418 protein-coding genes, 5 tRNA genes, 1 other RNA gene, 4 pseudogenes and 4 riboswitches (1 of these 432 cut by a window edge) are annotated in these 459135 nt (G+C 63.0%); of the genes and pseudogenes, 276 read left to right on the top strand and 152 right to left on the bottom strand.

Translation table 11 applies throughout. The features are described 5' to 3' along the window. A protein-coding gene (locus HNQ60_RS13840; protein ID WP_184332729.1) for an HlyD family secretion protein crosses the window boundary here: on the top strand, window positions 1-323 show its final stretch. It extends 802 nt beyond the left edge of the window; 323 of the gene's 1125 nt are visible here — the last part of the coding sequence; its start codon lies beyond the left edge, outside the window; the stop codon is at window positions 321-323. A 125-nt stretch (window positions 324-448) separates the two neighbouring features. Here the strand turns inward: HNQ60_RS13840 and HNQ60_RS13845 are convergent, their stop codons facing one another. After that, entirely contained in the window at window positions 449-1381 is a 933-nt protein-coding gene (locus HNQ60_RS13845) for a response regulator (protein ID WP_184332731.1), read from the bottom strand. 99 nt (window positions 1382-1480) lie between these two features. Here HNQ60_RS13845 and HNQ60_RS13850 point away from each other — a divergent pair, with 99 nt between their 5' ends. Then, a complete protein-coding gene (locus HNQ60_RS13850) occupies window positions 1481-2242 on the top strand; it encodes a DUF4124 domain-containing protein (protein WP_184332733.1) in 762 nt (253 codons plus the stop codon). A 119-nt stretch (window positions 2243-2361) separates the two neighbouring features. Here HNQ60_RS13850 and HNQ60_RS13855 read toward each other — a convergent pair whose 3' ends face one another. From HNQ60_RS13855 to HNQ60_RS13865, 3 genes are all read right to left on the bottom strand, one after another. Further along, complete coding sequence (locus tag HNQ60_RS13855) at window positions 2362-2925, bottom strand: NADPH-dependent FMN reductase (RefSeq protein ID WP_184333763.1); 564 nt, start codon at window positions 2923-2925, stop codon at window positions 2362-2364. Between the two features lie 167 nt (window positions 2926-3092). After that, complete coding sequence (locus HNQ60_RS13860) at window positions 3093-3248, bottom strand: hypothetical protein (RefSeq protein WP_184332735.1); 156 nt, start codon at window positions 3246-3248, stop codon at window positions 3093-3095. A 329-nt stretch (window positions 3249-3577) separates the two neighbouring features. Then, on the bottom strand, window positions 3578-4144 hold the full coding sequence (locus HNQ60_RS13865; protein WP_184332737.1) for a DUF4287 domain-containing protein: 567 nt from the start codon (window positions 4142-4144) through the stop codon (window positions 3578-3580). Between the two features lie 124 nt (window positions 4145-4268). Here HNQ60_RS13865 and HNQ60_RS13870 point away from each other — a divergent pair, with 124 nt between their 5' ends. Further along, window positions 4269-5549, top strand: coding sequence for an Hsp70 family protein (locus HNQ60_RS13870; RefSeq protein WP_184332739.1), 1281 nt, complete (start codon window positions 4269-4271; stop codon window positions 5547-5549). An 18-nt stretch (window positions 5550-5567) separates the two neighbouring features. On the opposite strand, the gene HNQ60_RS13875 is transcribed toward HNQ60_RS13870, so the two are convergent. The 3 genes from HNQ60_RS13875 to HNQ60_RS13885 all read right to left on the bottom strand — a co-directional run bounded on the left by HNQ60_RS13875 (window position 5568) and on the right by HNQ60_RS13885 (window position 7348). Then, a complete protein-coding gene (locus HNQ60_RS13875) occupies window positions 5568-6422 on the bottom strand; it encodes a DUF2306 domain-containing protein (protein ID WP_184332741.1) in 855 nt (284 codons plus the stop codon). 66 nt (window positions 6423-6488) lie between these two features. Next, entirely contained in the window at window positions 6489-7085 is a 597-nt protein-coding gene (locus tag HNQ60_RS13880; protein WP_221304199.1) for an NADPH-dependent F420 reductase, read from the bottom strand. Then, the gene (locus HNQ60_RS13885; protein WP_184332743.1) at window positions 7082-7348 is read right to left on the bottom strand and encodes a GIY-YIG nuclease family protein; all 267 of its coding nucleotides are present in this window, start codon (window positions 7346-7348) and stop codon (window positions 7082-7084) included. Before HNQ60_RS13885 ends, HNQ60_RS13880 begins: the two co-directional genes overlap by 4 nt. A 216-nt stretch (window positions 7349-7564) precedes the next feature. Between HNQ60_RS13885 and HNQ60_RS13890 the strand changes: the two genes are divergently transcribed. Further along, window positions 7565-9316 (top strand): ATP-binding response regulator, encoded by a 1752-nt coding sequence (locus HNQ60_RS13890; RefSeq protein ID WP_184332745.1) that lies wholly within the window; start codon window positions 7565-7567, stop codon window positions 9314-9316. 22 nt (window positions 9317-9338) lie between these two features. Here the strand turns inward: HNQ60_RS13890 and HNQ60_RS13895 are convergent, their stop codons facing one another. Further along, on the bottom strand, window positions 9339-9977 hold the full coding sequence (locus tag HNQ60_RS13895) for a response regulator (RefSeq protein WP_184332747.1): 639 nt from the start codon (window positions 9975-9977) through the stop codon (window positions 9339-9341). A 143-nt stretch (window positions 9978-10120) separates the two neighbouring features. Between HNQ60_RS13895 and HNQ60_RS13900 the strand changes: the two genes are divergently transcribed. Further along, entirely contained in the window at window positions 10121-10639 is a 519-nt protein-coding gene (locus tag HNQ60_RS13900; RefSeq protein WP_184332750.1) for a hypothetical protein, read from the top strand. A gap of 16 nt (window positions 10640-10655) precedes the next feature. Here the strand turns inward: HNQ60_RS13900 and HNQ60_RS13905 are convergent, their stop codons facing one another. Next, window positions 10656-11360 (bottom strand): glutathione S-transferase N-terminal domain-containing protein, encoded by a 705-nt coding sequence (locus tag HNQ60_RS13905; RefSeq protein ID WP_184332752.1) that lies wholly within the window; start codon window positions 11358-11360, stop codon window positions 10656-10658. 35 nt (window positions 11361-11395) lie between these two features. Continuing rightward, a complete protein-coding gene (locus HNQ60_RS13910; protein WP_184332754.1) occupies window positions 11396-11593 on the bottom strand; it encodes a hypothetical protein in 198 nt (65 codons plus the stop codon). Between the two features lie 189 nt (window positions 11594-11782). On the opposite strand from HNQ60_RS13910, the gene HNQ60_RS13915 reads away from it, so the two are divergent. Beyond that, window positions 11783-12898: an NADH:flavin oxidoreductase/NADH oxidase gene (locus HNQ60_RS13915; protein WP_184332756.1), complete on the top strand. Its 1116-nt coding sequence runs from the start codon at window positions 11783-11785 to the stop codon at window positions 12896-12898. A gap of 79 nt (window positions 12899-12977) precedes the next feature. Here HNQ60_RS13915 and HNQ60_RS13920 read toward each other — a convergent pair whose 3' ends face one another. Together HNQ60_RS13920 and HNQ60_RS13925 are read right to left on the bottom strand one after the other, a co-directional pair. Next, window positions 12978-14195, bottom strand: a complete 1218-nt coding sequence (locus HNQ60_RS13920) for an RNA polymerase sigma factor (RefSeq protein WP_184332758.1) — start codon at window positions 14193-14195, stop codon at window positions 12978-12980. Beyond that, window positions 14195-14551: a YciI family protein gene (locus HNQ60_RS13925; protein ID WP_184332760.1), complete on the bottom strand. Its 357-nt coding sequence runs from the start codon at window positions 14549-14551 to the stop codon at window positions 14195-14197. Before HNQ60_RS13925 ends, HNQ60_RS13920 begins: the two co-directional genes overlap by 1 nt. A 263-nt stretch (window positions 14552-14814) precedes the next feature. Here HNQ60_RS13925 and HNQ60_RS13930 point away from each other — a divergent pair, with 263 nt between their 5' ends. Then, window positions 14815-18261 (top strand): S41 family peptidase, encoded by a 3447-nt coding sequence (locus HNQ60_RS13930; protein ID WP_184332762.1) that lies wholly within the window; start codon window positions 14815-14817, stop codon window positions 18259-18261. 133 nt (window positions 18262-18394) lie between these two features. On the opposite strand, the gene HNQ60_RS13935 is transcribed toward HNQ60_RS13930, so the two are convergent. Further along, on the bottom strand, window positions 18395-18958 hold the full coding sequence (locus tag HNQ60_RS13935) for a hypothetical protein (RefSeq protein WP_184332764.1): 564 nt from the start codon (window positions 18956-18958) through the stop codon (window positions 18395-18397). 260 nt (window positions 18959-19218) lie between these two features. Here HNQ60_RS13935 and HNQ60_RS13940 point away from each other — a divergent pair, with 260 nt between their 5' ends. From HNQ60_RS13940 to HNQ60_RS13950, 3 genes are read left to right on the top strand one after another with little or no spacing between them, the layout of a single operon-like run. After that, complete coding sequence (locus HNQ60_RS13940) at window positions 19219-20739, top strand: lipopolysaccharide biosynthesis protein (protein WP_221304200.1); 1521 nt, start codon at window positions 19219-19221, stop codon at window positions 20737-20739. A gap of 56 nt (window positions 20740-20795) precedes the next feature. Beyond that, the gene (locus tag HNQ60_RS13945; RefSeq protein ID WP_184332766.1) at window positions 20796-21932 is read left to right on the top strand and encodes a metallophosphoesterase; all 1137 of its coding nucleotides are present in this window, start codon (window positions 20796-20798) and stop codon (window positions 21930-21932) included. Window positions 21933-21986: 54 nt separating this feature from the next. Next, entirely contained in the window at window positions 21987-22919 is a 933-nt protein-coding gene (locus tag HNQ60_RS13950) for an SDR family NAD(P)-dependent oxidoreductase (protein WP_184332768.1), read from the top strand. On the opposite strand, the gene HNQ60_RS13955 is transcribed toward HNQ60_RS13950, so the two are convergent. Beyond that, a complete protein-coding gene (locus HNQ60_RS13955; protein ID WP_184332770.1) occupies window positions 22916-23530 on the bottom strand; it encodes a LysE/ArgO family amino acid transporter in 615 nt (204 codons plus the stop codon). The two genes, HNQ60_RS13950 and HNQ60_RS13955, sit on opposite strands and share 4 nt — an antisense overlap. Window positions 23531-23604: 74 nt before the next feature. Between HNQ60_RS13955 and HNQ60_RS13960 the strand changes: the two genes are divergently transcribed. Further along, window positions 23605-24498 (top strand): LysR family transcriptional regulator ArgP, encoded by an 894-nt coding sequence (locus HNQ60_RS13960; RefSeq protein WP_184332772.1) that lies wholly within the window; start codon window positions 23605-23607, stop codon window positions 24496-24498. Between the two features lie 6 nt (window positions 24499-24504). Here HNQ60_RS13960 and HNQ60_RS13965 read toward each other — a convergent pair whose 3' ends face one another. The 4 genes from HNQ60_RS13965 to HNQ60_RS13980 all read right to left on the bottom strand — a co-directional run bounded on the left by HNQ60_RS13965 (window position 24505) and on the right by HNQ60_RS13980 (window position 28474). Continuing rightward, window positions 24505-25767, bottom strand: a complete 1263-nt coding sequence (locus tag HNQ60_RS13965; RefSeq protein WP_184332774.1) for a cytochrome b — start codon at window positions 25765-25767, stop codon at window positions 24505-24507. A gap of 10 nt (window positions 25768-25777) precedes the next feature. Continuing rightward, window positions 25778-26416: a glutathione S-transferase family protein gene (locus HNQ60_RS13970; protein ID WP_184332776.1), complete on the bottom strand. Its 639-nt coding sequence runs from the start codon at window positions 26414-26416 to the stop codon at window positions 25778-25780. A gap of 85 nt (window positions 26417-26501) precedes the next feature. Then, window positions 26502-27296 (bottom strand): SDR family oxidoreductase, encoded by a 795-nt coding sequence (locus tag HNQ60_RS13975; protein ID WP_184332778.1) that lies wholly within the window; start codon window positions 27294-27296, stop codon window positions 26502-26504. 359 nt (window positions 27297-27655) lie between these two features. Beyond that, complete coding sequence (locus tag HNQ60_RS13980) at window positions 27656-28474, bottom strand: SDR family oxidoreductase (RefSeq protein ID WP_184332781.1); 819 nt, start codon at window positions 28472-28474, stop codon at window positions 27656-27658. Between the two features lie 545 nt (window positions 28475-29019). Here HNQ60_RS13980 and HNQ60_RS13985 point away from each other — a divergent pair. From HNQ60_RS13985 to HNQ60_RS13995, 3 genes are read left to right on the top strand one after another with little or no spacing between them, the layout of a single operon-like run. Continuing rightward, on the top strand, window positions 29020-29682 hold the full coding sequence (locus HNQ60_RS13985) for a hypothetical protein (protein ID WP_246433585.1): 663 nt from the start codon (window positions 29020-29022) through the stop codon (window positions 29680-29682). Between the two features lie 8 nt (window positions 29683-29690). Next, a complete protein-coding gene (locus HNQ60_RS13990; protein WP_184332783.1) occupies window positions 29691-30014 on the top strand; it encodes a heavy-metal-associated domain-containing protein in 324 nt (107 codons plus the stop codon). Then, window positions 30011-30394 (top strand): hypothetical protein, encoded by a 384-nt coding sequence (locus HNQ60_RS13995; RefSeq protein WP_184332785.1) that lies wholly within the window; start codon window positions 30011-30013, stop codon window positions 30392-30394. Before HNQ60_RS13990 ends, HNQ60_RS13995 begins: the two co-directional genes overlap by 4 nt. A gap of 128 nt (window positions 30395-30522) precedes the next feature. Here HNQ60_RS13995 and bchE read toward each other — a convergent pair whose 3' ends face one another. Next, entirely contained in the window at window positions 30523-32058 is a 1536-nt protein-coding gene (gene bchE, locus HNQ60_RS14000; protein WP_184332787.1) for a magnesium-protoporphyrin IX monomethyl ester anaerobic oxidative cyclase, read from the bottom strand. 312 nt (window positions 32059-32370) lie between these two features. On the opposite strand from bchE, the gene HNQ60_RS14005 reads away from it, so the two are divergent. Then, on the top strand, window positions 32371-33183 hold the full coding sequence (locus HNQ60_RS14005) for a hypothetical protein (protein WP_184332789.1): 813 nt from the start codon (window positions 32371-32373) through the stop codon (window positions 33181-33183). Between the two features lie 80 nt (window positions 33184-33263). Here HNQ60_RS14005 and HNQ60_RS14010 read toward each other — a convergent pair whose 3' ends face one another. From HNQ60_RS14010 to HNQ60_RS14020, 3 genes are all read right to left on the bottom strand, one after another. Beyond that, complete coding sequence (locus HNQ60_RS14010; protein WP_184332791.1) at window positions 33264-33812, bottom strand: ester cyclase; 549 nt, start codon at window positions 33810-33812, stop codon at window positions 33264-33266. A 125-nt stretch (window positions 33813-33937) separates the two neighbouring features. Next, the gene (locus tag HNQ60_RS14015; RefSeq protein WP_184332793.1) at window positions 33938-34699 is read right to left on the bottom strand and encodes a LytR/AlgR family response regulator transcription factor; all 762 of its coding nucleotides are present in this window, start codon (window positions 34697-34699) and stop codon (window positions 33938-33940) included. Continuing rightward, on the bottom strand, window positions 34696-35835 hold the full coding sequence (locus HNQ60_RS14020) for a sensor histidine kinase (RefSeq protein ID WP_184332795.1): 1140 nt from the start codon (window positions 35833-35835) through the stop codon (window positions 34696-34698). The genes HNQ60_RS14015 and HNQ60_RS14020 overlap by 4 nt, the downstream gene beginning before the upstream one ends. Before the next feature lie 338 nt (window positions 35836-36173). On the opposite strand from HNQ60_RS14020, the gene HNQ60_RS14025 reads away from it, so the two are divergent. The 3 genes from HNQ60_RS14025 to HNQ60_RS14035 all read left to right on the top strand — a co-directional run bounded on the left by HNQ60_RS14025 (window position 36174) and on the right by HNQ60_RS14035 (window position 39727). Beyond that, window positions 36174-38045, top strand: a complete 1872-nt coding sequence (locus tag HNQ60_RS14025) for a gamma-glutamyltransferase family protein (RefSeq protein ID WP_184332798.1) — start codon at window positions 36174-36176, stop codon at window positions 38043-38045. Between the two features lie 119 nt (window positions 38046-38164). Then, window positions 38165-38701 (top strand): methyltransferase family protein, encoded by a 537-nt coding sequence (locus HNQ60_RS14030; RefSeq protein WP_184332800.1) that lies wholly within the window; start codon window positions 38165-38167, stop codon window positions 38699-38701. A 210-nt stretch (window positions 38702-38911) separates the two neighbouring features. Continuing rightward, window positions 38912-39727: a crotonase/enoyl-CoA hydratase family protein gene (locus HNQ60_RS14035; protein ID WP_184332802.1), complete on the top strand. Its 816-nt coding sequence runs from the start codon at window positions 38912-38914 to the stop codon at window positions 39725-39727. Between the two features lie 16 nt (window positions 39728-39743). On the opposite strand, the gene HNQ60_RS28300 is transcribed toward HNQ60_RS14035, so the two are convergent. Continuing rightward, window positions 39744-40139 (bottom strand): DOPA 4,5-dioxygenase family protein, encoded by a 396-nt coding sequence (locus HNQ60_RS28300; protein ID WP_184332804.1) that lies wholly within the window; start codon window positions 40137-40139, stop codon window positions 39744-39746. Window positions 40140-40362: 223 nt separating this feature from the next. After that, on the bottom strand, window positions 40363-40806 hold the full coding sequence (locus HNQ60_RS14045) for a VOC family protein (protein ID WP_184332806.1): 444 nt from the start codon (window positions 40804-40806) through the stop codon (window positions 40363-40365). A gap of 194 nt (window positions 40807-41000) precedes the next feature. On the opposite strand from HNQ60_RS14045, the gene HNQ60_RS14050 reads away from it, so the two are divergent. Continuing rightward, complete coding sequence (locus tag HNQ60_RS14050) at window positions 41001-41705, top strand: Rossmann-fold NAD(P)-binding domain-containing protein (RefSeq protein WP_184332808.1); 705 nt, start codon at window positions 41001-41003, stop codon at window positions 41703-41705. Window positions 41706-42156: 451 nt separating this feature from the next. Here HNQ60_RS14050 and HNQ60_RS14055 read toward each other — a convergent pair whose 3' ends face one another. Beyond that, entirely contained in the window at window positions 42157-44745 is a 2589-nt protein-coding gene (locus HNQ60_RS14055; RefSeq protein WP_184332810.1) for an SUMF1/EgtB/PvdO family nonheme iron enzyme, read from the bottom strand. A gap of 216 nt (window positions 44746-44961) precedes the next feature. On the opposite strand from HNQ60_RS14055, the gene HNQ60_RS14060 reads away from it, so the two are divergent. Both HNQ60_RS14060 and HNQ60_RS14065 read left to right on the top strand, forming a co-directional pair. After that, window positions 44962-46020, top strand: a complete 1059-nt coding sequence (locus HNQ60_RS14060) for a hypothetical protein (protein ID WP_184332812.1) — start codon at window positions 44962-44964, stop codon at window positions 46018-46020. Then, a complete protein-coding gene (locus HNQ60_RS14065) occupies window positions 46017-46589 on the top strand; it encodes a c-type cytochrome (protein ID WP_184332814.1) in 573 nt (190 codons plus the stop codon). Before HNQ60_RS14060 ends, HNQ60_RS14065 begins: the two co-directional genes overlap by 4 nt. Before the next feature lie 80 nt (window positions 46590-46669). Here HNQ60_RS14065 and HNQ60_RS14070 read toward each other — a convergent pair whose 3' ends face one another. Continuing rightward, the gene (locus tag HNQ60_RS14070) at window positions 46670-48031 is read right to left on the bottom strand and encodes an NAD(P)/FAD-dependent oxidoreductase (protein ID WP_184332815.1); all 1362 of its coding nucleotides are present in this window, start codon (window positions 48029-48031) and stop codon (window positions 46670-46672) included. 290 nt (window positions 48032-48321) lie between these two features. Further along, window positions 48322-48861 (bottom strand): regulator of G-protein signaling domain-containing protein, encoded by a 540-nt coding sequence (locus tag HNQ60_RS14075; RefSeq protein WP_184332817.1) that lies wholly within the window; start codon window positions 48859-48861, stop codon window positions 48322-48324. 259 nt (window positions 48862-49120) lie between these two features. Here HNQ60_RS14075 and HNQ60_RS14080 point away from each other — a divergent pair, with 259 nt between their 5' ends. Further along, window positions 49121-50074: a DUF4261 domain-containing protein gene (locus HNQ60_RS14080; RefSeq protein ID WP_184332819.1), complete on the top strand. Its 954-nt coding sequence runs from the start codon at window positions 49121-49123 to the stop codon at window positions 50072-50074. Window positions 50075-50076: 2 nt separating this feature from the next. Next, a complete protein-coding gene (locus HNQ60_RS14085) occupies window positions 50077-50544 on the top strand; it encodes a cupin domain-containing protein (protein WP_184332821.1) in 468 nt (155 codons plus the stop codon). Window positions 50545-50548: 4 nt separating this feature from the next. Here the strand turns inward: HNQ60_RS14085 and HNQ60_RS14090 are convergent, their stop codons facing one another. Genes HNQ60_RS14090 through HNQ60_RS14100 form a run of 3 tightly spaced genes read right to left on the bottom strand, consistent with a single transcriptional unit; the run spans window position 50549 to window position 52069 of the window. After that, on the bottom strand, window positions 50549-51136 hold the full coding sequence (locus HNQ60_RS14090) for a hypothetical protein (protein WP_184332823.1): 588 nt from the start codon (window positions 51134-51136) through the stop codon (window positions 50549-50551). A gap of 1 nt (window position 51137) precedes the next feature. Next, window positions 51138-51494: a hypothetical protein gene (locus HNQ60_RS14095; protein WP_184332825.1), complete on the bottom strand. Its 357-nt coding sequence runs from the start codon at window positions 51492-51494 to the stop codon at window positions 51138-51140. Further along, the gene (locus HNQ60_RS14100; protein ID WP_221304202.1) at window positions 51491-52069 is read right to left on the bottom strand and encodes a sigma-70 family RNA polymerase sigma factor; all 579 of its coding nucleotides are present in this window, start codon (window positions 52067-52069) and stop codon (window positions 51491-51493) included. Before HNQ60_RS14100 ends, HNQ60_RS14095 begins: the two co-directional genes overlap by 4 nt. 184 nt (window positions 52070-52253) lie before the next feature. Between HNQ60_RS14100 and HNQ60_RS14105 the strand changes: the two genes are divergently transcribed. Then, window positions 52254-53963: a serine hydrolase domain-containing protein gene (locus HNQ60_RS14105; RefSeq protein ID WP_184332827.1), complete on the top strand. Its 1710-nt coding sequence runs from the start codon at window positions 52254-52256 to the stop codon at window positions 53961-53963. Here HNQ60_RS14105 and HNQ60_RS14110 read toward each other — a convergent pair. Next, the gene (locus tag HNQ60_RS14110; protein WP_184332829.1) at window positions 53884-54378 is read right to left on the bottom strand and encodes a putative toxin-antitoxin system toxin component, PIN family; all 495 of its coding nucleotides are present in this window, start codon (window positions 54376-54378) and stop codon (window positions 53884-53886) included. The genes HNQ60_RS14105 and HNQ60_RS14110 overlap by 80 nt on opposite strands. An 82-nt stretch (window positions 54379-54460) precedes the next feature. Between HNQ60_RS14110 and HNQ60_RS14115 the strand changes: the two genes are divergently transcribed. From HNQ60_RS14115 to HNQ60_RS14125, 3 genes are all read left to right on the top strand, one after another. After that, window positions 54461-55024 carry an ECF-type sigma factor gene (locus tag HNQ60_RS14115; RefSeq protein ID WP_184332831.1) on the top strand — a complete coding sequence of 188 codons (564 nt, stop codon included), beginning with the start codon at window positions 54461-54463 and terminating at the stop codon, window positions 55022-55024. 72 nt (window positions 55025-55096) lie between these two features. Beyond that, the gene (locus HNQ60_RS14120; RefSeq protein WP_184332833.1) at window positions 55097-58012 is read left to right on the top strand and encodes a serine/threonine-protein kinase; all 2916 of its coding nucleotides are present in this window, start codon (window positions 55097-55099) and stop codon (window positions 58010-58012) included. Window positions 58013-58104: 92 nt separating this feature from the next. Beyond that, a complete protein-coding gene (locus HNQ60_RS14125; RefSeq protein WP_184332835.1) occupies window positions 58105-61437 on the top strand; it encodes a Calx-beta domain-containing protein in 3333 nt (1110 codons plus the stop codon). Between the two features lie 6 nt (window positions 61438-61443). On the opposite strand, the gene HNQ60_RS14130 is transcribed toward HNQ60_RS14125, so the two are convergent. Both HNQ60_RS14130 and HNQ60_RS14135 read right to left on the bottom strand, forming a co-directional pair. Beyond that, a complete protein-coding gene (locus HNQ60_RS14130; protein WP_184332837.1) occupies window positions 61444-62082 on the bottom strand; it encodes a response regulator in 639 nt (212 codons plus the stop codon). After that, window positions 62079-65153: a sensor histidine kinase gene (locus HNQ60_RS14135; protein ID WP_184332839.1), complete on the bottom strand. Its 3075-nt coding sequence runs from the start codon at window positions 65151-65153 to the stop codon at window positions 62079-62081. The genes HNQ60_RS14130 and HNQ60_RS14135 overlap by 4 nt, the downstream gene beginning before the upstream one ends. Before the next feature lie 168 nt (window positions 65154-65321). On the opposite strand from HNQ60_RS14135, the gene HNQ60_RS14140 reads away from it, so the two are divergent. The 4 genes from HNQ60_RS14140 (at window position 65322) to HNQ60_RS14155 (ending at window position 68329) form a co-directional block, all read left to right on the top strand. Then, window positions 65322-65669 carry a hypothetical protein gene (locus tag HNQ60_RS14140; protein ID WP_221304203.1) on the top strand — a complete coding sequence of 116 codons (348 nt, stop codon included), beginning with the start codon at window positions 65322-65324 and terminating at the stop codon, window positions 65667-65669. A gap of 305 nt (window positions 65670-65974) precedes the next feature. Then, on the top strand, window positions 65975-66862 hold the full coding sequence (locus tag HNQ60_RS14145; protein ID WP_184332843.1) for an alpha/beta fold hydrolase: 888 nt from the start codon (window positions 65975-65977) through the stop codon (window positions 66860-66862). A 392-nt stretch (window positions 66863-67254) separates the two neighbouring features. Then, a complete protein-coding gene (locus tag HNQ60_RS28305) occupies window positions 67255-67566 on the top strand; it encodes a helix-turn-helix domain-containing protein (protein WP_407676446.1) in 312 nt (103 codons plus the stop codon). A 13-nt stretch (window positions 67567-67579) separates the two neighbouring features. Then, the gene (locus HNQ60_RS14155; RefSeq protein ID WP_184332847.1) at window positions 67580-68329 is read left to right on the top strand and encodes an SDR family NAD(P)-dependent oxidoreductase; all 750 of its coding nucleotides are present in this window, start codon (window positions 67580-67582) and stop codon (window positions 68327-68329) included. A gap of 50 nt (window positions 68330-68379) precedes the next feature. Here the strand turns inward: HNQ60_RS14155 and HNQ60_RS14160 are convergent, their stop codons facing one another. Together HNQ60_RS14160 and HNQ60_RS14165 are read right to left on the bottom strand one after the other, a co-directional pair. After that, the gene (locus HNQ60_RS14160) at window positions 68380-68781 is read right to left on the bottom strand and encodes a cupin domain-containing protein (protein WP_184332849.1); all 402 of its coding nucleotides are present in this window, start codon (window positions 68779-68781) and stop codon (window positions 68380-68382) included. A 25-nt stretch (window positions 68782-68806) separates the two neighbouring features. Then, window positions 68807-69148, bottom strand: coding sequence for a hypothetical protein (locus HNQ60_RS14165; RefSeq protein WP_184332851.1), 342 nt, complete (start codon window positions 69146-69148; stop codon window positions 68807-68809). A 214-nt stretch (window positions 69149-69362) separates the two neighbouring features. Between HNQ60_RS14165 and HNQ60_RS14170 the strand changes: the two genes are divergently transcribed. Beyond that, window positions 69363-70025 (top strand): HD domain-containing protein, encoded by a 663-nt coding sequence (locus HNQ60_RS14170; RefSeq protein ID WP_184332853.1) that lies wholly within the window; start codon window positions 69363-69365, stop codon window positions 70023-70025. A 7-nt stretch (window positions 70026-70032) separates the two neighbouring features. On the opposite strand, the gene HNQ60_RS14175 is transcribed toward HNQ60_RS14170, so the two are convergent. The 5 genes from HNQ60_RS14175 to HNQ60_RS14195 all read right to left on the bottom strand — a co-directional run bounded on the left by HNQ60_RS14175 (window position 70033) and on the right by HNQ60_RS14195 (window position 75310). Then, entirely contained in the window at window positions 70033-70908 is an 876-nt protein-coding gene (locus HNQ60_RS14175) for a hypothetical protein (protein WP_221304204.1), read from the bottom strand. Window positions 70909-70928: 20 nt separating this feature from the next. Then, window positions 70929-71114 carry a hypothetical protein gene (locus HNQ60_RS14180; RefSeq protein ID WP_184332857.1) on the bottom strand — a complete coding sequence of 62 codons (186 nt, stop codon included), beginning with the start codon at window positions 71112-71114 and terminating at the stop codon, window positions 70929-70931. 19 nt (window positions 71115-71133) lie between these two features. Beyond that, window positions 71134-72156: an alpha/beta fold hydrolase gene (locus tag HNQ60_RS14185; RefSeq protein WP_184332859.1), complete on the bottom strand. Its 1023-nt coding sequence runs from the start codon at window positions 72154-72156 to the stop codon at window positions 71134-71136. Between the two features lie 7 nt (window positions 72157-72163). Continuing rightward, window positions 72164-72949: an alpha/beta fold hydrolase gene (locus tag HNQ60_RS14190; protein WP_184332861.1), complete on the bottom strand. Its 786-nt coding sequence runs from the start codon at window positions 72947-72949 to the stop codon at window positions 72164-72166. Between the two features lie 96 nt (window positions 72950-73045). Continuing rightward, window positions 73046-75310, bottom strand: coding sequence for a DUF5916 domain-containing protein (locus HNQ60_RS14195; RefSeq protein ID WP_221304205.1), 2265 nt, complete (start codon window positions 75308-75310; stop codon window positions 73046-73048). Between the two features lie 183 nt (window positions 75311-75493). Here HNQ60_RS14195 and HNQ60_RS14200 point away from each other — a divergent pair, with 183 nt between their 5' ends. Next, window positions 75494-76129 (top strand): GIY-YIG nuclease family protein, encoded by a 636-nt coding sequence (locus HNQ60_RS14200; RefSeq protein ID WP_184332863.1) that lies wholly within the window; start codon window positions 75494-75496, stop codon window positions 76127-76129. 93 nt (window positions 76130-76222) lie between these two features. Continuing rightward, window positions 76223-78253 carry a M13 family metallopeptidase gene (locus HNQ60_RS14205; RefSeq protein WP_184332865.1) on the top strand — a complete coding sequence of 677 codons (2031 nt, stop codon included), beginning with the start codon at window positions 76223-76225 and terminating at the stop codon, window positions 78251-78253. 2 nt (window positions 78254-78255) lie between these two features. Here HNQ60_RS14205 and HNQ60_RS14210 read toward each other — a convergent pair whose 3' ends face one another. The 3 genes from HNQ60_RS14210 to HNQ60_RS14220 form a co-directional block, all read right to left on the bottom strand. Continuing rightward, complete coding sequence (locus HNQ60_RS14210; protein ID WP_184332867.1) at window positions 78256-78411, bottom strand: hypothetical protein; 156 nt, start codon at window positions 78409-78411, stop codon at window positions 78256-78258. A gap of 343 nt (window positions 78412-78754) precedes the next feature. Then, the gene (locus HNQ60_RS14215; protein ID WP_184332869.1) at window positions 78755-78910 is read right to left on the bottom strand and encodes a hypothetical protein; all 156 of its coding nucleotides are present in this window, start codon (window positions 78908-78910) and stop codon (window positions 78755-78757) included. A gap of 448 nt (window positions 78911-79358) precedes the next feature. After that, on the bottom strand, window positions 79359-79514 hold the full coding sequence (locus tag HNQ60_RS14220) for a hypothetical protein (RefSeq protein ID WP_184332871.1): 156 nt from the start codon (window positions 79512-79514) through the stop codon (window positions 79359-79361). A gap of 317 nt (window positions 79515-79831) precedes the next feature. Between HNQ60_RS14220 and napE the strand changes: the two genes are divergently transcribed. Genes napE through HNQ60_RS14245 form a run of 5 tightly spaced genes read left to right on the top strand, consistent with a single transcriptional unit; the run spans window position 79832 to window position 83974 of the window. Beyond that, on the top strand, window positions 79832-79978 hold the full coding sequence (gene napE, locus HNQ60_RS14225) for a periplasmic nitrate reductase, NapE protein (protein ID WP_184332873.1): 147 nt from the start codon (window positions 79832-79834) through the stop codon (window positions 79976-79978). A gap of 19 nt (window positions 79979-79997) precedes the next feature. Further along, window positions 79998-80336, top strand: a complete 339-nt coding sequence (locus tag HNQ60_RS14230) for a chaperone NapD (protein WP_184332875.1) — start codon at window positions 79998-80000, stop codon at window positions 80334-80336. Beyond that, the gene (napA, locus tag HNQ60_RS14235; RefSeq protein ID WP_184332877.1) at window positions 80333-82828 is read left to right on the top strand and encodes a periplasmic nitrate reductase subunit alpha; all 2496 of its coding nucleotides are present in this window, start codon (window positions 80333-80335) and stop codon (window positions 82826-82828) included. Before HNQ60_RS14230 ends, napA begins: the two co-directional genes overlap by 4 nt. 19 nt (window positions 82829-82847) lie before the next feature. Beyond that, window positions 82848-83330, top strand: a complete 483-nt coding sequence (locus tag HNQ60_RS14240) for a nitrate reductase cytochrome c-type subunit (RefSeq protein ID WP_184332879.1) — start codon at window positions 82848-82850, stop codon at window positions 83328-83330. After that, a complete protein-coding gene (locus HNQ60_RS14245) occupies window positions 83327-83974 on the top strand; it encodes a NapC/NirT family cytochrome c (RefSeq protein ID WP_184332881.1) in 648 nt (215 codons plus the stop codon). Before HNQ60_RS14240 ends, HNQ60_RS14245 begins: the two co-directional genes overlap by 4 nt. Here HNQ60_RS14245 and HNQ60_RS14250 read toward each other — a convergent pair. Beyond that, window positions 83971-86631, bottom strand: coding sequence for a serine/threonine-protein kinase (locus HNQ60_RS14250; RefSeq protein ID WP_184332884.1), 2661 nt, complete (start codon window positions 86629-86631; stop codon window positions 83971-83973). The two genes, HNQ60_RS14245 and HNQ60_RS14250, sit on opposite strands and share 4 nt — an antisense overlap. Next, window positions 86595-87233, bottom strand: a complete 639-nt coding sequence (locus HNQ60_RS14255; protein WP_184332886.1) for a sigma-70 family RNA polymerase sigma factor — start codon at window positions 87231-87233, stop codon at window positions 86595-86597. Before HNQ60_RS14255 ends, HNQ60_RS14250 begins: the two co-directional genes overlap by 37 nt. A gap of 332 nt (window positions 87234-87565) precedes the next feature. On the opposite strand from HNQ60_RS14255, the gene HNQ60_RS14260 reads away from it, so the two are divergent. From HNQ60_RS14260 to HNQ60_RS14275, 4 genes are all read left to right on the top strand, one after another. After that, the gene (locus tag HNQ60_RS14260; protein ID WP_184332888.1) at window positions 87566-90334 is read left to right on the top strand and encodes a TonB-dependent receptor; all 2769 of its coding nucleotides are present in this window, start codon (window positions 87566-87568) and stop codon (window positions 90332-90334) included. 260 nt (window positions 90335-90594) lie between these two features. Further along, the gene (locus tag HNQ60_RS14265; RefSeq protein WP_184332890.1) at window positions 90595-92106 is read left to right on the top strand and encodes a M48 family metallopeptidase; all 1512 of its coding nucleotides are present in this window, start codon (window positions 90595-90597) and stop codon (window positions 92104-92106) included. A 358-nt stretch (window positions 92107-92464) separates the two neighbouring features. Continuing rightward, window positions 92465-95422: a TonB-dependent receptor domain-containing protein gene (locus HNQ60_RS14270; RefSeq protein ID WP_184332892.1), complete on the top strand. Its 2958-nt coding sequence runs from the start codon at window positions 92465-92467 to the stop codon at window positions 95420-95422. A gap of 216 nt (window positions 95423-95638) precedes the next feature. Next, a complete protein-coding gene (locus HNQ60_RS14275) occupies window positions 95639-96496 on the top strand; it encodes a TetR/AcrR family transcriptional regulator (RefSeq protein ID WP_184332894.1) in 858 nt (285 codons plus the stop codon). Here HNQ60_RS14275 and HNQ60_RS14280 read toward each other — a convergent pair. Then, the gene (locus HNQ60_RS14280) at window positions 96480-97124 is read right to left on the bottom strand and encodes a TetR/AcrR family transcriptional regulator (RefSeq protein ID WP_184332896.1); all 645 of its coding nucleotides are present in this window, start codon (window positions 97122-97124) and stop codon (window positions 96480-96482) included. The genes HNQ60_RS14275 and HNQ60_RS14280 overlap by 17 nt on opposite strands. A 162-nt stretch (window positions 97125-97286) precedes the next feature. Between HNQ60_RS14280 and HNQ60_RS14285 the strand changes: the two genes are divergently transcribed. The 8 genes from HNQ60_RS14285 (at window position 97287) to HNQ60_RS14320 (ending at window position 105232) form a co-directional block, all read left to right on the top strand. Continuing rightward, on the top strand, window positions 97287-97583 hold the full coding sequence (locus HNQ60_RS14285) for a high-potential iron-sulfur protein (protein ID WP_184332898.1): 297 nt from the start codon (window positions 97287-97289) through the stop codon (window positions 97581-97583). A 42-nt stretch (window positions 97584-97625) separates the two neighbouring features. After that, window positions 97626-98099 (top strand): c-type cytochrome, encoded by a 474-nt coding sequence (locus HNQ60_RS14290; protein ID WP_184332900.1) that lies wholly within the window; start codon window positions 97626-97628, stop codon window positions 98097-98099. A gap of 118 nt (window positions 98100-98217) precedes the next feature. After that, entirely contained in the window at window positions 98218-99951 is a 1734-nt protein-coding gene (locus HNQ60_RS14295; protein ID WP_184332902.1) for a DUF1592 domain-containing protein, read from the top strand. Window positions 99952-99954: 3 nt separating this feature from the next. Further along, window positions 99955-101319, top strand: a complete 1365-nt coding sequence (locus tag HNQ60_RS14300; protein ID WP_184332905.1) for a DUF1552 domain-containing protein — start codon at window positions 99955-99957, stop codon at window positions 101317-101319. Further along, a complete protein-coding gene (locus tag HNQ60_RS14305) occupies window positions 101316-102584 on the top strand; it encodes a hypothetical protein (RefSeq protein WP_184332907.1) in 1269 nt (422 codons plus the stop codon). Before HNQ60_RS14300 ends, HNQ60_RS14305 begins: the two co-directional genes overlap by 4 nt. A 2-nt stretch (window positions 102585-102586) precedes the next feature. After that, a complete protein-coding gene (locus HNQ60_RS14310) occupies window positions 102587-103048 on the top strand; it encodes a VOC family protein (protein ID WP_184332909.1) in 462 nt (153 codons plus the stop codon). 51 nt (window positions 103049-103099) lie between these two features. Next, a complete protein-coding gene (locus tag HNQ60_RS14315) occupies window positions 103100-104527 on the top strand; it encodes a carboxylesterase/lipase family protein (protein ID WP_184332911.1) in 1428 nt (475 codons plus the stop codon). Between the two features lie 255 nt (window positions 104528-104782). Beyond that, window positions 104783-105232, top strand: coding sequence for an EF-hand domain-containing protein (locus HNQ60_RS14320; RefSeq protein WP_184332913.1), 450 nt, complete (start codon window positions 104783-104785; stop codon window positions 105230-105232). A gap of 100 nt (window positions 105233-105332) precedes the next feature. Here HNQ60_RS14320 and HNQ60_RS14325 read toward each other — a convergent pair whose 3' ends face one another. Beyond that, window positions 105333-106826: an MmgE/PrpD family protein gene (locus HNQ60_RS14325; protein ID WP_184332914.1), complete on the bottom strand. Its 1494-nt coding sequence runs from the start codon at window positions 106824-106826 to the stop codon at window positions 105333-105335. A gap of 123 nt (window positions 106827-106949) precedes the next feature. Between HNQ60_RS14325 and HNQ60_RS14330 the strand changes: the two genes are divergently transcribed. Both HNQ60_RS14330 and HNQ60_RS14335 read left to right on the top strand, forming a co-directional pair. Continuing rightward, window positions 106950-108569, top strand: a complete 1620-nt coding sequence (locus tag HNQ60_RS14330) for a carboxylesterase/lipase family protein (protein ID WP_184332916.1) — start codon at window positions 106950-106952, stop codon at window positions 108567-108569. A gap of 112 nt (window positions 108570-108681) precedes the next feature. Then, window positions 108682-109662 carry an alpha/beta fold hydrolase gene (locus tag HNQ60_RS14335; protein WP_184332918.1) on the top strand — a complete coding sequence of 327 codons (981 nt, stop codon included), beginning with the start codon at window positions 108682-108684 and terminating at the stop codon, window positions 109660-109662. A gap of 25 nt (window positions 109663-109687) precedes the next feature. Here HNQ60_RS14335 and HNQ60_RS14340 read toward each other — a convergent pair whose 3' ends face one another. Then, window positions 109688-110563 (bottom strand): crotonase/enoyl-CoA hydratase family protein, encoded by an 876-nt coding sequence (locus tag HNQ60_RS14340; RefSeq protein ID WP_184332920.1) that lies wholly within the window; start codon window positions 110561-110563, stop codon window positions 109688-109690. A gap of 143 nt (window positions 110564-110706) precedes the next feature. Here HNQ60_RS14340 and bla point away from each other — a divergent pair, with 143 nt between their 5' ends. Then, window positions 110707-111591: a class A beta-lactamase gene (gene bla, locus HNQ60_RS14345; RefSeq protein ID WP_184332922.1), complete on the top strand. Its 885-nt coding sequence runs from the start codon at window positions 110707-110709 to the stop codon at window positions 111589-111591. Between the two features lie 5 nt (window positions 111592-111596). On the opposite strand, the gene HNQ60_RS14350 is transcribed toward bla, so the two are convergent. After that, entirely contained in the window at window positions 111597-111893 is a 297-nt protein-coding gene (locus HNQ60_RS14350; protein ID WP_184332924.1) for a hypothetical protein, read from the bottom strand. Window positions 111894-112085: 192 nt separating this feature from the next. Between HNQ60_RS14350 and HNQ60_RS14355 the strand changes: the two genes are divergently transcribed. Together HNQ60_RS14355 and HNQ60_RS14360 are read left to right on the top strand one after the other, a co-directional pair. Further along, a complete protein-coding gene (locus tag HNQ60_RS14355; RefSeq protein WP_184332926.1) occupies window positions 112086-112394 on the top strand; it encodes a DUF2934 domain-containing protein in 309 nt (102 codons plus the stop codon). A 384-nt stretch (window positions 112395-112778) separates the two neighbouring features. Next, window positions 112779-113810: a sugar phosphate nucleotidyltransferase gene (locus tag HNQ60_RS14360; RefSeq protein WP_184332928.1), complete on the top strand. Its 1032-nt coding sequence runs from the start codon at window positions 112779-112781 to the stop codon at window positions 113808-113810. Window positions 113811-113822: 12 nt separating this feature from the next. On the opposite strand, the gene HNQ60_RS14365 is transcribed toward HNQ60_RS14360, so the two are convergent. Further along, window positions 113823-114791, bottom strand: coding sequence for a phosphatase domain-containing protein (locus HNQ60_RS14365; protein WP_184332930.1), 969 nt, complete (start codon window positions 114789-114791; stop codon window positions 113823-113825). Between the two features lie 97 nt (window positions 114792-114888). On the opposite strand from HNQ60_RS14365, the gene HNQ60_RS14370 reads away from it, so the two are divergent. Continuing rightward, on the top strand, window positions 114889-115665 hold the full coding sequence (locus HNQ60_RS14370) for a lipase family protein (RefSeq protein ID WP_322096876.1): 777 nt from the start codon (window positions 114889-114891) through the stop codon (window positions 115663-115665). On the opposite strand, the gene HNQ60_RS14375 is transcribed toward HNQ60_RS14370, so the two are convergent. After that, window positions 115647-116984 carry a DUF418 domain-containing protein gene (locus HNQ60_RS14375; protein ID WP_184332934.1) on the bottom strand — a complete coding sequence of 446 codons (1338 nt, stop codon included), beginning with the start codon at window positions 116982-116984 and terminating at the stop codon, window positions 115647-115649. The two genes, HNQ60_RS14370 and HNQ60_RS14375, sit on opposite strands and share 19 nt — an antisense overlap. Window positions 116985-117198: 214 nt before the next feature. Between HNQ60_RS14375 and HNQ60_RS14380 the strand changes: the two genes are divergently transcribed. Both HNQ60_RS14380 and HNQ60_RS14385 read left to right on the top strand, forming a co-directional pair. Continuing rightward, window positions 117199-122757, top strand: a complete 5559-nt coding sequence (locus tag HNQ60_RS14380; protein WP_184332936.1) for a phospholipase effector Tle1 domain-containing protein — start codon at window positions 117199-117201, stop codon at window positions 122755-122757. Beyond that, window positions 122754-123413: a hypothetical protein gene (locus HNQ60_RS14385; RefSeq protein ID WP_184332938.1), complete on the top strand. Its 660-nt coding sequence runs from the start codon at window positions 122754-122756 to the stop codon at window positions 123411-123413. Before HNQ60_RS14380 ends, HNQ60_RS14385 begins: the two co-directional genes overlap by 4 nt. A 12-nt stretch (window positions 123414-123425) precedes the next feature. Here the strand turns inward: HNQ60_RS14385 and HNQ60_RS27910 are convergent, their stop codons facing one another. Both HNQ60_RS27910 and recQ read right to left on the bottom strand, forming a co-directional pair. Further along, window positions 123426-125045 (bottom strand): methyl-accepting chemotaxis protein, encoded by a 1620-nt coding sequence (locus HNQ60_RS27910; protein WP_281382743.1) that lies wholly within the window; start codon window positions 125043-125045, stop codon window positions 123426-123428. Between the two features lie 189 nt (window positions 125046-125234). After that, entirely contained in the window at window positions 125235-127145 is a 1911-nt protein-coding gene (gene recQ, locus HNQ60_RS14395) for a DNA helicase RecQ (RefSeq protein WP_246433587.1), read from the bottom strand. A 124-nt stretch (window positions 127146-127269) separates the two neighbouring features. Between recQ and HNQ60_RS14400 the strand changes: the two genes are divergently transcribed. Next, complete coding sequence (locus HNQ60_RS14400) at window positions 127270-128610, top strand: spinster family MFS transporter (protein ID WP_184332940.1); 1341 nt, start codon at window positions 127270-127272, stop codon at window positions 128608-128610. 56 nt (window positions 128611-128666) lie between these two features. Here HNQ60_RS14400 and HNQ60_RS14405 read toward each other — a convergent pair whose 3' ends face one another. Next, window positions 128667-128945, bottom strand: coding sequence for a PilZ domain-containing protein (locus HNQ60_RS14405; protein WP_184332942.1), 279 nt, complete (start codon window positions 128943-128945; stop codon window positions 128667-128669). A gap of 346 nt (window positions 128946-129291) precedes the next feature. Here HNQ60_RS14405 and murI point away from each other — a divergent pair, with 346 nt between their 5' ends. Further along, window positions 129292-130191 (top strand): glutamate racemase, encoded by a 900-nt coding sequence (gene murI, locus HNQ60_RS14410; protein WP_184332945.1) that lies wholly within the window; start codon window positions 129292-129294, stop codon window positions 130189-130191. 8 nt (window positions 130192-130199) lie between these two features. Here murI and HNQ60_RS14415 read toward each other — a convergent pair whose 3' ends face one another. Further along, window positions 130200-131726, bottom strand: coding sequence for a sensor domain-containing diguanylate cyclase (locus HNQ60_RS14415; protein WP_184332947.1), 1527 nt, complete (start codon window positions 131724-131726; stop codon window positions 130200-130202). 214 nt (window positions 131727-131940) lie between these two features. Between HNQ60_RS14415 and HNQ60_RS14420 the strand changes: the two genes are divergently transcribed. The 45 genes and pseudogenes from HNQ60_RS14420 to rplQ form a co-directional block, all read left to right on the top strand. Further along, window positions 131941-132026, top strand: a tRNA-Tyr gene (locus HNQ60_RS14420). Between the two features lie 4 nt (window positions 132027-132030). Beyond that, a tRNA-Gly gene (locus HNQ60_RS14425) sits at window positions 132031-132104 on the top strand. A gap of 113 nt (window positions 132105-132217) precedes the next feature. Then, window positions 132218-132293, top strand: a tRNA-Thr gene (locus HNQ60_RS14430). Between the two features lie 130 nt (window positions 132294-132423). Beyond that, window positions 132424-133614: an elongation factor Tu gene (gene tuf, locus HNQ60_RS14435; protein ID WP_184332949.1), complete on the top strand. Its 1191-nt coding sequence runs from the start codon at window positions 132424-132426 to the stop codon at window positions 133612-133614. Window positions 133615-133716: 102 nt separating this feature from the next. Then, a tRNA-Trp gene (locus tag HNQ60_RS14440) sits at window positions 133717-133792 on the top strand. Between the two features lie 101 nt (window positions 133793-133893). After that, the gene (gene secE, locus HNQ60_RS14445) at window positions 133894-134271 is read left to right on the top strand and encodes a preprotein translocase subunit SecE (protein ID WP_184332951.1); all 378 of its coding nucleotides are present in this window, start codon (window positions 133894-133896) and stop codon (window positions 134269-134271) included. A 1-nt stretch (window position 134272) separates the two neighbouring features. Continuing rightward, window positions 134273-134806, top strand: coding sequence for a transcription termination/antitermination protein NusG (gene nusG, locus HNQ60_RS14450; protein WP_184332953.1), 534 nt, complete (start codon window positions 134273-134275; stop codon window positions 134804-134806). 152 nt (window positions 134807-134958) lie between these two features. Continuing rightward, complete coding sequence (rplK, locus tag HNQ60_RS14455) at window positions 134959-135390, top strand: 50S ribosomal protein L11 (protein ID WP_184332955.1); 432 nt, start codon at window positions 134959-134961, stop codon at window positions 135388-135390. A 1-nt stretch (window position 135391) separates the two neighbouring features. Next, window positions 135392-136087, top strand: a complete 696-nt coding sequence (gene rplA, locus HNQ60_RS14460; protein WP_184332957.1) for a 50S ribosomal protein L1 — start codon at window positions 135392-135394, stop codon at window positions 136085-136087. Window positions 136088-136499: 412 nt separating this feature from the next. Beyond that, on the top strand, window positions 136500-137030 hold the full coding sequence (rplJ, locus tag HNQ60_RS14465; protein ID WP_184332959.1) for a 50S ribosomal protein L10: 531 nt from the start codon (window positions 136500-136502) through the stop codon (window positions 137028-137030). Window positions 137031-137078: 48 nt separating this feature from the next. Continuing rightward, the gene (rplL, locus tag HNQ60_RS14470; RefSeq protein ID WP_184332961.1) at window positions 137079-137465 is read left to right on the top strand and encodes a 50S ribosomal protein L7/L12; all 387 of its coding nucleotides are present in this window, start codon (window positions 137079-137081) and stop codon (window positions 137463-137465) included. A 176-nt stretch (window positions 137466-137641) separates the two neighbouring features. Then, window positions 137642-141799 (top strand): DNA-directed RNA polymerase subunit beta, encoded by a 4158-nt coding sequence (rpoB, locus tag HNQ60_RS14475; RefSeq protein ID WP_184332963.1) that lies wholly within the window; start codon window positions 137642-137644, stop codon window positions 141797-141799. Window positions 141800-141915: 116 nt separating this feature from the next. After that, complete coding sequence (gene rpoC / locus HNQ60_RS14480; RefSeq protein WP_184332965.1) at window positions 141916-146130, top strand: DNA-directed RNA polymerase subunit beta'; 4215 nt, start codon at window positions 141916-141918, stop codon at window positions 146128-146130. 246 nt (window positions 146131-146376) lie between these two features. Continuing rightward, complete coding sequence (gene rpsL, locus HNQ60_RS14485; RefSeq protein WP_184332968.1) at window positions 146377-146751, top strand: 30S ribosomal protein S12; 375 nt, start codon at window positions 146377-146379, stop codon at window positions 146749-146751. A 44-nt stretch (window positions 146752-146795) separates the two neighbouring features. Beyond that, window positions 146796-147275, top strand: a complete 480-nt coding sequence (rpsG, locus tag HNQ60_RS14490) for a 30S ribosomal protein S7 (RefSeq protein ID WP_184332970.1) — start codon at window positions 146796-146798, stop codon at window positions 147273-147275. Between the two features lie 53 nt (window positions 147276-147328). After that, on the top strand, window positions 147329-149419 hold the full coding sequence (gene fusA, locus HNQ60_RS14495; RefSeq protein WP_184332972.1) for an elongation factor G: 2091 nt from the start codon (window positions 147329-147331) through the stop codon (window positions 149417-149419). A 50-nt stretch (window positions 149420-149469) separates the two neighbouring features. After that, on the top strand, window positions 149470-150660 hold the full coding sequence (gene tuf / locus HNQ60_RS14500) for an elongation factor Tu (RefSeq protein ID WP_184332949.1): 1191 nt from the start codon (window positions 149470-149472) through the stop codon (window positions 150658-150660). 109 nt (window positions 150661-150769) lie between these two features. Further along, window positions 150770-151081: a 30S ribosomal protein S10 gene (rpsJ, locus tag HNQ60_RS14505; protein WP_184332974.1), complete on the top strand. Its 312-nt coding sequence runs from the start codon at window positions 150770-150772 to the stop codon at window positions 151079-151081. Between the two features lie 386 nt (window positions 151082-151467). Then, window positions 151468-152178, top strand: coding sequence for a 50S ribosomal protein L3 (rplC, locus tag HNQ60_RS14510; protein ID WP_184332976.1), 711 nt, complete (start codon window positions 151468-151470; stop codon window positions 152176-152178). Window positions 152179-152192: 14 nt separating this feature from the next. Next, window positions 152193-152810, top strand: a complete 618-nt coding sequence (gene rplD / locus HNQ60_RS14515; RefSeq protein WP_184332978.1) for a 50S ribosomal protein L4 — start codon at window positions 152193-152195, stop codon at window positions 152808-152810. Beyond that, entirely contained in the window at window positions 152807-153103 is a 297-nt protein-coding gene (rplW, locus tag HNQ60_RS14520) for a 50S ribosomal protein L23 (RefSeq protein WP_184332980.1), read from the top strand. The genes rplD and rplW overlap by 4 nt, the downstream gene beginning before the upstream one ends. Window positions 153104-153121: 18 nt before the next feature. After that, entirely contained in the window at window positions 153122-153946 is an 825-nt protein-coding gene (gene rplB / locus HNQ60_RS14525; RefSeq protein WP_184332982.1) for a 50S ribosomal protein L2, read from the top strand. Window positions 153947-153960: 14 nt separating this feature from the next. Beyond that, window positions 153961-154236 carry a 30S ribosomal protein S19 gene (gene rpsS / locus HNQ60_RS14530; protein WP_184332984.1) on the top strand — a complete coding sequence of 92 codons (276 nt, stop codon included), beginning with the start codon at window positions 153961-153963 and terminating at the stop codon, window positions 154234-154236. 2 nt (window positions 154237-154238) lie between these two features. Beyond that, complete coding sequence (gene rplV / locus HNQ60_RS14535) at window positions 154239-154580, top strand: 50S ribosomal protein L22 (protein ID WP_184332986.1); 342 nt, start codon at window positions 154239-154241, stop codon at window positions 154578-154580. Between the two features lie 12 nt (window positions 154581-154592). After that, entirely contained in the window at window positions 154593-155297 is a 705-nt protein-coding gene (gene rpsC / locus HNQ60_RS14540) for a 30S ribosomal protein S3 (protein WP_184332988.1), read from the top strand. A gap of 78 nt (window positions 155298-155375) precedes the next feature. Further along, on the top strand, window positions 155376-155789 hold the full coding sequence (gene rplP, locus HNQ60_RS14545; protein WP_184332990.1) for a 50S ribosomal protein L16: 414 nt from the start codon (window positions 155376-155378) through the stop codon (window positions 155787-155789). A gap of 19 nt (window positions 155790-155808) precedes the next feature. After that, window positions 155809-156012, top strand: coding sequence for a 50S ribosomal protein L29 (gene rpmC, locus HNQ60_RS14550; protein WP_184332992.1), 204 nt, complete (start codon window positions 155809-155811; stop codon window positions 156010-156012). 2 nt (window positions 156013-156014) lie between these two features. Beyond that, a complete protein-coding gene (rpsQ, locus tag HNQ60_RS14555; protein ID WP_184332994.1) occupies window positions 156015-156326 on the top strand; it encodes a 30S ribosomal protein S17 in 312 nt (103 codons plus the stop codon). Continuing rightward, the gene (rplN, locus tag HNQ60_RS14560; RefSeq protein ID WP_184332996.1) at window positions 156323-156691 is read left to right on the top strand and encodes a 50S ribosomal protein L14; all 369 of its coding nucleotides are present in this window, start codon (window positions 156323-156325) and stop codon (window positions 156689-156691) included. Before rpsQ ends, rplN begins: the two co-directional genes overlap by 4 nt. Window positions 156692-156715: 24 nt before the next feature. Then, window positions 156716-157030, top strand: a complete 315-nt coding sequence (rplX, locus tag HNQ60_RS14565) for a 50S ribosomal protein L24 (RefSeq protein WP_184332998.1) — start codon at window positions 156716-156718, stop codon at window positions 157028-157030. Between the two features lie 12 nt (window positions 157031-157042). Continuing rightward, window positions 157043-157588, top strand: coding sequence for a 50S ribosomal protein L5 (gene rplE / locus HNQ60_RS14570; RefSeq protein WP_184333000.1), 546 nt, complete (start codon window positions 157043-157045; stop codon window positions 157586-157588). Window positions 157589-157605: 17 nt separating this feature from the next. Continuing rightward, complete coding sequence (gene rpsN, locus HNQ60_RS14575) at window positions 157606-157911, top strand: 30S ribosomal protein S14 (protein ID WP_184333002.1); 306 nt, start codon at window positions 157606-157608, stop codon at window positions 157909-157911. A 24-nt stretch (window positions 157912-157935) separates the two neighbouring features. Beyond that, on the top strand, window positions 157936-158331 hold the full coding sequence (gene rpsH / locus HNQ60_RS14580) for a 30S ribosomal protein S8 (RefSeq protein ID WP_184333004.1): 396 nt from the start codon (window positions 157936-157938) through the stop codon (window positions 158329-158331). Window positions 158332-158340: 9 nt separating this feature from the next. Beyond that, window positions 158341-158877 (top strand): 50S ribosomal protein L6, encoded by a 537-nt coding sequence (rplF, locus tag HNQ60_RS14585; protein WP_184333007.1) that lies wholly within the window; start codon window positions 158341-158343, stop codon window positions 158875-158877. Between the two features lie 107 nt (window positions 158878-158984). Then, complete coding sequence (gene rplR / locus HNQ60_RS14590) at window positions 158985-159338, top strand: 50S ribosomal protein L18 (RefSeq protein WP_184333009.1); 354 nt, start codon at window positions 158985-158987, stop codon at window positions 159336-159338. A 66-nt stretch (window positions 159339-159404) separates the two neighbouring features. Continuing rightward, window positions 159405-159911, top strand: a complete 507-nt coding sequence (gene rpsE / locus HNQ60_RS14595) for a 30S ribosomal protein S5 (protein WP_184333011.1) — start codon at window positions 159405-159407, stop codon at window positions 159909-159911. A gap of 29 nt (window positions 159912-159940) precedes the next feature. Further along, entirely contained in the window at window positions 159941-160138 is a 198-nt protein-coding gene (rpmD, locus tag HNQ60_RS14600) for a 50S ribosomal protein L30 (RefSeq protein WP_184333013.1), read from the top strand. Between the two features lie 32 nt (window positions 160139-160170). Next, window positions 160171-160608 carry a 50S ribosomal protein L15 gene (gene rplO, locus HNQ60_RS14605; RefSeq protein WP_184333015.1) on the top strand — a complete coding sequence of 146 codons (438 nt, stop codon included), beginning with the start codon at window positions 160171-160173 and terminating at the stop codon, window positions 160606-160608. Window positions 160609-160697: 89 nt separating this feature from the next. Continuing rightward, a complete protein-coding gene (secY, locus tag HNQ60_RS14610) occupies window positions 160698-161993 on the top strand; it encodes a preprotein translocase subunit SecY (protein WP_184333777.1) in 1296 nt (431 codons plus the stop codon). Between the two features lie 35 nt (window positions 161994-162028). Continuing rightward, window positions 162029-162142 carry a 50S ribosomal protein L36 gene (gene rpmJ / locus HNQ60_RS14615; RefSeq protein WP_083536477.1) on the top strand — a complete coding sequence of 38 codons (114 nt, stop codon included), beginning with the start codon at window positions 162029-162031 and terminating at the stop codon, window positions 162140-162142. Between the two features lie 93 nt (window positions 162143-162235). Continuing rightward, window positions 162236-162616 (top strand): 30S ribosomal protein S13, encoded by a 381-nt coding sequence (gene rpsM / locus HNQ60_RS14620; RefSeq protein ID WP_184333017.1) that lies wholly within the window; start codon window positions 162236-162238, stop codon window positions 162614-162616. 102 nt (window positions 162617-162718) lie between these two features. Continuing rightward, on the top strand, window positions 162719-163135 hold the full coding sequence (rpsK, locus tag HNQ60_RS14625) for a 30S ribosomal protein S11 (RefSeq protein ID WP_184333019.1): 417 nt from the start codon (window positions 162719-162721) through the stop codon (window positions 163133-163135). A 32-nt stretch (window positions 163136-163167) separates the two neighbouring features. Then, entirely contained in the window at window positions 163168-163791 is a 624-nt protein-coding gene (rpsD, locus tag HNQ60_RS14630; RefSeq protein WP_184333021.1) for a 30S ribosomal protein S4, read from the top strand. Window positions 163792-163893: 102 nt separating this feature from the next. Next, window positions 163894-164898 (top strand): DNA-directed RNA polymerase subunit alpha, encoded by a 1005-nt coding sequence (locus HNQ60_RS14635; RefSeq protein ID WP_184333023.1) that lies wholly within the window; start codon window positions 163894-163896, stop codon window positions 164896-164898. 85 nt (window positions 164899-164983) lie between these two features. Further along, a pseudogene (rplQ, locus tag HNQ60_RS27530) lies at window positions 164984-165364 on the top strand (50S ribosomal protein L17); the annotation flags it as partial. Window positions 165365-165704: 340 nt separating this feature from the next. Here rplQ and HNQ60_RS14645 read toward each other — a convergent pair. Continuing rightward, window positions 165705-166682 carry an FAD:protein FMN transferase gene (locus HNQ60_RS14645; protein ID WP_184333027.1) on the bottom strand — a complete coding sequence of 326 codons (978 nt, stop codon included), beginning with the start codon at window positions 166680-166682 and terminating at the stop codon, window positions 165705-165707. 88 nt (window positions 166683-166770) lie between these two features. Then, window positions 166771-169257: a TonB-dependent receptor gene (locus HNQ60_RS14650; RefSeq protein WP_184333030.1), complete on the bottom strand. Its 2487-nt coding sequence runs from the start codon at window positions 169255-169257 to the stop codon at window positions 166771-166773. A 324-nt stretch (window positions 169258-169581) separates the two neighbouring features. Here HNQ60_RS14650 and sthA point away from each other — a divergent pair, with 324 nt between their 5' ends. Further along, a complete protein-coding gene (gene sthA / locus HNQ60_RS14655; protein ID WP_184333032.1) occupies window positions 169582-170970 on the top strand; it encodes a Si-specific NAD(P)(+) transhydrogenase in 1389 nt (462 codons plus the stop codon). 199 nt (window positions 170971-171169) lie between these two features. Beyond that, entirely contained in the window at window positions 171170-171574 is a 405-nt protein-coding gene (gene mscL, locus HNQ60_RS14660) for a large-conductance mechanosensitive channel protein MscL (protein ID WP_221304206.1), read from the top strand. A gap of 58 nt (window positions 171575-171632) precedes the next feature. Here the strand turns inward: mscL and pepQ are convergent, their stop codons facing one another. Further along, a complete protein-coding gene (pepQ, locus tag HNQ60_RS14665) occupies window positions 171633-172955 on the bottom strand; it encodes a Xaa-Pro dipeptidase (protein ID WP_184333034.1) in 1323 nt (440 codons plus the stop codon). Window positions 172956-172991: 36 nt separating this feature from the next. Continuing rightward, window positions 172992-173846, bottom strand: a complete 855-nt coding sequence (locus HNQ60_RS14670; RefSeq protein ID WP_184333036.1) for a 2-keto-4-pentenoate hydratase — start codon at window positions 173844-173846, stop codon at window positions 172992-172994. 204 nt (window positions 173847-174050) lie between these two features. Here HNQ60_RS14670 and HNQ60_RS14675 point away from each other — a divergent pair, with 204 nt between their 5' ends. Together HNQ60_RS14675 and HNQ60_RS14680 are read left to right on the top strand one after the other, a co-directional pair. Next, complete coding sequence (locus HNQ60_RS14675; RefSeq protein ID WP_184333038.1) at window positions 174051-174356, top strand: hypothetical protein; 306 nt, start codon at window positions 174051-174053, stop codon at window positions 174354-174356. Window positions 174357-174536: 180 nt separating this feature from the next. Beyond that, a complete protein-coding gene (locus HNQ60_RS14680) occupies window positions 174537-175058 on the top strand; it encodes a GNAT family N-acetyltransferase (protein ID WP_184333040.1) in 522 nt (173 codons plus the stop codon). A gap of 1 nt (window position 175059) precedes the next feature. Here HNQ60_RS14680 and HNQ60_RS14685 read toward each other — a convergent pair whose 3' ends face one another. Beyond that, window positions 175060-175752 carry a Dph6-related ATP pyrophosphatase gene (locus HNQ60_RS14685; protein WP_184333042.1) on the bottom strand — a complete coding sequence of 231 codons (693 nt, stop codon included), beginning with the start codon at window positions 175750-175752 and terminating at the stop codon, window positions 175060-175062. On the opposite strand from HNQ60_RS14685, the gene HNQ60_RS14690 reads away from it, so the two are divergent. Beyond that, window positions 175744-176247: a hypothetical protein gene (locus HNQ60_RS14690; RefSeq protein WP_184333044.1), complete on the top strand. Its 504-nt coding sequence runs from the start codon at window positions 175744-175746 to the stop codon at window positions 176245-176247. The genes HNQ60_RS14685 and HNQ60_RS14690 overlap by 9 nt on opposite strands. A 30-nt stretch (window positions 176248-176277) precedes the next feature. On the opposite strand, the gene uvrA is transcribed toward HNQ60_RS14690, so the two are convergent. Beyond that, the gene (gene uvrA, locus HNQ60_RS14695; RefSeq protein WP_184333046.1) at window positions 176278-179136 is read right to left on the bottom strand and encodes an excinuclease ABC subunit UvrA; all 2859 of its coding nucleotides are present in this window, start codon (window positions 179134-179136) and stop codon (window positions 176278-176280) included. Window positions 179137-179397: 261 nt separating this feature from the next. On the opposite strand from uvrA, the gene ssb reads away from it, so the two are divergent. The 6 genes from ssb (at window position 179398) to lnt (ending at window position 185589) form a co-directional block, all read left to right on the top strand. Continuing rightward, window positions 179398-179862: a single-stranded DNA-binding protein gene (gene ssb, locus HNQ60_RS14700; RefSeq protein ID WP_184333048.1), complete on the top strand. Its 465-nt coding sequence runs from the start codon at window positions 179398-179400 to the stop codon at window positions 179860-179862. Window positions 179863-180015: 153 nt separating this feature from the next. Then, window positions 180016-181401, top strand: a complete 1386-nt coding sequence (gene miaB / locus HNQ60_RS14705) for a tRNA (N6-isopentenyl adenosine(37)-C2)-methylthiotransferase MiaB (protein WP_184333050.1) — start codon at window positions 180016-180018, stop codon at window positions 181399-181401. A gap of 79 nt (window positions 181402-181480) precedes the next feature. After that, window positions 181481-182470, top strand: coding sequence for a PhoH family protein (locus HNQ60_RS14710; protein WP_221304207.1), 990 nt, complete (start codon window positions 181481-181483; stop codon window positions 182468-182470). 36 nt (window positions 182471-182506) lie between these two features. Then, window positions 182507-183055 carry an rRNA maturation RNase YbeY gene (gene ybeY, locus HNQ60_RS14715; protein WP_184333052.1) on the top strand — a complete coding sequence of 183 codons (549 nt, stop codon included), beginning with the start codon at window positions 182507-182509 and terminating at the stop codon, window positions 183053-183055. Next, window positions 183048-183899 (top strand): HlyC/CorC family transporter, encoded by an 852-nt coding sequence (locus HNQ60_RS14720; protein ID WP_184333054.1) that lies wholly within the window; start codon window positions 183048-183050, stop codon window positions 183897-183899. The genes ybeY and HNQ60_RS14720 overlap by 8 nt, the downstream gene beginning before the upstream one ends. 142 nt (window positions 183900-184041) lie before the next feature. Continuing rightward, on the top strand, window positions 184042-185589 hold the full coding sequence (lnt, locus tag HNQ60_RS14725; protein WP_184333057.1) for an apolipoprotein N-acyltransferase: 1548 nt from the start codon (window positions 184042-184044) through the stop codon (window positions 185587-185589). On the opposite strand, the gene manD is transcribed toward lnt, so the two are convergent. Further along, window positions 185590-186834, bottom strand: coding sequence for a D-mannonate dehydratase ManD (gene manD / locus HNQ60_RS14730; protein ID WP_184333059.1), 1245 nt, complete (start codon window positions 186832-186834; stop codon window positions 185590-185592). Between the two features lie 61 nt (window positions 186835-186895). Further along, on the bottom strand, window positions 186896-187642 hold the full coding sequence (locus HNQ60_RS14735) for a FadR/GntR family transcriptional regulator (RefSeq protein WP_184333783.1): 747 nt from the start codon (window positions 187640-187642) through the stop codon (window positions 186896-186898). 167 nt (window positions 187643-187809) lie between these two features. Here HNQ60_RS14735 and HNQ60_RS14740 point away from each other — a divergent pair, with 167 nt between their 5' ends. Together HNQ60_RS14740 and uidA are read left to right on the top strand one after the other, a co-directional pair. After that, a complete protein-coding gene (locus HNQ60_RS14740) occupies window positions 187810-190038 on the top strand; it encodes a TonB-dependent receptor (protein ID WP_184333061.1) in 2229 nt (742 codons plus the stop codon). Window positions 190039-190127: 89 nt separating this feature from the next. After that, on the top strand, window positions 190128-192071 hold the full coding sequence (gene uidA, locus HNQ60_RS14745; RefSeq protein WP_184333063.1) for a beta-glucuronidase: 1944 nt from the start codon (window positions 190128-190130) through the stop codon (window positions 192069-192071). A gap of 125 nt (window positions 192072-192196) precedes the next feature. Here uidA and HNQ60_RS14750 read toward each other — a convergent pair whose 3' ends face one another. Then, window positions 192197-194140, bottom strand: coding sequence for a C13 family peptidase (locus HNQ60_RS14750; RefSeq protein WP_184333065.1), 1944 nt, complete (start codon window positions 194138-194140; stop codon window positions 192197-192199). Between the two features lie 189 nt (window positions 194141-194329). On the opposite strand from HNQ60_RS14750, the gene HNQ60_RS14755 reads away from it, so the two are divergent. Together HNQ60_RS14755 and HNQ60_RS14760 are read left to right on the top strand one after the other, a co-directional pair. Then, complete coding sequence (locus HNQ60_RS14755) at window positions 194330-195112, top strand: undecaprenyl-diphosphate phosphatase (RefSeq protein WP_322096870.1); 783 nt, start codon at window positions 194330-194332, stop codon at window positions 195110-195112. A 31-nt stretch (window positions 195113-195143) separates the two neighbouring features. Further along, on the top strand, window positions 195144-196415 hold the full coding sequence (locus HNQ60_RS14760; RefSeq protein ID WP_184333069.1) for a dicarboxylate/amino acid:cation symporter: 1272 nt from the start codon (window positions 195144-195146) through the stop codon (window positions 196413-196415). 45 nt (window positions 196416-196460) lie between these two features. On the opposite strand, the gene corA is transcribed toward HNQ60_RS14760, so the two are convergent. Then, window positions 196461-197426 (bottom strand): magnesium/cobalt transporter CorA, encoded by a 966-nt coding sequence (corA, locus tag HNQ60_RS14765; RefSeq protein WP_184333071.1) that lies wholly within the window; start codon window positions 197424-197426, stop codon window positions 196461-196463. A 267-nt stretch (window positions 197427-197693) separates the two neighbouring features. Between corA and kdpF the strand changes: the two genes are divergently transcribed. From kdpF to HNQ60_RS14820, 11 genes are all read left to right on the top strand, one after another. After that, complete coding sequence (gene kdpF, locus HNQ60_RS28310; protein WP_407676447.1) at window positions 197694-197759, top strand: K(+)-transporting ATPase subunit F; 66 nt, start codon at window positions 197694-197696, stop codon at window positions 197757-197759. A gap of 19 nt (window positions 197760-197778) precedes the next feature. Then, window positions 197779-199497 carry a potassium-transporting ATPase subunit KdpA gene (gene kdpA, locus HNQ60_RS14775; protein ID WP_184333785.1) on the top strand — a complete coding sequence of 573 codons (1719 nt, stop codon included), beginning with the start codon at window positions 197779-197781 and terminating at the stop codon, window positions 199495-199497. A gap of 95 nt (window positions 199498-199592) precedes the next feature. Further along, entirely contained in the window at window positions 199593-201647 is a 2055-nt protein-coding gene (gene kdpB, locus HNQ60_RS14780) for a potassium-transporting ATPase subunit KdpB (protein WP_184333075.1), read from the top strand. A 5-nt stretch (window positions 201648-201652) separates the two neighbouring features. Further along, a complete protein-coding gene (gene kdpC, locus HNQ60_RS14785; RefSeq protein ID WP_184333077.1) occupies window positions 201653-202240 on the top strand; it encodes a potassium-transporting ATPase subunit KdpC in 588 nt (195 codons plus the stop codon). A gap of 37 nt (window positions 202241-202277) precedes the next feature. After that, on the top strand, window positions 202278-204950 hold the full coding sequence (locus tag HNQ60_RS14790; RefSeq protein WP_184333079.1) for a sensor histidine kinase: 2673 nt from the start codon (window positions 202278-202280) through the stop codon (window positions 204948-204950). A gap of 93 nt (window positions 204951-205043) precedes the next feature. Then, window positions 205044-205727, top strand: a complete 684-nt coding sequence (locus HNQ60_RS14795) for a response regulator (protein ID WP_184333080.1) — start codon at window positions 205044-205046, stop codon at window positions 205725-205727. A gap of 51 nt (window positions 205728-205778) precedes the next feature. Next, window positions 205779-206354, top strand: coding sequence for an RNA polymerase sigma factor (locus tag HNQ60_RS14800; RefSeq protein ID WP_221304210.1), 576 nt, complete (start codon window positions 205779-205781; stop codon window positions 206352-206354). After that, complete coding sequence (locus HNQ60_RS14805) at window positions 206351-206965, top strand: hypothetical protein (RefSeq protein WP_184333082.1); 615 nt, start codon at window positions 206351-206353, stop codon at window positions 206963-206965. Before HNQ60_RS14800 ends, HNQ60_RS14805 begins: the two co-directional genes overlap by 4 nt. Window positions 206966-207062: 97 nt before the next feature. Further along, window positions 207063-207491, top strand: a complete 429-nt coding sequence (locus HNQ60_RS14810; RefSeq protein ID WP_184333084.1) for a hypothetical protein — start codon at window positions 207063-207065, stop codon at window positions 207489-207491. 93 nt (window positions 207492-207584) lie between these two features. Beyond that, window positions 207585-209867: a TonB-dependent receptor gene (locus tag HNQ60_RS14815; RefSeq protein ID WP_184333086.1), complete on the top strand. Its 2283-nt coding sequence runs from the start codon at window positions 207585-207587 to the stop codon at window positions 209865-209867. Window positions 209868-209981: 114 nt separating this feature from the next. After that, window positions 209982-212144 (top strand): hypothetical protein, encoded by a 2163-nt coding sequence (locus HNQ60_RS14820; RefSeq protein ID WP_184333088.1) that lies wholly within the window; start codon window positions 209982-209984, stop codon window positions 212142-212144. 12 nt (window positions 212145-212156) lie between these two features. Here the strand turns inward: HNQ60_RS14820 and HNQ60_RS14825 are convergent, their stop codons facing one another. Continuing rightward, window positions 212157-213461, bottom strand: a complete 1305-nt coding sequence (locus HNQ60_RS14825) for a serine/threonine-protein kinase (RefSeq protein ID WP_184333090.1) — start codon at window positions 213459-213461, stop codon at window positions 212157-212159. Between the two features lie 306 nt (window positions 213462-213767). Next, window positions 213768-214139 carry a hypothetical protein gene (locus HNQ60_RS14830; RefSeq protein WP_184333092.1) on the bottom strand — a complete coding sequence of 124 codons (372 nt, stop codon included), beginning with the start codon at window positions 214137-214139 and terminating at the stop codon, window positions 213768-213770. A 222-nt stretch (window positions 214140-214361) separates the two neighbouring features. Between HNQ60_RS14830 and HNQ60_RS14835 the strand changes: the two genes are divergently transcribed. Further along, on the top strand, window positions 214362-216014 hold the full coding sequence (locus HNQ60_RS14835; protein ID WP_184333094.1) for a M28 family metallopeptidase: 1653 nt from the start codon (window positions 214362-214364) through the stop codon (window positions 216012-216014). 6 nt (window positions 216015-216020) lie between these two features. Here HNQ60_RS14835 and HNQ60_RS14840 read toward each other — a convergent pair whose 3' ends face one another. After that, the gene (locus tag HNQ60_RS14840) at window positions 216021-217892 is read right to left on the bottom strand and encodes a M48 family metallopeptidase (protein WP_184333096.1); all 1872 of its coding nucleotides are present in this window, start codon (window positions 217890-217892) and stop codon (window positions 216021-216023) included. A 184-nt stretch (window positions 217893-218076) separates the two neighbouring features. Here HNQ60_RS14840 and HNQ60_RS14845 point away from each other — a divergent pair, with 184 nt between their 5' ends. From HNQ60_RS14845 to HNQ60_RS14855, 3 genes are all read left to right on the top strand, one after another. After that, window positions 218077-218484 (top strand): YciI family protein, encoded by a 408-nt coding sequence (locus tag HNQ60_RS14845; RefSeq protein WP_184333098.1) that lies wholly within the window; start codon window positions 218077-218079, stop codon window positions 218482-218484. A gap of 41 nt (window positions 218485-218525) precedes the next feature. Next, the gene (locus HNQ60_RS14850) at window positions 218526-218957 is read left to right on the top strand and encodes a YciI family protein (RefSeq protein WP_184333100.1); all 432 of its coding nucleotides are present in this window, start codon (window positions 218526-218528) and stop codon (window positions 218955-218957) included. Between the two features lie 196 nt (window positions 218958-219153). Next, window positions 219154-220422 (top strand): RNA polymerase sigma factor, encoded by a 1269-nt coding sequence (locus HNQ60_RS14855; RefSeq protein ID WP_322096871.1) that lies wholly within the window; start codon window positions 219154-219156, stop codon window positions 220420-220422. Here HNQ60_RS14855 and HNQ60_RS14860 read toward each other — a convergent pair whose 3' ends face one another. After that, on the bottom strand, window positions 220423-221262 hold the full coding sequence (locus HNQ60_RS14860) for a VOC family protein (protein ID WP_184333102.1): 840 nt from the start codon (window positions 221260-221262) through the stop codon (window positions 220423-220425). A 230-nt stretch (window positions 221263-221492) separates the two neighbouring features. Between HNQ60_RS14860 and HNQ60_RS14865 the strand changes: the two genes are divergently transcribed. From HNQ60_RS14865 to HNQ60_RS14875, 3 genes are all read left to right on the top strand, one after another. Continuing rightward, entirely contained in the window at window positions 221493-221693 is a 201-nt protein-coding gene (locus tag HNQ60_RS14865; RefSeq protein ID WP_184333104.1) for a hypothetical protein, read from the top strand. A gap of 286 nt (window positions 221694-221979) precedes the next feature. Next, window positions 221980-223089: an efflux RND transporter periplasmic adaptor subunit gene (locus HNQ60_RS14870; protein WP_184333106.1), complete on the top strand. Its 1110-nt coding sequence runs from the start codon at window positions 221980-221982 to the stop codon at window positions 223087-223089. A gap of 28 nt (window positions 223090-223117) precedes the next feature. After that, entirely contained in the window at window positions 223118-226195 is a 3078-nt protein-coding gene (locus HNQ60_RS14875) for an efflux RND transporter permease subunit (protein ID WP_184333108.1), read from the top strand. 3 nt (window positions 226196-226198) lie between these two features. On the opposite strand, the gene HNQ60_RS14880 is transcribed toward HNQ60_RS14875, so the two are convergent. Then, entirely contained in the window at window positions 226199-226876 is a 678-nt protein-coding gene (locus HNQ60_RS14880; RefSeq protein ID WP_184333110.1) for an ArsR/SmtB family transcription factor, read from the bottom strand. 70 nt (window positions 226877-226946) lie between these two features. Here HNQ60_RS14880 and HNQ60_RS14885 point away from each other — a divergent pair, with 70 nt between their 5' ends. The 4 genes from HNQ60_RS14885 (at window position 226947) to HNQ60_RS14900 (ending at window position 228560) form a co-directional block, all read left to right on the top strand. Beyond that, window positions 226947-227264: an NIPSNAP family protein gene (locus tag HNQ60_RS14885; protein WP_184333112.1), complete on the top strand. Its 318-nt coding sequence runs from the start codon at window positions 226947-226949 to the stop codon at window positions 227262-227264. Next, window positions 227261-227605 carry an antibiotic biosynthesis monooxygenase family protein gene (locus HNQ60_RS14890; protein WP_184333114.1) on the top strand — a complete coding sequence of 115 codons (345 nt, stop codon included), beginning with the start codon at window positions 227261-227263 and terminating at the stop codon, window positions 227603-227605. Before HNQ60_RS14885 ends, HNQ60_RS14890 begins: the two co-directional genes overlap by 4 nt. Window positions 227606-227707: 102 nt before the next feature. Beyond that, window positions 227708-228112, top strand: coding sequence for a GFA family protein (locus HNQ60_RS14895; RefSeq protein ID WP_184333116.1), 405 nt, complete (start codon window positions 227708-227710; stop codon window positions 228110-228112). Between the two features lie 13 nt (window positions 228113-228125). Then, window positions 228126-228560, top strand: a complete 435-nt coding sequence (locus HNQ60_RS14900; RefSeq protein ID WP_184333118.1) for a GFA family protein — start codon at window positions 228126-228128, stop codon at window positions 228558-228560. Between the two features lie 90 nt (window positions 228561-228650). Here HNQ60_RS14900 and HNQ60_RS14905 read toward each other — a convergent pair whose 3' ends face one another. The 3 genes from HNQ60_RS14905 to HNQ60_RS14915 form a co-directional block, all read right to left on the bottom strand. Beyond that, the gene (locus tag HNQ60_RS14905; RefSeq protein WP_184333120.1) at window positions 228651-229769 is read right to left on the bottom strand and encodes a serine hydrolase domain-containing protein; all 1119 of its coding nucleotides are present in this window, start codon (window positions 229767-229769) and stop codon (window positions 228651-228653) included. A 109-nt stretch (window positions 229770-229878) separates the two neighbouring features. Continuing rightward, window positions 229879-230109 (bottom strand): PspC domain-containing protein, encoded by a 231-nt coding sequence (locus HNQ60_RS14910; protein ID WP_184333121.1) that lies wholly within the window; start codon window positions 230107-230109, stop codon window positions 229879-229881. A gap of 130 nt (window positions 230110-230239) precedes the next feature. Continuing rightward, entirely contained in the window at window positions 230240-231286 is a 1047-nt protein-coding gene (locus HNQ60_RS14915; RefSeq protein ID WP_184333123.1) for a LacI family DNA-binding transcriptional regulator, read from the bottom strand. Window positions 231287-231516: 230 nt separating this feature from the next. On the opposite strand from HNQ60_RS14915, the gene HNQ60_RS14920 reads away from it, so the two are divergent. Continuing rightward, complete coding sequence (locus HNQ60_RS14920) at window positions 231517-232818, top strand: MFS transporter (RefSeq protein WP_184333125.1); 1302 nt, start codon at window positions 231517-231519, stop codon at window positions 232816-232818. A 143-nt stretch (window positions 232819-232961) separates the two neighbouring features. Here the strand turns inward: HNQ60_RS14920 and HNQ60_RS14925 are convergent, their stop codons facing one another. Next, the gene (locus tag HNQ60_RS14925) at window positions 232962-234377 is read right to left on the bottom strand and encodes an amino acid permease (protein WP_184333127.1); all 1416 of its coding nucleotides are present in this window, start codon (window positions 234375-234377) and stop codon (window positions 232962-232964) included. 106 nt (window positions 234378-234483) lie between these two features. Here HNQ60_RS14925 and HNQ60_RS14930 point away from each other — a divergent pair, with 106 nt between their 5' ends. Next, complete coding sequence (locus tag HNQ60_RS14930; protein WP_184333129.1) at window positions 234484-234834, top strand: lipid-A-disaccharide synthase N-terminal domain-containing protein; 351 nt, start codon at window positions 234484-234486, stop codon at window positions 234832-234834. A gap of 137 nt (window positions 234835-234971) precedes the next feature. Then, window positions 234972-236579, top strand: a complete 1608-nt coding sequence (locus tag HNQ60_RS14935) for a DUF2235 domain-containing protein (protein ID WP_184333131.1) — start codon at window positions 234972-234974, stop codon at window positions 236577-236579. A 13-nt stretch (window positions 236580-236592) separates the two neighbouring features. On the opposite strand, the gene HNQ60_RS14940 is transcribed toward HNQ60_RS14935, so the two are convergent. Further along, a complete protein-coding gene (locus HNQ60_RS14940; RefSeq protein WP_184333133.1) occupies window positions 236593-237153 on the bottom strand; it encodes a TMEM165/GDT1 family protein in 561 nt (186 codons plus the stop codon). 95 nt (window positions 237154-237248) lie between these two features. Next, window positions 237249-237392: riboswitch (yybP-ykoY riboswitch) on the bottom strand. Between the two features lie 412 nt (window positions 237393-237804). Here HNQ60_RS14940 and HNQ60_RS14945 point away from each other — a divergent pair. Both HNQ60_RS14945 and HNQ60_RS14950 read left to right on the top strand, forming a co-directional pair. Then, window positions 237805-239136, top strand: a complete 1332-nt coding sequence (locus tag HNQ60_RS14945; RefSeq protein WP_184333135.1) for an efflux RND transporter periplasmic adaptor subunit — start codon at window positions 237805-237807, stop codon at window positions 239134-239136. A gap of 47 nt (window positions 239137-239183) precedes the next feature. Further along, the gene (locus HNQ60_RS14950) at window positions 239184-242426 is read left to right on the top strand and encodes an efflux RND transporter permease subunit (RefSeq protein ID WP_184333137.1); all 3243 of its coding nucleotides are present in this window, start codon (window positions 239184-239186) and stop codon (window positions 242424-242426) included. Between the two features lie 91 nt (window positions 242427-242517). Here HNQ60_RS14950 and HNQ60_RS14955 read toward each other — a convergent pair whose 3' ends face one another. The 4 genes from HNQ60_RS14955 to HNQ60_RS14970 all read right to left on the bottom strand — a co-directional run bounded on the left by HNQ60_RS14955 (window position 242518) and on the right by HNQ60_RS14970 (window position 246648). Beyond that, the gene (locus tag HNQ60_RS14955; RefSeq protein ID WP_184333139.1) at window positions 242518-243939 is read right to left on the bottom strand and encodes an FAD-dependent oxidoreductase; all 1422 of its coding nucleotides are present in this window, start codon (window positions 243937-243939) and stop codon (window positions 242518-242520) included. Window positions 243940-244037: 98 nt separating this feature from the next. Continuing rightward, on the bottom strand, window positions 244038-244742 hold the full coding sequence (locus HNQ60_RS14960; RefSeq protein ID WP_184333140.1) for a pseudouridine synthase: 705 nt from the start codon (window positions 244740-244742) through the stop codon (window positions 244038-244040). Window positions 244743-244750: 8 nt separating this feature from the next. Then, window positions 244751-245776: a class I SAM-dependent methyltransferase gene (locus tag HNQ60_RS28105; RefSeq protein WP_221304211.1), complete on the bottom strand. Its 1026-nt coding sequence runs from the start codon at window positions 245774-245776 to the stop codon at window positions 244751-244753. Further along, window positions 245773-246648 carry a GNAT family N-acetyltransferase gene (locus HNQ60_RS14970; RefSeq protein WP_184333144.1) on the bottom strand — a complete coding sequence of 292 codons (876 nt, stop codon included), beginning with the start codon at window positions 246646-246648 and terminating at the stop codon, window positions 245773-245775. The genes HNQ60_RS28105 and HNQ60_RS14970 overlap by 4 nt, the downstream gene beginning before the upstream one ends. Window positions 246649-246697: 49 nt before the next feature. Here HNQ60_RS14970 and HNQ60_RS14975 point away from each other — a divergent pair, with 49 nt between their 5' ends. Further along, window positions 246698-247804 carry an alpha/beta hydrolase gene (locus tag HNQ60_RS14975; RefSeq protein WP_221304212.1) on the top strand — a complete coding sequence of 369 codons (1107 nt, stop codon included), beginning with the start codon at window positions 246698-246700 and terminating at the stop codon, window positions 247802-247804. 72 nt (window positions 247805-247876) lie between these two features. On the opposite strand, the gene HNQ60_RS14980 is transcribed toward HNQ60_RS14975, so the two are convergent. The 5 genes from HNQ60_RS14980 to HNQ60_RS15000 form a co-directional block, all read right to left on the bottom strand. Continuing rightward, window positions 247877-248983, bottom strand: coding sequence for a ketoacyl-ACP synthase III (locus HNQ60_RS14980; RefSeq protein WP_184333145.1), 1107 nt, complete (start codon window positions 248981-248983; stop codon window positions 247877-247879). 153 nt (window positions 248984-249136) lie between these two features. After that, complete coding sequence (locus HNQ60_RS14985; protein WP_184333147.1) at window positions 249137-249682, bottom strand: cysteine hydrolase family protein; 546 nt, start codon at window positions 249680-249682, stop codon at window positions 249137-249139. A gap of 8 nt (window positions 249683-249690) precedes the next feature. Beyond that, window positions 249691-250365 carry a response regulator gene (locus HNQ60_RS14990; protein ID WP_184333149.1) on the bottom strand — a complete coding sequence of 225 codons (675 nt, stop codon included), beginning with the start codon at window positions 250363-250365 and terminating at the stop codon, window positions 249691-249693. Then, window positions 250362-252116: a GAF domain-containing sensor histidine kinase gene (locus HNQ60_RS14995; protein WP_221304213.1), complete on the bottom strand. Its 1755-nt coding sequence runs from the start codon at window positions 252114-252116 to the stop codon at window positions 250362-250364. The genes HNQ60_RS14990 and HNQ60_RS14995 overlap by 4 nt, the downstream gene beginning before the upstream one ends. Before the next feature lie 62 nt (window positions 252117-252178). Continuing rightward, window positions 252179-253396: a DUF1624 domain-containing protein gene (locus HNQ60_RS15000; RefSeq protein WP_221304214.1), complete on the bottom strand. Its 1218-nt coding sequence runs from the start codon at window positions 253394-253396 to the stop codon at window positions 252179-252181. A gap of 155 nt (window positions 253397-253551) precedes the next feature. On the opposite strand from HNQ60_RS15000, the gene HNQ60_RS15005 reads away from it, so the two are divergent. Further along, the gene (locus HNQ60_RS15005) at window positions 253552-254691 is read left to right on the top strand and encodes an acyl-CoA desaturase (RefSeq protein WP_184333152.1); all 1140 of its coding nucleotides are present in this window, start codon (window positions 253552-253554) and stop codon (window positions 254689-254691) included. Window positions 254692-254953: 262 nt separating this feature from the next. Here HNQ60_RS15005 and HNQ60_RS15010 read toward each other — a convergent pair whose 3' ends face one another. Both HNQ60_RS15010 and HNQ60_RS15015 read right to left on the bottom strand, forming a co-directional pair. Beyond that, entirely contained in the window at window positions 254954-256222 is a 1269-nt protein-coding gene (locus HNQ60_RS15010; protein ID WP_184333154.1) for a hypothetical protein, read from the bottom strand. Window positions 256223-256303: 81 nt separating this feature from the next. Then, a complete protein-coding gene (locus HNQ60_RS15015) occupies window positions 256304-256960 on the bottom strand; it encodes a DUF4412 domain-containing protein (RefSeq protein ID WP_184333156.1) in 657 nt (218 codons plus the stop codon). Between the two features lie 364 nt (window positions 256961-257324). Between HNQ60_RS15015 and HNQ60_RS15020 the strand changes: the two genes are divergently transcribed. The 5 genes from HNQ60_RS15020 (at window position 257325) to HNQ60_RS15040 (ending at window position 264266) form a co-directional block, all read left to right on the top strand. Beyond that, window positions 257325-257669 (top strand): thioredoxin family protein, encoded by a 345-nt coding sequence (locus tag HNQ60_RS15020; protein WP_184333159.1) that lies wholly within the window; start codon window positions 257325-257327, stop codon window positions 257667-257669. A gap of 184 nt (window positions 257670-257853) precedes the next feature. Beyond that, window positions 257854-260538: a hybrid sensor histidine kinase/response regulator gene (locus HNQ60_RS15025; RefSeq protein WP_184333161.1), complete on the top strand. Its 2685-nt coding sequence runs from the start codon at window positions 257854-257856 to the stop codon at window positions 260536-260538. A gap of 145 nt (window positions 260539-260683) precedes the next feature. Next, window positions 260684-262408, top strand: coding sequence for an N-acyl-D-amino-acid deacylase family protein (locus tag HNQ60_RS15030; RefSeq protein ID WP_184333163.1), 1725 nt, complete (start codon window positions 260684-260686; stop codon window positions 262406-262408). A gap of 134 nt (window positions 262409-262542) precedes the next feature. After that, complete coding sequence (locus HNQ60_RS15035; RefSeq protein ID WP_184333165.1) at window positions 262543-263706, top strand: DUF711 family protein; 1164 nt, start codon at window positions 262543-262545, stop codon at window positions 263704-263706. Window positions 263707-263774: 68 nt separating this feature from the next. After that, window positions 263775-264266: an asparaginase domain-containing protein gene (locus HNQ60_RS15040; RefSeq protein ID WP_184333167.1), complete on the top strand. Its 492-nt coding sequence runs from the start codon at window positions 263775-263777 to the stop codon at window positions 264264-264266. 39 nt (window positions 264267-264305) lie between these two features. Here the strand turns inward: HNQ60_RS15040 and HNQ60_RS15045 are convergent, their stop codons facing one another. Together HNQ60_RS15045 and HNQ60_RS15050 are read right to left on the bottom strand one after the other, a co-directional pair. Further along, a complete protein-coding gene (locus HNQ60_RS15045) occupies window positions 264306-264968 on the bottom strand; it encodes a tetratricopeptide repeat protein (protein ID WP_184333169.1) in 663 nt (220 codons plus the stop codon). Beyond that, window positions 264968-266671: a tetratricopeptide repeat protein gene (locus tag HNQ60_RS15050; protein ID WP_184333171.1), complete on the bottom strand. Its 1704-nt coding sequence runs from the start codon at window positions 266669-266671 to the stop codon at window positions 264968-264970. The genes HNQ60_RS15045 and HNQ60_RS15050 overlap by 1 nt, the downstream gene beginning before the upstream one ends. 258 nt (window positions 266672-266929) lie before the next feature. On the opposite strand from HNQ60_RS15050, the gene HNQ60_RS15055 reads away from it, so the two are divergent. Further along, entirely contained in the window at window positions 266930-268615 is a 1686-nt protein-coding gene (locus HNQ60_RS15055) for an AMP-binding protein (protein WP_184333173.1), read from the top strand. A 197-nt stretch (window positions 268616-268812) separates the two neighbouring features. Then, window positions 268813-269145, top strand: a complete 333-nt coding sequence (locus tag HNQ60_RS15060) for a hypothetical protein (protein ID WP_184333175.1) — start codon at window positions 268813-268815, stop codon at window positions 269143-269145. A 42-nt stretch (window positions 269146-269187) separates the two neighbouring features. Here HNQ60_RS15060 and HNQ60_RS15065 read toward each other — a convergent pair whose 3' ends face one another. Then, window positions 269188-270042, bottom strand: coding sequence for a helix-turn-helix domain-containing protein (locus tag HNQ60_RS15065; protein ID WP_184333177.1), 855 nt, complete (start codon window positions 270040-270042; stop codon window positions 269188-269190). Between the two features lie 463 nt (window positions 270043-270505). Between HNQ60_RS15065 and HNQ60_RS15070 the strand changes: the two genes are divergently transcribed. Together HNQ60_RS15070 and HNQ60_RS15075 are read left to right on the top strand one after the other, a co-directional pair. After that, complete coding sequence (locus HNQ60_RS15070; protein WP_184333179.1) at window positions 270506-271036, top strand: hypothetical protein; 531 nt, start codon at window positions 270506-270508, stop codon at window positions 271034-271036. 48 nt (window positions 271037-271084) lie between these two features. Next, a complete protein-coding gene (locus HNQ60_RS15075) occupies window positions 271085-274069 on the top strand; it encodes a TonB-dependent receptor domain-containing protein (protein ID WP_184333181.1) in 2985 nt (994 codons plus the stop codon). Window positions 274070-274337: 268 nt separating this feature from the next. On the opposite strand, the gene HNQ60_RS15080 is transcribed toward HNQ60_RS15075, so the two are convergent. From HNQ60_RS15080 to HNQ60_RS15130, 11 genes are all read right to left on the bottom strand, one after another. Continuing rightward, window positions 274338-275396 carry an alpha/beta fold hydrolase gene (locus HNQ60_RS15080; RefSeq protein ID WP_184333183.1) on the bottom strand — a complete coding sequence of 353 codons (1059 nt, stop codon included), beginning with the start codon at window positions 275394-275396 and terminating at the stop codon, window positions 274338-274340. 143 nt (window positions 275397-275539) lie between these two features. Continuing rightward, on the bottom strand, window positions 275540-277408 hold the full coding sequence (locus HNQ60_RS28110; RefSeq protein ID WP_184333185.1) for a sensor domain-containing diguanylate cyclase: 1869 nt from the start codon (window positions 277406-277408) through the stop codon (window positions 275540-275542). A gap of 24 nt (window positions 277409-277432) precedes the next feature. After that, window positions 277433-277864, bottom strand: a complete 432-nt coding sequence (locus HNQ60_RS15090) for a hypothetical protein (protein ID WP_184333187.1) — start codon at window positions 277862-277864, stop codon at window positions 277433-277435. A 110-nt stretch (window positions 277865-277974) separates the two neighbouring features. Then, window positions 277975-279333 (bottom strand): GNAT family N-acetyltransferase, encoded by a 1359-nt coding sequence (locus HNQ60_RS28425; RefSeq protein WP_184333189.1) that lies wholly within the window; start codon window positions 279331-279333, stop codon window positions 277975-277977. An 86-nt stretch (window positions 279334-279419) separates the two neighbouring features. Then, a complete protein-coding gene (locus HNQ60_RS15100) occupies window positions 279420-279659 on the bottom strand; it encodes a DUF1653 domain-containing protein (RefSeq protein WP_184333191.1) in 240 nt (79 codons plus the stop codon). Between the two features lie 3 nt (window positions 279660-279662). Then, a complete protein-coding gene (locus HNQ60_RS15105) occupies window positions 279663-281624 on the bottom strand; it encodes a S9 family peptidase (protein ID WP_184333193.1) in 1962 nt (653 codons plus the stop codon). A gap of 155 nt (window positions 281625-281779) precedes the next feature. Then, entirely contained in the window at window positions 281780-281971 is a 192-nt protein-coding gene (locus HNQ60_RS15110; protein WP_184333195.1) for a hypothetical protein, read from the bottom strand. Between the two features lie 417 nt (window positions 281972-282388). Further along, a complete protein-coding gene (locus HNQ60_RS15115; RefSeq protein ID WP_221304215.1) occupies window positions 282389-283768 on the bottom strand; it encodes a sulfite reductase subunit alpha in 1380 nt (459 codons plus the stop codon). A gap of 65 nt (window positions 283769-283833) precedes the next feature. After that, window positions 283834-284640, bottom strand: a complete 807-nt coding sequence (locus HNQ60_RS15120) for a DUF4198 domain-containing protein (protein WP_184333197.1) — start codon at window positions 284638-284640, stop codon at window positions 283834-283836. Between the two features lie 97 nt (window positions 284641-284737). Then, a complete protein-coding gene (locus HNQ60_RS15125) occupies window positions 284738-285244 on the bottom strand; it encodes a DUF2271 domain-containing protein (protein WP_184333199.1) in 507 nt (168 codons plus the stop codon). An 8-nt stretch (window positions 285245-285252) separates the two neighbouring features. Next, window positions 285253-285906: a PepSY-associated TM helix domain-containing protein gene (locus HNQ60_RS15130; RefSeq protein ID WP_184333200.1), complete on the bottom strand. Its 654-nt coding sequence runs from the start codon at window positions 285904-285906 to the stop codon at window positions 285253-285255. A 216-nt stretch (window positions 285907-286122) separates the two neighbouring features. Here HNQ60_RS15130 and HNQ60_RS15135 point away from each other — a divergent pair, with 216 nt between their 5' ends. Beyond that, the gene (locus HNQ60_RS15135; RefSeq protein WP_184333202.1) at window positions 286123-287679 is read left to right on the top strand and encodes a POT-type proton-dependent oligopeptide transporter; all 1557 of its coding nucleotides are present in this window, start codon (window positions 286123-286125) and stop codon (window positions 287677-287679) included. Here the strand turns inward: HNQ60_RS15135 and HNQ60_RS15140 are convergent, their stop codons facing one another. Together HNQ60_RS15140 and HNQ60_RS15145 are read right to left on the bottom strand one after the other, a co-directional pair. Next, window positions 287680-289158 (bottom strand): PepSY-associated TM helix domain-containing protein, encoded by a 1479-nt coding sequence (locus tag HNQ60_RS15140; RefSeq protein WP_184333204.1) that lies wholly within the window; start codon window positions 289156-289158, stop codon window positions 287680-287682. 108 nt (window positions 289159-289266) lie between these two features. Continuing rightward, on the bottom strand, window positions 289267-291258 hold the full coding sequence (locus HNQ60_RS15145; protein WP_184333206.1) for a TonB-dependent receptor plug domain-containing protein: 1992 nt from the start codon (window positions 291256-291258) through the stop codon (window positions 289267-289269). Between the two features lie 206 nt (window positions 291259-291464). Here HNQ60_RS15145 and HNQ60_RS15150 point away from each other — a divergent pair, with 206 nt between their 5' ends. Next, the gene (locus tag HNQ60_RS15150) at window positions 291465-292706 is read left to right on the top strand and encodes a hypothetical protein (protein WP_184333207.1); all 1242 of its coding nucleotides are present in this window, start codon (window positions 291465-291467) and stop codon (window positions 292704-292706) included. An 88-nt stretch (window positions 292707-292794) separates the two neighbouring features. On the opposite strand, the gene HNQ60_RS15155 is transcribed toward HNQ60_RS15150, so the two are convergent. Further along, window positions 292795-293808: a ribonucleotide-diphosphate reductase subunit beta gene (locus HNQ60_RS15155; RefSeq protein ID WP_184333208.1), complete on the bottom strand. Its 1014-nt coding sequence runs from the start codon at window positions 293806-293808 to the stop codon at window positions 292795-292797. A 74-nt stretch (window positions 293809-293882) separates the two neighbouring features. Continuing rightward, a complete protein-coding gene (locus tag HNQ60_RS15160; protein WP_221304216.1) occupies window positions 293883-296291 on the bottom strand; it encodes a ribonucleoside-diphosphate reductase subunit alpha in 2409 nt (802 codons plus the stop codon). Window positions 296292-296521: 230 nt separating this feature from the next. Further along, window positions 296522-296759: riboswitch (cobalamin riboswitch) on the bottom strand. A 133-nt stretch (window positions 296760-296892) separates the two neighbouring features. Here HNQ60_RS15160 and HNQ60_RS15165 point away from each other — a divergent pair. Both HNQ60_RS15165 and HNQ60_RS15170 read left to right on the top strand, forming a co-directional pair. Beyond that, window positions 296893-297492 (top strand): HupE/UreJ family protein, encoded by a 600-nt coding sequence (locus tag HNQ60_RS15165; RefSeq protein WP_184333210.1) that lies wholly within the window; start codon window positions 296893-296895, stop codon window positions 297490-297492. Window positions 297493-297652: 160 nt separating this feature from the next. Beyond that, window positions 297653-298135, top strand: coding sequence for a hypothetical protein (locus HNQ60_RS15170; protein ID WP_184333212.1), 483 nt, complete (start codon window positions 297653-297655; stop codon window positions 298133-298135). A 3-nt stretch (window positions 298136-298138) separates the two neighbouring features. On the opposite strand, the gene HNQ60_RS15175 is transcribed toward HNQ60_RS15170, so the two are convergent. Then, window positions 298139-299137: a threonine ammonia-lyase gene (locus HNQ60_RS15175; protein WP_184333214.1), complete on the bottom strand. Its 999-nt coding sequence runs from the start codon at window positions 299135-299137 to the stop codon at window positions 298139-298141. 186 nt (window positions 299138-299323) lie between these two features. Here HNQ60_RS15175 and HNQ60_RS15180 point away from each other — a divergent pair, with 186 nt between their 5' ends. The 5 genes and pseudogenes from HNQ60_RS15180 to HNQ60_RS15205 all read left to right on the top strand — a co-directional run bounded on the left by HNQ60_RS15180 (window position 299324) and on the right by HNQ60_RS15205 (window position 303800). Next, window positions 299324-301573, top strand: a complete 2250-nt coding sequence (locus HNQ60_RS15180) for a TonB-dependent hemoglobin/transferrin/lactoferrin family receptor (RefSeq protein WP_221304217.1) — start codon at window positions 299324-299326, stop codon at window positions 301571-301573. A gap of 285 nt (window positions 301574-301858) precedes the next feature. Beyond that, window positions 301859-302641: pseudogene (locus HNQ60_RS28115) on the top strand (DUF6607 family protein). Window positions 302642-302892: 251 nt separating this feature from the next. After that, window positions 302893-303093: a hemin uptake protein HemP gene (gene hemP, locus HNQ60_RS15195; protein WP_184333221.1), complete on the top strand. Its 201-nt coding sequence runs from the start codon at window positions 302893-302895 to the stop codon at window positions 303091-303093. Window positions 303094-303203: 110 nt separating this feature from the next. Beyond that, on the top strand, window positions 303204-303485 hold the full coding sequence (locus tag HNQ60_RS15200) for a hypothetical protein (RefSeq protein ID WP_184333223.1): 282 nt from the start codon (window positions 303204-303206) through the stop codon (window positions 303483-303485). Between the two features lie 12 nt (window positions 303486-303497). Further along, on the top strand, window positions 303498-303800 hold the full coding sequence (locus HNQ60_RS15205) for a hypothetical protein (RefSeq protein ID WP_184333225.1): 303 nt from the start codon (window positions 303498-303500) through the stop codon (window positions 303798-303800). On the opposite strand, the gene HNQ60_RS15210 is transcribed toward HNQ60_RS15205, so the two are convergent. From HNQ60_RS15210 to flgA, 3 genes are all read right to left on the bottom strand, one after another. Then, window positions 303801-304286: a flagella synthesis protein FlgN gene (locus HNQ60_RS15210; RefSeq protein ID WP_184333227.1), complete on the bottom strand. Its 486-nt coding sequence runs from the start codon at window positions 304284-304286 to the stop codon at window positions 303801-303803. It abuts the gene before it with no gap. A 94-nt stretch (window positions 304287-304380) separates the two neighbouring features. After that, window positions 304381-304692: a flagellar biosynthesis anti-sigma factor FlgM gene (flgM, locus tag HNQ60_RS15215; RefSeq protein ID WP_184333229.1), complete on the bottom strand. Its 312-nt coding sequence runs from the start codon at window positions 304690-304692 to the stop codon at window positions 304381-304383. Between the two features lie 293 nt (window positions 304693-304985). Further along, on the bottom strand, window positions 304986-305699 hold the full coding sequence (gene flgA, locus HNQ60_RS15220) for a flagellar basal body P-ring formation chaperone FlgA (protein WP_184333231.1): 714 nt from the start codon (window positions 305697-305699) through the stop codon (window positions 304986-304988). A 383-nt stretch (window positions 305700-306082) separates the two neighbouring features. Between flgA and flgB the strand changes: the two genes are divergently transcribed. The 44 genes and pseudogenes from flgB to HNQ60_RS15440 all read left to right on the top strand — a co-directional run bounded on the left by flgB (window position 306083) and on the right by HNQ60_RS15440 (window position 348010). Then, window positions 306083-306490 (top strand): flagellar basal body rod protein FlgB, encoded by a 408-nt coding sequence (flgB, locus tag HNQ60_RS15225; protein ID WP_184333233.1) that lies wholly within the window; start codon window positions 306083-306085, stop codon window positions 306488-306490. 13 nt (window positions 306491-306503) lie between these two features. Beyond that, a complete protein-coding gene (gene flgC / locus HNQ60_RS15230) occupies window positions 306504-306917 on the top strand; it encodes a flagellar basal body rod protein FlgC (RefSeq protein ID WP_184333235.1) in 414 nt (137 codons plus the stop codon). A 29-nt stretch (window positions 306918-306946) separates the two neighbouring features. After that, complete coding sequence (locus HNQ60_RS15235; protein WP_184333237.1) at window positions 306947-307624, top strand: flagellar hook assembly protein FlgD; 678 nt, start codon at window positions 306947-306949, stop codon at window positions 307622-307624. Window positions 307625-307662: 38 nt separating this feature from the next. Then, window positions 307663-308892 (top strand): flagellar hook protein FlgE, encoded by a 1230-nt coding sequence (gene flgE / locus HNQ60_RS15240; protein WP_184333239.1) that lies wholly within the window; start codon window positions 307663-307665, stop codon window positions 308890-308892. A gap of 141 nt (window positions 308893-309033) precedes the next feature. Further along, window positions 309034-309771 (top strand): flagellar basal-body rod protein FlgF, encoded by a 738-nt coding sequence (gene flgF, locus HNQ60_RS15245; RefSeq protein ID WP_184333242.1) that lies wholly within the window; start codon window positions 309034-309036, stop codon window positions 309769-309771. Between the two features lie 76 nt (window positions 309772-309847). After that, window positions 309848-310633: a flagellar basal-body rod protein FlgG gene (gene flgG / locus HNQ60_RS15250; RefSeq protein ID WP_184333244.1), complete on the top strand. Its 786-nt coding sequence runs from the start codon at window positions 309848-309850 to the stop codon at window positions 310631-310633. Between the two features lie 53 nt (window positions 310634-310686). Continuing rightward, window positions 310687-311409 (top strand): flagellar basal body L-ring protein FlgH, encoded by a 723-nt coding sequence (gene flgH / locus HNQ60_RS15255; protein WP_184333246.1) that lies wholly within the window; start codon window positions 310687-310689, stop codon window positions 311407-311409. A 53-nt stretch (window positions 311410-311462) separates the two neighbouring features. Further along, window positions 311463-312557 (top strand): flagellar basal body P-ring protein FlgI, encoded by a 1095-nt coding sequence (locus HNQ60_RS15260; protein ID WP_184333248.1) that lies wholly within the window; start codon window positions 311463-311465, stop codon window positions 312555-312557. A 5-nt stretch (window positions 312558-312562) separates the two neighbouring features. Further along, entirely contained in the window at window positions 312563-313477 is a 915-nt protein-coding gene (gene flgJ, locus HNQ60_RS15265; RefSeq protein ID WP_184333250.1) for a flagellar assembly peptidoglycan hydrolase FlgJ, read from the top strand. Between the two features lie 150 nt (window positions 313478-313627). Continuing rightward, complete coding sequence (gene flgK / locus HNQ60_RS15270) at window positions 313628-315526, top strand: flagellar hook-associated protein FlgK (RefSeq protein ID WP_184333252.1); 1899 nt, start codon at window positions 313628-313630, stop codon at window positions 315524-315526. Window positions 315527-315540: 14 nt separating this feature from the next. Next, a complete protein-coding gene (flgL, locus tag HNQ60_RS15275; protein ID WP_184333254.1) occupies window positions 315541-316752 on the top strand; it encodes a flagellar hook-associated protein FlgL in 1212 nt (403 codons plus the stop codon). Window positions 316753-317049: 297 nt separating this feature from the next. Next, a complete protein-coding gene (locus HNQ60_RS27915; RefSeq protein ID WP_184333256.1) occupies window positions 317050-318489 on the top strand; it encodes a flagellin in 1440 nt (479 codons plus the stop codon). Window positions 318490-318621: 132 nt separating this feature from the next. Further along, a complete protein-coding gene (locus HNQ60_RS15285) occupies window positions 318622-318993 on the top strand; it encodes a flagellar protein FlaG (protein WP_184333258.1) in 372 nt (123 codons plus the stop codon). Window positions 318994-319006: 13 nt separating this feature from the next. Next, window positions 319007-320401, top strand: coding sequence for a flagellar filament capping protein FliD (gene fliD, locus HNQ60_RS15290; protein ID WP_184333260.1), 1395 nt, complete (start codon window positions 319007-319009; stop codon window positions 320399-320401). A gap of 189 nt (window positions 320402-320590) precedes the next feature. Further along, entirely contained in the window at window positions 320591-321007 is a 417-nt protein-coding gene (gene fliS, locus HNQ60_RS15295; protein WP_184333262.1) for a flagellar export chaperone FliS, read from the top strand. Beyond that, window positions 321004-321357, top strand: coding sequence for a hypothetical protein (locus HNQ60_RS15300; RefSeq protein ID WP_184333264.1), 354 nt, complete (start codon window positions 321004-321006; stop codon window positions 321355-321357). The genes fliS and HNQ60_RS15300 overlap by 4 nt, the downstream gene beginning before the upstream one ends. Before the next feature lie 16 nt (window positions 321358-321373). Continuing rightward, window positions 321374-321940, top strand: coding sequence for a PilZ domain-containing protein (locus HNQ60_RS15305; protein WP_184333266.1), 567 nt, complete (start codon window positions 321374-321376; stop codon window positions 321938-321940). 454 nt (window positions 321941-322394) lie between these two features. Beyond that, window positions 322395-323930: a sigma-54 interaction domain-containing protein gene (locus HNQ60_RS15310; protein WP_246433589.1), complete on the top strand. Its 1536-nt coding sequence runs from the start codon at window positions 322395-322397 to the stop codon at window positions 323928-323930. Between the two features lie 262 nt (window positions 323931-324192). Continuing rightward, window positions 324193-325191: pseudogene (locus HNQ60_RS15315) on the top strand (sigma-54 interaction domain-containing protein); the annotation flags it as partial. Between the two features lie 62 nt (window positions 325192-325253). Continuing rightward, window positions 325254-325604: a flagellar hook-basal body complex protein FliE gene (gene fliE / locus HNQ60_RS15320; RefSeq protein ID WP_184333271.1), complete on the top strand. Its 351-nt coding sequence runs from the start codon at window positions 325254-325256 to the stop codon at window positions 325602-325604. Between the two features lie 170 nt (window positions 325605-325774). Then, entirely contained in the window at window positions 325775-327427 is a 1653-nt protein-coding gene (gene fliF, locus HNQ60_RS15325) for a flagellar basal-body MS-ring/collar protein FliF (RefSeq protein ID WP_184333272.1), read from the top strand. Between the two features lie 44 nt (window positions 327428-327471). Continuing rightward, the gene (gene fliG, locus HNQ60_RS15330) at window positions 327472-328488 is read left to right on the top strand and encodes a flagellar motor switch protein FliG (RefSeq protein WP_184333274.1); all 1017 of its coding nucleotides are present in this window, start codon (window positions 327472-327474) and stop codon (window positions 328486-328488) included. Between the two features lie 21 nt (window positions 328489-328509). After that, on the top strand, window positions 328510-329157 hold the full coding sequence (locus HNQ60_RS15335; RefSeq protein WP_184333276.1) for a flagellar assembly protein FliH: 648 nt from the start codon (window positions 328510-328512) through the stop codon (window positions 329155-329157). Continuing rightward, the gene (gene fliI, locus HNQ60_RS15340) at window positions 329154-330506 is read left to right on the top strand and encodes a flagellar protein export ATPase FliI (protein WP_184333278.1); all 1353 of its coding nucleotides are present in this window, start codon (window positions 329154-329156) and stop codon (window positions 330504-330506) included. Before HNQ60_RS15335 ends, fliI begins: the two co-directional genes overlap by 4 nt. A 5-nt stretch (window positions 330507-330511) precedes the next feature. After that, window positions 330512-330949 (top strand): flagellar export protein FliJ, encoded by a 438-nt coding sequence (gene fliJ / locus HNQ60_RS15345; RefSeq protein WP_184333280.1) that lies wholly within the window; start codon window positions 330512-330514, stop codon window positions 330947-330949. Window positions 330950-330954: 5 nt separating this feature from the next. Next, on the top strand, window positions 330955-331863 hold the full coding sequence (locus HNQ60_RS15350; RefSeq protein ID WP_184333296.1) for a flagellar hook-length control protein FliK: 909 nt from the start codon (window positions 330955-330957) through the stop codon (window positions 331861-331863). Window positions 331864-332232: 369 nt separating this feature from the next. Next, entirely contained in the window at window positions 332233-332730 is a 498-nt protein-coding gene (locus HNQ60_RS15355; RefSeq protein ID WP_184333298.1) for a flagellar basal body-associated FliL family protein, read from the top strand. A gap of 61 nt (window positions 332731-332791) precedes the next feature. Then, complete coding sequence (gene fliM, locus HNQ60_RS15360) at window positions 332792-333799, top strand: flagellar motor switch protein FliM (RefSeq protein ID WP_184333300.1); 1008 nt, start codon at window positions 332792-332794, stop codon at window positions 333797-333799. A 30-nt stretch (window positions 333800-333829) separates the two neighbouring features. Next, entirely contained in the window at window positions 333830-334168 is a 339-nt protein-coding gene (fliN, locus tag HNQ60_RS15365; RefSeq protein ID WP_184333302.1) for a flagellar motor switch protein FliN, read from the top strand. A 26-nt stretch (window positions 334169-334194) separates the two neighbouring features. Continuing rightward, window positions 334195-334689: a flagellar biosynthetic protein FliO gene (gene fliO / locus HNQ60_RS15370; protein WP_184333304.1), complete on the top strand. Its 495-nt coding sequence runs from the start codon at window positions 334195-334197 to the stop codon at window positions 334687-334689. After that, window positions 334686-335447 (top strand): flagellar type III secretion system pore protein FliP, encoded by a 762-nt coding sequence (gene fliP / locus HNQ60_RS15375; RefSeq protein ID WP_184333306.1) that lies wholly within the window; start codon window positions 334686-334688, stop codon window positions 335445-335447. Before fliO ends, fliP begins: the two co-directional genes overlap by 4 nt. 132 nt (window positions 335448-335579) lie before the next feature. Then, window positions 335580-335849 carry a flagellar biosynthesis protein FliQ gene (gene fliQ / locus HNQ60_RS15380; RefSeq protein WP_184333309.1) on the top strand — a complete coding sequence of 90 codons (270 nt, stop codon included), beginning with the start codon at window positions 335580-335582 and terminating at the stop codon, window positions 335847-335849. A 140-nt stretch (window positions 335850-335989) separates the two neighbouring features. Further along, window positions 335990-336760, top strand: coding sequence for a flagellar biosynthetic protein FliR (gene fliR / locus HNQ60_RS15385; RefSeq protein WP_184333311.1), 771 nt, complete (start codon window positions 335990-335992; stop codon window positions 336758-336760). A 158-nt stretch (window positions 336761-336918) separates the two neighbouring features. Continuing rightward, on the top strand, window positions 336919-338037 hold the full coding sequence (gene flhB / locus HNQ60_RS15390) for a flagellar biosynthesis protein FlhB (protein WP_184333313.1): 1119 nt from the start codon (window positions 336919-336921) through the stop codon (window positions 338035-338037). Window positions 338038-338534: 497 nt separating this feature from the next. Continuing rightward, complete coding sequence (flhA, locus tag HNQ60_RS15395; protein ID WP_184333315.1) at window positions 338535-340619, top strand: flagellar biosynthesis protein FlhA; 2085 nt, start codon at window positions 338535-338537, stop codon at window positions 340617-340619. A gap of 159 nt (window positions 340620-340778) precedes the next feature. Further along, entirely contained in the window at window positions 340779-342095 is a 1317-nt protein-coding gene (gene flhF / locus HNQ60_RS15400; protein WP_184333317.1) for a flagellar biosynthesis protein FlhF, read from the top strand. A gap of 38 nt (window positions 342096-342133) precedes the next feature. Continuing rightward, window positions 342134-342997, top strand: a complete 864-nt coding sequence (locus HNQ60_RS15405) for a MinD/ParA family protein (RefSeq protein ID WP_184333319.1) — start codon at window positions 342134-342136, stop codon at window positions 342995-342997. After that, a complete protein-coding gene (locus HNQ60_RS15410; protein WP_184333321.1) occupies window positions 342994-343731 on the top strand; it encodes an RNA polymerase sigma factor FliA in 738 nt (245 codons plus the stop codon). Before HNQ60_RS15405 ends, HNQ60_RS15410 begins: the two co-directional genes overlap by 4 nt. Window positions 343732-343804: 73 nt before the next feature. Further along, on the top strand, window positions 343805-344191 hold the full coding sequence (cheY, locus tag HNQ60_RS15415) for a chemotaxis response regulator CheY (protein WP_184333323.1): 387 nt from the start codon (window positions 343805-343807) through the stop codon (window positions 344189-344191). Window positions 344192-344286: 95 nt separating this feature from the next. Beyond that, complete coding sequence (locus HNQ60_RS15420; protein WP_184333325.1) at window positions 344287-345033, top strand: protein phosphatase CheZ; 747 nt, start codon at window positions 344287-344289, stop codon at window positions 345031-345033. 150 nt (window positions 345034-345183) lie between these two features. Next, window positions 345184-345924: a flagellar motor protein gene (locus tag HNQ60_RS15425; RefSeq protein ID WP_184333326.1), complete on the top strand. Its 741-nt coding sequence runs from the start codon at window positions 345184-345186 to the stop codon at window positions 345922-345924. A gap of 95 nt (window positions 345925-346019) precedes the next feature. Further along, window positions 346020-346985, top strand: coding sequence for a flagellar motor protein MotD (motD, locus tag HNQ60_RS15430; RefSeq protein ID WP_184333328.1), 966 nt, complete (start codon window positions 346020-346022; stop codon window positions 346983-346985). 201 nt (window positions 346986-347186) lie between these two features. Next, entirely contained in the window at window positions 347187-347393 is a 207-nt protein-coding gene (locus tag HNQ60_RS15435) for a LysM peptidoglycan-binding domain-containing protein (RefSeq protein ID WP_407676443.1), read from the top strand. A gap of 11 nt (window positions 347394-347404) precedes the next feature. Continuing rightward, window positions 347405-348010, top strand: a complete 606-nt coding sequence (locus tag HNQ60_RS15440; protein ID WP_184333333.1) for a hypothetical protein — start codon at window positions 347405-347407, stop codon at window positions 348008-348010. A 138-nt stretch (window positions 348011-348148) separates the two neighbouring features. Here HNQ60_RS15440 and HNQ60_RS27555 read toward each other — a convergent pair whose 3' ends face one another. From HNQ60_RS27555 to HNQ60_RS15480, 8 genes are all read right to left on the bottom strand, one after another. Beyond that, window positions 348149-348439, bottom strand: a complete 291-nt coding sequence (locus tag HNQ60_RS27555) for a 4Fe-4S dicluster domain-containing protein (protein ID WP_184333335.1) — start codon at window positions 348437-348439, stop codon at window positions 348149-348151. A 3-nt stretch (window positions 348440-348442) separates the two neighbouring features. Then, window positions 348443-348919, bottom strand: a complete 477-nt coding sequence (locus tag HNQ60_RS15450) for a GNAT family N-acetyltransferase (protein WP_184333337.1) — start codon at window positions 348917-348919, stop codon at window positions 348443-348445. Between the two features lie 12 nt (window positions 348920-348931). Further along, window positions 348932-349315, bottom strand: coding sequence for a VOC family protein (locus tag HNQ60_RS15455; protein WP_184333339.1), 384 nt, complete (start codon window positions 349313-349315; stop codon window positions 348932-348934). Next, window positions 349312-349731, bottom strand: coding sequence for a hypothetical protein (locus tag HNQ60_RS15460; RefSeq protein WP_184333341.1), 420 nt, complete (start codon window positions 349729-349731; stop codon window positions 349312-349314). The genes HNQ60_RS15455 and HNQ60_RS15460 overlap by 4 nt, the downstream gene beginning before the upstream one ends. 43 nt (window positions 349732-349774) lie before the next feature. Continuing rightward, the gene (locus HNQ60_RS15465; protein ID WP_184333343.1) at window positions 349775-350203 is read right to left on the bottom strand and encodes a VOC family protein; all 429 of its coding nucleotides are present in this window, start codon (window positions 350201-350203) and stop codon (window positions 349775-349777) included. A 111-nt stretch (window positions 350204-350314) separates the two neighbouring features. Then, entirely contained in the window at window positions 350315-350665 is a 351-nt protein-coding gene (locus tag HNQ60_RS15470; protein WP_184333345.1) for a hypothetical protein, read from the bottom strand. Between the two features lie 349 nt (window positions 350666-351014). Further along, a complete protein-coding gene (locus HNQ60_RS15475) occupies window positions 351015-351299 on the bottom strand; it encodes a TfoX/Sxy family DNA transformation protein (protein ID WP_184333347.1) in 285 nt (94 codons plus the stop codon). 25 nt (window positions 351300-351324) lie between these two features. Further along, window positions 351325-351807, bottom strand: coding sequence for a hypothetical protein (locus tag HNQ60_RS15480; protein WP_184333349.1), 483 nt, complete (start codon window positions 351805-351807; stop codon window positions 351325-351327). Window positions 351808-352268: 461 nt separating this feature from the next. On the opposite strand from HNQ60_RS15480, the gene HNQ60_RS15485 reads away from it, so the two are divergent. Further along, window positions 352269-352814, top strand: coding sequence for a DUF2802 domain-containing protein (locus HNQ60_RS15485; RefSeq protein WP_184333351.1), 546 nt, complete (start codon window positions 352269-352271; stop codon window positions 352812-352814). Between the two features lie 11 nt (window positions 352815-352825). Here HNQ60_RS15485 and HNQ60_RS15490 read toward each other — a convergent pair whose 3' ends face one another. Next, window positions 352826-353107, bottom strand: a complete 282-nt coding sequence (locus HNQ60_RS15490) for an EscU/YscU/HrcU family type III secretion system export apparatus switch protein (RefSeq protein ID WP_184333353.1) — start codon at window positions 353105-353107, stop codon at window positions 352826-352828. Further along, a complete protein-coding gene (gene fliK / locus HNQ60_RS15495; RefSeq protein ID WP_184333355.1) occupies window positions 353104-354300 on the bottom strand; it encodes a flagellar hook-length control protein FliK in 1197 nt (398 codons plus the stop codon). Before fliK ends, HNQ60_RS15490 begins: the two co-directional genes overlap by 4 nt. A gap of 371 nt (window positions 354301-354671) precedes the next feature. Between fliK and HNQ60_RS15500 the strand changes: the two genes are divergently transcribed. The 18 genes from HNQ60_RS15500 to HNQ60_RS15585 all read left to right on the top strand — a co-directional run bounded on the left by HNQ60_RS15500 (window position 354672) and on the right by HNQ60_RS15585 (window position 376206). Then, a complete protein-coding gene (locus HNQ60_RS15500; RefSeq protein WP_184333357.1) occupies window positions 354672-355118 on the top strand; it encodes an STAS domain-containing protein in 447 nt (148 codons plus the stop codon). Window positions 355119-355137: 19 nt separating this feature from the next. Then, window positions 355138-357207, top strand: coding sequence for a chemotaxis protein CheA (locus HNQ60_RS15505; protein ID WP_184333359.1), 2070 nt, complete (start codon window positions 355138-355140; stop codon window positions 357205-357207). 56 nt (window positions 357208-357263) lie between these two features. Continuing rightward, window positions 357264-358973: a methyl-accepting chemotaxis protein gene (locus tag HNQ60_RS27920; RefSeq protein WP_184333360.1), complete on the top strand. Its 1710-nt coding sequence runs from the start codon at window positions 357264-357266 to the stop codon at window positions 358971-358973. A 159-nt stretch (window positions 358974-359132) separates the two neighbouring features. Next, window positions 359133-359645, top strand: a complete 513-nt coding sequence (locus HNQ60_RS15515) for a chemotaxis protein CheW (protein WP_184333361.1) — start codon at window positions 359133-359135, stop codon at window positions 359643-359645. A 75-nt stretch (window positions 359646-359720) separates the two neighbouring features. Then, the gene (locus HNQ60_RS15520; RefSeq protein WP_184333363.1) at window positions 359721-360617 is read left to right on the top strand and encodes a CheR family methyltransferase; all 897 of its coding nucleotides are present in this window, start codon (window positions 359721-359723) and stop codon (window positions 360615-360617) included. After that, window positions 360607-361254: a chemoreceptor glutamine deamidase CheD gene (cheD, locus tag HNQ60_RS15525; RefSeq protein ID WP_184333365.1), complete on the top strand. Its 648-nt coding sequence runs from the start codon at window positions 360607-360609 to the stop codon at window positions 361252-361254. Before HNQ60_RS15520 ends, cheD begins: the two co-directional genes overlap by 11 nt. Before the next feature lie 19 nt (window positions 361255-361273). Next, a complete protein-coding gene (locus HNQ60_RS15530) occupies window positions 361274-362374 on the top strand; it encodes a protein-glutamate methylesterase/protein-glutamine glutaminase (protein ID WP_184333367.1) in 1101 nt (366 codons plus the stop codon). 211 nt (window positions 362375-362585) lie between these two features. Then, window positions 362586-363485, top strand: a complete 900-nt coding sequence (locus HNQ60_RS15535; RefSeq protein WP_184333369.1) for an HDOD domain-containing protein — start codon at window positions 362586-362588, stop codon at window positions 363483-363485. Window positions 363486-363721: 236 nt separating this feature from the next. After that, on the top strand, window positions 363722-365440 hold the full coding sequence (locus tag HNQ60_RS15540; RefSeq protein WP_184333371.1) for a methyl-accepting chemotaxis protein: 1719 nt from the start codon (window positions 363722-363724) through the stop codon (window positions 365438-365440). Between the two features lie 235 nt (window positions 365441-365675). Then, entirely contained in the window at window positions 365676-368282 is a 2607-nt protein-coding gene (gene leuS, locus HNQ60_RS15545) for a leucine--tRNA ligase (RefSeq protein ID WP_184333373.1), read from the top strand. A gap of 59 nt (window positions 368283-368341) precedes the next feature. Next, entirely contained in the window at window positions 368342-368959 is a 618-nt protein-coding gene (locus HNQ60_RS15550; protein WP_184333375.1) for an HAD family hydrolase, read from the top strand. Between the two features lie 278 nt (window positions 368960-369237). Next, window positions 369238-370014: a class II aldolase/adducin family protein gene (locus HNQ60_RS15555; protein WP_184333377.1), complete on the top strand. Its 777-nt coding sequence runs from the start codon at window positions 369238-369240 to the stop codon at window positions 370012-370014. 104 nt (window positions 370015-370118) lie between these two features. Then, window positions 370119-370610 (top strand): LPS-assembly lipoprotein LptE, encoded by a 492-nt coding sequence (locus HNQ60_RS15560; protein ID WP_184333379.1) that lies wholly within the window; start codon window positions 370119-370121, stop codon window positions 370608-370610. Then, complete coding sequence (locus HNQ60_RS15565; protein ID WP_322096873.1) at window positions 370607-371089, top strand: hypothetical protein; 483 nt, start codon at window positions 370607-370609, stop codon at window positions 371087-371089. Before HNQ60_RS15560 ends, HNQ60_RS15565 begins: the two co-directional genes overlap by 4 nt. Before the next feature lie 130 nt (window positions 371090-371219). After that, window positions 371220-373475, top strand: a complete 2256-nt coding sequence (locus tag HNQ60_RS15570) for a PAS domain-containing sensor histidine kinase (protein ID WP_184333381.1) — start codon at window positions 371220-371222, stop codon at window positions 373473-373475. Continuing rightward, on the top strand, window positions 373472-374152 hold the full coding sequence (locus HNQ60_RS15575) for a response regulator (protein ID WP_184333383.1): 681 nt from the start codon (window positions 373472-373474) through the stop codon (window positions 374150-374152). The genes HNQ60_RS15570 and HNQ60_RS15575 overlap by 4 nt, the downstream gene beginning before the upstream one ends. Before the next feature lie 205 nt (window positions 374153-374357). Beyond that, window positions 374358-374729 (top strand): response regulator transcription factor, encoded by a 372-nt coding sequence (locus HNQ60_RS15580; protein ID WP_184333385.1) that lies wholly within the window; start codon window positions 374358-374360, stop codon window positions 374727-374729. Continuing rightward, window positions 374722-376206, top strand: coding sequence for a sensor histidine kinase (locus HNQ60_RS15585; RefSeq protein WP_184333387.1), 1485 nt, complete (start codon window positions 374722-374724; stop codon window positions 376204-376206). Before HNQ60_RS15580 ends, HNQ60_RS15585 begins: the two co-directional genes overlap by 8 nt. Here HNQ60_RS15585 and pip read toward each other — a convergent pair. The 3 genes from pip to pth2 all read right to left on the bottom strand — a co-directional run bounded on the left by pip (window position 376193) and on the right by pth2 (window position 378111). Then, entirely contained in the window at window positions 376193-377263 is a 1071-nt protein-coding gene (gene pip / locus HNQ60_RS15590) for a prolyl aminopeptidase (RefSeq protein ID WP_184333389.1), read from the bottom strand. The genes HNQ60_RS15585 and pip overlap by 14 nt on opposite strands. A 77-nt stretch (window positions 377264-377340) precedes the next feature. Next, window positions 377341-377736, bottom strand: coding sequence for a DUF1761 domain-containing protein (locus HNQ60_RS15595; RefSeq protein ID WP_184333391.1), 396 nt, complete (start codon window positions 377734-377736; stop codon window positions 377341-377343). Between the two features lie 33 nt (window positions 377737-377769). Next, window positions 377770-378111 carry a peptidyl-tRNA hydrolase Pth2 gene (gene pth2, locus HNQ60_RS15600; RefSeq protein ID WP_221304218.1) on the bottom strand — a complete coding sequence of 114 codons (342 nt, stop codon included), beginning with the start codon at window positions 378109-378111 and terminating at the stop codon, window positions 377770-377772. Window positions 378112-378187: 76 nt separating this feature from the next. Between pth2 and HNQ60_RS15605 the strand changes: the two genes are divergently transcribed. Next, entirely contained in the window at window positions 378188-378406 is a 219-nt protein-coding gene (locus HNQ60_RS15605; protein ID WP_184333395.1) for an amphi-Trp domain-containing protein, read from the top strand. A gap of 90 nt (window positions 378407-378496) precedes the next feature. Here HNQ60_RS15605 and HNQ60_RS15610 read toward each other — a convergent pair whose 3' ends face one another. The 4 genes from HNQ60_RS15610 to HNQ60_RS15625 all read right to left on the bottom strand — a co-directional run bounded on the left by HNQ60_RS15610 (window position 378497) and on the right by HNQ60_RS15625 (window position 383351). After that, the gene (locus HNQ60_RS15610; protein WP_184333397.1) at window positions 378497-379327 is read right to left on the bottom strand and encodes a copper resistance protein B; all 831 of its coding nucleotides are present in this window, start codon (window positions 379325-379327) and stop codon (window positions 378497-378499) included. Continuing rightward, window positions 379324-381015: a copper resistance system multicopper oxidase gene (locus HNQ60_RS15615; RefSeq protein WP_184333399.1), complete on the bottom strand. Its 1692-nt coding sequence runs from the start codon at window positions 381013-381015 to the stop codon at window positions 379324-379326. The genes HNQ60_RS15610 and HNQ60_RS15615 overlap by 4 nt, the downstream gene beginning before the upstream one ends. A gap of 112 nt (window positions 381016-381127) precedes the next feature. Next, on the bottom strand, window positions 381128-381475 hold the full coding sequence (locus tag HNQ60_RS15620) for a hypothetical protein (protein ID WP_184333401.1): 348 nt from the start codon (window positions 381473-381475) through the stop codon (window positions 381128-381130). Window positions 381476-381695: 220 nt separating this feature from the next. Continuing rightward, a complete protein-coding gene (locus HNQ60_RS15625; protein WP_184333403.1) occupies window positions 381696-383351 on the bottom strand; it encodes an amidohydrolase in 1656 nt (551 codons plus the stop codon). A gap of 130 nt (window positions 383352-383481) precedes the next feature. On the opposite strand from HNQ60_RS15625, the gene HNQ60_RS15630 reads away from it, so the two are divergent. Continuing rightward, window positions 383482-384396 (top strand): DMT family transporter, encoded by a 915-nt coding sequence (locus HNQ60_RS15630; protein WP_184333405.1) that lies wholly within the window; start codon window positions 383482-383484, stop codon window positions 384394-384396. 32 nt (window positions 384397-384428) lie between these two features. On the opposite strand, the gene HNQ60_RS15635 is transcribed toward HNQ60_RS15630, so the two are convergent. Beyond that, complete coding sequence (locus HNQ60_RS15635) at window positions 384429-385325, bottom strand: LysR family transcriptional regulator (RefSeq protein ID WP_184333407.1); 897 nt, start codon at window positions 385323-385325, stop codon at window positions 384429-384431. A gap of 208 nt (window positions 385326-385533) precedes the next feature. Here HNQ60_RS15635 and HNQ60_RS15640 point away from each other — a divergent pair, with 208 nt between their 5' ends. Continuing rightward, complete coding sequence (locus tag HNQ60_RS15640; protein WP_221304219.1) at window positions 385534-387249, top strand: methyl-accepting chemotaxis protein; 1716 nt, start codon at window positions 385534-385536, stop codon at window positions 387247-387249. 44 nt (window positions 387250-387293) lie between these two features. Here HNQ60_RS15640 and HNQ60_RS15645 read toward each other — a convergent pair whose 3' ends face one another. From HNQ60_RS15645 to ada, 4 genes are read right to left on the bottom strand one after another with little or no spacing between them, the layout of a single operon-like run. Then, complete coding sequence (locus HNQ60_RS15645) at window positions 387294-388655, bottom strand: glutamine synthetase family protein (protein ID WP_184333409.1); 1362 nt, start codon at window positions 388653-388655, stop codon at window positions 387294-387296. Further along, window positions 388652-390019, bottom strand: a complete 1368-nt coding sequence (locus tag HNQ60_RS15650; protein ID WP_184333807.1) for an aspartate aminotransferase family protein — start codon at window positions 390017-390019, stop codon at window positions 388652-388654. The genes HNQ60_RS15645 and HNQ60_RS15650 overlap by 4 nt, the downstream gene beginning before the upstream one ends. A 45-nt stretch (window positions 390020-390064) precedes the next feature. Further along, window positions 390065-390775, bottom strand: coding sequence for a 2OG-Fe(II) oxygenase (locus HNQ60_RS15655; protein ID WP_246433591.1), 711 nt, complete (start codon window positions 390773-390775; stop codon window positions 390065-390067). A gap of 26 nt (window positions 390776-390801) precedes the next feature. Continuing rightward, entirely contained in the window at window positions 390802-391875 is a 1074-nt protein-coding gene (ada, locus tag HNQ60_RS15660; RefSeq protein ID WP_184333809.1) for a bifunctional DNA-binding transcriptional regulator/O6-methylguanine-DNA methyltransferase Ada, read from the bottom strand. A 199-nt stretch (window positions 391876-392074) separates the two neighbouring features. Here ada and trhO point away from each other — a divergent pair, with 199 nt between their 5' ends. From trhO to HNQ60_RS15675, 3 genes are read left to right on the top strand one after another with little or no spacing between them, the layout of a single operon-like run. Then, entirely contained in the window at window positions 392075-393007 is a 933-nt protein-coding gene (gene trhO / locus HNQ60_RS15665; protein ID WP_184333413.1) for an oxygen-dependent tRNA uridine(34) hydroxylase TrhO, read from the top strand. Between the two features lie 20 nt (window positions 393008-393027). Beyond that, window positions 393028-393642, top strand: a complete 615-nt coding sequence (locus tag HNQ60_RS15670) for a LysE family translocator (protein ID WP_184333415.1) — start codon at window positions 393028-393030, stop codon at window positions 393640-393642. After that, window positions 393639-395285 (top strand): thiamine pyrophosphate-dependent enzyme, encoded by a 1647-nt coding sequence (locus HNQ60_RS15675; RefSeq protein ID WP_184333417.1) that lies wholly within the window; start codon window positions 393639-393641, stop codon window positions 395283-395285. The genes HNQ60_RS15670 and HNQ60_RS15675 overlap by 4 nt, the downstream gene beginning before the upstream one ends. A gap of 1 nt (window position 395286) precedes the next feature. Here the strand turns inward: HNQ60_RS15675 and HNQ60_RS15680 are convergent, their stop codons facing one another. Then, window positions 395287-395709 carry a hypothetical protein gene (locus tag HNQ60_RS15680; RefSeq protein WP_184333419.1) on the bottom strand — a complete coding sequence of 141 codons (423 nt, stop codon included), beginning with the start codon at window positions 395707-395709 and terminating at the stop codon, window positions 395287-395289. A 109-nt stretch (window positions 395710-395818) separates the two neighbouring features. Next, the gene (locus tag HNQ60_RS27925) at window positions 395819-399100 is read right to left on the bottom strand and encodes a S8 family serine peptidase (RefSeq protein WP_281382747.1); all 3282 of its coding nucleotides are present in this window, start codon (window positions 399098-399100) and stop codon (window positions 395819-395821) included. 658 nt (window positions 399101-399758) lie between these two features. On the opposite strand from HNQ60_RS27925, the gene HNQ60_RS15690 reads away from it, so the two are divergent. The 8 genes from HNQ60_RS15690 to HNQ60_RS15725 all read left to right on the top strand — a co-directional run bounded on the left by HNQ60_RS15690 (window position 399759) and on the right by HNQ60_RS15725 (window position 408174). Further along, complete coding sequence (locus tag HNQ60_RS15690) at window positions 399759-402698, top strand: monovalent cation/H+ antiporter subunit A (protein ID WP_184333421.1); 2940 nt, start codon at window positions 399759-399761, stop codon at window positions 402696-402698. Further along, window positions 402698-403042: a Na+/H+ antiporter subunit C gene (locus HNQ60_RS15695; protein ID WP_184333423.1), complete on the top strand. Its 345-nt coding sequence runs from the start codon at window positions 402698-402700 to the stop codon at window positions 403040-403042. The genes HNQ60_RS15690 and HNQ60_RS15695 overlap by 1 nt, the downstream gene beginning before the upstream one ends. After that, entirely contained in the window at window positions 403039-404688 is a 1650-nt protein-coding gene (locus HNQ60_RS15700) for a monovalent cation/H+ antiporter subunit D (RefSeq protein WP_184333425.1), read from the top strand. The genes HNQ60_RS15695 and HNQ60_RS15700 overlap by 4 nt, the downstream gene beginning before the upstream one ends. Further along, on the top strand, window positions 404685-405170 hold the full coding sequence (locus tag HNQ60_RS15705) for a Na+/H+ antiporter subunit E (protein ID WP_184333428.1): 486 nt from the start codon (window positions 404685-404687) through the stop codon (window positions 405168-405170). The genes HNQ60_RS15700 and HNQ60_RS15705 overlap by 4 nt, the downstream gene beginning before the upstream one ends. After that, on the top strand, window positions 405167-405454 hold the full coding sequence (locus HNQ60_RS15710; RefSeq protein ID WP_184333430.1) for a K+/H+ antiporter subunit F: 288 nt from the start codon (window positions 405167-405169) through the stop codon (window positions 405452-405454). The genes HNQ60_RS15705 and HNQ60_RS15710 overlap by 4 nt, the downstream gene beginning before the upstream one ends. Beyond that, window positions 405451-405801, top strand: a complete 351-nt coding sequence (mnhG, locus tag HNQ60_RS15715; RefSeq protein ID WP_184333432.1) for a monovalent cation/H(+) antiporter subunit G — start codon at window positions 405451-405453, stop codon at window positions 405799-405801. The genes HNQ60_RS15710 and mnhG overlap by 4 nt, the downstream gene beginning before the upstream one ends. Beyond that, a complete protein-coding gene (locus HNQ60_RS15720) occupies window positions 405798-406184 on the top strand; it encodes a polysaccharide biosynthesis C-terminal domain-containing protein (protein ID WP_184333434.1) in 387 nt (128 codons plus the stop codon). Before mnhG ends, HNQ60_RS15720 begins: the two co-directional genes overlap by 4 nt. Window positions 406185-406290: 106 nt before the next feature. Next, the gene (locus tag HNQ60_RS15725) at window positions 406291-408174 is read left to right on the top strand and encodes a M1 family metallopeptidase (RefSeq protein ID WP_184333436.1); all 1884 of its coding nucleotides are present in this window, start codon (window positions 406291-406293) and stop codon (window positions 408172-408174) included. 81 nt (window positions 408175-408255) lie between these two features. Here HNQ60_RS15725 and HNQ60_RS15730 read toward each other — a convergent pair whose 3' ends face one another. Together HNQ60_RS15730 and HNQ60_RS15735 are read right to left on the bottom strand one after the other, a co-directional pair. After that, window positions 408256-410265: a TonB-dependent receptor gene (locus HNQ60_RS15730; protein WP_184333438.1), complete on the bottom strand. Its 2010-nt coding sequence runs from the start codon at window positions 410263-410265 to the stop codon at window positions 408256-408258. A 78-nt stretch (window positions 410266-410343) separates the two neighbouring features. Beyond that, window positions 410344-410670, bottom strand: a complete 327-nt coding sequence (locus tag HNQ60_RS15735) for a hypothetical protein (protein WP_184333439.1) — start codon at window positions 410668-410670, stop codon at window positions 410344-410346. Between the two features lie 308 nt (window positions 410671-410978). On the opposite strand from HNQ60_RS15735, the gene holA reads away from it, so the two are divergent. From holA to rlmH, 4 genes are all read left to right on the top strand, one after another. Further along, window positions 410979-412007: a DNA polymerase III subunit delta gene (gene holA, locus HNQ60_RS15740; RefSeq protein WP_184333441.1), complete on the top strand. Its 1029-nt coding sequence runs from the start codon at window positions 410979-410981 to the stop codon at window positions 412005-412007. 116 nt (window positions 412008-412123) lie between these two features. Then, the gene (gene nadD, locus HNQ60_RS15745; RefSeq protein ID WP_184333443.1) at window positions 412124-412765 is read left to right on the top strand and encodes a nicotinate-nucleotide adenylyltransferase; all 642 of its coding nucleotides are present in this window, start codon (window positions 412124-412126) and stop codon (window positions 412763-412765) included. Window positions 412766-412767: 2 nt separating this feature from the next. Then, window positions 412768-413349: a ribosome silencing factor gene (gene rsfS, locus HNQ60_RS15750; protein ID WP_184333445.1), complete on the top strand. Its 582-nt coding sequence runs from the start codon at window positions 412768-412770 to the stop codon at window positions 413347-413349. Window positions 413350-413436: 87 nt separating this feature from the next. After that, complete coding sequence (gene rlmH / locus HNQ60_RS15755; protein WP_184333447.1) at window positions 413437-413904, top strand: 23S rRNA (pseudouridine(1915)-N(3))-methyltransferase RlmH; 468 nt, start codon at window positions 413437-413439, stop codon at window positions 413902-413904. A gap of 13 nt (window positions 413905-413917) precedes the next feature. On the opposite strand, the gene HNQ60_RS15760 is transcribed toward rlmH, so the two are convergent. After that, window positions 413918-414769 (bottom strand): serine/threonine-protein kinase, encoded by an 852-nt coding sequence (locus tag HNQ60_RS15760; RefSeq protein ID WP_184333449.1) that lies wholly within the window; start codon window positions 414767-414769, stop codon window positions 413918-413920. 226 nt (window positions 414770-414995) lie between these two features. On the opposite strand from HNQ60_RS15760, the gene HNQ60_RS15765 reads away from it, so the two are divergent. From HNQ60_RS15765 to HNQ60_RS15800, 8 genes are all read left to right on the top strand, one after another. Further along, complete coding sequence (locus tag HNQ60_RS15765) at window positions 414996-415379, top strand: hypothetical protein (protein WP_184333451.1); 384 nt, start codon at window positions 414996-414998, stop codon at window positions 415377-415379. A 12-nt stretch (window positions 415380-415391) separates the two neighbouring features. Then, window positions 415392-415931 carry an O-acetyl-ADP-ribose deacetylase gene (locus HNQ60_RS15770; protein ID WP_246433592.1) on the top strand — a complete coding sequence of 180 codons (540 nt, stop codon included), beginning with the start codon at window positions 415392-415394 and terminating at the stop codon, window positions 415929-415931. Between the two features lie 119 nt (window positions 415932-416050). Continuing rightward, window positions 416051-416671 (top strand): Maf family protein, encoded by a 621-nt coding sequence (locus HNQ60_RS15775; protein WP_184333454.1) that lies wholly within the window; start codon window positions 416051-416053, stop codon window positions 416669-416671. After that, window positions 416668-418152, top strand: coding sequence for a ribonuclease G (gene rng / locus HNQ60_RS15780; protein ID WP_184333456.1), 1485 nt, complete (start codon window positions 416668-416670; stop codon window positions 418150-418152). The genes HNQ60_RS15775 and rng overlap by 4 nt, the downstream gene beginning before the upstream one ends. Window positions 418153-418266: 114 nt before the next feature. Beyond that, window positions 418267-422262: a YhdP family protein gene (locus HNQ60_RS15785; protein ID WP_184333458.1), complete on the top strand. Its 3996-nt coding sequence runs from the start codon at window positions 418267-418269 to the stop codon at window positions 422260-422262. A 21-nt stretch (window positions 422263-422283) separates the two neighbouring features. Next, the gene (locus HNQ60_RS15790) at window positions 422284-423114 is read left to right on the top strand and encodes a carbon-nitrogen hydrolase family protein (protein WP_184333460.1); all 831 of its coding nucleotides are present in this window, start codon (window positions 422284-422286) and stop codon (window positions 423112-423114) included. 81 nt (window positions 423115-423195) lie between these two features. Continuing rightward, a complete protein-coding gene (gene tldD, locus HNQ60_RS15795) occupies window positions 423196-424641 on the top strand; it encodes a metalloprotease TldD (RefSeq protein ID WP_407676449.1) in 1446 nt (481 codons plus the stop codon). Between the two features lie 77 nt (window positions 424642-424718). Continuing rightward, the gene (locus HNQ60_RS15800) at window positions 424719-424940 is read left to right on the top strand and encodes a hypothetical protein (protein WP_184333464.1); all 222 of its coding nucleotides are present in this window, start codon (window positions 424719-424721) and stop codon (window positions 424938-424940) included. Between the two features lie 133 nt (window positions 424941-425073). On the opposite strand, the gene HNQ60_RS15805 is transcribed toward HNQ60_RS15800, so the two are convergent. The 4 genes from HNQ60_RS15805 to yjgA all read right to left on the bottom strand — a co-directional run bounded on the left by HNQ60_RS15805 (window position 425074) and on the right by yjgA (window position 428902). Then, window positions 425074-426369, bottom strand: a complete 1296-nt coding sequence (locus HNQ60_RS15805) for an AAA family ATPase (protein ID WP_184333466.1) — start codon at window positions 426367-426369, stop codon at window positions 425074-425076. Window positions 426370-426589: 220 nt separating this feature from the next. Then, a complete protein-coding gene (locus tag HNQ60_RS15810) occupies window positions 426590-427675 on the bottom strand; it encodes a 5-(carboxyamino)imidazole ribonucleotide synthase (RefSeq protein ID WP_184333468.1) in 1086 nt (361 codons plus the stop codon). Next, entirely contained in the window at window positions 427672-428175 is a 504-nt protein-coding gene (gene purE / locus HNQ60_RS15815; protein WP_184333469.1) for a 5-(carboxyamino)imidazole ribonucleotide mutase, read from the bottom strand. Before purE ends, HNQ60_RS15810 begins: the two co-directional genes overlap by 4 nt. Window positions 428176-428389: 214 nt before the next feature. Beyond that, complete coding sequence (gene yjgA / locus HNQ60_RS15820; RefSeq protein WP_184333471.1) at window positions 428390-428902, bottom strand: ribosome biogenesis factor YjgA; 513 nt, start codon at window positions 428900-428902, stop codon at window positions 428390-428392. 78 nt (window positions 428903-428980) lie between these two features. On the opposite strand from yjgA, the gene pmbA reads away from it, so the two are divergent. After that, the gene (gene pmbA, locus HNQ60_RS15825; RefSeq protein WP_184333473.1) at window positions 428981-430351 is read left to right on the top strand and encodes a metalloprotease PmbA; all 1371 of its coding nucleotides are present in this window, start codon (window positions 428981-428983) and stop codon (window positions 430349-430351) included. Window positions 430352-430381: 30 nt separating this feature from the next. Here the strand turns inward: pmbA and HNQ60_RS15830 are convergent, their stop codons facing one another. The 3 genes from HNQ60_RS15830 to HNQ60_RS15840 all read right to left on the bottom strand — a co-directional run bounded on the left by HNQ60_RS15830 (window position 430382) and on the right by HNQ60_RS15840 (window position 433812). After that, a complete protein-coding gene (locus HNQ60_RS15830) occupies window positions 430382-431719 on the bottom strand; it encodes a YihY/virulence factor BrkB family protein (RefSeq protein WP_184333475.1) in 1338 nt (445 codons plus the stop codon). Window positions 431720-431785: 66 nt separating this feature from the next. After that, a complete protein-coding gene (locus HNQ60_RS27570) occupies window positions 431786-432835 on the bottom strand; it encodes a sensor histidine kinase (protein ID WP_184333477.1) in 1050 nt (349 codons plus the stop codon). Window positions 432836-432912: 77 nt separating this feature from the next. Then, window positions 432913-433812, bottom strand: coding sequence for a phosphoribosylaminoimidazolesuccinocarboxamide synthase (locus tag HNQ60_RS15840; protein ID WP_184333480.1), 900 nt, complete (start codon window positions 433810-433812; stop codon window positions 432913-432915). 111 nt (window positions 433813-433923) lie between these two features. Between HNQ60_RS15840 and djlA the strand changes: the two genes are divergently transcribed. Continuing rightward, complete coding sequence (djlA, locus tag HNQ60_RS15845; protein WP_184333482.1) at window positions 433924-434763, top strand: co-chaperone DjlA; 840 nt, start codon at window positions 433924-433926, stop codon at window positions 434761-434763. A 16-nt stretch (window positions 434764-434779) separates the two neighbouring features. Continuing rightward, entirely contained in the window at window positions 434780-435457 is a 678-nt protein-coding gene (gene rpe, locus HNQ60_RS15850; protein WP_184333484.1) for a ribulose-phosphate 3-epimerase, read from the top strand. Window positions 435458-435644: 187 nt separating this feature from the next. Here rpe and crp read toward each other — a convergent pair. Beyond that, a pseudogene (gene crp, locus HNQ60_RS15855) lies at window positions 435645-436280 on the bottom strand (cAMP-activated global transcriptional regulator CRP); the annotation flags it as partial. Between the two features lie 109 nt (window positions 436281-436389). Continuing rightward, window positions 436390-437010 carry a 2-polyprenyl-3-methyl-6-methoxy-1,4-benzoquinone monooxygenase gene (gene coq7, locus HNQ60_RS15860; RefSeq protein WP_184333816.1) on the bottom strand — a complete coding sequence of 207 codons (621 nt, stop codon included), beginning with the start codon at window positions 437008-437010 and terminating at the stop codon, window positions 436390-436392. Window positions 437011-437211: 201 nt separating this feature from the next. Between coq7 and rplM the strand changes: the two genes are divergently transcribed. The 4 genes from rplM to HNQ60_RS15880 all read left to right on the top strand — a co-directional run bounded on the left by rplM (window position 437212) and on the right by HNQ60_RS15880 (window position 439262). After that, window positions 437212-437640: a 50S ribosomal protein L13 gene (gene rplM, locus HNQ60_RS15865; RefSeq protein ID WP_184333488.1), complete on the top strand. Its 429-nt coding sequence runs from the start codon at window positions 437212-437214 to the stop codon at window positions 437638-437640. Between the two features lie 14 nt (window positions 437641-437654). Then, window positions 437655-438047 carry a 30S ribosomal protein S9 gene (gene rpsI, locus HNQ60_RS15870; protein WP_184333490.1) on the top strand — a complete coding sequence of 131 codons (393 nt, stop codon included), beginning with the start codon at window positions 437655-437657 and terminating at the stop codon, window positions 438045-438047. Between the two features lie 24 nt (window positions 438048-438071). Beyond that, window positions 438072-438145, top strand: a tRNA-Gln gene (locus HNQ60_RS15875). Between the two features lie 109 nt (window positions 438146-438254). After that, the gene (locus tag HNQ60_RS15880) at window positions 438255-439262 is read left to right on the top strand and encodes a quinone-dependent dihydroorotate dehydrogenase (RefSeq protein WP_184333492.1); all 1008 of its coding nucleotides are present in this window, start codon (window positions 438255-438257) and stop codon (window positions 439260-439262) included. 16 nt (window positions 439263-439278) lie between these two features. Here the strand turns inward: HNQ60_RS15880 and rpiA are convergent, their stop codons facing one another. From rpiA to HNQ60_RS15910, 6 genes are all read right to left on the bottom strand, one after another. After that, a complete protein-coding gene (gene rpiA / locus HNQ60_RS15885) occupies window positions 439279-439935 on the bottom strand; it encodes a ribose-5-phosphate isomerase RpiA (protein ID WP_184333494.1) in 657 nt (218 codons plus the stop codon). Window positions 439936-440237: 302 nt separating this feature from the next. Further along, on the bottom strand, window positions 440238-440708 hold the full coding sequence (locus HNQ60_RS15890) for an EVE domain-containing protein (RefSeq protein ID WP_184333496.1): 471 nt from the start codon (window positions 440706-440708) through the stop codon (window positions 440238-440240). 43 nt (window positions 440709-440751) lie between these two features. Then, window positions 440752-441363, bottom strand: a complete 612-nt coding sequence (locus HNQ60_RS15895) for a 5-formyltetrahydrofolate cyclo-ligase (RefSeq protein WP_221304223.1) — start codon at window positions 441361-441363, stop codon at window positions 440752-440754. 72 nt (window positions 441364-441435) lie between these two features. Continuing rightward, a non-coding RNA gene (gene ssrS, locus HNQ60_RS15900) (6S RNA) lies at window positions 441436-441621 on the bottom strand. 112 nt (window positions 441622-441733) lie between these two features. Then, window positions 441734-442042, bottom strand: coding sequence for a cell division protein ZapA (locus HNQ60_RS15905; RefSeq protein ID WP_184333500.1), 309 nt, complete (start codon window positions 442040-442042; stop codon window positions 441734-441736). Beyond that, window positions 442039-442269, bottom strand: a complete 231-nt coding sequence (locus HNQ60_RS15910; RefSeq protein ID WP_221304224.1) for a TIGR02449 family protein — start codon at window positions 442267-442269, stop codon at window positions 442039-442041. Before HNQ60_RS15910 ends, HNQ60_RS15905 begins: the two co-directional genes overlap by 4 nt. Before the next feature lie 103 nt (window positions 442270-442372). On the opposite strand from HNQ60_RS15910, the gene HNQ60_RS15915 reads away from it, so the two are divergent. The 8 genes from HNQ60_RS15915 to HNQ60_RS15950 all read left to right on the top strand — a co-directional run bounded on the left by HNQ60_RS15915 (window position 442373) and on the right by HNQ60_RS15950 (window position 452327). After that, window positions 442373-442975, top strand: coding sequence for a UPF0149 family protein (locus tag HNQ60_RS15915; RefSeq protein ID WP_184333502.1), 603 nt, complete (start codon window positions 442373-442375; stop codon window positions 442973-442975). Between the two features lie 20 nt (window positions 442976-442995). Then, window positions 442996-444303 carry an aminopeptidase P N-terminal domain-containing protein gene (locus HNQ60_RS15920; RefSeq protein WP_184333504.1) on the top strand — a complete coding sequence of 436 codons (1308 nt, stop codon included), beginning with the start codon at window positions 442996-442998 and terminating at the stop codon, window positions 444301-444303. Further along, a complete protein-coding gene (gene ubiH, locus HNQ60_RS15925) occupies window positions 444300-445529 on the top strand; it encodes a 2-octaprenyl-6-methoxyphenyl hydroxylase (RefSeq protein WP_184333506.1) in 1230 nt (409 codons plus the stop codon). The genes HNQ60_RS15920 and ubiH overlap by 4 nt, the downstream gene beginning before the upstream one ends. 2 nt (window positions 445530-445531) lie before the next feature. Next, entirely contained in the window at window positions 445532-446773 is a 1242-nt protein-coding gene (locus tag HNQ60_RS15930) for a UbiH/UbiF/VisC/COQ6 family ubiquinone biosynthesis hydroxylase (RefSeq protein WP_184333508.1), read from the top strand. Window positions 446774-446901: 128 nt separating this feature from the next. Continuing rightward, complete coding sequence (gene cfa, locus HNQ60_RS15935) at window positions 446902-448014, top strand: cyclopropane fatty acyl phospholipid synthase (RefSeq protein ID WP_184333510.1); 1113 nt, start codon at window positions 446902-446904, stop codon at window positions 448012-448014. Between the two features lie 39 nt (window positions 448015-448053). After that, the gene (locus HNQ60_RS15940; protein ID WP_184333512.1) at window positions 448054-449724 is read left to right on the top strand and encodes an acyl-CoA dehydrogenase family protein; all 1671 of its coding nucleotides are present in this window, start codon (window positions 448054-448056) and stop codon (window positions 449722-449724) included. A 69-nt stretch (window positions 449725-449793) separates the two neighbouring features. Continuing rightward, a complete protein-coding gene (locus tag HNQ60_RS15945) occupies window positions 449794-451332 on the top strand; it encodes an inactive transglutaminase family protein (RefSeq protein WP_221304225.1) in 1539 nt (512 codons plus the stop codon). Between the two features lie 38 nt (window positions 451333-451370). Further along, window positions 451371-452327 (top strand): alpha-L-glutamate ligase-like protein, encoded by a 957-nt coding sequence (locus tag HNQ60_RS15950; protein WP_184333514.1) that lies wholly within the window; start codon window positions 451371-451373, stop codon window positions 452325-452327. A 91-nt stretch (window positions 452328-452418) separates the two neighbouring features. Here the strand turns inward: HNQ60_RS15950 and HNQ60_RS15955 are convergent, their stop codons facing one another. Then, a complete protein-coding gene (locus HNQ60_RS15955; RefSeq protein WP_184333516.1) occupies window positions 452419-452757 on the bottom strand; it encodes a 4a-hydroxytetrahydrobiopterin dehydratase in 339 nt (112 codons plus the stop codon). 128 nt (window positions 452758-452885) lie between these two features. Next, on the bottom strand, window positions 452886-454103 hold the full coding sequence (gene ispG, locus HNQ60_RS15960; protein ID WP_221304226.1) for a flavodoxin-dependent (E)-4-hydroxy-3-methylbut-2-enyl-diphosphate synthase: 1218 nt from the start codon (window positions 454101-454103) through the stop codon (window positions 452886-452888). Window positions 454104-454336: 233 nt separating this feature from the next. Continuing rightward, window positions 454337-454425, top strand: a riboswitch (glycine riboswitch). A 21-nt stretch (window positions 454426-454446) separates the two neighbouring features. Continuing rightward, a riboswitch (glycine riboswitch) is annotated at window positions 454447-454568 on the top strand. Window positions 454569-454629: 61 nt separating this feature from the next. Between ispG and gcvT the strand changes: the two genes are divergently transcribed. The 4 genes from gcvT to gcvPB all read left to right on the top strand — a co-directional run bounded on the left by gcvT (window position 454630) and on the right by gcvPB (window position 459119). Next, complete coding sequence (gene gcvT, locus HNQ60_RS15965) at window positions 454630-455712, top strand: glycine cleavage system aminomethyltransferase GcvT (RefSeq protein WP_184333518.1); 1083 nt, start codon at window positions 454630-454632, stop codon at window positions 455710-455712. Window positions 455713-455835: 123 nt separating this feature from the next. After that, window positions 455836-456231: a glycine cleavage system protein GcvH gene (gene gcvH / locus HNQ60_RS15970; protein WP_184333520.1), complete on the top strand. Its 396-nt coding sequence runs from the start codon at window positions 455836-455838 to the stop codon at window positions 456229-456231. Window positions 456232-456240: 9 nt separating this feature from the next. After that, on the top strand, window positions 456241-457599 hold the full coding sequence (gene gcvPA / locus HNQ60_RS15975) for an aminomethyl-transferring glycine dehydrogenase subunit GcvPA (protein ID WP_184333522.1): 1359 nt from the start codon (window positions 456241-456243) through the stop codon (window positions 457597-457599). A gap of 62 nt (window positions 457600-457661) precedes the next feature. Further along, entirely contained in the window at window positions 457662-459119 is a 1458-nt protein-coding gene (gene gcvPB / locus HNQ60_RS15980; RefSeq protein WP_184333524.1) for an aminomethyl-transferring glycine dehydrogenase subunit GcvPB, read from the top strand. The last annotated feature ends 16 nt before the right edge of the window (window positions 459120-459135 follow it).

Genomic DNA, 459135 nt, shown 5'->3' on the forward strand with positions numbered 1-459135 from the left:
ACGTCGTCGCGAACTTCAAGGAGACGCAGACGACGCGCATGCTCGTCGGGCAGCGCGCTGAGATCGAGATCGATGCGTTGCCGGGACAGGTTCTGCACGGTCGCGTGGAAAGCCTCGCGCCGGGATCGGGCTCCGAGTTCGCACTACTGCCGTTCGAGCCGGCGAACGGCAACTTCACGAAGATCGTACAGCGCATACCCGTGCGGATTCGGTTGGAGGACGCTCAGGCGCTCGCGCGTCTGCGTCCGGGCCTGTCGGCGGAAGTTTCCGTTGACCTGGAGGCTGAATCGCCTCGAGTCGCGTCGGTCGCTCGGGCGAAATAGAGGTATCCCAGAGAGAAGAATTTCACACGGAGTTCACGGAGATCACGGAGGCCAAGAAAAGTATCTCTTCTTTCTCCGTGATCTCCGTGCCCTCCGTGTGAAACTCTTTTCTCTTCCTCTGAAGACTAAGCCGCTTCGCTTTCGCGCTGCACGGTGCTGAGAGAAGTGCGCGGTGGGCTGTCCTTGCCTCGGCGCTGGCGTTCTGCCTGGCCAAGAAATTCGAGAGCAGTCGGATTCTCGCCATCGCGCGGCAGTGTTGCGACGCCGGCGGTCAATCGAACATCGCTCGCGGCCGAGCCGTTGTTCCAGTGAACGAATGCATTGCGGATGTCCTGCTCGAGGCGCGCCACTTCGGCGGGGCCGCATTCCGGCATGACGATCGCGAATCGGCAGGTGTTCGGTGCGGCAGGCAGTCGCGCAACCCAGTCGAGTTTCGGTCGCAGCGCGGCATGAACGACCGTCAGGAGTGCCGCCGAAGCGCTCGCTCCCAGGCCTTGCCGGGCAAAAACCTTCTCATCGGCGGTATCGATGCCGACGCTCAGGATGTGAAGCAGGCCCTTCGCGCGTGAAGCGTGAACCATCTCCGCCCGCAGCCGACCGACGAGATGCCGTGCGGTGTGCGCGCCATTCTCGAGATCGACTGTCGCAGGTTCGTTGGCGCGGCCAATGCGAGACGACTGGCGACGACGCAGAGCGTGCATGCCGCCTTGCGCCTTCGTGATGACTTCATTCTGGGAGTTCTGACGGACGACGTACTGATCGACGCCCGCGCAGAAGCCGCGCTCGTGTTCACGAACGTCGCTGCTGTCGGTCAGCATGATCACGTAGATCGGCGCGAGCGAGATCACGCGCAGGCGCGACACGAACTCGATGCCGTCGATGGCTGCTATGTTGCGGTCCGTGATGACGAGCGGATACCAGTCCCTGGCAAACAGGGTCAGTGCTTCGGCCCCATCGGCCGCATCCTGCACCTCGAAGCCCTGGAGTTTGAGCAGGGCAGTCGTCGACTCGCGGACGGATGGGTCGCCGTCGACCACCAGGGCCCTGCGGGGCAGCATGTTTTCTGCGGAGACACTCATTCAGGTTTTGTCGGCCGACCCTGCGGATTCTTTACAGCCGGGGGACCCGAAGCCCGGAATGCGGCCCGCCAATGAGGAGTGCTTCACAGACTGGAGGGCTTCCAGGTGGCGGCGGCGCAGGGGTGGGGCTACCATCGCAACGCATTGAATCTGCGCGAAGTGAGGCGTTGGATGAGGCTCGGGATCGGTTGCCTGCTGCTGGTCGGACTGGGATTGCTGTGCGTTCAGGCACAGGCCCAGATCTATACCTGCACGGCGCCCGACGGTTCCCGCGTGTTCTCGGACGAGAAGTGCGGTCCGGACGCCAAGGTCGTCAGGGGCATCGAAACCCGCAAGCCGGCTGCCACGCGGGCCAAGTCCGCACCCGTCCCCCGCAAATCGCCGGCTGAACTGGAGCAGTTGCTCGCCGATTGCAACAGCGGCAACGAGTCGGCCTGCATGACCTGGACGAAGGGCGGCGGACCGAATCAGTTGCGGGCAAAGGAAAAGGAGCTCGAAGCGAGCTGCGAGGGCGGTTCGCTTCCTGCGTGCGAAGAGCGTTATTGCCGCGACGGCGCGACGGAGCAGTGCCGTACGCGTGTCATGTCGCTGGCGAGTGTTGCAGGCGAATCGTGGTATCTGCGCTTTCAGCGCAAGCCGGATGCGGCAAGCCCGACGACTTACGCCGTGCGCTGCATTCGAGAAGGCGAACGCCTGCTGCGCGACGTGACGATTGCATGCGCCGCCGCTGCTGGTCCAGAACGATGCCGCTCGTCGGTGGGGAATGAAGCTTTCCCGCGACTGGACGCCGCAGCGTCCAGCGCGTGTTCGGTGAAGGGAGTGGAAGTCGCTTCGCGCTAGCGACTTCCGTCACTCCCGCGAAAGCGGGAGTCCATGCCTCACTCAGATGGATTCCCGCGTTCGCGGGAATGACTTCGTGCGCAACTTGTCGTCACTCCCGCGAAAGCGGGAGTCCATGCTTATCCGCGGATCTTCCCGATCCACTTATCGAACGCCTCCGCGAAGCCCCGGAGGAATTTCTCCGTCGCGTCGTTCTGTACCTTGCCCGTGCTCTCGTTGATGAGGCTTCCCGCATTCGCGATGTAGGCCTCCGGCTGCTGCAGCACCGGCATGTTGAGGAACACCAGAGACTGGCGCAGATGATGGTTCGCGCCGAATCCTGCGATGTTCCCCATCGACACCGAGACGACCGCGGCGGGCTTGCCATCGAATACGCTCTTGCCGTACGGGCGTGAGCCGACGTCGATCGCATTCTTCAGGACCGCGGGAACGGACCGGTTGTATTCGGGAGTGACGAAGAGGACTGCATCGGCAGCCTTGATGCGCTGCCGGAACTCGGTCCACTGCTTCGGCGGCGAATCGGTTTCCAGATCCTGGTTGTAGAACGGCAGATCGCCGATCGGGATCTGCTCGAAGGCGAGTCCGGCAGGAGCAACCGCAGCGATCGCATCGGCGATCTTCCGGTTGAAGGAATCCTTGCGCAGACTGCCGACAAGGACGGCGACTTTGTGGGACATCGAGATCTCCTGCTGTCGGATGGGACGTCCGTACAGTAGCGACTCGATCCCGGCGGATCATGCCCCTTTCGGCAATAAGATTGATTCACCTATCGAATCAATCGGCCGGCCAAAAAAGATGGCCGGCGCGGCTTCCACAGTAGAGGAGGTGGTCGCGACGCCGGCCAAGGGGGTCACTGGATCTGAGTCACCGTCACGGAGTAGCCGGGGTTCGACGCCATGTGCGCGGGGTACACGGCCGCGGCGAGCTGGAAGGCGACGATGACGGCCGACATCAGCAGGCACAACGTTTGCTGGGTGCGGCGGCTGAACTCGGTGAGGGCAAACATGGCTCGATCTCCCTTTCGCTTCATCCCGCGGTATTGCGGGGGTTCGTTATCTGGGGAGAGACAGTACCGACAGTGATTTCGCGAATCTCTAGCTGGCCGGCCAGTTGCGGGAGCGTGCCGGCGAAGCGACGTGGGCTTCGGCGCCGGAGCTTTCACCGGTGCGATTTACCGGTGAAACGCGCAAAGAGGGCGGTGAGCGGGGGCGGTTCGTCACCTGTGGGTCCTCCCGCGAAAGCGGGAGTCCAAGTCCGTCACTCCCGCGAAAGCGGGAGTCCATCGGAGCCAAGGCATGGATTCCCGCTTTCGCGGGAATGACGGCGTAGCGTGCGCTACGCCTCGAGCTGCTCCTGCAACCGTTCAACCGCCGCCTTCCATGCCTTCCTTTCGCGCTCGACGTCGGCTTCCGCCTTGAGCTTGCCGACCTGGATCGCGATCTGGGCTTTGCCGTCCCCACTACCTTTCTTTGCGTAGAAGCCGACATTCAGGCGGGCTGATCCTTTCCACGACCCATTCAGATACTTGTTCTTCGTCTGCGAGGACGCAGCGAAGGCACCTGCTGGAAACCACTTCGCCCGACGCGCTTCGGTCGCGGTGGCGGCGTAGAGAGCGCTCAATGTCGTTGCGATCGTCTTGTTGACGCCGACGGAGAATCCGCTCGTCGTCTGATGGCGCACTCGCAGTCCGCGAGAGCGCTCATATTCGACAGTGATGTTCTGCGCCCACCAGCCCGGCACTCCATGTTCCTTGGACAGCAGGTGAGCGATCGCTTTGTGATCGAGCTTCTTCGCGCCCGCCTTGTCGAGGGCAGCGAACCACGCCTTCCACGTCTTGCCGGTCTTTGCCTCGACAGCGTCATCGCTCATGGAAGGCGTATAGGTCGATTTCTTCGTGGCCATGAGTGCGCCCCTGTGGTTTTGCTTTTCTTCATCGAATATCCGCCTCCGGGACTATCCGCCATCCGCTATCCGCCATCTACTTCTTTCTGCTACTTTGCGCGCCCCCTTCGTTCCCGGTGCGCTCATGCAGCCCCTTTCCGTGGGTGTCGACTTCGGCACCAGCAATACAGTCATCGCTGTTGCCGGCCAGGGGCAGGCTGCTGTGTTGTCGGTTGCGGGACGTACTGGCATCGCCACGGCGCTGCCGTCCATTCTGTGCTTCCGCCCAGACGAACGAAACGCACGCGATCGGCCTGTCAGCAGCGCGGGCGCCGATGCCATCGCCGACTACATCGGCAGGACGGGTCCGGCGCGTCTCGTTCAATCGATGAAGTCATTCCTGGGAAGCCGCAGCTTCGTGGAGACGCGCATCTTCTCGCACATGTACACGCTGGACGCGCTGATCGGCACGCTGCTGAATCATCTCTACGACTCGACATCCGCGCGCGATTCGCTTGCGCAGGCACCGCTCGTCGCGGGTCGTCCGATTCGGTTCGCCGGAAACTCACCGGACGACGCACTCGCGCAATCACGACTCATCGCAGCGTTCACGAGCGCAGGCAAAGCGCCGAGCCGGATGGGGCTCGAGCCCGAAGCAGCCGCTTACGCATTCGCTCGCAGAGTCACCGGCCGCCACCTGGTGCTGGTCGCTGATCTCGGCGGCGGTACGAGCGACTTCTCCATCGTCGAAGTCGACTCGAATGAACACGGATCGAAGATCACACCGCTCGCGCAGACGGGTATCGGCATCGCCGGCGATCGCTTCGACTACGGCATCGTCTACAACGCCGTGTGTCCCGCGCTCGGCATGGGTTCCGAGTTCCAGCCGGAAGCAAAGCGCCTGCCGATTCCGTTGTGGATCTATTCGAACTTCTCGAGCTGGCACCAGCTTTCGATGATGAACAACCGCGAAACGCTTCGTCGCATCATCGACGTGCTGCGCACTGCCGTCGACCGCGAAGCATTCGAAGGCCTGGTGCATGTCATCCGCAACGAAGAAGGTTTTTCGTTGTTCCAGGCCGTGTCACGCGTGAAGCAGACGTTGACGTCGGAGACGTCGGCGCGATTGCGCTTCAAGGCGGGCCCTGTCGAGGTCGATCGAACCGTGACGCGCGCCGAGTTCGAGCACTGGATCGCGGAGGATCTGTCGAGCGTCGGTGCGACGATGGATCAAGCACTGTCGATCGCAGGCGTCAGCCGGTCGCAGATTACGCGTGTGTTCATGACAGGCGGGAGTGCGCTGGTGCCGGCAGTGCGCGAGTTGTTTGCGCGCAAGTTCGGCTCGGAAAAGCTCGTCGGCGGCGATGAGTTTTCTTCCGTCGCTCAGGGGCTGGCGTTGATGGGGGTGGGGGGAGGAAACGCTTGAGTCCGAATCTCTAGAGCCTCATAACCCGATACGAGCCAGAATCGCCGGCCCCCAGTACTGCTTCGTGAATTGATAGGTCGCGACGACGACAAAGGCCGTCGCGAGAACGAACGTCGTCGAGGCCGCGAATCGGCCTGCGACCGACGTCGTCGAGCGCGGCGCGCGAATCAGCGCTTCGACGATCAGCAGGTTGGGGACGTAGAAGAAGAAATCCATGAACACATCGAACGGGCCCTGGAAGTTGTCGAGATGGCCCGCGCCGTCGGCGACGAGAAACCAGAATCCGTACTCCATCCGGTAGAGCCACGATCCGATCGCGAGTGCGAACAGGCGCATTGCCCATTCACGATGAGCGTCGAACCGGCGAGCATGTGCGTGGCGATAGGCCTGGACCGCGGCGACGATCGTCAATGTGCCGTAGATCGCGAAGCCGATGTCCATCATCGTGCCGCCGATCGTACCTTTGACGGCGATGAATGTGATTCCACCGACGCCGGTGAGGAAAGCTGCGGTGACATAGATGCGTCCGATCCAGCGATGCACGGCGGGGTAGAAGACGCGGATGCGCTGGACGAACTGGATGCAGCCGAGTGCGAGGATCACGCCGCCCGCCGCGAAGTGCAGGCCGATACCGGCGGTTGCTACGGGCGTGTGCGTTTCGTACAGGCGCGGCAGGCCTTCGTTCCATTTCTCGATGTTGCCGTCGAACAGCGCGGCGGCGTAGAACGCGAGGATGTAGATCCCGAAGAGGGCGGCGCTGGCCCAGACGGTGACCGTCAGTGCCTGGCTGGTCCAGCGGAGCGTTGCTGCACCCGCACCCGTCTGTGTCAGTGTCGAATGCCGCGAGGATTCGAACGCATCGGTGGTTGCCATGGTGGACCGTGGTCTTGCTGGTGTGCCGGAAGACTAGCACTCCCGCTGGCCGGCGGACTCGTCCGTTCAGCCGAGTTTGAACAGGTTCAATCCTGGCAGTGGCCCGCCGGGGAACTGATGCAACCGGCCGTTGGCCAGACCGCCCAGGTCGATGGTCGCGAAGCCGGCGGCTTCGAGAATGCCGCTGACGGTAGTCTTCGCGGCGGCATCGTCTCCGGAAACGAACAGAACTCGTCGGGTATCTGCGCGGACCGGATCGCTGCCCAGCAATTCCGGGGTCAGGGTATTCGCCGTCTTCACGACGCGAGCGCCGGGCAGCAGGGACGCAACGATTTCACTCGATGTCCGTCCACCCAGTTCGGCGAACTCGAACGCCGGCATGATGATCGGGTTCATGGTGTCCACGACGATCTTGCCGTTCCATGCCGGGAGATCCGCGAGCGCCGAGGAAAGTTGTTGCCATTGCACGGCGAGGACGACGATGTCGGCCTGGGCCGCTTCCTGTCGTGTGCCTGCGCGAGCACGGTTTCCGAGTTTGAGCACCGCTTCGGCCAGCGACTGCGGTCCGCGGCTGTTGCTGACGATGACGTCGTGTCCGGCGTTGATCGCCTGCTTTGCAAAGGCGAGCCCGATCCCGCCCGCACCGATGATTCCGATTTTCATGATGGCAATGGCTCGCACGCGCTGGCCCAGGCCAGCCTTTCTTTTCGATCCAGCTTCTTCAGAGCGGCTTCGGCCCTGAGCGCTTCGGATTTCGTCGCGAAGGCCCGGGCGCCGAGGACGCGAACCGGCGGATTGGCGCGAGTGAACTTCGCGCCTTTACCGCTGGTGTGCGCGGCGAATCGGCTTGCGACGTCGATCGCAATGCCTGCGTACGTGCGGCCGTCGCGACAAGCGAGCAGGTACAACCACCAAGTCTGATCCATGCCGCGAGGTTAGCAGTCGCGGGCTCGTTCGGCATCTGTCGCGCTCTTGCTGTGGGTCCGACTTTAGTCGGACGTAAGCGAAGCATCGCCTGCGGCGATAACGTCCGGCTGAAGCCGGACCCACAGGCAGTGTGCAACCGCTGGCTAGCCAGCTAGCCGGCTAGCTGGCTAATCTCCCTGCCTCCGGATCATTCCGGCGCTATAACGAGAACAGCCATGCAGCTCAGCGACCGCATTCGCGCCGAACAGATTCGGTCGATCTATCGGAACACGCCGCCGGGGTTGTTCGGGACGCTGCTCGCGATCACCTTTCTCACGCTCGTTCTTGTCCATATCGATGCCGTCGCCGTGGATCGGGCCATGGTACTGATCGGCGTGATGGCGGCGCAGACTGGCGCCCGGGGATTTCTGTATCGCGCTTACCTGCGCGCCGTGCCCGACAGCAGCGAATGGCGATTCTGGGCGCGGTGGTTCACTGTCGGAGCGACCGTCGGCGGGCTGACGATCGGCGCCGGGTCCATCTGGATCATGTCGCACGGCCGGGTCGATCTGCAGCTCGTTTCGCTCCTGTTGATTTTTGCGATCACGAGCGGCGCGGTCAGTGCCTTCGCCGCCTACCTGCCCGCGTTCATTTCATTCTTCGTGTCGATCTCCGTGCCGCCGCTGCTCTGGTTGCTCTCGCAGGGAGAGGTCATTCACACTGCATTGGCCGTGCTGTATCTCGTCTGGTTCATCTCGATCGCCGAACAGGCGCGGCGGTCGAGTGCGGCATTCATCGATGCGGTCAGGCTGCGTCTCGAGAATATCGACCTCGTCGAAGGGCTGCGTCGCGAGAAGGCGGCAGCAGAGCAGGCGAACGCTGCGAAGTCGCGCTTCCTGGCAGCTGCGAGCCATGACCTCCGCCAGCCGGTTCACGCGTTGAGTCTCTTCGTTGCGGCGTTGAGGCCGCGGTCAATGGATGATGAAGCTCGCAACCTGCTCGATCACATCGACGGGTCGGTGCGTGCGATGAGCGGATTGTTCGGCGGCTTGCTGGACATCTCGCGCCTCGACGCAGGCGTCGTCGAGGTGAACAAGGAAGCCGTAGCCGTCGAACCGCTTCTGGACCGCGTGTGCCGCGACTACGAAGTGCAGGCGCGGGCGAAGGGATTGCAGCTGCGGGTCCGAAAATGCTCGGCGTTCGTCGAAAGCGATGCACTGCTGCTCGAGCGCATTCTCCGCAACATCATCGCCAATGCAGTCGCATACACAGATCGAGGGCGCGTGCTCGTGGGATGTCGTCGCGGCCGCACGCTGCGCATCCAGGTGTGGGATACCGGCCGCGGAATTCCGCAGGCCGAGCAGGAGCACATCTTTCAGGAGTTCTATCAGCTCGGTAACCCGGAGCGCGACCGCACGAAGGGCGTGGGACTCGGGCTCGCGATCGTCCGCCGCCTGACGACGCTGCTGGATCATCCGCTCACGGTCCGTTCGATCGCGGGCCGCGGCAGCCTCTTCGAGATCAAAGTGCCGCTCGGGGAGGCACGCGCCGAAACCACTGCATCGACAGGTCGATTCCTGAACCCGTTCCAGGGGCAGGGCAGTGGCCTCGTGCTGGTGATCGACGATGAGCTGGCGATCCAGCTCGCGATGAAGAGCCTGCTCGAGAGCTGGGGCTACGAAGTGCTGGCCGCGGGCTCGTGCGACGAAATGCTCGAGCGCATCGCGACACACCGGACCGTGCCGCGCCTCATCATCTGCGACTACCGATTGCGCGACAACGAAAGTGGCCCCGCCGTCATCGAGCGTTTGCGCTCGGAGTACAACGATGAAATTCCCGGCATGCTCATCACCGGCGACACGGCACCCGACAGGATTCGCGAAGCGCAGGAGAGCGGCTTTCTATTGCTGCACAAGCCCGTGCCGAACAGCAGGCTGCGCGCGTCGATCGCTCATCTGATCGATTCGCGGGAGACGGCTGCGGTGTAAGAGCGGAGTGAAACTCCGACCCTCAGAGCAGCTTCGCTTCACGTACGGCATTCGCCGCTTGCGTGCGATTCACGACATTGAGCGTCTTGAAGATTGCGGCGACGTGAACCTTCACGGTTTTCTCGGCGATGCCGAGCCGGCTGCTGATTTCCTTGTTCGACAGGCCCGTGCAGAGATGGCGCAGCACGTCCATCTGCCGCTCTGTCAGTTGTTCGATCGGTGGCGGCGTGCCGGGCCCGTCGCCTTGCTGTTTCTGAGCTGCGCTCGCGGTCGCGAGCAAGGGCGGTACATAGATGTTGCCGGTGAGCACGAGCTGCAACGCGGACAGCAATGTCTGCGGGCTTGCGGACTTCGGAATGTAGCCCAGTGCGCCGGCGTTCAACGCGCGCCGTACATCGCTGGGATTTTCAGACCCTGACAGCACGATGACCGGCAGTTCCGGCCGGCGGCGGCCGAATTCGCGGACGGCGAGATCGCCGGACATGCCCGGCATCAACAGATCGACGAAGACCGCGTCGAGATCCGGATGCTGATCCGCGATGTCGAAGGCAGCAGCGCATTCCGCCGCCTGCAGGACGATCGTGTGCTCGCCAGCCTGCCGCAACAGGGCGGCAAGCCCGTCACGGAACACCGGATGATCGTCGATGACCAGCAACTTCATGCGCGCAACTATCAGTCATCGCCTGTCGTGCGGGCAAGCCGATAGGTCCAAAGACCTAGGTCCCGGATGTAGGGACGCCGGTCGATTTACAGAGGAACCCTCCGGCGGCTGCAATGGCGCCGACAGCTAAGGAGGTTCACGCGATGTCCAGACTGAGGCAGCTCAACGACCTGATCACGGGGATCGACAGCGAACCCAAGGCGAATGCCCTGGTGAAGAGCGTCCTGCCGAACCAGGCCGCGGGCATCGATTCACCGATGCTGGGCACCGAAGCCGGGGTGAGGAACTGTTCGCTGATCGCCGAGTTCGTCGTCACCTACTTCACCTACGGCAAGGTGCGGTACAGCGACCGGATCATCGGTAACTCGACCAGCGTCAAGAAGAACGGGCCGTTCGATGTGAAGAAGGCGTTGAGCGGCGACTCGCAGGCGGCGGTCGGCGAGTTCGGTGGTCACAACATTGCGCTCGTCAGGGATGGCAACCTGTTCGCGCTCTACCAGGCTTGGGAAGGCAAGTATCACGTATTCCCGCGCCTGAACGACGACGGCGAGTCGCACAATATTTTCGGGACAGGCGATGAGACGGCGTCGCTCATCAACAAGGAAGTCGCCGCGCTCGAGGCCGAGACCGGCACACAGATCGTGTTCAAGAACATGTCGTGAGCACGGGCGGCCCGCGCTACGCAGGCCGTTTCGGAATCGTCAGTCCCTTCGCCACTGCAGGACGGGCCAGGAAGGCATCGAGTGCACGCTTGACGTGCTTGAACTGCTCGAAGCCGACGAGCTCGCCCGCGTTGTAGTAGCCGATCAGGTTGCGCACCCAGGGGAAGGTGGCGATGTCGGCGATCGAGTAGTCACCGGCGATCCATTCGCGATCGGCCAGTCGTTCATTGAGCACATCCAGCAGCCGCTTCGATTCCTCGACGTAGCGGTCGCGCGGGCGTTTGTCTTCGAACTCCTTGCCGGCGAATTTATGAAAGAAGCCGACCTGGCCGAACATCGGGCCGATGCCGGCGGCCTGGAACATCAGCCACTGGAGCGCTTCATATCGCGCGGCGCCGTTCTTCGGCAGCAGCTTGCCGCTCTTGTCCGCGAGATAGATGAGGATCGCTGCCGATTCGAACAGCGGTAGCGGCTTTCCGTCGGGGCCCTGCGGATCGATGATCGCGGGAATCTTGCCGTTGGGATTCAGCGAGCGAAATTCCTGCGACTTCTGGTCCACCGTATCGAAGTTCACATAGTGCGGCTCGTAGGGCAGCCCGGTCTCTTCCAGCATGATCGATGCCTTCACGCCGTTCGGCGTGGTCAGCGAATAGAGCTGGATGCGATCAGGATACTGAGACGGCCATTTGCGCGTGATCGGGAAGTCGGAGAGCTTCGACATGGTCAGGTTTTCCGCGGGTCAGTTTTTTCAACGCATCATTCAATTTCGCTGACCGATGCGTTCAGTGCGGTCGCGAGGGCGGCATCGCCGCTCAACAGATCCTTCCACGCGAGGACGATTCCTTTGCGATGTCCTTTGCGTGTGAGTTTGATGTCTGTCGGGCTGAGCGTCACCACATACTGCTCATTGCCGACTTCGATCTCGCGTTTCAAGGGACGGTCGAGCTTTGTCATGAGGACATACCTGCAGGTTCTGGACGCGCGTTTCATGCGGGGATTTCCCCTGCAAGACTCGCAGCGGCATGCAGGGGTTCCCATACATTCATGACGCGGCTGTCACGGGAGTCGTTCCTGCGCGGGCAGCACTGAACGGTCAGCGGATCTCTACAATGCCGCCATCGTTTCTTACCCCGCGGAGTGTTCATGACCAGTCGTCTGTTCGATCCCATCCGGATCGGTGAAGTGGAATTGCCGAATCGTCTCGCTGTCGCGCCGATGTGTCAGTACAGCGCGAGCGATGGATCGGCGAACGACTGGCATCTGCAGCATCTTTCGCAGCTCGCGTACTCCGGTGCCGGACTCGTGATGGTCGAAGCAACCGCGGTCGAGCGGCGCGGTCGCATCACGCACGGCTGCGTCGGCCTTTACACGGATGAGAATGAAGCCGCGCTCAGGCGCGTGCTCGATGCGGCTCGTCGGCTCGGTGGCGCAACTCGCTTCGGAGTGCAGCTTGCTCACGCCGGGCGCAAAGCCTCGAGCCGGAAGCCCTGGGATGGAGGTGCCGCGCTGACGGAAGGGGAAGACCCGTGGCAGACAGTGTCGTCGAGTGCAGTGGCGTTCGGCGAGGACTGGCATGTGCCGCATGCGTTGACGAAGGAGGAGATCGCGCAGACTGTCGCAGCATTCGTACAGGCGGCGCATCGCGCGGTGCGAGCTGGATTCGAAGTCATCGAGATCCACAGCGCGCACGGCTATCTGATGCATGAATTCCTGTCGCCGCTCGTCAATGCACGCAAGGATGAATACGGTGGTTCATTCGAGAACCGGATTCGCTTCCCGCTCGAAGTCATTCGGGCTGTTCGTGCAGCGGTTCCTTCGCACGTTGCTGTTGGCCTGCGCGTATCCGCGACGGATTGGGTGGAGGGCGGCTGGGATCTCACGCAGACCATCGCCTATGTTCGCGAAGCGAAGAAGCTGGGTATTGCATATGTGTGCGCATCGAGCGGTGGTATTCGTGCGCATGTGATGCCGCCCGTCGCGCCGGGGTTCCAGGTCGACTTTGCAGCAGAGATCAAAGCCTCGACGGGCGTCGTAACGCGCGCCGTTGGTCTCATCACTGATCCGAAGCAGGCCGAGCAGATTCTCGAGGAAGGCCGCGCCGACATGATCGCCCTCGGACGTGCGTTCCTCGACGATCCGCGCTGGGGCTGGCACGCGGCCGATGTGCTCGGTGCGAAGACGCATTTCCCGCCGCAATACCACATGGCGCGTGGCTCGAACTGGCGGAAGTTTCGGGATCAAAGCGCGGCGAGAGTCTGAATTGCCACCATGCCGTTCCCGCGAAAGCGGGAATCCATTCCGTGGTAGCCAGGATGGACTCCCGCCTGCGCGGGAGTGGCTACTTGACCTCCGCCGCTCTGCGTTGCAGGAACGCACGCTCCGCATCGGTCTTCGTCAGGGCAATCGCTGCTTCATACGCGGCCACTGCCTCGCTGCGCCGATCGAGCCGGCGAAGCAGGTCCGCCCGTATCGCATGGAACATGCGGTACTCGCCGAGCTGTAACTCATCCACCAGTATCAGCGCGGCACCTGGCCCTTCGACTTCCGCGACCGCCACTGCGCGATTGAGCGCAACGACGGGCGTCGGCTCGAACGTGATGAGCTGGTTGTAGAGCACGAGAATCTGCGGCCAGTCGATGGCGCCCGTGAACAGGGCATCGCTGTGAACGGCATTGATCGCAGCCTGGATCTGATAGGGCCCCGGCTGATTCGCCTCGAGGCATTCGCGAACGATCGTCTGTCCCTCCGCGATCTTCACGCGATCCCACAACGAACGATCCTGCTCGCTCAGAATCACGAGGCAGCCATCGGCGCCAACACGAGAGGCGCGGCGTGCATCAATCAGCAGCAGCAACGCAAGCAGTCCCCAGGACTCAGCGTCGTCCGGCATCAATAATGCGAGCAAACGCGCCAGCCGGATCGCTTCGTCGCACAACTCCGTGCGGATCAGCTGTGATGTTTCGCTGGCGGAATGGCCTTCGTTGAAGATCAGATAGAGCGTCGCGCGCACTGCGCGAAGACGCAGCGGGAGCTGATCTTCAGGCGGGATGCGATAGGGGATGCCGGCGTCGCGGATCTTGCCCTTAGCCCGAACGATCCGTTGCGCCATCGTGGCTTCAGGTACAAGGAAGGCGCGCGCGATCTCGGCAGTCGTCAGTCCTCCCAGCAGACGCAGAGTCAGCGCGATCTGCGCACTCGTCGCCAGGGCCGGATGACAGCACGTGAAGATCAATCGCAAGTGATCGTCGCGCACGGCGTGCTCCTGCGACTCGACATCGGGAGTGTCCAGAAGCGTCGCTGCAAGATGGCGATCGGCACGCGATGCTTCACGACGTGCGCGATCGATGGCCCGATTGCGCGCCGTCGTGATGATCCAGCCAGCGGGGCTGGGCGGCAGTCCTGTAGCGGGCCAGCGCTCCAGTGCAGTGGAAAACGCATCCTGCACCGCTTCCTCAGCGGCATCGATCGAGCCGAATGACCTCGTGAGTACGGCAACGGCGCGGCCGTAATGTTCGCGAAAGATCTGCTCGATCTGTGCGTTGGTGGCCGTGGGCATCAGCTCGGCCCTTCCTCCCGGAACGGGCGGACTTCAACCGGAAGTGTCGTCGCCGCGGCATAGCGCCGGCCCCATTCGAGTGCGGCGTCGAGATCGGGTGCCCGCAGGATGGTGAAGCCGCCGATGTGCTCCTTGCCTTCGGCGAACGGACCGTCGGTGATCAGCGTTTCGCCGTTGCGCACGCGAACGACCGTCGCTGTGCTGGCGTCATGCAATCCGCCCGCGAACACCCATGCGCCCTGCGCCTTGAGCTCGTCCCGAATCGCGTATACGTCCCGCATGATCCTGCCCAGTGCTTCTGGGTCGGGGCGGCCGGGGCCGTCGGGCTGGTAGAGGCTGATCAGGTACTGTTTCATGGTCCGCTCCTGAAATGCGTTGACGGGATGACCGGCAACAGCCGGTTCCGACCCTATACGAACGGCGAACCGGCGAATCGACATGTAGCACGCGGCAGCGGACAAAGAAATTGCGGGCCGCGATCTCGTCCCATCGTGCCGGAGCGGCCTTCCGTCGAATCGACACTGACCAAAGAGGGGACGACGTCCCGGACCACGTTCCGCGCCGGCGGTGTCTGTGTGACACTCGGCCTCTCGGCTTCCATAACAAGGCAAACCTGCGCATGAGAGTCACGCTTGCTCTGTTCGCTCTCCTGATCGGCTGTCCGGTTCTCTCTCATTCGGCCAGCCCGAGCGGCGGTATCGAGGGTTACTACCGTGATCCGGTTCTTCACGGCGACACGCTGGTGTTCGCCGCGGAGGGCGACCTGTGGACTGTGCCAGTCACTGGCGGTGTCGCACGACGACTGACGACGCATCTCGCGGAGGAGACGCATCCGGTCATATCACCGGACGGACGCACGCTCGCATTCACAGCTCGCTACGAAGGGCCGGCTGAGGTCTACACGATGCCGCTCGCAGGCGGGTTGCCAGTACGCCGGACTTTCGAGGGCGAGTCCGCCATTGCAACGACGTTTACTCCGACGGGCGAGCTCGTCTATGCGACGCAGCACTACGCGACGCTGCCTGATCCGCAGCTCGTGGCAATCGACCTGTCCACGGCGGAGAAGCGCCGCATTCCGTTGAGCCAGGCAAGCGAGGGGTCGTTCGACGCGAACGGCAAGACGCTGTACTTCGTGCGGCCGGCGTTCCACAACAACGTCACCCGCTGGTACACCGGCGGCACGGCCCGGCAGATCTGGAAATTCCGCGATGGCGCGGCCGAAGCCGAGAAACTGACGCGCGACTACGCGGGCGAGAGCCATACTCCGATGTGGTGGAACGGTCGTGTCTATTTCGTGACCGATCGCAATCGCACGATGAATCTCTGGTCGATGGATGAGAGCGGCAGCGACCTGCAGCGCCATACGGACCACAACGGCTGGGATGTGCGCTATGCCTCGTTGAACGCAGGCCGGGTTGCCTATGTCGTCGGTGCCGACATCTGGATCCACGACATCGCCGCGAACGCGAAGCGCAAGGTCCCCATCACGCTTGCGTCCGATCTCGATCAGCTGCGCGAGAAGTGGGTGACCAAGCCGATCGAGAACCTGACTGCGATGCATCTGCGGCCCGACGGCGAAGCGGTCGTGCTGACTGCTCGCGGCCGCGTATTCGTCGCCCCGGTCCGTGACGGCCGATTCGTGCAGGTTTCCCGCAAGCCGGGCGTGCGCTATCGCGATGCCGTGTTCATGCCGGACGGCAAGTCACTCGTCGGATTGTCCGACGCCAGCGGCGAGATGGAGTTCGTCCAGATGCCGGCGAATGGGGTCGGCGCGGACCGCCCCTTGAGTCGCGATGGCAAGGTGCTGCGATTCGAAGGGGTGCCATCACCCGATGGCAAGTGGATCGCGTTCGCCGACAACAACAATGAAGCGTGGCTGCTCAGTATCGCGTCGCGCTCGACGACACGCATTTCCACCAATCAGGAAGGCATCTTCGGATTCGCGTGGTCGCCGGACAGCCGGCACGTCGCGATCAATCAGGCCGCGGCCAACTCGTTCCTGCAGATCCTTCTCTACGACGTCGCCAGGCGTACGCACACGGCGCTCACGAGCGATCGCGCGAACAGTCACGATGCGGCGTTCAGCCCCGATGGCAAGTGGGTCTACTTCCTGTCCGATCGCAGCCTGAACTCGGTCGTGCAGAGCCCGTGGGGCCCGCGTGCGCCGGAGCCGTTCTTCGATCGACCCGACAAGCTCTATCAGGTCGCGCTTCGCAAGGGACTGCGCTCGCCCTTCAAGCCGGCGGATGAGCTGCATCCGGCAGTGCAGGAAAAGACCGAAGAGGATGACGACAAGGAGCGCGAAGAGGTCGAGGAAGAGCCTGCCGATGAACCTCAGCCTCCTGAACCGGCGGAACCGGTCGAGCTCCCGCCACAGCTCCCACCAGAGCAGCTGGATCCGCCCGCGCCTGTGACGGCCCAGGCGGCGCAGAGCGAGAAGCCGCGCACCGGCAAGAAGAGCTCGAAGGACGACAAGGAAGAAAAGTCGAAGTCGTCAGCGCCGGCGATCGTGCGCATCGACTACGAGGGTCTCGCGCAACGTATCTACGAAGTACCGGCACCCGCCGGCGACTATTTCCGGCTGTCCGTCAGCGACAAAGCGATCTACTGGATGTCGCGCGATGTCGGTGCCGAGGCCAAGGCAAAGCTCATGGTGCTCGAGATCACGAACGATGATCCCGAGGCCGAGAAGTTCGTCGAGGATGTCTTGTCGTACGAGCTCTCGCGCGACGGGAAGAAGATCCTGCTGCGCAAGAACGACGATCTCTACGTCGTCGAAGCGGGCACCAAGGCGCCGTCGGAGCTGGACAAGTCGAAGCTGCGTCTGACGTCGTGGAACTATGCGATCGACGTGCGTGAGGACTGGCGCCAGATGTTCATCGATGCATGGCGGATGGAGCGCGACTACTTCTACGACCCGGGCATGCATGGCGTCGACTGGAATGCGGTGCGCGACAAATATCTTCCGCTCGTCGATCGCGTCACCACGCGCGACGAATTGTCGGATGTGATCGGCCTTGCAGTCGGCGAGTTGTCCGCGCTGCATACGTCGGTTCGTGGCGGTGACATGCGCCGCGGCAACGACGACATCAAGGTGCCGACGCTCGGTGCCCGGCTCCTGCTGGATCGCCGCGCCGGCGGTTATCGCATCGATCACATTTACCAGGCCGATCCGGACTATCCGGATGAGCGTTCACCGCTTGCCGATCCCGAGCTGGGCGTGTCGGTCGGCGATGTCATCACGATGATCAACGGCGTGAACGTGCTTGCGGTCAGCCATCCGAACGCGTTGATGCGCAACCAGGTCGAGCAGCAAGTGCTGCTGCGCCTGAAGTCGAAGGCGACAGGGAAGGCACGGGACATCGTCGTATATCCGGCCACGGACGAAGCGTCCCTGCGCTACAGCGATTGGGAGCTGACCCGGCGCCAGCGTACCGATTCGTTGTCGGAGAACCGGATCGGCTACGTGCATCTGCGTGCGATGACGGCTTCGGACATCACGTCGTGGTTCCGCAACTTCTATCCTGTGTTCAACCGGCCCGGCCTCATCGTCGACGCGCGACACAATCGCGGCGGCAACATCGACAGCTTCATCCTCGCGCGATTACTGCGAAAGCCCTGGATGTACTGGCAGACGAGAGCAGGGCAGCCCTACTCGAACATGCAATACGCGTTCGGCGGCCACGCCGTCGTGCTCGTCGATGAGCAGACCGGTTCGGATGGCGAAGCCTTCGCGGAAGGCTTCCGCCGCCTCGGCATCGGCAAGGTGATCGGTACCCGCACCTGGGGCGGCGAGATCTGGCTGGGGTCGGACAATCGTCTTACGGACAACGGTTTCGCCCGTGCGCCCGGCGCGGGTGTCTACGGACCGGAACGCAAATGGCTCATCGAGCAGCACGGCGTCGACCCTGACATCGTCGTCGACAATCTGCCGCACGCGACGTTCAACGGTGGCGATGCGCAGCTGGAGGAGGCGGTGAAGTATCTGCTCGGAGAAATTCAGCGCGATCCGAGGACGGTGCCCGCGGCGCCGGAGTATCCGAAGCTGAAGCCAGCTAGCCGTTAGCCAGCTAGCCAGATTCGGAGGATGTGAACGGATGGATCCCCGCGTTCGCGGGATGACGGACTGCAGGCGCCGCATGCGGCCTTCCTGTTCTGGCTAGCTGGCTAGCCGGCTAACAGCTAGCCGGCTTCTTGCCTCACACCACCTTCAGCACCTTATATATGTGCGCCTGATCTCGGAACACCGCCACCCGCGTGATGCTGTAGTACTTCGTCGGCGAGGCGATGCAGAGGATCGAGATGCCGGCGCCTTGCTTGAGCAGCTTCTTGTCGGTCATGCCCGAGATGAGTTTCGGAATGAGGCCCGCGGTTGAGGACTCGTTGAAGAGCTCGATGTCGCCGCGCCTTTTCAGGGCTTCCCAAGCTTGCTTCTGCGGCATCTGGCCGAAGCCGTCCTTCTCCGTGTCGACGTGATTGACCATGGCGATGCCCTGGTCCTTGTAGATGCCCATGATGCAGCCGCTGAATTCGCCGCTGATGACTTCGTCGCCGGCCATTGGCGTGTTCGCGTTCTGGCCGCGCTTGTACGGGAGGATCCGGACGGGATTGGCGCCGCTCGTGTCGCCGAAGAACTTGATGAGGTTCGGTGAAGTCAGGTGATGCTCGAACGTCCAGCTGCCGTCGAAGGCATCCTGCCCCCTGCTGATGAGGTCGAAGAGTCCCTCGATCCGCACCCCTTGTTTCAGGAAGTCCTTCAGCATCGTGCCCGCTCACATCGCTGTTGTCGTTTCGACGAAGAATGCCTCAAGCGACGCGGAAGGAAAACAGTCCGTGGGGCGCGTTTTGCTTGCTATCTTCGTGCCGCATGGAACGAAAGACTTAGGTCCGTCGTTATCCGGGGTCGTGCCCGGACAAGGCAGCCAATGAACTCGAGCCGGGATTTCGAGCTGGCACGAGATGTGATTCCCTTGCAATGGGATGGGATCGAAGAGCGTAACGCAACAATCATGACGCAGACGGCATGATGCAGACGGACGGGCCGCCCGAGGCCGCCAAGCCGGAACCCGCGAAGGGTCTGAGTTCCATTGCGCGTCGCGGCGCGGTGCTGACCATGGGCGGTCAGTTCCTCACTATCGCGATCCAGGTCGGCGGGCTCATCGTCCTTGCGCGCCTGCTGTCGCCCAAAGACTACGGCATGCTCGCGATGGTGCTGGCCGTCATCGGCGTTGGAGAAGTACTGCGCGAGTTCGGCTTGTCGTCAGCAACAGTGCAGGCGGCGAGCGTGACGCACCAGCAGCGAACGAATCTGTTCTGGATCAATACCGGGATCGGCCTGGGACTGAGTCTGGCGACGGTTCTTTGCGCGCCGCTGATCGCAGCCTTCTATCACACACCGGCGCTGTCGCCGATGACGCAGGCGCTGGCGATCACGTTCGTCCTGAACGGCATCGCGACCCAGTATCGTGCGCAGTTGAATCGGGACATGCGCTTTGGGCGGCTCGCGATCTGTACCGTTTCCGGCCAGGCGACCGGGCTTGCGATCGGAGTGGTCATGGCGCTCAAGGGCTTCGGCTACTGGGCGCTCGTGGGGCAGCAAATCGGGTTCGCGCTGTCGATGCTGATCTTCTTCCTGCTCGCGGGCCGATGGATGCCGGGACTGCCGCGGCGCTGCGCCGGAATGGGCGAGTTCCTGCGCTATGGCTGGAACCTGATGCTGTCGCAAGTCATCGTCTACTTCAGCCGCAACGTGGACAGCATGGTGATCGGCGAGCGGTTCGGTGCGAATGCGCTGGGGTTCTACAACCGCGCCTATCAGCTGGTGATGCTGCCGCTCTATCAGATCACTTCGCCGGCCGGGACGGTGGCGCTGCCGATCCTGTCGCGGCTGCGAGACGATCCGAAGCGTTACGATGATTTTCTGCTGGCGGGGCAGGCGGCATTGCTGCACGCGATCTTCGCGATCCTGGCATTCGCGTGCGCCCAGGCGCATGCGCTCGTCGATGTCATCCTCGGCGAACGATGGATGCCGATGGCGGCGCTGTTCCAGTTGCTCTGCATCGGGGGCATGTTTCAGGCAGCCACCAATGCGACGTACTGGGTGTTTCTCTCGAAAGGGCTGACCGGCACGCATTTCCGCTTCACCGCAATCAGCAAGCCGCTGCTGATCGCCGGCATCATCGTCGGTGCCAATTGGGGCGTGATGGGTGTGGCAATCGCGCAGGTCATCGGATTGGGATTGACCTGGCTGGCCGCGCTCGCATGGCTGCGCGGTACCGGTTCGCCGGTGAGGAGGCTGTTCACCGATACGTTGCTGCTGCTGGTCGGCTATGGCTTTTGCGGTCTCGCGGCGGGTGTCGTGCCCTGGTTGCTGCACCTCTCGGGGATTGCTGCCATTGCCGCCGGAGCTGGCGTGATGATTGTGGCATTCGGCCTGCTGTATCTCGTGAGCCCTCATTTCCGCGGGTCCGTGAAGGCCGTGTTCCGGACGATGGCGATCGCCCGATCGTCCAAGGCAGCGAAGGGTTCGGTGGCCCCCAATTGAAAGGGGGCGATGCGCCCCGATAATCCCACGATCTCCCTCGCAACCTGCGAACCCCTGTGCGCGTAAGCCGTTCCTTCCTGATCGCATCAGCGCTGCTCGTGCTGCTGCACTTCTACATTGGTGCCCGATTGCTCCCAGACCTGGGGCTCAATGGGTTCGGATGGACGATCGGAGTAGTCGTCCTGATCGCGTCCTGCCTGCTGATGCCCGCGTCGATGATGACGCGGCCGCTCGAGTCACGCTCGCTCGCGGATCGAATCGCATGGGCGGGCCTCCTGATGATGGGCTTCTTCTCTTCGCTGTTCGTGCTCACGTTGCTGCGCGACATCGCGCTGCTGGTGGCCGCGCTCGTGTCGACCGCGCAGGCAGCAGCGATGGTCCGGCCCTCAGCCGCAGGCGTCGTCGTACTGGCCATTCTCGTAACGCTGATCGGCTTCTTCAATGCGAGACGGCGCGCCCGCGTCGTCGAGATCGACGTCCCGATCGCGAAGCTTCCGGCACAGTTGCATGGGTTCTCGATTGTGCAGATCAGCGACGTTCACGTCGGCCCAACCATCAAGCGCGGCTACGTGAACGCGATCGTCGAAGCGGCGAATGGACTCAACGCCGACGTCATTGCCATCACGGGCGATCTCGTTGATGGCAGCGTGCAGCAACTCGCTGCCGATGTTCAGCCGCTGTCACAACTCACGGCGAAGCACGGCGTGTACTTCGTTACGGGCAATCATGAGTACTACTCGGGTGCGCGCGCCTGGACACAGGAGCTGCGCAAGCTCGGGCTCACAGTCCTCATAAATGAGCATGTCGTGCTCGCTCGGGACGAAGCATCGCTGGTACTGGCGGGAGTGACTGACTACACCGCGCATCATTTCGAACCGCAGAGTCGCAGCGATCCGTCAGCGGCGTTGCACGGCGCGCCGCTCGATGCAGTCAAGATCTTGCTGGCGCATCAACCGCGTTCCGCGCCGGCTGCGGCATCCGCCGGTTTCGATTTGCAGCTCTCAGGTCACACGCACGGCGGTCAGTTCTGGCCATGGAATCTTTTCGTGCCGCTGCAGCAACCGTTCACCGCAGGACTGCATCGGCTCGGACAGCTATGGGTCTACGTAAGCCGCGGCACAGGCTACTGGGGCCCGCCGAAACGATTCGGTGCGCCGTCGGAGATCACGCGGATCAGGCTCGTGGCGGCGTGACGCGCTGGAGCGCATAGCTGTCAATCGCAGATCTTCGTCGGCTACCATGCGTGCATGATTACGCGCCGACAGTTCTCCAAAGCCGCTCTTGCATCTCTCGCACTGCCATCCGCTGCGGCGGCTTCCGCATTTGGTCCCGACTCGACGGCCGATGAGGTCACAGCAGGCTTGAATCTGAAGGGCAGGACCGCGCTCGTCACCGGCTGCAACACAGGGATCGGTTACGAAACCCTGCGTGTTCTCGCGCTGCGCGGCGCTACAGTGATTGGCACAGCGCGTACGAAGGACAAGGCGGCCGAGGCCTGTCGCAGCGTCAGCGGGAAAGCGATTCCCGTAGTGCTCGAGCTCACTGATTTCGGCTCCGTCGTTGCGTGCGCCGGACAGGTGCGTCGCATGGACGTGCCGATCGACATCCTGATCTGCAACGCAGGCATAGTGCTCGACAGCCACGAACAGGTCAGAGGGCTCGAGAAACAGTTCGTCGTGAACCACCTCGGCCATTTCATTCTGGTGAACCAGCTGCAGGATCGCGTGGTGGACTCGCCCGAAGGCCGCGTCGTTGTCGTGGGCAGCGGCAACCATCGCGATGCGCCGCCCGGCGGCATTCAGTTCGATGCGCTTTCGGGTGACGGCTGGTTCAAGCGTGGCTATGCGCATTCAAAGCTTGCGAACGGCCTGTTCTCGCTGGAGCTGTCCCGTCGATTGAAGTCGACGCGTGCGACATCCAATTGCGTGACACCTGGACCGACCCGCACGGACATTCTCCGATACACGGATTCCAGCACCGCGAACTATCGCAAGTCGCCAGCGCAAGGTGCGGCGACGCAATGCTACGTCGCTGCACATCCGGCAGTGAAGGGAATCACGGGCGAGTATTTCAAGGATTGCGCGCCAGCACCGCAGGGCGAGTATCAGACGGATGCCGCGATGGCATCGCGTCTGTGGACCGTTTCGGAGCAACTGGCGCGCGGATATCTGCGCAGCTAGGCGAGAACCTGGCGCACCAGAAGTGCGGCCAGCGTCAACATCGTCAATCCCACCAAGGCATCCAGAATGCGCCACGCCATCGGCCGGGCGAACAGCGGCACGAGCAGTCGCGCACCGAATCCCAGCGCGGAGAACCAGCCGGCACTGGCAACAGCAGCGCCGCCGATGAACCAGCCGCGCAACTCCGCCGGCTGTCGTGCGCCGATCGATCCGACGAGCAGGATCGTGTCCAGATAGACGTGGGGATTCAGGAACGTAAAGCCTGCTGCCTGGGCGAGCGCGGAGCGCAGCGAGATCTGGCTGCCTGATCCGTTAGCGGCCATTGATCGGGGCTGCAGCGCATTCCTCAGCGCACGGATACCGTAGGCAGCCAGAAACACCACGCCCCCGAATGTGAGTATCGTTGTGAGCATCGGTGCGTCGCCGAGTATCGTCGACAGGCCCGCGACGCCGGCCGCGATCAACATGAAATCGGCGACGATACAGAATGCAACGATGGGGACGACGTGCTCCCGCCGCAGCCCCTGTCGCAGGACGAAAGCGTTCTGGGCGCCTATGGCAATGATGAGTGTGGTGCTGAGCACCAGGCCGGTCATGAATGCGGTGTTCATGGCGCGCAGTCTCGTGGCCGCGTTCGCTTCGGTCCAGTTAGACTCTCTGTTCCTGCTGAAGCGGAACTAATCCCATGCTGGACTATGCGTCGCTCGCCGCGGTGGCGGCCGTTGTACAGGAAGGCAGCTTCGAACGGGCTGCGCGGCTGCTCAACGTCACATCGTCCGCGATCTCACAACGAATCAAGCTGCTCGAGGAGCGCGTCGGCAGCGTGCTCATCGTTCGCGGCCAGCCCTGCACGGCGACCGCGGCCGGCAATCTCATTTGCCGCCACGTAGAGCGTGTCGGCATGCTGGAAAGCGAGCTGCGCGATTCGCTGCCACAACTCGTTCCAGCTTCGGCGGGCGATCGAATCACATTGCGGATCGGGGTGAACGCCGACTCGCTCGGGAGCTGGTTCCTGGCGGCGATGGCGACGTTCACCCGGGAAGAGGCGGCGCTGCTCGACGTCGTCGTCGACGACGAAGAGCACACGATCGATGGATTGAAGAACGGCCAGGTGCTCGCAGCCATTACGTCGCACGCGCAATCCGTGCAAGGCTGCAAGAGTGTGGAGCTCGGGAAGTTGCGCTATCGGGCTGTCGCGAGCCCCGACTTCGTCCAGCGCTACTTCCCCGATGGTGTGACAGCCGAGAGCCTCGGTGTGACGCCCTCGCTGCGCTTCAATCACAAGGACCAGATGCAGGCGACATGGATTCGCACCCGGCTCGGCAATGACGTCGCGACGCCGGCGCACTGGCTGCCGTCGACGCAGGCCTTCCTCGATGCCAGTCTCGCCGGGATCGGCTGGAGCATGAACCCGGAACCGCTGATTCAGCCGCATCTGAGAGCGGGCACGTTGATCGAGTTGATCGCTGACAGTCCGCTCGATGTGCCGCTGTACTGGCAGCACACGCGCCTGCAGGTACCGACGCTGGAGCGACTCACTCGCGCGGTCAGTACAGCGGCGCGGGCCGTACTCCTGTAGCCGCGCTCACAATGCGGATGTGGTGCGAGTCGGTATTGCACTGGTCCGATCGACTCGCGAGTACCACGGCATCAGGACGAAGAAAGAGAAGTAAACCACGGCGAACACGCGCGCCGCGTTGGTGGCGGCAGGGGTCGCTGGTTGCAATCCGAGATAGCCCAGTGCGAGGAAGCTGGTTGCGAATGCGATCAGGAATCCCCGATATAGCCAGCCGCGGTAACGGATCGACTTCACCTTCGAGCGGTCGAGCCAGGGCAGGAATAGAAATGCGACCACCGCGGCGCCCATCAGCAACACGCCCAGGAGCTTGTCCGGCACGGCGCGCAGGATGGCGTAGAAAGGAGTGAAGTACCACACGGGCGCGATGTGCTCGGGTGTTCGCAATGGATCGGCCGGTTCGAAGTTCGCGGACTCGAGGAAGTAGCCGCCCATCCCCGGCGCGAAGAACACGACGGCCGCCAGGACTGCGATGAAGGCGATCACGCTGACCAGGTCCTTCACGGTGTAGTAGGGATGGAACGGAATGCCGTCCGCGGGATGGCCGGCCGTATCTTTGACGTCGTCGATCTCGATGCCATCCGGATTGTTCGAACCCACCTCGTGCAGGGCGAGGATGTGCACGATCACCAGGAAGACGAGTGCCAGAGGCAGCGCCACGACGTGCAGCGCGAAGAACCGGTTCAGCGTGCTGTCGGAAATGTAGTAGTCGCCGCGGATCCATTCGACGAGTGATTCGCCGATGCCCGGAATCGCGCCGAAGAGTGACACGATGACCTGCGCACCCCAGTAAGACATGTTTCCCCACGGCAGCAGGTAACCGAAGAACGCTTCGGCCATCAGGCACAGGCAGATCAGCATGCCGAGAATCCACACGAGCTCTCGAGGGTTCCTGTACGAGCCGTACAGAAGGCTCCGGAACATGTGCAGGTACACGACGACGAAGAATGCGGACGCACCCGTCGAATGCAGGTAGCGGATCAGCCAGCCCCATTCCACGTCACGCATGATGTACTCGACCGATGCGAAAGCCTCCGCAGCGGACGGCTTGTAGTGCATCGCGAGGAAGAGGCCGGTGACCAGCTGCAGGATGAGCGCGACGAGTGCCATCGCGCCGAAGTAGTACCACACGTTGAAGTTCTTCGGCGCGTAGTACTCGCTCGCGTGCTTCTTGAACGTGCTCGTCAGCGGGAATCGGGCATCGATCCACGCGAGGAGCGACGCACCGAACGAGCGTCGCGATACCGGTGCGTCTTGTGGCGCGGCGCTCATGATGATGACTTCAGGCGGTCGCTCGCGCGGATTCGAGAACGCGACCTTCCTCGTCGAGAATCGCCCGCCTGACGCTCACGTCGAGCAGTTGGGTCTCCATGAAGCGGCTCAGATTGCCGAATCCGTCGAGATCGATGTGCAGCCGCGTTGCCCAGCGGAGCATGACCAGCAAGTACGGGTCAGCGACCGAGCGTTCGCCGGTGATCCATTCGCGCTTCTCGAGCTGTGTGTCGAGGATGCCGAGATACTTGCGCACGTTCTGGCGCGCTGTGTCCGCGATCTCGGTAGCCCGTGCGGGATCGGCCAGGAACCGGTGCGGGACGAAGATGGGCTTGAACGCGGGGTGAAGATCGGAGTTGAGCAACCCGAGCCACCGCATGACTTCCGCGCGGCCCCGCGGCGAGCCGTCGCCGAACAGTCGAGCGGCGGGATAGCGCTCGGCGAGATAGCAGAGAATCGCGACGTTCTGCGTAAGCATGAAGTCGCCATCGACGAGCAGCGGCACGGTGCCGGCCGGATTGAGTGCGAGATAGCGGGGCGATCTGATGCTGTCGTGATCGATCTTGACGGCCTCGTAAGGCACACCGATCCACTCGAGCACGATGTGATCGGCCAGCGAACAGGAACCAGGGAAGTAGTAGAGCCTCATGTCGATCTCCCAATCGAAACGGCTGGCTCCGGGGCGGCGCTTGCCGATATCCGGAGCCGGCCTCCTGCGGAAGTTGTTGCTGCGATCAGTGGCGTGCGGAAGGCTGTGTCGGTGCCTTGGCCGCCGGCCGCTGCGATCCTGCCTCCTGCAGCCAGTCTTCGAAGCGCTTCGCGCCAATGCGTGCACCGGGGCCGGTAACGAGGCTCTCGTCGTTGAGCTCGGCACCGAAGTAGGGTGCATGAGCATCCGTGATCACTTCGCGCTCATCGCCGTTCGCCTTCAGAACGCGTCGCACGAGCTCGTCGATTCGATAGCGTTCCGGTCCGCCGACTTCGACAGTGCCCATGATCGGCTTGCCGACCGTGATGTCGGCGAGCGCCGAGACGACATCCGCAGAGAGGATCGGCTGGAACAGTGCGCCTGAAACGCGAACGCTCTTGCCGTCGGTAGCGGCCTGGGCGATGCGGCCGATGAACTCGAAGAACTGCGTCGAACGCAGGATCGAGTAGGGGACACCCGAGCTCTTGATCAGATTCTCCTGGACCAGCTTCGCGCGCAGATAGCCGCTGTCGCTGACCCGATCGGTGCCGACGATCGACAGCGCAACGTGATGGCCGACGCCGGCGCGTGCTTCGGCGGCGAGAAGATTCGTTCCCGACGTCTCGAAGAACTTTCTCACGGCTTCGTCTTCGAACGAGGGTGAGTTGGCGACGTCGACGACCACCTGCGCACCGGCGAGCGCCGCGTCCAGTCCTTCGCCGGTGATCGTGTTGACGCCGGAATCAGGAGACGCGGCGAGCACCTCATGACCTTTGCTGCGAAGAATGCTCACGAGCCTGGAACCGATGAGGCCGCTGCCACCAATGACGACGATTTTCATGTCCTACTCCTGCGTTGCTGTCGACGGATCCGGAGTCACGCATGTGCTCCTGTGACGCTATGTTGCGGAGGCAGGCGGCGGATCTCTTGATGAAGGCGGCGGCAACTTGGATGAAACGTGTTTTCGCTCGCGGCGCCGTCATTCCCGCGAAAGCGGGAGTGCATCTGCATCAAAGGCATGGACTCCCGCTTTCGCGGGAGTGACAGATGGCTTGCCCCTCCATCGCGTCATCGTGTAGCTGTCCGGCACCTTGCGGTGGAATTGCGCATGAACGGGTGGAAAATGCGCCTTCCGGAACAGCCCCTCGACGAACTGACGCCCCGTCTTCTTCGTTGCGACGGCGGGCAATGAACGAATGCTCAGTACAACGGTCCGGTGCGGTTCCCTTGCTCCTGCACTGAACGACGCGGGAGCGCACGATGAAGTTTCGGATCGAGCGCGGACTCCAGCCACTCATCGAAGCCGCCCACACCGATGATCGCGCCCTCATCCGGAATCAGTGTGTCTTCACCCAGCGGCGCACCGAAGTAGCGAGCGCTCCGATCCGCGATGACTTCGCGCGGGTCCTGCTGGGCCTGCATGACGCGCCGTACGACTTCGTCAAGCCGCAGCAGTTGCGGGCCGGCAAACTCGATCATGCCGTTGCGCGGCGCCGCGGTTGCGATGTCGGCGAGGGCCGCGGCTGTTTCACCTGAAGCCAGTGGCTGGACGAGAGCGGGCGATACCCGAACCGCGCTTGCGCTCTCGTCAGGCTCGGCGATCCGGGGCAGGAACTCGAAGAACTGCGTCGAGCGCAGGATCGTGTGCGGAATCGGCGAGGCCGAGACGAGATCCTCCTGCGCCATCTTCGCGCGGAAGTAACCGCTTTCGAGCAATCGATCGGTCCCGACGATCGAAAGCGCAATGCAGTGCTTTACATGAGCGGCTTCGGCTGCCGCGAGCAGGTTGCGAGTCGAGGTGCCGAAGAACTCCAGGGCTTTCGCATCCTCGAAGGAGGGCGAGTTGGTCACGTCGACCAGAACTTTCGCGCCCGCAAGTGTTTCGACGAGACCGTCACCCGTGAGAGTGTTCACGCCGGTGCGCCGTGAAGCCGCGACAACGTCGTGGCCACGACGGCGCAGATTGTCGACGAGCTGCGTTCCTACGACGCCGCTGCCGCCAATGACTACGATTCGCATGAGAGGCTCCGCTATGGAGCTGTCGGTGAGCTCCCGTGGGGAACAGCTTCGGCCATGCCGTGCCGCGGCTCTTGTTCGCGTCTGCGGTCATTTGGACGAGGGCTGCAGCAACGGTTGGGTTGTTCCCGCAGCGCGTCCCGATCTACACTCGGTCAAGTCATGCGTCGCCACCTTCTAAATCTGCTGGTTTTCGTCGCTCTGGTCTTCCAGGGCGTCGTGGCCGTTGGCGGCGATGTGATCATTGATGGCGGTCAGGAGCAGCATTGTGCGGGGCATGATGCGCCGCAGAAGGATTGCCCCTGTTGCCCCGAAGGCTCAGCGGCGGGGATGAGTTGCACAGTCCAGTGCTCGGTGTCTCAGGCGCCCATGATCGTGCCGATGCCTGTTCGCGTCGCCAGCTACAGCACGGACACCGCTTTCAGTCAGCGGGTATCGGCTGGCCCCAGCTACGTCCCACTGGTCCCTCCACCTATCGCGTGATTCCGAGCTCGTAACCCTCGCGGCACTCGCGTTGCCGTGCGTTTCGTTACCTCTTGGAGTTACCCATGAAGAATCTTCCTGGGCGCATCGCCGTGCCGATGACGCTCATGATCGGCGCCGCCTGCGCAAGCGCGGTTGCCAAGCCCATTGCCTTCGCTGATGGCACGACCGTCATGGCGGAATACGGTGCGGGCACGATGACGGAGGTCCAGGCGTTCTACGCGCCGACTTTCCGTTACTCGCTCGGTGGCGGCCATCTTTCGCTGAACAGCGCGGAGAATGACGACGCGCGTGACATCACTTACCTGCGGCTCAACTACCTGCCCAAGCGCTGGAACTTCGAAGCGGCGCAGGCCAACGTGTTTGTCTGGGGCGGCGCCGGGCGGGCGCACATCGGCGAGACCGGCGACGACGAGTTCACGTGGAATGCGGGCGGGCAGATCGACTACGAAACACGTCGCGTCTACGCATCGCTGCGCACGGACTACTACGACGCGAGTGCATTCAGTCATCGCATCGACACGCTGCAACTCGGTATCGCCCCCTACGAGCACGACTACGAGACGCTCGCCGTGTGGTTCGTGATTCAGGGCCGGGAGTACACCGGCGATCTGTTCGAAGGCACCGAATGGGCGGCCCTGCTGCGACTGTTCAAACACAGCGCATGGCTGGAGGCCGGCGCAACGCGCGAAGGCAAGCTCCAGGCCATGCTCATGTTCAATTTCTAGGGACCGATATGAAGTCATCCAAACTGCTGATCGTGTTCGCGCTGATCGCCACCAGCGCCTACTCCGACACTATCGAAATGACGGTGAACGGGCTGGTCTGCGGCTTCTGCGCGCAGGGAATCGAGAAGACACTGCGCAAGAATCCGGCAACCGCCGATGTGCTGGTCAGTCTCGAGAACCGGCTCGTTGCCGTTGTCACTCGCGAGGGTACGGACATCCCGGACACAGACCTGCGCAAGGCGCTCACCAATGCCGGCTATGACGTCAAGGCGATCGAGCGGACGCACCGCTCCGTGAACGAGCTTCGCACCGTCCTCAAGGAAGGGAAATGAGCGTCACGTTGAAAGGCGCTGTCGGCGCATCGGCCGCTGCGCTGCTGGCCAGTTCAGCGACGCTTGTTTGCTGCGTTCTGCCGGCGGTGATGGTGTCGCTGGGCGCCGGAGCAGTGCTGGTCGGGCTGGTTTCGGCGGTGCCACAGCTCATCTGGCTCAGCGAGCACAAGATCATGGTCTTTGCGATCGCCGGTGGAATGCTGTTGGCCAGCGGACTGATGCTGCGACGTGCGGCGTATCTCCCGTGCCCCACTGATCCTGTGGCCGCGAAGGCGTGTATCAGGCTTCGGCGTATCAGCTCCGCGTTGTTCTGGTCCGCGGTCGTGGCTTACTCCATCGGTGCGGGTTTTTTGTGGATCGTTCCGCTGGTTTCCGGCTGATGAGTGTCCTGCGGATTCTCTGATGCCAGGGGACTGTGCCGGTTTCGAGTGTGCCGAGAGACAGGAAAGGACGCTCAGCGCCACGAACGTCAATGCGGCCATCGTCATCCCCTGACCGTCCTCGAGTGCTACGGAACTGGAGTGAGGGTCGAACGGCTCCGCTCGCTGGCGCGCCGTTTCGCCAGTGCGTATTCCCGCTCGACGAGCGTCTCGCCCATGAACTGACGCAGCGTCGGCCCGATGCGCAGCGGTCTCACGCTGAACAGGAACTCGAGCACCTCGTGGAACCACACGCGCCTGCCGATACGCGTGTACCAGCGCATCGCATGGCGGTAGTCGGCATCGTGATGGAACAGCATGCGGGCCAGGACTTTCGGACGTGCCTGCATCAGGACCTCGATGGTCTTGAACCATAAGAACACCCGCCATGAGGGTACGCCTCGCGCACTGAGGACCTGATGTTTGTAGTCCCAGCGCCGCAGATCGTATTGCAGTACTTCGCGGTCCAGGACGGTCGCATAGAACGGCGTCCAGCGATGCGGTGTCGCATAGAGCAACTGCACCTGGTCGGGATCGTAGTGGAGCAGGTGGCGATACGACTTCCAATAGTCGCGATCCGATTCCTCGTTGAAGCCGACCACGTACGTCGCCATCGAGATGATGCCGTGCGCTCGCAGCAGGCGGATCGCGCGCTGGTCCTCGGAGGTTGACGCTCCTTTGCGGATCCTTCGAATCGTTTCGTCGTCGTAGCTCTCGATACCCAGCAGGAAGCGGATGACACCGGCGCGCTTGTAGAGGTGCAGGATGTCACGGTCCCGGACGATGTCGCTTGCGCGAGTCGAGCCTACGAGCAGCAGCGGCACGCGTTCGGCGATCAGCGCCTCGAGAAATTCCTTCCACGCCTTGCGGGATCCGGTCGGCAGCTCATCGGCGAAGTTGATCAACTCGACGCCATGTTTGCGGTGGAGCCACGCCAGCTCGCGGGCGAGCTTCACCGGATCGCGATGTCGCCACTGAGTCCAGAAGCCACGCTGTCCGCAGTAGCTGCACAGATACGGGCAGCCTCGTGAGAACTGCACGACGACAGCGCGCTTGCCGCCCCAGTAGGAGTAGCGCGTGAGCTCGACGAGCTCCCAGCCGATACGATAAGCGTCGAGGTCGCGAATCATTGCGGCCGGCGGTGTTGCGACCGCGTCACCATCCTTCCGGAACGCAATGCCGTTCGTAAGCGAAAGATCAGCGCCACTCGCGAGCGAGTGCATCAGGCGCAACGCCGTCTCTTCACCTTCACCGCGCACCACAATGTCGACATGCGCGCATTCGCGCAGGATTTCGTCCCAGTGATACGTCGGGTGAACGCCGCCGTAGACGATCGTGAGATGCGGCATGGCGAGTTTGAGCAGCCGGCACAGTTCGACGACTGTCGGATGAGCCGTGCTCGAACCCGAGTGACCGATCATGACGACTTTCGTCTCGAGCAGTTGCACCTGGCGCGCGATCTCGGTCAGCGGCAGCGGACCAAACTCCGCATCGATCAGCCGTACCGTGAATCCCGCATCGATGAGCGGCCCCCCGACGCTCAGGAGTCCGAGCGGCGGCAGATGCTCCTTAGGAATGCGACTGCCGATGGCTGTGTGCGGCGGATTGATGAGCGTGATGTTCATGTCTGCATGCGCGGTAGGGCGGTGCGGACATGGTCATCAAGCCACGAGCTGCGGGCAATGAACTACGGGTGATGGATTGTGATGAATCGTGCACGAACAACAGTGTCGGTGCGAGCGCTAACGCCATTCAGGTCGAGGATGCGCAGGCGCCGATCACACCGCTGCCTTGCCCGAAGTACGTAGTGTCCTTGCACACCCTGCAGTGCATCTTGAAATCCATCGAACCGCGGTGGCGTTGCGACTCTACGGCACCGGCGTCGAGTTTTTCGATCAGACCTGGAAGCCGGATGATGTAGTGAAGGTGAGATAGGAATGGCCATGACATACTGCAACCGTTTCGCGAGCCTTGCTGCGGCCTTGTGGCTTGTCTTTCTGTCTCACTGCGCACTTGCCCAGGATCACGACGCAGATGTGCTCGCGAAGCAGTTGTCCAACCCTGTTGCAGCACTCATCAGCGTTCCGCTGCAATTGAACTACGACACCGGCTACGCGAATGACGGTGAGAAATGGCTGCTCAATGTGCAGCCGGTGGTTCCGATCAGCCTCAACGAAAAATGGAATATGATCTCGCGGACCATCCTGCCGCTCGCCGATCAACACGATGTGGTGAACAGCGGCAGCCAATCCGGCATCGGCGACATCACGCAGAGCCTGTTTTTCTCGCCCAAGCAGCCCACTGCAAGCGGATGGATCATCGGTGTCGGGCCGGCGTTCCTGTTGCCGACTGCGACTGACGATCTGCTCGGGACGGAGAAGTGGGGCCTCGGACCGACGGCCGTCGTACTCAAGCAGACTGCGGCCGGTTGGACTTACGGCGCGCTGGTCAATCACATCTGGTCGGTGGCAGGTGACGACGATCGCTCTGATATCAGCTCGACGTTCCTGCAGCCATTCCTGAGCAAAGGATTGGGGCAGGGCAGGACCGCAACGATCAATCTCGAGTCCACCTACGACTGGGAACATGAGCAGTGGACGGTGCCGGTGAACTTCATGTACTCGAAGGTCCTGAAGGTCGGCAATCAGCTCGTCAGCGTCGCTGGAGGCGCGCGTTACTACGTTGAGTCACCCGACGGCGGACCCGACTGGGGCGTGCGGGTTGTGTTCACACTCCTTTACCCGCGGTGATCTGGCCCGCACAGGGTTCCACAACCGCGCATCCGACGCAGATCAATTCGTCGGATGCGCAGGCGCTGCTTCGGCCTGGGTTAGTGAGTAGCGGCGGGAGAGCTTTTGTTGATCGCCGGCGCCGGTGCAGATGTCGCCAGCAGGCCCAGTTGTCTCATCATTCCCAGCGAATTGGCGCATGTCCATTCTTCAGCGATTCGCCCATCATCCATTCGGAACAGTGTCGTGCCGGTGATTTCCACTGCGCGACCGGTGGCCGGAATGCCGTTGCCGGTGCCGGTGTTGGTCCCGCGCGCCGTCCAATGCACTGCCACCATGTCCCGCTCAGCAACCTGCTTTTCGACCGTGATGTTCAGATCCGGAAACGCCTCGCGCCAACCTCTGGCTTCCGCCATGCCATCGGCATGGGTGAAGGTTGTCTTGCCGCCGTGGCCAACGAAGTCCGCGCTGTACGGTACTTCGAATCGACCCTGATTGAGACCTTCCTCGTACACCCTCCGGGTGATCGACTTGTTGGTCTCCAGAGATTCGGCGCGAACGCGGTCGGACGCATCGGCGCCCAACGAAATTACGCCGGCGAGAATGGCGATTGATGCCGCTGCGGACAGCAGGATATTGAAAGTTTTCATGACCAGCTCCTAAACGCAGAAGTGCGTGCTGCGGATGATGAGCGGTCGTGCGCTCGCTCGCGCCAACTTGGTGTCGAGCGGACGCGGCGGTGGGAGGAGTGGGGGCTGCGCAGTGACGAGGTCGCTCAGCGCAGCAACACGTCGAGCGCCTCCCGATAGCGGCGGCTGCCGTTCACCTGCGCGCCATTCTTGAGGAGAACGACGAAGTCTCCATTGAACAGTGGCTGCACTTCGCGAATCTGGGCAATGCTGACGATTGCCGCCCGCGATACCCGGATGAAGCGTTGTGGGTCCAGGCGGGATTCGAGACTGGCCATCGTCTCGCGCAGCAGGTGCTGTTTCGCGCCTGTGTGGATCTCGACGTAGTTTCCCGCGGCGACGATGCGATCGACCTCGCCGATGTCGAGCAATCGAACGCGACCCTCGGAACGGATTGCGAGTCGCAAGGGGTAGCGCAGCAGCTCTCCTCGATCGATCGACTTCAATGCCTCGGAAACGCGGCGGACGAAGCCGTCATCCGGATGGGCCAGGTGGGAACGGGCGCGTTGCAGTGCACGGCGAAAGCGTTCCGGATCGATCGGCTTCAGCACGTAGTCGAGCGCTTGCGCATCGAACGCGCGCACGGCGTGTTGATCGAATGCAGTCACGAATATGACCGCCGGCATGCGGTTGCCCCCAATGGCTTCGATGACGGCGAACCCATCGAGCTCGGGCATCTGCACATCGAGAAACACGAGGTCGGGCGAAAGCGCGCTGATCGCCGAGATCGCGGCCTCACCGTCGCCGCACTCTTCGACGACTTCGATGTCCGGTTCCTGCCCCAGCAGCCGCAATATCCCGCGGCGGGCGACCGGTTCATCGTCAACGATCAGTACGCGGATGGTCATGGGCCAGTGATTGTCATGGGTCCAGTGCGCCAAGGTAACTCGATCTCGGCGATGACGCCGCCGTCCGCGGAATTTCGTACGTCGAAGCGTTGCCTGTCCGCGTATAGCAAGCGCAGTCGCGCCCTCGTGTTCGCCAGGCCGACGCGTTCGGTCGTCGCCGGCGGCAGACCCCGTCCGTCATCGACAACACACAGCAGGAGAGAGTCGCCTTGCCGGTCCGCTTTGATTTCCACGTGCCCCGGTCCGGCGCGCGTGGCTAGCCCATGTCGCAGCGCGTTCTCGACCAGTGGTTGGAGGATCAGGTTCGGAACCCGCGCTTCGAGAACGTGATCGGGAATGAGGACCCGGTAGCTCAGGCGCCCGCCGAAGCGGGCCTGCTCGATCTCGAGATAGTTCTCGAGAAAGCCGATCTCTTCGCCGAGCGTCACTTCGTGTGCGTCGGTGCTGTCAAGGGAGCGGCGCAGCAACGCGCTGAGCTGCAGGAGGATCCGATCTGCCGAGTCGACGTTCTCGTGCATCAGCACCGAGATCGTATTGAGGGCGTTGAAAAGGAAATGGGGTTGCAGCTGAGTGCGCAATGTCTGCAGGCGGGCATCGGCGAGCTGCGCTTCGAGGCGGAGTTGCCGACGATCCTTTTCCCGGGCGTTCCGCACGAGTCGCTCCACATGTGCCGCTGCGACGATCAGCCAATAGACCGGGAGGTTCAGCAGAAGCGTCGTGCCAAGCAGCCTGCTGAAAGTGCCGAGCCAGGTGGGCTCCGCGTGGGTCGCACCGATGACTGGCGCCGCCAGCGCGAAGAGAGCCAGGTTGACCAGGGCGCAGGCCGCCGAAGCGACGCCGTGCACCGCAAGCGCGCCAAGGAAGCGCGGTCGCTGGAGCGGAAACCGCGCCTCGAGTCTCAGCGCGATCGGTGTGAGCGCAGCCCAAACCGCGGCCCAGACGAGCCAGATGACACTGGCACGTGCCCACGCCAACGGTTCGCCGCGTACCTGTGCGGCAAACCAGGCCTGCCCCGCGAAGAGCATCGCGACCAGCGTCCACGCCGCCAGAATGGCTACGCCCCTGCGGCCGATTCCGGACCCGTTCTCCACCACCGGTCGCGCTCCTTCGTGCTCTTCTCTAGCGAGCTGTGCCATCAGCCGGACTACCTCCAGTCGCCGACCCCGTCGCCGGCGTTGGCAGCATACCCAATTGCTTCATCAGCCCGTGCGAGTGGCGGAGTACTCCGTGACGAGCTCCCGCCGACGCCATCATCCTCTGGTCGCGGGTTCCCGAGGCCCAGGGAGTGACGACTGGAGGCTGCAGCGGGGTGAGTGGAGGCTGCGGCCGGAGAGGACTCGTCACCGGCGCGCGCGCCAGTGCCGGCCTGCGCGTTCGTCTACCGCCGTGGGTCGAAAAGCCTTGTGCAACGGCGACCCGCCAGCCGACCATTGAGCGGCTCGCCCCCACACAGCACGAAGACACGGGCCCATAAATGCCTTACTCATGCCAGCTTTCCCTTCGTCCCTTGTTGATGCTGCTCGGCGCTCTGTGCGGCTTTCCCGCCTACGCGCAGTCCCCGATCCAGTCCTGCAACGACACACCGAAACCGGCCTGGTGCAGCGCCGTCATCGGCGACCGTTCTCAAGGATGGCTCGCACAGTCACGGTCCGAAGTCATGGCGCGCAACGGCATCGTTGCAACGAGTCATCCGCTTGCCGCACAGGCGGGACTCGAGATGCTTCGCAAGGGTGGGAATGCAATCGATGCCGCAGTCGCCACGGCGGCGGTACTCAGTGTCGTCGAGCCGATGAACGTGGGGCCGGCGGGCGACCTGTTCGCCATCATCTACATCGCAAAGGAAAACAAGCTCTATGCGTTGAACGCGAGCGGCATGGCACCGAGCGGCTCGACGGTCGCGCGCATGAATGAGTTGGGCTATCAGTGGAATCCAAAGAACTGGGGACCGGGGTCAGGCATGCCGACCGGCGGCATTCTGACCGTGACCGTACCGGGTGCCGTCTGGGGATGGGACGAAGTGCAGCGACGCTTTGGCTCGCTCGCTTTCAAACAGACATTGCAACCAGCGATCGACTACGCAGAACAGGGCTTCCCGATTTCTGAGCGCATCGCGTTCGACTGGACGCTGCCGAATGCGCTCGCCCCGACACCGTCCGATCCACGAGCATGCTGCACGCAGCTCGACCCCGACGCCGTGGCCACCTGGTACATCAATGGCAAACATCCGACTGCCGGACAGATTCATCGCAATCCGGGTCTGGCGAAAACATTTCGTGTTCTCCAGCAGCAGGGACGCGATGGGTTCTACAAGGGCGAGATCGCCAGGGCGATCGTCGACAAGTCGACGCGACTCGGCGGTTCCATGACGCCCAGCGATCTGGCGTCCTATCGCGGTGAATGGGTGACGCCTGCGACGGTGAACTATCACGGGTTCGATGTCTTCACGTTGCCGCCACCCGCGCAGACGTGGGTGACGGCGGAGATGCTCAACATCCTCGAGGCCTGTGTCCCCAAATGGGCACCCGGCCAGACACTCGCGACGCTCGGCCCCGCCAATGCGAAATACTGGCACCTGCTGGTCGAGGCAAAAAAGCTCGCGTTCAACGATCTGTATGCGTTCAACGGCGATCCGGCCTTCACGAAGGTGCCGCTCGACAGGCTCCTGTCGAAACCATACGCCGCGTCGCTGTGCGAACGCGTCGATCCGGATCGTGCGTCGGGCACGGCGCCTTCGTCGGACGCGTACAGCGGGGGAGATACGATCGTGCTCTCGACCGCCGACCGGCACGGCAATATGGTCGCGTGGGTCAACAGCCTCTACGATTCCTTCGGCTCCGGCATCGTGGTGCCTGGCTACGGGCTCTCACTGCACAATCGCGGCAATCTGTTTACGCTCGATCCGAAGAGCCCGAACCGGATCGAGCCCCACAAGCGTCCGTACAACACGCTCTCCGCGGCCTTCGTCATGCGCGCCAACAAACCGTTACTGTCGGTGACGCTGATGGGCGGCGACGTTCAGGCACAAGGCATCGCCCAGGTGCTCGTCGACATGCTCGACCTTGGCGCCAACGTACAGTCCGCTTCCGACATTGCACGCTTCAGACATACGCAGGTTCCGAATGTGCTCGCGCTCGAATCGCAGCTGTTCGATCTGGTCGGTACGCAGTTGAAGGCGATGGGCCACGAGGTGCGTTCAAGCAGCGGTGCACCGATGGGCGGTTATCAATCGATCATGTTCACGCCCAGCGATGTCGGCGCATCGATCAGTGATGAACCGCGCCCGGTTGCGGGTTTCTACCGGGCGGGTTCGGATCATCGGAAGGACGGGCAGGCGGTGGGGTATTGAGTTTCTGGAGGGACCCGCGAGATGGAAAACCTCCCACATTCACCCCGAAGACCTTGCCGAGCGCGCTTTCAGCAAGGTGATGTACTACTGGGAATTTGGCTGACGCAGGGAGAGGTCGAATGAACTCGCAGCGACGAGCGTCGGGAACCGCCGTGCAACGGACCATTGCCGTCCTTGGCTCGTCGGTTTTCTTCGTGGTCGCCCCATGTACGCTGGCGGGGCTCGTCCCATGGTGGATCACGGGTTGGCAACTCCAGCCGCCGTTCCTTGGTCTGGAGCTGACGCGCGGTATCGGCGCGATAACGATTCTCGCAGGCGTGCCTGGGCTCGTTGACGCATTTGCGCGTTTCGCGCTCCAGGGTCTCGGCACCCCCGCGCCTATTGCGCCGACCCGGAATCTCGTGGTGACCGGTCTCTACCGTTATGTGCGCAATCCGATATACATCGCGGTCGTTGCCATCATCCTGGGTCAAGCGGTGCTGATGGCCGATTGGCGCCTCATCGTTTACGGCGCGCTGCTCTGGCTCTTCTTCCACGTCTTCGTCGTGGCGTACGAAGAACCCACGCTCGAGCAGACGTTCGGGAGAGAGTACGAGGCGTTCCGCGCCGCCGTACCGCGCTGGATTCCGCGAATGACCCCATGGCGCTCGGAATGATTTAGCGGAGCGTCTGCTCCGGGCGTGTCCGGAGTCAGAGTGTGCGGCGCCTACTCGCGCCTCTGCTTGAGCAGCCACTCGATGACGTCTATCCGAGCGTAAGCCGGGTCCCAGGCGTTGTGGGCCACGCCAGGCAGTTCGGTGCGTTAGTGTTCACGATGCACCCGCGGACCGCTGAATCGCGGCTCTGCCGGCATAAGGAGTGAAGCGATGAGCGATCGTGTCGCAATCCAGCTCGACAGCGAGGGCGTCGCCGACGTCCGGCTGAATCGAGCCGAAAAGATGAACGCAATCGATAGTGCAATGATCGAGGGCATCCTCGCTGCCCAGGATCGGCTGCGAGCCGAGCCGCGCCTGCGCGCCGTCGTCTTGCACGGTGACGGCCGTGCATTCTGCGCTGGCCTGGACATCAGTCGATTCAGCAGCGTGGGGGCTGAGCGAAGCGGTCGCAGCTACACGCTGGCCGGGCGCACTCACGGCATCGCTAACGCGCCCCAGCAAACCGCCTGGGGTTGGCGCGATCTCGCAGTGCCCGTGATTGCGGCCGTTCACGGCGTGGCATTTGGCGGTGGACTGCAGATCGCCCTTGGCGCCGACATCCGCTGCGTGACCTCGGACGTGAAGCTCTCGGTGATGGAGATCAAATGGGGACTCGTGCCGGATATGGCTGGCATTGCGTTACTGCGCGAACTGGTGCGCGGTGACGTTGCACGCGAGCTGACCTATTCCGGGCGGATCATCGATGGCAATGAGGCAGTGCGGCTGGGACTCGCAACCTGGGTCGGCGCCGATCCTTTGGCACATGCGCGCAATATGGCTCGCAATATTGCGCGCCGTAACCCCGACGCCATCAGGGCGGCGAAGCGCCTCCTGAATCGAAGCAGTGACGCTGATGCCGCGACGCTGCTCGCGAGCGAGTCACATGAGCAGGATCGCTTGATGTCCAGTCCGAACCAGGTCGAAGCGGTTCGGGCAGAGACGGAGCAGCGCCTGCCTGCGTTTGGCGATCTCCTGCCCGATCCCTGAGAAGTCTCAGCTGCATTCAAAAGTCGGACTTGCCGAATCTGGCAACGCCTTGATTCATGCCGGGTGGATCCAGTACCGAAAGGTCCAGAGGCAAGGGCTCTCCTATCCAAAGGGCCTGCGACGTATGGTCTGCAAGATCATCGTCGGTCAACTGATGGACCAGCGCTCTCAGGCGACTCGCCTTGATTCGTTCGAGGACTGTCGCCAGGGCCTTCCGGTGGAAGTGAACTTCGTATTGAGGTATCGGATGCGGTCCAACCGGCCGGTCCGTCATCTCCCCTACAAAGAGGATGTCCACGAGGTCGCCTGTGCCCTGCCTCGTTCGCAGATCGGAGTGAAGCTGCGCTGCGGCGGAACGATCGGAGGCGTCGTAGTAGATATGAGCGTGAAAGGGATCACATGCGTCAGCCATATGGATGCTCCCGCAAAGATCAATGCGCCTGGCTCACCACCGTGACACGCGTCTGAACGCTACAGGTGCGGCGCCCATCCGCTTGATCTACTCGTATCCGTCGATTGTGGCGCATACGGATCGAGATGTCCTCTCCTGGACGAAAGCAGACGCCCACGAGCCCAAGCCAGACCTTGCGACGAGGGGCAGCCGCTCATCGCAAGCTCTGACGTCACGTGCAGGACTAGCCCTTCGGTTTCCAACCCTCTTGCGGAATGGTGTTGACCATCCAGGGCACGCCGAACTTGTCGACCAGGCCACCGAAGCCCGGGGACCAGAATGTCTCTCCGAAAGGCATGTTGGCCGTACCGCCCGCGGACAGCTGATCGAACCAGCGGCGTGCCTCCTCGATCGATGTGCTGTGAAGCGTGACATCGAAGCCGTTCTTCGGCTTGTCGATGTTCGGGGCCCAGCCGACATCCATGTCCGCGCCCATGATTGCCTGGTCACCGACATCGAGCCAGCAATGCATCAGCCACGTCTTGTACTTCGGATCGCTGATCGGCATGCCGGGAGGTGCGTCGCCATAGGGAATGGCGGCGGTGATTTTTCCCCCGAGCACTTTCGCATAGAACGCGAAAGCCTCGGCGCATTGGCCCCGAAAGCTCAAGCTGGTGACGATTTTCATGGTTGAAGTTCCTGTGGCGCTTGTAGGATCGTGACTGCAAACCCGTTCGCGTCAAATGCAGTCTGGGTACTGCAAGGACGAACCAGTGGCTTGGGAACCGACATCGGGTGCCGGGAATGAGCAATCTCGCGATCGATCGTACCCGCAATCTCATAGAATCATCCCACCCGTAATCTGAACCGCCTAAGGCAGTCATGACCAACGCCGCGATCGTCCTGGGAGCATCGGGTTCAGTCGGCCAGGCGCTCCTCGCGGAGATCATCAGCAGCGGCCGCTTCAGCCGTGTCCTGGTCATGACGCGACGGCCGCTCAATCCGGGAGCGGGTGCGCAGGCAGAGGAGCGGTTGGTGCCGCAAATGGAGCCGGCCAGACTTTCTCAGGCTGTAGTCGACGCATTGCACGATTGCGCCACGGAAGCTGTGGGCTTCAGCGTGTTGGGTGTAGGTGCCGGTACGGCGAAACTTTCCCTGGAAGAGCATCGCGCGGTCGATGTCGATCTCAACGTTGCGTTCGCTCGAGGCCTGAAGCTATCCGGCAAGGTACAACATCTCTGCTTCATGTCGGCGCTCGGGGCTGACATCAATGCGAAAACGACCGGCTCAGGTGCGGCGGGAATGCCGCGCTACGCTCGCGTGAAAGGCGAGTCGGAGGCGGGTGTCGTGAGCGAAGGGCCGCCCATCGTGAGCATCTTCCGCCCGGGCGTGATCATCGGATCCCAACATACTCCGCGGTCACTCGCATTTCTTCTGCCGTTGCTCGCGCCGCTGACTCCGGTGAAGTTTCGCCCAATCAGAACAACCGAGATCGCCCAGGCGATGGTTGCTGCCGCTCTGCGGCCCGCGGCAGGGAACGGGATCTATCACTATCCAGAGATGATGGCGTTGATTGCCGGCAGATGAGGAGCTCATGAGCATGGCCTTACGCGGCAGGTTCAGCGTAGACCTGAACGCAGCGCTCACGCCTTGAAATCTTCACTGACGGCGCCACTTGGTCCCCCATAGAATCTAAGATATCGGCGCGTGGCTTCGGTGGGCGGTCCGCGTCGGCAATCAGCCCACGGCAACTGAAGGAGGTGATCCAATGGTTCATTCAAACGTTGGTTCGGTCGCAACTCTGGGTGTCCTGGTGAGCGGGGCTCGTCGATAAACGACGACCTGCACTGACAGGACGACCTCAGACGATGCGCGCAGGCTTTTCGCCACGCGCGCGACCGAGGTCCCCAACGCCTTCCTTGAGTGGAAGGGCGGCTCCGATGCAGTTGCCGTGCGGTAGCCTTGTGCCGCATGGGATTCATGCTCGAGCAGGAATGGCGGAGTCCGCAAGGGCTCCGCCATTTTCTTACTCTATCCGCTACTCGATTCGCCCCAGGTGCCGATCGAACCAATCGGTCACATCCGCGGCAACCCTGTTCGGCGGCATGGTGAAATGGCCCGTATCGTAAGTGATCTGCGTTTTCCGGTCGGCCGGCGTTCCCAGCAGTTCGAAGGTTCGCTTCTGTGATTGCTCGTAGGGATAGATGTGATCGTAGCGGCCGCTCAGCATCAGCACTGGGATGGTGATGCGGGGAGCGTAGTTGACGAGATCGATCATCGGGTGCACCGGATCGTTGAGCCAGATGCCGCCCGAAGCGAGCACAGCCGCGGCAATGCGCTTCTCGATGGCGAGATTGATTGCTCCCGCGAACGCCGCGCCCCGACTGATTCCCAGGTAACCGATGCGATCCGCCCGCATGTCCGGTCGCGTTTCCAGATAGTCGATCGTGGCGCTCAGGTCGTGTTGCCACAGCAGCGGCCGGCTACGCTCGACGTCAAAGGACGTGGCCATATCGGTCGGCGCGGGCGAATAGCGTTCGTAGCCGCCGGCCCAGATCGGCATGATCAGCGCCCGGCCGCTGTTCACGACGAACCCTGCGATCTGCAGTTGTTCGAGCACCGCTCGGTTCGGGCGTCGCATATAGCAGCAATCGCCGACTCCTGAATACACGATGGGCTGCAACGGTTTGTCGTGAGCCTTTGGTCGCACGACATAGATCGTCGTCCGATCCTGTTCGGTGAACGTGAGAACGACTTCTTCGGCGACCCACAGCGCCGACTCTTCCACCGGGCTCACGGTGACCTGGCTCGGCGCAGTGTGCGGAGTCGTGAACTGAAAGCGCATCGCTGCAAATGCGTCGTCGGAAACGGGAGCGCGATTCGCGAATGGGGTATCGCGGACGAGCCGGATCGGTTCGAGCAGCGTGGTTTCGACCTGCGATTCGCCGAGCGGAAGCATGAGGCGCATGCCGTGATCCGGGAGTCGACTCATTGGATCGGCGGTGTAAGCGAGCGCCGAGTTCGATGCGTACTCCGGCCAGCCGCTGCCCAGCGCAACCGCTTCGTCACCCGCTGAATTCCAGACCCACTCGCGCACGTTGCCGGCCATGTGATACGTACCCCACGGTCCCGCTCCTTGTTCCGTGAGCGCCGACACCGGGCCATAGGTGAGGAACCTGCTGTGCGAAGCGATCACAGCCGAGGTCGGGAACATCGCGTCGTAGGGCGTGAATGCGGCTCGCAGCCAATGATGAATCGTTGGCAACATCTGTTTTCGATAACGCGCGTACGCAACCGCTTCGTACCAGCTGATTCCGCCGACCGGCATGTCCTCCTCGCCACGCGGATATGTGCTGAGCTGCCAGCCGGCGGGACCCGCGCGTCCAGTGGCGTCGATGAAGTATCGGCGCGCGTCAGGCCACGACAGCGTGCGGCCTTCTCGAGTGAACTTCAGGTCCTGCCAGTACTCGGCTTGTTCGTAGCCGCCCGCGTCCACGAATTCCTTGAACTGCCGGTTGGTGACTTCGCTGCGTCCGATCGCAAAGGCCGGAATGTCGTGCTGCTCGCCACCGAGTATTCCCCTGGACCAGCCGGCGAGATATACCGGCACATTGGTGTGCGGGACGAACACCATGTCCCGCGGCAGCGCATCCTCATCGATGAGCGAGAGCGGAATGCTCGGCTGATTGAAGGGGAATCGCTTCGGCGTATCCGACTCGCCAACCTCCACCGAGGGTCCCGGTATCGCGACGACGAAATAGCCCGTGCGAAATCCGTCCTTCGTGACCTTGAGGCGGACGGCTCCGCGCGGCGCCTCGATCCATGTCTCGATGGGTGTCGTGCCCGCCAGAATCCACTCGCCGTTCTCGTCGTCGTAAGACTTGAAGTAAACAGTGGCGCCCGGCTGCGAGACCAACGGTCGCATCGGAACGATGATCTTTCGCCACAGTGCCTCGAAGGCCGGGTCCTCGCGGACGCGATCCATTCTGCTTGCTCGCGAAAGCACGAACGCCGCGCTGTACTGATCCTTGGCTACTAGCGCGGCGATCTCTGACATCGCCTTTACATCCTTTGCGCGCTGTTGGGAGCTCAGATGCGTAAAGACGAAATAACTCGCACCCACCGCCAACACTGCGGCTGCGGCAAGCCCGATGGTCCACTTCGACCGCCGACGCTGGGGCTCCCCGGCGGTGTCCGTTGAAGTGGGCGAGGGCGGTTCCGGACTTTCCTGGATCTCCGGCGCCGTTTGTCCCGGTTCTGCGACCCCGACCTGTGCCTTGGGAGTGCCTGCCAGTTCCGTTAGCCGATAGCCGACCCGCGCGATCGTTTCGATCGAGAAGCCGCCGTGCGCTTCCGCCAGGCGCCGGATTCTGGCGATGCAACGGTTGATTGCATCCTCACCGACGACGCGACCGGCCCAGCACTCATCGATGAGTTGATCGCGTGAGACGACCTGGCCCCGGCGGCGCGCCAGGACGACGAGCACCTGCATCACCCTCGGTTCGAGGACTTCCCGGCTGTCGCCGGCTACGACCTCCCGGGACGAAGGCCGGATCAGCAAGTCGCCGAGCGTGAAGTCGGGTTCACCTGCCAGATCCACCGAAAACGGCCCCTGATCGGCGCTCATCGGCATTCCATCGGCGATTCATCAGGCACTGATCCTGTCCGGCGCGGCGCTGAAGCGGTGTCATGGCCCCGCGATCGCACCCCGGTGTCGGTCGCACAGATCCGCCTCGGGCAGGGTGGCAGTGGCATCGCTGAAGGCTCCGGCCATGTTTTTCGGAGCATAACGCGAACCCTGCTGCACCTGCGATTGGCGCCACGTTGGTCCGGTGAGTACGTCATGTTGCGAGCCTTTCCATCCCTGATCATCGCGGCGATCGCGCTGCCCGGCATCTTGTTGCATTCGGCACTCGCGGAGGCCGCGGACCCGCTGCCGAGGCATCTTCACGAGACGGGGCTGTTTGCGGATGCGGGGACGACGATCGACGCGAGGAACCTCCCATTCGCACCGCAGTATCCGCTCTGGTCGGACGGCGCACGCAAGCGTCGATGGATCCATCTGCCGCCGGGCAGTGCGATCGACGCATCGCGGCCCGATGCATGGGAGTTCCCGGTCGGGACCCGGCTGTGGAAAGAGTTCTCGCTCGGGCGCCCCATCGAAACCCGCTTCATCGAGCGGCTGGCCGACGGCACCTGGCGATTCGCCGCGTATGTTTGGAACGAAGCGGGCACGGAAGCAACGCTCGCTCCGCGCGAAGGCATGTCGCTCAGCGTGCCGATGGCGCCGCAGGGTCGCTACTCGATACCCGCAAGCGACGATTGTCGCGCGTGTCACGAAGGCGCGGCTGTTCCCGTGCTGGGCTTCAGTGCGTTGCAGTTGTCGTCAGACCGTGACCCGCTCGCACCGCACACCGAAGCACACACGGGGATCAGTGTCGCCGATTTCGTCAGGCGCGGTCTGATTCGGAATGCGCCCGCTGCACTGATCGACGATCCACCCCGCATCGCAGCCACTTCTCCAGTGGAGCGCGCTGCGCTCGGCTACCTGCATGGCAACTGCGCGCACTGTCACAACGACAGCGGCGCACCCGCACCGGTCGATCTGGTGCTAGCGCAGAGCGCAGGCGATCCGGCGAGCACGCAGCGCGTACTGCACTCGATGATCGGCGGGGCTGTGCGCTTTCGTGGTCACGGGCTGGGAAACGATGCCACGTTGATCGCTGTGGGCAACCCACAGTCGAGCGTGCTCATCGCGCGCATGCGTTCGCGCAATCCGAACACACAGATGCCGCCGATAGGAACGCAGGCGGCGGATATCGAAGCGCTCGCCCTGATCGAGCGCTGGATCGCCGAGAAATCTCTTTCAACACCATCCCCATCACAGGAGACGAAGCCATGAATCGATCACGCTCTATAACATTGATTGTTCTTGCCATCGCCGCATCCGCCAGCGACACGGCGTCCGCGGAAGAGAAAGCCGCCGACACACTCGCGCGTGGCAAATATCTCGTGACCGTTGCCGGCTGCAACGACTGCCACACGCCGTGGAAGGTCGGGCCGGCCGGCCCTGAGCCGGACATGAGTCGCATGCTGTCCGGTCACCCCGAGAGCATCGCCATAAGCGCGCCGGCGACGGCTGTCGGTCAGTGGATTGCCGCGGCGAACACGACGAACACTGCTCACTCGGGTCCGTGGGGAGTCAGCTTCACCGCGAACCTCACGCCGGATGCTGAAACCGGTCTCGGCAAGTGGACGCAGAGCACATTCACGCAGACGATCCGCACGGGGCGTCACATGGGGCGCGGGCGAAAAATCCTGCCGCCGATGCCGATCCCGATGTACAGGAACTTCACGGACGAAGATCTCGCGGCGATGTTCACCTACCTGCAGAGTATTCCGGCGATCAAGAATCGCGTGCCGGAGCCGTTGTCGCCGGCGGTTGCGAGCGCGGCAGCGACGTCAGAGTAATTGGCGGGCGAGGCAATGAAATCTGCAGCGCGCGGCAAGCAGGAGGTTTGCCGCGCGCTCGAGTGTGGGTGACTGTAGGTTCAGAATTCCTTCTCAGCTTCGGAGTGCGCACGCAGCGTGTCTTTCTGAAAGAACTTCGCCCACGTATTGGCCAGTGAGAACAGCATCGGTTTGCCGATGATCTTCCCCAGGCTGCTGGGCAGCGCGAAAGCGCGGTGATTGGAGAAGTAGTTGAAGTACTTCTTGTAGTCCTCCGTCGCATCGCCCAGGACATTTCTCGCTGCGAAGCTGCCGCAGAACGTCGCCCAGGGAATTCCGACGCAGCCCAGGATGAAACGCACGTGTTCCTGGCCGGGTGGTCGTGCAATCACCGGCAGCAGATCTCTCGTCATGTCGATCTGGCCGGGCCAGAACTGCATGAAGGAGAGCGTCTTCAGTTCGGGGAAGTGACTCTGAAAATCCTTGATGACCCGCCTGATGATGCCGGGATTGTTATAGGCGTCCGTCAGAAACGTGGTGACCGGCGTTCCGCCGCCCAGCAACAGGCGGTTGTCGGCCGTCAGCCGAAAATACGAATATACGAGTTTCGAATCCCAGCACTGCATCTGCTCGCCTGACGGAAAGAGAATGCGCAGTTCCTTGTCGGTGAGCGGTTCAGTGACGCTCAGGAACGTCTGCGCATGGAACGCTTCGTCCGCGAACGGGCTGATGGAGCTGGTCAGTTTGTCCACGGCGATGATGATGCTGTCCGCGGTGACACTGCCCCCGTGCGTATACGCTGTGTGGCCTTCCAGCCGTTCCATGGCAGTGCTCTCGAAGATCTGCATGCCGTTGTCGACGAGCAGGTCCTTGATGCCCTGCAGACAAGCCAGCGGGTTGACGCCGTATGTGCCGCCGTACCGCACACCCGCCGCATACCCCTGCGCGCCCAGTATCCCTTTGAGTTGCGTTTCGTCGTACGCGCGCTGATCGGAGAAGCCGACGCTTTCACGACATTCGATTTCCGAGGCCACGGCGTCTTTGCCGCCAGAGCCGAGGCCGAGGAACAGAGAGTCCTGCTTGAGCAATCCGCACTGGATATCGTGCTTCTTGATGGTGTCGACAAGTCGTTCGATGCCCCGCAAGGGCGCATCCCAGATCTCGCCCGCTGCCTTAGTGCCGTAGCGGCGAACCAATTGATGAAGTTCGAGCTCACTGTCCGGAGTGAGAAAGCCCGCGCTTCGCCCCGAAGAGCTGCCGCCGACGATGTTCTTCTCGATCAGGACGACCTTCAGCCCCTGGGCCAGGAACTCCGCGGCGGCGCTGATGCCGCTGAATCCTCCGCCGACGATCAGGACGTCGCATTTGATGTCTTTCGTCAGGGGCGGACAGTACTTGTGCCCCTTGATCATGAGGGTGGTGATCCACCAGTTCTGGTTGATGATTCGGGGTTTCGCGGGCACGTCGCACCTTGTTGTCGTTTTCCGCCGGACGCACTGACTATTAAGCGTTCTGCTTCTCCGTGTGAGTACGTAGTAAGGGAAGGTGCGGGGCAGGGGGCGCGTGGGCAACGTCAGACCCGCTAGCGGAGGCCCTTCGATAGATCGCGTCGGACGAGGTTCGCGCCGATGCGATGATCCTTGATGCCGAAGCCAGCACGACCCGCATGACGGGTAACAGGTACGGCAGGATCAGCCACGTACCTGGGCGAAGTATTGAGCTGTCGTGCTGTGCCGTCCGGCGGAGCCCGCGGCTACGGTCCCCAGGTGCCCTGCATGGATGAGAAGCCGGCATCGAGCAATTGCCTGCGGGCCTGGAGCCAGGAATTGACGAAGCTCTTCTGCGCACCGCTCGTCGGACGCTTGACGCCCTTGCTGGCCTCGTCGACCGCAATGCGCATGGCGTTGTTGTCTTCCTGTCGAAAGACAGCCGGCAACAGGAAGTCGAACTGTTCCCGTACGGGAGTGCGATTGCTGGACGTAGCAATCCGCTTGAGGAAGTTCATCTGCTGCGCTGCCTGGCGCTGCTCGCGGTACCAGTCGATCATGCCGCTCAGTTGCGGATTCTTCGGCGGCAGCAGCTCGTCGCAGTTGATGCGGTAGGGCGCGTTCGGCGAGCAGAACAGGTCGTAGATGGCGATGGCCTTCTTCTTGCTCGGTGTCGTTCGATATTCCGATACGAGGAATTCGAAGACGTAATCCGTCATGCCTTCCATGATGCACTTGTTCAGGAAGTTGATGCGCTCCGCGCCCCCTGCCAGTGCGTGCTTCGCGTACTTGCTTTGATGTGCCATAGGTAGGGGATTTCCTCATGGCGACGTTGCGCCGTCAACGAGCGGCAGTTGAAGTGCGTCACGCTTGATGGATTTTTTCTGGCGCTGGCCCGGGCACGGGATTGATCGCGATCAGCCCTTACATAATGAACGCCGGCTCCTTCGGCAGATCAAAGTAGTCGCGTACATCTCGCGCGCGACCTTCATTCGTATCAGTCTGTGCTTGACCGGCTTCCCGATATCCGCTGCTATCCGGGAGGTCAAAGCTATCGGTCCCCTCATGCCTAAAGGTTTCTACAGCCAGGGAGTCACTCTCCTCACCGATGGCAGCACCACCGTGCGTGACGTGAGGGCTGCGTTGCAGAAGCGCGGCTTCAACATCGCCAGGGAAACGGAAGGCTCGGAACACTGGCAGCTTGGCGGCGCGACGCTCGTGGTGCCGTATCGACCTGAGATCAATGGCTACGTCGCGGTCGATCTCGTGAATGAGAAGTGGCCGGATACGATGGGCGATCCTAAAGCGGACACGATGACGTTCGGCGCGTGGTCGATGGGACACTTCGGGCCTTGGGCGTATCCGCACGGCTTGCGACGCGCGGGGCAGCACGCATGGGCGTGGGAGCCGGCGAGCAGCATTGCCGACGGACACGCTGGCTTCATTCGTATCCGGCTCAGCTATGCCTTCGGCGCAAATCAGGATGCGCCAGTGCTACCGGAGAACTACGACGCGCTCGATGAGCTCGACTTTGTCGGACGTATCGTGGTGGCTGCGCTGGAGGCGCCCGGTGTGCTCTGTTACTTCAATCCCAACGGCGAAGTGCTGAGGGACCGCGAGAGCTTCTCTGAAATGTGGAACGCCTGCGTTGCGGACAAAGTCATCGCGCTGCCGCTCTGGTCGAACATCCGCTTCTTCAACCTGGGGGAGCTGATGCTCATGGACACGGTGGGCAACGCTCAGTTCGATGCGATGGATATCGAAGCCATCTTTCCCGAGAGCTACTCGCCGCAGGAGGTGGATGGGTATCTGCGCAACGTGACGCTCTACCTGATCGATTCCCGCCCGCGGTTCGAATCCGGCGAATCGATCGATGGCCCGGGCGAGCAGAACACATCGTGGACGCTCGAAGTGCTGGAAAGCGGTTTGACCAGTCCGCCAAGGCAGATCCTGCGCTTGTATCCGAAGCGGGATGCGGATGTAGTAAGACGGGCGGTCGCGGAAGTGGACCGGGAGTGACCATGAAGCACAAGATCGACATGAATCAGGTTTCGCGCGCGCAAGGTTCGGGCTATCCGGCGCCCTTCGATGAGCCCTGTCGCGAACGACTTCGACGTCGACTCGGCGATGCGGCCGGTCTCACGCAATTCGGAGTGAATCTGCTGACGCTGCCGCCAGGTGCATGGTCGAGTCAGAGACACTGGCACACGATCGAGGACGAATTTGTCTTTGTGCTGGACGGAGAGGTCGTGCTCGTAACCGATGCGGGCGAGGATCTTCTGAGCGCGGGCGATTGCGCTGGCTTCCCGGCGGGTGCACCCGACGGCCACCATTTGCAGAATCGATCAGCGCGTTCGGCAACCGTTCTCGAGGTCGGCACGCGTCGACCCGCGGATGACGAAGTTTTCTACTCAGATATCGATATGCATGCGCCCAAGGGTGATGTGGGTTATGCGCATCGGGACGGGCGGCCGTACCCGCGCAAATAGCTCGTCAATCCTCGAAGCTCGAATTCACCGGTGACTTGGGCAGTGCCACCTCCGGAGGCCCGGAGGTGGTCAAGGGGACGGTCCGATCGACGACTTCCAGGGCGAAGTCGTCTGCCCACACGGTTCCCGTGCCGAACAGGAAGAATCCGAATGCGATGTTCTTCGCGGCAGCCGGAACGTCCACAACGATCTCATACCGTCGCCATTGCGTCGTCCCGGTGACTGGGCGTGAATCCATGTTGTCGAACCCCATGACTTTTCGATCGGCGCCGTCGACTCGCAGCCACATCTGGGCACGATTCGCGTCCTTCGTCCGCATCACTGCCGAAAGACGAACCCGCGATCCCGCATAGCTTTCGGGGGAGACGTTCTGCATCAACGTCCCGAATCCCGATGAGTCCCCCACGACCGATTTGATGTACGCCGCCTTGCCCCCGTCCGGGCGGGCAGAGGGATCCGTTCCGAACTCATAGTCCTTCGGCGCGTTTCCTGCGACGAACCAGCCGGCGGGAGTAGCCGCAACGGCTGAGCCCAATGCGGCTCCAAGAGAGCAGAGAACAGCCACTGCCGTGATTCGTTTCCAGAGCTTCATTTCAATCTTCCTCCGAGTTGTCTTCCATCCGAACAAAAAGTGAATCGCCTGGGCCCACACCCTCGGCCCCTGTTTGCCCCAGCAGGAAAGCGCGCGAGTTTCCTTCGATGAGGCCGAACGTATCCGTTGCACCGGTGACGATGACGTCGCGCTGCGTCCCTGCCTGATGCAGGCCGATCGCAATGACCGCCGCCACGACGGAGGCCGCAAGTGCGTACCAGGTTCGCGCCGCCGCCTTCGGCCGGGTGCGGGCAACTGAGATACCGAGGATTCGCTCATCCACGGTCTCGTCGGGTACTTCCCGCGCAACGGTGCGGTATCGCGAGATGACGTCGTGTCCGTCTTCGGTTTCCTTCATCTCCAGGTCCTCAGTTCGTGGCGAAGCCGGTTGAACGCGTATCGCAGCCGGCTCTTTGCCGTCTCGCTGCCAACGCCCGTCACCTCGGCGATCTCTGTCACGGTCAGGTCACCTTCCGCCTTCAGGAGAAAGGCTTCTCGCTGCTCGATTGGAAGCTGTTCCACTGCGTGCAACAGGGCCCGTCCCAACGACTCGTTCTCTGCGCTGCGATCCGGCTCATCACTCGATTGAGCCAGTGCGGTTGACTCTCCCAGGTCGGCCGATGCCTCGGTGTTCGATCCTTGCGTGCGCCCCTGCCGGCGGTGGTGCGCCAGCCGCTTCTGCGCGATGCTGAACAGGAAGGTCACGAACCGCGCCGTGGCGACATACCGGGACCTGCCATCGATGATCGCGATCCAGGTCTCCTGGAAAACCTCGTCGGCGACCGACTTGTCTCGCGCGATGCGCCGGATGAATCGGTGCAGGCGGCCGCGATGTCGCAGATACAGCGTACGAAAGGCTTCCTGATCGCCTTGTGCGTAGAGCTGCATCAACGCCTCGTCCGATGGCCCCGTATCGGCTTGACGTTCTTTCAACAGGCCTTCTTCGACCGGCGCACTGGCCACTGGATGTCCCTTCGTATTCGATCAATGCTTGTTTATAGCGGCAGCGATCGGAACGGGGTTAAAAAGACTGTGAACAAATATTTCCCGCGCGAGTGTCGGCGGGCGGATCCCAGGCGTGTCCTTGGAGCGCAAGCCGGCGCACAGGAGATCAGGTATGAAGGTCGGGGCTGAACGCATGCAAACCTGGAATCGGCGCTCTTTCATGCTGGGAACGGGGCTTGCAGCGGCGGCAGCGTCCGTGCCTGCTCGGGCGGAGCGCGAGCGCAGTCATGACGACGACGTGAAGGCCCTCATCGACGCCGAACGCAAGCGCATTGTCGACTCGATGGCTGGTGCAGATATTCCCGGTGTCGCCGTCTGCCTGATCCACGACGGCATGCCGATCTGGACCGAGGGCTTCGGTGTCACTGATCGCAACGCGGGGCGCAGCGTCGGGTCCGACACGATCTTCAGCATCCAGTCCACGTCGAAGAATTTCACCGCGACGGCGGTCATGATGGCTGTTCAGCGAGGGCTTCTCGATCTCGACAAGCCGGTCACCGCGTACCTGCCGGACTTCAAGGTCAACAGCCGATTCGAGGCGCGACCGCAGGAGAAGATGACCCTGCGCCTGTTGCTGTCCAATCGCGCTGGATTCACCCACGAGGCGCCCGTCGGCAACAACTACGATCCGGCGTTCGAGAGCTTCGAGGCGCACGTCCGCAGCATTTCACAGACGTGGTTGCGTTTTCCGGTCGGCGAGCGCTACCGCTATTCCAATCTCGGGTTCGACCTGGCCGGCTACATCCTGCAGTTGCGCATGGGCATGCCGTTCGCGGAGTGTGTGCGCAGGCTGATCTTCGAGCCGCTCGGGATGAAGGGCAGCACGGTCGCGACCGATGAGTACGCCAGCCGCTCGAATCGCGCGGTGGGTCATCAGAAAGATCATGCGACGGTGCCCTTGAAGACGCCGTTGATTCCATCTGGCGGCGTCTACACCAGTGCGCGGGACATCGCTGCGTATTCGATGCTCCATTTGAATCGAGGTCGTTTGAACGGTGCGCCGCTGCTTCAGGAGGCACTCTGGGACGAGATGCACGGGTTCCCTTTCGGCGGCGACTACAGTCTGGGCGTCATTCGCAAGGAATCACGCTATGGCAGCACCGACGTTCGCATGTTGAGTCACGCCGGCGGCGGCTTTGGCTTCGGTTGCGTGTTTCAGTACTGCCCGATTGCAGGTCTCGCTTGGGTCGCGATGTTCAATCGGCCGGTCTCGGCCGCGTATGGCTTCGGCTCAAAGCTCATCGACGAGCTGCTCACCCGTCGCTTCGGTGCAGCCACACCGCGACTCGCGGCTGACGATCTCCCGGTGGCCGTGCTGCCGGATGCGTGGCTGCAGAAGTTCGCAGGCCGCTATGTGGGTCGTGGCGGGCCTGCCGAGATCGAAGTCAAAGACGGATCGCTCGTTCTGCGCAACGGCAACTCGGCGTTGCCCATGCGCTTCATGTCGCCTGATGAAATGTTCGTCGCCGCTCCACAAGGTGATGCGGCAATGTATCGCTACATGCCGGCAACCGGCTTCGCGCCGGCTCATCTCGAATGCTGGTTCAGCGAGGCGAGCCTGGACTACAACGACAGCGAACGCGACCCGCCAGGGCCGGACAAGCCCGAGTGGCAACCGTATCTCGGCAATTATCGGCTCGAGCGATGGGGGCAACCCGCCGACGAGATCTTGATCCGCCGCAGGAACGGATACCTGTACCTCAACGATACTCGTCTGACGGAGCACGAGCCCGGCCTGTTCTTCACCGCCGAAGGTGAGGCGGTCGATTTCCGGGCGGCGGTGCCGGTGTATCGAAGTGTTCGTATGACGCCAGGATCCTGACCCCGAACTTCATCGCCTTTCTCCGCAGCTTCAGCACCGCTTTGTCCTTTGTCACCAGGCCGTCCGCTCGCGCGTGGTAGGCGAGGGCGAGAAACGGTTCGTCGTCGGTGTCGCGACATGGTGGGAAGCCCGGTGGCAGCAAGAGTGCTTCGCGACTGAAGCCTGTCGGCATCTCCATCTGTGTTGCTGCCGCGAGATAGCGATCGAGCACCAGTCGCTGTGCGTCCGCTGCCAGCCGGAACTGCGAATAAGTCAGCACGCGTTCGAGCTCGTCGATCGCGAGTTGGTGAACGATCACCTGCACTTGCCGGGCTTCGATCGCGGTCATCAGGTCGCGCGTCGCCGGGTCGCGGAAGACCAGGCAATCGAGAACGACGTTGGTGTCGAGGACCAGGCGGGGCAGGATGGCGTTCACAGCGCCGCATCATAGTCGGATGGGGGCGCAAGTGCCCTTCGGGGGAATTTCCTGATCGCGATCCAGGGCGCACAATGCCGCCATGGACACTCCGGAATCGCTGACGGACCTGATTCGACTCGCGAGGGAAGGCGATTCCAATGCGCTCAGCCGCGTCTTCGATGCCACCTATCCGGAGTTGCGACGCCTCGCCCGCACGCGGCTCACACCGCATGCGCGAGGTTTGCTGCTCGATACGACATCGCTGGTCCACGAGTCCTATCTGCGGTTCATTCACACCGGTGCGCTCAAGTTGAACGACCGGCAGCATTTCATGCGCTATGCAGCGAACGTCATGCGCTCCGTCGTCGTCGATTTCGTCCGCGAACGCCAGGCGGAGCGCCGTGGCGGCGATGCTCAGCAGGTGACGCTCGATACGCATGTCGCAGACACGGCGGCAGCTGGTGAGGAGGAGATCCTCAAGGTTCACGAAGCCCTGGAAGAACTGGCGACCTACGACGAACGCATGGCGCGGATCGTCGAGATGCGCTACTTCGCCGGGATGACGGAGAACGAGATCGCGGAAGCGTTCGGCGTGACGGATCGAACGGTGCGCCGCGACTGGGAAAAAGCACGCCTGCTTCTCGCCAAGGCGCTGTCACGTTGAGTTGCGTGTCCGGTTCCGCCGGCGAAAAGCGTTGATAAGGAATCTGTCGTTCGCGTTCCGTTGGGAGCGTTCATGATTCGCATGTCGATCGATCGGGGGCAGTGGCCGCAGCTCAGTCGGTTGCTCGACGCAGCGCTCGACCTCCCGCCTGCCGAGCGCGATCGCTGGATCGAGGCGCTCGATTCGTCGTTCGATGCGCTGAAGCCGGACCTGCGTGACCTGCTGTCGCGGGCGAGCAGCGTCGAGACCCGTGACTTCCTGAACAGCCTGCCTGCCGTCAGCTCAGGCTCGAGCGATTCCGTTACCGATGCCGCGGACCACGCGGGTCGCTGCATCGGTCCGTACAGGCTGACGCGCGAACTCGGCGCCGGTGGAATGGGTTCCGTCTGGCTCGCCGAAAGAACCGACGACTCGGTCCGTCGGCCCGTCGCACTCAAGCTGCCGCATGTCATGTCGGCCCGCATCGGACTCGCGGAGCGGATGGTTCGCGAGCGCGACATCCTGGCGACGCTCGTGCATCCGAACATCGCGCGGCTGTATGACGCCGGGATTTCGCCGGAGGGTCGGCCCTACCTTGCGCTCGAGTACGTCGAGGGCGTGCGGATCGATCGTTATTGTCGCGAGCAGGCCCTGGATGTTCAGGGGCGGTTGCGCCTGTTTCTGCAAGTCGCGGCGGCCGTCGCCTACGCGCACGCGAAGCTCGTCATTCATCGTGATCTCAAGCCGGCCAATATCCTCGTCACGCGCGACGGTGAAGTGCGGCTGCTCGACTTCGGTGTCGCCAAGTTGCTCGACGACGGTCGCGCGGAAATGACTCGCCTCACGGAATTGTCGGGTCGCGCGCTTACGCCCGACTACGCATCGCCGGAGCAGATCCTGGGTCAGTCGCTGACCATCGCCTCTGACATCTATTCTCTCGGCGTCGTGCTCTACGAACTGCTGGCCCAGACGCGGCCATATCGGCTGTCCCGCGAGTCGCGCGGTGCTCTCGAGGAGGCGATTCTCGAGGTGGAGCCAGTGCGAATGAGCGGTGTCGCCCCTCCTGGAATGCAGAAAGCCCTGCGTGGCGATCTCGACACGATCGTGCTCAAGGCGCTGAGGAAGCAACCCGAAGATCGTTATGCGACCGTGAATGCTTTCTCGGATGACGTCATTCGTCATCTGCGACGATTGCCTGTTCTCGCACGGCCTCAGAGCACGTGGTACCGCGTGAGTCGCCTGATCGCCCGCAATCGCGTCACAGCGATGGTTGTCACGGTTGCGAGCATCGCGGTACTGGTCGGTGCGATCGTTGCACTCTGGCAGGCGCGGGCGGCGGTTGCGGAAGGTCGCAGAGCCGAGGAAGTGCGTGAGTTCATCGCGACCATCTTTCAGGAAGCGAATCTCGACAGCGACCAGAGCCGGCCCGCCTCCGTGCTCGAACTGCTGAAGCAGGCCAGCAATCGGGTGGACGCGCTCGAAGCAGAGCCGGCGGTGCGGGTCGAACTGCTGACCCTGATCGGTTCGGGCCTTCTCAGCCTGGATGACACTGATGCGCTCGAGAACGTTGCACGACGTGCAGTGGACGAGGGGACGCAGTCGCTCGGCTCAGATCATCCGCTGACTGTCCGTGCCCGCATCCTGATGGTCTGGGCTCACATGTATCGAGGACGAACGCAGGAGGCGGGTGGCGAGATCGATGCATTGATGCAGGTGATGACGCGAGACGAGTCGGCATTCGGTGAGGAACTGATCGAGCTCTGGCGGATTCGCGCGGACCAGGCCATCGATGCGCACCGCTACGAGGATGCGGAAGCCGCAGCGATGCAAGCGCTGACGAGGGCGGAAGCTTCGTTCGGAGCGCAGCATCCGGAATCATTGCGTGCGCTTGGCGTACTGTCGACAGCCTATCGCCGCCAGGACAAGCATGCGGAAGCGCTGCGAACGGCTGAGCGAGGCAGAGACCTCGCGTTGAAGCTGTTCCCCGATGGGCAGCACGCAATGGCGATTTTCGCGCGGGCAGAGTACGGACGCGCGCTGGCCGAAGCGGGTGATGTAGCGGGCGGAGTCGAACAGCTCTCGCTGGCGACCCGCGATGCGGAGAAGTTGTACGGGCCCACCGCGCGTACAGTCGGATTTCATTTGCAGAACATCACGCAGTATCACCTGCAGCTAGGATCGATCCAGGCCGCGGTAGTCAGCAGCACGCGTGCCTTCGACATCATGAAGGAACATGCGGAGCCGGATACTTTCAACTATGCGGCGGCGTTGAACGCAAAGACACAGGCGTTGCTGGCGGCGAGGCGCGGCGAAGAAGCATTGCCAGCGACTGCGCAGATTCAGGAAGCGGCGAAGCGGTTGTTCGGTGACACCCATCCCAACGCCGTCGGCGCGCGGGCGAGTCATGCACTCGCATTGGGACTGAGCGGGCGAGTCGACGAAGGACGCGCGCTCATTGATGCAGTCCTTGCCGACGCTCGAAGAACTCAGAAGCCGTCCGCTCGTCCTTTCTATATCGCAGGCGACCTCGAGCGCCTGGCAGGTCGCCATGCGCGCGCGTTGGCCCGGGCAGAAGAGGCATTGGCGCTGCTGAACGGCGGCGATGGAACCGCTGCGGAACTGGCACGAGTACAGATGCAGGTAGGGCTCGCACGCGTGGAGACCGGTGCAGCGGAAGCGGCCTCGATGCTCGATCAGGCGCTATCCGGCTTTCGTGAAAGCCAGTCGGAAATGACGCCTGCGCAAGCTGATGCCCTCGTCGGTCGGGCGCGATTGCATCTCGATGCTGGTCGTGCGGATGAGGCGCTGCCGTTGCTGATCGAAGCGGATCAGTTCTGGCGTGACTTTGACGATCAGAGTCGCTGGGCGGGCGAGGCCGCTCTGTGGCTGGGTCGCTGTCTTCGTACTCTTGGTCGCGGCCCCGAGGCGGCGGACGTACTCGATCGTGCCCGACGCACACTGTCGCATTCGCCGATACTGAATGACCGCGAACTCGTAACGCGGATCTGACGTAAACGCCGCAAGATTGTTTTCGCCCATGTCCGGATTCGCGGCCGCAATCCGTTGCCCTGACAAGAACAACACTCGTTCGGGGCAGGCACATGAAAATCCGTCGATGGCTTTGGGTGGGAGTCGCAGCGGCAATGCTCTCGTTGTCGGCGTGCGGTGGGGGCGACGACGACAACAGCAACGGAGGTGGCGGCGGTAGCCCAGGCGGTGGCACTACCCCTGGCGGCGTCGGGGCTGCAGGCGGAACGGTTACCGGCCCTGGTGGCGCGCAGATCGTGGTGCCTGCGGGCGCGCTGACTCAGAACGTATCGATAGCCATCTCTGCGTCGAGCAACGGCGCGCCAACTCTGGGCGATGGCATGAGTGCTGTCGGGCAGGTCTACGAATTCACACCGCACGGCACGGCGTTCGCGTCCCCGGTGTCGGTTACGGTGCCATTCGACGCGAGCCGGGTGCCGGCCGGCGAAACCGCAGCGCTGTTCAAGACCAACGCTGCGACCACCGAATGGGAAATCGTGCCGAACGCCACGGTCAGCGGCAACACGATGGTCGGGCAGGTGAGCGGCTTCTCCTGGTTCGTAGTGGCGCTTCAGCGTCCGTCGCCGTCGTGGCAATTCATCGCGCACACGGCAGACGACCAGAGCGCGCCGATCAAGACGGTCGGTGAGCACATCGGCGCCGTCGATGACGACATCGACTTCGGCCCGCTGTCCATCGCGCCGCTGGGACACGACCTCACTGCCTCGGGCGAAGTGTTCGCGACCGCCAGCGGCAAGACCTACTGGGTCGAAGCGGAAGCGCCGCGAGGCGAGGTATCTCGCCCGGCTGATCGTGTCGGCGGCGAGACCCGTTTCAATCTGTTCCAGGCATTCCGCAAGAACGAAGCGGGCGCGACGCTGCGTTTCCAGATCACACAGGCGCTGATCGAGGCCATCGACAACAACGGTTCGATGCCGGTTTTTTCCGAGTGCCCCTGGGCGCCGGGCACCGGGCCGGCGGACGTCTGCAAAGACGAAGTCTTCGGCGAAGTGGAAATCACCATCGCGGCCGTGGTGATCAACGCAGGGCCCGGTCTCAATCCCGATCCCGGCATCGAAGTGCCCGACGACTTCGAGGTGCTCGAAGCTCACCAGGGCGCGCTGCGTCTCTGGGGCTGGCAGGAAAACTGGCGCGCCGAAGTCCAGACGGACGTCGTCTATCGCCACGAATACATGGATGGCTCGTTGCCCGGCCCCGCGCAGGAGGTCCTCGAGCTTTACGACATCATTCCGGTATTCAAGGCGGATCATTTCGAGTTCACGGTTGCCTCCGGCGCGGCCGCCAGCACGGATGCGAAGGTGACGCTCAAGGAGCCCGTGAATGTCGAGATCGACCTGTCGCGGCTGCCGATCGGAACGTCGTTCTACATCGAAGCGAACGCGATCGCGTTCGCCCACAATCGTCGCGGCCGGGAATCGTTCGTTTCCGCTCGCTTGCGCGATCCCGCCGACTCGACAGGGCTCGAATGGGAAGCAGAGGGTCTGCAGGCGCTGCCCAAACCGAAGGTGCTCGCCGGCGCACTCTTCCAGGACGAGCCGGACTGCGGCGCCGATGCCGATGAAGAATCCGGAACGCTGCAGTTCAATGCCGCGGCTTATGGGTTGCCTGAGTTCCGCAACAACAGCAACGACATCCTTGTGACGCGCACGGGCGGAAGCAAGGGCAAGGTTGTAGCGAGAGTGGCGACGACAACAGGGGGCACCGCGGTTCCCGGTGGTCACTACACACCTGTTTCCCACTTCGTCGTCTTCGGGGACGGCGACACGACGCCACGCGCGGTCACGATTCCGATCGTCAACGACGACACTTTCTCGGGCGCGAACACGATCGAGATCGAACTTGAAGCAGTAAACAACTGCGCGAACGTTGGCACACCGGACACGGCGATCATCACGATACTCGACGATGAAACACCTCCGCCCGAGACGTACAGTGTGGGCGGTGTGATCTCGGGTCTCAGCGGCAGCGGGCTCGTGCTCGAAGATGTGCGCACCGGCATCGATGTCGAAGCATCCGGCAACACATTCATCTTCGATTACAACTATGCGACCGGTATGGACTACGAGGTTCGCGTGAAGACGCAGCCGACGAATCCGATCCAGGTCTGCAGCGTGACGAACGCGTCGGGCACCTTGCAGGGAGCGAATATCAAGGACGTCGCGGTTTCCTGCACGACGCCACAGGCCACCGGATCGCTCGATCTCACCTTCGGTTCGAATGGCAAGGTCGTGACGGGTCTGAGCGGTGGCGCGGTGGCGATGGTCCTGCAGCCCGACGGACGGATTCTCGCCCTGAGCAACCGTGCGCTCGCGCGCTACAACACGGACGGTAGTCGCGACAGTGCCTTCGGTTCGGGCGGTGAAGTGCCCGTCGACTTCAGCAGCGGCGGCGGGGACGAATTGAACTCCCTCGTCGTGCAGCCGGATGGCCGCATCGTCGTGGCCGGCTTCGCGCAGAACGGCAGGACCAGCGCCGGTCTCTTCAACTATGACTTCGGTGTCGTGCGTTTCAACGCCGACGGAACGCGCGATACGACGTTTGGCACCAGCGCGGAGACGTACATCGATTTCGCGGGCAGCACCGATCGTGCATACAAGGTACTGCTGCAGCCGGATGGACAGCTTGTGGTCGCAGGGCACGCAAACATCGGAGCGCGGCATGAGTTCGCCGTCGTGCGGTTGACGAGCACCGGTGCGATCGACATGACGTTTGGCACGAACGGCCGGAGCACGGTGAGCCTCGCGGGGACCGATTTCGGCTACGGAGCGGCGCTGCAAGCGGATGGTGCGATCGTTGTAGCGGGACGTTCCGCGCCCGACGGTACGACATCGCCCGATGTGGGTGTCGCGCGATTCCTTGCGACTGGCGCAATCGACACGAGCTTCGGTACCGGGGGAACGACACGCATCGATTTCACGGGGACAGGGGGCTGGGATGAGGCAACCAGCGTCACATTGCAGCCGGATGGAAGGTTGCTGATCACAGGACATCTCTCGCCCGCAGCCGCGGATTTCCTCCTGGCGCGACTGAATACGAACGGCAGCCGCGACGTGAGCTTCGATGCGGATGGCCTCGTGACGGCGGACTTCATCGGTCAGAGTGATGTTGCGCAAGCGGTGGCGGTTCAGTCCGACGGACGAATTGTCGTGACAGGGTCCGCGTACACGTCCGGGCAGACAGTGCTCGATTTCGCCATCTTGCGTTACGAGGTCGACGGATCGCCGGACACGGACTTCGGCACCGACGGTCGACTCATCATCGATTTCTTCGCCGCGAACGATGCCGCCGAAGCGATCGCGATCCGGCCCGATGGCCTCATCGTCGTTGGGGGCTCGGCACGTAACGGCACGAGCAGCGCGGTCGGGATCGTGCGGGTGGTGCCGTAGGGGCACTCAGATATCGAGGATGCCGCGCCTCAAAGCGATCATCACGGCGTGAGTACGGTCGGACGCATCGAGCTTGGGCAGGATGCTCTTCATATGCGTCTTGACCGTGCCTTCGGAGATGTCGAGCTCCGCCGCGATCAGCTTGTTCGATTTGCCGGCGGCGACCCGCTGCAGCACCTCGATCTCCCGGCGGGTCAGCGCGTCATCGGCGACGTGTTCGGCGATCCCCGTCGCGATCTCCGGCAGCACGCGGCGTTTTCCTGCGTGCACGGCGCGGATCGTCTCGAGCAGTTCCTTGCGGACGAGATTCTTGAGCAAGTAGCCCGACGCGCCTGCTTTCAGAGCCGCCGCCGCCTGCACGTCGCCGGCGTAAGTCGTCAGCACTATGATCCGCGCATCCGGGAATTCACCGCGAATCGCGGTGATCGCCTCGATGCCGCTCATGTCTGGCATGCGCAGATCCATCAGAGTTACGTCGGGCCGCAATCGCCGGAAGCTGTCGACGGCCTCGTGCCCGTTGCTCGCCTGCGCCACGAGCGTCATGTCCTCCTGGCTTTCGAGCACGGCAGCGATTCCCTCGCGCAGCAGTTGATGATCGTCGACGGTGAGGATGCGGATCGATTCAGATCGCCGCGGAACGTTCATGTTGTTGCTCCAAGCCAGGATCGCAGGCTGCGCCTCGCCGGCTGCGATTTTCGGTAGGCCACGTTGGCGGGTACGCGCAAGTCGATCTCTGTTCCCGCGCCCGGCTTGCTCCAGACTTCGAGATGCGCACCCAGTTTCTTCGCTCGCTCGCGCATGCCCAGCAGGCCGAAATGACCGGGCCTCCCGCCCGCGGCGAGGATCGCTTCGCCGATGCCTCGTCCGTCATCGCGGATGCGGATATGCAGCGCGCCATTGCCGTACGTTACTTCAGCTTCGATATCCGTCGCACTCGCGTGCCGGAAGGCATTTGCCAGCGCTTCGCGCGCAATCATGAGACCTTCTTCGCGCACGATAGGATGCAGATCCCGCTGCGTGCCTTCCACGCCGACGCGGAACTTTGCGGAGTGCAGTTGCGCGAACTGTTCGCCTTCGGCCGCCAGCGCCTGCGCGAAATCCGCAACGCTGCTGGCGGCGGGCCGCAGGTCTTTCACTTTGTCCCGACTCTCTCCGAGCAGCTTGTCCGCGCGCTCGAGCGACTGCTCCATCAGCTGTCGTGCCGGCTCATTTGCCGGAATGCGATCGGTGGCTGCCTGGAAGCGCCAGATCAATCCCTGTACACCCTGCAACAGGGTGTCGTGCAGATCGCGGGCAATGCGCTCGCGTTCGGCGAGCCGTGCTTCCAGTCGGCCGCGAACCTGCGCGGCGAGCTGACGCACTCTTACTCGGTAGAAGACGGTGAGAAGCGCCGCTGCCGCCAGCGCGCACAGCGCGTAGAACCAGGTTGTCTGGCGGAAGGCGGGTGGAATAGTGAACGCGACCGAAGCGCCTGCTTCGTTCCAGATCCCGTCGTTGTTGGAGGCTATCACCCGAAACTCGTAGTCGCCCGGAGCGAGATCAGTGAAGAACGCGGTGCGTCGCGAACCCGCGTCCTGCCAGGATTTGTCGGCGCCGAGTCGGTAGCGAAACCGGACGCGTTCCGGAATCGACAGGCTCAGCGCGGTGTAGCTGATCTGCACATCGCGCGGATTGATCGGCAATCGCAGGCTCGCGCCCGGTTCGTAACGATTGCCGTCGACGACGATGGATTGCACTTCGACGTTCGGCGCGAGCGAGTTGGTGGCGACGTGGCGGGGATCGATCCATGCGATGCCACTCGTCGTCGCGAACCACAACCGTCCGTCGGTGCCGGCCGCAATGGAGGGCAGGGGACGGATTGCGTTCGGCGTTCCCGGCAGTCCGTCGAGGTGGTCGAACAGCTCGGCTCGGACAGCGTGTTTCGAATCAGCTGACACGCGCTGCACGTCGTCGGCGGGAATTCGGATTGCACCGGCGCTCGTGCTCAACCACAGATCGCCTTCCGTAGTCGTGACGATGCCTGACACGCTGGGCAACTGCGTGCCATCGCGCTGAGAGACTGTATGGAAGTGCTGGCCATCGAAGCGAGCGAGGCCGAGCTCACCGCCGACCCACACGTCCTTCTCATGCGGCAGGATCGACATGACGTTACCGATATCGAGTCCATCGGCAATGGAGAGATCTCGCGTCGAGTTCGATGCCGGGTCGATTACCTGGATGCGGCTTCCGGGGAACCCGAGCCAGACGCGTCCATCAGGTGCCGCAGCCAGTGAAAGCGCGGTCTCACTCTCGCGTGTCCAGTTTCCGTCGGCCAGGCGCAGCACGCCTCCGCGCACCACGGATACCCACATCGCTCCGGATCGGTCCCTGGTGATCGCCTGCACGGGATAGTAGTTGGCGTTGTCGCGATCGACGGGCATCGTGACAGGCGTCCATTGCGATCCGTTCGAATGCCACAGCATCGCGCGACCTCCGAACCACACGACGCCGTCGTCCGTGCGATAGGCGGAGGTGATGAATTGCGGGCCCGGCACGGTGTCGACCGTCGACGACCCGCTGACCTTGAATGCGCCTTCATCGAAATCGATGCCGACCAGCATCGTGCCCGCATCGCCCGGCGCGATGGCGAAGCCGTTCGCGCCGTGCGGAAGCGGCACGCGGGTCAGGCGTGATTCGCGAAAGCGGTCGATGCCGCTGGCGGTGCCGATCCAGATGTTGCCCTCGCGATCCTCCAGGAATGCATTCGCGTAAGGGCCGGTCAGACCGTCGTCGCTGGAGAAGTCATCGGATCGGGCGCTCGCCATCGGTGTACGACCGAGCAGTTGGCCGACATCCCTGATGCGATGGATGCCTGCCGCTGACGCCGTCCAGAGCGTGCCATCGCGATCGATCAGCTTGCCCCACAGCGACACTTGCTGTGGATTGCGCAGCGCGATCCACCCATGTTGCAAGGGGGAGGTCACCGCGACGCCGTCTCCGGGGATGTAGACCGGACGCATGCCGAGACTGGCATCGGTCAGCCAGAGTGTTCCGTCGGGCGCCTCGACGAAGTCGACCATCTCTTCGCTGGTGCGAATGGTCGTCGGCGCGAACGCGGACTCTCCGGATCGCAGGAACAGGACTGTCCGGCCCACGACGATCCACAATGTTCCATCGCGCGCCACCTTTGTGGCTTTCACATACTCGGAGGGAAGATCGAATCTCTCGCGTATGTCCTCCCAGAGCGAGCCGTCGAAGCGGCGCAGTCCGAAGCTGGTATCGGCCCACACGAGACCCGAGCTGTCTTGTGCGAATCGCGTCAGACTGCCCGCGGGCAAGCCCTCACGTTCGCCGTAGTTCGTCACCTTCCCGTCACGAATGAAGCTGGCGCCGCCGAATCGATAGCCAACCCAGAGACCGCCATCGCGGGGTGCGAAGAGCGACAGGACATTCGTTGAAGGCAGACGCTGGCCCCGAATGCTGTCGATGCGCTCGAAGCGAACCCCGTCGAACCGGAAGAGCCCGGCCGCGCCGGCGATCCACAGATAGCCGTCGGCAGTTTGCGCCAGCGATTCGATGCCGCCGGGCGCGCCGTCCTTCGCGGTCCACGCGGTGTGATGGAGTTGAGCGATGTGCAGGTCCGGCGGCAACGCGGATGCGTGCGATGTCGCCAGCAACGCGGCTGCAATCGCGATCGCCGATTGCAGTAGTCGGAATGCTGTTGACCGCGTTGCCATGATTCTCCGCTGAGCTCCTTCGTAGGATACGCCGCAAGTGTGACTCTCAGTACTGTGATCAGGGTCTGACGGACATCTCCCGAAAGGGGCAGGTCGCGGTGCCCTGCTATCGGCTACGTGACACTCCGGGCGTGTAGCACCCTGCTCGCCGTGCAACGACTATTCTCCATGTTCCCTCCCGGTCTGCCGGGGCTCGCATTGCTGCTTCTGCGCGCTTCGGTTGCCGCCGCGCTGCTGCTCGAAAGCCATGGGCATCGACAGGCACTGCCTGGCTGGATTCATGCTGCTGCGGTACTGATTTCTCTCGCGGTATTCGCGGGATATCTCACGCCCATCGTCGCGGCCGCGGCGCTCGCATACCACGCCGCGATCTGGTTCGCGTTCGACATCGACAGTGTCGCTGTAGCCATCACGTTCTCTCTCGATGCATTGGCTCTGGCGCTGCTCGGTCCCGGCGCGTACTCCGTCGACGCCCGGCGCTTCGGTCGCCGACTCGTCGTCCTTCCGCCGCAATAGGCGCGATTCCCACTTCAACCTCCTGCCCCATCGTGTCGGGCTCCTGCCTCCCATAAGAGGCGTGCCGTCCGATCGCTGACCGCAGACGATGCTGACACGCAGATGTTTTCTGCGGGGACGCAACCATCGTCTCTCCGCCTCGGCTCAACGGCACGGCGCAGCAGCGAGTTACGCATGACCGCCGGTCACGAAGCTACGTTGCTTAGCGCGCTTTAACACCGCTGAACTTGGGGCAGGGACGATCAGATGGGAGAGTCGTCCCGTGGATCGAGAAGAACCGGTGACTCACTCCATGGAGAAATTTGATGAACGCGAATCCTTCCTCGGTCACTGCCAATCGTCGCGAAGTGCTCGCAAGAGGAACCCGAACAGTGAACACGATTACCAGCAAAGACGGTACGCAGATCTACTACAAGGACTGGGGTCGAGGCCCCGTCGTTACTTTCTCCCATGGCTGGCCGCTCAACGCCGATGCCTGGGACGGTCAGATGCAGTTTCTGGTGCAGCACGGCTTCCGTGTGATCGCACACGATCGACGCGGTCACGGCCGTTCCGAGCAGGCGTCCTCGAACAACGACATGAACGGTTATGCCGATGACCTGGCGGCGGTGATCGAGACGCTCGACCTCAAGAACGTCACGCTGGTCGGTCATTCGACCGGCGGCGGCGAAGTGGTGCGCTACCTCGCTCGTCATGGGTCGAAGCGTGCCGCGAAGGCCGTGCTGATCGGCGCCGTGCCGCCGCTGATGGCCAGGACGCCTGCCAATCCGGAAGGCATTCCGATCGAAGTGTTCGATGGATTGCGCGCGTCGGTCGCCAGGGATCGGTCGCAGTTCTACAAGGAATTCGCGATTCCTTTCTATGGGGTGAACCGCGACGGCGCGAAAGTCTCGCAGGGTACGCTCGACCAGTTCTGGCTGTGGAGCATGCAGGTCGGTCTGAAGAATGCCTACGAATGCATCAAGGCGTTCTCGGAAACCGACTTCACGGAGGATCTGAAGAAGATCGACGTGCCGACGCTGCTGCTGCACGGCGAAGACGATCAGATCGTGCCGGTGAACAACTCCGCCAGGAAGGCTGAGCGCCTCATCAAGGGCGCAAAGGCCATCTACTACCCGGCGGCACCCCACGGCCTTACGACGACTCATCAGGATCAGGTGAACGCCGATCTGCTGGCGTTCCTGCGTGGCTGAGCGGCGATCATCCCCAAGCTGGAGCTAAGTTCATGGACACTTCGACCTCCTCGTTCGTGCGGATCCCCGCTATTCCACCGGTTCTCGACGCGGAAGCAGACCAGATCACCTCGGCAGAGGATTCGACGGTCGACGCGTCTTCGATTCGGGCCGTGTTCGACGCACTGTCCGTCGATGGATTGAAGGGGGATTCCGCGTTCCCGGTGCGCAAGCTCCAGTCGGTCGTGACGGAGTTGTGCGCAGCCGTCCGCAGTGCGCTCGATGATGAACGTGATACCGCCGAGGACAGCCTTCGGCGGGCTACGGAAATCCTGCGGGGCATTCGCGAAGCCGAAGCGCCGAAAAAGGAGTCGGTGCAGAGCGGCGGCCTGGCTCCGTGGCAGATTCGGAAGGTGACCAGCCACGTCGAAGCCAACCTGGACGCGACGATCCGCAACGAAGATCTCGCGGCCATTGCACGGTTGAACCCGTCGCACTTCGGCCGCGTGTTTCGCAACAGCTTCGGCGTGCCGCCGCACGAGTACGTCATCCGGCGGCGAGTCGAGCGCGCGCAGGGGCTCATGCTCACGACGGCTGCCTCTCTCAGCGAAATTGCGCTGGACTGCGGACTCGCCGATCAGTCGCACCTGACGCGCCTGTTCCGCAGGCTCGTGGGCGAAAGCCCGCGCGCGTGGCGTCGTGCAAGATTGACCGCTCCGGCCTGATCGGGAGAACGTGATGAACGAGTCCAATCAGGTCGTGATCATTACCGGCGGTGGTGCCGGCATCGGGCTGGCCGCCGCCAGGGCGTTCGCGCACGAGGGCGCGAACGTGCTGATCACAGGACGCAGGGTAGCGAAGCTCGACGAAATCACTCGCTCAGAGCCCCGCATCCGATCGGTGACGGCGGACGTAGCGACTCCGCTCGACGCCCGACGCACAATCGACAAGGCGATCGATATGTGGGGGCGCATCGATGTCCTGGTAAACAATGCTGGTGCCGGAGCGCCGCTTTCGCTGGCGGATGCGACGGCTGATCGCGTCAATGCGGTCTACGCGGTGAATGTGGTCGGCCCTACGTTGCTTTCAGCGGCTGCGGTGCCTCATCTCGTGAAGTCGCGCGGGTCGATCATCAACCTGTCGAGCAGTCTTGCAACCAAGGCAGTCGCGGGGTTCGCGGACTACTGCGCCAGCAAGGCGGCGCTCGAGCAACTGACTCGTTGCTGGGCATTGGAGCTGGCAGCGCAGGGCGTGCGTGTGAACGCTGTCGCTGCCGGGCCGGTCGAGACGGAGTTCCTGCAGGAGCGCATGGGTTTGACGGAGCCGGAGGCGGAAGCTGTCAGAGCGCAGGAGCGCAGCGTGATTCCACTCGGCCGCAGAGGCGTGCCGGAAGATGTGGCGCGCTGGATCGTCGCACTCGCGAGTCGTGAGGCGCAGTGGGTGACGGGTCAGGTGTTCGGCATCGATGGCGGATTCACGCTCGTCTGAGCGCGATGTGATCCGGTGAAAGAATCACCGGATCACTCGATCTCGTTCTCTCACTCCAGCATCAATACCGGCTTGCCGCTGTCCTTCACCAGGAACACCAGGAACTTCGCCGGCTCGGTGTTGCTCGCGTTCTTGCCGACGGTGTGGATGTCGTTCGGTCCCTCGTAGAACGTCTCTCCGGGCTTCAGTGTTACGGCGGGGCCGCCTTTCACCTGCATCACGATCGAGCCTTCCAGTACGTAGATGAAGCCGTGCGCATCGTGTCGATGAACAGGATCGGCGCCGCCGGGAGGGAACTCGACCGTGATGACCAGGACTTCCTTGCCGGGAAATTCCGGCAGCGGCTTCGTCATCACCGGCGTTACGACAGGATCAGCGGCATTCACGACTGTGGCGGCAAGTGCGCCGAAGGTGATTGCGGCAGCGGGGACAAGGCTTCTCAGGAACGACATGGCGAACTCCTCCTACGGAACGACATCAGGTAAAGGCCCACGGCTCGCGCCAGCTCAGCTCGGCGATCACATCGCCGCTGGAATCGGCATCGAGCTCATCGAACGGATCGGCGACGACCAGCTTCAGCTGCACATTGCGGCGCGTGAGCGCGGTGAGATCGCTTGCCCACCGGCCGTTGTTCGCGAACCAGACCGGAAGCGCGTCATCGCCATCGGATGTGGGCTCGAGCGAGATGTGCACGACGATCGACGAGGACTCTTCGGTTGCGCGCAGGCGGCGAACAGACGACTGCTCGGCGTACCAGCTTGCAAGCACCGACGGCAGGTCGGCGGCGTCAGTGGTCGAGAGGCGAGTGGCGAGGTTCATACGCAGCCAGTGATTGAGAATGTGTGCTGCGATTATTCGAACCGCGAACGTCCAATGCTTGGCGGATCCGGCCGACAATTGGACGCGACTGCGAGACCAGCACCGTTCTCGAAGAATCCAAGCAACGCCGCGGTTCATCAAGAAGACCGCCCCGCACTCCGAGAACATGCAATCACGGCGACATCGATCGCTTCATCTGCGTGAGGGCACTGGGATGGCTACCAAAGTGAACGGCTTGATCGAGACGCGCGTGCTGGCAGGAATCGTCGTTCCAGATACTGCGTTGGTCGCCGGGGCGATCGAGTACGCGCGCAAGAACTCCGAGCCGTACTTGTTCAATCACGCCATGCGCTCGTGGCTGTTCGCGGTGGCGATCGCTGAGTTGAAGGGCACCGCGCACGATCCGGAGGTGCTCGCCGTTGCGACTCTTCTGCACGATCTCGGGCTGGAGAAAGCATTCGACGGCCCGTTGCGATTCGAAGTGGAAGGCGCGAACGCGGCGCGGGCGTTTGCGCTCGGGCAGGGGATGGGGGAGCGCCAGGCGCAACTGGTCTGGGACGGCGTTGCGCTCAACTCGACGCCGTCCATCGGCTTATATAAGGAGACAGAAGTTGCGCTCTGCACGACCGGGATCGGCGTCGATTGGGGCGGCTGGGGTTATGAGCTGCTGACTCGCGAGCAATCCGGCTCGATCCTCGAGGCCTTCCCACGGCTCGACATGAAGCAGCGATTCACCCGCGCGGTGTGCCGCATCGTCGAGTCACGACCGGCGACGACATACGACAACTTCGCCCGGGACTTCGGTGACCGATTCGTTGCGGGCTATCAGCGGCCGTCGACGGTGGATCTGTTGCTGAAGGCGCCGTTCGAGGAGTAGTCGACCGCTACGTGTCGCGTCCGGCGAGCCAAAGCGCGGCGTTTCGCACGTAGCGATGCACCGACGCCATGGCCTTCGAGTCGCCCGGAAGTGCGTAAACCGGCGCTTCGCTGACAAAGTCCGGGCTTCCCCGGTGCGGGTCCCAGTTGTAGTCGGCGAAGTGATGGAACGTGGACTGCGCGATTGCTGGACCATCGCTGTCGGAGCGTTCGAAAGCGACGGCGATATTGAACCGTTGCCCGCTCGCGAGACTCGTGCCAGTTGCAATGACCCGAGCCGCGGAGCCTGACGTTGGAGCGAGCACGGCACCTTCGTGAGGATGCGAGGGGAGGTACATCACTGTGCCGTTCTCGGAATCCGCGTCGAGCATGACGGGATGCGCCGGCAACTGCGCATCCACGCGCTGCACTCCGCCATTCGCACCCGAGTGAAAGTTCGGCCACAGGATCTGCGGAGTTCCGAGATCATCCGGGGGAGGCGGGTCCGCATCGATGTTGTGAGTGTGGAATACATGCGCCGCGCCCAAGGGGCCGAGCGTGCAGACAGAGCAACCGAGATCCATGTGATCCCGGGTCAGCAGGATGCCGCCGCCGCGTGCCCGGAACCTCAGGATGCCGGCTCGATCTTCGTCGCTGAGGCCGTTGCCAACGTCGACCGCGAACAGCCACAGTTCGTCGTAGATGGATTGGTCGAGTGTCGAAAGAACCGGATCGGGCGCATCGACCGAGTCTCGATCACGCGCGGTGACGCGGAACAGGGGATGGCCATCGACGTCCCGCAACGAAGCCAGGTACTCCTGCAGCATCGAGAAGCGACCGATATGCCAGTCGTTGTCGGTGCGTTCGATGGTCGTCTGCAGGAGGATGTTGATCGGCTGGTTCACTGTTGGATCTCGTGTCGGGACTATTGCTGCCGCGGCTCCTTCCATGCCGCGCAGTAGTCATAGCACACCCGGAGCTCGTTGATGACCGTGAGGATCTGGTCCGCGGAAAGCACGATCGCAGCGCTGCTCGACTGCTCGATGATCGTGCGTCCGTCCTCGGTGGTGTAAACCTTGAGTTGCGTGCTGGCATCGGTGTCCGGGCTCATGGGACCTCCTGCAGTGGATTCATGAGTAGCGATCGACGGCGACGATCGCATCGACGAAGGCCTGCGGCGATTCCTGCGGCAGGTTGTGACCGACACCGTTTTCGATCAGACGGTGCCCATAAGGGCCGGTGAACTTCCGTGCGTATGCGGCACTGTCGGGATGAGGCGCTCCGTTGGCGTCGCCTTCCATCGTGATGGTCGGGACCGAAATCAGCGGGCCGGCGGCAAGCTGTTTCTCGAGCGCATCCAGCTTCGGGTCGCCGGCTGCCAGACTGATCCGCCAGCGATAGTTGTGAATCACGATGTCGACGTGATCCGGGTTGTCGAATGCCGCGGCGGAGCGATCGAAAGTGCCGTCGTCGAAATTCCATCGCGGCGATGCGGTCTGCCAGATGAGCTTCGCGAAGTCGCGTCGATAGGCTGCATAGCCCGCGCGGCCTCGTTCCGTTGCAAAGTAGAACTGGTACCACCAGGCCAGCTCGGCCTTCGGCGGCAGCGGTCGTTCATTGGCTTCGCGGCTGCCGATCAGGTAGCCGCTGACCGATACCATTGCCTTGCATCGCTCGGGCCACAGGGCTGCGACGATGTTCGCCGTTCGTGCGCCCCAGTCGAAGCCCGCAACGATCGCCTTCCTGATGCGCAGCGCATCCATCAAAGCGATGACGTCGAGGGCAAGCGCGGACTGCTGTGCATTGCGTGGAGTGTCGGGCGAGAGAAAGCGCGTCGGGCCATAGCCGCGCAGGTACGGGACGACGACTCGATATCCCTTCGCGGCCAGGGCAGGGGCGACGTCGGCGAAGCTGTGAATGTCGTAAGGCCAGCCATGCAGCAAGACAACTGCCGGCGCGTTACTCGCTCCGAGGTCGACGTAGCCGATGCTCAGGTCGCCGGCGTCGATCTGCCTGAGCGGGCCGAACGTGGTCGTGCTCGGGCTTGCGGATGCCGGGGGGATCAAAGGAACCTCGTCGAGCGCGAGCGCACCGAGTGCGCCCGTCGCTATCGTCAGGAAATGGCGGCGAAGACTGTCGACCGTTTCTGTCATGGCAGCCTCACTCCCGCTGCTTTGCTTTTGGCGCCGTCGCGGCACGCTCGATCATCTTCGCGACCGCGTCGGGATGGGAAGTCATCACCACATGCGATGCACCACGGACAGCTTCGGTCTGCTTCGACTTTGCCCGCTCGGCCATGAACTGCAGCGCCTGCGGCGGGATGTTCCTGTCCTGGTCGCCGTAGATGAACCAGGAGGGAATCGATTTCCAGATTGCCTCGCGGGCGGCTTCGTTCAGTGCGGCTTCGGTGATCGGTCGCTGTCCGGCACCCATCACGGCGGCATCCGCCGCAGGGACATCGGCTGCGAACTGGTCGTGGAATTTCTCGCGCTGGATGTAGAGATCGTTGCCGCCGCCCGAAAGCGCCACCGGTTTGGCGAGCGCCGGGCCGAGCGTGCTGCCCGGAAACTTCTGTGAGAGTGCGCTCGCCGTTTCGCCGACGTCCGGAGCAAACGCGGCGACGTAGACGAGGGCCGCGACATTCGGCGCCTTCACTTCGGAGATCACCGCTCCGCCGTACGAGTGGCCCACGAGAACGACTGGCGATCCGATCGACTTCGCGATGTCGGCCACGTATTGCGCATCGTTCTTCACGCTGCGCAATGGATTCGCGACAGCCACGACGCGATACCCGTCCTTCTCGAGGATGGGGATCACACCGTTCCAGCTGGACGCATCGGCAAACGCACCATGCACGAGGAGGATCGTGGGTTTCTCGGGCTGCGCTGACGCAGTGGCGGCTGTCAGCACGGCGGCTGCAGCGGTGACGGACAACAGGATTCCCATGGGAGCGCTCCTCGCGGTTTGAAACACGAGGTGCAGGCTCTCTCAAGTCGGGTCTTCAGCGCTTGAACAATTGCTGCGGATGTTGGACGCGCAGGCTTACCACTCGAAGCGGTAGTTCAGCTTGACCAGCAGTTGCTCGTCGTCGCGCAGGCTGAAGCTGTCGCGCAACGGTCGCCCCGAGTCGTCGGCAACGGACTCCTGCGCGTAGCCGCCGCGACCGTACACGATGTACAGGTACGACAGCGGAGCAAGTTCGTAGCGATAGCGGATCTGGAATCCCAGGTTGCTCACGGTGAAGTCGTCGACGGGTTCGTCGGTTTCGATGGCATCGCCCGAGGAGTCGACGCGGTAGGCCCGGTTCAGCGGCGCATTGATGCCGATGGCTTGCAGCTTGAGCCGCAGTTCCTGGCGAGGGCTGATGATCCAGTTGAAGCCTGCGTTGAAGTCGACCTCGCGACCGTCGAAGCTGCCGATCAGGTTGTCCTCCTGCCAGACCAGCCAGTCGGGCGTGCGGCTGCCGAACACACCGACATAGACGTTGAACGCGTCGCTGATGAAGTAGGTGGGTTCGAGCATCAGGCTGTAGCCGATCTCGTCGTTGCCCTCGAGCCCGCCGCTGTACACCTCGGCTTCGACGGCAAATCCCCAGCTGCCTTTGCGCGGCCTTTCGTACTCGAAGAACGAGTTGAAGTTGGGCGGCAGGTTGATATTGCCGTTGCCGCGAGTGAGCAGATCATCCGCGCCCGCACTGTTGATGTTGATCTGAGCGTACTCGTAGCTGCCGTCGCGCAGCCGACTCTCGCGACTCATGCGGAACTGGTCTCGAAGCAGGTCCCCATGGTTGTTGCGGCTGGTGCTGACGCGCCAGCGCCAATCCTTGGAAGCGTACCGTGATTCCTCGGGCAGATCGGCGAACCGTCGCTGCACCTGCCAGTGCACATAGTTCGTGCTGTTGCGCTGGAGATAGCCGGCATCGTTGATCTGCAATTCGTCGCCGAAGTGCATGCCGATCCATTGCTGGCGCCAGCCGTGGTCCATCTCGTAGTCGGCCCAGATCGTTGCGCCTCCGTCGCGAACGCTCTGGCCGTCGTCATCGATGTCGCTGCCGATCAGGCGCGTGCGCACATTCCAGCGTGAGGTCGGTCGCCAGTTGTGATCGATACCCGCCACGGTGGCGATGCGATCGTAGTAGGGGCGTTCGACGCGCGTGAGCATCATCCCCAGGTTCTGCGTCGAGAAGTCACGAACCAGGCGCACGGCGCTGAACGTCCGGCCCACGGAGTCTGCTTCGTCAGCTCCGAAGATGCCGTACTTGGTCGCGCCGATGCTGCCGTTCAACTTGAGAGCGGCAATGATGTCGCCGGAGCCGACGCCGTCGTCGGCCGGGCCACCGACGCGGCGCGTGTAGAGCAGCTGGCTGAAGTCGGAAGGCGTCGTGAATTCGAAGATGCCCTGATTCTCGGTGAAGAAGGGCCGCTTGTCGCTGATGAAGGTTTCAGTCGCGTCGAAGTTCACGACGAGGTCGTCGCTTTCCACCTGGCCGAAATCGGGATTGAGGGTGCCGGTCAGCTGCATCTGGCCGTTCGGCTTCCAGAACACATCGATGCCGGCGTCGCCCTCGGTGTGGTATTCGACGTTGTCGTACAGCCCGGAAACGTAGGGCGTGAGAGCAAGCAGCGACTGGCTGTAGCTGGTTACTTCGATCGGGGCGAAGTCGGAAAGGAAGCGCGGCCGTTCGAAACTCGCCGACGGCCAGGCGGCGCGCTCGCCGGTGACGCCGACGACGCGATCGAGATAAATCCTGAGCGTGCGCGTTTCACTCGTGGTCTCGCGCATCGGCGCGATGTGCCAGGGAATGAGCACTTCGACCGTCCAGCCAGCCTCGTCCTCGCCGACTTCGTGACGCCAGTTGCCGTCCCAGTCCTCGTTGAATTCGGTTTCGTTCGTGATGATCGCGTCGTAGATGCCGCCCGTCGAACTGACCGTGAAGGCGTAGCCGGTGCGATGGTCGCCGTCGAAATCGACCATGACATTGACGCGGTCCACCTGCTCATCGAAGTCGCGTTGCACGCGTTGCTGAGTGCGGGGTACCGAGGGGGGCTGCACGTTCCGGAAAGCAACTGCCAGGCCATCCGCGGTGGCGAGGACCCAGACCTGAGTGGGCACGGAAGCCGGCTCGCCGTTGAGCGGCTGCACTTTGCGGAAGTCGGTGAATTGCTGTGCGCCCTGCCATTCCTGTGGATCGATCTGGCCGTCGATTTCGACGGCGGTGGCGGGGAAGGCAGCAGCGATCGTGATCGCTGCGATCCATTTTCTGAAGTCGCCGGGTCGTTCCGCGTACGTCTCGGTCTGCTGTTCCATCGAATCTGCTTCTTGAATCCAATGACGGTTCCTGACGTTCTTTGGACGCCGGAACGGGACGACAGGTTGAAATCGAGGATCGCGAAATTTGTGAGGCCGCGGATCTTCTCACGATTGACCGCGTCGCAGGGCGCCGGGGAATCGCCGATTCACCATAGCCGCGCGATACTGTATATAACATCAGTGCCGCGACATTCCGCCCAACTCACGACGCCCTTCACTGCCGCCTCGGCGGAAGGTGGCTGGTTCGTCTATCTGCTCGCGCTCGCAGACGGTTCAGCGTTCAAAGTCGGCTTTTCCTGCCATCCCTTGCATCGCGCCTTCACGTTCAGTCGCCGCTACTTCGAACAATTCGATCTCGGCCGGTCGCTGCTCGTGAGGCTCGATACGTGTCCGGAGGCGAGAGTGCTGGAAGCGGCAATCAAGAACGAACTGGCGGGGCATCGGTACGACTGTCCATCCTGGGTGCCGGCCGAGGCGGGCGGCCACACGGAATGGTTCGACGCGTTCCAGTGGCAGCCGGCGGAAGACCGGGTTCGCGCGGCATCGGATGGGGACGAGTCCCGTCTCATATATATGAGCGATTTCGTCCGCACGATGCTCATGCGACAGGCGCGGTCATTCGAGTTCTGGGCGCTGCACCAAGCGCAGTTTGTCGCACAGGCGCTGTCATCCTCGGTGGACGCTCATCTTGCGTTCGGGAGCGCGCGAGCGCTCCGCGATTGGGTCGATGCCTACCGATGCTGCGGGATCCCGTTGTTCCCCGACGATCCGGCGGTCCGTGCGTTCGTAACGGATGCAGCGAGACAGAGCGGCTGAGCGCGACGAGCGGTTGCCCGCCTGCGCCGGCAGGATCGCCGTTCGGTGGCGGGCGGACTATAGTCCGGGCTTCGATTTTCCTGGGGGACCGTCATGGTGCGATCGGCTCGAATCGTGGTGATCTGCGCGTTGTCAGTCTTTGGCGTTCCTGCCTTCGCGCAGGACTCAGGCCGGCAGGGTGTACAACTCGGGGACATCGATCGCACGGCCGATCCCTGCAACGATTTCTTCCAGTACGCGAACGGCAAGTGGCGCGAAGAAAATCCGATTCCCGCTTCGATGTCGCGCTGGAGCCGTCGCTGGCAGGCCGGTGAGTCATCGAAGGATCGGCTGCGAACCATCCTCGAAGCAACGGCGTTGACCAAAGCGCCGCGCGGCAGCATCGAACAGCTCACCGGCGATTTCTATGCGGGTTGCATGAACGAGACGCAGATCGATCGGTTGGGCGTCGAACCGCTGCGGCCGCTGCTGACTGACATCCGGCAGATGAAGTCGCCGCAGGACGTGCAGAAGATGATCGTGCGGCTCAACGGCATGGCGATCTCCGCGCCCTTCGCGTTCTACTCGAGTCCGGACAACCACGATCCGTCGTTCGTCATTGCACAGGTCATCGCATCCGGACTCGGCATGCCCGATCGCGATTACTACGTGAAGCCGGACGAACGTTTCATCCAGGCACGGGAGAAGTACCAGGCCTACGTCGCCAGGCTCTTCGAGCTCGCGGGTTCAACGAAGGCAGAAGCACAGGCGGCCACGAAAGCTGTCGTCAGGATGGAGACGGAGCTGGCACGGCAGTCGCTGGACAACGTGGCGCTGCGTGACCCGCAGGCGACCGACCACAAAATGTCGATCGCGCAGTTGCAGAGGCTCACACCCCGTTTCGATTGGAATGCGTACTACACGGCGTCCGGACTCACCACCGGTGACGTGAACGTTGCCGAGCCGAAGTTCATGGAGGAGGTCGATCGCCAGCTGGGCGCGGCTTCTCCCGATGACTGGAAGGCGTACCTGACGTTCCACGTCCTCGACTCCGCGGCACCTTCGTTGTCGAAGCCGTTCGTCGAAGAGCACTTCGGATTCCACAGTGCCTATCTGCGCGGCGCCAAGGAAATGAAGCCGCGCTGGAAGCGCTGCGTCGAATCGACGGACGAGCAGCTCGGCGAGGCGCTCGGCAAGATCTACGTCGAGAAATATTTCCCACCCGAGGCGAAGGCGCGCATGCAGGAGCTCGTGAAGAACCTGCGGCTCGCGATGAAGGAAACGATCGAGGAGCTCGACTGGATGAGCGCGCCGACGAAACAGAAGGCGCTCGAGAAGCTGTCCACCTTCAATCCGAAGCTCGGCTATCCGGACAAGTGGAAGGACTACAGCACCGTGCCCGTCAAACGCGATGCGTTCTGGGGTTCGACCGTCGCGGCGCGTGCCTTCAACGTCAAGGACGATCTGACCCAGATCAACAAGCCTGTCGACCGGGGTCGCTGGTACATGTCGCCGCCGACATCGGATGCGTATTACAACCCGCCGCTGAACGAGATCGTCTTCCCGGCCGGCATCCTTCAGCCGCCAGCGTTCAGCGTCGATGCGATCGATGCGGTCAACTACGGCGCGATCGGTGTCGTGATCGGCCACGAGATCAGCCACGGCTTCGACGATCAGGGCTCGCAGTACGACGCGCAGGGCCGCCTCAGGAACTGGTGGACGGCCGAGGATCTAAAGAAGTTCGAAGCCCGCGGGGCCTGCGTCGTGAAGCAGTTCGACAACTATTTCGTCGAGCCTGGCCTTCATCACAACGGCCAGCTCGTGCTGGGCGAGAGCATCGGCGACCTGGCCGGCGCGAAGATCGCTTACAGGGCCTTCAAGATTTCACAGCGCGGCAAGCCCGCACCGGCAAGCGTCGATGGCTTCACGCAGGATCAGCAGTTCTTCATCGCGTGGGGACAGTTTCGCGGCGATGCGGTTCGTCCGGAATTCGCGCGAACGATGGTGCAGGGCGATCCTCACCCGATCGGCAAGTACCGCGTGATCGGGCCGCTGTCGAATCTGCCGGAATTCCAGCGGGCGTTCTCGTGCAAGGCCAGCTCGCCGATGGTCCGCCCGCCGCAGGAGCGCTGCGAAGTCTGGTGACGCTATTGCAGCTGCGTGATCGTTATGGAATAGCCGGGGTGACTGTCGCGCTCGGCGCCGTATGCCCAGGCACTGAAGCTCCCAGCGACGATTACGACCGACAGCAGCAGACAGACTGCGCGCTGTACAGTCCGGCTGGAACCCTTCGAAACGAACATTGCCTTCTCCTCATCGAGCGATTGATTGATGACGAGAAATCTATAGGCAGGCCGGGTGCGCAACCACTAACCATCGTCGGTGTCGTGCGCCCGCGGAAGACAGAGTGCAAGGCGGCTGAGCGGCGGAACTTGCTTCTTGTTGTGGGTCCGGCTTCAGCCGGACGTCATGCCGAAGGCATCTTTCGGAAGTGGATGGCGCACGCGTGCGCCGGATCGCTTCGCGATAACGTCCGGCTAAAGCCGGACCCACAACAGGAACAGTGCGATCAAGCAGGGGCTTGGCCTCGTGGGCCAAAGCCTGCCGGCGCGCCTCTCATGGGCCACGCCGGCAGGGGGCGGGGAATTACTGAATCTGAGTCACCGTCACCGAGTAACCGTCGTGAGCGGCATGCTCGGCGGCAAAGGCACCGAGCGACAAGCTCACGCTGACGATGACAGCGGCCAGGACCATGCAGACAGCGTTCTGGACTTTGTTGTTGACGACGGTGAGGGCAAACATGGCGATTCTCCTTTGGGTCTCTTCAGTTCGATCCGCATTGTTGCGGTGTTGGTGTTAGGACACGGGAGGAGGAGCCAGGGTTACAGCGATTCCGCGAATACCGGCGAGTGACGGCAGAGTGCCGGTGAGCGTAAGAACGAATCCGTCACTCCCACGAAAGCGGGAGTCCATGCATCAGATTCGGATGGATTCCCGCGTGCGCGGGAATGACGAGGGAGTTCCGTCACCCGCGAAAGCGGGAATGACGAGGCAGTTGCGTCACTCCCGCGAAAGCGGGAACGACGAGGCAGTTGCGTCACTCCCGCGAAAGCGGGAGTCCACGCATCAGTTCGGATGGATTCCCGCGTGCGCGGGAATGACGGAGGAGGGGGTGGGGGAAGGATTGCGGCTTCCCGCCAATGCCTGCCGGCGCGCCGTTCATTGGCTACGCCGGCAGGGGGCGAGCGGGTTACTGGATCTGAGTCACCGTCACCGAGTAACCGTCCCGAGCCGCGTGCTCGGCGGCAAAGGCACCGAGGGACAGGCTGGCGCTGACGATGACAGCCGACAGGAACATGCAGATGGCGCTCTGGGCTTTGCGGCTGATTTCGGTGAAGGCAAACATGACGGTCTCCTTGGGTATCTTCTCTGCGACGTCCGCGTTATTGCGGGGTTAGCGTTAAGACACGGCAGACCCGCGCAGGGTTACACCGATCTGCGCGATGCCGGTGAGCCGCGGCGATGTGCCGGCGAGCCCATCCCTGGCGCGGGAGGAGGACCCGCAGGCCGGGGACTGAATCCCCGCCGTATCAGTGAGATACGGACGGGCGTCGAGCACATCCGCGCCCGGGAAGCCACCCTGACGGGCTGTGGAAACCCGTGATTCACACGCCCCGCGTGAGCGAATAGAAATCAGGTTGTCCGCGGTCCACGGGAGGCGCGATGCAAACAGAAAAAAAGCGCGAACTGATCGTCTTCACCTTTCTCGCGCTCGTGCTCGCACCCATCCTGGCCGTGATCATCGTTGCCGGCTTCGGCTTCAGTGTCTGGATGTATCAGCTCATCGCCGGTCCGCCCGGCCCTCCTTGACGCACGCGAGGTCGATTCCATGCATTCCCCGTTGTCACGTCGTGATCTCTTTCGCCTGGGCGATGAGCCCGGGCAGGCAGCGCGCGCGCAGGAGATCGTCCACATCGCCAGCCTGTTGCTGCAGGTGTTGCCCGACCGGATCGATGCAGTCCGCGAGACAGTTGAGCAGCTTCCGGGCGCGGAACTGCACAGCACAGCGCATCCGGGCAAGTTCGCGGTCGTGCTCGAAGCAGGCAATGAGCGAGCGCTGGCTGATGCAACAGAGACACTCTCCCGGCTGCCAGGTGTGCTGACCGTTTCCATCGTTGCGCATCTGACCGAACAGGCGTCGGCACTCGACGAGGAGTGGCAGCCATGAATCGTCGCCAGTTCCTTCGCCGCAGTGCTGCCGCGTCGGCGATTGCCGCGGCTTCCGCGAATCCCGCGCAGGCATCGAACATCATCACCGAGTCGCAGTTCACGCGAATGAAGTGGTCGAAGGCGCCGTGCCGGTTCTGCGGAACCGGCTGCGGCGTGCGCGTGGCCGTCAAGGACAACCGGGTCGTCGCCACGCACGCCGATGCGAACGCCGAGGTCAATCGCGGCCTGAACTGCATCAAGGGCTATTTCCTGTCGAAGATCATGTACGGCACGGACCGTCTGACGCAGCCGCTGCTGCGCATGACGGACGGGAAGTTCGACAAGAACGGCGAGTTCGTGCCTGTGACGTGGGACCAGGCGTTCGACATCATGGCCGAGAAGTTCAAAGCGGCGCTGCAAGCGCGAGGACCGGAAGGCGTCGGCATGTTCGGTTCCGGTCAGTGGACGATCTGGGAAGGCTACGCGGCGAACAAGCTGTTCAAAGGCGGATTCCGCAGCAACAACGTCGATCCCAATGCGCGTCACTGCATGGCATCGGCCGCTTACGCATTCATGCGCACGTTCGGCATGGATGAGCCGATGGGCTGCTACGACGATTTCGAAGCCGCCGATGCCTTCGTGCTCTGGGGCTCGAACATGGCGGAGATGCATCCGATCCTGTGGTCGCGCGTTGCCGATCGCCGCCTGTCAGCGCCGCACGTGAAGGTGGCGGTGCTCTCGACGTTCGAGCATCGCTCGTTCGATCTCGCCGACATTCCGCTCGTGATGAAGCCGCAGTCGGACCTCGCGATCATGAATTACATCGCGAACCACATCATCCAGACGGGCAAGGTGAACAAGGACTTCGTCAGCAAGCACGTGAACTTCAAGCGCGGTGCGACCGACATCGGCTACGGGCTGCGTCCGGATCATGAGCTCGAGAAGAAGGCGAAAAACGCGACCAAGCCGGGCGATTCCGAGCCGATGACGTACGAGGAATTTGCCGCGTTCGTGAAGCCCTACACGCTGGAGCATGCGGCGAAGCTGTCCGGATGTCCTGAAAGCTGGCTCAAGCAACTGGCCGATCTCTACGCCGATCCGAAAGTCCGAGTGACTTCGTTCTGGACGATGGGATTCAACCAGCACACGCGCGGCGTGTGGGCCAATCACATGGTCTACAACCTGCACCTGCTCACCGGGAAGATCGCGACGCCGGGCAACAGTCCATTCTCGCTGACGGGTCAGCCTTCGGCCTGCGGCACGGCGCGCGAGGTCGGCACCTTCGCGCATCGATTGCCAGCCGACATGGCGGTCACGAACCCCGATCACCGCAAGCATGCAGAGGAAATATGGAAGCTGCCCGCGGGTACGATCAATCCGAAGCCGGGCTACCACGCGGTCGAACAGAACCGCATGTTGAAGGACGGGAAACTCAACGCGTACTGGGTCCAGGTCAACAACAACATGCAGGCCGCGGCCAACATGAATGAGGAAGGACTGCCGGGTTATCGCGACCCGCGCAACTTCATCGTGGTGTCGGAGGTGTATCCGACCGTGACCGCGCAGGCGGCGGACCTGGTTCTTCCGGCAGCGATGTGGGTCGAGAAAGAAGGGGCGTACGGCAATGCCGAACGTCGCACGCAGTTCTGGCATCAGCTCGTCGATGCACCGGGCCAGTCCCGTTCGGATCTGTGGCAGCTGATGGAGTTCTCGAAGCGGTTCAAGACCGACGAGGTGTGGACTGCTGAAACGCTCGCGGCGAATCCATCGTATCGCGGCAAGACGCTGTTCGAGGTCCTGTTCGCGAATGGCCACGCAAATCGCTATCCCCTGAGCGAGACCCATCGTGAATACAACAACCAGGAATCGAAGCACTTCGGCTTCTATGTGCAGAAGGGTCTCTTCGAGGAATACGCCGAGTTCGGCCGGGGACACGGCCACGATCTCGCGCCCTTCGATACGTATCACCAGGTGACCGGGTTGCGCTGGCCCGTGGTTGACGGCAAGGAAACGCTGTGGCGCTACAAGGAGGGCACGGATCCCTACGTGAAGAAGGGCGCTGATTTCGAGTTCTACGGCAACAAGGACGGACGCGCGAATATCTTCGCGCTGCCCTATGAGCCACCCCCCGAGTCGCCGGACGGCGAGTACAACTACTGGCTCGTCACCGGACGTGTCCTGGAGCACTGGCATTCAGGCTCGATGACGGGTCGTGTGCCGGAGTTGTACCGCGCGTTCCCGAATGCACTCGTTTTCATGCACCCGGACGACGCGGAGGCGATGAAGATTCGCCGCGGCGTCGAAGTCCGGGTCGTCTCGCGACGCGGCGAGATCCGTTCGAGGGTCGAAACGCGTGGTCGCAACAAGCCACCGCGAGGCGTCGTGTTCGTGCCGTGGTTCGATGCGTCGCAGCTCATCAACAAGGTGACGCTGGATGCGACCGATCCGATCTCGAAGCAGACCGATTTCAAGAAATGCGCGGTGAAGATCGTGCCCCTCGGAGCGGTCTGATGACCACTGGAGCGCAGTGATGAGAGCCACTCACCTGTTCGGCATTGTCTTCACCGGCGTGCTGGCAACTGCAGCGCTGTTCGCGGATGAGCTCGGAACCGGATTGCGCGGCCCCGCGCCGCTCAACGAAGAGGCCAAGGCACCGAAGATCGCTGATGTCGAGAACTTCGACATCAAGCGTGGACGCGCTTACACGAGCCAGCCGCCCACGATCCCGCACGCGATCGACAAGTACGAGATCACCCGCAACGTGAACATGTGCATGTACTGCCATGGTCGCGTCCGCAACGCGGAGTTCGGCGCACCGATGGTCAGCGCGACCCACTTCATGGACCGCGAGTACGATTTCCTCGCCGAGATTTCGCCCCGGCGCTACTTCTGCACCCAGTGCCATGTGCCGCAGACGGATGCCATTCCGCCGGTCGGCAACAGCTTCCTCGATGTCGATCAGATCCTCGACCGGGAGCGCAAGGTGACGGCCGGGGAAAAGAAAGAGCAATGAAGCGCCTGAAGGAATTCGCGGTCCGCTGGTGGCAAGTAGTTCGCTCGCCGAGCCGCTACTTCAGCCTCGGTTTCCTCACGATCGGCGGCTTCATCGGCGGCATCATCTTCTGGGGTGGATTCAACACCGCACTCGAGGCAACGAACACCGAGGAGTTCTGCACGAGCTGCCACGAGATGCGGGAGAACGTGTTCGCCGACCTCAAGCACACGATCCACTACAGCAACCGCTCCGGTGTTCGCGCGACGTGCCCGGATTGTCACGTGCCGCACGACTGGTCCGATAAGATTGCGCGCAAGATGCAAGCCTCGAAGGAAGTCTGGGGCAAGATTTTCGGCACGATCAACACGCGGGAAAAGTTCCTCGACAACCGGCGGGAGCTCGCCGAGCACGAATGGGCACGGCTCAAGGCGAACGATTCGCTCGAATGCCGCAACTGTCACAACTACCAGTTCATGGATTGGACGCGTCAGAGCGATCGCGCGGTCTATGTCCATTCGACCGCGCTGGCCGGCAAGGACTACACCTGCATCGATTGCCACAAAGGCATCGCGCACAGCCTGCCCGACATGGAAGGCGTCGAAATGCTCTACGGTGCGCCTGTCGAGGAGATCACACCCAACGCCGAGGGCGGCAAGCGCTAGAGCGAACTGATCGTGTAGCGGCGATCTTTACCGCCCGAGGCGGGCGCTGGAACTTCGGCCGCCTGCCGTCTCTCGTGATCCAGATCGCGCAACGCGTCGTCGCACGAGCGAAGCGCCAGCTGCGCCGAGTGCAGGTGATCGCTCGCTTCGGCCGACAGCACCGCATCGCTTTGCGCTGCTGTGAAGACCTGCTCTGAACGACGAAGCAGGGTACGGGCTTCCCGCCACAGCGACTCGCGCCGCTCTGACGTAGTCGCGGCGGAAGCGGCGGCCATGCGGGTCCGCCCGAGCCTCATGTCGTTCGTGGCCAGGATGAAGTGCGTGCTGTTAAGGCGCGGCGATTCGGCTCCTGAGACTCCACGGAGCAGTTTCTGCGCCTCTTCAAGATGACGCGCTGCATCCTCGTGACGGCCGTATGCTTCGAGCGATGACGCCAGCTCACCCTTCGCCCAGCCCAGCGTGAAGCGAAGTTCTTCGCGCTGGGGATCGGTGTTCGCCAGCGCCTGGAGGCGGTCCACCGCAGCGTTCCGTTTGTCGAGTCCCTCGCGCGATCTTCCGATCCATGTTGCAGCCTCGCCAGCATCCATGAGGATGAACGCAGCTTCCTTTCGCAGCTCGCTGTCCTGAGGATTTTCAGTCAGCAGCGACTCGTAGATCTCGAGCGACCGGATCTGGGATGCATACGCGAGCTCGTGGCGGTTGCCGAGCTTCGCAGCCAGGCTGCCGCGGCGGCTGTAGGCTGTCGCAAGGCCGCGGCGCACCTTGATGCGTGTGTCGCCTTTGAGGATCTGCTGCTCATACAGCTCGATCCCCAGGCCGAGTTCGGCGAGGCCTTCATCGAGCGCGCCTCTCATCGCTTCGATCGTGCCCCGCACGACGTGAGTCGTCGCCATGAGTCGCGCGTCTTCCTCGTTGGCCTCGGGTCTTTGCACGAGTGTGCGAGCGATCTGGATCGCTTCGCGCGAGTAGCGGTCCGCGTCATCGAGGGCGCGATTGGACTGGCTGATCTGCGCGATTCGCAGGAAGAGCTGAAGTCGCTCGCGCACCAATCCGTTGTCCCATGGCTCGTGCTTCCGGAGCGACTCCCGAAGCTCAAGCGCCTTGCGGAAGCTGCCGATGGCGGTTTCGTTGTTCTGGAGATTCGACGCGAGGAAGTCGCTCTGCATGTCGCCGACGCGCTCATAGGCACGGGCGAGATCGCGGCGAACCCGTGGATCGTCCGCATTCTCCCGCGCCAGCGCGTCGAGATACTGCAGGGAGTGGCCGATGATCTTCCCGCGCACCGGCAGCGTGCCGGGTAACGGCGTGATCGAGTCATGGACGTCCAGCATGAATGTCTGCGCGAGGCTGCGGACATCATCGAAATGCCGCTGCGCCCGCTGGCGCTCGAGATCCGCGCGATGCGCCTGCCAGCTGGTGGCGACGATGCCGACGATCAGCGATACGGCGAAGAGCAAGCCGACAGCCACAAGGGCAAGATTGCGTCCGACGAACTTCCGCAGCCGGTAGCGTTTGCTCTCGGGAGCCGCAGTGACCGGGAAGCCGCCGAGATACCACGCAGCATCCTGAGAGAGCTGCTGCACGGATTCATAGCGGCGCTGCGGATCTTTGTGCAGTGCCTTGAGAACGATGTTGTCGAGATCGCCACGCAGTTGCGAAGGAGAGCAGGGTGCCTCGACACCTTGCACCGCCAGGCTCGGGCGACGCGGTGCCTGCTCGCAGATCTGTCGTGCAACGTCGTAGTAGGCGGTGCCTTCCATCTGATAGACGGGCTGCGCTGTCAGCAGGCGGTACAGCAGCACACCGAGCGAATAGATGTCGCTGGCGGTAGTCAGCGGTTCACCGCGAATCTGCTCCGGGCTTGCGTACTCGGGTGTCAACGCGACGGTGCATGTATGGGGTTGATGCGCGTGCCCGTGCTCCGGATCGAGCAGTCGCGCGATGCCGAAGTCGAGGAGCTTGACGATGCCGTCCTCGTTGACGAGCACGTTGCTGCACTTGATGTCGCCGTGAACCATGAGATGGCGATGCACGTGATGAACGGCGTCGCAAAGCGTCCGGAAGAGCCGAAGTCGCGCGACGATGCTCAGCTTGCGACGTTCACAGTACACATCGATGGGTTCGCCACGGACGTACTCCATCACGAGGTAGGGAACGCCATCCTGCGTGCTGCCGCCGTCGAGCAGGTGCGCGATGTTCGGATGACTGAGGCGGGCCAGCATCTGGCGCTCGGCACGGAAGCGGCGCATCAGCGCTTCGGGCTCGTGCGTGCGGTACAGAAGCTTGATCGCGACTTCGTGCTCGAACTGTTCCTCGATCCGCGTCGCACGGAAAACCGCGCTCATGCCGCCGCGGCCGATCTCTTCGAGAATGCGATAGCGACCGACCGTCTGTCCGGGCCAGTGAGTCGGTGTCGTGGAGGTCAGGGGCCGGCCGTGCTCGACGGCCGGAACATCGATGAAGTTCGGCGCGCCTTCATGTGCTTCGATCAGAGAGTGAACTTCGCTGCGCAGGCCGTCGTCGCCTGCGCAGGCGCTTTCGAGCCATCGATCGCGGGTTTGCGGGTCCTGTTCGAGAGCGGCGCAGAGGACGTCCTTGACCTGCTGCCAGCGGTCCGGCGTCATCGAGCCGGCTGCGCGAGTTCGCGGCGCAGCCATGCCCTGGCTGCTACCCATTCGCGCTTGACGGTGGCCTCGGAGATGTTCAATGCCTGCGCCGTCTGCTCGACAGTGAGGCCGCCGAAGTAGCGCATCTCCACGACTTGCGACTGTCTCACGTCGAGTGCTTCCAGCTGCGAGAGCAGATCGTCGAGTGCGGTGATGTCCTCGCTGCTGGCGGCTTCCGTGAGGAAGAACTCGCCGGCGGCAATGCACGGCAGCCAGTCATCATTCATGCCCCCCGTGGATTGGGCGTCTTCGAGCAGATCGCTCGAAATCCGCACGGCGTCGCCACCGCGCTTGCTGCTCAGTCGTGCCCGTGCGTGATCCACCAGGATGCGCCGCATGACGGTGGATGCGACGGCGAAGAAGTGTGCGCGATCCCGGATGTCGACCGACTGCAGCTTCACCAGTCGCATGAAAGCTTCGTTGACGAGCGCCGTTCCCTGCAGCGTGTGATCCCGGCGTTCGCGTCGCACGTGTTCGCGGGCCATCGCCCGCAGCTCACGATAGAGAAGCGACATGAGGTCGGCTATGGCGTCGGAGTCGCCTGCACGCCACTGCCGCAGCAGGTGCGTAACGCTAAGTGCAGATGTGTCCATCGGGAGGTTTGAGCAATTTCGTCAGACAGGATCATGCCACGGGCGGCCCGGGGCCCATGCCAGGGGATCACCGGCCCGTCGCACATCCTGTTCGTTCTGTCTCAAGGCGCGGCATTCATAGTGTTAGCGGAAAAAACCCGAAAAACAGCTCACGACAGCAGTGTCCCGCCTGAAGTGAGCTGATTCCCGTGCTGGTACCGCTGACCTGATTGTCGGCGACGCAAAAGACCTCGAGTGCCTGTTGATGCGTGCCGACCACAGGTCCGGACCTGGCCGCCGGCGCATGCGCGTCGCGATGGCAGCCGGCGAATACACACAGGAGAGTTGCGGGTATGAGCACGAATATTCTTTCGCTGCGACGGGCGATTCATTGCACGCTGCTGGCGTGCGTCGGCGTGACCAGTGCGCCGGTCGCATTCGCGCAGGATCCATCGATCCAGGAGATCATCGTTACGGGCTCGCGCATCCGGCGCGTGGACGACGAAACCGCTTCGCCGGTTCAGGTCGTCGATCGCAAGGACATCGAACGCACCGGCGCGACGAACATTGCGGACGTGATCCGCAACGTCGTTCAGTCGGACAACCAGGGCTCGATCCCCACCGCGGCGACGGGTGGTTTTGCTGCAGGCTCGGCGGGTATTTCCCTGCGCGGACTCGGTGTGAACTCGACCCTGGTGCTGGTCAACGGCCGGCGCATGGCGAGCTACGGTCTCGCGGATGACGGCGTCCGCACGTTCGTCGATCTGAACTCCATTCCGTTCGAAGCCGTCGAGCGCATCGAAGTGCTGAAGGACGGCGGTTCCGCGATCTACGGATCGGATGCGGTGGCCGGCGTCGTCAACATCATCCTGCGCGAGAAGTTCGACGGCGTTTCCATCTCGGGTGAAAGCGGCGTGACTCAGCGCGGTGACGGCGACACCTACCGTCTCTCGGTGATGGCGGGTACGACCACTGATCGCTTCAGCGGCTACGTCGCGGTCGAAGGCCTGGAGGAAAAGGCTATCGCACAAGGTGATCGCGGCGGCTATCTCGGCACGCACGATCTGCGTCCCTACGGCTTCTTCGATAGCCGCCAGGGCGCACCCTACGCGGGCGCCGGCAACTACTCTCCCGGCGTACCGGCATTCAGCGGCAGCACGCCCTATGGCTCGGTGCGCGTTCCGGGCGGGCAGGTGCAGCAGCGCATCAACCTGCTGCCGTGCCCGGAAGTATCGAGCGTCACGGGGGTCTGCGTTTTCGACACCATCGACTACATCCAGATTGCGCCGGAAGTCGAACGTCTCAATGTCATGGCTCGCGGCAGCTTCAAGTTCAGCGACACACTCGAGGCCTACGCGGAGCTCGGCTACTTCAGTTCGCATGTCACCGCGCTCGGCTCGCCAGGCGGCGTGAATGACAACGGCGTCTACGATCCCGCCAATCCGGCCAGCCCGATCGTTCACACGACGGTGCTGCCGGCGAATCACCCCGATAACCCGACCGGTGTCGCCCGCACCCTGAGCCTGCTCACGACGATGGTCGGCGGGCGAAACGGCGAACAGGAAACGGAAGTCTTCCGCGGCATCGCCGGACTGACAGGTGAAATCGGCGCGGACTGGGAATGGGATGTGGGCGTCGGCTATATCGACAACCGTCTCACGGATACGAACACAGGCTACATCCGTCATCCGGTGCTGCAGGCCGCGCTGAACTCCGGCCAGTTCCGTGTCGATGGTGCGCTGAACTCGCAGGAGCTGCTGAACGCGATTTCGCCGACGCTCGTGCGCGAACCGACCAGCACGGTTGCGATGATGGATGCACGCATCTCAGGCTCGCTCATCGATCTGCCGGGCGGACGGCTCGGGCTCGCGGTCGGCACTGAATGGCGCAATGAAGAAGTCGACACGCCGCCCGTTCCCTTCACCAACACCGGCGAGATCGTCGGCCTCGGCTACTCCGCGTACTCGAAAGACCGCGAAGTCTACGCAGGCTATGTGGAAGTCGATGCGCCTGTCACCTCGATGCTCGGGTTGAATGCAGCGCTGCGCTACGACCACTACGACGACTACGGCTCCTCGATGACACCCAAGGTCGGTGTGACCTTCAAGCCGTTCTCGCAACTGCTGTTGCGCGGCACGTACCAGGAAGCATTCCGCGCTCCTGGTCCGGCCGAGAGCGGCAACAGCGCATCGTTCGGCTTCACCAACATCGGCATCCTCACGACCGGCAACCCCGATCTGAAGCCCGAGGAAGCGCAGGCGTACACGTTCGGCGTGGTCTATGAACCGATCCAGGGCACCAGCGTGTCGGTCGACTACTATCGCATCGATCGCGACAACGAAATCGTCGCTGCCGACCAGGCGGTGGTGGTGGGCGATCTGCCCGTCAACGGCGTGCCGGACTCGCGGATTCCCGGCCTGATTCCGAACTCTTACCTGTTCTACGATGAGTTCGGCGATCTCGCCACGATCTCCGCTCCGTTCGTCAATGCGAACAAGACCAACACCGATGGTTTTGACCTCGACGTGCGTCAGCGCTTCGAGCTCGGCGGTGCAGGCACTTTGACCGCGGCATTGGTGTGGACGCACGTGCTGAGCTTCGAGCGGCAGGTGCCGGGAGGGCAGGCGTTCGAGTACGCCGGCACGCACGGGCCGTACGTGCTCAGCGCCGCAGGTGGCACACCTGCCGATCGCGGACGGCTGCAGCTCACGTGGGACTACGGAAATCTGTCCGTCACGGGAGCCGTCGGCTACGTGAGCAGCATGGACATGATCGACCACGAAGGCGAAGAGCTGGTCGACGTGGGCGATGGCACGTACACCACGACGACGGGCGAGGGCTACTACGTCGTCGCGGATCCGGCGGGCAAAGTCTGCGGCGTCTACAACCCGGACGGCTCAGTGCCGAACGGCTGCAAAGTCGACTCGTTCACGACGGTCGATCTGCGCGGCTCGTATGTCTACGGTGAAGCATGGGAGTTCAGCGCGAGCATCAAGAACCTGCTTGACGAGAAGCCTCCGTTCGATCCGTATACCTACGGCGGCCTCAACTACAACCCGGTGTTCCACCAGCAGGGTGCGATCGGCCGCGCGTTCAGCGTGGGGCTGAAGTACTCGTTCTAAGAAGCGGATGGCGGATAGCGGATGGTGAATAGTCAGAATCGATGTGGGCAATGCGCAGGGATCTGATGGCTCACACCGCTGCTCCGTGAAAAGCAGATGCGCCGTCGCGGTATCGCCGCGGCGGCGCATCTCTTTCTTGTCTTGCGGCATTGCGATCGTAACGGCAGGTAATCCGCTCACCGACAGGAAAGTGAGAACTGGTTCAAATTTGCGGTCGTCGGTGCGACGTAATCTGCGCCCCTGCCGAGCGGGAAGGGCGCATGGACATTTCGGACTATTCCACTCTGATTGGCCGGTTGGAGCATGAGGCGGATCGCCGGCCTCCGTTGTATAGGCTCAAAGCCCGCTTCGTGGCGGCACTCGGCTATGCACCTGTCGCCGTGGCTGGTCTCGGCGTGCTCGCCGCGCTCGGTCTGCTGATCGTTCCTCTTGCTTCGGGCGGTCATCCTGCGATCACCAGCGGCGTGGTTTTCCTGGTCTCGGTGCTCGTGCTCCTGGCTTTCGTTCGTGCATTGTGGGTATCGATCGAATTGCCCTCCGGACGCTACCTGGACCGCGAAGAAGTCCCCGCGCTGTTCGCGGCCATCGATGAGATCACTCAGAAGTCGGCGGGCCGGAATTCGTTGCCGGCGGTCATCGACTCGGTAACGCTGAATCGCGAATTCACCGTCGCTCTCTGGCAGGTGCCGACTCGCGGCGTGTTCGGCGCTTGTCGAAATCATCTCGAAATAGGCGTGCCGATGCTGGCGGCGCTCAGCACGGCAGAGCTCAAGACCGTTCTCGCGCACGAAATCGGTCATCTCGGCGGCGCGCACGATACGTTCAGCGCATGGATCTACCGACAGCGCTCGGTGTGGATGGAAGTGGAGCGGAAGTTCTCCGCTGCCGAGGGTGTCGTGGAACGCGTCCTCGCGAAGTTCTACAGCTGGTACGTCCCTTACTTCGCTGCCTATACCTTTGTGCTCGCTCGTGAGCACGAGTATGCGGCCGACCGTGCTGCTGCCCGTGCGACGAATTCCCGCGTGCTGGGTCGAGCCCTGATCAAGGCCGATCTCATGGGGCGATTCCTCGCGGAGGTTTTCTGGAAGCGGCTGTTCGAACAGGTCGAGCGGTTGCCTGAACCGCCGTATTTGCCGTACTCGGTTCTGCCGCGCGTTTTCTCGATGGCGCAGAAGGAATGGTCGCGGCGCGATTGGCTCGATCAGAGCCTGCGCACTTATCCGACCCACGAGGAGACGCATCCCGGGCTCGGCGAACGTCTCACCGCGCTCGAGGTGACGCCGGAATTGCCGACGCAGGTTCCCGACAAGTCCGCGCTCGCACTGCTGGGCGACAACGCGACCATGCTGCTCAAATGGTGCGACGACGAATGGGGCAACGAATACCTGTCCGCCTGGCGCAAGCGCCACGACGCACTCCGTGAAGTGCGATGGAAGATCGCTCAGTACGCCGGCACGCCCGAAGAGCAGCTCAAAGCGGAAGATCTCTGGGAGAAGTCGGCGCTGCTGCTCGACGTCGGGCAGGAACTGGATGCCATCCAGACGCTGCACCTGCTCGTCGGTCGCAATGACGAGAAGTTCGCCAAGGCGCACCTGCTGCTCGGGCGCCTGCTGCTCGAAGGCGGCAACGAGCACGGGCTCGAGAATCTCGCTGAAGCAGCTCATCAGGATCCGGAGCTCGTCGCCGAGGCGGGCGAGCTGGGTTACGGTTACCTGATCCAGCGCGGTCGCAAGGGAGAAGCGCAACGCTTCTGGGATCGCATCCGCGCCTGATTTCCTCTGCCGGCGGATCCTCGCCGGCTCACTCCCCAGCTTCGTTGGGCTCAATCCCGCAGCGCGGTACGGTTCCGTGCGCTGGTTCACTAATGGTGCTGGCGTCAGTAAGACGCTGCGTCAAGCACGCCGCAGCTCTCGACCGTTTCAGCGGCGAGTTGGCTGGCTGCATTTTAATCTTTAAGTATCAAATAAATAGCTTGTGAGCACTCCCGGAGATGGATTGCGATCTTCGGCATCGAGATTCTCTTACTGGTTGCAACGTCAGAAAGCTGGTTGCATGATCAACCGGTGCGCTGCTTTCAGGTGAAGCATCGCCAGAGACTCGAAGAACTATCCAAATGGGGGGCAATCGACCATGTTGAAGTGCAGAAACGGTCGCGGTCAGATCGCGGCGGCTGTGGCCTTGGCGTTGTGCGGAGAGATCGCAACCGCGCAGGACGCGACGCCCGAGACGAGCGAGATCGAGATGATCATCGTTACGGGCTCGTTCATCCGTGGCGCGGCGGAGGATGCGGCTCTGCCGATCGACGTGCTCACGGCGGAAGATCTGGCGAAGCAGGGCTCGCCGAGCATGGTCGAGATCGCGAAAGCATTGCCGGCGTCCCAGGGCGTGTTCGGCGATTCGAACCAGTTCGGCGCCGGCCAGTCGACCGGGTCAGCCAACGTGAACCTGCGCGGTCTCGGAACGCTGCGCACGCTGGTCATGCTCAACGGCAGGCGCCTGGCGCCCAACCCCGCGATCGGTGCCGGCGTCGACATCAACCTGTTGCCGACCGCGGCGATCGGTCGCATTGAAGTTCTGAAAGACGGTGCCGCGGCCACTTACGGTTCGGATGCAATCGCAGGCGTCGTGAACTTCATCACGCGCGACAACTTCGAAGGCCTGCAGGTCGACGGCAGCTACAGCCACATCGACGGATCCGATGGCGACTACGGCGCCAACATCGCTTACGGCTGGAAGGGCGAGACCAACTCGTTGCTCCTCACTGCCGGCTATCGCGCACGTTCGGAGTTGCCGGCTCGCGAACGGGATTGGGCGCTGCGAACGCTCGCCGAAAATCCCCAGGGCGGATGGAGCGGCTCCGGCAGCCCCGGTGTCTATCTCGCCGGCGCTGGATTCGCCACGCGCATCGTCGACCCGCAGTGCGAGAACCTCGGCGGAACGTTCACGGGAACGGGCTCCGATGGCCGCACGGGATCTCCGGTCGGCGCCGCGCAGGCGACGGGTTGTTCGTTCCAGTACCTGGCATTCGACAACCTCGTCGAAGACGAAGAGCACTACCAGGTCTATGGCCAGTTCGATCAGGATATCGGCGAGAGCACGTCGCTGCATTTCGAAGCTCTGTACGGAGCCCACAACGTCGAGCGCGAGAATTCATCGCCGTCGTATGCGCCGAATCAGGGTGCCTCGGGTGGTGCGCCGAATTACTTCATCCCGATCGCGAACCCAGGCTTGGCAGCCCTCTTGCCGCAGCTGACACCGACGCAGCAGGCGATCGTCACGGGAACCGGAGGCATGCTCGCGAATGCACTGCTGTGGCGCCCGCTGGGCGTCGGCGGCAATCCACTGACCGGCGAAGGCAAGGAAGACCAGCGCAATTTCGATGGCTATCGGTTCTCGCTCGGCTTGAACGGAACCATCGGTGAGACGCTGACGTGGGATACGGCGGCGACATACAGCGTTACTCGCGCTGACGTGGCGACGCCGGACATGCTCGTGGCCCGCCTCGGTCGCGCGCTTTCAGGACTCGGCGGACCGAATTGCACCGGAACCACCGCGGGACAGAACGGCTGTCTCTGGTTCAATCCGTTCTCCACCGGCGTTGCCGAGAACATCGTCACCGGCCAGCAGAATCCCGCGGGCGCTTCGGTCCCCAACAATCTGGAAGTGATCGACTGGCTGTTCGAGGACTACGCATACGAACTCGAACAGAGTGTGCTGGCTGTCGATGCCGTACTCGCGGGCGAGATGGGCATCGCGCTTCCGGGCGGCAACATCGGTTGGGCATTCGGTGCGCAGTATCGCGAAAACGGCTATGTGCGCGACGCGAACGATCTTTCGGATCCTGCAACCACGCCATGCCCGCAAACTGTCGTGAATCCGGCCGCGACGTGCACCGTGCAGTCGGGCGCATTCTCGTTCTTCGGTCCGCTGGCGGCGTACGACCTGACTCAGGAAGTGAAGGCGGCATATGCCGAGTTCAACCTTCCGCTGTTCGATTCGCTCAATGCACAACTCGCCGTGCGCTACGAGGACTACGGCGACGGTATCGGTGACACGACGAATCCGAAGCTGGCTCTGCGCTGGCAGCCGTTCGACGCACTCGTGATGCGCGGCTCGGTCAGTACGACGTTCCGCGCTCCTTCTGCGACTGCGACGGTGCCGGGCTTCCTGCAGACCACATCGGGCTTCACCGCACAGGCGGTCACGTACAAGCCATACGACAACTTCGGTAATCCGGATCTCGAAGCCGAGACCGCGCTTGCGTTCAATGTGGGCATGATCGTGAAAGCCGCGGGCTTCACCGGATCGGTGGACTACTGGAGCTTCGACATCGAAGACGAGATCGTCGCGGAGCCAGGTACGGCGATGGTGCGTGCGTTCTACGATCCGAACTTCGATCCTTCGACGTATGCGACGCGCTGTATCGATCCGAACTACGCCGCGCTGCGTTCCCGATTCACCTTCCAGGGCACGGGATGCGGCAGCGCCGCGACGCCGAATCAGCCCGCGATCGCCAACCTGGTGAGAACGGCCATCCAGACCAACAACAGCGAGACGAACACGAAGGTCTCCGGTCTCGACGTTGCGCTGTCGTACCTGTTCAACGGCGTCGGACCTGGTGACCTGCTGATTGGTGTGGATGGCACATACAACCTGGAGTACGACCAGGGAGCGACAGTGGTCGAAGGCATCGAAGTGCTCGCTGCGGGTGACTATGTCGGCACGCGCGGCGCCGCGGGTTCATTGCCGACGTGGAAGGCATCGGGCTACATCGACTACGGCTTCGGCGCACACAACCTGCGATGGACTGCCCGGTATCTGAGCGAGATGGATGACACCCGCACGGGTGAGTCGCTCACCACGTTCGCCGGCATCCGTGAGGGCGATCCGGGAAGCGTCGTGGAATCGACCCTGATTCACGACTTCACCTACCGGGCCGAACTGCCGTGGCAGAGCACGCTCAATTTCTCGGTGCTCAACGTGTTCGACGAAGACCCGTCGTTCGCGCGACTCGATCTGAGCTACGACCCGTTCACGGGCAGCCCCGTCGGTCGTGTCTTCAAGGTCGGCGTGAGCAAGGTGTTCTGAGGATCGTGCGAGGAGTCGTCCCATGGCGCTCATGCCAGGGCGGCTCCTCGCCCCGAATGCGGGCGCCGGGCGAGAGGCTGACGACCCCCAAGACTCGACTCAGTCGCACTTGCCCGGCGCTTCGCACTGCGCTGAACCAGGCCGCGTCAGGTTGACAACCTGTCGCCGGCCCCGTTAGCGTCCGGCGCAGTTTCGCTGGTCAGATCTTCGCCCCACATGACTCTAAGAACGTCGACAGCCCTGAGCCGCAAGGAGCTCTATCGACGCGTCTGGAGCGAGCCGCTCGGGGTCGTCGCGAAAGATGTCGGATTGAGCGGCAGCGCGCTCGCGAAGATCTGCAATCGCTTGCTGGTGCCGTATCCGACTCGCGGTTACTGGGTGAAAGTCGCCGCGGGACAAAAGCCCCCGCGCGAGCCGCTGCCGGCGGCTCCCGAAAAAGCATCCAACGACGTCGTATTTTCCGCGAAGCGAGTGTCCTCGCGGCGTTCACGAACGCGTCTGGATCCTTCGGCGCGCCGCGAGCAGTTGCTGAAGGTCGCTGAAGAACTCATTACGCAGCAGGGCCTGCATGCTGCGACGATGAAGCGCATCGCCGCGATCGCCGGGATCAGCGAGACGCAGTCGTACAACTACTTCCGCAGTCGGGAAGAACTTTTCGGTGAGCTCGCCCGACGCGAGTTCGCACGCATCCGCGACGCGCGGCAGGCGGAAGTCGTCCGGTCGGACGACCACTACGAATTGATCACACGAACTACGCGAGCGTATCTGAGGCACATCGGACAGCGCGGTCGTCTGCTGCAGATATTGCTGAGCAGCCCAGGTGTGCGTGCATTGTTGCGAGCGGAGAACCGGCAGAAGCAGCACACCGAAGTGCGTTCGCACGCGCAGAACCTGGTGGGCTTGTATGGGATTTCGAAGTCGCTGGCGCTCGGCACGACTGTGGTGCTGACGACCCTGTGCCTGCGGGCCGGTAAAGTGATCGCGGACGGGAAGATTTCGGAGGAGGCGGCCGAGCGGCTTTGTCTAACGCTCGTTCTGCAAGGTTCTCGCGATCTCGTCAGTCGGGGATCCTGACCCCGTCGGGCGCGCGCAGCGCCTTCAGACTGCTGGTGATCAATCCGTGACAGATCTGGCGCGCTGTCGTCGGGTCCAGTTCGCCGTGGAAAACCAGGCGACCTGATTCCTCGGGGATGGCCGACATCATTTCCACGGCCGCATAAATTTCGGCTTCGTTCAGTGGCAATGATTCGCTGGCCAGTTTGAGCAGCCGCCGCATCACCTCGTCGCGCATCTCGAGCAGACGCGGCTCGATGCGTTCCTTCATGTAGAGATCGGTCATGAGGATGTGCAGCAGCGGTCCGCTGCGCGCCACATGCTCGTGGTACATCATCGCGCACAGCACTGCCGCCTGGTCGAGTTCATTCACCCTCGAAGCGGTGTCGAAGCCGGCGAGTGCGAGACTCTGGATTTCACGATCGAGCAGTGCATTGAACAGCGCGTATTGCGTTGGGAAGTACGCGTAGATGAGCGCCTTGCTTGCACCCGCCGCGCGAGCCAGTTGTTCGATGGGCAAGGGCAGATAGCCCTGCTCCACCACCATCCGCGCAGCCGCTTCCAGCATCTGAGCCCGGCGCAATTCGGGCGCGAGGCGCTTTCCCTTCTGCGTTTTCGGTTCCTGCTTGAGGGTCTGGGTGCGGGGCATAGGCGTCGCTTATAGCCTGTCGCCGACAGGGCTTCAATACTGCAGCGTGAGCGGAAATTCGTGGGATCGCAAGCGCGTGTCAATGTTATTGACTGTCGCACCATTACTAAGTATCTATGACCGCACTCGCGCATCACCGCTTTTCAGGCAAGAGGCCAGCGAATGCAGTCACTCGATCGTCGCAGGTTCCTTCGCTGGGGCGTGCAGTTGCCGGTCGCCACGCTCGTTGCGGGCAAGGCATTCGGCGCGTGCGTGGACCCCGATGAGTTGAGCGACAGCCTTCGCGACATGCGCGAGTCTCTCGACTACGCGGACACAGCGAGCAACGCGAATCAGGCTTGCAACGGCTGCTCGTTCTTCAAACCCACGAAGGCGGGCGACAGTTGTGGTTACTGCGAAGTCCTGCAGGGGCCCGTCAGCTCGGCCGGACATTGCGTGTCCTGGACGAAGCGATCCTGACCCGCGGCATCGCAACGAATTCATCCGGAGACACAGTCGATCATGAGGTCATTGCGAATTGCGGGCGCGCTCCTGGCGCTCGGTACCTGTGCAGGCATCGGCGTTTCGATTGCGGAGGAAGAGTTCGATCCGCAGCCCATCATCGAAGGAAGGCAAGCAGCCCTGCGGGATATCGGCGGGGCGTTCAAGGGAATCAGCGATGAACTGAAAGTGTCCTCGCCCTCGATTCCGACGATCAGCCACTACGCGCGGCAGATCGACGATCTGTCGCGACAGCAGAAGTTCTGGTTTCCCGCCGGCACTGGCCCCGAGGCGGAGATCGAGACCCGAGCGAAGCCCGAGATCTGGCAGTCCCCCGAAGAGTTCAGGAAAGCGCAGTCCGCGTTCAGCGAGCACGTGCAGAAGCTCGTGAAGGCGGCAGAGTCGGGCAACGTGGCAACCATCCAGGCGCAATGGCGTGAATTGGGCAAGTCGTGCAAAGGATGTCACGACAGGTTCCGCGAGGAAGAAGACTGACGTCAGTCGCGCCGGCAGAGCGCGCTGCAGTGCGAGCGGGCGGCAAGATTCGTCAAGAACGCTCCGCGGCGGCGTTCGCTAAATTGACGGTCACTCCAGTAATGTACTACGGTTGATCATGCGAACTGGCCGTCGAGCCATCGCGGTGACAGGGGGACGAGCTTTGCTGACGAAGATCGCGGCACGGGGCAGGATGATCGCGGTGGTCTGTGCGGGCCTCGTGGGTGCCGCCGGCTTGAATGCGGCTCCGGCCGCTGAGAAGAACTCTGCGGGCGCCGCCACGAAAGTCGCCCTTCGCCGCATCACGGAGTCGCAGTACCGGCACACCATCGCCGATGTTTTCGGTCCCGGCATCAAGGTCGAAGCCCGCTTCGAGCCGGAGCGTCGCGAAGACGGTCTGCTTGCGCTCGGCAGCGCGGTCCTGTCGCTGACCTCTTCGGGATTCGAGCAGTACTTTGCACTGGCCGGTTCCATTGCGGATCAGGCGTTGAGCCGCAAGGATCGGGAATCGTTCGTCGGCTGCGCGCCGCATGATCCATCGAAAGCGGATGATGCCTGTGCCCGCGGTTTCATTGCGAAGTACGGTGAGTCGCTCTTCCGCCGGCCGTTGACTGAGAGTGAGCTGCAGTCGCGACTCAAGGCGGCGGCGCTCGGGGCGAACCAGTCAGGCGATTTCTACGGCGGCCTCGAACTCGCGCTGGCGAGCCTGCTGGTCGCACCAGACTTCCTTTTCCGAGTAGAGATGGCGGAGCCGGATCCGGCGAACGCCGGCCAGTACCGCCTCGACGCTTACACCAAGGCTTCGCGGCTGTCGTTCCTCATCTGGGACTCGACGCCCGACGCTGAGCTGCTCGCAGCGGCGCGCAGCGGCGCGCTGCATTCGCAGGAAGAATTGGACAGTCAGATCAGGCGACTGATCGCGTCACCGAAGTTCGAGGCCGGTGCCCGCGCTTTCTTTGCCGACATGCTGCAGCTCGATGGCTTCGGCAACCTCGTCAAGGATCCGACCATCTATCCCAAGTTCAACCAGTCCATCGCGGAAGAGTCCCGTGAGCAGATGCTGCTGCGCGCCGTGAATCTGCTGGTGCACAGAAAGGGCGACTACCGCGATCTGTTCACGTCGAAGGACACGTTCATCAGCCGGCCGCTGGCGTCTGTCTACAACGTGCCCTTCGCGTCGAAGCAGTCGTGGGCAACGTACACGTTCCCGGAAGACTCCGAACGCTCGGGCATCCTCACCGATATCGGCTTTCTCGCGCTCAACGCGCATCCCGGTTCCTCGTCGCCGACGCGTCGCGGCATCAAGGTGCTCGAAGTCTTCATGTGCCAGGCGACGCCGCAGCCGCCGGCGAATGTCGATTTCTCCAAGGTTCAGGACAGCAAGCAAGGCACAGTGCGCGGCCGGCTGCTCGATCACATGGAGAACGAAGGCTGTTCCGGTTGCCATCGCCGAACGGATCCGCTTGGCCTCGCCCTCGAGCACTTCGACGGACTCGGGCAGTTGCGCACGATCGAGAACGGTATGCCGATCGATGTCACCGCCGATCTCAAGGAAGTGAAGCTCGAAGGCGCACAGGGCGTCGGTGAGTACCTGCGCAACGAACCGCGTGTGCCCGCATGCCTGGTTCGTAATGTGTATCAGTACGGCGTGGGGCAGAAGACCGTCGGTCGCGACCGGCCCTACCTTGCCGCGCAGACGGAAGCATTCGCTGCCAGCGGATACCGTTTCCCAGATCTCGTCGCGAGCGTCGCCTCCAGTGCCGAGTTCTTCAAAGTCGTGACGCCGAAGAAGGCGTCGCCCGCCCCGATTGTCGCCAGTACGGCGTCACCGTCGCCACCCATCGCGGAGTAACGAATGAAATCGCGTCTCACCCGTCGTTCGGTTCTTCGCGGCCTCATGGGCGGCGCCGCTGTTTCCGTCGGGCTGCCCGTTCTCGACATGTTCCTCAACGGCAACGGCACGGCGTACGCGAGCGGCGCGCCGCTGCCGACACGGTTCGGTACTTACTTCTGGGGTCTCGGGCTCACCGACACTCCGGCCGGTGGCACACGCTGGGTGCCCGGCAAAGTCGGCGCGGGCTACGAAATCATGCCGGAGCTCGAGCCGCTGGCTGCGGTCAAGGACAAGGTGTCTGTGTTCTCCGGTTTCCGGGTGATCGGAGATGGCCGCGCGAATCTCGTGCACTGGAGCGGTCACGCATCGATCCTCTCCGGCATCGCCCCCGCGTCGGCAAGCCGCTTCGACGGTCCGTCGTTCGACACGAAGGTAGCCGACGCCATCGGCACGGGCACTCGCTTCAAGTCTCTCGACGTCGATGCATCCATTTCACGCCAGCCCGTGAGCTATTCCACTCGCACGGGGTCGACGTTCGCATCGCCAGACGTCACGCCGCTCGCGCTGTACACGCGACTGTTCGGGCCGGACTTTCAGGATCCGAACAGCGACAACTGGAAGCCCGATCCTTCGATCATGCTGCGCCAGAGCGTGCTGTCCGCGGTCACCGAGGAACGCAAAGCATTGATGAAGGGGCTGGCGAAGGACGATCAGATCAAGCTCGACCAGTACTTCAGTTCGGTGCGGGACATGGAGAATCAGCTGGCCGTCCAGTTGCAGAAGCCCGAGAAGTGCGAGGCGTGTGTCGTTCCGTCCGCCCCGAGGGAAATGCAGCGCGGCGCATCCGTCGAGCTCGTGAATGAGAACACCCGCACGATGGCCAAACTGCTCGCCATGGGGCTCGCGTGCAACCAGTCGCGTGTCTTTACGTTCGTGCATACCTCGGGCGCGTCGGAAACGTACATGGCGGGTCAGAGCAAGATCTATCACCAGATCACGCACGATGAGCCCACCGATGCGAAGCTCGGCTATCAGCCGGAAACGAGTCGCCTCGCCGGGCTCGTCATGCAAGGCCTCGGCACATTCCTGACCGAGCTCGATGCGATCAAGGAAGGCGACGGCACGCTGCTCGACAATTCGCTCGTGATGGCGTTCAGCGACACGGGCTACGCCAAGATCCATGCGATCGAGAACATTCCGATTTTCTTTGCCGGCCGCGCGGGCGGCAGACACAAGGCGGGGCAGCACATCGCCGGCCATGGTGACTCGGTAACGCGTGTATCGCTCACCGCAATGCAGCTCGCGGGCGCGTCGGTCGGCGAGTTCGGTTCCGGTTCGATGAAGACCTCCAACCCGATCAACGAAGTCCTGGGAGCGCGGACGTGAAGCATCACATCGCAGCCGGGCTGGCGATCGCGGCGGCAGCACTTCCCGGCGTCGCCTCCGCGGACTGGACTCGCGGCTACGTTGTGGAGTGGAACGAACCCGCGATGTACTACGGCGCAAAGGATGGCGTGATCGATCCGGGGACCGATTGTCCCGGCGGAACGAACCCCGAGGTCGACTGGATCAAAGTCATGACGACGGCGGGCTACACCGAAGAAGAGGCGAAGTGGCTGCGCAATCCGGCGAATCCCACGCGCAGTCCTGTGCACGGGCAAAACCAGATGGCGTTCCGCGGCAAGGATCGCGCGAATGTCTACGTGAATCCGACATCAACGCCCGATCCCGGCCTGACCGCTGTGACGGGCACGATCGGCGAAGGTATCGATCTCGACGGCAGCAAGAAGACAGGCTTTACGAGTCCCGCGGGGGAGAAGGGCATCGACAACAACTTCTACAAGACGGTCGGTTGCTGGAAGACGTATCGCGGACCGCGCCGGCTGTCGAGCGGAGCGCTGCAGTTCAACGACTCGATGCGCAACGGCGGATGGACGACGGTGATCGTCGTCGCCGGCAAGGGCAATGACCCGATGAACGACAAAGAGGTCACGGTCGGATTCTTCGTCAGCGACGACAAGATGGTGAAGGACGGCAACGGCAGCATTGCGCGCGACTACACGTTCAACGTCAAGCCGCATGCGCGATACGAAGCCGTCTTTCCCGCGAAGGTCGAGAACGGAGTGATCACGTCTACGAAGGCAGTGGATGGTGTGCTGCGCGAACCAGCTTACTGGCGTGATCTCGAGCTGCTGCGCGCGCAGATCAAGCTCGAAATGAAGCAGGACGGTTCGTTGATCGGCTACGTCGGCGGCTATCGTCCCTGGGAGGATGTCTACAGAGGATGGGTCGGCGCACGCGGGCCGGTGATCGAATCGCTGACGTGGGTGCAGCTCCCTGGCGTCTATTACGCGTTGCGTCGCAATGCCGATTTCAGTCCGACGGGTCCGAAGGGCGAGAAGACTCACATCTCGTACGCATTGCGCGTCGATGCGATTCCGGCCTTTGTCATGACGCCCGATGCGACGGCGCAGGTTGCGTCCGTGCAGTCTTATAAGTCCCTTGCGGCTGCCGAGCCCGGGCGATCGATGGCAGCCATACCGTCGATTCGCGTGGTCGACGGTATCGTGATCGATCCCAAGTCGAAGTATCAGGCGGGGCCGACCGCCGATGTCTTCGCTTCAAGAGTGGCGGCGGCAGCGAGCAACTGATCATGAAAAGAGCATGGGTGCTGATGGGATTGGTTGCGTTCTGCGCGTTCGCCGACGCACCTGAGCTCGCGGCGGATGCGAAACCGATTCGCGTCGCCGGACTCGGCCTGCGCGTAAGCGACCTCGAACGGTCCAAGCAGTTCTACACCGAAGTTCTCGGACTGAAGGTGGCGGCAAAGGTGCCGGCGCAAGGCGAACCCATCGAATACCTGCTCGGGCTCACGGGCAACATCCGCGAAGACACGCTGATCGTCATCCGCAAGGGCGAGGTGAAGCCCGGAGCATCCGAATTCGGGTCGGTCACATTGGTCGTTCCGAATGGCCGCAAGATGGCGGAACGCGTCGTGGCCGCTGGCTACTCCAACGCGCGTCCCATCGTCGATGGCACGAACTTCGTCCGCGATCCCGACGGCTACATGATCGAGTTGTACCAGCGTCCGGCGCCGAAGCCGGCTGCGAATTAAAGGCATGGATTCCCGCTTTCGCGGGAATGACGCAGACCTGTAGGGGGAATCATGATTCGACATCTGACGGCCGGCTTGCTGGCCACAGCGATTGCTGTTGCTGCGCACGCGCAAACTAGCGCAACGCAAGCGAAGCGCGAAACAGTGAAGGTGACCGTCGACAGCGGCGTTCTCGTCGGCGAGACGAACGACGGTGTGAATGTGTTCCGCGGCGTCCCGTTCGCAAAACCACCGATCGGCGATCTGCGATGGAAGGCACCGGCGAAACTCGACAAGTGGGTGGGTGAGCGCGCGGCGTTCGCGGATGAACCTCCGTGCCCGCAGCCCGTCAACCGCGACGGCTCGCCGAACGGCGGCGGCGTCTCAGGTGTGCAATCGGAAGACTGTCTTTATCTCAGCGTCTATGCGCCAGCTAATGCGAACAAGGCACCCGTCGTGCTGTGGCTCTACGGCGGCGGTGCATTTCTCGGGGCCGGTCATCTCGGTTCCTACAACGGCACGTCGAATGCGAAGAACGGCGTGATCACGATTCCGATCAACTATCGCCTCGGAACACTCGCCAACTTTTCGCATCCAGCCCTGACGAAGGCGGCGGGTCCGAAGGATCCGCTCGGTAATTTCGCGCTCACGGATGCAGTCGCAGCGCTCGAATGGGTCAAGCGCAACGTCGCCGCATTCGGCGGCGATCCCGGCAACGTGACGGTCGCCGGGCAGTCCGCCGGCGCAGCGATGGTGGTGAACCTGCTTTCGATTCCGTCGGCGAAGGGGCTGTACCACAAGGCGATCATTCAGTCGGGTGCCTTGCTACGCCCCGGACAGACGATGGCGGAAGCGGAGAGCAAGGGTGTCGACGCGGCGAAGGCGCTCGGCCTGCCCGAGAATGTGACGGCAGCCCAGTTGCGGGAAGTTTCCGCGCAGACACTTGCCGCCACCGAAGCGACGCGTCGCGGCGTGACCACGCCGATCGACGGGCGCTTCCGCACGATCTCGACAGCCGACGCTCTCAAGGCGGGCACTGAGATCGACGTTCCCGTCCTCGTCGGCTCGAATGACGGCGAACCGGGATTCGATGCGGCGCGCACGGTCGCAACTTCCGCAGGGGACGCCGGCGCAGGAGCGTGGCTCTACAACTTCGCCTACGTGCCCGGCTTCCGTCGCAACGAATGGAAAGCCGGTGCGATTCATTCGGCGGAGCTCATGTTCACCTTCGACTCGATGGACACTTCCGGCTGGGCGAGGAGTGCGGCGGGCACCGTCGATCAAGCGGACCGGGCCGTTGGCAAGCTGGTGAATTCCTGCTGGATCGCGTTCTACAAGATGGACGCGAAGGCAAAATCCTTCACGTGCGCCGATGGCGTGACGTGGCCGGCGTACACAGCGGCAGGTGACGACGCCATGAAGTTCACCGACAAGGCGCACATCGTGAAGTCACAGAGCATCCCGAGCGGCCCACCCCGACCGGCGACTGCCGGAAGCTGACGGCCTGGACTGTGGGTCCGGCTTCAGCCGGACGTCATCGCGTTAGCGATCCGGCCTTCGGCCTGACGTCCGACTAAAGCAGGACCCACAGCCGGACTACCCTTGTTTTCCGGTTGTTAGTACGCCGCGGCGCGCGCATCATCAAAGCACGAGTTGCTTTTTCAACGGCGTCAGCCCGATCCTCCCCCGCCTGCGCGGAACCGCATGCTGTGATTGCCGTCGAACCGGGGTCGGACATCGTAAGGAGGGATTCAGATGCGCGCTTCTTCCGGACGAACTCTCAGTTGCGTCGTTCTCACGGTGGCCGCAGCGTGCGGCTTTTCGCTTCCTGCAGCGGCGGGCGACGGTCCAGGCTGCCAGAAGCAGCAAATGGTCCAGGATGTCGAGGGCAACGGCCAGCTCACTTCCGCCTCGCATGTCGCCAGTGCTGCAAAGCGATTCGAAATGATGGACGCGGACAAGGACGGCAAGGTGACGGCGGCGGAGATCGGTGCCAGCCGCGGAGCCGAAGCGATCGCCTGGGCGACGGAAGATATTTCAGCGTCCGACAAGATCAAGAAGCTGGACGCGAACCGGGACGGTGCGTTGTCGGCCAAAGAGTACGCGGACGGTTCCCAGGCGATGTTCAAGTCGCTCGACGCCGATGGCGACGGCGTGCTGACACCGGATGAGATGTATATACCGTCGAAGGTGGGGGCGCGGTAAGACTGCCTCTGCTTGTGGGTCCGCCTTTAGGCGGACGTTGTCGCGATAGCGATGCTTCGCATGCCGTCCGACTGAAGTCGGACCCACAAAGAGATCCGACTCACGCCGCAATCATCGCCACCAGTTCGCTTCCGTTCTTGAGCTGCTCCAGCGACCGGACGCGCTCGATGACCTGTTTCGCCCGCGCACCACCCAATCGCGGCGACATCAGCTCCATGGCTTTCTCTTCGACTTCCTGACGACTCATCGGGTGCGAAGGGAAGCCGACCACGTAAGGCACGTAGGCCTCGTGTTTCCTGCCGCCGTTCTCGATCACGATGACTCGCGCCGATTCCGTGCGCGGTGAACCCGCCGGTGCTTCCTGCGCCGGATCGTGCACGATCGAGATACGCTCCATGAGCGCTTTCACCTTCGCATCGTTCGCCATCCGCTCCAGCGACTGGGCCGAAACGAAGTCCAGCCTGCCGTCGAGAAGAATGATCGACGTCGTGTAGCGCAGGTTCAGTGCAGGCATGGCAGCGTCGCGAAAGGCCTGCCAGCGGCCGGGCATTTCGATGCGGACCGACTGCACGTTGCCGCGATCGATCTTCGGCAGCAGGTCCAGCAGGCCCTTGATCGCAGGTTGCGTCGGGCCCCCCACGGGATAGCGCTTGAACGCCGTCAGCGGCAGCTCCGATCGCTCGCCCAGCCTGTCGATCAGGTACGCGGGATTCGAATCGCCCTTCGCGAAGAGGCCGCCGCGCAGCCAGCCTTCCGGATTGTCGAAACTGTCCCTTACGCCGCGGAAACCGGCTTCCACGAAAAGAGCGGCCTGCAATCCATTGCGTGCCCCCATGCCCGCGAACACGAACGCCTTCTCGATGTGCTCGACATCCAGAAGCCACTGCCATGATCCGGACGCCTGTTGGGCGCTGAAGGTGAGCAGGTCGCTGATGCGGTTCTCCGGAATCCCCATCATTACGGCCGCCGCCGCCGCAGTGCCGAACACTGGGCCGATGCCGTGATTCGCGAGGCCGGAGTCATAGAGATTGCGCACGCCGACGGCCTTGGGCACGCGTGATGCCATTTCATAACCAGTCACGATGGCGCGCACGAGTGCGTCGCCGCTGCCGCCACGAACTTCCGCAAGCGCAATCGCCGCGCTCACGATGGACGGGCCCGGTTGCACGAAGGCTGAAGGGATGAAGTCGTTGATCTCGGCAGCGTGCCCGCACATCGCACTCGCGAAAACAGCATCGCTCAATGCGGCTTTCTCCTTCGTGCCGAGAATCGTTGCGCCGTTGCTCACTGATCCGGTTTGCGCAACTGCGTAGCGGCGGGCGAGCACGGATGGCTCGAGATCGCGACACGCCACGATCGACGCGAGCGTATCGAGGATGTGCTGGCGCGCGAGCTCGCGATGCTCTTCGGGAATCGACGTCGTGCGATTGCCTGCTATGTAGCGCGACACGACTGGAGTGACGACGACGCTGGAAGTGTCTTTGGTCGTGGCTGCTGCGGACTGACTGGCCTGCGTCGACGCGGCAGTCAGTGCCGCGGGTGTGGCGGCGAGTAATGCCATCGCCTGCCGGCGATCGACCGTGGGTGTGCTCATCAGGCTCCGTCGTCAGGTGTGTAGTTAGGTGAAGGCGCGTCGGCGCGAAATTGTGCGTGGCTATACTGCCCGGCGATTGCTGGGTCGATCGTCAGTAATTGTGAGCGTTGGCGGGGAAAGAGAATGAAACTGAGTCGCCGGGAGCTGATTGCGAAGAGTCTCGTGCTTGCGGCGGGAACGCTGCCCGGAGGCTCGCTGCTGGCGCAGCCTGCATCGCAGTCCGTCGTGGAGACCGCGCAAGGAAGGGTCCGCGGATCGATTGCTCCAAACGGTGTGCATGTCTTCAAAGGGATGCGCTATGCGGGTTCGTCCGCGGGTGTGCTCCGATTCATGCCGCCGACGGCGCCGCCGCGCTGGGCCGGCATCCAGGATGCGCTCGAGTATGGCGATCAGTCGCCGCAGGCACGCAGCTCGCTCGCTGCCGCGCAGGCAATGTCGGACGACTGTCTGCGAATCAACGTGTGGACGCCGGGTGCCGATGGGGCGAAGCGCCCCGTAATGCTGTGGTTTCACGGCGGCGGCTTCGAGGCGGGCGCGGGTTCGATTCCTCTGTATGACGGCACGCGCATGGCGCGCCGCGGCGATGTCGTGGTTGCGACCATCAATCATCGGCTGAATGTATTCGGGAATTGTTATCTGGGCGGCGTACTTGGCGACGACTTTGCGCAGTCAGGCAACGTCGGCTATCTCGACCTCATCGCGTCGATGCGATGGGTGAAGGAAAACATCGCGCGGTTCGGCGGTGATCCGGACAACGTGATGATCTACGGCCAATCGGGCGGCGGACGGAAGGTGAGTCTCTGCTACGCAGGCCGGGATGCGCAGGGGCTGTTCCACAAAGGCGTCGTACAGAGCGGATCGCATCTGAAGGTACAAACCACCGAGCGCGCCAACGAGTTGACGGAGCAGTTGCTCAAGGAACTCGGGATTGCGGCCAACGATGCACGCAAGCTGCAAACCATCGACGTCGAAACCTTGTCCGCCGCGCAGCGCAAGGTGATTGCCGCCGCAGGCGCTAGATTCTCGCCAGTTCTCGACGGCAGAACATTCACCGCGCATCCCTTCCTGCCGGACGCGCCGGCCATCTCCAATCACTTGCCGATGATGCTCGGGACGACACGAACGGAGTTGACGAACCAGATGGGCCGCGTGCCAGGCATCTTCGAGATGAACGAGGCGCAGGCGAAAGAGCGTCTCAAGGGTTTTCTGGGGGAAGCCGACATCGACGAGGCGTATCGCATCTTCCAGGCATCGCGGCCGCAGGCGAATCCGTCGGAAGTCTTCTTCACGATTGCGTCGGCGCGAGGCTACGTGCGTGACCAGACGATCATGGCGGAACAGCGCGTAAAGGCCGGCGGAGCAGGGAAGACTTACGTGTATCGCCTGATGTGGCGTCAGCCGGTCGAGGGCGGCCGTCGTGTAAGCCAGCATTCGCTCGACCTGCCGTTCATGTTCGATAACGTCGCCGCTGTGCCGCACATGACCGGGCCGGAAACAGAAGCAACGCGGGCGATGGTGGACACCATGGCGAACAGCTGGATTGCTTTCGCCCGCACCGGAAATCCGAACAACCCGAGCGTGCCGGCGTGGGCGCCGTACGACCTCGAACGTCGCAACACGATGCTTTTCGATGTGCCGAGCACCGCTGTCGACGATCCGCACCAGTCCGAACGACTGTTCATGGCCCGCTATCCGAGTCAGCAGGATGGCGGCAACGCATTGCACCGGCAGTCGATGGACTGACGCCAGCCCAGGAGGCTCAATGAATCATCGATACGTTCTGAGGACGTTGGCTGCGCTCGTGTCATTTGTCATGCTTGCGTCATCGCCAGTGTTCGCATCGGATGCACCTGCCATGCCTGCTTCTTCCAATCAGCCCACGCTGCGATTCATCGAATCCAACGGGATCCGCATGCGGATCGCCGAGATGGGGCAGGGACCGCTGGTCATTTTCGTGCACGGCTGGCCCGAGTCCTGGTATTCGTGGCGTCATCAATTGCCCGCCATCGCGGCGGCTGGCTATCGCGTCGTGGCGCCTGACATGCGCGGTTACGGCAAGACCGACAAGCCTGCTGCTGTCGAGGACTACAGCATTCAGCAAGTGACCGCCGATCTGGTCGGCATCATTGATGCGCTGGGTGAGAAGGACGCGATCCTGGTCGGCCATGACTGGGGTGCAATCGTCACGTGGCACGCGATGCTGCTGCATCCTGATCGCTTCAGTGCGTTGGTCTCGATGAGTGTTCCGTACAACGGGCGAGGCCCGGTGTCGATCGTCGAAGGATTGCGCCGCACTCTCGGGGACAATTTCTTCTACATCCTGTACTTCCAGGAGCCCGGTGCAGCGGAGAAGGAGTTCGACGCGGACCCGCGCGGAATTCTCAGCCGTCTCTATCTCTCACCCGATTCGCCGCGCGATCCGCCCCAGATCACCGATCCGAAACGTGCAGCCGGTGGCTGGATTCCGCGCCTTGGTGCTCCGAAAGGATTGCCGTCGTGGCTCACCCAGGCCGAGCTCGATTACTACGTGAGCGAGTTCAAGGAAGCGGGTTTCCGTGGCGGCATCAACTACTACCGCAATTTCCATCGCAACTGGGAAACGACGCCGCAGCTCGCTGGGGCAAAGATCGAGAAGCCAGTGTTGTTCATCGCGGGAGACAAGGACTCGGTCATTCGCGGCGCGAACGCCGAAGCGCTGACGAACGGCATGAAGAACGCAGTGCCGGGTCTCGTCGGCGTGAAGCTCATCCCCAATACCGGTCATTGGGTTCAGCAGGAGCGGCCGGCGGAAACGAACGCGGCGATTCTCGAATTCCTGCGCGGCTTGCCCAGGTAGCCGCGCGGGGCTGCGGATTCCGGCGTCAGAGCTTCCGGAACTGCCGGTCCGTCCACCACGGAAAGAATGTCGGCATGTTGCTGCTCACGCGATCCGTGAACTGAGCCGGCCGTTTCTGCAGGAAGGCCGTGATGCCTTCTCTCGCATCCGCTGACTTGCCGAGCTCGCTCAATGCCGCAGTGTCGATTTCATGAGCATCGATCGGGTGAGGCGCGTTCAGCATGCGCCACATCATCTGCCGGATCAGTGCGATGGAAACCGCCGAGGAGTTGTCGATGAACTCCTTCGCCAGGCCGCGCGCGGTCGGCAGCAATTCGTCGGGTCCGTGGAGGCTGCGCACCAGCCCGGCGTCCAGCGCTTCTTCGGATCTGAAGACACGCGCTGAGTAACACCACTCGAGTGCCTTGCTGATACCCACGATGCGAGGCAGGAACCACGCGGAACAGGCTTCCGGGACGATGCCGCGGCCGGCGAATACAAAGCCCAGCTTCGTCTGTGCCGCGGCCAGCCGAATGTCCATCGCAAGCGTCATCGTGAGTCCGATACCGACCGCCGGCCCGTTGATCGCTGCAATCACAGGCTTGTTGAAATCGTAGATGCGCCGTGTCACGCGCCCGCCGCCGTCGCCGACGTAACGCAGGTCGGCCGACTGCGCTGCGAGCGCGTCCGAATGCTTTCCCCAGGTGTCGCCGCCGCTTTCCAGGTCGGCGCCGGCGCAGAATGCGCGTCCCGCGCCTGTGACGATCACGACTTTGATCGCGTCATCCGCATCGGCACGGTCGAATGCGTCGATCAGTTCGTCCGCCATGCGGCCCGTGAACGCATTCAGGCGATCGGGGCGATTGAGCGTGATCGTGAGAATGCGATCGTCGACCGTATAGAGCAGTGTTTCGTAGGTCATGGGCGCGTCCGGTTGCTCATGGATCGCGCCACTATACGTGAAGCCGCGGATGTCGCGGCTGGTTACCGCCACCGGACGGCCACAATTCATCTCTGAATTGCCAGTCTCTTGTGGCAGGCTGACGCTTCTTCAGGAGGTCGGTCATGTCCAGCACAGAATTCAAGTTGTCCCGCCGCGCGCTGGTCGCGGCAATCACGGCTGCGCTCGCAAGCCGAACTGCATTCGCAGCGAGCGAGAGCATCGCGGAGCAACTGACATCGATACAGGGCGCTTCCGGAGGGCGCATCGGCGTGCATGCGTTCGACATGACGTCAGGACGATCGATCGGGCTCAACGATCACGACCGCTTTGCCATGTGCTCGACGTTCAAGCTCCTGCTCGCGGCGGCGATCCTCGATCGCGTCGACGCAGGGAAGATCGATCCGCGGCAGCGAGTGAAGTTCAGCTCGGCCGACATGCTTTCGCACGCGCCGCGAACTTCGGCGAAACTGGATCAGGGATTCATGACCGTCGTGGAGCTTTGCGCGGCGGCCGTCGAGATGAGCGACAACCCTGCCGCAAATCTGCTGCTGTCGCTGATCGATGGGCCAGCGGGACTCAGTCGCTACCTGCGTCGCATCGGGGACGAAGTGACAAGACTCGATCGCTTCGAGCTCGAGCTGAATTCCAATCTGCCGGGCGATCCGCGTGACACTACGACCCCGCACGCCATGAGCCACACCGCGGCGAAGATCGTGCTGGGAGATGTCCTCAGCCCTCCGTCCAGGCGGCTGTTGCGCGATTGGATGATCGCATCGCCCACGGGCGAGCGACGAATTCGCGCGGGACTGCCAAAGGGATGGAAGGCCGGTGACAAGACCGGCACCGGGACGAACGGTGCGGTCAACGACGTTGCCATTCTTTGGCCTCCGGACGGATCGCCCGTGGCCGTGGCCATATATATGAGTGACTCGAAGCGACCGGCGCGCGACCTGGAGCCGTTCCACGCTCAGGTTGCTGCCCGGATTGCAGAGTCGATGACTGGCTGAGGAAGCTATTGCAGGGATGGTGCGGGAGGCAGCTCTTCCAGCAACGCCCGCGAGTCGCAGGCCAGACAATCGTCCGCGTGCGTGCCGTCGGCAGCGAAATCGCACGGCGCACTCGAGGCGCGCTCGATCAGTGCGAGCATGATCGGTGATTTGCTCAGCATCTCGGCGAATCGCTCTTCGAACACCAATGCTACGACTTCCTCGCCCTGCATCAGTGCGTGCGACCGCGCTGGAACCGTGTACTCGCCGAATGCCGGTTCGTTGGCAAAACGTGCTGAAGCGGTGTTGGTTCTGTCTGACACGATGTGATGAGTGGCAGCCTATGTATCTCCGGAATGCGGGCAGCCATGAATAGTTCCGGACGGGTCACGCGCTGCAATGCGACCGCTCGTTCACGAGTGCGGACGAATGTCGCAAGGGCGATGCGGTCAGGAACTTTGTCGCTCGTCGAGGACTTGCTCGGTGTCGTGCTCGGCAGATCCGGAGAATTCGTCATGGCTACCCGTCCCCGTCGTCCCGCAGGTTCTTCATCCACGAAATCAGCGTCGTCAGGATTGCAGGAACGCTCGACAGAAGCGGACCGCAGCGAAGTGCATCGTGAGGGCCTCGTATCGGAGAAGCACAGTGAGCCGGTACCAGAAGTTCGCCTACTCGGGTCGTTGCATCCGTTGCCCAGTCGCGAAGAACGGATCGCAATCAGTGCTTACTGGCGGGCGGCGAAGCGACAGTTTGAACCGGGTCACGAGCTCGATGACTGGCTCGAGGCAGAACGTGAAGTCGACAGCAACCATCACGCGAAGTAACAAGAGCGGAGCGCCAACAGCGGTTCGCCCTTTGATTGCGGTAACACCGCACCTTCATCGCGCGTGCGCAGCAGCACGCGCACACTTTCGAGTCGGCACTTCGCGATGGCGCAGTGCGCAAGAGGAGGTTTTTCCGGCACCTCATTTCCGCACGGGAATTGCAAGTCGCGCTACTACGATCCTATTTTCTTCCCCTTCGCGGCGTACTATTTAACGGCAATTGCCGTAGTCATCTGCTGACACCCACGTCCGAAGATTTTCGTGTCGCAAATCGGGAACCGCATTGTCATGGTGCGGGTTGTACGCTCGCTTCATCGAGCACAGATCACGGCGGCGGGCGAGGGCGTCATGAATCGGAATGCGAAGCACACCCGGAGCACTCGTATGCGAATCAAGCAGGGATCGCCGATCGCACATCCTCTTCGCGACTCTTTCGGCCAGATATGGGCACTCGTTCTCGCAGGCGGTGAAGGCAGTCGCCTGAGGCAGCTCACGACGATTGCAGGCGGCGCGTCAGTCCCAAAACAGTTCTGTTCGCTTACGGGTGGACGGACGCTTCTCGAAGACGCGATCGAGCGCGCGCACGGGGTTGCATCACCCGAACGGACCTGCACCATCGTTTCGCATCATCATCGTCAATGGTGGTCCGCGCTGCTCGCGAACGAGTTGCCTGAGAACGTCATCGTGCAGCCACGCGGTCGCGGCACCGGGATCGGCATCCTGTTCTCCGCGCTGCATATCGCTGCGCGAGACCCAGAGGCGCGGATTGTGATCCTGCCGGCGGATCATCATGTATGTGCGGAAAGCATCCTGCGAGCACGTTTGCAGGACGCGCTTGAGCGTCTCGACAGCGACGATGCACCGCCGACGCTTCTCGGCCTGTCACCGGACCGGATCGATACTGAGCTGGGTTACATCGTGCCGGCGGGCGAGAGCAGGAACTCATTGCAGAGCGTCGCACGGTTCATCGAGAAGCCGGATCGCGACAAGGCTCGCGACAGCATCGCCGACGGCGCGCTGTGGAACACGTTCATCATGGCGACCCCGGTGCGTTCGCTCGTTCGCCTCTTCATGAAGTGCTATTCGGTGCTGATGCTGGAGATGCAGGCGATCGTGACCACGGCGCTGCAGGCAACGCCTGCGGGCACGGGCTGGCAGCTGCTGGTCGACATGTACGATCGATTGCCGAACATCGACTTCTCCAAGGACCTGCTGCAGAAGCATCCCGATGCGCTGCGTGTCCTCTCGGTTCCCGAATGCGGCTGGAGTGATCTCGGGACGCCGAATCGTCTCGGTGAGACGCTTCGCAGGTTGCCGCCGCGGATGGAGGTTTCACCCGCGGCGCCGTTCATCAACCTGGCTGCGCAGCACGCGCTCTACGAACATCATATGGCGTCGGCCATCCGGCCGAGCTGAGCACCGGGACTCTCAGGGGCTGCTCACGATGGGTACCAACAGTTCCGCGAGGTCGCCCTGACCTTCGATGCGCACACGCGCTGGATCCGGATGAACCCGCCGGATCCAGATCGCGGTCACGCGTGTGGGATACCGCCTCTGCATCGCGGCATAGATTTCCGGGTCCTGCTCGCCATCGTCGCCTGCGAGGACGAATGAGACGTGCGGCAACCGTTCGAATACTTCCACCAGCCGCCCCAGTTTGTAAGCGAACTGATTCGTCAGCGGCTCGCTGGACGCATCGTTGGTGACCCTCTTCGTTATCAGCACACCGCGCGGGAAGTTGTTGTGGTCGAGGAACGCCTGGATCGACGACTGAAGCTGGCGTGGAGACGCGGAAAGATAGAACAGCGGCGCCGACGTTGTGTCCGGATTCGTTGCGGCGAGTTTCCCGTACGCAGCCGCGACATCGGGGACAGGTTTGCGCTGCCTGTAGTTGAGCAGCAGCGAGTTGGCGAGAAGCTGCGACTTGTCGTTCACCTCCGAGATCACGACCGTGTCGTCGAAGTCGGAGATGAGCCCGTGAACGTTATGTGCGGGCACGAGCAGCAACGATCCCTTGCCGCTGCCGTCGGTCGTCGCTGCGCTCATTTCATGCCAGCCTGGCATCGGCAGCGTCAGGTCCTCGATGAGGATGCGGAAATATCCTTCCTGATTGGTGGTCGTCCGCCACGCCTTCTCGCCGATCGTGACGGTGACAGGGACATCTTCCTGTTCATCATTCATGAGCGAACGCAGGTTTCGCGAGAGATTTCGGGCGCGACCGTCCTCGGCTGTGATTTCGCCCTGTTTCTCGCGATCGATGACGCGGCCCTCCACGACCGCGGCCGTGCCAGTACCGTAGGCGGGATAGAGAATGACGTCGAGCTCGGCGCGACAAGGTACGCCGATCGCCAGCAGGACAGGCGCGCAGACGAGGGCCATCGAGACAGTGGTTCGCATGGTTCCGCCGTTTTTATCGTGTGCGAAGGCGATGCGCTATCATCCCCGCGCGGGCGGGGATCTAACGATGGCATAACAGGGCCGCACTTTGCCAACTGTGACGTGGGACGATCTTCTGCGGCCGGGCAATGCCACGCGTTACTTTGCGCGCGACCCGCTGCCACAGTTCGATGTGAACAGCGCCGGTTACGCCTCGGCCAATGCCTGGTGGCTCGCAGAATTCAGCCGCATCGCATACCGCCATGATCGGCGAGAGTCTCTCGCCGCAAGCGGGTTCGAGGAGCTCGCGACGTTCGCATCGGACCTGACCGGCACGGGAGCGATGCTCGTGCAGTCCCGTTCAGTGTCACCCTTTGCGGTGCTGGCATTTCGCGGGACCGAGCAGAAGATCCAGGATTTCCTGCATGACGCGGATACGTGGCCGGTGCCGGCATTCGGCGGGTCCGTACTCGTGCATCGCGGATTCAAGCGCGCGTTGAACAGTGTCTGGACTGCAATCGATGCAGAATTGAATCGCCTCTCGTGCCCTGTGTTCTACACGGGACACAGTCTCGGCGCGGCGCTCGCCACGCTGGCCGCCGCACGTCGGGCTCCGCGTGCCGTTTACGCGTTCGGCTCACCGCGGGTGGGTGACGTTCGCTTCGTCGATCGGCTCCGCAATGTCCCGGTGTACCGCATCGTCCATGGTGCGGACATCGTCACCGCTGTCCCGCCCGAGGTCCTCGGCTTTCGTCATGCGGGAGAAGAGAAGCGGATCGGGAACGCGTCATCGCGCCCTGGTGTCTTCGACATGGCTGCTGTCTGGAATCAGCTTTCGGCACCGCCGCCGCCGCTGGCGGATCATGCGCCGATCAACTATGTCGATGGAGTGTGAGCCTGCGTCGGGACGCTATGCGTTGCGATGCGCATCGGCTGGCGCTTCCCGTACGTCAGCGTGCGCCATAGCCATTCAGCGGGTCCGAACTGGAAGCGCTGCAGCCACCAGGGGCTCCATGCGAGCTGCATGATCCAGATGGCTGCGACGATGTAGTAGAGCTCGTGGCGTTCGAACCGCCCGAAGAGTCCCAGACCGGCGCCCGTGAACAGGAAGGAACAGATGATGCTCTGGCTGAGATAGTTCGTCAGGGCCATCTGTCCTACGTGGCCGAGCGTTCGCTTCGCCTTCATCGCGACCGGCGAAAGCCACAGCAATCCGATCAGGCCGACATGACCGAACGTCATCGGCACGCGTCCGAGATCGTACGTCACGTACGTGTCCATGATTGCTTCGACGGAGAAATCCGTCCCGAGCAGGCGGTTCATCTCCCACAGATTCACAGACAGCCCGATCGCATAGCCGGCCAGCATCAGCGACAGATAGGTCCGCGAGGACGCCGCACCGGTGAGAATGCCGGTTCGCAGCAAGGCCATGCCGAGCAGCATCATTCCAAGGCATTCCGCGAAGCCGTATTGGATGAAGAACGTCGTTTCCCAGTAGAACGTGCGCTGCTTCAGGTAGCGAAACGCGCTGTGATAACTGCGGGCGATCTGCTCGACTGCGTATTCGAGCTTTTCCACCGCCGGCTTGTGGTCTTCGCGAACCTCGCGCAGCTCTGACAGCGCGCTTTCCTGCTGGCCCGTTAGAGGTTCGCCGGCCCTTTGCGCCATCTCCGCGGACTCCGCCCTCGTGACCACGCGCGTGTAGTCGGCGTGATCGAGCAGGTTCATGCCCGTCGGCACCATCAGCACGAGGAAGCCGAGGATCAGTAGTCGCGGCGTGGCGAGCTTGCGGAAGAGGTACAGAAAGAGTCCGACGACGCCGTAATAGAAGAGAATGTCGCCTTCCCAGAGCAGCAGGTAGGCGTTGAACAAGCCGAAGCCGATGAGGAGGATGGTGCGGCGGTAGTACAGTTTCGTGCGGCTCGGCGCGCCTTCGTCTGAAGGCGTCGTCTGCTGCAGGAACAACAGCGCGCCCGCGCCGAAGAGCAGCGTGAAGAGTCCACGCATCGTGCCTTCGAAGAACAGCGAGTTGATCTGCCACGTCAGGAGATTGACTCCGTGGTGGCCTCCCCAGTTGGTCGGATCCTCGTAGGCCTCCGGCAGGCCGAAGCCGACGATGTTCATCAGAAGGATGCCGAGCACGGCAATGCCACGGGTCGTATCCAGCATCCCGATGCGGTCGGCGCGGCGGACAGGCGTCGGATCGTCGCTCAAGTGAACCACCCGGTGGCCAGGTCAACTGCAGTGTGCATCGGTGCGGCGGGGCTGTCACTGGCCACATCGCCATTTCTGTATGGACACACAGAAATTGGCGGCCCGGGGCTGCCGCGCGATCCGCACACTCAGCCGCATCCGGTAGAGGTGGGGCCGCATGGAACGCGCGACCTGTTCATCACGATGTGTGTCGAAACTCGAGGCGGTGACGTCAGTGCGTCAGCGAGGTGCGGCGATCGTTGAGGCGGTCATCGCCCTGCCGATCCTGCTCGCGATCATTCTCGGCGCCATCCAGTTCGGACTGATCTACCAGGCAAAGGCGACGCTGAACTTCGCAGGGCTTCAGGCAGCCCGGGCCGGGGCGGTCAACAACGCCCGGCCAGAGGCGATTCGTGGAGGTCTCGCGCGGGGTCTTGCGCCATTGTATTCGCCGGACTCCTCGGTCGAGGGCGTCGCGCGAACGATCGCTCGAATCAACGCCGCGCTCGTCACCGATGCCCGTATCAGGATTCTCAATCCGACACGCGAAGCATTCGCCGACTTCGGTGAGGACGTCGAAGGCGTTCGCGAAATCCCGAACGACCGACTGCATTCACGAAGTACCACCCTCGGTGCGCTGAGCGGCGTGAACATCCAGGACGCAAACCTGCTGCGTGTCGAAGTCATGTACGGCTATGAACTGCAGGTGCCGCTGGTGAATGCGTTCATTGCCAGGTTCCTGCTGTCGACTGGTGAGCGCAGGGCGGCCTTCGATGCGTTCCAGCAGCAGTTGCTTCGTCGCGGGCGGCTTCCGATTGTGACTACGGCCACAGTGCGTATGCAGAGTCCGGCAAGGATGAGCGACGCGGTCGTATCGCGGGGCGAGCTTCCCGATCCACCACGCATTCGCGCGGACGCCCGGCCTCCGGATGATGGAGGAGGCGAGCGTAACGCTGGTGAACAGCAACAAGGCGAAGAGAGCGCGCGTGAAGACGGCAGCAGTCTGTCCGACGGCTTCCTTGGCTTTGGCATCGGATCCGGCGACGGCAGCGGTGGTGGTGCATCACCAGGAGGTGGTGGCGATGGAAGTGGCGGTGGAGGAGGCGGCTCCAGCGGCGGAGGAGGTAACAGCGGAAATCCCGCGCAGTGTCCGGCCGATGGCGGGTCGCCTTCTCCACCTGGGCCAACGTCGTCGGGCGCCAGCCTGCCGGGCGTCGGGCTGCCATCGCTCAGCGTTGGCGACTCGATCCACGTGGTGACAGGCAACAAGTATCACGAGGAGACCGATCTGCCGGCGGCGGACGGAGCCCTCGGGCTGATGTTCGCCCGGCACTACAACAGCGATGCCAGCAGACGAGTTGGGGTCATGGGTGCAGGTTGGCGCCACACATACGAGGCTTCAATCGTGCCGGGCGCGGACGGGAGCTCGCTGGATCTCTGGCAGGCGGATGGGCGGCGACTCCGCTTCGTGCGCGCGACCGATTCAAGCCAATATCTGCCTCAGCGCGGCGGCGAAGGTGAGGTGCATATCGATGCGAGCGGCTACCGCTGGCTGTGGCCCAGCGGACGCCAGGTCGTGTTCGACACGCGCGGCAGGTTGACGGCGCTGCGGCAGGGGGCCGACCACGTCGTGATGAAGTACGACGACGCAGGGCAGTTGGACCGAATGCGGGATTCGACGGGCCGTGACCTTCGTATCGACTATTACCCGAACGGACGCGTCGCGCGAGTCGTGCTCGGTGGCGAGATCGCGTGGCACTACGCATATGACCGCGTTGGCAATCTCGCGCAGGTCGTTTCTCCCGACGGACGTAGCAGGCGCTACGAATACACGGACGTGCGCCATCCAAATCACCTGACGGCGATCACTGCAGGTGCGTCGAGACCCGCGGAGTACGGCGGGCGAGGCCGATTCCTCGAGATTGCCCGCTGGGAGTACGACGAGCGCGGTCGGGCCATCATGTCGACACACCCCGGCGGCGCGGAGGAGGTGACGCTTGTCTACGATAAAAGCTTCACCGATGTGGCGGACGCCTTCGGGAAAGTGACGCGCCACAGCGTGACGAGTCGTGACGGCATAGCCTGGGTAACGGAGGTGCGTGGGCCGAGTTGCACGCCCTGCGACACGAGCGATGTGCGCTACGAGTTCAATCGCCGATACCAGGTCACGTCGATGCTGCCGAAGGCGGGGCCGTCGTTTCGGCTTCACTACGATGATCGGCATCGCCTCGTCGGCGTCGAGCAGAACCCTGGCGATGCGGATCAGAAGCAGACGAGGTACGAGTACGAGGGAGACGCGCTGACGCCATCGAGGATCCGATTCCCAAGTGTGAACGCGGAAGGGTCGCATGAGATCACCTATGCATACCGGAGCGATGGGCAGATCGATTCCATTCGCGAGACCGGGTACTCACCGACGTCGGCATCCGCGTTCAGCTCTATCGAACGCACAGTTCGATTCGCATACGACGCCGCTGGACGGTTGGTGGCGATCGACGGCCCACGGACGGATGTGGCGGACGTCATCCGCATCGGTTACGACGGACTCGGTCGCAGGACGCTGATCCGAACCCCCGAGGGAAATGAGCAGCGCATCGACGGGTTCTCTGCGATGGGACAGGCCCGGAGCATCCACAACACCGGGCTGCCGACCGTCAGTATCGAGCACGACTCCGGCGGCCGAGCGATTGCAGTGACCGAACTGCGTGCGTCAGGGAAGCGGACGATTCGATATGCGTACGACGTGCTCGGACGACTGACGGGCGTCACCGATGAGCACGGACGAACGCGAACCTTTGGCTATGACGCGGCCGGTCGGCCCGATCGCATCGGCGCCGATGACATGGATGCATCGATCAGGTTGCGATACGCGGCGGATGGAAAGGTCGCTGGCGCTGCGCTTCTGTCGAGAGGGGCGCCGATCCGCAACCATCGCTATGTCTACGATGACCGTCGGCGCCTCACGGAGATTCGCGATGGCCAGGGACCGCCGCTGCGGCAGCTGGAGTACGACGGCGAGGATACGTCTCCGGCACGGTTGATTGATCCGCTCGGGGAGGTCACCGAGCTCACCTACGATGCTTCGCATAGTCCTGATTCACTGACTGCTCCGGACGGGGGTGTAACGCGCTTCCAGCGCGACACACAGAGACGGCTCGTCGGCGTCACTGACCCGAACGACGCGAGAAGCCGCTATCGCTATGACGACTTCGGCAGGCGTGTGCTGGAAGAGACAGCGGATGGAGGTGCAGTGTGGAGTGCCTACGACGAAGCGCACAACATCGTGGAGCGCCGTCGAGCGAATGGTGAACGAACGCGATACGAGTACGACGCGGACAATCGACTGATCGCAGTCAAGAGCAGGGAAGGTGTCACACGCCTGACGTATCGAGGGCCACATCTCATCGCGATCGATGGGTATCGCGGCTCCGAGCGATTCAAGCGCGATCGCGATGGCCAGTTGACCGGGCACGCGCGAATCATCGGAGGCCGGGTGTTCCATGATGGCCGGCGCTTTGACGGGTCCGGGCGTCTGATCGAAAGAGCGATGCCGTCTGGCCTGCGCTTGAAGTACTCCTACAACGAGAAGGGAGGGCTGAGTGCAATCACGCTCGATCGATTGCTCGGCGACACACCGATAGTTTCGCAGTCGGGCCAGGGTGCCGGTGCGCAGAGCCGTGCCGTCGCCGCCATGCATCCCATGGGCCGGTTCGTGTATGGCAATGGCATCGAGCTGCACAATCTGCATGACCTGCGCACAGGAAAGCTGGCGAGCCGGGAGACTCGCGGCGTATCAAGCGCACAATATCGATACGACCAGGCAGGTCAGACCGTAGCGATCGCAACGAATGATGGTGAACGACGGTATGAGTACGACACAGTCGGTCGCCTCAAGTCGGCGAAGCTGCCCGCGGGTGATTTCAGCTATCGCTACGACGCCAACGGGAATCGTCTGTCCACCGCCGCTCTGCTTCGCGTGGATCGAACAGAGTCGAATGCATGGAAGCTGCGGTCTCAACCGGCGGATGGACGCGCGCCGACTGCAGGCAAACCGCTGGAGCGCGAGCTGCGCTACTCCGCCGGGTCCAATCGACTCAGGGAAGTAAAGCAAGAGCACACCAGCTCCGCGTACAGCTATGACGCGATGGGCAATCCCATCCGGGCGGGAAGCCGGAACTACGAGTACAACAGCGAAGGGCGACCCTACCAATTGTTCGTCGGCAATCGCCTCGTCGCGACCTACGCGTACAACCTTGCCGGCGAGCGGATCAGCAAGACCTTGCATGGAGGGTCAGGGCCGGGGACCACCTTCTATATATATGAGAGGCACCAGCTCATTGCCGAGGCGGATTCACAGGGGAGAATCGCCCGCGAGTACGTCTATCTCGGGCGCCACCCTGTCGCGCTGATCGAGCGCGGCCGGATTTTCTGGATTCACACAGATCACCTCGGCACTCCGATTGCCATGACCGACGCCGATCGCCGTGTGGTATGGAAAGCCGACTACGAGCCGTTCGGAAAAGCGCACGTACTCGAAGATCCTGACGGCGACGGCGCCCTCGTGTCTCTCAATCTGCGATTCCCGGGCCAATACGCCGACGCGGAATCCGGCACGCACTACAACCTCACGCGTGACTACGATCCTTCAACCGGCCGCTATCTCACAGTGGACCCGCTGGGGCTGTACGACGGGACCAATCCCTATGCGTACGTGCACGGCAGTCCCATCAGCAACACGGATCCCCTGGGGCTCTATCTCTTCGCATTCGACGGAACGTGGGTGAATCGCACGAACGGGACGCTGACGAACGTGGAGTTGTTCAGGAGGTACTACGACCCGACGATGGATGAGAGGAATTCGTTCTATAGGCGAGGGATTGGCACGCCGGCAGAGGGCGACACCGACTGGCGAGACTCAGTCGACAGGATACTGGGAGGGGCTACGGGACTAGGCGGACGGGAGATCATCGACGATGCACTGAACCTCCTCGATCGCCTGATTCGGGGTGGAGTACAGAACGTTCAGTTCGACGGTGTCATAGACATAGTGGGTTTCAGTCGCGGAGCAGCCATTGGTCGTGCGTTCGCCAACGAAATCTATTCCCGGATGGACGGCGGCCACTACCGCCACGCCTTGTCTCGCGACGGGTCCTGCAGATCACTACGGATTCGATTCATGGGGCTGTTCGACACAGTGGCAGCCTTTGGCATCCCCACGAACGACACGAACATCGGCTACGACCTGACGATAGATGATCGAGTGGGCACGGTGGCTCATGCAATCGCCCTGAACGAGCATCGAGCGGCGTTCGATCTGATCTCGATTCAATACTCCGAGCACGCGGCGAACACGAGTCAGTATCGTCAGGAGCGAGCGTTCATCGGTGCTCACTCAGACATAGGTGGAGGCTACGCAAACGGAGATCTCTCTGACCTTGCATTGCGTTGGATGCACACGCAAGCAATTGTTGCTGGTGTACGCATGACGCCGCTTCTCGATGAACACCTGGCAGTCAGTGCGCCACTGCTGCACGACGAAAGGAGATACCCGGCCCAGGATCGGGAGATTTTCTATCCCAACGATCCGCTATGGGAGCGTGAAACCTGCCCACTCCCGGTGATCGCGTGTGCAGTCTGGGAGCCATCACCGACACAGCGCCAGGCAACCGCACCTCAGTTTCAGTTCCCTGAGCTCCGGGACATGATCAGAGAGAGTCGGCAGAGCGATGCCGTGCGCGGGGTCGTGGACATGGAGCGCTACCGTGCTTGGTTGCGAAGTCGAGGTCAGCTGTGAAGGGCGTTGTTCGTCTTCTACCGCTGGCACTCTGTTCGTGCCTTCAAGCAGCGCCGAACCCAGGGGAGATACGAATAGTCAATCTGGGTTCCCGCTCTGTTTCGGCTTTCACGCTGGTCGGCTATCCGTTTCGGGACGTCGGCCTCGATCGACGCCCCGGCGAGGTACTGACTCCCGCCTTCGGTACCGATTCCACGACCCTGGAGCTGTATTGGAAACTTGATGACGGTACGGTCCACGGCCAGGAGCTGGAACTCTCAGACCACATTCCTCCGGATTCCGACAATGACCCGATTGTCGTCGGCATTCATGACGACGGCCTGTCTGTCACATGGGCGAAGGTCGATCCGTTGTGGATCAAATACAGCCGAACCGGTAACCCAGGAATCTACCCACCTCCAACGGTGCCTTACTACCTGGGCTGCCATGGGCGATTGCTCGAACATCCTCTTGCCAAGGAAGCGTGGAGCGGCAATGCGCAGGAGTTGCTTGATCGCGATTCGTCCGCGTTGGTGGATGAACATCGCTGCTCGCTGGGCTGGTACATTCCGCGCTCCAACCGTACTCGGTCGGAGCCCGACGAACAAACAGCCCGCCGTCTGCGCGCCGAATGGCAGGCACAGATCGAGGCGTACAAGAAGCAGCAGCGGGAGTAGGCCGCGCGAGTCTTACGCAGCCTGCCAATACTCCTCAGGCTGATGAGCCGGCTGTTCGCTGGCGTCGTGGTGGTGATCGGTCGCTCCGTGGCGCATCGTCTCGCCGCGCGTGCGGAGCCTGAAGAAGCTCACCTCTGATACCAGCGACTGAGTCTGTTGCTCCATCGTCTTGCTGGCGGCGGCGCTTTCTTCCACCAGTGCGGCGTTCTCCTGCGTGGCGACGTCCATTTGCGAGACGGCGCGATTGACCTGCTCGATGCCGGTCGCCTGTTCTTCGCTGGCAGCGGAGATCTCGGCGACGATGTCGGTGACCTTGCGGACGCTCTCCATGATCTCGGCGATCGTCTTGCCGGAGAGATCGACGAGGTCGCTGCCGGCTTTCACCTTGTCGACGGATTCGCCAATCAGGGTCTTGATCTCGCGGGCAGCGGTTGCGCTGCGCTGTGCAAGGTTGCGGACTTCGGATGCGACGACGGCGAAGCCGCGGCCCTGTTCGCCCGCGCGAGCTGCTTCGACGGCTGCGTTGAGCGCGAGAAGGTTGGTCTGGAACGCGATCGAATCGATCACGCCGATGATCTCGCCGATCTTGCGGCTCGAGTTGCTGATCTCCGCCATCGCGGCGACCGCTTGCTGAACCACCGTGCCGCCCCTGTCCGCCTGGTTGCGTGCGCTTGCAGCGAGTTGATTCGCTGCGCGTGCATTGTCGGCATTCTGTTTCACAGTGGCCGACATCTCTTCCATGCTCGCTGCCGTCTGCTGGAGGGCAGCAGCTTGTTCCTGGGTGCGCTGACTGAGGTCGTCGTTGCCGCCGGAGAGCTGACGTGCCGCGGCGCCGACGGTGTCCGCGTTGTAGCGGACCGTGCCCACGACCTGGACGAACTTCTGGTCGACCTTGTGCAGCGTGGTCAGGAGCTGGCCCAGCTCATCGCCGTTGTGGCGGGGCATGTCGAATCCGAGTTCGCCGTCGGCCATGCGATCGAGTGACTTCATGACAGTGTCGATGCCGGTCGTGACCCGGCGCATCACGAGCAGCGATGTGATGAGAGCCACCACTGCGGCAACCGCGAGCAGAATGCCGCCTGCGACATGGGCGCTGGAAATCGTCGCGTTCGCATCCTGTTCCGCGTCCGCCGCGTTCTTCTCGATGCCATCGCTCACCGTGGAGAGCTGGTCTTCGAGCTCGGAGAAGGTCGAGAGGAACGAGGGCAGCATGGCGCTGGCGGCCTGTTTGTCCGTGGCCGCAGTCTCGACGATCTTTTCGGCACTCGAAATATATGTGTTCAGCGCGGGGCCGACAGCGCTGAGCGCATCGTGCGCCTCGCCCGTTGCCAGCTCGTTGTTCGCCGCGATCATTTCGCGGAAGTGCTGGCTGTGCTCCTGAAGCTGTGTCTTCGCTTCGCGCTTTTCGTCATCGGATTGAGCCAGCAGGGACGCGAGCACGTCCGCGCGAAGCGCATCGTGCATCATGTCGCCTTCCATGTGATTACGCAGAACGGTGCCCGTGACGACGACGTTCTGAAGGCCGCTGCCGGCCGCGGACATGCCGCGCCATCCGGTGCCGCCCAGCACCAGCATCAACGCGAGCATGATGGCGACCAGCGCCACGAGCCGGGTTCGAATGGTCAAACGCATGAAGCGAAACTCCGAGAAACCCCCTGTATGAATGCTCCTATCGGCCACGCTGGGCCAAAGTGGCGGCAGGAGCCTCGAAATCAGGGAAAGGATTAGCCTGGGAGATGGGCTGACCGTTGATCAAGCAATCGTCGGCACGGTTCATCGCATCGCACCAGCGCCGAACTTTGAACTGGTTCCGGGCCGGCCTCAGCCGGATATGGCGTCGCCCCGGACCGCGGCGATGAAAAGCTCGCCGTACTTCTCGAGTTTCCGCTGGCCAACCCCGGCGATCGTCGCGAATTCGTCGAGTGTCGTCGGCTTGCGCGCCGCAATCTCCCGCAGCGTGGCGTCGTGAAAGATGACGTACGGCGGCAAGCCGTTCTCGTCGGCGAGCCGCTTGCGCAGCGAACGCAGCGTCTCGAACAGCGCGACGTCCGCAGTCAGCTCCTCGCCCGGAGAGGGTTCGCGCTTTCCTTTCTTCTTTCTGGGTCTCTGGAGGGCCTCCGCGATCATGATTTTGCGCTCGCCCCGAAGCACCTGCCAGCTCTGTGCGTTGAGGATCGCGACGGGATAGCCGTCCTGCGTTTCATCGACGAGTCCTTGCTGCACGAGGGCCCGCGCGAGGTGCCGCCATTCGTCGACGCTGTGTTCCTTGCCGATGCCGAAGACGCTCAGCGATTCGTGGCCGCGGTCGATCAGCTTCTGCGACTGCCCGCCGCGAAGGATCTCGATGAGGTAGGCCGCGCCGAATCGTTCGCGACGCTGGGCGAGCCGCGCGACGCACGACAGGTATTGCTGGGCCGGCACCGTCCAGTCCTTCAGTTCGCGTGGCTGCAGACAGTTGTCGCAAGCGTTGCACGGCGGATCGAAACTCTCGCCGAAGTAACGCAACTGGATCGCCCGGCGACATTCCGTCGACTCGGCGTAGTTGAGCACCTGGCGCAATTGATGGCGCGCGATGCGCTGTTCGGCCTCCAGCGGTTCGCCGCTGACAGGATCGATCTTCTGCTCGATCAGGAACTCCGCCGTGCGAATGTCGCCGGCTCCAAAGAACAGAATGCACTGCGCTGGATCGCCGTCGCGGCCGGCGCGACCGGATTCCTGGTAGTAGCTCTCGAGTGTGCGCGGCAGGTCGTAATGCACGACCCAGCGGACGTCGGGCTTGTTGATGCCCATGCCGAACGCGATCGTCGCGACCACGACCTGCGCATCGTCGCGAATGAAGGCCTCCTGGTTGCGGCGACGCTCATCCGCTTCGAGCCCGGCGTGATAGGGCAGCGCCCGAACGCCATCCTCCTGCAACTTGGCGGAGAGCTCGTCCACTCGCTTGCGCGAGAGGCAATAGACGATGCCGGCCGCGTCCGACGTCCTCGAGAGCGCCAGCAACTCATCGTACGTGTGGCGTTGCTTCTCGCGTACGGCGTACTGCAGATTGGGTCGATTGAAACTTGCCAGGTGAGTCGCGGGTTTCCGCAGCGCCAATTGCACGAGGATGTCTTCCCGCACACGGGGCGTCGCCGTCGCGGTGAAGGCATGCCACGGGGTATCGGGGCAGCGCGAGCGTACTTGTGCCAGCTGTCGGTATTCGGGACGGAAGTCGTGACCCCATTCCGACACGCAGTGTGCCTCGTCGATGACGATTGCGGATATGCCTGGCGACGCCGCGATCCTCGGCAGCGTCACGTTGAGGAACTCGGATTGCAGCAGACGTTCGGGCGCCAGATAGAGCAACTTGAAGTCACCGCGCAGGAGTCCGGCGAATCGTGCGGCGGCTTCACCCGAAGCCAGGCTCGAATTGATGAAAGTCGCGGCGATGCCATTGTCGATGAGCTGGCGTACCTGGTCCTGCATCAACGCGATCAGCGGCGAGACGACCAGCGTCACTCCCGGCTTGAGAATCGCGGGCAGCTGGAAGCACAGCGACTTGCCGCCGCCGGTTGGCATGATGGCGAGAAGATCGCGTCCCGCGAGCGCGTCGCGAACGATCGCTTCCTGGCCTGGGCGGAACGACTCGAACCCGAAAGCGCGCTTCAGGCTCTCGGCGAGCGTGTCCGCCGGCTGGGGCGAGAAAAGGGAGGGCGTCATCGTGGAGGGCATGTCGAGCGCGCATGATCGCATTTCAGATCCGCGAATCGGCAATTCTTTTCCGATTGATTCGTCCGGAAATGCCGCTCACGTGTCCATCGTGCTAGGTTCGCGGGCGCTCGAACCGGCGCAGCTGAATCGCAGCGGGTGACCAGGAATGACTGATTCGCAAAAGAACGCGCGCTTCGCGCTCGCCGTGCTCTTCGGCGTGAACATGATGAATTTCTTCGATCGGCAGGTCGCGGGCGCGCTGGCCGAGCCGATCCGGCTGGAGTTCGGTCTCAGCGATACGCAACTCGGTGTGGTGAACACGGTCTTCGTGCTCGTCTATGCGTTCGCCGGCGTGCCGCTCGGACGGCTCACCGACAGCTGGCTGCGCACGCGGCTGATCGCCATCGGCGTGACGGTATGGAGCGTTTTCACGGCTGCATCCGGTTTGGCGAAGACCTACACAGCGTTCCTCATCACCCGTATTGGTGTCGGCGTCGGCGAAGCGAGTTGCGCGCCGGCGAGCCAATCGCTCATCGGCGATCTTTATCCACCGCATCGTCGCGCCCGGGCGATGGGGTTGTTCATGCTTGGATTGCCGCTCGGGCTGTTCGGCGCGTACATGCTCAGCGGAATCATCGGTGAGCGTTGGGGCTGGCGTGCGGCCTTTCTGGTTGCTTGCGTGCCCGGACTGATCCTGGCTGGACTCGTATTGCTGATTCGCGAGCCGGCGCGTGGCGCATCGGAGTCGCGTACGGCGGTTCAGCCGCAATCGGGCCAGTCGCAATCGGACCAGTCGCCGTATCTTTCGCTGATGAAGATCCCGACCCTCTGGTGGATCGTGTTGTCGGGGATGCTGTTCAACTTCAACTCGTATGCGGTGAACATTTTCCAGTCACCGTTCCTGCAGCGCTTTCACGAAGTCGGCCTGCGCGAGGCGAGCAACATTTCCGCGGTCTCCCTGGGACTCGCCGGTGTGTTTGGTCTGATGTTCGGCGGCTGGATGGGCGATCGCATGCACGCGAAGCGCGAGAATGGCCGGCTGACGCTGGCTGCAATCTGCCTGCTGCTCGCGGCACCGTGCGTGTTCATGGCCCTGCAGCAGCCGAAGGGCAGCGTCGGTGCCTTTGCGTTGCTGATGGGCATGTCGACCGCACTGACGTTCGCTTACTACTCGACTGTCTACAGCGCCATTCAGGATGTCGTCGGACCGCACCTGAGAGGTACCGCGGTGTCGCTGTACTTCTTCGCGATGTACGTGCTGGGCGGAGCGTTCGGCTCGATGGCGATGGGCGCATTGAGTGACTTCTTCGCGCACGAGCAGATGATTGCGGCGGGCGCGACGGAGATGGCGCCGGCGTTCAAGGCAGCCGGCCTTCACTCCGCGATGCACGTGATGCCTGTGCTCATGCTGCTGTGTTCGGGGTCGCTGTTCGGAGCAGCCCGCACGGTCGAAAGCGATATTCGCAAGCAGAGAGAGCAGGGCGCGGTAGCGACAGCGTCAGTCTGAATTTCGCTCGCGTGAGTCTGGGGCGCGACGCTGATCGTCGCGCTGATCGCGTCGGGTCAGCGAGTCCCGGTGAGGCTTTCCATCATGAGCCCGGTACCGCCCTTGGAGACGTGCGCCACGATGGCGGTCCGGCGATGGATCTTGGTCACGACGCCGAGGTTGATGGCGAAGGCGAGGTGCACGGTCGCGCCTTTCTTCAGACCGAGATTCTCGGTCTCGATGAAGACGCCGTTGGCGCTGAGGTTGCGTGCGCGGCAGAGTTTGCCGGGACGGCCGGGAATCGAAACATAGACCGCGGTGCGGGCCCGGTGACGAGTGTGGAGGCGTCGCTCCATGGTCAGTTCCCCGTCTCGATCTTGTTGTTGTCCACGCGGAAATTGGCGCTGCGCATAGTCGACGTATTTCTGGAGAACACCAGCCTCACGTCCTCATTATGCCGTGACGTATTGCACATGCGAAGCAGGATGTGAGGGTGTTATGTCTTGACCATCCACGCTGAGCATCATAGCCGCGGGGAAAGTGTCGGAATACCGAACAAGGGTACTAGTCTTCGGTCGCGAACTGTCCCGCAGATTCACGCTGCAGTGCACGCAGCAACAGCAGAATTCATTCACACTGCGGTTCGTTCCGGATACCGGGCAGTTTTTCGAAGCACTGCGAATCGAGCGAGAGCGAGGGGCGATGAGTGAACGGCCGGATGGCTTCAGGGATTCCCCGGGTTCGTCGAGTTTGGGCGCGTCGAGTTTCTCCTCGCCGATCACGCGTCAGGACCTTCCCATCGGCGTCTTCGATTCCGGCGTGGGTGGGCTGACTGTTCTGCGGGCGCTTCGCGGCCACTTGCCCGATGAACGCTTCATCTATCTGGGCGATACCGCGCGGTTGCCGTACGGGACGAAGAGCCGCGATTCGGTTCTGCGCTATTCGACGCAAGCGGCCGAGTTCCTCATTCGACGTGGGATCAAGTACCTGGTGATTGCCTGCAATACCGCTTCGTCGGTTTCGGTGGAAGCACTTCGCGAGCGATTCGCACCGGTACCAGTCATCGGCGTCATCGAGCCCGGCGCCACCGCGGGGTGTGCTGCGTCGAAGTCCGGGGAGATCGGCGTGATCGCCACGGAAGGCACGGTGCTGGGGGGTGCCTATCAACGTGCGATAGCGGCGATCCGCCCCGATGCAGTGGTCGTCGCGCAACCGTGCTCGCTATTCGTTTCGCTCGCCGAGGAAGGGTGGACCGAAGGGCCGATCGCGGAAGCCATTGCGCATCGATACCTCGATGAGGTCTTTGCGTCGCATCCCGCGATCGACACGCTGTTGCTGGGGTGTACGCACTTTCCGTTGCTGATCGACGCGCTGAAGGCTGTCGTTCGGCCTTCGGTGGCCATCGTGGATTCCGCCGAGACCACCGCCGTTGCCCTGGCGAAGGATCTGGTTGCGAGAGATCTCGCGGCACAACGACGCCGTGCACCAGCAATCTCGTTGATGGCGACGGATGGCCCGCAGCGATTCGCGCGGGTAGGCAGTCGATTCCTGGGGGAGGAGTTCGAATCGCAACAGGTCGAGCTCGTCGACCTGATGGGTTAGCGAAGGAATCAGCGGACGGCGGACCGGCCGCTCGCCGACAAGTCCTCGAATGCCTCGAAGCGATTACGGCCGCAAAGCTTCGCGGCGTAGAGCGCGTGGTCGGCGGCTTCGAGCAATGCCAGCGTGCTCGGGAATCGCTGGCGGGTCGAGTAAGTCGCCAGTCCGATGGAGATCGTGAACTTCACGGGCCCCGAGGCCTCGACGTGCTGGATCTCCGCGATCGCGTTCAGCATTCGCTGCGCGACCTGCCGGACGATGTCGCGATCCGCACCGGGTAACACCACCATGAATTCTTCGCCGCTGTAGCGGGCGATCAGGTCACTGCCGCGGACGCAGGACTGCAGCTTGAGGACGCAGTTCTTGAGTGCGGTATCGCCGACCGGGGTTCCGAACTTGTCGTTCAGCGCCTTGAAGCGGTCGATATCGACATGCGCGATGCTCAGATCGCGGCCGAACACGACTGCCTGGGTGAACTCGCGATCGAGGAGGCGATCCAGCCACGCCCGGTTCAGCGCGCCCGTCAGGGGGTCGCGGCGGCTCGAGTCTTCGGCTTCCTCGGTTCGCGTCAGCAAGACGCTGGTGGTTGCCTGGAGATTGCTGACTTCCTGGAGCGCGTGAAGATTGCGCACCGCCAGGAGCTCGCGTGCTTCGGCAAGAAGGTTCTCCGTGTCCTCCGCATCCATGATGCTGGTTTCGTAGAGGGCTTCGGTCTCCGGGATCAGGCTGGTGATCCGGCTGACGACCTCTGTGAATTCCTCGTTGCCCAGGCCGACCAGGCTCGTAACCCGTTGCGCGAGTGCATGGAGCGGGGCAGATCGTTCCTTGATCAGGATGGCTTCGGCCAGGTCGCTGCCCAGCGCCAGGCACCGCGCGATTCGTCCGTCGTCGGTATTGGCGGGGATAGTCTGCGGGGTGTGGCTGGCCCCGGCTGCCTGCCAGATCCGGTCCGGCAGGTTCCAGGATTTGAGCAACATCGATGTGTATGCGGCGTGATCCTTGCCGAGTTTGGCGACTTCGTACGTGATCCAGTCGGCGTGGTGCCCCGGCGCCGGGAGCTGGGCGTAGAAGTCCCGCGAGGCCCGGTCGATCGCCAGGACGCCGATGTCCTGCAGCAATGCTGCAAGGAAAATGTCTTCCGGATGCGGGGTCTTCGTTGCCTCGGCAAACGCCCGGGCACCGGTTGCGGCCAGCAGGGCGCGGCGCCAGAAGCGGGGGTAGTCGATTCCCGAGGGGCGAAGTGCCCGGACCGACGACACCAGCGAGAAGCTGAGCGCCAGCGTCAGGGCCGCATTCAGGCCAATGATCACGAGGGCTTGCCGAAGGTTCTGGCTCGGTCGGCGCTGTGAGTAGAAGGCCGAGTTGGCGATGCGCAGGATTTTTGCTGTCATCGCGGGATCGCGGCCGATCGCCTGCGCGACTTTCGCCATCTCGATGTCTGGATCGCGCGCAAGGGCGATGATTTCCGTTGCCACCCGCGAAGGGCTTGGGAAATCCACCTGGGCCTTGAGCCGATTCTCGAAATCCTGAGGCGTCATGTCTGCGGGGGATTGAGTGGCGTGAATAATTGCGCGGCTTTGCCGCTGTATCGGCGCGAAGCCGGGTCTCTTGAGCGGAAAGAGGAAGGCCCCAACCGGGAAGGGATGCGGGAAAGCCGTAGGAGGGCGCTGCAATCCCGTGAGTGCGGTGCAACTTGGAGTTGACACTCCTGACCCCGCCAAAGAGAATACCGGGCTCTTTATGTCCGTCTGCGGAGGGGTACCCAAGCGGCCAACGGGGGCAGACTGTAAATCTGCTGGCTTATGCCTTCGTAGGTTCGAATCCTACCCCCTCCACCAATGTGCGGGTGTAGTTCAATGGTAGAACCTCAGCCTTCCAAGCTGATGGTGTGGGTTCGATTCCCATCACCCGCTCCATTGAACTTACTGCCCGCGGGACTGCGCCGACTGTGATCGGCGCCCCCTTTCCGAAGAGTCGGCAAGGGGTGGACATCTGAGAGTTTGAGACAGGTATCGGTTTTGAAGGGTGTGCCCACGTAGCTCAGTCGGTAGAGCACGTCCTTGGTAAGGACGAGGTCACCGGTTCAATCCCGGTCGTGGGCTCCAGTACTGGAGCGGTGGTCAGATGATCGAGTGATGAAGTGATCGAGCAAGCGGCTGCTTGCTTCATCACCTGATCACTTGATCATCGGATCACAGTAAGTAGTGAACTAACGTTTTTTAGAGGATTGCCGCTGTGGCCAAAGAGAAGTTTGAACGCACGAAGCCGCATGTGAACGTAGGCACGATTGGTCACGTGGACCATGGCAAGACGACGTTGACGGCCGCGCTGACGAAGGTGATGGCGGAGAAGCACGGCGGTGAGTTCAAGGCGTACGACCAGATTGACAAGGCGCCTGAAGAGCGCGCTCGCGGTATCACGATCGCGACGGCGCACGTGGAGTACACCTCGGATGCGCGTCACTACGCGCACGTGGACTGCCCGGGGCACGCTGACTACGTGAAGAACATGATCACGGGCGCAGCGCAGATGGACGGTGCGATTCTGGTGGTTTCCGCGGCTGACGGCCCGATGCCGCAGACGCGTGAGCACATTCTGCTGGCTCGCCAGGTGGGCGTTCCGTACATCGTGGTGTTCCTGAACAAGGCGGACATGGTGGACGATGCGGAGCTTTTGGAGCTGGTGGAGATGGAAGTTCGCGAACTTCTGTCGAAGTACGAGTTCCCTGGCGACGACACGCCGATCGTGAAGGGTTCGGCGCTGAAGGCGCTGGAAGGCGATCAGAGCGAGATCGGGGTGCCTGCGGTGGTGAAGCTGGTGGCGGAGATGGACCGCTACATTCCGGTGCCGGAGCGTGCGATTGACGGTGCGTTCCTGATGCCTGTGGAAGACGTGTTCTCGATCTCTGGCCGCGGCACGGTGGTGACGGGTCGAATCGAGCGCGGGATCATCAAGGTGAACGACGAAATTGAGATCGTGGGCATCCGCGCGACGACGAAGACGACGTGCACGGGCGTTGAGATGTTCCGCAAGCTTTTGGACCAGGGTCAGGCGGGCGACAACGTGGGCGTGCTGTTGCGCGGCACGAAGCGCGAAGACGTGGAGCGCGGTCAGGTTCTGGCGAAGCCGGGCTCGATCACCCCGCACACGAAGTTCGAAGCTGAGATTTACGTTCTGACGAAGGAAGAGGGCGGCCGTCATACGCCGTTCTTCAAGGGCTACCGTCCGCAGTTTTACTTCCGCACGACGGACGTGACGGGTGCGGTGGAGCTGCCTGCGGGCGTCGAGATGGTGATGCCTGGCGACAACATCAAGATGACGGTTGAGCTGATCAGCCCGATCGCGATGGAAGACGGTCTGCGCTTCGCGATCCGCGAAGGCGGCAAGACGGTCGGTGCCGGCGTGGTGGCGAAGATCCTGAAGTGACATCGCGTTAGCGATGTCATCCCCGTGAAAACGGGGGATTCATCGGGACTTTGGAACCGGATGGATTCCCGCCTGCGCGGGAATGACGAGACAGACAGATTTAGGCCAGTAGCTCAATTGGCAGAGCGGCGGTCTCCAAAACCGCAGGTTGGGGGTTCGATTCCCTCCTGGCCTGCCACTGATGCAGGAGAAAAGTGGTTGGCGGTTGGCGGTTGGCGGTTGGTTCGGATTCATTTCTGAACCAACCGCCAACCGCCAACCGCCAACCGCTGCAATTCAATGACCGAACAGGTTCAGGAAAGCGCAACCGCGCTCGATGCGGCAAAGCTAGCCGCTGGCGTCGCCATCGTGGCGGCCGGTCTGGCGGGCTTTTACCTGCTGTCCTCGCAGCCGATCTGGCTGCGCTGGATCATGGTGCTCGCGGGTATCGCACTGGGTGGGCTCGTCAGCCTGCAGTCGTATCAGGGCAAGACTTTCTGGGCGTTCGTCCAGGGTTCCCGGATCGAGTTGCGCAAGGTGGTATGGCCGACTGGCAAGGAGACACGACAGGTCACTCTCGTCGTCTTCATCATGGTCATCGTGATGTCGCTGTTCTTCTGGGGCCTGGACACGTTGCTGGCCTTGTTGACGCGGTATCTGACCGGACGCGGGGGTTGAGATGGCTTTGCGTTGGTACGTCGTGCATGCCTATTCGAATTTCGAGCACCGCGTTGCGGAGGCTCTGAAGGACCGCATCAAGCGCGAAGGATTGCAGGACAAATTCGGCGAGATCCTGGTGCCGACGGAAGAAGTGGTCGAGATGCGCGAGGGTCAGAAGCGCAAGAGCGATCGCAAGTTCTTCCCGGGCTATGTGCTGGTGCAGATGGAAATGGACGAGAGCACCTGGCACCTCGTGAAGGAAGTGCCGAAGGTTCTCGGCTTCATCGGCGGCACGCCGGAAAAGCCGGCGCCGATCACCGAAAAGGAAGCGATGAGCATCCTGCGTCGCGTCGAGGAAGGCGTCGACAAGCCGAAGCCCAAGGTTCTGTTCGAGCCGGGCGAGGTGGTTCGCGTTACGGATGGTCCGTTCAACGACTTCAACGGTGTCGTCGAGTCGGTGAACTACGAGAAGAATCGCCTGCAGGTGGCAGTGCAGATTCTGGGTCGCTCCACCCCGGTGGAGCTCGATTTCAGTCAGGTCGACAAGGCCTGAGTCGGAAGCGGTTAGCGGTTGGCGGTTAGCGGTTGGTTTCGGAAAAGAGGGCGAGCCCGTTCTGAACTAACCGCTAACCGCTAACCGCCAACCGCTGGTTTCAACCAATGGGGAGCCACTTGATTTAGTGGCGTTTGCACCCGGAGAGCATCATGGCCAAGAAAGTTACTGGCTATATCAAGCTGCAGATTCCTGCAGGCCAGGCGAATCCGAGCCCGCCCGTGGGTCCGGCGCTCGGTCAGCAGGGCGTCAACATCATGGAGTTCTGCAAAGCGTTCAATGCGCAGACGCAGAGCTTGGAAAAGGGTCTTCCGACCCCAGTTGTGATCACTGTCTACAGCGATCGCAGCTTCACCTTCATTCTCAAGACGCCGCCGGCGTCCGTGCTGATCCGCAAGGCCATCGGCATTGAAAAAGGCAGCGGCACGCCCAACACCAACAAGGTTGGCCGTATCTCCCGCAAGCAGCTCGAAGACGTCGCCAAGATCAAGCAGCCCGACCTGACGGCCGCGGATCTGGAAGCAGCAGTGCGCACCATCGCTGGTAGCGCGCGCAGCATGGGCGTTGACGTGGAGGGCGTGTGACATGCCATTCGTAGCTAAGCGTGTGAAAGCCTGGACCGCCAAGATCAAGCCGGGCAAGCAGTATCCGATCGACGAAGCACTCGGCCTGATCCAGGAATTCGCCAAGGCGAAGTTCCGCGAATCGGTCGACGTGGCCGTCAATCTCGGTATCGATGCGTCGAAGTCCGACCAGCAGGTTCGTGGCTCGACCGTCATGCCGCACGGTATCGGCAAGACGGTCCGTGTCGCCGTGTTCACGTCGGGCAAGAACCAGGACGCCGCGCGCGCCGCTGGTGCCGACATCGTCGGTATGGAAGACCTCGCCGAGAAGGTGAAGGCCGGCCAGATGGATTTCGATGTGGTCGTGGCGAGCCCGGACGCGATGCGCGTCGTCGGTCAGCTCGGCCAGATCCTCGGTCCCCGCGGTTTGATGCCGAACCCGAAGGTCGGCACCGTGACGCCGAACGTTGCGGATGCAGTGAAGAACGCCAAGGCCGGTCAGGTGCGTTACCGCTCCGACAAGGCGGGTGTCGTTCACTGCACGATCGGCAAGGCGGATTTCGAACTGCCCAAGCTGAAGGAAAACCTGCATGCATTGCTGCAGGACCTGCAGAAGGCCAAGCCGGCGGCTTCGAAGGGCATCTATCTGAAGAAGATCTCCGTGTCTTCGACGATGGGGCCGGGAGTGCCGGTGGAACAGTCGAGTCTCTCGCTGTAAACGAGAGGCAGCCAGGAAGCGACGAGCGACGAGCCAGAACGGAGTAGTCCGGTTTTTCTGGCTCACAGTTCGAAGCTCATCGCTCGTGGCTTTCGTTGATTGATGCAGGGCCGGCCCAGGCAAGTCGATTCCGATCGACGAGTCGAAGCCGACCATCATCGAAGACCGCAGGCGAGCGTAACGACGCTCTTAATGATCGCCCGCGCAGATGGTGTTACCTGATTCGGAACTGAGAGCGATTCATCGTCGCGCGCGGATCCGGCTGAAGGGCGCCGTCGGAAAGAAGGCTGGTAGCGGCGAGCGATGAGCGCGGGATCTTCGGGTCTGGCTCACGGCTCACAGCTGGCAGCTCAGGGTGGACGCACAGGATGAGCGTCCGACGTTATTAATGCTCTTCACGCCAGGAGGAAACATGGCGCTCAGACTCGATGACAAGAAGGCGTTGGTCGCCGAAGTGGCCGAGGTTGCTGCGAAAGCGCAATCCGTGGTCGCTGCGGAGTATCGCGGCCTGACCGTGACGCAGATGACAAAGCTGCGTTCCACGGCACGCAGCTCCGGTGTCTATCTGCGAGTCGTGAAGAACACGCTGGCCCGCAAGGCAATCGCCGGCACTCAGTTCGAGTGCGTCGGCAAGAGCCTCAAGGGTCCGCTGATTCTCGCGTTCTCGAAGGATGATCCCGGTGCAGCGGCGCGCCTGGTCAAGACCTTTGCCAAGGACAACGACAAGCTCGTCCCGACCGTAGTGTCGCTGGGCGGGGTGGCGCTGTCAGGTAAAGATCTCGACAAGGTGGCCAGCCTGCCGACTCTGGAAATTGCCCGCGCAACGCTCCTCGGAGCTTTGCAGGCACCGGTCGGAAAGCTGGTCCGCACGCTGGCAGAACCGCCCGCCAAGTTGGCGCGCGTTCTGGCTGCTCAGAAAGACAAGCTCGGCGCGTCGGCTTGAAGCCGCAGCGTTCGAATCAGTTAGCACATACTGTTTGGAGTTATGACAATGGCTGTTACTAAGGAAGAACTGGTCGAAGCCCTCTCGAATCTGAAGGTTCTCGACGTCGTTGAACTGATCAAGTCGCTCGAAGAGAAGTGGGGCGTGAGCGCCGCTGCTCCGGTTGCTGTTGCTGCTGCTGGTGGCGGTGCCGCCGCTGCCGCCGCTCCGGCCGCTGAAGAGAAGACCGAGTTCAACGTGACCATGACCAGCTTCGGCGCCAACAAGGTCGGCGTCATCAAGGTCATCCGCGAAATCACCGGCCTGGGCCTCAAGGAAGCCAAGGACCTGGTCGAAGGCGTTCCGTCTTCCGTCAAGGAAGGCGTGTCGAAGGCCGACGCGGACTCGATCAAGAAGAAGCTGGAAGAAGCAGGCGCCGCTGCGGAGATCAAGTGAGGAGAGGGGGTGTACCCCATTCTCGCTCGCTTGCGGAGCTTGTTCGATAAGCGGAAGGCGGCAGCGGGAGCAATCCCGCCTGCCGCGTTCCCTATTTGTATTTCCGGTCGGCGCTCAGTGCAGAGCGATGACCGCAGTTTGAAGTTTCTGCCCCCGTATTTCTGAGGGTGATCCAGATGGCCTATTCCTTCACCGAGAAGAAGCGTATCCGCAAGGATTTCGGCAAGCGTGAAAGCATCCTTGAGGTGCCGTACCTGCTTGCCATTCAGCTCGACTCCTACCGCAAGTTCCTGCAGGAAGAAGCTGCCGAGGACAACCGGAAGGAAGCGGGTCTGCACGCCGCTTTCAAGAGCGTGTTCCCGATCACGAGCTATTCCGGCAACGCCATTCTCGAGTACGTGAGCTACCGTCTCGGTACGCCCGTGTTCGACGTGAAGGAGTGCCAGCTGCGTGGCCTGACCTACGCGGCGCCGCTGCGCGTGAAAGTGCGTCTCATCGTGTATGACAAAGAGACGTCGACCCCGACCAAGAAGACGGTCAAGGACATTCGCGAGCAGGAAGTCTATCTGGGTGAAATGCCCCTGATGACCGACAACGGTACGTTCGTCGTGAACGGCACCGAGCGCGTCATCGTTTCCCAGCTGCATCGCTCGCCTGGCGTGTTCTTCGATCACGACCGCGGCAAGACGCACAGCTCGGGCAAGCTGCTGTTCTCGGCACGCATCATTCCTTACCGCGGTTCGTGGCTCGATTTCGAGTTCGACCCGAAGGACTGCGTGTTCGCGCGTATCGACCGTCGCCGCAAGCTGCCGGTGACGATCATCCTGCGTGCGCTCGGTTACACCGAAGAGCAGATGCTCGACATGTTCTTCGAGAAGATCACGTATCACATCTCGAAGTCGAAGATCGAATTCGAACTGGTGCCGTCGCGTCTGCGCGGCGAGACCGCCACGTTCACCATCAAGGTCGGCGATGAAGTCATCGTCGAGGAAGGCCGTCGCGTCACGGCACGTCACGTCCGTCAGCTCGAACAGAAGGGCGTGTCGCGCCTGGAAGTGCCGAAGGAATACCTGACGGGCAAGGTACTGGCGCACGATGTGTTCAACACCGAGACCGGCGAGATCCTGGCGAAGGCCAACGAGATCCTGACGGTTGCCGTCGTCGACAAACTGGTCGAAGCCGGTATCAATTCGGTGCGCGTTCTGTACGTCAACGATCTCGATCGCGGCCCGTACATCTCCGACACGCTGCGCATCGATCCGACGCGCACGCGCCTCGAAGCGCTGGTCGAAATCTATCGCATGATGCGTCCGGGCGAGCCGCCCACGAAGGACGCCGCGGAGAACCTGTTCCAGAACCTGTTCTTCAACCCCGAGCGCTACGACCTGTCGGCGGTCGGCCGGATGAAGTTCAACCGTCGCGTGCATCGCGATGAGATCCTGGGCCCGGGCATCCTGTATGACTTCGCCCACTTCGCGAAGCGCACCGATGAGTTCTCGAAGAAGCTGGTGGAAGAGCTGAAGGAAAGCTCGGACATCATTTCCGTCATCAAGGAGCTCTGCGACATCCGCAACGGCAACGGCCAGGTCGACGACATCGACCACCTGGGCAACCGTCGCGTGCGTTCGGTCGGCGAAATGGCGGAGAACGCCTTCCGCATCGGCCTTGTGCGCGTCGAGCGTGCGGTGAAGGAGCGCCTGACGCTCGCCGAGTCCGAAGGCCTCATGCCGCAGGAAATGATCAACGCGAAGCCGGTTGCGGCAGCGGTGAAGGAATTCTTCGGTTCGTCGCAGCTCTCGCAGTTCATGGATCAGAACAACCCGCTGTCGGAAGTGACGCACAAGCGCCGCGTTTCCGCGCTCGGACCCGGTGGTCTGACCCGCGAACGCGCCGGATTCGAAGTGCGTGACGTTCATCCGACGCACTACGGCCGCGTGTGCCCGATCGAGACGCCTGAAGGTCCGAACATCGGCCTGATCAACTCGCTGTCCGTCTATGCGCGCACCAACGACTACGGCTTCCTCGAGACGCCGTACCGCAAGGTGTCGAACGGCAAGGTGGAAGAGCAGATCGACTATCTGTCGGCCATCGAAGAGAGTCAGTACGTCATCGCGCAGGCGAACGCGGCGCTCGGTTCGAAGGGCGAGTTCACCGATGATCTCGTGTCCTGCCGTCATCTGAACGAGTTCATGCTGTCGACGCCGGACAAGATTCAGTACATGGACGTGTCGCCGAAGCAGATCGTGTCGGTGGCCGCATCGCTGATCCCGTTCCTCGAGCACGACGACGCGAACCGCGCACTGATGGGCTCGAACATGCAGCGTCAGGCTGTGCCGACGCTCCGCGCCGAAACGCCGCTGGTCGGTACCGGCATGGAACGCGCTGTGGCGATCGACTCCGGTGTGACCGTGATCGCGCGCCGCGGCGGCGTCGTCGACTCCGTCGACGCATCGCGTATCGTCGTTCGCGTGCATGACGAGGAAACCTCGGCTGCGGAAGCGGGTGTCGATATCTACTCGCTGACGAAGTACACGCGCTCGAACCAGAACACCTGCATCAACCAGCGTCCGCTGGTCAAGGCAGGCGATGTTATCGCGCGCGGCGACGTGCTGGCTGACGGCCCGTCGACGCACCTGGGTGAGCTGGCGCTGGGCCAGAACCTGCTGGTCGCGTTCATGCCCTGGAACGGCTACAACTTCGAAGACTCGATCCTGATCTCCGAGCGCGTCGTCCACGACGACCGCTTCACGACGATCCACATCGAAGAGCTCGCCTGCGTTGCTCGCGACACGAAGCTGGGACCGGAAGAAATCACGGCCGACATCCCGAACGTCGGCGACATCGCGCTGGCGAAGCTGGACGAAGCCGGCATTGCGTTCATCGGCGCCGAAGTGAAGGCGGGCGACATTCTGGTGGGCAAGGTCACGCCGAAGGGCGAGACGCAGCTGACGCCGGAAGAGAAGCTGCTGCGCGCCATCTTCGGTGAGAAGGCCTCCGACGTGAAGGACACGTCGCTGCGCGTTCCGCCGGGCATGGACGGTACGGTCATCGACGTTCGCGTGTTCACGCGCGACGGCGTCGAGAAGGACTCGCGCGCACTGTCGATCGAGAAGTCGGAACTGGAGAAGGTTCGCAAGGACCTGGAAGACCAGCGCCGCATTCTCGAAGACGACTTGTTCCAGCGCGTTCAGTCCGCTCTCCTCGGCAAGCCCGCGGAAGCCGGCCCGAAGAAGCTGAAGCCTGGCTCGCCGATCGACGAGGCGTATCTGTCGGATCTGCCGCGCGAGCAGTGGCTCGAAATTCGTCTGCAGGACGAAGAAGCGAACGCCGCCATCGAGCGTGCTGCCGAGCGCCTGAAGGCTCAGCGCAAGGAGTTCGAGAAGCGCTTCGACGAGAAGCGGGCCAAGATCACCGCGGGTGACGATCTGGCGCCGGGCGTGCTGAAGATGGTCAAGGTCTACCTGGCCGTGAAGCGCCGCATTCAGCCGGGCGACAAGATGGCCGGCCGCCACGGCAACAAGGGTGTCGTGTCGACGATCATTCCGGTGGAAGACATGCCGTTCGACGAGAACGGAACGCCGGTCGACATCGTGCTGAACCCGCTGGGCGTGCCTTCGCGTATGAACATCGGCCAGATCCTGGAGACGCATCTGGGCTGGGCGGCGAAGGGCATCGGCCACAAGATCGGCCGCATGCTGGACGACGCTCGTCAGGCTTCCGAGATCCGCAGCTTCCTGGACGAGGTCTACAACAAGACCGGCGGCCAGGGTGCGGCGGTCGACACGCTGACCGACGACGAGATCAAGACGCTCGCCGGCAACCTGCGTCATGGCGTTCCGATGGCGACCCCGGTCTTCGACGGTGCGACCGAAGAAGAGATCAAGCACATGCTGAAGCTGGCGGATCTGCCGCTCAGCGGTCAGACGGTGCTCTACGACGGTCGCACGGGCGAGCGCTTCGAGCGCGAAGTCACGGTCGGCTACATGTACATGCTGAAGCTGAATCATCTCGTCGACGACAAGATGCATGCGCGTTCGACGGGGCCGTACTCGCTCGTCACCCAGCAGCCGCTGGGCGGCAAGGCGCAGTTCGGCGGCCAGCGCTTCGGCGAAATGGAAGTGTGGGCGCTCGAGGCTTACGGCGCTTCGTACACGCTGCAGGAAATGCTCACCGTCAAGTCCGACGACGTGAACGGCCGCACGCAGATGTACAAGGCGATCGTGGACGGCAATCACGAGATGAAGGCGGGCATGCCCGAATCCTTCAACGTGCTCGTGAAGGAAATCCGTTCGCTCGGTATCAACATCGAGCTGGAACAGGAATCTGACAAGTGACGACGTGATCGAGTGTCCGGGTGATCAGGCCGCTGGCCTGGTCACCTGAGCACGATCACCGGATCGCTGGCCTCTACGAATTGAATTTGTCGGTTTCACCCAATAGGTGACCTGAGATGAAAGATCTACTGAAGTTGTTCAAGCAGCAGGCTCCGGTCGAGAACTTCGACTCGATCCGCATCGGCCTCGCCTCGCCGGAAATGATCCGTTCGTGGTCGTACGGCGAAGTGAAGAAGCCGGAGACGATCAACTACCGTACGTTCAAGCCGGAACGCGACGGTCTTTTCTGCGCCAAGATCTTCGGACCGGTGAAGGACTACGAATGCTTGTGCGGCAAGTACAAGCGTCTGAAGCATCGTGGCGTGGTCTGCGAAAAGTGCGGCGTCGAAGTGACGCAGTCCAAGGTGCGCCGCGAGCGCATGGGCCACATCGAGCTCGCGAGCCCGACTGCCCACATCTGGTTCCTGAAGTCCCTGCCGTCGCGTATCGGCCTCATGCTCGACATGACGCTGCGCGAGATCGAGCGCGTGCTGTATTTCGAAGCATTCGTCGTCATCGAGCCGGGCATGACCGAGCTGCAGCGCGGCCAGCTGCTGACGGACGAGATGTACCTCGAAGCCATCGAAAAGCATGGCGACGAATTCGACGCCCGCATGGGTGCCGAGGCCGTGTTCGAGCTGCTCAAGTCCCTCGACCTCCAGGCTGAAGTGCTGAAGGTGCGCGAGGAGATCACGGGCACCAACTCCGAGACCAAGATCAAGCGCCTCACGAAGCGCCTGAAGCTCCTCGAGTCGTTCATCGAATCGGGCAACAAGCCGGAATGGATGGTGCTCACCGTTCTGCCGGTGCTGCCGCCGGATCTGCGTCCGCTGGTGCCGCTCGATGGCGGCCGCTTCGCGACGTCGGATCTCAACGACCTGTATCGCCGCGTCATCAACCGCAACAACCGCCTGCGCCGGCTCCTCGAGCTGAACGCGCCGGACATCATCGTGCGCAATGAAAAGCGCATGCTGCAGGAAGCGGTCGATGCGCTGCTCGACAACGGTCGCCGCGGCCGTGCGATCACCGGCACGAACAAGCGCCCGCTCAAGTCGCTCGCCGACATGATCAAGGGCAAGCAGGGTCGTTTCCGCCAGAACCTGCTGGGCAAGCGCGTCGACTACTCGGGCCGTTCGGTCATCGTGGTCGGTCCGACGCTGCGCCTGCACCAGTGCGGCCTGCCGAAGAAGATGGCGCTCGAGCTGTTCAAGCCGTTCATCTTCTCGAAGCTGCAGCTGCGTGGCGAAGCATCGACCATCAAGGCTGCGAAGCGCATGGTCGAGCGTGAAGGTCCGGAAGTCTGGGACATCCTCGAAGAGGTGATCCGCGAACATCCCGTGATGCTGAACCGCGCTCCGACGCTGCACCGTCTCGGCATCCAGGCGTTCGAGCCGGTGCTGATCGAAGGCAAGGCCATCCAGCTGCACCCGCTGGTCTGCACCGCGTTCAACGCCGACTTCGACGGTGACCAGATGGCCGTGCACGTTCCGCTGTCGCTGGAAGCACAGCTCGAAGCCCGTGCGCTGATGATGTCGTCGAACAACATCCTCTCGCCGGCGAACGGCGATCCGATCATCGTGCCGTCGCAGGACGTGGTTCTGGGTCTGTACTACATGACCCGCGAACGCGTGAATGCGAAGGGCGAGGGCATGGTCTTCGCGGACGTGCAGGAAGTGCACCGTGCGTACGAGAACCGTGTGGCCGAGCTCCAGGCGAAGGTCAAAGTGCGTGTGCTCGAGTACGTCCGCAACGAAGAAGGCGGATTCAATCCTCGTCACCGTGTCGTCGCCACGACCGTCGGTCGCTCGCTGCTGTCCGAGATCCTGCCGAAGGGCATGTCGTTCGATCTCGTGAACCGCGACATGACCAAGAAGGCGATCTCGGGCGTCATCAACGTCTGCTATCGCACGGTCGGTCTCAAGGAGACCGTCGTGTTCGCCGACCAGCTGATGTACACGGGCTTTGCCTATGCAACGCGCGCCGGCGTGTCGATCGGTGTCGACGACATGGTCGTGCCGCAGCAGAAGAGCAAGATCCTTGCGTCGGCCGAGCGGGAAGTGAAGGAGATCCAGGAGCAATACGCTTCGGGTCTGGTCACCAACGGCGAGCGCTACAACAAGGTCGTCGACATCTGGTCGCGTACCAACGATCAGGTCGCGAAGGCCATGATGGACAAGCTCGGCGTGGAAGACGCGACGAGCTCCTCCGGCCAGACGGTGCAGCAGAAGTCGTTCAACTCGATCTACATGATGGCCGACTCGGGCGCCCGCGGTAGCGCGGCCCAGATTCGTCAGCTCGCCGGTATGCGCGGCCTGATGGCCAAGCCGGACGGCTCCATCATCGAAACGCCCATCACGGCGAACTTCCGTGAAGGGTTGAACGCCATGCAGTACTTCATCTCGACGCACGGCGCTCGTAAGGGTCTGGCCGATACCGCGTTGAAGACCGCGAACTCCGGTTACCTGACGCGTCGTCTCGTCGACGTGGCGCAGGACCTGGTGGTCACCGAAGTCGATTGCGGCACCGAGAACGGTCTGGCGATGAGCCCGATCGTCGAAGGCGGCGACGTGGTCGAAGGTCTCGGCGAGCGCGTCCTCGGTCGCGTCGTCGCGGAAGCCGTGGTCAAGCCGGCCGACAATTCGGTCGTGATCCTCGAAGCGGGCACGCTGATCGACGAAAAGCTGGTCAAGCTGCTCGAGTCGGAAGGCGTCGATCAGGTGAAGGTCCGTTCGCCGATTACCTGCCGGACGCGCTACGGCGTGTGCGCGCAGTGCTACGGCCGCGACCTCGCGCGTGGTCACCGCATCAACATGGGTGAAGCTGTCGGCGTCATTGCCGCGCAGTCGATCGGCGAACCCGGCACGCAGCTCACGATGCGTACGTTCCACATCGGTGGTGCGGCGTCCCGAGCAGCAGCCGCGAACTCCGTCGAAGTGAAGGGCAAGGGCAGCGCCCGCCTGCACAACCTGAAGACCGTGCACCATGAGCGCGGCCACTGGGTTGCGGTTTCGCGTTCGGGCGAACTGGGTGTGATCGACGAGTTCGGCCGTGAGCGCGAGCGTTACAAGATCCCGTACGGCGCGTTCATCACCGTGAACGACGGCGATGCAGTCGCCGCTGGTCAGATCGTCGCGACCTGGGATCCGCACACTCACCCGGTCGTCACGGAAGTGGCCGGCTTGATGAAGTTCCAGGACTTCATCGACGGCATCACCGTGCAGAGCCAGGTCGACGAAGTGACCGGCCTGTCCAGCACCGTCGTGATGGATCCGAAGCAACGCAGCTCGAGCGGCAAGGACCTGCGTCCGGTCGTGCGCCTGGTGAACGCGAAGGGCAAGGAAGTGACCTTCGCCAACACGGACATCCCGGCTGTCTACGCGCTGCCCCCGGGCGCAATCGTCAGCCTGGAAGACGGCGCGAAGGTGTCGGTGGGTGACGTCATCGCACGTATTCCGCAGGAATCGTCGAAGACCCGCGACATCACCGGCGGTCTGCCGCGCGTCGCCGACCTGTTCGAGGCTCGCAAGCCGAAGGATTCAGCGATCCTGGCCGAGTACTCGGGCACGGTCAGCTACGGCAAGGAAACCAAGGGCAAGCGTCGTCTGATCATTACGGACGAGCAGAGCGAAAAGCACGAAGAGCTGATCCCGAAATGGCGTCATCTCAACGTGTTCGAAGGCGAGCAGGTCGAGCGTGGCGAAGTCATCGCCGACGGCGAGCCGAACCCGCACGACATCCTGCGCCTGCAGGGCGTCGAATCGCTGGCCAACTACCTGGTCCGTGAAATTCAGGACGTGTACCGCCTGCAGGGCGTGAAGATCAACGACAAGCACATCGAGGTGATCATTCGCCAGATGCTGCGCAAGGTCGAAGTCGCTCATACGGGCGATACGGCGCTCCTGCGCGGCGAGCAGCTGGATCGGTCCCGTGTGTCCGACGTCAACGAGCGGATCGCGGAGCAGGGCAAGATCGAGGCCCGGATCGAGCCGGTGCTGCTGGGTATCACCAAGGCGTCGCTGGCCACCGAGTCGTTCATCTCGGCGGCGTCGTTCCAGGAAACGACCCGCGTGCTGACCGAAGCGGCGGTTCGCGGCCTGAAGGACGACCTGCGCGGCCTGAAGGAGAACGTCATCGTCGGCCGGCTCATCCCGGCGGGTACGGGGTCGTTCTACCACCAGCGTCGTCGGCGCCGGAGCGATACGGGTACGGGCCGGGGCTTCATGGATATGGGCGGCGGCGGCGGCGATGCCGACGAGTCTGTGTCCGATGAGGCGGATGCCGCGGCGCAATAAGGCCGAAGATGCCGTCAGGGGGCTGGGTCAGGTCCGGGATGCCGGACCTTTAGGTAACCGCCTGACCCCTGACGGTTAATTTGGAGTCTGGTCGGGCTGTGATGCGGTTGACACTCCGGGGGCGCGTTCCTACAATCCCGCGCCCTTGATCAGCCGGCGTCCAGCGTAACCTCGCCGCTTATCGTGCAAATTTCACCCAGGCCGCCGAATGGCGGCCTCGTGTTTCTCTAAGGATCATCAAGTTATATGGCCACTGTCAGTCAGCTCGTTCGCAAGCCGCGGACCTCGGCAACGTATAAGACCAAGGTTCCCGCGCTGGCGGCCTGCCCGCAGAAGCGGGGTGTCTGCACTCGCGTGTACACCACTACGCCGAAGAAGCCGAACTCGGCGCTGCGTAAGGTCGCGAAGGTGCGTCTGACCAATGGCTTCGAAGTCATCAGCTACATCGGTGGCGAAGGTCACAACCTGCAGGAGCACTCGGTCGTGCTGATCCGCGGCGGCCGTGTCAAAGACCTGCCGGGTGTGCGCTACCACACCGTGCGCGGCACCCTGGACTGCGCCGGCGTGAACGAGCGTCGCCAGGGACGTTCGAAGTACGGCGCGAAGCGCCCCAAGAAGTGATCCTGCCGATCACTCTCATCCGTCACTAATTATTCGGTACCGTCATGTCCCGTAGAGCATCGGCCCCCACTCGCACCATCCTTCCGGATCCGCGCTTCAACAGCCTCCTGTTGGCGAAGTTCGTCAACATGGTGATGGATTCGGGCAAGAAGTCCGTCGCTGAGAGCATCGTTTACAGCGCGGTCGATCGCATCGCCGAGAAGACCGGTCGCGGCTCGGAGCAGTCGATCGAACTGCTGGCGCAGGCGCTCGACAACGTCAAGCCGACGGTCGAAGTGAAGAGCCGTCGCGTCGGCGGCGCGACCTATCAGGTTCCCGTGGAAGTGCGCGCGGCTCGTCGTCAGACGCTCGCAATGCGCTGGGTGATCGAAGCTGCGCTTGCTCGCAGCGAGAAATCGATGGCGCAGCGTCTCGCTGCCGAGCTGCTGGATGCCGCCGAGAATCGCGGCTCCGCCGTGCGCAAGCGCGAAGACGTGCACCGCATGGCTGACGCCAACAAGGCGTTCGCGCACTACCGCTGGTAAGCGCGCGCGGCCCGGCTTGAAAACAGGCGGGCTCGCCTTGAGGAACTGTCATCGTGGCACGTACAACTCCCATCGAGCGGTATCGAAATATCGGTATTTCCGCGCACATTGATGCGGGGAAGACGACCACGACTGAGCGCATCCTTTTCTACACGGGCGTTTCGCACAAGATCGGCGAAGTGCATGACGGTGCGGCCGTCATGGACTACATGGAACAGGAACAGGAGCGCGGCATCACCATCACTGCCGCTGCGACGACCTGCTTCTGGAAGGGGATGAACAACAACTTCCCCGAACACCGCATCAACATCATCGATACACCGGGCCACGTCGATTTCACGATCGAAGTGGAACGCAGCCTGCGCGTGCTGGACAGCGCGGTCGCTGTCTTCTGCGCGGTTGCCGGCGTGCAGCCGCAGTCGGAGACGGTGTGGCGGCAGATGAACAAGTACAAGGTGCCGCGCATCGCGTTCGTCAACAAGATGGACCGCGCTGGCGCCAACTTCCTGCGCTGTGTCGAGCAGATCAAGTCGCGCCTGCGTGGCGAGGCCGTTCCGATCCAGCTACCGATCGGAGCGGAAGACAAGTTCGTCGGCGTCGTCGATCTCATCCTCATGAAGGAGATCTGGTGGGACGACTCGACCCAGGGAATGAAGTTCGAGTACCGCGATATCCCGGCGGAAATGATGGACGAGTGCAAGGAATGGCGCGCCAAGATGATCGAGGCTGCTGCCGAAGCCAATGAAACGCTGCTGAACAAGTATCTCGAGTCGGGCGATCTGTCCCAGGCCGAGATCAAGCAGGGCCTGCGCGAGCGTTCGATCCGCAACGAGATCGTCGTGTGCATGTGCGGCTCCGCCTTCAAGAACAAAGGCGTGCAGGCGATGCTCGACGCGGTCGTGGAATTCATGCCGTCGCCGGTCGAGATGCCCCCCGTCAGAGGCACGTTGGCCGACGGTACCGAGGGCACGCGCAAAGCCGCTGACGAAGAGAAGTTCTCGGCGCTCGCATTCAAGATCCTGAACGACCCGTTCGTCGGTAACCTGACGTTCTTCCGCGTGTACTCCGGTGTGCTCAACTCGGGCGACACTGTGAGCAATCCCGGCAAGGGCAAGAAGGAGCGCATCGGTCGTTTGCTGCAGATGCATGCGAATGAGCGGAGCGAGATCAAGGAAGTTCGCGCGGGAGATATCGCCGCCGCGGTCGGTCTGAAAGACGTCATCACCGGCGATACGCTGTGTGACCCTGAAAGTGTCATTCAGCTCGAGAAGATGGACTTCCCGGAGCCGGTCATTTCCGTGGCCGTCGAGCCGAAGACCACTGTCGACCAGGAAAAGATGGGCATGGCGTTGCAGCGGCTGGCGAAGGAAGACCCTTCGTTCCGTCTGTCCACCGATGCCGAGTCCGGGCAGACGATCATTGCCGGCATGGGCGAGCTGCACCTGGAAATCATCGTCGATCGCATGAAGCGTGAGTTCAAGGTCGAAGCCAACGTCGGCAAGCCGATGGTGGCGTACCGCGAAACGATCCGCGCGAAGGTCGAGCAGGAAGGCAAGTTCGTGCGCCAGTCGGGCGGCCGCGGTCAGTACGGCCACGTATGGATCACGCTCGAACCCAGCGAGCCCGGTAAGGGCTACGAGTTCGTCAACGCGATCGTCGGCGGCACGGTGCCGAGGGAGTACATCCCGGCCGTCGACAAGGGCATCAAGGAAGCCACCGAGAACGGCGTTCTCGCGGGCTATCCGGTCGTGGACGTGAAGGCGACGTTGTTCGACGGCTCGTACCACGACGTCGACTCCAACGAAATGGCGTTCAAGATCGCGGGCAGCATGGCGTTCAAGGAAGCCATGTCGAAGGCCAAGCCGGTCATCCTCGAACCGATCATGCGGGTCGAGGTGGTGACGCCTGATGATTACTACGGGGACATCGTGGGCGACCTGAATCGTCGCCGCGGTCAGATCGTAGGCATGGAAGATTCGATTTCCGGCAAGGTGGTAACTGCTGAAGTGCCGCTTGCCGAGATGTTCCAGTATTCGACGTCCATGCGCTCCATGAGCCAGGGGCGTGCGACGTACACGATGGAATTCGCGAAGTACCAGGAAGTGCCGTCGAACGTGATGGCCGGCCTGACGCAGAAGTTTTGATTGAACCCCACCCTTGTTGCTGAGCTTTGATTTACTAGAGGATTGCCGCTGTGGCCAAAGAGAAGTTTGAACGCACGAAGCCGCATGTGAACGTAGGCACGATTGGTCACGTGGACCATGGCAAGACGACGTTGACGGCCGCGCTGACGAAGGTGATGGCGGAGAAGCACGGCGGTGAGTTCAAGGCGTACGACCAGATTGACAAGGCGCCTGAAGAGCGCGCTCGCGGTATCACGATCGCGACGGCGCACGTGGAGTACACCTCGGATGCGCGTCACTACGCGCACGTGGACTGCCCGGGGCACGCTGACTACGTGAAGAACATGATCACGGGCGCAGCGCAGATGGACGGTGCGATTCTGGTGGTTTCCGCGGCTGACGGCCCGATGCCGCAGACGCGTGAGCACATTCTGCTGGCTCGCCAGGTGGGCGTTCCGTACATCGTGGTGTTCCTGAACAAGGCGGACATGGTGGACGATGCGGAGCTTTTGGAGCTGGTGGAGATGGAAGTTCGCGAACTTCTGTCGAAGTACGAGTTCCCTGGCGACGACACGCCGATCGTGAAGGGTTCGGCGCTGAAGGCGCTGGAAGGCGATCAGAGCGAGATCGGGGTGCCTGCGGTGGTGAAGCTGGTGGCGGAGATGGACCGCTACATTCCGGTGCCGGAGCGTGCGATTGACGGTGCGTTCCTGATGCCTGTGGAAGACGTGTTCTCGATCTCTGGCCGCGGCACGGTGGTGACGGGTCGAATCGAGCGCGGGATCATCAAGGTGAACGACGAAATTGAGATCGTGGGCATCCGCGCGACGACGAAGACGACGTGCACGGGCGTTGAGATGTTCCGCAAGCTTTTGGACCAGGGTCAGGCGGGCGACAACGTGGGCGTGCTGTTGCGCGGCACGAAGCGCGAAGACGTGGAGCGCGGTCAGGTTCTGGCGAAGCCGGGCTCGATCACCCCGCACACGAAGTTCGAAGCTGAGATTTACGTTCTGACGAAGGAAGAGGGCGGCCGTCATACGCCGTTCTTCAAGGGCTACCGTCCGCAGTTTTACTTCCGCACGACGGACGTGACGGGTGCGGTGGAGCTGCCTGCGGGCGTCGAGATGGTGATGCCTGGCGACAACATCAAGATGACGGTTGAGCTGATCAGCCCGATCGCGATGGAAGACGGTCTGCGCTTCGCGATCCGCGAAGGCGGCAAGACGGTCGGTGCCGGCGTGGTGGCGAAGATCCTGAAGTAATGCATTAGCGGCTAGCCACTAGTCGGCAGCAGCTAGCCAGAAGGAGCGTTCCTCTGGCTAGCGGCTAGAAGCTAGGGGCTGGCGGCTCACTGAGTATCAAGAGACACATATGGCGAACCAGAACATCCGCATCAACCTGAAGGCTTTCGACCACAGGCTGATCGACAACTCCGCACGCGAAATCGTGGAGACGGCCAAGCGCACGGGTGCCACGGTTCGTGGTCCGGTGCCGCTGCCGACCAAGATGGAGCGTTTCACCGTCCTGGCCGCCCCCCATGGCGACAAGGACGCGCGGGACCAGTTCGAACTGCGCACCCATAAGCGCCTGATGGACATCTTGAACCCCACGGACAAGACCGTGGACGCGCTCATGAAGCTCGAACTGCCGGCCGGCGTGGACGTGCAGATCAAGCTGAACTGACGGCAGGGGAGGGCCGAATTTCGGCCCGATTGCCGTCATCCCCGCGAACGCGGGGATCCATCCGGCAATCCTTCTGGGTCCCCGCCTTCGCGGGGACACGTCGAGCTTGCAAAGCCGCTCGACGTGACTATAATTCGCGCCTCTTTTGCGCCGAGGCCTGGCCCTGACGGGGTACCGCTCGAGCGGCATGACCGGGAAAACCTTACCGGTCGGCCTCTCCGTGGAATCCCTCCTTCGCCAGTCCCCACTGCCCTGAGCCGTTTGTTCAGGGGCGCAGACCGGGTTTTGAGCAGCGTCGGCAACGTTCGGCGCTAACGGTCGGCAGATAGTTTTTGAATTGCAGCCTCTGGCCAATCGCAGCCGGGGCGAACAACGAGGACATTACGATGAGCGCTACCAGGACCGTGGGTCTGGTCGGTCGTAAAGCCGGTATGACTCGCGTTTTCAACGACGCGGGTGAAGCAGTACCGGTGACCGTGATCGAGGCTCTGCCGAACCGCGTTACGCAGGTTCGCACGCCCGAAGCTGACGGCTATCGCGCCGTTCAGGTTGCTTTCGGCAACCGCAAGGCTTCCCATGTGAGCAAGCCGCAGGCCGGGCACTATGCCAAGGTCAAGGTCGCTCCTGGCACTTCGCTGGTCGAGTTCCGCCTCACCGGCGATCAGGGCAAGGACCTGGTTGCGGGCAGCGAGCTCAAGGTCGACCTCTTCCAGGTCGGTCAGATCGTCGACGTCACCGGTACGACGATCGGTAAAGGCTTCGCGGGCACCATGAAGCGCCACAACTTCGGCGGTCTGCCTGCGACCCACGGCGTGTCCGTGTCGCACCGTTCGCCGGGCTCCATCGGTCAGCGCCAGACTCCGGGTCGCGTCTTCCGCGGCAAGCGCATGTCCGGTCACATGGGTGTGCAGCGCCGGACGATCGAAAACCTCCAGGTTGTTCGCGTCGACGCAGAACGCAATCTCCTCCTGATCCGCGGTGCCATTCCGGGTGCTCCGGGCGGTGAAGTCATCGTCCGTCCGTCCGTGAAGGCAGCTCGTCAGGCCGCCAGAAAGCGCAAGGCTCCTGTGGCGAAGGCCGCACCGGCCAAGAAGTAAGGCAGTAGACCGCCATGAAGCTCAAGCTTGTAGCGAAGGGTGCGCAGTCGCAGGAAGTCCAGGTATCGGACGCGACGTTCGCGCGTGAATACAACGAGTCGCTGGTGCACCAGGTCGTCGTGGCCTACCGGAATGCCGGTCGTGCGGGCACCAAGGCTCAGAAGTCGCGCGCTGAAGTCAGCGGCGGCGGCAAGAAGCCGTGGGGCCAGAAGGGTACCGGCCAGGCGCGTGCCGGCTCGATCCGCAGCCCGATCTGGGTAGGTGGCGGCAAGGCGTTCGCAGCGAAGCCGCGCGACTACGACCAGAAGGTCAACCGCAAGATGTATCGCGCGGCGCTGCAGGTCGTGCTGTCCGAGCTGGCTCGGCAGAACCGCCTGTCCGTCGTCAACGGCATCGAGCTCGAAGCGCCGAAGACCAAGCTGCTCGTGTCGCAACTCAAGGATCTCGGCGTCGGCGACGACGTGCTGGTCCTGGTCGAAGCGCATGACGAGAAGCTCGATCTCGCGTCGCGCAATCTCCCGTACGTCAACGTGCTGCCGGTGAGCGCTGTCGATCCGGTCAGCCTGGTGCGTCACAAGAACGTGCTCGCCACCGTCGGTGCGGTACGTCTGCTCGAAGAGAGGCTCGCATGAGTCAGGAAAGATTGATGTCCGTGCTGCTCGGGCCGCACGTGTCTGAAAAGAGCGCCCGCGTCGCCGAGGCGAATCAGTTCGTGTTTCGCGTGCGTCGCGATGCGAGCCGGCCTGAAGTGAAGGCGGCTGTCGAGCTGATGTTCGAAGTGAAGGTTGCCAACGTCAACATCGTGAATGTCGGCGGCAAGCAGAAGCGCTTCGGCCAGCGGCTGGGTCAGCGTCAGGACTTCAAGAAGGCCTATGTGCGTCTTGCCCCTGGCCAGAGCATCGATTTCTCCGGCGCTGACGCCTGAGTTTAAGGATCAGTCATCATGGCGTTGATCAAAGCAAAACCGACGTCGCCCGGCCGGCGTTTCCAGGTCTCGATCTCCCGCTCGCACCTGCACAAGGGCGCGCCGGAAGCATCGCTGGTCGTTCACAAGAACCGCACGGGCGCGCGTAACAACTACGGCCGCCAGACCGTCCGTCATCAGGGCGGCGGCCACAAGCAAAAGTACCGTCTGGTCGACTTCCTTCGCAACAAGGATGGCGTGCCGGGCAAGGTCGAGCGGATCGAATACGATCCCAATCGCACCGCGCACCTCGCTCTCGTGCTCTATGCCGACGGCGAGCGTCGCTACATCATCGCGCCGAAGGGCGTGGTGGCGGGCGACACCGTTCTGTCGGGTGCTGAAGCCCCGATCAAGGCGGGCAACACGCTGCAGCTGCGCAACATTCCAATCGGCACGACGATTCACTGCGTCGAGTTGAAGCCTGGCCGTGGCGCGCAGATCGCTCGCAGCGCCGGCGGCTCCGCTCAGCTCGCGGCGCGCGAAGGTTCGTACGCGACGATCCGTCTGCGTTCGACCGAAATGCGCAAGGTCCACATCGATTGCCGCGCCACCATCGGTGAAGTGGCGAACGACGAACACAACCTGCGCAGCTACGGCAAAGCAGGTGCCATCCGCTGGCGTGGTATCCGCCCGACGGTCCGCGGTGTCGTCATGAACCCGGTCGATCACCCGCACGGTGGTGGTGAAGGTAAGTCCGGCCAGGGTAATCCGCATCCGGTGAGCCCGTGGGGTTGGAACACCAAGGGCAAGAAGACGCGTCGCAACAAGCGCACGGCAGGCATGATCCTGCGTCGACGTAACTAATTGAGGAGCTGACAGTGCCTCGTTCGATCAAGAAGGGTCCGTTCGTCGACCTGCACCTCGCCAAGAAGGTGCGCGTTGCCGCCGAGAAGAACGATCGTCGTCCGATCAAGACCTGGTCGCGCCGCTCGATGATTCTGCCGGACATGGTTGGCCTGACGATTGCCGTTCACAACGGCCGTCAGCACATCCCCGTGCTCGTCTCGGAAAACATGGTCGGCCACAAGCTGGGTGAATTCGCGCCGACGCGGACGTTCAAGTCCCACTCGGGCGACAAGAAGGCGGGAGCCTGATCATGCAAGTCGCTGCCAAACTGAAGTACGCGCGGATTTCCCCGCAGAAGGTCCGCCTCATCGCCGACATGGTCCGCGGTGCGCCGGTCGGAAAGGCGTTGAATACGCTGCGCTTCACTCCCAAGAAGGGTGCGGAGCTGGTGCTCAAGGTTCTCGAGTCCGCGATCGCGAACGCCGAGAACAACCTGAGCGCCGATGTGGACGAGTTGAAAGTGCAGACGATTACGGTCGATGCCGCACCGGTGCTGAAGCGCTTTGCCGCTCGCGCCAAGGGCCGCGGCACGCGGATCTGGAAGCGCAACAGTCACATCATCGTGACGGTCGGCGACGGCAAGACGGAATAAGGCGAGCTCACTATGGGTCAGAAAGTCAATCCGATCGGTTTTCGCCTCGGCATCACGCGCGACTGGACTTCGAAGTGGTACGCATCCACCAAGAATTTCCCGGCGCACGTCTATACCGACCACCTCGTTCGTGAGTTTCTGAAGAAGAAGCTCGTCGAAGCGTCCGTGAGCCGCGTTCAGATCGAACGCGCCGCTCGCAAGGTCAACATCACGATCCACACGGCACGTCCGGGCATCGTGATCGGCAAGAAGGGCGAGGACATCGAGAAGCTGCGCGGACAGGTCGCGAAGATCATGAAGATGCCGGCCGGTGACGTCCGCATCAATATCTCCGAGATCCGCAAGCCGGAGCTCGATGCGCAGCTCGTTGCCGACGGTATCGCTCAGCAGCTCGAGCGCCGCGTGATGTTCCGTCGTGCCATGAAGCGCGCTGTGACGAACACGATGCGTATCGGTGCCCTGGGCATCAAGGTGCGCGCTTCGGGTCGTCTGAACGGATCGGAAATCGCACGTACCGAGGTGTACCGCGAAGGTCGCGTTCCGCTTCACACACTGCGCGCTGAGATCGATTACGGCCTCGCGGAAGCGAAGACCACGTACGGCATCATCGGCGTGAAGGTCTGGATCTTCAAGGGCGAAGTCTTCAACCAGCCGGATGTGGCTGTGAGCGAGACGACTGACGCCCAGGCCGCGGCACCGACGGAGGCGACGGCCTAAGACCGGCGACTGGCGATCGGCGACTGGCATCTGGCCAGAAGCCAACAGCCAGCAGCCAGTAGCCCGAGTGAAACGACAATGATGCAACCAAAACGAACCAAGTACCGCAAGGCGTTCAAGGGCCGCAATGCCGGCCTCGCGCAGGGCGGCAACTACGTGGCGTTCGGCGACTTCGGTCTGAAGGCGACCAGCCGTGCGCGCATGACTTCGCGCGAGCTCGAAGCAGCTCGTCGGGCGATGACGCGCTACGTGAAGCGCGGCGGCCAGATCTGGGTGCGCGTGTTCCCGGACCTGCCGATTTCGAAGAAGCCTCTCGAAGTCCGAATGGGCAGCGGCAAGGGCAACGTCGAGTACTACGTGGCCAAAGTGAAGCCCGGCAAGGTGCTGTTCGAGATGGAAGGTGTGACCGAAGCGATCGCGCGCGAAGCGTTCCGTCTCGCGGCGTCGAAGCTCTCCGTCGACACGCAGTTCGTCACGCGCCAGGTGCGCTGATTTTTGCAGGTTACGAACAATGAGCGCCAAAGATCTCCGTACGAAGTCCGCCGCAGAGCTGCAGAAAGAGCTGCTCGATCTGCGCCGCGAACAATTCAATCTGCGCATGGCACGGGCGACCGGCCAGGCGGCCAAGCCGGATCAGTTCAGCAAGGTCCGCCGCAACATCGCGCGCCTGAAGACAGTGCAGGGCGAGCAGCGTCGCGCTGCCAAGGGTAAGTGAGCATGAGCAAGCAAGCGAAGCCGGCGGCTCCGGCGCCCGAAGAGAAGGTCGCCAAGACCATCACGGGCAAGGTCGTCAGCAACAAGATGGAAAAGACCATCACCGTCGTCGTCGAGCGTTACGAGCCGCATCCCCGATACGGCAAGTACATGCGCCGCACGACGCGCCTGCTGGCTCACGATGAGAACAACGAGAGCCGCGAAGGCGATGTCGTTGCGATCCAGGAGTGCCGGCCGCTGTCGCGCCGCAAGAACTTCCGCCTGGTGCGCGTCATCAGCCGTGCAGACCAGACCGCAGGAGAAGCAACGCCATGATCCAGATGCAAACGTTGCTGAATGCCGCTGACAACAGCGGCGCCCGCAGCCTGATGTGCATCAAGGTGCTGGGCGGCTCGAAGCGTCGCTACGCCACCGTCGGCGACGTGATCAAAGTCAGCGTCCGCGATGCGATTCCGCGCGGCAAGGTGAAGAAGGGCGAGGTGTATGACGCCGTCGTCGTTCGCACCAAGTTCGGCGTGCGTCGTCCGGACGGTTCGATGATCCGTTTCGACGGCAACGCCGCCGTGCTGCTGAACCCGAAGCTCGAGCCGATCGGCACTCGTATCTTCGGACCGGTGACGCGCGAACTGCGTACGTCGCAGTTCATGAAGATCATCTCGCTGGCACCTGAAGTGCTGTAAGCCGGCCAGGTAAAGGGTTTACGTATGAACAAGATTCGCAAGGGCGACGAAGTCGTGATCACGACCGGCCGTGACAAGGGCCGGCGCGGCACCGTCATCAAGACTCTCGAAGGCAAGGTTGTCGTCGAGAACGTCAACATGGTGAAGCGGCACACGAAGCCGAACCCGCAGCGCAACGTGCAGGGCGGCATCGTCGAGAAGGAAGCCGCGATCGACCTGTCGAACGTGGCGCTGTGGAATCCCGCAACGAAGAAGGGCGACCGCGTCGGCATCCGTACGCTCGCCGACGGCCGCAAGGTGCGCTTCTTCAAGTCCAACAACGAAGTTGTGGACGCCTGAAGGTAAACGAACATGGCAAGTGCAAGACTGCAAGAGCATTACCGCGACAAGATCGTCCCCGAGCTCCAGAAGAGCCTCGGCGTGGCGAACATCATGCAGGTACCGAAGATCACCAAGATCACGGTCAACATGGGCGTGGGCGAAGCCGTTGCCGACAAGAAGATCATGGATAACGCCGTGGCGGATCTGACCAAGATCACCGGGCAGAAGCCGCTGGTCACTCGGTCGCGCAAGTCGGTTGCGACGTTCAAGCTGCGTGACGGCCTCGCGATCGGTTGCAAGGTGACTCTGCGCGGCGCGCGCATGTATGAGTTCCTCGACCGGCTGGTCAACATCGCGATGCCGCGTATCCGCGACTTCCGCGGCGTGAGCGCGCGTTCCTTCGACGGCCAGGGCAACTACAACTTCGGCGTGAAGGAACAGATCATTTTCCCGGAGATCGCGTACGACCAGATCGATGCGATCCGGGGCATGGACATCACCATCACGACGACGGCACCGGACGACAAGAGTGGTCGTGCGTTGCTCGAAGCGTTCAATTTTCCGTTCCGCAAGTAAGGCGACAGGGCGAATTTATGGCCAAGACATCGATGGTCAATCGCGAAGAAAAGCGTGCGAAGCTCGTGAAGCGCTACGCCGCCAAGCGGGCGCGACTGAAAGAAATCATCCGCAAGCCGACCTCGTCGGCTGCCGAGCGGGAAGCTGCGGTTGTGCAGCTTGCGGCGCTGCCGCGCGACTCCAGCAAGTCGCGCCTGCGTAACCGCTGTCAGATCACCGGCCGTCCGCGCGGTTTCTACCGCAAGTTCGGTCTCGGTCGTACCAAGCTGCGCGAAGCAACCATGCGCGGCGAAATTCCGGGCCTCGGGCTGGCCAGCTGGTAACAGCTGGTACCACTGGAGCACCACATGAGCATGACGGATCCTATTGCCGATTTCCTGACGCGCATTCGCAACGGCCAGTCCTCGGGTAAGTCCGAGATCGCCGCACCGACCTCGAAGATCAAGGTCGCGATTGCGAAGGTTCTGAAGGACGAAGGCTACATCGAAGACTTCTCTGCCGACGTGCAGGACGGCAAGCCGACGCTGGCCGTACAGCTGAAGTATTACCAGGGCCGACCGGTCATCGACCGCCTCGAGCGTGTCAGCCGTCCTGGCCTGCGTGTCTACAAGGGCAAGGACGAACTGCCGACGATTCTCGGCGGCCTCGGTATTGCCATCGTTTCCACGTCGCAGGGCGTGATGACCGATCGTCAGGCACGCGCAGCCGGTCACGGCGGCGAAGTGCTTTGCATCGTTTCCTAAGGTGCACACATGTCTCGAGTAGCAAAACAGCCGGTTGCTCTGCCGAAGGGCGTGACTGCAACCATCAGTGCGGACTCCGTCGCCGTTAAGGGCGCGAAGGGCACCCTGTCGCTCGCCCTCGCCAGCAAGCTGGTGAAGGTCGTGCAGGACGCGGAAGCGTTGAAGGTCGAGAAGGCGAACGACAGCCGCGAAGCGGACATGGTCGCCGGTTCGACGCGCGCGCATCTCGCCAACATCGTGCTCGGCGTCAGCAAGGGTTACGAGCGCAAGCTGGAACTCGTCGGCGTCGGTTACCGCGCACAGGCACAGGGCAAGGCCCTGAACCTGACGCTCGGCTTCTCGCACCCGGTGGTCTACGACGCGCCGGAAGGCATCACGATCGAAACCCCGAGCCAGACCGAAATCCTGGTGAAGGGCATGGACGTGCAGAAGGTCGGTCAGGTTGCCGCCGACATCCGCAGCTTCCGTCCGCCAGAGCCGTACAAGGGCAAGGGCGTTCGCTACAGCGGCGAGAAGATCGAGCTGAAGGAAGCGAAGAAGAAGTGATGACTGAGCTGCCAGCCACCAGTTTGCTGGCAGCTGGCCAGAGCCGGAACAGAGTTTTCTTGCTGGATGTCGCGAACCGGTAACCAGCAGCCAAGAGTGAAACGACCATGCAAGGTAAGAACGTTCAACGTCTGCGTCGCGCCGCACGGGCCCGCGCCAAGATTCGCGAGCTGAAGGCGCTGCGCCTCTCGGTGCATCGCACGTCGCAGCACATCTACGCGCAGATCCTCGACACCGAGTCGAAGGTTCTGGCCGTGGCGTCGACGGTGCAGAAGGATGTGCGCGGCAGCCTGAAGGGCACCGGCAACATCACCGCTGCTGCCGCGGTCGGCAAGGCGATCGCCGAGAAGGCGAAGGCTGCCGGCATCAAGCAGGTCGCGTTCGACCGTTCGGGGTTCAAGTATCACGGTCGCATCAAGGCGTTGGCCGATGCGGCGCGCGAAAACGGGCTCGAGTTCTAAACAGAGAAGCGAACAGCGGCGAGGCGATGAGATCGCCACCGCGCTTGTCTAACAGGAAACATGTCAATGGCCAGAGTTGAAAAAGCAGCTGCAACCGACGAGTACATCGAGAAGCTCGTGGCGGTGAATCGCGTTGCCAAGGTCGTGAAGGGTGGCCGTCAGTTCGGCTTCACCGCGCTGACCGTCGTCGGCGACGGACGCGGCAAGGTCGGCTTCGGATACGGCAAGGCGCGCGAAGTGCCGGTCGCGATCCAGAAGGCGATGCAGGCGGCCCGCAAGAATCTTGCGAACGTTGCACTCAAGAACGCGACGCTGCACTACGCGCTGAAGGGCGCGCACGGCACGACCCGTGTCTACATGCAGCCCGCTGCAGACGGTACGGGCCTCATCGCCGGTGGCGGCATGCGCGCGGTGTTCGAGTGCGCCGGTGTGCGCAACGTGCTCGCGAAGAGCTACGGCTCGCGCAACCCGATCAACGTCGTGCGCGCGACGTTCAAGGCACTGACGAGCATTCAGTCGCCTGAAGACATCGCAGCCAAGCGCGGCAAGCGCGTCGAAGAAATTCTGGGCTGATCGCCTGGTTACTGGACTGGATTGAAGTCATGGCCAACGCCAAACCGAAGTCGCTCAAGGTCACGCTCGTCAAGAGCGTGTTCGGTCAGCTCAAGTCTCATCGCGCCACGGTGCGCGGCCTGGGACTGCGCAAGATCCGGGATTCCGCCGTCGTCGCGGACACGCCTGAGATTCGCGGAATGCTCCGCGCATCGGGCCACATGCTGAAGGTAGAGGAAGCGGGCTGAAGCCCGTCGCCGCTCAACCAGGAATTGAAGTTATGAAGTTGAACACCATTTCCCCGGCTCCAGGCAGCAAGAAGACACGCCTTCGCGTGGGCCGTGGCGCGTCCGCCGGCCAGGGCAAGACCTGCGGCCGTGGCGTCAAGGGTCAGCGCGCTCGCAAGGGCGGCTACCACAAGGTGGGTTTCGAAGGCGGCCAGATGCCGTTGCAGCGCCGTCTGCCGAAGACGGGCTTCCGTTCGAAGGTGAAGCCGACGGTCGCCGAAGTGCGCCTGTCCGAGCTCGCGAAGCTCGAAGGGAACGTGGTGGATCTGGAAGCGCTCAAGGCTGCGAACGTTGTGCCGGCGCAGGCTCTGCGCGCGCGTATCGTCGCGTCGGGCGAGTTTGCCAAGGCCGTGACGGTCAAGGGCATCCACCTGACGAAGGGTGCGAAGGCAGCGATCGAAGCCGCCGGCGGCAAGGTCGAAGCGAACTGATTCGACTCGAGTCGACACTCTAACTTTTAGTCGCCAGAGAACTCGTGGCCACCAAATCCGCTGCAACACCGCTCTCCGCCTTCGGCGAGATGACCCGCTTTGCCGAGCTCCGGCAGCGGCTGTTCTTCTTGCTGGGTGCGCTGATCGTGTACCGCATCGGAACGTTCATTCCGGTGCCGGGTATCGATCCGATTGCGCTCGCCCGATTCTTCGAGGCGCAGCAGGGGACGATCCTGAGCATGGTGAACATGTTCTCGGGCGGTGCGATCGAGCGTCTGTCGATCTTCGCGCTGGGTGTGATGCCGTACATCTCGGCGTCGATCATCATCCAGATGGCTGCGGTCGTGATGCCGTCGCTGGCCTCGATCAAGAAGGAAGGCGAGTCGGGTCGGCGCAAGCTCACCCAGTACACGCGCTATGGCACGGTGCTGCTGGCACTGGTGCAGGGTTCCTCGGCGGCCATTGCGCTTCAGAACCAGGGCGTGGTCATTTCCGCCGGCCCGCAGTTCGTTTTCGTTGCGACGGTCACGCTGATCGCCGGAACGATGTTCCTGATGTGGCTCGGCGAGCAGATCACCGAGCGCGGTCTGGGTAACGGTATTTCGATGATCATTCTCGCGGGCATCGTCGCGGGTCTGCCGGCCGCGGTGGCTGGAACCCTCGAACTGGTTCGCACCGGGGAGCTGAATGCGGCGTTCGCGCTGATCCTCTTCAGCATGATTATCCTGGTGACGGCCTTCGTCGTGTTCGTCGAGCGTGGCCAGCGCCGGATTCAGGTGAACTACGCGAAGCGCCAGCAGGGCCGCAAGCTCTTTGCCGGCCAGACGACGCACCTGCCGTTCAAGCTGAACATGTCGGGCGTGATTCCGCCGATCTTCGCGTCGAGCCTGCTGCTCTTCCCGGCGACGATCGCGAGCTGGTCGGGTACCTCGCAGGGCCTGAGCTGGCTGCAGAACGTGGCCGCTGCGCTGGGACCCGGTCAGCCGGCCCACATGATCCTGTACGGGGCATTGATCATTTTCTTCTCGTTCTTCTACACGGCGCTGGTGTTCAACTCGCGCGAAACGGCTGAGAACCTGAAGAAGTCGGGGGCGTTCATCCCGGGCATCCGGCCGGGCCAGCAGACGGGCGAGTACATCGACAAGGTACTGACCCGGTTGACGGTCTGGGGTGCCCTTTACGTCGCCGTGGTCTGCTTGCTGCCGGAATTCCTGATTTCGCGCTTCAGCGTGCCGTTCTACTTCGGCGGAACGTCGCTGCTGATCATGGTGGTCGTGATCATGGATTTTCAGGCCCAGGTGGCTGCCCACCTGATGTCGCATCAGTACGAAGGCCTGATGAAGAAGGCCAATCTGCGTGGTTACGGGCGCCCGGGCCAGACCTGAACGGTCAGACCCGAGCGCTGATTTGGAGAGATGTCATGAAGGTTCGTGCTTCCGTTAAGAAGATCTGCAAGAACTGCAAGATCGTGCGCCGCCGCAGGGTGGTGTACGTAATTTGCTCAGATGCCCGCCACAAGCAGCGCCAAGGCTGATTGGCAGCGCTGATCGGCGTTCTTAAAGCATTGAGTCACAGGCGTTTTTAGTTTACAGTTCCGCGCTTTTCGCCGCGGAAGAGAGAGTAGGCAATGGCCCGTATCGCCGGTATCAACATACCGATGAACAAGCATGTGTGGGTTGGACTGACTCACATCTATGGCGTTGGCAGAACGCAGGCGAAGAAGGCCTGTGCGGCCGCCGGTGTGAAGCTCGAGACCCTGGTCAAGGACCTGACTGACGCGGAGGTCACCGCCCTGCGTTCGCAGGTCGGCAAGCTGACCGTCGAAGGCGACCTGCGCCGCGAAGTCTCCATGAACATCAAGCGCCTGATGGACCTCGGTTGCTACCGCGGTATCCGTCATCGCCGTGGCCTGCCGTTGCGCGGCCAGCGTACACGCACCAACGCCCGCACCCGCAAGGGTCCGCGTAAGGCGGCGGTGAAGATGAACGCACCTCCGGGCAAGGCCTGATTGAAGTCGCGCTAACGGCCTCCATCTAAGCCGTTAGCCATGGTGCAGTGAAGTTACCTGGAAGCGTTCGGAAGGTCCGGCCGCTTCCCTTAGAGAGATCACATGGCTGAGCAGAAGCAACAGACAGCAGCAGCAGCGGGCGCGACGAAGGGCCGCAAGAAGGTCAAGAAGCATGTGACCGACGGCATCGCGCACGTGCACGCGTCGTTCAACAACACGATCGTGACGATCACCGACCGGCAGGGCAATGCACTGTCGTGGGCGACGTCCGGCGGCTGCGGTTTCCGTGGTTCGCGCAAGAGCACGCCGTTCGCTGCCCAGGTGGCGGCCGAGAAGGCGGGCACTGCTGCGCAGGAACACGGTGTGAAGACGGTGGAAGTCCGCGTGACGGGCCCTGGCCCGGGTCGCGAATCCGCTGTCCGCGCGCTGAACGCATGCGGCCTCAAGGTCACCAACATTTCCGACGTGACGCCGATCCCGCACAACGGGTGCCGGCCTCCCAAGAAGCGTCGCGTCTGATTTTCCGCGAATAGCCGCGGCGAGGAAGTTTCATGGCTCGTTATCTCGGTCCGAAGTGCAAGTTGTCGCGCCGCGAAGGCACGGACTTGTTTTTGAAGAGCGGCGTTAAGTCGCTCGAATCGAAATGCAAGCTCGAAGTGCCGCCGGGCGGCGTGAAGGGCGAGCGCAAGACCCGCCTGTCGGACTACGGCGTCCAGTTGCGCGAGAAGCAGAAGCTGCGCCGCATGTACGGCGTGCTCGAGCGTCAGTTCCGCAACTACTACATCAAGGCTTCGGGTCGTCCCGGTGCCACAGGTGCGACCCTGCTGCAGATGCTCGAAGCGCGTCTGGACAACGTCGTCTACCGCATGGGCTTCGCGGCGACGCGCGCTGAAGCGCGCCAGCTCGTCAGCCACAAGGCAGTGAACGTGAACGGCGAACCCGTGAGCATTGCGTCGTATCAGTGCAAGGCGGGCGACGTGATCTCGATCCGCGACAAGGCGCAGAAGCAGTTGCGCATTCAGGCAGCCCTGCAGATTAAGGCGCAGGTCGGGTTCCCGGAGTGGGTGGAAGTCGACGAGAAGAAGTTCACGGGAACGTTCAAGCAGCTCCCGGACCGCGGAGACATCCTGCCGGAGATCAACGAGAACCTCGTGGTCGAACTGTACTCGAAGTAACAGTGAATTCCGTTCCGGGGCGCTGAGCCCCGGAAAACGTTTTGGTTGCGTCCAACTTCGGACGTGTATGCCGTTAGCGGCAAACAAGCAGGTAAATTTTCCATGCAGGCATCCGTTGGCGAATTCCTGAAGCCTCGTGTCGTCAAGGTCACGCCCACCACCGCCCGTCAGGCGAAGGTCGTGATCGAGCCGTTCGAGCGCGGTTTCGGCCACACATTGGGTAACGCGCTGCGCCGCGTGCTGCTGTCTTCCATGCCGGGCTGTGCAATCACCGAAGTCGAAATCGACGGCGTGCTGCACGAGTACACCAGCATCGAAGGCGTGCAGGAAGACGTGGTCGACATCCTCCTCAATCTGAAGCAGGTCGCGATCCGTCTGAACGCTCGCGACGTCACCGAACTGCGTCTGCACAAGAAGGGCCCCGGCCCGGTGACTGCCGCCGACATCCAGCTCGACCACGACGTGGAAGTGCTGAACGGCGATCTCGTCATCGCCAACCTGACGAAGGCCGGCGAACTGAACATGATGCTCAAGGTCGAGCGCGGTCGCGGCTATCGTCCGGCGATTCAGCGTGCGACGTTCGAAGAGTCGTCGGGTCCGATCGGCCGTCTGCAGCTCGATGCTTCGTTCAGCCCGATCCGCCGCGTCACGTACAACGTCGAAAGCGCGCGCGTCGAGCAGCGCACGAACCTGGACAAGCTGATCCTCGACATCGAAACCAACGGCACGATCGACGCTGAAGAAGCGATCCGTCGCGCGGGTTCGATCCTGAAGGACCAGCTGTCGGTGTTCGTTGATCTGCAGGGCCAGGACGAGGGCGCATCGAAGACTGCCGAACAGCAGTTCGATCCAATCCTGTTGCGTCCGGTCGATGAGCTCGAGCTCACCGTCCGCAGCGCGAACTGCCTCAAGGCGGAAAACATTCACTACATCGGCGATCTCGTTCAGCGCACCGAAGTGGAGCTGCTGCGTACGCCGAACCTCGGCAAGAAGTCGCTCACGGAGATCAAGGAAGTTCTCGAGAGCCACGGTCTGTCGCTGGGCATGCGGCTCGACAACTGGCCGCCGATCAGCCTGAAGCGCGACGACGAGCGCGACGTGATCTGAAAGAGAAGCGGTTAGCGGTTAGCGGTTGGCGGTTAGCAGCAAGGCGAGCCGAGAACCACGAGTCACGATCAAGAGTCACTGAAAAATGCGTCACCAACTTTCCGGCCGGCAACTGAGCCGCAATGCATCGCACCGCGCGGCGATGCTCCGCAACATGGCGGCATCGCTGCTGCGCCATGAAACCATTCGCACCACGCTGCCGAAGGCGAAGGAACTGCGCCGCGTCGTCGAGCCGCTGATCACTCTCGGCAAGGACGACAGCGATGCGAACCGCCGCCGTGCGTTTGCTCAGCTGCGCGACGCCGAAGTGGTCGTGAAGCTGTTCGAAACCCTCGGCCCGCGCTTCAAGACGCGTCCGGGCGGCTATACGCGCATCCTGCGGATGGACGTGCGTGCTGGGGACGCCGCTCCGATGGCGCTGATGCAGCTGCTCGATCAGCCTGAAGTGGCCGTCGAAGAGACTGCGGCACCGGCAGCCGACGAAGGCGCCGAGACCGAAAAGAAGGCCGCGCCGAAGAAGAAGGCGGCGCCTGCCAAGAAGACTTCGCTGAAGAAGAAGTCGACGGCAACGGCGGAAGAGAAGGCCGAGAAGAAGGCCAAGGCCGCCAAGAAGGCCGAGGTGAAGGCGAAGAAGGCCGAAACCACGAAGGCTCACAAGAAGGCGGCGCCGAAGAAAAAGGCCGCTGCCAAGAAGAAGAGCGCGAAGTAATCGCACGCTTCTCGAGAGGGCAAAGAAAAAGCCGGGCACTGCCCGGCTTTTTCGTTTGTGCGGTCAGCTGAAGCGCTGTACCGCTTCAATCAATGGGCTACGGCTGCGGCGCCATCAACCCCTTCGTATAGAGCACCTGACCATCGGGTTTCACGACGATCGCATCAATGCCCTCCAGCCGGTTGTAGATCTCGATCGCCTTCTCGGCGCCGAGCACGAAGGCCGTCTTCGACAGCCCGTCCGTGCGCGTCGCTGTGGGGCCGATGACGGTGGCGCTGCGTACCTTGCTCGCCGATTGGCCCGTCTTCGGATCGATGATGTGGTGGTAGCGAACGCCTTTCTCGTCGAAGTACCGTTCGTAGTCGCCTGAGGTGGAAATCGCAGCGTCCTCGAGGGGAATGCGCGCGATGACTTCCTCCTTGCGATCGGGATGCCGGATGCCGACGACCCAGGGTTGTCCGAACCGGTCTCCGATGATCCTGCTGTCGCCTCCGGCCGTGACGACGCCGTGTGAGAACCCGCGCTGCTGGAGGATCCGGATCCCGCTGTCGACCGCATGGCCTTTGCCGATCCCGCCAAGATCGATTCGCACGCCCTCGCGGGCGAACTTCACCGTCTGAGCGTTGGCGTCGAGGATCACGTGACGGTAGTTGATGCCGGGTAAGGCCTTCTCGATCTGCGTCTCGTCGGGCCGCACATGCTTGCGGAAGTCGTACATGTAGCCGACGCTGGCATAAGTGACGTCGAACGCACCTTCGGTGAGGCGGGAGTATTCGAGCGCCTGTGTCAGCAGGTCGAACAGTTCGCGGCTGATCTTGACCGGATGCTTCGCCGCTTCGGCGTTGACCTTCGAAACCTCGCTGTCCGGCTTATAGGTGCTCATCTCGCGGTCGATGCGGCGCATGTCCGCGAGCACCGCTTCGATGGCGGCGTTGCCTTGCTCCTTCGTATCGGCCCAGACCTCGACCGCGATCCGGGTTCCCATGATCCCGTCTTCCACGCGTTCGACCCACTCGGCGCGAGCAGCTGGCGTGAGCAGGAGGAGGGCGACGCCTGCTGCGAGTGCGGTTCTCATCATGGCCTCATGGTAGGCGAAAACATCGGCCAAAAGAAAAGGGCGGCCCGGTTGCCCGGACCGCCCTCATGCACCGACGTCCTGTCGTCTATCTGAACTTGAATCGTGCGGTCAGGCCGTACGTACGGGGCGCGCCCAGGAACGCGTCGTAGCTTCCCGTCTGAAGCGGAGCGTCGTACACCACCTGGTAGTACTCCTCTTCGGTCAGGTTCTGCGCCCAGGCTTCGATCATCCAGCGCTCGTCCTCAGCACCGAAACCCGTTCTCGCGTTCACGGTCGTGATCGAGTCCTGCATCTTCTGCGGCGCCAGGTTCGAACCGGTGTTGTACTCCGAGGTGTACTTCGCACCGACGTTCGTGCGCCAGATGAAGCTGCTGCCGATCGGCTGCTCGAACGTTGCCGACAGGCTTGCCGACCATTCCGGTGCGAACGACAGACGATCGTTCTCGCGGTTCTGGTCGAACAGGCCCGGGTTGGCCAGCGCCGCCGGATCGTCGATCTCCGTCTCCGCATAGGTGACACCGCCCTGGAAGCTCAGCTGCTCGAGCGGGGTGAACCACACCAGGTCGAGGTCGACGCCTTCCGACGTGACCGTATCCAGCGACGTCACGAGGAACTGCACACCGTCGAACGTGTTCAGCTGGAAGTCCGTGTAGTCCTGGTAGAACACAGTGGCATTCAACAGCAACGTGTTGTCGAGCCACTGCGTCTTCAGACCGACCTCATACGAATCCACGAGCTCCTTGTCGAACGAAGTGTCGAGGCTTGCGCCGACCCCGCCGGGGGCTCCGGGTGGGAGCGCCGCACTGCCAGTGCGCACGCGGTCCAGGTTGAAACCGCCCGCCTTGTAGCCGCGTGCGAACGAGGCGTACGCCATCACCTCGTCGGTGAACCGGAACGAGAGCTTCGCGGTGCCGCTCCATTCGCTCTCGTCGATCGACTGCGAGTTCGCGAGGTTGTTGTAGATCGGATCGGTGATCGCGGCGCAGCCGATGCCGACTGCGACCCTGTTGAGTTGTGCGATCTGCGCGGCAGTCAGGCCCGCACCTGCCATCGTTGCCTGCAGCGCTGCGAAGTTTGCCCGCAAGGTTCCACAGCCCTGGCCCGTATGGGTGTTCCTGTAGAGCGTATCGAGATCCTTGGATTCGTTGGTGTAACGAAGGCCGAGCGTGAACTCGATCGCATCCGTGAACTTGATGTTGTTGTTCGTGAACAGGGCCCATGACTGGGAATCCTGCTCATGCAGGTCGCGCTGACCCAGCGTGGTGGGATAACCATTCAAAGGGATGAACGCGTTGAAGATCGGCGCTGCGGCTCCGGCCAGCGCGGAAATGTAAGTGCGATACTGCGTACCGTACTGCAGCTGCTGCTTGGACGTGAGCTGCTCATCCGCGTAGAACGCGCCGACCAGCCAGTTCAGCCGATCCGTCTCGCCGGCGAGGCGGAATTCCTGGCTCAGCTGATCGAACTCGGCAGAGTGGTTGCCATCCGATTCGCGATACCAGATGTCCGCTGCCGTGTAGTCGACGTCCTGGCCGTTGACGAATTCCCAGTTGCGCCAGCCCGTGACGGACGTCAGCGTTGCGCCGCCGAGCGCATTGAGGTCCCAGTTGATCTCCATCGACGCGCCAACGTCGGTCGTGTCCTGATCGGTGCCGCGATTCAGGAACGCCGTGCGGTTGAAGGGATCGGGTGGATTCTGTGTTCCGGCGCCCCCGGCCAACGCGTTGATCGCGGCCACTGTCGGGCCGTTGAAGGTCGGTACGCCGCTGCAGCAATGCTCCTCGCGCTTCGTGTAGTCGCCCGTGAAACGGACTTCGAGCGCTTCGGAGGCCTGGAACAGCAGCTGGCCACGAGCCGTCTGCACCTTGCGATCGTTCTCCTCGTCCTCAGTCCGCGGGCCGGCGCCCGTATTCACATCGAGATAGCCATCGCGTTCGCGTGCTGCGACGTAGAGACGGCCGGCGAGCTTGTCATTGAAGCCACCGTTGATCGATGCAGAGCCTTCCAGTGCGCCGTAGTTGCCGCCCGTGAGTTCGACATCCGTGCCGAAGTCGAACGTCGGCTTCTTGGTGACGATATTGATGACGCCGGCAGAGGTGTTCTTGCCGAACAGCGTGCCCTGCGGGCCCTTCAGCACTTCGATGCGCTCGAGCTCGCCGAGGTCGCCGAACGCGACGCCATTGCGTGGACGGTAGATGCCGTCGATGACGACACCGACGGAGGATTCGAGGCCGGGGTTGTCACCGACCGTACCGATACCGCGGATGCGGGCGGTCGTGCTGGCTTCACTCGACGTCGACGTCACCGTCAGGCCCGGAGCCACGATGGTGAGGTCCTTGATGTCCTTTACGCCGGTGTCCTGGAGCAGTTGTCCCGACACGGCGGTCACCACGATCGGCACGTCCTGCAGGTTCTGTTCGCGCTTCTGGGCAGTGACGATGATGGTTTCGATGGAACGGCCGCCTTCGCCCTGTTGCTGCGCTTCCTGTGCAGAAACCGGCAATGCGACGGCGGTAGAGACAGCCAGCGCGGCGAAAACCGCACGGCGCAGCGTAACGCTTCGATCGGTCATGAATCCCCCTTGGTAGTCCTCGACATGAACTTCGACCCACGCGCCCGTGCGATTTACAACTCGGTGCCTTTACGTGGTGGCGCGAAGGTTACTGATTTCGGTGAGCGAACGAAAGCGTTTTTGTATAAAAGCAACGCAAGCTGAGAACAAGCGTAATGACCGCAAACGGTGCACTGGATCTTTTTGCAGATGCAGAAAAAATCGAGCTTGTTTCCTTGGTATCTTTGCGTCGCGCGTATCGGATTTTGCGACGCGATAAGAACACGCGCATCATTCACTTAACGGCTCTTTCTCACCGCCTGTAGACAATTCAAAAGACGCCCCATGGAACAGTTCGATGTCCTCGTCATAGGCAGCGGTCCCGCGGGTGAGGGAGCCGCCATGATGGCGGCCAAAAATCACAAGAGCGTTGCGCTGATCGAACGACATTTCGAAGTCGGCGGTGGTTGCACTCACTGGGGCACGATTCCGAGCAAGGCCCTTCGCCACGCGGTGAAGATTCTTCACGACCTGCGCCGCAATCCGTTGCTGCGCGAGTTCCGCGGGGCGAACCAGCTGACCTATCCGCAGCTGCTGGCGAGCGCGACGAAGGTTGTCGAATCCCAGGTCGCAAGCCGCCGGCGCTTCTACGAGCGCAATCGCGTCCCGATCTTTGCAGGCGAGGCTTCCTTCGTGGACGCGCATACGGTCGAAGTGCAGCCGTCCATGGGCAAGTCGCAGCGGATCAGCGCCGGCCATGTCGTCATCGCGTCGGGCTCGCGGCCGTACCATCCGCCGGGGATCGACTTCTCGCACGAACACATTCGCGACAGCGATTCGATCCTGCGCTATCCCGAGCATCCGTTTGCGGTGACGATCTACGGCGCAGGCGTCATCGGTTGCGAGTACGCATCGATCTTCATCAACCTCGGCGCCAAGGTCACGCTGGTCAACACGCAGGATCGATTGCTGTCGTTCCTCGACGATGAGATCGCCGAGGCACTGTCGTATCACCTCCGCGAGCAGGGCTGCGTGATCCGTCACAACGAACAGTTCAAGGCGCTCGAGGCACGCGAACGCGATGTCGTGCTGCACCTGGAATCAGGCCGGAAGATCAAATCGGATCTGCTGCTCTGGGCGAACGGCCGCACTGGCAACTCCCAGCAGCTGCAGCTCGATCGCGTGGGCCTGACCAGCAACACACGCGGCCAGATCGCCGTCAACGGTCACTATCAGACGGCCGTCGGAAACATTTATGCGGTCGGTGACATCGCGGGACCGCCGGCGCTGGCGAGCGCTGCGTACGTGCAGGGCTCGCATGCCGTGCAGCACATCCTGAATCCTTCGATCGAGCCGCATCGGCTCGAGATGGTCCCGAGCGGCATCTACACGATTCCGGAGATCTCCTCGATCGGCAAGAGCGAGCGCGAACTGCAGGAAGAAAAAGTCCCGTACGAAGTCGGGCACTGCGCCTTCAAGAACCTGGCTCGCGCGCAGATGACCGATGAACGTGTCGGCATGCTCAAGATCATCTTCCACGCGGAAACGCTTGCAGTCCTCGGCGTCCACTGCTTCGGCGACGGCGCCTCCGAGATCGTTCACATCGGCCAGACCGTGATGGCCAGCCGCGACCTCAACAACATCCGCTACTTCACGAATACGACGTTCAACTATCCGACGATGGCGGAGGCGTATCGGGTGGCGGCATATAACGGGCTGAACAGGTTGACGTGAGGAAGAAGGCTGCGAGCTGGTGAGCCGCGAGCCAGAGCCGAAGACGCCTGGTGACGCATTTCGTCTTCTCCTCTCTAGTGGCTTTCCACGCGCCGCTAGCCATGGACGCTTACATCCGACAGACTCGACGCCGAAATCTTGTTCTGGCTCGCAGCTCGTCGCTCGCAGCTACCAGCTTCTTCATCGGGAGTCCTCGCTCATGAGCATCGTAAAAGAATTCCGCGAGTTCGCCGTCAAGGGCAACGTCGTCGACATGGCGGTCGGTATCATCATCGGCGCTGCGTTCGGCAAGATCGTCAGTTCGCTGGTGAGCGACGTGGTGACTCCGCCGCTGGGGTATCTGATCGGTGGTGTCGATTTCACCAAGCTGGCGATTACGTTGCCCGCGATGACGGAAGGGGCCGAAGCGGTGACGATCCGTTACGGTGTGTTCCTGCAGACCCTGTTCGATTTCATGATCGTCGCCTTCGCGATCTTCATGATCGTCAAGCTCATCAATCGGGTGCGACGCAAGGAAGAAGCTGCGCCGGCTGCTCCGCCAGCGCCGCCGCGGCAGGAAGTGCTGCTTGAAGAGATTCGGGATCTGTTGAAAGAGAAGAGATAAGCCCGTCTGTCATGCCCGCGTACGCGGGCATGACGACGAGCCGCTGGTCAAGCCAAGCTCAGGACAGTTTCGCGAACGCGTCGCGGGTGAGGTTCTCCGGCACGCCGGTCGTGCAGGCGACGTTGTCTTCGATGCGGATGCCGCCGTAGGGTTTGAAGCGCTCAACCTGCTTCCAGTTGATCTCGCGCGCGAACGCAGCGCTGCGCGCTGACTCCAGCAATGAGTCGATGAAGTAGAGGCCGGGCTCGATCGTCACTACGAAGCCGGGCTCGAGCGTGCGCGTCAGCCGCAGATAAGGATGCCCGGGTGGCCGCGCCTTCTGCTTGCCGTCGATGTTGATCGTGAAGCCGGAGACGTCGTGAACCTGCAATCCCAGCAGGTGACCGATGCCGTGCGGGAAAAAGATGCCGGAGAGACCGGACGCGACTGCATCGTCAGGCGCGGTGGCGATGATGTCGCTGTCTCGCAGCAGCTGCGCAATCTTTCTGTGGGCGCTCAGGTGAACGTTGGCGTAGTCGACACCGGGGCGAACTTCGTCGCACACCTCGAGCTGCAGCTTGTGCATGCCGTCGATCAGTGTCTGGAACTCGTCGTTGACCGTTGAGTACGTGCGCGTGATGTCGCTCGAATAGCCCGCGACCTCGCCGCCGGCATCGATGAGAAACGAGCGCGACTGCAAGGGCGCCACGATCTCCTGGTGCTGGTAGTGAAGCACCGCAGTGTTCTCGTTCAGCGCGATGATGTTCGGATACGGCAGGCCGGCTTCGGTGTGCTGGCTCGCCCTCATGAACTCGATATGGATTTCATACTCCGAGGCACCGGAGCGGAAAGCGCGCTCCGCGGCTTTGTGGCCGCGCGCGCCGCGCAGTGACGCTTGCCTCTGGCACTCGAGCTCATATTCAGTCTTGCGTGCCCGTGGGTAATGCAGTCGATCCAGCAGCGTATTCGGGTTGCCGGCGGCGAAACCCCACTCCGAATACTCCGCCTGCCATTCGCCGATCAGCGCGCAATTCGGCAGCCGCGTGATGGGGCGACGTGCTTCGGACGCTTCCCGGATCACTTCGATGGAGAAGTGCTGCGCCCAGTAGTCGGTGGGCAGGGCGGGCGGCTTGTGCCAGTAGTCGTTCGGCTGCAGGAACAGCAGGCGGATCGGCTTGGCCGGCTGATACAGAATCCAGCAATCGGGAGCATCGGTCAGCGGCGCCCACGCCTTGAAGTGCGGATTGACCTTGAAAGGGTAGGGCTGGTCGTCGAGGAACTGCATCCACAGGCGGCCGGAGTGAATCGCCAGCGAATCGAAACCGCAGGCCGCCATGGCCTCATCGGTTCGCGAACGCAGGGTCTGCAGATGCGCCGGAAAAAGGGAGTCGAGGGTTGGCATGGCGTTATCTCGAAGGAGTGCCGCCGGCAAAATGCGTCACGGCACGATATGGAGCGCAATTGTGCCCCAAGTTCCGTAGTCCGCGCTGCAGTGGCCGGGCGTTGCGGGAATCATCCGGCCCAGCGCGCCCGTCAGCAGAATCTGGCCGCTCTCGATGGGCCATCCCTGCTCGATCATCGTGTTCACGAGCCACAGGGCAGCCTGCCATTGATCGCCCAGCGCATCCCGCGCCTGCCCGCGATTGAGCTCCTTGTCGTCGCAGATCAGCCTGGGGCTCGCCTCGTTCGGATCGCGCAGATCGGGTGAAACGAAATTGCCGACGATGTAGGTCGCGGATCCGACGTTCGACGCGATGATGTCGATCGCCGTCAGCTCGGCCGGCGACTCGTAGTGCAGGTTCGGAAGCTCGATGGCGGGTGCGACGCCGTCGATGTGAGATCGCAGCTCCGCGATGTCATTCAGTCGTTGGCGAATCGGCGTGCCGACGCGCAGCGCGACTTCCGTTTCGATGTTGAGTCCGGGCCAGTCGGCGACGCGGATCGTCGCATCCGGATCCCTTTGGCCTTCGCTGAACAATACTCCCGCGACGGGCTGCGACGCGCGGAAGCGCGCTTGCGCCGCTGCGGAAGTCAGTCCTGCTTTGAACCCAGCCGGCTGCGCACGATTCAGTTCTCCAGTGAGCTCATGATTCACGACGCGCGTCTGAACGCGATACGCGCTCGCAATTGTCAATGTTTCGTCAATGCGATGAGGCAGCGGCACAGCGTCGTTGAGGCGGTGCGCTTGCGTGACCGCCGCCGCAACGCGCTGTTGCGGCGATGTGCACGCACAGAGCGCCATACAGACGCAGGCGAGCATCGCGATGCTGCATTCGAGGCTGGAATTCCGCACGTTTTCGCACTCCATGGGGTTGTCTTCGCTTCGCGACGCCGGCCATCGATAGCGTTTTCAAACGTGAATGAAACGCTCTAGAATCCTCCGCCGCAATCGATGAGATTTTTTCGCTCGATTGCTGTTCGAAGTTTTCAACTCGCAATCGCATCTACGCAATCACATTCACTGGGGTAATAGATCACATGAACACAAAGATGATTCTTGCTGCTCTCGCGCTGTCGCTCTCGCTGGCTGCTTGCGCGAAGAAGGAAGAAGCGGCTGACGCCGCCGCTGCCGCTGGTGACGCTGCCCAGGCTGCTGGCGAAGCCGCTGGCGACGCTGCTGCTGCTGCTGGTGATGCCGCTGCTGCTGCTGGCACCGCCGCTGGCGACGCCGCTGCAACTGCTGCTAGCGATGCCGCTGCTGCTGCCGGCGATGCCGCTGCTGCTGCTGGTGACGCTGCTCAGGCTGCTGGCGAAGCTGCCAAGGAAGCAACGACTCCTGCTCAGTAATGAGTCTGCTGCCTGAACCGGCAGCGATGGGACGGGCAGGCGCAAGCCTGCCCGTTTCGTTTTGGGCGCTCGCAACAGGCCCCGTTTCGGAAAGCCCCGATCAATGTCCCGCTGGATACGCACGGTCGGTGAGGCCACAATAGCGCCTTCATCGAAAATGCGGCGGAGGCGGCGCAGGACGAGCCGTTAGACCCAAGTGCCAGTCACGATTCGCGACGCTCAGAACAACACGACCGATCGCACCTGGATCCAGAGACAGTATCCGGAGTACCTGGACGACCTGTCGCAGCTGAGCATGAACACCGGTGTCTTTCCGGCCGGCGGCGAGTACGGCGAACGCGAACAGGAGCTGCTCGCGCGCTGGTTCGCCGACGACAGCTCGCATCCCCTCATTCTCCAGAAGAACGACAAGCCGATCGGCTTTGCGCTCGTGAGTCGTCCGCCCCGTAACCAGCGCGACACGATCGACTATCGGATGGCGGAATTCTTCATCGTGCCGGCTCAGCGCCGGACCGGTGCGGGCCGCGACGCTGCAGCGCTGATCTTCAGTCGCTTCGCCGGCGCGTGGGAGATCACCGAGTTCCTCTACAACAAACCCGCGGTCGCTTTCTGGCGCTCCGTGGTGGGACAGTTCACCGGCGGTCGCTTCAAGGAACAGACGGTGCACGGCGAAGTCAGACAAACCTTCACCACGAAGCACGCGTCCGCGCGGCGCTAGTTCACGCAGCCACGTTAGCCAGCTTGGCGAATCGATAGCGGACGCTGCCGTACTGCGGCGGCGCGACGTAACTCTCGAAGCCCTCGATCCGATGCGCGACCGGATGGTCGAAGCACGGGCCGTCATAGACGAACGTGTGAAACTCGCCATTCTCGCCGCAGGCGTCGACACCTTCCGGCAGGTCAGCGATGAAGCGTGCGTTGTAGTCCCGGCCGCAGAACTCATCGCCCAGATAGCGTGAATCCGTGCAGACGACGGTCGCACGGAAACCAAGCCCCAGGACTTCGTCCGCGAGCTGCAGTCGATCGTTTTGCCAGAGCGGCAGCACGCACTTCATTTGCGCCGCGGAGCAGACGTGCTCTTCCCAGTCGCGGTGTTCCTGCAGATCGATGTCGCCGAAGATCGCGGTCCGGTGGCCGCTGGCATGCAGTTCCTTCAGCGCGTCGATGAACTGGGCCTCGTAGGTCTTCCAACTCGTGTTGCGCGTAACGAGCGCGCATCCGAGCGCTTCGGCCTGCCTGCGCATCAAGGCCATCGGAATCGCATGCGACCGGCTGCGCTCGCCCTGTTCGTCGAACATGACGAGCAGTGTGCGTACGTCATAGCCCTGGCGGATGGCGAGCCACAAGGCGAGGCACGAATCCTTGCCGCCGCTGAATGAGCAAACTGCGGGATGGGAGACGTCGTGAAACATGTTTATGATCCTTCAGAGCTTCAGGTGACCGGTGCAATCCCGATGAATCGCTACTGCGGCATCTTGCTGCTGTTGTTCGTTTTCGCTGAGACCGTGGCAGCGTCCGATCCGCGGGCTTGCGTGGCCATCGAGGACGCTGCGGCGCGGCTCGCATGTTACGACGCCGCGTTCGAACGTGCTCCAGTCGCTGCGGCGGGTGCGGCAACTACGGAGTTCGGCATGAACGACCGGTTGCGTCGTGAGAAGGACGGCGGCAGTCCCAAGGACACGGAGCCCGCGGAGATTTCGGCCAGTGTTGCGACGGCGAGCCGCAATCCGCAGGGGTACTACACGCTCGAGCTCGACAACGGTCAGCGCTGGTACGTAAGCGAATCGGCGCCTGCCCAGGCGTTCAGGCAAGGCGATGTCGTGACGATCCGGCGGGCTGCCCTCGGGTCGTACCTGCTGACTCGCTCGCGCGGCGGCGAGTCGCTGCGGGCCAAGCGGATCGGGTAGCCCGGATCGGATGACCCGGATCGGATGAACTCAGGCCCGCTTCCGGGTCTTCAGTTGCGCCGAGCGCTCGAGGACCGGTCCGAGGAAGCGACCGGTGTGCGATCGCGGATTCGCGGCGATCTGCTCCGGTGTCCCTTCGGCAACGATCTTCCCACCGCCCGAGCCGCCCTCGGGGCCCAGGTCGACGATCCAGTCGGCTGTTTTGATCACGTCCAGATTGTGCTCGATGATGACGATGGTGTTGCCCTCGTCGCGCAACCGCTGCAGCACCGCGAGCAACTGTTCGATGTCGAAGAAATGCAGGCCGGTCGTCGGCTCGTCGAGGATGTAGAGCGTGCGTCCGGTGGAGCGCTTCGACAGTTCCTTCGCGAGCTTTACGCGTTGCGCTTCGCCGCCCGACAGGGTCGTCGCGTTCTGACCCAGCCGGATGTACGAGAGACCGACGTCCATCAGCGTCTGCAGCTTGGGCTCGATGGTCGGCACGTGCTTGAAGAAACCGAGCGCGTCTTCGACGGTCATTTCGAGCACCTCGCTGATGCTCTTGCCCTTGTACCGGACTTCGAGCGTTTCGCGGTTGTAGCGCTTGCCCTTGCAGACGTCGCACGGCACGTAGATGTCTGGCAGGAAGTGCATCTCGACCTTGATCACGCCGTCGCCCTGGCAGGCCTCGCAGCGGCCGCCCTTTACGTTGAAGCTGAAGCGGCCCGGCTCGTAGCCGCGCGTGCGCGCCTCCGGAACGCCCGCGAAGATTTCGCGGATCGGCGTGAACAAGCCGGTGTATGTCGCCGGATTCGATCGCGGCGTGCGGCCGATCGGGCTCTGGTCGATGTCGATGACGCGATCGATCTGATCGAGACCTTCGACGCCATCGTTCGCAGCCGCATCGCCGGAAGCATCGTTCAGCGTGCGTGCGACGACCTGGTAAAGCGTGTCGTTGATGAGCGTCGACTTGCCCGAGCCGGAGACACCGGTCACGCAGGTCATGATGCCGAGCGGAATATCGACAGTGACGCCCGTGAGGTTGTTGCCTCGCGCGTTCAGGATGCGCAGGGCCCGGCCATCCTGTTTCGGCGATCGCAAGGGAGGGATCGCGATCTGGCGGTCGCCGGACAGGTACTGACCCGTCAGCGACTTCGGATTGGCTGCGACTTCAGCGGGCGTGCCTTGCGCAATGATCTGTCCGCCGTGGACGCCGGCGCCGGGGCCGAGATCGACGACGTGATCGGCGTGACGGATTGCATCCTCGTCGTGTTCGACGACGATGACGGTATTGCCGAGATCGCGCAGCCGGTTCAGCGTGAACAGCAGGCGCTCGTTGTCGCGCTGGTGCAGGCCGATCGACGGCTCATCGAGAATGTACATCACGCCGACGAGACCCGAGCCGATCTGGCTCGCGAGCCGGATTCGCTGTGCTTCGCCGCCCGAGAGCGTTTCAGCGCTGCGGTCGAGCGTCAGGTAGTCGAGGCCGACGTCACACAGGAAGCGCAGGCGCTCGCCGACTTCCTTGACGATCTTCGCCGCGACTTCGCCGCGCCAGCCTTCGAGCTTGAGATCGACGCTGAAACGCATCGCATCGCCGACCGACATGCGAGTCAGTTGCGGCAGCGTCTGGCCAGCGACGAATACGTTGCGGGCGGCGCGGTTGAGCCTCGTCCCCTTGCACTCGGGGCAGGGCTGGTTGCTCAGATACTTCGCGAGCTCTTCGCGCACCGCCATCGACTCGGTTTCGCGATAGCGCCGTTCGAGGTTGGGGATGACACCTTCCCATTTGTGCGAGCGACGCGTCGATCCGCCTTTCGCGTCGACGTAGCGGAACTCGATCTTTTCCTCGCCGCTGCCATTCAGCACGATCCTCTGGTGCTTCGCCGGGAGCTCGTTCCACGGCGATTCGATGTCGAACCTGTATTGCTTCGCGAGCGACTGGATCAGCGCGAAGTAGTACGCGTTGCGACGATCCCAGCCGCGGATCGCGCCACCAGCGAGCGAGAGGTGAGGGTGATGCACCACGCGGCCTGGATCGAAGAACTGCTGCACGCCCAGGCCCGAGCAGGTCGGGCAGGCGCCGGCCGGATTGTTGAAAGAGAAGAGACGGGGCTCGAGCTCCGCCAGGCTGTACCCGCAGATCGTGCAGGCGAAGCGGTCCGAGAACACCAACTCGGCGCGATTGGGTTCATCCATGAACATCACGCGAGCTGTCCCGTCCGACAGTCGCAATGCGGTTTCGAAGGATTCCGCGAGTCGCTGCGCGATGTCGTCGCGGACCTTGAACCGGTCGACGACGGCTTCGATCGTGTGCTTGCGCTTGTTGTCGAGCTTCGGCGGCTGGTCGAGTTCGACGATCTTGCCGTCGATCCGCGCACGCACGAAGCCCTGTCCGCGAAGGGCTTCGATCACCTGCACGTGCTCGCCCTTGCGGCCGTCGATCATCGGCGCAAGCAGGATGAGCGGGGTGCCTTCCGGCAACCGCATCACCTGGTCGACCATCTGGCTTACTGTCTGCGCCGCGAGATCGACGCCATGATCCGGGCAGCGCGGAATGCCGACGCGCGCGAAGAGCAATCGAAGATGGTCGTAGATCTCCGTCACCGTGCCGACGGTGGATCGCGGATTGTGCGACGTCGATTTCTGCTCGATCGCAATCGCGGGCGACAGCCCTTCGATCGTCTCGACCTCGGGCTTCTCCATCATCGAGAGGAACTGCCGCGCGTACGCGGAAAGCGATTCGACGTAGCGACGCTGGCCCTCGGCGTAGATGGTGTCGAAGGCCAGTGAGGACTTGCCGGACCCCGACAAACCGGTGAACACGATCAGCCGGTCGCGCGGCAACTCGAGATCGATGTTGCGCAGGTTGTGCGTACGTGCGCCGCGGATGACGATGGAAGAAGACATTGAAGCGTGGCGGCTCGCGGGTGCGGGATCGATCACTATAAGGGGATGTCGGAGTTGGGGGCAAAGGAGGGGTAATGAAAGGTCCATCCCTTCAGATTCAGGGGAAACGATGTCAGTTCCTGTCCGGTTTTCGCGCGCGAGCTGATCGGAGGTCGCCCGGCGGCCATTCCTCAGCAAACCCGCCTCTAATTAGCCCTGTGCTCGTTTCGGTTGCCCGTCTAGAATGTGCGCCTTCGTCAATCCCGGATCAGGACTTCCCTCATGGCGCGTGGCATCAACAAGGTCATTCTCGTCGGCAACCTCGGCAAGGATCCGGATGTCCGTTACATGCCGAGCGGGAAGGCCGTGACGAACTTCAGCATCGCGACCTCCGAGTCCTGGACCGACAAGCAGTCCGGCGACAAGCAGGAGCGCACCGAGTGGCACAACATCGTGCTGTTCGACAAGCTCGGTGAAATTGCGGCCGAGTACCTCCGCAAGGGCTCACAGGTCTATATCGAAGGCAGCCTGCGGACGCGCAAATGGCAGGACAAGGAAGGCAAGGACCGCTATACGACCGAGATCGTCGGCAGGGACATGCAGATGCTGGGTGGCCGCGGCGGCGCTGCTGGGCCCTCAGGCGGCGGCGGTGGTGGCGAATCCCGCCAGAGCCGACCCGCGCCGGCTGAGGATCGTGGCCCGCCAGCCGGAGATGAGGGCGGGTTTGACGACGATATTCCGTTCTGAAGAAGCGTTAGCGGTTGGCGGTTGGCGGTTAGTTCAGAAGGGAGCCGGGGCGCTCTCTGCGTAACTCTTTGTTTTCTCTGACTAACCGCTAACCGCTAACCGCTGATCACTTCCTCCGCTGTATCCTACCGCCCCCGCTTTTCCGCCCGTCCCATGCCCTTTCTCTATATCCGCACCAACGGCTGCCAGATGAACGAGTACGACTCCACCAAGATGGTGGACGTGCTGCGGGAATCGGGCGGTTACGAGCTGACGGAGGATCCGGCGCAGGCGGACGTGATTCTCCTGAACACGTGCTCGATCCGCGAAAAGGCCCAGGAGAAGGTCTTTTCCCAGCTCGGCACCTGGAAGCAGCTGAAGCACGCGAAGCCAGACCTGATCATCGGAGTCGGTGGATGTGTGGCGAGCCAGGAAGGCGAGGGCATCACGCGCCGCGCGCCGTATGTCGACCTGGTTTTCGGGCCGCAGACGCTGCATCGCCTGCCGGACATGATCCAGGAGCGCAGGTCGAGAGGCCGCGCCGTCGTCGACATCAGTTTCCCTGAGATCGAGAAGTTCGATCATCTGCCGCAGCCGCGCGCCGAGGGGGCCACTGCGTTCGTGTCGATCATGGAAGGCTGCAGCAAGTACTGCTCCTTCTGTGTCGTGCCGTACACGCGCGGTGAAGAAGTCAGCCGCCCGTTCGAGCCGGTCATGCAGGAAATCCGTCAGCTAGCCGACCAGGGCGTGCGGGAGATCCATCTGCTCGGCCAGAACGTAAACGCATATCGCGGTCCGATGGAAGACGGCACCCAGTGCGATCTCGCGACGCTCATCTACTGCATCGCCGAGATCGAGGGCATCGAGCGCATCCGCTTCACGACGTCTCATCCCGTCGAGTTCAGTGACGCGCTCATCGAGGCCTATCGCGACGTGCCGAAGCTCGCGAACTATCTGCACCTGCCGGTGCAGGCGGGCTCCGACCGGATACTGATGGCGATGAAGCGCGGCTACACGGCGCTCGAGTACAAGCAGAAGATCCGCAAGCTCCGCGCGGTGCGACCCGACATCAGCATTTCATCGGACTTCATCGTCGGGTTTCCGGGAGAAACCGAGCGCGATTTCGCGGCAACGATGAACCTGATCGCCGATGTCGGCTTCGATCAGTCCTTCAGCTTCGTCTACAGCCGCCGGCCCGGAACGCCTGCCGCGTCGTTGCCCGACGACGTTACGCAGGAAGAGAAACACAAGCGATTGCAGATCCTGCAGTCGCGCATCAATGAGCGCTCGCTCGAGATCAGCCAGTCGATGATCGGCACCGTGCAGCGCGTGCTCGTCGAACGTCCTTCGAAGAAGGATTCGCACCAGCTGGCGGGCCGCACCGAGAACATGCGCTGGGTGAACTTTGATGCGCCCCGGACGTTGATCGGTCAGTTCGCGGACGTCGTGATCACCGAGGCCCTGAGCAACTCGCTGCGCGGCCGGCTCATCACAGAAGACCGGATCTCCACGGGGCACACGGGGGCCACGGGGGACGGAACGAAAACGCAGGCTGCATAGCCCGGTTGAGGCACACCATGGCTATTGATTCGATCTGATCCGACCCGGTGTTCCCCGTGCTCCCCGTGGAAATCTTCTCTTGAGTACTCCCGTCGAAACCCGCGATCTTGCTCTGGAGCCCGTCGACAACGCGCGGCTCGCGAACTTCGTGGGACCCATGGATGAAAACCTGCGTCATGTCGAGCAGCGGCTCGGCGTGCAAGTGCGTCGTCGCGGCGGACAGGTTGAAGTCTCGGGTCCGGCCGAAGCAGCCGACGCTGCGCAAACCGTGCTGCGCAAGCTGTTCGATCTGTCGGCGCGCGAGTCGTTGACGCCGGATCGGGTGCACCTCGCGCTCCAGGAAGCCGGGATGGAGGCCGCGCCCGCTGCCGCTCCCCAGCGTGCCGATGATCTGGCGATCCACACACAACGCGGCGGCATTCGCGGTCGTGGCCCGAACCAGCGCCAGTATCTGCACAACATTCATTCGTCCGATCTCACCTTCGGCATTGGTCCCGCGGGAACGGGCAAGACGTTTCTTGCTGTCGCGTGCGCCGTCGAAGCGCTGCAGTCGGAACGCGTTCGCCGGATCGTGCTCGTGCGGCCGGCTGTGGAGGCGGGCGAGAGGCTTGGCTTCCTGCCGGGCGACCTTGCTCAGAAGGTCGATCCGTATCTGCGTCCGATGTATGACGCGCTGTACGAAATGATGGGGTTCGATCGCGTCGCGCGAGCCGTGGAGCGCCAGGTCATCGAGATCGCGCCGCTTGCCTTCATGCGCGGTCGTTCGCTGAACGATTCCTTCATCATTCTGGATGAAGCGCAGAACACGACCGTCGAACAGATGAAGATGTTCCTGACGCGTCTCGGCTTCGGCTCGAAGGCCGTCGTGACCGGCGACATCACTCAGACCGACCTGCCGAAGCAGCAGGTGTCGGGGCTCAGGAACGCGATGAAGATCCTGCCAGGCGTTCAGGGCGTGTCGTTCACGCACTTCACGTCTCGCGACGTCGTGCGCCATCCGCTGGTCCAGCGCATCGTCGAGGCGTACGAGCGCAAGCCGCCCGATTCCAGCCCTGGTGAGGAGTCGTAGACGGCGCGGCCCGGATAAGGCCACCGTCCAGCACCAATGCAGCGACCCTCCGTCTCGTTCGCCGACACTTCCGCAGCCCGCAAGGCAGTTCGCGCGAACGCTCCTCGTGAAATCTCAATCCAGTTCGCCGCTTCCAGGAAGGGAGTGCCGCATTCGCGTTCCCTGCGCGAGTGGGCGCAGGCGGCTCTGGGTGAAATTCCAGTTACAGCAGCCCTGCGCAAGCCGCTGCGTGAGGGGTTGAGCCTGTCCATCCGGGTCGTCGGCGGCGCCGAGAGCCGGCGCCTGAACTCCGCCTGGCGCGGCAAGGACAAGCCCACCAACGTGCTGTCGTTCCCTTCGGGCGTGGCTGGCGCAACCGCCGGCGAGCTGTATCCGCTGGGCGATCTGATCATCTGTGCACCGGTTGTTGCGCGCGAAGCACGCGAACAGGGCAAGACAGCGCAGGCTCACTGGGCCCACATGGTCGTCCATGGCGTCCTCCACCTGTTGGGGTACGATCACGAGATCGACCGCGATGCCCGGGTGATGGAAGCGCGCGAAATGAATCTTTTGGCGAAGTTCGGGTACCCAAATCCATATGCCTGAGGAACACGGTCCGACAGGCCGCTGGCTGCGGCGGATCACGGATAGTTTCAGCAGCGAGCCGCGCGATCGCGAAGACCTGACCGGCTTGCTGTCGAACGCGAAGACGCGTGGCGTCATCAGCGCCGACGCGTTCGAGATGCTCGAGGGCGTGCTCGAGGTCGTCGAGATGCAGGTGCGCGACATCATGGTGCCGCGCTCGCAGATGGTGATCGTCAATCGCGACGAAGCGCCCGAAGACATCATTCCCGCGGTGATCGAAGCGGGGCATTCTCGTTATCCCGTCATCGGCGAGGATCGCGACCAGGTCGTCGGCATCCTGCTGGCAAAAGACCTGCTGCGCTATTTCGCGGATGGCGGACGGCAGAATTTCGACATCAAGGAATGCCTGCGGCCCGTCGCGTTCATCCCCGAGAGCAAGCGGCTGAGCGAGCTGCTCAAGGAATTCCGCGCGAGCCATCATCACATGGCAATAGTCGTCGACGAATATGGCGGCGTGTCCGGTCTCGTCACGATCGAAGACGTGCTGGAGCAGATCGTGGGCGACATCGGCGATGAGTATGACGTCGACGACGATCTCGACATCCGTCGCGAGGCCGAGCGTCAGTTCAGCGTCAAGGGCACCACGCGCATCGAGGAATTCAATCAGTTCTTCGATACCAGCTTCAGCGACGAGGACTTCGACACCATCGGCGGCCTCGTCATCAACTTCCTGAGCCGCCTGCCGCGCCGCGGTGAGACGTTCGTGCTGAATGGTCTCGAGTTCAGAGTGGTGCGCGCCGACCGCCGTCGCATCGATCTGCTCCGGGTGACGACGCCGAAGGATATCGTGCCGAAGGAAGAGTGAGAGTCAGATTCAGATTTCATACGGAGAGCACGGAGACAAATGATTTCAAAGTTCCGAAGAGCATCACGTCGTCGTTGGTTCTCCGCTCCGGCACTCGAATAACAATTGCGATCATGAACTCCGTGATCTCCGTGAACTCCGTGTGAAACCTCTTCTCTCTCCTGACTTCTTCGACACGCGACTCGCGCACTGGCTGGCGCTGCCGGCGGGCGCGCTGCTGTCGCTCGCGTTCGCGCCGGTCGGCTGGTGGCCGCTCGCGATTCTCTGTCCCGCCTGGCTGTTTCTCACATGGCTGAACACGACGCCGCGGCTTGCAGCGAAGTCGGGGTTCCTGTTCACCGTGGGATTGTTTCTCGCGGGCACGTACTGGCTGTACAACACGATCCATGAAGTGGGGCACGCGCCGGCGTGGATCGCCATCTTCCTCATGTTCGGCATGGTCGCGATTCTGGGCAGCTACACCGCCGGCCTGGGCTATGCGCTGGCGCGCTGGCTGCCGGCCCGCAAGGCCGATGGAACGTTCGTGGCGAGCCTTCTGCATCTGCTGCTGGTTTTTCCCGCTGCCTACACGGTACTCGAATGGTTTCGCGGCTGGTTTCTCAGCGGCTTTCCGTGGTTCGCGCTCGGCTACTCGCAGACCGATTCGCCTCTTGCAGGCTTCGCGCCGATCGCCGGTGTTTACGGGATCAGTCTGTTCGTGGCGATCTCGGCCGGTGCGCTGGTGGCGATCGTCTTCGCAGACAATCGCGCACGCATAGTCTCCGCCGCCGTGCTCGTTGCGGTCTGGGTCGTGGGAGGGCTGCTCTGGCATCGCGAATGGACGGCGCCCATCGGTCGGCCCATCACTGTCGCCATCGTCCAGGGCGCGGTGCCGCAGGATGTGAAATGGAGCGTCGAGTATCGCGATTCGACCCTCGCGCTTTACCGTGATCTCAGTTGGCCGCATCTCGGCAAGGACATCATCCTCTGGCCCGAGTCCGCGTTGCCGGATATGCCCGACCAGTTGCGGAGCTACGTTTCGTACATGTGGTCGGCGGCACGTGCGCGTGGATCCGCGCTCATCACCGGCATGCTTCGCTACGGCGACGACGAGAACGACATCCGCAACGGCCTGCTCGCGCTCGATAAGGACGCGCAGTGGTACGACAAGAGGCGCCTCGTTCCTTTCGGCGAGGTTTTCCCGGTGCCATCGTTCATCCGGTCGTGGATGCGATTGCAGAATCTTCCTTACACCGACCTCACGCCGGGCGCGCGGCATCAGCCTGCTCTCGATGCAGCGGGCAACAAGATCGGTGCCACGATCTGCTACGAAGATGCCTACGGCGCCGAGCAGCTCGAAGTGCTGAAGGAAGCGACATTGCTGGTCAACGTCACCAACGATGCGTGGTTCGGCGACACGACCGCCGCCCCGCAGCATCTGCAGATCAGCCGCATGCGTGTCATGGAAGCGCAGCGGCCGCTGCTGCGTGCGGCGAATGACGGGATCTCGGCGTTGATTCTCGCGAATGGGACGGTCGAGAAGACGCTCCCGCGATTCAAGCCCGACGTTCTGACGGGCGTCGTGCAGCCTCGAACCGGCCTCACTCCCTATGCGCGCGTCGGCAACTGGCCAGTCATCGGCACTTCCGCGCTGATTCTCGCGGTCGTCGGTTTCTTCGCGTTCCGCTCGCGCCGCAATCGCGGCGCGTAATCACCAGTCGGACATCGTGCCGTCTTCGAGGCGGCTGATCGGCAGGCTGGCCGCTCGGTACGGGAACGTCGCCGCGAGTTTCTCGTCGATGTCGACGCCGTGTCCCGGCGCATCGCCCGGATGCAGCTCGCCCTGATCGAACGTGTAGGCGTGCGGAAAGACCGCATCGGTCTCGGCCGTATGGCGCATGTATTCCTGAATGCCGAAGTTCGGCACCCACAGATCGAAGTGCAACGCGGCTCCCATGCACGCGGGAGACAGATCCGTTGCGCCGTGGAAGCCGGTACGAACGTTGTTCAGCTCCGCGAGATGAGCGATGCGTCGCACGTGACTGATGCCGCCGGCATGCACGAGGGTCGTGCGGATGTAGTCGATCAGCTGCTCGTCGATGAGCTGCTTCGCGTCCCACACGGAGTTGAAGACTTCGCCCACGGCGAGCGGCGTCGTCGTGTGCTGGCGGATCAGCCGGAAGGATTCCTGGTTCTCGGCCGGCGTGCAGTCTTCCAGCCAGAAGGGGCGGAAGGGCTCGAGGTCCTTGCCGAGTCTTCCGGCTTCGATGGGCGTGAGTCGATGGTGCACGTCGTGCAGCAGGTGTACTTCCCAGCCGAGCGCCTCGCGGGCCGCTTCGAACAGCTTCGGCACGGTCGGCAGATACTTCGCGGTCGACCACACTTGCTCGGTCGGCCGGGCGCTGTCGGCCGGTTCGTAGAAGAGCTTGTCTCTCGAGACGCCGTAAGTCGCTGCGAGGCCGGGAACGCCGCTCTGCAAGCGGATCGCTTTATACCCCATCGCTCTGTAGTGCCGCGCCTGCTCGATCGTTTCATCGATCGTGCCTCCGTTGGCGTGGCCATAAACCATCACGCCGCGGCGGCTCGCGCCGCCAAGCAAGTCGTAGAGCGGCATGCCCGCGGTCTTGGCCTTGATGTCCCAGAGCGCGACGTCCACCGCGGCGATTGCCGTCATCGTGACGGGGCCGCGGCGCCAATACGCGCCGCGATAGAAGAACTGCCAGATGTCCTCGATCTGTCGTGCGTCGCGACCGATGAGGCACGGGAGTACATGGTCGGTGAGGTAGCTGGCGACGGCGAGCTCGCGACCGTTCAACGTCGCATCCCCGATGCCGTGAACGCCGCCGCGGGTCTCGATACGCACGGTGACGAAATTGCGCCCGGGACAGGTCACGATCACGCGTGCGTCTACGATGGCGTGCTTGTTCGGCGCGCTACCGGCTCGATCCAAGGTCATGCTGGGTCCTCAAGTGGTCATGCCACTTTGGACTGGCCAAGGACGGGTGTCAACAAGACGGTCAGCCCGGCCGGGCGTACCGTTTGCGCTGCTCCGCGATCTGGGCGCGGGCTCGCTCCATCTCTTCGACTTCGGTTGCCTTCAACAGGGCATCGATGACGCGGGTGAGGTGATCGCGCATGGCGTTTCGCGCCGCATCAGGGTCGCGCTTGCGCAGCGCTTTGAGGATCGCCGTGTGCTCGTCGATGCGGGGCTTCACGCCTGAGGCCCGGACCTTGGTGCTCAGCGAGCGATTCTGCGGCGAGCGCATGCGCGCATCCCAGAGAGTGCTGACCGCGGAAATCATTGCGCTGTTCTGTGTCGCCTGCGCGATCAGTTCGTGGAAGCGGCGGTCGGCATCTTCGCTGCGTACGACGTCGTGCTCGTTCTCTACACGCATTTCCGCGACCAGCCGCGCCAGTTCCTCGATCTGTTCATCCGTAATTCGAGCGGCGGCGAGCGCACAAGCCTCGCCCTCGATCGCGCGCCGTGCTTCGAGCAGCTCGAACGGCCCTATGTCGGCGGCAACGGTTTCGCCGGCAGGCGGCGTGACGTTGACGACGTAGACGCCGGAGCCCAGGCGCACTTCGACGAGCCCATCGAGCTCGAGCGCGATCATGGCTTCACGAATGGTGGGTCGGGAGACCTTGAAGGCCTGCGCCAGGTCGCGCTCCGACGGAAGCCGCTGCCCCACTTCGTACTTGCCGGACGCGATGCTGATCGCAAGTTGCTGGGCAATCTGTTCGTAAAGGCGCTGCGTTTCTGGCATGGGTTGATTATTGCCGTCGTCCGGCGCGGTGGACAAGTCAATTTCCGGCCCGATTGTCTCTGATGGCCAGACCAGATATTGAAACTGGTAAGGCCGATTGGTAAGGTGCGCCCCGAAAGATCAATGCCGGGCCGCGCCCGGTTCACCAAGAATCAGGGGGCAGTTCCATGCGGAAACTCATTCGCGGCGTTTCGGTGGTCACGTGTGTTGCGGTTGCCGGCTCTGCCGCATACGCGCAGGAGCAGGGTGCTGAGGGCGGTCCTCGACTCGAGGAAGTCGTCGTGACCGCACAGAAGCGCGAGCAGAACATCCAGGACGTGCCGCTGGCCGTCTCCGTCGTCTCATCGGTGCAGTTGGAGAACGCAGGCGTTCGCGAGTTCGCCGACATGGCCAAAGTGTCTCCGTCGCTGCAGATCCGCGGCGCCGATCAGCCCGTCAACGCGTCCGTCGCCTTGCGCGGTATCGGGACGTTCGCATTCAGCATTGGCGTCGAACCGAGTGTCGCGGTACAGCTCGATGACGTGCCCGTAGCGTTCCAGGCGCGCGCATTCACGGATATGACGGATGTCGAACGTGTGGAAGTGCTGCGCGGTCCGCAAAGCACGCTCTATGGCAAAAGCGCGTCGGCGGGCCTGATCAATATCACCACGCGTGCGCCGACGGCGGAGCTCACATCGCTCATCGATGTGCAGGCGACCACCGACGAGGAGTATCGCGCGGCACTCAGCATCTCCGGTCCCATCGGATCGACGCTGAGCTACCGGCTGACCGGCAGCCACAGCGACTTCGCCGGCAACATCGAGAACATCGCTACGGGCAAAACGTTGAATGGACGCGATGACACGACGTTCCGCGGCAAGTTGCTGTGGGAGCCTTCCGAAGCACTGGCGATCACGCTGGGTGCGAACTACTCGGAAGGCACTTCGACAGCGGTCTACGCGTTGTCGGCGCTGTCGCCGAACGCGCGGCTGCGCGGTAATCCGGCCCTTTCGCCGGATGTCGTCATGCCGGGCATCACCGCCGGTCCCGACAATCTCGAGATCAGCCACAACGTCGAACCGTTCGCGAAGTCCGATGGTTTCGGCCAGTCGCTCAAAGTGGCCTACGAGTTCGCGAACGACATCACGCTGATGTCGATCACGTCCCATGATGACTTCAGTCTCGACGACCGGCTCGACGTCGACCGGACTTCGTATCCCGATCTGAGCAACTGGCAGGGCGGCACCTTCGAAGCGAAAGTGGTGACGCAGGAATTCCGGCTGGTTTCACCGGCCAGCGACACGCTGCAGTACACCGCCGGTCTCTACTACGGCGACAATGATCTTTCACGGCGATTCAGCCGCGGGCCGCTGTTCTCGCTCGCCAACTGGTACGCAACGTCGGACTCGACGGTCAAAGCCGTCTACGGTCAACTGGACTGGACGTTCCTGCCGGCGACGACGGCAACCCTGGGTGCGCGCTATCAGAACGAAGAGATCGCCTACACCTTCAACGACATCCAGAACGCCGCGAACTTCGCGGGGTCGAGCTCGGATGATGCGTCGACGTTCCGCGTCGGCGTCCGCCACGATTTCACGGATGAATTCATGGCGTTCATCGCCTTCGCGACGGGCCACAAGGGTCAGACCTACGACCTGACGACGGGATTCAATGCGACGCGCGCCGCGGCCGGCCCGGTGAACCCGGAGACATCGGATTCCTACGAGATCGGTTTCAAGAGCCGGCTCTTCGACCAGCGGATGACGCTGAACGTCACGGCATTCGACGTGACGTACGACGACTTCCAGCAGCAGGGTATCGAGACGATTGGCGGTGTTCAGAACTACCGCCTCACCAATGTCGGTACCGTGAAGACCCAGGGCGTGGAGATCGAGACCGACTTCCAGGCGACAACCGATCTGCGTCTGAACGCGGCCGTCGCCTATGTCGACGCGATGATCGACGAGTTTCCCGGGGCGAACTGCTATCCCGGTCAGACGGCAGCTCAAGGCTGCGCTGGCACGCCCGCCCGCCAGGATCTCGGCGGCAAGCGCCTGCCGAGTGCTCCTGAGTGGAAGGTAAACGCCGGCTGGGAATACGAGTTCGGCCTCGGCTCGCTGCCCTTCGACGGTACGTTCGCGGGCAGCTACGTCTGGCAGAGCGAACAGAACTTCTCGCTCAACCAGGATCCGGTCACCGTCCAGGATGCCTATGGCGTGCTGAATCTGTCGGTCGGCCTGAAGCAGCACAGCGGCCACTATCGAATCGTGCTGTTCGTGAACAACGTGCTCGATGAAGGCTATGCGGTGAACGCCGGCAACCAGTACGGCAATTTCGGCAACCAGCTTGCGACAGAATTCCTGCCTGCGCGCGACTTCGAGCGCTACGCCGGCGCGAGGCTGTCGTTGTCCTTCTGATGATTTCTTCGCGCCGCCTCTCCCCCTGGGTGCGGGCGCAGCGGATGTTCTGGCAACATCGCTGCGCCTATTTTCTTGCGAGACATTCCATGAGCAACGACTTCTCCATCGAGACGCAAGAGACATCCACAGCCGATGACGGTGTGACGCGCCGTACGTTCTTCGGCATGGCCGGCGGAGCGGTGCTCGTGGGAGCGCAAGCGACCGCCGCGGCGCAAACGGCGCAGCGTGTTCAGCCGTCGGCGAATCCGACGCTGCTGTATCCCCACTCCAGTTCGACTCGAGCCACTCGCGATCTGTCGGGCGTGTGGAAATTCAGAGCGGACCCGGACGGTGTCGGCGAGAAACAGGGATGGATGAAAGGCATCGGCGAGCATCGGGCGATTCCAGTGCCTTGCAGCTGGAACGAAATATTCGATGACCTTCGCAACTACACCGGCGGTGCGTGGTACCAGTGCGATTTCGAAGTCGACTCGTGCTGGAAGGGCCGCCGCCTTCATCTTCGGTTCGGGTCGGTTGCCTACCGTGCGAAGGTCTGGCTCAACGGTGAACTGCTTGGCGAGCATGTCGGTGCGCACTTGCCGTTCGCCTTCGACGTCACTTCGCACGTCAGGCATGACGCCGAGAATGTGCTCGTCCTCTTCGTCGAGAACGAGCTGCGCCTCGATCGCGTGCCCGCGGTGCCTGACACAACACGCGTGTCGCTGCATACGCATCACTTTCCACAGACGACTTACGATTTCTTCCCGTACGCCGGCATCCATCGGCCCGTATGGCTGTTCACGACACCGGACGTGCATGTGCATGACGTCACTGTGAAGACGGATATCGACGGCAAGGCCGGTGTAGTGAGCGTCGCGATCCGCGCTTCGCAAGGCTGGAGCGGCAACGCAAGCGTGCGGCTGTCCGGGCAGGGCAGGAACATGGAAGCGAAGGCGCGCATCGCGGACGGGGAGGGCATTGCGACGCTTCGTGTGCCGGACGCGCGGCTGTGGTCGACCGACGATCCGCACCTCTACAAGCTCACGGTCGTACTTCAGGATGGCGACGTGCGGGATGAGTACTCGATCAGGATCGGCATCCGCGAAGTCCGCGTCGATGGCGAGAAGCTCCTCGTCAACGGCAAACCGGTCTATCTGCGCGGCTTCGGCAAGCACGAGGACTTCGCGCTCAACGGGCGCGGCCTGAACGTTCCGTCGATCATCCGGGACTTCGAACTGTTGCGCTGGCTCGGCGCCAACAGTTTCCGAACGTCGCACTACCCGTACAGCGAAGAAGCAATGATGCTTGCCGACGAGTACGGGTTGCTCGTGATCGACGAGACGTCGGCGGTGAGTCTCGTTTTCATGGACGGACCCGTGATCCAGGAAGCGCGGCAGCGACAGCTGCAGCAGGACATCGCGACGCTCGTCGCGCGCGACAAGAATCACCCGTGCGTCATCATGTGGTCAGTGGCGAATGAGCCGCTGCTGAAGCCGTTTCATACCGTGGACCCGACACCGCAAGGCGCTGTCGCGGTCGGTACGAAGTTCTTTGCGCCGCTCTTCGATCTTTTCCGCAAGCTCGATCCCACGCGTCCGGTCACGCTCGTGAGCGTGCAGGGCGGTCCATCGGAATGGATGGCGCTCGGCGATGTGATCTGCACCAACTCCTACAGCGGCTGGTATGGAATCTCGGGCCGCCTCGATGATGCCGCGAAAGCGGTCGAGCAGGAAGCACTCGGATTGCGCCAGCGACATCCCGGCAAGCCCATCATCTTCAGCGAGTTCGGCGCCGACGCGATGGCGGGAATGCATTCGCAGCCCGCTGACATGTGGACCGAGGAATATCAGGCCGAGATGGTGGCGATGTACATCGAGACACTCGCCAGGCATCCGTTCGTGATCGGCACCCATCCCTGGGCCTTCGCCGATTTCCGCACTTCGCAGAGCATCATGCGCATCGGCGCGATGAATCTGAAAGGGGCATTCACGAGGGACCGCAAGCCGAAGCTCGTGGCGCATCGGTTGAGGCAGATGTGGAAAGGGAAGTGATCCGTCATTCCCGCGAAGGCGGGAATCCATCCTGTTCCGGGTGATGTGACGGGGACGTAACGGCAGGAGGGCAGGATGGATTCCCGCGTGCGCGGGAATGACGAGGCTCGCGCCTCGTCACCTCGTCACCTCATCACTCCCCTGAGCTTCCTCTCCACGCCCACGCCGAAGAACGCCTGCGGATTCGACGCCTCGATCTGCTCCGCTTGCTCGCGCTGAGCGATCGCGTCGCGTGTGCGCTGGAAGGCGGTGCGCAGGTCGGGCGCTGAGGGCAGGGCATCGCGATAGAACGCTTCGCCGAAATAGGTGAGATCGCGATCGTCGGAGCAGCCGAAGGACGTCCTGTCCGCCGCCGCCGCGGTGATCACGATCGTATCGTCATTGCGCAGCGGCTCGATGAACGTGCCCGAGTAGCACGCCGAGACGATGATGACTCTCCAGCGAATGCCCGATTCGTCGAGCGCATCCGCGAGTGTTTCAGCGTCGAGATTGTTCAGCGGGACGCCTGAGTTGCTCACGGACAGTTCGCCGCCAGCCGAACCATGCGACGAGAGAGAAAGGATCAGCACGTCTTCCTCGAGATTCATCCGCTCGGCGATTCCCGTGAGCGCGCGACGCAACGCAGTCGGGCTGGCAAACGGGTGGGAATCGAGATCGCGCCGATCGTTGACGAGCCGCAGCGATCGCGTGGCCGTGCCGAATTTCTCGTCGATGACCTTGTTCGCGAGCTCGATCTCGCCCGCGAATACGCGCTCCTCGCCCATGCCCGCAAAGCCGACGAAGAACGCGGCGGCGCGAAGGTCCGTCGGGCGCTCCATGGCGGCGACGGATTCGTCGACGAACTGCGCCTGGCCGAACAGCACCGGTTCGATCTGCTGCCAGCGCGCCAGATAGTCTTGTGCTTCGTCCGTGAGCTCGGCGCTCTCGTCTTCGGCCGGATACCAGAAGCCGGGCTCTACATACTGCGTCTGAGCGAACCAGGCCGCGAGCGACAGGAACAACAGGCTCGCGAACATTGCGCCTGCCTGATGACGTGCAGTCACCGACTTCAGTGCGGTGTGTCCGTAAGCGACAGCGTAGAACGCCAGAATGATCGACGCGCCGAGCGACACCGCCGAAGGCAGATAGCCGAGCAGCATCGCGAGAACGATGGCAATCGGAATGAAAGCCAGCGTCAGGGCAAGCGTCGCCCGCAGGGACACCGGAGGATCCGACAAGCGAGCCCAGATCGCTGCCAGCAGCATCGCGATGGAGCCGTACCAGCCGACACCGACGAAGCCATACGCGTAGAAAGTCGAGTCCGGCAGCGCGACCAGGAGATCGATCAGGATCCAGAGGGCGATCGAGAGGGCCGCGAGTGCAAGCAGCGCACGGTCGCTGAGATCGAGATCAGGGTTCGTGACGGGCCGCAGGGTGAGGAAACGTCCGATCGAGCGCAGGAACGGAACCTGCGTCGATGACGAAGGCATCACTGGAACCGAGCTGCTCGTGGCAGCCTCAGGCTCAGTCTCGGGCTGCGGTTCGATCTGCGTCTGCGCGGGCTGGGATCGCCCGGCTTCCGCCAGTTCCCGGATCAGATCCGCCGCCTGATGCGCGGACACCGATTCCGGCAGATCCCGGACCGGCACGATCAGGGCGGCGACGCGATCGACCCAGATGAACAGATGGCCGGGTGCGATCGTGATTTCCTGATACACCGCCCAGTCATGACGAATGGTCGAATGGCTCTTCTCCAGCAACAGGCCAGAAGGGTCGATCGTCAGGCGGCTCGGACCGAGCACGACGCCCGATTCATCGGGTTGGGCGGCGGCGCGCATGCGGCGCATGTTGATCATGACACCGAGCACAGCGGCGGCGGCACCGATGACGACGGCGAGGAAGGGTACGGACTGACCGAGATAGACCGAGGCGCCGACCAGTGCAATGGCCATGGCGAGGGCGACGCCCAACGTAACGACGATGTTCCTTCGCGACAATCGCGAGCGGGCCTGTAGTCGAAGCGCCCAGGCAGCCTGGTAGGCCTGCCAGTCGGCGAGGGTCAGCGTCGAGCGGATTTCGAGTGTGTTCATTCGACAATGTCGGGGTGGGGCCGCCTGAAGTTTCCCATGCCCCGGCCGGCGCGGATTACATCGGCGTCACGATCCCGAGCAATCGGAGGGAACCGGCGGCAGCCATGTCGTTCGGTCACCGACGGCCCGTGCGGCCATCCGATAGTGCCAGTATCATCCCCCGACCCGATCCAGAACAACGGACACCGCGTGGAAAATCTGCTCCAGGTCATCCTGCTGGGAATCATCGAAGGCGTCACCGAGTTTCTTCCCATCTCCAGCACCGGGCATTTGCTCATCGCGCAACATTGGCTGGGGCGTCGTTCCGATCTGTTCACCGTCGCCATTCAGTCCGGGGCCATCCTGGCGGTGACGCTGGTTTACTGGAGGCGCCTGCTCGACATGGCGCTGGGCTTCATGCGGCCCGAGAACCGCGATTATCTGTTGAAGCTCTTCGTCGCACTGATGATCACCGTGGTCGGCGGACTCGGTGCGCGCCTGGCCGGTGTCGAGCTGCCCGAATCGGTGTATCCGGTTGCGGCGGCGCTGATCATCGGCGGCTTCGTGATCTTCGCTGTGGAGTCCTATGTATCCAAGCGCGAGCCGAATACCGCGATCAGCTGGGGGGCGGCTGCATGGGTGGGCGTTGCCCAGGTGATCGCTGCCGTGTTCCCGGGAACGTCGCGATCGGCTGCCGCGCTGTTCGCGGCGATGCTCGCCGGAACGACTTCGCGCCCTGCGGCCGCGGAGTTTGCGTTCCTGCTGGCGATCCCGACGATGTTTGCCGCGACGGCCTACCAGTTCCTGGAGCTCTATCTCGAGGGCGGGCTGGCGACCGAGCACTGGGGAGATCTCGGGGTCGCCTTCGTTGTATCCACGATCGTCGGATTCATTGCAGTGAAGTGGCTGTTGCGTTACATCCAGTCCCACAGCTATGTACCCTTTGCGTGGTATCGCATCGCACTCGGTCTGCTGCTGATCGCATTCGTCTGATACTTGCACTCAAAGAACGGGAATACGCTCAATGCCGTCCAGCCGTCTGACGACTTACATCATGGTGGGCCTCGTCCTCGGCCTGCTGAGCGGATACGTCTCCTACACGTATTTCCCCGAGTCCGCGGCGGACTTCGCCGAGGCGGCGGGTCTGCTGCCCACGATGTTCCTGCGGCTCATCAAGATGATCATTGCGCCGCTGGTGTTCTCGACGCTGGTGGTCGGCATCGCAAAGATGGGCGACATCGCCACCGTCGGCCGCATCGGCGGCAAGGCGCTGGGGTGGTTCATCTTCGCGTCGCTGATCTCGCTCACGCTGGGTCTCGTCCTCGTCGAGACCTTCGAGCCCGGCAAGGCCATGCAGCTGCCGATCCCGGATTCGCATGCGGCATCGGGCATCGAGGCCGGTGCGCTGTCGCTGCAGAGCTTCATTGCGCACACGATTCCCACCAGCATCCTCGATGCGATGGCCCGCAACGAGATCCTGCAGATCGTCGTGTTCTCGGTGTTCTTCGGTACGGCCATGGCGGCGCTCGGCGCGCGCAGCAAGCCGGTGATCGAAGTTGTGGACGTGCTCGCGCACATCATGCTGAAGGTGACGGGTTACGTGATGCTCTTCGCGCCATTCGCCGTGTTCGGTGCCCTGGCTACGACGGTCGCGAAGCAGGGCCTGGGGATCCTCAAGGTCTACGGCATCTTCATGGGCGAGTTCTACTTCGGCCTGCTGCTGCTGTGGGCGATCCTGACCCTGCTCGGCGGACTCGTCATCGGGCCGCGCATCCTGCGATTGATCAAGCGCGTTCGCAGTCCCGTGATTCTCGCGTTCTCGACCGCCAGCTCGGAGGCCGCGTATCCGCGCACGCTCGAGGAGCTCGAGAAGTTCGGCTGCAGCAATCGCATCGCGAGCTTCGTGCTGCCGGTCGGCTATTCCTTCAATCTCGACGGCTCGATGATGTACTGCACGTTCGCGGTCATGTTCATCGCGCAGGTGTACGGCATCGATATTCCGATCAGCCAGCAGATCGCGATGGTGGCCGTGCTGATGCTGACGTCCAAGGGTATCGCCGGCGTGCCTCGCGCTTCACTCGTCGTCATCGCGGCGACGCTGGCGCAGTTCGGTATCCCGGAAGCCGGCCTGGTCCTGCTGCTCGGCATCGATCACTTCCTCGACATGGGCCGCTCGGCCACCAACGTCATCGGCAACAGCATCGCGACAGCTGTGGTGTCGAAGTGGGAAGGGGAACTGACGGAAGAGGTGGCGGACGAGAAGGCGACGGCGACGGTTGTGAGCAAGGAGGCGTAGCGGCCGCCGGCGCATCCGTCATTCCCGCTTTCGCGGGTGACGAATCTACAACCATTTCTCCTTCCGCAATTTCCAGAACAACAGCCCATCCAGCCCGACCATCAGCCCGATCGCCAGGAAGTAGCCGTACTTCCACTTCAGCTCGGGCATCAGTTCGAAATTCATGCCGTAGATGCCGGCGATCAAGGTCGGAACCGCCACCAGTGCGGCGTACGCGGCGAGACGTTTCATCACTTCGCCTTCCTGCAGCGAGATCATCGAAACGTTCACGGTCGTTGCGCTGATGAGCGTGTCGCGGGCTGATTCGATCGACTGGTTGAGTCGCTGCAGATGGTCGGCGATATCGCGGAAGTACTCCTGCATGCCCGTGCACATCAGCGGCACGCGCGCTCCCGAAAGATTCCCGATGGCTTCCAGGAGCGGCGTCACGGCGTGCTTGATGAGCATCAGCCGCTGCTTCAACGCGTATAGGGCCTCGATGTTGTCGCGCAGGGACATGCCCGCGAAGATCCGTTCCTCCAGGGTCTCGAGTTCGTCTTCGAGGCGATCGAGAATCGGAAAGTAGCGGTCGACGACCGCGTCGATGAGTGCGTAGAGCACGTAACCCGGTCCGTAGCGCAGCAGCTCCGGCTCACGCTCGGAGCGCGCACGCACTTCCTGGAATCCGCGTTCCGCCCGGTTGCGCACGGAGAGCACATAGTTGCGGCCGACGAAGATGTCGGCTTCACCCACGATGAGTTCCCCGTCCTTCTCCTCGATCATGTGGACGACGGCGAACAGGCCGCCGCCGTACTCCTCGATCTTCGGTCGCTGATGGCCTTTCTGTGCGTCTTCCACCGCGAGTGGGTGCAGATGGAACTGCGCCCGCATGACGGCAAGCTCCTGCGGTCCGGGATCGACGAGCGCCACCCAGACGAAGCAGTCCGGTTGCTCGAGATAGTGATGGATCTCCTCCACCGAGATCTCGGCGAGCTTCTGGCCGTTTCGATACGCGACGCAGGTCCTCAGCATGGCAACTCTCTCGTCAGTACGTGCACGGCCCGGATTGTGAATCCGCGGGCGGTAATTTGCATCCTTATGCTTTTTTTATGCCGCGCGATGTTCTTCTGTCGGCAACTTTATGAGGGCATCGATAGATTGAGCCGCATCGGAAAGAGGTGCGGTCATGCAGGATCTGCTGTTCATCGGGCTCATCGCAGCGCTGTACGCGCTGACGCACGGCCTCGTCGTCGCGCTCTCGCGACTGGGGAGGATCGAATGACCTTCATCCAGTTCGCGATGTGGGTCGCGGCCGCGCTCGCGGTCTATCTGATCTACGCCTTGCTGAAGGCGGAAAAATTCTGACGCGGAGAAACTGATGACGATTGCAGCGATCGTGCTGGGGCTCGCAGTGCTAGCCCTGGCGACAGTGTGCGGCCGGCCCCTGGGGTACTACATTGCCGATGTCCTCGATGGCAAGGCAACGCCCCGGAGTCGCTTCCGTTTCAACATCGAGCGCTGGATCTACCGTGTCGCCGGAGTCGATGCGGAACGCGAGACCGGTTGGAAGCAATATGCTGTCGGTGTCCTGCTTTTCAGTGTCGTCGGAACGCTGTTCGTCTATGCCTTGCAGCGGTTGCAGGCGGTGTTGCCGCTCAATCCACAGGCTTTCGGCGCGGTGACGCCGGATTCGTCCTTCAATACCGCGGTCAGCTTCGTGACCAACACGAACTGGCAGGGGTACGCGGGCGAATCGACGATGAGTCACCTCACGCAGATGGCAGGGCTCGCGGTTCAGAATTTTGTTTCGGCAGCGACGGGCATCGCTGTGGCGGCGGCGTTGATCCGCGGCTTCGCGCGCCACACTTCCACGACGATCGGCAATTTCTGGGTCGACCTGACCCGCGTCACGCTGTACGTGCTGTTGCCGCTCGCAGCGGTCATGGCACTCGTGCTCGTCTCACAGGGCGTGATCCAGAACTTTGACGCGTACAAGGAAGTGACAGCAGTTGCACAGGGCAGCACCCAGACGCTGCCGATGGGACCCGTCGCTTCGCAGGAGGCCATCAAGGAGCTGGGCACCAACGGCGGCGGATTCTTCAACGCGAACTCCGCGCATCCCTACGAGAACCCGAACACGCTGACCAATTTCATTCAGCTGTTCGCGATCCTCCTGATTCCGATCGCGCTGACATTCACGTTCGGCCGGATGGTCGGCGACGCGAGGCAGGGGTGGGCCGTGCTCGCGGGCATGGCGATCCTGTTCGTCGCACTCTGGCTCGTCGCTGTTCACTTCGAGCAGCAGGGCAACCCGGTCTTCACGCAGGTCGGTGCCGACGTGGCTCGTTCCGATACCCAGCCGGGCGGCAATATGGAGGGGAAGGAAGCGCGCTTCGGCGTAGGTGCGTCGGCATTGTTCGTTGCCGTCACGACGGCGACGTCCACCGGTGCCGTGAACACGATGCACGATTCGATGACGCCGATGGGAGGGCTCGTGCCGATGTTCCTCATGCAGCTCGGCGAAGTCGCCTTCGGCGGTGTCGGCTCCGGCCTCTACGGCATGCTGATCTACGCACTGCTCGGCGTTTTCATTGCCGGCCTCATGATCGGTCGCACGCCGGAGTATCTCGGCAAGAAGATCGAAGCGTTCGACATGAAGATGACGTCGATCGCGATCCTGGCCACGCCCTTCGTCGTGCTCATCGGCACTGCTGTCGCCGTGTCCGTGGAAGCAGGAAAAATCGGTGTGGCCAATCCCGGTGCTCACGGCTTCTCAGAGATCCTGTACGCATTCAGCTCCGCCGGCAACAACAACGGCAGCGCCTTCGCCGGCCTCTCGGCGAACACCCCGTTCTACAACACGGCGCTCGGTATCGCGATGTGGCTCGGCCGCTTCTGGGTGCTGATCCCTGTGCTTGCGATCGCCGGCTCTCTCGCCGCAAAGAAGCGCGCACCCGTAACCGCCGGCACGCTACCGACTCACGGCCCGCTGTTCGTCGTGCTGCTCATCGGCTCGGTACTGCTGATCGGCGCACTGACGTACGTGCCCGCGCTGGCCTTGGGACCGGTGGTGGAGCAGCTGATGATGAGCGGCGAGAAATGAGCGGTAAGCAACGAGCAACGAGCGGTGAGCAACGAGCCAGAGGGCTCTGATCCTCTTCTGGCTCACAGCCCATAGCCTCTCCTGGAGTTCCTCCCATGTCCCGTTCCCCGAGACCCTTGTTCGAACCTGCTCTCATCCGGTCCGCGCTGGCGGGTTCGCTCCGCAAGCTCGACCCTCGCGCCCAGTGGCGCAATCCCGTGATGTTCGTCGTCTACGTCGGCGCGATTCTCACGAGCTTGCTGTGGGTGCAGTCGCTCGACGGCCAGGGCGATGCGCCGTCCGGTTTCATCCTGGGCGTGTCGGCCTGGCTGTGGATCACTGTGCTGTTCGCGAACTTCGCCGAAGCGCTCGCTGAAGGCCGGAGCAAGGCGCAGGCGGCCTCGCTGAAGGGATTGAAGCAAGCGGTGCAGGCGAAGGTGCTCACGCACCCGAAGCAGCGGCACACGCACCGCAATGTGCCGGCGACGGAGTTGCGGATCGACGATATCGTGGTGGCCGAGGCGGGCGATATCATTCCCGCGGACGGAATCGTCATCGACGGCGCGGCTTCGGTGGATGAAAGCGCGATCACCGGAGAGTCAGCGCCCGTGATCCGTGAGTCGGGGGGAGATTTCTCCTCGGTCACCGGCGGGACGAGAGTGTTGTCGGACTGGATCGTCGTGAAGATCACCGTCAATCCCGGCCAGACGTTCATCGACCGGATGATCGCAATGGTCGAAGGCGCGCGCCGGCAGAAGACCCCGAACGAGGTTGCGCTGACGATCCTGCTCGTGGCGCTGACCCTGGTCTTCCTGCTCGCGACCGTGACGCTGTTCCCGTTCTCCGTATATGGCGTCGAGGTGACGAAGCTCGGTCAGCCGGTGACGATCACGGCGCTGATTGCCTTGCTGGTGTGCCTCATTCCCACGACCATCGGCGGATTGCTCTCGGCGATCGGTATCGCGGGCATGAATCGCATGATGCAGGCGAACGTCATCGCGACGTCCGGTCGTGCGGTCGAAGCAGCAGGCGATGTGGATGTGTTGCTGCTCGACAAGACCGGCACGATCACGCTGGGCAACCGGCAGGCGGCGGCGTTCCTGCCGGCGAGCGGAGTGACGGAGCACGAGCTGGCGGATGCGGCACAGCTCGCATCGCTGGCCGATGAAACGCCCGAGGGGCGGAGCATCGTCGTGCTGGCCAAGCGCTTCGATATCAGGGAGCGCTCATCGCAGGATCTCACCTTCGTTCCGTTCTCCGCGCACACGCGGATGAGCGGCGTCGATGCGGGCACCCGGCAGGTCCGCAAGGGTGCGCCCGATGCGATTCGCAAGCATGTCGAGGCTCTGGGGCAGCGTGTGCCGCCGGATGTCACGCAGGTGATCGAGACCGTCGCGCGTCGTGGCAGCACGCCGCTCGTCGTGTCGGACGACGCAAAGGTGCTCGGCGTCATCGAGCTGAAAGACATCGTCAAGGGCGGCATCAAGGAGCGCTTCGCCGAGTTGCGGCGCATGGGCATCAAGACGGTGATGATCACCGGCGACAACGCCCTGACGGCGGCAGCTATCGCAGCGGAAGCGGGCGTCGATGATTTCCTCGCTGAAGCGACGCCCGAGATGAAGCTCAAGCTCATTCGCGAGCATCAGGCGCAAGGACGCCTCGTCGCGATGACCGGCGACGGCACCAACGACGCGCCGGCACTGGCCCAGGCCGATGTGGCTGTCGCAATGAACTCGGGCACGCAGGCCGCGAAGGAAGCCGGGAACATGGTCGATCTGGATTCCAACCCGACCAAGCTCATCGAGGTCGTGGAGACCGGCAAGCAAATGCTCATGACCCGCGGGTCGCTGACGACGTTCAGCATCGCGAACGACCTGGCGAAGTACTTCGCGATCATTCCGGCTGCCTTCGCCACCACCTATCCGCAACTCAACGCGCTGAACATCATGCAGCTCGAGAATCCTTCGTCAGCGATTCTGTCGGCCGTGATCTTCAATGCGCTGATCATCGTCTTCCTGGTGCCGCTGGCGCTGAAGGGCGTGAAGTACCGGCCACTCGGCGCTGCCACGCTGCTTCGACGCAATCTCCTTGTCTATGGTCTCGGCGGCATCGTCGTTCCTTTTCTCGGCATCAAGCTGATCGATCTGCTGCTGACGGGCATCGCGGGGTAAGCATCATGACTTCACAGATCCGACCGGTACTCGTCCTCTTCGCATTCCTCACGCTGATGACCGGAGTGGTGTATCCCTTCGTCGTCACTGGCATCGGGACGGCGCTCTTTCCGGATGCGGCGAGAGGCAGCCTGATCGTGAGAGACGGTCAGCCGATCGGCTCGCGCCTCATCGGCCGGAGCTTCACGGAGCCGAAGTATTTCTGGGGACGCCCGTCGGCAACGGCGACCGCGCCCTACAACGCGCTCGCGTCGGGCGGTTCCAATCAGGGACCGCTGAATCCAGCGCTGGAGGAGGCTGTGAGAGGTCGCATCGAAGCACTGCGTACGGCGGATCCGGGCAACGGTGCGCTCATTCCGGTGGATCTGATTACCGCGTCCGCGAGTGGTCTCGACCCTCACATCAGCGTTGCAGCGGCGCAGTACCAGGTGGCGCGAGTCGCCAACGCACGAGGATTGCCTGCGACGCAGGTCGGCGAGCTCGTCGTCGGGCATACGAGCGAACGATGGCTGGGACTGTTCGGCGAACCGACGGTCAACGTGCTCGCATTGAATCTGGCTCTGGACGACATCGCGGGACGGGTAGGCGAGTGATCGCGACGATCGCACGATCCAGCGCATAATCCAGCGCATGGCCGAGTCCGACACCGTTCGACCTTCTCCGGAAGCGTTGCTGGCCGAGGCGCAGCGTCATGAGCGCGGCCGCCTGAAAATATTCCTCGGCGCCGCGCCGGGTGTCGGCAAGACGTACGAAATGCTCAGCGTTGCCCGCCGCAAACTCGCGGAGGGCGTCGATGTCGCTGTCGGTATCGTCGAGACGCATGGACGGCAGGAGACGGAAGCGCTGTTGCACGGCCTGCCGCGGATTCCCCGCCGGCGGCTGACACATCGCGAACGCGAGCTGGAAGAGCTCGATCTCGACGCGCTGCTCGAACACAAGCCGAGGCTGGCGCTGGTCGATGAGCTGGCGCACACGAATGTCCCCGGCTCGCGGCACGCGAAGCGGTATCAGGACGTCCAGGAACTGCTGGACGCCGGTATCGATGTCTACACGACGCTGAACGTCCAGCACCTCGAAAGCTTCAATGACATCGTCGGTCGGATCACGGGTGTCGAGGTTCGCGAGACGGTGCCCGATGCGATCATCGAGCAGGCACATGACGTCGAGCTGATCGACCTGCCGCCGGACGACCTGATCGAACGCCTGCGACAGGGGAAGGTTTACGTTCCCGACGCTGCTCGTCGAGCCCTCGATCACTATTTCTCCCGCGGCAATCTGCTGGCGCTGCGGGAACTTGCACTGCGCGCGGCATCCGAGCGGGTTGACGACGACATGTCGGTGTTCATGCGCGCGCATGCGATTGCAGGTCCGTGGCCCGCACGCGGACGCTTGATCGTCTGCGTCGATGCGACTGCTGCCAGCGAGCACGTCATCCGCACGGCAAAGCGGCTGGCCGATCAGCGGCATCTGCCCTGGACGGCGATCTACGTTCAGACGCTGGGGTCGGCGACCTCGGCGCGTGCCCGGCTCGATGCGAATCTCGCGCTCGCATCACAGCTCGGAGCCGACACGGCGATTCTCACGGGCGATCGGGTCGGTGAAGTCATTGTCGAGTATTCGCGGACCCACAACGCGGCTCAGATCGTGGTCGGTCGATCCATGGACGTGCGTCATCGCTTCTGGCCGAGACGTCGTCTCGCTCAGTGGCTGCTCGATCATGCGACGGATTTCGAGATCACGATCGTTGCGGCGCCGATCAACGGATCGGGTGACGGTCGGCCAGTGCAATCGGATCGTGCGCGCAAGTGGCTCACGTCCCGCGATGTAGCGCTCGCGATCGGATTCTCCGCGGGCGCTGCAGTGATCGGAAAGCTGCTCGAGCCGTACACTGACAGTGCGAGCCTGGCTTTGATATTCCTGCTGGCTGCGACGTTCGCTGGCGCGACCGGCGGGCTCGTGGCTTCCGTGCTGTGCAGCGTGATCGCGTTCACGGCGTACAACTATTTGTTCACCGAGCCGCGGTACTCGCTGAGTGTCGACAATCCTCAGGATGTCACGACGCTCGTGGTGTTTCTCGCAGTGTCGTTCGTCGTGGGCCAGCTTGCTGCGCGCCTGCGCCGGCAGGCACATGACGCATGGTTGAGCACGAGGCGCGTCGAGACGCTGTTCGATTTCTCACGACGGCTCGCAACTGCCGTCGATGATCGCGATCTGCTCACCGCCGCAGCCACAGGCCTGTCCGAGTTGCTCGGCAAACGCTGCGTGGTTCTGCGGGCGAATGCACAGCACCGCGCGGATCCGCCGGTGGAACTCGAACGGGCAGGGGAGTTTCGCGATACCGATCAGGCGGCCGCCGACTGGGCCATCGGTCATCGCGAGACCGCGGGTCGCGGCACAGGAACGCTGCCGGCTGCCGCGTGGTACTTCGTGCCCATCCAACAGTCCGGCGAGGTGTTCGGTGTGATTGGCGTTCATCTGCCCGCGACGTCCGATGGAGTCGACGCTGAGCAGAATCGTCTGTTGTTCACGTTGCAAACGCAGCTGGCGGCGGCATGCGAGCGCTTTCGTCTTCGCGAGGCTGCACAGAGCGCTCAGATTCAGAAAGCAGCCGAGTCGTTGCGCGCGGCATTGCTGGCATCCGTCTCGCACGATTTGCGTACGCCGCTGGTATCGATCACTGGTGCACTCACCGCGCTGCGCGAACTATCCCATCGCATTCCGGAGGAAGACCAGGATCGGCTTCTCGGCAGTGCCATCGGGGAAGCGCAGCGACTCAATCGCCTGATTCAGAATCTTCTCGACATGACGCGGCTGTCGCACGGCGCGCTCGCGCTGCGTGCAAGCGCGGTTGACGTTCGCGATGCAGTGAGCCAGGCAATCTCACAGCTCGACGGTGTGCTTGCAGGTCACCAGGTCGATGTCCTCATTCCTGCAACCCTCCCACCGGTGCATGCGGACGCGACGCTGCTCGGACAGGTGCTGGCGAATCTTCTGGAGAACGCGGGCAAGTTCGCGCCGTCCGGGACGACCGTGCGAGTCGATGCGCATGCGACGGCAGACGCGATCTATGTGACTGTGGCTGATCGAGGCCCGGGAATCCCCGCGGCGGAGCGAGGCAGGGTCTTCGATCTGTTCTATCGCGCCGGACAGCGCGACAACGGAACGGCAGGTGCAGGCATGGGGCTCGCGATCTCGAAAGGGTTCGTCGAAGCCATGGGCGGGAAGATCGGGATAGCGGATAGCGCGGAAGGCACGGCGGTGGAGATTCAATTGCCGCGCGCTCCCGCGGTCATCCCCGCGTAAGCGGTTCGTCATTCCCGCTTTCGCGGGAATGACAGCCACAAGGCGTAAAGCTACTCTGCGCTGGCACACAACCCAATCCCTCACACTCAGCCCATGCAAGCCCGACCCCGCCTCCTGATCGTCGATGACGAAGAACAGATCCGCCTGTTCCTGCGCATCACGCTCAATGCAGCGGGCTACGATCCGATCGAAGCATCGACAGGCCGCGAGGCGATCGAGGCGTGCACGGGAAAGAAGCCCGATCTCGTCCTGCTCGATCTGGGCCTGCCGGACATCTCCGGGATCGACGTGATCCGCGCCGTCAGGGTCTGGACGCAGTTGCCCATCATCGTGCTTTCCGTGCGTTCCGATGAGTCGGACAAGGTAGCGGCGCTCGACGCGGGCGCCAACGACTATGTTCAGAAGCCCTTCGGTACCGCCGAACTGCTTGCACGCATCCGCGCATCGTTGCGTGCGCATTCGGGAGAGACCGCCGACCCGGTGATCGAAGCGGGTGGCCTGAGAATCGACATTCCCGCTCATGAAGTCCGGCGCGATGGGCAGCTGGTCAAGCTGTCGCCCAAGGAATTCGATCTGCTGCTCGTGCTTGCCCGTGCGGCCGGGCGCGTCTGCACTCATCGCCACCTGCTCGAAAGCGTCTGGGGGAAATTGCATCGGGACGACGTGCAATACCTGCGCGTCTACGTCGGGCAGTTGCGGGAAAAGCTCGGCGACAACGAAGGCGTGCCGAAACACATCGTGAACGAGCCGGGGATCGGCTATCGACTGGTGGTCTGACCGGAGCGCCGGCGGTGTAAGAAAGCCGCTGCTGCCCGCACTACCGGATACATGACGACTCTGGACGCTTCGCCGACGGTTCCTGAGATGCTTTCGCCGGGCGGCGATGCCGAGCGCGTTCAGGATGAGCGATATACCGAATCGATCGCGCTCCATGGCGACGCGCTCGGGCGGCTGGTGCGCGGCTACGAATCGAGACCGGACCGCCGCCAGGATCTGCTCCAGGACATCCACATCGCCCTTTGGCGGAGCTTTGCGACGTTCGACCAGCGATGTTCGCTGCGGACCTGGGTTTATCGAGTCGCTCACATCGCTGCAACCCGCCACATCGTCGCGGACCGCCGGCTGCGACTGCGCGAGTTGTACACGCTCGATGACGTGCCGGAGCCGGAAGATCCGCACAATCCGGCCGAGGACGTGGATCGAAGCGATTCCCTGCAGCGGCTGCTGTCGCTGATCGACCGGCTGAAACCGCCGGACCGGCAGGTGATCCTGCTCTATCTCGAAGACTTCAGCGCGGATGCGATCAGCGAGGTCATCGGCCTGTCCCCGCAGAACGTCGCGACCAAGATCCACCGGATCAAGCGCCTGCTTGCCACCCTGTTTCACGCGGAGGAGCGCTCATGACGACCAACGAGGAGAACCGGATGGAGAAATCGGCATGGCAGTCGCAGCCGCTCGACGCGCCGGTCGTTTCGCTGGCGTTCGTCCATCACCAGGCCAGCCGGCTCAACAAGGATTTCCGGCAGCAGAAGGGGCTCATGTACTGGGCGCTCGGCATCATGGTCGCGGCGGGTCTGGTGACCGTGTTCAGGGATCCGCCCTCCGATATCGGTCCGATGCTCTACGTGATGCGGGTCGGCATCCTTCTGGCGCTCGCGGGAGCTGTCTGCGTGGTGCTCGAGATGCGCAGCCGCGCGCGCATGCTGCAAAGCCGTGACGACGTGACCGTGACGCAGAGCCTCGATGCTTACCGGTCCGAGCTCGAGCGCCGAAGGGACTACTACCTGCATTCCTGGCGATGGTCGCTGCTTCCGATGCTCCCTGCGGCGCTGGTGCTGATCGTCGGCGGAATGATCTATGACCCTCACCCGGAAATGCTGTCTCACTACGGGCTGATCGTTGTGTTTGCGGTGGCATTCACGGCGGCAGGGGTGTGGGACCACAGGCGTAAGGGGCACGCGTATCAAGGCGAGCTCGACGCTCTCGGAACACTGGAGCACCGCCCGCGGCCGTAAAAGGCGTCGCTGACATTTCCTTGATCTTTTCCGGACGAAAGTTGGTGGTCGGTAGAGCGGGCGTGAACCTATACTTCGCTCGAGTCGACCTACCGCCATGAACCGCCGAATCTTCAAGTCGCTGACGCTCTGGATGGTGCCGCTGCTGCTCGCGCGCGCACTGATCCCGGCCGGCTACATGTTGATGACGGGCGCGGATGGCCTGCAGCTCATGTTCTGCCCGGGCGTGGTCCAGATGGCGATGCCCGCCGTCGATGAGCATGCCCATCACGCCGGGCATCACGCAGCAGCCGATCAGGCGCAACAGGCGGGCAGTTCCTCCGACGGCTCGTCCGGACATCGCGCCCAGGACAGCATGCCGTGTCCGTTCGCGCTCGCTGCGGTGGCGGCGCTGGGACACGCAATCGGCGGCGCCACGTTCTCCGATTCGACCGCGGAAGAGTTCCCCGATTTCCATTCGGCACCGGATATCCATTCCGGTCCGCTGCGCGCCGACCGCATCCGCGGTCCGCCGCTCTTTTCCTGAAAGGCACGTTGTCGATCGACCGTTGACGGATTGCCATCCGGCAGGCCGTCGCTGCTTTTCGCCGAAGCGCTGCTTCGGTTCAGGAGAATTGGAATGAAGACCCGGCATTCGGCGCCGGCTGCGCTCGCATTCGCAGTCAGTGCGCTTTCGCCCGTCGTTCACGCAGATCCCGATGTGGAGCCTGTGCGGACACTGGGGACGGTGACCGTGATCGGCACGCGACCAACGTCGCTGCCGACGCAGATCCCGACGACGATCGAGGGCATCACGGCGCAGGAGATCGCAGTGGCGATCAACGCCACGGATGCGGAAGACGCCCTCAAATATCTTCCTAGCCTGCTCGTCCGCAAGCGCTATATCGGCGACTACGACCATGCAGTGCTGGCGAGCCGCGCTTCGGGCACGGGCAACAGCGCCCGCTCGCTCGTGTACGCCGACGGGATACTGCTCTCGAATCTGCTCGGCAACGGCGCAACGTTCACACCGCGCTGGGGCATGGTGACGCCCGGCGAGATCGAACGGGTGGACGTGCTCTATGGTCCGTTCTCGGCCGCCTATCCCGGCAACTCGGTCGGTGCCGTCGTCGAGTACCTCACGAGGATGCCGGACCAGTTCGAGGCGCACGTGCGCGCGACGAGCTTAGGCCAGAAGTTCGATGTCTACAGCACTGACGAAACGTACGATGGCTATCAGGGCAGCGTTTCGATCGGCGATCGTTTCGGCGACCTGTCCGGCTGGCTGAGCTACACGCGGTTGGACAACGACAGCCAACCGCTCGTGTACGCGAACAAGCTCGTCAGCTCCGGAACGCCGGGTAGCGCAGGTACTGCGGTGACCGGCGCGATTCCCGGCAAGAATCCGCGCAATCAGGACTGGCTCCTGCTGGGCACGACCAGCCAGGCTCACACGGTCCAGGACCAGGCGAAGCTCAAGCTCGCTTACGACTTCACGCCGAATCTGCGTGCGAGCTACACACTGGGCTGGTGGCGCAATGAAGCCGAGCGAGCGTCGGAGAGCTGGCTTCGCGATGCGAATGGCAATCCGTTCTACGCGGGGACGATCAACGTCGATGGGCGCTCCTACACGGTTGCGGCTACGGACTTCGCGCCCAGCCGCGGGGATCTGCAGCACTTCATGCACGGGTTTTCGTTGAAGCATGCCAGCGGCGGGGCGTTCGACTGGGAAGTCGCGGCGAGCCTGTACGACTACGACCGCGATGAAGTGCGGTCGCCGACTGTCGCACTGCCGGCAGCCGAAACAGGAGGGGCGGGGCGCCTCACTGATCTGTCGGGCACGGGCTGGAACTCCGTATCGCTGAAGGGAGCGTGGCGGCCCGAGGGCGTCGATCACATCGTCGATTTCGGGTACCAGCGCGACGACTACGAGCTGCGCACGCTCGTATCGAATACCGCCGACTGGCTGAGCGGCGCGCCCGCATCACGCTTCTCTGCATTTCGAGGCAACACGATGCTGCAGAGTCTGTATGCGCAGGACACTTGGGGATTCGCGGCGGACTGGCGTGCAACACTGGGATTGCGTGCGGAGCGATGGGAAGCATCCGATGGTGCGATCTCGAATGCGACCTCGACGTTGTCGTTCGGCGAGCGATCGGCAACGTACTATTCGCCGAAGGCCGCGATCGCCTACCAGCTTGCGCCGGATTGGTCGCTCAAGGCGTCCGTCGGTCGCGCTGTCCGCATGCCGACTGTCGCCGAGCTGTACCAGGGATCGATCTCGACCACCGTCATCGTCAACAATGATCCGGATCTGAAGCCTGAGCGGTCGTGGACCGGTGAGCTCACCGCCCGGTACGACCACGATCGCGGCTCGTTGCGGGCGACGGTGTTCCACGAGGACACTCGCGATGCGCTGTATTCACAGACGAACGTCACCGTGACGCCGAACGTGACGAACATCCAGAACGTCGATCACATCCGTACGACCGGACTGGAGCTGGCCGGGGACTTCGCCGATGCGTTCGTCGAAAACCTGGATCTGCAGGCCAGCGTCACGTATGCGCACTCACGCATCGTGGAGAACGACAACTTCCCCGCAAGCGAAGGCAAGTGGCAGCCGCGTGTGCCGGACTGGCGTGCGAATCTTCTTGCGACCTACCGGATGGGCGAAAAGTGGACCACGACGCTGGGCTTGCGCTACAGCGGCAAGCAGTACAACACGCTGGACAACAGCGATCCGAACGGCTTCGCGTATACGGGCGTCAGCGAGTTCTTCACGGTCGATGCACGCGTGCGTTACGCGCTGACACAGCAGATCACGCTGGCGATCAGTGCCGACAATCTCAACGGCGACAACTACTGGAATTTCCACCACTACCCGCAGCGCACGATTGCCGCGGAGTTGAGCATGGATTTCTAGTTTTCTCGTCCGCTCTGCAGTAGGGGTGTCGCCGTTTGCGTGGACGGCGACGCGTCTGATATGAAGCATCCACCAACAAATGGCATGCCGAAGCAGTGTGCCGGGGGAGGATGCATGGGTGCGATTCGATTCACTTTCCTGCTCGGATTGTTCGGGCTCGTGGCCGGGTGCGGAGGAGGCGGCAGCGGTGGCGGCGGTGACGACACCAGCCTGACGCTCAGTGCCTCGACGGTCACATTCGAGGCCTTTGTCGCCGAGCCTGCGGCGGAAACGAAGACCTTGCAGGTATCGTGGACCGGTTCGAAGGTTGCCGGCTTCATCGTCGGTACATTGCCAGGCCAGACCCTGCCGAGCTGGCTCGACGTTACGGCCGTCGGTACGAGCAACCCGACGACACTACAGATAACGCGGCGGCCCGTTGCCTTGCCCACCGGACGACAATCGATCACCTTGCGGGTCGTGACCGGTGATGCCAACCAGAACATCTTCGACACGCGGGATTTCACAGTCACGCTCGATGTAGTCGCCGTTCCCACCGCGGCGCCGACCGCGCTCTCGTGGGTGGAGACGGAGCAGCCAGCGAACCGGGCGATCGCGATCACCCGCGATAGTCGTGTTCAGATCGCGAGCGTCACGCCCACTGTCGACTGGATCAGCGCCGCAGTTTCCGGCGATTCGATCAATCTCTCCGGCACGGCGGCTTCTGCCGCGCTGGCGCCGGGGGCAGTGACAGGTGCGGTCCGGGCGACGTTCTCGCTGGGAGGGCGGCAGCGCATTGTCGATATCCCAGTGACGGGAATGATCTCGCCCGCACTCTCGGGCACGGCGTCGCTCGCGTACGAAGTGAACGCATCGACGCAAGCGGCGAATCTGTCGAATCTGGCCGTAACGGTTACGGCTGCGACCCAGTCCGCGATCGGGTTCAACGTGCAGAGCAGTGCGGCCTGGCTGATCGCAACAGGGACGACCACCGGCGCCCCGGGCAATGTCTCGGTTTCGTTGAGTCCGAGCGAGCTGCAGCAGATGGGGTACGGGATCCACAACGCAACGCTGACCATAGCGCCCACTGGCAGCTCGGCACGCCCACTGCAGATTCCTGTCTCGCTCAATCTGCGGCTGCCGGAAGTGCATTTCGTCGCGCCGGTTGCCTTCACGGATTCCGTCGCGAACGACTACGTCATCGCTCGCGGCGCGGGCTTCTCGGATCCCGCAGCGGTGCCCTCGCTGGACGGGCAGGTGATGGGAGGCGTCACCGTCATGAGCGATACGGAACTGCGATTCGTTCCTGGTGCCCGGGCCGCAGGCGACTATGAGGTGCGGGTATCGAACAATCTCGGCTTCACGCGCGACAGCGCCAATCTGCGCGTCGCCGAGCCGCCGTCGTACGGCAATTTCACGATGGCCGCTGCGGTCGAGTTGCAGGAACGCGTGGTTTCCAGCCCGATCAATGGCGTCGTGCTGAGCAGCAACTGTTATTTCTGCTGGGATGGCGACTCCAAATCGACTTTGCAGCGGTTTTCCTACGACGCCGGCACGCAGACCTGGACTCGCACCCAGCATGCCTATCCGGGGTTGTACGATTTTGCTTTCAGTCCGGATGAATCCCAGCTCATCGTGATGACGTCGACCGACGTGCTGCTGGTCGATCCCCTGACGATGGCGACGATCCAGTCGTACCCGTTGCCCTTCCAGATAGGCGGCAGCTCGCGACAACTTGCGGTACTGAACAGCGGCGTGGTCATCATCGACGACTTGCGGCGCGGGTTCTCGCTGCGCTCGCGTCAGTTCGTGGAAGTCCCGAACTACCTCGCGGGCGGAGGCCTGGCGGTCAGCATCGACGGAAGTCGCGCGATGTTCGGCTCGCCCACCAACTCGGGTGATGTTCCGTACGGCTATCTCGATGCGTCCAACGGCGCCATCTACACGTCGCCGACGCGCCAGCACTACGCCCGCGGCATCTACTCGCGACACGCCGAAGCCGGCTTCACCAACAACTACGTGTTGAATGCGGATCTGGAGCTGCGCGGGACACTGCCGGTCGCAAGTCACGCCGGCGATCTGTCGCCCGACGGCACGCGAGCTTATGGATTGGACTACGCCGCCGGCGCATTGCGCGTCTTCGATATCACCGGATCGGAGCCCTTCGCGGAGATTCTTCCCGCGTATGCGGCGCCAGGGGTCGACGCCTATAGCGGCGGGCGTGTGGCGATCGACCCGAGCGGTCGCGCCATCTTCGTCATCTCGGAAACCGACTTCACCGTAATTGCACTGCCCTGAGGGCAGCTGCGCCTACGACGCGGACAGCACCCGTTCCATCAGCGAAGGCTGCATCCGCTTCAGAAAGCGATCGGCCGTCTGCGGCCGCTCGCGCCGGTCGAACGACAGGCAGCGATCGATCAATTTCTTCAGGCGGCTGTTGAGGCCAGGCACCGGCGCGAATGTCATTCCCTTCTGGCGCGCAATGGCCATGCTGCTGCGCTGGAAGGGATGGACGCCCGTCAGCATCTCGTACGCGATGACGCCGAGCGGATAGAGATCATCCGCGGGATGCGGCTGCGAGTGCTGCGCCCAGGGATCGGTTGCATACGCCTCGGTGTAAGCACGCAGCGTCAGCGTGTCGAGCACGTCGAGCGACTCGTTGCTGACCGGGACGGCGTTGACCAGGCCGAACGCCATGATCTTTGCCGTGCCATCGTCGCACAGGAAGACAGCGTGCGGGCTCAGGTCGGAATGCACGATGCCGTGACGATGCGCGAACGCGAGACCGTTGGCGATTCCTGAAATGATGGGCCACGCGAGCTCATGCGACGTGCCGCATCCGCGTACCTCGCGGATGAGACTGCTCAGCCATCGGCCGCGCAGCGGCTCCATGACGATGAACACCCGATCGCCCTGTTGCTCGAGGCTGCGGACGCCGACGATATTCGGATGAATCAGATGCTGGGTGCGACGGATCGCCGCATCGAGCGCTGCGTATGCGGCCGGCTGATGCCGCAGGTTCACTGCGACGACCTTTACCGTGACTTTCTCGCGCCCGCCGAGACTGAGGAGATCGACGGCCTCGAAAACCTGGCCGACACCGCCGGCGCCGAGGTGGCTCACGATCCGATACCGGTCCTTGAGTACGCTGCCGGGAACGATGTTCTCCGGATCCGCCGGATGACACGTGGCCGCGACGATGGCCGCCGAGTCGAACCATTCGATCGGGCCGGTCAGGGGCGTGGCAGGGGCGAGGTCATGCGCAGTCTCGACGCGCTTGTGAGTCGTGCGTTCGATGAGCGCATTGAGCAGCCGGTCGGTTTCTCGCATGCGATCGGCTGTCGTGGGCGCCGGCCTCGATGATTCGGGCGGCAGCATTCCGGAATCGATCCAGACGGTGCGATCGGTCTGAAAGCCTTCGAGCGCATCGAGCAGCGAGCGGGCCACGCTGCGCGTAATGCGTTTGTCTTTCATCGCGGCTTCGACGCGCAGGTTCCAGAAACGCGTACCGGCAGGATCGGCTTGCGCCGATGCAAGCAACGACTGGCAGGCGGCGTCGAGTGTTATCGACTGCCCGCGCAGATCCTCGATGATCTGGTCGACGTGCTTCCCCATGGCCTGTTTCCTTGTGCGTTCCGGAAAATCCGGGATCCATTCGGCGGCCCGGCTTGCAAACCGGTACATCGCGCATGGTTTGAAGAATATTCACCGCCTGTGCACCCAGGATGTGACCGCCGGCTCATTTTTCCCGGCCGTTCGGCGGATTGCATGCAATTGTTCGCGGGTGTCCGCTGATCGGAACGGGGGGCGTCCCGCTTATGTATAGCGGCCTGCCGGACTTGGCGATGAGCGGCGAGCTATGAGCGATGAGTCAGAAGCCTGCTGAGGTTCTGGCTCATTGCTCGTCGCTCGCAGCGACCCTCAGGCGATCGCTGCCCGCTCGACCGGCAGCGGAATGACTTCCGCCTTCGGTAGTTCGGCAACAGCAGCCCTGCGTGTGCGGACGCGGGGGATCGGATCGTCGCCGTGCAATTGCTGGTCGGTGTTGGCGAGCCAGCGTTCGATGTGACGACGGAAGCGTTCGATGGAGCGGACGCGAAGGACGACGAGGCCCGTGCCGTCGTACATCTGCTCCTGCACGGCCGACACGTGATACCACCACTGCAGGCGTTCGAGCCGCTCGCCGTTGAAGTACGGCAATGAAATCGAAAAGCGGCGTCCTCGCCGGGTGGGTTCCGTTTCGGCGAAAGCGAAGTAGTCTTCGAGTGCACGCGGCAGTTCGATGAGCGTCATCCGATCTCTTGTGGGAAGGATTAACGACGCGAGGATCATAGCGAGTCGCTGTGATGCGTTCCAAGAGGGCGGAGCGCTTCGCATCGAACTTTTCTTCCGGCAGCCGCGTTCGCAACGATGCGTCGCACCGATTTCAGGCAGACGGGCTGGCAAATGCGGACGCGACGTGATAACCCGGTGCACGATTTGCGGCGGCCGAAGCGATTGACTGGAGCAACTTCGATGTCACGGGTTTGCACGATTCTTCTTGCAGCGGCGATGGCGGGGCCAGCGATCGCTGCCGATCCCGGCGTCATCGATCCTCAGCGCCTGTCCGATGCGGTGCGCGTGCTGGCCTCGGATGAGTTCGAAGGCCGCGCGCCCGGTACGGCGGGCGAGACGAAGACTGTCGAATGGCTTTCCACTCGCTTTCGCGAGCTGGGCCTCGAACCCGGCGGTGAACGCGGGAGCTGGACGCAAACGGTTCCGCTGGTTCGTACGCAGATCGGTGCTCCGGCCGCGCTGAGCGTGGCCATCCAGGGGAAAGAACGCGCATTCACGCAGGCCAGCGACATTTACGTCAGCACGGTGCGCAAAGTCGACCGCGTATCGATCAAGGCAGCACCGATGGTGTTCGTGGGTTACGGCGTTACCGCGCCTGAGCGGCAATGGGATGACTACAAGCAGGTCGACCTGCGCGGCAAGGTCGCCGTGTATCTCATCAACGATCCGGATTTCTATGCGAAGGCGGGCGAGCCGGTGGCGGGGAAGTTCGGCAACCGTCGCATGACGTATTACGGTCGTTGGACATACAAGTTCGAAGAAGCCGCGCGGCGCGGCGCCATCGCGGCATTGATCGTTCACGACACCGATGGTGTCGGTTACGGCTGGTCGACGGTGACCGCGCCCGCGGGAGAGAACTACGACATCGTGCGGGAGAACCCTGAAGAACGAATTCTGATGCAGGGCTGGCTCGCGGGCGCCGCGGCGAACGAGCTGTTCAAGTCAGCTGGACTCGACCTCGCTGCATTGAGCGAGCAGGCCCGCCGCGCCGACTTCAAACCGGTGGAGCTGAAGAACGCCCGCCTCACCGCCAATCTGCCGGTGACGGCGACGCTGGCGGAGAGCCGGAACGTGCTGGCCAGGATCCCGGGCAGCAAGCGGCCCGATGAAACGGTCATGTTCGCGGCGCATTGGGACGCCTACGGCATCGGTCCTGCCGATGCGCAGGGCCGCAAGATCCGTCCCGGCGCCAATGACGATGCGCTGGGCGTCGCCGGCGTGCTCGAGCTTGCGCGAGTCTTCAAAGCGGGGCCACAGCCGGAACGCACTCTGGTCTTCGCAGCATGGACGGCGGAGGAGCGCGGGCTGCTGGGCTCGCAGGCCTACGCGGCGAAGCCGCTGTATCCGCTCGAGAAGACTGTCGCCAACCTGACGCTCGATATCCTGCAGACCGCGGGCCTGGCGAAAGACGTCGTCCTCGTCGGTGCGGGCCAGAGTGAGCTCGAAGACGATCTCGCCCGCGCCGCCGCCAGGCAGGACCGCATCGTCACGCCGGAATCATTGCCGGAGCGCGGTTTGTTCTATCGCGCCGACCATTTCCCGCTGGCCCGCAACGGCGTTCCCGTGCTGCTGCTCATGGCGATCAGCGGACCAGCGGATATGCGCGAGGGCGGCCGGGAGGCTGGCCAACGCTGGCTCGAGGGCTACATGCGCTGTTATCACCAAGCGTGCGATGCCTGGGATGCGAGCTGGGACTTCCGCGGCGCCGCGCAGGATGTCGAGCTCTTCCACACGATGGGCAAGGAGCTCGCGAATTCGACCCGCTGGCCGCAATGGCGCAAGGAGTCGGAGTTCAATGCGGTCCGCGAGGCGAGCAAGTCTCAGCGACGCTGAGCGGCGTCAGGCGAAGTAGATCTCTCCGCCAGGCACCTTCTTGAACTTCGACCGGAACTGCTTGTTGTCTCCGTCGACGCAGAAGACGATCGCGTCGCCCGGAATCTTCACGGCGGCGCACAGCGCATCCACGAGGTGCTGCGACGCCTGGGAGGACTCGAGTTTCCACCAGCGATTCTTGCGGCGCACCGCAAGGACGTAGAACGGAAGGTGGGCATAGTGCTGTGTCTTCTTGCGGACCAGCCAGGCGTTCCGCACCTCCGGGAACGTTCGCAACTTCTCGACGATCTCCTGCACGGTCGCCGTCGGCAATTCGTGCGGAAGCAGCGTGTCCGAGGTCAGGAGCTGCCCGCGTTCGCGGCGTGCGAGCTCATCGCGCTGACCTGCCTCGCTGAGATCATCGAGATGCGAGCGGGCTTCGGTATCGCGGCCATGGCGCCGCAGGTACTCCACGATCTGGAATCCACCGACCTGTGCAAGCGTCTGATCCAGTCGGCCTGCCTGCCGCAGCAGTTCAATGCCCGCATCGTCGTCATTGTCGAGTTTCAGGCGGCCGACCGCGAACAATGCCGCGGCGTTTTCGGGTGCACGCTGCAATACGGCTTCGTACAGTGGCCGGGCGGTCGCGGAATCCATGAGCTCTTCCGTCAACGACGCGCGATTGAGCGCATCGTCGATGGAGAGCTCTCCCGTTGCCGCCGCCGCTTCGAGCTCTGCGAGACGCGAGCGCGATTCCGTCGCGTACTGATGCCGCTCGCGCCACCAGTCGCGCACGTTCTCATGCCACAGGCGATCGAACTCGGCTTCCAGCGTCGCGCCGAACGTGCCAAGGAGTGTCTCAGCGGCCGTGACGGTGATCGTGCCCGGCAGCGCCGCGCTTGCACCCAGCGCGTTGAGGCGATCGGCGAGGCAGGGGTGCGTATCGTCGAAGCCCGTCCGGCGCTTGAGCGCGGATTCGAGCGTGACGCTGGCATCGCCGTGCGGCCTCGGTTGAGTGAACGCATGGCGCAGCATCGAGAAGGGCTGCGCCTGCGGCTGCTCGCGCTCGTCCGCTTCCCTGAAGATGTTCTTCCAGTATTCGGATTGAAGGAACTGCGCCTGCAGTTCGACGCGCACGAGTGCAGCGCCGGCGACACCCGCACCCGCGGTGGCGGCGGCCATGCGATCGGCTTCGTACTCCTGACGCCGCGCCTGCACGAACGAATAGGCACCGAACGTCGGCGCGTACCATTTGAAGAAAGGAACGAACAGGAACTGACCCCAGTGATCGCTTTCTTCGAGCGCATGGGAAAGCCGCGCCCAGCCGGCCCGCAGCCGGTAGATCCACGCGCCGAATTTTCCGTGCTGACCGGAGAGATGGCCGAACTCGTGGGCGACGACGGTCCGGAATTCCTCGACGCTGAGCGCCTGCATGAGCGGCAATCCGAGCACGAGATAGTTGCGGGGCCAGCCGAAGACGCCGAGGCGCGGATGCTGGACGACGGCGGCGTTGAAATCGTGCGTGACGAGGACGGTGTCGGCTCGCGGCGCGCTCGTCTTGCGTCGCACGTCGTCGACGAGGGCGAACAGCGCAGGCGCTTCTTCGCGTGTTATGACCCGCCCTACGGGAGGGGCGACGCGGACGAACATTGCCGTGAGCACGGCCCATACCAATGGGATCACGAAGATGCCCAGCTTCGCGGCGATTACTGCGCCGGAGCCATGGAGGATCATCCATCCGAAGCCGCCCAGCACGAGCAGCAACATCGCAAGGATGGCCGCGACATAGGCGTAACCGAGAACGGCAAGTCCTCCAAGCTTGAGGCGGTAGAGCGAGGGATGTTCCCGGGCGTGAGCCTCGATGCGCGCGACGAAATTCTCGTAGGCTTCCTGGTTCATTGTTCTGTCTTCCGGCCCCGATTTTCGAATCATAGGATGGTCGATCCGCGCCGGCCCGGTCATTCGACAGAAGGATGAAAGTTTTTTCGCCGGCCGTGTCGATCCGGGCATTTCCCGTTCGACGTACTCATGAAAGGGCACGAAGGGCTGCCCTCCGGCGTTGAACGATCAGGAGACAAAAGCCATGCGATTCATGATGTTGATGATTCCCAAGGGGTACGAGAGCGCTCCGGCCGGCACGATGCCGGACGCGAAAGCCGTCGAAGCGATGATGAAGTACAACGAGTCCCTGCAAAGGGCGGGCGTCCTGCTCGCGCTTGACGGATTGCATCCGCCTTCGATGGGTGCCCGCGTGTCATTCGCGGGCGGCAAACCCAAAGTGACCGATGGTCCCTTCGCCGAGGCGAAGGAAGTGCTCGGCGGCTACTGGATGATCCAGGTGAAGTCGCGCGAGGAAGCGATCCAGTGGGCGTCGCGCTGCCCGGGCGGCCCGAACGAAGTCATCGAGATCCGCCAGGTGCAGGAACTCAGCGACTTTCCCGAGGACGTGCAGAGGGCCGCCGCGGGCCTGCCCGAGCTCGGCAGCCGCTGATCCCGTCACCCGTTTTCGTTTTTCTATCGAGGAATAGTGCAATGCGAGTCATGGTCATCATCAAAGCAACGAAGGATTCCGAAGCCGGCGTGATGCCGAGCGAAGAGCTGCTGACGCAGATGGGTCAGTACAACGAGCAACTCGTGCAGGCAGGCATCATGCTGGCCGGCGATGGATTGCATCCGAGCTCCAAGGGTGCCCGCGTACGGTTCTCGGGCGACAAGCGCACGGTGATCGACGGACCCTTCGCCGAAACGAAGGAGCTGATCGCAGGCTACTGGCTGTGGAAAGTGGACTCGCTGCAGCACGCGATCGACTGGCTGAAGCGCTGCCCGAACCCGATGCGCGAAGAATCCGAAGTCGAAATCCGGCCGCTGTTCGAGATGGAAGACTTCGGCGAGGAGTTCACGCCGGAGCTGCGGGCGCAGGAACAGAGCCAGGCGGAGCGGATCAAGGCGAATCAGGCGAAGTAGGGGAAGCTGGAGATCGATGCGGTCCTTCTTCCTGTGGGTCCGGCTTCAGCCGGACGTGATCGCCGTCAGGCGACGGCTTTCCCTCCGGATGCCTTCGGCATGACGTCCGGCTAAAGCCGGACCCACAGGAGATGACGCATGCAGACGTCGCGCGTGGCGTTTGCGCTTGCATCTTTGCGGTGGTCTGATTCGCCTCGTGACCACCGAGATCCATCGAACGATCGAAGCTGTTTTCCGCATTGAATCGCCGCGGCTCATTGCCGGTCTTGCGCGGATGCTGCGCGATGTCGGTGCCGCCGAGGAGCTGGCGCAGGATGCGTTGATTGCCGCGATGGAGCAGTGGCCGCAGTCCGGGGTGCCGCAGAATCCGGGTGCGTGGTTGATGGCGAGCGCGAAGCATCGCGGGATCGATCAGCTGCGGCGTCGCAAGATGCTGGATCGCAAGCATGAGCAACTGGCGTATGAGATCGATACCGATCAGGAAGACGCAGTCGCTGCGGTCGAGGACAGTCTCGACGACGACATCGGCGATGACCTGCTGCGCCTGATGTTTACGGCCTGCCACCCGGTGCTTTCGACCGAGGCCCGGGTTGCCTTGACTCTGCGGCTCCTGGGCGGGTTGACCACAGCGGAGATCGCGCGTGCGTTCCTTTCGCCGGAGACGACCATCGCTCAGCGCATCGTTCGGGCGAAGAAGACGCTGGCCGACAAGCAGGTACCGTTCGAAATTCCGGCCGAAGCGCAACGGGCGGAGCGGCTCGCGTCCGTTCTCGAGGTGATCTACCTCATTTTCAACGAAGGCTACTCGGCGACTGCCGGCGACGATTGGACGCGGCCGGCGCTGTGCGAAGACGCATTGCGGCTCGGACGCGTGCTTGCCGGACTCGTGCCGGACGAACCGGAAGTGCATGGGCTCGTTGCGCTCATGGAGATCCAGGCATCGCGGCTCAAGACGCGGACGAATGCAGCCGGCGAACCCATCCTGCTGCTGGATCAGAATCGTGCGCTGTGGGACCACCTGCTCATTCGTCGCGGACTCGTTGCTCTCGCGCAGGCCGAGAAGCTCGGAGGGCAGGGGTCGTACGTTCTGCAGGCGGCCATCGCGGCCTGTCATGCCAGGGCCCTGACGGCGGACGCGACCGACTGGATACGAATCGCGACGCTTTACGCGCAGCTCTCGGTGCTGCTCCAGTCACCCGTCGTCGAGCTCAACCGGGCAGTCGCAATGACGATGGCGTTCGGGCCGCAAGCCGGCCTCGACATCGTGGACGCGTTGATGGAGGAACCGTCGCTGCGTGGCTATCACTTGCTACCGAGCGTGCGGGGTGATCTTCTCGAGAAGCTCGGCAGGTTCGACGAAGCACGGACGGAGTTCGAAAAGGCGGCTACCCTGACCAACAACGCGCGGGAGCAGCAATTTCTGCTCGGACGCGCGTCGGCATGTGCGGAGCGAAGCGCGACGTGACTATCGGCTGATCACTTCGACGGCGTTGCCGCTCGGATCCTGCGCCACGATGATCCGCATCGCCGGGTTGGACGTCTTCACGTTGCGAAACCCGAGCCCTTCCGCCTTCACGCGTTCGAGCACCTGGTCGAACTCGGGCGTATAGATCGCAACCACCGGGAAGCGGCTCTTAGGCAGAGGCGCCTCGCCCTTGGGCTCGAACAGGGCGAGCCAGGCCTCGGAACCGAATCCCATCAGAACTTCGTCATAGGCCGGCGCCTTGTAGCGCTGGATCGGCTTCACGCCGAACACGCGGGCGTAGAAATCTTCGGCTTTCTGTCGATCGTTCACGATGAGCTTCGAACCGCCGACAGCGGCGGGCTGATTCGGTCGCGCGAGAATCTCCACTGCGTTGCCGCTGGGATCGCGGGCAATCGCAATCCGGAACGGGCCTGACTGTGCGGGCGGTAGATGCACGATCGGATGCTTTGCGTCCGCGATGCGTTTCGTCACGGCGTCGAAGTCAGGGACGTAGATGAGAACCACGGGGAACTGGCTCTTCTTGATCGGCGCTTCGGCTTTCGGCGAGAAGAGCGCAAGGCGTGCTCCCGCCTCGAAACCCATGATCGGCTCGTCGTACACACCCTCGGCGCTGTAGTGCGCCACTTCCTTCATTCCGAGCATCTGTTCGTAGAACTGCTGGTTCTGTGCGACGTCGCCGATGATCAGCTTGGCGGCGCCGATGGTGTGAGGCGATGCGGACGAGACTGCGGGTGCTTCGCCTTCAGCGGCTGTTGCGATCCCTGTTGCGAGAGCAGTTGCAGCGACGACTGCGGCTTTGAAAGACGACTGGATAGTCATGCGACGGTTCCCTGTGAGTTCGTATCGTTATGGGCTCAACAGTAGCCGAGGGCTGTGGCCGCGTGAATGTTTTTTCCGCTCTGCGCGGTTTCGTGCTGGCATGCAGAACAAATCGGATCAGTGTCTTTGCACGAATCGCATTCATTGCCTCGCGTTTGACCCACGAGGTAATCGTCTCCATCGCGCCTTCTCTCGATACTTCGTGCTTGCACGCGTTCTCGAGGGTCACGATGTACTCGGTATTGATCGACGACTGCAGGAAGCTGCTGACGCCGTCTGAGACCGGGCACACGATCGCCGCATCGGCAATCGACATCGAGGTCTCGCGCGATACGACACTCGCGGCATGGATGCAGCGCCGCCGGGAGTCGTCCGCACGGACGACCGACGGCATGATCATCGATGGTCCCTTCGCGGAGACGAAGGGCTGACCTGACGAAAACTCATATCGCCATATCCGTTGCAGTGAGGGTGTGGTGCTCGGCACGACGTCGATCCGACGCCGCGGCAATGCAACTCCCGTCGACTCCATCGATCGTCTGCGCGATCTCGCGCCTGATCACGGCGCGTGTCACCGATTCGTCATCGAAGGTTGCGTTCCGGTCATTGCTGCGTTGTCGGCAACATTGAGTTTCGTGGCCACGCATTTCTCAGCGCGGCGGATCTCTCTACCGTACGCCACTCGTTGATCGTGCAAAGGTAGGGAGAGAGATCGTGATGAATCGTCGCAAGTGGATCGCGCCGCTGGTGCTCCTCGGTATCGTGATCGGGACCGGTTCGGCGCTGGCCGCGTGGAAGAAGGCCAGCATTGATGAATCGGATGCGGCGGCTGCAAATCAGCCCGAGGCTGCGGAGAGCGTTGCTGTCGCTGTTGCTCAGGCGCGTGAGCATCACCGGGCAACGACGTCGATCGGAACGGTCGTCGCGCTGCGGTCGATCACGGTACGCAATGAGCTGTCGGGCACTGTGCGCGAAGTGTCGCTGGTACCCGGGCAGATCGTCGAAGCCGGGCAGGTGCTGGTCGCGCTCGATGTTTCAGTGGAGGAAGCAGAGCTGAAGGCGCTGGAAGCACAGGGGGAGCTGGCCCGCACGCAGTTCGGCCGGATGGAGCGCATGAGTGCGCAGCGCGCCGCATCGGAAATGGAAGTCGACAGCGCAAAGGCCGAGCGGGATGTCGCACTGGCGCAGATCGCCCGCACGAAGGCGGTCATCGCGCGCAAGACCATCCGTGCGCCGTTCCGGTCGCGCGTCGGCATCTCGGATGTGCATCCGGGTCAGTACCTCAATGAAGGGACATTGCTCACGACGCTGCAGGGTGTCGACGAAAGTGCCTACGTCGACTTCTCGGTTGCGCAGCAGATCGCGGCGGGGCTGCGGCCGGGCAGCAAGGTCAGTGTGATCGCGACCGATGAGTCACCCGTGCAGGCGCAGATCGTCGCAATCGATGCGCGCGTCGATCCTTTGACACGAAACGCGACGGTGCGGGCAAAGGTGGAAGGAAAGGACGGCGCCCCCGCGCCGGGCTCGTCGGTTCGCGTCCAGGTTCCGGTGGGCAAGCCGCAGCTGGCGGTCGCACTCCCGGCAAGCGCTCTGCGCAAGGGTCCTGAGGGCGATCACGTGTTCGTTCTCGTCGCCGACGAGAAAGGAGACACGCGTGCACAGGTGCGGCCGGTGCGCGTCGATGCAATGACCGGCAACGAAGTCGTCATCGGCGACGGCGTCAAGGTCGGCGAACGCGTCGCTGCTTCAGGCTCGTTCAAGTTGCGGGACGCAGCGTTGGTTTCGGCTCAGGAACCCGCGCAGACAGTGGCATTCAATAACAGGTAACGGAAGTACTCGGCGGCGGAGTCAGTTCATGCGTTCATTCACGGACATATTCATACGGCACCCCGTTCTCGCGGTAGTCGTCAACCTGGTACTGGTACTCGTCGGCACGCGTGCGTTGCTGACGCTGCCCGTGCAGCAGTTTCCGAGCGTCGAGAGCTCGGCGGTCGTCATCACTACCGTCTACACGGGCGCGAGCGCGGAAACGATCCGGGGCTTCCTGACGACGCCGATCGAACGGGCGGTGTCCGCAATCAGCGGCGTCGACTACATCGAATCGAACAGTCGTCCGGGCCTGAGCACCGTGACGATCCGCCTGAAGCTGAATCACGACAGCACCGCGGCGCTGGCGGAAGTCACCGCGCGATTGCAGCAGGTGCGTTCGGAGTTGCCGGCGGAAGCTGAGCCGCCCGTGGTCGACGTGCAGCGAGCCGATCGACCCTACGCGACGTTCTATCTCGGATTCACATCGACGCAGCGCGATGTACCCGCGCTGACAGACTGGCTGTCCCGCACGTTGCAGCCACAGCTGTCCACGCTCGAAGGCGTCCAGAAGGTGAGCTACGAAGGTGCGCGGCCGCTCGCGATGCGCGTCTGGATCGATGCGGACAGACTGGCAGCGCGCAATCTTGCTCCCGGAGATGTCCATGCCGCGCTTCAGCGAAACAACTATCTCGCCGCGGTCGGTCAGACGAAGGGCGACCTTGTGCAGGTCAATCTCCTCGCCAACACGGATCTGCGGGCAGTGGAGGAGTTCGAGAACCTGATCGTTGCGGATCGCGATGGCGCCATCGTGCGTCTCAGCGATGTCGCACGCATCGAGCTCGGCGCCGAGGAAGCCACGATGGTGGCGAAGTACAACGGCGAGCAGAGCGTGTACCTCGGTGTGTGGCCGTTGCCGGGATCGAACGAGATCGAAGTCGCTCAGCACCTGCGCGATGAGATGAAGCGAATCGAAGCCACGCTGCCGCCTGACGTGGAGATGCGGCTGGTGTGGGACGGCACCATGTTCATGCGCAGCGCACTCAAGGAAATCACGAAGACGCTGGCGGAAACCGTGCTGATCGTCGCGCTCGTCGTCTTCCTGTTCATGGGCTCCATCCGCACCGCGCTCGTGCCGCTCGTCGCGATGCCGGTGTCGCTCGTCGGTGCCGCCATTGTCATGCTGGCGGCCGGTTTCAGTCTGAACCTGTTGACGATCCTGGCGATCGTGCTGTCGGTGGGTCTCGTCGTCGACGATGCGATCGTCGTGGTGGAGAACGTCGAGCGACACGTCCGCGAAGGCAAATCGCGCATCGAGGCTGCCTTGCTGGGCGCCCGCGAACTGGCGGGGCCGATCATCGCAATGACGATCACGCTGGCGACCGTGTACACGCCGATCGCTTTCCAGGGGGGACTGACGGGTTCGCTGTTCCTCGAGTTCGCGATCACGCTGGCTGCGGCCGTCGTGGTGTCGGGCATCGTGGCGCTGACGCTTTCGCCGGTGATGAGCTCGCGCTTCGTTCACGCGCACGGCAAGGAAGGGAAGCTGACGGCGATCGTCAATCGTGGCTTCGACGCGGTGAGCCGGGCGTATGCGCGAGCTCTGGATGCCGCGCTCGGAATGCGTTGGGCGATCGTCGCGGTCGCAGTGCTGGTAACCGCGGCGGCGTGGCCTCTCTATATGTATTCCCGGGCCGAGCTGGCACCCGTCGAAGATCAGAGCCACATCAGCCTGTTCTTCGAAGCGGCTCCGGATTCGACGCTCGAGGCGGCGGATCGCGATTCCCAGCAGGTCGTGAAGGCGATTACGTCGTTCCCGGAAACCGAGTTCATGTGGTCACTCACGGCGAACTGGGGCGGCTTCGGTGGTCTCGTCGCCAAGGACTGGCAGCAGCGCGAGCGGTCGACCGAGGAAATGTACGGCGAGGTCTACGGCGCGGTTTCCCAGGTGCCGGGTGTGCGCGTATTTCCGCGTCTCGATCCGCCGTTGCCGACACCGGGGCAGTACGACGTCGAGCTGATCGTGCAGAACGAATCGTCGCTCGAGGAGCTGATGCGCATGACGCAGGCCGTGCTCGATGCGGGTTGGCAGAGCGGCAAGTTCCTCTACGTCGATACGGACCTCAAGTTCGACCTGCCGCAGGCTCGCGTCGTACTCGATCGCGAGAAGCTGGCGGATCTCGGGCTCGATCTCGCGACGGTCGGGCGCGAGTTCGGAACGCTGCTCGGTGGAGCGTACGTCAACCGGTTCAACTACTTCGACCGCAGCTACAAGGTGATCCCGCAGATCGGCGACAAGGATCGCGCCACGCTTGACCCGCTGCTGGATCTGAAGATCAAGACGCCCGATGGCACGCTCGTGCCGGTCTCGACCTTCATGCACATCGAGTCGACGACGGGCCCGAGAACCTTGAACCGCTTCCAGCAGCGCAATTCGGCGCGAGTCTTCGGCGGCATGCAGCCGGGTGTGACGAAGGAAGAGGGCCTGCGCGTTCTCGAGAACGCTGCGAAAGTGGCGGGAGGCGAGAGCACGCTCATCGACTACGCGGGCGAATCGCGACAGATCCGCCAGGAAGGCGCGGCGCTCACGACGACATTGGCGTTCGCCGTCGTGCTGATCTACCTCGTGCTGGCCGCGCAGTTCCACAGCTTCCGCGATCCGCTGATCGTGTTGCTGGGGTCAGTGCCGCTCGCGATCTCGGGCGCTCTGGTATTCACGTTCCTGGACTTCACGACGATCAATATCTACTCGCAGGTCGGATTGATCACCCTCGTGGGCCTGATCGCGAAGAACGGAATTCTGATCGTCGAGTTCGCCAACACGTTGCAGGAGCGCGGAATCGAGAAGGTCGCGGCTCTGCGCGAAGCAACCTTGACCCGATTGCGCCCTGTGCTGATGACGTCGGCGGCGACCGTATTCGGTCACTTCCCGCTGGTCCTGGTCTCTGGGCCTGGCGCTGAAGCGCGCAACAGCATCGGCATCGTTCTCGTGACGGGCATGATCGTCGGCACGCTGTTCACGCTGTTTGTGGTGCCCGTGTTCTACACGCTCATCGCGTCCGATCATCGGGCGAAGGCAAGCGAGGAAGAATCGCCACTGGAGGCCGCACCGGCGACGGCGATATAGGGATCACGCCGCGAAAAGTTCGCGCAGCTTCTTTTCACCGCTGGAGGAGAAGCGCACAACGCGCGAGTCGCGGATCGGACTTGCCCAGCCCAATTCGAATAGTCGATCGAGAAGAGCGGCGCCCAGCCCACCGGCAAGGTGATGGCGCCGCTCGCTCCAGTCGATGCACGCGCGACAGAGCGGTCGACGGGGGTTGGCAATCGCGTCGGCGGTGAGATTCAATTGGCCGAACAGCGTCCAGCCATTCTCAGCAAGTGCAACGCCTTCAGGCGTGACGCTCAACAGTTCTCTGCGAACCAGCCCGTCGTAGACGAGCACGCCCAGCGTTCCCGCCAGATGGTCGTAGCAGACGCGAGCCTTGCGCAGCTGAGGATCACGAGGACCGAACTGCCTGTCGTCCGCGATCGAGTTCGCGACGCCCATCATGTTTTCCAGGAGTTGCGCGACTTCGCTGCCGGCCAGCCGGAAGTAGCGATGGCGCCCCTGCTTTTCGGCGACGATCAGTCGGGCGCGTTCGAGTTTCCCGAGATGAGTGCTGACTGTCGGGCGCGTGATTCCTGCCGCGTCTGCAAGTTCGGTTGCCGTCAATGCACGGCCGCCCATCAGCGCGCCGAGAATCTGCGAACGGCCACGTTCACCGATCAGATGGGCAATTCTGGCGATGGTCGGGCCGGCATCCATAGTTCGATCCCCGTCGAATCGTCGTGACAGCGTCTCGCGCTATCGTATATCCGTTGCAGGAGAGGGCGATATGGCGATCACGTGCTTCATCCGCTATCAGATCGATCCGTTTCAACGGGATGCATTTCGGGGATATGCGCAGAACTGGGGCCGCATCATTCCGAGATGCGGCGGCAAGCTGCTCGGTTACTTCCTGCCGCACGAAGGAACGAACGATGTCGCGTGGGGATTGATCGGCTTCGAAAGCCTCGCTGCGTACGAAAGCTATCGCGTGCGGTTGAAGGCCGATCCGGAGGGACGTGCCAACTTCGAGCTTGCGCAACAGCGCCGCTTCATCCTGAGAGAGGAGCGGACATTCGTCGAAGACGTCGCGGGGACCGTTGCATGATTGTCGTGATCTTCGAGGCGGTCCCTCTGCCGGGGCGGGCCGATGCGTACTTCGATGCGGCCGCAACGCTGCGGCCGTTGCTGACGCAGATCGATGGTTTCATCTCGATAGAGCGCTTCGAGAGCGTGTCGCAGCCTGGCCGCTTTCTCTCGCTTTCATTCTGGCGTGATGAGGAGGCCGTCGCGATATGGCGAAATCTCGAAGCGCACCGCGCGATCCAGGCGGCTGGCCGCCGGTCGATCTTCGCGGACTATCGCTTGCGCGTCGCGCATGTCGTGCGTGACTACGGTCTCGACGATCGCAACGAGGCGCCGGACGATTCTCGCGGCGTCCACGCATAGCTTCATCGCAGATTGTCCTTTAGTGCTCTTGCGCTCCGAAAGGAGGCTGCGGCGTCATCGCGGTTGCGTATGATCGGGCAGTCGACGAAGCGGAGCCTGGCCATGAGTGCGGTAGAAGGCGGATGCTTGTGCGGTGCGGTTCGCTATCGGGTCTCCGGGACACCGATCTCGAGCAGCCTTTGTCATTGCCGCAGCTGCCGATTGGCCAGCGGCGCCCCTGTAGTTGCCTGGTTCGTCGTGCTCAATGAACAGTTCGCGCTGCTCGGTGGCGAACTGCGCGCGTTTCGCTCGTCCGAATCCGTCGTTCGCGAGTTCTGCGCACGCTGCGGCAGCCAGATTTCCTATCAGCATGACGACGCGCCCGACCGCATCGAGCTGACGACGGTGACCCTCGACCACCCGGAAGTCTTTCCGCCCACACGGGAGATCTGGTTCTCCCACAAACTTTCGTGGGTGGTCCCGAGTCCGACGATCGCCCACCATGCCGGGGAGAGTCAGGAAACCTGATGGAGAGAAAACCATGGCAAATGAAGGTCTTTACAAGGGCAGCTGCTTTTGCGGCGAGGTCCAGTTCGAAGTGACGGGCGCGCCCGTGGCGATGGGCTACTGTCACTGCAGTTCGTGCAGGCACTGGTCCGCTGGTCCCGTGAATGCGTTTTCGTTGTGGCAGCCGCAGGCGCTGCGCGTCACGCGCGGTGCATCGAACATCGGTACGTTCAACAAGACGCCGATCAGCTACCGCAAATGGTGCACCAAGTGCGGCGGGCATCTCTTCACCGATCATCCGACACTGGGTGTCGTCGATGTCTACGCGGCGATGCTGCCGGAATTGCAGTTCGAGCCGGGCGTGCACGTTCACTACCAGGAAACGGTGCTGCGCATTCACGACGGCAAGCCGAAGATGAAGGACATGCCGGCGCAGATGGGCGGCTCCGGAGTCACGCTGGCGGAGTGAGGGCGGAAGCCCGGCGATGAGAGGCCGTCACTCCCGCGAAAGCGGGAGTCCCTTGCGGTTGGATTCCCGCTTTCGCGGGAATGACGTCTTCTAGCGCGCGGCCGGCAGAATATCGCCGGCGATGATCGACAGGATCTGTCCCGCGAATGCGGAGGGATTCGTTTCGGCGCTCATGCCGACCCAGTCGGTCGTGACGACGATGACCATGTCGAGCGACGGCGCCACATAGACGAACTGGCCGCCGTAGCCCCATGCGAAGGCCGCGGGTACCGCAGGGGCATCCGCAACCCACCAGAGATAGCCGTACGTCGTACTTCTCTGCTGGTTGTACGTGTTGCGCCAGTTGAACTTGGGTGTCGTCGCTTCGCGCACCCACTCTTCGGTCACGATCTGCGCGCGGCCCGAGTTGCCTTTCTGAAGAATCCACTGACCGAACCGCAACAGATCTTCCGCGGTCATTCTGATGCCCGAGCCGCCGTTGACGTGCTCGGCATCCAGCACCTCCCACTCGACTGATGTGATGCCAAGGCGATCGAACAGCGCGTCCTGTGCGAATTGCGGCAGCTTCTGACCGGTGGCGTGCTCGAGCACGACGCCAAGCATGTGCACGAGCGCCGAGTTGTATTCGAAGTCGGCGGATGCAGTCTGGCTGCGGTCGAGCAGGTACTGGACGTGATCGTCCGTAACGATCCAGCGGTTGTAGTCGTCGCCGTTGCTTTCATTCCATTGATAGCGCGAAGTCATCGTCAGCATCTGGCGAACGGTCACTGCGCGATCGCCGGCATCCAGTACATACGGTGTGCCCAGGTGGTCGCCGACCGTCGCGTCGAGCCCGCTCAGGTCGCCCTGCGCTATGGCGATTGCAGTGAGCATGCTCACGACGCTCTTGGTGACCGAGCGCAGGTCGAAGCGTGTGGCCTGGGAAGTACCGCCGAGATAGTTTTGTGCGATCAGCTTGCCATGCCGTGCTACGAGCACACTGCGAACGCGGGACATCCCCGACAGATCGCTGATGCCTCGATTCAATCGCACTTCGTCCATCGAGACCGAAGCAGGCGTCGCCGTGACCCAGGGTTGGGAAACGTCGATGACAGTGATGGAGGCGGGTGGCGGTGGCGGTGCGGGATCCGGCGTCTCTGGCGAAGAAGATGATCCGCCGCCGCACGCCGCGAGCAGCATCGCAATCGCGATTCCGGGGAGCCACCGCATGGCGGGAAGTTATCAGTTCACGACTGACAATTCACCATGGCGGGATTGCAAGCAGCCCCCTCCCGGGACCGGGAGAGGGCGAGTTCGGGGTAAGGTGTGTGGCGCGTTGCTACTGCGTCGAGACGACCCGTGGATCGCTGTATTCCTCTTCCGGCGTCAGGATCCAGAAGAGCAGGTAGACCAGGATGCCGGGAAACGCAGCGGAGCAGATCGAGATCACGACATACAGAACGCGCGTCAGCGTGACATCCATGCCGAAATATTTCGCGAGTCCTGCGACCACGCCGCCGATCATGCGATTCGATCGCGAGCGCCGAAGCGGGGCTTGAAAACTACTCATTGTGCGAAACACCTCTCAAGGTATCCCGGGATCGACGATCCCGGACAGGACGCATGATGAGCCTGTCGATGCCCGGAGGGAATGCGCCGCCGGTCAATCGCGGCGCGGCACCGGCGGAGCGGCGATCCTATCAGTCAGGATTCCGCAGCACGCCGGTCGAGGCACGACGAATGAGCTTGTGCAGCAGCCGCACGGGTTTCGGCGGTGTTCCGCTCAGGAGCGACTTGAGCAGCAGATCCGCCGCCGCATAAGAGAGTTGATAAGTCGGCTGGCTGATCGTCGTCAGAGGCGGCCACACGGTGCGGGAGATCGCCGCATCGTCGAATCCCGCGACGGACAATTGATCGGGTACTGCAACACCCATCTCGTGCGCCGCCATCAGCGTGCCCGCTGCCATGTCGTCGTTTGCGGCAAAGATCGCCGTCGGCCGGGTCGGCAACGCGAGGAGTTGGCGCGCGGCTTCGAGGCCGGAGTCGAAGAGGAAGTCGCCCTGCCGGACATAGTCGGCGTTGAACGCGATCTTGTGTGACTTGAGCGCCGCCTTGTAGCCCTTGAGACGCTGGCCGCTCGCGTAGTGTCCGGGACGGCCGATGATGAATGCGATGCGCCGATGCCCGAGGCCGATCAGGTATTCCGTCATTTCGCGCGCGGCGCCTTCGTCGTCCATGTCCGAGTATGGCGAGCGATGCTTGAGGTCGTTCGGCGCGATGCGCGCGAAGGGCAAACCGTGCTCGTCGAGTGCCCGGATGATTTCTTCGGACTCGCTCAGCGGCGGCGCGAGGATCAGCCCGTCGATGTGCGTCTGGTTCGCGAACGCCATGACATCCTGCGTGAGCTCTTCGCCTGCGCCCGTCACTTCGTGCAGCAGCAACAGGAATTTTCCCTCACGACAGCGGGCGAGGGCGCCGCGCTGCACTTCGATGGTGTAGTTGCCGCTCGGGTTGTCGTAAACGAGACCGATCAGATACGAGCGGCGACTCGCCAGGCTGCGCGCCGAAGGACTCGGGTGGTAATTCAACCGTTTGACCGCGACGAGCACGCGCTGCCGCGTTTCCTCGCGCACGTTCGGCTCGTTGTTCAGCACGCGCGAAACCGTCTTGATCGCGACGCCGGCCGCTTTGGCCACATCGTCGATGCTGGCCTTGCGGGTTCGGGTCTTGTCGTTGTCAGCAGTCATGAGCGTCGGGGACCGTCGGCAATGCAGGTTCGGGCATCGCGGGTAAATCGCCCCGTCGGGGCTGCGTCCGCTTGTAGTGGAATGTTACACCGCATGGTGAACCGCGCGACATCGCATTTCGGCCCCGGCCTTTCGTGGCCCGCCGATTCCCTGTAAAACGAACCGACCAGGTCGCGCGCGCCAGAAGAATGCTGCATCGGCCCGGGTGCTCAATCTGTGGGGGATCTTCGATGTCCGAGTCCGTTCCTTCGGGAATAGACGCTTCTGCGTCCGCTGCGCCTGTGCGCCCGGACGCTGCCGATGCTGCGGGAACGAGTCGCGTCAGCCATTTCTTCGTCTTCGTCTACGCGCTCGCGTACACCGGTGTCTGGCTGGCTTTGCTGACGCCGATGCTGGTGACGATTGCGCTGCGCGTGCGGCAGATCGCGCCGGACAACGCGGCGGGGCAGCTCGCGCTCGTGCTCGGCGTCGGGGCGATATTCGCGCTGATCGGCAATCCCGTTTTCGGGCGGATGAGCGACCGGACCACTTCGCGGCTGGGAATGCGTCGTCCATGGCTCGTTGGCGGAATGCTGTGCGGCACGGCTGCGCTGACGATCATTGCGCTGGCCCCGACCATTCCGATCCTGCTGCTCGGCTGGTGTCTCGCGCAGCTCGCTTTCAATGCGGTGCTGGCGGCCATCGTCGCCATCCTTCCGGACCAGGTGCCCGCCGAGCAACGGGGCACCGTGGCCGGCGTGCTCGGCATCTGCATGCCGATCGGCCAGGTCGCCGGGACGTTTCTAGTACAGGCGTTGCCTTCATCGATGCTGCTGCGGTTCATCGTGCCGGCGGTCGTGGGGTCGATCGCTGTGCTGCTGCTCGTCGCGGTCCTGCCGGACAGGCGACAGACCCCTGGCGACGTACCACCATCGGACCTGCGCAATTTCCTTCGTTCCTTCTGGCTGAGTCCCGCGCGTCATTCGGATTTTGCGTGGGCATGGTTCAGTCGCTTCCTGCTCGTGACGGGGACGGCGTTCCTCACGACGTATCAGTCCTATTACCTGATCGAAAAACTGGGGCATGCCGACACGGAAGTGCCCTCGCTCATATTCAAGGCGATGCTCGTACAGGCGAGCCTGATCGTCGTGTCGAGCCTCGTGAGCGGTCAGGTGTCCGATGCCACGGGGCGCCGCAAGATCTTCGTGCTGATCGCAGCCGCCGTGTATGGCGCTGGATTGTGGTGTATCGCCGCGGCGGACAGTTACGCAGGGCTGCTCGTCGGCATGGTGTTTACTGGCATCGGGCAGGGTGTGTACTTCGCCGTCGAGCTGGCGCTCGTGACGCAGATCCTTCCGGATCGGAAGCTCGATGCCGCGAAGGATCTCGGCATGTTCAACATCGCGAACGCATTACCGCAGTCCGTGGCGCCGGCGCTCGGGCCGCTCATTCTCACGGCGAGCAGTGGTGACTACACGTGGCTGTTCGTGGTGGCAGGCGGGATCGCGTTCATGGCGGCGTTTGCGATTCTGCCGTTGAAAGGAGTGCGCTGAGGTGCACTTCTTTCTTCAGCTGGCCGGAGAAAAGATGCTTCGCATGACGTCCGGCTGAAGCCGGACCCACAGTCAGAGCGTTCTGATTGTGGGTCCGACTTCAGTCGGACGTCGGCGCGTCAGCGCCTCTTGGAATGCGCGGGTCAGCTGCGCTCAGCCTTCGCCAGCGCGCTCTGATGTCGCGTGACCAGCAGGTAGATCAACAGGCCGGCTGCGTTCCAGATGAAGAACCACTTCTTCGTGATGCCGGGCAGGTTCCAGAAGAGATAGAGGCACCCTACGATTGCGAGTGGGCCGACCAGCCACCAGACAGGTGAGCGGAACTTGCGCGGGAAGTCGGGATGTTTCACCCGCAGCACCATCATGCACACGGCCACAGCGATGAATGCGGCGAGCGTGCCGGCGTTCGCGAGCGCGGCGATCTCGTTGAGCGGCAGCAATCCGGCGATGATGGCAACGATCACACCGGTGATGAGCGTCATCAGAACCGGCGAGCCGGTGCGTGGGTTGATGGTGCTCAAGCCCTGCGGCAGCAGTCCGTCGCGGGCCATGACGAAGAAGATGCGGGACTGACCGTACATGAACGCCATGATGACTGTCGGCAGTGCAATCACGGCGGCGCCGGCGATCACGGTGGCGGCAAAGGGATGCTGAAGATTGCGCAGCACCATCGCGAGCGGTTCGGGGCTGTTCGCGAGGTCGAGATAGCTGGCGCCGCCGAGTGCCACGGCAGCCACTGCCATATAGATGAAGGTGCAGATCAGCATCGAGCCGATGATGCCGATCTTGAGGTCACGGCTCGGATTGCGTGTTTCTTCCGCTGCCGTCGAGACGGCATCGAATCCGTAGAAGGCGAAGAAGATGATGGCCGCGGCCGCCATGACGCCATGGGGTACCCCGTTGACCTCGCTGACCCAGCCGTAAGGCATGAATGGCTGGAAATTCCCGCTGTCGAATGCGGGTGCCGCGAGCGCGATGAAGATGCCGAGCGCGATCAGTTTCACGAACACGAGAACCAGGTTCACGGTCGCGCTCTCTTTCGTGCCGATTGCGAGCAGGCCCGCCACCGCGAGAGAAATGATGATGGCGGGCACGTTGATCAGTCCACCCGCGTGCGGTCCCGCGAGCAACGCATCCGGTATGTTCAATTCCGCCGCTTTCAGCACACCGGTGGCGTATCCCGACCAGCCGACGGCCACCGCGCTGCACACAACCGTGTACTCGAGGATCAGCGACCAGCCGACGATCCATGCGAGTAATTCGCCGAGGACTACATAGCTGTACGTATAGGCGCTGCCGGCCACAGGCATCATCGTTGACATCTCGGCGTAGGCAAGCGCCGCACACACGCAGACGATGCCGGCGATCACGAAGGACAGGATGACGCCCGGCCCCGCCAGTCCTGCGCCGACACCTGTCAGCGTGTAGATCCCTGTGCCGATGATGCCCCCGACGCCGAGGCCGAGCAGATGCGGCCAGCTGAGGGTGGGTTTGAGTGCACTGTGAGCGATGCCTGAGGCGACTGATTCGAGTTGTTTGCGTCGGTTCCAGAAGGCCACTTGTTGCTCCGCGCTTCAGTTGTTGTGAACGGATTGTAACGTTGGCCAAGGAACCGGCGCGACAGGCGAGCGATTGATTGAGGGCGCAGCCAGCGTCTAACCGCTCATGAACCACACCATCGCGATTCTGTTCGGGGTTTCCATTACCCCGTGGAAGCTCATCGGCTACGTCGGCGTGCTGCTGTTCGCGGGGCGCTGGGTCGTTCAGGTGTTCGCGACACGCCGCCGCGGAAAGCCCGTGATTCCCAGGATGTTCTGGGTAATGAGCGTCACCGGCAGCGGATTGCTGCTCGCTTACTTCATCTGGGGGAAGAACGACTCGGTAGGCGTGCTCTCGAATCTCTTCCCGATGAGCGTCGCCGTGTACAACTGGATGATGGACGTTCGCGCCACGCGTCGCGAGTCCCAGGCGCGTGAAATGTCGCGCGAGATCTCCGGCGGCGTGCCGAGTCACTGATTCCCAGCGATTTTCGCTCCGTCTCCAACTCGCTCCACTTGCCCTTTTCGGCGATTCTCTTTTAACCCTGACCCCGTCACGCTGCGCAGCATGCGGGCAGATTGCATACGCATTGCCCGTCGCCGCCGCGAGGACGCATGGGCAAGAACATCATCATCTGTTCGGATGGCACCGGGAATACGGCCATCAAGGGTCGCGGCACGAACGTCTTCAAGATGTTCGAATGCATCGATGTGAATTCGCACCGGTTCCATCCGGAGCGATCGCCGCAGGTCGCCATCTACGACGACGGCGTCGGCACGGAGAGCATGAAGCTCCTGCAGATCCTCGGCGGAGCGGCGGGATACGGACTCAGCCGCAATGTCCGTCAGCTCTACAAGGAGCTCTGCCGCATCTATGACCCGGGCGACCGGATCTTCCTGTTCGGTTTCAGCCGCGGCGCCTTCACCGTGCGCAGCCTCAGCGGTTTCATCGGCACCTGCGGCATCATCGATGTGGCCCGCCTCGCCGGCAGCGAGGATCTCGATGACCTGGTGAAAGAGGCGTACCAGGTCTATCGCGGCTGCTATCGCACCTGGCTCATGAAGAAGATCATCGGCCCCGGGGATCGCGAGGCGACGACGCGATTCCGCGAACGGCATTGTCACGGCGGCGAGCGCATCCACTTCGTGGGCGTCTGGGACACCGTCGATGCAGTGGGGCTGCCGCTGCACATATCGAACCTGATCAACACGCTGGTCTACCAGTTCAAGTTTCCCGACCTGGTGCTGAGCAAGAGCGTCGATCGCGCGATTCATGCGCTGGCGATCGACGACGAGCGGCAGTCCTTTCATCCGCTCATCTGGGACGAGCGCCAGCCACCGCAGCCCGGCCAGTCGATCGAGCAGGTCTGGTTTGCCGGCGTGCATTCGAATGTCGGCGGCGGTTACCCCAAGCAGGGCATGTCGCTCGTCGCGCTCGACTGGATCATGCATGAGGCGGAGCAGTCGGGCCTGCGTTTCGTGCCGGCGGAGCGTCAGCACTATCGCGAGCACGCGAACGTCGACGACAAGCTCTACGACCCGCGGGCGGGCCTGGGTACATTCTATCGCTGGCTTCCCCGCGATATCGCGCAGATGTGCAAGTCGAGCGGCGTTCAGCCGAAGCTGCATCTGAGTGTGCTCGAGCGCATCGCTCACGGCACCGACGACTACAGACCCGGTAATCTGCCGGCGAATTCACAGGTCGTGATCACGCCCTCCGGAGACCCGACGAAGGACGCGGCGGCACGCGAACGCGCGGAGGCGGCGCAGCAAGTGCTTCAGGGCTCGCATCCCAAGATCAGTTCGCTGCTGGAAGCCGTTGGGACGCGCATCGTTGTCGGGCGTTTCTCCTATCGCGTGTTCGCGCTGACGATCGCAGCTGTGTTGCTGCTCGGTGCCGGTGCGCCCGCAGGTGCAACAGGTTCCGCCGCGTCCTTCTTCACCAGCCTGGGCCTGCTGCTGTTCGAACTGGTCACCAGCCCCATCGATACGCTGCTCAACCTGTTCTGGCACGGGCCGAATTCGCTCTTGATGATGAGCGTCCTGGTCGTCGGGTTGCTGGTGGCGTGGCTGCTGTCGTCGTGGTCGACGCGTGGCATGGAGCGGGCGTTCGCCGAGTTCTGGTTCACGCAGCAACAGAAGCTGCGTGCCGGGCTCAAACGAGCCCGGGCGCGCAGCAGCGAGATCCAGGACTGGCGCAATCCGCAGGAGAAGAGTGCGTAGGGCGCCGCTGGTCCTACACTCCGCGGATCAGCACGATGAGTCCCATGATCAGGAAGATCGTGGCCGCGATGCCGTGCACGAGCTTCATCGGCAGCTTCGTGGCGGCAACTTCGCCCAGCAGCACGGCAGGGACGTTCGCCAGCATCATTCCCGCCGTCGTTCCCAGCGTGACGAGCAGCAGCGATTGATACTTGGCCGCGAGGGCGACGGTCGCGATCTGGGTCTTGTCGCCCATCTCCAGCAGGAAGAACGCGACCAGCGTCGTGCCGAAAATGCCGAAGCGCGGCGGCTGGCTCGATGTCTCCGGCGACCCATCCGGAACGAGGGTCCACAACGCCATCGCGATGAACGACACCCCGAGGATCCAGCGCATGGCGTTGGGGCCGATGGCTGCGGCGAGGGCGCTGCCTACGGCGCCGGCGAGGGCGTGATTCAGCAGGGTCGCGGCCAGGATGCCGAGAATGATCGGGACGGGTCGTCGGTACTTGGCGGCCAGGACCAGGGCCAGCAGCTGGGTCTTGTCGCCGACTTCGGCGAGCGCGACGACGCCGGCGGAGATGAGGAGTGCTTCCATTTTTCGTGACTGGTACGGGGCCGAGCGGCGTTTGCCAATGACGCAATCTCCCCGCTCGACCCCCGGCCGGACCGGTGGTTTGAAGAGATCACGTCATCAGTCTCGCCTGCCTGCCCGCCGGACGGTCCCGCCCTGCGAGCGCCGGACGTGCCATGTTCCTGACGGAACAAGTGTGTTGACACGCCCTCCGACAGATCGGTGATCGACCGTCGGCGGCTACTCCCCAATGAAGCGGCGGGGAGCTTAAAGACGCACCGCATCATGGTCAATCGGGGATCGGGTCAATCAGGCACACCGTGAAGCTGCGCATCGAGTCCGGACGCCGATCACCGTACAATCCGCGCCCCCAAAGCCCCTCGCCACCAGTCAGCCGAAGCATTTTCGTCCCCCGGCGGTTCGTTGTAACAAACCGACGGGACCCTGTGTTCTGCGGGTGACGGCAATCGATGACGCGCAGGTCAGGCAGGTGCCGAAAAAACTTCCGGTACGGCTGTAACCTTTTCGCGGCCAGGCACGTCAAAGGGTGGACATGAGGGACTGCACCCTCGTCAGGCGGGTTCGAGCCGCCTGGGGCAGTGAGGTGTGGTGTATCCAGTTCAGGGGAAGCGGGCCCGAGGCCCGAACTTCCCCGGGCTGCAGAGAGGAGTCGACGTGAAGAGCAACGCCAGACAGCAGGCCGCTGTCGCTGAATCCATCGAATCGAACGATACCGACGTATCGGCAGAACGCGCCGGTACCGGAGCCACGGTCGCCCGGCTGGCTCCCGTCCAGGCCGCGGCGGAAGAAACCTCCTACGAGAGTAGTAGAGTCGCCTACAATAGTGGTTCCCAGGGTACGGAGAAGAAGCCGATGAAGGTCTGGATCCTTCTGGCTGCGATCGCGGTTCTGGTGGCCGGTTGGTTCTTCGTTCGCAATCAGCAGGCGGCACCTGCCCCGGATGCGCCGGGCGGAGCACCTGCAGTGGTTGCCGGGCCGCTCGAACTGGCCGCTGTCGACGTCGCGGTCGTTCAGCCGCGCGTGCTGTCGCGCTCGTTGCCGCTTTCCGGCTCGATGTCGCCGGTCGTGCAGGCAACGGTCAAGTCCAAGGTCAGCGGCGAAGTCGAGGAAGTCACTGTTCGCGAAGGCCAGGACGTGCGCGCGGGCGACGTCATTGCCCGCATCGACACGCGCAACATGCAGGCCCAGTACGATCGCGAGCTGGCGGCCGTCGAGAAGGCGCGCGCCGACCTGAGTCTCGCCGAGCTGAATCGCGACAAGAACCGCACGCTGCTCGAACAGAAGTACATCTCGCAAAACACTTACGAGGCGACCGAGAGCGCCTATGCAGCCAGCGTCGCGAGCTTCAAGCTCGCCGAAGCGCAGGCCCGCATGATCAAGATCAGCGTGGACGACGCCGTCATTCGCGCCCCGTTCACGGGCACGATCGCCAAGCGTCTCGTGCAGCCCGGTGAGAAGGTGTCGACCGACTCGTCGATCGTCTCTATCGTCGACCTGCGCCAGATGCTGCTCGAAGCAGCCGTGCCCGCTGCCGAGATTCCCTCGGTTCGCGTCGGGCAGACCGCTGCATTCCGCGTCGGCGGATTCGGCGACCGTGAATTCGTGGGCAACGTACAGCGAATCAATCCGGTCACCGTCGAAGGCTCACGCGCGATCACGATCTATATCGCAGTCGCGAATGCCGATCGTGCGCTGAAGGGCGGCATGTTCGGTCAGGGTGAGCTGTCGCTCGATTCGACCGAGCCGTCGCTGTCGATCCCGCAAATGGCGGCGCGCGATGAAGCCGGTGCGGCGTTCGTCTACACGCTCGAGAGCGGCAAGATCGTGCGCAAGCCCGTGACGCTCGGCCCGAAGATCAAGGGTCAGGAATTCGTCGAGGTTCGCGAAGGACTTGCCGCCGGCGAGCGTGTCATCGTGGCGGACATCGGCGACTCCAAGCCGGGCTCCGAAGCGTTCGTCCGCGGAGAGAAGGGGAGCGGCGGCTGATCGCCGCTGCCTCATTGCGCTCTCACCTTTTCGAAACGTAAGCCGTCATGCTCATCACACGCGTCAGTATCAACCAGCCCGTCTTCGCGACCATGGTCATGCTCGCGATCGTCGTGCTCGGCGTGTTCTCGTACCGCCTGCTGCCCGTCGAGCAGATGCCGGACGTCGCGATTCCTCAGGTCTACATCAACGTCTCGTACCCGGGAGCATCGCCCGAAGCGATCGAGAACGACGTCATCAAGCCGATCGAGAACGTCGTCAACTCGATCAATGGCGTGAAGAACATCTACGCCACGGCGCGCGAAGGCATGGCGTTCTTCCAGATCGATTTCCGGCTCGACGTGGATATCGCCGAGTCGACGCAGGAAGTGCGCGACAAGGTGGCGCAGGTCCGCTCCGGCATGCCGCGCGAAGTTCGCGAGCCGCAGGTCGGTCGGGCGACGAACGACAACTCCGTGCAGCCGGTGGCCAGCCTGGTCGTCTACTCGACGACCCGCAGCCTGCGCGAAGTCTCGACGATGGTCGAGCAGCAGATCGTCAAGCGCCTGCAGAACTCGTACGGCGTCGGCAACATCACCGTCGGCGGTTCGATCGAGCGCCAGGTGCAGATCTTCCTGCACCCGGAGCAGATGCAGAGCTACCGGGTCGGCGTCGACCAGGTGATCGCGGCAATCCAGGCCGCCAATCAGGACCTCCCGGCGGGCGCGATCTCCAATGGTTCGCAGGAACAGCTGGTTCGCGTCGAAGGCAAGATCAAGAACCCGGCCGGGTTCGAGCGCATCATCGTCGCCAACCAGGGCGGCGCTCCGGTGTACCTGCATCAGGTCGCGCAGGTCGTCGACGGCGAAGCCGAAGAGATGTCGATCTCGCGCGTCGATGGACGCCGCTCGGTGTCGCTGTACATCTATAAGGTGCAGCAGGCGAACATCGTCCAGGTCGGCGAGGGCATCAACGAAGCCGTTGCCGATCTCAAGAGCCGGCTGCCTGAAGACGTCAAGATCGACACGCTGTGGTCGGACGCCGAATTCATCAAGGGCTCGCTGGACCGCGTGAAGACCACGATCCTCGAAGGCGCGCTGCTCACGATCGCCATCGTGTTCCTCTTCCTGCATTCCTGGCGCTCGACCATCATCACCGGTCTCACGCTGCCGATCTCCGTGATCGCGACGTTCATCGCGCTGCACGCGTTCGGCTTCTCGCTGAACTTCATGTCGCTGATGGCGCTGTCGCTGTGCATCGGCCTGTTGATCGACGACGCCATCGTGGTTCGCGAGAACATCGTCCGGCATGCGGACATGGGCAAGGACCACCGCACCGCGTCGTTCGAAGCGACCAAGGAAATCGGCCTCGCGGTCACGGCCACGACGTTCGCGATCCTCGCAGTGTTCATCCCCGTCGCCTTCATGGGCGGCGTCATCGGCCGGTTCTTCCTGCAGTTCGGCCTCACCGTCGCTATCGCAGTGCTCGTCTCGCTGTTCGTGAGCTTCACGCTCGACCCGATGCTGTCCGCCTACTGGGCGGATCCGAAGGAAGGTCGCTTCCGCTATGCGCCGTGGCTCGGTCGCGTGATGGAGAAGGTCGAATCGCTGGTGGAATACGCACATCGCGTCTACGACAAGTTGCTGCGGTGGGCGTTGAGTGACCGTCGCTACGGTATCCCGGGGCTCGCTGGCCGCGCACGCAGGCTGTACGGCGAAGACGCACGGCTGCCGCGCTGGGCGGGGGTCAGTCCCCGTGCGCTCATGGTGCTGCTGGCGGTCTTTACGTTCTTCGGCAGCTTCCTCGTCGTGCCGATGGTCGGTACGGAATTCATGCCGGAAACGGACAACGGCATGGTCTCGATGCGCGTCAACACGCCGCTCGGTTCGAGCCTGCAGTACACCGACGCGAAGATTCGCGACGTCGAGGAAGTGCTGCAGAAGATCGAAGGCGTGCGCCATGTCGTCGCGATGATCGGCACGGACGAAGGCAAGAACTACGCACGCATCATGCTGCGCCTCACCGATCCCAAGAAGGACGGACCGCGTCCGTCGCAGAAGGAGATCGAAAAGACGGTTCGCGATCGTCTCTCGCGCATGGCCGGGCTCGAGCTCAAGATCCAGGGCAACAACCAGCCGGTGTTCATCTCGATTCTCGGTCCCGATACCGCGAAGCTCACTGAGCTGACGGAAGACCTGATGGAGAAGCTCGCGAAGATCCCGGGCATCGCCGACCTCGAAAGCAGCGAGAAGGGCGCGAATCCGACGATCGCCGTTCGCATCAACAACGAGCTGGCCAGCGACCTGGGCCTGACGAACGCCCGTATCGGCACTGCGCTGCGCCCGCTCATCGCGGGCGATCAGATCAGCACGTGGCTCGGCCCGGACGGCCAGGACTACGACGTGATCGTGCAGTTGCCGAAGAAGCAGCGCGAAATCAGCTCCGACCTGGGCGATCTCTACGTCAGCAGCACGCGCGTCGACGCTGACGGCAATCCAACCCTGGTGCCCCTGCGTCAGGTCGCCGACTTCGTCGAGACGGGCAGCCCGCAGCAGATCAAGCGCCTGAACCTGCAGCGTCGCATCTCGATCTACGCCAACGCCGATGGCCGCCCGTCGGGTGACGTCGGTTCCGATGCGGAAAAGATCGTCAAGGAGACGAAGCTGCCGCAGGGCTATCGCTTCGACGTCGGCGGCGGCCAGCAGGAAATGAACGAGACCTTTGGTGCCGCGCTGGCCGCGCTGGGCCTCGCCGTGATCTTCATCTATCTCGTGCTCGCGTCGCAGTTCGGCAGCTTCCTCCAGCCGATCGCGATCATGGCATCGCTGCCGCTGTCGCTGATCGGTGTGCTGCTCGCGCTGCTGTTCACTGGATCGACGCTGAACATCTTCTCGATCATCGGCTTCATCATGCTGATGGGTCTGGTGACCAAGAACGCGATTCTGCTCGTGGACTTCACCAACCAGGCGATCCGCGAGGGCAAGAACGTCCGCGACGCGATTCTCGAGGCGGGGCAGGTGCGTCTGCGTCCGATCCTGATGACGACGGCAGCAATGATCTTCGGCATGATGCCGATGGCGATCGGTGTCGGCGAAGGCGGCGAAATCCAGGCGCCGATGGGCCGCGCGGTGATCGGTGGCGTGATCACGTCGTCCGTCCTGACGCTGCTGATCGTGCCGGTGCTGTACACCTATATCTTCGGTTTCACGCGACGGCTGAGTGCCTGGTGGAACCGCAAATCACCTGCTCACGAAGACTTACCGGCAACGGGCGCACCGATCGTGCCGGAGCATGGACGGCTGCACGACTGAGCCAGCTGGTCATTCCCGCGAAAGCGGGAATCCATCCGACGAGACGACCAAGATGGATCCCCGCTTTCGCGGGGATGACGAGCTCCGCCCGTCAGCGCGTCCACCCCGTCCGCTGGGCGCGAATCAACGTCGTATCCTTATCTTCGATCTCATACGCAACCGGAACAGCATTCGACGGGCTGCCCGATATCAGCGACCCGATCACTCTCGCCGAAAGCAGCGTCCGCAGCGGCTCGATGCGGTGGATCGTCGCCACCCAGTGCTCCGCGACTCTGACATCACGTCCCACCGCGGTCTGAATCTCGCGCAGGTAGCGATGCATGAAGCGCCAGCGAAGGTCGCTGCGATGCGCTTCCCTGGCGTCGTTCTGCAATGTCGCGAGCTGCCAGCACGTGTCGATCGTCGTGCTGCAGTGACGGAAGAAATCACGCCATAGCTGGCCGATCGGCTGGCGACGCAGCGTTCGCTGCTCCAGGCAATCCTGCAACATCTGCGCCTGGAGGATCGCAATCGTCATGCCCCGGTGCTGCGACGGCGGCAGGTCGCACAATGCATCTCCGAGCACCAGGAGGCCTTCCGGGAAGCGTCTGAGGTCTTCGTAGTGCCTGCGGACGTGCGTCATCGTGCGCATCGCGGACGCGTCCGTGATCGCTTCGGATTCATTGAGCGCCTGATGGAGCTCCGGAACGGGGAGGTCTTGGGCGAATTGCATGAAGCCCGAATCGTCGAGCGGCGGATGCTCTCCCTTCGGCCCCTGCAATGTGACGAGCCAGTGATCCCGATCCATCGGCACGACGGAGGCGCCGCGTTCGCCCGACTGCGCGAGCAGGGCTTTCCATCGACGCTGTCCCGACGGAATACGGAAGATGCGCGAAACGTAGATCGTGTCCTGGCTCAGCACGGACTCGCGCGGCCGTTCGAAGCCGCAGTCGAGCAATGTGGCTGGCGTGGTCGTGCCGCGGCCCGATGCGTCGACGACCAGATTCGCGGACAGATACTGGCGATCGAATCGCGACGGCCCGGGGGTGAGATGAACGCCGGAGATCCGGTCCTCTGTGTAATCGAGCTTGCGTACGGCGCTGCCTTGGACGATGTCGATGTTCGGCAGCTGCCGCAGTCGTTCCGCGAGATGCCATTCGAGCACGGGACGGCTGATCGCCAGTGCCGAGAACTCGCTGGCGTATTCGGGTCGACGAATGCCGTCGGCAATGTGGCGGATGTCGAGGCCGGCGTTGAGGTTCGTTGCGCCCGCCTGCAGCAACGAGGCTCGAATGCCTGGGAAGTAGCGTTCGAGGATGCGGGCGCCAGTGTCGAGCAGCAGGTGGGCGTGCTGGCCCTGCGGGGCGCCACGGCGGAAAGCGGGCTGGGCCGTGCGCCAGTCCCGTTCGATGACGGTGACTTCACGGAAATAATCCGCGAGCACTCTCGCCGTCAGCATTCCGGCGATACCGCCACCGATGACGACAGCCCTTTCGTAGGGATGCCGTCCCGAATCGATCCACTCCACGCTCATTGCCGCCCGCCCATCTCCGCCCATTGAAAAGCAGGCATGGTGCGGATTCGCGCCGGCGCGCGAATCGATCCAAAGCGCGAACGTCGGTCTGACTTTCGTCAGGTGCGGCCGAAGAGCAGGTCGATTTCGTGGCTCTGAAGGGCGCGCCATTGGCCCTCGGGCAGATCGCTCAGCTCCAGTCCACCCACGCGGCTGCGGTGGAGTTTCTCCACATGATTGCCGACGGCGGCGAACATGCGGCGCGCCTGGTGATAGCGACCCTCGGTCAGTGTGAGCCGCGCGTGGCGAGGGCCGACGACTTCGAGATGAGCTGGCGCAAGCGGCGTGCGCTCGGACTCCAGCATGAGCTTGCCGCTTGCGAAGACCTTGACCTCGTTGCCGGTCAGATCGCGGGCAAGCGTTGCTTCGTAGATTTTGGAGATTCCGGATTTGGGATGCACGATCCGATGCAGCAACTGACCGTCGTCCGTCATGAGCAACAGGCCGGTCGTCTCGCGATCGAGTCGTCCGACGGTCGATAGGGTCGGCGAACGAAGGCGAAAGCGGTCCGGCAGCAGGTCGTACACGACCTGGCCGGGATCTTTCATCGAGCACGTGTAGCCGACCGGTTTGTTCAGCATCAGCAGCACGCCGGTGGGGGGATCGAGTGGTTCGCCATCGACGCGGATCAGCGAGTGATCGACTTCATCATCCGTGTAGAGAACTTCTCCCTGGGGATCGGTGATGCGGCCGTCGCGAACCATCGCAGTGACTTCCTTGCGACTGCCGTAGCCGAGATTCGCGACGAGCTTGAGGAGTTTCATCTGGGGTTTCAGCGGTTGGCGTGAATGATCTTGAAGCCGGCTTCCTGCGCGACGGTGCGGATTCGTGAGAAGCGGCCCTGCAGCGTCGCTTCGTAGGGCAGGTGCCGGTTCGCGACGAGCCAGAGCTCGCCGTGAACCGTCAGCGATTCGGCGGCCACTGCGATGAATCGCCGGCCGATATCCGGTTGCTCGCGGCCGCCGCCGGTGTGGAAAGGAGGATTCGTGACGATCGCATCGTACGATCGCGGCAGGCCGCGCGTCACGTCGTGCCAGTGATACTCGATGGGAATCTGCTTTTCGAACGACGCGAGATTGAGTCGCGCCAGGTCGAGTGCTCTCGCTTCGGCTTCGTAGAGGTGCAGGTTGCGTATTCCTTTGCAGCGCGTCAGCAGTTCGACGGAGAGATAGCCGAATCCCGCACCGAGGTCGGCGACATCACCGGCGAGGCGTTCGGGAAGATGCCTTGCGAGCAACGCGGAAGCAGTATCGATTCGGTCCCACGCGAATACGCCGGGGCGGCTCACGAAGCGTTCGTCTTCGATCCTGCGTACGGCGTCCAGCGCGAGCCATTCCGTTGCCAGCCGCGGATCAGTCAGGCCTGGGAGTGGTTCGGTCCAGAACGCCCGGCAGCGATTCTTGTTCATCGTATGCAGCGTCCCGGCGATCGATTCGAGATCCTTTTCGCTTGATCGCGCGCCCTCGTTGTTGCCCTGACTCGCAAGCACGCGTCCGCCGGGTGCGACAAGCGATACGGCTCGAGCGAGGAGTGCACGCGCTTCATCCCGCTGCCGCGGCGGCAGGACCATCACGAGTGGATATTTGCGCGAGCCGTCGATGTTCAATGACAAGCCCGCCGCGCTCAATGCATCGGCATCGGGTTTGAACGTCTGTTCGCAGACGAGGCCGGGCAGCGGCAGCTCATGAAGAGGTGCTCCATCCCGTGCGCGCAGGAACAGAACACCGTCGCCGGGCCATTGCAGCAAGCCCTGCCGAAACGGCAGCAGCAGTGTTTCCAGGGCAGGATCGGCTGTCACGTTTGTGCGAGCACCGGATATTTGAAGGGAAGCTTCGGCAGCGCGGTGCCGCGAAGCAAGAAGAGCGGCGACTCGGCGTACTCGCGAATCACGCGCGCGGTTGGCCATATGATCTCGGGCGTGAATCCGAACTCGACGCTGCGCACGGATCGTTCGGCGATACGCGGCAGGTAGCCCGACAGATCGACCAGGTGGTCCGCGACGACATCGCAGATCTCGAGGCGGTCTTCGTGCTGAGCGGCAACGATCACGACATCGCTCTGCTCGTCATAGTAGAAACATTCCTGGTAGAAGTTCGTCCAGTACCAGAGCAGCACGCCGCCGTAGTCGCGGGCGCCGAACTCGCGAGTCACGGGCAGCGCAGTCGCGGCGATTCTTTTCACGTGCTGCCGATCGGCGGCGGACGTGCGCGAAAGTTTTCTCAAGCGCTCGTTCGCGGCGGGCTCGAAGTCGATATCGACGCCATACAGATGTTCGACTGCGCGTTCGAAACCGAAGCGTGGGTAGAACTCGAGCACCGTGTCGTTGGCGAAGAGATAGACGAGATCGTCCTTTCCGGGAATCTGCATCAGCCGCTCCATGATGCGGTGCTGGAGACCCCGGCCACGGAATTCAGGAAGGACGCCGACTGCGCCGAGCTGCCATCCGGTGAGCTCGTGGCCGCTCAACAGGACGGTCAGGCGTTGCAAGGACGCGTTGGCGACGATCTCGTCGCCATCAGCGATGGCGAACGTGCGATAGCCCGCATCCCAGCCGCCCAGGGCGTACCAGTCGCGAAAACTGATCGACGGAAAGACGCGCGGCGCGTAGCGCAAGTACGCTTCGTGCCACTGCGGCGTATCCGGTCCGACGGTGATGTCTCTCAGGCTCATTCAGGGCGCGGGTTCGCGTAGACTGCAATCAGGATCGAGGGACTATTGTATGGCCCTGAAGCGCCCGAAGTGGAATACCGGCACGCTGGTGATGCTCGAGCATCACTCGAGGGTGCTGCGCGACAACCCTCTCGGCGATCCGAGCGTGCGGAATCTGGCCGTCTGGCTGCCGCCCGGCTATGACGAAGGCGCGATGCAGGGCCGAGGCAAGCGTTACCCCGTGCTGGTGGATATGGCGGGATATACGGGCTCGGGTCTGGGGCATATCGGCTGGAAGAACTTCAGCGAGAACATCCCGGAGCGCGCGGCTCGCCTCGTCCACGAGGAAAGAATGGCGCCGGCGATCCTCGTGTTTCCGGATTGCTTCACCGCCCTGGGTGGGAATCAGTACATCAATTCGTCGGCGATCGGCGCCTACGCGGACTACCTGACGAAAGAGATCGTCCCAGTCGTCGACCGCGAATTCCGCACACTGGCATCACGCGAACACCGCGGCTGCTTCGGGAAATCCTCCGGCGGCTACGGCGCGATCATTCACGGAATGAAATACGCATCGACCTGGGGCGCCATCGCGAATCACTCGGGCGATGCCTACTTCGATTTCGTTTACTGGCACGACTGGCCGAACACGCTGAACGAGCTCGCAAAGCATCGGCCCGTGCCGCGACCGGTCGGTCCGTTGAACGTGCACAAAGCAGAGAAGGGCGCCGATCGCGGCCTCGACGACGGTCGCGTCCGGAAATTCCTCGAGGTCGTGTGGAAGAAGCGCAAGCTCACGCAGTCGGACGTGCACTGCCTCATGAATCTCTGCATGGCGGCGAGCTACGATCCCGATCGACGCGCGCCGAACGGATTCCGCCTGCCGTTCAATCTCGAAACCGGAGAACGGATTCCGAAGCGCTGGGAAGCGTGGCAACGCCACGATCCGGTGAATCTGGTGAAAAAGTACCGCGGCAACCTGAAGAAACTGCGCGGGATCTACATCGATTGCGGCTATCGCGACCAGTTCCACATCCATTACGGCTGCCGGATCCTGTCGAAGCGTCTTGCCGTGGCGGGCATCAGGCACACGTACGAGGAGTTCGACGACAACCACTCCGATGTGGATTACAGGATGGAAGGGTCGTTGCCGTTTTTGACGAGGGTGCTGAGATGAGCCGGCTAGCCAGAAGTGGGCCAGCTCGTCATCCCCGCTTTCGCGGGGATGACGGGACGCTTCGCTCTCCCGTCATTTCGCCGCCAGCTTCACCTCAAACCCTTCCGCCGTTTTCCCTTTCCGCCGGATGATGTCCTGAACCAGCTCCACTCCCGTGACGTCGCACGGCGGTAGTTCGAGATCACTCGTGCCGAGCGGGGTGACGCGATCGCCCCAGCGGATCACGTGTGCGCACCACGTCAGGCCTGCGCCGAATGCGGGTGTGAGCAGCAGCGATCCGGGCTTCACGCGGCCTTCTTCGATGGCTTCGACGAGTGCCACCGGTACGGTGGCCGATGACATGTTTCCGTAGCGCTGCACCGTGACGAACACGCGGTCCATCGGGAGGCCGGCACGCTTTGCGACTGCTTCGATGATGCGCAGGTTCGCTTGATGCGGAATGACCAGGTCGACTTGTGAAGTTTCGACGCCGGCGCGTTGCAGAGCGCTCTCCGAGGCGTCGCTCATACCGACCACGGCGCGCTTGAAGATTTCCTGGCCGTCGAAGTCCCAGCGCGTATCGCCGAGCTGCAGATCGTGGTTGCACCAGGCAGCGCCCATGCCGCGGACGCGGAGGGTGTGTCGCGCATCGGCGTAGCAGCCGAGCTTCTCCGCGATGACGCCCTCGGGCTTGTCCGAGGCCTGGATGACCACCGCCGCGGCGCCGTCGCCGAATAACACGGCGACGTTGCGATTGCTCCAGTCCATGTAGGGGCTGATGCCTTCGACACCGATCACTACCGCGTTGCGTACGACGCCCGTGCGTACCATGGCGGAAGCGCTGGTCAGGCCATACAGAAAGCTCGTGCAGGCCGTGTTGATGTCCATCGCCGCGGCGTTGTTCGCGCCGAGCAGGATCTGAACCGCGGATGCCGTATTCGGCACATGCTCGTCCGCGGACACAGTGCCGAGCACGATGAGATCGACGTCCGCCGGATCGAGGCCGGCGCAGGCGAGGGCGCGTGCCGCTGCGATATGCGACAGCACGGTCATCGGCACGTGCGAAATTCGCCGTTCCCTGATGCCGGTGCGGCTCGTGATCCAGTCGTCCGTGGTGTCGAGAAACGTCGCAAGCCCTGCGTTGTCGAGAATGGCCGGCGGCATGCACTTGCCCCAGCCTGTAATAGCGGCGTACGTCATTGGAAGCGCCTTTGTCGTTGCGCCTGATTCGTTTCAGGCGGCTGCTGGACTGGCGCAGATAGTACACGAGGCCGACGCGCGGGAACCGCCAGCATCTCGATGCATACGGGCTTCAGGGATTGCCCGGTCGATGCGGTGCAGCGAGCCCGCGCGTCAATTGCCGCGCAGCAGCTCGATCGTCGTTACGACCTTTGCGTATTCGTCGTGAAGATTCGCAAGCGACATGGCGTGGACTTCGCCGGCTGTGCGCAGAGTTCCGTTGAAGTCGGCTTTGTCGAATGTATAGGTCGCATCGGACACGACAATCGTGTCGAAGCCCAGGTTACCCGAGGTGCGCGCAGTCGCTTCGACGGAGTTGTTCGTGATGACGCCGACGATGGCGACCTTGCGGATGTCGCGCACGAGCAGCCAGCGTTCGAGCGCAGTATTGATGAACGCATCCGGCACGTTCTTTTCGACGACGTGTTCGTCGGCGCGCGGCTGGAAGCGATCCTGGAATTCAGCGCCTTCCTGGCCCGGCCAGAACACGGAACGGGGAGAGCGGGAGATGTGGCGCACGTGGACGACCGGTCGGCGCGCATCACGCCACGCAAACAGCAGCCTGGCGATGTTGTCTTCTGCTTCCGGGTTGTTCCGGCGTCCGAGGGCGGGATCCGCGATCCCGCGTTGCATGTCGATGAGGATGAGCGCTCGGGTCATGATCAATGTCAGCGGGCCGACGTGTCGCGTTTGGGGCGGCCCATGCCGCGCTCCGCGGCGAACAGAGCAGCCTGCGTACGATCCTCCAGTTTCAGTTTCGCGAGGATGATACTCACATATCCCTTCACTGTGCCCTCGGTCAGGTTGAGGTCGCCGGCAATCTGGCGATTGCTCTTGCCGCGTGCGATGAGTTCCAGCACGCTGCGCTCGCGATACGTGAGCGTCGCGAGCGGATCAGCGGGCTTGCCGCTGCGCAATTGTTCCATGAGCGATCGCTGCGCCTGCGGATGCAGCCATGGATGTCCTTCGGACACCGTGCGCAGCGCTTCGAGGAAGTCGGCCTTGCTGACTTCCTTGAGGACGTAACCCATCGCGCCGGCCTTCATGACGTCGCGGACCTGATCGTCTTCGGCATAGCTCGTCAGCGCGAGTACCTTCACGTTCGGTACGACTGCCCGCAGCATGCGGATCGCATCCGGTGCGTGCATGCCCGGCATCTTCAGGTCGATCAGCACCAGGTCCGGCAGCAGCTGCGGCGCGATCCGGCAGGCCTCATCGCCGTTCGACGCTTCGCCGGCGATGACGAATTCATCGACGTCGCTCAGCAGGGCGCGCAGGCCTTCCCGAACGATGGCGTGGTCGTCGACGAGCATGAGCTTTATGGGAGTGGTGGGCTGGTTCATGGTTCACCCGGCGAGAAGGGATGATAAGGCACGGAAATATCGACAGCGGTTCCGAGCCCGACGCGGCTCGCGACGTGGCAGGTACCGCCCAGGGCTCGGGCACGTTCACTCATCGTCTGCAGGCCGATCCCGTGGTCGGCTCCGCAAGCTTCGGCCACGGCTGCCTGGTCCGCGGGATCGAAACCGACGCCGTCGTCGGACACGACGATGTTGACCCGGTCGAGATTGCGGCTGGCCCGTACGCGCACGATGCGGGCTTTCGAATGGCGGATCGCGTTCGACAGCGCTTCGCGGCAGACGAGATAGAGCTCTTCCTCGATGTGCTGCGGCTGCGATTCGTAGTCGTTGAAATCCAGCCGGATGCTCGGTGTCTCGGGGGCGAGAATCGAGGCCAGCTTGCGCAGCGCCACCTGCAGGCCCATGGCCTTCACGTCGTCGACGCCGGCTTTTACAGGTGCGACACCTGCCATGTGAGTCGCGGGGCGCAGCTCACGCAACAGCGCCCGCATTTCTGCGAACGCCAGCCTGGAGAGCTCCTCGAGGCGATGCGCGCGACGTTCACCTTCCGCCGGATCACGTTGATAAGCGGAGACCAGTGATTGTGCAGTCATGCTGATCGACGACAACGCCTGGCTGACGGAGTCGTGCAAGTCGCGGGCAAGGCGCTGCCGCTCGCGCATGACTGCTGCCTGTCGCGCTTCGTTCCAGAGGCGGTTGTTCTTGATGGCCACCGCGAGGTGATCCGCGATGATCTCGATACTGTGCATGTCATCCGCATCGAACGGCTCCTTGCCTTCGATGTTCACGCAGCCGTAGACCTCTTCGCCGTGCACGATCGGGACGGCGAGTTCCGCGGTCACGTCGATAGGCAGCGGCGGAGGGACATAGCGTGGATCACTCGCAACGTCGTTGACCATCTGCGAGGTGCGCGATGTGACCGCCGCGCCGATGATCCCGTGATGTGCGGGCATCCGGTAAGGGTTGCTGAAGATCTGCGCGTAGGCGCCAGCATGCGAGCGGAACAGGAGGTGATCGCCGTCATCGTCGCTCTGGATCAGCGGGATCACGACGTTCGGATAGCCGAGCACGGAGTGGATGATGTCCGCCGTCGTCGCGACCAGTTCATCCGGCTCGAGCTCCGACGACACGAGTCGCGATACCTGGGCGATCAGGACCATGCGTTCGCTGCGGCGCTGCTCGCGTTCATAACGCACCGCGTTCTGGATCGCGATCGATGCATGGCGTGCGAACAACTGCAGCATGGTGAGATCGCTCGCTTCGAAGCGGCGAGGCGGGCGGGCACCGATACCGAATGCGCCGATGAGCTGACCGTTGGCTTCGAGGATGGGTACGCCGATCACCGCGTTCTCGGCGAGTTCCGGCAACGACATGCCTTCGAGATCGCCGTAGCGATCGAGCACCACGGGCGCTCGCGTCTGCATGATGCGTCCCATGAGCCCGAGTCCCGATGCGAACTCGGCGTTCAACTCGAACTGGGGCAGGCGGTGGATGGCTTCGACGCGGATGACGTTGCGGGTGGGCTGGTAGAGACCGATCGCGCCATCATCCGCCCGCAGCAGATCGCACGCATGACGCGCGATGCTGGTGAGCAACGGCCGCAACGCAAGCTGATGCGCTATGTCTTCGAGGATGCGGCCGAACGCTTCGACGGCGTCGCTGGACCGGATCTTGCGACGCTCGGGGATGTGCATCATCGTGGCGGACCCATCGGGGCAACGTTCGGCAAGCATTCGGCCTGGCGCGCTCATCGTCAAGCGTGGCGCGGATTCCGCTCTGGTCGTGCCGGTGGTGCTCACAGGTATGACAACCACCAGTCGTTGCGACGCTGTTTCAGATCGCAGAACCACCGGCAGAGCGGGTAGCTGACGATCATCACGGCGAGCCAGGCGACGTAGACCATCGGCAGGCTGAATCCCCAGTCCTCCGGCAGAGAGAAGATCGAGTGGACGAAGAGGCCCTCGGTGCCGAAGCCGCTCACGAGGCCGATGACCGCCGCCGAGAGATGCGCCAGGACGATGTGCAGCACATAGAAGAACAGAGGTACGCGGCCGTAGGTGCGCAATACCTGCAGCGCACCGCCAGCGGGACCCTGTTCGATGCGCTCGGCGGCAGCGAGGAGCAGCGAGGCGATTCCGAGTGTCGCGAGTATGTAGAGCAGCGACGGCGGATATTTCTCGACGTCGAAGAACGAGTAGAGCGTCTGCGCGAACGTGGGCTGGACGGACCATGCATCGAGGTCGCCGTACCCATTCAGCAGGCGCAGGGCAATGAACAGGATCAGCGCCGTGCAGCCGCCGGCGATGAGCATTTGCTGGCGCGTCGCGGCGTCACGCCGATAGACCGCGCCCGCGACATAGCCGAGTGCCATCACGCCGATCCAGGGAAGCACGGGATATGCGACGAAGCCGAAGGGCACGGGTCCCGCGGCATGCAGGAGGTTCCAGAGCGGAGCGAGGGTCCCGAACTGCGACGGCGCGATGCCATCCAGAAGGTTGTGTCCCGCGACGATGGCGACGCCAATCGCGAGGATCGCGGTGACCGGCAGGCGAATCAGCGCCGCCAGCGCTACCATCGAGGCGCCGATGGCCCACATCACCTGGAAGAAGATCCCATTGGCGTAGCCCAGGTCGAAGGTGAACGACAGGTTCACGATCGTGAACTCCAGGAACACCAGCCACAGTCCACGAGTCAGCAGAAACCTGCTGAGCTCCTGCGGGGTCATCCGCTGCGCCATCAGGAAAGCACTGACGCCCGCCAGGAAAACGAACGTAGGCGCGCACAGGTGGGTCACCCAGCGTGTCACATAGAGGGCTCCATTAGTCAGCGCCGGATCGAGGGGGTCGAAACGGGCATCCGTGAAGTAGTGCCGGACGTGGTCGAGCGTCATGAGCACCATGACGAGGCCCCGGACGACATCGATGGATTGCAGGCGGGTGCGCGCGTGGACCACGGCGCTCGCCGCATGGCGGTCTGCCGCCATCGGTGTGGCATCGAACGGGGTGCTGGACATGCTCGGCTCCGGTCAGTCGAAGACGATAGGCTAAAGAGCCCTGTCCGCCGCCGGCACTGCGAGGCGTAGGCCGGCGCCCCTGACTTTCGTCAGGGTCCGGGGGCCATGCTAGGATGGTCTTTCCAACGCAAATGACTGAATCGGCGGAGATATCGATGTCCGAGGCCCGCGCCCGAATCCCCCTCAACTGGCCTGCCGTGTTCATGTTCCTGATCACGACGGTGCCGGTGCTGACCGTCTTCCCCTGGTACGCCTGGAAGTTCGGCTTCGACGCGTTCGAATGGACCTGGTTCGTCGTGCTCTGCTTCCTGACCGGTCTGTCGATCACGGGCGGTTATCACCGCCTGTGGGCGCACCGCAGCTACGAGGCGTCCAAGCCGCTGCAGATCGTCTACATGCTGCTCGGTGCGATGTCGCTCCAGAACAGCATTCTCATCTGGGCATCGTCGCACCGCGTGCATCACCGCTACGTCGATGATGTGGACAAGGATCCTTACTCGATCAATCGCGGCCTGTGGTTCGCCCACATGGGCTGGATGCTGCGCGACTATCCGAGCGGCAAGGTCAACATCGCGAACGCGAAGGACCTGGAAGCGAATCCGATCGTCATGTTCCAGCACCGCTACTACCTGTGGCTCGCGGTCGGCATGAACTTGGGTATCCCGCTGCTGCTCGGCTGGTGGCACGGCGATATCTGGGGCAGCCTGCTCCTGCCGGGCCTGCTGCGACTCGTGGTCAGTCACCACGTTACGTTCTTCATCAACTCGCTCGCGCACTACTGGGGCCGTCGGCCCTACACGTCGGAGAACACCGCGCGCGATAACGATCTGCTTGCGTTCCTCACCTACGGTGAGGGCTATCACAACTTCCACCACATCTTTCAGTGGGATTATCGCAATGGCGTGCGGTGGTGGCAGTACGATCCGACCAAGTGGCTCATCAGGACCTGCGCCGCACTGGGGCTCGCGAGCGGCTTGCGTCGCGTCCCGGAGTTCCAGATCCGCAAGGCGCTGGTGGAACGCCAGATCGAGCGGGCCCGCGAGCGTCTCGCCGAATGCGACGACCCTAGCCTCCTGAAGCGCCTGCAGGCACAGCTCGAACAGGAAGCCTCACACCTCGCCGAACTGATCGGTCACTGGGCAGCGCTGCAGCAGGAAAAGATCGAAGCGACGAAGCAGAAGCTGCTGCATCAGTGGAATGAGAGTGAAGCGCACAAGAAGCTGCAGGGGCTTGAAGAGTCGCTGAGGCTGCAGCAGCGGAGGGTGAGGTTGATTGGGAGGTTGCAGGTAGCGTGAGAGAAGCCTGCCAGCCGGCTAGCCACTAGTTGCTAGCCAGAGCGGAGCGAGAGGGCTGCTGGTCTGTTCTTCCTGTGGGTCCGGCTTCAGCCGGACGTAATCGCCGCAGGCGATGCGTCAATAAAAAATCCGCCACATCTCGCGACGTGGCGGATTTTTGTTTTGTGGCCGGAATGGATCCCCGCTTTCGCGGGGATGACGGCCGGTTGGATTGTCTTTTCTGGCTACCTGCTAGTGGCTAGCCGGCTAGCAGCCTTCTTTCTCAGAGCCCCAGCTCGCTCTCCAAGTCGTCCGCTTTCTTCGCCTTCGTCTTCGCATTCGCCTTCTGCTGTTCCTGCAGTCGTTTCTGCATCGCCAGGGCCTGATCCTTCATTGCCTGCACCTTCGCGGGGTCGCTGTATTCCTGCTTGATGCGTTCGGCCTGCTGCTGGGCCTGGTCGATCTGCGGCTGCATCTTGGCCATCGCGAGCTTCTGCATTGCATCGCGCGCTGCCTGCGCCTTTTCATCCTGGCCCGCGACGCTGTAGTACTCGGCTGCGAGTGCATAGCGCTGCTTGCTGTTCGCGGTGTCGCCGAGCTGGCCGGCCTGCGTCCGGATCGTGTCCATGCGCTTGTCCTTTGCCGTGTGGTCCTCGGTCAGGAAATCGCCCTGGTAGTCGATCGCCGCCGCGAGCAGTTCAGGTGCGCCGGCGTATGACTTGGTCAGCGTTGCAACCCGCTGTTCGATGCGCTGATTGCGTTGAGCGAGCAGCTTGGCGCCTTCCGCCTGATCGGCCGCGGCGTGCCCCCAGGTTCGTGCGAGCCCGAGCGAGTCGCGCGATGCTTTCAGTGGATCGCCGCCAGGAAACTTCGACCACTTCTGCACGAACGGCTGCTGGGCATTGACCCATGCCTGGGTTGCTGCGAAGTCGGTCGGATCTTCGGGGCGCGTTGCAACGCGCTGAACGATCCCACGCAGGTATTCCTCGTTGAATGCGGTGGATTCCTTCTGCAATGCACGTTCGAACCCCTTCGCCGGCATTGCCAGCACTTCGGTGAGATTGCGCGGATCGGGCGTGTAGGCACCGGTAACCGCGAGGCGAGCCTTGTTGTTGGCGGCGAATGCGCCGAGGGCGCGGTCTTCGAGCACATCACGCGCCTTGCCATACACGCCGGGGCTGTCGGGATTGGCGCGAGCCCATGCCATGAGCGCGCGATCGGCTGCAGCGTATTGACCGCCGCGATCATAGAGATCGAAAGCCTTTTCGAAGTTGCCGCTCTTCTCGGCAGCACCGCCGAGTTGCAAAGCGAGCGGGGCGGCGCGACGTGCAGCGGGGCCTTCGACGGGATTCGGATCGCAGGTGTAGTCCTGTGCAGCAACGTACGAGTTGAACGCGGCTTCCAGATTGCCCGCGGCTTCGAGCTGCTGAGCCTTCGCGTAACGCTGCTGGGTCTGCTGGACCGTCGAGTCGGCGGCGCAATCGGCGAGTGCTGTTCCCGTCGCTGCAAAGCAGGCAAATGCGACGGCGGAGAGGAGGAGGCGTGATTTCATGGAGATTCTCGATGAGGTGTGCTGGTAGTGGCGCGCTTCCGTCATCCCCGCTTTCGCGGGAGTGACGAATCTCGCGTCCGATCAATTGCCGCCGAGTCCGAGCGCATTCTTGAACATGCCCTTCATGCCGGGCTTCTGAGCGCCGCTGTTGCCGCCGCCGTTGAAGCCGAAGCTCGGCATCGCGGAGTAGTCGGCGGGGAGTTCGAACAGCTGCGGATCCTGCGTGCCGATCGTGATGTTCTTCAGCGTCATCGTGATGCGCGACTTCTCGCGACCGGATTTGCTCAGCATGTCCATCTTCACTGCAATGCCTTCCTGCGTGATCCAGACGAAGCCGCCGGCGCTGCCGTCCTTCATGAGCATCTTGTACTTGGTCGCTTCGAAGCCTTCGACGGATTCGGTGCCGACGATGGTGATCTCGACTTCGCTGTCCGGCGCCGCGCCGGATTGCTGGGCCGCCTTCGCGAAATCGATCTGCTGATACATCTTCTGCATCGGCATGAGCGACCAGCCGAGCTGCTTGTCACGGCGCAGGATCATCACGCTCTTCATGTCGCCCATGTGCATTTCCATGCGTTCCTTGTCCTTCGCGGAATACACCTTGCCGTCGAACGTGCCGGAGCTCGATTCGATGACGCGGTCGGCCGAGTACTCGACCGTGGGGACGGGAAGGCCGGCACCGTGCGCGGTGGTGGCGCAGACGGTGAGGCCGAGAAGGATGGAAAGACGCTTGAACATGGAAGGCTCCTGCGAACTGGTTATTGAGACAGTGTCTCGATGGGCGCGCAGTCTGCGGATGACCGCCTGGAGTCGAATCACCCGGAGGAGCCACAGGAGAGGGGGCAGGAGAGCCACTGGGATTGGCCAACCGACTACTGGCGGCTGGCCCACCGGCGGCGCTTCAGAATGAGCCAAAACAGGCGGTTTTTGCTCCGGCCAGGTGGCGGGCTGGCCAGGCAGCCAGGTGGGTCGGTTTGCCGTCCAATTGTTTTTCCCGATCGACGGAATCGTTACCAGAGATTGGTGATCGCCCCCGGCGCCCCGATGATCGGATCTCAGGCCAGGATTTCCCTGTCCGACGGCTATTCATGGAGTCTTTGCAATGAGCCATCCGAACATCATCCCCGTCACCGATGCCAGTTTTGACACTCAGGTGCTCGGTGCCGAGGGTCCGGTGCTGGTGAAGTTCGAGGCCGACTGGTGCGGCCCGTGCCAGGCGATGAAGCCGATGATCCACGATCTGGCCGAGCAGTACGGCGATCGCCTCACGATCGCGACCGTGGACATCGACCAGAACAACCGGACGCCGCATCGGTTTGGCGTGCGTGGCGTGCCCACTGTCATCCTTTTCGACAAGGGGCAGATCGTGGGCCAGAAGGTCGGTCTGCCGCGCAAGGCGGACCTTGCAGGCCTGATCGAAAGCCGGCTGAGCCAGTCCGCGGCATAACATTTGCCTGAAGGGGCACGTGTGGCCCGCATCCGGTGGCGATGACGCCGCCGGATGCGGATGAAAAGTTTTGTGCCACGGAAAGTGCTGAGGCGCGCTGCGCTGGGTATGGGTAGTAGGATTCGGCAACAGCGGAAGCGAATCCAACAAGGTCCCCCAGAACATCTCAGTGGGCAACGGCACCGTGAAGTCTTCCGGCCGGTCGGTCGACGATACGCCTCTGCGTGTCAGGTTGGCTTCGTTGCCTCACGCCGCGTGCGTCATCGATGCCGAAGGGCGGGTGCTCGCGAGCAACGCGAAAGCACGGCGCACGTTTCGCCGTCGCGGCGAGGCGCTCGGTGATCGGCCCATCACCGATTTCATTCCCGACATCGCAGTGCGCGATCTCATCGACGCAAGCAGTATTCCCGGTTCGAAGCGGCGAGAGCTCCACGGCGTGTGGCCCGACGGCACCCGATTCCCGCTGGGCATCCGGTTTGCGCGCATTCGCTACCGCCAAACGAATGCGTTGCTGCTCACGCTGACCGATCTCACACGTCGCAAGCTCCTGGAAGCCAACGAACGCGACAGCCGCTACGGCTTTCGTCAGCTCGCACAGGCGTTTCCGCAAATTCTCTGGACCTGTCATCCCGACGGATCGGCGGAGTACTTCGGTCCGCAGTGGATCACGTTCACCGGCGCGGCACTGGAAGAGCAGCTCGGTCGAGGCTGGTTCCGGCATGTCCACGAAGAGCATCGCGCGGCGCTGGAGCGGGACTGGAGTGCCGCGGTCGCTGCTGTTCAGACACTGAAGACCGAGTTCCAGGTGCGTCATCACGAAGGTCACTACCACTGGTTCGAGGCGACCCTCGTGCCCGTGCGCGACCGCGAGCACACGCTCGTGCGCTGGATCGGCATCATGAACGACATCCACGAGGCGCGGCTGAATCGCATGGCGCTCATCGAGGAACGCGATCGCTTTGCAAAGCTCGTCGCCAGCGCGCCCGGCGCCATCTATTCGTTCCGGCTGCGACCCGATGGCTCGGCTCACTTTCCATTGGCGAGTGTCGGCATCAAGGATCTGGTCGGGCTGACCGAGGAGGAGCTGCAGGCGGATGCCGCGCCAAACTCGGATCGCATCCACGCGGACGACCAGGCGCGGATCAATCGTTCGATTGCCGAGTCCGCGCGCACGCTCGTGCCGTGGCGCAACGAATGGCGCGTGCGTCATCCGGAGAAAGGCGAGATCTGGGTCGAGGCGCACGCAGTTCCTACGCGCGAGCCCGATGGCGGCACGCTGTGGTACGGCCTCATGATCGATGTAACGCAGCGCAAGCATGCCGAAGAAGAGCTGCGGCGGTCACAGGCGCGCTTGCAGGCCGCCGTCATGGCGAGCGGCATCGGCACTTACATCTGGGATGCGGTGAGCGGTCGCCTCTGGTGGGACGACGTGCTGCTCAAGCTCTTCGATCGCACGCGCGAAGAGATCGAGCAGGGCGGTATCGAAGGCGCCGCGCAGTTCGTGCAGCCGGAAGATCGCGCCCTGGTGTTCAAGTCGATGATCCCCGTGCGCGAAGGCAAGATCGACACGATCAACGTCGAGTACCGCTCGCTGCGCCACGATGGTGAGCTGCAGTGGGTCGCGGCGACGGGCCGCGTCGACCGCGATGCTCAAGGCCAGATCACGCGCATGACCGGCGCATGCATGGACATCACCGCGCGAAAGCGAGCCGAGGAAGCACAGCGCAACTCGCAGAAAATCGAAGCGCTCGGCACGCTGGCCGGCGGTATCGCGCATGACTTCAACAATCTGCTGCTCGCGATCGCGGGCAATGCCCGGCTCGCGATGGATGAGCTGAATGCGGCTCATCCCGCCCGACGCAATATCGAGGAGATCGAGACCGCGGGTGCACGGGCATCGGACCTCGTTCATCGGATACTCGCCTTCAGTCACCAGAGCGAACCGCGCCGCGCCATTATCGAGCTCAAGCCCACGGTCGAGGAAGCGTTGCGGCTGCTGCGCGCAACGCTCCCGGCGATGATCAAGATCCAGTCGCGGTTCTCCGCGGACACCCCGCCGGTGAATGCGGACTCGACCCAGATCCACCAGATCATCATGAATCTCGTGACCAACTCGGCGCACGCGATCGGCGATGACGGCGGGACGATTGCCGTGGAGATCGATCGCGTGCACGCCGGCAACGGCAGCCTCGATATCCCGGGTGACATCGCTCCGGGTGTTCATGCGCGCATTCGCGTGGCCGATACGGGTTGCGGGATGGACCGCGGAACGCTCGATCGCATCTTCGATCCCTTCTTCACGACCAAGCCGGTCGGGCAGGGGACCGGCCTCGGATTGAGCGTCGTGCATGGCATCGTGCGCAGTCACGAAGGCGCGATTACCGTCGAGAGCGAGCCCGATCGCGGCAGCATGTTCAGCGTGTATCTGCCTGCATCGACGCGACCGGTCGACCGCGTCGAAACACCGGTGACAACCGTCGAGCGAGGGCGCGGACAGCGCGTCATGTACGTCGATGACGAAGATGCACTTGTATACCTGCTGACGCGGACCCTGCAGCGTCTCGGCTACGAGGTCGTCGGCTTCAACGATCCAGGACAGGCGCTGCAGGCCTTTCAGGAAAACCCCGCAGGCTTCGATGTCATCGTCACGGATGTCGCGATGCCCGGAATGTCGGGCTTTCACCTGGCGCGGGCGCTGCTCGACGTTCGCGCCGACATTCCGATCGTCATGACCTCGGGCTACGTGCGTCCGCAGGATCGCGAAGCGGCGCAGAAGATCGGCGTGCGCGACCTGATTCTCAAGCCGGACACCCTGGAAGAGCTGGGGCGGACGCTCGAACAGTTGTTCCGGCAACACCAGTCCTCCTGATACCCGCCGCCCCGATGGGGCGTTTTGCGCCGGCAACCTGCTAGAGTCCATTCCTTCGTTTTCGGGAGGAAGGTTCGTGCGCCGCTTCAACGAAACCCCAATTTCGTCACTCCCGCGAACGCGGGAGTCCATTCCACTCAGCCAGATGGATTCCCGCCTTCGCGGGAATGACGGAGAAGCGCTCGCAAACTGCCTGCGAGCCGCGGTGCTCGGCGTCGCCTGCCTCCTTGTCGCCGGACCCGCAACGAGCGCCGAGTCCGTCGATCTGCTGATCCGCAACGGTCTCGTGTTCGACGGACACGGAAACGCTCCGGTGCATGGCGATGTGGCCGTGCGCGGTGGACGTGTCGTCGCGGTCGGTGCGCTGAAGGATTACCAGGCCGAAAAGCAGGTCGACGCTCGTGGGCTCGCGGTCGCGCCGGGCTTCATCAACGTACTGTCGTGGGCGCCCGAATCGCTGTTGCACGACGGTCGCGGGATGAGCGACATCAAGCAGGGCGTCACGCTCGAGATCTTCGGCGAGGGCAATTCGTATGGTCCCGTCAACGACGTGATCCGCGAGGAAATGATCAAGACGCAGGGCGACATCCGCTACGACGTCACCTGGAAGTCCCTCGATGATTTCCTGACGACGCTGACGAAGCGCGGTGTGTCGCCGAACGTCGCGTCGTTCATCGGTGCTACGACGGTGCGTGAGTACGTGCTCGGCTTCGCGGATCGTCCCCCTTCGCCGGCCGAGCTCAAACAGATGCAGGAGCTCGTGCGCGAAGCGATGCGCGACGGTGCGCTCGGGGTCGGCAGTTCGCTGATCTATGCGCCGGCCGCTTACGCGAAGACGGATGAGCTCGTCGCGCTCGCCAGCGCGGCAGGCGAATTCAATGGCGCATACATCTCCCACATGCGCAGCGAAGGCGATCGTTTTCTCGAAGCGCTCGATGAGCTGATCCAGATTTCGCGCGAAGGCAAGGTGCACGGCGAGATCTATCACCTCAAGGCCGCCGGCGAAAAGAACTGGCCGAAGATGTCGCAGGCGATCGCGAAGATCGAAGCGGCCCGCAAGCAGGGGCTGAGCATCGCTGCGAACATGTATGCCTACCCGGCGGGTGCCACGGGACTCGACGCGGCGATGCCGCCGTGGGTGCAGGAGGGCGGGCTCGATGCGTGGATCGATCGGTTGCAGCAACCCGCGATCCGGGAGCGCGTCATTCGCGAGATGAAGACGCCCGCCAAGGATTGGGAGAGCCTGTTCCTCGCAGCGGGGTCACCCGATCGCGTGCTGCTGATCGGCTTCAAGAACGACAAGCTCAAGCCGCTCACCGGCAAGACACTGGCCGAGGTGGCGCGCATGCGCGGCAAGTCTGCGGAGGAGACGGCGATCGACCTCGTGATCGAAGACCGCACGCGAGTCTCTACGGCCTATTTCCTCATGTCGGAGGAGAACGTGACGCTGGGATTGTCGCAGCCGTGGGTCAGCCTCGGATCGGACGCGGATGCACCGGCGACGGAGGGCGTGTTCCTCAAGAGCAACTCGCATCCGCGCGCTTACGGCAATTTCGCGCGGTTCCTGGGGCTGTACGTGCGTGAGAAGAAGGTGACGACGCTGCCCGATGCCATTCGCCGCATGACGCATCTGCCGGCGCTCAACTTCAAGCTGAAGGATCGGGGTTGTCTCGAGAAGGGCTGCTACGCCGACATCGTCATCTTCGATCCGGCCACGATCGCGGATCATTCGACGTTCGCCGATCCGCATCGGTATTCGACCGGTGTCGCTCATGTGTTCGTGAACGGCATTCAGGTGCTGCGCGACGGCCAACACACTGGCGCCACGCCGGGTCAGGTGGTGCGAGGTCCGGGCTGGAAGGGGGAGTGAACTTTCACGCCGTCACTCCCGCGAACGCGGGAGTCCATCCGTAACACCGCATGCTGTCGCGCCGCCACCTGCTCCTCGGCTTGCCGATTCTGGCAACCGCAGCCGTGGCGGCCAATGAATCGAGGACTACCCGTTTGAGCCAGAACAGACCGCTACGCATCCGGACGATCACGGCCGGCGTCGAACTGGAAAATGCATCGCAGCTCGACCGGATCGAACGCGCCGTGTCCGTTCTTCAGCGAGGTCGCAAGCACTTCGAGGAAGCCGGTTACGAAGTCCAGACGACGCGCGTCGCGACGAACCCGTTCCTCGCCTCGCTCGATGCGGCCGCGCGCGACCGACAATTGCCGCTGCTCGAGAAGTTGGATCAGCTGGTCAGCGAAAGCGGCGTGATTGCGAGCGTAGGGCCGGTGATCGACGCGGATCGTGCTGACGATGCTTTCGGGTTCTGGGCCGCTGAGCTCGTTCGCCGGACGCGCTCCGTCAGCTTCTCCGCGAACATCGCCTCCGAATCGATTCATCCGCGGACGTCACTGGCGGCAGCTCGGGCGATGGTGACGCTGTCCACCGCGATTCCGAACGGGCTGGGTAACTTCCGTTTCGCTGCGGCAGCGAACATTCCTGCCGGCACGCCTTTCTTTCCGGTCGCTTGGCATCGCGGCGCGGAGTCGATAGCGATCGGTGTCGAGTCAGCTGCCATCGTCGAGGACGCCTTCCGCGAGGCGAAGAGTGCCGATGCGACAAGAGTGTTGCGCGAAACGATGACAAAGGCGCTGCGTCCCATCGAGACGCTGGCGCAGCAGTTCGCGCAGCGCGAAGGACGCGACTACCTGGGAATCGACAGCTCACCCGCGCCGCTGAAGGATCGAAGCATCGCCGCTGCAATCGAAGCACTGATCGGTGGGCCCTTCGGCACGGCGTCGACGCTGGAGGCCTGTTCGATCATCACCGCGGCGATCAAGTCGCTCGACGTGAAGACTTGCGGCTATTCGGGCCTGATGCTTCCGGTGCTGGAAGATCCGGTGCTGGCGCAGCGGGCAGGAGAGGGACGTTTCGGTATTCGCGACCTGCTGCTGTATTCGAGCGTCTGCGGCACCGGGCTGGATGTCGTTCCAATTCCTGGTGACACGCCCGTCGAGGCCGTAGCCGGATTGCTCCGGGACGTCGCAGCGCTGTCGGTGCGACTCAAGAAGGCGCTGTCAGCCCGCTTGTTCCTCGTGCCCGAAAAGCGCGTGGGCGAAATAGCCCGCTTCACCGACCCATTGCTTACTGATTGCACTGTGATGAAGCTGGACTAAGGTAGTGGCGTCCCTACGCGTCCAGTAAACTCGCGCCCCGTCACCCGTCACCCGTCACCCAGCCTCCAATGTCCCCCGAACCCATCGCCATCGTCACCACCGGTGGCACGATCGACAAGGCCTACTTCGACTCGCTCTCCACCTATCAGGTCGGCGAGACGATGGTTGCGAGCCTGCTTCGGGTGGCCCGGGTAACGCATCCGTTCAAGGTCGTCGAGCTGTTGCGCAAGGACAGTCTCGAGCTGACGGACGACGATCGCGAGCAGTTGAGGGCCACGGTTGCCGGTATCGATTCGCACCGGGTCGTGATCACTCACGGCACGGACACCATGACGGACTCCGCGGCGGTGCTCGCCACGATTCCCGGCAAAACGATCGTCCTCACAGGGGCGCTTGCACCGGCCCGATTCGCGGAGAGCGACGCGACCTTCAATCTCGGCATGGCGTTCGCCGCCACGCAGACGCTGGCGCCGGGCGTTTATATCGCAATGAACGGCCAGGTGTTCCGTGGCGACGCTGTCCGTAAGGATCGCCAGCAGGGGCAGTTCGTGTCGCGCTAAGTGCTCTGCGTGAACTGCGTGTGAAATCGTCTTCCGGGTCTACCAGCTCGAGACGGCGCCGGAATCTGTCGTGACGGGCGGGCGTGTGGCGATCCACGCTTTCAGATCGGTCGCCGTCTGTTGATGCCTCGCGTCGGACTCGTTCTCCATTGCCCAGCGCTGCATCGCCGCGAGGAGCTTGGCGGCCTGATTGGGGGCAATCGCGTACAGCCGCAAGTAGTTGAACTTTGCGTCGTCGATACGGTTCAGGCCGAGGTACGCCTGGCCCTGGTACTCGATCGCATGCGGATAGTCGGGGTTGATGCGCAAGGCCTCGGCATAGGCTTTGAGCGATGCGTCGTAGCGTCCCAGCTTTCGGTTCGCGTAGCCGATGTACGTATGGGCCTCGTGCATCAAAGGATCCTGGCGCGTAGCTTCGTTGAAACGTTTCAGGGCCGCCTTGTACGCGGACTGTGCTTCGCGCTCGATCTTTCTCTGCTCACCACGATCCGTGGTTTGTGCGATAGCTGCGTCCAGCGCATCGGCTCGCTGGATATCCGCGTAGCCTGCGTTGTAGGCGTCGATAGCAGAGAGTTCTGGCGCTCCCGACTGCGGCGGCTTGTCGATCCAGCGATAGGCCCCCGGACCGTCGGCATGAGCGGCGGCCGCCGCAATCAGCAGGATTGCAGCGGCCGACCGGAACGCATGAACGTGCTTCGCCATCAGAAGCGTGACGCCGTCAGAGTGATGTCGGAGTTCGCCCAGGCCTTCTTGAACTCGGCATCGACTGCCTTGGCTTCGTCGTTCTTGTTCTGCGCGCGCAAGGCCTGCGACAGGCCGAACAGGGCCCAGCCGTTCTTCGGGTTGCGGGTCAGATCTTCCCAGTAGACTGTTTCCGCTTCGGCGGGACGGCCGGCTTCCAGCAGGACTGCGCCGAGTGAATGACGAGTCGGGTAGTGCCAGTCATCCGGCTCGGTGTAGATCAGCGCGTCGTGGTAACGAACGGCACGATCGAGATGCGCGACGGCGCTGTCGTACTTCTTCTGTGCCGCATCGAGCTCGCCGCTCAGCACTTCGATGGCGATGCGCAGGACGGAGTCCGCAAGGTTCAGCGACATGGAGGAGGGCGTTGCGATCAGCTGCGGATCGGCCGCGATTTTCGACAGTGCAGCCAGCTCCTTGTTCGCAGCCGCATAGTCCTGCTTGCGGGTGAAGGCCATCCCGCGCGAGTAGTGACGCACACCCTGCGCGAACATCGCATCCGGTGGTGCCGGCAGCGCGAGGATCTCATCCCACTTGCCGAAGCGAACCAGCGCGTAGTCGGGGACGAGCTTGAACGTCTGCAGGATCGGAACTTCCTTCACCGCTGCGTCCGGAACCGACGACGCGGTCTTCTTCGCGGAGTCGATCGCGAGCTTGCTCTGGCCGCTCATCGTCGACGCGAACCACAGGAAGTGGACGTTGTGCGGATAGTAGGCGAGCGGATAAATGCCCTGCGCCTTGCACTGAGTGATGTAGTCCTCGTCCGCGAGGATCGCCATCTGATTCGCCTTCACCGCGTCCTGATAGCGGCCGATGCGCTGGAACAAATGGCCGGGCATATGGACGAGATGGCCCGCGGCCGGTGCGAGTGGCAGGAGTCGATCCGCTGCACCCTCGGCGCGTTCCGGCGTCGTGCTGCCTTCCCACAGGTGGATCGCGTAGTGCAGCGCGCCCGGATGCACCGGATTCGCGGCGATCACGCCTTCGATCGCTGCAACGATCTCTGGAGTTTCATCGTACGGACGACCGTCGCGGGTCCAGTAGTTCCACGGGCGCAGGTCCATCAGCGACTCGGCGTAGATCGTCGCCGCGTCCTGGTCCTTCGGATACTTCTGGTGAAGCATGCGCATCGCGCCAGCGAATGCCTGGTCGGCGGCACGACGATCTTCCGGCTTGCCTGTGTAGCGGGCGGCGAGGGCATCGATGTAGTCGCGCTCGACCGGCGAAGCCTTTGGCTTCAGCGCGGTCGCCTTGCGAATGAACGCGAGCGCCTTCGGTTCCTCTTCCGGCGCCATCGGCGCATTGATGTTCGGGCCCAGGACCAGCGCCTGGCCCCACGACGCCATGGCGCAGTTCGGGTCGAGGCGCGCGGCTTCCGCGAACGCACGGCCCGCCTCGGCATGATTGAAGCCGTAGGTGAGATTGAGCCCCTGGTTGATGAACGGCATCGCGGCCTGCGAGCAGCTCGTCACGGCGGAGAACTGGTGGGTGCCAACGTTCTGCAACCGCGGCGCGATGGCGCCGGTTGCCGAAGGCGTATCGAACGATTCGGTCTGTTCGTAGTGCTTGTGGACGGGCACCTGGGCCTGAGCACTCAGGCTCGCGGCCAGGAGGACATGAGCGGCGGCGATTCGGATCGTAGAGCGAGGCAGATGGGCACGCATGACGGTCTCCCCAAACGGATAGCGTGATTCGACGGGAATGCTGCGGATCCCGGCCGCCTTCGTACGCCCGTCGTCTGTGCGAATCAAGACGCGTCGCACCCTGCTGCGAAGGATCCCCATCGAAACGATCTTGAGAGCCGTACCTTACGCCCGCATCAGGCCACAGCGGGTTCTTTGTCCCCACTTTAGTCAGTGACGCGGTGGCGCAGTGCGGTGGCGTATAGTCAGCCGCGGCCTTCGACAGGGGGGAGATGACGAATGGCACTCAGCTACGTATGCGGGACCGGCGATGAGCCTTTGCTCTACAAGACCGTTGCCGCCGTACTCGAAGATGCGGCGGCGCAATGGCCCGACCGCGACGCATTGGTCGTGCGGCAGCAGGGCATTCGCTGGTCCTGGCGAGAGCTGAATCAGGCCGCCGAGCGAGTGGCGGCAGGACTGGTTCGCCTCGGCCTCGTGCCCGGCGACCGGGTGGGGATCTGGTCGCCGAATCGGGTCGAATGGATCGTCACGCAGTTTGCGACCGCCAAAGCCGGCCTGATTCTCGTCAATATCAACCCTGCCTACCGGTTGTCGGAGCTCGAATTTTCCCTCAACAAGGTCGGGTGCAAGGCGCTCGTCGTCGCGCCGGCCTTCAAATCGAGCAACTACCTGCAGATGCTCGCCCAGCTGGCACCGGAGCTGGATGGAGCGACGGCTGGCGCGTTGAAACTGGCGCGCCTGCCTGCGATGCAGGTGCTCATCGCGATGAGTGAATCACCGCCGCCGGGCTTCCTGTCGTACGAATCGGTGGAGAAGTCGGGCCGGCCCGAGGACTACGCGCGGCTCGCGCAGTTGCGCGAAGAACTGCAGCCGGAGCAGGCCATCAACATCCAGTTCACGAGCGGCACGACGGGCTTGCCCAAGGGCGCAACGCTCACGCACCACAACATCGTCAACAACGGCTACTTCGTCGCTCGGCGGCAAGAGCTGACGGAGCGGGATCGGATGTGCATTCCCGTACCGCTCTATCACTGCTTCGGCATGGTGATGGGCGTGCTCGGGTGCGCGACGCATGGTGCGGCGATGGTGTTTCCCGCCGAGGCTTTCGATGCCGCGGAAGTCCTCAAGGCGGTCAGCGAGGAACGGTGCACGTCGCTCTATGGAGTTCCGACGATGTTCATCGCGGTGCTCGATCATCCGCAGTTCGCGACGTTCGACCGCAGCTCGCTTCGAACCGGCGTCATGGCCGGTGCGCCGTGTCCCGTCGAGGTGATGAAACGAGTGGTCGCCGATCTGCACATGCCGGAGGTGACGATCGGCTACGGAATGACGGAAACGAGCCCGGTCAGCTTCCAGAGTCGCAGCGATGACTCGATCGAGCGGCGCGTCTCGACTGTCGGCACGATTCACCCGCATGTCGAGGTCAAGATCGTCGACGAAGCGGGCAAGGTCGTGCCGGTCGGAGAGCGCGGAGAACTCCTGACTCGCGGCTACAGTGTGATGCTCGGTTATTGGGACGATGCGCAGAAGACATCGGAATCCGTGGATTCTCGAGGGTGGATGCACACCGGCGATCTCGCGACGCTCGATCCGGCCGGCTACTGCAACATCGTCGGCCGCGTGAAGGACCTCATCATCCGCGGCGGCGAGAACATCTCTCCCCGCGAGATCGAGGAGTTCCTCTACCAGCATCCGAAAATCCAGGACGTCCAGGTGTTCGGCATTCCGGATGCACGCTACGGCGAGGTCGTGTGCGCGTGGATCCGGGCGCGAGAGAAGGGCAGTTGCAACGCCGAGGAGATCGTCGCGTTCTGTCGCGAGAACATCGCGCATTTCAAGGTGCCGCAGCACATCCGTTTCGTGGACGAGTTTCCGATGACTGTCACGGGAAAGATCCAGAAGTTCGTCATGCGCGAACGGATGATGGAGGAACTGGCGGTACGGGAGGAGCGAACGGCCTGATCGACGGCGGCGCCTCCCGGGCCCTGTCTTTGGCGAGTGAGCCAGGCTGACTGAAGTACTGTTCGCCGGCGAATGTGGTCGACCGCGGCCCCTCTCGCGGAAAATCTTCACGCGGACTTCACGCAGTGGCGTACGCCGATCTCACGGTCAGCACGGATGCTGTGAGCCGTCGATGACGACAATTCACTGGAGCCCGTATGAATATTCTCGTGCAGTCCCGCGCATTGCGTGGGACGGTGGCAACGATTGCGTTGCTCGTTTCCTTCTCTGCGGCGGCCGCGATTTCACACGGTCCGCGCGCGCAGTACCCTGTCTACCGCACCGATGCATCCGACGTGTTCGTATCGGAGCCGCGTCACCACACAGCGGGTCCTCGCGACACGATTCTGTTGCTTCGTGCTGAAGAAGGCGTTCGATTCGCGGCGTTGCGGATTCAGCCGGAAGATCTGCAGGCTGGCTCGGCACGCAGTGAGTGTGCGGAGTATCGCCTCGTCGGTCCGCGGAACACCGTGCGGACCTGCAGCCGCTGATTCGAGTTCGCGCGGCGCCAGGGCGCCGCGCGACTGCGATGCCTATGCTTCAGGCTGCCTGCGCACCGCGGCCGGTGTCATTCCGAGGATCTTCCTCATGTGCCGGGCAAGATGGCTCTGATGCGCGAAGCCAGTAGCGAACGCCACCTGCGTGATAGAGAGCGACTCTTCCTGCAGCAGTTCCTTCGCCCGCTCGACGCGGCGTCGCAGGATGTACTGGTGAACGGGAACGCCCGTCGAGCGCCGGAACAGCGTTTTCAGATGAGAGACGCTCATGTCGGCGACGGCGGCGATCTCGGCGAGGGACAGATCGCTCTCGAGGTTGTCTTCGATGTGAGTGACGAGATGCTTCAGCTTGCTCGCGCTCAGACCGCCGCGCGGATCGCGCATCGGCAGTGAACGCACGTTGTGACGCTGCAAGAGTCGGGTCGCGAGCGCGGTCCCCAGGCTCTCCCTGAACAGCCGTCCGCCGGTGTTGCCGGCTTCGATGTCGGCTTTCAACGCCCAGCCGATGTGCTCGATGTGCGGATCGCGAAGCTGAAAGCGATCGGCGAGCTCGACGTGTCCCGGATCCATCTCCAGCTGCGACGCTACCGCCTGGAGAAGAGCGCGAGGAACCACCATCACGAGCAGCGATCCCGCCTGCTTCGTCTCCCATGAGCAACGCGTGTCGGCTGGGATGATGTCGAGGTCACCGGCGACTTCGCGGCCGCGACGCGTGCGCCCGTTGCGCATGCAGATCGTTTCCACCGATGGCCCGAGGAACATGCAGATCACGGGGTTGGGGCTCGGATTCATTTCCGTCACGCCGGGCTGGAATGCCTTGATCTCGGCATGGATCAGCCGCTGCGTGGAGGTGCTTTCGTTGGTCCGAGGGGACTGCGCGATGGAGTTCATGAGGGCTGCACCGTCGACTGGAGGGATCGGGGTGTCAGGAGAATACAACGAGGGGCCGCGAGCAGCGCCAGAGACCCGAAAAGCTCCTTCGTCCAATCCTGCTTCGTCATAGCCGTTCGTGCGTCGCGCGGATTTCTGTATACGCCGCTGTGGTTCCCGCGGCACAGCCGCCGTTTTCGGACGCGACACCGCGGCGCGCGCGAACGCCGGAGAAACTGCAGCCGCGGTGCAGTGAAAATGCGCTGAGCAATTGATGCCACAGCGCACCTCGCGCTACACGGTCCGCATTCCGTCCACTCGAGCGCAACGTTCGTCGGCTCGACACAACAAATCTCCCGCGCGCAGGCAAAGGCAGGTCAATCACCAGATCGGGTGCTGTGACGTCTGATCGTGCGCGCGTAGCAGGCGTCCGTGACTCGACCATGCGTGCGGCACGAATCCCACAACGGGCCGGGAGACGCACGTGATAACGAGAAACGAATCGATCGGAATGGAGGCGCTCGGCGCTCCGCGCGATGCGGCGGGAGCAACGAAGGTGCGAGCCATCATCTGGGGAACCCTCGTCGCGGGAACGCTGGATATCTGCGCGGCGATCCTGACGTGGCTGATGCGCGACGTCGCACCGCCGCGAGTCCTGCAGGGTGTTGCCGCGGGATTGCTGGGGAGGGATTCGTTCTCCGGCGGAGCACCCACTGCCGCGCTCGGCCTGTTCCTGCACTTCTCGATCATGAGCGTGATCGTGACGCTCTTCGTTCTCGCCGCGAGTCGCTCCGCGCGGCTCATTCCTTCGCGTCTGTTGCCCGCGATCGTCGTCGGACTCGCGTACGGCATCACCGTCTATCTCGTCATGACCTATGTCGTGGTTCCGCTTTCCGCGGCAGTGGGGCGTCCGCCCACGCTCGCGCAATTCGTTCAGGGCGTCATCGTCCACATGCTGTGCGTGGGTGTGCCGATCGCGCTGATAACCCGTCGCGTGCTCCGCCAGGACGCGTGATTTCCGCTTGAGACAACAACTATCCCTCGCGCAGGAGGAGTTACAGCAATGTCCATCAACAGTCCCATTCGGCGCGCAGTTCGCTGCGCGCTGTTGAGTGGCACCGCCACTCTATCGTCGCTCGCGTTGCCAGCGCTGGCCGCCGACGACACGATCCAGGAGATCGTCGTGACGGGGTCGCGTATCGCGGCGCCCAACATGACGAGCATCAGCCCGGTGACCGCAATGAGCGCGGACGACATCGTGTCGAGCGGCAAAGTGCGCGTCGAAGACATCATCAACCAGTTGCCGCAGGCGATGGCGGCGCAGGGGTCGATGATTTCGAACGGCTCGACAGGTACGGCAACGGTCGACCTGCGCGGCTTGAATGCGAAGCGAACGCTCGTGCTGATCAATGGCCGGCGCCTCATGCCGGGCAATCCGGACAGCGCTCCCGGCGCAAATTCAGGAGCACCCGATCTGAATCAGATCCCGCGCTCGCTGATCGAGCGCGTGGAGGTCCTGACGGGCGGGGCATCGTCGGTTTACGGCGCGGACGCTGTCGCCGGCGTCGTCAACTTCATCATGAACACGCGCTTCGAAGGCGTGAAGCTCGAAGCGAACTACAGCTTCTACAACCACGAGAACGACAATCCGGTCGCCGACATCGTCAGTGCGAAGGGCTACCAGCTGCCCGAGAGCTCGGTCAACACGGGCTATTCGAAGGATTTTTCGTTCGTGATGGGCTCGAACTTCGCGGACGATCGCGGCAACGCGACGTTCTACGCAACCTACCGGGAGGTCGATCCGGTGTTGCAGGGCGACTATGACTTCAGTGCCTGCACGTTCAACTCCGGCGACGCCTTCACCTGCGGCGGTTCCTCGACGACGAGCCCGACGCGCATGCAGGTCCGCAACCCGCTCACCGGCAGCCTCGCGAACAATGTGATCCTGGACCCGAATGCAGCGGGCGGCCTGCGGCCTTACTCGAGCGCCACCGACGCGTACAACTTCGGCCCGCTCAACTTCTATCAGCGGCCGGACGAACGCTACACGGCGGGCGTCTTCATGGATATGGACGTCGCCGACAACCAGAACGTGTACGGCGAGTTCATGTTCATGAAGGACCGCTCGGTCGCGCAGATCGCGCCCAGTGGCATCTTCAACCAGGAATTCACCGTTCCGTGCAATCACCCGTACTTCACGCCGGCTGAGCAGCAGGTGTTCTGCGGCCAGTACGGGCTGTCGACGGCGCCTGCTTCGACGGACACCGTCAATATCCGTATCGGCAAGCGCAACATCGAAGGCGGTCCGCGGCAGAGCGATATCGGTCACGAAGCGTATCGGGTCGTGCTCGGTCTGCGCGGCGACATCAACGACACGTGGTCGTACGACGTCTACGGGCAGTACGGCCAGACGGAGTTGTCAGCCGTCGCAACCAACGATTTCTCGGTGACACGCATCGGCCGCTCGCTCAACGCCGTGCGCGACGGGAACGGCAACGTCGTTTGTCAGTCGGTTCTCGACGGCAGCGATCCGGCCTGCGTCCCCTACAACCCCTTCCAGCTCACCGGCATCACGCAGGATCAGATCGACTACCTGCAGATCCCGCTGGTGCAGAAGGGCACGACGACCGAGCGGGTCGTGAACGCCTCGGTCACCGGCGATTTCTCGAACAGCATCAAGTTGCCGACGGCGCAGTCAGGCCTGATGGTGAACTTCGGTGTCGAATGGCGTGAAGAGCTGTCGGAGCTGTTGCCTGACGCTGCGCTGCAGTCGGGCGATGGCGCGGGACAGGGCGGTCCAACGACACCGGTCGATGGCGGCTACATCGCGAAAGACCTGTTCGCCGAAGCGCGCATGGCGCTCATCGAGGACAAGCCGCTTGCGCACAGCCTTTCGGCGGAAGCGGGCTATCGCTACTCCGACTACAGCCTCGATTTCACGACCGACACGTACAAGCTCGGTCTCGAGTGGAGCCCGATCGAGGATATCCGGGCCCGTGCGAGCTACCAGCGTTCGGTTCGCGTGCCGAACGTGACGGAGCTGTACGGAGTGCAGGCAGTCGGCTTGCAGGGAAGCATCGATCTTTGCGCCACGGACGTGAGCGATGGTGAAGCACCAGGACTCTCGTTCGAGGAATGCGCGCGTACCGGCGTGACTGCGGCCAACTACGGCAACATCCAGGAGAACCCGGCAGCGCAGTACAACGGCTTTATCGGCGGCAATCCGGATCTGCAGCCCGAGACGGCGGACACGCTGTCGTTCGGTCTGGCCTTCCAGCCGTCGTTCATCCCGGGACTACGTCTGCAGGTCGACTACTTCGATATCGCCATCGAGGATGCGATCCAGAATCCGAACGCGGATTTCACGCTGCTGATGTGCGCGCGAACCGGCGATCCCGCGACTTGCGCTCGCGTGCAACGTGACGCGGACGGCTCGCTCTGGCAATCCAACAACGGGTTCATCGTCGACACGTTCGAGAACATCGGCGAGATCTCGACCTCGGGTATCGACTTCGATGTGTCCTACCAGTTCGATGTCGGCAACAGCGGCGGACGGCTCGCGTTCGACTTCGTCGGCACGTTGCTGGAGTCGCTCGAGTTCACGCCGCAAACGGGTGTGACGTACGACTGTGCCGGCCTGTACGGCACGATCTGCGGCGTGCCGGCTCCGGAGTGGCGCCACAAGTTCGATACGACCTGGCGCATGCCCTGGGGCGGCGTGGATCTGACGCTGAGCTGGCGCTACTACGACGCGGTGAGCCGCGACGCGGAGGACAGCAACGAGTTCCTGTCGTTCCTCGGGCAGGTCGAGGGTGTGCTGCCGACCGATTCGACGCTCGGCAGCCGCAGCTACATCGACCTGACGGGCTCCGTGACCGTCGCCGACCGCTACACGTTCCGTCTCGGCGTCAACAACCTGTTCGACAAGGATCCGCCGCTGAACGGTTCGAGCTCATGCCCGACCGGTCCGTGCAACGGCAATACCTGGCCGCAGGTGTACGACTCGCTCGGCAGGCAGATCTTCGGCCTGGTGACGATCGACTTCTGAGGCAACCCTTTTTTTGGGGGGGAGGAGCCGGCGGGAACCCCAGAGACCCGCCGGCTCCGTCTTGAGCCACTTCAGATTCACTGAATTGGAATACGTCCGGGCTTCCCGGCGTTGCCAATGGACGGCGGGCTGCGACCCGCCGTCTTTCTTTGGAAGCGGATAGCGGATGGTGACTATCACGCGGCTCCGACTGTGGGTCCGGCTTTAGCCGGACGTCATCGCGCCAGCGATCGCTGTCATTCCCGCGCACGCGGGAATCCATCCGGTCTCAACCACCTTTCTGAATCTTTCCGCCTGGTGCCGAGAGCATCAGTTTCACGAGCTCTTCCGTGATCTTCGGCTCCAGGCCTTCAGTGTGGCCTTTGTCGAGTCGCACTACGTCCACTACGACGCGTCCGTCCTTGCAGTTCGGAAACGCGGAGATATTGGCTTTACCTCCTGACGGCAGCAGGCCCCATGCGGAGTTCAGCTCGTTCAAGCGACTGCTGTCGTAAACGTAGCCGGGCTTCGTATCGGCGATTTCGACCGGTGCCGAGCGTGCGCCGCACGAATACTTCTTCGCCCACTCAGACGCATCGGGAACGCCCTTGTCGTCCACTTCGCGCTGACCGGTTGCGTAGATGTGGGAGATGTCGGCGTCGGGCGGTTCACGCAGTGCTGCCGCGGCTGCTGCCATCGCCGTCATTGCGGACGAATCCATCGCTGTCGTCGCGGATGCGGAGCGTGGCGGGCCGAAGCTCGCGGCGCGTCCCGGCTGGCCGCCGAGGCGTCCGCCGGAAAGACTCAGCCAGCCATCCACCTTGTTCTTGAAGAAGTCGGTGCGCACGAGGCGGTTGGACGTCATGCCGCCCTGCGAATGGCCGACGAGCCAGAACGCCTTGATGTTGTCGCGGCCGATCTGCTCGATCACCGAATTGACGATGTTCTGCAGGTACTTGTCATCGACCTCCGTCCATCTACGGATGGGGGAGTTCGGCGTGGCGATCACGAGCCGGTACTTGTCCTTGAGGTCCATGATCGGGAAGTAATGGCGCTGCCAGTTCCCGTACGAGCCGCCGCCGTGCAGGCTGAGAATGAAAGTGACTTTCTCGCCCGGCTTCAGGTCGCACGGATAGTCGAGGAAGTAGGGACGGCGCGTTTCCATTTCGACGATGGGACCCTGGTTGATCACCATCGTGCCCGCGCACTCACTGTCGGGACAGTGCAGGGCGGGTGGAGTAGGGCAGGTGGCGCCGAACCGGATCGTCTTGTCCTGCGCGAACGCGGGCCCGGTCAGTCCGCAGGCGAGTGCAAAGAAGGTGAGCCATCGAAGGCGAAGCGTGAGCATGTGATTCCCCCTGTCGTTCCGTTTCGTTGTGCCGAACGTTTTCAACGGGAGGAGCATAGGAGCGCTGCACTGCGCTTCGCAGCCGTCTTGGCGCTTCTTGATGTTCTATACCGCGAAACCGACCCGCGAATCGCGTGGCCGAGCTATTCCGGCTGCTTCGCGAGATCCTGGGTAAACCGATCCCGCGATGCACGGAAGCGCCCGGTGGTCGTCATCGAGGAGAAGAAGCCGCTGAGAGAGGAGTCGTACGCGACCACGCGATTGCGGCCCGCGTGCTTCCCCTGATAGAGCGCAGCGTCCGCATTGGCGAGCAGCTGCCGCAGCTCGTAACCGCAGGACGCGGTGGTTTCCACACCGAAGCTGGCGGAGAGGCTGATTTCCCGTCCGTCGTGAAGGAGCACGAGATCGGCGACCGCCCGCCGCAGCTGTTCGCAGCGTTCGCGGGCCGCTTCCAGCGTGCAGCCAGGCAGCAGCACGCCGAATTCTTCGCCGCCGACGCGGCCGAGGACATCGCCGGTTCGCAGGTGCGTGCGGAAGGCCGCTACGACCTGTTTGAGCGCGGCATCGCCAGCGGCATGCCCGTACTGGTCGTTGATCGCCTTGAAGTGATCGAGGTCGCACAGAACGACACAGACTTCCTGGTCCATCTTCTGGCTCGCTGCCAGCGTGCTGACGGCGAGCTCGATGAAATGCGGCCGGTTCGAGATGCCCGTCAACCCGTCGACCTGCGACAGCTTCATGAAATGCAGCTGCGAGCGCTTGGTCTTGTAGGCGAAGAAGATGATGAACGCCACCAGCATGAGCAGCAGCGCGATATAGAGCCGGCTGGCTTCGACCGCTTTCTTGTCGAGGGCCTGCTGCAGCTGGAGCACTTCGTTCTGCTTGTTCAGCGCGTCGATCTGGAACTGGTTGGCGAGAGATTGGTGCTTGACCTTCTCGTAAGCGAACTGGCGCGCGCTCAGTTCATCGAGATAGCCTTTGTCCGCGGCAGCGTATTTTTCGTGATACTCGAGGGCAGCGGCGAGGTCCCCGCGTTCACGCGCCAGCAGGTAGAGCAGTCGGTAGCTCGGCAGCAGGGGTTCGACGAATCCTTCCTGGGTCGAGTTGTCGATCGCACTGAGGGCGTACTTGCGCACGAGATCGGGCTTGCCCATCTCCCGGTAGATCCGCGCCAACAGCGAGTCATACAGGGAGATCAGCGGTTTGTAGCCGGTCTTGTCGATCTCCTCGCGCCGGCCGTCGAGCAATGCCAGGGCGAGATCGTGCCGGCTGAGGCGCAGGTAGTTGTCGGCGGCATACACGCGAATGAAGTTCGCACGGCCGAGATCGCCGATGCGGGTGCACGCGTCGATCGTGTCTTCCATTTCTTCGGCGGACGGCTCTACCCGGGCCGCCTTGTAGATGGCTTCGAGCTTCAGCCGGCCGCCGCGACAGGTGCCGAGGCCCGCCCAGTTCTCCTGGACGATCTGGTCCGCGTATTTGATGGCGATGTCGTCCAGTCCCACCTGCGCGTACAGGACTGCCGCGACACCGAGACCTTGCTGGCGCGCCGCGGGGTCGGTGATCTCCGGCAACAGGTGGAGGAGTTCCTCGAGCCGGGCAAAGGCTTCTTCGTAGCGCCTCGAAATGCTCAGCACATTCGTGATTGTCGCGAGCGCGCGGAAACGCAGGGTCGGCTCCGCGTCGGTCTCGAGCAGGCTGCGCAGCATGGGAATCGCGACGGGATAGTCCGCGGAATACGCGGCTGCCCATGCCTTCAGGTATTGCAGGCGATGCAGCTGCGGCGGCGGCAGCGATCCGCTGCGACGGTCGACATCCGAGAGAATCGAGACGAATGCGGGATGATCTATCGACTTGAGGCGGTCCGCCTTGCCCAGCAGATCGTCGATCTCATCGGCGCCGGCCGTGGCGCCGGCCAGGACGAGCAATAGCGACAGGACAAGACCGCGCGGCGACAGTCGCCACGCGGTCCTGTTGTGCCCTGGCAGCAGCGGTTTTCGCTTGCTGGTCACGGTACGTGCCTGTCGACAACGGTCCTACTTCTTGCGGCTGGCTTTCTTCTTGCCACCGCCTTTCTTCTTGCTGGCTTTTTTCTTGCTGCTCTTCTTCTTGACGCCACCCTTCTTGGGTGCCGGCTTCTTTGGTGCCTTCTTCTTGCCGCCGCCCTTCTTCTTGCCGCCCTTCTTCTTTCTGCGGGGCGCGCTGGCCGGCTTGCCGCCGTCATCGGGCGGAGTCGGCGGTGCGCCAGGTTCCTCGCCGCCGTCTTCCGGCGCTTCGAGCGACGCGAAAACGTTCGCGCTGGCGCCCATCAGTTCTTCGAGATCGCGCTGGTCCTGGCTCAGCAGCGCTTCGCGCGCCGCAGTGCCGATGCCGGCCGTTTCCATGGCGCGTACCAGATCTTCGCCGGAGCTGCCGCGCAGTTGCGCGTCGCTGCCCATCTTCTCCAGAAACTCGATCAGCGTTGTCATGTAGTTGTTTCCTGTTCTTGAGTGGGAAGGTCGTTCAATGCTACGCCGTCATCAAAACATCGCTGTCCGTTCCGTCCGGGTCTCTCCATGTCAGCGGCAATGTTTTCCGATCACGCATGGATCGTGACTTGTTCATGCTGAGTGCGCCGGGAATTCTGTGCTGGAACCGACGTGCGTGCAATGGACCACGTCGCCGTGGAGTCGGTGATCTCGCACTCGCTGAAACCGACCGACTGCAGGATCGCAGTCATCGGCGCATTCGCGGGTGCCGTCCGTGCGAAGACTCGCGCAATTGCCGGTTGCATGAGTGCGTGCCTGACGAGCCCGTCGAAAGCTTCGCGCCCGTACCCCCGGCCGCGTGCTTCGGTTCGAAGGATGATGCCCGCCTCGATCTCCCGGATAAGGGATTTCGAGCGGTTGAAGCCGCAGAAACCCAGGGTTTCTCCGCTGGCACCGTCCACGACCGCATAGGACCGCCAGGCCTGCGACGGCTCACGGCTCATGCGCAGTGCCTTGCCGAAACTTCTCAACGCCGTGGCTCGCGTCAGCACCGGTCCAATGAGCTGCATGGTCGAAGGGTCCGAATAGAGAGTGCAGAAGAGCTCCCGATCGCATTCGTCGATGAGGCGCATGCGCAGGCGGTCCGTCGAGAACGCTGCTGAGTTCTCTCCCGCTGTGTCTTTTTTCGAGCGGTCCAGCCGTGAGAGCTTGCGGCGCAACTCCGTGTTGGGCTCCAGTGCGCGTGCGGGCGGTATGACCAGCGTGAAATGGATGTCGAGATCTGCCTTCGGCAGGTCGCGCAGCTTCATGCGATCCATGCGCGGCCGCTGCGTCGGCAGCGTCGCCGCCTTGTAGGCGATGACTTCGTGGTTGCCGTCGTAGTCGGGGCTCAGCAGATCGACGAGGACTTGCCGGTACTCGGCGCCAGTGGAGAAACGGGTGACGGACTGGTCGCCCGCAATGCCGATCTGCCAGAGGATGAGATACGCCGACGGGTCGATGCGGCGGCGGTAGAACATGAACTGACTGGCTTCGTAGTGTGCGCAGCCGACTTCGCCGGGATCGATCCCGAGGTCCGCATAGAGGCAGTCCTCCGCGGAGACGCCCGGTTCCATGTGCGCGTCGAAGCCTTCGCCGCGGGCGACCGCAACCGCCTTACGCGGCGGCAGGGCGAAAACAGTGGGGTGACCGTAGAACGCGCCGCAGACCTTCTTGCCCGCGCGAACCTCGGTCATCATGGCTTCGACCATCTCACGATAGGTTTCCGTGCGCGGCTTGCCTTCACGGTAGTACTGCTGGAGGCTGCGTACGTCCGGGTGCATCTGCGCGATCCACAGCTCCATGACGCCGTCGGAAAGCCCGGTGAAGACGACGTCGGCCTGTTCGATGTAGCTGCGGCAGAGCGGGGTGAGATGCGATCCGAGCGTCATGCCGACGCCGACACAGACCAGACTGCCTCGCTTGGACATGGACCCGGATTTCCGCCGTGTTGTTCGAATGCGATCAGTGTGAGTGTGCGCGAGCTTCGTGACAAGCCGTGGTCACGTGAAGCACCTCACGCCTTTGCGGCATTCCCTGAAGCGTCTTCGAGATATGCGAATCGCGGCACCTTCCGCCCGTCGCGCTCGATGATCTCCGTGAACATCGCGAGGGGCCTGACCCACAAGCCACGCTCGCCGTAGAGGGCGCGATACACCACGACTTCCTGCTCGGTTTCCGAGTCGCGAGCGACGCCGAGGACTTCGTACTCGTTGCCTTTGAAATGACGGTAGCGGCCGGGGCGCAGGGTGGCCATCGGCTACTCCCCTTTGCCTGATGCGACGCCGAAGAGCCTTGCGAGAAACACCGTCTCGACCTCGCGGCGCAGGTCGTTGTTGGGCTTCTTCATGAAGCCGTGCCCCTCATCGGCGAACACGACGTACCAGGCTTCGACGCCATTGGCCCGGATGCCGGCGACCACCTGGTCCGATTCGGATTTCGGCACTCTGGGATCGTTGGCGCCCTGCATGACCAGCATCGGCTTGGTGATCTTCTTCACGTTGGCGAGCGGGGAGATGCGCTTGAAGACTGCCTGCATCTTCGGGTCCCGCTCATCGCCGTACTCGGCCCGGCGATTGTCGCGGCGATAACTCTCGGTGTTCTTCAGGAAGGAGCTGAAGTCGCTGATGCCGTAGCGCTCGACGCCGCCGACCAGGCGATCGGCGTAGTGCGTCATTACCGCGAGCGACATGTATCCGCCATAGGACTGGCCGTACACCGCGACACGGTCCTTATCGAGCCCCGGCTGCTGCGAGATCCAGTCGAGCAGGGCGCCGATATCCTTCACGCTGTCTTCGCGCTTCTCCGCGTTATCGAGATTGAGATAGCGCTTGCCGTAGCCCGCGCTGCCGCGGACATTGGGCAGGATGACCGTCGCGCCGAGCACGTCGGCGAAGTACTGGGCTCCGGGATTCCATGAAGGCCGCGTCTGCGATTCGGGGCCGCCATGAATGTCGATGATGACCGGCGTACGCGCATCGGCTGCGATCCGCCGGGGCCGATAGACGAAGGCCGACACGGTCAGATCGTCGAACGACTTGAATCTCTCCAGCCGCGGTTCGGCGAGCGCCGCGGGATCGAGCTCGCCCAGCTCGGAAGTCGTCCACCGGGTCAGTTTTCCGGCAGCGAGATCCCAGGCCCAGACATCGCCGGGGCTGTTCGACGTCGAGAAGCCCAGTGCAAGGTGTTTGCCATCGGGCGAGAAGCCCATGTCGGCCAGTACGCCCCGCGGCAGTTCCGGTGCGTTCAGGGTCCGGTCGCTCGCAACTTCGCGGACGATGACGCGTGAATAGCCTTCTTCATTGATCGCATAGGCGATGAGGCGGCCGTCGGGCGACAGCTTGAAGGTCTCGACATCCCACTTGAGATCGGGAGTCAGCACGGTCATCCGTCCATCCGCGATGTCGATGCGCGCGAGGCGCAGTACATCGCTGTCCCGATCGGTGCGGACGATGATGCTCCGGCCATCCGGTGTGAAGCGGGAATCGGCGTAGAGCGCTTTGCCTTTCGGCGGCGTCAGTTCCTTCGTCGTGCCTGACTGGGTATCCAGCAGCAGTATTCGCGATTCGCGGTTCGACAGGCCGCGGGTGAGCAGCACCCAGCGTTTGTCGGCGGAGATATCGGTGGGGCCAGTGCTCCCCGGCTCGCGATGAATGGCGCGAGCCGAAGCAGGATTCGCAGGATCGGCGCTGTAGATCGTGTATTCGCTGGAGCCTTTGGTCGCTTGCGACCAGACGAGCACCTTGCCGTCGCTGCTCACCACCGGTGATTGATTGCGCGTGCCTGGCTGTGTGAGCAAGGTCGGCGTGCCGGCGAGTCCCATTGCATAGAGCTGGAACCATTCGTCGCCGCCCGTATCGCGGCTCAGGATGAAACGGTTCGTTCCGGGGATGGTCGTTGCGCCGGCCACCGGCTCATTGAAGAACGTGATCTGGGTTCTGTCGCTGCCGGGCGCGGCGACGCGATGAATCTGCTGGGTTGCGCCGAAGCGAGTCGCGACGAGCAGCGATCCGTCCGCAAGCCAGTCCTGGAACAGGGCAGCACGATAGTTCTGGTATTGCTGGACCGTAGCGCGCGTTCCGGCGGGAATTTCCGGGACGCTTTCGAGGCTCGCCGCGCCGATCTGCCGAGTGGCCCCGGGAGTGGTCGCAGATGCGTGCGAGAGAGCGGGAACGAGCGCCGCAACGGCGCAGAGCGCGACGACGGGAGAGATAAGGCGCATTCGGACAACCTCGCTGAACGTGCGATTCGAAGTCCGCGGACGTTAGCAGATTCGTTCCGACGCGCCCGGAAGCTTGAGGATTCCCCTGAATGCCCCGGGACTCGCGTACCCGATACGGGCACGCGATGCTCTTGGGTTCAAGCGAGGATCGCGGCTCAGCGGGATGCAGCGATTCGCTTCGTTTCCGAGGGGGGCTCGATCAGCCAGCCGTTGGAAGGCTGCCACCCGGCGAGCTCGCGGCGTCGCCGCTGCCACGCTTCTTCCAGCGCTTTGGCCGCTTCCGGCAGCGCGAGGGGAATGGAGCTCGAAGGACGGAACATCTGCGATGTCGTAGCCAAGCTGCTCATGTACGTGCCCTGACCAGTGGGTGGGTAGCTCGCTGCAAAGACTCCGGAGACGTCTTCACGGTTCCATCGCGGCGTTCCTTTCCATTGCGGTCGAGCGCGTCCGCCGCCAGGGCGAAGGCTACCGCCGCGATGAAAAGCACCCCAAGGACCGTTCCGACGATCAACCTTGCCGCTATTCCCAACATTGCCTTGCCCATTGCTCACAAGACCCACCTGCAGATTAGCCAGCGAGCCACCGATGATCATCGGGCCTCGCGGCATGACATTGATGCCGGCTGGCCACGAGTGGCGTGGGCAGCCGATCAGTGGGGCGCAGTGTGGCGGGCCGAGTCCACGAAAACATCGCTCTTTCGAGCCATGCGAGGGGTAACTAAAGAGAGGGGAGGCTGAAACTTTGTAGCCAGCTGATCGGCTGCTTCAATACACATCCCGTCGATATCGCCCTTCGACGGTCAACTGCTCCACCAGATCCGCGCCAAGGATCTGATGCAGAGCCGCATCGACGGCGGGGGCCATGCCCTGGAGGCTTCCGCATACGTAAACGGACGCGCCTGCAGCAATCCATGCGCGCACCAAGGGGGCGCGCTCGATCAATTGATGCTGCACGTAACGTCGTTCGGGCTGATCGCGCGAGAAGACGAGGTCGAGAATTTCGATCCGGGCTTCGCGTTGCCACAGATCGAGGTCGTTGCCGAAAAACCGGTCACGGTCCTCATTGCGCTCGCCGAAGATGAGCCAGTTCCGGAAATGGCCTGCCGCGACGCGCGCCTTGAGCAGGGATCGCAGGCCCGCGATGCCTGTGCCGTTGCCGATGAAGATCGAGGGACGATCATCGGCTGGGGCATGGAAGTTGGTGTTGGGTCGAATGCGCAGCGCGATGTCGTCGCCGATCGCGGCCTGTTGAATCAGCCAGCCGCTGCCGAGTCCGGGTTGACCATCGGGCCGCTGCATCTGCCGGATGAGCAATTCGACCGCACCATCCGTGGGCACCGATGCGATCGAGTATTCCCTGTGCGGCAGGGCGGCTCCATCGGTCCAGGTCGAATTGCGAGGATCGATCTCCGCGATATCGCCGGCATGCCATTGCGGTTGCACGTTGTCGCCGGGGGTGAGCGTGACGAGCCAGCACGGATCGCCTGCGCTGCCGGGATTGATGAGCTTCCGGTCAGCCAGTCGCCAGCGTTCGTAGCGCGGCGTCTCCCAATCCGCGAGATCGGGTTTGCCGCTGAGAACGCTCAACTGGTGTTGCCAGTGGCGCAGCGCTCCTTCGTCGCCGTTGTCGACTTCCACGACGTCGAACATGGGCGTCGCGCCCTGATGCCGCAGCCACGCATCGAGGCGATGGCCGAACGCGCAGAAGTTGTCGTACTCGCGATCGCCCAATGCGAGCACGGCGTAGCGCAGGTTCGATAGCGGGAGCTGGCGGCTCAGCGAATCGCGAACGAATCGTGCTGCCGGGTCAGGTGCGTCGCCTTCACCGGTCGTGCTGACGACGAACAGGGCTTGCGACACGGTCGGCAGATCATCGGCAGTCAGATCGGCGAGAGAGGCGACGGAAGCGGTGCCGAGCGATTTCGCGGTCTGACCGGCGAGCTGTTCGGCAAAGCCGGTCTGGCTCGCGTAGGCAACGAGCGTCGAAGTGCTGGCGGTCCGGGCATCCCGCACACCGTCGATCGACGGCCGCGATCCGCGTCGTGCAGGACGCAGGCACCAGAAGGTGAAGATGATATACGCGACGAGAATGCACGCCGCGATGGTCAGGCGTGCCGTGCCGATCGCTTCGATTGCCGTGAGCACAGTCGGAAATGAGTCTTTCGGCGATGAGCGGCAACAGCGCGCCGCTCATCGCTCACAGCTCGCTGCTATTGCTGCAGTACTTCGAACGTCGCCACGTAGCTCACGCGACGCTGCTTCGCCTGCTTCACCGACGTCTTCTCGTCCTGGAGCGTGGCTTCGAGCCAGTACATGCCGGGTTCGGGCCACGTGACGGCGAACTCGCCGTTGCCGTCGGTCTTCACTTTGATCTCGTTCTGCTGATCGCGATAGCGCGTGCCGCCGGCGACGATTTCCAGTTCGAGATCCGCTGCGGGCTTGCCGTCGAGCAGGAAGCGGAATTTCGCTTCCTCGGTGGCGTAGAGATCGTTGGGATGCGTGATCGGCACGAGCTCGAGGCCGATGTTGTCAGCCTTCAGCGCCGTCGTCGTCGGCTTGCCCGCCGTCACGAAGGTTTCGACGCGACCCGCCGATTCGGAGACCTGCAGGTTGGCGGCGTTCTGCGGTACTTCCGTCGCGAACTTCTCAGCCGTGCCGCGCCAACGCTTGCGCTGGCCGTTCTCTTCGTAATTGGCGAACAGGCCGCGATTCACGTTCGCGAGCCGATACGTGCCGTTCTGCGTGAGATGCAGGTCGAATGTCGTGCGGTACTTGCCGGTTGCGAGATTCTCGGGCTTCACCGTCGAGCCATCCGGAGCAGTGATCACGAGGCCCTCCATGCGCAGCGGGACGTGATTGAAGTAGAACAGGTCGTTGGACACAGCCGCATCGACGGTGACCCACTGATCGACCGTCGTCACGGTGGCGGAAGGAAGCAGCCAGGCTTTGTGGGCGTGGGCGGCGAAGGGGGCCGAGGCTGCGAGGAGTATCGTGGCGATCTTGAGCGCGTGTTTCATACGAGAGTCTCCGGGCATATTCGAGGAATCGTGTCAGGGATCCGGCGGCGAGCGGCGAGCGGTGAGCCAACGGCCTTCTGGCTCGCCGCTCATCGCCTCATTTCACATCCAGCGTAACCAAGCCCAGCTCCGTCTTGCCCTGGGCTGTGCCGTGCTGCTGCTTGCCCGGCCATTCGAATGGGACGCGCAGCAGTTCGCGGCCGCCGACTTCGCGTGAAGCTTCGACGACGAGGTTGTACTTGCCGTTCTTCAGGCCGGCGAGCTGTTTGCTGTCGCCCTTGAACGAGAGCGTGTGTTCACCGACCGGCCGGGTCGCGCCGGTGACGCCGTCGATCGGCATCGCTTCCGCCCGGCCGCCCCGACGCCACCATTGACGCAGGTCCTTGAGCCACTGCGTGCCGTCTTCCTTTTTCGGGTCGGTCTGGTACCAGACCGCGAGATGCTTCGCGATGCTCTGGTCTTCGTTCTCGATCCAGATCGCGAGGTAGGGACGGTGATACTCGGCGACGTTCAGCGTCGGGATCTGGACTTTGACGGTCAGCTCGGCCGCGGCGGCCGGAAGCGACAGCGCGCCGAGAATCGAAACCAGCAACAGCTTCTTCATGATGTCTCTTAGTGAATGAACAGAATCGCAAGCAGCAGCGGCAGCACCAGTCCCAGCGTCACCATCGGCCAGGTCGCCGGCCGGTGGTTCGAATGCATCTTCAGCAGGAACAGACCCGTGACCGCAAAGATCAGCGCTGCGAACGCAAACACATCGATGAACAGACTCCACGCGGCGCCGGTGTTGCGGCCCTTGTGAAGATCGTTGAAATACGAAATCCAGCCGCGGTCCGTCAGTTCGTGCGTGACTTCGCCGCTCGCGAGATCGATCGTCATCCACGCATCGCCGCCCGGACGCGGCAGCGACACATAGATCTCATCCTCTGACCACTCCGGCTTGCCGCTCTCGAGGCGTACCGACATCTGCTCCCGCACCCAGCGCACGAGATCCGCCGGCAGCGGGCGATTCGCGTCGCCTTCGCTTGCCTCCTCCTGCATCGACTCGAGCAGGGCAGGGGGAAGCTCCGACAGCGTCGTCGTGACTTCCGGCTTCGATGTGATCGCGCTCGCGTGATTCAGCGTGAAGCCGGTGATGCTGAAGAGAACCATGCCGATCAGGCACGCCGCGGCACTCACCCAATGCCATTGGTGAAGGTGCTTCAGCCAGAACGCCCGGTTCTTCTGCTCCCGTGCTGTGGTTGGTGCGCGCGCCGCTTCGGCCATCGAATCGCTTTTGGAGGTCGGCAGGGTCTTGGAGGTCGAGGGCATCATAGTGAGAATGATTCTTATTGGCAACGTATCCGAGAGCGCGCTCGTCATCCCCGGCGAACGCGGGCATCCATGCGCATCAACAAGGTGGACCCCCGCCGGCGCGGGGACGACGAATCTTTCCTGTTACCCTGAATCCTGGTTCCTTCGATTCGCCGGAGCTGCCGAAGAATGAACAACAACACCGCCGCGCCAACGACGGGACAGATGCCGCGACAGATCCCTTACATCATCGCGAACGAGGCCTGCGAACGATTCAGCTTCTACGGGATGCGCAACATCCTGACGCCGTTTCTGGTCACGGCGCTGTTGCTGTACGCGCCTGAAGCGGAGCGGGCCGGGATCGCCAAGGATGTTTTTCATGCGTTCGTCATCGGCGTCTATTTCTTCCCGCTGCTCGGCGGCTGGCTCGCCGACCGGTTCTTCGGCAAGTACAACACCGTCCTCTGGATGTCGCTGGTGTATTGCGCGGGGCATGCGTGCCTCGCGATGTTCGACGACAACCGCACCGGCTTCTACTTCGGCCTGTTCCTGATCGCGTTCGGCTCGGGCGGCATCAAACCGCTGGTCGTGTCGTTCGTCGGCGATCAGTTCGACCAGACCAACAAGCAACGGGCGAAGCTGGTCTTCGATGCGTTCTACTGGACGATCAACTTCGGATCGTTCTTCGCGTCGTTGCTGATGCCGATCTTCCTGCGCAAGTACGGACCGAGCGTGGCGTTCGGCATTCCCGGCATTCTCATGTTCATTGCGACGTTCGTGTTCTGGCTGGGCCGCAAGAAATATGTGCGGGTGCCGCCTGCGCCGCCGCACCCGGATTCGTTCCTGAATGTCGTGCGCACCGCGCTCACGTCGCGCTCGCCGGGAGATGGCAGGCAAGGGCTCGTGATCGCGATCGTAGGAGTCTTGCTCGCGATCGCCTCTTTCGGTCTCCTCGGTACATTGAGCTTCGTTGCCGTCGCCTGCATGGCGATGGTGTTTCTGCTGGTTTTCGGCGGAGCAGGCGCGTGGATGCAGCTCGATCGCGCCCGGAGCATTCACCCGCAGGAAGCTGTCGACGGCGTTCGCGCGGTATTGCGCATTCTGATCGTGTTCGCGCTCATCACGCCGTTCTGGTCGCTGTTCGACCAGAAGGCGTCGACCTGGATCCTGCAGGCCGACCAGATGACCAAGCCGGAGTGGTTTCATTCGGCGCAGATGCAGGCACTGAATCCCGCTCTCGTGATGCTGCTCATTCCGTTCAATAATCTCGTGCTGTATCCCGCGCTTCGCCGCATCGGTATCGATCCCACGCCGCTGCGTCGCATGGGCTTCGGCATCGCGTTCTCGGGGCTCGCATGGATCGCGGCGGGAGCGATCCAACTCGAGATCGATGGCGGCACGCCTGTGTCGGTAGCGTGGCAGGTGCTGCCTTACGCGCTGCTGACGTTCGGTGAAGTACTCGTATCCGCCACCGGCCTGGAGTTCGCCTACAGCCAGGCGCCCGCGTCGATGAAGGGCGTGATCATGGCGTTCTGGTATCTCTCGAACACCGTCGGCAATCTCTGGGTCCTGCTCGCCAATGCCAGCGTCCGCAACGAAACGGTAACGGCCCACATCGAGAGCACGGGCTTGAGTGAGGCAGCGTTCCTCATGTTCTTCTTCGCGATGTTTGCGCTGGTAGTGGCGGGGATCTTCGGGCTCTATGCGCGGCGGTATCCGATGCAGGATCACTACAGGACGGCGTGATCACGTCCGTCTCTTCAGATGCTTCCATCCGATCACCACGCCGCTCACCGAGATCGTCAATCCCGCGAGCGATAACACCCACAGGAGCAGATCCCACGCGGGCCGCGCATTGAGCAACCAGCGGAAGTCGAAGCTGTGCAGTGCGTTGAAGAGCCAGCGGTGGATGCGATCGCTGTCGCGCATCCACCCGACGATCTTTCCCGTGCGGGGATCGACATGAACCCAGGTGTGATCGGCATCGTCGAACTTGAATCGGAGCACCGGCACACTCCGTTCGCCGCGCCGCGAGTACCAATACGCATCTTCGTGGTCGAGGGTCTCGCTCTCGACGAGCTTCGCATCGGCGAGCAGCTTGGGGGCCGCTGCCACCAAATCAGCTTCCCGCAACTGCGTCGTGTTGCCGGCCGCTGCATCGATGAGTTGCGTCTCACTGCGCTCGTTCATCAGGACGATCGTCGGGCGCCCAAGTATCCAGACGAATGCGGCTTCGCGGGCGTTGCGATCGGTCAGTCGATGGAAGGTCGCCGCGTCCATCGGGAAATCTGCTTCTGTGTTTCCCGCGAACGCCGCGGTGCCTGCCGTGATCCGTCGCGGATCGAATGGTTTTTCCCAGGGAACGGGCGGGCCCATCGACAGCCAGCCGCTGAAGATCCATGTGAGAACGAATACGCCGCCGATGACGCCGGCGATGTGATGCCATGCCATCCAGCCGCGGAATGGCGTGACAGAGCTGTTCGGGTTGCCGCGACGAAGTCGCAGACGATCGATGCCGAGCCAGAGGCCGGTGATCGCACCGAAGATGCCGATGCCCGACGTCCACATGACGACCTGGCTCCACATCGGGCCATTCACACGCAGATCACGGAAGTAGAACCAGTGCAGGACTGCGCCGACCCAGTTCCATGCGCGTTCGCGTCGAGTGCTGTCGAGCACGATCTCGCCGGTGACCGACGATATGTACACCTCGGTGCCGGGAGCATCGTTCAACGGCACGAGATGCAGCGGACGGTGAGGGTTGTAAGTGCCCGCGACCGACCATTGATCGAGTTCGATCGTCGTGGCAACGGCTGGCTGCGCATCGGGTGCGCTCAGTCGTGCGATCGACAGCGCCTGCGACGGCGTGATGTGCTCGATGATGCGACCGTCGACGGCAGAGACGGCGCGAGTCGGCCATCCGTTTGCCACGACCTGGTAGACCGGTTCGCCGTTCATCATGACCAACCGGAAACTGCGGGGGAACTCGGCGAGCGAGAGGCCCTGCAAGACCCGCTCGGGTTCAATCCTGACCCGATTCCATTCGATGGCTCGTGAGCGGGACATGCGTTCCGCCGTCGTCAGTGACGGATAGCCCACGTACATCATCACCAGGCCGGATGCGAACCAGACGACGAAGAGGATGCAGGTGATGATGCCGAGCCAGCGATGGCCAATGACCAGCCAGCGCAACGCAATCGACCCCAGGCTCTGCGATCCCGTCATGAATGTCGTCGATCCGGTGGAAGAAAGAGAGGTAGGTGTAGTTGCATGTGGCCCGCAACGCAACGTCCGGGGGTACTCGGCGTTGCGCGTCAGGCCCTGACACCTGCCTCAGAACTGATACGTGTAGTTCAGATTGAATGTTTGCGGTACGCCCAGGCGCTGCACGAGTACGGGCCCGGTGCCGTTGTCCGCCTGCACCTGCGCCAGTCTCGTCGCATATTCCTCATCGAACACGTTCTGGACGCCCGCGCCGATCCGGTGATGACGATCGCGATCGAGATAGACGCGGGCCGTGAGGTTCAGCGTCGTGTAGTTGCCGAAGTTGCGGCGCCCGAACGCGCCGACCGACTGGTAAACGTCGCCGACCCAGTAAAGCGATGCGCCCGCCTCGAAGCGGCCCTGGGCGGGAGCGTAGTTGAGCCCGGCCTTTGCAAAGCGCTCGGGCGTGCGCGGACGTTGCAGATCGGATCCTTCGTTGCGCGAGCGTGTATAGGTGTAGCTCGCATTCAGTTTGAAGGCTTCGCCGATTGGCGTCGTCAGTGAAGCCTCGGCGCCGCGAACTTCCACGGTACCGACGACATTCTCGTAGCGCCCATTCGGATACGCGGGATCGTCGTAGCCGACATCGATCAGATTGTCGATGTCGCGCGCGAAGCCCGTCAGCAGCCACGCGAGCGGGCGTGAGCCGATATGGATGTCGCCGCCGATGGAGAGGTTCACGTTCTTGCTCTCCTCTGGCTTGAGGTCGGGATTGCCTGCGTAGTCGCCATCGTCCGGATAGCCGACGTAATAAAGCTGTTCAGCGCTGGGGAGGAGGAAGGCCGTCCCGACAACGCCCTGCACATACACCGCATCCGTCATGTCGTAGCGACCGCTGACATTCCATACCGTTGCGTCCTTGCCGCTGGTGCCACGGTTGTAGCGCACGCCGCCCGCGAGGTTCAGGTTCTCGAGAGCATTCTCGGCTGTGCGGATGTGGCCGAAGAACGCATTCACGGTTTCCGTTTCGCCGGCGATCGGAAACACATCGTCGCGGGCCTCATAGTTCTGGTAGTCGTAACCGACGTGGTATTCGAGCGCGCCGGCCGGCGTGATCTTCGCGAGCAGCGTGCCGCCGTAGTCCTGGAAGCCCCAGTAGGTGCCAGGCGGGTAGACCACCACTTCCTCCATCGTCACCGGGCGATTCTGGATATTCGCGTACGTCGTGTCCCAATCGTGCAGGTACGCCTTCACCAGCAGTTCGAGATTGTCGCTGGCGCGGAAGCTGAATTTCGCGTTGGCGATATCCTCGTCGCGATTGTTGTAGCTGCGCTTCGTGCGGGCAGCGGAGTTGTTGTCGAGCACGGCGTCGGTGTGATGCCACAGCAAGTCGAGACGGGCGCGATCGCCGAAGTCGTATCCGTACTTCACCCCGAAATTGGTGACGTCGTAGCTGCGGTCCCGGTCGGTCGCGCTCGGCTGGTACATATCGAACTGACGATAACCATCGCCCTCGTCCTTCGAGGCGTAGGCCACGAACTTGTGTGCGCCGATCGTGCCACGGCCGTAAGTGCTGAGGTGGTAGCCGTCGTTGGTGTCAGCGGAAAGCGAGATGTTGCCGCCTGGCTCGTCGCTGAATGTCCGGGTGACCATGTTGATCGCGCCGGCGACACCCTGCGTGCCGTAGAAGAGGCTCTCCGCGCCCTTGAGCACTTCGACACGCTCGACCATGTTGGCCGGCAGGGTGTCGGGGCTGGTGTCGTTGAAGATGCGGTTGTTGATTCGCACGCCGTCCACCAGCCAGAGGACGTCACCAGTGCGGGAACCCTGCAGGGAGACATCGACGTAGTCAAAGGGGCCGCTGCCTGGCGAGACGAAGAGGCCGGGGACTTCGAACTGCAGTGCCGAGCTGACGTCGACATAGCCCGCGGCGGCAATCCGGTCCGCCGTCACTGTCTCGACATCGTGGCCGTACCGCTTCAGTTCGACGGGCAGTGTGTCTTCGATGCTGCGGGCGGTGACGAGCACCTCTTCCAGCGTTTGCGCCTTCGCGGCGACAGTGGACAGGGCGATGGCAGCACCGAGCAATGCACGGGCGGGGCGGGATACTTCTCGAACCACGTAAGCTCTCCTGACACAACTTTGCGGTTTGTGACCGCATTCAGACGTCGGTCCTCGTGGACGGTCGTCCCGAGGAGTGCGGCGAGAGTGCTCAGTGGGGCTTCGGCGTGCCAGTAATTTACTGTTTGCTCTGACGTTATTTAACGTTAACCGCCGTCGCCGCTGCTAGGATGCGGGCCCGGATCGCAGAAAGGTCTCCGTTTTCCGTGCCCGATTCCAGCCCACTTCAGCAACAGGCCGACCTGTTTCGCGCGAGCGGCGCGTTGGGCAAGCCCGGCGCGCTGTCGCGGCTGTTCGACTACCTGCTCGAACGCTCGCTGGCGGGCGAGGCACCGAAAGAGCTCGAGATTGCCTTCAAGGTCTTCGGCAAGGACAGCCGCTTCGATGTCGCACAGGATTCGGTCGTTCGTGTCTACGTTCACAAGCTGCGCCGTCGACTCGATGACTACTATGCGGCGCAGCCGGCGCCAGCAGCGGCTCGGCTCACCATCCCGAAGGGCGAGTACCGGCTGACGATCGAACTCGGCGCAGCGCCAGCGCCGAGTGTCGCTCAGGAAATTCCCGAATCGCGCATACCGAAGCAGCGCGCATGGATCGGTCGCGTTGCGCTGGTGATGGCCTCGATTGCGATCGGTGCTCTCGTTACGTTTCTGTTAATGAGACACGATGGCGGCGATGTGAGGCTGGATGCGGTCCGCGCGAGTCGATTGTGGGCGCCATTGCTGGCGGACGACCTGCCGATCACGATCGTCGTCGGCGACTATTACCTGCTGGGCGAGACGGACGACTCCGGCCGCATCCAGCGATTGGTGCGCGAGTTCTTCGTCAACTCGGCCGACGATTTCGTCCACCAGGTCGAGGCGAGTCCGCGGCTGATGGAGCGATATCGGAATCTGAACCTGACCTACCTGCCGACGTCCACCGCATTCGCGCTGCAGGACATCATTCCGGTACTGGATGCGAAGAAGCGGGTGCGAGTGCTGCTGATGTCCGAGCTGAATGGCAGCATGCTGACGAACAGTCACCTCGTCTACATCGGCTTCTTCAGTGGCCTGGGGATCCTCGGCGACCCCGCGCTCGCTGCGTCGCGCCTGTCGCTGGGCGGCACATTCGACGAGTTGATCGATCGCAAGAGCAATCGGACCTATGTCAGTACCGCCGGCGATCCCAGCGAAAGCCGCTACGTCGACTACGGTTTCGTATCGACGTTCCCCGGACCGGGCAAGAATCGCGTCGTCATCATCGCGGGCACCCGCGATACAGGTGTGATGCACATGGCCGAGGCGGTCGCATCACCCGCTGCGTTGGCTGAAATCGACAAGCAGGCAGGCGATGCGACTGCGTTCGAATCGCTGTTCGAGGTACACGGCGTTGCAAGAAGCGGCATGACGGCGAAAGCGCTCTACACGGCGCCGTTGGATACGCAGCGGATCTGGGAGATGAGATAGCGAAGCGCGGTCGTCATTCCCGCGTACGCGGGAATCCATCTTTCGTTCGGACGGATTCCCGCTTGCGCGGGAATGACGACCTGCCGTCTCAGAACGCCTGGTCGAACGCGACTTCGCCCTGGACTGCCACCTGATACGCCGAGACGCGGCGCTCGAAGAAGTTCGTGAGCTCCTGCACGTCCTGCAGTTCCATGAAGGGCAGGGGATTGCGGGCGTGGTAGCGCGGCTGTAGCCCCAGCATGGCCAGGCGTTGGTCGGCTACGTACTCCAGGTACTGCCGCATCTCTGCGCGCGTCAATCCAATCACGCCACCCGACAGGACGTCGTCCGCGAACACGGCTTCGCACTCCACGGCTTCATCGATCATCGCGTACACCTGCGAAGCCCATTCGTTGTCGAACAGCTGAGGCGATTCGCGGCGTACGGTGTTGATGACTTCGAACGCGAATGCCATGTGTGCGCTTTCGTCGCGAAAGACCCAGTTTGTGCCTGCAGCGAGGCCCGGTAGGAGTCCGCGTGAGCGCAGGAAGTAGACGTAGGCAAAGGCACCGAAAAAGAACAAGCCTTCGATGCAGCTCGCGAAGCACGTGAGGTTCAGCAGGAAGCGACGCTTGTCGGCATCGTTCGTTGTGCTTTCCAGGCTGAACACCGCGTCCGTCCATCGCTGGCAGAACTCCGCCTTGCGACGGATCGAGGGAATACTCTCGATCGCGGCGAATGCCTGCGCCCTGCGATCAGGATCCGGAACGTAGTTGTCGAGCAGCGTGAGATAGAACTGGATGTGCAGCGCCTCCTCGAACAGCTGTCGCGACAGGTACATCCGCGCCTCCGGTGCGTTGATGTGCCTGTAAAGGCTGATCACGAGATTGTTGGAGACGATCGAGTCGCCCGTCGCGAAGAATGCCACCAGGCGCTCGATGAGATGACGATCCGCCGCGGTCATGCGCTGTCGCAAGTGACCGAGGTCGATCTGAAAATCGATCTCCTCGACCGTCCACGTATTCTTGATCGCTGCCCGATACATCTCATAGAACCGCGGATACCGCATCGGCCGCAGCGTGAGGTCGAAGCCGGGATTCAACAGTGAAAGCGAGGCGGGCATGGGGATAATCTCTGTAGGTATGTCTGTTTCTTCGATCTGGCTAGCCGGCTGGCCCGGAAAGGAGACGGTCCGCTCTACTGGCACGCCTCGCACATCTCCGGGTTCTCCAGCGAACACACGACCGCATCCGTGTCGCTGGTCTTCGCTGCGTCCGCGCGTACTGTCGTCTTCGCGATGTGTGTGGCAGGCCGGGAGCGCAGGTAGTACGTGGTCTTCAGTCCGCGCTTCCATGCATACATGTACATGCTCGAGAGCTGGCCGATGTTGGGATTCGCCATGAACAGGTTCAGCGACTGGCTCTGGTCGATGAACGCGCCGCGATCCGCGGCGAGATCGATGAGCGAGCGCATGGGCAGCTCCCACGCAGTGCGATAGATCGCACGCAGTTCCTCGGGGAGTTCCCGCAGGTTCTGGATCGAGCCGTCAGCGAGCTTGATCGCGTTGCGCATTTCCTCGGTCCACAGGCCGAGCTGGCGCAGCTCTTCAACCAGGTAGCGGTTCACCTGCAGGAAGTCGCCCGAAAGCGTTTCGCGCTTGAACAGGTTTGACACCTGCGGCTCGATGCACTCGTAGCAGCCGGCGATGGACGCGATCGTCGCGGTTGGCGCAATCGCGATCAGCAGGCTGTTGCGCAGGCCGTGCGTGCGGATCTCGGCGCGCAGCTCGTCCCAGCGCGCGGTATCGGTTGGCGTAACTCCCCAGGCTTCGAACTGCAGTTCGCCCTGTGCGGCGCGGGTTTCGGGAAACGCATCGTGTGCGCCGGATTCGCGTGCCAGCTCCATCGATGTGCGCAACGCGTGAAAATATATGGTCTCGGAGATCTGCGTCGAGAGCTTGCGCGCAGCGTCGCTGTCGAAAGGCAGCCGTAGCAGGAAGAACACATCCTGCAACCCCATGAGGCCGAGTCCCACCGGGCGCCACCGCATGTTGGAGGCGCGTGTGCTGCCGATCGGGTAGAAGTTCAGATCGATGACGCGATCGAGCTGGCGGACAGCGACCTGGACGGTGTGCCCGAGTTTCTCGAAGTCGAAGCCCTCCGGGCCGATGTGACGCGCAAGATTGATGGAGCCGAGATTGCAGACGGCGGTTTCGTCGTTGCTGGTGACTTCGAGAATCTCGGTGCAGAGGTTCGAGAGGTGCACCGTGTTGCCGGGCCTCGCTGTCTGGTTGCACGCCAGATTCGACTTGTCCTTGAAGGTCATCCAGCCGTTCCCTGTCTGGGCGAGTACGCGCATCATGCGTGCGTACAGATCACGAGCACGGAGCGTTTTCCTCGCGACGCCGCGTGCTTCGGCCTGAACATAGGCATCGTCGAACGACTGGCCGAATAGGTCGGGCAGCTCAGGCACATCCTTGGGATCGAACAGCGACCATGGGTCGTCGGCTTCGACGCGACGCATGAACAGATCGGGAATCCAGTTCGCGACATTGATGTGATGTGTGCGGCGGCCTTCATCGCCCGTGTTGTCGCGCAGTTCGAGGAATGCCTCGATGTCGGCGTGCCAGGGTTCGAGGTAGACGCAGGCCGCACCCTTGCGCTTGCCGCCCTGGTTCACTGCGGCGACAGAAGAGTCGAGCGTCTTCAGCCACGGAACGACGCCATTCGAGAGGCCGTTCGTCGCACGGATCAGCGAACCTTCAGAGCGCACGCGATGCCAGGCCACGCCGATGCCGCCGGAGAATTTTGACAGCAGGGCGATGTCCTTGTAGCGGTCATAGATGGACTCGAGCGAATCCTGCGGCGAGTCGAGCAGGAAGCAGCTCGACAGCTGCTCGTGCCGCGTCCCGGCGTTGAACAGCGTGGGCGAGCTCGCGATGTAGTCGAGGTTCGAGAACAGCTGGTAGAGATCGAGCGTTTCCTGGACCGTGGCGCTCAGCGAAGCGGCGATGCGCATCCAGAACTGCTGCGGCGTTTCGATGACGAGACGGCGGGTGGGATGCTTGAGCAGATAGCGATCGTAGAGCGTGCGCAGGCCGAAGTATTCCAGCCCGTAAGTGCGCGATGCGTCCATGGAGTCGTTGAGCTTGCGGGCATTGGCTTCGACGAAGCCGAGCACACGTTCATTGATGAGGCCTACGTCGAAGCCAAGCCGGATCGACTGGGAGAACGAGTAGACGCCGAGTCCCTGGACTTCCTTGTCGATGAATCCGGACAGCAGGCGGGCGGCCAGCTTCGAGTATTCCGGTTCCTCGACCATGAACGATGCAGCGGTGCGAATCGACAGTTCGTCGAGCTCTCGCGTCGTCGCGCCGTCGTACAGGCCCGCGATCGTCTTCAACGCGACCCGCATCGGATCTACCGTGCCGAGGCTGTCGCAACAGCGTGTGACGGCGCGAACGATCTTGTTTACGTCGACGACTTCTCTTGCGCCGCTGCGCTTGGTGACGCGCATTTGCGTACGCGCCGCGGGAGGCGATGTGAGTTTGAACCCGGACTGGGCGGGATGATTCGCAGGCGTCGCTGCTTGTGTGGCTTGGTGCATGTCTGGCTCCCGGAAGCGCGATGCCCGGGAAACGACAGACCAGACGCAATGGATCGATGCGGGCCTTGTGCAGACCGCAGATCATCCGTCGTGGCCTGCCGCTCCCGCGAGCGGAAACGGGCCACGAAGGAAAGAGGGAAGGAGGAAGACACGTGCCGGCAAGTTGCCGCGCAAGGTCATTCCGCCAGCTCCGCCCACGAGAGCCCGACAGCCTTTCATCGCGAGTGCATGACGCGCGATGTCCGCGGCAGGTCTTCGGGCTTTCGGGCGGGATCTCTTGCGAGACCGGATCTACTCGACGTCACTTCCCACGGCCGATCGCCACAGTGTCACGACGCTTTTCGTTCCCGATTACCGCTGCGGGGCAGCTCCGGAATTGCCTCTCGATGTGTGATTCTCGATGGGGCGCACCGGATTCCCTCTTAGGCCCATCCCGTTGGGGTGGGCACCGCTGGCGAACACAAGATATTGTGGCTGGCCCGCCGGCGTCAACCGTTTTGTTCGGGCATGCCGTCTACGTCGAATGACGGTTTGTGGAGGTCGGCGCGCTCGTTTATCGTCGGATCGAGTTCCTTCGTTCGCTTCAACAACAGGACAAGTCATGAGTTCAGCGTGGGTGCGTCGTGCGGCTGGCTTCGGTGCAGGCATCAGCGTGTTGTTGCCGGCGCTGGCATTGGCGCATCCGGAAGGTCACGGTGCGCAGAACGCGATCGACGGATTCCTCCATCCGCTCACCGGTCTTGATCATCTGCTTGCGATGATTGCAGTCGGCCTCTGGGCTGTACACCTGGGGCGACGCGCTGTGCGGATACTGCCGATCGTGTTTCCGGTTGCGATGGTAGTTGGCGCTTTGTTTGCTCTGGGTGGCATTGCGCTACCTGCAATCGAGCCGGCCATCGCCGTATCGGTGATCGTTCTTGGTGTGCTAGTGGCGGCAGGCGTGAGGATGCCCGTTGTTGCCGGTGCAGCGCTCATCGGTGTGTTCGCTGTCTTTCACGGCTATGCACATGCAACTGAAGGCCCTTCAGCGAACATGCTCGCGTATGCCATCGGATTCGTCGGGGCAACCGTCGCGCTGCACGCGGTCGGAATCGTTGCAGGCGCATGGATCGCGCGTAATGATCTCCAGCACAGCCGCGTCGTGAATGGATTGGCCGGCACAGCAATCGCGCTTGCGGGCACTGCGATTCTGATCATCTGATCGCGACGCAAGCCGATCGACGGCTTGCAAAGACGCGTCCGCGGATTATTATCGGGCCGCTCGCTGCGAAATCGCGGCGAGCTGCCAGCCTTGCCGGTTCGCCATCGCGGACCTGGTCGCCAGCACGGAATCCTCCCTGTGCATTTCACGGCGACCTCCAATGAACACTTTCGATATCCATGCACTGTCTTCGGCGGAACGTTTCGTCATCTGGAGTCTGCGGCTGGGGCTCTCGCCGCAAATCTCCAGCGAGAAGGCGCGCAGCGCACTGATCAGCGGCTTTCGCGCTGCCTGCGTGAGCGATGCGTTGCCGCACTTCACTGAGATGACCGAGACGATCGCCACGTTGTGGTACGAGGAGCAGCATGTGCCCGATGTTCATTGCACGTGCTGTCCCTGCATAGGCAAGGATGAGTGGCGATTGGTTCAAGCCGTGGCGGCGCTGCAGTTTCGCGATGTGGCGCTGGCAGTCAGTTATCTCGCAGAGGTGCTGCCGCCTGCGGGTATTCGCAGCGTTCTGCATCGGGCGATGCACGTTGCCGCGATCCTCGGTTCAGTCGGCTGGACATTGCGCTGCGTCGTGCACGAAGCAGCCAACTGCGCGGCATTTCATGCACCGGGCAGCGAGCCGTCGATTCACTAGGAATCAGCGAGGAGGGCGGCTCAGCGCATCGCGATAGAGCGCGGGATCGACATTGCCTCCGCTCAGTACGATGCCGACCGTCTGGCCGCGATAGTCGTTGTTGCCGTAGAGAAGCGAGGCGAGCGCGACGACACCGCCCGGCTCGACGACGAGCTTCAGCTCGCGCCATGCGAAGGCGATTGCATCGAGCGCGTCGTCGTCGCTGACACTCAAACCTCCGGCGAGCCGCTCGCGCAGAATGGGCCATGTGATCTCACCCGGCGTCGAAGGCATCAGGGCGTCGCAGATTGTGCGTGCGCTGGGATCGACACGCTCTCGCTGGCCGGATTTCAATGACCGTGCAGTGTCGTCGAACCGCGCGGGTTCGACGGAATACACCTTAGTGCCCGGACTCACTGCTGACATTGCGAGCGCGCTGCCGGACGTGAGACCGCCGCCGCCGCACGGAACGAGCAGGGCATCGAGATCGCGATTGAGCAGTGATCGTGTTTGCGCTGCCATTTCCAATGCAGCTGTTCCCTGGCCCGCGATGACATCCGGATCATCGTACGGTGGGACGAGCGTCGCGCCACGTTCGCGCGCGAGTTCGCGTCCGATCTTTTCTCGGTCTTGTGTATGGCGATCGTAAAGCACGATCTCTGCGCCCAGTCGACGCGTGTGCTCGAGCTTGATGGCGGGAGCATCGGACGGCATCACGATGGCCGCGTGCATGCCGAGTCGCTGCGCCGCTGCAGCTACGCCTTGAGCATGATTGCCCGAAGACCATGCGACTGCGCCACGCTGTCTTTCCTCCGGCGGGATCTGCGACAGGCGGTTGTAAGCGCCACGAAACTTGAACGCGCCGCCGATCTGCAGGCATTCCGCTTTGATGACGACGTTTGCACCGATGCGCTCATTGAGGATCCGGTTCTGCAGCAAGGGTGTCGTGACCGCATGACCGGCGAGGCGTCTGGCCGCGGCGAAGACATCGGCGCTGGAAGGTTCGGCGGATTGGGTCGACACGTCTGAATCCTCGGGCCAGGGGAGGCCGGCAGCACTATACGTGCAGGGCCTTGCCAGCAGGTATCGCTCCAAATGATAATGATTCGCATCTTTTCATCGTGGGCCAGCCCGCCGCCCTGCCGAAGCGATCGCTGACGGCAGATCGCCAGCCACCCTGCGCAATCTTGCGTGATTCAGGAGTGGACCGTGCGAACCCAGCTGCGATGTGTCATCGCGTATTCCCTGTTCTGTGCCTCTGTCGCCGCCGCGGCGAACAACGATCAGGCCGATTCCCCGGCCAGGATCGAGCAGGAGCTCAAGAAGATCTCGGTTACTGCAACGCGCGGTCCGCGCGAGCTCGATGGCATCGCGAGCACGGTGACCGTGAAGGATGCTGCCGAGATCGAAGCGGAGCTCGCCTCCGACATCAAGGACCTGGTGCGTTACGAGCCGGGCATTTCGGTTGGCAACGCACCCACCCGATTCGGGCTCGCCGGATTCAACATTCGCGGCATCGATGGCAACCGCGTGCTCATTCGCATCGATGACGTGCGGATGTCCGATGCGTTCGCGATCGGCAGCTTCTCGGATGCGCGCCGGAATCTCGTCGATCTCGATGCGGTGAAGTCCATGGAAATCATTCGCGGCGCTGCCTCCGCGCTGTACGGCTCCGATGCGATCGGCGGTGTCGTGAGCTTCGTGATGAAAGATCCCGTCGACTACATCGAGCCCGGTCGCAGCAGCTATTTTTCAGTGAAATCCGGCTACCAGAGCGATGACGACGGTGTCGTGCTTGGTGGCACATTGGCGCTGGGCAACGACACGCTGAGCGGGCTGGTCAACCTGACTCGTCGCACGGGCCATGAACGCGAGAATCACGGCGACGTCGAGAGCAACGACCGTACGCGCACAGCGCCGAATCCCCAGGACTACGATTCCGACAGTCTGCTCGCGAAGCTGAGCTGGACACCCAATGAAGACAACATCGTGCGACTCACGGTCGACGCGGATCGCAGCGATGTCGAGACCGACGTGCTTTCGGGCGTCGGTGTGTCGGGCACGGGCGCGACAGCCGTGAACACTTTGAGTCTGCTCGGCGACGATTCGCAGGAGCGCAATCGCATCAGTCTCGGTCACGAGTTCTTCGCGACTACCGCCGTATCCGATTCGGTCGAATGGCAGGTGTACTGGCAGGAAACGAACGTGGAGCAGCGCACTGCGGAGCGGCGACACAGCGTTCTGGCGGGGCCGGGGGCAACCGTCCAGCGCGATCGCGAGTTCGATTTCGAGCAGTCGCTGTGGGGTGCTGAGTTGCTGTTGCGGAAGGACCTGAGCATCGGCAGCAGCGAACATCGGTTTACGTACGGTCTGGATGCGGTGACCACCGATACGCAACAGATGCGCAACGGCGTCCAGACCAACCTCGCGACCGGAGCGCGGACTTCCGCGATTCTTCCTGACGTATTCCCGGTGCGCGACTTTCCGACGACGCAAACCGATCAGCTCGCCGCCTACTTCCAGGACGAGATTGCTTTCGGTGACGGCTCGTGGATCGTAACGCCCGGTGTTCGCGTGGATTACTACAAGCTCGATCCGCGGCCGGACGATGTCTTCACCGCGGACAATCCGGGCGTCGCGGTGACCGATCTCGAAGACACCAGCGTCTCGCCGAAGCTTGGCGTCGTGTGGTCATTCACCGATGTCTTGTCCGCGTATGCACAGTACGCACACGGCTTTCGTGCGCCGCCCTACAACGACGTGAACATTGGCTTCACGAACCTGGCGTTTGGGTACACGGCGATCGCCAATCCGGATCTGAAGCCTGAGACCAGCGACGGCTACGAGATCGGTCTGCGCGGCGCGGACGGCAACAGCTTTTTCTCGGTCGCGGCGTTCTACAACGAATACGAGGATCTCATCGAGTCGCTGGGCTTCGTCGGCATCGTGAACGGGTTGCAGGTGTTCCAGTCGCGCAACGTGGCCGAAGCGAGAATCCACGGTGCTGAGTTGCGAGCCGGTGTGGACCTCTCGGCGATGTCCGCGAGCCTGCAGGGCTGGACACTGAAATCGAGCGTTGCTTACGCGCGAGGTGACAATCGCGTCACTGACGAACCGCTGAACTCGATCGATCCGCTCAAAGGGGTGCTCGGAATTGCCTATGATTCCCCGAGCCGGGTGTGGCGAGTCGAGTTGATCGGGACGGCCGTCGAGCGCAAGGAGCGCATCGATGACTCCGCCGGTCCGCAGTTCGCGCCGCCGGGCTACTTCACGCTGGATCTGCTCACGCATCTCAACTTCGGCGAGCGCGTGACTGTGAATGTCGGCATCTTCAATCTGACCGATGAGAAGTATTGGGAATGGGCCGACGTCCGCGGTCGCCCGGCGGCTGATCCCGTGATCGATCGCTATACTCAGCCTGGCGTGAATGCGAGTGCGACGGCCACTGTGCGGTTTTGAGGAACTGAGGTTACTGCAATGAATTCACTGCTTCGCATCGGCGCACTGCTTTGCGTCATTGCTTCTCCAAGCTTTGCGGCGGATGACTCTTACGGCGGCAAGACGACAGGAGCAGCACCGCGCTACACCTTCTCGTGGCCGCTCGATGGCGCGACGCTGCAACCGCGAGGTGGGACGACGAAGGGCGCGCCGATCACGCTGGATGCGGAGCCTTCGAAGGAATGGAAGGCGCTGCAAGCGGCGGATATTGCAGCGTTCGAGCGCGATCGTCGCGCGATTCTCTCGATGGCAGGCACGTATCGCGTGACCTTCGACTTCCTTGAAGTCGTGCCGTACGCGAAGCAGGAGAAACCGAACGCGCCGTATCAATCGTGGGGTACCGAGAAGATCTATGTCGATGCGGATGACGGCAAGTTCGTCAGCCTCGTCCACATTCTGGAAATGCGCATCGTGCAGAAGGACGGCACGATCAGCGAGCCGATGGTGACGAAGCACTGGCGTCAGGACTGGCGTTACGAGCCGGAGTTCATCGTCGAGCACAAGGGCCGCGACCGATGGGATCGACGCACCCTCACGGCGGAAGAAAAGCGCAACGCCTGGACGCAGACGGTCTAGCAGGTCGACGAGTCGCCGCGCTACGCAAGCGCAGGACGCTGGCAGCATTCCGCGAGTTTCTCGACCTGGGTCAGCGGTGAAACGTGGCGGCCGCTGCCCCGGCGCGAATGGAGCGTTCGCGACGATTACCAGGTTCTCGTCGGTACGAACCGTCACACGATCGCGCCGACGGGTTGGGTGCAGGAAGAGAACAATCTCAAGACGGTGCTCACGAGCGAACGCTCGATCGATGCAGCAAAGCCGTACGTCGCTCGCGAATATGGTGTCGCTCGATACGAGCGCATCCGAGACGCGGACTTTGCGGCCGCCGATCGTTACTTCGAGCGAACGAAACTCTTGGGACCAGGTTCGCGACAGCTGGTCGCAGGTATTCGCATCGCAGGGGAGTGCGACGCTGAAAGGACCGGTCGACAAGCTCGGTCTCTTCAAGCCGCTGTTCGCGCGTGCGGATGAAATCGAGGCGCAGGGAAAGTCAGAGCCTGAAGCCAACGAGAAGATCATTCGCGAGGCGCTGGGCGAGATGGGCGTGAAAGTGAAGTAGGGCGCGGCACGGATCGCTGGCCGACGGTGCCACACATATATAAGTAGGACGGACTCCCGCGTTCGCGGGAGTGACGGGGCATAGCTCACCTGTCTGGCTCGCAGCTCACCGCTTCCCAGCTTTCCCCTTGCATTGTTATTGAGAAGCATTATCATTTGCATCCATGGACATACTCACAGCCAGACCCCCTATCCGCAATGCGGATATTTCATCGCCGGCTCCTGAGCTTGCTCGCGGGCCGGCGGTGCCTTGTATTCAGTCCAACACGCTGTTCGGGAGATCGCGTGAGATCCTCATCGAGCACGGCGGTTGTTACTACCGCCTGCGGCTCACGCACAGCAACAAGCTCATCCTGACCAAGTAGGTTTTCTTTCGTAGAGCCCGCCACCGCGCTGCCCGTTTCGGCGCCGCAGCCGCGAAGCCAGCTACCCATCCGCATCGCATCCGCGATGCGATCGCTCGAGGTAGCGGCCCATGTCTGTTCTCACTCTGATCGTCGTTTTCATCGCCAGCGCACTTGCGATCGCGATGGCCTATTCCAGTTTGCCTACGCAACGCTGGTGGCGTCGTCCTCTGGTTCGATTCCCCGCATGCACGACGGCAGTCCTCGCCTCGATTGTCGCGCTTCGAGGCTGGCTGGAAGTGCTGGGATTGCTTCAGGGCGGGCTTGCCTGGATGTCCACGCTCGCCGTCCCGCTTGTGGTGTTGTTCTTCGCCGATGCGCGCCACGCCGGCACGCAAGGCAGCCATCCCTAGAGAGGAGAGCCGATGCCCGCAGCGATTTCTCCGCGTTGCCTGACGCGAGTCATGATCGATGACGACTGCTCGGTCGAAGTAGCGCAACTGCAGCTCGTCATGCAGCGCATCCAATGCACGCTTCACGACATCCCGCCCAGTCAGCGCGAATACATTGCAAATGCTCTGTTGAATCTCGCGGTGTCACGAATGCTTCGCGAGACCGGCCACTCGCAGACCGCGAGTATCCTGCAGCGATTGGGGGACGTCGTCGGTACCGGCGGCGAGCAACCACCGCCGGAACGAGCCGTCGATCTGACGCGAATGAACGGCTGATCAGACTCGCGCAAGGACGCGATCGCTGCGTCCCGGTGACTCGTAAGCGCCGTTGCTGCCGTAGACCTTCACCTGGTTCGCGCGGCCGGTGATCACACCGAGCATTCCTTCGACGCGCTTCAGTCGCGCAGTGACGAGGGCTCCGTTGCGGTCATTGAGGCTGCGGCACTTCGTTGCCCGCTGGGAGCAGGCTATGCGGGACGCAGCAAGTTGCCGCGACGGATCGCACCACTGCAGCAGCTTTTCGAGGCCGGTAACGTCGGGGGAGACGTTCATCATGCGGCACAGCGAGCGCCGCTCGTCTTCGATGGCAATCAGGGCGGAAATGCAGCTCTGGCGTGCTTCGCCGGCCTTCTCGAGCTCTTCGACGTCATTCGCCGTCAGGAACTCATGTTCTTTTTCCAACAGGTCTTCGAGCCGTGTGAGAGTGGCGGCTTCTTCGACCAGCAAGCGTTCCAGGTGCTCGCGACAGATACGCGGATCCACGAATCGAGTCTCCTCGAGTTGACGTTGACTATCGACGGCGCGGCGTGAGCGTGGAGTGGGCTCGCGGCGTCGACGGTCATCCGTCAACGGCGAATCACTTCGCGCTCAGCTCCTGCTCCGTCCGCAGCAGCTTCTCGGCAATCCGTTCCGGATTGACCTGATAGCGTCCTTCTTCCAGCGCCAGGCGGATTTCCGCCACGCGCCCTTCGTTCACGACCGGCAGGCTCTGCACAGCCTGTTCGAGCGAGGCCAGCTGGCGGGCCTGGCCGGTGATCTTCACCGGGCTGCCCGAACCCACCTGTACCGACTCGGCCGGGGCCGACGACGCATCGCCAGTGCGGGACACCGACTTCTCGGTGCCGGTCTGCACGGGGCGATTCTGGTAGTCACTGATCTTGATGCTCACGTCCAACGCTCCTGTCACTCCACGAACCCTGTAGCGGCCGCAATTCTGAGAACTTTAGCAAGTTCTTCGGATGCGGCCTGATAGGGGCCTTAGGGCAAACTCGCAGCGGCGAGCCGACCGGGCAGAGAATAGGTTAAACGTAGGTGCGGCGGACACGATTCGCATCGCAGATTCACCAAGCCCAATCAGGGGCTTGTTCGTGAAGCAGTGCTCACAGACTCGCGCGTCGCGGGTTTTCCCTCTTAAGGGTTTGTCCTCCTGTCAGCGAATTGACAGTGCAGTTTCATGACATCTCAAAGATCGACCCGGACTGTGGATGCGTTTTCCACTACACCTTCGACAATCTTGCGGGACGTCACATTCTGTACGCGAATGCGTTCACGTTCGGTGCCGTCGGACAGCGCCTGACCTTGTGCGCGTATTTCGAACGGACCGCCCGAAGCGAGCAGGGTGACCTGCTGTCCACGACGCACGAGCACGTCGGGCACGAGCACGTCCGCAGTCAAAGGTGAGCCCGCCGGCAATGCACGCTTGAGCCGGCGACCCTGAAGGTTGCCCGTGTCGCTGATGAATCCGGATTCGGTGCCGGGCAGGCGACGCGTCTGCAGCTCGACGTCGGCCGTATCAACCGGGGAGCGACGGGGCAGGGCACGGCGAAGGACCAGGATCGGTGCTTCGATCTCGGTCGTGACAGGGACGTAGATCGTCCAGGGCGCCGGCGCGGCACAACGAACACCCACGGTGATCCTGGCGCTTGGCGACGAATTGTTCGGCAGCGAAGCTTCGAGAGGCGCCGAGCACTCGGCAAGCCGCAGCCGCGGATCCAGCCGCGCTGCCGTGACGAAATACTTTGCCTTGCTCGCAGGCAGCTGAGCACTCACCTGCTTCTCGGCGGCAGCCTGGATCGATTCGAGCGACTGCGTGTTCGCAAGGGCCGTGCCGCACGAGCTGGCGGCAAGCACTACGAGCAGTGAGCGCAGATAGAGAGTCACAACGGCATTCCTCATCGCCATCTCTTTGACGGCGAGTGAGATAAAGCAAAGGAAATGCCAGAAGCTCGCGATCCGGGTGCGCGGAACGGTCAAGCGGGCAGGGAAGCCGGTGCATCTGTGACGCAGGTCCGATCCTCGACACCAGTGCCGCTCGCGGCAATAGAGAAAGCGCGTGCCGGCTGATGCATCGCGTTCGATCTCGCTTCATCCGAAGGTAAGTCGGCGCAAGAGGAATTGCCGCCCGGCAATTCATTGCCGCAGCGAACGTGATCCCGGTCGCAGCTTCTTCATGCGCTGCTTCTCATTTCAGCGTAGTGCTTGCTGCAAAAGGCCTTTTTTCCAGGCTTGGCATGTCACTTGCTATATCCCCGGCAAGACAGTTTTCTGACGGAGCAGCGATGCCGGTCAATCTAGACAACTACCTCGGTGTGCACGCGCAGGCGCTCAAGTTGCGTTCGCAACGCACCGAAGTTCTGGCCGCGAACCTCGCGAATGCCGACACGCCGAACTATCAGGCGCGCGATCTCGACTTCAAGAGTGCGCTTGCTGCCGCAACGGGCAACAAGGGCAATGGTGTGCATCTCGAAACGACGAGCGCACGTCATATAGGTGCTGCTGGAGTTAACGGCACGGGCGGCGCTGAACTGAAGTACCGCACGCCGCTGGCGCCGGCACTGGACGGCAACACTGTGGACACGCAGCTGGAGCAGGCAGCGTTCGCCGAGAACTCGGTGCGCTACCAGGCGACGCTCACGTTCCTCAGTTCGAAGTTCCGTGGCCTGATGACTGCGATCACCGGTCAATAAGGAGCGCTGAACCATGAGCTCTTTCAAGATTTTCGATGTTGCCGGCAGCGGCATGAGCGCACAGTCGGTGCGCCTCAACACCACTGCGAGCAATCTCGCCAACGCCGACACTGTCAGCGGCGATCCGAACCAGGTCTACAAAGCGAAGCACCCGCTGTTCGAAGCGATCCGTGCCGGCATGGGCGCGAATGCAGCCACCAACGGCGTGAGCGTTCGCGGCATCGTCGAAGACCAGGCTGCGCCGACGGCGCGCTACGAGCCGGGCAATCCGCTCGCAGATGCGAACGGTTACGTCTACGGGCCCAACGTCAACACTGTCGAAGAGATGGTCGACATGATCTCCGCGTCGCGTTCGTACCAGAACAACGTCGAAGTCATGAACACGGCCAAGGACATGATGCTGGCCACGCTGAAGCTCGGCCAGTAACGCATCGCTGAACAGATTCCGGAGTCCCCATGTCAACGACCGATCCCATTGCCGCCCTCGCTTCCCAGACGCAGGCCGCGCTTGCTGCCGCACAGAAGCAGAAGTCGGCGAGCAGCCTCGGCATCGAGGATTTCCTCACGCTGATGACGACGCAGCTGAAGAACCAGGACCCGATGAAGCCGCTCGAGGGCACGGAGTTCGTGGCCCAGCTCGCGCAGTTCGGTGCCGTGTCGGGCATCCAGAACATGCAGACGTCCATCGAAAGCCTTTCGAATTCGCTGCGGTCCACACAGGTGCTGAACGGCACGACACTCGTCGGTCACGACGTGCTCGCGGCCGCCGACAGCTTCACGTTCACTCAGGGCGTGAACGTCAGCGGCGAGATCGACGTACCGAACGGCTCGTCGTCGCTGCAGATCCGCATCACCGACTCGACCGGGGCGCTGGTGCGGGAGATCAACGTCGTTCCGAAGGATGGCGTGAATGCATTCACCTGGGACGGCACGTACGCCAATGGCGCAGCCGCCGGTTCGGGCGAGTACGACATCGAAGCCATCGCAACGGTCGGCGGTGAACGCGGATCGCTCGAGGTGCTCATGGCCGGACGCGTTTCCAGCGTCACGATCGACAGCACGGGCACAGGCCTGACGCTCAATACCGGCGCGCTCGGCCCGCTTTCAATGAACAACATCCGTCGCGTGATGTAACGCGGCGCAGCCAGAAGAACCTTCAGGAGAACACATCCATGTCATTCGGTATCGCGCTCAGCGGTCTCAATGCGGCTCAGACGGACCTAAACGTCACGGCGAACAACATCGCCAACAGCGCCACCAACGGCTTCAAGCAGTCACGCTCGGAGTTCGCGGAGCTCTTCGCCGTGTCGCCGCAGGGCGTTTCGCGGAACCAGTTCGGCAACGGCGTGAAAGTCGCGGCAGTTTCGCAGCAGTTCACGCAGGGCAACATCAACACCACGAACAACAGCCTCGACCTCGCGATGAGCGGGCAGGGCTTCTTTGTGCTGAGCGATGCCGGTGCCACGGCGTATACCCGCGCCGGTGCGTTCCAGGTCGACAACGCAGGTTACGTGGTGAACAGCCAGAGCCAGCGCCTGCAGGTCTACCCGCCGTCGACGAACGGCACGTTCAACACCAGCACGACGGGTGATCTGCGTCTCGTGACGAGCGAAAGCCCGCCGCAGGCAACTTCGAACGTAGAGACCGTATTCAACCTGCCGGCGAACTCGACCCCGCCGACCACGACGCCGTTCGACCCCGCCGATCCGAACAGCTACAACGAAGCTCGCTCGGTCACGATCTATGACTCGCTCGGCGCTGCCCACACGGCCAGCCTGTACTGGACCAAGACGGCGAACCAGAACGAGTGGTCGATGAACGTTTACGTCGACGGCAACGCGGTCGGCGGTGCACAGACGCTGCAGTACTCGAACACGGGCGTGCTGACTTCACCGGTCAACGGCCAGATCGCGCTTCCGGCCTACGATGCGGCCGCAGGTCTCGCCACCGGCGCGGCGCCGATCCAGCTCACGTTCGACGTGGGTCGCTCGACGCAGTACGGCGATTCGTTCGGCATGACTTCCTCGACGCAGGACGGCTTCACCACGGGCCGTCTGATCGGCATCGACATCGACTCGACCGGCGTCGTGCAGGCCCGCTTCACGAACGGCCGCTCGACTTCGCTCGGTCAGGTCGTCGTTGCGAATTTCTCGAACCCGCAAGGCATGCAGCAGCTCGGTAACACGAACTGGTCGGAGACGAACGCATCCGGTCAGCCGCTGTACGGTCAGGCCGGCGGCTCGGGCTACGGCCTGATCCAGTCGGGCGCCCTCGAAGCCTCGAACGTCGACATCACTGCTCAGCTCGTCAACATGATCACGGCACAGCGCAACTTCCAGGCGAACGCGCAGATGATCCAGACGGCGGACCAGGTGACGCAGACGATCATCAACATTCGATAGCCGAAGCGGTTAGCGGTTAGCGGTTAGTGAATAGTCAGAATCAGGAGGTATGGGAGTGATTGCAGGAATGGGTGTGGAGCAGGCGAGTCGATCCGGCTCTGACTATCCGCCATCCGCTATCCGCTAGTCACCTCTTCCTTTATGGATCGTTTCCTCTACATCGCAATGTCCGGCGCCAAGGAAACCTTGCGCGCGCAGACGTCGAACAACCACAACCTCGCGAATGCGAGCACGACGGGTTTTCGGGCGAATCTCGATGCATTCCAGAGCCGCGCCGTTGCGGGCTCGGGTTATGCATCGCGTGTGTACGCGACCGATGCAACAGTGGGTTGGGATCAGACTCAAGGTGCGCTGCAGGCGACTGGTCGCGATCTCGACGTCGGCATTCAGGGCGAGGGATGGCTCGCGGTGCAGGGCAGCGATGGCCGCGAAGCCTACACCCGCGCCGGCGACCTGCGTATCGATGCGAACGGCATGCTCATGACAGGTGCAGGTCACTACGTCATGGGTGATGCGGGTCCGGTCGCTGTGCCGCCGAACTCGTCGGTGATGATCGGTGCGGACGGTACGGTTTCGATCGTGCCGATCGGCTCCGGTCCCGAGACGACGTCGATGGTCGGCCGCATCAAGCTCGTGAATCCGCCGGCGGAAACGATGGTGCGCAGCGAGGACGGCCTGTTCCGTACCAACGACGGCGCCGATGCCCCGGCTGATGCAAACGTTCGCGTCGCATCAGGCGTGCTCGAGTCGAGCAACGTCAACGTCGCGAACGCGATGGTCAAGATGATCGAGCTGTCGCGTCAGTTCGATCTGCAAGTGAAGGCGATGAGAACGGCCGAGGAGAACGCGACGAGCTCGGCCCAGCTGTTGCGAGGCTGATCATGTCGCTCACCCTTCCATTTCTGGCTCATAGCTCGCAGCTCACCGCTCGCAGCTCTTCCTACGGAGTCTCACCATGAATCCCGCCCTTTGGGCCGCCAAGACCGGACTCGATGCGCAGCAGACGCGCATGGCTGTCACGTCGAACAACCTGGCCAACGTGGGCACGACCGGCTTCAAGAAGGGCCGCGCCGTGTTCGAAGACCTGCTGTACCAGAACGTGCGCCAGGTCGGTGCCGCGACTTCGCAGGACACCACCGCGCCGACAGGTCTGTCGCTCGGCACCGGCGTTCGCGTCGTTGCAACGGAGAAGACCTTCACGCAGGGCAATCTCTCGCAGACGGGCAACTCGCTCGATGTGGCGATCAGCGGTCGCGGCTTCTTCCAGGTGCTCATGCCGGACGGCACGATGGGTTACACGCGCGATGGCAGCTTCAAAGTCAGCGCGCAGGGTGAGCTCGTCACCGCGAGCGGCTACGCAGTGCAGCCGGGTATCACGCTTCCCGATGGCGCGCAAAGCGTCACGATCGGCAAAGACGGCGTGATCTCTGTGCAGGTCGCAGGGCAGCCCGCACCGACGCAGGTTGGTTCGCTGCAGCTGTTCGATTTCATCAACCCCGCCGGCCTTCAGCCGCGTGGCGAAAACATGTACGTCGAGACGGCAGCCAGCGGCACCGCTCAGTCGGGCACGCCCGGCCTGAACGGCCTCGGCCTGGTGGAGCAGGGCATGCTCGAATCGTCGAACGTGAACGTCGTCGAAGAGCTCGTGGCGATGATCGAAACGCAGCGCGCCTACGAGATGAATTCGAAGGCGATCTCGACGACGGATCAGATGCTGGAATACATCACCAACCAGCTTTGAAGAAGCGGTTAGCGGTTAGCGGTTAGTGGCGGATCAAGAGTCGGAATACAGACATGAGTGTTAAGCAGAAGATCGGGTCGAGGACGGCGAGGCGCGGCCTGCCGCTATCGACCATCCGGCATCTGATTCTCGTGGCCGGTGCGTGCGCACTGAGCGCCTGCGTCAGTGCGCCGCCGGAGCCTGACTACAAAGCCACGTGGCCGGAGCCGCCGCCTTCCGCTACAGCGGGCAATGGCGCCATCTTCCAGGCAGGACACGATGTCGCACTGTTCGAGAACTCCGTGGCGCGTCGTGTGGGCGACACTCTGACGATTCGTCTGAACGAAAGCACGAACGCGTCGAAGAGCTCCAGCACTTCGACGAAGAAGTCGAGCTCCGCAACGTTGCCGGGGCCGACGGTCGCCGGTCGTCCGGTCACCGTGAACGGCGTTCCGGTGCTCGAGATGGGCATGGATAACGAGACTGAATTTGACGGTCAGGGCGACAGCCGGCAGAGCAATCGCCTGCAGGGCGATCTTTCCGTGACGGTTGCGCAGCGTCTGCCGAACGGCAACTTGCTGGTTCGCGGTCAGAAGTGGATCGCCATCAACCAGGGCCAGGAGTACGTGCGGATCCAGGGTATCGTCCGGCCGATCGACATCGATCCGGACAACTCGATCTCTTCGCTGAAGGTTGCGGATGCGCAGATCTCCTACGGCGCGAAGGGCGCGCTCGCGGATGCGAACAAGCCGGGGTTGCTGGCCCGGTTCTTCAACGCGCCGTGGATGCCGTTTTGAGACAGAAGCGGTTGGCGGTTGGCGGTTAGGACGAACGAAGGATGACGAGGATCATGAAATACATAGCTCTTGTGCTGCTTGCATTGGCGGCTGTGCCGGCATCGGCCGAGCGCGTGAAGGATCTGGCTTCTGTCTCCGGTGTTCGCGGCAACCAGCTCGTCGGCTACGGCCTCGTCGTTGGCCTCGATGGTACTGGTGACCAGACGAGCCAGGCGCCGTTCACGATCCAGAGCATCCGCAACATGCTCGCGAAATTCGGCGTGACGATTCCCGCGAACGTGAATCCGCAGCTCAAGAACGTCGCTGCTGTCACCGTGTATGCCGATCTGCCCGCATTTGCCAAGCCCGGCCAAACGATCGACGTCACCGTGAACTCGATCGGCAACGCAACGAGCCTGCGCGGCGGCAGTCTTCTGATGACGCCTCTGCGCGGTATCGATGGCGAGGTGTACGGCATCGCGCAGGGCAGCCTGGTGGTGAGCGGCTTCGGTGCTGCAGGCAAGGATGGTTCGCGCATCGCCGTCAACACGCCAAGTTCCGGCCGCGTTCCGAACGGTGCAAGCGTCGAGCGTGCTGTTCCGACCAATTTTGCGACTGAGCCGTTCATCGTGCTCAATCTGAATACGCCGGACTTCACGACGGCATCGCGCCTGACGGATGGCATCAACAACATCTTCGGCGCGGATACCGCGCGTGCGATGGATGCAGTTTCGGTGCGTGTGCAGGCGCCGATCGATGCCAGCCAGCGCATTGCATATCTCTCAGCACTCGAAGCGATCGAGATCGAGCCGGGCGATGCGCCCGCCCGCGTGATAGTGAACTCGCGCACTGGAACGGTCGTCATCGGATCGGCTGTGCGCGTCAAGCCGGCAGCTGTGGCTCACGGATCGCTCTCCGTCACGATCACCGAACGCAACGATGTGAGTCAGCCGAACGCACTGTCGAACGGCGAAACGGTCGTCACGCCGCGCTCGGACATCAAGGTCGATCAGCCGGAAGCACGCATGTTTGTGTTCAACGCCGGCGTGAATCTCGACGAGATCGTGCGCGCGGTGAACCAGGTCGGCGCCGCTCCCGGCGATCTCGTGGCGATCCTCGAAGCCTTGAAAGAGGCCGGGGCGCTGCGCGCTGAGCTGATCGTGATCTGATCACCATGACTTCCGCACCTACCAACGTCTCCTTCTTCGCCGACCCGAAAGCGCTCTCATCGCTGAAGAGCGATGCACGCGCGCAGGATCCGGGAGCACTCAAGGAAGTCGCGAAGCAGTTCGAGAGTCTGTTCACGCAGATGCTCCTAAAGAGCATGCGCGAAGCGAACCGCAGCCTGAGCAACGGCGACACGCTGTTCGGGAGCGACCAGGCGGACTTCTATCAGGACATGTTCGATCAGCAGATCGCGGTCCACTTGTCGAAAGGCGAGGGACTGGGACTGGCGGATATGTTGGTGAGGCAGCTTGCCGGTGGAGCGGCGAGCGGCGAGCAGCGAGCGGTGAGCCAGAAGACGGAAAGCGCAGGCTCGAACGGCGCTACAGAAGCTGCAGGCCCGTCTCCGGTCGCCACTTCCAAGGCAGATTTCATTCGCCGCATGTTGCCGCACGCTCAAGAGGCAGCGCGCGAACTCGGCGTCGACCCGCAGGCCTTGCTCGCGCAGGCCGCGCTGGAAACCGGTTGGGGCAAGTCAGTCCCGTGCAACGCAGCAGGCGATTGCAGCTACAACCTGTTCGGCATCAAGGCGGGCAGCAGCTGGTCGGGCGCGACAGTGAATGTACCCACTCTCGAGTTCGAGGACGGCGTCGCGGTGCGCAAGGTCGATCGCTTCCGTGCCTACGAGTCGCCCGCCGACAGCTTCAAGGACTATGCCCGTCTGATCCGCAACAACCCGCGGTACGAAGCGGCACTGAACGCTGGCACGGACGTCGCTGGATTCGCTTCGGCCTTGCAGCAGGGAGGCTATGCGACCGATCCGAACTACGCGAACAAGATCACTGCCGTCGCTCGCGAGGTTCAGTCGATGACAGGACTCAAGTTCGATCGCACACGGCCGATCTCCACTGGCGGAGAAGCGTGATGAAGGAGCAGAAGCGGTTAGCGGTTAGCGGTTGGCGGTTAGCAAGAAGGCTATTCGTCAGCGCGTCGCAGTTCCGCCCGCGCGAAGCGCGGTCTCTTCCGTTCTGGCCAACCGCTAACCGCCAACCGCTAACCGCTTCGGGCAATCAAAATGGCTGATCTTCTTTCTACAAGCGTGTCGGGCCTGATGGCGTTCCAGCGTGCGCTGGACACCACTAGCCACAACATCACGAACGCCAACACCATCGGCTACAGCCGGCAGGTGGCGGAGTTCATGACGCGCAACCCGCAGCAGGCGGGTAACGGCTGGATCGGCAACGGCGTCGACGTCTCCACGATCAAGCGTCAGTACGACGACTTTCTGGCGGGACAGAGCCGCACTGCGTCGAGCTCCTACAACCAGTTCAATACGTATGCGACCCAGGCTGGCCGTGTCAGCAACCTGCTGGGCAACACGTCGACCGGTCTGACGGCGTCGCTGCAGAAGTTCATCAATGCTTTCCAGGCGGTGGCGGACACGCCCACCTCGACTCCGGCCCGGCAGACACTGCTGAGCGAAGCGAACACGCTGATGCAGCGCCTGCAGAGCTATGACGAGAGCCTTCGCGGTTTCGATTCGCAGGTGAATGCGCAGATCGCGACAGAAGCGGACTCCATCACCTCGATCGCGCGCAGCCTGGCCAAGCTCAACCAGGACATCGTCGGCGCCTACGGCCGCAGCGGCCAGCCGCCCAACGATCTGCTGGACCAGCGCGATCGCCTGATCGACGAGCTGTCGACTCACGTCAACGTGAACGTGGTCGCGCAGAACGACGGCGCACTCAACGTATTCATCGGCAACGGCCAGCCGCTGGTCGTCGGTCAGACCGCCGGTCAGGTCGTTGCGACGCAGGATGCCTTCGATCCCACGCGCAGCACGCTGTCGTTCAGGACGGCCACTTCGACGATCGACATCACCAAGAGCCTGAGCGGCGGCACGCTCGGCGGCATGCTCGAGTTCCGCTCGCAGATGCTCGATCCCGCGCGCAATTCGCTGGGGCGACTTGCGGCAGGCCTCACGGAGATCGTGAACGAGCAGCACAACGCCGGCATGGACCTGAACGGTCAGCTGGGCGGTGATTTCTTCGAAGTCGGCGGCGCCCGCGTCATGTCGGCGTCGACCAATGGCGGTACCGGATCGGTTTCAGCGACGCGTATCGACGGTGCCGCCGGATCGCTGACGACCTCCGACTACCTCATGGTCAACACTGCCGGCGGATGGCAGTTGCGCAGAGCCGATACGGGCGCGACCGTGCCGATGACGGGCACGGGCACAGCCGGCGATCCGTTCGTCGCGGACGGCATGGAAATCGTAGTGACGCCGGGCGCGGCAGTCGGCGATCGCTTCATGATCAAACCGACGTCCGAAGCCGTCGCTGGCCTGGGCGTACTCATCACGAATCCGTCGGAAGTCGCGGCGGCGGCGCCGATCGTCTCTTCGGCAGGTGCGAACAACACCGGCAGCGCGACGATCACTGCGGGCGAAGTCATCAATGCGACCAACGCGCAGTTGCGCTCGCCCGTCACGATTACATTCACCAGCGCCACGCAGTACACGGTGAGCGGCGATCCGACCGTCTACACGTACACGCCGGGCGGCAACATCGACGTGAACGGCTGGCGCGTACAGATCAACGGGACGCCGGCCGTCGGCGATACGTTCTCAATGCAGGACAACGTCGGCGGCGCCGGCGACAACCGCAATGCGCTGAAGCTCGCGTCCATCCTGAATCAACCGACGCTCAACAACGGCACGACGTCATTGAGCGCGGCAGTCGGCGAGTTCGTTGGCGACATCGGCGTGAAGACGAATCAGGCGCAGGTCAGCGCCTCGGCACAGAAGGTGGTGTACGACGAGAGCGTCGATTCGCTGCAGTCGGTGGCGGGCGTGAACCTGGACGAGGAGGCCGCGAATCTCGTGCGCTACCAGCAGGCCTACATGGCCGCGGCGCAGATGATTCGTGTCGCCGACACGATCTTCCAGTCCGTCCTCCAGGCGACCAGGGGCTAACGGGGTGAATTGATATGCGTCTCTCCACACAGTCCTACTACCAGCGTTCGATCGCCGCCATGCTGGATCAGCAGTCGGCGCTGTCGAAGATCCAGAACCAGGTTGCCAGCGGCAAGAAGGTGACGTCGCCCGCGGACGATCCCATCGCGGCCGTGCACATCATGGAGCTCGAGCGGAGCAAACAGGAGTACGGCCAGTACGACAAGAACAGCGCATTGGCGCGCAATCGCCTGTCGCTGGAAGAGAGCGCCCTGGCGGATGCGGGAACCGTGCTCACGCGAGTACGCGAGCTGATTCTGCAGGCATCAAATACAGGCACGCTGACCGACGAGGATCGCGAATCGATCGCCGTCGAATTGCAGAGCCGACTGGAGCAGATGCAGGACATCGCCAATCGCAAGGACGGCAATGGCGAGTACATGTTCAGCGGATTCTCCACGCTCACTCAGCCTTTCGCGGGCGCGACCAGCGGCAACGTCGTGTACGCCGGCGATCAGGGCTCGCGCCTGTTGCAGGTCGGACCGACGCAGCGCATCGCGGACAGCCATTCCGGATTCGATGTGTTCATGAACATCACGGAAGGCAACGGCACCTTTTATACGCAGGCGACGGCGACCAACACCGGTAACGGATCGATCAGCGTCGGCTCGGTTGCGAACCCGGCCGCATGGGTGCGTGACAACTACACGCTGACGTTCACGAGCGCAACGACGTGGGAAGTGACGGATACGGCCACTCCGACGCCGAACGTCGTCAGCAGCGGTACATATACATCCGGCGACGCCATCGCGTTCAACGGTGCGCAGGTCGTCATCAAGGGAAACCCGGCGGCCGGGGATTCCTTCTCGATCAACCAGGCTCAGAGCGAAAGCGTGTTCGACTCGATCGATCGCGTGGTGCAGGCGCTGCGTACGCCCTCGGAAACGCCGGCTGCCACCGCTCAGTTGACTTCGACGCTCGAGCGTTCCCTGCAGCAGGTCGACCAGGCGTCCGATCACATGCTGGGCGTACGCGGGCAGGTGGGTGCACGACTGTCGTCCCTCGATGTTGCGGACGCGTCGCGCGAAGACATCAACGTGGATATCGCGACCTCGCTCTCGGATCTCCAGGACCTGGACTACGCCGAAGCCATTGCGCGCATGCAGCAGCAGATGGTGGGCCTGCAGGCGGCGCAGCTGTCGTATTCGCAGATATCGCAGCTTTCGCTGTTCAACTATCTGAAATGAAGCGGTTAGCGGTTGGCGGTTAGTCGAAAACCCTAAGAGGCAGATCGTCTGGCGCGGTCAGTGGCCAGCGTCTGCCGTGCCTCCCTCTGAACTAACCGCCAACCGCCAACCGCTAACCGCTTCTGTCCGTGACCCAGTCCACAGTTCACAACGAACCCCCTTGTCCCTCTCAAGTTCGCCCGGAACGCACCGATACAGCCCTTGAACCAGCAATCCGGCGCACATCACGCCGCCAGTGCTGACATTAGAGCCTCGGACGGGCGTCCGGGGCACAGGTAGAAACCAGGAGTTAGTTTCATGGCACTTGTCATCAACACGAACGTGATGTCGCTGAATGCTCAACGCAACCTCACGACATCGGGCAACCAGCTCGCGACGTCCCTGCAGCGTCTGTCTTCCGGTCTGCGCATCAACAGCGCGAAGGATGACGCCGCCGGTCTCGCGATTTCCGAGCGTATGACCACGCAGATCACGGGCCTCAACATGGCTGCCCGTAATGCGAACGACGGCATTTCGCTGGCGCAGACCACTGAAGGCGCGCTGCAGGAAGTGACCAGCAACCTTCAGCGTATCCGCGAACTGGCCGTGCAGTCGGCCAACGCGACGAACAGCGACAGCGACCGCGCTGCCCTGAACGCCGAAGTGTCGCAGCGTATTGCTGAAATCGACCGTATCGCCAGCCAGACGTCGTTCAACGGCCGCAAGGTCCTCGACGGCTCGTTCGGCAGCGCGACCTTCCAGGTCGGCGCGAACGTCGGTGAGACGATCGGCATCTCCCTCAACACCAGCATGAAGACTTCGGCCGTCGGTGCCGTTGCTCAGGCTGAGTCGATCTCGACGAGCGGCGCTTTCGAAGCCGTGTACATCGAAGACGGCGACCTGACGATCGACTACGGCGCGGGTTCGGCTGTGAACGTTGCCGCTGGCACGTACACCAGCGCGACGCAGCTCGCCCAGGCGATCAACGCGGCAGCGACCACCAGCAACGCCGGCGTTGCAGTGAACGTTGCTTCGATCAACGGCAGCGGCGAAATCGTCCTCACGGGCGGCGCAACGGCTGCTGACACGGTCACCGCGGCTGGCACGGCTTCCACGCTCCTCGGTCTCGCGAACGCCGCAGGCAGCGGCGCCACGGGCACCAGCACGGCGGTGGCGAACTCGTTCAACGGCATGACGCTCGCTGCAACCGAATTCACGGTTCAGGTTGGCGACGGCACGGCTGTCGACCTCGCCGGCACGTACGCAACGACTCAGGACTTCGTCGACAAGCTGAACAGCGTGTCGGGCGTGACTGCGTCGCTCACGGAAGATGGCACGATCAGCATCTCCTCGACCGACAACCTGACGTTCTCGGGTGCGGTTGCTACGGGCAACACGGCTCGCCAGTTCGACTTCAACACGACCACGTACGTCCCGGCCGGTAACCTGGAAAGCGTGAACGTGTCGAGCGCGGACGAAGCGAACGACGCCATCCTGCGTGTCGACGCCGCTCTGACTTCGGTCAGCGCGCTGCGCAGCGACCTGGGTGCTATCCAGAACCGCTTCCAGTCGACCATCAACAACCTGCAGACGGTGTCGGAGAACCTCTCGGCTTCCCGCAGCCGTATTCAGGACACGGACTTCGCGGCTGAAACGGCTGCTCTGACCCGCGCTCAGATCCTGCAGCAGGCAGGTACGGCGATGGTCGCGCAGGCGAACTCGGCTCCGCAGAACGTGCTGAGCCTGCTCCGTGGTTAATCCACGGTGATGTGAGACGACGATGACCCAACGCCCTAGGGCGAACAGGTCCGCAGCAGGCGGTGAGGGGCGCAAGCCTCTCACTGCCTGCTGCTTTTTCGTTGTTTTACCTCGTCGAGGAGGGCTGTTGTCATGAGAACCGATGCACCGACACCTGTAGCGACTTCACCTGCGAGGAACGGCGCGAGCCCCGCACAGTCGGCCGCTGGCGCGAAAGTTGCTGAGGAATCCCAGGTTGCCGCTGCCGCCGAAAAAATGACGCAGCAGCCGGCACAGGATGTGAACACAGCGGTGCGGGCAGCAGCGCAACAGATCGATTCGTATTTGAAGAGCGTCGGCCGGCAGGTTGAATTCCGGGTCGACGATGACACGGGAACGACGGTAGTCACCGTACGCGAAACCGCGACGGGCGAAGTGATCCGGCAGATCCCCAACGAGGAAGTGCTGCAGCTCGCGCGGCGCTTCGAAGCCAGTTCGGGCGCGTTGCTCGACCTGGTCGTCTGACGAGGAGTAGACAATGGCAACGGTAGGTGCAGTCGGCGGTTCGCAGATCGATGTGCAGGGACTCGTGTCCCAGCTCGTGGCGGCTGAACGAGCCCGACCCGAAGCCCAGATCGAACGCGACACGGGTCGCGTCACCACCCAGATTTCAGCGCTCGGCCAGCTCATGGGCTCGCTGGCGACCTTTCGCTCTTCACTGTCGTCGCTGCAGACGGTCGGTACGTTCAGTACGCGGGCCGTGAAGAGCACCAACGAAGACGTGATCACAGCAAGCGTCGGCGGCGGCGCCGTGCCAGGCAGCTACGACATCGATGTGGAATCGGTGGCGCAGGCTCACCAGATTTCCTCGAATCCCTTCGCCGGCGGCGGCACTACCGTCGTCGGGACCGGCTCGCTGACGCTCTCCATGGGCGGCAAGAGCTTCACGGTCGCGATCGAGGACGGCAAAGCGACGCTTGCGGACATCCGCAACAAGATCAACTCGGCGAACGACAATGTCGGCGTCCGTGCAACCCTGGTCCAGGGCACGACGGGCACGCGTCTGGTGCTGTCGTCGTCGACGACCGGCGCAGCGAACACGATCGAAGTGACGCAGTCCGGCGGCAATGGCGGTCTGGCCCAGCTGACCTACGGCACCGGGAACACCGCGAACTACACGCAGGTCAAGGAAGCCCAGGACGCGGTGATCTACATCGCGGGCGAGAAGATGACCAGCGCGAGCAACACGATCGACAGCGCGATCGACGGCCTGACGCTGACGGTCAAGAGGCCGACGACGGAGGAGAGCGGTCCGGCGACGTTGAACGTCACGTACGACAGCTCCGCCGTCACGACGCGCGTCAAGAGCTTCGTCACGGCCTATAACGCGCTCGTTTCGCAGATTGCGAAGCTGCGCAGCTATGATCCCGCGACCGAGACGGCCGGTCCGATGCTCGGCGACTCGCTGCTCACCAGCATCGAAAGCGAGCTGCGCCGGACCGTCAGCGGCGTGGTGCCCGGCCAGGCGAAGGGATTCGAAACCCTGGCGGCCATCGGCATCACGACTCAGCTCGACGGCTCGCTCGGCATCGACGACGCCAAGCTGCAGAAGGCGCTGGGCAGCAACTTCGAATCCGTCGGCAAGCTGTTCGGCTCCGAGGACGGCATTGCCCGCAAGCTCTTTGCCCAGATCGATGGGCGACTGAAGACGGGCGGTGCACTCGATACGCGCAACAAGACACTCACCGACCAGCAGCGCGCCATCGAGAAGCGCAAAGACGATCTCGACGTGCGCATGGCCGCGGTCGCTCAGAACTACTTGCAGCAGTTCACGCGCCTCGACACGCTGCTGTCGCAGCTCCAGGTCACCTCGAGCTACCTGACGCAGCAGATCGAGTCGCTGGGGAATCTGAACAAGGCATCTTCGAGATAGCCAGATAGCCAGCTAGCCGGCTAGCCAGCTAGCTATTGGCCAGAGAACCCGTTGGGAGGGGACGCTCCCTTCTCGCTTTTTTCTGGCTAGCAGGCTAGCGGGCTAGCTGGCTAGCAAGCTTTCTTAGCTCAAGGTTCGGCCCGGAAGGCCGATGACTCTCGTAGAAGGATTCTGCGGAGCACTCATCAAATGAACGCGTATGCGCGCACATCGAACCTGGCTGCCTACCAGAGCGCTGCTGCTCATGGGGGCGTGGCTGCGTCCGATCCGCATCGCCTGATCGTCATGCTCATGGACGGCGCACTGGAGCGTATTGCGACGGCGCGTGGCTGCATGCAGCGCGGCGAGACGGCCGAGAAGGCACGGCTCCTCAATCGCTCCGTTCAGATCGTCGCTGAATTGCGCGGCAGCCTGGATCTGTCCGCGGGCGGCCAGATCGCCGCCAACCTCAGCGAGCTCTACGACTACATGAGCCGTCGCCTGCTCTCGGCGCTCGCCAACAACCAGGTCGAGCTGCTGGACGAAGTGAGCAAGCTCCTGAACGACATTCGCAGCGCGTGGGTCGCGATCCCCGCGCAGGCGCAGAAGCGTCCGGGGACCCCATGACCTCAGCAATCGCAGACAGCGTGCTCGCGGTGACTCACAAGCTCGTGCATCAGGCGATGCATGGGCAGTGGACGGAAGTCCCGAAGACCGTCGAGGAGCGCCGTGTGCTGCTCGACCGGCTCAGCGCCAGCGCGTCGCCGTCGGACCAGCAATGGCTAGGTGCTTTGCGCCAGGCGATGGCTGAATCCGATGCCGCCGTGGCCAAGATCGCCGCAGCGGATGCGCCCGAAGTCGGGCTGGTGTCCGGGCCGAAGGAAGGCGTCCATCCCGCCGATCCGGCGTCCGTCGCCAACAGCGCGTCCGCCAACAGCGTGGACACGACGCTCGATATGATCCTGAAGAGCAGGTAACTCCAGGGGAAGGGTCATGTACGAGGGACTGGATACCATCGTTCTCTACGAAGAGCTGGCCTACGAAGACGTAGTGCCGGTCGCGTGGCGTTCGCTGCCGGAACCCTTCAATCCGGCTGTCGTCGGCAGCTATGCCGATCGCAACCTGCGTGCTTTGCAGGCCCTGGCCGCGCTCGAAGAGCACGGACAGGTCGAGAAGCCGGACGATTCGCCTCATGCCGCGGACATTGCGCGGCTGGACCTGAAGGTCAACCTGCTGCTCGACATGGTCGGGCAGCTCCTGGTCGCCAGCCATCCGCGGCCGCGTACCACGTCGATCCGCTTCAACGCCCTGGGCGCCGTGTGGGAAGGGAACCCGCCGATACCCGTGCTCGGCAACCAGGGGGTCCTCGAGGTCTATCTGCGCGATTGCATCGCCGAACCGCTGCGCCTCGTCGGACGCATCGCGTCGATTTCGCCGGAAGGTCGCATCAAGGCGCGCTTCATTCCTCCCGGCGAGCACATCGCCGACCTGCTCGAGAAGCTCGCCTTCCGCAAACATCGCCGCCAGGTCGCGGGCGCGAAGCAACCGAAGAAATTGTGATGCGCTCGTGAGGGTCGACGTCGCTGTCGGCCAAGTGTCATACACGCTCACGCTGCTTTTCGGATGCTCGTCGCGTCGTCGCTGCGTCACCGAATCATTTCGCGATCGCGAAATTTTGCGCACACACAGTTGCAGCAGAAACTTTTCGCATCATCGATGCGTGACGCGTCGCACGCGATGTACGCACAACCTCTCACGCACATCTAATCCGTTCCCTGATGCATGCGCCAAATAATTGGCAGCAGTTCACGTGCGCAATTTGTTCAGGGATACCCTGATAGTCCGAACTCGCGGCACGATCACAATCACTCGCAAGTCGCATAACAACGACGAGTTTCTGACGCGAAGGAATCGCTCGCATGAGCACGCAGCACTCGCTGCGGTGATTACCTCAAGCGACTGCGAAAGCGTCAGGGAATTGCTGAGTGAGGCTCGGACGAGCCGGGGAAGCGGAATGAATTTGAACGATACGGCAAGAATGAGAGTGACCGGCCTGCAGCGCGCTGTCGTCTATGACTGCGACGTCGAGCGGGCCGAGCAGGTCGCCGCCGTTCTGAAGTTTCTCGATCTCGAACCCCTGCTGATCGACCACGCCGCGCTGATGCGCGCGATGATCCAGTCGCCGAACACGCCGCCGGCGCTGCTCGTCGGCGATGTGGGGGACTCTCCGGACTGGCGCGAACTCGGCGCCGCACTCCGCGAACAACTCGGCGACGTGCCGGTCGTTGCCTACGGCTCGGCCGCCGCAGCCGACCAGCTCATTCAGGCCGTCGGCGCCGCCCGCGTCATCCGCCTGCCGTTCCCCTTCAAATATCAGAGCCTCGCCAAGGTGCTGCACGTGCCGGCGCAGGCTGCTCTCGAAGAAGCCGGCCAGGTCGTCATGCCGACCGGCCACTCGGAAGCGATCAAGGAAGTCAGCCGCCTGATCCGTCAGGTGGCGGCCCACGATTCGAGCGTCCTGATCCTCGGCGAGTCCGGCACCGGCAAGGAACTGGCGGCACGCGCCATTCACGACGCCAGCCCGCGTCGCCAGCGGCCGTTCGTCGCGATCAACTGCGGCGCGATTCCTTCCGAACTGCTCGAGAGCGAACTGTTCGGTCACGAGAAGGGTTCGTTCACCGGTGCGGTCACCGCCCGCAAGGGTCGGTTCGAGATCGCCGAAGGCGGCACGCTGTTCCTCGATGAGATCGGCGACATGAGCCTGCCGATGCAGGTGAAGCTGCTCCGCGTCCTTCAGGAGCGGGTGTTCGAGCGGGTTGGCAATCACGCGCCGATCCGTTGCAACGTACGCATCATCGCGGCCACGCACCGCAATCTCGAAGAGTCGATCGCTCGCGGCATGTTCCGCGAGGACCTCTTCTATCGCCTGAACGTATTCCCCATCGAAATGCCGGCCCTGCGCGAGCGCGTGCAGGACATCCCGCTGCTGATCCGCGATTTCGCGGCTCGCAATGTGACCGAAGGGCGCAGCCGCATAGAGCTGACCACCCGCACCCTCGAAGCGCTCAATCGGCACCCCTGGCCAGGCAACGTGCGCGAGCTCGGCAACCTGATCGAGCGGCTCTCGATCCTCTGCCCGAACCGCAAGGTCGATCTCACTGATCTGCCGCTCAAGTACCGCCCGGCCGGCGTCGTCGAGGATCTGATGAGCAGGGTCGACGAGGATGCGCTGCAAGCCGCTTCGCTGCCGCCGCTGCCCGAAGAGCTCGAAGAGAACGAGCTGGCCGAATTCGCGATGGACGATCGCGAAGCGTTCTCGATGCTGACCGAACCCGTCTCCCATGAAACCCTGGCGGAACTGCCGGCTGAAGGCCTCGACCTGCGCGATCACCTCTTCGAGATCGAGCGCACGCTGATCCGTCAGGCCCTTACGCGCGCCGGCGGCACCGTTGCGCATGCAGCGCGGCTGCTCAAGCTGCGTCGCACGACGCTCGTGGAAAAGCTCCGCAAATTCGAAATGCTGAACGAAGCGGCAGCGACAGAAGTTTGACGGCGGCACGGCCAAAGGTTGCCGCAGGGGACACGGATCACACGGCAGGAGGCTGCCACCTGTGACCGGGTCCACAGGATCGAGTGCCAGGTGAGGTCGGGAGGGGCACTGGAACAGAACTTGCTCCTTCAGTGCCGCAATGAACGCCAACGCATACAGAGAGGACATGGGTAACGGGGCCTGGGGCTCGGGTCAGAGCGACTCAGCTTCCGTTCCTGCCCATGTCCCGAGCCCCGACCCCCGCGTCCCCCCTGTGGATTTCGTCGCGGTCGCCCCCGAATCCCTGAGGCTCGCTACGCTTGCTCGCCGGGTCGCGGCCAGCGACTGCACCGTGCTGATCGCCGGCGAATCAGGCACCGGCAAGGAAGTCCTCGCCCGGTTCATTCATCGCAGCTCGCCGCGTGCAAGTCATCCGTTCATCGCGGTCAATTGTGCGGCGATCCCCGAGAACATGCTCGAAGCGATGCTGTTCGGCCATGAGCGCGGTGCCTTCACCGGCGCGCACGCAAGCCACGTCGGCAAGTTCGAGCAGGCGCAGAACGGCACGCTGCTTCTCGATGAAGTCACCGAGATGCCGCTGGGGCTGCAGGCAAAGCTGCTGCGCGTCCTGCAGGAACGTGAAGTGGAGCGGATCGGTGGTCGAGCGGCAGTCGCGCTCAATGTCCGCGTGCTGGCAACCACGAATCGCAACCTTCGCGCCGAAGTGACCGCCGGTCGTTTCCGCGAAGACCTTTACTACCGCCTGAATGTATTCCCTCTCTCGACGTCGCCGCTGCGCGATCGTCGTGACGACGTGCTGCCGCTCGCCATGCGGTTGCTGACCTCGCGCTGCCGCGCGGGCGAGCGCATCCCGGCGCTGAGCGCAGACGCTGCTCACCTGCTGCTCACGTACGGTTGGCCGGGCAACGTGCGCGAGCTCGACAACGTGATGCAGCGGGCCCTGATTCTCTGCAATGGCGCAGTGATCGAAGCCGAGCACGTGCATCTGGAAGGCGCCGCAGGTTTGTGGGATCCGCCTCCGGCGCAGCGAGTCGAGGCGGTGATGCCCGAGAGTGTTCCGATGTCGGCGGCTGCGATCGCGGCACGCGCGGCGTCCAGCGCGCTCTCTCAGTCGCTGTCGGTCGCCGAGCGCGATCTGATTCTTGATGCGCTGCGCCTGGACAACGGTAATCGCCAGGCCGTCGCGAAGCGTCTCGGTATCAGCGCCCGCACGCTGCGCTACAAGCTCGCGAAGCTGCGCGAGTCAGGAGTCGAAGTATGAGCAAGGAGAGAAGCGGTTAGCGGTTGGCGGTTGGCGGTTAGCAAGAGAGATAGAGCGCAATCATGTCGTCTTTACAGATCGATGCAGTGCTTTCGCAGATCCGCGCCATGCAATCGCAGGTCCGCGGAGTCGGTGAACAGATGCCGCAAGGCCCGCAGGCCCTTGCCGGCGTACAGGACAAGGCAAACGCGCCTTCATTCTCGAACGTGCTGAAGCAGGGCCTCGATTCGGTGAACCAGGCCCAGCAGAAGGCGACGTCGCTGTCGACGCAGTTCGAACAGGGCGTGCCGGGCATCGAACTGCCCCAGGTGATGCTCGAGATGCAGAAGGCGAGCGTCTCGTTCCGGGCACTCACGGAAGTGCGGAACAAGATGGTCAGTGCGTATCAGGAAATCATGAACATGCCTATCTGAAGGAAGCGGATAGCGGATAGCGGATAGTGAATGGTCGGAATCAGAGCCAGAAAAATGCAGTATCAGTTTCACGGTGATGTGGTCAGCAGTGGCGAGCAGGAGGCGCGGTCCGTCCGGCCTATCCGCCATCCGCTATCCGCCATCCACTTCGTGTCGGCCGGAGGCCGCTCATGAGCGCCGAAGCTCTCGCCCTCCCACGGCAGCCGTCGATCGTGCCGCCGCAGCTGAAGCCGCTGTTGATCCTGATCGGGATCGCGGCCGCGGTGGCGGCGGGTGTAGGTGTCGTTCTGTGGTCGAAGGAACCTACGTACAGCATGCTGTACGGCAATCTCAGTCAGTCGGACTCGGCGCAGATCGTTCAGGCGCTGCAGGCCAGCGGCATTCCTTACAAGCTCGACAACAATGGCGCGATCACCGTGCCGGCGGATAGCGTGCACGACGCGCGGTTGAAGATGGCGGGGCAGGGGCTGCCGGAAGGCGATGGCGGTTTCGCTGTCATTTCCAAGGATCCCGGCTTCGGTGTCAGCCAGTTCATGGAAGGGGCGCGCTATCAGCACGCACTGGAAACGGAGCTGGCCCGTACGATTTCGAATCTCCAGACGGTGGAGGCAGCCCGCGTCCACCTCGCGCTGCCGCGTCAGTCGGCCTTCGTGCGTGACCGCCGTCCGCCGAGCGCTTCGGTGCTGCTGCAACTCAAGCCCGGTCGTCGTCTCGAACAGGAGCAGGTTACCGCGATCGTCAATCTCGTTGCGTCGAGCATTCCCGAGCTCGAGGCCGAACAGGTCACGGTCATTGATCAGCAGGGCCGCCTGCTGTCCTCGCCCGAGAACGCGCAGGACGAGTTCGCGGCCCGCAGCAAGCAGATGGAAATCGCGCGCGACATGGAAGAGCGCTACACCCATCGCATCGAAGAACTGCTGGCGCCGCTCGTCGGCGCGGGCCGCGTTCGTGCGCAGGTTGTCGCCGACGTCGAGCTCGGTACGACGGAAGAAGCGCGCGAACAGTATCGTCCTGAAAGCCAGATCGTTCGCAGCGAGCAGCTCGCGGAAGAGACGAGCCGCAATGGCTCTGGTCCGCAGGGCGTGCCGGGTGCGCTGACGAATCAGCCTCCGACGCCGGGCACGGCATTGCCTCCGGGCGTTGCCGCCACGACGCCGGCCGCTGGTGCGACGCCGACCGTGGGTCCGAACGGCCAGCCGATCGCTTCTCCGCCGGACAACACTTCGAAGCAGTCGACCCGCAACTACGAAATCGATCGCACGGTTGCCTACACGCGCCAGCCCGCGGGCCGTCTCAAGCGGATCACGGTCGCGGTGCTCATCGACAACGTCAAGACCGCCGATGCCGAAGGCAAGGTGGTGGAGACCGCGCTCACGCCGGAACAGATCGAAAACGTCACGCGCCTGGTGAAGGACGCCGTGGGCTTCGATCAGGCACGAGGCGACAGCGTGAACGTCGTGAATGCGTCGTTCCTGGGCGAAGCCGCACCGGAACAGATTCAGCCGGAAGAGATCCCGCTCTGGGAACGTCCGCTGGTGCGCGACATCGCGAAGCTGGTTGCTGCGCTGATCGTCCTGCTGGCGCTCGTCTTCGTCGTCCTGCGTCCTCTGGTGAAGGGATTGCTGCCTGGACCCGGGGCACGTCCGGTCTACGCACCGCCGGCCCTGCCGGATGCAGCGTCCCCGATGGCTGAAGCAGTTGCTGCCGGCGCGCCGCCGGGAGTCGACTACGACGCGCAGATTGCCCAGGCCCGCACGCTGGTGTCACAGGACCCGGGTCGCGTCGCGCAGGTCGTGAAGACCTGGGTAGGCAACAATGAGTAAGCGAGAAGTCCGGCCGTCGGCCGCCACCCATTTCGGGAACAGTCATGAGTGACGCCAAGAAGGCGCCCCAGCGTAGCGGCACGGAGCGCGCAGCCATTCTGCTTCTGTCGCTCGGCGAAGCCGAGGCCGCCGATGTGATGAAACACATGGGCGCGAAGGATGTGCAGCGCATCGGCGCGGCCATGACGCAGCTGCAGAATATTTCACGCGCCGAAGTTCAGGAGGTGCTGCAGGAATTCACGACGACCGTCGAGAGCCAGACATCGCTCGGAGTCGGCGTGGACGAGTATCTGCGCAAAGTCCTCATCGGCGCTCTGGGCGAAGACAAGGCCGCCGGTGTGATCGACCGCATCCTGTTCGGCCGCTCGAGCAAGGGTCTCGAAGCGCTCAAATGGATGGACGCGCGTGCCGTGTCGGAGCTGATCCGCCAGGAGCACCCGCAGATCATCGCGATCGTGCTGGCCTATCTCGACGCAGACCAGTCGGCGGACGTGCTTGCACAGTTCCCGGACTGGCTGCGCGCGGATGTGATCATGCGTATCGCGACGCTGGACGGTATCCAGCCGAGCGCGCTGCATGAGCTCGACGACGTCATCGAGAAGCAGTTCGCCGGCAAGACGGGCGTGCTGAAGACATCCGTCATCGGCGGCGTGAAAACGGCCGCCAACATCATGAATTTCATGGACAGCAGCCAGGAAGGCGCGCTGCTCGAGCACATCAACAAGGTCGACGAGCCGCTCGGCACGAAGATCCAGGATCTCATGTTCGTGTTCGACGACCTGCTCGAGATCGACGATCGCGGCATGCAGGAAGTGCTGCGCGCCGTGCCGGGCGAACGCCTGCTCATCGCGCTCAAGGGCGCGGAAGACGGTCTCAAGGAGAAGGTGTTCAAGAACATGTCGCAGCGTGCTGCCGAGATGTTGAAGGATGACCTCGAGTCGCGGGGTCCGGTGCGCCTGTCCGAAGTGGAAGGCGCGCAGAAGGAAATCCTCGCGATGGTCCGCAAGATGGCCGAGGCCGGCACCGTGCAGTTCGGCGGCAAGGGCGAAGAGTTCGTCTAAGGACAGCAGACGCCACGAATCATGAACGCACGCGCACAGACAATGACCAGCGACATCGCCCGATGGGACATGCCGACGGTCTCCGGATCGCCGATCCAGGGCCGTCGTCCTGGCCCGACGGTCAGCGAGCTCGAAGCGATCGAGAAGCGCGCGCACGACGAAGCCTTTGCAGCGGGTCGTGACGCGGGTCTGAAAGCGGCGAAGGCCGAGATGCAGCCGTTGATCGACAAGCTCCGCGCGCAGGTCGCCGGCATGACTGCGATCGCGGACAAGCTCGCTCACCCTCTGGAAGAGCTCGATGCCGAGGTGGCCGATCAACTGGCACGCCTGTCGATGTCGATCGCGAAGCAGGTGATCCGTCGCGAACTGCGGCTCGATCCGTCGCAGATCATCGCGGTGATGCGTGAAACGGTTGCGCTATTGCCTGCATCGGTGAGGCAGGTGCGGATTCATCTGCATCCCGAGGACGCCGCAGTCGTTCGTGATCACCTCGCGGCGCCGGGGGGCGACCGTGCATGGAGCATTGCCGAAGATCCGATGCTGAGTCGCGGCGGCTGTCAGGTCGTTACAGAAACATCCCAGATCGATGCGCGCATCGAAACGCGCATCGCAGCCGTCGCCAGCGCGATGCTGGGCGAGGAACGCGCATCTGCCCGGGAATCGGAATGAGAGCAGAGTTTCCCACCAACCGCGCCCCGAACTGGCTCAAGCAGCTCGACCAATTGCAGCGCAAGGTCGAGCGCGTGCCGCCTCCGCCCGTCGAAGGTGTGCTCACGCGCATGATCGGATTGACGCTCGAAGCTTCGGGCTGCCAGGCAGCGGTCGGCGACCGTTGCGATGTGATGGCGAACGACGGAACGCGCATCGAGGCGGAAGTCGTGGGCTTCGCGGGCGATCGTTTGTACCTCATGCCTACGGGCGACATTCATGGGCTCAAGCCGAATGCTCGCGTGATTCCGCGAGTCGGAGCGGAGTCCGTTGCCGTCGGCCCCGAGCTTCTTGGCCGCATCATCGACGGCGCCGGCCAGCCCCTCGACGGACTTGGTCCGATCGAGTGCGAAGGCCGCGTGCGTCTCACCGGCACTCAGATCAATCCGCTGGCGCGTCAGCCCATCAGCGAACCGCTGGATGTCGGCGTGCGCGCAATCAATTCGGTTCTCACTGTCGGTCGTGGACAGCGCGTGGGTCTGTTTGCAGGCAGCGGCGTCGGCAAGAGCGTGCTGCTCGGCATGATGGCGCGCTTCACCAGCGCCGACGTCATCGTCGTCGGCCTGATCGGCGAGCGTGGTCGCGAAGTGAAGGAATTCGTCGAGCGCATCCTCGGCCGCAAGGATCGTGATCGAGCCGTTGTCGTCGCGACGCCGGCCGACAATCCGCCGCTCATGCGTCTGCACGGCGCCTGGCGTGCGACCGCGATTGCCGAGTACTTCCGCGACCAGGGCAAGAGCGTTCTTCTGATCATGGATTCGCTCACGCGAGTCGCACAGGCGCAGCGCGAGATCGGTCTCGCCATCGGTGAAGCGCCTGCCACGAAGGGCTATCCGCCGTCGGTGTTCGCCCGAATCCCGCAGATCGTCGAGCGGGCAGGAAACGGCGCGGAAGGCAGCGGTTCCATCACTGCGTTCTACACCGTGCTTACTGAAGGCGACGACCAGCAGGATCCGATTGCCGACTCTGCTCGCGCGATTCTCGATGGACACATCGTGCTGTCCCGTCGCATCGCGGAAGCGGGTCAGTACCCTGCGATCGACATCGAAGCATCGATCAGCCGCGCCATGCACGAAATCGTTCCCGCGCAGCACAGCGCGATGGCACGCCGTTTCCGTCAGTCGCTGTCGACGTTCCAGCAGAACCGGGACCTCATCGCGATCGGTGCGTACCAGAAGGGCTCGGACCCGCGCATCGACGCGGCGATCGCCCAGTGGCCGTCGATACAGAAGTTCCTGCAGCAGGATATGACAGAGAAAGTGGCGTATGCCGACAGCGTCGCTGCCCTGACTCAGCTTGCCGGTGAATAGCCTCAATGACCCGAGCCGATCGTCTCCAGCCCGTTCAGAACCTTGCCGAGGAGGCCGAGCGCCGCCTTGCGCAGCAGGTGGCCGCGCTCGAGCGCAATGCTCGTGAGGCGGAGACGAAGCTGCTCGATCTCGAGCGCTACGCCGAGGAGTACCAGAGGCAGTACGGGGAGCGTGCGGGGCGCGGCATCGGTGTTACCGAGTTGCGTGACTACCAGGCATTTCTCGCTCGCCTCGGTGAGGCGATGCGGCAGCAGCGTGCGATCGTCACGAAGACGCGCAACGAATGCGATGCAGGACGTTTGCGTTGGCAGGAAGCGGCGAAGCGCGTGAAGGCACTCGACCACGTCGCCACGCAATGGCGCGACGAGGCCCGGCGCGCAATGGACCGCCGTGAGCAGATAGAGATCGATGAACGGGCGCAGAGGCCGAGAACGCAGAGATGATCAACATGAGTACACCAATGCTTCCCGCCACTACTCCCGCTTCGCCCACGGCTGCGCCTGTGGGCGAGACGACGACGGGCGTTCCGGCCGATGACTTCATGCTGATGCTCGGTCAGTTGCTCGGCGCGCCGGTCGCGAAGGCGACCCAGGCGAAGCCGACGCTGACGCCCGCCACCGATGTCGAAGGAGACGCCGCCCAGGCGTTGCAGGACGCCGCCGCTCTGGCGGGCGTTCCGTTGCCCGTTCCCGTGACGTTGCCAGCTCAGCAAAACGCGGCAACGCAGGCGATGGCGGCGGAAGTGCTGCCGTTGGCAGGAGGCGAGGGCGGTGCAGCTCGCTCGAGCGTAGCTTCCATGACCGCAGATGCTCTCGCAGCAACGCTGGCAGAGACGCCGGCGGAAGTCGACAACCAGGCACCCACGTCCCCGAATCCTCTACATGCCCAGCCGATGGACGCCGCACAGTTGCGGGCGGCCGCGACCGTTGTCGAGGCAGGTCCCACACGTACGCTGCACCATCATGTAGGCAGTTCTGCCTGGGCCGATGAGCTTGGCACCCGCATGCTGCTGATGAGCGAACGCGGCCAGCACTCCGCTTCGCTGCGCTTGTCGCCAGAACATCTCGGCCCACTCGAGGTACGCATCGCCGTCCGCGACGACCAGGCTTCCGTGTGGTTCGGCTCCGCCCAGGCCGATACCCGTGCGGCCCTTGAACAGGCACTCCCGCGCCTGCGTGAGTTGTTTGCCTCACAAGGCCTCTCGTTGTCGGATGCCGGCGTTTTCCACGAATCGCCGCGTGAGCAGGCGAAGCAGGGTGGGGCGAACGGAACGACGCTGCCAGGCGGCGGTACGGAGGCTGAGGTTTCGGCAAGCGCGATGGCGGTGAAGTTGGGGCTGGTGGATGCATACGCCTGATCACCTGTCATTCCCGCGCAGGCGGGAATCCATCTGCATCCCTCGGCATGGACTCCCGCTTGCGCGGGAGTGACGGAGCTCGCTGCCGCGCGCTGACGTTCGACTGAAGTCGAACCCACACAGGACGGCCACCGGCCAGACTCTGGCCAGCAGCCAGCAGCCAGCAGCCGCCAGCCTCCCGCCGTCGGGCTTTTCTCCTGTGCTCCCCATCACATTTCCCCCGCCAACTTTCCGACGTGTGTGCTGCAGTTCACAGTCGCCGGAAACGCACAAAACCCTTGTTTTATAGGCATTTCGTGAGCTTCCGGCCCGCGTGGCACGACGCTTGCTAATTCAAGGCATTCGTTCGTGCTCTCGAGGATTCAGACGATGTCCGATGCTGCCGCCGCCCCCGCCCCGAAGTCGGGTCCCAGCATGCTGGTGGTCATCCTGGCTGCACTGGTTGCAGCAGGTGCCGCCGGTGCAGGCGTGTATTTCATGACCGCCAAGAAGGACAAGGGCGAAGAAGCGGCTCATGCCGAGGAGGCGAAGGCGACCACCAAGACGCCTGCCCTGTACGCGAAGCTCGATCCGCCGTTCGTCGCGAACTTCGAAGCCAAGGGCGCGATGCGCTTCCTCCAGGTTTCCGTCGAAGTCATGACCCGCGACCCGCTGATGCTGGACACGCTGAAGGCCCACGAGCCGATGATCCGCAACGACCTGCTGATGCTGTTCGGCAACCAGAAATACGAAGCGATCAACACTTCGGAAGGGAAAGAACGCCTGCGGGCCGAGGCATTGGAGACCGTCCGCAAGATCGTCACTGCCGAAGGCGGCGACGGCGCGAAGGTCGAGCAGTTGTACTTCACGAGTTTCGTAATGCAGTGAGGAACGGCCCGATCCGCCGAACCCCGTCGCCCCGCAACCCGTAACCGCCACTCAAGAAACCATGTCCGGCCAAGACGTACTCAGTCAAGACGAAATCGATGCGCTATTGCACGGCGTCGACAGCGGCGCCGTAAAAACCGAAGACACGGCGGAGCCCGGTCAGGCGCGTCAGTACGACTTCACCAACCAGGTGCGGATCGTGCGCGGCCGCATGCCGACGCTCGAGATGATCAACGAGCGGTTCGCACGCCTGTTCCGCACGAGCCTGTTCAACATGCTCCGCCGCGCCCCTGAAGTGGCGGTGGCGCCGATCAAGATGCAGAAGTTCAGCGAATACGTTCATTCGCTCCACGTTCCGACGAGCCTGAACCTGGTTCGCGTGCTGCCGCTGCGGGGCACGGGTCTCATCGTGCTCGATCCGAAGTTCGTGTTCACAGTCGTGGACAACTTCTTCGGCGGCAGCGGCCGGTTCGCGAAGATCGAAGGTCGCGAGTTCACTGCCACCGAGACGCGCGTGATCCACATGCTGCTGAAGCACGTGTTCGCGGGCTTCAAGGAAGCCTGGTCGCACGTGGCGCGCCTCGAGATCGAATACCTGAACTCCGAAATCAATCCGCACTTCGCCAACATCGTGAGCCCGACGGAAATCGTCGTGGTGACGAGCTTCCACGTCGAGCTCGACGGCGGCGGCGGCGACGTCCACATCACGATGCCTTACTCGATGCTCGAGCCCATGCGCGAGCTGCTCGATGCCGGCGTTGCCAGCGACCGCGTCGAACACGACGAGCGCTGGGTCACGGCGCTCAAGGAAGAGATCGAAGATGCGGAAGTGGAACTGAAGACGCTGCTCGGCCGCGGCCGGCTGACGATGCAGCAGCTGTCGGAGCTCGCTCCGGGCGATGTGATCCCGTTCGATTTCAACGGCCGCGCCACGGTGCTCGCAGAAGAGGTCCCCATCTTCCGCGGCACGTTCGGCGTCTCGCACGGGCAGCAGGCCGTGCAGATCGAGGAGCGGGTCAGCCGCTTCAAGCCGAAGATTCTCGAAACGCTGCTGGCGCAGAAATCCTGAACCCCCTGACTCTATTTTCTGGAAACGAACATGAACGCAAAAACCGATGCAGCAGCCCGCGCCGAGTTCGGCGACCTGCAGGACAAAGGCATCAGCGACGGCGCACGCGACGTCAATATGGAAGTCATCCTCGACGTGCCGGTCACGTTGTCGATGGAAGTCGGCCGCACCCGCATCCCGATCCGCAACCTGTTGCAGCTCAACCAGGGCTCCGTTGTCGAACTCGACCGCGCTGCCGGCGAACCGCTCGACGTGTTCGTCAACGGCACGCTGGTCGCGCACGGCGAAGTGGTCGTCGTGAACGAGAAGTTCGGCATCCGGCTCACCGACGTGATTTCGCCGGCTGAGCGCATCAAGAAGCTGAAGTAAGCGCTCGGGTGACGAAGGTGACGAAAGTGACGTTGGTGACGAAGGGCGCAGCGCGAGTCGGGAGGTCGGTGCTGGCCTTCATGACTGTCGTGGCTTCTGCGACCGTCATCGCTTCCGCGGCGCTGGCCGCGGATCAACCCTTCGCCGCTCCTCAGGCCGTCGAACGCGCGGCTCCCGTCGGTGCCGGCAGCCTGCTCCAGGTGACGTTCTCATTGCTGCTCGTGCTCGGCGCGGTCTTCGCTGCCGCGTGGCTCGTGCGGCGTCTGCGGGGTCTCGGTGGACCGGGAACCGAAGCGATCCGAGTCGTTGCTGCTACCGCGCTGGGCGCGAAAGAGCGCGCGGTGCTGGTCCAGGTCGGCAAGCAACAGCTGCTGCTGGGCGTAACGCCCGGCCAGGTGAGTCTTCTGCACACGCTGAATGAATCGATCGATGTGAATGCACCGCGCGGCAACGATGCCGGCGACGCTGCCCTCAAGCCTGAGTTCAAGGCGATCCTGAAGCGGAGCCTCGGGCTGAAATGAGCGCTTCACGCACCATCCTGCGCTGGGTCGCCGGCGCGCTCGCGTTGGCCTTGCCGCTCGTTTCGATAGCTGCCGCGCCAGGCGGTCTCGAAGCCGTCACGGTCACGACGAATCCCAATGGCGGCCAGACGTACTCGCTGACGCTGCAGATCCTGATCCTGATGACGGCAGCCACGATGCTGCCGGCGATCGTCCTCATGATGACGTCGTTCACGCGCATCGTCATCGTGCTCGGCATCCTGCGCCAGGCACTGGGTGCCGGTCAGTCGCCGCCGAACCAGGTGATCATAGGCCTCTCGCTGTTCCTGTCGCTGTTCATCATGGGTCCCGTGATCGATCGCATCAACACGGAAGCCGTGCAGCCCTACATGGCCGGCACGATCGACGCGACCGTTGCGATCGACCGGGCAAGCGTGCCGCTGAAGCGCTTCATGCTGGATCAGACCCGCGAGAGCGACATCGCCACCTTCGTCCGCATCTCGGGCGGGCAGGGCTTCGAGAAGCCGGAGGACGTGCCGATGCGCATCCTCATCCCGGCATTCGCAACGAGCGAGCTCAAGACCGCCTTCCAGATCGGCTTCCTGATCTTCATCCCGTTCGTGATCATCGACCTGGTCGTCGCCAGCGTCCTGATGTCGATGGGCATGATGATGCTGTCACCCGTCCTCATCTCCCTGCCATTCAAGCTGATGCTGTTCGTCCTCGTCGACGGTTGGTCGCTCGTGATGGGGACGTTGGCGGCGAGTTTCTATACATAGAAGTAGATAGCGGATAGCGGATAGTGACTGGTCAGAACGGAGAGCGGAATTGACGCGACCTGAACGCACGATACGGCAGCGAGCTCTGCATCCGGCTATCCGCCATCCGCTATCCGCCATCGCCTTCCTCATATGACTCCCGAAACCATCATGACCATCGCCCAGCGGGCGCTCGAGATCACCATGCTGCTCGCGGCGCCGCTGTTGCTGGCCGCGCTGATCATCGGCTTGCTCGTGGGTGTGTTCCAGGCCGCGACGCAGATCAACGAAATGACGTTGTCGTTCATTCCGAAGCTCATCGGCATGGCGGCGACGCTGGTCATTGCCGGACCGTGGATGCTGAAGGTGATCGTCGGCTACACCCGCGAACTGTTCGAGTCGATTCCGGGATTGATCGGATGAACGGAGGAAGTAGATAGCGGATGGCGGATAGGGACCGAATCCAGCAGGCGAGCGATCCGGCTGCCACGATCTCGATACACGCCACCTGACGCCAATCCGACTCTGACTATCCGCCATCCGCTATCCGCCCATCTACTTCGATGCTCAATCTCTCCTCCGGCCAACTCGAAGCCTGGTTCGTCCAGTACTTCTTTCCGTTCGTGCGGATCGGAGCGTGCTTCCTGGCTGCGCCGGTGTTTGCGGCGCGGTTCGTGCCCGCTCGCGTGCGGCTGTTTCTGGCGGGGGCGGTTGCCATCATCGTCGCGCCGCTGATCCCGGTGCCCTCTGTTACGCCGTTCTCGATCGACGGTGTCATCATCACGATCCAGCAGATCATCATCGGGCTGTCGATCGCGTTCGTGCTGCAGCTCATCTTCGACGCGCTCGCGATGGGCGGGCAGCTGTTGTCGAACACGATGGGCCTGGGATTTGCGTTCAACGTCGATCCGTTGCGCGGCGTCGGCACGCCGGTGCTCGGCCAGCTCTACATGATTCTCGTCACGCTGACGTTCCTCGCGCTCAACGGACACCTGCTGCTGATCGAGTTGCTCGCGCAGGGATTCACGACGATGCCCGTCGGTACGAACGGACTCAGCCCGGAACAGCTCTGGACAGTGGTTTCGTGGGGCTCTCAGCTCTTCAGCGGCGCCGTCATGGTCGCGCTGCCCGGCATGACGGCGTTGCTCGTCGTCAACCTCGCCTTCGGCGTCATGAGCCGCGCCGCACCGTCGCTGAACCTTTTCGCCGTCGGCTTCCCGATCTCGCTGATCTTCGGCCTGATCATCATCTACGTCGGCATGCCGGCGGTGCAGAGCACGTTCATCGGATCGCTGGATCTGGCGTTTGAGCTGATCCGGGGGTTGATGAGATGAGCAAGAGGGCAGTGAGCGGCGAGCGACGAGCTGTGAGCCAGAAGCCAGGAGGCTGCGAGCTCGAACGGATGGCCGGCATGCTTCTTTTTCGCCTCCGCTTCCGTCTCTGGCTCGCGGCTCACAGCTCGCCGCTCATTGCTTCCCAGGATTGATCCGCCATGGCTGAAGAAAACGAAGACGGCCAAGAAAAAACAGAGAGTGCAACTCCCAAGCGCCTGGAGGAGGCGCGCCGCAAAGGGCAAATTCCTCGTTCTCGCGATCTGAGCGCTGCCGCGGTGCTGATGACCGGCGGCGTGGCGCTGTCCGCCATGGGCGGGCAGATCGGCGGAGATCTCTATGCGCTGATGCGGCAGGGCCTGACGCTCACGAGAGAGCAGGCGATGGACCCGGAGCAGATCGTTCCGATGCTCGCGAGTGCAGGACTGGATGGGCTGATGGCCTGCGTGCCCGTGCTCGGCTTGTTGTTGCTTGCGGCAATCCTTGCACCGCTGGCACTGGGCGGCTGGAGCTTCAGCACCGAGTCGATCATGCCGCAGTTCAACCGCCTGAACCCGCTGTCCGGCATCAAGCGCATATTCGCAATGCGCAGCATCGTCGAGCTCATGAAGGCGCTCGCGAAGTTCGGCGTGGTCGCCGTCATCGCTGCGATGGTTCTCTGGAAGGACGCGTCGGCGCTGCTGGCCCTGGGCCGTGAACCGACCGCGCAAGCCATCATGCATGCCGTCAGTCTCGCGGGCAGCGCGCTGATCCTGATTTCCGCGGGAATGCTGGTCATTGCCGGCGTCGACGTGCCGTACCAGCTCTGGCAGTACGCGAAGCAGCTGAAAATGACACGCGAGGAAGTCCGCCAGGAAATGAAGGAAAGCGAAGGCTCGCCGGAAGTGAAGGGCCGCATCCGCCAGATCCAGCAGCAGATGGCCCGCCAGCGCATGATGCAGGACGTGCCGAACGCCGACGTGATCGTCACGAACCCGACCCATTTCGCCGTGGCGCTGAAATACGACGAAAAGCGCATGCGTGCCCCGATCGTCGTCGCCAAGGGCGTCGACCTCGTCGCCGCCCGTATCCGCGAAATCGCCACCGAACACTCGGTCCCGATCTTCGAAGCCCCGCCGCTCGCCCGCGTTCTGTACAAGAACGTCGACATTGGCGGCGAAGTCCCGTCGACGGTGTACGTCGCGGTGGCGCAGGTGTTGAGTTACATCTTCCAGCTGCGGACGGCGAAGCGCGCTGGGACCCGCCCGCCACCGCCACCTGTGGTGGATGTGGAGGAGTAGGGGAACTGGCTAGCGGCTAGCCAGAATACCGAGTCGGAACCTCCGGTCCGGCTCTGCTTGTGGGTCCGGCTTTAGCCGGACGTCAGCGAAGCATCGCCTGCGGCGATTACGTCCGGCTGAAGCCGGACCCACAACACCTCATCCCCGCGAAAGCGGGGATCCATCCGGAATGGATTCCCGCGTCCGCGGGAATGACAGAGACGGGGGGGCTTGCCCCTTGTGACGGCGTTTTCTGGCCCGCTGGCCAGCGAGCCAGTCCGCCAGTGGCCTCCTTCTCAAACTGTGAAGGATTCCCGCCCCGTCAAAACCTCCGTGGCTTGGCGTTTGCAGATATCCCCTCGAGCGTCAGAGCAATGGCGCGACGGGAAATCGACACAGTGAAGACGGCAACGACAAAGCGACTGGCAACTGGCTCCTGGCGACTGGCCAGAGAGACGACTGCGTCACATTTCGTTCCGGCCAGCCGCCAGTAGCCAGTCGCCATCAGCCTCATCCCCATGTCCGCCACCGCCCCCGCACTGAACTTCGGCTCTCTGATCCGCTCCGGCATCGGCGTGCCGGTCGGCGTGCTTGCCGTTCTCGCGATGGTGGTGCTGCCGTTGCCGCCGATCGCGCTGGACGTGCTCTTCACGTTCAACATCGCGCTGTCGCTCGTGATCGTGATGGCGGTCTTCTACGTCGCACGTCCGCTCGAGTTCGGCGTGTTTCCGACCGTGCTGCTGCTCGCGACGTTGCTGCGACTCGCGCTCAACGTTGCATCGACTCGCGTCGTTCTCCTGCACGGCCACACCGGTTCGCATGCGGCGGGCAAGGTCATCGAATCGTTCGGCGAGTTCGTCATCGGCGGCAACTACGCGGTCGGCGTGATCGTGTTCGCCATCCTGACCATCATCAACTTCGTCGTCGTGACGAAGGGCGCCGGTCGTATCTCCGAAGTCAGCGCGCGATTCACCCTCGATGCGATGCCCGGCAAGCAGATGGCGATCGACGCCGACCTCAACGCCGGTCTCATCAACCAGGAAGAAGCCCGGACTCGTCGTGGCGAGGTTCGCGCCGAAGCCGACTTCTACGGCTCGATGGACGGTGCCAGCAAGTTCGTCCGCGGCGACGCGACGGCGGGCATCCTGGTCCTGGTCATCAATATCCTCGGCGGCGTCGCCATCGGCATGATGGCGCATGACATGGGATTCAAGGACGCAGCGCGCGTCTACACGCTACTGACGATTGGCGACGGCCTCGTTGCACAGATTCCTGCGTTGCTGCTCTCGACCGCTGTGGCCATCATCGTAACCCGCATGTCCGGCGCGCAGGACATGGGCGGCGAACTGCAACGACAGTTGCTCGGTCATCCGCGCGCACTTGCGGTTGCTGCAGGGCTCATGGGCGTGATGGGCCTGATTCCCGGCATGCCGAACGTGCCGTTCCTGTTGATGGCCGCACTCTGCGGACTTGGCGCGTGGACGCTTCACAAGCGCTCGCAGGCTGCTGCCACGAAGCCGGTCGAGGTTGCGCCGGCGCCGGCGGCACCTGTTGCAGAAGCGCGCGAACTCACCTGGGACGATGTCCAGCCAGTCGACATCATCGGTCTCGAAGTCGGCTATCGGCTCGTGCCGCTCGTCGACAAGTCGCAGGGCGGCGATCTGCTCGCTCGTATCAAAGGGGTGCGCCGCAAGCTGACGCAGGATCTCGGGTTCCTCGTTCAGGCCGTGCACATCCGCGACAACCTCGACCTGTCGCCCAACGCTTATCGGATCAATCTCGCCGGCGTGCCGGTGGGCGAGGGCGTGATCTATCCGGAGCGCGAGCTCGCGATCAACCCGGGTAAGGTGTTTGGCCAGCTGAACGGCATCGCGACGCGGGATCCGGCCTTCGGCATGGAGGCCGTGTGGATCGAGCCGGGTCTGCGCGATCAGGCACAGACGCTCGGTTACACAGTCGTCGACGCGAGCACCGTGATCGCGACGCACCTGAGCCATGTGATCCAGACACACGCTCACGAACTGCTCGGCCACGAAGAAGTCCAGCAGCTGCTCAACACGCTGGCGAAGGGCACGCCGAAGCTCGTCGAGGACCTCACGCCGCGCCTCATGCCGCTCGGCACGATCGTCCGCGTCCTGCAGGGCCTGCTCGGCGAGCGCGTGCCGATCCGCAACATGCGCACGATTGTCGAAACGCTCGCGGAGCACGCGAACCGCACGCAGGATCCGATGCAGCTCCAGGCGCTCGTCCGCGTCGCGCTCGGCCGCCAGATCGTTCAGGACATCGCAGGGATGTCCACCGAGCTGCCGGTCATCACGCTGGAACCCGATCTCGAACAACTTCTGAGCAATTCGCTCGGCGGCGCAAACGCCGCGACGCCTGGCCTCGAGCCCGGCCTCGCCGAACGCATGCAGCGCCGTCTCGCCGAAGCCGCGCAGCGCCAGGAAATGACAGGCGAGCCGGCCGTGCTGCTCGTGCCGCCGCAATTGCGCCAGACCCTCGCTCGCTTCATCCGCTCGATCGTGCCGAACATGCACGTCCTTGCGTGGAACGAGATTCCGGACAACCGGAAGGTGAGGTTGGTGACGGCGGTGGGGCGCTGATGCGCGGAGCGCATCAAGCGAGCTGTGAGCGATGAGCCAGAGAGATTCAGTGATGTGCAGGTTGGAAATGATGACGAACACAAGTGTCAATGAGGGACCGGCGGGCTTCTGGCTCGTCGCTCATCGCTCGTCGCTCGTCGCCCATCGCGGAGCGAGCCTATGAAGATGAAACACTACCGCGCCCCCGACATGCGCCAGGCATTGCGGTTGATCCGCGATGCGCAGGGGCCGGATGCGGTCATTCTGTCGAGCAAGCGCATCGACGGCGGCGTCGAGGTTGTCGCGGCTGTGGACTATGACGGTGATGCGCCGACGGAAGGCGTCGATACCTACGGTCAGATGCCTGCGTACGATCAGCGCGAAGAGTCGTATCACTCGCGTGCGCAGCAGGTGGCTGCGGCACTTGCAGTGCGCACTCAGAGTGAGCGGCAGGTTGCGCCGGTTGCTGAGCGTGCCGCGCCCGCGAAGGTTGCGCCTCCGAAATCTGCTCCGGCCAAAGCACCGTCGCGCTTCTCCAGCCCGGCGTTCGATGATCTCGAGGCAGTCGAACCGGCGACGATGAGCGAAGAGCTGCGTACGTTGCGGCAGATGCTCGAGACGCAGTTTGCGACGCTTGCCTGGAATGACTTGTCGCGTCGCTCGCCGCTGCAGATCACGTTGCTCAAGCAGCTCACTGTGCTCGGCCTCGCTGCCGATCTTGCGAGCGAACTCGTCGCGCAGTTGCCTTCGAAGCTCGAACCGTCCGAAGCGCAGCGTCTGATGCTCGCGCAGCTCGCACGTCGCATAGCGGTGACGGAAGAGCGGTGGATCGATCACGGCGGCATCGTCGCGATGGTGGGCCCGACGGGCGTCGGCAAGACGACGTTGATCGCAAAGCTCGCTGCACGCTGGGTGATGCGCCATGGTCCGCGTGGACTCGCGCTGATCTCGGCGGATTCGGTGCGTATCGGCGCGCAGGAACAGATTCATACACTCGGCCGCCTGCTCGGCGCGCCGGCGTACGGCATCGAGGGTGTGCATGAGCTGCCCGAGTTGCTCGATCACCTTTCGGATCGTCGCCTGATCCTGATCGACACGGCGGGGCTCAGCCAGCGGGATGCCCGCCTGGCCTCCGAACTGGCCGCGCTCTCGAACGCGCATCCGAAAATCGAAACGACACTCGTGCTTTCGGCAGCGGCGCAAGCCGGTGCGATCGAGGAGGCCGTCGAGCGCTTCGCGGCAGCACAACCCGTGAGCTGCGTACTGACGAAGATCGACGAAGCGACGAGCCTCGGCGGCGCGATCTCGACGCTCATTCGCAGCCGCCTGCCGGTTGCGTATCTCAGCGACGGCCAGCGCGTACCGGAAGATCTCTCAGTCGCACGTGCTCACCAGGTCGTGGCCAGAGCGGTGCAGCTGTCGAAGAAGTCGGGCGCGACAGCGGACGAAGATTTGCTGCAGCGGCGCTTTGGCGCCGTGGCGCATGTGATGGCGTGATGGGTTTGGTTACTAACAAGGTTCAATCGATGGAATCAATGCAACAAGCCGGTCTGAGACGGGCGACGAACCCCGGACCCGTCCAGGTCATCGCCGTGACGGGCGGCAAGGGCGGCGTCGGCAAGACGAGCGTCGCCGTCAATCTCGCGACGGCGCTGGCGACGACGGGGCGGCGCGTGATGCTGCTCGACGGCGATCTCGGCCTCGCGAACGTCGACGTGTTCCTCGGCTTGTCGCCGCGGCACACGATGGCACACGTGCTGTCTGGTGAGCGGGCGCTCGAGGAAATCATTCTCGAGTCGCCGCACGGGGTGCAGGTGGTTCCGGGTGCCTCCGGCGTAGCCGACATGGCGAATCTGTCCGCTGCGGGACATCTGAATTTGATCCAGGCGTTCAGTACGCTGAACTCGCGTGTCGATACCCTGATCGTCGACACAGCGGCTGGTATCTCCCACAGCGTCGTGCAGTTCGCGCAGGCAGCGCAGCACGTGTTGCTGGTCGTGTGCGATGAACCTGCCTCGATGACCGACGCCTATGCGCTGGTCAAAGTCCTGAGCCGCAACCACGATGTGACGCGGTTCCGGGTCGTCGCCAACATGGCGCGGGCGCCGGGCGAGGGCGAAGCCCTGTTCGAAAAGCTGCAGCGCGTCACATCCAAGTTCCTGGACGTGACGCTCGAGTATGTTGGGGAAATCCCTGAAGACCCGTACTTGCGGCGCGCAATCCGTGAACAGCGTCCCGTCGTTGGCGCATTTCCGTCAAGTCCGTCCACCCGCGCATTCAAGAAACTCGCGCTCAAGGCCGATAAGTGGCCTGTACCGGACGGCCCTCGGGGGAATCTCGAATTCTTCGTTGAGCGTCTGGTGCGACGGCCGCAAGCGCGGCTGGAGGTGGTCCGATGAGTGGCGTTGCGGCATACAAGGCTGGCAAGCCCAGTCGGGAAACCGATGCGATGGTCATGCGCCACGCGGAGCTGGTGAAGCGCATTGCGTATCACCTCGCGGGTCGCCTGCCGGCATCGGTGGAAGTTTCGGATCTGATCCAGGCCGGCATGCTCGGCCTGCTGGAAGCGGCGGCGAACTACACGGCCGATCGCGGTGCGAGCTTCGAAACGTATGCGGGCATCCGCATCCGGGGAGCGATGCTCGACGCGTTGCGCAAGCTCGATTGGGCACCGCGCTCCGTGCATCGCAAAGCGCGCGCGGCTGCGGCGGCGATGCGGGAGATCGAAGCGGAGTTCGGGCGCGAAGCGAGAGATGTCGAAGTCGCTGAACGCATGGGCGTGGAGCTCGATGAGTACCACCGCATCACGCAGGACGCGGCGAGTTGCCGGGTCGCCAGCCTCGATGAAACGAGCGGCGATGAGGATTCGCTGATCGGTCGCGTCGAAGACGAGGGCGCCGATCCGTTCCTCGACGCGACGGAAGAGGGTTTCCGCGCGGCGCTGGTGGGAGCGATCAAGGAACTGCCGGAGCGCGAACGGTTGGTGATGTCGTTGTACTACGACGACGAGCTGAACCTGAAGGAAATCGGCGCGGTGCTGAAGGTTACGGAATCGCGCGTGTGCCAGCTGCACGGCCAGGCGCTGGTTCGATTGAAGGCGCGGCTCGCCCACTGGCGCGATCGCGCGGGTTGATGCTCGGGGAAGAAGCGGTTCTTCCTCTCATCGAAAGGCTTGGGAAAGACTTGGGATCATTGGAGATCGGGACGTGAGCAAAGACATGAAGTTTCTGGTGGTCGACGACTTCTCGACCATGCGCCGAATCATCAAGAACCTCCTGATCGATCTCGGCTACCAGAACGTGACCGAGGCCGACGACGGCCAGACCGCGCTGCCGATGCTGCAGGCGGGCAGCTTCGACTTCCTCATCACGGACTGGAACATGCCTGGCATGCCGGGCCTCGATCTGCTGAAAGCGGTTCGCGCTGACGCGAAGCTCGCCAAGATGCCGGTGCTCATGCTGACCGCGGAAGCGAAGCGCGAGCAGATCATCGAAGCAGCGCAGGCCGGCGTGAACGGCTACGTGATCAAACCCTTCACGGCGGTCACGCTGAAGGAAAAGATCGACAAGATTCTCGAGGCGCGGGCGGCCTGAGGCCGCGGCAACTGGCAACTGGCGACTGGCCGCTGGCCAGAGTCCGGATTGGCCAGTAGCCAGCAGCCAGTAGCCAGCAGCCAAAGGTTTTCGCCATGACGCCTCCCTCGTCCAATCTGCAGGAACAGTTCGGCCCCATCATCGCGGCGCTTGCGGGCGCGCTCGCGGCCGGCGATGAACAGCTTTTCTACCGGGAGCTGGATGCGCTGGTCGAAAGTCGCGAACGTAATCTGTTCGGCGAACTGCGCAAGCTCACCTCCGATCTGCAATCGGCGCTGGTGCGCTTCAGCATCGACTCACGCCTCGTCGATCTCGCGGAGAAGGAAGTGCCCGACGCGAGGGCGCGGCTCGATCACGTCCTCAAGATGACGGACGAGGCGGCCCATCGCACCATGGATCTCGTCGAACAGTCGGGACCGCTCGCCGATCGCACCGCGAAGCAGGCGGCGGAGATCATCGAATCCTGGAAGCGGTTCCGGGCTCGCAGCATCGCTGTCGACGAATTCCGGGACATGGTCGTGAAGATGGATTCGTTCCTCGAGTCCGCCGGTGAAGACATGGGCAAGGTGCGCAGCAACCTCGCCGAAGTCCTCATGACCCAGGGCTACCAGGATCTCTCCGGTCAGATCATCCGCGGCGTCATGAAGCTCGTCGGCGAGCTCGAAACCGCACTCGTCGAACTCGTGCGCCTCTCTAAGGGCGGCGTTCGCAAGTCGGACGTCGAGGCAGAAAAGCCCAGCACTTCCCGCGGCTTCGGTCCCGTAGTCCCCGGTGTCGATCACGGTCCGGCCGTCAGCGGCCAGCAGGACGTCGATTCGCTGCTGGCGGGATTGGGAATGTAAGGAAGAAGTAGATAGCGGATAGCGGATGGTGACTAGTCAGAACAAGAAGGCGAGACGAGATCACAGCGGCAGGCCCGCTGTGCGGGACCCGTCTTGTCCTTTGTCTGAGCCATCCGCCATCCGCTATCCGCTATCCGCTTCGGATATCTAATGGATATTCTCTCCATCATTGGTCTTTTGCTCGCGGTTGCGGCGCTGCTCGTCGGTGCTGTGCTGAAGGGCGCGGGCCTGGCGTCGCTGGTGTCGGCGGCGGCGTTCATGATCGTCATCGTCGGGACGATCGCGGCGATCTTCATTCAGACGCCGCTGGCGGTCATGAAGGACGCGTTCCGGATCCTGCCGTGGGTTTTCAATCCGCCGGCGAACCGCCGTGCCGAGCTCGTCAAGAAGATGGTCGACTGGAGCAACACTGCGCGAAAGCAGGGGCTGCTCGGTCTCGAGCCCGTCATCGACAGGGAAACCGATGCGTTCGTGCGCAAGGGACTCCAGCTCGTCGTCGACGGCAGCGAACCGGAAGTGATCCGCAACATTCTCGAAGTCGACATGCACGTTCGCGAACAGACGGACACGCGCGGCGCGAAAGTATTCGAAGGCATGGGCGTCTACGCGCCGACCCTCGGCATCATCGGAGCCGTGCTCGGCCTGATGGCGGTGCTGCAGAACCTCGCCGACCCGAGCAAGCTCGGCCAGGGCATCGCAGCTGCATTCACCGCGACGATCTACGGCATCGGTCTCGCGAACCTGTTCTTCCTCCCCGTCGCAAGCAAGCTCAAGGTTGCCATTGCCCGCCAGGCCGAAGCCCGCGAGATGGTGATCGAAGGGATGATTTCGATTGCACAGGGGGAGAATCCGCGATCGATCGAGTCGAAGTTGCAAGGCTACTTACACTAGAAGGGGACAGCGGATAGCGGATAGCGGATGGTCAGAGCAGGACTGCACGCATTTTCTTCTTTCCTATCCGCCATCCGCTATCCGCCAGCCTTCCTATGCCCCGCCGTCACAAACACGAAGAGCATGCCAACCACGAAGCGTGGGCGATCCCCTATGCGGATCTGCTGACGCTGCTGCTCGCGTTCTTCGTCGTGATGTACGCGATCTCGTCGGTGAACGAAGGCAAGTATCGGGTGCTGTCCGATTCGTTGTTCGCGGCGTTCCGCGGGTCGCCGCGGACGTTGCAGCCGGTGCAGGTCGGTGAGAAAGCGGTCGGATCGGGTGCCGACATCCAGATGACGATCGTGCAGCAGGCGATGCTCGAAGGGCAGCCGCGGTCGATGCTCGAACCGAGTCCGATCAGCGTGTCCGATTCGCAGCACAGTGCGCATCATGCGGCGAACACGACGTATGACTCGGAGACGCAGGCGAGTGAAGCAGCGGTGCAGCAGCTCGAATCCGTTGCGCGTGAAGTCGAGCAGGCCATGTCGACGCTGGTCGATCAGCAGTTGATCGCCGTGCGACGCCATGGACTGTGGGTCGAAGTCGAGATTCGCACCGACATCCTGTTTCCGAGCGGTGTTGCGACGATGGAGCCGGCGGCCATCGATGTCCTGCGTCAGCTCGCAGGGACACTCAAGCCGTTCCCGAATCCGATCCGCGTGGAAGGGCACACGGACAATCGTCCCATCAGCACGCGTGCGTTTCCGTCGAACTGGGAGCTTTCTTCCGCACGCGCGGCAAGCGTCGTGCATCTCTTCACCGAGAGCGGTATTGCGCCGGCGCGGCTCGCGGTGATCGGACTCGGCGAGTACCGTCCGGCACAGCCCAACACGACGGCGGAAGGCCGCAATGCCAATCGTCGCGTCGTGCTGGTCATCCTGAGCGGCAACACGCCGCCCGAAGGCGACTACGCCGAAGATCGCGGCATGCCGGAAGTGCCTGCGGCTGCTCCCGCAGAAATTCCAGCAGCTGACCCCACCGTCTCTGCTGCCGTGGTGACGGCGCAGCCCGCAACGTAGACCTCCATCGGGTTCTGCTCGGGGCTCGCAGCTCACAGCTCATCGCTCGCAGCTCCACCGGCGTAGGCAATCCAGCCACAAACCCTGGCCTGCTCGAATCTCCCTGCTGCTTCGCAGCAAGACTTCCCATTTCCACGATAGGCACGCTGCAGCGCGTCGCTATGATCCTTGCGCGTGTTCGCCGCAACGGAGGCAAGCATCGTGGCACCTGAAGAACCGGTCGCACCCGCGCCGAAAGAAAATCCCTACCAGCAGACGTATGTCGTCCAGAAGGGCGACACGCTGTCGAAGATCGCGGATGAGTACTACGGCGATGCCCGTCTGTACACGAAGATCTTCGAAGCCAATCGCGACGTCCTGAAGGATCCGGACAAGATCAAGCCGGGCCAGAAACTGCGCATCCCTTAAGGAGAATATCAATGAGAACGGCTGTGAAATGGCTGAGCGTACTGCTTGCTGCGAGCTTGCTCGCGGCGTGTGCAGGTCAGAAGGAGCCTGCAACGAAGGCAGTTGCAGACATCGAAGCGTCGCTGGCGGCGATGCGTGAAGACGCAACGAAGTACGCGGCGAACGAGCTGCAACAAGTGGAAGTGGCGCTGTTGTCGCTGAAGGATTCGCTCGCGAAGAAGGACTACAAAGCGGTGGTGGCCGCAGCGCCAGCAGTCTCGACGCAACTGGCGTCGCTGCAGCAAACCGTGACCGCGAAACGCGATGAAGCGCACGCTGCGATGGCGGCTGCGGGCGAGGAGTGGAGGGCGCTGAGCGCCGAAGTCCCCGATATGGTCGCGGCCATTCAAAGCCGCGTCGACATCCTGAGCCAGTCGAAGAAGCTGCCGAAAGGCATCACGACCGAAGCGTTCGAATCCGCCAAAACCGGGCTCGAGTCCATGAAAACAGCCTGGCAGAGTGCGACCGCCTCGTTCGGCTCGGGCGATCCGGTGAAAGCCGTGGAACAGGCAAAGTCCGCGAAAGATACGGGAACCGCGACGCTCGCGGCGTTGGGGATGGCGCCGAAGGCGGGCTAGACGAGGGACTTCTGAACGTCAGTGCTCTGTGTCACTCCCGCGCAAGCGGGAGTCCATCGGGTGAGTCAGAATGGATTCCCTTCGCGGGAAAGACAGGAAGCCCTCCGGATTACTGGCGGGCTTCCTCCATGAAACTTGTCACGCGTGCCTAGCCAGGGTGATGGCGCTTTCGGGACAGGCCTTCACGCAAAGTCCACAAGCCTGGCAAGCATCCTCGTTGATGAGCAGGGCTTGCTGCCATCCGTGCACGAAGCCTTTCAGCTTGCCTTTGAGGCTCAGTGTCGTCCGCGCGTCCTTCGGCAATGTGCCAACGGAAAACACCGAGAACGGGCAGACCGCCTCACAGTCGGCTTTGCCTTCACAGGCGTTTCGGTCGATCACCGGTCGAAACGTACCGGCTTCGTGCTTGCAGTCTTCAGTACTGGTCACTCTTCATTCTCCATGTCCTGCAATCACCTTCCGCATTCCAAATCTGCGGAATGTGATGCCGTGCAATTCCACCCGTTGCTCTTCCGTGACTTGGAAGCCTCTGCTTTCAAAGAAGGGACGGGCGACCGTGCTTGCCTCGGTAAACAGCTCGCGTATACCGGATGAGAGCAGCAGGGCCTCCGTCTCGCGGTAAAGAGCTGACGCGACCCCTTGTCTTGCGCTCTGGGGTGATGCGTACAGGAGGTCGATATGGCCATTCTGCTCGTATGAGATGAACCCGACCGGCTCGGAATTTTCTTCGGCCACCAGCGTTCTGACAGTTGTCAGTCGGGTTCCCCAGAAATCCAGGTCCGGCGGCTGCGGGGCCCAGGCTTTCAGCTGACGTTCGTCGTAGTCGCGCCCGGCAAGGCCGTGAACTGCGCGCGTGAACAGCAACGCGAGCGCTTCGGTATCCGTTTCACGGTACGGCCTGATTTTCATGCGCCGGCGGCTTCACTTGCTGATGATGCAGAAGCCGTTTCCGAACGGATCGCTGCAGAACGCGACTGCCTTTGGCTTCGTGTACTCCTGTTCGATCGATGCGCCAGCCTCTTTCGCCCTTGAGATCGTGGCTGCGAAGTCTTCCACATGGAAGTCCAGATGCACCGGGGTCCAGTGTCGTGAGTAACCTCGCGTCTGCTCCGAAGGGGTCGGCTTCGAGCCGGCCGGCTTGGCGTGAATGCACACCATAACGTTGTTGCCATCCACGATCGCCATCTGGGGAAATGGGCGCGACTTTTCCTGCCAGCCGAAGACACGGCGATAGAAGTCCACGCCGGCGTCCAGGTCCGGGACATCGATACTGATGTTGACGGTCGCGGTTGTAGGGGTGTTCATTGCAAGTCCTTTGAGAGTTGACGTCGGCCGCGAAACTTTCGAACCGCAAGCCAAAGAAGGTGTATGGAGCAAAGGGTGGGTAGTGCGAGCGTGAGGACGGAGAACCAGTCGAGCGAAAGACCGGTGAACTGACCAGTCATGGTTGTCCAGATGGCAAGCAGACCAAGTGCCATACCCGACACTACAAAAGCCCAGGGCAAATGATCTCTTCGGTTCCGAAGATAGCGGAGCGTAAGCACGAGAGCGACCATGCCGAGGAAGCCACCGAGGGTGCACAGCACCTGAACGATGACGTAGCCGAAGCCACGAGCAGCTCCGGCCAATAGCATCGGAAACAACAACAGACCCCAGAACAAGAAGTACGCGGGCAGGGCAAAGCAGAGCACTGCTTCGATCACCAACCACGGCTTCTCCATTTGTCTCATTCTCAAGCAAGTCTGGACCAAGCCGCGCGGACCGTCATGCGGCACCACTCGCGCGCTCGAAAAAGAACCAGCGATGCCCTTCGAGATCCTCCGCCCGGTATCTTCTCCCAGGCGGTCCGTTCTCGATCTCTGAAAGTATCGTTGCTCCCGACGCTTTGGCGCGCGCAAAGTGCATATCGAGATCGTCAACGTAGACGAGCACTCCATCGATGATCCATGGAGCAGCTGACCACTTCTTCGCGCTATCGCAGCTCTCGCGGTGTCGTTTCGGAGACTGGTAGTCAGGTGTGGGCGAGGCGAGCATGACCAGGCCGCCGCCAGCCTCGAGCTCGCCGTGCATGAGCCGACCCGTGGGATCGCATATGCGCGATCGCTCCCGAAAGCCGAACGCCTTGACCAGCCATTCGAGCGCGGCAATGCCGTCTTCGTAGGAAATCATCGGAATGACTGTTTGCTCGTCCATTGGCATGAATAGCGTCCTTCGCTGGATGGCTCTTTGTCCAACGCCACCGCTGCCGCAAGCGCCGGCGCTTCGCCGGTTCGAGTCGGAACAAGCGGCCTGTTGGGCAGCGGCCTACTTATGAAAGAGCCCGATGACCTGCTCCTGCAAGGGAAAGCGCCGGCGTATCAGCTCCACTATTTCCTTGTCTCTTCGCTTCATGAACTGTGCGGTCTCGGCAGTCAGCTCACCACCTATGTACTGAAGGGACTGCCATCCCTCCTCTGTACGAGGCGCGTGATGCACTTTGCTCCAGAAGGCCTGATTGGCCTCGCCCTTCGCACTGCCAAGTAGAGAAACGATCTCATCGAGCGTCGATTCATCGACGCATGAAAATGCAACTTCTCCGAACCACGCCGGCAAGTCATCCGCCGCAACGCCATTTAGTTCCAGAGTCCTGTACAAGCCGGCAAGTGGATCACTCATGGCCTCGAAGCCTAACGCCGCGCGCAAGCCGCGAACAAGAACGCTTTGCTATTGTGAGTCGGGCGCCCGTAGGGCGCGTACTTGACGCGCTTGCCAGCGCGCACTCGTACCCACCATGCCGGAGATTGCCGCCGGAACGCAGCTTGCGAATTGGCTGCTTGCGTAATGGAGCCACCGACAAAGATGTATGTCGCCCCGGACCTTCGCGCCAGTTGTGGCGTGCCGATGCGCTCCTTGCATGCGGGTCAACGTCTGCCATCACGCGCGTGCGTCTTCGCACGTCGCGTGGATGGCCTTGTTGGGCACGTTGCTAGCGCGCAGACGATTGAACACCTGAGCTGCCGAGAAGTCAGCGCGGAGCAATGCCCATTTCGTCCAGGCGCAGGAGGATTGCCGTGCGGCGCGTGTTCTCGATCTCTTGCCAATGAACATCTTCAATCGCTCCGATCAATCCGTAGAGGAAGTTTAGGCTCGTGCCGGGAACTTTGAGTCTGAGCTCCGCATAGACATCAAATGGATCTCGTGCCCGGAGATCCTCGATGGTCGAAATTCCTATCGTGCGAAGCGCCGCCGAGCTCTTGGGGCCCAGTCCCTTCAGCGATGCTACTCCCGGTGTTTCGACGTTTGCCTTCATCTCGGTCTTGCAGCCCAACGCAGCGTTAAGGCGCGTGCGTCTTCGCTCGTAGCCGCTTGAACGCATTGTTAGGGCTCCTTTCCTCAAGTTTCAGCTGTGCTTGCACGACGTGCTCAAGATCGAACTGGTTGCAGTTCGATGCGATGAATTCTAGATAGGCATCAAGAAGCCGCCACTGCCGGTCGGTGTACGGTGTTGCAGGCTGCCACCTATGATCTGCACCAAGCGCAGAAAGTATGGCATCTGTGTAGTCCGACTCCGGTTCTTCTGTCGATTTGGTCAACCACGCCGACAGGTAGTACTGCTTGGCTTCGTCAGAAAGGAGTGGCATGTCCCAACGATGCTTCTCCAGGATCTTCTCCGGGATGTTCATGGATTCGTACGGCGCAAACGCTACGCGCAGTTCATCGCACTCCAGACATTCGTGCGGTGCGATCTCCGATTGCGATGGCTTACGCACCGCCTTGAAGGCGGCGCCAACCTCAATCAGTAACGCCTCTCGATCCATCCTGTTTTCCCAGCCCAACGCTGCGGCTGTGCCGCGAGCAACGGCGCCTCGCCGTTGCGAGTCGGAACCAGCCGCTTGTTGGGCTCCGCTACATATTTGCTTTGCACAACCACTCTCTGAGAACCGACCGTGTCTTCTCGATGTCCCAAGCATTGAACGTCGCCCCCTCTGCCGCCATGAGGCTACGACCTTCAATTGTGAGAGCGACAAGCGGACCGTCCAACCTTTCAAAGACCGAGGCTACCAGGCCCTTCTCCTCGAGACTCCGGAACAGTGTAGCTAGCTCACTACGAGACAACGGGAAATTGGTCTTCTCAAGCAGATGAGCCTCGGTTGGTGACTGCCATTGGCTGAGAAGCCTCCTATGGCATGTTTCCTGCTACTCCCCCTGCGAAGGTCCATGACCGTCAGTGTTTTGGCGCTGGGGGTCCTGATGTGACGCACGTCACAGGAGTCGTTCGATGTTCGAGATCCTGCCGAATCCCTCGCTGGAAACGCTGATGATGGTCGGGCGCGCCGTGCTGCTCGTCGGTGCAATGTGGGTATTCGCCATGGCGTTTATTCGCTGGCGCCGCGCCGATGAACGCGCAACGGCGGCGTTGCACGCGAAGCTGGATCGCGCATTCCTGGAACTTCGCAGCCTGCACGAAACCGTCAGCGTGATGAGCGCGCGCCTGGACGGCCTCAGCGAGCGTGCTGAAGTCGAATCCCGCCTGGCGCCTGCCGGATCAGCTGCGGCTGGACGCGGTTACGACGTCGCTGCACGGCTCGCACGCAACGGTGCGCCAATCGAAGAGTTGGTCAACAGCTGCGGTGTCACGCGGCACGAAGCGGAATTGCTGGTGCGTCTGCACGGCGCGAAGCCCCGCGAAGTCGCATCGCCGCAGCCAGCTTCGATTCAGACCCGTACGCATCAGCGTCCGCCGCAGGAAGCGGTGCGTGCGCCGGCAGTGGCGCAAGCCAATACCGGTCGCAAGCGTGGCTCGTTGCTCAGCGTGGTAGGTTGACTCGGGAGCGACTACTTGAGCGTGTGGTCGGTGCGCTTTCCGGACACTGCCCACGCGAAGGCGAGGACGTGAGCGACGGCGACGTACAGTTCTCTCGGTACTTCCGTCCCCAGATCCAGTCTCGAAAGCGAAGAGGCCAGGGCGGCGTCTTCTTCCAGTGGAATCTTGTGCTCGCGCGCAGTCTCGATGATGCGATCCGCGACGACACCGCCGCCTTTCGCAATGACGCGAGGCGCACCATTGCCGTTGTAGTGCAGCGCGACGGCCAGCGATGAAGAAGCGCGGTCGTTCATGCGCGCAGGTCCAGCAACCGCGACTTCAGCGCGCCACCGTCGCCGGCCGGCAATCCATGCAGGCAGACCACGCGATCGACCTCGAGCCCGGATTCGCGCAGCATCGATTCGAGTTCCGGGGCGCGTGTGATCAGGGCATCGACAATGTTTGCCGACTCGGCGCGCAGCTGCACGCCGATTCGCTGACCCTGCAGCATTACGCGAGCATGCAATCCGCCCGAGACACCGAGGTCCATGGCGGCTTCGATCGTCCACGATTCACCGCCGGGCATGTCGAACTTGCGCGAGCGATCCTGCTCGACACGCAATCGAAGCACTGCCGCACGATCTCCGTGACGGACAGGCACCTCGACGACCATTGATTGCAGGGCCGTGTCCTGCGAATGCGTCGCGCCAGCCTGCAAGGCCGTCATGCGTGCGAGGGCGCCTTCCGTCTGACGAGCGAGCTCATTCAACTGCTGCGGCGGTGTGTCCGCGACGGCAAGCGTTGCGGGCGCCGATGGCAATGAGGTGAGCGGACCGTTCGCCAGCGGCACCGGCGAGTGAACTGCCGAGTCGGCCATCGCAGCGGCGGGACGTCCGCCAAAGTCTTTCACGACGCGGGCGAGATTCAGCATCAGCGCTTTGAGATCCTGCGACGCGGCCGTTGCCGCAGCCCGCCTATCGCCGGTCGCAAGCGTGTTCTCGAGAAAGGCGCCGGAACGCGCCACCGCGTTCTGCAATCCCTTCGGATCAATCAGTGACTGGGCATCCGGCAGCGCCTGCCACAAGCGGGTTGCCGCTTGCGTTACGGGAGCGGGCAGCGCTTCGGCGCCTTTGCCGTTGGCGATCCACGAGAGATTCGAGGCGAGCGGAGCAGGGCTGCTCTGCCGGGGCAGATAGCGACGCAATGCATCCACAGCCACGTCGTCGCTCTGACCGGCCTTTTCGGAGGACAGCGTCTCGAGCGCCAGGACGGGACTGCTGCGAAGCACGCGAACGGTCAGCCGTTCGCCGTTGGCGGGCCCGGTCGTGTCACCGGACGCGATACGCGCGGGATAGCGCAGGTCTCCGATCTGCAACCACAGATCACCCGTCTTGGCGTCGCGCAGGGCCGTGGCCTGCAGGATGGCGCCGACACGCCAATCCGCAAGCAGGCTGGGGCTCTGGCCCGCATAGCCTGTGCTGCGAATGGTGGCGAGGTCGATGCGCATGGGGAACCGGGTGTCTCTGTGACGTGTGTCTCCTTATTAACGGCGGTATGGGGGAAACCTTTAGTAAAGAGTTCGCGGCGAGCGACGACATAACGGGAGGGAAGGAAAGCCGCGGACTCCCTTCCGGTTGGGGTCCGACTTTCCCCCAGGGGATTCCCGTTGGTCACAGTCGGACGTCATGCGAAGCATCCCCTCGGGATCACGTCCGGCTAAAGCCGGACCCACAGCAAGAGGCTCCCTTCGGGCCGGCACCCGAGGCCTCCTCTGCGACTCACCTCACAAATCCTCTGGTCAGAGTCCGCCTGACTAAAGCCGCCCCCGGAAATGCCGATACGACAGGCAGTTTTAGTGAAATCAGGCCCGGCTTCCCGATGAAAACCACGACGCGTTCCACCGCGAAAGGCCAGAAGCGCAAGCGCTCTGCAGCCGATGCATCCGCACCGGTCGACGCCGAGTCCGTGGTTGCCGTTGCCGCCGTGACCGCGGAGGAACCTGTGCAGGAAGCCGCGACGGTCAAAGCGGGCGGGGCTGCGTCGGTGACGCTCGCCGCCAACTGCTCCATCAAGGAAGTCGCCGCACTGCGTGAGTCGCTGTGCGCGGTCCTCGATTCGCAGGAACCTGTTTCCATCGATGCGAGTGCGGTCGAACGGATCGACACCGCGACGTTGCAACTGCTGTACGCCTTCGTCCGTGACCGCTTCGCCGCGGATCGGGAAGTGGTGTGGCAAGGCGTGACGGGCCAGCTCTCGGAAGCGGCGCGCCTGCTGGGCGTACGTGACCTGCTGAACCTGCCTGCCGTTTCCGAACTCGCTGCTTGAATCGCCTGCTGAGGTAGTCATGGCGCTCGATCTGGCCCAATTCCACGACGCGTTCTTCGATGAGAGCTTCGAAGCGCTCGACACCATGGAGGCTTCGCTGCTGAAGCTCACCGTCGGCGCGCCCGAGCCCGAGTTGATCGGCACGATCTTCCGCGTCGCCCACTCGATCAAGGGTGGTTCCGCCACGTTCGGGTTCTCCGAAGTCGCATCCTTCACGCACACCTGCGAAACGCTGCTCGATGAGCTGCGTGCCAATCGCATGAACGTGTCGCGCCCGATCACGGACCTGTTGCTGCGCTCGGTTGACGTGATGCGCGACATGCTCCGCGCCGTCCAGCACAAATCGCCGATCGATGCCCAGCGCGTTGCCGATCTGCAGTTCGATCTCGAGCTCGCGATCCTGCAGAAGAACAATGCACCGGCCGCGCCCGAGCCTGCTCCTGTTGCGACACCTCCTGCTGCCGCTGCTGCGGCGTCCAAGTCTGCTTACAGCTGGCGAATCCATTTCCGTCCTTACTCGCAGCTCCTGATCCACGGCAATGACCCGCTGCGCATGCTGCGCGAGCTCGGCGATCTCGGCGATCTGACTGTCAATGTCGATGCGAGCAACGTGCCTTCGTTGCAGCAGCTCGATCCGGAATCGTGCTTCCTGATCTGGGACCTGCGCCTGAACACCGATGTGACCCGCGAAGTCGTCGAACAGATCTTCGATTGGGCCGAGGGCGATTGCGAACTGCGCATCTCTGAAGAATCCGCGGCACCAGCTGCCGCTGCAGCCTCCGCTCCGGCGGTTGCAGAGCCGGCTGCTCCCGTGGCGAAAGCCGAGAAGGCTGCCGAGCCGGCACGTCCCGCGCTCTCGGTCGTGCCGACGCATGATGCCGCCGAAGCACCGAAACAGCAGGGCCTTGGCGAAGGCGGCTCGATCCGTGTCAGCACGGAGAAGATCGACGAGCTCATGAACACAGTGGGCGAGCTGGTCATCACGCAGTCGATGCTCACGCAGCTCGGCACGAAGCTCGAAGGCGGCGTCGCCGAACAGCTGCGCGCCGGGCTCGCACAGCTCGAACGCAACGTGCGCGAGCTGCAGGAAAGCGTCATGCGCGTGCGCATGTTGCCGATCAGCTTCGTATTCAGCCGCTTCCCGCGCATGGTGCGCGACCTGAGCGGCCGCCTGGGCAAGAACGTCGAACTGAAGGTCACGGGCGACCAGACCGAGCTCGACAAGACGGTGCTCGAGAAGATCGGCGATCCGCTGGTCCACCTGGTCCGCAACAGCGTCGATCACGGTATCGAAATGCCGAACGTCCGCACGGCCGCCGGCAAGTCCGCGACCGGCACGGTGTTCCTCGAGGCGTATCACAAGGGAGGCAACATCACCGTCGAAGTGGGCGACGACGGCGGCGGCCTCAACAAGGATCGCATCCTCGAGAAGGCGCGTTCGCGCGGCCTGGTCGGGGCAACCGAGACGATTACGGACGATCAGGTCTACGAACTCATTTTCATGGCGGGATTCTCGACTGCCGAGCAGACGACGGACATTTCCGGTCGCGGCGTCGGCATGGACGTCGTCCGCCGGAACATCAAGGAACTCGGCGGCACGATCGAAGTGCGCTCCGAGCTCGGCAAGGGCTCACGGTTCATCATCACGCTGCCGCTCACGCTCGCGATCGTCGACGGCCAGTCGGTTTCCGTCGGCACCGAGAGCTACATCGTGCCGCTGATCACGATCATCGAGTCGCTGCAGCTCAAGGCGGGCATGGTCAATCGCGTCGCGGGTCAGGGCGAAGTGTTCTGGTTCCGCGATCGCTACCTGCCGGTGCTGCGTCTGCACGAGATCTTCGGCGTCAAGCCGCGGACGACGCAGCTGCATGAAGGCCTGATCATGGTCGTGGAAGGCGACGGCCGCCGCGTCGGTCTGTTCGTCGACGATCTGCTCGGTCAGCAGCAGGTGGTCATCAAATCGCTGGAAACCAACTTCCGGCGCGTCGATGGGATTTCGGGGGCGACGATTCTGGGTGACGGCTCGGTGGCCCTCATCCTGGATGTCGCGGGACTCGTCCGCGTGGCTCAGCAGCGCGCGGCTGCCTGATCGCGAACGGCGGTCGGCGGACGAACTGTCATTCATCACAAGAAAAGGGAAGCGATATGTCGATGTTCAACCTGAGCGTGAAGGCAAAGCTCTACGCTACGCTGGCACTGAGCGCGGTGATCCTCATCGCGGTCGGCGTCGTCGGCCTCACGGGCACGCGATCCAGCAACGGCGATCTCGATGCGATCTTCTCGAATCGATTCATGCCGACCGGCTGGGTGGGCACGATCGAGTCGTATGACCGCGAAGTGCTGACGACCGCGGAAGACCTGGTCATCCGCCAGGACGCGGGCGCGATCAGGGCGGCGCTCGACAAGCTCAAGCAGCGCGAAGTCGAAGTGCGCGACCTGCTGGGCAAGCTGCAGGCGACCGAGCTCACGAGCAAGGAGCGCCAGATCGCCGACAACTTCGGCCGTCATAGCTCCGAAGTCGTCGCTTTCGTGCAGGAAGCGCTGCTCGCAGCCCAGGCCGGAACATTCGACAAGGCCGAAAGCGCGCTGATCGAAAAGGCTCGCCCGACCTACGACAAGATGACGGAAGCCAGCGAAGCGCTGCTCAAGGCGCAGATCGAAGTGGCGCAGGAGATGCGCACCGAAGCGAACACGACGTTCAAGCGCAACACCGCCGTCATCATCGGCGCGATCGTCGTCGGCATCGGCGCCGCGGCGCTGTTGGGCTTCCTGCTCGTGCAGTCGATCGTGTCGACGTTGAACACGGCCGTGGGTATTGCCGATCGCATTGCGAGCGGCGAGCTGGGCAACGACGTTCGCGTCCAGACCAGCGATGAACTGGGCCGACTGCTCGAATCGCTGAAGCGGATGGACTCCAAGCTCGTGGATATCGTGAGCGGCGTGCGCGGCAGCGCGGACGCAGTCGGTTCGGCTGCCCGTCAGCTTTCTCATGGCAACGACGATCTCTCGCAGCGCACGCAGCAGCAGGCCGCCGCGCTCGAAGAGACAGCTTCCAGCATGGAAGAGATGACCGCGACGGTGAAGCAGAACGCGGACAACGCCCGCCAGGCCAATCAGCTCGCTGTCGGCGCGCGTGAGCAGGCCGAGAAGGGCGGTGCGGTGGTGCATCGCGCGATTGGCGCGATGGGCGAGATCAACACTTCGAGCCGCAAGATCGCCGACATCATCAGCGTCATCGACGAAATCGCCTTCCAGACGAACCTGCTGGCGTTGAACGCCGCGGTCGAAGCCGCACGTGCCGGCGAACAGGGCCGCGGCTTCGCGGTCGTCGCGACCGAAGTGCGCAACCTCGCGCAGCGCAGCGCGAGCGCCGCGAAGGAGATCAAGGACCTGATCAACGACTCTGTCGACAAGGTGAAGGTCGGCTCCGAGCTCGTCGACGAGTCGGGCAAGACCCTCTCCGAGATCATGGAGAGCGTGAAGAAGGTGACGGACATCGTCGCCGAGATCGCCGCCGCGAGCGAAGAACAGTCGGCCGGCATCGAGCAGGTCAACAACGCCGTGACGCAGATGGACAGCGTCACGCAGCAGAACGCGGCGCTCGTCGAAGAGGCGTCGGCTGCCAGCAAGTCGATGGAGCAGCAGTCCGCACAGCTCGTCGTGCAGATCGGCTACTTCCGGCACGCTGACTCGGTGCCGGTGCGTCCGGCAGCGGTCGCGGTAGAGAAGGCACGTCCGGTCGTCGTCGCGCGCAAGCCGACGAAGCCTGCAGCGCGTCCTGTTGTGAAGTCGGCTGCGCCAAGTGCGCCGCTCGCTCGTGCAAGCGGCGACGACACGTCGTGGCAGGAGTTTTGAGCAGAGGGCTGCTGGTGACTGGCCGCTGGCCAGAGTCGTTCAGGGGCCTGATCGATAGCGGAAGTCGGAGTGGCGATAGAGCGAATGCCTTACTCCGGTCCGGGCGGATCAGGCCGATAAAGTGTTGGTGAGTTTTCGTAATTCTAAAGGGCGATAACTATGCAGGCTGCAGAGACCCGTAACGGGGCTGTCGAAACCGGTTCGCACCAGGTGCTGACCTTCACGCTCGGTGAAGAGACGTACGGTGTGGACATCCTGCGCGTGCAGGAAATCCGTGGCTATTCCACGGTGACGCGCATCCCGCAGTCGCCCCCGCACATCCTCGGTGTGCTCAACCTGCGCGGCTCGATCGTGCCGGTCGTCGATCTGCGCATGCGATTCAACCTCGAGCGTGCCGAATACACGCCGCTCACCGTGATCATCGTCCTGTCGGTCGAGTCGGCTGTCGGCCGTCGTGACTTCGGCGTCGTCGTCGACGGCGTGTCGGACGTGATCGACGTTGCTTCGAACGACGTGAAGCCTGCGCCGGAGCTCGGCGAACAGGTCAGCACGGAGTTCATCGAAGGCCTCGCGGCCGTTTCTGGCCGGATGGTCATGCTCCTCGACATCGATACGCTGATTGGCGGCGATGTCGCGGGTCTGGCTGCTGCGCCGGCGGCTACCGCGGCCTGATGTGATTGAAGCGGCGGCGCCTGCGAAGGCGCCGCCATCCCCGCCTACTGTCTTTCGCTTTCGATCCGTACCGTCATGCCGACTTCAGCCTTCCACGCCGATGTGCACGCCCCCGCAGGCGACAATGCGCAGTTCGGGCCGGTGCTCGGCGATGCGGAGTTCGAGTTCATCCGGCACGTCATTGCCGAGAACGCGGGCATCATCCTCGGACCGAACAAGCGCCAGCTCGTGCAGGGACGGCTCGCCCGCCGACTGCGCGAACTCGGCTTGCCGAGCTACGAGTCCTACTGCGCGCACGTCCGCGACTCGGGTCCCGAGGAGCTCGTCGGTCTCATCAACGCGCTGACCACCAACGTCACGTCGTTCTTCCGCGAGAACCATCATTTCGAGGCGCTCTCGTCGTACATGATCCCGGAAGCGCTGAAGCGCAATCAGACCTCGCGTCGTCTGCGTATATGGTCAGCGGGCTGCTCGACCGGCGAGGAGCCTTACTGCATCGCGATGGTCCTGTCGGAGTGTTTGCCGTCGGGCATCCGCTGGGACGCGAAGATTCTCGCCACGGACATCGACAGCGAAGTGATCAACACGGCGCAGCAGGGCATCTATCCCTCTGACCGTCTGTCGGCTGTTACCGAAGCCCGGCTGCGCCGCTGCTTCCGCAAGGGAGTCGGTGCGCACTCCGGCCAGGCGATGATCCAGCCCGATGTTGCCCGGCTCATCACCTTCCGCACGCTGAACCTGCAGCACAACTGGCCGATGCAGGGACCGTTCGACGTCATCTTCTGCCGCAACGTCATGATCTATTTCGATCAGCCGACGCGCGAGAAGCTGGTGACGCGATTCGCTGGACTGCTCGCGCCCGGCGGCTATCTGTGCCTCGGGCACTCGGAGTCGATCCACGCTGGCACCGCGCCGTTCCGGCTGGTCGGCAAGACGATTTACCGCAAGCACGGTGATGGCAATGGCGCTTGAACGTCACGGAAGCGCGGCGGCGGATCTGCCGCGGGTCATGGCGGGATTCGAAACGATCCGGCGCTACCGCAACTCGACCGGCCAGATCATCGCGAAACTGCTCCCGGGCGATTTCTACGTCACGAGCAGCGATGAAGTCCTCGACACCGTGCTCGGCTCGTGTGTTTCGGCCTGCATTCGCGACCCGCGCCGCGGCGTCGGCGGCATGAACCATTTCATGCTGCCGCGACCGAGCGGTAACGGCAACGATACCTGGGACAACGTCGCCGGCCGCGCAACGCGCTATGGCTCGGCGTCGATGGAACAGCTGATCAACCGTATCCTCAAGGCCGGCGGCGAGCGCAGCCAGCTCGAAGTGAAGATCTTCGGCGGCGGCCGCGTGCTGTCGAGCCTGACCGACGTCGGCAACCACAACGTCATCTTCGTCCGCGACTTCCTCAAACAGGAAGGTTTGCGCGTAGTGTCGGAGGATGTCGGCGAAACCTGTCCGCGTCACGTGCAGTACTTCCCGCTGACCGGACGCGTGCGGGTGCGGCACCTGAACTCGCGTCATTCGGGCGACGTCGTATCGCACGAACAGAAGTACCTCACGGGCATCGAACAGACGCCGGTGGCGGGTGAGATCGATCTGTTCTGAACATCATGCGATAGCCATCATGCCCATCAGACTCCTCATCGTCGACGACTCGGCCCTGGTCCGCAAACTGCTGACCGAGATGCTGGGCAAGGATCGCGACATCGAAATCGTGGGCACCGCCGCGGACCCGTTCGCTGCACGCGAACGCATCAAGCAGCTCAACCCGGACGTGATCACGCTCGACGTGGAAATGCCGCGCATGGACGGCATCACGTTCCTCGAGAACCTGATGCGGTTGCGGCCGATGCCGGTCGTGATGGTGTCGTCGCTGACCCAGCACGGCGCGGATATCACGCTGCGTGCGCTGGAGCTCGGTGCGATCGATTTCGTTCCGAAGCCGAAGGTCGACGTCGCGGGCAGCCTCACGAACTACGCTGAAGAGCTGATCGCAAAAGTGAAGATGGCTGCGGGTGCGCGGGTGAATCCCCGTGCGACTGCGCCACGCCCGGTGGCAATGCAGGTCGACGAGCGTCGTTCCGCGGATGCAGTGCTTCCGGCAGTCAGCGGTCGCCGCGTGCTGCGCACAACGGATCGAATCATCGCGATCGGCGCATCGACCGGCGGCACCGAAGCCATTCGAGAGGTGCTCGACGCATTGCCCGCCGACGCACCGGCCATTGTGATCTCCCAGCACATCCCGGCCGCCTTCAGCAAGCCGTTCGCCGAGCGCGTGAATCGCTCGTCGCAGATGTCGGTCTGCGAAGCGCAGGACGGTCAGTACATTCTTCCGGGCCACGTCTACATCGCCCCCGGCGATCGCCACCTGATCGTCGAGCGTGACGGCGCCCGCTACCGTTGCCGCCTGAGCGATGGCCCGCATGTGAATCGCCACCGCCCGAGCGTCGACGTGATGTTCCGCTCCGTCGCCCAGAACGTCGGCCCGAACGCCGTCGGCGTGATCCTTACCGGCATGGGCGATGACGGCGCCCGCGGCCTGAAGGAAATGCTCGAGGCCGGCGCCGGCACGATCGCACAGGACGAAGCGAGCAGCGTCGTGTGGGGAATGCCGGGAGCGGCACACAAACTCGGCGCGGCTCAGCACGTGATGCCGTTGCATCGGATTCCCGCCCAGATTCTCGCGCTGTCGAATGAGGCGGGGGCGAGCAGGGCGGTCGGCTAGCGCCGGCTGCTGGCCACTGGCCAGAGGGACTGAGGGGTTTTGTCCGCTTTCTGGCCAACGGCCAGTAGCCATCAGCCAGTCGCCTCCTTCACCAAACCCCGACCGGTTAACAGACCGCAGCGCCTCACATCTGCAATAGTCCTGCCGATTGAGGCCCGCGTCTCATTCGCCTCATCTAAAGTCCGACGACTTGTTTGCCGATACCGCGCTTATGACAACCAACAATCTCGCGACTGCCGCCGCCGATGAAGTCACTCAGCCTTCGGGCTCGTCGGGTGCCTTCCAGTTCGTGGCGGAACTGGCCGAGGAGGTTTCGAAGGGCAAGGTGGAGCTGCCTTCGTTCCCGGACGTCGCTGTCCGCGTGCGCAAGGTCCTGGCCGATGAGGGCGTTTCCACGGAACAGATTGCGCGAGTGGTGGGATCGGATGCCGGCCTGGCCGCCCGTGTGCTCACGCTGGCGAACTCGGTCGCGCTCAACCGCAGCGGCAAGACGATTGCCGAGATCAAGACGGCGGTGAATCGCATCGGACACAACAACGTTCGCACGGCTGCTGTGTCGTTCGCGATCGCCCAGTTGCGTCGCGCCGCGGAGCTGCGCCACATCGCGAAGGAACTCGAAGGCCTGTGGCAGGAAGCGACCATGGTCGCAGCTCATGCCTACGCCATCGCTTCGCGTGCCACGAAGATCAACGCGGACGAGTGCATGCTCGCCGGCCTGCTGCACAACGTCGGCAAGATCTACATCCTTGCCCGCGCGAACCGTCATGGCAGCCTGTTCCGCGATCCTGCGACGCTCGCGCACGTCATCCGCGACTGGCACTCGAACGTCGGCAAGGCAATCATCGAGAACTGGGGCTTCCCGGAACACATCTCCGACGCCGTCGCGGACCACGAGAACATCGATCGCACGGCCGGCCATCCGGACGTCACGGACGTGCTCACCGTGGCCGTGATGATGTCCGGCTTCGTCGGGCACGAAGCGGATCTCGAACTGAACATGCAGGGCGTGAAGGCCTTCTGGCGCCTCGGCCTCGACAACGAAAAATGCGTTCACATCGTGAATGACTGCAAGGACGAAATCGCAGCGCTGCGCACCGCGCTCGGCGACTGATTCTTCCGTCACTCCCGCGTACGCGGGAGTCATCTTCGTCTCAAGACATGGATTCCCGCTTGGGCGGGAATGACGAGGGCGTGTCGGTTCATCTCCGACCCCGATTCCTTCCTCATCAGTTCCCTGCGCAGCCGCATGTACGCCCGACCCTGATTCAGGGCCGTCTGTCATTGAGCCTGATTCAGTTCGGCCGATAAGCCTGACTGAATTTCCAGTTTTCCTTAATGGCACCGCACATGAACTTCTCTTCCCTCAGTATCAAGACCCGGATTACAGCCACGCTCGCCTTGCTGGCGTTGTCGATGATCGTCGTCGGCGTGCTCGGCCTGAACGGCATGGGCGGCATCGTGGATGACCTGAGCGATATGTACGAACGTCGCGTGCGCGTCGTCGGCACGCTCGGTGACCTGCAGGCGGCCGAGCTCGACCGCCAGGCACTGATCAGCCTGCACGTGCTCGCCGATGATGCGGAGAAGATGAAGGCCATCAAGGCAGAGCGCATGGAGACGAAGTCGCGCGCCGCGGCCCTGCTGAAGGAGTACGCCGACAAGCAGAGCTCCGAAGAAGGGCATCAGTCCGCTCGCAATATTGCCGACGCAGAGCGTGCATACCAGATTGTTCTCGATGAAGTCGATGTTGCCATTGCAGCGAACGACGACGATGTCGCCAGCAAACTGATCGTGGACAAGCTCGACCCGGCCTTTGACGGGTTGCACAACGCTCTCCAGGACGCGTCGAAGTTCCAGTTCAAGCGGGCGGAGCAGGCCCTCGCCGCGGCCCAGGGTGAGTACAGCACCAATCGCACCGTCGTGATCGGCGCCATGGTCATCGCGGCGATTGCGGCGGCTGCCTTCGCCATCATGTTGCTGCGCTCCATCATGTCCGCGCTCGGTGTGGCCGTGAACGTTGCCGACAAGATCGCCAACGGCGAACTGGGTCATGACATCCCGGCCGATCGCGGCGATGAGTTCGGTGCGCTGCTGGGTTCGCTCAAGCGCATGGACGGCAAGCTGCATGACATCGTGAACGGCGTGCGTGGTGCGTCGGAAGCAGTCGGCGGCGCTGCCGGTCAGCTGTCGAAGGGCAACGATGACCTGTCGCAGCGTACGCAGGAACAGGCGTCGGCGCTCGAAGAGACCGCGTCGAGCATGGAAGAGATGACGGCGACGGTGAAGCAGAACGCGGACAACGCCCGCCAGGCCAATCAGCTGGCGACGAGTGCCCGCGGCCAGGCGGAGCGCGGCGGTTCCGTCGTGCAGCGCGCTGTTTCCGCGATGACCGAGATCAACGGCTCGAGCCGCAAGATCGCCGACATCATCAGCGTCATCGACGAGATCGCCTTCCAGACCAATCTGCTCGCGCTCAACGCAGCCGTCGAAGCGGCGCGTGCGGGTGAACAGGGCCGTGGCTTCGCGGTCGTGGCGAGCGAAGTTCGCAGCCTCGCGCAGCGCAGCGCGACCGCGGCGAAGGAGATCAAGGACCTCATCAACGACTCCGTCGAGAAGGTGAGCGTGGGTTCGAGTCTCGTCGACGAGTCGGGCAAGGTGCTGTCCGAGATCATGGACAGCGTCAAGAAGGTCAGCGACATCGTCGCCGAGATCGCGGCTGCCAGCGAGGAGCAGGCGTCGGGCATCGAGCAGGTCAACAACGCCGTCACGCAGATGGACGACACGACCCAGCAGAATGCAGCGCTGGTCGAAGAAGCCGCTTCCGCCGCGAAGTCGATGGAACAGCAGGCCCAGCGCCTGATCTCGGAAATCGGATTCTTCCGGGCCGCATCGCAGGCCCGCTTCGAGCGCTCGCAGCAGCCGGTCGTCGAAACCGCTGCGCCGACCGCGACGATCAAGCAATTGCGCCGGCCGGCAAGCCGTCCGGTTCGTGCGGCCGCCAAGCCGGTTTCCCGTCCGGCCCCGATGGCGAAGGCGAGCGGGGACGATACTTGGCAGGAGTTCTAGGAGGAGCGGTTGGCGGTTGGCGGTTGGCGGTTAGTTGAGAAGAAGAGGGGGCCATCTGGCCCCCTTTTCCTTTTGCGTGGCTGGTGAGGGCAAGGGGGTAGCGGACGAGTACAGGGCGACGGTCATTCCCGCGCAAGCGGGAATCCACTCTCGGTTCCCACTAACCGCTAACCGCCAACCGCTAACCGCTTCTCCCTGCTATCCTTCAAATCCCTGATTCGCAGACTTTTTCCGCATGCACGAACGTTACGATCCTGCGGCCGTGGAGGCGCAGGCCAGAGCCCATTGGGAAGCGGCTGACGCATTTGCTGCGAGCGAGGACCCCTCGCGTCCCAAGTACTACTGCCTTTGCATGTTTCCGTACCCCAGCGGACGGCTGCACATGGGGCACGTGCGCAACTACACGATCGGCGACGTGCTCTCGCGCTTCATGCGCAAGCAGGGCTACAACGTGCTGCAGCCGATGGGCTGGGACGCATTCGGCCTGCCGGCTGAAAATGCCGCGATGGCGAATGGCGTGCCGCCGGCCAAGTGGACGTACGACAACATCGCGTACATGAAGCGCCAGCTGCAGTCGCTGGGTTTCGCGCTCGACTGGAAGCGCGAGCTCGCGACCTGCCAGCCCGAGTATTACCGCTGGAATCAGTGGCTCTTCCTGCGGATGCTCGAAAAGGGCATCGCCTACAAGAAGACCGGCGTCGTGAATTGGGACCCGGTCGATCAGACCGTGCTCGCCAACGAGCAGGTGATCGACGGTCGCGGCTGGCGCACCGGCGCGCCTGTGGAGAAGCGCGAGATCCCGATGTATTACCTGCGGATCACGGACTACTCGCAGGATCTGCTCGATGCGCTCGACACGCTCACCGACTGGCCGGAGCGCGTGCGTACGATGCAGGCGAACTGGATCGGCAAGAGCGAAGGCGTGCGCGTCGGATTCCCGTACGAGCTCGAGGACGAGCATCACACGCTGAATGTCTTCACGACGCGTGCGGATACGCTCATGGGCGTCACGTTCTGCGCTGTAGCGGCCGAACACGCGCTTGCGACTTACGCGGCCCGCGACAATGACAAGCTCGCCGCCTTCATCGAAGAATGCAAGAAAGGCACCGCGCAGGAAGCCGAGATGGCCGTCATGGAAAAGAAGGGCATGCCCACCGGGCTCTTCGTCCTGCACCCGCTGACGGGCCAAAAGATTCCGGTGTGGGTCGGCAACTACGTGCTCATGACCTACGGCGAAGGCGCCGTGATGGGCGTGCCTGCTCACGACGAGCGCGATTTCGAGTTCGCGAAGAAGTACGGCCTGCCGATCGCGCAGGTGATCGCGGAAGACGCCAACGTCTACTCGACTGACCAGTGGGCTGAGTGGTACAGCACGAAAGAAGGCATCTGCATCAACTCCGGCAAGTACGACGGCCTGGGCTATCAGCATGCGATCGATGCCATTGCGGCCGATCTGTCGGCGCTGGGGCTCGGCCACAAACAGGTGCAATGGCGCCTGCGCGACTGGGGTATTTCCAGACAGCGCTACTGGGGCTGCCCGATTCCGCTGATTCATTGCCCGAAGTGCGGCGATGTGCCCGTGCCGGACAAGGATCTTCCCGTCGTGCTGCCCGAGGGCCTCGTGCCCGACGGCAGCGGCAATCCGCTCGGCAAGCTGGCTTCGTTCTACGAGTGCAAATGTCCGAGGTGCGGTGCCGACGCGCGCCGCGAAACCGACACGATGGACACGTTCGTCGACTCGTCCTGGTATTTCATGCGTTTCGCCTGCCCGGACAACGCGAACGCGATGGTCGATGAGCGCGCCAACTACTGGATGCCCGTCGATCAATACATCGGCGGCATCGAACACGCGATCCTGCACCTGCTGTACTCGCGCTTCTGGACGCGCGTGATGAATGACCTCGGGCTGGTGAAGGAACGCGAGCCGTTCCGGCGCCTGCTGACGCAGGGCATGGTGCTGAACGACATCTATTCGCGGAAGACGGGCGAAGGGCGCATCCAGTACTTCAATCCCGCCGATGTCGACGTGCAGTTCGACGCGAAGGGCACGCGCCTCGGCGCGACGCTGCGCGCCGATGGAAAGCCCGTGGAATGGGAAGGCATGCGCACGATGTCGAAGTCGAAGAACAACGGCGTCGACCCGCAGGCTCTCGTCGGCGAATACGGCGCCGACAGCATCCGTCTCTTCATGATGTTCAAGGCACCGCCAGAAGACACCCTCGAGTGGTCGGATGACGGTGTCGAGGGCGCCTCACGCTTCATGCGCAAGCTCTGGCGCGTCGTATACGAACACGTATCCGCCGGGCCTCTGGCCAGCAGCCAGCCGCCAGCAGCCAGCAGCCTGACCTCCGCTCAACGCGATCTCCGCCGCGCCGCCCACGCGACCCTGGTGAAGGTCACCGACGATCTCGGCCGCCGCCGTATCTTCAACACCGCGATCGCCGCGGTGATGGAGCTGATGAATACGCTGGGCAAATTCGAGGACACAACGGATCAGGGCCGCACCGTCGTGCGGGAAACGCTCGAGCTGGTCGTTCAGATGCTTTCGCCGATCGTTCCCCACGCGACGCATGTGTTGTGGGAAACGCTCGGCCACACGGATTCGCTCATGGATCGCGCGTGGCCGAAGCCAGATCCCGAAGCGCTCGTGCAGGACAGCATTCAGGTGGTCGTGCAAGTGAACGGCAAACTTCGCAGCCATATCAACGTGGCCGCGAGCGCTGATGAAACGCAGATCCGCGAAACGGCGCTGGCGGATCCTGTCGTGCAGCGGTGGATGGAAGGCAAGCCGGCGAAGAAGGTGATCGTGGTGAAGGGGAAGCTGGTGAATGTTGTCGTGTGAGAAGAAGCGAGCCAGCTACGAGCGATGAGCTGGTAGCCAGAAACTAGAGAGAAGAGCAGATGCCGGAGGGGGCGAGCGTCAGGGTTGTCTTGTTCGATCTCGGCGGTGTGCTCGTCGAATTGAACGGCGTGGCGCCGATGCTCCGGTGGCTGGGATACCGGATGCCGACCGAAGATCTCTGGCGCAAGTGGCTGCATTCGCCGAGTGTGCGCAGCTTCGAAACGGGGCGGATCGAGGGGCCGGAGTTCGCGCGGCAGCTCATCGAGGAGTTCGACATCCGCGTCGATGAGCATGAGTTTCTGAAGGCGTTCACGAGCTGGCCGACGGGTCTGTTTCCCGGGGCACTCGAGCTGGTTGCGCAGATCCCGCGCCGCTATGTGCGTGCCGTTCTGTCGAACACGAATGAGCTGCACTGGCCGCGCGTCCGCGACGAGATGGAAATCGGCGGCGCCTTCGATCACTACTTCGTTTCCCACCTGACCGGCCGCATCAAGCCCGATGCCGCGGCGTTCGAGCATGTCGTCGAGTCGCTGCAATGCCAACCCGCGGAAGTCCTGTTCCTCGACGACAACCTGCTCAACGTGGAGGCCGCCCGGAAAGTCGGGATGGAGGCCCTGGTCGTCAGGGGTGCGCAGGAGGCGGAACGGGCGCTGCGGGATGCCCGAGTGCTGGGGTGAAACTCCCCGGAAAACAAGTCTGGAGCAGGGCTCTTGTTGTGGGTCCGACTTTAGTCGGACGTCATCGCGCTAGCGATCCGGGACCTTCGGCCTGACGTCCGGCTAAAGCCGGATTCACAACAAGAGGAGGCTCAACGAAGGGGGCGCTGCCCGGCCTTTTCATTTCCCGACAGCAGTTGCCGCTCCCGCCCGCTTGTCCGGCCCCGCCATCGGCGCTAGGTTAGTGTTTCGAAAGTCCGGTTTCGGACCGTCTAGCGATTTCATGCCCGGGGGTTCCCATGCAAATGCGCGTCGTCGACAACACGGTTTCCAACATCCGCGACAAAGTGTCCGCCGAAGAATGGGCGGTTCGCGTCGACCTGGCGGCCTGCTACCGGCTCGTCGGTTACTACGGCTGGGATGACCTCGTGTTCACGCACATCTCGGCGCGCGTGCCGGGGACGCACGACTTCCTGATCAATCCCTACGGATTGATGTTCGACGAAATGACTGCGTCGAACCTCGTGCGCGTCGACCTGAGCGGCAAGAAGACGCTGGACAGCCCCTACGAGATCAATCCGGCCGGCTACACGATCCACAGCGCCATTCACGAGGCGCGCGAGGATGCCGGTTGCGTCCTGCATCTCCACACGATGGAGGGCGTCGCCGTGTCCTGCCAGAAGGCGGGTGTGCTGCCGATCTCGCAACAGGCGAGCATCGTCGTGCAGTCGCTGTCGTATCACGACTACGAAGGTATCGCGCTCAACCCGGAAGAGAAGGTGCGCCTCCAGGCGAACCTCGGCGATACCCGTCATCTCATGCTGCGCAACCACGGCCTGCTGACCGTCGGCCGGACCGTCCCCGACGCCTTCCTGGCCATGTTCACCTTCCAGCGCGCATGTGAGATCCAGGTGCTGGCCCAGGGTCATGGCGCAGAGCTGATCCAGATCCCTCAGTCGGTGCTCGATACCGTTCCTGGTTACACCAAGGCCGTCATGCGCGGTGCAGGGAGTGCGCTGACGTGGCCCGCTCTGCTGCGCCGGATGGACAAGGTGGACCCGGGCTATCGCAACTGACGATCGCGGTCGCGATCGTCATCCCCGCGAAAGCGGGGATCCCTCCGGCGGAGGGACGTGTATCCCCTATACTCCCTCGTGATACCTCACGAGGACTGCCCCTGATGTCGCTTTCCCGGCGCGCCCTGGCGCTTGCTGCCGTCTTCTGCTTGCTGGCCACCGGTTGCGGCTGGCGCATGCAAGGCACCGCCCGCCTGCCCGAAGTCATGTCCGCGACGTACGTCGAGACCACTGACCGGTACACGGATTTCAACCGCATGCTGCGCGAAAGCCTCGAAGCCTCGGGCGCGCGGGTCGTGAACGACCGTGTCCAGGCGAGCGCGATCGTCCGCATCCGCAAGGACAACAGCGGCCAGCGCGTACTCTCGGTTTCGGCGCGCAACACGCCCGAGGAATACGAAGTCTTCTACGCCATCGAGTACTCCGTCGAGAGCCCAACGGGCGAGTTGCTGGCTCCCCAGCAGCTCGAGCTCACCCGGGACTACAGCTACGACACGACGGCCGTCCTGGCGAAGCAGCGTGAGCAATCGATGCTCAGGGAAGCGCTGGCGCGGGATCTGGCGGGGCTGGTGGTGAGGCGACTGGCGTCGTTGTGATCCTCCTACAGGACCGCAACCTGTCCGACATCACGCTCGTCCTCGATCGCTACGGCCTTGAATTAGTCCAGCTCGCATCCGCCACCGAGATTCCTGGTTCCTACTGGGGTGAGAGCGAAGCGGGGCTGATCGGCAACAGGCTCTATGTTCGACTCGACACGCCGCTGCATTCATTGCTGCATGAAGCGTGTCACTTCATCTGCATGGACGAGGCGCGACGGACCGGGTTGAACAAGGACGCGGGCGGAGACTACGACGAAGAGAATGCCGTCTGCTATCTGCAGATCGTGCTGGCCGACTATCTGCCGCGGTTTGACAGGAAGCAGATGTGGGCCGACATGGACGCCTGGGGTTACACGTTTCGCCTCGGTTCTGCGCGCGCATGGTTCGAAGGCGATGCGCAGGACACGCACGAATGGCTGATGGCGCACGGCCTCATCGATCGAGAGGGTCGACCGACCTGGCGATGCCGGTACTGAGCGGTATCGGGATTTCCTAAGCCCTTTGCATCGTCAACGTCCATTGCGTAGAGCCGCTATATTCCCAGGCCTTCCGCGCTAGTGTAATCCGGCACATACTGGATAGAAGTCCTCCGCCAATGAAGAGGGCATGATGGGCATTCGCGGAACGAGCGGAACGAATGATCCCGAACGACCGGAAGGGCGCCACGCCATCGACGTCGGCCATGCGGGCGTGCGCAAGATCATCGACACGACGTGCGATGGCGTGTGGGTGTTCGATACGAAGGGACGCACGACCTATGTGAGCCGGCGAATGGCCGAGATGCTCGGCTCCACGCCCGATGAGTTGATCGGGGCGAAGCTGCAGGAGTTCCTGGATCCGGAGGATCGGGCGGCCGCGGAGAGAGATCTGCACGGCTGGCTTACGAAGCAGGCCGGCGCCAACTACCAGCATCTGCTACGCCGCGACGGCAAGGATCTGTGGACGCGCGTCGCGTCCAATCCCATCGAGAACGAGTACCACTCGATCGTCGGGCTGCTCGGGATGTTCACGGACATCACCGAAAGGCGCAGCATGGAGCAGGCGCTGCAACGCGCGGAAACGGAATTCCGCATCGTGTTCGATGCATCCGCGGTCGGCATCGTCGTGGTCGACCGGCAGGGCTACGCCGTCATGGCGAATGCGGCGCTGCTCAACATGCTCGGCTACCGGCGTGAAGAGATCACGAACGTTTCGTTCGAGCACGTCACGCATCCGGACGACCTTGGGGAAGATCGACGCCTCTACACCGCATTGATGCGAGGAGAGATCGACAGCTTCCGCCGCGAGAAGCGTTACGTGACCCGCAGCGGCAAGGTGCTCTGGGTGCACGTCAATGCTTCGCTCGTGCGCAGCACCGATGGCATCCCGCAGTACGCGATCAGCATGATCGAGGACGTCACCGAGCGGGTGAAAGCGGAGCGCGCCCTGCATCACAGCGAGACCCAGTTGCGGCTCGCGCTCGACGCGGCCCGGATGGTGATCTGGAGCTGGGACGTGCCGACGCACCGGCTCGAATGGTCCGACAACCTGCACCGCGTGTTCGACCTGCCATTCGAACGCACGCCGACGACGCTGCAGGAGGTAATCGACACCGTGGCGCCCGAAGACCGCGAGCGCGTGCGGAAAGAAATGAATGCGGCAGTCGAGAATGCCGATTTCGAGTTCGTGTCGGAATATCGCGTGATCATGGATAACGGCGAGACGCGCTGGTTCGAAGCGCGCGGCGAAGTGGAGCGCGATGGTGCCGGCAAGGCGCTCTGCATGCGAGGCACGGCAGTCGACGTCACTGCGAGAAAGTCCGCGGAAGTGGCGCTGCGAGCGAGCGAGGAACGCTTTCGCACGCTGGCCGATGCAGCCTTCGAAGGCATCGCGATCAGCGACGAAGGCAAGCTCGTGGATCTGAACAACCGGATGCTGTCGCTGCTGGACGTGCAGCGCGACGATGTGATCGGCCGCAACATAGCTCCGTGGTTCGCGAACGAATCGACTTCCGAAGTCCAGCGTCGGATTCGCGAGGGCGACACCGGGATGTACGAAGCGACGCTGCTTCGTCGCGATGGCCGACCGGTCCAGGTCGAGATCCAGGCACGCTACTTCCAGGCCGATCAAGGACGGACATTGCGAGTGGCCGCGGTGCGTGACGTGTCGGCTCGCCGGCTGGCGGCTGAGTTGTTGCAGCAGTCGCAGGAGCGGGAGTTGCGTGCGAGGGAGGATTTCTCCCGGCATCTGCTCAATGCCCAGGAGCAGGAACGCCAGCGGCTGGCGGGCGAGTTGCACGACGGGCTGGGCCAGAACCTGTCGTTGATTCGCAATCGCATGCATCTCGCGCTCGAGACCGCGAATCTCGATCCAGAGGTGGCGGAACACCTGCAGGCAGTCGCACAGATCGCGTCGGATTGTGTGGCGGAGGTGCGCAGCCTCGCGCAGAATCTGCGCCCTGTGCAGATCGAGCAGCTCGGCCTGACCGAATCGCTGAGCAGCCTGGTCGAGCGGGTGCGCGATTCGAGCACGACCGAGATCGAATGCCGGATCGAGGATGTGGACGACACGCTGCCGCCCGATGCGGCGACGCACCTGTATCGGATCTGCCAGGAGGCGCTGAACAATGTCCTGCGACACGCGAATGCCCAGCACTCGAGTCTCACGCTCGTGCGCGACGTCGGTATCCTGCATCTCGATGTCAGGGATGACGGTGTCGGTTTCGACGTCCGGACAGCCAGCGGCGCCGGCGGACTGGGGCTCACCAGCATTCGCGAACGCGCCCAGATCCTCGGCGGCAACCTCGAAGTGCACAGCCTGCCCGGCAAGGGCACGCACCTGCAGGTCCGCATTCCCTTCACAGAGCCCGCGGAGCGCCATTGAAAGACCGCAATCACTCATCGCCCACCCGCGTCGTCATCGTCGACGACCATCCGCTCTTCCGGCAGGGACTGCGACAGGTGATTCAGTCGGATGACAGATTCGAATTGCTCGGGGAGGCCGACAACGGCGCAGCGGCTGAGAAACTGATCACGCAACTGCGTCCCGACCTGGCGGTGCTGGATGTGAACCTGCCCGACACGACCGGGCTGGATATCGCTGAGACCCTGCGCAAGGAAGGCATCGCCACGCGCTTCGTCATCCTCACGATGCTCAAGGATGAACAGGCCTTCAATCGCGCGATGAACATCGGCGTCGACGGCTATGTGCTCAAGGAAAACGCGGGCTCGGAGATCGTCAACTGCCTCGTCTCGGTCGCGAGCGGGCAGGCGTATGTCAGTCCTTCACTGACAGGATTTCTTCTTCGCCGGCGCGGAAGGGCCGACGCACTCGCATCACACCGCCCAGGCCTTGCGGATCTGACGACAGCAGAGAAACGCATTCTCAAGCGCATCGCGGAAAAGAAGACCTCGCGGGAAATCGCCCTGGAACTCAAGGTAAGCCCGCGCACCGTCGAGACCCACCGCACCAACATCTGCACGAAGCTTTCTCTCAAAGGCAGTAACTCGCTACTGCAATTCGCGCTGGAGAATCGCGAAGCGCTCAGCTCGCTGGCATAAATGAGCTGCCTTCCTCTTTTCTCGCCAACCGCCAACCGCTTGCCTCCGTCTACGTAGTCCTACGCATCGCAGCTACGCATCCCTTCTTACTGAAGATTGCGTGTCCTTCGTTATTTATCCGCGAGCCGCTTTGCTTGAAAGTACGCGTCACATGGCGGCTGCCCGTTCGGGCGGTCTTCTCTGGCACGACAACCAAGCTGGGCCGATGAAAGTACTGATCATCGACGATCACGCGCCGACACGTGCGCTCATTTCGACTTGGATCCGCAGTCTCGCCACCGAGGTGCGCGAGATTTCCAACGGTCGCGATGGTCTGTCGGTCTGCGCGACGTTCAAGCCGGACATCGTCACGCTCGATCTGCGCATGCGCCTCATGGACGGCTTCGACACGCTGCAGGCGTTGCGTGCTCAGTACCCCGACCTGCACGTCGTCATCGTCACACAAGCGGACTTCCCGGACCTGCGCCGTAAAGCCGCCGAGCTGGGCGCTGCGTTCTTCATCCCGAAGGATGAGCTGCGGATGCTGCGCTGGTATCTCGAGCGTGAGCTTCAACGCCGGAGTGCGAGCGTTGGATAACCCGACGCTCTCGTCGACGGTGCAGCACGATGCGAAGGCGATGCCGCGACGGCGTCGCTGGCGCAATGCGTCGCCTCGCAGCTTCAGTGACACCGGTGCCCACACCGCGGCCGAATTGCGGATGAACACCGAAGTCAGCCTGGAGGCTGTGCGTCGCGACATCCTTCTGCGCACGTTCGGCTGTCTCGTGCTCGTGTTCTCGCTTTTGCTACCGGTGGCGTTCGTGCGCGACCTCAGCACGAACCCGTGGATGGCCGTCCCGCACGTGGTGCTGTATGCGATCGTCGCGTCGGCCTGGTTGAAGCGACACCAGCTTCGATCGATTACAGTCGCGGGGCTTTTGCTGGCGACGCTCTACTGCGTGGGGACGATCGCCCTGCTGCGCATGGGGATCGCGGGAATCAACTTCCTTTCGTATGCGCTCGTCGTGATCGCGGCTTCCATGATGTTTGGCCTGCGCGCGGGTGCCATGGCGGCAGTGATTTGCACCGGCACATACGCACTGATCGCCATGGCTGCGAACACCGGACTCATCGAGTTCCGCGTCAATGTCGTCGAGTACACGACGAGCCTCAACAACTGGATCCACACCGGCGTTGCATTTGCGGGATTCACGATCATCACGATCGTCATCTCCGGGTCCATGCACACGAAGATCGACAACCTGGTGCGCAGCGAAGTGGCTCGCAGCCAGATGCTGAAGACCAGCAACATCCGGCTCGAAGAAGCGAACAAGCGCCTGCAGGAGCTCAACGAGCAGCTCGAAAGCCGCATCGCCGAACGCACGCGTCGACTGGAAGAGGCGAACCGCGAGCTCGAGAGTTTCTCGTACACGGTGTCGCACGATCTGCGATCGCCGCTGCAGGTCGTCGAAGGGTTCAGCGCGCTGGCATTGCAGGAAGACGGTCCCGCCATGTCAGCCAAAGCGCGCGACTACATGCATCGCATCCAGACGGGCGTGCGTCGCATGCACGACATGATCAATCAGCTGCTCAAATTCTCGCAGCTCGGCAGCGTCGTGACGCATGCCAGCGAGGTGAACCTGAGCCAGATCGCAGAAACGGTGCTGCACGACCTGCGCGTTACGGACCCGACCCGAGTCGTCCATGCCGAAGTCGATTCTTCGATGATCGATGCCGCCGATCCGGAGCTGATCCACAACGTGATCTACAACCTGATGGCAAATGCATGGAAGTTCACCGCGCATAGCGGCGAGGCGCGGATCCGGTTCTTCCGGTACCAGGAGAACGGCCGCTTCGTCTACGCCGTCCGCGACAATGGCGCCGGCTTCGACGCCAATTCTTCGCAGCGCCTGTTCCAGCCTTTCGTCCGGCTGCACGACAAGCGCCTGTTCCAGGGAAGCGGCATTGGTCTCGCCACCGCACGGCGCATCATCGAGCGCCACGGCGGGCGCATCTGGGCGGAGAGCAAGACGGGGCAGGGGGCGACGTTCTTTTTCACGCTCACTTCCCCCTGAACCCATCCGTCGCCTTCACGAGCGCATCGGTGTTCCCGGCCTCGAACGCCGAGTGCCCCGAATCCACTGAGATATGGAACTGCGCCTCCGGCCAGGCGCGATGCAGGGCCCACGCCGTCTGCATCGGACAGACGACGTCGTAGCGGCCCTGCACGATGACAGCAGGGATGTGACGGATCTTCTCGACGTTGCGCAGCAGCTGGTCTTCCGTTTCGAGGAAACCGCGATTCACGAAGTAGTGGCATTCGATCCGGGCCACTGAGATCGCGAAGTCTTCTTCGTTCCACTTGTTCACGTTCTCTTCGTTCACGTGCAGGTAGCTCGTGGCTGCTTCCCACACGGACCAGGCTCGCGCGGCGTTCACGCGAACCTGGCGATCTTCGCTGAGCAATCGCTTGTAGAAGGCCTGGATCAGGTCACCGCGTTCCGCCGGCGGGATCGCGTTGATGTAGTTCTCCCAGCGATCCGGGAAGAGGGCGCTGGCGCCTTCCTGGTAGAACCAGCGCAACTCGAACTGCGTCAGCATGAAGATGCCACGGAGCACGAGCTCAGTGACGCGCTCCGGGTGCGCCTGCGCATACGCCAGGCCGAGCGTTGAGCCCCACGAGCCGCCGAAGACCAGCCAGCGCTCGATGCCGAGCTTCTCGCGCAACGCTTCCATGTCGGAGACGAGATGCCACGTCGTGTTGTCGACGAGGCTCGCGCGAGGTTTGCTGCGACCGCAGCCGCGCTGGTCGAACAGGATGATTCGATAGGCCTCGGGATCGAAGAAGCTGCGTGCGCGCTTGTCGCAGCCGGCGCCCGGCCCGCCGTGCACGAAGATCGCGGGTTTACCCTTCGGGTTGCCGCACTCTTCGTAGTAGATCTCGTGCACGTCCGAAACGCGCAGATAGCCCGTCTTGTACGGTTCGATCGCGGGATACAGTCCGCGTCGTCCCGCAGGCGCTCGCGCCGGGCGCTTCCGCTTCGTCAGCACCGCGTTACGCGCGTGACTACGCTGTTTGCTGGTACCGGTCTTGCGAACCGTGCGGCGGGAGGCTTTGCGTTTCGAGGGCATGCACGAGAACCTTCAGCGGGATGTGCGCCGATTCTTCACGGCTTCGGCGACCGTACGCAAGTCCCGCAGCGGGGTGATCAATGCCACAACCCCAGGACCAGTCCGAACAGCAGGAACTGGACGGTGTGATAGCCGCCGTCGATCAGCCAGAGCTGGAAGCTGCGGTTTGCGAACTGATAGTTGATACCGAAACTGGCTGCGACGAGGCAGGCGCCGGCGAGCAAGCCATGCTTCAGCGCGTGGGGCAGCGGCGGATTTGGGCCCAGCCAGTAGGCGAAGGCCGTCGCCGCAATGAGCGAGAACAGGAAGCTGACGCCGAACACGCGGGCTGGGTGCCCGTCACCCTTCGGCCGCGAATCGTTCGCCAGCCGGTTCCAGGCGTTGCCGAATAGTGCAGGCGAATACCAGAGGCCGCCGAGCATGAACGATGTGATGGCCGCCACGAGAATGGCCCAGAGATTGAGATCGCCCATCGATGTCTCCCGATGTTGTGCTTTTTCGATCCGTTACTTGACCAGCTTCAAGGCGCCCGTCACCCCATCGATCAGCGTCCTTTCGGCCGGGCCGATTCCCAGGCACGTGAGCGTGCCGGGGGCGACGACAGTGTGACCGCCATCGGCGATCAGCGCCACAGGCAGGCCCGCTTCGAGGGCGATACGTTCCAGTTCGATCAATGCCGCGTCCGAGTCGCCGTGGAGCACGATCTTGGGCATGCCATCGTGCAACCACTGCTCCTGGGACTGGGCGGGTGCACGAATGAACGCATCGACGGATGCGTGAGCGACCTGCGCCGCGAGCTTTCCCCGGGGCAGTCGCAGGCTCTCGTTGACGACGATGACTTGTTTCATGAGACTCGCTGCGCATTGAAACCGGCGCGCATCTTCGCGCATTCCGTATCGCCCGCACTACATCGAGAGCAGTTCCATGGCCCGACCCAGAGACATCGAGAAGATTTACTCCAACGCCGAGTTCGTTGCCAAGCTGCGGCGGCTTGCCGACGCGATCGAGCAGGGCGATCGGTTCGAGATCCAGATCGCGGGTGAGCGTATTTACGTTCCTGCCAAGGCGTCCTTCAGCGTCGAGCACGAGCGGTCGGAGGGTGAGGAAGAGATCGAGTTTCAGATCAAGTGGAGCAACGGCTGAGCTAGTCCGTCACTCCCGCGCAAGCGGGAGTCCATGCCTTGATGCAGATGGACTCCCGCCTGCGCGGGAGTGACTGAACTGGGGTGCGGCTCAGAACCAGACCTTCAATCCCGCCACGAACTGCACCTCACTGTCGTCGCGATCCTGCGCTTCGGCAATATCCGCCGTCCCGCCAAACAGCCCTGACCAGTGCACGCCAATGAATGGCGCGAACTCGCGTCGGATCTCATAGCGCAAGCGCAGCGCTGCCTGAACATCGGACAGACCTGAGCCCAGTCCCCGTTCCGGATCGTCCTTCCCGTAGAAGTTGATCTCGAACTGCGGTTGCAGGATCAGGCGCTGCGTGAAGCGCAGATCGTAGCTGCCTTCGGCACGCAACGCAGTCCGGCCTTCCTCGCCGACGTAGGCAGTCGCTTCCAGCTCGATCCAGTATGGCGCGAGTCCTTCGACGCCGAGCGCCGCCCAGGTCCGGGACGGGCCTTCGCCTGAATCGTGGCGCAAGCCAGCCTGCATGTGCCACCAGCGGCTGATCGCGCGATCCCACAGCAATTCCGTCCGCAGATGATCCGCGCCATCCGCGGACTCGCCTTCGGACTTGAGCATCAGCTTGTTGTAGTCACCGCCGTACCACGCCGAGCCTTCCCAGGCGATCGCGTCGCTGCGTTCACGCCATTCGAGCCGGTCGAGTGCGATCGAGCCGAAGGGAGCCGCGTCGTCCATCGCCATGATTTGCGCCATCTCGGCATTCGACATGGGCCCCATGACATGCGACGGCGGATCGGGCGGAACGTGGTCCGACGAAGCTGACGCAGCGGGTTCTCTGGGCGCCGGCTCATGATGCTCATGGTGAGCATGTTCATCCTGCGCCAAAGCCGAACCGAGCGGCAGCAGCGCAAGGGCAAGCAGAGTGTGCCGCTTCATGCCGCACCTCCGTGCTCGACCACGACTTCCCGGAACATGCCGGCTTCCATGTGATAGAGCAGGTGGCAGTGATATGCCCAGCGTCCCAGCGCATCGGCGGTGACCCGATAGCTGACACGCTGCGCCGGTTGCACTGTGACGGTGTGCTTGCGAACCTGGAATTCACCCTGCGGCGATTCGACCTCGCTCCACATCCCATGGAGATGAATCGGATGGTTCATCATCGTGTCGTTGATCAGCACGATGCGCAGGCGCTCGCCGTGACGGAATCGCAGCGGTTCGGCTTCCGAGAACTTCTGGCCGTTGAACGACCACAGGAAGCGCTCCATGTGTCCGGTCAGATGCAGCTCGATCTCGCGTCCCGCTGGGCGCGAATCGATCGGGCCGCCGATCGTGTGCAGATCCGCGTACGTCAGTACGCGCCGTCCGTTGTTGCGCAGGCCAATGCCCGGATCATCGAGGCGGTTGATCGGTGCATCGACGAGCATGTCGACGGCGGGTCCGTACTCAGTGGCCGAGTGCTTCGGCGCACCTGGCATGTCGTGACCAGCATGCGAGCTGTGATCCATCGCACCGCCGGCGCCGTGTCCCATGCCCATGTCCGACATCGCAAGCGGAGAGGGCGCGTCAAGCGTGGGAACTTCTGCGGTCATTCCAGGGCGTGGGGTCAGTGTGCCGCGCGCGTAGCCGGTGCGGTCGAGTGCCTGTGCAAAGATCGTGTAGGCGCGATCGTCGCTCGGTGTGACGATGACGTCGTACGTTTCAGCGGGGCTGATGCGGAATTCGTCGACAGTGACAGGCTCGATGTCCTGACCATCGGCCGCGACGACCTGCATCGAGAGTCCTGGAATGCGCAGATCGAAGAACGTCATCGACGATCCATTGATGACACGCAGCTTCAGGTGCTCACCGCGCTGGAAGGAAGCTGTCCAGTTGGTCGCTGGCGTCGCGCCATTCATCAGGTAGGTGTATGCGTAGCTCGTGACATCGGAAAGATCCGTGGGGTCCATGCGCATCTCGCCCCACATCGCGCGCTCAGCGAGCGTGGACTTCCATCCTTGCCGTCGCGCATCCGCTGCAAGATCGGCCGTCGTGCGTTTGTTGTAGTTGAAGTAGCCGGCGTGCACCTTGAGTTTGCGATAGATGTCTTCCGGATCATGGTCCGTCCAGTCGGACAGCAGCAGGACGTGTTCGCGATCCGCGGCATGGCGCTGCGGATTGCGTGGCTCGACGACGATCGAGCCGTAGAGGCCGAGTTGTTCCTGGAAGCGCGAGTGCGCGTGGTACCAGTACGTGCCGGACTGGTTCACACGAAAGCGATACGTGAACGTCTCGCCCGGCGCGATGCCGTGAAAGCTGATGCCAGGCACGCCATCCATGTCGGCGGGCACGATGAGTCCGTGCCAGTGAATGGAAGTGCGTTCGGCCAGCCGGTTGGTCACGCGGATCGTGACTTCATCCCCTTCGCGCCAGCGCAGTTGCGGCGCCGGCAATTGCCCGTTCACGACAGTCGCGATGCGGCGTTTCCCGGTGAAGTTCGCCGGCAGCTCGCCGATCTCGAGATTGAACTCGGTGCCTGAAAGGACCGCCGGAGCAGAGGCGAGCGCCCTCATGGCGGAAGGAAGGGCAAGGAGCGCGGAACCAGCCGCAATCCCCTGCACGAATCGTCGTCGGGAATGAAAGGTCATTGATCAACTGCCATCGTTGCAACACAAGTGGTGCTGATGCCCAGGCCCTGCCTGCACGGAGTCAGCACGTGTGATTGCGATTCGCGTGCATGCGCGAGATCGCTGGTCGATGTCAGACGATCGGAGGAGGGGTCGGCGGAATGTCGAACCGGCTCAGCAACGCAGGCGGCTGCGCAGTGACTCGTTCAGCACAGTGTTTGCTCGAGAACACCCACGTCGCCGGGGCGAGACCAACTGCCACGGAGCAGTAGCTGTTGCAGTCGTGACCAGCACCAGCGCCGTCGCAATGCGGGCATTTCTGCACCTTGGGTGCCTCGTGCTTCGTGCTGTCGCCATGCATGCCGCCCTCGTCGCAATGCGACGCGACGTCGGCAGGCTGTGCTGCTTCGGCGGGCAGGGACAGCAATGACTGCAGCCCCACGACCAGCATCAGCACGAATGCGATGAGACGGGAATTCATGACGCCGGCATCGTACGTCGGAACCACGGTGCGGGGCTAGAGTGGATCTGCTGAGTGGGTAGGTGGGTCACCGCTGAGGAGAGGCTTGTTCTGCTGTGGGTCCGGCTTTAGCCGGACGTCATGCGAAGCCTCCGTCATTCCCGCGTGCGCGGGAATCCATGCCTTTTAGCAAGATGGATTCCCGCTTTCGCGGGAATGACAGAGGCAGCTGGCTTTGCAGTCAGCGCGTCACCTTCGTCCCCGCCACGTACGTCGCTTCCACCTTGATGTCATCGATCTCACTCTCCGGCACCTTGAAATAGTCGCGGTCGAGGATGATGAAATCGGCCCACTTGCCGGGCTCGAGCGAGCCCACGGATTTCTCCATGAAGGCGGCGTAGGCGGCGTCGATCGTGAACAGGCGCAATGCTTCGGCCCGCGTGAGTTTCTGGTTGCCGTACCAGCCGCCGGGCGGGTGTCCGTCACGATCCTGGCGGGTGACCGCCGCATGGAGACCGAAGAACGGATTCGGCAATTCGACCGGGAAGTCGCTGCCGCCCGCGAGTCTTGCGCCTGCGTCGAGCAACGAACGCCAGGCATACGCACCCTTGATTCGCCGCGGGCCGACGCGATCCTCTGCCATGTTCATGTCCGACGTCGCATGGGTCGGTTGAATCGATGCGATTACATTCAGCTTCGCGAAGCGCGGAATGTCCTCGAGCGTGATGACCTGAGCGTGCTCGATGCGTGGCCGCAGGGACTGGCGCTGAGCAGCTGTCAGCCGCTGCTCGAAGGTATCGAGCGTGAGTCGATTGCCTGCGTCGCCAATCGCGTGAATGTTGAGTTGCCAGCCGTGCTTCGCGGTCAGCGATGCGAGCTCACCGATCTGCGCAGGCGTGTAAAGCGCGAGGCCGCGATGCTGCGGCTCGTCGCTGTAGTCCTGGATCATCGTCGCACCGCGGCTGCCGAGTGCGCCGTCGACCCAGGCCTTCACCGAGCGCATCTGCAGGCGATCCTCGAACTGCGCGGGCTGGATACCTTTGGCGATGGTCGCACGCGCCGCTTCGCTGTCGGCCAGCATCGCGTAGATGCGAATCGACAGTTGCTGCTTCTTGCCGAGTGACTGGTACGCCGCGTACTGCCGGGTATCGATGCCCGCGTCGTGAACGCCGGTCAGACCCAATGCGGCCACGCTCTTCATCGCGGCGCCCAGCGTTCGCTCGATCTCCTGATCCGTCGGCGCGGGGACATGCTTCTCGATCAATGCGGACGCTGCGTCGACGAACACGCCAGTGGGTTCGCCGGAGGCATCCCGAACGATCTGGCCGCCGGGCGGGTCCTGCGTGGCTCGAGTGATGCCCGCGATCTTCAACGCTTCGCGATTCACCCAGATTGCGTGGCCGTCCACCCGCGAGAGCATCGCGGGCCGGCCGCTCGTGGCGCCTTCGAGATCCGCGGCGGTGGGGAACTGTTTGCTGGTCCACAGCACCTGGTTCCAACCGTTGCCGATGATCCAGCGATCGTTGGGATTCGCCTTCGCAAACGTGAGTACCCGGTCGACTGCTTCCTTCGTGCTGCTGCTGCCACGCAGGTCGACCTGCAGCTGCAACTGGCCCAGTCCGAGCATGTGTCCATGGGCATCGATCAGCCCGGGCAGGAGGGTCCGACCCCTGGCGTCGACGCTCGTAATGCCCGATCCGGCGGGAACGGCCGTTCCTGCTTCCAGGAGTTTCCGCACCTTGCCATGCTCGATGACGATGCCCGCGTACTCACGGATGCCGTCGGCTTGCGGCGTGTAGACCTTCGCATTGTGCACAACGACGGTCTGCGCATTCGCGGTTGCCAGTGCGGCCAGCAAAAGTGCGAAGGGGAGGAGAGACCGGGGTAGAGATCGCATGTCGGTGGCACGCCTCTATCTAAAGTGGCTGTCTTGTTGTCGTCGCCTGATACAGAATATCGGCCCCGCGATTATGCCTGCAGCTGTGACACAAGAATCCACAACCAACCGGCGCTGGCGGTCGATCGTCATGCTGATCGCCGTAATGAGTCTCTGGGGCGGCGTTTTCGTGGCGACGAAAGACGTCATCGACGCGGTGCCGCCGTTCACGCTCGCGTTCATGCGCGTGGCGATCGGGTTCGCCGTCCTGCTGCCGATCGCCTGGATTCGCTATCGGCGCCTCCCGGCCGAGCGGGCCAGGCTGCCGTGGAAAGCGATGTTCGCGATGGGATTCATCGGCGTGGCGTTCTATTACGCCGTCTTCAATCTCGGCCTGGTATACACGTCCGCATCCCAGGGTGCGCTGGTTCAGAGCTCGATTCCGGCGATGACGGCACTGATCGCCATCCTCTGGCTCGGCGAGCCCGCCTCAAGAGTGCGTATCGGCGGCATCACCCTGTCGCTTGCCGGCGTGCTGCTCGTCTTCTCCGGGAGCGACGTACTGGATGCGACAGCATCGTCGCCGGTCCTGGGCAACATGCTCGTATTCGTCAGCGTGATCGCGTGGGGACTCTACACAGCGCTGGCCCGGCGGTATGCGAACACGGATGCGGTGGTGATGACAGCTGGTGTGATCGGCATCGGTGCGCTGCTGCTGCTGCCGGCCGCGGCAATCGAGCTGCAGGGACATCCGCTGCCGACACTATCGCTCAAGGAAGGACTCGAGGTGCTGTTGCTCGGTGCGGGAGCCTCCGGGCTCGCCTACCTCTTCTACAACGTCGCGCTTCAGGATATCGATGCGAGCCAGGCGGGCGTGTTCGCGAATCTCATCCCGGTCGTCGGCGTGATCAGCGGTGTTCTCGTTCTCAATGAACCGCTTTCGTCGCGCGCCATCATCGGCGGAATCATCGTGATGGCCGGCGTCTGGATCACCGGATCGGATCGATCGCGCGCCGGTGGGGCCGTGCCGATGACGCGGCAACCGACCGCCGACAGTGGGCGGTAAGCAGTCCGTGTGAAACTCTTCTCCGCTTCCGATCAGGAGCGCTGTTCCGTCCCCGAAGTCAGGTGCCGCACCAGTTCCTGCGCGTACGTCGGCAGGTCCTGCAGTTTGCGGACGCAGATCATCAGGCGCCGGATGGCCCATTCATCGGTGAGGTCGATGCGGCGCAATTGCGTCGCCTTGTTGCGTTCGACCGTCGTTTCGGGAACGACGCCGATGCCGACATTGCATTCGACCAGCCGGCAGACAGCATCGAAGCTGCGCAACTGGACGCGAAGCTTCAGCCGCCGGCCGATGCGATCCGCCTTGTCGGAAAGGAATCGCTGCAACGAGCTCGAGCGATCGAGTCCCACGAAGTCGTAATCGAGTGCGTCGGCGAACGCGATGCTCTTCTCGTTCGCGAGCGGATGCGACAGCGGGGTCACCAGGACGAAGCGATCGGAGCGGAAAGCGAACACTTCGAGACCGGTGACGTCTTCGGTGCCGGCCACGATGCCGATGTCGGCCTTGCCGTCGGCGACTGCCGCGACGATCTCGTCGCTCAGCCGCTCTTCGAGATCGATGTTCACCTGCGGATGGGCCGCGAGAAAATTGCTCAGCGGCTCGGGCAGGAATTCGATGAGCGCGTTGGTGTTCGACAGCAGCCTGATGTGTCCTTTGAGGCCGCCGGCGTATTCGGCGAGATCACCTCGCATCCTCTCTGCCTGCTGCAGGAGCAGTCGTGCGTGATGGATCAGCGTGCGGCCGGCCGGGGTGGGGTGTACGCCTTGGCGTTCGCGATTGAGCAGGGCTGTGCCCAGCTCCAGCTCCATGTTCCGGATGCGGGTGCTCGCGGCCGCGACGGCCAGGTGCATCCGCTCCGCGCCCGCGGTGATGCTGCCGGCTTCGACGACATGCAGGAAAAGCTTCAGGTCGGTCAGGTCGAATCGCATGTGCGGTGCAACGTACGCGAAATTCCGTCAGGGGCCAACCGGCGAGCCCACCGGGCACAGCCCCTCAATGCCCCAATGCAGCGCTGGATGATGCCGCAAGCCCGCGGCTGCCTAGGGTGTTCCCTGAAAAAGTTACGTGAAGGTTTCAGAGGGTGGTCGCTGCGCCGATAGCGGTCTGGAAGACCCTTGAATTGCGTTGGAAAAGCTCATGACCGGACTCAGCATCAAAGCCCGTCTGTACCTCAATCTCGCGATCCTGGCGGTAGCCCTGATCGTCGTGCTCGGGGTCGGGCTGAAAGCATTTAACAATGCCTCGAACCGGATGGAGACGCTGTACTCCGACAACCTCGTTCCGATCGCAAGCTTCGGCGAGATCTTCCAGCGCTCCCTGCAGAGCCAGCAGTACCGTCTCGAAGCGTACGTGCACAAGGACACTCAGTTCACGCAGGCGAACTACGACGCCATCAAGGAGAACCGCGGACGCATCAACTCGCTGATGGAAGAGTTCGACAAGGTCGCGCTGTCGCCTGAAGAGCGCAAGCTGTCCAGTGAGATCAAGGAACAGCGTGCGTCGATCGTGAGCTCCGGCAAGCAGGAAATCGAAGCGTTGCTCGCGCAGGACTACGACTCGGCGACGAAGGTCCGTATCGGCAGCATCGAGCCGGTCATCGACCGGATGGACGACACGACGCAGAAGCTCATCGAGATGCGCATTGCCGCTGCCGGCAAGGTGATCGAAGGGGCGCGCGCGGAAGTTGCCGCTGACCGTCGCGTCATGATGATCAGCTTCGTGCTCGCTCTGGCGATCGCTGTGTGGTCAGCCTGGCTGCTGGCCCGCCACGTGTCGCTCGGCCTCGGTCGTGCGGAGGATCTCGCTGAGCGCGTGAGTCGCGGCGAGCTCGGCCATCGTCTCGATGTCGTCGGCAACGACGAAATCAGCCGCCTGTTGCGCGCGCTGAAGGGCATGGACGACAAGCTGGTCGACACGGTGAGCCAGGTGCGCGAGAGCGCGGCTACTGTCGATCGCGCCGCAAGCCAGCTCTCGCAGGGCAGCGATGATCTGAGCGAGCGTACGCAGGAACAGGCGGCCGCGCTCGAAGAGACCGCGGCCAGCATGGAAGAGATGACGGCCACGGTGAAGCAGAATGCCGACAATGCGCAGCAGGCGAACCAGATCGCCAGTAGCACTCGCGGCCAGGCGGACCAGGGCGGCCAGGTCGTGCGTCGCGCCGTCGACGCGATGAATGAGATCACCTCGGCCAGCAAGCGCATCGAAGACATCATCAGCGTGATCGACGAGATCGCGTTCCAGACGAACCTGCTGGCATTGAACGCCGCTGTCGAAGCAGCGCGCGCAGGCGAGCAGGGTCGCGGCTTCGCGGTCGTCGCATCCGAAGTGCGCAACCTCGCGCAGCGCAGCGCGAGCGCGGCGAAAGAGATCAAGGGCCTCATCGGCGACTCGGTACAGAAGGTTGCGGTCGGCGCAGGGCTCGTGGGCGAGTCCGGAGACACGCTGAACAGCATCGTGACAGGCGTGAAGAAGGTGACGGACATAGTCGCTGAAATGACCGCTGCGACTTCGGAGCAGTCGTCGGGCATCGATCAGATCAATCACGCCATCACGAACATGGATCACGCGACGCAGCAGAACGCGGCGCTCGTCGAGGAATCCGCTGCGGCAGCGAAGACGATGCAGCAGCAGGCGCAGGAACTGATGAAGCTCGTTGCGTTCTTCCGTATCGACGGTGCGGCACCGATTGCTGCCGCGGCGGTTGTCGAGGCTCCCGCTGCTGCCAAGGCGACTGTGGCGCCGATGAAGCGTCCCGCACAGCGTCCGGTGGCGCGCAAGGCTGCAGCTCCGGCACCGGCAGCAATGCCGCGGGCGCGGGCGAGCGGCGACGAGTCGGTGTGGCAGGAGTTCTGATTCCGTCATCCCCGCGTGTGCGGGGATGACCGCTCTTCGAGCGGTCAGCTCTCCAGGTACCAGTCGTAATCGACTGAGCTCACTCTCGCGTTGAACTTGTCGCATTCCTGGCGCTTGATGGCCAGAAAGGCCTGCATGAACTGCTCGCCGAGGGCATCACGCAGGAATTGCGATTGCCCGGCTGCGCGGATCGCGCTGTGCCAATCCCTCGCCAGTGTTCCTTCCACTGTGGCTTCGTAGCCGTTGCCTGTGACCGGCGATCCCGGATCCAACTCGCCCTCGATCCCCTTGTGGATTCCTGCGAGCACTGTCGCGGCGACGAGGTAGGGATTGGCATCCGCACCGCTGACGCGGTGTTCGACGTGGCGGCTCGGCGCGGCGCCCGCGGGGATTCTCAAGCTCACCGAACGATTGTTGATTCCCCAGGTCGGCGCGACGGGCGCGTAGCTCATGCGGCGGAAGCGGCGATAGGAGTTCGCGTTCGGCGCGAAGATGAGCATCGATTCGGCCATCGTCGCCTGCAAGCCGCCGATCGCGTGGCGAAGCAGGGGAGTGCCGACCGGGTCGTCGCTCGCAAACACATTCACACCGTTCCCATCCTGCAAGCTCGCGTGGAGGTGCATGCCGCTGCCGGCGTGCTCTTCGAACGGCTTGGCCATGAAGCAAGCCAGCAGTCCGTGACGAAGCGCGACGCCACGGATCAGGCGCTTGAAAGCGACCGCCTCGTCGATCGCGCGCAACGCATCGTCGCGATGCAAGAGGGTGATCTCGAATTGTCCGGGTGCGTACTCCGACATCAGCGTTCGAAGCGGCAGCCCCTGTGCTTTCGCAGCGGCGTAGATGTCGTCGAACACCGGCGACATGTCGTCCAGCTTGCCGAGACCGTACGAATCGAAACGGGCTTGCTTGCGGCCCGACAGCAATCCCGCCGCCGGCACGAGTGATCCGTCGTCAGCGCGCTTGAGCAGATAGAATTCGATCTCCGCGGCGACCACCGGACGCAGGGGTAACAGACGCTCGATGGAGCGTGCGAGCGCGTGGCGGGGATCGGCATAGGTGGGCGCGCCGTCCATGTCGTACATCGTGAGCAGCACTTGCGCGCCGGATCGACGCGTCCAGGGCGTACGCTTCAGAGTGCCCGGGACTGGCCGGCACAGGCGGTCTGCGTCCCCGACCGACCACACGAGGCCTGTGTCCTCGACGTCTTCACCGGTGATGTCCAGTCCGAGAATGGAGCCGGCGACGCAGCGTCCATCGGTGTAGATCGACAGCAGTTCTTCGCGAGCGACGATCTTGCCGCGGGCGACGCCGCTCGGATCCGTGATCAGCAACTCGATCGCCTCGACGTCCGGATGGGAGGCGAGGAAGTCGCGTGCTTCGGAAACGTCCGCTGTGGGTGTCGTCAAGGAAGCAGCTCCGAGAGAAAGGACTCGATGCCCGAGAGAAGCGCATCGACCTGTGCGGCGGTCGTCGCCGGGCTGATCAGCATCATGTTGTGGAAGGGCGTGATGAGCACGCCGCGATTCAGAAGGAACAAGTGCAGCGCTCGCTCGAGCGCGGGTGCATTTGCATCGAGCGACTCCCTTGCGGTCCGAACCGGCGTCGCTGAGAAGCACAGCTCGCTGCGTGCGCCCACGTTCACGACATGCCAGGGCAGTCGATGCTTTGCGATGAGCTGGCGCAGACCGCCCGTGAGTCGTCCGGACAGTGTATTCATGTGTTCGTACGCGGCAGGAGTCATGACCTTCTCGAGGCATGCCGTCAGTGCGCTGGTGGCGAGTGCGTTCGCAGCGAGCGTCGTGCCCATGCCGGAGTGCCCCGACGGCTTGTTCGCGAGGAAAGTGGTCATGCGGTCCGACAGTTCGGCCGTGAACCCATAAACTGCGCAGGGGACACCGCCCGCGATGGCTTTGCCAGCGATGAAGAAGTCGCAGCGCAATCCAAGTGCCCGTGCGTGACCACCGGGACCGCTGCTGAGTGTGTGCGTTTCGTCGATCGCCAGCAGCGTGCCGTGACGATCGCAAAGCGCGCGTGCGGCCGACCAGAAGCTTTCCGTCGGCAGCACCATGCCCGCATTCGTCATCACTGGTTCGGCGAGTACGCATGCGACGTCGCCATGAGCGAGTTCGCGTTCGAGTGCTGCAATGTCGTTGAACTCGACGACTCGTGCGTGAGACGCGAAGTCAGCGACCTGGCCGACCTGGCCGGGGCGCGTCACGACGCGGCCAGATTCCAGGCGAACTAGCGTGTCCTCGAGCGTGCCGTGGTAGCAGCCGTCGAAAACGAGGATCTTGTTGCGGTCCGTCAATGCGCGGGCCCATCGAACGACAGCGCGATTGGCATCGGTCGCCGTTTGGGTCATCTGCCAGAACGGGAGTCCAAATCGTGCTGCAAGCAATTCTCCGGCGCGCGCTGTTGCATGAGACGGCAACATGCACGTGAAGCCGTGCGCAGCCTGTTCGCGGACGACATCCGCGACTGCCGGTGGCGAGTGGCCGAACATCGCGCCGGTATCGCCGAGGCAGAAGTCCGCGTAGCTGTGCTGATCGATATCCTGTAGCACAGCGCCTTGCGCGGACTGCACTACAACTGGTACCGGAAGCGACCAGTCCGTCATCCAGTGCATCGGGACGCCATTCAGCCAGTGAGCGGCCGATCGGCGGGCTTCCGCGACGCACGACGGATGCGCCTGCAGAAAGCGAGCGCGCTCACGTTCCAGAAGCCGCGCCACGACCACCTGGTCAACACCCGCAATCGACTCGGAAGACATCATGCGGCCACTATGACGCGGCACGCGTTGGAAGTGAACACGCGATCAGCGCGCGTCGTGGAAGATGATTCCGGCCGTGTGACGGTTGCCCGACAGGATGCGGCTGACCCCGTGCCGCAGGTTCACACGATAGAAACCTCGCGAACCGCGAACGGGCCGGTGATGAACGGCGAAGATCACGCCATCGCCCTGGCGCAGCGGCACGACGCTGGCTCGCGACTGCATTCGCGGACGCTGTTCGGTGATCACGAACTCGCCACCCGTGAAATCGCGCTGTGGTTCGCAGAGCAGGATCGCTATCTGCAGCGGGAATACGTGCTCACCGTAGAGGTCCTGGTGCAGGCAGTTGTAGTCGTCCGGGCCGTATTGCAGCAGCAGCGCAGTGGGGCGCGTTTGCCCCGCGTCATGGCATCGCTGGATGAATTCGGCATGAGTCGCCGGAAAGCGCGTTTCGATGCCCATCGTCTCGTGCCAGCGATTCGCGATGCGCGTCAACGGCGGATAGAACGTTTCGCGCAGCGACGCAATGAGCGAAGGCAGCGGGTAAGCGAAGTATTTGTACTCACCACGACCGAATCCGTGCCGGGCCATGACGACCCTGCTGCGAAACGCGGAGTCGTCCTGGTAGCTGCCGGCCAGCGACTCGCACTGCGCCGGCGAGAGGAGTCGCTCGAGGACGGCGAATCCGTCCGCATCGAGTCGCCGCTCGGTCGCGTCCCAGTCCGGTGTGGGAGAAGCGAAGGCAGGAGATGCCATCGCCTGCCTCGAAACCTTCGCGTGCATCAGGCCGCCTTCTCGCGTTCGAGCAGGGTGCGCTTGCGTTCGATGCCCCAGCGATAGCCCGACAGGTTGCCGTCAGTGCGAACGACGCGGTGGCAGGGAATCGCAATGGCAATCGCGTTCGCCGCACACGCCTGCGCGACCGCGCGAACCGCCTTGGGCGCTCCGATCCGCTTCGCCATGTCGGCGTAGCTCACGGTCGACCCGGCGGGAATCTTGCGCAGCGCCTGCCAGACTCTTTGCTGGAACGCCGTGCCGCGAATATCGAGTGGCAGGTCGAGACCGATCGACGGTGCTTCGACGAAGCCCACGACCTTCGCGACCATCTGCTCGAATTGCGCGTCCCCGCCAATCAGCTGGGCCCGTTCGAACCGATCCTGCAGGTCGCGCACGAGCGCTTCGGGATCGTCGCCGAGAAGGATCGAGCAGACGCCCTTGTCAGTGGCTGCCACCAGGAGCGCACCGAGTGAGCATTGCGCGACTGCGAATCGAATGACTGCGTTCTTGCCACCAGCGCGAAACTCCCCCGGCTTCATGCCGAGGAGCGCGTCGGCTTTCGAATAGAAGGGCGCGTTGGAGTTGAAGCCGGCTTCGTAGATCGCGTCGGTGACGCTGCCGCGACGAGCCAACCCTGTCTGCGTCCGTTCCGTGCGATGTGCCGACGCATACGCCTTGGGTGTCACGCCCGTCACGGCCTTGAAGACACGATGGAAGTGATACGCGCTCAGTCCCGCGGCCTTGGCCAGCGTGGCCAGTGAGGGTGCCGATTCGCTGGTCTCGATCAGGCGGCATGCCTTCGCGATCCGGGCGGCGTACTGTTCATCGAGCGAGGGCTGCTCGGGCTTGCAGCGCCGGCAGGGGCGGAACCCGGCCTTCTCCGCGGCCGCCTGGGTTGTATGGAATGCGACGTTTTCGCGGCGGGCGCGACGGGAGGCGCAGGAAGGGCGGCAATACACTCCGGTCGTGCGCACGGAGTAATAGAACTGCCCATCCGCTGCACGATCGCGGCGGACAACGGCATCCCAGCGTGCTTCATCGCTGTGGAAAACAGGGGGCGTTGGCGCAGTCGCCTTCATGAGGCCCGGCTCGGTTCTGGATACAAGTTGCATCATGGCTCGATCTCCCGGTCTGGCATAGCTCTTCAGTGGGGCCAGAATGCGTCGGGCAGGTATTCCCTGACACTCGGGTTCTTGCTTTCAAATCCCGCAACCTACTGATTTATACTCGCGCGCCTGCATTTCAACGCGCGCCCCGCGCCCGCTCATCCATCGTTCCATGATCGCCGCCGCGTTCTACAAGTTTGTCTCGCTGCCGGACTACACGGCCCTGAAGCCGTCGTTGCTGGCGTTCTGCGAGCAACGCGGCGTGAAGGGCACGATCCTGCTTGCAGCCGAGGGCATCAACGGGACGATCGCCGGCGAAGCCGCGAGCGTGCGTGAAGTGCTTGCCTACCTGCGCAGTGATCCCCGGCTCGCCGATCTGGAGCACAAGGAGTCGGGTGCGACACGCAAGCCGTTCTATCGCATGAAGGTGCGCCTCAAGCGCGAGATCGTCACGATGGGTGTGCCCACGGTCGATCCGACGAAGCTGGTCGGCACCTATGTGAAGCCCGAGGACTGGAACACGCTCATCACTGATCCGGATGTCCTCGTCGTCGACGTGCGCAACGACTATGAAGTCGCGCTGGGTACCTTCGAAGGCGCCATCAACCCGAAGACGCGCAGCTTCAGCGAATTTCCCGCGTGGATTCGCGAGCAGGCCGCGTTGCGGGACAAGCCGAGGGTGGCGATGTTCTGCACGGGCGGCATCCGCTGCGAAAAATCCACAGCCTTCCTGCGAGCCGAAGGGTTCGACCAGGTCTTCCACTTGCAGGGCGGCATTCTCAAATACCTGGAAGTCGTGCCCGAGCGCGACAGCCGGTGGCAGGGTGAGTGCTTCGTTTTCGACGAGCGCGTCGCGATCGGTCACGGATTGAAGGCTGGCGAGCACGAGCTGTGCCGTTCGTGTCGGCAGCCGATCAGTGCGGCGGACAAGTTGTCGGAGCGATTCGAAGAAGGGGTGAGCTGTCCCGGTTGCTACGATTCGATCACGCCTACGAAGCGGGCGGGCTTGCGCGAGCGGCAACGCCAGGTGGAACTCGCGAAGCGGCGTGGCGCCGAGCACATCGGTGCGAAGCTCGTCGTGGAAAGCGGCGAAGAGTCCGAATAGATCTGGCGACAGGTGCAATCATGTCCTTATACGGTCTGTTGATATTCGCTGCGGTGTACGCGCTGGCGGTGGCTTCGCCGGGACCGGGCGTCGCGGCAATCGTGGCTCGATCCCTCGCTCGTGGAATGCAGGGCAGCGTCGCGTTCATCGGCGGGTTCCTCGTCGGCGACCTGATCTGGTTTGCATTCGCAGCGACAGGTCTCGCGGCGCTTGCGCAGACGGCCTACACACTGTTCGTTGCGATCAAGTACATCGGCGCCGCGTATCTGCTTTACCTGGCCTACCGGTTGTGGACGACACCCGCACAGGCGGTCGACGAGCAGGCCGTCGACAGCGGCGGTCGCCCGACGCAGCTGTTCCTCGGCAGCCTTGCGCTCACGATGGCGAATCCGAAGACAATGATCTTCTTCCTCGCGCTGCTGCCGACCGTCGTGAATCTTCAGACATTGACGCTGGCGGGCTTCCTCGAGATCGCACTGGTGATCAGCATCGTGCTGCCTCTCGTGCTCGCCGCTTACGCATTCGCGGCGACCCATGCGCGCCGTTTGTTCAAGAGTCCGCGAGCCGTACGTAACCTGAATCGGGGAACTGGCGTCGCCATGGCAGGAGCGGCAGTCGCCGTTGCAACACGATGAGCACTACAGTCACGGCCGCACGTCGGCTGGTCGAAACCCTGGTCGCGAATGGCGTTACGCATGTCTTCTGCGTGCCCGGCGAGAGCTATCTCGCCGTTCTCGATGCGCTGGTCGATTTCCAGGATCGCATCCAGGTCATCACGTGCCGGCATGAGGCGGGCGCATCGAACATGGCGGTCGCGTACGCCAAGCTGACTCGTCGTCCCGGTGTCTGCTTCGTCACGCGCGGCCCTGGCGCAACGCACGCAAGCATTGGCATTCACACGGCTTCGCAGGACTCGGCGCCGGTGATCATGTTCGTCGGGCAGGTGGCACGCGCCGATCGAGGTCGCGAAGGATTCCAGGAGCTCGACTATCCGGCGGTCTTCGGCACGATGACCAAGCTCGCGGTCGAAGTGAGCGATCCGACCCGTATGGTCGAGATCGTGACCCGTGCATTTGCGACCGCGGCACAAGGCCGGCACGGCCCGGTCGTAGTCTCGCTGCCCGAAGACATGCTGACGGAAGATGCGGGCCCGCGTGTGCCGAGCGCAGTGCAGGCTGCACCAGCCGGCCTCGCCGAGGCGGCATTGCATGCGATTCACGCCCGACTCGAGAAATCAGAGCGCCCACTGATGATTCTCGGCGGCACGGGCTGGAGCGACGACGCGCTGCAGCGCCTCGCGGACTGGGCGAAGCAGATCGATCTGCCGATCGCGTTGTCGTGGCGCCGCAAGGACCTGCTGAACAACGATCATCCCTGCTACGTCGGCGACCTGAGCATTCGCCCGAGCCCCGGTCTCAACGAGCGCATCAAGCAGGCTGATCTGCTGATCGCGATCGGATCGCGCATGGGTGACATTCCGACGACCGGCTACCAGCTGCTGTCGGCGCAGGATGCGGCCGAAAAGCTCATCCACGTGCATCCTTCCGCCGAAGACATCAATCGCGTCTGGCAGGCCTCGCTCTCTGCAATTGCGAATGAAGCCGTCGCCGCGATCTCACTGAGCGGATTGAAGGTGCAGCGCAAGTGGTCGCAGTGGCGCGCTGCTGCCCGCGGCGACTACGAGAAATCAATCGAACCAGTCACGACAGTGGGTGCGGTCAATCTTTCGCAGGTCTTCACGCACATGGCGCGTGTTCTGCCGCCTGATGCGATTCTCTGCAACGGCGCCGGAAACTACGCCGCGTGGCCGAATCGCTTCTATCGCTATCGCAAGCCTTGCACGCAGCTCGCGCCGACCAGCGGTGCAATGGGCTTCGGTTTTCCCGCTGGCATTGCAGCGAAGCTGGTGCATCCGGATCGCGACGTGATTGCGATCGCAGGCGACGGCTGCTTCCTCATGACCGGCCAGGAGCTGGCGACGGCCGTGCAGCATGACGTGCGTCTCGTGACGATGGTGATCGACAACGGTTCCTACGGCACGATCCGCATGTACCAGGAGCGCGAGTATCCAAAGCGCGTGATGGCTACCCGCCTGCGCAATCCCGATTTCACTGCTTATGCCCGTTCGTTCGGCGCCTGGGCCGCGACCGTCGAGCGCACCGAAGATTTCCCGGCGGCCTTCGAAGCCGCGCGCAAGTGCGACGTCCCGTCGCTGATTCATATCAGGACGAGCGTCGAGGATATTCTGCCGGGGCAGAGGCTGCCGAACGCGCCGTAGGCTACTTCGGCATATCCGGACATACATACGGCACGGACGCCGACACGTACGTCTTCGCGCGTTCCTGGCCGATGATGTGCAGCGAGAGCTCTTCCGCGGAGGGGAGGCTGACGCTGGCTTCGATGGGAATCGAATCTTCGAGCCAGCGGATGTTGGTGCCGGCAACGCCCCAGCCGGAAATCCGGTAGGTCTCGAAGCACGAATCCATCAGCAGGCTGCGGTCGGGCAGGAAGACCAGCATCTCACCGAGGGCGTGCCCCGAAGTCGTCGCGATCCAGACTTTGCCGATGAACGCGCCGTCGGCCGGCAGTGCGTCTGTATCGCCTGTAGTGGCTGCAGCAGATGCTTGAGGTGTGGGTGGGGGGCTTTTGCCTCCACAAGCGATCAGGCTGAGAGCAAGAAGAAGAGCAGCAATTGCTTTCATGGGCAGTTCCGGATCGCGGCATCGATGCGATGCAGTGTAGCGATCCGGAACTGTCCGGAGAAGTGATCGCGCTGCGACCCGGCTCGAGCCGGGCCGCAGTGCGCTTTCCTTACTTCGTCACCTCGCCATTCGTACACGCCGTCGCCGCTCCGAAATAAAGCTCGGCCGAACTTGCGCGGGCGCAGTTCTTCCACTTGCCGCGATTCACGCCGCGAGCGGAATACGTGATGGTCTTGGTTTCACCCGGGAGCAGTTCGCCTGAAGTGACGCGCAGATCCTGCGTCGGCCCTCCCGGCGTGTCGAAGATGTACGCCTGGCCGCGATTGCCGAAGCGATTCTCCGCACCCACGGTCAGGAAGCCGAGATCGCCGTCGCCTGGCAGGTTGGCAGGGTCGTAAGCAAAGGTGATGTCCTCTGTCGGCTGAATACCGATCCAGATCTGGAAGGTCTTGAGCTCGCCGAAGAAGTACGTGGGCACCGCTTCGTAGTCGACGACGATCCAGCTGCCGACGCCATCCGTCAGGACACCGATGCGGATTGCACCGCCGTCCGCGGGATTGAGGTCGGTCCAGAATGGCGCGAGCACGTTGTTCGGCGGATTCTCGTCCGGGAAGTCGCTGTTGATGAAATCGACATCCGCCACGGTGCCGCCGCCGACGACGACGTACCCGTTGCTCGTCACGCCGAGTCGCGTATTGCTCTCGCCGCCGAAGCGGAACGCCGGTGTGGTGAAGTTGACGATCGATTCGTCGCCGAGCCCTGCGATCGGTGCGACACCGAATGCCGCCAGGGGGATATAGCCGAACAAGCTTCCGGGCGCGACGGAGACCGTCGGCGGCGTAATGCCGTTGACGACGCCAGTGAAAGCGAAGTTGCGCGAGTCGATCTGCGTGGCGCCGTTCACCGATTGCAGACGCAGTTGCGAGGGGAGCTGATCGGTCAGTACCACGTTCGCGGGCTCGAACGTCGGATTCGTCAGTGACAGCGTGCAGTTCGTCGTGCCGCCGTTGGGGAACGTTGCCGGCGTGCACGTGTGAGTGAACGCGAGTGGTGCTTCCTGGCGGACGATCGTGATCGGGAAGTCCGCGATGAACGCGCCGCTCAGGAACGTGACGTTCGCGTGACGCGTCTCGCCGATCGGCACTGCGCTCGCATCGACAGTGATCGTCACTGTCTGATCGCCGCCCGCCGGCAGCAGGAACAGGGCAGGAGACACTGTCACTTTCACATCGTTCGGAGCGAGCGGAGCGGCCAGCCAGATCCGCTTCGAGAACACTTCGCTGCGCAGCGTGCGTTCGACGCTCACGATGCCTGGATTCGAGGGCACGTACAGGCTCGGATAGTTGGCGAGCGACAGGTTCGCCTGGTTGTCGATGAAGTCCTGGCCACTCGCGCTGATGCTGATGCCGGGATTGTCCGCGTCATCGACGCGAATGCGGCCCGAGCCCCGATCGAACGGAGTGGTGAACGTTTCGCCATCCTCCTTCGCGACGAACTTCCATGCGGTCAGCATCAACGCCGACTTGATCTGGCCCGGCGACCAATCCGGGTGCAGTCCCTTCAGGGCAGCCGCGGCGCCGGCGACGTGCGGGCTCGACATCGAAGTGCCGTTGATCGCCTGGAACAACTGACCCTGCGGACCGCCGAGCGGCGTTGCCGGCAGCGGTGTATTGCCTGCGAGCACTTGCACGCCGGGTGCAGTCACGTCCGGCTTGCTGATGCCGAGCACCTGTCCCGGCCCGCCGCGCGAGCTGAACGACGCCATGACGTCGGGTTGTCCGGGCGCGACGCGGCCAGTGGTGAACGAAGCTGTCTCGCCCGCGTGAGCGGTCAGGAAGGCAAGCAGTGCTGTTCCGTCCGTGTCTTCGAGATGAACGGTCGGAACGAAGTGATTGTCCGTCACCGTGCCCAGCGGCGTTGCGTTGTAGAGGATCATTCCGACGCCGCCGCGCTGCTGCACATTGAAGCTCTTCTCGACGCGAGCGTTCACGCCGCGCTGGCAGAGCACGACCGCGCCTGCGAAGGCGTTGTCAGCTGTGCCGTTCTGACAGAGTGGATCGTTGAAGGGCGCTGCAGCGGCGTCGACGATCGTCGTTGCCGTGCTGATTCCCTTGGTGATGCTCGCGCCGCTGGCGCGGAACGTGTCGCCATTGCTTGCACGAACGGTCAGGTCACTGAGGAACTGACGGGCTTCCGTGCTCGCGGCGACTGTTGTCACCCAGGGCTCGACGTGACTGACAGTGTCCGGGCCGGGGCCGGAGTTGCCGGCGGATGCCGCGACAAAGACGCCGGCGTTGTACGCATCGAGGAATGCCAGCGAAACGGGATCCGCATAGGGCTCCTCGCCGCCGCCGATCGAGAAGTTGATGACGTTGACGCCATCGACGATCGCTTGCTGCACAGCGGCCGCGGAGTCGGACACGAAACAGCCGAGATCGCCGCAGACCTTGTAGACGGCGAGATGCGCTCGCGGGGCGATACCAGAGACTTTGCCGCGCGGCACACTGAATACGGACGCGCTGACGTTGTTGTTGCCGATGGAAGTCGATGCCGTATGGGTGCCGTGACCGTTGTCATCGCGGGCGCTGGGAAATTCAGAGGGCAGCAGGCCGACGATGAGGTCGTACGTATCCATGAATCGGCGTGCGCCGATCAGCTTGTTGTTGCAGGCGAAGGGTGCGTCGCCCGCCACCGCGCTGCCGAATTCACAGGCCGTGCCGGTCCAGGTTGCCGGAGGTTCGGGGAAGGGCTTGCCGTTCGGATCGGGATCCGAGAAGGAGGGATGTTCCGGCCAGGCACCGCTGTCGAGAATGCCGACGACGACACCCTGGCCGCGGCCTTCGGGGCCGTTCGCCCAGAGCTCATCGACACCGATGAACTTCGGCGTCGTATCGGTTTGCGGTCGCAGCAGGCGATCGCGATAGACGCGCTGCACACCAGGAAGGCGGCGCAGTGCTTCGACTTCATTCTCCGGAACGACCACGGATACACCGCCGAGAACGACGCTGAGATCGTGTACGACACGAGCTCGCGGCACGGATCGGGCGGCTGCGGTCGTGAACGCGGCGCGCTTGCTGGCCAGCAGGTTCAATTGCCGACCCGACGCAGCGGATCGCATGTCCAGTTGTCGCGTGGTCGAAGCAGCACCCGCCGCCGATGCGACCGGCTCACTGGCCGCGGCCGCTACGGAATCGGCATCGAACTTCACGATCACGCTCACGAGCTTGGGCTCGCGACGCGATTGCTTCACGGCGTTCTGCACCGCGCTCGACGGTTCGAGGGAGGTGGCACGCATCTGTCGAGGCGCTTCGGCGGCAGTGCCGCAGAGCGATACCGTGCTCAGTGCGACGAACAGTGACGGCAGGAATCTTCTCGGAGGTCTCATCCACATGACGCATCTCTCCCTAATGAACGAGTGGAAAACGGCAGCAACACGCATCCGACGGACGCGCGCTGTCGAGGCGGGGTCACGACGATCGCAAACAGGAATGTGGCCAGGATTGCTCGAAGGGAGAGACGTTTTAGTTGTCGCGCCGATGAGAAGTCAATAGTGGAGGACGCAGAAGAGGCGGCGAGCTGCGAGCGATGAGCGGTGAGCCAGAGAAGAGTGGTTCGTAGTGGTATCTGGCTCGTCGCTCATTGCTCGCCGCTCACCGCCTCTTGTCACGCGCGAGTCACCTTGAGCCGCGAGCAATCTATACGAGCCACAAGTCATGACCAGATGAGACCGAGCCGCCGAGCCGCAGCCAATGAGCTTCCGATTCTGGCTCGCGGCTCACAGCTCGCAGCTCACAGCTCCTCCAACAAACCCCGTGCGCGAACGCTCATTTCCCGCTAGCATCCGGAGCATGGCTTGTGGCCGATTCTTCGTAAGGCGAAGAGGCCTCAGGTCCCACCAGTCGGCGCTGCGGCGCCCAAGGAAGCCTCCTAGCGCGGAATCCCTTACCAAACCGCTCCACGAAGCCGGCGTGCACTCCGGCGTGCCCCTTATTGAACCCGAGTGATATGACAAAGAGGCAGGATAGAAAAAGTTACTGGAGCGGTCGGTCATGCGGCTGGTACTGATCGTTCTGCTGCCGTTCCTGGGCAGCTTGTGCGCCGGCTTCCTGCCGTCCAACGCGCGCAATGCCGAAGCCTGGCTTTCCGGGTTCGTCGCCGTCGCCTGTTTCGCACTGACGCTGAGCCTCTACCCTCTGGTCGAGGATGGCGGCGTCGTGCGCATGATCGTGCCGTGGCTGCCGCAGTACGGGCTCGAGTTCTATCTCCGCGTCGACGGCTATTCCTGGCTGTTCGCGACTCTGGTCGCGTTCATGGGCGCGCTTGTCGTGCTCTACGCGCGTTATTACATGTCGGCCGCCGATCCGGTCCCGCGCTTCTTCTCGTTTCTCCTTGCGTTCATGGGAGCGATGCTCGGCATGGTGCTGTCGGGCAACCTGATCCAGCTCGTGCTGTTCTGGGAGCTCACGAGCCTCACGTCCTTCATGCTGATCGCATACTGGTATCACCTCGACGATGCGCGGCGTGGTGCACGCATGGCCTCGACGGTGACTGGCGCAGGCGGCCTGTGCTTGCTCGCTGGCGTCATCGTCATTGGAGAGATCGTCGGCAGCTACGACCTGGACCGCGTTCTGGCGTCGGGCGATCTGATCCGCGGCAATGAGTGGTATCCGGCGATACTGGTGCTGGTAGCGCTCGGTGCACTGACGAAGAGCGCGCAGTTCCCATTCCAGTTCTGGCTGCCGAACGCGATGGCGGCGCCGACACCCGTCTCCGCGTATCTGCATTCCGCAACGATGGTGAAGGCGGGCGTATTCCTGCTCGCGCGGCTCTGGCCCGTGCTTTCAGGCACCGATCTTTGGTTCGCGATCATCGGTGGGGCAGGACTGTGCTCGCTGCTGCTCGGAGCCTTCGCTGCGATCTTTCAGCGCGACATGAAAGGCGTGCTCGCGTATTCGACGATCAGCCACCTGGGCCTCATCACGCTGCTGCTGGGCATGAACAGTCCGCTGGCGCTCGTGGCCGCGATCTTCCACATGATGAATCACGCGACGTTCAAGGCGTCGCTGTTCATGGCGGCCGGAATCGTCGATCACGAAACCGGGACTCGCGATCTGCAGCTTCTGAGCGGTCTGTCGCGGGCGATGCCCATTACCGCGACGCTCGCCGTGGTGGCGGCGGCCTCGATGGCAGGCGTGCCGCTGCTCAATGGATTCATCTCGAAGGAGATGTTCTTCGCTGAAACGATCTTCGCCGCGCACGATCCGGTACTTCGTATCGGGTTGCCGGCGGCCGCGACGATCGCCGGCATGTTCAGCGTCGCGTACTCGCTGCGTTTCATTCATCAGGTCTTCTTTGGGCCGGTGGCGCGTGATCTGCCGCGCACGCCGCATGAACCGACTCGCTGGATGCTCGTGCCGAGCGCGTTGCTGGTCTCGGCTTGTCTGCTCGTGGGCAGCATGCCGGGAACGACGGTGGGCCCGGTGCTCGGCACGGCTGCCGAGGCGGTGCTTGGTGCGAGCGCGATGCCGGAGTTCAGCCTGGCGCTCTGGCATGGATTCAACATGCCGTTCGTCATGAGCTTGCTCGCTCTGTTCGGCGGTGTGGGCCTGTACATCGCGCTCTATTTCCACCGGCGTCAGGCACACGGGGCAGCGCCCTTCATCGATCGCTTCGATGGTCGTCGCGCTTTCGATGTGACGATGGTGACGCTGATCCGTGCAGCCGATCGACTCACGCGCTGGTTGTATTCGCGACGGCTGCAGACGCAGCTCGTGCTCATCGTATGTATCGCGCTCGTCGCAGCCTGGGTTGCGCTCGATGAGAGTTCGAGCTTCTGGGGGCCAGAGCCGGTTTCGCGAATCGATCCGGGATTCGCTCTGATGTGGCTCGTAGGCGCGGCCTGCGCCATCGGTGCGGCCTTGCAGGCGAAGTATCACCGGCTGGCGGCGCTGATCATGGTCGGCGGTACTGGGCTCGTGACCTGCCTGACGTTCGCGTGGTTCTCGGCGCCGGATCTCGCGCTGACCCAGATCGCAGTCGAAGTCGTGACGCTCGTGCTGATCCTGCTGGGCCTGCGGTGGCTGCCGCGGCGAATCGAGATGGACGATCCGGATCGGCGTACCGTTCGTGCTCGTGCACGCCGGGCGCGCGACCTCGTCCTTGCGGTCATCGTCGGTGCCGGCATGGCCAGCCTTGCGCTTGCGATGATGCTGCGGCCCCGGGCACTGGGGCTGGCTGAGTTCTTCATCGATCGCTCGTTGCCGGAAGGAGGAGGGCGCAACGTCGTCAACGTGATCCTCGTCGATTTCCGCGGCTTCGACACACTCGGCGAGATCACCGTCGTCGGCATCGTGGCGCTGACGGTGTACGCGCTGTTGCGACGTTTCCGTCCCGCGCCCGAGACGATGAGCGTGCCGCGCGCGCAGCGATTGGACGGGCCTCGCTCGCTGCATGCTCTGCCCGACCCGGATGAGAAACTGCCCGAGGGGTACCTCAAGATTCCGGCGGTGATCGTCCGGCTTCTCATGCCCATGGCGGTGATCGTGTCGATCTTCTTCCTGCTGCGAGGTCACAACTCGCCGGGCGGCGGATTCGTCGGTGGTCTCGTCATGGCGACGACAGTGATCGCGCAGTACATGATTTCCGGCACGATGTGGGTCGAGTCGCGCTCGCGACTGAATCCGCAGTACTGGCTAGCGACGGGGCTCATCGCCGCGGCTGTGGCTGGCATGGGCTCATGGCTGACCGCCCGAACATTCCTCACCGCGATGTCGTGGGATTTCCACCTGCCGGTCATCGGTGAGCTGCATGTTTCGAGCGTGCTGCTCTTCGACCTTGGCGTTTACATGCTGGTCATCGGCGCCACTGTGCTGATGCTGGTTGCCATCGCGCACCAGTCGCTGCGCAGTCATCGCAAGCCGCACGCCGTTGCGGATGCCACGGAAGTCCGCGTCGAAGCGGCGGCTCAGTCGACAGGAGCGCCGACCTGATGGAGATCGTGTTCGCCCTCGCCATCGGCGTACTGAGCGGATCCGGCGTCTGGCTGCTGCTGCGGCCCCGCACATTCCAGGTCATCATGGGGCTCGCATTGCTGTCGTATGCGATCAACCTTTTCATCTTCTGCATGGGAAGGCTGAAGGTCGGTAGTCCGCCGATCATTCACGCCGATCTCGAGAGCAATCCCGCGCTCTACGCGGATCCGGTGCCGCAGGCACTCGTGCTGACGGCGATTGTCATCAGCTTCGCGACAACCGCACTCTTCCTGGTCGTGCTGCTCGCGGCTCGCGGACTGACCGGCACTGATCACGTCGACGGTCGGGAGCGCGATACGTGAGTCCGTGGCTGCAGCATCTGCCGGTTCTGCCGATCGTCGTCCCGCTGGTGACCGGGGCCGTGCTGCTGCTGTTCGCTGAGTCGCAGCGGCGGCTGCGCGAGTCGATCGCGCTGCTCGCAACATTGGCGCAGCTCGTCATTGGCGCCACGCTTCTCTATCTGACGACGGACGCAGTGCCCGAGATCTGGCACAAAGGCATCGGCGTGTATTCGATCAGTGCGTGGCCGGCACCGTACGGCATAGTGCTGATCGTCGATCGTCTGTCCGCACTGATGCTGACGCTTGCGGCTGCGCTCGCCTTGCCGGCGCTCACCTACTCCATCGCGCGCTGGGAGCGCGTCGGCGTGCACTACCTGCCGCTGCTGCAGTTCCTGCTGATGGGCTTGAACGGGGCGTTTCTGACGGGCGATCTGTTCAATCTCTTTGTTTTCTTCGAAGTGCTGCTGGCAGCGTCGTACGGGCTCATTCTCCACGGCTCGGGCGCTGCGCGAGTCAAAGCGGGATTGCATTACATCGCCGTCAATCTCGTCGCGTCGCTGCTGTTCCTCATCGGTGTCGCGCTGATCTATGGCGTCGCGGGCACGCTCAACATGGCGGAGCTCGGCATTCGCTGGAGCACGATCGCTGCCGAGGATCGCGGTTTGTTCGATGCCGGCGTCGCAATCCTGGGACTCGCGTTCCTGATCAAGGCTGGCAGCTGGCCGCTGAATTTCTGGCTGGCCCCGGCGTACGTGGCAGCCGGAGCACCGGTGGCGGCCATGTTCTCGATCATGACGAAGGTCGGCATCTACGCCGTGTTGCGAATGAGCGTCCTGCTCGGTGACGCGGCGGCGCCGGCTCCACTCGGCGGTGCGTGGCTGTTCTACGGCGGAATCGCGACGATGGCCTTCGGCATCATCGGCATGCTCGGCGCCCAGCAGCTCGGACGATTGATCGCGTTCGCAGTGATCGTGTCGTCGGGGACGTTGCTGGCATCGGTAGGGTCAGGCGTGGAGAGCCTCACGGCGCCGGCGCTCTTTTACATGGTCAGCTCCGTGCTGGCCACTGGCGCGTTCTTCATGCTCACCGGCATGACCGAACGCACACGCACGACTCAAGTGTCCGAAGTGGCTGACGTCGCGCCGCTGCCGCCAGTGACCTACCAGGCATTCGGTGCGGATGAGCCCGAGCCGCGTGCGCATGACGAAGAGGTCGGCATTGCAATCCCGGCAGTGATGGCATTCCTTGGCCTCGCGTTCGTTTGCTGCGTGCTGCTCGTGACCGGCCTGCCGCCGCTTTCCGGTTTCATCGGCAAGTTTGCGCTGCTCGCTTCGACGGTCGACGCCATGAATGAGCAGCGCGCTCCGGCATCGGCCTGGTTGCTGATCGCAACGTTGCTGGCAGCGGGACTCGCCGGACTGATCGCGTTGACGCGCATCGGTGTCCGGTTGTTCTGGACGGTAACGGAGCGCACTACGCCGCGCCTGCGTGTGATCGAAGCTGGGCCCGTGGCGTTCCTTCTCCTGCTCACAATGGGAATGACTGTGGCCGCCGGTCCCGTCATGACGTTCCTCGAGTCCGCAGCCGGCACGCTTCACAATCCGGACATGTACATCGAAGCAGTGCTGTCGCCGCAGCCGCCGGCGACAGCGGAGGCGAGGCCATGAATCGCTTCCCGATCCTGCTCGCGATCCTGCTGTTCATCATGTGGCTGCTGCTCAACAACTCGGTGGCGCCGGGACACGTGGTGCTCGGCGCAGTGCTCGCGTTCTTCGTTGCACGCGCCAGTCACCGGATGCGGCCGTTGCAACCGCGAGTGCGCCGCTTGCAGCGTGCGGTTCCGCTCGCTGGCGCTGTGCTCATCGATATCGTCCGCTCGAACGTCGCAGTCGCCCGCGTCGTGCTCGGATTGACGGGAGGACGCAAGCCGACACCGGGCTTCATTAGCCTGCCGCTGGACCTGCGAGATCCTCACGGGCTCGCGATCCTCGCGATGATCCTCACGGCTACGCCGGGAACCGTATGGGTGGATCTCAGCGCGGACAGCAGCAAGCTGACCCTGCACGTGCTGGACCTGCAGGATGAGATGCAGTGGGTGCATACGATCAAGCAGCGCTACGAACGTCCGCTGATGGAGATTTTCGAATGAGCGTGCAGGTCATCTTCGAAAGCGCCGCCTGGTACGCGCAGATGTGTTTCGTGCTGGCGATGGTCTTCGCGGCAGTTCGCCTGGTTCGCGGCCCGGGCGCGCAGGATCGTGTGCTCGCGCTCGACGCGCTTTACGTGAACGGCATGCTGACGCTGCTCATGCTCGGAGTGCGCTCGACTTCGACGGTTTACTTCGACATGGCGCTGCTGATCGCGCTGTTCGCATTCGTGGGATCGATGGCGCTGACCAAATTCCTGTTGCGCGGAGAGGTGATCGAGCCATGAGCACCATCGACCTGCCTGCCTGGGCCGCCATTCCGGCGTCGATCCTGCTGATCATCGGCGGATCGCTGGCGCTGATCGGATCGATCGGACTGCTGAAGCTGCCGAGCTTCTACATGCGCATGCATAGCCCTTCGATGGGCAACACGCTCGGGGCTGGCTGTGTCCTCGTCGCGTCGATGCTGGTCTCGTCGGCGCTCCTGCACCGGCCGGTGTTCCATGAAGTGCTCATCACCCTGTTCATGGTCATGACGGCCCCGGTGTCTGCAACGCTCATCATGCGCGGCGCGATCTATCGCACGCGGGTGAACGCCGAGCGGCAACGTCGTCACACGGATGTCGAGTCATGACGTCACGCGTCCAGGTGGAGAAGCTGCGGCGGGCGACGGATGCGAGAGGGCAGGTGTTCGAGCCGCTCGATGCGGCCGGGCTGGCCGATCAACGCAATATTCACGTGGTGCTGACGGGGCCGGGGCACATTCGCGGCAATCACTTTCACACGCGGGGCACGGAAGTGACCGCGGTCGCAGGTCCGGCACACGTCCGATATCGCGAGTCAGGGGAGACGGTCCACCTCGATATCCCGGCGGATGAAGTCTGGCGCTTCACGTTTCCGCCCGGGATCGTCCATGCCTTCCAGAATACCGGCACTGCGGATCTGGTCATCGTGTCGTTCAATTCCATCGCGCACGATCCGCAGGATCCCGATACGACGCGAGAGGTCATTCTCTGAGCGTCGATCGCGGGATTGTATACGCGTGAAATCTCGCTCATCCGCGTGAGAAAGCGATCGCGCCGAACTACACTGCCGCCTCGTCATCCGATGAGGCTTTGCGTTCATGAACGCCATTCGTTCCCGTTGTCAGGCAGGTCTGCTCCTGCTGTTCCTGGCCGCTGCCGCGCAGTCGGCGCAGACCGGCACTGAAGACCCCCACTCGTTTGCGAACACCCGCGATTTCCGTGCGACGCACGTCGCGCTGGATCTGGAAGCGGATTTCACGCGCAAGCGGCTGGTCGGCCACGCGGATCTGACGCTGCATCGCGCGAACGCGGCGGCTCGTGAAGTCGTCCTCGACACGCGCGAGCTGAAAGTGTCCAAGGTCGAGCTGCGGACGGCCACGCCAGTTCAACTGAAGTTCCGGCTCGGAGAGGCCAAGCCGATCCTCGGCGCGCCGTTGCACATTCAGCTGCCGGAGAAACTGGCTGCACAGGACATCGTCGTCCGCGTCTCGTACGAGACCTCGCCCCAAGCAAGCGGCCTGCAGTGGCTCGAGCCTTCACAGACGGCAGGAAGGAAGTATCCCTACCTGTATTCGCAGTCGCAGGCGATTCATGCGCGCAGCTGGATTCCGCTGCAGGACACGCCGCTGGTCCGGCTCACCTACGAGGCGCGGATTACCACGCCGCCGCAGCTTCGCGCGGTGATGAGCGCCGAGAATGATCCCAATGCCGCCCGCACTGGCCGTTACGACTTCAAGATGCCTCAGGCGATTCCTTCCTATCTGATCGCGCTCGGTGTCGGCGACCTGGTTTTCAAGCCGATTGGTGCGCGCACGGGCGTCTATGCCGAGCCCAACGTCGTGGATTCGGCGGCGCATGAATTCGCGGACGTGCAGTCGATGCTCGAGACCTGCGAGAAGCTGTTCGGGCCCTATCGCTGGGGACGCTATGACCTGCTGATCCTCCCGCCGAGCTTCATGTGGGGCGGCATGGAGAATCCGCGGCTGACCTTCCTGACACCAACCGCCATCGCCGGCGATCGCAGCCTTGTCGCATTGATTGCGCATGAGCTGGCGCATTCGTGGTCCGGCAATCTCGTGACGAACGCGAACTGGGAGAGCCTGTGGCTGAACGAAGGCTTCACCGTCTATCTCGAGCGTCGCATCGTCGAGGTGCTGTATGGGGTGCAGCGTCGTGAGATGGAGGATGTCCTGGGTCTGCAGTCGTTGCGTCGTGATATCGCGAGCCTGGAGAAGGCGGGCGACGGAGAGCTCACGCAGCTGTCGGTCGACCTGAGCGGACGCGATCCGGACGATGCTTTCACAGATGTCCCTTATGAAAAGGGCCGGCTGTTCCTCGGCTTCCTCGAGTCGCGTCTCGGGCGGGAGAAGCTCGATGCGTTCCTCCGCGGCTACTTCGACAAGTTCGCGTTCAAGAGCGTGACGACGCAGGATTTCGTGGATCAGCTGAAGTCCCAGGTGCTGAACCGACCTGGCGTCAAGCTGACGCTCGCAGAGGTGCAGGCGTGGATCGAAACGCCCGGCATTCCGGCCAACGCAGTTCTGCCGCACTCGGATGTCTTCGTCCGAGTGGACGCGCAGCGTGATGCGTGGCTTCAGGGCAAGCGCACCGCGAAGCAACTCGAGACCGCGAAGTGGACGACGCAGGAGTGGCTGCACTTCCTCGACAATATGCCCGCAACGCTATCGGCCGATCGCCTTCGCGAGCTCGATCAGGCATTCAATCTCACGGCTTCGACGAACGCCGAGATCGCGCACAGCTGGCTGAAGGATTCGATCCGCGCGAACTACGCGCCTGCATGGCCGCGCCTCGAGCAGTACCTGACGAGCATCGGCCGACGCAAACTCGTGAAGCCGCTCTACGATGAGCTGCTCAAGACGCCGGAAGGGACGCGCCGCGCGCAGCAGATCTACGCCAAGGCGCGTCCGTTGTATCAGATTCCGTTGGCGCAGCAGCTGGACGAGTTGATTCCGAAGAGCTGAAGCAGGCTGCGAGCAGTGAGCGACGAGCGATGAGCCAGAGCCCGATTCCCCTCTGGCTCACAGCTCGCCCTCATCCCCCTTCTAAAACTCCGCTCGCACTCCCAGATTCAACGACCGCCCCGGCAGCGGCGCGATGTCCTTCAGCGGCGATGTCGCGAGACGCATGTCCTCATCCAGCAGGTTGGTGCCGCGAGCGAACAGCAGCAGATGCTTGTCGCGTAGCGGCATGCGGTAGCTGATGTCGAGATCGAGCTGCGTGAAGCTGTCCGTCGGCAGCTCGTTTTCGATCACGTCGTCCTGCTTCGTGTTGTAGAACGCTTCCAGTCCCGCGTGCCACGGGCCCACGTCGTAATGAATGGAGGCGCCGAACCGCAACGGCGGGATCTGCGGCAGGTTGCTGCCATCGTCGAGCTTGCCGCGAACGTAGTCCGATGCGAGGCGGAGTTCCAGTGAAGGTTCGCCCTGCGAGAGCAGAGGGAAGTTGACTTCGGCTTCGTAGCCGTAGAGCTTCGCGCCGCTCTGAAGATATTCGTAGATCGGCAGCACGTCCTCTTCGCCGGCGTCGAATTCGCCGGTGGGTCGCAGGTAGATGTAATCGTCGTAGTCGTTGTAGAACGCGTTCACCGTCCAGCGAATGCCATCGCCGGCTTTGCGCAGCGACAAGTCCGCGGTAAGGGCGGTTTCCTTTTCGAGGAACGGATCGCCGACTTCCACACGGCCGGCCGCGATGTGCGGACCATCGGCGTAAAGCTCCGCTGGTTGCGGATGACGCTCGGTTCTCGTCAGGTTCAGGGCGAGCGAACGATCTTCCGCGATTTTGAAGACGAGTCCCGACGACAGATTGATCGCGGTCTCGTCATAGTCGGGCAGCCCGGCCGCCGCTTCGGGATCGATAGTCTGATTTTCCGCGCGCGCTCCGAGTTCGAGCGTCCAGCGATCGAAATGACGTTCTTCGAACACGAAAATGCTCGCTGCGCGCGTGACCGACGCCGGTACGAACGCTTCCTCACCGATGGCTTCGAAATCGATATCGACGAATTGCGCGCCCACCGTGCCGCGCCAGCCGTCACCCCAGTGATGGTCCGCAGCAGCGCGCACTTCGTATGAGTCCTGGTTGAACACGGTGCCAGGTTCGCCTGGCGCTTCGAATTCCGTGTGCGTGTAGTCGCTGTACGCCGCGCTCACGTGCAAGGTGTCGAGCCAGTCCCCGTTCGCGAGCCATTCACCGCGGGCATCGAAGCGGTCCTGCTGCATGTCGATGAATGCTTCTTCCTCGGCGGGAATCCCGTAAACGGATTCGTACCGGCTCCACGAGAGCCCGCCGAAACCAGCATCACCGACGAGCGAAGCGCCGATGGCGCCGCCGCGACTGTCGCTTGCCGAGTTGGGCAGTCGACCGCGCACGTCGTCCGGTGTTTCGCCGGCTTCGATGATCTCGCGACGCAGCGCGTCGGACTGCGCGTAGCCGGGGATCTCGACGTCGTCCGTCTCGCGATCGAAGTAGTCGGCATGCAGTGCGAGCGCACCGGCGTTGCCGTCGAAGCTCACGGCACCAGTGCGTTCCTTTGTGGCGCTGTCAGCGCGCAGTTCGGCCGCGCCGGAGAAGGGCGTCCCCGTGATCTCATCAGGAATTCGCGTGGTCACCACATTCACCAACCCGCCTGCCGCGCCGCTTCCGTAGAGCAGCGACGCCGGTCCCTTGATGACTTCGATCTGCTGCGAGACCACCGATTCGATGGCAACGGCGTGATCCTGGCTGAGGCTGGAGACATCGAGCGCGGCCGCGCCATCCTGAAGGACCTGCACCCGATAGCCGCCTAGTCCGCGGATGACAGGCTGGCTGGCGCTGGGACCGAAGTACGTCGAGCTCACGCCGAGCTCGCCGGAGAGAGTTTCGCCGATGCTCGCCGCAATCTGGCGCCGCAGATCGTCGCCAGCCATCACGCTGGTGGGCTGGGCGACATCGAGCGGGTTCTCGTGCAGAGCCGTCGAGGTCACGACGACCTGTTCGACGGTGGATTCCTGGGCGTGGGCGGCGGAAACGGAAAGCATCGCGACTACGGCGATGCGCAGGGAATGACTGGGACGCATGTGAATCGATTCCTGAAACAAATGACACGGCGCGACGCACGGGCGTCGCAGGGCTGTTGCCGCTCGAAGCGGCGACGGTCAGGCTTGCTTAAGGAAACGAGGGGGTGCGCGGGCTTGCGCGACCGAGACGAGGCGTTGCGAAACGAATTCCGCGTCACGGTCGACGATGCCGATCTGGACGCAGGACGGGGTGGGGAGCGCATGAGCATGAACTGGCGGCGCGTCCGCGGCACCGAAGGTGACGCAATAACCGCAGGCCGTGCTGTGAAGCGCGGTGGTCGCGGAACCCTGCTCGTGGGTGTGTGCCGCATGCGCGATCGAATTCAGCGCGAACGCCAGCATCAGCGCCGCGAGCGTTACTCGCAGCCACTGTGGAGGTTTTCGGGCCAGTTCGAAGACGGACATGGGTGCAGGGATACCGACGACTCGCCGAGGCTACCGGTCCGGCGAGGGTCATGTAAAGGCTCGGCGACCGGCGAAGCGGCGCGTGTTGCGCAAAACCGGGCCTGAACCCGAGGCCGGATTGCCGGTTCCCCCCAAGCTTTCGTCGATTCCGCCATTGGTTCATAATCGGTCGCACCTATAGCGGCCGCATCGCGCCATTGCTGCATCCACCTCAGTGCCTACGACCCGACCTTCCCCGTTCAATGGCTGCCAGCATGTTTTCACGCCGTTTTCCGGCATTCCGCTGACCGTGGCACTGGTTTCCCGAAGTGAAAATCTCCGGCGATAACCTCGCGGCCACGCTGTCGCGCGGTTTGGGCCCGATCTACCTGGTCTCGGGCGATGAGCCGCTGCTCGTGAACGAAGCGGCCGATGCCATCCGCGCCCGTGCGCGCAAGGAAGGCTTCACCGAGCGCGATCTCCACATCGTCGAACGCGGTTTCGACTGGAACGCACTGCTCGCGGACAGTCGCGCAATGTCGCTGTTCGCCCAGCGCAAGATCGTCGAGATCAGGTTGCCTACGGCGGCGCCGGGCGATCAGGGCGCAAGCGCGATCATCGAGCTGGCCGGGCAGCCTTCGCCCGACAACGTCGTGCTGATCATCACCGGGAAGATGGACGGCCGCGTACAGAACTCGAAGTGGGTGAGCGCCGTCGAGAAGAGCGGTGCGGTCATCCAGATCTGGCCCATCGATCTGCCGCGGTTGCCGGCCTGGATCCGTGAGCGCCTGGGCAAGCATGGCCTGCAGGCAGATCAGGATGCAGCACTAGAACTCTCCGAGCGCGTCGAGGGCAATCTGCTCGCAGCGCACCAGGAAATAGAAAAGCTTGCGCTGCTGTTGCCGCCCGGCCCCGTGACCCTGCAGACCGTTCTGGATTCCGTCGCGGACAGTGCCCGCTACGATGTGCTGCAACTCGGCGAGGCCGCGATGCGCGGCAAAACGTCCAGGGCGCTGCGAGTCCTCGAAGGGCTGCGCGGCGAAGGCATCGACCCCGTCCTCGTCCTGTGGGCCGTGAACAAGGATCTGCAGTGGATTGCCCGCGCCCAGCATCTGATGCGCAACGGCCAGAGCGCCGACAGCGCCATGAATGCGATTTACGTCTGGCGACCCCGGCAGACCGCGATGCGCGACGCGCTCAACCGACTCAAACCCTCAGCGGTCCGCGGCCTGCTGCAGGATGCCTCGCGCGTCGATCGCGCGATCAAAGGCGTACTGCGCACCGATCCGTGGGTCGAGATGGAAGGCCTCGTCGCGCGCTTCTCCGGCGTACCCCTGTCGCGCTCGAAGGCCGCATGAAAACTGCGAATGGCGAATGGTTGCGGGCAGTCGAAGCGGGTGATCAGCGCGCTTCTGCCTCCCCAATTCTTACTAACCGCCAACCGCCAACCGCCAACCGCCAACCGCTTCTCCTAATGAATCCCATCGGCATCTTCGGCGGCACGTTCGACCCGATTCATTTCGGACACCTGCGCACGGCGTTCGAGCTTCTGCAGGCGTTGCGTCTGACGGAAATGCGTTTTATGCCGGCCGGCAATCCGCCACACCGGGAAATGACGGTCGCTTCCTCGGAGGAGCGGCTCGCGATGGTGCGCGCGGCGACCGAAGGCCAGGCGGGTTTCGTCGTCGACGATCGCGAGATCCGTCGCGAAGGACTGTCGTATTCCGTCGATACGATGCGGACGCTGCGCGCGGATTTTCCGGAACGCTCGCTCTGCCTGATCGTCGGTATGGATGCGTTCCTCGGGCTGCCGAAGTGGCATCAGTGGCGTGAGTTGCTGGAACTCGCGCACCTGGTGGTTGCGCATCGGCCGGGCTGGCGTGCGCCGAGCATGGGGCCGCTGGGCGAGTTGCTCGTCGATCGCGGCACGGGAAGGATCAACGATCTGCACGAGTCGAAGGCGGGCTGCATCTACATCCACGCGGTGACGCAGCTGGAAATTTCTTCGACCGAAGTCCGCAAGTCGATTGCGGCGGGGCGCGATCCCCGCTATCTGATGCCCGACGCAGTGCGGGCGTATATTGGGCAAACCGGGTGTTATCGACCCAAGAGGTGAGCATGGCCGAAAAGCGCGCAAGCACTTCACGTCGTCCAGGAGTTTCGAAGTCCGCATCCGCGGGCAAGTCCGCCGGCAAGCACGCAACGAAGCGGCCGAAAGCGGGCGTGGCAGTCAAAGCCTCCGTGAAGAAGAAGGCGCCGATCCGCGCGGTCAGGGACACGGGCGCAAAGCGTCCTGCGGCCAAGGCGGCCCCGGCGAAATCGCCTGCGAAGTCCCCGAAACCGACCTTTGCCGCCGCTCCGGTGGTGAAAGTCATCGAGGCTGCTCTCGATGACATGAAGGCGGTGCAGGTGAAGGTCCTGGATGTCCGCAAGCTGACCGATATCGCCGATACGCTCGTCATTGCGTCCGGCACTTCGGATCGTCACGTCCGTTCGATCGCCGATCGCGTCATCGAGTACGCGAAGAAAGCCGGCTTTCGTCCGATGGGTGTCGAAGGCCAGCGCGACGGCGAGTGGGTGCTGGTCGATCTCCAGGATGTGATCGTCCACATCATGCTGCCTCGCGTACGCGAGCTGTATCGATTGGAGAACCTGTGGGATGTGAGCGCGGCGCGTCGCGACGCGGCGGTGGGCGAGTAAGAGAGGGTGACGAGTGCGAGTGACGGGTGACGGGCACACCGTCATTTTCACGCTCGTCACGCGTCATCGGTCACTCGTTACCATCCAATGCTCCTCCGCCTCATCGCCGCCGGGACGAAGCTCCCGGGCTGGGTCAACGAAGGGTTCGCCGATTACGCGGGCCGGTTCACGTCCGACTATCGGCTCGAGCTGAAGGAAATCCCGCTCGGGCAGCGCAGCGGCGGCAATCCGGTGCAAGCCATCGCGAAGGAAGGTGAGCGGATGCGCGCAGCATTGCCACCGCGCGCCTACATAGTCGCGCTGCAAGTCACCGGCAAGTCCATGACGAGCGAACAGCTCGCGAAATTCCTGCAAGCCCGCGCCCAGGACGGCCGGGACGTTGCATTTCTGATCGGTGGCCCGGACGGCATTGCACCCGAGCTCGACGCTGATGCGGATTTCCGCTGGTCGTTATCTGCACTGACACTTCCGCATGCGCTCGCAAGAGTGATGGTGGCGGAAGCGTTGTACAGGGCGGTGATGATCGTGAAGGGGCATCCGTATCATCGCGCGTAGCGCGCAGCCTTCTTCACACCTTCATCTTCGCCAGCTCCGCCACCGCCGTCGCCACTGACGGGAACCGTTCCGCTGGATTCTTCGCCAGCAATCCGTCGATGAGCGGCTGGAAGCGCGCCAGTTCGTCCGGCAGGACCGGAATGGGATCGTTGCGGTGCGACTGGATGATCGCGATCACCGTGCTGCCGCGGAAGGGGCGTTTGCCGGTGAGCATTTCGTAGAAGATCACGCCGAGGCTGTAGAGATCGCTGCGCTGGTCGACGGGTGCGCCTTCGGCTTGTTCGGGACTGATGTAGTAGGGCGAGCCACGGACTTCGCCGGCGCTCGTGAGCTGGGTAGCTGCCTCGACGTGTTTGGCGAGGCCGAAATCGATCAGCACGATGCGGCCGTCCGGTCGCATCATCACGTTGGCGGGTTTGAGATCGCGGTGGGCGAGGCCGGCGGCGTGCACCGCAACCAATGCGCCGGCGATCTGCAGGAAAATGTCGACGCTGTCCTTCATCGTCATGAGATTGCGGATGCGCAGCTCGAGGCTGCCGCTCGCGAAGTACTCGGTGACGATGTAGCGGAAGTCTTCGCCGTGGCCCCAGTCGTAGATGTCGACGATCGCGGGATGCTTGATGCGCGTCAGCAGCTCGCGCTCGCGTTCGAAGCGTTCCTCTTCGCCGGCCTCGGCGGAGGAAAGCGGCCCGGTACGCAGAACCTTCACAGCGACGTTGTGGCCGAGCTCCTCGGACCACGCGACGTGGATCTCGGACTTCAGCGAACGGGCGATCGTCTGCAGGAAGCGGTAACCGGCAATGGCCGGAAAAGAAGGCTGTGCCTTCACCCGGCCCGACTGGGCGGACTTATCGGTTTCGCGCATCGCTCTGTGACGGCTGGAGTCCCTCTGGACCTTCTTTCTTCCACTTCCCCCAAGCCCCGACAACGTACGCAGGGCATGCGGGGGGCGCAAGCGGAGTGTGTCACGGATGCACGTGCTGCCCGATGCTTCAGCGGCAGGATTTTCAGGAATTCCCCCACGATCGCCTGAGCCGGCCGCGAGGTGGTACCGGCTATGATAACGGCGTCACAGCAAGGCGCGGGAGTCTATGGAATCGAGCTATTCGATTCATCCGGCAGAGAATCTGGTCAAGATGCACGTCTGGGGTGAGCTGACCGTCGACGGTCTCATCGATCTGATCACGCGTGCGGGCAGCGATCCGGCTTTTCGGCCCGGAATGAATGCGGTGGCGGACCTGCGCGAGTCCCACGGAAACTGGGACTACTCCGAGATCCAGCGATATCGCGATTTCGTCGTGCACGTGGCGGGTTCGAAGAAGCGGCGCTGGGCTGCCGTCGTGAAGCCGGGAACGCTCGTTGCCGTGGTGCACATCACCATCCTGATCAGCGATGAAGTGCGCGACGTCATCGAGATGGAGTTGTTCGACGAGCCGGCGAGGGCCGCCCGCTGGGCCACGGGTGAGATCGACTGACGGGGACCTCTCATGCGCACCGAATTCATGGAAGGCCGCGTCGTCGTCCAGGTGGGCGACATCACGCAACTGAAAGTGGGTGCGATCGTGAACGCAGCCAATGCCACGCTGCTCGGCGGGGGCGGCGTCGATGGGGCGATTCATCGCGCCGGCGGCCCTGCGATCCTGGAGGCTTGCCGGGAGATCCGTCGGCAGCAGTACCCGAAGGGATTGCCCACCGGAGAGGCAGTGGCCACCACTGCGGGCGAGCTGCCTGCCGACTATGTGATCCATACCGTGGGTCCCATCTGGGAACAGAATCCGCAGCCCGAGCGACTGCTGGCGTCGTGCTACCTGCGGTCAATCGAGATTGCCGATTCCCTGGCGCTGCGAAGCATCGCATTCCCTGCAATCTCTACCGGCGCCTACGGATATCCCAAGGACAAGGCGGCCTCGGTCGCTTCGGTTGCCGTGCGCGAAGCGTTGGCGGCAGCGAGCGCCGTGACGAGCGTGGTTCTCGTTTTTTCGGGCCTGGGAGACGCCCAGATGTTCGCCCGTCATCAGCAGTTCTGACTGCCCGTCGCCGCTCGGGGCGTTACTTCCGCTCCAGGTTCAGTAGCGATTAATTCCCGGCAGGGAAAAATCCAACAATCGACATTGATCGAAGGCTTAGGGCCTGTATCCTTCCGCGGATGACAAGCTTGTCCAACCCATTGATCTGGCTGGCCTCCGCCTCGCCACGCCGCAGTGCACTACTGAAGCAGATCGGCGTTGCCCACCGCGTTCGGCCGGTGGATATCGACGAGTCCCGGCACGAGGGCGAACTGCCGCTGCCCTACGTCCAGCGACTGGCCATGGCGAAGGCAGAAACGCTCTGGTCCCGGCTTTCCGAAGGGGAGCGCGCACCGGTGCTGGGTTCCGATACGACAGTGGCCCTTGGCAACGACGTGCTGGGCAAGCCGCGTGACCGCGAGGACGCGTTGCGCATGCTGCGCCGCCTCTCGGCTCAAACACATCAGGTCTACACGGCGATCGCGGTTCGCGATTCGCTCGGGTGCGAGTCGCGGGTGAGCGTGAGCGACGTCAGCATGCGCGAACTGCACGATGACGAAATAGCCGCCTACTGGGATACCGGGGAACCGCGGGACAAGGCGGGTGCTTACGGCATTCAGGGCTTTGCGGCGTTGTTCATCGAGCGCATCTCGGGGAGCTACTCCGGGATCGTGGGATTGCCATTGTTCGAGACGGGAGAACTCTTGCGAACGAAAGGATGGACGGTGCGCGCCGCCGCACACGAGCAGGTGCGCGCATGACGGCGGAGATCCTCATCAATGTCAGTCCCCGCGAAGTCCGCGCGGCCCTCGTCGAAGAGGGCGTGCTGCAGGAAATCTTCATCGAGCGTTCCAATCGCCGCGGGCTCATCAGCAATATCTACAAGGGACGCGTTTCGCGAGTGCTGCCGGGCATGCAGGCAGCCTTCATCGACATCGGGCTCGAACGCACTGCGTTTCTCCACGCCTCCGACATCGTCCATCCCGCGGTCGGCGAGAACGGACAGCCGGATGAACCGGTAGAGCAGGGCGCGACGCAGCAGATCCAGCAACTCGTCACCGAGGGTGGCGAGATCCTCGTGCAGGTGCTGAAGGATCCGCTCGGTACGAAGGGCGCGCGTCTTACGACCTTCATCACGATTCCCTCGCGCTACCTCGTCTACATGCCGAAGGGCCGCGGCATCGGCATCTCGGCTCGCATCGAAGATGAGGCGGAGCGTCATCGCCTGCGCGAAGCGGCATCGATGTTCGTGCAGGACAACGAGGCGGGCGGGTACATCGTTCGGACCGCGGCGGAAGGTGCAAGCCCCGAGGCGCTTCGTGCCGACATGCTGTTCCTGCAGAAGCTGTGGACGGTGCTGTGCGAGAAGGCCGCGATGACGCGTCCCGGCAACCTGGTCCATGAAGATCTGCCGCTCGCTGTCCGCGTGCTGCGCGACGTCGTTTCGAGCGGTGTCGACAAGGTCAGCGTCGATCACGAGGACACGTTCCAGCGCATGCGTGAGTTCGCGCGTACGTTCATGCCCGACATGACCGACCGGATCGAGCTGTACGACGGCGACCGGCCGATCTTCGATCTGTACGGCATCGAGGACGAAATCCGGAAGTCGCTCGATCGCAAGGTACCGCTCAAGTCGGGCGGGTACCTGATGTTCGACCAGACCGAGGCGATGACGACGATCGACGTCAACACCGGCGCCTATGTCGGACACCGCACGCTCGAAGAGACGATTTTCCGCACGAACCTGGAAGCTGCCGTCGCCATCGCGCGTCAGCTGCGGCTGCGCAATCTCGGCGGCATCATCATCGTCGACTTCATCGACATGGAAGAAGAGGAGCATCGCCGGCAGGTGCTCCAGGCGCTCGAGAAAGCGTTGGTCGGCGACCACGCGAAGAATCACATCTCGTCGGTGTCGCCGCTGGGCCTCGTCGAGATGACACGCAAGCGGACCCGCGAAAGCCTGGAACACATGCTGTGTTCGTCGTGTCCTACCTGCGAGGGCCGCGGCTTCGTGAAGACGACGGAAACAGTTTGTTACGAAATCTTTCGGGAAATTCTGCGACAGTCGCGACAGTTCCAGTTCCAGGAGCTCATGGTGCTGGCGCACCAGGACGTCATCGAGCGGCTCCTCGACGAGGAGTCGGCGGCGCTCGCGGAGCTGGAAGTTCACACCGGCAAGCCGATTCGACTGCAGACGGAAGCGTTGTATCAGCAGGATCAGTACGACGTGGTTTTGATGTGAGAGGGCTGCGAGCGGCGAGCCATGAGCTGTGAGCCAGAGAGATGCAAGCACATCCATTCCTGATCCATTTCTGGCTCGTTGCTCACAGCTCATAGCTTCCGCGCCCCAGTCATGATGTCCCTGAAGCTCCCCAAGCCCCTCCGAACCAGCCTCCTCGTTCTGGCTGTGCTCGTCGTGCTCATGGGACTGTTCGTCGTGGCCTTCCAGGTCGCGGTGACGCGGGTGCCCGGGTATCGCGTTCAGTTGCAGACGTGGCTGAACGACAAGACGGGGCTGGCGATCGAGTTCAGTCGCATCAGTGCACGGCTGCGGCTGTATGGGCCGGAGCTCGTGTTCGACGATGCGATCGTGAGGACGCCGGATCGTTCGCGCGTGCTGGCTACGGCGCAGCGGGGCAGTGTTGGTTTCGATCTCTGGACTTCGATCTCGACTCGCCGGCTCACGGCCGGGCGCTTCACGCTCGATTCGCCCGAGATCGGCCTGATCCGTACGCGTGAGGGACGCATTCAGATCGTCGGTCAGAGTGCATTGCCGGACCGCGAGGACACGCAGCCGATCGCGGTCGAATCGTTGCCCGTCGGACAGTTCCGCGTGCGCAACGCGGTCATCAGTTTTCGCGACGAGATCACGGGGCGTGGTCCGTGGTCGGCTTCGGGCATCAGTTTCCGTCTCGATCGCCAGAACGAATTGCTCGAGCTGAGAGGGAACGCGTCGCTGCCGAAGGCGCTGGGCCAGACGCTGGAGTTCGGCGCGCACATCATCGGACCGCTCGAGGAGGTGGACACGCTCGTCTCCAGCTTCGTCGTCGAGGGACACGGTCTCGATCTCGCCGGCTGGGCGGATGTACTGCCGAACCAGTGGCTCGCCCCCGAGGCCGGACACGGTTCGATCGAGCTCAGCGCTTCGTTCAAGGGGCGCGAGCCCGCGCAGTTCACGGCGAAGATCGACTTCGATCGGATCAGTGCGGCGGCGCCCGAATGGATCACGCCGCTGCCCGGGCCGGCGCCACTGGTTCCTCCGGCGGACGATGACGATGATTCCGACGAGTCCACCGTCGAAGAGCCGCTGGTCGAAGAGGAGCCCATTGTCGCGGACACGGAGGCGCCGCACGTACAACAGCAGGCGGCGGAGCTCATCAGCTTCGACAAGCTGTCGCTCGATCTGCGAGCCACTCATCGCGACAACCGCTGGCAGGTAGCGGTCAGCGATCTCGATGTCTCGCGCAAGGGCTCGCCGTGGCGATCGAAGAGTATCCAGGCCAAGTGGTCGCAGGCGGAGAACGGCGGTTTCACCGTCGACATATCCGCCGACCGGATCGTGCTCGAAAATCTCTGGCCGCTGCTGGCCTATCTGCCCGAGAGCGACGCAGCCGCGAAGCTCCGGGCCCTGAAGGCACGCGGCACGATCGAGAATCTAGCGTTGAGCGCAGCTCGGCCCGAGGCGGGCGCGACGCCGCGCTATTCGATCAAAGCCGAGATCAGCAACGCCGGCGTGCAGCCGATTCTCAATTCGCCAGGCGTGAGGAACATCACTGCGCGTATCGATGGCACGGACGCGAGCGGCGTCGCGCAGATCAAATCCGCCGACGTGAGTTTCGATCTGCCGCGAATGTTTCGCGAGCCGCTGGCCGCGCAGACGGTCGTCGGCGAAATCGGCTGGCAGCGCGCTGCGCAGGGATGGCGCATCGCGAGTAACGACTTGCGTGTCACGACCGTCGACGGCAACGGTCAGGGCAAAGTGGCCGTGACCGTGCCGATCGACGGCTCATCGCCGATCCTCGAGCTCGACGCCACTGGCGACAACCTGGTCGCGAAGGCAGCGCCGAAATACATGCCGGCGAACAAGCTTTCGCCGAAGACGCTGGGTTGGCTGGATCACGCTTTTGTCGAGGGACATGTGCGCGATGCCGAAGTCATCTTCAACGGCCCGACCCGGGCGCTCCCATTCCGCAATGGCGAGGGTGTGTTCATTGCGCGCGGACGGATCGAGCAAGGCACATTGCTGTACCAGGAAGGCTGGTCACCGGCGGAAGAGCTCGCGCTGGCGTTCGAGTTCAAGAACGAGGGTCTGCGCATCCTCGGCGGCACGGGCATGGTTCATGGGTTGAAGATTTCGCAGGTCGGCGGCGGATTCCGGGATTTCAAGCTCGCTGAGCTTGCGATCAAAGCGCACGCCGCGGGAGATCTCGGCGACGCGCTGGTGCTGCTGCAGACGAGCCCGATCAGCGATGCGCTCGGCGATCAGTTCCAGCGGCTGCGAGGGCAGGGCGAAGCCGCCAGCGACGTCGATCTGCTGCTGCCGCTCAAACGCATCAAGAGCAGACGCATCGAGGTGACGACGCATGTGAAGGAAGCGACCGTTGTCGCCGACGGCATCGATGCGCCAGTGACAGGGCTGAATGGCTTCCTCACCGTACGGCAGAGTCTTCCGGAGGTCGCAAAGCTGAGGGGCCAGTGGCTGGGCGGTCCGATCGAAGTCGCCGTCGAGCCCGTCGAATCAGCGACGCAGGCTGCGCAGGTGACGGCTTCGGGGCGTGCCACGGCATCGAGATTGACGCCCCTGCTGAAGCTGCCTGCGAGCGCGAAGCTCAGCGGCGAGACGGACTGGCAGTTCGCAATGCGCTGGGAAACCGCGCCCGAGGCCGCCGGGCAACGCGGCCAGCCGCGAAAGTACCGGGTCGAGTCGAATCTCGAAGGGCTCGGCATCGCATTGCCCTACCCGGTTGGCAAGGAACCCGCAGAGAGGCGGCCGCTGCGACTCGAACTGGAGTTCGATGGCGAACAGGAGATCGTCGCTCGCGCCGGTCTGGGGGACCTGCGCGGCTTGATTCGTTTCCAGGAAGGAGGCAGCGGCTGGCGGCTCGATCGAGGCGGCGTGCGAACGGATGCTGTCGCCGCGGCGCTTCCCGGGCATCCGGGTTTCAGAATCGAAGGCAGTCTCGACCGTCTCGTGCTCGATGACTGGTTCGACCTCAAGGGCGACGGGCAAGGCAATTCGCGCCTGTCGGACTACCTGAAGACGGCGAGCCTGAAGCTCGGCAATCTGCAGGTGTTTGGCTACGAGTTCGCGGATGTGCGCGGAATGTTGCGTGCCACGGATCGCGGCTGGCAGATCGATGTCGCCGGTCCGAGCGCTGAAGGCGAGCTGACGATTCCCGAGGATTTCACCGGCCCGCAGCCCCTGCGCGTGCGGCTGGACCATCTCGTCATCGATCGCGTCGAGAAAAAACCTGGAGACAAGCCCGGCGGGCGCGATCCGCGCACCTGGCCGAATGTCCAGGCGCTCGTCGAGGACTTCCGCTTCCAGGATCACTCCATCGGTACGGTCGACCTGCGCGCGTCCCGGGTGCCCAATGGCATTCGTGTCGATTCACTTACGATCGTGCATGAGGCGGTGCGTGCCGACGCACAAGCGCAGTGGCTCGTCACCCCGGACGGCGAGCGTTCGGAGATGAGCGCGACTGTCGCGAGTACCGATGTCGCCACGACGCTGCGCGCGCTGAACTATTCGCCCTTCATGGAAGCGAAGCATGGTGAGATCACCGCGAAGCTTTCGTGGCCCGGCGGATTCGACAGCGACTTTCCGACCCGCGCTTCGGGCAAGGTCACTGTTGCGGCCGAGAGCGGACAGCTGCTCACGGTGCAGCCGGGTGCGGGTCGCGTGCTTGGTCTCTTCAGCGTCGGCGCATTGCCTCGTCGACTCGCGCTGGATTTCAGCGACCTCACGGACAAGGGTCTGAGTTTCGATGAAGTGCACGGCGATTTCGAATTGCGCGATGGCAATGCGTACACGAGCAACTTGCTGTTGCGCGGGCCCGCAGCCGAGATCGGTATTGCGGGGCGTACAGGACTGGGGGCACGCGATTACGATCAGACTGCGGTTGTCACCGGCAATCTCGGTGCGTCGCTGCCAGTCGCGGGTGCCCTTGCCGGCGGTCCCGCTGTAGGCGCCGCGCTGCTGCTGTTCTCCCAGGTTTTCAAGGAGCCGCTGAAGGGAATCACCCGGGGTTACTACCGGATCACCGGTCCGTGGGACAATCCGGTCGTCGAGCGCGTCGATGCGGCGGAAATCAAGGAAGCCGCTGCCGCGACTAAAGAGAGTTCTCCCTAAGGTGTCGATACTTCGTCACACATGTCACTTGCCGCCGTCATTCAGCTGACATCGGGTCCCGATGTCGCCGCCAACCTAGCCGCCGTCCGTCAGCTGCTGGAGCGGGCGCGTGCGGAAGGAGCGGTTTTTGCGGCGCTGCCGGAAAATTTCGCGATCATGGGTCGCAAGGAAACCGACAAGCTGCAGGTGTCGGAGGACTTCGGTGAAGGCCCGATCCAATCGTTCCTCGGTCACTGCGCGCGCGAGCTGAAGCTCTGGATCGTCGGCGGCACGATGCCCATCCGCGTTTCGACTCAGCCGCAGAAGGTCGCTGCTGCCTCGCTGCTGTTCGACGACGAAGGACGCTGCGTCACGCGCTACGACAAGATCCATCTCTTCGACGTCGACATTCCGGGTCGCGAAGAGCGTTACCGGGAATCCGCGACGATCGCCGCCGGGCAGTCTCCGACGGTCTTTCCGACGCCCATCGGCCGCCTCGGCATGGCTGTCTGCTACGACATCCGCTTTCCGGAGCTCTTTCGCCTGATGCAATCCCAGGGCGCCGAAGTGCTCAGCCTGCCTTCGGCCTTCACGGCGCCGACGGGGAAGGCGCATTGGGAAGTGCTGCTGCGAGCGCGGGCGGTCGAGAATCTGTGCTACGTGCTGGCGCCCGCGCAGGGCGGCATGCATGAGAATGGCCGGGAAACCTATGGGGATTCGATGATCGTCGATCCCTGGGGGCATGTGCTGAGTCGCGTGTCAGCCGCCGGCCCCGGACTTGCAGTCGCCGAAATCGACCACACAGTGCAACAGGAGCTGCGCGGGCGTTTTCCGGCCCTGAGCCATCGGCGCTTTGCGATCGGCAGTCTCTAACTCCGCAACCTGAGCAGTCCCCAGCCATCCATGTCCACAGTCGCGCCGAACAAGCTGCATCTCGATCTTCCCAAGGCCCCCGTGGCCCAGCCCATCGATCTCGCGCGTCGGGCGATTCTCGCGCCGTCGGGACTCGACGATCAGCGCATCGCGAATGTGCTCGGCAGTGTGATGGGGTACAGCGTCGATTACGCGGATCTCTATTTCCAGCTGAGCCGCGACGAATCGTGGTCGCTCGAGGACGGCATCGTGAAAGACGGTGCGCACAGCATCGAGCAAGGCGTGGGCGTGCGCGCGCTCGCCGGCGAGAAGACAGGTTTCGCGTATTCGGACGAGATCCTGCTTCCTGCGCTGACGGAAGCGTCGCAGGCGGCGCGAGCGATCGCTCGCAGTGGCAGCAGCACTGGCTTGCAGGCCTGGCATGCGCGCGCAGGGCACAGCCTCTATCTCCCTGACGATCCGATCGAAGGGCTGAGTGATCCTGAGAAGGTGCGATTGCTCGAGCAGATCGACATCGAGGCGCGCCGTATCGATCCGCGCGTGAAGCAGGTAATGGCGAGTCTGTCGGGCTCGCACGAGATCGTACTGGTGATGGCTAGCGACGGCACCGTTGCCGCGGACGTTCGCCCGCTCGTGCGCATGAATGTCTCTGTGATCCTGGAGCAGAACGGGCGTCGCGAGCAGGGCTACGCAGGCACGGGAGGCCGCTACGGATTCCGCCGGTTCCTCGAGAACGATCGCTGGAAGGAACTGGTGCGCGAGGCAGTACGCGGCGGCATCGTGAACCTGGAAGCCGCACCAGCGCCTGCTGGTTCGATGACTGTCGTGCTCGGGCCGGGCTGGCCCGGCATCCTGCTGCATGAGGCGATCGGCCATGGCCTGGAGGGTGACTTCAATCGGAAGGGCACGTCGGCGTTCTCGGGGCGCATCGGCGAGCAGGTGGCTTCCGAGCATTGCACCGTCGTCGACGACGGGACGCTCGGCTCACGCCGCGGCTCGCTCAATATCGACGACGAGGGCACGCCGACCCAGTGCACGACACTCATCGAGAACGGTGTGCTGCGGGGCTACCTGCAGGACAAGCTCAACGCACGGTTGATGGGGGTGAGCCCGACCGGCAACGGCCGCCGGGAATCGTTCGCTCACATGACTCTGCCGCGCATGACCAACACCTACATGCTCGCCGGTTCGCACGATCCACAGGAGATCATCAGCTCCGTGAAGAAGGGGCTGTACTGCCACAACTTCGGTGGCGGCCAGGTGGACATCACTTCCGGCAAATTCGTGTTTTCGGCCAGCGAGGCCTACCTGATCGAGGACGGCAAGCTGGGCCGCCCCGTGCGAGGCGCGACGCTGATCGGCAATGGTCCCGATGTGCTGCGCCGCGTGTCCATGGTCGGCAACGACCTCAAGCTGGACGAGGGCGTCGGCACCTGCGGCAAGGAAGGCCAGGATGTGCCGGTCGGCGTGGGCCAGCCGACCCTGCGTATCGACGGCCTGACCGTCGGCGGTACCGCGACCGAGTAACCGCGGCTCCCGGATGGCGCCAGCGAGCATGCCGCTGCTAGGATGGCAGCGCCATCGCAGCGAGAACCCCGGGAACCATGTGGATCGCACGCCCCCTCTACGAGCTCCTGCCCTACATCTACATGCTGTTGGGGCTCATCCTGCTGAGCGCGGCATGGCTGATCAACGTTGAAACCCTGCCCGGGGTCCTCCTGGTCGTAGGCTCGCTGAGCCTGCTGGCGGGGATCGTCCTGTGGCTGCGCCGGAAGGACTACCGGACCACGCAGGCCGAATACAACAGCAAGTCGCTGGATGACTAGGAGAAGCGGTTAGCGGTTGGCGGTTGGTAAGAACGAGCCGCTGAGCCGTCATTCCCGCGCAAGCGGGCGTCCGCTGTGCGTCCGGCTTTAGCCGGACGTGATGCGAAGCATCTTCAACCGGACGATGTCCGGTCTATTCGTCTTCTTCTTCCGCGACTGATTGCACCGGCCGGCTGGCCGGAGAGGCGCTGCGCACCATCGGGACGGCATCGTCTTCTGTGTCCGGGATGACGCGGGTGCGTGAGAGACGCTCGTCGAAGTACATGATCTCGTGCTGGCCGATCTGCACCACATCGCCGTCGTTGAGGATGCGTCGGCGCACGCGCTTCGAACGCACGTGGATGCCGTTGGTGCTGTTCAGGTCCTCGAGAACGCAGGTCTGTTGCGTCGTGATGATCTGCGCGTGATGCCGGCTGATGAACTTGCTGTCGATCTGCAGATCGTTGTCGCTCGTGCGGCCGATGATGAACCGGCCGACCGTCAGTTCCCGTTCGGCCACGGTGGCGCCGTTGACGCCGACCAGGATCCGGCCGAGCACGATGCGGCGTTCGCCCGTTGCATCGAGCGGCAGGGCAGGAGCGGCAGTGCCGAGCACGTGCAGTTTCACCGAGCGCTCCGCGTACTCGATCCACTGCATCTCATCGATCGCCGATCGCACGTCCTCGACTTTCACGACATCGCGATCCTGTCCATATGCCGCCATCATCGACGTGTCGCACAGCGTGTTCACCAGGCGCGGAATGCCGCCGGTGTAGCGATAGATGAGCGGGTAGGTGTCCGCCTCGAAAATTTCGCGGCCCTGTGAGCCGGCCACTTCGAGACGGTGCTGGATGTAGGCGGCGGTATCGTTCTTCGACAGCGGCGTGAGATGGAAGCGCAGGCGGATACGCTGCGCGAGCTGCACGAGGCCCTGCGAATTCAGCTTGTCGTTCAGTTCGGGCTGGCCGGCGAGGATGATGCGCAGCACCTTCTCCTTCGTCGTCTCGATGCCCGAGAGCAGGCGGATTTCCTCCAGCACCTTGTTGGAGAGATTCTGCGCCTCATCGACGATGAGCAGGACGCGACGGCCGTTGGAGTACTGTTCGACGAGGAAATCGTTCAGCGTCGAGAGCAGCTCGGCCTTCTTCATCTTGAACGGCTGGAAGCCGAACTGGACCAGCACGCTCTGCAGGAATTCGAGCGCCGAGACCTGCGTCTGGTTGATCTGCGCGACGACCACGTCTTTCTCGAGCTCCTTGAGGAAGGTCTCGATGAGCGTCGTCTTGCCGGCGCCGATCTCTCCGGTGATCACGACGAAGCCGTCGGTGAACCAGATGGTCGATTCCATGTACGCCTTGGCGCGGGCGTGATGCTTCGACAGGTACAGGAACTGCGGATCCGGTGTCAGCCGGAACGGCAATTCATGCAGCTTGAACAATTCGAGGTACATGCGTCTCGCGGGCGGGTTTCAATGACTGCTGTCGGGGGTTGCTGGCGCCGGTGCCTTGGCCCGGACCGCAGGCGTCCGGCAGTGTACGGGCATCGGTTGCGCGATACAAAAAACGGCCCGAAAGCCGCGTCCGGATGGGATCTGTGTCACGTTGCCGGCCCGCCGCGCCGATGGTCCTCGGACCAATGGTCCGCACACTATGGGGCTCGTCTATACGCGTTCAACTGGTCTTAAGTTTCATCAGGGAACGCAATGCACGGTCGCGGGCGGCGGCGGAGGTCGCCGTCACGGTGCAATGGCCGATCTTGCGGTTGGGGCGCGGCTCCTTGCCATAACCATGGAAGTGCACGCCGGGCACCGTCAGCACGCTGGCGATGTCGGGCATCGTGCCGATGAAATTGAGCATGGCCGAATGGCCGATGGGTTCGGTGCTGCCCAGGGGCAGCCCGAGGATGGCGCGAACGTGGTTCTCGAACTGGCTCGTCTGCGCGCCTTCGATCGTCCAGTGCCCGGAGTTGTGCACGCGGGGCGCCATTTCGTTGGCGATGAGCTTCCCACGGCGCACGAAGAACTCGATGGTGAGTACCCCCGCGTAGTCGAAGTGCTTCAGCAGCCGTTTCAGATACGTCTGGGCCTGCTTCTGCAACGAGGCGTTGGTGTACGGAGCCGTCGTGTATCGCAGGATGCCGGCGGAGTGGGTGTTCGCGGAAAGGGGATAGCAACGCATTTCGCCCTTCGTGCTGCGCACGCCGATGATCGAGACTTCGCGACTGAAGTCGACGAAGCCTTCATAGATCAGCGGGACGGTGCCCAGTGCTGTCCAGGCCTTTTCGATGTCGGCGTCTTCGCGCAGGAAGTACTGGCCGCGGCCGTCATACCCCAGTCGACGCGTCTTCAGTACGCCGGGAATGCCGATGCGCTTCGCGGCGGCGCGAAGATCGTCGAGGCTGTCGACTGCTGCGAACTGCGGTGTCGGGATCTTCAGCTTCCCGAAGAGGGTCTTCTCGTGCAGGCGGTCCTGCGAAGCACCGAGCGCATCGACAGGAGGCAGGAAGGGACGTTTCCGTGCGATCTCGCGTACCGCATCGACCGGGACGTTCTCCACGTCGAACGTGATGATGTCCACTTCTTCCGCGAGCCGCGCGAGCTGCACCGGATCATCGAAAGCACCCTGAAGGATGCGTCCCACCTGGGCGCCAGGTGCATCTTCGCTCTGGTCGAGGAACACGAACCGCTGACCGAGCGGATAGCCTGCCAGTGCCAGCATGCGTCCGAGCTGGCCGGCGCCGATGATGCCGATCTTCATGACTGGCTGGACGTGACCGCGGGATCGGGGTGAGCGAGGACGCTTTCGGTCTGATCGCGGCGGAACTTGTCGAGGGCCTGCTGGATCGGCGGGTACTTGTTGGCCAGGATCGCGGCAGCGAGCAACGCGGCATTCGTCGCACCGGCTTGTCCGATCGCGAGCGTGCCCACGGGAATACCCGCCGGCATCTGGACGATCGACAGCAGGGAATCCATGCCATTCAGGGCTTTCGATTGGACGGGCACACCCAGCACCGGGAGCGTCGTCTTGGAGGAGGTCATGCCCGGCAGATGAGCGGCGCCGCCTGCACCCGCGATGATGACCTCGATACCGCGATCGCGAGCCGTGCTTGCGTATTCGAACAGCAGGTCGGGAGTGCGATGCGCGGAAACCACGCGCGTTTCATAAGTGACGCCGAGCTTGCGCAGCGTATCCGCCGCGGGCTGAAGCGTTTCCCAGTCCGACTTGGACCCCATGATGATGCCGACGAGAGGGTTCATGGGCGCGGAGTGTACAAGAAGGGGATGGCGGATAGCGGATGGCGGATGGTCAGGGGCGCGCGATTCGGGGCAAGGAGGCAGTCCCCCGGGGCGCACGGGATGCCGGACGTTGTCCGGCAGGATGCTTCGCATGACGTCCGGCTAAAGCCGGACCCACAGAGTGACCAGCCTCCTTCCGCCCAGTCACCATCCGCTATCCGCTATCCGCTATCCGCTACCTGCTATCTACTTCTCGCAGCTTGCGGAACAGCTCGCGAGACGCGCGGGGCGGGAGTTTTTCGCGGTGCTCCCGGTTCGCCTGATCCGCCAGGGTGGTCAGTTCCGACAGGGCGGCGGGGTCGATCGGATGTTCGCTTTCCTTCACGAACTGGTCCAGGGCCGGGCGGCCTTCGCGGACGATCCGGTCGCGCCATTGTTCGACGCGCCGGAAACGCATCGTCCCGGCCCGCTCCCGCTCACGCCGCAGCTGCATGGCCGCGCGAATCGGTTCGGCATCGATTTTCCGCATCAGCTTGCCGATGTACTGCTTCTGCCGATACAGACCGCCATGCGCGGTGATGCGTCGAGCAAGCGTCACGGCATCGCGGAGGTTCTCCGGCAGTGGCAGCGCGTCGAATTCGCTCTGGGGCAGGTCGATCAGAGCTTCCCCCAATTCCTGGAGGTCGTCGCTCTGGCGCTTGCGCAGGCTCTTGCTGGGCGGCTCGTCCTGGTCGTCTAGATCGGTCATGGGTGCGGAGAATAGTTCGCCGCACTGGATTGCAAAAGCGTCGGGATGCCGCGAGCACCCGCCTGATAAGATCGGCCCATGTCCGAACGTACTTCCATAGCATCCTCAGGCCAGAATTCCGGCCAGGGCCCGGACCAGCGCGCCCTCGAATCACTCGTGCACCTGGCCATCGAAGAGGCGGGCCGCCTTGGCGCTACGGAGTCCGAGGCTGCTGTCAGCGTCGACACCGGGCTGTCAGTGACCGCCAGGTTGGGGGAAGTGGAAACGCTCGAGTACCAGCGCGATCGCGGCATGGGTGTCACCGTCTACCGCGGCAAGCGCAAGGGTTCGGCAAGCACCGCGGATCTGAGCGATCGCGCGATTCGCGAAACGGTCGCGAAGGCTTACAGCATCGCGGGATTCACTGCCGAAGACGACTGCGCCGGGTTGCCCGATCCAGACACTATCGCCCGCAATATTCCGGACCTCGATCTGAGTCACCCGTGGAGCATCGAACCCGATGCCGCGCGGGACATGGCGGTTGCGTGCGAAGCGGCAGCGCTGACTCTCGACAAGCGCATCACGAATTCCGAAGGCGCGAGCCTGTCGAGTCACCAGGGATTGCGCGTCTATGGCAATTCGCTGGGATTCGTCGGCGGCTATCCGAGCACGCTGCACAGCCTGAGCTGCGTGGTCATCGCGCAGGACAAGGACGAAATGCAGCGCGACTACTGGTACAGCTCGGTCCGCGACTGGCGCGACCTCGAGCAGGGTGACCACATCGGCAAGACAGCAGCGCAACGCGCGTTGCGCCGACTCAATGCGCGCAAGCCTGCGACGACGAGTGCACCGGTGCTCTACGTGCCGGAGTTGGCGCGCGGGGTAATCGGGCATTTCCTCGGCGCGGTTCGCGGCGGCAGTCAGTATCGTCGTGCGTCGTTCCTGCTCGATGCAGCGGGTCAGCAGGTATTTCCGGACTGGATGAACATTTCCGAGCGTCCGCACATCCCGAAAGCGCTGGGCAGCGCACCGTTCGACAGCGAAGGTTGCACGACTCGCGATCGTGAGCTGGTCGCGAATGGAGTACTCGACGGGTACATCCTCGGTACCTATTCAGCGCGAAAGCTTGGGCTCAAGACCACCGGTAACGCGGGTGGCGTGCACAACCTGATCGTCAGCCACGGCCCGGACGATTTTGCGACGCTGGTCCGCAAGATGGATCGCGGGCTCGTCGTCACGGAGCTGATGGGGCAGGGCGTGAACGGCGTTACAGGCGACTATTCGCGCGGCGCGGCCGGCTTCTGGGTCGAGAACGGCGCGATCGCGTATCCGGTCCACGAGTTGACCATCGCAGGCAATCTGAAGGACATGCTCCGCAATATCGTCGCAGTCGGCAGCGACGTCGACATGCGCGGCGGCGTCAGAACGGGATCGATCCTCGTGGAGCGGATGACGATCGCGGGAGAGTGAGGCGCGAGAGCGGCGAATTCTTCCGTATCATCAAGCTGTCTTGCCCGCTTTCTCGCTCTCGCTCTCGGTCACCAGGTCCCGCACCGTCCGGTCCTTCAGGCTGTCGCGCAGCGCGGCCTCCGCGTGCTTAGCGGCTTGCACAGCGGGTGCGATATCGCGGATCCGGCTCAACCGGGACCCTGACGTTTCGTAGCGGATCGCGTCGATCACGTCGCAGAGACTGATGCATGCGGGGTCGCGCGCCGGCAACCATGTGTCGTCTTCAGCGACGACCAGCAACTGCTTCTGTTCCAGTGCATTCACGATAGGCCCCAGCGCAGCCCCGGGTAGTTCCAGGTGTTCCGCGAGACTGTTCGTGGTCCAGCGCGGTTTGGGTGTGCCGTAGTCCTGCACGATGAGATACATGATCGACAGAGCGACGCGTTCGCGAACGCTCGAGCTCAGCTTGATCTCGCCGCGACCGGGTCGCAGGTACTGCGGATTCTGGATATAGAACGCGAGCTGTGCGCCGAGCAGCAGAATGAGCCAGGACACGTAGATCCAGATCAGCGCGAGGATCACGATGGCGAAGCTCGCGTAGATGACCATCGTGCCGCCGGAGGATCGCACGAACGAGGCGAAGATCGCTCCCATCGCCACCCAGGCCAGGCCGCTGACCGCGCCTGCGATGAATGCCGCTCTCAGCTTCACGCGCGTGTTCGGAATGAATCCATACACAAACGTGAAAGCGCCGATGACGAGTGCATACGGTGCCGCCCTGCCCAGCATGATGAGAATCCAGTCGAACGGCTGGTAGTGCGACAGCGTCGCCACGATCGAGCTCTTGCCCATGGAGCTGAGCAAGCCGACCGCGGCGACGATCACCGCGGGGCCGATCACCATCACGCTCAGGTACTCGCTGAACCTGCGGCCGAAGCTGCGTGGCTTGTCGACGCGCCAGACGAAGTTGAAGCTTTCCTCGATCTTCTGAACCATCGAGATCACGGTGTAGATCAGGAAGATCAGGCCGATCGAGCCGAGCACTTCCCCGCGAACGTTCTCTACGAACTTCATTACCTGGTCGGTGATGTCATAGGCCTTGTCGCCGAGGGGCTCCAGGAAGGTGTAGAGCACCGGTTCGAGTTCGCGATGGAAATTCAGGCCCTTCAACACCGAGAACGACAGTGCAACGAGGGGCACGACCGAGAGCAGGGTCGTGTAGACGAGGCTCATCGCGCGCAGCGTGATCATTTCGTCGCGCAGGATGTCGCGAATCAGCGCGTAGGCGTAACGCAGGACGCGTGAGAGCTGCCAGATCGGCTTGCCGATGACGGAGTCCGGCGGCTCGAAAAGCCATTGTTCGAGGCGTGCGGTGAGCGCGCTGATCATGGTGTCAGCCTGACACGCTGGTCAGGAGCGGGCAAGCTGGGAAGTCACGGCCCGTCGTGAGAGCGATCACTGCGATTCGAGCGTGAAGTAGAAGGTCGCTCCCTGATCGGGGTGCGCTTGTGCCCAGATGCGCCCGCCGTGCCGTGCGATGATTCTCTGCACGGTCACGAGACCGATGCCGGTGCCGGGAAATTGCGAGTCGGGATGCAGCCGCTGAAACGGGCCGAAGAGTTTCGACGAGTATGCCATGTCGAAACCCACACCGTTGTCGCGTACGAAGTAGACGAGCCCACGCTCGCCGGGCTGCGAGCCGACGGTGATCTGCGCATGCGGGCTATGCGCTGTGTACTTCCATGCGTTGTCGAGCAGGTTCTCCATCGCGATCCTGAGCAAGCGCGTGTCGCCGTGAACATCCATGTCGGGCTGGATACGCAGATCGACTTGCCGTCCCTGATACCGATCGCGCACGTTTGTCGCTGCTTCGGACGCAATCTGGGTCAGGCTCGCGGCGCGCGGCACCAGTTCGCTGCGGCTGATGCGGGACAGGCTCAGCAGGTCATCGATGAGTGCCGACATGCGCAGGCTGGCATCGCGAATCCGGCGCAGGTAGTCGAGCGATTTTTCATCGAGGCCCGCAGGGGCGGTCTCCTGAAGGATCTGGCTGAAGCCCGACATGCTCCGCAACGGCGCCCGCAAGTCATGCGACACGGCGTATGCGAACGCTTCGAGCTCACGATTCGCTGATTCGAGCTGCAGGGTCCGCGCGGCCACGCGTTGCTCGAGCTCGGCGTTCATGCGCCGGACTTCGTTCTGCGAGTGAACCAGGGCGTGCGTCGAGACCTGCGATCTGCGTTCGTACTGTTTCAGCAGCAGGTAGATCATCACGGCCGAGCCGAAGACGAACAGCCAGCCCTTGAACGTCTGCAGCCGCAGGATCAGATCAGGATCGAGGCGCATCCACACGAGGAGGCGATCGGTCAGGAAAATCCAGAGAACACCGACGGTGAGATACACGAGTGCCACGGTGCGTGGCATGTGCCTGAGACGGCGGGAAGGCGCCACGAGCGCGAGTTCGCGCGGGTCGGGAGTCGATTTCACCGAGCCTGTTTCGGTCACTTGCAGTCCTCTTCGGCCATGAACCGCATCGATGATCAGCCCGGGCGGCCCGCGATCCCGCGCACCGCCGTTCGAAATCATTCCGTCAGGCGGCGTAGCGCCTCGGCATATTTTTCGCTGGTCTTCGCGATGATCTGCGCCGGCAGCGACGGGCCCGGTGCGCGCTTGTTCCAGTCGAGCGTTTCGAGGTAGTCGCGCACGAACTGCTTGTCGAAGCTCGGCGGGCTGCTGCCGGGAGCATACGTGTCCATGGGCCAGAAGCGCGAGGAGTCGGGCGTCAGCGCCTCGTCGATCAGCGTGAGATGGCCTGCTTCGTCGACACCGAACTCGAACTTCGTATCGGCCATGATGATGCCGCGCTTGAGCGCGTGCTCGGCGGCGAAACCATAAAGCGCGAGCGCGCTCGCGCGAATCTGTTCGGCGAGCCCGTTGCCTACCGTCGCGACGACTTTCTCGTAGCTGATGTTTTCGTCGTGCTGTCCCTGCGGCGCTTTGCTCGATGGTGTGAAGAGCGCCTGCGGCAGCTTGTCGGCCTGACGCAGTCCGTGCGGCAAAGTGATGCCGCAGACGATGCCGGTCTGCTGATAATCCTTCCAGCCCGACCCGATGAGATAGCCGCGCACGACAGCTTCGATCGGCAGCGCCTTCAGCCTGCGGACGACCATGCTGCGATCGGCGATCAATGCACGCTCGGCGGGATCCGGCACGGCACGCTCGAGGGGGAAATCCGTCAGGTGATTCGGGATGATGTGTCGCGTTTTGTCGAACCAGAAACGCGAGATGCGGGTCAGTACGCTGCCTTTGCCGGGAATGGGATCCGGCAGCACGACGTCGAACGCGCTCAGGCGGTCGGTCGTCACGATGAGCATGTGCTGATCGTCGACCGCGTAGATATCCCGCACCTTGCCCTGGTGAATTCGCTTCAGGCTCTTGAGGTTCGACTGGAGCAATGGCGGGGAAGCGGTTGTCGCGGACATCTGGAAGCCTTGCGCGTGGACGTACCGTAAGAAATTCGCGGTCCTGGCGACCGGGCCGCTGCTACCATGACCGTGCCTGCAGCGGGCCCGCGATTGTCGCAGCGGCCCCGGATGGCTTCAAGATTCATGGGATCGAACCCGAGGGCAGACGAGCGAATGATGTGGCAGGGCAAGGCATTGGGAGCTGTGGTGGGCGTGTTCGCCGCAGGTCCGGTCGGTGCATTGTTCGGCACGTTCATCGGGCACTTGTTCGACGTGGAAGCCGAAACGAGGCTGCGCAGCGCGCGACCTCGGGAAGCGGCGCTGGGCGTGCAGGAGGCATTCTTTCGCGCGACCTTCCAGGCCATGGGGCGTGTCGCGAAGGCCGACGGACGCGTTTCGGAAGAAGAGATCCGCGCGGCCCGCGCCATGATGAACGAGCTCAGGCTCGGCGAGCGCGAGATCCGCTTCGCCATCGAGTTGTTCAACGAAGGCAAGTCTCCCGAGTTTCCGCTCGAGACGGCCCTGCAGCAGCTGTATCGCGTCTGTCGCAATCGCCCCGACCTTTGCCGCATGTTCGTCCAGATCCAGTTGCAGGCTGCCCTGTGGGGCGGTGGGCTGAATCCTGCTGCGCGAAAAGTCCTGAGCCGGGTTTGCGAGGCGCTCGATGTCTCAGCGTACGAGCTCGTGCAGATGGAAGCGTTGCTGCGGATGCAGCAGTCGGCACATCAAGCGCACGACACACGCGCTGCCGCAGATCGGGTTGCGCAGGCTTATGAAGTGCTCGGTGTCGCGGCGAACGCCTCGGACTCGGAGGTCACAAAAGCCTATCGCCGTCTCATGAACCAGAATCATCCCGACAAACTGCACGCGAAGGGCCTGCCGGAGTCGATGATGAAGATGGCCGAGGAAAAGACCCGCCAGATCCGTGCAGCCTACGAAGTGCTGCGCGACGCGCGCGGAATGAAGTGAGAGGAGAGTCGATCCCATGTCTACGCCCTGGATAGCTCCATCGATCCTGTCTGCGGACTTCGCGCGGCTCGGTGAAGAAGTGCGCGCGGTGCTCGATGCAGGCGCCGATGTCGTCCACTTCGACGTCATGGACAATCACTACGTCCCCAATCTCACGATCGGGCCGCTCGTATGCGAGGCGTTGCGCAAGTACGGAATCACCGCGCCGATCGATGTGCATCTGATGGTGAAGCCGGTCGATCGCATCATTCCCGATTTCGCGAAGGCGGGAGCGACGTGGATTTCATTCCACCCCGAGGCCAGCGATCACGTCGACCGGACGCTCGGATTGATTCGCGAACACGGCTGCCGGCCGGGGCTGGTCTTCAATCCCGCCACACCGCTGAACTGGCTCGACCACGTGATGGACAAGGTCGACATGATCCTGATCATGTCCGTGAACCCGGGGTTCGGCGGCCAGAAGTTCATTCCTTCGGCACTCACGAAGCTCAAGGAAGTTCGCGAGCGCATTCGCGCGAGCGGTCGCGAGATCCGGCTGGAGATCGACGGCGGCGTGAAGGGCGACAACATCCGCGAGATCGCCGCGGCGGGTGCGGATACGTTCGTGGCGGGATCCGCGATCTTCGGCGCGAAGGACTATCGGGCGACGATTGCGGAGATGCGGGCGGAGATAGCGAAGGCGGGGCAGGGCTGACAACGGTCACTGGCAGCCGCCAAGGCCCGGGATTCGACGATCCCGGGCTCAGGCGAGAATCTTATTCTTCGTCGTCGTCATCGAAATCGTCATCGTCTTCATCATCGACGCGGCGATTGTTCGTCACCGGACCACGACCCGCGGCGGCTGCGGCAGCAGCCAGCGGCGGCTTCGTCTTCATCTTCGGGCGAGCGCCGTAGACCACAATGGTCTTGCCGGTGGCGCGCAGCAGGCCCTGGTCTTCCAGCACCTTGAGCACGCGGCCCGCCATTTCGCGCGAGCATCCCACCAGTCGCGAGAGTTCCTGGCGGCTGACCTTGATCTGCATGCCTTCCGGATGCGTCATCGCATCGGGCTCGCTGCACAGATCCATGATTGCGTGAGCAACGCGGCCGGTGACATCGACGAATGCGAGATCGCCGAGCTTGCGGTTGGTGCGATCGAGTCGGGTGGCGAGCTGCGTGGCGAGTTCGAACACCAGGCCCGGGCTTTCGGCGGCGAGCTGGCGGAAGCGGGGATAGGTCATTTCAGCGAGTTCGCACTGCTGGCGCGTACGTACCCAGGCGCTGCGCGTGGGCTGTTCGTAGAACAGGCCCATCTCACCGAAGAACTGACCCTTGTTGAGGTAGGCGAGCACCATCTCGTTGCCTTCCTCGTCTTCGATCATCACTTCGACCGAACCGCTGACGATGTAGTACAGAACGTCGGGAAGATCACCCGCGTGGATGACGACCGTCTTGGAAGGCACCGTGCGGATGCGGCAATAGCTCAGAAACCGGTTGATGGCCGGTATGTCGCTCAATGGCCTTGCGCCCTCTTCCATACTCACCCCTGGGGTTTTATGCGTGTGACCAGACAAAATGCAGTGAATTCTCTTGCGCGCCTTTTAATACAGTCTACAGCTTCACCGCAAGTTTTTGATTATTGAGCAACTAGATCCTGTAGGCCGTGCGTGTCATGACCTTCGCCGTGAGCTTCATCAGCGAGCGCGCCAGCCTGGGCAATTCCGCACCGCCGGCCTGCATTGCATTGTGTCCGTGGCGTGTTTCGTCCGCACTCATCTGATCGATGATCGCGCGAGTACGCATGTCCTCATTCGGCAGCCGCTGAAGGTGACCGTTGAGGTGGTCAACGACCTGCTTTTCGGTCTCGGCGACGAAGCCGAGGCTGGTGCGATTGCCGGCGAGCCCCGCGAGCACCCCGATCGCGAACGACCCTGCGTACCAGAACGGATCGAACAGACTCGTCCGGCCGCCCATCTCCTGGACCCGTTGCGAGCACCAGGCCAGGTGGTCGGCTTCCTCCCGACCGGCCTCGAGCAGCGAGTCACGTAGGGCTTCGTCGGTGGCGACGAAAGCCTGTCCTTGATACAGGGCCTGGGCAGCGACCTCGCCGGAATGGTTCACCCGCATGAGGGCGGCGACCTCCCGGCGATCGGCGTCGGATTCGACGGTTTCGGGAAAGCTTTCGGCCGGGTAGGGCCGGGCGGCTTTCCCGGCTCCGAACAGGGTCCGTAACCCCTGGTCGACGGGTTCGATGAGCCGGTCGATCAGGGAAAGTACCCGGTCCTGGCCGGGTGAAGCAGGCTGGGCCTTAGACATGGGGCTCATTATATATGTCGGCTCCCGACGCCGGCCCGGTGCGGGATGCCGGTCTTGACCGGAGCCGGTCCGAATGGTTTGCAATGGCTGGAGTCGTCCTTTAGACTTGCCGCCCTTTCCGCCCCCCTGGGCGAGATTTTCCCGGAGAATTCAATGAGAACCGTATTCGCCAACGAGGCTACGGTGCGCCGTGATTGGTACGTGGTCGACGCGACGGGCAAGACGCTGGGCCGTCTGGCCTCGCAGCTCGCGATGCGTCTGCGTGGCAAGCACAAGGCTTCCTACACGCCGCACGTGGATACGGGCGACAACATCATTGTCCTGAACGCGGGCAAGGTGCGTGTCACGGGTCAGAAGCTGACCGACAAGTTCTATCATCATCACACCGGCTACATGGGCGGCCTCAAGACGACGAGTCTCGAGAAGCTGCTGGAGAAGCACCCGGAACGCGCGATCGAATTCGCGGTGAAGGGCATGCTCCCGAAGAATCCGCTCGGCCGGAAGATGTTCAAGAAGCTGCACGTGTTTGCCGGTGCCGAGCACCCGCACACCGCCCAGCAGCCCAAGGCGCTCGAGATCTAACAGGCGATATTCACATGGCAGTTTCGACGAATTACGGCACCGGCCGTCGCAAGACCTCCACCGCTCGCGTGTTCCTGCGCCCGGGCAGCGGCAACATCACGGTCAACGATCGTCCGCTCGATGAATTCTTCGGCCGCAAGACGGCCCGCATGATCGTGCGTCAGCCGCTCGAAGTCGTGCAGCTCGAGACCAAGTTCGATGTGAAAGTCACGGTCAAGGGCGGTGGCACCACCGGCCAGGCCGGCGCTATCCGTCACGGTCTGACCCGCGCTCTCATGGAATACGATGAGACCCTGCGCAAGACGTTGCGCGATGCAGGCTACGTCACTCGCGATGCACGCGAAGTCGAACGTAAGAAAGTCGGTTTCCGCAAGGCACGTCGCGGCACGCAGTTCTCGAAGCGTTAATCGCTTCGGCTGCAGGTCGGCTTTTGGGGGATCGTCTAGCGGTAGGACTACGGACTCTGACTCCGTCAACCTAGGTTCGAATCCTAGTCCCCCAGCCAAAAACGAAAAGGCCCGCTTCTGCGGGCCTTGTCGTTTCTGGCGTCCGGCAACGGCCGGAAAACCTGGAAGCTGCTCGCGGAGCAAGCTCGCTGCCCGAATCGGATGATCATGCCTTCTGGTCTCTATTCCTCCCTGCGACCCTTCCTGTTCACGCTGCCTCCCGAGCGGGCACACGCACTCGCTCTTTCGTCGCTGCGGATCGCTCATCGATTGCGAGTCGTGCGACGTCCGCGTGATGACGATCGTGAAGCTGGCACGTTCATGGGTCTGCGATTCCCGAACCGCGTCGGCCTCGCCGCTGGTTTCGACAAGAACGCCCGCTACATCGATGCGCTCGGATCGCTCGGGTTCGGGTTCATCGAAGTCGGTACCGTTACGCCACGGCCGCAGACCGGGCAACCACTGCCGCGCCTCTTCCGCCAGCCGAAGCATCGCGCGCTGATCAATCGCATGGGCTTTCCGAATGATGGTGCGGATGCCGTTGCCGCGCGGTTGGTCCGGCGACGTTATCCGGGTGTGCTCGGGGTCAACATCGGGAAGAACGCCTCGACGCCGATCGAACAGGCAATCGACGACTACGTATCCTGCTATCGGCTGCTCGCTCCGCATGCCGATTACGTTGCCGTCAATGTCTCGTCACCGAACACGCAGGGACTGCGACAGTTGCAGCAGGTCGATCAGCTGCGACCGATTCTCGAAAGCCTTCGCGAGGAAGGACAGCGTCTCGAAGCGAAGCGGGGCAGGCACACTCCTTTGCTCGCCAAGATCGCACCTGACCTGAATCCCGATGAACTCACTGCGATTGCGATGCTGCTGATCGATCTCGGGGTCGATGGAGTGATCGCCACGAACACGACGTTGAGCCGTCCCGCGGGACTCGAAGACAGTGAGAAGGGCGGGTTGAGCGGTGCTCCGCTGCTCGAGTTGTCTCGCAATGCGATCCGGCATCTGAGGACGCAATCGAAGAATCGACTGGTCATCATCGCCGCGGGGGGAGTTCTGTCCGCGGACGATGCGAGAGGGTCACTGGAGGCCGGTGCCGACCTGGTTCAGGTGTACTCCGGTCTCATCTACCGCGGTCCGGCGCTCGTTCGTGAGGTACGAGACGCCCTTTGATCGTGAGTCTGGTGCTTCAGGGCAACACTTTCGCCCCTGCATCCGTTCCCAGGATGAGGACATCGGCGGGGCGGTGCGCGAACAACCCTACGGTTACGACACCCGCGATCTGATTGATCCTCGTTTCGAGGCCGACAGGGTCGGTGATCGACAGATCGTGCACATCGAGGATCTGATTGCCGTTGTCGGTGATCACATTCTCGCGCCAGACGGGCTCTCCCCCCAGCTTCGCGAGCTGTCGAGCGACGTACGAACGCGCCATCGGGATGACTTCGACCGGCAAGGGGAACTTGCCGAGCACGTCGACGAGCTTGGAATCGTCCGCAATGCACACGAAGCGTCGGGATGCGGCCGCAACAATCTTCTCCCTCGTCAGCGCGGCACCCCCTCCCTTGATCAGGCGCAGTTGCGGGTCCGATTCATCGGCGCCATCGACATAGACGTCCAGGTCACCCGCCGCGTTGAGGTCGATCACATCGAATCGATGCTTCTTCAGGCGCTCGGTCGAGGCCTCCGAACTCGATACAGCACCCCGAATGCGCACGTTTCGCGCAGCCAATGCGTCGATGAAATGGTTCACCGTCGACCCGGTCCCGACACCGATGATGGTGTTGTCATCGATGTAGGCGAGGGCGGCTTCGGCTGCAATCCGCTTCTTCTGATCGGCGTTCATGGCGTTACGGCTCGTGGGTGATGCAACGTGCAACGTGCGTTTGAGGCTTGTTTTCCAGGGTCCGCAAACGACTGTGCCCGCTTTCGCGGGCACAGTCTTCATCTACATCAACAAGAAGAGAACTTACTTCTTCTTGGCAGCCTTCTTCTTGCCGCCCTTCTTCTTTGCTGATTTCTTAGCTTTAGTTGCCATAGTCATTAATCTCCATGTCGAGTTAGTCCGGGCGCAGTATATACATAAATTGAAAATGGCTAGCAAGAGGTGTATGCGAAATTGTTGTTTCGTTCACACCGCGACGCTCATCAGATCGATGTGGCGAGTGATGCGATGAACTCGAATTCCGACTTCGTCACCGGCGTCACCGAGAGTCGATTGCCTCGCTTCAGCACGATCATGTTCTTCAGTTTGCCCTTCTCGTGCTTGCGAAGTTCCTCGAGGGTCACGACCTCATCGAACTTCTTCTCGAGCTTCACATCGACGCAGTACCAGCGCGGGTTGTCGCGCTTGCTGTCGGGGTCGTAGTGATCGTCCTTCGCATCGAAGGCGGTCGGATCGGGATAGCCTTCGCGAACGACCTTCACGATGCCCGCTACACCGGGCACATCGCAGCTCGAGTGATAGAAGAAGGCGAGGTCGCCGTTCTTCATTTCACGCAGGAAATTACGGGCCTGGAAGTTGCGCACGCCATCCCAGCCCGACGTGCTTTTCTTGGCGGCGGCCAGGTGGTCGATGCTGAAGGTGGAGGGCTCGGACTTCATCAGCCAGTAGTTCATGGGTGCCTCTATCGTTCGTCAGGGCGTTCGTCAGGGTCGTTCTTCAGGGACGCAGGCGTGCCGTCGGATAGAAGCCGCGTTCGGTGACGACGGCATCGAGCGGAACGTCCCAGGGTTGGGGTTCAAGTTGCGCAACACGTTGGAACTCGTAGGCGACGCCGATGAGTCTGGGTCGTCGCCAGCGCCGACCGTACCTCAGGTGCGCGAGCGAGCGATCGTAGAAGCCCGCTCCGCTGCCAAGTCGCCATCCGCGCGCATCGACTGCAACGAGTGGGAGGAGGATGACGTCGAGTCGACGTACCGGGGTGCTCATTGCGTCTCGATGAGGCTCGAGGATGCCGAACCGGTTGCGCCGCAATGCGCGTCGGTCATCGAACCGCACGAATCGCATCAGTCCGGCATCGGCGCGAGTGACGGAGGGCAGGTAAACGTTGCAACGCTGCGATCGCGCTCGTGCAAGCGTGGGTCCAAGGTCTACTTCGCCGCGGTGCGCGATGTAAGCGGCCACATGCGCACCCCGGCGCAGGACCCGTAGTCGGTAGAGGGATTGCGCGATCGCGTGCGCTGCGGCCATCCGCTCGCGTTGTGAGAGATCGCTGCGGCGTCTGCGCATCTCGCGTCGCAGACGCTCGCGCTCAGGTATCGACGTGGTCACCGCGACGTCGCCGGCTGGGACGTCGCGGTCAGGTGGGATCGGATGAGAGTCGCTCATCCGCGAAAGAGGGCGGCGCCCCCCGCCTGTGCCGGTGGTGCCATTGCTCTCGACACGGAGCAATAGGTGGGGTGCAGCCACGACAGCTCAGGCTTCCCGTCGAAGACGGACATGCACAATGCCGGCGTGAGACCGAACCCCGTGGGTATTAACGTTAGGGTCGAGAGGTAACCCGACACCTGTCGTACACCGCAGGCGGCGCCATAGAGACGGATCGCTGTCAAAGAACCATCGACCGAACAACGATTCGCGACGATCCCGGTTCCGTAGCTCACAAAAGTGAGCTAGCGGACAGCTAACAGATCGATGCGCGTCACAGGTCCAGCTGCTGACCCTTGGCCAGTGCTGCTTCGACCCTTTCGCGCATCTGGCGAACACGGGGGGCGGTTTCGCTACCGGCACCCTGCCGCTTCACCTTCAACAATTCGTTCGAGAGATTCAGCGCGGCCATCACCGCGATGCGATCCAGGCCGATGATGTTCCCGGCATCGCGGATCTCGCGCATCTTCTCGTTCAGATACTCGGCGGAGTCCAGAAGTTCCGAGCGCTCTTCGGGCAGACAAGCGACCTGGTATTCCTTCTCCAGGATCCGGACACTGACCCGAACGGCTCTCTCAGTCATGCGCCATGCTCCATCGCTTTCAGGCGACCGATCATCGCCTCCACGCGGGTTCGGACCTGCTCGTTCTTCTGCAGCAGGGTTGCGCGTTCGGTCGTCAGGCCGTCGAGACGCTGTCGCAGCGCCCGATTCTCTTCCTTGAGCTGAGTCACCATCGTGACCAGTTCTCCGAGCCGCTGCTCGAGGAGTTCCAGTTCCTGATTCGCCGACATGTTTCTGGATTCGCTCACGCGCGTGATTATGCGACCGCGGTACAGGTCGGTCAAACGAACGATGGGGCAGTGCGACTGCGCATTCCGCGGCGCATTGCGCGGCCAGTGCTAACATAACCCCATGTTGCAGGTCACATTCCCCGAGATCGTCAAGGCGATGCAGAGTGTCGGATCGGCGGTGCCCGTCGCGGAAGGCCACGGATGCCTGTGCGGCGCGCTCTGCATCACTCAGGATTACTCGCTCGACCGGTGGCTGGAAGAGCTCGTTCCCGTCGAAGAAGGCGCGGTGGTGCCGGATGACGTCGGCCAGGTGATGAAGCTGCTCTACGCCGACACGGTGCGGGCGTTGCGCGGCGAGGACATGGATTTCCAGCCGTTCCTGCCCGATGACGATGTGAAGCTCGAGCAGCGGACCGCGGCGCTGTCGCAATGGTGCCAGGGGTTCCTCTATGGCCTGGGCAGCGTCCGCAAGATCGACGCCGAGAACATGCCGCGCAGCATCGACGAGGTCCTGGTGGATTTCACGAACATCGGGCGCGCGGAAGTCGAGCCCGGCGTCGAGTCCGAAGAAGACGAAGAAGCCTATGTCGAAGTCGTGGAATACGTGCGTGCCGCAACGCAGCTGATTCACGACGAGCTCGAAGGAGTGCGGTCGGGCGACGAGGAACCGCGGTCGGTCGAGAGCGACGACTTCGATGAATCGGACGACGACCTCCAGCACTGAAATCCCGCCACGAGTACTGCATGCGCAAAGCCGAGTTCGTTCGCCGCCGTCGTGAGCTGATGAAGATGATCGGGAAGGGTGGCATCGTCATCCTGCCCGCGGTGCCGGAGGTGCCCCGCAACAGCGACGTGCTCTACCACTACCGGCCCGACAGCGATTTCTTCTACCTCACCGGATTCGGCGAGCCCGAGTCGGTGGCGGTCCTCGTCCCGGGGCGGCCTCATGGTGAATACGTCCTCTTCGTGCGCGATCGTGACCCGACCCGCGAGACCTGGGACGGTCGTCGCGCCGGTCCCGAAGGTGCGACGCGGGACTATGGAGCCGACGATGCATTCCCCATCGGCGATATCGACGACATCCTGCCGGGGCTGATGGAGAACTGTTCCCGCGTCCATTACACGATGGGCGTGCACCAGGACTTCGATCAGCGCGTGATCGGGTGGGTGAACCGGCTCAAGTCGCAGGCGCGGACCGGCGTTCAGCCCCCGCAGGAGTTCGTTGCGTTGGATCATCTGCTGCACGACATGCGTCTGTACAAGGCGAAGCCGGAAGTCGAGGCCATGCGGCAATCGGCACGGATCGCCGTCGCGGCGCACAAGCGGGCGATGCAGTTCACGCGGCCGGGACGCATGGAATACGAGGTCATGGCGGAATTGCTGCACGAGTTCCGGCGCAGCAATGCGGACATCTCCTACCACCCCATCGTGGGCGGGGGAGCGAATGGCTGCATCCTGCACTACCACGAGAATTCGGATGAGCTGAAGGATGGCGAGCTGCTGCTCATCGACGCGGGGTGCGAATACGAGCTCTATGCATCCGATATCACGCGGACGTTCCCGGTCAACGGCCGGTTCACGCCCGAGCAGCGTGCCCTCTACGAGGTCGCGCTGGATGCACAGTACGCCGCGATCGAGAAAGTGAAGCCGGGCAACCACTGGAATGAGCCGCACGACGCCGCGGTGAAGGCCATCACGCAGGGTCTCGTGAAGCTGGGCATCCTGAAGGGCAAAGTGCCGGCGTTGATCCGCGACGGCGCCTATCGCAAGTTTTACATGCACCGCACCGGTCACTGGCTCGGCATGGATGTGCACGACGTCGGCGACTACAAGGTCGGCGAACAGTGGCGCGTGCTGGAGCCGGGCATGGCCATGACGGTCGAGCCTGGTATCTACATTCCGGCCGGCACAACGGGCGTGGCCAAGCGTTGGTGGAACATCGGCATCCGGATCGAGGATGACGTCGTCGTGACCTCCAATGGCAATGAAGTCCTCACGGATGGCCTGGTCAAGGAAGCCGATGCCATCGAAAAGCTGATGCAGGCAGCATGAAAGTCGACGTAGCCATCGCGGGCGGCGGACTGGTCGGTGCGAGCCTCGCGCTCGCGCTGTCGAGCCTGAAGCTGAAGGTCGTCCTCATCGAGGCGCATCCCTTCGGCAGCACGGATCAACCGAGTTTCGACGATCGAACCACGGCGCTCTCCAATGGCAGCCGGCGGATCTTCCAGGGCATCGGCGTATGGCCCTTGCTGGAGCGCGAGGCCACGCCGATCCGACGGATCCACGTTTCGGATCAGGGACGCTTTGCGTTCGCCCGCATCGATGCGCAGGAGCAGAACCTGCAGGCGCTCGGTTTCGTCGTGATCAATCGAATCATGGGTGCCGCCCTGTGGCGGCGGTTGCAGGAAGAGGCGGTTGCGATCCTGGCGCCGGCGAAGGTCATGTCTTCCGAGCTGAAGGATGACGGCCGCGAGATCACCTGCGAGGTGGGGAGCGAGGCTACTGTCACCGTTCAGGCCAAGCTCGTCATTGCCGCCGACGGGGCGCGCTCGATCGTGCGCGAGTCCGCCGGGATCGGCTCGACGACGTGGGATTACGGCCAGCATGCGCTCGTCACCAACGTGTTCACGCAGCGCTTCCATGACTACGTCGCGTACGAACGCTTCACACCGGAAGGGCCGATCGCGTTGTTGCCGATGTCAGAAGGCCGATGCGGCTTGATCTGGACCTTCACGCCGGATGTCGCCGCGCGGATGACCGGGCTGGCCGATGGCGCCTTCCTCGAACGATTGCAGCAGGCGTTCGGATTTCGTCTCGGACGCTTCACGAAAGTGGGATCGCGTCAGCTGTATCCGCTTGCGCTCACCCGAGCCGACGAACACGTCGCGCCTCGCCTGGCAGTCGTCGGGAATGCAGCGCAGGCCTTGCATCCGATCGCGGGCCAGGGCTTCAACCTGGGGCTGCGCGACGCTGCAAGCATCGCCGAGGTTCTCGCCGATGCACTGGCTGAGCGGCGCGGGGACGAAGAGTTCGACGCGGGAGATGGCTTGCTGCTCGAGCGCTATCGCGAGTGGCGCAGCGCGGATCGGCAGAAGATCGTCGGGTTCACCGACGGCCTGGTCCGTCTGTTCTCGCAACCGTTCGGACCCGTGAAGCTGGCCCGCAATCTCGGAATGCTGGCGTTCGACCTCATGCCCTCTGCGAAGGATGCACTGTCCCAGCTTTCGTTGGGCGCAGCGGGGCGGATTCCACGACTGGCCCGCGGCGCGAAGCTCTGACGATGAGAACTGACTTCGACGTTCTGATCATCGGCGGCGGCATGGTAGGCGCGTGCCTGGCCGCGCTCATGGCGAATGACCGCGAACTTTCGCGGTTGCGTATCGCGCTGTTGGATGCGAATCCGCCGACGATGCCGCCGGCGGGCACGGATGTGGATCTGAGGGTCTCAGCGATTTCCCGAGCATCGCAGCGCATTCTCGATTCGGTTGGCGCCTGGTCCCGCATTCCCGCACAGCATGTGTCGCCCTACTCGCAGATGACGGTGTGGGATGGGGCCGGCCGACCGCACAGCCCGGGATCGATCCATTTCTCGGCGAGTGCGACGAGCGAACCGGACCTCGGTGCTATCGTTGAGAACCGCCGCCTGCAGTGGGCGATCTACGACTCCTCGCCGATGCGCCAGGTCACCGTGCTTCGCGCCGAGCTCAAGCAGCTTGCGATCGAGAACGATCACGCGGCGGTTACGCTGGCCGATGGGCGAACGATTTCCGCCAGCCTGATCGTCGGTGCGGATGGCGCGGATTCTCTCAGCCGCAAGCTGGCCGGCATCGAGACGTCAGGGTGGAGCTACGAACAGCGGGCCTTCGTGACCCACGTAGCCACGGAATATCCTCACGCCCACACAGCATGGCAGCGATTTCTGTCCGCGGGACCGATCGCGTTCCTGCCGCTCGCTGATGGCCGCAGTTCCATCGTATGGACGACAACGCCTGAACACGCGCAGCAGCTTTGTGAATGTCCCACCGACGTATTGGGCCAGCAGATTGCGGATGCGATCGACGGCGTGCTGGGGAAAGTGGCTGCGACCGGGCCGCGAGGGGCGTTTCCGTTGCGGCTGATTCATGCAGTCTCCTACAGCGCGACGCGATTCGTTCTTGTAGGGGATGCCGCACATGCCGTGCATCCGCTGGCAGGACAGGGCGTCAACCTGGGCTTCCTCGACTGCGCGGCGCTCGTCGAGATCCTCGCTGCCGAGGCGCAGGCGGGAAGCAGCGCTTCGGTGCTGGGCGAATCGCGCGTACTGCGTCGTTATGAGCGATGGCGCAAGAGTGAGAACACGATCGCGCTGGGGCTCATCGATGGACTCAACCGCCTCTTCAGCAACTCGAGCGCGACGCTCAGCTGGCTTCGCAGGACGGGGCTTTCCGCCGTCGACCAGAGCGCAACGGCGAAACGCTTCCTCATCGGCAGGGCGATGGGCATCGCCGGCGACACGCCTTCGATCGTCCGACGGATCAGATAGACGAAAAGCTGCCGGCGATCTTCGGCGCAGCCGCGTAACTTGACACCGCGGGGAGGCGGCGCGACGCTCGGAAGCAACGTCGTCGACGCGAGAGCATCGATAGCGGTCTTCCATGAGCTCACCCCTCTATGAGTTCACATCGTGCAGCTGTCGAATCGTTGTTAGAAGGGACCGGCGTCGCGCTCGACGGTCATGCCCCGTGGGATATCCAGGTCAAGGATCCGGGATTCTTCCGTCGTGTGCTGTCGCAGGGATCGCTCGGCGTGGGTGAGGCCTACATGGACGGCCAGTGGGAATGCGAGCGGCTCGATGAAATGCTGTTCCGCGTCTTCCGTGCGCATGCGGAGAGACATCTTCCCACCTTGCGCCAGATGTGGGCCGCGATCACTGCTTCGGTCCGCAATCCGCAGACACCGCGCCGCTCCTTCAAGGTCGGCGAGCAGCACTACGACATCGGCGACGATCTCTACGAGCACATGCTCGACTCGCGGATGATCTACAGCTGTGCCTACTGGAAGAATGCGCGGACGCTGGAGGAGGCGCAGGAAGCGAAGCTCGACATGGTCTGTCGCAAACTTCGACTCGAGCCGGGCATGACCGTGCTCGATATCGGCTGCGGATGGGGCGGCGCCGCGCAGTTCGCGGCCGAGCGTTACGGCGCGAAGGTGACGGGAGTCACGGTCTCGAAGAATCAGGCAGCGGCGGCTGTCGAGCGGTGCAAGGGCCTGCCGGTGGCGATCCTGCTGGAGGATTACCGCGCGCTCACCGGCCGGTTCGATCGCATCTATTCGCTCGGCATGTTCGAGCACGTCGGTTTCCGCAATCACCGCACGTTTTTTTCGACCGCCGCTCATCTGCTGGAGCCGCAGGGGCTGTTCCTGCTCCACACGATCGGCAGCAACTCATCGCAGGAAGCGAACGACCCCTGGATCGAGCGCTATATCTTTCCGAATTCGCTCCTGCCGTCGATTGCGCAGATCGCCACCGCCGTGGAAGGCCTGTTCAACGTGGAGGACTGGCATTCGTTCGGCCCGCACTACGACAGGACGCTGCTCGCCTGGCACGAGCGGTTCCGTGCCGCGTGGCCGCAGCTCGCCGCGAAGTACAGCGAACGCTTCCGCCGGATGTGGGAGTTCTGGCTCCTCTCGTCCGCGGCGGCCTTTCGTGCGCGGCGCATCCAGTTGTGGCAGATCCTGCTTTCGCCCCATGGGATCGCTGGCGGCCTGGCCGAGGTCCGCTGAGCGCGTATCCTTCCGAGCCTGGACAGGCGGGCCGCATCCATGTCGACGAACATCTTCATCCAGTCTCCGCCGCGGATCGGCAATCAGTATCGCGACGACGCGCTGCTGAAGTCGTGGCTGCGGCGCAAACTCCCGGCGGACATGCTCCGGGAGATCGAATCCGAGCTCGATTCGATGGGCGAGCTCGCCGGCGGAGAGCTGTACGAGCTGCAGTTGCAGGATCGGCTCCGCGAACCGGAGCTGACCCAATGGGATGCCTGGGGCAATCGAATCGACCGGATCGAGGTGACGCCGCTGTGGGCGCGGGCTGCGCAGGTCGCGGTGCGCAGCGGCCTGATCGCCATCCCTTACGAGCGGCGCCATGGTCGCCATTCGCGCATCCACCAGTTCGCTCTCGTGTATCTGTTTCATCCATCGTCGGACGTCTACACCTGTCCGCTCGCGATGACCGACGGCGCAGCGAGAACGCTCGGCGTATCCGGGAACGCAGCGCTGGCGGCACGAGCGATTCCGCGGCTCACGAGTCGCAATCCAGCGGACGCCTGGACGAGTGGTCAATGGATGACGGAGTCGACCGGCGGATCGGACGTCGGTATCTCGTTGACGCAGGCGCGACACGGAGACGATGGTCGCTGGCGACTGTATGGCAAGAAGTGGTTCACATCGGCAATTACGTCGCAGATGGCGCTGACGCTCGCCCGGCCTGAGGGGAACGGTCCGGGCGGCTCGGGCCTCGCAATGTTCTACGTCGAGACGCACGATCAGGCCGGCGGGCTCAACGGCATTCGTGTCGAGCGACTGAAGGACAAGCTGGGCACGCGGAAGGTGCCGACGGCCGAGCTGCTGCTCGACGGTGCCGTCGCGGAGCTGGTCGGCGACACACGCAACGGAACCCGCAACATCGAGCCAATGCTCGTTGTCACGCGCGCATGGAACAGCGTGACCTCCGCCGCCTTCATGCGGCGCGGTGTTGCGCTGGCGAAAGCGTATGCGGGTGAGCGGCGCGCATTCGGCTCATCTCTCGAGGACCTCCCGCTTCATGTCGATACGCTGGCCGGTCTCGAAGCGGAGACCCGCGCAGCGACGTTGCTGGCCTTCGAATTGGTCGAGTTGATGGGGAGGCTCGAAGCGAACGAGATGGGTGACCATCAGCGTGCGCTGCTGCGATTGCTGACGCCGATCGCAAAGCTGCTGACGGCGAAACAGGCTGTCGCGGTGACCAGTGAAGCGATCGAGGCTTTCGGGGGCGCCGGATACGTCGAAGACACAGGCTTGCCGGCCTTGCTGCGCGATACGCAGGTCCTGCCGATCTGGGAGGGGACGACCAACGTGCTGGCGCTCGATGCGCTGCTGCGCGGAGATGCCGCATCGGGACTGCGGGCGCTCATCGAGCGGGTGGCTCAATGCCGTTCGCTCGCAACCGATGCGCGGCTAGGGGAGCTTGCGGCTCAGGCCGCGGCAGCGCTCGATCACGTCGTCGAATGGTTGGGTCGCAACGGCGAAGCAACGTCGCTGCAGGCCGGCGCCAGGCGCGTTGTAATGACCATCGGTCGCGCATGGCAGCTCATGCTGCTCATCGAGCATGCCCAGTGGGAGCTGGACGCTGGCAATGATCGCACCGGAATCGCGGCCGCCAGTCGTTTCGCCGCGTCACCGGTCGACCTGCTCGCCACGATTCCGCTCGAAGACTCGCGCTCCCTGCTGCGCTGAGCACGCTCTTGCGCTTCGCGCTGTCGTAAGTTTGAGACAGCGCCGCAAACCCGCTACGCTCTCGTCCGCTTGAATAACCGTCACATCTACTTCCTGGCCGCCGTGCTGACCGTGCTGGCGCTGTCCATGTTCGCGTACAAGGCGAAGATGCTCGGCTTCCCCGTCATGCCGCAGCAGCAGACGCAGATCTGGACGATCGAGGCCGCGGTCTCGTTCACGCCCGGTCCCGCGGCGGTGAAGGCGACCCTGCGAATCCCGTCGCTCACCCCCGGCTACTCGTTGATGGACGAGAACTTCATCTCCCGAGGATTCGGAGTCACGACGCGTCCAGCGGCAGCGGGTCGTGAAGCTCAATGGGCAGTGCGTGAAGCCAGTGGGCCGCAGACGGTCTACTACCGCGCGGTCGTGTATCGCGATCCGACTCGTCAGGCCGAAGACACCACTCCGGCGTTCCCCGAAGCACCCAAGCTCGATGAGGCATCGCGCATCGCGATGGAGGGTCTGATCGCTGACGTGCGCCGCCAGTCGGCCGACGTCGCGAGTTTCACGACCGAACTGCTCCGGCATATCGGGCAGGGGCAGAACGATCCGTATATCCGGCTGTTTCTCGATCGGACCGCGACACCCTCCGATCGCGCGCATCTAGCGACGATATTCCTCGCCGGTGCACAGATTCCGGCGCGCATCGCCCATGGCGTGAATCTGAGGGATCGTGCGGGCGCGGTGCAGCCCGAAGTGCTGCTCGAAGTCCATGACGGCGTGGAATGGTTGTACTTCAATCCGCAGACCCTGCAGCAGGGCCTGCCGCCCGATTTCCTGATCTGGTGGCGCGGCGATGAAAGCATCGCGAGCGTGGAAGGCGGCTCGGGACTCGATGTAACGGTTGCAGTTCAGCAGAGCCTGCTCGATTCCATGCTCGTGGCCGAACGAAGGGCGGAGCGCAGCGGGTCGCACTCGGCGGAGTTTTCACTCTTCTCGCTGCCGATCGCGACGCAGGCGGTCTATACCGTCCTGCTGATGATCCCGATCGGTGCGCTCGTGATCATGTTCCTGCGCAACTTCATCGGCCTGAAGACGTTCGGTACTTTCATGCCCGTGCTGGTGGCGCTCGCGTTTCGCGAAACGCGGCTGGTCTGGGGCATCGTGCTGTTCGCGATCATCGTGTCGCTGGGCCTGCTGATCCGCTTCTATCTCGAGAAGCTGCGCCTGCTGCTGGTACCGCGATTGACGTGCGTGCTGACGGTCGTCGTGCTGCTGATGGCGGGCATCAGCGTATTGAGCCACCGCCTCGGGCTGCAGCCCGGCCTGTCGATTGCGCTGTTTCCGATGGTCATCATCTCGATGACGATCGAGCGCATGTCGATCGTGTGGGAAGAGCGCGGCGCGTATGAGGCCATCCAGGAGGGTACAGGCAGCCTGATCGTCGCGGCCGTTGCGTACCTGGTGATGGGCATCGCCTGGCTCGAGCACCTGATCTTCGTATTCCCGGAACTGCTGCTGCTGGTGCTCGCGGCCGCGCTGCTCGTCGGTCGCTACACCGGCTACCGCTTGCTGGAACTGCGCCGCTTCAAGGCGCTGCAGGAGGATGGTGCGAGGGCCGAGACATGATGCTCGCACGTGCCCGTGAAGCCGGCGTTCGTTGAGCCATGCTAAGTCGCTCCCGGAATCTGAACGCTCTCGGTGTGCTTGGTCTCAACCGGCGCAACGGCGACTACATCCTCAAGTTCAATCCGCGCCGTCTGTATCCGCTCGTCGACGACAAGCTGCAGACGAAGCGCCTGGCGATCCAGGCCGGCATTGCCGTTCCTGAGCTCTACGGCGTCATCGAAACGCAGCACGACATCCGTCGTCTGCCCGAGATCGTTCACAACCGGCCCGAGTTCGCGCTGAAGCCGGCGCACGGCAGCGCGGGCGACGGCATCGTCGTGATCGCCGGTCGCAGCGCGGGCCGCTACCGGACCATCAGCGGAGCGTTGCTCGACGATGAGTTCCTGTCGCATCACCTGTCGAATGCGATCAACGGCCAGTTCAGTCTCGGCGGCGTTCCCGACGTGGTCATCGTCGAGTACATGGTGCGGTTCTCGGCGCTGTTCGAACGCATCAGCTTCCAGGGCGTGCCGGATGTCCGCGTGATCGTCTTCCGCGGCTACCCGATCATGGCGATGGTGCGACTGCCGACACGCGCATCGCATGGCAAAGCGAATCTGCATCAGGGCGCGGTAGGGGCGGGCATCGACATTGCGACCGGTGTGACGCTCGACGGCGTCGTCGGCACGGAAGTCGTCACGCATCACCCGGACACCAGCAACCCGGTCGCCGGCCTGCAGATTCCGGACTGGGATGTGATTCTCGACATCTCCGCACGGTGCTACGAGCTGACAGGGCTCGGCTACATCGGCGTCGACATCGTTCTCGATCGCGACCTCGGCCCGCTGGTGCTCGAGCTCAACGCCCGTCCCGGACTCGCGATCCAGATTGCAAATCGTCAGGGATTGCTGCGGCGCCTGCAGATCTGCGAGCAACGCGCCGACTTCGCGGCGTCAGCGCCGGGTCGGATCGATTTCTCGCGACGCGAGTTCGCGCACCCGGTGATGGAGAAGTGACGGCGATGAAAGCCGTCCTCCCCGCGCAGGCGGGGATCCATGCCTTCAGCGAGGATGGATTCCCGCGTTCGCGGGAATGACGGGCTTTGGCCTACTGCTTCGGAATGCCGTCGATCTTCGCCGCGCAGATGAAGTCGTTCTCCGACAATCCGTTGATGGCGTGTGTCGAGTACTTGAGGCGGCAGTAGCCCCAGCCGCATTCGATGTCCGGATGATGATCTTCCGCGTTGGCGATGTGCGCCACCGCGTTCACGAAGCTCATCGTGTGATAGAAGTTCCTGAACTTCCATTCGCGATGCAGGCTCTTCGCATCCGCCGACAGCGTCCATTCCGGCTGGAGCTGCTTCATCAGGCCTTCGGCCTGCGCTGGCGACAGCGGATCGATTCCGCCTTCGCACGGTACGCATTTCTTCTCTGTCAGTCCGCTCATGTTCAAGTTCTCCGGAAGAAGAGTAGGATTTTCCACGGGGATCACGGCGTGCACGGGGATGCGAAGAATCAATCTCTGTTCCGAACCCAGTGTTCCCCGTGTACCCGTGGGGATCTTCTTCTTCGATCTTAAGTTGACCTCGAAGCATACGTACGGGCGACGTAGTCTTCGACCAGTGTCTGGAATTCTTCGGCGATGTGATCGCCCTTCAGTGTCGGACCTTTCTCGCCGTCGATATACACCGGCGCGACGGGCCGCTCCCCCGTGCCGGGCAGGCTGATGCCGATGTTGGCATGCTTGCTTTCACCCGGGCCGTTCACGACGCAGCCCATGACGGCGACCGTCATTTCCTCGACGCCGACGTATTGCTTGCGCCACTGCGGCATCTGATGGCGCAGGTGCGACTGGATCTTCTGTGCGAGTTCCTGGAAGTAGGTCGAGGTAGTGCGTCCGCAGCCGGGGCACGCAACGACCATCGGCGTGAACGAGCGCAGACCCATCGTCTGCAGGATCTCCTGCGCGACGATGACTTCCTGGGTGCGATCGCCGTTCGGCTCCGGCGTGAGCGATACCCGGATCGTGTCGCCGATCCCTTCCTGCAGCAGCACGCTCATGCCCGCGGTCGATGCGACGATGCCTTTCGATCCCATGCCGGCTTCGGTCAGTCCGAGGTGCAGGGCGTAGTCGCAGCGCTTCGCGAGATTGCGGTACACGGAGATCAGATCCTGCACGCCGCTGACCTTGCAGGAGATCACGATGTGGTTCTGCGGCAGCCCGAGTTCGATCGCGCGCTTCGCGGATTCCAGGGCAGACACGACCAATGCTTCGCGAGTGACGTCGCGCGCATCGAGCGGTTCGGCGATCTTCGAGTTCTCGTCCATCAACCGCGTCAGCAGGTCCTGGTCGAGGCTGCCCCAGTTCACGCCGATGCGGACGGGTTTGTTGTTGCGGCACGCGACCTCGATCATCTCGGCGAACTGCGGATCGCGTTTGCTGCCGCGACCGACGTTGCCCGGGTTGATGCGGTACTTCGCCAGTGCTTCGGCGCACGCCGGGTGAGCCTTGAGCAGTTTGTGACCGTTGAAATGGAAATCGCCCACGATGGGAACGTGCACGCCGGACTTCGCGAGCCTGTCGCGAACGTGCGGGACCGCCGCGGCTGCCTCGTCGGTGTTGACCGTCACGCGCACGAGCTCGGAACCGGCGCGCGCCAGATCGCGGATCTGCTGCGTCGTCGACTCGATGTCGGCGGTGTCCGTGTTCGTCATCGACTGCACGACGATCGGCGCTGTTCCGCCGACGGTGACGGAACCGATGCGGACGGGAATCGAATGGCGGCGGGTCACGGGTAGGATGGGTCGGAAGGAAAAGGGCCGGAATTGTAACGCAGCCCACGGCTTGCGCCGCAAACGTCATCGTGCGCTGCACATCATCAGTCCGGACGGAGAAAGATTCTCCATGTCGAAAGTTACGAAAGACAGAGTCTGCCCCCGCGGTTCCCCGTGCTCCCCGTGGAGAGTCCGTTTCGGAAATTCCTGAGCGCGACACGGGAGCCTCGGCTACCATACCGCCACCCATCGCAAGGCGCGGCCGGAGAGAGCGAGTTCGTCTCGCCGCCGAAGGCGCAACCGCCCGGAAACGCTCAGGCAAATGAACGGCGCGCCCTTGTGACGACTTCATCATCGTCGCTCGACGGGCTCTGGAGAGTAGCCGGAATGTATGCATTCCCGGCTCACCGAAGGGGAGAGGTATCGCCGCCCAGGCGGATTTCAGATACCGGATCTCTCAGGTCGCAGGACAGAGGGGCGCCGGATCGCGAAAGCGGTCTGACGCAACCTATGTTCGCGAATTCGTTTCACCGGAAGCCAGCTGATGGGATTCAAGACACCTCTCCATGACACGCACGTCGCGTCCGGCGCGCGTATGGTCGATTTCGGCGGCTGGGACATGCCCGTCAACTACGGGTCCCAGATCGAAGAGCATCACGCCGTTCGTCGCGATGCGGGCATGTTCGACGTCTCGCACATGCTCATTGCGGACATCACCGGTCCGCGCACGCGCGAGTATCTGCGTCATCTCCTCGCGAACGATGTCGTGAAGCTGAAGGACTCGGGCAAGGCGCTCTACAGCTGCATGCTCAACGAGACCGGCGGCGTCGTCGACGATCTCATCGTCTATTTCATCAACGAGAACTGGTTCCGCGTCGTAGTGAACGCGGGCACGCGCGAGAAGGACACGGCGTGGCTGAAGCGCTTCGCTGGTCCCTTCGGTGTCGATGTTCGTCCGCGCCCTGATCTCGCGATGATCGCAGTTCAGGGTCCGCAGGCCCGCGCCAAGGCAGCGACATTGCTGGGTTCGCATGCGCCGGCGGCACTCGAGCTGAAGACGTTCTTCGGTCGCGAGCTCGGGCAGTACTTCGTCGCGCGAACCGGTTACACCGGCGAAGACGGCTGGGAAGTCATGATGCCCGTCGCGGAAGTCGCCAAGTTCTGGGCGGATCTCAAAGCGGCCGGTGTTGCCGAGTGCGGTCTGGGCGCACGCGACACGCTGCGTCTCGAAGCCGGCATGAACCTTTACGGCAACGACATGGACGAGAACGTGTCCCCGCTCGAATCCGGGCTCACCTGGACCGTCGCGTTCGATCCGCCTGAGCGTGATTTCGTCGGGCGCCCTGCGCTCGAAGCGCTGCGCAAGAACGGCATTCCGCGCAAGCTCGTCGGCCTGGTTCTCGAGGATCGCGGCGTGTTGCGCGGGCATCAGAAGGTCGTCGCGCCGGGTATCGGCGAAGGCGAGCTGACCAGCGGAACGTTCTCACCGACGCTCGAACGCTCGATCGGTTTCGCGCGCGTGCCTGCCGCCACCGGTGAAACGGTGCAGGTCGACATTCGCGGCAAGCTGCTGCCCGCGAAGGTCGTGAAGTATCCGTTCGTGCGAAACGGCAAGGCGCTGATCTGAGATTACCGGTGACGATGGTCACGACGGTCACGAAAGTCACGAGGATCGCGGTCCTCGGTTTCGGGCCCTCGTCATCGCCGTCGCCCTCGTTGCTTTCGTCATTCTCTCCGCAGGAAAAAATCCATGTCCTCCATTCCCGCTGACCTGAAATACCTCGATTCCCACGAATGGGCGCGCGTCGAGAGCGACGGCACGGTCACCATCGGCATCTCCGATCACGCGCAGGGCGCGCTCGGCGATCTGGTGTTCGTCGAAGTGCCGGAAGTGGGCAAGTCGCTCAGCAAGGGCGGCGCGGCTGCGGTCGTCGAATCGGTGAAGGCTGCTTCCGACGTGTACAGCCCGCTGTCCGGCGAAGTCATCGCTGCGAACGACTCGCTCGGTTCCGCTCCGGAGCTGGTGAACCAGGATCCGTACGGCCAGGGCTGGCTGTTCAAGATCAAACCCAGCAACTCCGCCGAGCTCGGCCAGCTCCTCGACGCGAAAGCGTATGAGAAGGCGCTGGAAGCGGAAGGGCACTGAGGAATCGACATGCCTTTCATTCCCCATACCGACACCGACGTGAAAGAAATGCTGGCAGCCATCGGCGCGCCGGCGATCGATTCATTGTTCGATGAGATTCCCGCCAGCCTGCGGATCCAGTCGCTCGCGGGCATTCCCGAAGCGCTGACCGAGATGGAGGTCAACCGCCTGATGCAATCGCGTGCGCAGCGCGACGGGCGGCCGTTGAACTTCATCGGCGCTGGTGCCTACGAGCATCACATTCCCGCTGCCGTCTGGGCGATCGTCACGCGCGGAGAGTTCTACAGCGCCTACACGCCGTACCAGGCCGAGGCGAGCCAGGGCACGCTGCAGTTGCTGTACGAATACCAGACGATGATGGCGAGCCTGACGGGCATGCAGGTGTCGAACGCGTCGCTGTACGACGGCGCATCGGCGCTGGCGGAAGCCTGTCTCATGGCCGTGCGCGCGAATCGCAAGTCGAAGTCCGCGCGCATCCTCGTGCCGACGACGGTGAATCCGACGTATCTGGAAGTTTCGCGTGCGATCGCCGAAGGACAGCAGCTCACGTTTGAAACCGTGGCCTACACGCCGGGCACGGGAACGACCGCCGCTTCGGCTTTCAATGCGTACAGCGGCCAGGACATCACCGCAGTCGTGATCCAGCATCCGAATTTCTTCGGCTTGCTCGAGGATGTCGATGCGATCACCGACTGGGCGCACGCGAACGGCGCGCTGGTCATCGCGGTCGTGAATCCGATGTCGCTTGCGATCCTGAAGCCGCCGGGTGAGTGGGGCGCCAAAGGTGTCGACGTCGTCGTCGGTGACGGGCAGCCGTTCGGTGTGCCGCTTTCGTCCGGCGGTCCCAACTTCGGTTTCATGACGACGCGCATGGAGCACGTTCGCCAGATGCCGGGTCGCATCATCGGTCGTACGGTCGATCTCGACGGCAAGCCGGGATTCACGCTGACGTTGCAGGCGCGCGAGCAGCACATCCGCCGCAGCAAGGCGACCTCGAACATCTGCACGAACCAGGGACTGCTGGTGACCGCCGGAACGATCTACATGTCGTTGCTCGGCGCATCAGGTCTCGAGCAAGTCGCATCCACCTGTCAGCGCCGCACGAGCGAGCTGGTTGCGGCACTGACGAAGGTGAAGGGCGTCAAGCTCGCATTCGCGGGCCCGCGATTCCATGAAGCCGTCCTGCAGCTCGATCGCAAGGTTTCGGACGTGATCGAAGCGCTCGCCAGCCGCGGCATCATCGGCGGCTTCGACCTGTCGCGACGCTACCCCGAACTCGGCAACGCGCTGCTCGTGTGCGCCACCGAAACCCGAACCGACGAAGACATCGCGGCCTATGCGAAGGCCCTGGCGGAGGTGCTGAAGTAGTCCGGGCGATTCGGACTCTTCACGCCATCACCTCATCACCCGATCACCTCATCACTTTCCCTATGCGCGAACCCTTGATCTTCCAGCACTCCCGCAGCGGTCGCAGCGCGGTTGCCCAGTATCCCCATGGCGAGAAGGCCGACGTTCCGGCGGCACTGCGTCGCAAGCAGCCGCCGAACTTGCCCGAAGTCTCCGAGCTGCAGGCTGTCCGTCATTTCACGCGGCTGTCGCAGCTGAACTTCTCGATCGACACGCATTTCTATCCGCTCGGGTCGTGCACGATGAAGTACAACCCGCGCGCCTGTAACCAGAATGCAATGCTGCCGGAGTTCCTCTCGCGGCATCCGCTGGGTCCGGATTCGGCGGGGCAGGGCTTCCTCTCCTGCATGTACGAATTGCAGGAGATGCTGAAGGAAGTGACCGGCATGAAGGGCGTGTCGCTCACGCCGATGGCGGGTGCGCAGGGCGAGTTCGCCGGCGTCGCGATGATTCGCGCCTATCACAAGGCCCGCGGCGATCTGCAGCGGACCGAGATCATCTGTCCCGATGCGGCCCACGGCACCAACCCCGCGACCGCCACGATGTGCGGCTGCAGCGTGATCGAAATTCCGTCGCTCCCGAGCGGCGATATCGATTTCGAAGCGCTCAAGAAGGCAGTGGGTCCGAAGACCGCCGGCATCATGCTCACGAATCCTTCGACGCTCGGTGTGTTCGAGCGCCGCATCGAAGAAGTCGCGCGGGTGGTGCACGAAGCGGGCGGCCTGCTGTACTACGACGGTGCGAATCTGAATGCGATTCTCGGCAAGGTTCGTCCGGGCGACATGGGCTTCGATGTCATCCACATGAACCTTCACAAGACCTTCTCGACGCCCCACGGCGGCGGCGGCCCCGGTTCGGGCGCGGTCGGTGTGAATCAGCGTCTCCTGCCGTTCATGCCGGTCCCAGTGGTCGGCAAGGAAGGGGATCGCTATCGCTGGCTGGATGAGCGCGACCTGCCGCAGACGATCGGCCGGTTGTCGGCATTCATGGGCAATGCTGGCGTTCTGCTGCGCGCCTACGTCTACATGCGCATGCTCGGCCGCGCCGGCATGCAGCGCGTCGCGGAGTTTTCAGCACTCAATGCGAATTACATGCTGGCCCGTCTCAAGCAGGCGGGTTTCGACGCCGCGTATCCGGATCGTCGCGCCAGCCATGAGTTCATCATCACGATGAAGCGCCAGGCGAAGGAGCTCGGCGTGAACGCCATGGACTTCGCGAAGCGGCTGCTCGACTACGGGTTCCATGCACCGACGACTTACTTCCCGCTGCTGGTTCCGGAGTGCCTGCTCATCGAGCCCACCGAGACGGAGAGCAAGCAGGAGATCGATGCGTTCATCGATGCCCTGATCGCCATCGAAAAGGAAGCGCTCGAGGACGCGGCAAAAGTCAAAGGCGCCCCCTATACTCTGCCGGTACGCCGCCTGGACGATGTAAGGGCGGCCAAGCAACTGGACCTGACGTACCAAGAACGAAGCGGTTAGTGGTTGGCGGATAGCA

It is taken from the genome of Povalibacter uvarum, from assembly GCF_014202975.1.
GTDB classification, from domain to species: domain Bacteria; phylum Pseudomonadota; class Gammaproteobacteria; order Steroidobacterales; family Steroidobacteraceae; genus Steroidobacter; species Steroidobacter uvarum.

Bases quoted from the DNA above. Each gene is read 5' to 3' on its own strand.
- HNQ60_RS13895 (WP_184332747.1), bottom strand. From the start codon at position 9,977: ATGAAGTTGCTGGTCATCGACGATCATCCGGTGTTCCGTGACGGGCTT.
- secY (WP_184333777.1), top strand. From the start codon at position 160,698: ATGACCCGCTTTGCCGAGCTCCGGCAGCGGCTGTTCTTCTTGCTGGGT.
- HNQ60_RS15725 (WP_184333436.1), top strand. From the start codon at position 406,291: ATGAACGCCATTCGTTCCCGTTGTCAGGCAGGTCTGCTCCTGCTGTTC.
- fliI (WP_184333278.1), top strand. From the start codon at position 329,154: ATGAGAGCAGAGTTTCCCACCAACCGCGCCCCGAACTGGCTCAAGCAG.
- HNQ60_RS15840 (WP_184333480.1), bottom strand. From the start codon at position 433,812: ATGTCCGCGACAACCGCTTCCCCGCCATTGCTCCAGTCGAACCTCAAG.
- HNQ60_RS13920 (WP_184332758.1), bottom strand. From the start codon at position 14,195: ATGCCCACGGCCACCAACGCACAGATCGAGCAGATCTTTCGCGAACAT.
- HNQ60_RS15620 (WP_184333401.1), bottom strand. From the start codon at position 381,475: ATGAATTCCCGTCTCATCGCATTCGTGCTGATGCTGGTCGTGGGGCTG.
- fliG (WP_184333274.1), top strand. From the start codon at position 327,472: ATGAGTGACGCCAAGAAGGCGCCCCAGCGTAGCGGCACGGAGCGCGCA.
- HNQ60_RS14360 (WP_184332928.1), top strand. From the start codon at position 112,779: ATGCGAATCAAGCAGGGATCGCCGATCGCACATCCTCTTCGCGACTCT.
- HNQ60_RS15105 (WP_184333193.1), bottom strand. From the start codon at position 281,624: ATGCGCCTTATCTCTCCCGTCGTCGCGCTCTGCGCCGTTGCGGCGCTC.
- napA (WP_184332877.1), top strand. From the start codon at position 80,333: ATGAATCGTCGCCAGTTCCTTCGCCGCAGTGCTGCCGCGTCGGCGATT.
- HNQ60_RS15005 (WP_184333152.1), top strand. From the start codon at position 253,552: ATGTCCGAGGCCCGCGCCCGAATCCCCCTCAACTGGCCTGCCGTGTTC.
- HNQ60_RS15060 (WP_184333175.1), top strand. From the start codon at position 268,813: ATGAATATTCTCGTGCAGTCCCGCGCATTGCGTGGGACGGTGGCAACG.
- HNQ60_RS15540 (WP_184333371.1), top strand. From the start codon at position 363,722: ATGAACTTCTCTTCCCTCAGTATCAAGACCCGGATTACAGCCACGCTC.
- HNQ60_RS15950 (WP_184333514.1), top strand. From the start codon at position 451,371: ATGCTAAGTCGCTCCCGGAATCTGAACGCTCTCGGTGTGCTTGGTCTC.
- HNQ60_RS14080 (WP_184332819.1), top strand. From the start codon at position 49,121: ATGCCTAAAGGTTTCTACAGCCAGGGAGTCACTCTCCTCACCGATGGC.
- HNQ60_RS14285 (WP_184332898.1), top strand. From the start codon at position 97,287: ATGCAGTCACTCGATCGTCGCAGGTTCCTTCGCTGGGGCGTGCAGTTG.
- HNQ60_RS14325 (WP_184332914.1), bottom strand. From the start codon at position 106,826: ATGAGCACACCCACGGTCGATCGCCGGCAGGCGATGGCATTACTCGCC.
- rpmJ (WP_083536477.1), top strand. From the start codon at position 162,029: ATGAAGGTTCGTGCTTCCGTTAAGAAGATCTGCAAGAACTGCAAGATC.
- HNQ60_RS15800 (WP_184333464.1), top strand. From the start codon at position 424,719: ATGTGGATCGCACGCCCCCTCTACGAGCTCCTGCCCTACATCTACATG.
- HNQ60_RS15020 (WP_184333159.1), top strand. From the start codon at position 257,325: ATGAGCCATCCGAACATCATCCCCGTCACCGATGCCAGTTTTGACACT.
- HNQ60_RS15710 (WP_184333430.1), top strand. From the start codon at position 405,167: ATGAGCGTGCAGGTCATCTTCGAAAGCGCCGCCTGGTACGCGCAGATG.
- HNQ60_RS14140 (WP_221304203.1), top strand. From the start codon at position 65,322: ATGTTCCCTCCCGGTCTGCCGGGGCTCGCATTGCTGCTTCTGCGCGCT.
- HNQ60_RS14850 (WP_184333100.1), top strand. From the start codon at position 218,526: ATGCGAGTCATGGTCATCATCAAAGCAACGAAGGATTCCGAAGCCGGC.
- rplN (WP_184332996.1), top strand. From the start codon at position 156,323: ATGATCCAGATGCAAACGTTGCTGAATGCCGCTGACAACAGCGGCGCC.
- flgH (WP_184333246.1), top strand. From the start codon at position 310,687: ATGAGTGTTAAGCAGAAGATCGGGTCGAGGACGGCGAGGCGCGGCCTG.
- HNQ60_RS15055 (WP_184333173.1), top strand. From the start codon at position 266,930: ATGGCACTCAGCTACGTATGCGGGACCGGCGATGAGCCTTTGCTCTAC.
- rplD (WP_184332978.1), top strand. From the start codon at position 152,193: ATGAAGCTCAAGCTTGTAGCGAAGGGTGCGCAGTCGCAGGAAGTCCAG.
- djlA (WP_184333482.1), top strand. From the start codon at position 433,924: ATGGCTTCAAGATTCATGGGATCGAACCCGAGGGCAGACGAGCGAATG.
- rlmH (WP_184333447.1), top strand. From the start codon at position 413,437: ATGCTCCTCCGCCTCATCGCCGCCGGGACGAAGCTCCCGGGCTGGGTC.
- HNQ60_RS13870 (WP_184332739.1), top strand. From the start codon at position 4,269: ATGCAGCCCCTTTCCGTGGGTGTCGACTTCGGCACCAGCAATACAGTC.
- HNQ60_RS15615 (WP_184333399.1), bottom strand. From the start codon at position 381,015: ATGACCTTTCATTCCCGACGACGATTCGTGCAGGGGATTGCGGCTGGT.
- HNQ60_RS15550 (WP_184333375.1), top strand. From the start codon at position 368,342: ATGCCGGAGGGGGCGAGCGTCAGGGTTGTCTTGTTCGATCTCGGCGGT.
- leuS (WP_184333373.1), top strand. From the start codon at position 365,676: ATGCACGAACGTTACGATCCTGCGGCCGTGGAGGCGCAGGCCAGAGCC.
- HNQ60_RS14895 (WP_184333116.1), top strand. From the start codon at position 227,708: ATGAGTGCGGTAGAAGGCGGATGCTTGTGCGGTGCGGTTCGCTATCGG.
- rpsI (WP_184333490.1), top strand. From the start codon at position 437,655: ATGGCAGTTTCGACGAATTACGGCACCGGCCGTCGCAAGACCTCCACC.
- fliM (WP_184333300.1), top strand. From the start codon at position 332,792: ATGTCCGGCCAAGACGTACTCAGTCAAGACGAAATCGATGCGCTATTG.
- HNQ60_RS13980 (WP_184332781.1), bottom strand. From the start codon at position 28,474: ATGCGAATCGTAGTCATTGGCGGCAGCGGCGTCGTAGGAACGCAGCTC.
- ybeY (WP_184333052.1), top strand. From the start codon at position 182,507: ATGCAGCGACCCTCCGTCTCGTTCGCCGACACTTCCGCAGCCCGCAAG.
- HNQ60_RS14735 (WP_184333783.1), bottom strand. From the start codon at position 187,642: ATGCCAGAAACGCAGCGCCTTTACGAACAGATTGCCCAGCAACTTGCG.
- HNQ60_RS14940 (WP_184333133.1), bottom strand. From the start codon at position 237,153: ATGGAAGCACTCCTCATCTCCGCCGGCGTCGTCGCGCTCGCCGAAGTC.
- HNQ60_RS15475 (WP_184333347.1), bottom strand. From the start codon at position 351,299: ATGAAGGCAAACGTCGAAACACCGGGAGTAGCATCGCTGAAGGGACTG.
- HNQ60_RS14255 (WP_184332886.1), bottom strand. From the start codon at position 87,233: ATGGACACATCTGCACTTAGCGTTACGCACCTGCTGCGGCAGTGGCGT.
- HNQ60_RS14230 (WP_184332875.1), top strand. From the start codon at position 79,998: ATGCATTCCCCGTTGTCACGTCGTGATCTCTTTCGCCTGGGCGATGAG.
- secE (WP_184332951.1), top strand. From the start codon at position 133,894: ATGACCGAACAGGTTCAGGAAAGCGCAACCGCGCTCGATGCGGCAAAG.
- pth2 (WP_221304218.1), bottom strand. From the start codon at position 378,111: ATGAAACAAGTCATCGTCGTCAACGAGAGCCTGCGACTGCCCCGGGGA.
- HNQ60_RS15075 (WP_184333181.1), top strand. From the start codon at position 271,085: ATGTCCATCAACAGTCCCATTCGGCGCGCAGTTCGCTGCGCGCTGTTG.
- HNQ60_RS13995 (WP_184332785.1), top strand. From the start codon at position 30,011: ATGAGCGTCACGTTGAAAGGCGCTGTCGGCGCATCGGCCGCTGCGCTG.
- napE (WP_184332873.1), top strand. From the start codon at position 79,832: ATGCAAACAGAAAAAAAGCGCGAACTGATCGTCTTCACCTTTCTCGCG.
- HNQ60_RS14015 (WP_184332793.1), bottom strand. From the start codon at position 34,699: ATGACCATCCGCGTACTGATCGTTGACGATGAACCGGTCGCCCGCCGC.
- flhF (WP_184333317.1), top strand. From the start codon at position 340,779: ATGAAGATGAAACACTACCGCGCCCCCGACATGCGCCAGGCATTGCGG.
- rplJ (WP_184332959.1), top strand. From the start codon at position 136,500: ATGGCGCTCAGACTCGATGACAAGAAGGCGTTGGTCGCCGAAGTGGCC.
- HNQ60_RS15810 (WP_184333468.1), bottom strand. From the start codon at position 427,675: ATGAAGATCGGCATCATCGGCGCCGGCCAGCTCGGACGCATGCTGGCA.
- HNQ60_RS15465 (WP_184333343.1), bottom strand. From the start codon at position 350,203: ATGGACGAGCAAACAGTCATTCCGATGATTTCCTACGAAGACGGCATT.
- HNQ60_RS15610 (WP_184333397.1), bottom strand. From the start codon at position 379,327: ATGAAGCGGCACACTCTGCTTGCCCTTGCGCTGCTGCCGCTCGGTTCG.
- HNQ60_RS15560 (WP_184333379.1), top strand. From the start codon at position 370,119: ATGTCGCTTTCCCGGCGCGCCCTGGCGCTTGCTGCCGTCTTCTGCTTG.
- HNQ60_RS14975 (WP_221304212.1), top strand. From the start codon at position 246,698: ATGGCCCTGAAGCGCCCGAAGTGGAATACCGGCACGCTGGTGATGCTC.
- rpsH (WP_184333004.1), top strand. From the start codon at position 157,936: ATGAGCATGACGGATCCTATTGCCGATTTCCTGACGCGCATTCGCAAC.
- HNQ60_RS15735 (WP_184333439.1), bottom strand. From the start codon at position 410,670: ATGTCCGTCTTCGAACTGGCCCGAAAACCTCCACAGTGGCTGCGAGTA.
- rpmD (WP_184333013.1), top strand. From the start codon at position 159,941: ATGGCCAACGCCAAACCGAAGTCGCTCAAGGTCACGCTCGTCAAGAGC.
- HNQ60_RS13965 (WP_184332774.1), bottom strand. From the start codon at position 25,767: ATGAGCGCCGCGCCACAAGACGCACCGGTATCGCGACGCTCGTTCGGT.
- rpsC (WP_184332988.1), top strand. From the start codon at position 154,593: ATGGGTCAGAAAGTCAATCCGATCGGTTTTCGCCTCGGCATCACGCGC.
- rpsM (WP_184333017.1), top strand. From the start codon at position 162,236: ATGGCCCGTATCGCCGGTATCAACATACCGATGAACAAGCATGTGTGG.
- HNQ60_RS15030 (WP_184333163.1), top strand. From the start codon at position 260,684: ATGGATTCCCGCCTTCGCGGGAATGACGGAGAAGCGCTCGCAAACTGC.
- HNQ60_RS15675 (WP_184333417.1), top strand. From the start codon at position 393,639: ATGAGCACTACAGTCACGGCCGCACGTCGGCTGGTCGAAACCCTGGTC.
- HNQ60_RS13960 (WP_184332772.1), top strand. From the start codon at position 23,605: ATGCTGGACTATGCGTCGCTCGCCGCGGTGGCGGCCGTTGTACAGGAA.
- fliF (WP_184333272.1), top strand. From the start codon at position 325,775: ATGAGCGCCGAAGCTCTCGCCCTCCCACGGCAGCCGTCGATCGTGCCG.
- HNQ60_RS13915 (WP_184332756.1), top strand. From the start codon at position 11,783: ATGACCAGTCGTCTGTTCGATCCCATCCGGATCGGTGAAGTGGAATTG.
- HNQ60_RS14315 (WP_184332911.1), top strand. From the start codon at position 103,100: ATGATTCGACATCTGACGGCCGGCTTGCTGGCCACAGCGATTGCTGTT.
- HNQ60_RS15130 (WP_184333200.1), bottom strand. From the start codon at position 285,906: ATGGCCGAAGCGGCGCGCGCACCAACCACAGCACGGGAGCAGAAGAAC.
- HNQ60_RS15300 (WP_184333264.1), top strand. From the start codon at position 321,004: ATGACCTCAGCAATCGCAGACAGCGTGCTCGCGGTGACTCACAAGCTC.
- pmbA (WP_184333473.1), top strand. From the start codon at position 428,981: ATGTCCGAACGTACTTCCATAGCATCCTCAGGCCAGAATTCCGGCCAG.
- HNQ60_RS14090 (WP_184332823.1), bottom strand. From the start codon at position 51,136: ATGAAGCTCTGGAAACGAATCACGGCAGTGGCTGTTCTCTGCTCTCTT.
- flgC (WP_184333235.1), top strand. From the start codon at position 306,504: ATGAGCTCTTTCAAGATTTTCGATGTTGCCGGCAGCGGCATGAGCGCA.
- HNQ60_RS14245 (WP_184332881.1), top strand. From the start codon at position 83,327: ATGAAGCGCCTGAAGGAATTCGCGGTCCGCTGGTGGCAAGTAGTTCGC.
- HNQ60_RS14025 (WP_184332798.1), top strand. From the start codon at position 36,174: ATGCCTTACTCATGCCAGCTTTCCCTTCGTCCCTTGTTGATGCTGCTC.
- HNQ60_RS14950 (WP_184333137.1), top strand. From the start codon at position 239,184: ATGCTCATCACACGCGTCAGTATCAACCAGCCCGTCTTCGCGACCATG.
- flgF (WP_184333242.1), top strand. From the start codon at position 309,034: ATGGATCGTTTCCTCTACATCGCAATGTCCGGCGCCAAGGAAACCTTG.
- rng (WP_184333456.1), top strand. From the start codon at position 416,668: ATGACGGCGGAGATCCTCATCAATGTCAGTCCCCGCGAAGTCCGCGCG.
- trhO (WP_184333413.1), top strand. From the start codon at position 392,075: ATGATCGCCGCCGCGTTCTACAAGTTTGTCTCGCTGCCGGACTACACG.
- gcvT (WP_184333518.1), top strand. From the start codon at position 454,630: ATGGGATTCAAGACACCTCTCCATGACACGCACGTCGCGTCCGGCGCG.
- HNQ60_RS15500 (WP_184333357.1), top strand. From the start codon at position 354,672: ATGAAAACCACGACGCGTTCCACCGCGAAAGGCCAGAAGCGCAAGCGC.
- HNQ60_RS14805 (WP_184333082.1), top strand. From the start codon at position 206,351: ATGACGACCAACGAGGAGAACCGGATGGAGAAATCGGCATGGCAGTCG.
- HNQ60_RS13910 (WP_184332754.1), bottom strand. From the start codon at position 11,593: ATGACAAAGCTCGACCGTCCCTTGAAACGCGAGATCGAAGTCGGCAAT.
- HNQ60_RS14075 (WP_184332817.1), bottom strand. From the start codon at position 48,861: ATGGCACATCAAAGCAAGTACGCGAAGCACGCACTGGCAGGGGGCGCG.
- HNQ60_RS15355 (WP_184333298.1), top strand. From the start codon at position 332,233: ATGTCCGATGCTGCCGCCGCCCCCGCCCCGAAGTCGGGTCCCAGCATG.
- HNQ60_RS13900 (WP_184332750.1), top strand. From the start codon at position 10,121: ATGTCCAGACTGAGGCAGCTCAACGACCTGATCACGGGGATCGACAGC.
- HNQ60_RS14795 (WP_184333080.1), top strand. From the start codon at position 205,044: ATGCAAGCCCGACCCCGCCTCCTGATCGTCGATGACGAAGAACAGATC.
- HNQ60_RS14300 (WP_184332905.1), top strand. From the start codon at position 99,955: ATGAAATCGCGTCTCACCCGTCGTTCGGTTCTTCGCGGCCTCATGGGC.
- HNQ60_RS14355 (WP_184332926.1), top strand. From the start codon at position 112,086: ATGGCTACCCGTCCCCGTCGTCCCGCAGGTTCTTCATCCACGAAATCA.
- HNQ60_RS14995 (WP_221304213.1), bottom strand. From the start codon at position 252,116: ATGCTTGCCGAACGTTGCCCCGATGGGTCCGCCACGATGATGCACATC.
- HNQ60_RS14310 (WP_184332909.1), top strand. From the start codon at position 102,587: ATGAAAAGAGCATGGGTGCTGATGGGATTGGTTGCGTTCTGCGCGTTC.
- HNQ60_RS15580 (WP_184333385.1), top strand. From the start codon at position 374,358: ATGAAAGTACTGATCATCGACGATCACGCGCCGACACGTGCGCTCATT.
- HNQ60_RS14650 (WP_184333030.1), bottom strand. From the start codon at position 169,257: ATGACCGATCGAAGCGTTACGCTGCGCCGTGCGGTTTTCGCCGCGCTG.
- mscL (WP_221304206.1), top strand. From the start codon at position 171,170: ATGAGCATCGTAAAAGAATTCCGCGAGTTCGCCGTCAAGGGCAACGTC.
- HNQ60_RS15480 (WP_184333349.1), bottom strand. From the start codon at position 351,807: ATGGATCGAGAGGCGTTACTGATTGAGGTTGGCGCCGCCTTCAAGGCG.
- HNQ60_RS14215 (WP_184332869.1), bottom strand. From the start codon at position 78,910: ATGTTTGCCCTCACCGTCGTCAACAACAAAGTCCAGAACGCTGTCTGC.
- rpsE (WP_184333011.1), top strand. From the start codon at position 159,405: ATGGCCAGAGTTGAAAAAGCAGCTGCAACCGACGAGTACATCGAGAAG.
- rpsD (WP_184333021.1), top strand. From the start codon at position 163,168: ATGGCTCGTTATCTCGGTCCGAAGTGCAAGTTGTCGCGCCGCGAAGGC.
- HNQ60_RS15050 (WP_184333171.1), bottom strand. From the start codon at position 266,671: ATGCGTGCCCATCTGCCTCGCTCTACGATCCGAATCGCCGCCGCTCAT.
- HNQ60_RS15285 (WP_184333258.1), top strand. From the start codon at position 318,622: ATGAGAACCGATGCACCGACACCTGTAGCGACTTCACCTGCGAGGAAC.
- cheD (WP_184333365.1), top strand. From the start codon at position 360,607: ATGGCGCTTGAACGTCACGGAAGCGCGGCGGCGGATCTGCCGCGGGTC.
- HNQ60_RS14060 (WP_184332812.1), top strand. From the start codon at position 44,962: ATGTTGCGAGCCTTTCCATCCCTGATCATCGCGGCGATCGCGCTGCCC.
- HNQ60_RS15505 (WP_184333359.1), top strand. From the start codon at position 355,138: ATGGCGCTCGATCTGGCCCAATTCCACGACGCGTTCTTCGATGAGAGC.
- HNQ60_RS15440 (WP_184333333.1), top strand. From the start codon at position 347,405: ATGAGAACGGCTGTGAAATGGCTGAGCGTACTGCTTGCTGCGAGCTTG.
- kdpB (WP_184333075.1), top strand. From the start codon at position 199,593: ATGTCCCGTTCCCCGAGACCCTTGTTCGAACCTGCTCTCATCCGGTCC.
- flhB (WP_184333313.1), top strand. From the start codon at position 336,919: ATGGCTGAAGAAAACGAAGACGGCCAAGAAAAAACAGAGAGTGCAACT.
- rplC (WP_184332976.1), top strand. From the start codon at position 151,468: ATGAGCGCTACCAGGACCGTGGGTCTGGTCGGTCGTAAAGCCGGTATG.
- ssb (WP_184333048.1), top strand. From the start codon at position 179,398: ATGGCGCGTGGCATCAACAAGGTCATTCTCGTCGGCAACCTCGGCAAG.
- HNQ60_RS15775 (WP_184333454.1), top strand. From the start codon at position 416,051: ATGACAAGCTTGTCCAACCCATTGATCTGGCTGGCCTCCGCCTCGCCA.
- HNQ60_RS15420 (WP_184333325.1), top strand. From the start codon at position 344,287: ATGACGCCTCCCTCGTCCAATCTGCAGGAACAGTTCGGCCCCATCATC.
- HNQ60_RS15785 (WP_184333458.1), top strand. From the start codon at position 418,267: ATGTCCCTGAAGCTCCCCAAGCCCCTCCGAACCAGCCTCCTCGTTCTG.
- HNQ60_RS14930 (WP_184333129.1), top strand. From the start codon at position 234,484: ATGAACCACACCATCGCGATTCTGTTCGGGGTTTCCATTACCCCGTGG.
- flhA (WP_184333315.1), top strand. From the start codon at position 338,535: ATGTCCGCCACCGCCCCCGCACTGAACTTCGGCTCTCTGATCCGCTCC.
- HNQ60_RS15405 (WP_184333319.1), top strand. From the start codon at position 342,134: ATGCAACAAGCCGGTCTGAGACGGGCGACGAACCCCGGACCCGTCCAG.
- HNQ60_RS14320 (WP_184332913.1), top strand. From the start codon at position 104,783: ATGCGCGCTTCTTCCGGACGAACTCTCAGTTGCGTCGTTCTCACGGTG.
- HNQ60_RS15650 (WP_184333807.1), bottom strand. From the start codon at position 390,019: ATGTCTTCCGAGTCGATTGCGGGTGTTGACCAGGTGGTCGTGGCGCGG.
- HNQ60_RS14900 (WP_184333118.1), top strand. From the start codon at position 228,126: ATGGCAAATGAAGGTCTTTACAAGGGCAGCTGCTTTTGCGGCGAGGTC.
- rplP (WP_184332990.1), top strand. From the start codon at position 155,376: ATGATGCAACCAAAACGAACCAAGTACCGCAAGGCGTTCAAGGGCCGC.
- HNQ60_RS14115 (WP_184332831.1), top strand. From the start codon at position 54,461: ATGGACACTCCGGAATCGCTGACGGACCTGATTCGACTCGCGAGGGAA.
- HNQ60_RS15165 (WP_184333210.1), top strand. From the start codon at position 296,893: ATGAGTTCAGCGTGGGTGCGTCGTGCGGCTGGCTTCGGTGCAGGCATC.
- HNQ60_RS15485 (WP_184333351.1), top strand. From the start codon at position 352,269: ATGTTCGAGATCCTGCCGAATCCCTCGCTGGAAACGCTGATGATGGTC.
- HNQ60_RS15635 (WP_184333407.1), bottom strand. From the start codon at position 385,325: ATGCGATTCGACCTGACCGACCTGAAGCTTTTCCTGCATGTCGTCGAA.
- HNQ60_RS13950 (WP_184332768.1), top strand. From the start codon at position 21,987: ATGATTACGCGCCGACAGTTCTCCAAAGCCGCTCTTGCATCTCTCGCA.
- HNQ60_RS14185 (WP_184332859.1), bottom strand. From the start codon at position 72,156: ATGACAGAAACGGTCGACAGTCTTCGCCGCCATTTCCTGACGATAGCG.
- nadD (WP_184333443.1), top strand. From the start codon at position 412,124: ATGAATCCCATCGGCATCTTCGGCGGCACGTTCGACCCGATTCATTTC.
- rpsQ (WP_184332994.1), top strand. From the start codon at position 156,015: ATGAGCAAGCAAGCGAAGCCGGCGGCTCCGGCGCCCGAAGAGAAGGTC.
- HNQ60_RS15670 (WP_184333415.1), top strand. From the start codon at position 393,028: ATGTCCTTATACGGTCTGTTGATATTCGCTGCGGTGTACGCGCTGGCG.
- rpiA (WP_184333494.1), bottom strand. From the start codon at position 439,935: ATGAACGCCGATCAGAAGAAGCGGATTGCAGCCGAAGCCGCCCTCGCC.
- HNQ60_RS14045 (WP_184332806.1), bottom strand. From the start codon at position 40,806: ATGAAAATCGTCACCAGCTTGAGCTTTCGGGGCCAATGCGCCGAGGCT.
- uidA (WP_184333063.1), top strand. From the start codon at position 190,128: ATGAGCAACGACTTCTCCATCGAGACGCAAGAGACATCCACAGCCGAT.
- HNQ60_RS15760 (WP_184333449.1), bottom strand. From the start codon at position 414,769: ATGCGCGAAACCGATAAGTCCGCCCAGTCGGGCCGGGTGAAGGCACAG.
- HNQ60_RS14005 (WP_184332789.1), top strand. From the start codon at position 32,371: ATGGCCATGACATACTGCAACCGTTTCGCGAGCCTTGCTGCGGCCTTG.
- HNQ60_RS15905 (WP_184333500.1), bottom strand. From the start codon at position 442,042: ATGACTGAGAGAGCCGTTCGGGTCAGTGTCCGGATCCTGGAGAAGGAA.
- HNQ60_RS15260 (WP_184333248.1), top strand. From the start codon at position 311,463: ATGAAATACATAGCTCTTGTGCTGCTTGCATTGGCGGCTGTGCCGGCA.
- hemP (WP_184333221.1), top strand. From the start codon at position 302,893: ATGGACATACTCACAGCCAGACCCCCTATCCGCAATGCGGATATTTCA.
- HNQ60_RS15880 (WP_184333492.1), top strand. From the start codon at position 438,255: ATGCCTTCTGGTCTCTATTCCTCCCTGCGACCCTTCCTGTTCACGCTG.
- HNQ60_RS15470 (WP_184333345.1), bottom strand. From the start codon at position 350,665: ATGAGTGATCCACTTGCCGGCTTGTACAGGACTCTGGAACTAAATGGC.
- flgG (WP_184333244.1), top strand. From the start codon at position 309,848: ATGAATCCCGCCCTTTGGGCCGCCAAGACCGGACTCGATGCGCAGCAG.
- fliQ (WP_184333309.1), top strand. From the start codon at position 335,580: ATGACTCCCGAAACCATCATGACCATCGCCCAGCGGGCGCTCGAGATC.
- HNQ60_RS15520 (WP_184333363.1), top strand. From the start codon at position 359,721: ATGCCGACTTCAGCCTTCCACGCCGATGTGCACGCCCCCGCAGGCGAC.
- rpoC (WP_184332965.1), top strand. From the start codon at position 141,916: ATGAAAGATCTACTGAAGTTGTTCAAGCAGCAGGCTCCGGTCGAGAAC.
- HNQ60_RS14750 (WP_184333065.1), bottom strand. From the start codon at position 194,140: ATGAACACACTCGAAATCCGCTCGACGCTGACCCTCGCCGACTGGCAG.
- HNQ60_RS14055 (WP_184332810.1), bottom strand. From the start codon at position 44,745: ATGAGCGCCGATCAGGGGCCGTTTTCGGTGGATCTGGCAGGTGAACCC.
- HNQ60_RS13955 (WP_184332770.1), bottom strand. From the start codon at position 23,530: ATGAACACCGCATTCATGACCGGCCTGGTGCTCAGCACCACACTCATC.
- HNQ60_RS14635 (WP_184333023.1), top strand. From the start codon at position 163,894: ATGCAGGCATCCGTTGGCGAATTCCTGAAGCCTCGTGTCGTCAAGGTC.
- HNQ60_RS15100 (WP_184333191.1), bottom strand. From the start codon at position 279,659: ATGGCCACCCTGCGCCCCGGCCGCTACCGTCATTTCAAAGGCAACGAG.
- rplR (WP_184333009.1), top strand. From the start codon at position 158,985: ATGCAAGGTAAGAACGTTCAACGTCTGCGTCGCGCCGCACGGGCCCGC.
- HNQ60_RS15040 (WP_184333167.1), top strand. From the start codon at position 263,775: ATGTCCCCCGAACCCATCGCCATCGTCACCACCGGTGGCACGATCGAC.
- HNQ60_RS15125 (WP_184333199.1), bottom strand. From the start codon at position 285,244: ATGAAGAAGCTGTTGCTGGTTTCGATTCTCGGCGCGCTGTCGCTTCCG.
- HNQ60_RS14220 (WP_184332871.1), bottom strand. From the start codon at position 79,514: ATGTTTGCCTTCACCGAAATCAGCCGCAAAGCCCAGAGCGCCATCTGC.
- HNQ60_RS13905 (WP_184332752.1), bottom strand. From the start codon at position 11,360: ATGTCGAAGCTCTCCGACTTCCCGATCACGCGCAAATGGCCGTCTCAG.
- HNQ60_RS15915 (WP_184333502.1), top strand. From the start codon at position 442,373: ATGTTGCAGGTCACATTCCCCGAGATCGTCAAGGCGATGCAGAGTGTC.
- HNQ60_RS15695 (WP_184333423.1), top strand. From the start codon at position 402,698: ATGGAGATCGTGTTCGCCCTCGCCATCGGCGTACTGAGCGGATCCGGC.
- HNQ60_RS14340 (WP_184332920.1), bottom strand. From the start codon at position 110,563: ATGACCTACGAAACACTGCTCTATACGGTCGACGATCGCATTCTCACG.
- HNQ60_RS15680 (WP_184333419.1), bottom strand. From the start codon at position 395,709: ATGAAAGCAATTGCTGCTCTTCTTCTTGCTCTCAGCCTGATCGCTTGT.
- HNQ60_RS14820 (WP_184333088.1), top strand. From the start codon at position 209,982: ATGGGTGCGATTCGATTCACTTTCCTGCTCGGATTGTTCGGGCTCGTG.
- fliP (WP_184333306.1), top strand. From the start codon at position 334,686: ATGAGCGCTTCACGCACCATCCTGCGCTGGGTCGCCGGCGCGCTCGCG.
- HNQ60_RS14065 (WP_184332814.1), top strand. From the start codon at position 46,017: ATGAATCGATCACGCTCTATAACATTGATTGTTCTTGCCATCGCCGCA.
- HNQ60_RS15530 (WP_184333367.1), top strand. From the start codon at position 361,274: ATGCCCATCAGACTCCTCATCGTCGACGACTCGGCCCTGGTCCGCAAA.
- HNQ60_RS14905 (WP_184333120.1), bottom strand. From the start codon at position 229,769: ATGCGGTGGCTCCCCGGAATCGCGATTGCGATGCTGCTCGCGGCGTGC.
- HNQ60_RS14160 (WP_184332849.1), bottom strand. From the start codon at position 68,781: ATGTCGTTCCTGAGAAGCCTTGTCCCCGCTGCCGCAATCACCTTCGGC.
- HNQ60_RS15570 (WP_184333381.1), top strand. From the start codon at position 371,220: ATGATGGGCATTCGCGGAACGAGCGGAACGAATGATCCCGAACGACCG.
- HNQ60_RS15730 (WP_184333438.1), bottom strand. From the start codon at position 410,265: ATGCGTCCCAGTCATTCCCTGCGCATCGCCGTAGTCGCGATGCTTTCC.
- HNQ60_RS15410 (WP_184333321.1), top strand. From the start codon at position 342,994: ATGAGTGGCGTTGCGGCATACAAGGCTGGCAAGCCCAGTCGGGAAACC.
- HNQ60_RS14870 (WP_184333106.1), top strand. From the start codon at position 221,980: ATGAATCGTCGCAAGTGGATCGCGCCGCTGGTGCTCCTCGGTATCGTG.
- HNQ60_RS15920 (WP_184333504.1), top strand. From the start codon at position 442,996: ATGCGCAAAGCCGAGTTCGTTCGCCGCCGTCGTGAGCTGATGAAGATG.
- HNQ60_RS15770 (WP_246433592.1), top strand. From the start codon at position 415,392: ATGCGCACCGAATTCATGGAAGGCCGCGTCGTCGTCCAGGTGGGCGAC.
- yjgA (WP_184333471.1), bottom strand. From the start codon at position 428,902: ATGACCGATCTAGACGACCAGGACGAGCCGCCCAGCAAGAGCCTGCGC.
- HNQ60_RS27910 (WP_281382743.1), bottom strand. From the start codon at position 125,045: ATGCGTTTGACCATTCGAACCCGGCTCGTGGCGCTGGTCGCCATCATG.
- HNQ60_RS27915 (WP_184333256.1), top strand. From the start codon at position 317,050: ATGGCACTTGTCATCAACACGAACGTGATGTCGCTGAATGCTCAACGC.
- HNQ60_RS15955 (WP_184333516.1), bottom strand. From the start codon at position 452,757: ATGAGCGGACTGACAGAGAAGAAATGCGTACCGTGCGAAGGCGGAATC.
- HNQ60_RS15930 (WP_184333508.1), top strand. From the start codon at position 445,532: ATGAGAACTGACTTCGACGTTCTGATCATCGGCGGCGGCATGGTAGGC.
- HNQ60_RS14190 (WP_184332861.1), bottom strand. From the start codon at position 72,949: ATGGGAATCCTGTTGTCCGTCACCGCTGCAGCCGCCGTGCTGACAGCC.
- HNQ60_RS14280 (WP_184332896.1), bottom strand. From the start codon at position 97,124: ATGCCCCGCACCCAGACCCTCAAGCAGGAACCGAAAACGCAGAAGGGA.
- HNQ60_RS14145 (WP_184332843.1), top strand. From the start codon at position 65,975: ATGAACGCGAATCCTTCCTCGGTCACTGCCAATCGTCGCGAAGTGCTC.
- HNQ60_RS15940 (WP_184333512.1), top strand. From the start codon at position 448,054: ATGTCGACGAACATCTTCATCCAGTCTCCGCCGCGGATCGGCAATCAG.
- HNQ60_RS14130 (WP_184332837.1), bottom strand. From the start codon at position 62,082: ATGAACGTTCCGCGGCGATCTGAATCGATCCGCATCCTCACCGTCGAC.
- nusG (WP_184332953.1), top strand. From the start codon at position 134,273: ATGGCTTTGCGTTGGTACGTCGTGCATGCCTATTCGAATTTCGAGCAC.
- gcvPB (WP_184333524.1), top strand. From the start codon at position 457,662: ATGCGCGAACCCTTGATCTTCCAGCACTCCCGCAGCGGTCGCAGCGCG.
- HNQ60_RS14085 (WP_184332821.1), top strand. From the start codon at position 50,077: ATGAAGCACAAGATCGACATGAATCAGGTTTCGCGCGCGCAAGGTTCG.
- HNQ60_RS15010 (WP_184333154.1), bottom strand. From the start codon at position 256,222: ATGAAATCACGCCTCCTCCTCTCCGCCGTCGCATTTGCCTGCTTTGCA.
- HNQ60_RS15155 (WP_184333208.1), bottom strand. From the start codon at position 293,808: ATGCCCGCCTCGCTTTCACTGTTGAATCCCGGCTTCGACCTCACGCTG.
- pip (WP_184333389.1), bottom strand. From the start codon at position 377,263: ATGCCCTCGAAACGCAAAGCCTCCCGCCGCACGGTTCGCAAGACCGGT.
- HNQ60_RS14810 (WP_184333084.1), top strand. From the start codon at position 207,063: ATGAACCGCCGAATCTTCAAGTCGCTGACGCTCTGGATGGTGCCGCTG.
- rpsL (WP_184332968.1), top strand. From the start codon at position 146,377: ATGGCCACTGTCAGTCAGCTCGTTCGCAAGCCGCGGACCTCGGCAACG.
- HNQ60_RS13975 (WP_184332778.1), bottom strand. From the start codon at position 27,296: ATGAAAATCGTCGTCATTGGTGGCAGCGGCCTCATCGGTTCCAGGCTC.
- HNQ60_RS15205 (WP_184333225.1), top strand. From the start codon at position 303,498: ATGCCCGCAGCGATTTCTCCGCGTTGCCTGACGCGAGTCATGATCGAT.
- HNQ60_RS15630 (WP_184333405.1), top strand. From the start codon at position 383,482: ATGCTGATCGCCGTAATGAGTCTCTGGGGCGGCGTTTTCGTGGCGACG.
- fliR (WP_184333311.1), top strand. From the start codon at position 335,990: ATGCTCAATCTCTCCTCCGGCCAACTCGAAGCCTGGTTCGTCCAGTAC.
- HNQ60_RS15720 (WP_184333434.1), top strand. From the start codon at position 405,798: ATGACGTCACGCGTCCAGGTGGAGAAGCTGCGGCGGGCGACGGATGCG.
- HNQ60_RS14125 (WP_184332835.1), top strand. From the start codon at position 58,105: ATGAAAATCCGTCGATGGCTTTGGGTGGGAGTCGCAGCGGCAATGCTC.
- HNQ60_RS15110 (WP_184333195.1), bottom strand. From the start codon at position 281,971: ATGAGCAGCTTGGCTACGACATCGCAGATGTTCCGTCCTTCGAGCTCC.
- rplX (WP_184332998.1), top strand. From the start codon at position 156,716: ATGAACAAGATTCGCAAGGGCGACGAAGTCGTGATCACGACCGGCCGT.
- HNQ60_RS15305 (WP_184333266.1), top strand. From the start codon at position 321,374: ATGTACGAGGGACTGGATACCATCGTTCTCTACGAAGAGCTGGCCTAC.
- HNQ60_RS14885 (WP_184333112.1), top strand. From the start codon at position 226,947: ATGGCGATCACGTGCTTCATCCGCTATCAGATCGATCCGTTTCAACGG.
- fliD (WP_184333260.1), top strand. From the start codon at position 319,007: ATGGCAACGGTAGGTGCAGTCGGCGGTTCGCAGATCGATGTGCAGGGA.
- fliK (WP_184333355.1), bottom strand. From the start codon at position 354,300: ATGCGCATCGACCTCGCCACCATTCGCAGCACAGGCTATGCGGGCCAG.
- motD (WP_184333328.1), top strand. From the start codon at position 346,020: ATGCCCCGCCGTCACAAACACGAAGAGCATGCCAACCACGAAGCGTGG.
- HNQ60_RS15120 (WP_184333197.1), bottom strand. From the start codon at position 284,640: ATGAAACACGCGCTCAAGATCGCCACGATACTCCTCGCAGCCTCGGCC.
- HNQ60_RS15515 (WP_184333361.1), top strand. From the start codon at position 359,133: ATGCAGGCTGCAGAGACCCGTAACGGGGCTGTCGAAACCGGTTCGCAC.
- HNQ60_RS14890 (WP_184333114.1), top strand. From the start codon at position 227,261: ATGATTGTCGTGATCTTCGAGGCGGTCCCTCTGCCGGGGCGGGCCGAT.
- HNQ60_RS15625 (WP_184333403.1), bottom strand. From the start codon at position 383,351: ATGCGATCTCTACCCCGGTCTCTCCTCCCCTTCGCACTTTTGCTGGCC.
- HNQ60_RS14645 (WP_184333027.1), bottom strand. From the start codon at position 166,682: ATGAGAACCGCACTCGCAGCAGGCGTCGCCCTCCTCCTGCTCACGCCA.
- murI (WP_184332945.1), top strand. From the start codon at position 129,292: ATGAGTGAACGGCCGGATGGCTTCAGGGATTCCCCGGGTTCGTCGAGT.
- HNQ60_RS14830 (WP_184333092.1), bottom strand. From the start codon at position 214,139: ATGACGCTCATCGAACTGCCGCGTGCACTCGAAGACTACTTCGCTTTC.
- HNQ60_RS14165 (WP_184332851.1), bottom strand. From the start codon at position 69,148: ATGAACCTCGCCACTCGCCTCTCGACCACTGACGCCGCCGACCTGCCG.
- purE (WP_184333469.1), bottom strand. From the start codon at position 428,175: ATGAACCCTCTCGTCGGCATCATCATGGGGTCCAAGTCGGACTGGGAA.
- HNQ60_RS15450 (WP_184333337.1), bottom strand. From the start codon at position 348,919: ATGAAAATCAGGCCGTACCGTGAAACGGATACCGAAGCGCTCGCGTTG.
- HNQ60_RS14205 (WP_184332865.1), top strand. From the start codon at position 76,223: ATGGTGCGATCGGCTCGAATCGTGGTGATCTGCGCGTTGTCAGTCTTT.
- uvrA (WP_184333046.1), bottom strand. From the start codon at position 179,136: ATGTCTTCTTCCATCGTCATCCGCGGCGCACGTACGCACAACCTGCGC.
- HNQ60_RS13970 (WP_184332776.1), bottom strand. From the start codon at position 26,416: ATGAGGCTCTACTACTTCCCTGGTTCCTGTTCGCTGGCCGATCACATC.
- HNQ60_RS15830 (WP_184333475.1), bottom strand. From the start codon at position 431,719: ATGATCAGCGCGCTCACCGCACGCCTCGAACAATGGCTTTTCGAGCCG.
- flgL (WP_184333254.1), top strand. From the start codon at position 315,541: ATGCGTCTCTCCACACAGTCCTACTACCAGCGTTCGATCGCCGCCATG.
- rplL (WP_184332961.1), top strand. From the start codon at position 137,079: ATGGCTGTTACTAAGGAAGAACTGGTCGAAGCCCTCTCGAATCTGAAG.
- HNQ60_RS15535 (WP_184333369.1), top strand. From the start codon at position 362,586: ATGACAACCAACAATCTCGCGACTGCCGCCGCCGATGAAGTCACTCAG.
- rplM (WP_184333488.1), top strand. From the start codon at position 437,212: ATGAGAACCGTATTCGCCAACGAGGCTACGGTGCGCCGTGATTGGTAC.
- bchE (WP_184332787.1), bottom strand. From the start codon at position 32,058: ATGAACATCACGCTCATCAATCCGCCGCACACAGCCATCGGCAGTCGC.
- rpsJ (WP_184332974.1), top strand. From the start codon at position 150,770: ATGGCGAACCAGAACATCCGCATCAACCTGAAGGCTTTCGACCACAGG.
- HNQ60_RS15090 (WP_184333187.1), bottom strand. From the start codon at position 277,864: ATGACAACGCTGATCGAGTTTCTGGAGAAGATGGGCAGCGACGCGCAA.
- manD (WP_184333059.1), bottom strand. From the start codon at position 186,834: ATGACCTTGGATCGAGCCGGTAGCGCGCCGAACAAGCACGCCATCGTA.
- rplV (WP_184332986.1), top strand. From the start codon at position 154,239: ATGCAAGTCGCTGCCAAACTGAAGTACGCGCGGATTTCCCCGCAGAAG.
- HNQ60_RS15000 (WP_221304214.1), bottom strand. From the start codon at position 253,396: ATGTCCAGCACCCCGTTCGATGCCACACCGATGGCGGCAGACCGCCAT.
- rpoB (WP_184332963.1), top strand. From the start codon at position 137,642: ATGGCCTATTCCTTCACCGAGAAGAAGCGTATCCGCAAGGATTTCGGC.
- HNQ60_RS15805 (WP_184333466.1), bottom strand. From the start codon at position 426,369: ATGTACCTCGAATTGTTCAAGCTGCATGAATTGCCGTTCCGGCTGACA.
- HNQ60_RS14880 (WP_184333110.1), bottom strand. From the start codon at position 226,876: ATGGATGCCGGCCCGACCATCGCCAGAATTGCCCATCTGATCGGTGAA.
- corA (WP_184333071.1), bottom strand. From the start codon at position 197,426: ATGCTGAGGACCTGCGTCGCGTATCGAAACGGCCAGAAGCTCGCCGAG.
- HNQ60_RS13875 (WP_184332741.1), bottom strand. From the start codon at position 6,422: ATGGCAACCACCGATGCGTTCGAATCCTCGCGGCATTCGACACTGACA.
- kdpC (WP_184333077.1), top strand. From the start codon at position 201,653: ATGACTTCACAGATCCGACCGGTACTCGTCCTCTTCGCATTCCTCACG.
- rpsG (WP_184332970.1), top strand. From the start codon at position 146,796: ATGTCCCGTAGAGCATCGGCCCCCACTCGCACCATCCTTCCGGATCCG.
- rplB (WP_184332982.1), top strand. From the start codon at position 153,122: ATGGCGTTGATCAAAGCAAAACCGACGTCGCCCGGCCGGCGTTTCCAG.
- rplA (WP_184332957.1), top strand. From the start codon at position 135,392: ATGCCATTCGTAGCTAAGCGTGTGAAAGCCTGGACCGCCAAGATCAAG.
- HNQ60_RS14270 (WP_184332892.1), top strand. From the start codon at position 92,465: ATGTTGAAGTGCAGAAACGGTCGCGGTCAGATCGCGGCGGCTGTGGCC.
- HNQ60_RS14020 (WP_184332795.1), bottom strand. From the start codon at position 35,835: ATGGCACAGCTCGCTAGAGAAGAGCACGAAGGAGCGCGACCGGTGGTG.
- HNQ60_RS14035 (WP_184332802.1), top strand. From the start codon at position 38,912: ATGAGCGATCGTGTCGCAATCCAGCTCGACAGCGAGGGCGTCGCCGAC.
- HNQ60_RS15690 (WP_184333421.1), top strand. From the start codon at position 399,759: ATGCGGCTGGTACTGATCGTTCTGCTGCCGTTCCTGGGCAGCTTGTGC.
- rplF (WP_184333007.1), top strand. From the start codon at position 158,341: ATGTCTCGAGTAGCAAAACAGCCGGTTGCTCTGCCGAAGGGCGTGACT.
- HNQ60_RS15605 (WP_184333395.1), top strand. From the start codon at position 378,188: ATGGCCCGACCCAGAGACATCGAGAAGATTTACTCCAACGCCGAGTTC.
- HNQ60_RS15065 (WP_184333177.1), bottom strand. From the start codon at position 270,042: ATGAACTCCATCGCGCAGTCCCCTCGGACCAACGAAAGCACCTCCACG.
- bla (WP_184332922.1), top strand. From the start codon at position 110,707: ATGTCCAGCACAGAATTCAAGTTGTCCCGCCGCGCGCTGGTCGCGGCA.
- mnhG (WP_184333432.1), top strand. From the start codon at position 405,451: ATGAGCACCATCGACCTGCCTGCCTGGGCCGCCATTCCGGCGTCGATC.
- HNQ60_RS14335 (WP_184332918.1), top strand. From the start codon at position 108,682: ATGCCTGCTTCTTCCAATCAGCCCACGCTGCGATTCATCGAATCCAAC.
- rpe (WP_184333484.1), top strand. From the start codon at position 434,780: ATGTCTACGCCCTGGATAGCTCCATCGATCCTGTCTGCGGACTTCGCG.
- HNQ60_RS14120 (WP_184332833.1), top strand. From the start codon at position 55,097: ATGATTCGCATGTCGATCGATCGGGGGCAGTGGCCGCAGCTCAGTCGG.
- HNQ60_RS15555 (WP_184333377.1), top strand. From the start codon at position 369,238: ATGCAAATGCGCGTCGTCGACAACACGGTTTCCAACATCCGCGACAAA.
- flgA (WP_184333231.1), bottom strand. From the start codon at position 305,699: ATGAGGAATGCCGTTGTGACTCTCTATCTGCGCTCACTGCTCGTAGTG.
- HNQ60_RS14685 (WP_184333042.1), bottom strand. From the start codon at position 175,752: ATGTTTCACGACGTCTCCCATCCCGCAGTTTGCTCATTCAGCGGCGGC.
- HNQ60_RS13890 (WP_184332745.1), top strand. From the start codon at position 7,565: ATGCAGCTCAGCGACCGCATTCGCGCCGAACAGATTCGGTCGATCTAT.
- HNQ60_RS15705 (WP_184333428.1), top strand. From the start codon at position 404,685: ATGAATCGCTTCCCGATCCTGCTCGCGATCCTGCTGTTCATCATGTGG.
- HNQ60_RS14920 (WP_184333125.1), top strand. From the start codon at position 231,517: ATGTCCGAGTCCGTTCCTTCGGGAATAGACGCTTCTGCGTCCGCTGCG.
- HNQ60_RS14980 (WP_184333145.1), bottom strand. From the start codon at position 248,983: ATGACGTACGCCGCTATTACAGGCTGGGGCAAGTGCATGCCGCCGGCC.
- flgK (WP_184333252.1), top strand. From the start codon at position 313,628: ATGGCTGATCTTCTTTCTACAAGCGTGTCGGGCCTGATGGCGTTCCAG.
- rplE (WP_184333000.1), top strand. From the start codon at position 157,043: ATGGCAAGTGCAAGACTGCAAGAGCATTACCGCGACAAGATCGTCCCC.
- HNQ60_RS15200 (WP_184333223.1), top strand. From the start codon at position 303,204: ATGTCTGTTCTCACTCTGATCGTCGTTTTCATCGCCAGCGCACTTGCG.
- HNQ60_RS14210 (WP_184332867.1), bottom strand. From the start codon at position 78,411: ATGTTCGTTTCGAAGGGTTCCAGCCGGACTGTACAGCGCGCAGTCTGT.
- HNQ60_RS13845 (WP_184332731.1), bottom strand. From the start codon at position 1,381: ATGCTGCCCCGCAGGGCCCTGGTGGTCGACGGCGACCCATCCGTCCGC.
- HNQ60_RS14790 (WP_184333079.1), top strand. From the start codon at position 202,278: ATGGCCGAGTCCGACACCGTTCGACCTTCTCCGGAAGCGTTGCTGGCC.
- HNQ60_RS14990 (WP_184333149.1), bottom strand. From the start codon at position 250,365: ATGAACCAGCCCACCACTCCCATAAAGCTCATGCTCGTCGACGACCAC.
- rpsK (WP_184333019.1), top strand. From the start codon at position 162,719: ATGGCTGAGCAGAAGCAACAGACAGCAGCAGCAGCGGGCGCGACGAAG.
- HNQ60_RS15135 (WP_184333202.1), top strand. From the start codon at position 286,123: ATGAACAACAACACCGCCGCGCCAACGACGGGACAGATGCCGCGACAG.
- gcvH (WP_184333520.1), top strand. From the start codon at position 455,836: ATGTCCTCCATTCCCGCTGACCTGAAATACCTCGATTCCCACGAATGG.
- rsfS (WP_184333445.1), top strand. From the start codon at position 412,768: ATGGCCGAAAAGCGCGCAAGCACTTCACGTCGTCCAGGAGTTTCGAAG.
- HNQ60_RS14295 (WP_184332902.1), top strand. From the start codon at position 98,218: ATGCGAACTGGCCGTCGAGCCATCGCGGTGACAGGGGGACGAGCTTTG.
- recQ (WP_246433587.1), bottom strand. From the start codon at position 127,145: ATGCGATCATGCGCGCTCGACATGCCCTCCACGATGACGCCCTCCCTT.
- HNQ60_RS15890 (WP_184333496.1), bottom strand. From the start codon at position 440,708: ATGAACTACTGGCTGATGAAGTCCGAGCCCTCCACCTTCAGCATCGAC.
- cfa (WP_184333510.1), top strand. From the start codon at position 446,902: ATGAGTTCACATCGTGCAGCTGTCGAATCGTTGTTAGAAGGGACCGGC.
- HNQ60_RS15140 (WP_184333204.1), bottom strand. From the start codon at position 289,158: ATGACGGGATCGCAGAGCCTGGGGTCGATTGCGTTGCGCTGGCTGGTC.
- pepQ (WP_184333034.1), bottom strand. From the start codon at position 172,955: ATGCCAACCCTCGACTCCCTTTTTCCGGCGCATCTGCAGACCCTGCGT.
- fliN (WP_184333302.1), top strand. From the start codon at position 333,830: ATGAACGCAAAAACCGATGCAGCAGCCCGCGCCGAGTTCGGCGACCTG.
- HNQ60_RS14265 (WP_184332890.1), top strand. From the start codon at position 90,595: ATGGACATTTCGGACTATTCCACTCTGATTGGCCGGTTGGAGCATGAG.
- HNQ60_RS14155 (WP_184332847.1), top strand. From the start codon at position 67,580: ATGAACGAGTCCAATCAGGTCGTGATCATTACCGGCGGTGGTGCCGGC.
- HNQ60_RS13860 (WP_184332735.1), bottom strand. From the start codon at position 3,248: ATGTTTGCCCTCACCGAGTTCAGCCGCCGCACCCAGCAAACGTTGTGC.
- HNQ60_RS13985 (WP_246433585.1), top strand. From the start codon at position 29,020: ATGAAGAATCTTCCTGGGCGCATCGCCGTGCCGATGACGCTCATGATC.
- HNQ60_RS14095 (WP_184332825.1), bottom strand. From the start codon at position 51,494: ATGAAGGAAACCGAAGACGGACACGACGTCATCTCGCGATACCGCACC.
- HNQ60_RS14260 (WP_184332888.1), top strand. From the start codon at position 87,566: ATGAGCACGAATATTCTTTCGCTGCGACGGGCGATTCATTGCACGCTG.
- flgJ (WP_184333250.1), top strand. From the start codon at position 312,563: ATGACTTCCGCACCTACCAACGTCTCCTTCTTCGCCGACCCGAAAGCG.
- HNQ60_RS13865 (WP_184332737.1), bottom strand. From the start codon at position 4,144: ATGGCCACGAAGAAATCGACCTATACGCCTTCCATGAGCGATGACGCT.
- HNQ60_RS15235 (WP_184333237.1), top strand. From the start codon at position 306,947: ATGTCAACGACCGATCCCATTGCCGCCCTCGCTTCCCAGACGCAGGCC.
- HNQ60_RS14330 (WP_184332916.1), top strand. From the start codon at position 106,950: ATGAAACTGAGTCGCCGGGAGCTGATTGCGAAGAGTCTCGTGCTTGCG.
- HNQ60_RS15425 (WP_184333326.1), top strand. From the start codon at position 345,184: ATGGATATTCTCTCCATCATTGGTCTTTTGCTCGCGGTTGCGGCGCTG.
- HNQ60_RS14985 (WP_184333147.1), bottom strand. From the start codon at position 249,682: ATGACCCGAGCGCTCATCCTCATCGACATGCAACGCGGGATCGCGGAT.
- HNQ60_RS14720 (WP_184333054.1), top strand. From the start codon at position 183,048: ATGCCTGAGGAACACGGTCCGACAGGCCGCTGGCTGCGGCGGATCACG.
- HNQ60_RS15080 (WP_184333183.1), bottom strand. From the start codon at position 275,396: ATGCTCACGCTTCGCCTTCGATGGCTCACCTTCTTTGCACTCGCCTGC.
- HNQ60_RS15160 (WP_221304216.1), bottom strand. From the start codon at position 296,291: ATGCACCAAGCCACACAAGCAGCGACGCCTGCGAATCATCCCGCCCAG.
- HNQ60_RS14865 (WP_184333104.1), top strand. From the start codon at position 221,493: ATGTACTCGGTATTGATCGACGACTGCAGGAAGCTGCTGACGCCGTCT.
- HNQ60_RS14740 (WP_184333061.1), top strand. From the start codon at position 187,810: ATGCGGAAACTCATTCGCGGCGTTTCGGTGGTCACGTGTGTTGCGGTT.
- HNQ60_RS14910 (WP_184333121.1), bottom strand. From the start codon at position 230,109: ATGAGTAGTTTTCAAGCCCCGCTTCGGCGCTCGCGATCGAATCGCATG.
- HNQ60_RS14135 (WP_184332839.1), bottom strand. From the start codon at position 65,153: ATGGCAACGCGGTCAACAGCATTCCGACTACTGCAATCGGCGATCGCG.
- HNQ60_RS14290 (WP_184332900.1), top strand. From the start codon at position 97,626: ATGAGGTCATTGCGAATTGCGGGCGCGCTCCTGGCGCTCGGTACCTGT.
- HNQ60_RS13885 (WP_184332743.1), bottom strand. From the start codon at position 7,348: ATGGATCAGACTTGGTGGTTGTACCTGCTCGCTTGTCGCGACGGCCGC.
- HNQ60_RS14275 (WP_184332894.1), top strand. From the start codon at position 95,639: ATGACTCTAAGAACGTCGACAGCCCTGAGCCGCAAGGAGCTCTATCGA.
- HNQ60_RS13925 (WP_184332760.1), bottom strand. From the start codon at position 14,551: ATGAAACAGTACCTGATCAGCCTCTACCAGCCCGACGGCCCCGGCCGC.
- HNQ60_RS15640 (WP_221304219.1), top strand. From the start codon at position 385,534: ATGACCGGACTCAGCATCAAAGCCCGTCTGTACCTCAATCTCGCGATC.
- HNQ60_RS13935 (WP_184332764.1), bottom strand. From the start codon at position 18,958: ATGCTGAAGGACTTCCTGAAACAAGGGGTGCGGATCGAGGGACTCTTC.
- HNQ60_RS14955 (WP_184333139.1), bottom strand. From the start codon at position 243,939: ATGAGCGTGGAGTGGATCGATTCGGGACGGCATCCCTACGAAAGGGCT.
- HNQ60_RS15310 (WP_246433589.1), top strand. From the start codon at position 322,395: ATGAATTTGAACGATACGGCAAGAATGAGAGTGACCGGCCTGCAGCGC.
- HNQ60_RS14415 (WP_184332947.1), bottom strand. From the start codon at position 131,726: ATGACGCCTCAGGATTTCGAGAATCGGCTCAAGGCCCAGGTGGATTTC.
- HNQ60_RS14815 (WP_184333086.1), top strand. From the start codon at position 207,585: ATGAAGACCCGGCATTCGGCGCCGGCTGCGCTCGCATTCGCAGTCAGT.
- HNQ60_RS15455 (WP_184333339.1), bottom strand. From the start codon at position 349,315: ATGAACACCCCTACAACCGCGACCGTCAACATCAGTATCGATGTCCCG.
- miaB (WP_184333050.1), top strand. From the start codon at position 180,016: ATGCCCTTTCTCTATATCCGCACCAACGGCTGCCAGATGAACGAGTAC.
- fliJ (WP_184333280.1), top strand. From the start codon at position 330,512: ATGACCCGAGCCGATCGTCTCCAGCCCGTTCAGAACCTTGCCGAGGAG.
- rplW (WP_184332980.1), top strand. From the start codon at position 152,807: ATGAGTCAGGAAAGATTGATGTCCGTGCTGCTCGGGCCGCACGTGTCT.
- HNQ60_RS14240 (WP_184332879.1), top strand. From the start codon at position 82,848: ATGAGAGCCACTCACCTGTTCGGCATTGTCTTCACCGGCGTGCTGGCA.
- rplO (WP_184333015.1), top strand. From the start codon at position 160,171: ATGAAGTTGAACACCATTTCCCCGGCTCCAGGCAGCAAGAAGACACGC.
- HNQ60_RS28300 (WP_184332804.1), bottom strand. From the start codon at position 40,139: ATGGCTGACGCATGTGATCCCTTTCACGCTCATATCTACTACGACGCC.
- HNQ60_RS13990 (WP_184332783.1), top strand. From the start codon at position 29,691: ATGAAGTCATCCAAACTGCTGATCGTGTTCGCGCTGATCGCCACCAGC.
- HNQ60_RS14845 (WP_184333098.1), top strand. From the start codon at position 218,077: ATGCGATTCATGATGTTGATGATTCCCAAGGGGTACGAGAGCGCTCCG.
- HNQ60_RS15045 (WP_184333169.1), bottom strand. From the start codon at position 264,968: ATGGCGAAGCACGTTCATGCGTTCCGGTCGGCCGCTGCAATCCTGCTG.
- HNQ60_RS14400 (WP_184332940.1), top strand. From the start codon at position 127,270: ATGACTGATTCGCAAAAGAACGCGCGCTTCGCGCTCGCCGTGCTCTTC.
- fliS (WP_184333262.1), top strand. From the start codon at position 320,591: ATGAACGCGTATGCGCGCACATCGAACCTGGCTGCCTACCAGAGCGCT.
- HNQ60_RS14030 (WP_184332800.1), top strand. From the start codon at position 38,165: ATGAACTCGCAGCGACGAGCGTCGGGAACCGCCGTGCAACGGACCATT.
- HNQ60_RS14180 (WP_184332857.1), bottom strand. From the start codon at position 71,114: ATGAGCCCGGACACCGATGCCAGCACGCAACTCAAGGTTTACACCACC.
- HNQ60_RS15335 (WP_184333276.1), top strand. From the start codon at position 328,510: ATGAACGCACGCGCACAGACAATGACCAGCGACATCGCCCGATGGGAC.
- HNQ60_RS15655 (WP_246433591.1), bottom strand. From the start codon at position 390,775: ATGGCATCTCCTGCCTTCGCTTCTCCCACACCGGACTGGGACGCGACC.
- HNQ60_RS15350 (WP_184333296.1), top strand. From the start codon at position 330,955: ATGAGTACACCAATGCTTCCCGCCACTACTCCCGCTTCGCCCACGGCT.
- HNQ60_RS27920 (WP_184333360.1), top strand. From the start codon at position 357,264: ATGTCGATGTTCAACCTGAGCGTGAAGGCAAAGCTCTACGCTACGCTG.
- gcvPA (WP_184333522.1), top strand. From the start codon at position 456,241: ATGCCTTTCATTCCCCATACCGACACCGACGTGAAAGAAATGCTGGCA.
- HNQ60_RS14010 (WP_184332791.1), bottom strand. From the start codon at position 33,812: ATGAAAACTTTCAATATCCTGCTGTCCGCAGCGGCATCAATCGCCATT.
- HNQ60_RS14405 (WP_184332942.1), bottom strand. From the start codon at position 128,945: ATGGAGCGACGCCTCCACACTCGTCACCGGGCCCGCACCGCGGTCTAT.
- HNQ60_RS14195 (WP_221304205.1), bottom strand. From the start codon at position 75,310: ATGGAACAGCAGACCGAGACGTACGCGGAACGACCCGGCGACTTCAGA.
- HNQ60_RS15790 (WP_184333460.1), top strand. From the start codon at position 422,284: ATGTCACTTGCCGCCGTCATTCAGCTGACATCGGGTCCCGATGTCGCC.
- HNQ60_RS14050 (WP_184332808.1), top strand. From the start codon at position 41,001: ATGACCAACGCCGCGATCGTCCTGGGAGCATCGGGTTCAGTCGGCCAG.
- HNQ60_RS14105 (WP_184332827.1), top strand. From the start codon at position 52,254: ATGAAGGTCGGGGCTGAACGCATGCAAACCTGGAATCGGCGCTCTTTC.
- HNQ60_RS14170 (WP_184332853.1), top strand. From the start codon at position 69,363: ATGGCTACCAAAGTGAACGGCTTGATCGAGACGCGCGTGCTGGCAGGA.
- HNQ60_RS15490 (WP_184333353.1), bottom strand. From the start codon at position 353,107: ATGAACGACCGCGCTTCTTCATCGCTGGCCGTCGCGCTGCACTACAAC.
- rplK (WP_184332955.1), top strand. From the start codon at position 134,959: ATGGCCAAGAAAGTTACTGGCTATATCAAGCTGCAGATTCCTGCAGGC.
- HNQ60_RS14860 (WP_184333102.1), bottom strand. From the start codon at position 221,262: ATGACTATCCAGTCGTCTTTCAAAGCCGCAGTCGTCGCTGCAACTGCT.
- ubiH (WP_184333506.1), top strand. From the start codon at position 444,300: ATGAAAGTCGACGTAGCCATCGCGGGCGGCGGACTGGTCGGTGCGAGC.
- HNQ60_RS14835 (WP_184333094.1), top strand. From the start codon at position 214,362: ATGTCACGGGTTTGCACGATTCTTCTTGCAGCGGCGATGGCGGGGCCA.
- rpsN (WP_184333002.1), top strand. From the start codon at position 157,606: ATGGCCAAGACATCGATGGTCAATCGCGAAGAAAAGCGTGCGAAGCTC.
- HNQ60_RS14800 (WP_221304210.1), top strand. From the start codon at position 205,779: ATGACGACTCTGGACGCTTCGCCGACGGTTCCTGAGATGCTTTCGCCG.
- HNQ60_RS14875 (WP_184333108.1), top strand. From the start codon at position 223,118: ATGCGTTCATTCACGGACATATTCATACGGCACCCCGTTCTCGCGGTA.
- HNQ60_RS15015 (WP_184333156.1), bottom strand. From the start codon at position 256,960: ATGTTCAAGCGTCTTTCCATCCTTCTCGGCCTCACCGTCTGCGCCACC.
- HNQ60_RS15460 (WP_184333341.1), bottom strand. From the start codon at position 349,731: ATGGAGAAGCCGTGGTTGGTGATCGAAGCAGTGCTCTGCTTTGCCCTG.
- flgE (WP_184333239.1), top strand. From the start codon at position 307,663: ATGTCATTCGGTATCGCGCTCAGCGGTCTCAATGCGGCTCAGACGGAC.
- HNQ60_RS15170 (WP_184333212.1), top strand. From the start codon at position 297,653: ATGAACACTTTCGATATCCATGCACTGTCTTCGGCGGAACGTTTCGTC.
- HNQ60_RS14935 (WP_184333131.1), top strand. From the start codon at position 234,972: ATGGGCAAGAACATCATCATCTGTTCGGATGGCACCGGGAATACGGCC.
- rpmC (WP_184332992.1), top strand. From the start codon at position 155,809: ATGAGCGCCAAAGATCTCCGTACGAAGTCCGCCGCAGAGCTGCAGAAA.
- HNQ60_RS15765 (WP_184333451.1), top strand. From the start codon at position 414,996: ATGGAATCGAGCTATTCGATTCATCCGGCAGAGAATCTGGTCAAGATG.
- HNQ60_RS13930 (WP_184332762.1), top strand. From the start codon at position 14,815: ATGAGAGTCACGCTTGCTCTGTTCGCTCTCCTGATCGGCTGTCCGGTT.
- HNQ60_RS14840 (WP_184333096.1), bottom strand. From the start codon at position 217,892: ATGAACCAGGAAGCCTACGAGAATTTCGTCGCGCGCATCGAGGCTCAC.
- ada (WP_184333809.1), bottom strand. From the start codon at position 391,875: ATGAAGGCGACTGCGCCAACGCCCCCTGTTTTCCACAGCGATGAAGCA.
- HNQ60_RS14760 (WP_184333069.1), top strand. From the start codon at position 195,144: ATGCCGTCCAGCCGTCTGACGACTTACATCATGGTGGGCCTCGTCCTC.
- HNQ60_RS14915 (WP_184333123.1), bottom strand. From the start codon at position 231,286: ATGACTGCTGACAACGACAAGACCCGAACCCGCAAGGCCAGCATCGAC.
- HNQ60_RS15595 (WP_184333391.1), bottom strand. From the start codon at position 377,736: ATGGGCGATCTCAATCTCTGGGCCATTCTCGTGGCGGCCATCACATCG.
- flgB (WP_184333233.1), top strand. From the start codon at position 306,083: ATGCCGGTCAATCTAGACAACTACCTCGGTGTGCACGCGCAGGCGCTC.
- sthA (WP_184333032.1), top strand. From the start codon at position 169,582: ATGGAACAGTTCGATGTCCTCGTCATAGGCAGCGGTCCCGCGGGTGAG.
- HNQ60_RS28425 (WP_184333189.1), bottom strand. From the start codon at position 279,333: ATGTCCAAGCGAGGCAGTCTGGTCTGTGTCGGCGTCGGCATGACGCTC.
- HNQ60_RS14960 (WP_184333140.1), bottom strand. From the start codon at position 244,742: ATGAAACTCCTCAAGCTCGTCGCGAATCTCGGCTACGGCAGTCGCAAG.
- HNQ60_RS27925 (WP_281382747.1), bottom strand. From the start codon at position 399,100: ATGTGGATGAGACCTCCGAGAAGATTCCTGCCGTCACTGTTCGTCGCA.
- HNQ60_RS14365 (WP_184332930.1), bottom strand. From the start codon at position 114,791: ATGCGAACCACTGTCTCGATGGCCCTCGTCTGCGCGCCTGTCCTGCTG.
- HNQ60_RS13940 (WP_221304200.1), top strand. From the start codon at position 19,219: ATGATGCAGACGGACGGGCCGCCCGAGGCCGCCAAGCCGGAACCCGCG.
- fliE (WP_184333271.1), top strand. From the start codon at position 325,254: ATGTCGTCTTTACAGATCGATGCAGTGCTTTCGCAGATCCGCGCCATG.
- HNQ60_RS13880 (WP_221304199.1), bottom strand. From the start codon at position 7,085: ATGAAAATCGGAATCATCGGTGCGGGCGGGATCGGGCTCGCCTTTGCA.
- HNQ60_RS14825 (WP_184333090.1), bottom strand. From the start codon at position 213,461: ATGGGGAAGCACGTCGACCAGATCATCGAGGATCTGCGCGGGCAGTCG.
- HNQ60_RS14250 (WP_184332884.1), bottom strand. From the start codon at position 86,631: ATGGCTGCGCCGCGAACTCGCGCAGCCGGCTCGATGACGCCGGACCGC.
- HNQ60_RS14970 (WP_184333144.1), bottom strand. From the start codon at position 246,648: ATGAGCCTGAGAGACATCACCGTCGGACCGGATACGCCGCAGTGGCAC.